The 453128-nt window shown below is 62.2% G+C and carries 430 protein-coding genes, 5 tRNA genes and 18 pseudogenes (1 of these 453 running past the window's edge); 240 read left to right on the top strand and 213 right to left on the bottom strand.

The annotated features are described in order from the left end of the window. Positions 1-21 precede the first annotated feature (21 nt). From AC0NIE_RS13565 to AC0NIE_RS13545, 5 genes are all read left to right on the top strand, one after another. Positions 22-978, top strand: coding sequence for a LysR substrate-binding domain-containing protein (locus AC0NIE_RS13565; RefSeq protein ID WP_473487150.1), 957 nt, complete (start codon positions 22-24; stop codon positions 976-978). Positions 979-1051: 73 nt separating this feature from the next. Next, the gene (xseA, locus tag AC0NIE_RS13560) at positions 1052-2617 is read left to right on the top strand and encodes an exodeoxyribonuclease VII large subunit (protein ID WP_473487151.1); all 1566 of its coding nucleotides are present in this window, start codon (positions 1052-1054) and stop codon (positions 2615-2617) included. 52 nt (positions 2618-2669) lie between these two features. After that, on the top strand, positions 2670-3809 hold the full coding sequence (locus AC0NIE_RS13555; RefSeq protein ID WP_473487152.1) for a DmpA family aminopeptidase: 1140 nt from the start codon (positions 2670-2672) through the stop codon (positions 3807-3809). A gap of 25 nt (positions 3810-3834) precedes the next feature. After that, positions 3835-3990 (top strand): GH-E family nuclease, encoded by a 156-nt coding sequence (locus tag AC0NIE_RS13550; protein ID WP_473487153.1) that lies wholly within the window; start codon positions 3835-3837, stop codon positions 3988-3990. Continuing rightward, positions 3938-4420, top strand: a complete 483-nt coding sequence (locus AC0NIE_RS13545) for an ankyrin repeat domain-containing protein (RefSeq protein ID WP_473487154.1) — start codon at positions 3938-3940, stop codon at positions 4418-4420. Before AC0NIE_RS13550 ends, AC0NIE_RS13545 begins: the two co-directional genes overlap by 53 nt. 78 nt (positions 4421-4498) lie before the next feature. Here AC0NIE_RS13545 and AC0NIE_RS13540 read toward each other — a convergent pair whose 3' ends face one another. The 5 genes from AC0NIE_RS13540 to AC0NIE_RS13520 all read right to left on the bottom strand — a co-directional run bounded on the left by AC0NIE_RS13540 (position 4499) and on the right by AC0NIE_RS13520 (position 9765). Continuing rightward, positions 4499-4753: a hypothetical protein gene (locus AC0NIE_RS13540; protein ID WP_258122049.1), complete on the bottom strand. Its 255-nt coding sequence runs from the start codon at positions 4751-4753 to the stop codon at positions 4499-4501. A gap of 741 nt (positions 4754-5494) precedes the next feature. Beyond that, positions 5495-6250 (bottom strand): ATP-binding cassette domain-containing protein, encoded by a 756-nt coding sequence (locus AC0NIE_RS13535; RefSeq protein WP_473487155.1) that lies wholly within the window; start codon positions 6248-6250, stop codon positions 5495-5497. Further along, the gene (locus AC0NIE_RS13530; protein ID WP_473487156.1) at positions 6243-7295 is read right to left on the bottom strand and encodes an ABC transporter permease subunit; all 1053 of its coding nucleotides are present in this window, start codon (positions 7293-7295) and stop codon (positions 6243-6245) included. The genes AC0NIE_RS13535 and AC0NIE_RS13530 overlap by 8 nt, the downstream gene beginning before the upstream one ends. A gap of 96 nt (positions 7296-7391) precedes the next feature. Next, positions 7392-8372 carry an ABC transporter substrate-binding protein gene (locus AC0NIE_RS13525; protein ID WP_473487157.1) on the bottom strand — a complete coding sequence of 327 codons (981 nt, stop codon included), beginning with the start codon at positions 8370-8372 and terminating at the stop codon, positions 7392-7394. 487 nt (positions 8373-8859) lie between these two features. Then, positions 8860-9765 (bottom strand): sugar-binding transcriptional regulator, encoded by a 906-nt coding sequence (locus AC0NIE_RS13520; RefSeq protein ID WP_473487158.1) that lies wholly within the window; start codon positions 9763-9765, stop codon positions 8860-8862. Positions 9766-10049: 284 nt separating this feature from the next. On the opposite strand from AC0NIE_RS13520, the gene AC0NIE_RS13515 reads away from it, so the two are divergent. The 3 genes from AC0NIE_RS13515 to AC0NIE_RS13505 are packed head-to-tail and all read left to right on the top strand — an operon-like array spanning position 10050 to position 12950. After that, complete coding sequence (locus AC0NIE_RS13515) at positions 10050-10955, top strand: tagatose-bisphosphate aldolase (RefSeq protein ID WP_473487159.1); 906 nt, start codon at positions 10050-10052, stop codon at positions 10953-10955. A 16-nt stretch (positions 10956-10971) separates the two neighbouring features. Beyond that, a complete protein-coding gene (locus AC0NIE_RS13510; protein WP_473487160.1) occupies positions 10972-12447 on the top strand; it encodes an ROK family protein in 1476 nt (491 codons plus the stop codon). Between the two features lie 53 nt (positions 12448-12500). After that, positions 12501-12950, top strand: coding sequence for a hypothetical protein (locus tag AC0NIE_RS13505; RefSeq protein WP_474047044.1), 450 nt, complete (start codon positions 12501-12503; stop codon positions 12948-12950). Between the two features lie 379 nt (positions 12951-13329). Here AC0NIE_RS13505 and AC0NIE_RS13500 read toward each other — a convergent pair. Then, a tRNA-His gene (locus AC0NIE_RS13500) sits at positions 13330-13406 on the bottom strand. A 432-nt stretch (positions 13407-13838) separates the two neighbouring features. Then, complete coding sequence (locus AC0NIE_RS13495) at positions 13839-14288, bottom strand: phasin (protein ID WP_123146709.1); 450 nt, start codon at positions 14286-14288, stop codon at positions 13839-13841. A gap of 251 nt (positions 14289-14539) precedes the next feature. On the opposite strand from AC0NIE_RS13495, the gene AC0NIE_RS13490 reads away from it, so the two are divergent. Beyond that, complete coding sequence (locus tag AC0NIE_RS13490) at positions 14540-18238, top strand: PAS domain S-box protein (protein ID WP_473487163.1); 3699 nt, start codon at positions 14540-14542, stop codon at positions 18236-18238. 278 nt (positions 18239-18516) lie between these two features. On the opposite strand, the gene AC0NIE_RS13485 is transcribed toward AC0NIE_RS13490, so the two are convergent. Then, positions 18517-20511, bottom strand: a complete 1995-nt coding sequence (locus AC0NIE_RS13485) for an acetoacetate--CoA ligase (RefSeq protein WP_473487164.1) — start codon at positions 20509-20511, stop codon at positions 18517-18519. 272 nt (positions 20512-20783) lie between these two features. Here AC0NIE_RS13485 and AC0NIE_RS13480 point away from each other — a divergent pair, with 272 nt between their 5' ends. After that, positions 20784-22634 carry an AsmA family protein gene (locus AC0NIE_RS13480; protein ID WP_473487165.1) on the top strand — a complete coding sequence of 617 codons (1851 nt, stop codon included), beginning with the start codon at positions 20784-20786 and terminating at the stop codon, positions 22632-22634. 48 nt (positions 22635-22682) lie between these two features. Here the strand turns inward: AC0NIE_RS13480 and AC0NIE_RS13475 are convergent, their stop codons facing one another. The 5 genes from AC0NIE_RS13475 to AC0NIE_RS13455 all read right to left on the bottom strand — a co-directional run bounded on the left by AC0NIE_RS13475 (position 22683) and on the right by AC0NIE_RS13455 (position 28099). Then, complete coding sequence (locus AC0NIE_RS13475; RefSeq protein ID WP_473487166.1) at positions 22683-23501, bottom strand: ABC transporter permease; 819 nt, start codon at positions 23499-23501, stop codon at positions 22683-22685. Next, positions 23498-24472: an ABC transporter permease subunit gene (locus tag AC0NIE_RS13470; RefSeq protein ID WP_473487167.1), complete on the bottom strand. Its 975-nt coding sequence runs from the start codon at positions 24470-24472 to the stop codon at positions 23498-23500. Before AC0NIE_RS13470 ends, AC0NIE_RS13475 begins: the two co-directional genes overlap by 4 nt. Before the next feature lie 8 nt (positions 24473-24480). Then, a complete protein-coding gene (locus AC0NIE_RS13465; protein ID WP_473487168.1) occupies positions 24481-25620 on the bottom strand; it encodes an ABC transporter ATP-binding protein in 1140 nt (379 codons plus the stop codon). Positions 25621-25693: 73 nt separating this feature from the next. Further along, positions 25694-26791, bottom strand: coding sequence for a polyamine ABC transporter substrate-binding protein (locus tag AC0NIE_RS13460; RefSeq protein ID WP_258122033.1), 1098 nt, complete (start codon positions 26789-26791; stop codon positions 25694-25696). Between the two features lie 357 nt (positions 26792-27148). After that, positions 27149-28099: a DMT family transporter gene (locus AC0NIE_RS13455; RefSeq protein WP_473487169.1), complete on the bottom strand. Its 951-nt coding sequence runs from the start codon at positions 28097-28099 to the stop codon at positions 27149-27151. Between the two features lie 254 nt (positions 28100-28353). On the opposite strand from AC0NIE_RS13455, the gene AC0NIE_RS13450 reads away from it, so the two are divergent. Continuing rightward, complete coding sequence (locus tag AC0NIE_RS13450) at positions 28354-29145, top strand: class I SAM-dependent methyltransferase (protein ID WP_473487170.1); 792 nt, start codon at positions 28354-28356, stop codon at positions 29143-29145. 41 nt (positions 29146-29186) lie between these two features. On the opposite strand, the gene AC0NIE_RS13445 is transcribed toward AC0NIE_RS13450, so the two are convergent. After that, a complete protein-coding gene (locus tag AC0NIE_RS13445) occupies positions 29187-30638 on the bottom strand; it encodes a helix-turn-helix domain-containing protein (protein WP_473487171.1) in 1452 nt (483 codons plus the stop codon). A gap of 247 nt (positions 30639-30885) precedes the next feature. Between AC0NIE_RS13445 and aceA the strand changes: the two genes are divergently transcribed. From aceA to AC0NIE_RS13425, 4 genes are all read left to right on the top strand, one after another. Further along, complete coding sequence (gene aceA / locus AC0NIE_RS13440) at positions 30886-32175, top strand: isocitrate lyase (RefSeq protein ID WP_473487172.1); 1290 nt, start codon at positions 30886-30888, stop codon at positions 32173-32175. A 55-nt stretch (positions 32176-32230) separates the two neighbouring features. Continuing rightward, entirely contained in the window at positions 32231-32473 is a 243-nt protein-coding gene (locus AC0NIE_RS13435) for an SMc00767 family acetate metabolism repressor (protein ID WP_077379645.1), read from the top strand. 310 nt (positions 32474-32783) lie between these two features. After that, on the top strand, positions 32784-33173 hold the full coding sequence (locus AC0NIE_RS13430) for a response regulator (protein WP_473487200.1): 390 nt from the start codon (positions 32784-32786) through the stop codon (positions 33171-33173). 206 nt (positions 33174-33379) lie between these two features. After that, complete coding sequence (locus AC0NIE_RS13425; protein WP_473487201.1) at positions 33380-33823, top strand: Fur family transcriptional regulator; 444 nt, start codon at positions 33380-33382, stop codon at positions 33821-33823. Positions 33824-33833: 10 nt separating this feature from the next. Here AC0NIE_RS13425 and AC0NIE_RS13420 read toward each other — a convergent pair whose 3' ends face one another. The 5 genes from AC0NIE_RS13420 to AC0NIE_RS13400 form a co-directional block, all read right to left on the bottom strand. Further along, the gene (locus AC0NIE_RS13420; RefSeq protein WP_473487173.1) at positions 33834-34679 is read right to left on the bottom strand and encodes a metal ABC transporter permease; all 846 of its coding nucleotides are present in this window, start codon (positions 34677-34679) and stop codon (positions 33834-33836) included. Beyond that, positions 34676-35533 (bottom strand): iron/manganese ABC transporter permease subunit SitC, encoded by an 858-nt coding sequence (sitC, locus tag AC0NIE_RS13415; RefSeq protein ID WP_258122026.1) that lies wholly within the window; start codon positions 35531-35533, stop codon positions 34676-34678. Before sitC ends, AC0NIE_RS13420 begins: the two co-directional genes overlap by 4 nt. Next, positions 35530-36435: a manganese/iron ABC transporter ATP-binding protein gene (locus AC0NIE_RS13410; protein WP_473487174.1), complete on the bottom strand. Its 906-nt coding sequence runs from the start codon at positions 36433-36435 to the stop codon at positions 35530-35532. Before AC0NIE_RS13410 ends, sitC begins: the two co-directional genes overlap by 4 nt. Further along, entirely contained in the window at positions 36432-37313 is an 882-nt protein-coding gene (locus AC0NIE_RS13405) for a metal ABC transporter substrate-binding protein (RefSeq protein WP_473487202.1), read from the bottom strand. The genes AC0NIE_RS13410 and AC0NIE_RS13405 overlap by 4 nt, the downstream gene beginning before the upstream one ends. Before the next feature lie 300 nt (positions 37314-37613). Then, positions 37614-38330 carry an HAD family hydrolase gene (locus AC0NIE_RS13400; RefSeq protein ID WP_473487175.1) on the bottom strand — a complete coding sequence of 239 codons (717 nt, stop codon included), beginning with the start codon at positions 38328-38330 and terminating at the stop codon, positions 37614-37616. A gap of 149 nt (positions 38331-38479) precedes the next feature. Here AC0NIE_RS13400 and AC0NIE_RS13395 point away from each other — a divergent pair, with 149 nt between their 5' ends. The 4 genes from AC0NIE_RS13395 (at position 38480) to AC0NIE_RS13380 (ending at position 42758) form a co-directional block, all read left to right on the top strand. Then, entirely contained in the window at positions 38480-39916 is a 1437-nt protein-coding gene (locus tag AC0NIE_RS13395; RefSeq protein WP_165848439.1) for a glutamine synthetase family protein, read from the top strand. A gap of 47 nt (positions 39917-39963) precedes the next feature. Further along, positions 39964-40332 (top strand): four helix bundle protein, encoded by a 369-nt coding sequence (locus AC0NIE_RS13390; protein ID WP_473487176.1) that lies wholly within the window; start codon positions 39964-39966, stop codon positions 40330-40332. A gap of 82 nt (positions 40333-40414) precedes the next feature. After that, complete coding sequence (locus AC0NIE_RS13385; protein ID WP_473487177.1) at positions 40415-41701, top strand: NAD(P)/FAD-dependent oxidoreductase; 1287 nt, start codon at positions 40415-40417, stop codon at positions 41699-41701. A gap of 229 nt (positions 41702-41930) precedes the next feature. After that, positions 41931-42758 (top strand): SH3 domain-containing protein, encoded by an 828-nt coding sequence (locus AC0NIE_RS13380; protein ID WP_473487178.1) that lies wholly within the window; start codon positions 41931-41933, stop codon positions 42756-42758. A 237-nt stretch (positions 42759-42995) separates the two neighbouring features. Here AC0NIE_RS13380 and AC0NIE_RS13375 read toward each other — a convergent pair whose 3' ends face one another. Beyond that, positions 42996-43742, bottom strand: a complete 747-nt coding sequence (locus tag AC0NIE_RS13375) for an SDR family oxidoreductase (protein ID WP_473487179.1) — start codon at positions 43740-43742, stop codon at positions 42996-42998. 305 nt (positions 43743-44047) lie between these two features. On the opposite strand from AC0NIE_RS13375, the gene zwf reads away from it, so the two are divergent. The 3 genes from zwf to edd all read left to right on the top strand — a co-directional run bounded on the left by zwf (position 44048) and on the right by edd (position 48134). Further along, positions 44048-45517 (top strand): glucose-6-phosphate dehydrogenase, encoded by a 1470-nt coding sequence (zwf, locus tag AC0NIE_RS13370; RefSeq protein ID WP_473487180.1) that lies wholly within the window; start codon positions 44048-44050, stop codon positions 45515-45517. Further along, positions 45499-46215: a 6-phosphogluconolactonase gene (gene pgl / locus AC0NIE_RS13365; protein ID WP_473487181.1), complete on the top strand. Its 717-nt coding sequence runs from the start codon at positions 45499-45501 to the stop codon at positions 46213-46215. The genes zwf and pgl overlap by 19 nt, the downstream gene beginning before the upstream one ends. A gap of 74 nt (positions 46216-46289) precedes the next feature. Beyond that, positions 46290-48134, top strand: a complete 1845-nt coding sequence (gene edd, locus AC0NIE_RS13360; RefSeq protein ID WP_473487182.1) for a phosphogluconate dehydratase — start codon at positions 46290-46292, stop codon at positions 48132-48134. A 30-nt stretch (positions 48135-48164) separates the two neighbouring features. Here the strand turns inward: edd and AC0NIE_RS13355 are convergent. From AC0NIE_RS13355 to folD, 3 genes and pseudogenes are all read right to left on the bottom strand, one after another. Continuing rightward, positions 48165-49814 (bottom strand): annotated as a pseudogene (locus tag AC0NIE_RS13355) (vWA domain-containing protein). A gap of 119 nt (positions 49815-49933) precedes the next feature. Then, on the bottom strand, positions 49934-50932 hold the full coding sequence (locus AC0NIE_RS13350) for a GlxA family transcriptional regulator (protein ID WP_473487183.1): 999 nt from the start codon (positions 50930-50932) through the stop codon (positions 49934-49936). A 19-nt stretch (positions 50933-50951) separates the two neighbouring features. Then, entirely contained in the window at positions 50952-51851 is a 900-nt protein-coding gene (folD, locus tag AC0NIE_RS13345) for a bifunctional methylenetetrahydrofolate dehydrogenase/methenyltetrahydrofolate cyclohydrolase FolD (protein WP_473487184.1), read from the bottom strand. Between the two features lie 396 nt (positions 51852-52247). On the opposite strand from folD, the gene AC0NIE_RS13340 reads away from it, so the two are divergent. Beyond that, a complete protein-coding gene (locus AC0NIE_RS13340; protein WP_473487185.1) occupies positions 52248-52571 on the top strand; it encodes an IclR family transcriptional regulator domain-containing protein in 324 nt (107 codons plus the stop codon). A 437-nt stretch (positions 52572-53008) separates the two neighbouring features. On the opposite strand, the gene AC0NIE_RS13335 is transcribed toward AC0NIE_RS13340, so the two are convergent. Both AC0NIE_RS13335 and AC0NIE_RS13330 read right to left on the bottom strand, forming a co-directional pair. Further along, complete coding sequence (locus AC0NIE_RS13335; protein WP_473487186.1) at positions 53009-54571, bottom strand: ABC transporter substrate-binding protein; 1563 nt, start codon at positions 54569-54571, stop codon at positions 53009-53011. A gap of 18 nt (positions 54572-54589) precedes the next feature. Further along, positions 54590-56113, bottom strand: coding sequence for a sulfatase family protein (locus tag AC0NIE_RS13330; RefSeq protein ID WP_473487187.1), 1524 nt, complete (start codon positions 56111-56113; stop codon positions 54590-54592). 110 nt (positions 56114-56223) lie between these two features. Here AC0NIE_RS13330 and AC0NIE_RS13325 point away from each other — a divergent pair, with 110 nt between their 5' ends. Continuing rightward, complete coding sequence (locus tag AC0NIE_RS13325) at positions 56224-57117, top strand: LysR substrate-binding domain-containing protein (RefSeq protein WP_473487188.1); 894 nt, start codon at positions 56224-56226, stop codon at positions 57115-57117. Between the two features lie 209 nt (positions 57118-57326). Here the strand turns inward: AC0NIE_RS13325 and AC0NIE_RS13320 are convergent, their stop codons facing one another. The 6 genes from AC0NIE_RS13320 to AC0NIE_RS13295 all read right to left on the bottom strand — a co-directional run bounded on the left by AC0NIE_RS13320 (position 57327) and on the right by AC0NIE_RS13295 (position 63939). Next, positions 57327-58076, bottom strand: a complete 750-nt coding sequence (locus tag AC0NIE_RS13320) for a ribonuclease activity regulator RraA (RefSeq protein ID WP_473487189.1) — start codon at positions 58074-58076, stop codon at positions 57327-57329. A gap of 23 nt (positions 58077-58099) precedes the next feature. Beyond that, positions 58100-59263: a mandelate racemase/muconate lactonizing enzyme family protein gene (locus tag AC0NIE_RS13315; protein WP_473487190.1), complete on the bottom strand. Its 1164-nt coding sequence runs from the start codon at positions 59261-59263 to the stop codon at positions 58100-58102. Between the two features lie 50 nt (positions 59264-59313). After that, on the bottom strand, positions 59314-60411 hold the full coding sequence (locus AC0NIE_RS13310) for an ABC transporter ATP-binding protein (protein ID WP_473487191.1): 1098 nt from the start codon (positions 60409-60411) through the stop codon (positions 59314-59316). 10 nt (positions 60412-60421) lie between these two features. Further along, positions 60422-61312: a carbohydrate ABC transporter permease gene (locus AC0NIE_RS13305; RefSeq protein ID WP_292545381.1), complete on the bottom strand. Its 891-nt coding sequence runs from the start codon at positions 61310-61312 to the stop codon at positions 60422-60424. Continuing rightward, positions 61309-62268 (bottom strand): carbohydrate ABC transporter permease, encoded by a 960-nt coding sequence (locus tag AC0NIE_RS13300; RefSeq protein ID WP_473487192.1) that lies wholly within the window; start codon positions 62266-62268, stop codon positions 61309-61311. The genes AC0NIE_RS13305 and AC0NIE_RS13300 overlap by 4 nt, the downstream gene beginning before the upstream one ends. Positions 62269-62463: 195 nt before the next feature. Further along, positions 62464-63939: an ABC transporter substrate-binding protein gene (locus AC0NIE_RS13295; RefSeq protein WP_473487193.1), complete on the bottom strand. Its 1476-nt coding sequence runs from the start codon at positions 63937-63939 to the stop codon at positions 62464-62466. A 212-nt stretch (positions 63940-64151) separates the two neighbouring features. On the opposite strand from AC0NIE_RS13295, the gene AC0NIE_RS13290 reads away from it, so the two are divergent. From AC0NIE_RS13290 to AC0NIE_RS13275, 4 genes are all read left to right on the top strand, one after another. Next, positions 64152-64859 carry a GntR family transcriptional regulator gene (locus AC0NIE_RS13290; RefSeq protein WP_473487194.1) on the top strand — a complete coding sequence of 236 codons (708 nt, stop codon included), beginning with the start codon at positions 64152-64154 and terminating at the stop codon, positions 64857-64859. A 59-nt stretch (positions 64860-64918) separates the two neighbouring features. Further along, a complete protein-coding gene (locus AC0NIE_RS13285; RefSeq protein WP_473487195.1) occupies positions 64919-66085 on the top strand; it encodes a mandelate racemase/muconate lactonizing enzyme family protein in 1167 nt (388 codons plus the stop codon). 63 nt (positions 66086-66148) lie between these two features. Then, the gene (locus AC0NIE_RS13280) at positions 66149-67510 is read left to right on the top strand and encodes a mandelate racemase/muconate lactonizing enzyme family protein (RefSeq protein ID WP_473489971.1); all 1362 of its coding nucleotides are present in this window, start codon (positions 66149-66151) and stop codon (positions 67508-67510) included. Positions 67511-67527: 17 nt separating this feature from the next. Beyond that, positions 67528-68727, top strand: a complete 1200-nt coding sequence (locus tag AC0NIE_RS13275; protein ID WP_473489972.1) for a mandelate racemase/muconate lactonizing enzyme family protein — start codon at positions 67528-67530, stop codon at positions 68725-68727. Positions 68728-69148: 421 nt separating this feature from the next. On the opposite strand, the gene AC0NIE_RS13270 is transcribed toward AC0NIE_RS13275, so the two are convergent. The 4 genes and pseudogenes from AC0NIE_RS13270 to AC0NIE_RS13255 form a co-directional block, all read right to left on the bottom strand. Continuing rightward, entirely contained in the window at positions 69149-69436 is a 288-nt protein-coding gene (locus tag AC0NIE_RS13270; protein WP_077375425.1) for a hypothetical protein, read from the bottom strand. 674 nt (positions 69437-70110) lie between these two features. Beyond that, positions 70111-73194 (bottom strand): annotated as a pseudogene (locus AC0NIE_RS13265) (efflux RND transporter permease subunit); the annotation flags it as partial. Next, positions 73191-74264, bottom strand: a complete 1074-nt coding sequence (locus tag AC0NIE_RS13260) for an efflux RND transporter periplasmic adaptor subunit (protein WP_473489973.1) — start codon at positions 74262-74264, stop codon at positions 73191-73193. The gene AC0NIE_RS13260 and the pseudogene AC0NIE_RS13265, both read right to left, overlap by 4 nt. Continuing rightward, positions 74264-75796, bottom strand: a complete 1533-nt coding sequence (locus AC0NIE_RS13255) for an efflux transporter outer membrane subunit (protein ID WP_474047024.1) — start codon at positions 75794-75796, stop codon at positions 74264-74266. Before AC0NIE_RS13255 ends, AC0NIE_RS13260 begins: the two co-directional genes overlap by 1 nt. Positions 75797-76136: 340 nt before the next feature. Between AC0NIE_RS13255 and AC0NIE_RS13250 the strand changes: the two genes are divergently transcribed. The 9 genes from AC0NIE_RS13250 to lpxD all read left to right on the top strand — a co-directional run bounded on the left by AC0NIE_RS13250 (position 76137) and on the right by lpxD (position 86308). After that, positions 76137-76892, top strand: a complete 756-nt coding sequence (locus tag AC0NIE_RS13250; protein ID WP_473488596.1) for a response regulator — start codon at positions 76137-76139, stop codon at positions 76890-76892. Beyond that, positions 76889-78292, top strand: coding sequence for a sensor histidine kinase (locus AC0NIE_RS13245; RefSeq protein ID WP_473488595.1), 1404 nt, complete (start codon positions 76889-76891; stop codon positions 78290-78292). The genes AC0NIE_RS13250 and AC0NIE_RS13245 overlap by 4 nt, the downstream gene beginning before the upstream one ends. Before the next feature lie 409 nt (positions 78293-78701). After that, positions 78702-79337 (top strand): antitoxin Xre/MbcA/ParS-like domain-containing protein, encoded by a 636-nt coding sequence (locus tag AC0NIE_RS13240; RefSeq protein ID WP_473488594.1) that lies wholly within the window; start codon positions 78702-78704, stop codon positions 79335-79337. Between the two features lie 397 nt (positions 79338-79734). Next, entirely contained in the window at positions 79735-80694 is a 960-nt protein-coding gene (locus AC0NIE_RS13235) for an aspartyl/asparaginyl beta-hydroxylase domain-containing protein (protein WP_473488593.1), read from the top strand. 424 nt (positions 80695-81118) lie between these two features. Next, entirely contained in the window at positions 81119-81784 is a 666-nt protein-coding gene (locus AC0NIE_RS13230) for a MipA/OmpV family protein (RefSeq protein WP_473488592.1), read from the top strand. 302 nt (positions 81785-82086) lie between these two features. After that, a complete protein-coding gene (locus tag AC0NIE_RS13225; protein ID WP_473488591.1) occupies positions 82087-82575 on the top strand; it encodes a class I SAM-dependent methyltransferase in 489 nt (162 codons plus the stop codon). A gap of 429 nt (positions 82576-83004) precedes the next feature. Next, on the top strand, positions 83005-84177 hold the full coding sequence (locus AC0NIE_RS13220; RefSeq protein ID WP_473488590.1) for a patatin-like phospholipase family protein: 1173 nt from the start codon (positions 83005-83007) through the stop codon (positions 84175-84177). Positions 84178-84335: 158 nt separating this feature from the next. Next, positions 84336-85106, top strand: a complete 771-nt coding sequence (locus AC0NIE_RS13215) for a DUF3313 domain-containing protein (protein WP_165848435.1) — start codon at positions 84336-84338, stop codon at positions 85104-85106. A gap of 176 nt (positions 85107-85282) precedes the next feature. Further along, positions 85283-86308, top strand: a complete 1026-nt coding sequence (gene lpxD / locus AC0NIE_RS13210; RefSeq protein ID WP_473488598.1) for a UDP-3-O-(3-hydroxymyristoyl)glucosamine N-acyltransferase — start codon at positions 85283-85285, stop codon at positions 86306-86308. 263 nt (positions 86309-86571) lie between these two features. Here lpxD and AC0NIE_RS13205 read toward each other — a convergent pair whose 3' ends face one another. The 3 genes from AC0NIE_RS13205 to AC0NIE_RS13195 form a co-directional block, all read right to left on the bottom strand. Beyond that, complete coding sequence (locus tag AC0NIE_RS13205) at positions 86572-87807, bottom strand: class I SAM-dependent methyltransferase (protein ID WP_473488589.1); 1236 nt, start codon at positions 87805-87807, stop codon at positions 86572-86574. Between the two features lie 315 nt (positions 87808-88122). After that, positions 88123-88635, bottom strand: a complete 513-nt coding sequence (locus AC0NIE_RS13200) for an OmpA family protein (RefSeq protein WP_473488588.1) — start codon at positions 88633-88635, stop codon at positions 88123-88125. A 10-nt stretch (positions 88636-88645) separates the two neighbouring features. Next, a complete protein-coding gene (locus tag AC0NIE_RS13195) occupies positions 88646-89305 on the bottom strand; it encodes a L,D-transpeptidase (RefSeq protein WP_473488587.1) in 660 nt (219 codons plus the stop codon). Positions 89306-89580: 275 nt separating this feature from the next. Here AC0NIE_RS13195 and AC0NIE_RS13190 point away from each other — a divergent pair, with 275 nt between their 5' ends. Further along, entirely contained in the window at positions 89581-90639 is a 1059-nt protein-coding gene (locus tag AC0NIE_RS13190; RefSeq protein ID WP_473488586.1) for an aminopeptidase, read from the top strand. Positions 90640-90870: 231 nt separating this feature from the next. Here AC0NIE_RS13190 and AC0NIE_RS13185 read toward each other — a convergent pair whose 3' ends face one another. The 8 genes from AC0NIE_RS13185 to AC0NIE_RS13150 form a co-directional block, all read right to left on the bottom strand. Beyond that, complete coding sequence (locus AC0NIE_RS13185) at positions 90871-91104, bottom strand: hypothetical protein (protein ID WP_292180813.1); 234 nt, start codon at positions 91102-91104, stop codon at positions 90871-90873. A 33-nt stretch (positions 91105-91137) separates the two neighbouring features. Beyond that, a complete protein-coding gene (locus AC0NIE_RS13180) occupies positions 91138-91581 on the bottom strand; it encodes a hypothetical protein (protein ID WP_473488599.1) in 444 nt (147 codons plus the stop codon). 193 nt (positions 91582-91774) lie between these two features. Beyond that, positions 91775-94486 carry a CoA-binding protein gene (locus tag AC0NIE_RS13175; RefSeq protein ID WP_473488585.1) on the bottom strand — a complete coding sequence of 904 codons (2712 nt, stop codon included), beginning with the start codon at positions 94484-94486 and terminating at the stop codon, positions 91775-91777. A gap of 12 nt (positions 94487-94498) precedes the next feature. Next, entirely contained in the window at positions 94499-95782 is a 1284-nt protein-coding gene (locus AC0NIE_RS13170; protein ID WP_123146651.1) for an ATP citrate lyase citrate-binding domain-containing protein, read from the bottom strand. A 193-nt stretch (positions 95783-95975) separates the two neighbouring features. Then, entirely contained in the window at positions 95976-96752 is a 777-nt protein-coding gene (locus AC0NIE_RS13165) for an ABC transporter permease (RefSeq protein WP_095491414.1), read from the bottom strand. Then, entirely contained in the window at positions 96736-97566 is an 831-nt protein-coding gene (locus tag AC0NIE_RS13160) for an ABC transporter ATP-binding protein (RefSeq protein WP_095491415.1), read from the bottom strand. Before AC0NIE_RS13160 ends, AC0NIE_RS13165 begins: the two co-directional genes overlap by 17 nt. 13 nt (positions 97567-97579) lie before the next feature. Next, positions 97580-98581 (bottom strand): ABC transporter substrate-binding protein, encoded by a 1002-nt coding sequence (locus tag AC0NIE_RS13155; protein ID WP_473488584.1) that lies wholly within the window; start codon positions 98579-98581, stop codon positions 97580-97582. A 45-nt stretch (positions 98582-98626) separates the two neighbouring features. After that, positions 98627-99709, bottom strand: coding sequence for a 4-oxalomesaconate tautomerase (locus AC0NIE_RS13150; RefSeq protein WP_473488583.1), 1083 nt, complete (start codon positions 99707-99709; stop codon positions 98627-98629). A gap of 104 nt (positions 99710-99813) precedes the next feature. On the opposite strand from AC0NIE_RS13150, the gene AC0NIE_RS13145 reads away from it, so the two are divergent. Further along, positions 99814-100728 carry a LysR family transcriptional regulator gene (locus AC0NIE_RS13145; protein ID WP_123146648.1) on the top strand — a complete coding sequence of 305 codons (915 nt, stop codon included), beginning with the start codon at positions 99814-99816 and terminating at the stop codon, positions 100726-100728. Between the two features lie 23 nt (positions 100729-100751). On the opposite strand, the pseudogene AC0NIE_RS13140 reads toward AC0NIE_RS13145, so the two are convergent. Continuing rightward, positions 100752-101028: pseudogene (locus AC0NIE_RS13140) on the bottom strand (DUF6492 family protein); the annotation flags it as partial. 194 nt (positions 101029-101222) lie between these two features. Here AC0NIE_RS13140 and proC point away from each other — a divergent pair. Then, on the top strand, positions 101223-102038 hold the full coding sequence (gene proC / locus AC0NIE_RS13135; protein WP_473488582.1) for a pyrroline-5-carboxylate reductase: 816 nt from the start codon (positions 101223-101225) through the stop codon (positions 102036-102038). A 122-nt stretch (positions 102039-102160) separates the two neighbouring features. On the opposite strand, the gene AC0NIE_RS13130 is transcribed toward proC, so the two are convergent. Next, positions 102161-103477 (bottom strand): NAD(P)H-dependent oxidoreductase, encoded by a 1317-nt coding sequence (locus AC0NIE_RS13130; protein ID WP_473488581.1) that lies wholly within the window; start codon positions 103475-103477, stop codon positions 102161-102163. 205 nt (positions 103478-103682) lie between these two features. Here AC0NIE_RS13130 and AC0NIE_RS13125 point away from each other — a divergent pair, with 205 nt between their 5' ends. From AC0NIE_RS13125 to AC0NIE_RS13100, 6 genes are all read left to right on the top strand, one after another. Then, positions 103683-104456, top strand: coding sequence for an SDR family NAD(P)-dependent oxidoreductase (locus AC0NIE_RS13125; protein ID WP_473488580.1), 774 nt, complete (start codon positions 103683-103685; stop codon positions 104454-104456). A gap of 589 nt (positions 104457-105045) precedes the next feature. Then, on the top strand, positions 105046-106293 hold the full coding sequence (locus tag AC0NIE_RS13120) for a pilus assembly protein TadG-related protein (protein ID WP_473488579.1): 1248 nt from the start codon (positions 105046-105048) through the stop codon (positions 106291-106293). 5 nt (positions 106294-106298) lie between these two features. Then, a complete protein-coding gene (locus AC0NIE_RS13115; protein WP_123146642.1) occupies positions 106299-106742 on the top strand; it encodes a TadE/TadG family type IV pilus assembly protein in 444 nt (147 codons plus the stop codon). A 46-nt stretch (positions 106743-106788) separates the two neighbouring features. Further along, positions 106789-107142 carry a TadE/TadG family type IV pilus assembly protein gene (locus AC0NIE_RS13110; protein ID WP_123146641.1) on the top strand — a complete coding sequence of 118 codons (354 nt, stop codon included), beginning with the start codon at positions 106789-106791 and terminating at the stop codon, positions 107140-107142. A 312-nt stretch (positions 107143-107454) separates the two neighbouring features. Further along, positions 107455-108165, top strand: a complete 711-nt coding sequence (locus tag AC0NIE_RS13105) for a hypothetical protein (protein ID WP_474047010.1) — start codon at positions 107455-107457, stop codon at positions 108163-108165. Positions 108166-108261: 96 nt separating this feature from the next. Then, a complete protein-coding gene (locus tag AC0NIE_RS13100) occupies positions 108262-109263 on the top strand; it encodes a YihY/virulence factor BrkB family protein (protein WP_123147415.1) in 1002 nt (333 codons plus the stop codon). Here AC0NIE_RS13100 and AC0NIE_RS13095 read toward each other — a convergent pair. Further along, positions 109220-109504, bottom strand: a complete 285-nt coding sequence (locus AC0NIE_RS13095) for a DUF3606 domain-containing protein (RefSeq protein ID WP_123146639.1) — start codon at positions 109502-109504, stop codon at positions 109220-109222. The two genes, AC0NIE_RS13100 and AC0NIE_RS13095, sit on opposite strands and share 44 nt — an antisense overlap. A gap of 221 nt (positions 109505-109725) precedes the next feature. Between AC0NIE_RS13095 and AC0NIE_RS13090 the strand changes: the two genes are divergently transcribed. Together AC0NIE_RS13090 and AC0NIE_RS13085 are read left to right on the top strand one after the other, a co-directional pair. Continuing rightward, complete coding sequence (locus tag AC0NIE_RS13090) at positions 109726-109989, top strand: hypothetical protein (protein ID WP_029348484.1); 264 nt, start codon at positions 109726-109728, stop codon at positions 109987-109989. 206 nt (positions 109990-110195) lie between these two features. Beyond that, the gene (locus AC0NIE_RS13085) at positions 110196-110396 is read left to right on the top strand and encodes a CsbD family protein (RefSeq protein ID WP_095483513.1); all 201 of its coding nucleotides are present in this window, start codon (positions 110196-110198) and stop codon (positions 110394-110396) included. A gap of 246 nt (positions 110397-110642) precedes the next feature. Here AC0NIE_RS13085 and AC0NIE_RS13080 read toward each other — a convergent pair whose 3' ends face one another. Continuing rightward, positions 110643-110843 (bottom strand): hypothetical protein, encoded by a 201-nt coding sequence (locus AC0NIE_RS13080; RefSeq protein WP_123147414.1) that lies wholly within the window; start codon positions 110841-110843, stop codon positions 110643-110645. 216 nt (positions 110844-111059) lie between these two features. Between AC0NIE_RS13080 and AC0NIE_RS13075 the strand changes: the two genes are divergently transcribed. Further along, a complete protein-coding gene (locus AC0NIE_RS13075; RefSeq protein ID WP_473488578.1) occupies positions 111060-111950 on the top strand; it encodes a transglutaminase family protein in 891 nt (296 codons plus the stop codon). Between the two features lie 46 nt (positions 111951-111996). Next, positions 111997-112327: pseudogene (locus AC0NIE_RS13070) on the top strand (transglutaminase-like domain-containing protein); the annotation flags it as partial. 34 nt (positions 112328-112361) lie between these two features. Here the strand turns inward: AC0NIE_RS13070 and AC0NIE_RS13065 are convergent. Beyond that, entirely contained in the window at positions 112362-113810 is a 1449-nt protein-coding gene (locus AC0NIE_RS13065; protein ID WP_473488577.1) for a CYTH and CHAD domain-containing protein, read from the bottom strand. 126 nt (positions 113811-113936) lie between these two features. On the opposite strand from AC0NIE_RS13065, the gene AC0NIE_RS13060 reads away from it, so the two are divergent. The 3 genes from AC0NIE_RS13060 to AC0NIE_RS13050 all read left to right on the top strand — a co-directional run bounded on the left by AC0NIE_RS13060 (position 113937) and on the right by AC0NIE_RS13050 (position 114896). Beyond that, positions 113937-114188 (top strand): hypothetical protein, encoded by a 252-nt coding sequence (locus tag AC0NIE_RS13060; protein ID WP_473488576.1) that lies wholly within the window; start codon positions 113937-113939, stop codon positions 114186-114188. A gap of 230 nt (positions 114189-114418) precedes the next feature. Further along, positions 114419-114652 (top strand): hypothetical protein, encoded by a 234-nt coding sequence (locus tag AC0NIE_RS13055; RefSeq protein WP_473488575.1) that lies wholly within the window; start codon positions 114419-114421, stop codon positions 114650-114652. Between the two features lie 28 nt (positions 114653-114680). Then, a complete protein-coding gene (locus tag AC0NIE_RS13050) occupies positions 114681-114896 on the top strand; it encodes a hypothetical protein (protein WP_473488574.1) in 216 nt (71 codons plus the stop codon). Between the two features lie 57 nt (positions 114897-114953). Here AC0NIE_RS13050 and AC0NIE_RS13045 read toward each other — a convergent pair whose 3' ends face one another. The 15 genes from AC0NIE_RS13045 to AC0NIE_RS12975 form a co-directional block, all read right to left on the bottom strand. Then, positions 114954-115253, bottom strand: coding sequence for a DUF1236 domain-containing protein (locus tag AC0NIE_RS13045; protein ID WP_473488573.1), 300 nt, complete (start codon positions 115251-115253; stop codon positions 114954-114956). 666 nt (positions 115254-115919) lie between these two features. Continuing rightward, on the bottom strand, positions 115920-116144 hold the full coding sequence (locus tag AC0NIE_RS13040) for a hypothetical protein (protein ID WP_473488572.1): 225 nt from the start codon (positions 116142-116144) through the stop codon (positions 115920-115922). Positions 116145-116151: 7 nt separating this feature from the next. Further along, positions 116152-116397 carry a hypothetical protein gene (locus AC0NIE_RS13035; protein WP_473488571.1) on the bottom strand — a complete coding sequence of 82 codons (246 nt, stop codon included), beginning with the start codon at positions 116395-116397 and terminating at the stop codon, positions 116152-116154. A gap of 79 nt (positions 116398-116476) precedes the next feature. Beyond that, a complete protein-coding gene (locus AC0NIE_RS13030) occupies positions 116477-117178 on the bottom strand; it encodes a Crp/Fnr family transcriptional regulator (protein ID WP_473488570.1) in 702 nt (233 codons plus the stop codon). A gap of 480 nt (positions 117179-117658) precedes the next feature. Continuing rightward, positions 117659-118150, bottom strand: coding sequence for a response regulator transcription factor (locus AC0NIE_RS13025; RefSeq protein ID WP_473488569.1), 492 nt, complete (start codon positions 118148-118150; stop codon positions 117659-117661). 177 nt (positions 118151-118327) lie between these two features. Continuing rightward, the gene (locus AC0NIE_RS13020) at positions 118328-119149 is read right to left on the bottom strand and encodes a trypsin-like serine peptidase (protein WP_473488568.1); all 822 of its coding nucleotides are present in this window, start codon (positions 119147-119149) and stop codon (positions 118328-118330) included. Continuing rightward, the gene (locus AC0NIE_RS13015) at positions 119146-119508 is read right to left on the bottom strand and encodes a hypothetical protein (protein ID WP_473488567.1); all 363 of its coding nucleotides are present in this window, start codon (positions 119506-119508) and stop codon (positions 119146-119148) included. The genes AC0NIE_RS13020 and AC0NIE_RS13015 overlap by 4 nt, the downstream gene beginning before the upstream one ends. 16 nt (positions 119509-119524) lie before the next feature. Then, positions 119525-120211: a hypothetical protein gene (locus AC0NIE_RS13010; RefSeq protein WP_473488566.1), complete on the bottom strand. Its 687-nt coding sequence runs from the start codon at positions 120209-120211 to the stop codon at positions 119525-119527. A 55-nt stretch (positions 120212-120266) separates the two neighbouring features. Further along, positions 120267-121301, bottom strand: coding sequence for a DUF4438 domain-containing protein (locus AC0NIE_RS13005; RefSeq protein ID WP_473488565.1), 1035 nt, complete (start codon positions 121299-121301; stop codon positions 120267-120269). Then, the gene (locus AC0NIE_RS13000; RefSeq protein ID WP_473488564.1) at positions 121298-122137 is read right to left on the bottom strand and encodes a hypothetical protein; all 840 of its coding nucleotides are present in this window, start codon (positions 122135-122137) and stop codon (positions 121298-121300) included. The genes AC0NIE_RS13005 and AC0NIE_RS13000 overlap by 4 nt, the downstream gene beginning before the upstream one ends. 29 nt (positions 122138-122166) lie before the next feature. Beyond that, a complete protein-coding gene (locus AC0NIE_RS12995) occupies positions 122167-123270 on the bottom strand; it encodes a hypothetical protein (protein WP_473488563.1) in 1104 nt (367 codons plus the stop codon). A 39-nt stretch (positions 123271-123309) separates the two neighbouring features. Continuing rightward, on the bottom strand, positions 123310-124008 hold the full coding sequence (locus AC0NIE_RS12990) for a hypothetical protein (protein ID WP_473488562.1): 699 nt from the start codon (positions 124006-124008) through the stop codon (positions 123310-123312). A 24-nt stretch (positions 124009-124032) separates the two neighbouring features. Then, complete coding sequence (locus AC0NIE_RS12985) at positions 124033-125799, bottom strand: hypothetical protein (protein ID WP_473488561.1); 1767 nt, start codon at positions 125797-125799, stop codon at positions 124033-124035. Positions 125800-125810: 11 nt separating this feature from the next. Further along, on the bottom strand, positions 125811-127103 hold the full coding sequence (locus AC0NIE_RS12980; RefSeq protein ID WP_473488560.1) for a hypothetical protein: 1293 nt from the start codon (positions 127101-127103) through the stop codon (positions 125811-125813). Between the two features lie 47 nt (positions 127104-127150). Next, on the bottom strand, positions 127151-128197 hold the full coding sequence (locus AC0NIE_RS12975) for a hypothetical protein (RefSeq protein WP_473488559.1): 1047 nt from the start codon (positions 128195-128197) through the stop codon (positions 127151-127153). Positions 128198-128799: 602 nt separating this feature from the next. On the opposite strand from AC0NIE_RS12975, the gene AC0NIE_RS12970 reads away from it, so the two are divergent. Further along, entirely contained in the window at positions 128800-129705 is a 906-nt protein-coding gene (locus tag AC0NIE_RS12970; RefSeq protein WP_473488558.1) for a LysR family transcriptional regulator, read from the top strand. Here AC0NIE_RS12970 and AC0NIE_RS12965 read toward each other — a convergent pair. The 14 genes from AC0NIE_RS12965 to AC0NIE_RS12900 form a co-directional block, all read right to left on the bottom strand. After that, a complete protein-coding gene (locus tag AC0NIE_RS12965; RefSeq protein WP_474046998.1) occupies positions 129689-130015 on the bottom strand; it encodes a thioredoxin domain-containing protein in 327 nt (108 codons plus the stop codon). The genes AC0NIE_RS12970 and AC0NIE_RS12965 overlap by 17 nt on opposite strands. Next, complete coding sequence (locus tag AC0NIE_RS12960; protein ID WP_473488556.1) at positions 130006-130392, bottom strand: redoxin domain-containing protein; 387 nt, start codon at positions 130390-130392, stop codon at positions 130006-130008. The genes AC0NIE_RS12965 and AC0NIE_RS12960 overlap by 10 nt, the downstream gene beginning before the upstream one ends. A gap of 60 nt (positions 130393-130452) precedes the next feature. Then, positions 130453-130683 (bottom strand): hypothetical protein, encoded by a 231-nt coding sequence (locus AC0NIE_RS12955; RefSeq protein ID WP_473488597.1) that lies wholly within the window; start codon positions 130681-130683, stop codon positions 130453-130455. Positions 130684-130688: 5 nt separating this feature from the next. Beyond that, on the bottom strand, positions 130689-131312 hold the full coding sequence (locus AC0NIE_RS12950) for an FAD-dependent oxidoreductase (protein ID WP_473488555.1): 624 nt from the start codon (positions 131310-131312) through the stop codon (positions 130689-130691). Then, complete coding sequence (locus tag AC0NIE_RS12945) at positions 131225-131782, bottom strand: FAD-dependent oxidoreductase (protein ID WP_473488554.1); 558 nt, start codon at positions 131780-131782, stop codon at positions 131225-131227. Before AC0NIE_RS12945 ends, AC0NIE_RS12950 begins: the two co-directional genes overlap by 88 nt. A gap of 34 nt (positions 131783-131816) precedes the next feature. Next, positions 131817-133211 (bottom strand): NAD(P)/FAD-dependent oxidoreductase, encoded by a 1395-nt coding sequence (locus AC0NIE_RS12940; RefSeq protein WP_473488553.1) that lies wholly within the window; start codon positions 133209-133211, stop codon positions 131817-131819. Positions 133212-133255: 44 nt separating this feature from the next. Continuing rightward, entirely contained in the window at positions 133256-134413 is a 1158-nt protein-coding gene (locus AC0NIE_RS12935) for a patatin-like phospholipase family protein (protein WP_473488552.1), read from the bottom strand. A gap of 26 nt (positions 134414-134439) precedes the next feature. Beyond that, on the bottom strand, positions 134440-135222 hold the full coding sequence (locus AC0NIE_RS12930; protein WP_095491451.1) for a 3-hydroxybutyrate dehydrogenase: 783 nt from the start codon (positions 135220-135222) through the stop codon (positions 134440-134442). Positions 135223-135440: 218 nt separating this feature from the next. Next, entirely contained in the window at positions 135441-135905 is a 465-nt protein-coding gene (locus tag AC0NIE_RS12925; RefSeq protein WP_123146630.1) for a DUF302 domain-containing protein, read from the bottom strand. Positions 135906-136014: 109 nt separating this feature from the next. Continuing rightward, complete coding sequence (locus AC0NIE_RS12920) at positions 136015-137220, bottom strand: MFS transporter (RefSeq protein ID WP_473488551.1); 1206 nt, start codon at positions 137218-137220, stop codon at positions 136015-136017. Positions 137221-137312: 92 nt separating this feature from the next. Beyond that, positions 137313-137813 carry a cupin domain-containing protein gene (locus tag AC0NIE_RS12915; RefSeq protein ID WP_128169139.1) on the bottom strand — a complete coding sequence of 167 codons (501 nt, stop codon included), beginning with the start codon at positions 137811-137813 and terminating at the stop codon, positions 137313-137315. Between the two features lie 193 nt (positions 137814-138006). Further along, entirely contained in the window at positions 138007-138921 is a 915-nt protein-coding gene (locus tag AC0NIE_RS12910; protein WP_128169140.1) for a LysR family transcriptional regulator, read from the bottom strand. 242 nt (positions 138922-139163) lie between these two features. Continuing rightward, positions 139164-139322, bottom strand: coding sequence for a hypothetical protein (locus tag AC0NIE_RS12905; protein ID WP_473488550.1), 159 nt, complete (start codon positions 139320-139322; stop codon positions 139164-139166). Between the two features lie 309 nt (positions 139323-139631). Beyond that, entirely contained in the window at positions 139632-139781 is a 150-nt protein-coding gene (locus AC0NIE_RS12900; protein ID WP_473488549.1) for a hypothetical protein, read from the bottom strand. Positions 139782-140137: 356 nt separating this feature from the next. Here AC0NIE_RS12900 and AC0NIE_RS12895 point away from each other — a divergent pair, with 356 nt between their 5' ends. From AC0NIE_RS12895 to AC0NIE_RS12875, 5 genes are all read left to right on the top strand, one after another. Then, complete coding sequence (locus AC0NIE_RS12895) at positions 140138-140998, top strand: patatin-like phospholipase family protein (RefSeq protein WP_473488548.1); 861 nt, start codon at positions 140138-140140, stop codon at positions 140996-140998. A gap of 233 nt (positions 140999-141231) precedes the next feature. Then, the gene (locus AC0NIE_RS12890) at positions 141232-141501 is read left to right on the top strand and encodes a BufA1 family periplasmic bufferin-type metallophore (RefSeq protein ID WP_473488547.1); all 270 of its coding nucleotides are present in this window, start codon (positions 141232-141234) and stop codon (positions 141499-141501) included. A gap of 44 nt (positions 141502-141545) precedes the next feature. Beyond that, positions 141546-142577 (top strand): MNIO family bufferin maturase, encoded by a 1032-nt coding sequence (gene bufB, locus AC0NIE_RS12885; protein ID WP_473488546.1) that lies wholly within the window; start codon positions 141546-141548, stop codon positions 142575-142577. After that, positions 142564-143349 carry an HvfC/BufC family peptide modification chaperone gene (locus AC0NIE_RS12880; protein WP_473488545.1) on the top strand — a complete coding sequence of 262 codons (786 nt, stop codon included), beginning with the start codon at positions 142564-142566 and terminating at the stop codon, positions 143347-143349. Before bufB ends, AC0NIE_RS12880 begins: the two co-directional genes overlap by 14 nt. A gap of 11 nt (positions 143350-143360) precedes the next feature. After that, on the top strand, positions 143361-143834 hold the full coding sequence (locus tag AC0NIE_RS12875) for a DoxX family protein (RefSeq protein WP_473488544.1): 474 nt from the start codon (positions 143361-143363) through the stop codon (positions 143832-143834). Positions 143835-143945: 111 nt separating this feature from the next. Here the strand turns inward: AC0NIE_RS12875 and AC0NIE_RS12870 are convergent. Further along, a tRNA-Thr gene (locus tag AC0NIE_RS12870) sits at positions 143946-144020 on the bottom strand. 259 nt (positions 144021-144279) lie between these two features. On the opposite strand from AC0NIE_RS12870, the gene AC0NIE_RS12865 reads away from it, so the two are divergent. From AC0NIE_RS12865 to AC0NIE_RS12810, 12 genes are all read left to right on the top strand, one after another. Next, the gene (locus tag AC0NIE_RS12865; protein WP_473488543.1) at positions 144280-144528 is read left to right on the top strand and encodes a hypothetical protein; all 249 of its coding nucleotides are present in this window, start codon (positions 144280-144282) and stop codon (positions 144526-144528) included. A gap of 128 nt (positions 144529-144656) precedes the next feature. Then, positions 144657-145949, top strand: coding sequence for a UDP-N-acetylglucosamine 1-carboxyvinyltransferase (gene murA, locus AC0NIE_RS12860; RefSeq protein ID WP_123146622.1), 1293 nt, complete (start codon positions 144657-144659; stop codon positions 145947-145949). A 331-nt stretch (positions 145950-146280) separates the two neighbouring features. Then, entirely contained in the window at positions 146281-146715 is a 435-nt protein-coding gene (locus AC0NIE_RS12855) for a DUF2948 family protein (RefSeq protein WP_473488542.1), read from the top strand. A gap of 10 nt (positions 146716-146725) precedes the next feature. Beyond that, complete coding sequence (hisD, locus tag AC0NIE_RS12850) at positions 146726-148018, top strand: histidinol dehydrogenase (RefSeq protein WP_123146620.1); 1293 nt, start codon at positions 146726-146728, stop codon at positions 148016-148018. Positions 148019-148024: 6 nt separating this feature from the next. Next, positions 148025-148510: a UPF0262 family protein gene (locus tag AC0NIE_RS12845; RefSeq protein ID WP_123146619.1), complete on the top strand. Its 486-nt coding sequence runs from the start codon at positions 148025-148027 to the stop codon at positions 148508-148510. Positions 148511-148553: 43 nt separating this feature from the next. Next, complete coding sequence (locus AC0NIE_RS12840; protein ID WP_123146618.1) at positions 148554-148961, top strand: arsenate-mycothiol transferase ArsC; 408 nt, start codon at positions 148554-148556, stop codon at positions 148959-148961. 91 nt (positions 148962-149052) lie between these two features. After that, a complete protein-coding gene (infA, locus tag AC0NIE_RS12835; RefSeq protein WP_006200926.1) occupies positions 149053-149271 on the top strand; it encodes a translation initiation factor IF-1 in 219 nt (72 codons plus the stop codon). 27 nt (positions 149272-149298) lie between these two features. Beyond that, complete coding sequence (locus AC0NIE_RS12830) at positions 149299-149925, top strand: Maf-like protein (protein ID WP_123146617.1); 627 nt, start codon at positions 149299-149301, stop codon at positions 149923-149925. A 13-nt stretch (positions 149926-149938) separates the two neighbouring features. Beyond that, positions 149939-150136, top strand: a complete 198-nt coding sequence (gene yacG / locus AC0NIE_RS12825; protein ID WP_095491465.1) for a DNA gyrase inhibitor YacG — start codon at positions 149939-149941, stop codon at positions 150134-150136. Positions 150137-150333: 197 nt separating this feature from the next. After that, positions 150334-150409 (top strand) — tRNA-Phe (locus AC0NIE_RS12820). 212 nt (positions 150410-150621) lie between these two features. Beyond that, entirely contained in the window at positions 150622-151926 is a 1305-nt protein-coding gene (locus AC0NIE_RS12815) for a tyrosine-type recombinase/integrase (RefSeq protein ID WP_473488541.1), read from the top strand. Between the two features lie 230 nt (positions 151927-152156). Next, positions 152157-153512: an IS5 family transposase gene (locus AC0NIE_RS12810; RefSeq protein WP_473642175.1), complete on the top strand. Its 1356-nt coding sequence runs from the start codon at positions 152157-152159 to the stop codon at positions 153510-153512. 72 nt (positions 153513-153584) lie between these two features. On the opposite strand, the gene AC0NIE_RS12805 is transcribed toward AC0NIE_RS12810, so the two are convergent. After that, the gene (locus tag AC0NIE_RS12805; protein ID WP_473489169.1) at positions 153585-153950 is read right to left on the bottom strand and encodes a tape measure protein; all 366 of its coding nucleotides are present in this window, start codon (positions 153948-153950) and stop codon (positions 153585-153587) included. 592 nt (positions 153951-154542) lie between these two features. On the opposite strand from AC0NIE_RS12805, the gene AC0NIE_RS12800 reads away from it, so the two are divergent. From AC0NIE_RS12800 to AC0NIE_RS12780, 5 genes are all read left to right on the top strand, one after another. Continuing rightward, positions 154543-154806: a DUF3892 domain-containing protein gene (locus AC0NIE_RS12800; RefSeq protein ID WP_473489170.1), complete on the top strand. Its 264-nt coding sequence runs from the start codon at positions 154543-154545 to the stop codon at positions 154804-154806. An 84-nt stretch (positions 154807-154890) separates the two neighbouring features. Further along, positions 154891-155196 carry a hypothetical protein gene (locus AC0NIE_RS12795; protein WP_473489171.1) on the top strand — a complete coding sequence of 102 codons (306 nt, stop codon included), beginning with the start codon at positions 154891-154893 and terminating at the stop codon, positions 155194-155196. A gap of 1558 nt (positions 155197-156754) precedes the next feature. Beyond that, on the top strand, positions 156755-157006 hold the full coding sequence (locus AC0NIE_RS12790) for a helix-turn-helix transcriptional regulator (RefSeq protein WP_473489172.1): 252 nt from the start codon (positions 156755-156757) through the stop codon (positions 157004-157006). 65 nt (positions 157007-157071) lie between these two features. Then, positions 157072-157281, top strand: coding sequence for a helix-turn-helix domain-containing protein (locus AC0NIE_RS12785; RefSeq protein WP_473489173.1), 210 nt, complete (start codon positions 157072-157074; stop codon positions 157279-157281). A gap of 12 nt (positions 157282-157293) precedes the next feature. Next, positions 157294-158484, top strand: a complete 1191-nt coding sequence (locus AC0NIE_RS12780) for a tyrosine-type recombinase/integrase (RefSeq protein WP_473489174.1) — start codon at positions 157294-157296, stop codon at positions 158482-158484. A gap of 104 nt (positions 158485-158588) precedes the next feature. Here the strand turns inward: AC0NIE_RS12780 and AC0NIE_RS12775 are convergent. Continuing rightward, positions 158589-158664: transfer RNA gene (locus AC0NIE_RS12775), tRNA-Ile, on the bottom strand. Positions 158665-158896: 232 nt separating this feature from the next. Here AC0NIE_RS12775 and AC0NIE_RS12770 point away from each other — a divergent pair. Next, positions 158897-159607: an SIMPL domain-containing protein gene (locus tag AC0NIE_RS12770; RefSeq protein ID WP_473489175.1), complete on the top strand. Its 711-nt coding sequence runs from the start codon at positions 158897-158899 to the stop codon at positions 159605-159607. A gap of 154 nt (positions 159608-159761) precedes the next feature. On the opposite strand, the gene AC0NIE_RS12765 is transcribed toward AC0NIE_RS12770, so the two are convergent. Continuing rightward, on the bottom strand, positions 159762-160124 hold the full coding sequence (locus tag AC0NIE_RS12765; protein WP_473489176.1) for a hypothetical protein: 363 nt from the start codon (positions 160122-160124) through the stop codon (positions 159762-159764). 294 nt (positions 160125-160418) lie between these two features. Further along, positions 160419-160865 (bottom strand): YcgN family cysteine cluster protein, encoded by a 447-nt coding sequence (locus AC0NIE_RS12760; RefSeq protein WP_095491649.1) that lies wholly within the window; start codon positions 160863-160865, stop codon positions 160419-160421. A gap of 210 nt (positions 160866-161075) precedes the next feature. On the opposite strand from AC0NIE_RS12760, the gene AC0NIE_RS12755 reads away from it, so the two are divergent. Further along, positions 161076-163070 carry an OmpA family protein gene (locus AC0NIE_RS12755; protein ID WP_473489177.1) on the top strand — a complete coding sequence of 665 codons (1995 nt, stop codon included), beginning with the start codon at positions 161076-161078 and terminating at the stop codon, positions 163068-163070. Between the two features lie 369 nt (positions 163071-163439). On the opposite strand, the gene AC0NIE_RS12750 is transcribed toward AC0NIE_RS12755, so the two are convergent. Then, positions 163440-164306 (bottom strand): SDR family oxidoreductase, encoded by an 867-nt coding sequence (locus AC0NIE_RS12750; protein WP_473489178.1) that lies wholly within the window; start codon positions 164304-164306, stop codon positions 163440-163442. A 168-nt stretch (positions 164307-164474) separates the two neighbouring features. Between AC0NIE_RS12750 and AC0NIE_RS12745 the strand changes: the two genes are divergently transcribed. Further along, entirely contained in the window at positions 164475-164741 is a 267-nt protein-coding gene (locus AC0NIE_RS12745) for a type II toxin-antitoxin system VapB family antitoxin (protein ID WP_473489179.1), read from the top strand. After that, positions 164738-165127: a type II toxin-antitoxin system VapC family toxin gene (locus tag AC0NIE_RS12740; RefSeq protein WP_473489180.1), complete on the top strand. Its 390-nt coding sequence runs from the start codon at positions 164738-164740 to the stop codon at positions 165125-165127. The genes AC0NIE_RS12745 and AC0NIE_RS12740 overlap by 4 nt, the downstream gene beginning before the upstream one ends. A 7-nt stretch (positions 165128-165134) precedes the next feature. Here the strand turns inward: AC0NIE_RS12740 and AC0NIE_RS12735 are convergent, their stop codons facing one another. Together AC0NIE_RS12735 and AC0NIE_RS12730 are read right to left on the bottom strand one after the other, a co-directional pair. Then, positions 165135-165785 carry a helix-turn-helix transcriptional regulator gene (locus AC0NIE_RS12735; protein ID WP_473489181.1) on the bottom strand — a complete coding sequence of 217 codons (651 nt, stop codon included), beginning with the start codon at positions 165783-165785 and terminating at the stop codon, positions 165135-165137. An 8-nt stretch (positions 165786-165793) separates the two neighbouring features. After that, a complete protein-coding gene (locus tag AC0NIE_RS12730) occupies positions 165794-166666 on the bottom strand; it encodes a S1C family serine protease (protein WP_473489182.1) in 873 nt (290 codons plus the stop codon). A 272-nt stretch (positions 166667-166938) separates the two neighbouring features. Between AC0NIE_RS12730 and AC0NIE_RS12725 the strand changes: the two genes are divergently transcribed. Then, a complete protein-coding gene (locus AC0NIE_RS12725; protein ID WP_473489183.1) occupies positions 166939-167886 on the top strand; it encodes a S1C family serine protease in 948 nt (315 codons plus the stop codon). A gap of 3 nt (positions 167887-167889) precedes the next feature. Here AC0NIE_RS12725 and AC0NIE_RS12720 read toward each other — a convergent pair whose 3' ends face one another. After that, entirely contained in the window at positions 167890-168705 is an 816-nt protein-coding gene (locus AC0NIE_RS12720; protein ID WP_473489184.1) for an arginase family protein, read from the bottom strand. Positions 168706-168909: 204 nt separating this feature from the next. Beyond that, on the bottom strand, positions 168910-169332 hold the full coding sequence (locus tag AC0NIE_RS12715) for a VOC family protein (RefSeq protein WP_473489185.1): 423 nt from the start codon (positions 169330-169332) through the stop codon (positions 168910-168912). Between the two features lie 67 nt (positions 169333-169399). Here AC0NIE_RS12715 and AC0NIE_RS12710 point away from each other — a divergent pair, with 67 nt between their 5' ends. After that, positions 169400-170017, top strand: a complete 618-nt coding sequence (locus AC0NIE_RS12710) for a TetR/AcrR family transcriptional regulator (protein ID WP_473489186.1) — start codon at positions 169400-169402, stop codon at positions 170015-170017. On the opposite strand, the gene AC0NIE_RS12705 is transcribed toward AC0NIE_RS12710, so the two are convergent. Continuing rightward, entirely contained in the window at positions 169959-170906 is a 948-nt protein-coding gene (locus tag AC0NIE_RS12705; protein WP_473489187.1) for a LysR family transcriptional regulator, read from the bottom strand. The genes AC0NIE_RS12710 and AC0NIE_RS12705 overlap by 59 nt on opposite strands. Positions 170907-171015: 109 nt before the next feature. Here AC0NIE_RS12705 and AC0NIE_RS12700 point away from each other — a divergent pair, with 109 nt between their 5' ends. Beyond that, positions 171016-171651 carry an FMN-dependent NADH-azoreductase gene (locus AC0NIE_RS12700; protein ID WP_473489188.1) on the top strand — a complete coding sequence of 212 codons (636 nt, stop codon included), beginning with the start codon at positions 171016-171018 and terminating at the stop codon, positions 171649-171651. Between the two features lie 148 nt (positions 171652-171799). Here AC0NIE_RS12700 and AC0NIE_RS12695 read toward each other — a convergent pair whose 3' ends face one another. The 5 genes from AC0NIE_RS12695 to AC0NIE_RS12675 form a co-directional block, all read right to left on the bottom strand. Next, positions 171800-172093, bottom strand: coding sequence for an HlyU family transcriptional regulator (locus AC0NIE_RS12695; protein ID WP_095491489.1), 294 nt, complete (start codon positions 172091-172093; stop codon positions 171800-171802). 106 nt (positions 172094-172199) lie between these two features. Beyond that, the gene (locus tag AC0NIE_RS12690; protein ID WP_473489189.1) at positions 172200-172868 is read right to left on the bottom strand and encodes a PadR family transcriptional regulator; all 669 of its coding nucleotides are present in this window, start codon (positions 172866-172868) and stop codon (positions 172200-172202) included. Between the two features lie 135 nt (positions 172869-173003). After that, positions 173004-173384 carry a thiol-disulfide oxidoreductase DCC family protein gene (locus AC0NIE_RS12685; protein WP_473489190.1) on the bottom strand — a complete coding sequence of 127 codons (381 nt, stop codon included), beginning with the start codon at positions 173382-173384 and terminating at the stop codon, positions 173004-173006. 126 nt (positions 173385-173510) lie between these two features. Next, complete coding sequence (locus AC0NIE_RS12680; RefSeq protein ID WP_473489191.1) at positions 173511-174146, bottom strand: sulfotransferase family 2 domain-containing protein; 636 nt, start codon at positions 174144-174146, stop codon at positions 173511-173513. Between the two features lie 96 nt (positions 174147-174242). Next, complete coding sequence (locus AC0NIE_RS12675) at positions 174243-174536, bottom strand: GYD domain-containing protein (RefSeq protein WP_095491492.1); 294 nt, start codon at positions 174534-174536, stop codon at positions 174243-174245. A 380-nt stretch (positions 174537-174916) separates the two neighbouring features. Between AC0NIE_RS12675 and AC0NIE_RS12670 the strand changes: the two genes are divergently transcribed. The 6 genes from AC0NIE_RS12670 to AC0NIE_RS12645 all read left to right on the top strand — a co-directional run bounded on the left by AC0NIE_RS12670 (position 174917) and on the right by AC0NIE_RS12645 (position 178704). Beyond that, complete coding sequence (locus AC0NIE_RS12670; RefSeq protein WP_473489192.1) at positions 174917-175273, top strand: hypothetical protein; 357 nt, start codon at positions 174917-174919, stop codon at positions 175271-175273. Between the two features lie 138 nt (positions 175274-175411). Then, positions 175412-176908, top strand: a complete 1497-nt coding sequence (locus tag AC0NIE_RS12665) for a multicopper oxidase family protein (protein WP_473489193.1) — start codon at positions 175412-175414, stop codon at positions 176906-176908. Between the two features lie 28 nt (positions 176909-176936). Further along, positions 176937-177377 (top strand): DUF411 domain-containing protein, encoded by a 441-nt coding sequence (locus AC0NIE_RS12660; protein WP_473489194.1) that lies wholly within the window; start codon positions 176937-176939, stop codon positions 177375-177377. 9 nt (positions 177378-177386) lie between these two features. Beyond that, a complete protein-coding gene (locus tag AC0NIE_RS12655) occupies positions 177387-177512 on the top strand; it encodes a hypothetical protein (protein WP_473489195.1) in 126 nt (41 codons plus the stop codon). Then, a complete protein-coding gene (locus AC0NIE_RS12650; RefSeq protein ID WP_473489196.1) occupies positions 177509-178015 on the top strand; it encodes a c-type cytochrome in 507 nt (168 codons plus the stop codon). Before AC0NIE_RS12655 ends, AC0NIE_RS12650 begins: the two co-directional genes overlap by 4 nt. Positions 178016-178047: 32 nt before the next feature. After that, positions 178048-178704 (top strand): SCO family protein, encoded by a 657-nt coding sequence (locus tag AC0NIE_RS12645; protein WP_473489197.1) that lies wholly within the window; start codon positions 178048-178050, stop codon positions 178702-178704. 471 nt (positions 178705-179175) lie between these two features. Here the strand turns inward: AC0NIE_RS12645 and rpoD are convergent, their stop codons facing one another. The 3 genes from rpoD to AC0NIE_RS12630 all read right to left on the bottom strand — a co-directional run bounded on the left by rpoD (position 179176) and on the right by AC0NIE_RS12630 (position 184046). Next, positions 179176-181197: an RNA polymerase sigma factor RpoD gene (gene rpoD, locus AC0NIE_RS12640; protein ID WP_029350162.1), complete on the bottom strand. Its 2022-nt coding sequence runs from the start codon at positions 181195-181197 to the stop codon at positions 179176-179178. Between the two features lie 371 nt (positions 181198-181568). Further along, positions 181569-183545, bottom strand: a complete 1977-nt coding sequence (gene dnaG, locus AC0NIE_RS12635) for a DNA primase (RefSeq protein ID WP_473489198.1) — start codon at positions 183543-183545, stop codon at positions 181569-181571. A 135-nt stretch (positions 183546-183680) separates the two neighbouring features. Next, positions 183681-184046: an RcnB family protein gene (locus AC0NIE_RS12630; protein ID WP_473489199.1), complete on the bottom strand. Its 366-nt coding sequence runs from the start codon at positions 184044-184046 to the stop codon at positions 183681-183683. 387 nt (positions 184047-184433) lie between these two features. On the opposite strand from AC0NIE_RS12630, the gene AC0NIE_RS12625 reads away from it, so the two are divergent. The 3 genes from AC0NIE_RS12625 (at position 184434) to AC0NIE_RS12615 (ending at position 187856) form a co-directional block, all read left to right on the top strand. After that, positions 184434-186098: a Na/Pi cotransporter family protein gene (locus AC0NIE_RS12625; RefSeq protein WP_473489200.1), complete on the top strand. Its 1665-nt coding sequence runs from the start codon at positions 184434-184436 to the stop codon at positions 186096-186098. 233 nt (positions 186099-186331) lie between these two features. Beyond that, on the top strand, positions 186332-186541 hold the full coding sequence (locus AC0NIE_RS12620; RefSeq protein WP_095491496.1) for a DUF2061 domain-containing protein: 210 nt from the start codon (positions 186332-186334) through the stop codon (positions 186539-186541). Positions 186542-186674: 133 nt separating this feature from the next. Beyond that, positions 186675-187856 carry an MFS transporter gene (locus tag AC0NIE_RS12615; RefSeq protein WP_473489201.1) on the top strand — a complete coding sequence of 394 codons (1182 nt, stop codon included), beginning with the start codon at positions 186675-186677 and terminating at the stop codon, positions 187854-187856. 10 nt (positions 187857-187866) lie between these two features. Here AC0NIE_RS12615 and AC0NIE_RS12610 read toward each other — a convergent pair. Beyond that, positions 187867-187986, bottom strand: a pseudogene (locus tag AC0NIE_RS12610) (GNAT family N-acetyltransferase); the annotation flags it as partial. Between the two features lie 95 nt (positions 187987-188081). Here AC0NIE_RS12610 and AC0NIE_RS12605 point away from each other — a divergent pair. Beyond that, on the top strand, positions 188082-188591 hold the full coding sequence (locus AC0NIE_RS12605; RefSeq protein ID WP_473489202.1) for a DUF1801 domain-containing protein: 510 nt from the start codon (positions 188082-188084) through the stop codon (positions 188589-188591). A 13-nt stretch (positions 188592-188604) separates the two neighbouring features. Here the strand turns inward: AC0NIE_RS12605 and AC0NIE_RS12600 are convergent, their stop codons facing one another. Beyond that, positions 188605-189495, bottom strand: coding sequence for an arginase family protein (locus AC0NIE_RS12600; RefSeq protein WP_473489203.1), 891 nt, complete (start codon positions 189493-189495; stop codon positions 188605-188607). 173 nt (positions 189496-189668) lie between these two features. Here AC0NIE_RS12600 and AC0NIE_RS12595 point away from each other — a divergent pair, with 173 nt between their 5' ends. Beyond that, complete coding sequence (locus AC0NIE_RS12595) at positions 189669-190124, top strand: DUF1801 domain-containing protein (RefSeq protein ID WP_473489204.1); 456 nt, start codon at positions 189669-189671, stop codon at positions 190122-190124. 81 nt (positions 190125-190205) lie between these two features. Here AC0NIE_RS12595 and AC0NIE_RS12590 read toward each other — a convergent pair whose 3' ends face one another. Beyond that, entirely contained in the window at positions 190206-190655 is a 450-nt protein-coding gene (locus tag AC0NIE_RS12590; protein WP_292163708.1) for a GatB/YqeY domain-containing protein, read from the bottom strand. A 277-nt stretch (positions 190656-190932) separates the two neighbouring features. On the opposite strand from AC0NIE_RS12590, the gene carA reads away from it, so the two are divergent. The 3 genes from carA to AC0NIE_RS12575 all read left to right on the top strand — a co-directional run bounded on the left by carA (position 190933) and on the right by AC0NIE_RS12575 (position 192868). Next, positions 190933-192147 (top strand): glutamine-hydrolyzing carbamoyl-phosphate synthase small subunit, encoded by a 1215-nt coding sequence (gene carA / locus AC0NIE_RS12585; protein WP_473489205.1) that lies wholly within the window; start codon positions 190933-190935, stop codon positions 192145-192147. A gap of 71 nt (positions 192148-192218) precedes the next feature. Then, positions 192219-192470: a type II toxin-antitoxin system RelE family toxin gene (locus tag AC0NIE_RS12580; RefSeq protein ID WP_473489206.1), complete on the top strand. Its 252-nt coding sequence runs from the start codon at positions 192219-192221 to the stop codon at positions 192468-192470. Between the two features lie 14 nt (positions 192471-192484). Continuing rightward, positions 192485-192868 (top strand): helix-turn-helix transcriptional regulator, encoded by a 384-nt coding sequence (locus tag AC0NIE_RS12575; RefSeq protein WP_473489207.1) that lies wholly within the window; start codon positions 192485-192487, stop codon positions 192866-192868. Positions 192869-192880: 12 nt separating this feature from the next. On the opposite strand, the gene AC0NIE_RS12570 is transcribed toward AC0NIE_RS12575, so the two are convergent. From AC0NIE_RS12570 to AC0NIE_RS12555, 4 genes and pseudogenes are all read right to left on the bottom strand, one after another. Continuing rightward, the gene (locus AC0NIE_RS12570) at positions 192881-194131 is read right to left on the bottom strand and encodes a TCR/Tet family MFS transporter (RefSeq protein ID WP_473489208.1); all 1251 of its coding nucleotides are present in this window, start codon (positions 194129-194131) and stop codon (positions 192881-192883) included. Positions 194132-194323: 192 nt separating this feature from the next. Beyond that, positions 194324-195259: a KPN_02809 family neutral zinc metallopeptidase gene (gene ypfJ, locus AC0NIE_RS12565; RefSeq protein WP_473489209.1), complete on the bottom strand. Its 936-nt coding sequence runs from the start codon at positions 195257-195259 to the stop codon at positions 194324-194326. Positions 195260-195459: 200 nt separating this feature from the next. Continuing rightward, the gene (locus AC0NIE_RS12560) at positions 195460-195648 is read right to left on the bottom strand and encodes a hypothetical protein (protein WP_123148374.1); all 189 of its coding nucleotides are present in this window, start codon (positions 195646-195648) and stop codon (positions 195460-195462) included. 96 nt (positions 195649-195744) lie between these two features. After that, positions 195745-195828, bottom strand: a pseudogene (locus AC0NIE_RS12555) (manganese-binding transcriptional regulator MntR); the annotation flags it as partial. A gap of 31 nt (positions 195829-195859) precedes the next feature. Between AC0NIE_RS12555 and AC0NIE_RS12550 the strand changes: the two are divergent. Continuing rightward, positions 195860-196699 (top strand): protein-L-isoaspartate O-methyltransferase family protein, encoded by an 840-nt coding sequence (locus AC0NIE_RS12550; RefSeq protein ID WP_473489210.1) that lies wholly within the window; start codon positions 195860-195862, stop codon positions 196697-196699. A gap of 147 nt (positions 196700-196846) precedes the next feature. Beyond that, positions 196847-197500, top strand: coding sequence for a dihydrofolate reductase family protein (locus AC0NIE_RS12545; protein WP_473489211.1), 654 nt, complete (start codon positions 196847-196849; stop codon positions 197498-197500). A gap of 74 nt (positions 197501-197574) precedes the next feature. Here AC0NIE_RS12545 and AC0NIE_RS12540 read toward each other — a convergent pair whose 3' ends face one another. Beyond that, positions 197575-198444 carry a LysR family transcriptional regulator gene (locus AC0NIE_RS12540; RefSeq protein ID WP_473489212.1) on the bottom strand — a complete coding sequence of 290 codons (870 nt, stop codon included), beginning with the start codon at positions 198442-198444 and terminating at the stop codon, positions 197575-197577. A gap of 96 nt (positions 198445-198540) precedes the next feature. On the opposite strand from AC0NIE_RS12540, the gene AC0NIE_RS12535 reads away from it, so the two are divergent. Next, a complete protein-coding gene (locus tag AC0NIE_RS12535) occupies positions 198541-199140 on the top strand; it encodes a LysE family translocator (RefSeq protein WP_473489213.1) in 600 nt (199 codons plus the stop codon). A gap of 162 nt (positions 199141-199302) precedes the next feature. Here the strand turns inward: AC0NIE_RS12535 and AC0NIE_RS12530 are convergent, their stop codons facing one another. Continuing rightward, positions 199303-200481 (bottom strand): MFS transporter, encoded by a 1179-nt coding sequence (locus AC0NIE_RS12530; protein ID WP_473489214.1) that lies wholly within the window; start codon positions 200479-200481, stop codon positions 199303-199305. 195 nt (positions 200482-200676) lie between these two features. On the opposite strand from AC0NIE_RS12530, the gene AC0NIE_RS12525 reads away from it, so the two are divergent. Beyond that, the gene (locus AC0NIE_RS12525) at positions 200677-201033 is read left to right on the top strand and encodes an ArsR/SmtB family transcription factor (protein ID WP_473489215.1); all 357 of its coding nucleotides are present in this window, start codon (positions 200677-200679) and stop codon (positions 201031-201033) included. A gap of 256 nt (positions 201034-201289) precedes the next feature. Here the strand turns inward: AC0NIE_RS12525 and AC0NIE_RS12520 are convergent. After that, a pseudogene (locus AC0NIE_RS12520) lies at positions 201290-202410 on the bottom strand (IS481 family transposase). 228 nt (positions 202411-202638) lie between these two features. Here AC0NIE_RS12520 and AC0NIE_RS12515 point away from each other — a divergent pair. The 3 genes from AC0NIE_RS12515 to carB all read left to right on the top strand — a co-directional run bounded on the left by AC0NIE_RS12515 (position 202639) and on the right by carB (position 208309). Continuing rightward, positions 202639-203397: a metallophosphoesterase family protein gene (locus AC0NIE_RS12515; RefSeq protein ID WP_473489009.1), complete on the top strand. Its 759-nt coding sequence runs from the start codon at positions 202639-202641 to the stop codon at positions 203395-203397. 340 nt (positions 203398-203737) lie between these two features. Continuing rightward, positions 203738-204595 carry an SH3 domain-containing protein gene (locus AC0NIE_RS12510; RefSeq protein ID WP_473489010.1) on the top strand — a complete coding sequence of 286 codons (858 nt, stop codon included), beginning with the start codon at positions 203738-203740 and terminating at the stop codon, positions 204593-204595. Between the two features lie 216 nt (positions 204596-204811). Beyond that, positions 204812-208309 (top strand): carbamoyl-phosphate synthase large subunit, encoded by a 3498-nt coding sequence (gene carB / locus AC0NIE_RS12505; RefSeq protein ID WP_123148379.1) that lies wholly within the window; start codon positions 204812-204814, stop codon positions 208307-208309. A 131-nt stretch (positions 208310-208440) separates the two neighbouring features. On the opposite strand, the gene AC0NIE_RS12500 is transcribed toward carB, so the two are convergent. Beyond that, complete coding sequence (locus tag AC0NIE_RS12500; RefSeq protein ID WP_123148380.1) at positions 208441-208905, bottom strand: DUF6644 family protein; 465 nt, start codon at positions 208903-208905, stop codon at positions 208441-208443. Then, the gene (locus tag AC0NIE_RS12495) at positions 208906-209295 is read right to left on the bottom strand and encodes a DUF6152 family protein (RefSeq protein ID WP_473489011.1); all 390 of its coding nucleotides are present in this window, start codon (positions 209293-209295) and stop codon (positions 208906-208908) included. Positions 209296-209563: 268 nt separating this feature from the next. On the opposite strand from AC0NIE_RS12495, the gene AC0NIE_RS12490 reads away from it, so the two are divergent. Beyond that, entirely contained in the window at positions 209564-209884 is a 321-nt protein-coding gene (locus tag AC0NIE_RS12490) for a DUF1476 domain-containing protein (protein WP_473489013.1), read from the top strand. A gap of 124 nt (positions 209885-210008) precedes the next feature. Here AC0NIE_RS12490 and AC0NIE_RS12485 read toward each other — a convergent pair whose 3' ends face one another. The 5 genes from AC0NIE_RS12485 to AC0NIE_RS12465 form a co-directional block, all read right to left on the bottom strand. Beyond that, entirely contained in the window at positions 210009-210560 is a 552-nt protein-coding gene (locus tag AC0NIE_RS12485) for a DUF4142 domain-containing protein (protein ID WP_473489014.1), read from the bottom strand. A 145-nt stretch (positions 210561-210705) separates the two neighbouring features. Further along, positions 210706-211449 (bottom strand): DUF899 family protein, encoded by a 744-nt coding sequence (locus AC0NIE_RS12480; protein ID WP_473489015.1) that lies wholly within the window; start codon positions 211447-211449, stop codon positions 210706-210708. Between the two features lie 277 nt (positions 211450-211726). Next, positions 211727-212161, bottom strand: a complete 435-nt coding sequence (locus AC0NIE_RS12475) for a lysozyme inhibitor LprI family protein (RefSeq protein WP_473489016.1) — start codon at positions 212159-212161, stop codon at positions 211727-211729. Between the two features lie 172 nt (positions 212162-212333). Then, positions 212334-212822 (bottom strand): GNAT family N-acetyltransferase, encoded by a 489-nt coding sequence (locus AC0NIE_RS12470; RefSeq protein WP_123148543.1) that lies wholly within the window; start codon positions 212820-212822, stop codon positions 212334-212336. A gap of 4 nt (positions 212823-212826) precedes the next feature. Next, entirely contained in the window at positions 212827-213690 is an 864-nt protein-coding gene (locus tag AC0NIE_RS12465; RefSeq protein WP_123148385.1) for a lytic transglycosylase domain-containing protein, read from the bottom strand. Between the two features lie 180 nt (positions 213691-213870). Between AC0NIE_RS12465 and AC0NIE_RS12460 the strand changes: the two genes are divergently transcribed. Next, the gene (locus AC0NIE_RS12460; RefSeq protein ID WP_473489017.1) at positions 213871-214440 is read left to right on the top strand and encodes a methylated-DNA--[protein]-cysteine S-methyltransferase; all 570 of its coding nucleotides are present in this window, start codon (positions 213871-213873) and stop codon (positions 214438-214440) included. 13 nt (positions 214441-214453) lie between these two features. On the opposite strand, the gene AC0NIE_RS12455 is transcribed toward AC0NIE_RS12460, so the two are convergent. Further along, entirely contained in the window at positions 214454-214780 is a 327-nt protein-coding gene (locus AC0NIE_RS12455; RefSeq protein WP_473489018.1) for a hypothetical protein, read from the bottom strand. A 328-nt stretch (positions 214781-215108) separates the two neighbouring features. On the opposite strand from AC0NIE_RS12455, the gene AC0NIE_RS12450 reads away from it, so the two are divergent. Both AC0NIE_RS12450 and AC0NIE_RS12445 read left to right on the top strand, forming a co-directional pair. Then, a complete protein-coding gene (locus tag AC0NIE_RS12450) occupies positions 215109-215321 on the top strand; it encodes a cold-shock protein (RefSeq protein WP_023678332.1) in 213 nt (70 codons plus the stop codon). Between the two features lie 259 nt (positions 215322-215580). Continuing rightward, positions 215581-215782: pseudogene (locus AC0NIE_RS12445) on the top strand (hypothetical protein). A 233-nt stretch (positions 215783-216015) separates the two neighbouring features. Here the strand turns inward: AC0NIE_RS12445 and AC0NIE_RS12440 are convergent. The 3 genes from AC0NIE_RS12440 to AC0NIE_RS12430 form a co-directional block, all read right to left on the bottom strand. Beyond that, positions 216016-216627 carry a glutathione S-transferase family protein gene (locus AC0NIE_RS12440; protein ID WP_473489019.1) on the bottom strand — a complete coding sequence of 204 codons (612 nt, stop codon included), beginning with the start codon at positions 216625-216627 and terminating at the stop codon, positions 216016-216018. 125 nt (positions 216628-216752) lie between these two features. Continuing rightward, positions 216753-217607 carry an EAL domain-containing protein gene (locus AC0NIE_RS12435; protein ID WP_473489020.1) on the bottom strand — a complete coding sequence of 285 codons (855 nt, stop codon included), beginning with the start codon at positions 217605-217607 and terminating at the stop codon, positions 216753-216755. Continuing rightward, on the bottom strand, positions 217604-218497 hold the full coding sequence (locus AC0NIE_RS12430; protein ID WP_473489021.1) for an EAL domain-containing protein: 894 nt from the start codon (positions 218495-218497) through the stop codon (positions 217604-217606). The genes AC0NIE_RS12435 and AC0NIE_RS12430 overlap by 4 nt, the downstream gene beginning before the upstream one ends. A gap of 206 nt (positions 218498-218703) precedes the next feature. Between AC0NIE_RS12430 and AC0NIE_RS12425 the strand changes: the two genes are divergently transcribed. Continuing rightward, positions 218704-219906, top strand: coding sequence for a pyridoxal phosphate-dependent aminotransferase (locus tag AC0NIE_RS12425; protein ID WP_473489022.1), 1203 nt, complete (start codon positions 218704-218706; stop codon positions 219904-219906). A 69-nt stretch (positions 219907-219975) separates the two neighbouring features. On the opposite strand, the gene AC0NIE_RS12420 is transcribed toward AC0NIE_RS12425, so the two are convergent. Next, positions 219976-221493: a DHA2 family efflux MFS transporter permease subunit gene (locus AC0NIE_RS12420; RefSeq protein ID WP_473489023.1), complete on the bottom strand. Its 1518-nt coding sequence runs from the start codon at positions 221491-221493 to the stop codon at positions 219976-219978. A 55-nt stretch (positions 221494-221548) separates the two neighbouring features. After that, entirely contained in the window at positions 221549-221956 is a 408-nt protein-coding gene (locus AC0NIE_RS12415) for a (R)-mandelonitrile lyase (protein ID WP_473489024.1), read from the bottom strand. Positions 221957-222316: 360 nt separating this feature from the next. Between AC0NIE_RS12415 and AC0NIE_RS12410 the strand changes: the two genes are divergently transcribed. Further along, the gene (locus AC0NIE_RS12410; protein WP_473489025.1) at positions 222317-224368 is read left to right on the top strand and encodes an elongation factor G; all 2052 of its coding nucleotides are present in this window, start codon (positions 222317-222319) and stop codon (positions 224366-224368) included. 965 nt (positions 224369-225333) lie between these two features. Beyond that, positions 225334-225831, top strand: coding sequence for a methyltransferase family protein (locus AC0NIE_RS12405; RefSeq protein ID WP_473489026.1), 498 nt, complete (start codon positions 225334-225336; stop codon positions 225829-225831). A 295-nt stretch (positions 225832-226126) separates the two neighbouring features. Here the strand turns inward: AC0NIE_RS12405 and AC0NIE_RS12400 are convergent, their stop codons facing one another. Together AC0NIE_RS12400 and trxB are read right to left on the bottom strand one after the other, a co-directional pair. Beyond that, positions 226127-227023: a LysR family transcriptional regulator gene (locus AC0NIE_RS12400; protein WP_023799796.1), complete on the bottom strand. Its 897-nt coding sequence runs from the start codon at positions 227021-227023 to the stop codon at positions 226127-226129. 72 nt (positions 227024-227095) lie between these two features. After that, positions 227096-228070 carry a thioredoxin-disulfide reductase gene (gene trxB / locus AC0NIE_RS12395; protein ID WP_123148546.1) on the bottom strand — a complete coding sequence of 325 codons (975 nt, stop codon included), beginning with the start codon at positions 228068-228070 and terminating at the stop codon, positions 227096-227098. 258 nt (positions 228071-228328) lie between these two features. On the opposite strand from trxB, the gene AC0NIE_RS12390 reads away from it, so the two are divergent. Next, positions 228329-228814 (top strand): Lrp/AsnC family transcriptional regulator, encoded by a 486-nt coding sequence (locus AC0NIE_RS12390; RefSeq protein ID WP_095491530.1) that lies wholly within the window; start codon positions 228329-228331, stop codon positions 228812-228814. On the opposite strand, the gene AC0NIE_RS12385 is transcribed toward AC0NIE_RS12390, so the two are convergent. The 4 genes from AC0NIE_RS12385 to AC0NIE_RS12370 all read right to left on the bottom strand — a co-directional run bounded on the left by AC0NIE_RS12385 (position 228811) and on the right by AC0NIE_RS12370 (position 232323). After that, positions 228811-229476, bottom strand: coding sequence for a D-glycero-alpha-D-manno-heptose-1,7-bisphosphate 7-phosphatase (locus tag AC0NIE_RS12385; protein ID WP_473489027.1), 666 nt, complete (start codon positions 229474-229476; stop codon positions 228811-228813). The two genes, AC0NIE_RS12390 and AC0NIE_RS12385, sit on opposite strands and share 4 nt — an antisense overlap. Beyond that, positions 229469-230041: a D-sedoheptulose-7-phosphate isomerase gene (locus AC0NIE_RS12380; RefSeq protein WP_095491532.1), complete on the bottom strand. Its 573-nt coding sequence runs from the start codon at positions 230039-230041 to the stop codon at positions 229469-229471. The genes AC0NIE_RS12385 and AC0NIE_RS12380 overlap by 8 nt, the downstream gene beginning before the upstream one ends. 7 nt (positions 230042-230048) lie before the next feature. Next, on the bottom strand, positions 230049-231539 hold the full coding sequence (rfaE1, locus tag AC0NIE_RS12375; RefSeq protein ID WP_473489028.1) for a D-glycero-beta-D-manno-heptose-7-phosphate kinase: 1491 nt from the start codon (positions 231537-231539) through the stop codon (positions 230049-230051). A gap of 151 nt (positions 231540-231690) precedes the next feature. Beyond that, on the bottom strand, positions 231691-232323 hold the full coding sequence (locus AC0NIE_RS12370; RefSeq protein WP_473489029.1) for a LysE family translocator: 633 nt from the start codon (positions 232321-232323) through the stop codon (positions 231691-231693). A 166-nt stretch (positions 232324-232489) separates the two neighbouring features. Here AC0NIE_RS12370 and rfaD point away from each other — a divergent pair, with 166 nt between their 5' ends. From rfaD to waaC, 3 genes are read left to right on the top strand one after another with little or no spacing between them, the layout of a single operon-like run. Beyond that, positions 232490-233440 (top strand): ADP-glyceromanno-heptose 6-epimerase, encoded by a 951-nt coding sequence (gene rfaD / locus AC0NIE_RS12365; protein ID WP_123148400.1) that lies wholly within the window; start codon positions 232490-232492, stop codon positions 233438-233440. Continuing rightward, positions 233413-234420, top strand: coding sequence for a lipopolysaccharide heptosyltransferase II (waaF, locus tag AC0NIE_RS12360; RefSeq protein ID WP_473489030.1), 1008 nt, complete (start codon positions 233413-233415; stop codon positions 234418-234420). Before rfaD ends, waaF begins: the two co-directional genes overlap by 28 nt. Continuing rightward, a complete protein-coding gene (waaC, locus tag AC0NIE_RS12355) occupies positions 234417-235403 on the top strand; it encodes a lipopolysaccharide heptosyltransferase I (RefSeq protein WP_473489031.1) in 987 nt (328 codons plus the stop codon). The genes waaF and waaC overlap by 4 nt, the downstream gene beginning before the upstream one ends. A 261-nt stretch (positions 235404-235664) precedes the next feature. On the opposite strand, the gene greA is transcribed toward waaC, so the two are convergent. Continuing rightward, positions 235665-236138, bottom strand: coding sequence for a transcription elongation factor GreA (greA, locus tag AC0NIE_RS12350; protein WP_095491538.1), 474 nt, complete (start codon positions 236136-236138; stop codon positions 235665-235667). A 285-nt stretch (positions 236139-236423) separates the two neighbouring features. Continuing rightward, positions 236424-236963, bottom strand: a complete 540-nt coding sequence (locus AC0NIE_RS12345) for a tetratricopeptide repeat protein (RefSeq protein ID WP_473489032.1) — start codon at positions 236961-236963, stop codon at positions 236424-236426. A 196-nt stretch (positions 236964-237159) separates the two neighbouring features. Here AC0NIE_RS12345 and AC0NIE_RS12340 point away from each other — a divergent pair, with 196 nt between their 5' ends. The 7 genes from AC0NIE_RS12340 (at position 237160) to AC0NIE_RS12310 (ending at position 243135) form a co-directional block, all read left to right on the top strand. Beyond that, positions 237160-237585, top strand: a complete 426-nt coding sequence (locus tag AC0NIE_RS12340) for a DUF3775 domain-containing protein (RefSeq protein WP_095491539.1) — start codon at positions 237160-237162, stop codon at positions 237583-237585. Between the two features lie 125 nt (positions 237586-237710). Next, positions 237711-238679 (top strand): extensin-like domain-containing protein, encoded by a 969-nt coding sequence (locus AC0NIE_RS12335; protein ID WP_473489033.1) that lies wholly within the window; start codon positions 237711-237713, stop codon positions 238677-238679. A gap of 201 nt (positions 238680-238880) precedes the next feature. Beyond that, positions 238881-239681 carry an extensin-like domain-containing protein gene (locus AC0NIE_RS12330; protein ID WP_473489034.1) on the top strand — a complete coding sequence of 267 codons (801 nt, stop codon included), beginning with the start codon at positions 238881-238883 and terminating at the stop codon, positions 239679-239681. Between the two features lie 89 nt (positions 239682-239770). Then, on the top strand, positions 239771-240478 hold the full coding sequence (locus AC0NIE_RS12325; RefSeq protein ID WP_473489035.1) for an LssY C-terminal domain-containing protein: 708 nt from the start codon (positions 239771-239773) through the stop codon (positions 240476-240478). 32 nt (positions 240479-240510) lie between these two features. Then, positions 240511-240657, top strand: coding sequence for a hypothetical protein (locus tag AC0NIE_RS12320; RefSeq protein ID WP_473489036.1), 147 nt, complete (start codon positions 240511-240513; stop codon positions 240655-240657). Between the two features lie 101 nt (positions 240658-240758). Next, a complete protein-coding gene (locus tag AC0NIE_RS12315) occupies positions 240759-242069 on the top strand; it encodes a hemolysin family protein (RefSeq protein WP_473489038.1) in 1311 nt (436 codons plus the stop codon). A gap of 376 nt (positions 242070-242445) precedes the next feature. Further along, positions 242446-243135 carry a hypothetical protein gene (locus tag AC0NIE_RS12310; protein WP_473489039.1) on the top strand — a complete coding sequence of 230 codons (690 nt, stop codon included), beginning with the start codon at positions 242446-242448 and terminating at the stop codon, positions 243133-243135. A gap of 7 nt (positions 243136-243142) precedes the next feature. On the opposite strand, the gene otnC is transcribed toward AC0NIE_RS12310, so the two are convergent. Together otnC and AC0NIE_RS12300 are read right to left on the bottom strand one after the other, a co-directional pair. Beyond that, the gene (gene otnC / locus AC0NIE_RS12305) at positions 243143-243808 is read right to left on the bottom strand and encodes a 3-oxo-tetronate 4-phosphate decarboxylase (RefSeq protein WP_123148408.1); all 666 of its coding nucleotides are present in this window, start codon (positions 243806-243808) and stop codon (positions 243143-243145) included. Next, on the bottom strand, positions 243805-244821 hold the full coding sequence (locus tag AC0NIE_RS12300) for a LacI family DNA-binding transcriptional regulator (RefSeq protein ID WP_473489040.1): 1017 nt from the start codon (positions 244819-244821) through the stop codon (positions 243805-243807). The genes otnC and AC0NIE_RS12300 overlap by 4 nt, the downstream gene beginning before the upstream one ends. 214 nt (positions 244822-245035) lie before the next feature. On the opposite strand from AC0NIE_RS12300, the gene AC0NIE_RS12295 reads away from it, so the two are divergent. From AC0NIE_RS12295 to AC0NIE_RS12240, 12 genes are all read left to right on the top strand, one after another. Then, on the top strand, positions 245036-246349 hold the full coding sequence (locus tag AC0NIE_RS12295) for an MFS transporter (RefSeq protein ID WP_473489041.1): 1314 nt from the start codon (positions 245036-245038) through the stop codon (positions 246347-246349). 30 nt (positions 246350-246379) lie between these two features. Beyond that, a complete protein-coding gene (gene ltnD / locus AC0NIE_RS12290; protein ID WP_473489042.1) occupies positions 246380-247324 on the top strand; it encodes an L-threonate dehydrogenase in 945 nt (314 codons plus the stop codon). 19 nt (positions 247325-247343) lie between these two features. Beyond that, positions 247344-248162, top strand: coding sequence for a 2-oxo-tetronate isomerase (gene otnI, locus AC0NIE_RS12285; RefSeq protein WP_473489043.1), 819 nt, complete (start codon positions 247344-247346; stop codon positions 248160-248162). Beyond that, positions 248159-249436: a 3-oxo-tetronate kinase gene (gene otnK, locus AC0NIE_RS12280; protein ID WP_473489044.1), complete on the top strand. Its 1278-nt coding sequence runs from the start codon at positions 248159-248161 to the stop codon at positions 249434-249436. The genes otnI and otnK overlap by 4 nt, the downstream gene beginning before the upstream one ends. A 327-nt stretch (positions 249437-249763) precedes the next feature. Then, positions 249764-250891: an ABC-three component system protein gene (locus AC0NIE_RS12275; protein WP_473489045.1), complete on the top strand. Its 1128-nt coding sequence runs from the start codon at positions 249764-249766 to the stop codon at positions 250889-250891. Then, on the top strand, positions 250879-251382 hold the full coding sequence (locus AC0NIE_RS12270; protein WP_473489046.1) for an ABC-three component system middle component 2: 504 nt from the start codon (positions 250879-250881) through the stop codon (positions 251380-251382). The genes AC0NIE_RS12275 and AC0NIE_RS12270 overlap by 13 nt, the downstream gene beginning before the upstream one ends. Next, complete coding sequence (locus tag AC0NIE_RS12265; protein ID WP_473489047.1) at positions 251379-253250, top strand: hypothetical protein; 1872 nt, start codon at positions 251379-251381, stop codon at positions 253248-253250. The genes AC0NIE_RS12270 and AC0NIE_RS12265 overlap by 4 nt, the downstream gene beginning before the upstream one ends. Positions 253251-253333: 83 nt before the next feature. After that, the gene (locus AC0NIE_RS12260) at positions 253334-253873 is read left to right on the top strand and encodes a hypothetical protein (protein WP_473489048.1); all 540 of its coding nucleotides are present in this window, start codon (positions 253334-253336) and stop codon (positions 253871-253873) included. After that, positions 253870-254265 carry a hypothetical protein gene (locus AC0NIE_RS12255; protein WP_473489049.1) on the top strand — a complete coding sequence of 132 codons (396 nt, stop codon included), beginning with the start codon at positions 253870-253872 and terminating at the stop codon, positions 254263-254265. Before AC0NIE_RS12260 ends, AC0NIE_RS12255 begins: the two co-directional genes overlap by 4 nt. A gap of 63 nt (positions 254266-254328) precedes the next feature. Further along, the gene (locus AC0NIE_RS12250; RefSeq protein ID WP_473489050.1) at positions 254329-255462 is read left to right on the top strand and encodes a DUF6361 family protein; all 1134 of its coding nucleotides are present in this window, start codon (positions 254329-254331) and stop codon (positions 255460-255462) included. A gap of 65 nt (positions 255463-255527) precedes the next feature. Further along, on the top strand, positions 255528-257306 hold the full coding sequence (locus AC0NIE_RS12245; RefSeq protein WP_473489051.1) for a phospholipase D family protein: 1779 nt from the start codon (positions 255528-255530) through the stop codon (positions 257304-257306). Next, positions 257303-260305: a DEAD/DEAH box helicase family protein gene (locus tag AC0NIE_RS12240; protein WP_473489052.1), complete on the top strand. Its 3003-nt coding sequence runs from the start codon at positions 257303-257305 to the stop codon at positions 260303-260305. Before AC0NIE_RS12245 ends, AC0NIE_RS12240 begins: the two co-directional genes overlap by 4 nt. Before the next feature lie 151 nt (positions 260306-260456). Here AC0NIE_RS12240 and AC0NIE_RS12235 read toward each other — a convergent pair whose 3' ends face one another. The 4 genes from AC0NIE_RS12235 to AC0NIE_RS12220 form a co-directional block, all read right to left on the bottom strand. Then, positions 260457-261536: an IS630 family transposase gene (locus AC0NIE_RS12235; RefSeq protein WP_473490046.1), complete on the bottom strand. Its 1080-nt coding sequence runs from the start codon at positions 261534-261536 to the stop codon at positions 260457-260459. Positions 261537-261689: 153 nt separating this feature from the next. After that, the gene (locus tag AC0NIE_RS12230; protein ID WP_473488709.1) at positions 261690-263405 is read right to left on the bottom strand and encodes a UvrD-helicase domain-containing protein; all 1716 of its coding nucleotides are present in this window, start codon (positions 263403-263405) and stop codon (positions 261690-261692) included. Continuing rightward, on the bottom strand, positions 263405-268261 hold the full coding sequence (locus AC0NIE_RS12225; protein ID WP_473488710.1) for a protein NO VEIN domain-containing protein: 4857 nt from the start codon (positions 268259-268261) through the stop codon (positions 263405-263407). The genes AC0NIE_RS12230 and AC0NIE_RS12225 overlap by 1 nt, the downstream gene beginning before the upstream one ends. A 246-nt stretch (positions 268262-268507) precedes the next feature. Next, positions 268508-269104 carry a quinone oxidoreductase family protein gene (locus tag AC0NIE_RS12220; protein WP_473488711.1) on the bottom strand — a complete coding sequence of 199 codons (597 nt, stop codon included), beginning with the start codon at positions 269102-269104 and terminating at the stop codon, positions 268508-268510. A gap of 29 nt (positions 269105-269133) precedes the next feature. On the opposite strand from AC0NIE_RS12220, the pseudogene AC0NIE_RS12215 reads away from it, so the two are divergent. Then, positions 269134-269512: pseudogene (locus AC0NIE_RS12215) on the top strand (nucleotide-binding domain containing protein); the annotation flags it as partial. A gap of 144 nt (positions 269513-269656) precedes the next feature. Here the strand turns inward: AC0NIE_RS12215 and AC0NIE_RS12210 are convergent. Both AC0NIE_RS12210 and AC0NIE_RS12205 read right to left on the bottom strand, forming a co-directional pair. Then, positions 269657-274759 (bottom strand): RecQ family ATP-dependent DNA helicase, encoded by a 5103-nt coding sequence (locus tag AC0NIE_RS12210; protein WP_473488712.1) that lies wholly within the window; start codon positions 274757-274759, stop codon positions 269657-269659. 724 nt (positions 274760-275483) lie between these two features. Next, a complete protein-coding gene (locus AC0NIE_RS12205) occupies positions 275484-277022 on the bottom strand; it encodes a winged helix-turn-helix domain-containing tetratricopeptide repeat protein (protein ID WP_473488713.1) in 1539 nt (512 codons plus the stop codon). Positions 277023-277193: 171 nt separating this feature from the next. Here AC0NIE_RS12205 and AC0NIE_RS12200 point away from each other — a divergent pair, with 171 nt between their 5' ends. Next, complete coding sequence (locus AC0NIE_RS12200) at positions 277194-277631, top strand: hypothetical protein (protein ID WP_473488714.1); 438 nt, start codon at positions 277194-277196, stop codon at positions 277629-277631. A 245-nt stretch (positions 277632-277876) separates the two neighbouring features. Here AC0NIE_RS12200 and AC0NIE_RS12195 read toward each other — a convergent pair whose 3' ends face one another. Next, positions 277877-278857, bottom strand: a complete 981-nt coding sequence (locus AC0NIE_RS12195; protein WP_473488715.1) for a quinone oxidoreductase family protein — start codon at positions 278855-278857, stop codon at positions 277877-277879. Between the two features lie 97 nt (positions 278858-278954). Between AC0NIE_RS12195 and AC0NIE_RS12190 the strand changes: the two genes are divergently transcribed. Beyond that, positions 278955-279377 (top strand): winged helix-turn-helix transcriptional regulator, encoded by a 423-nt coding sequence (locus tag AC0NIE_RS12190; protein ID WP_473488716.1) that lies wholly within the window; start codon positions 278955-278957, stop codon positions 279375-279377. A 63-nt stretch (positions 279378-279440) separates the two neighbouring features. On the opposite strand, the gene AC0NIE_RS12185 is transcribed toward AC0NIE_RS12190, so the two are convergent. Next, positions 279441-280046 carry an NADPH-dependent FMN reductase gene (locus AC0NIE_RS12185; RefSeq protein ID WP_473488717.1) on the bottom strand — a complete coding sequence of 202 codons (606 nt, stop codon included), beginning with the start codon at positions 280044-280046 and terminating at the stop codon, positions 279441-279443. A 92-nt stretch (positions 280047-280138) separates the two neighbouring features. Between AC0NIE_RS12185 and AC0NIE_RS12180 the strand changes: the two genes are divergently transcribed. After that, positions 280139-280507 (top strand): winged helix-turn-helix transcriptional regulator, encoded by a 369-nt coding sequence (locus tag AC0NIE_RS12180; protein ID WP_473488718.1) that lies wholly within the window; start codon positions 280139-280141, stop codon positions 280505-280507. 183 nt (positions 280508-280690) lie between these two features. Here AC0NIE_RS12180 and AC0NIE_RS12175 read toward each other — a convergent pair whose 3' ends face one another. After that, a complete protein-coding gene (locus AC0NIE_RS12175) occupies positions 280691-280858 on the bottom strand; it encodes a hypothetical protein (protein ID WP_473488719.1) in 168 nt (55 codons plus the stop codon). A 156-nt stretch (positions 280859-281014) separates the two neighbouring features. After that, positions 281015-281410 carry an acyl-CoA thioesterase gene (locus AC0NIE_RS12170; RefSeq protein ID WP_123148439.1) on the bottom strand — a complete coding sequence of 132 codons (396 nt, stop codon included), beginning with the start codon at positions 281408-281410 and terminating at the stop codon, positions 281015-281017. A 117-nt stretch (positions 281411-281527) separates the two neighbouring features. Between AC0NIE_RS12170 and AC0NIE_RS12165 the strand changes: the two genes are divergently transcribed. The 4 genes from AC0NIE_RS12165 (at position 281528) to AC0NIE_RS12150 (ending at position 286008) form a co-directional block, all read left to right on the top strand. Then, the gene (locus tag AC0NIE_RS12165) at positions 281528-282100 is read left to right on the top strand and encodes a GNAT family N-acetyltransferase (protein ID WP_473613725.1); all 573 of its coding nucleotides are present in this window, start codon (positions 281528-281530) and stop codon (positions 282098-282100) included. 163 nt (positions 282101-282263) lie between these two features. Further along, entirely contained in the window at positions 282264-283880 is a 1617-nt protein-coding gene (locus tag AC0NIE_RS12160) for a GMC family oxidoreductase (protein WP_473488756.1), read from the top strand. After that, positions 283877-285088 carry a mandelate racemase/muconate lactonizing enzyme family protein gene (locus tag AC0NIE_RS12155; RefSeq protein WP_473488720.1) on the top strand — a complete coding sequence of 404 codons (1212 nt, stop codon included), beginning with the start codon at positions 283877-283879 and terminating at the stop codon, positions 285086-285088. The genes AC0NIE_RS12160 and AC0NIE_RS12155 overlap by 4 nt, the downstream gene beginning before the upstream one ends. Continuing rightward, on the top strand, positions 285085-286008 hold the full coding sequence (locus AC0NIE_RS12150; protein WP_473488721.1) for an NAD(P)-dependent oxidoreductase: 924 nt from the start codon (positions 285085-285087) through the stop codon (positions 286006-286008). Before AC0NIE_RS12155 ends, AC0NIE_RS12150 begins: the two co-directional genes overlap by 4 nt. Before the next feature lie 91 nt (positions 286009-286099). Here AC0NIE_RS12150 and AC0NIE_RS12145 read toward each other — a convergent pair whose 3' ends face one another. Then, positions 286100-287038, bottom strand: a complete 939-nt coding sequence (locus AC0NIE_RS12145; RefSeq protein WP_473488722.1) for a diacylglycerol/lipid kinase family protein — start codon at positions 287036-287038, stop codon at positions 286100-286102. A gap of 950 nt (positions 287039-287988) precedes the next feature. On the opposite strand from AC0NIE_RS12145, the gene AC0NIE_RS12140 reads away from it, so the two are divergent. Then, a complete protein-coding gene (locus AC0NIE_RS12140) occupies positions 287989-288498 on the top strand; it encodes a hypothetical protein (RefSeq protein ID WP_473488723.1) in 510 nt (169 codons plus the stop codon). Here the strand turns inward: AC0NIE_RS12140 and AC0NIE_RS12135 are convergent. Then, positions 288495-289466 carry a hypothetical protein gene (locus tag AC0NIE_RS12135; RefSeq protein WP_473488757.1) on the bottom strand — a complete coding sequence of 324 codons (972 nt, stop codon included), beginning with the start codon at positions 289464-289466 and terminating at the stop codon, positions 288495-288497. The two genes, AC0NIE_RS12140 and AC0NIE_RS12135, sit on opposite strands and share 4 nt — an antisense overlap. 117 nt (positions 289467-289583) lie before the next feature. After that, entirely contained in the window at positions 289584-290636 is a 1053-nt protein-coding gene (locus AC0NIE_RS12130; RefSeq protein ID WP_473488758.1) for a CapA family protein, read from the bottom strand. Positions 290637-290778: 142 nt separating this feature from the next. On the opposite strand from AC0NIE_RS12130, the gene AC0NIE_RS12125 reads away from it, so the two are divergent. From AC0NIE_RS12125 to AC0NIE_RS12095, 7 genes are all read left to right on the top strand, one after another. Then, positions 290779-292029, top strand: coding sequence for a hypothetical protein (locus AC0NIE_RS12125; RefSeq protein ID WP_473488724.1), 1251 nt, complete (start codon positions 290779-290781; stop codon positions 292027-292029). Between the two features lie 112 nt (positions 292030-292141). Further along, a complete protein-coding gene (gene uvrB, locus AC0NIE_RS12120; RefSeq protein WP_473488725.1) occupies positions 292142-295282 on the top strand; it encodes an excinuclease ABC subunit UvrB in 3141 nt (1046 codons plus the stop codon). Between the two features lie 447 nt (positions 295283-295729). Continuing rightward, entirely contained in the window at positions 295730-297259 is a 1530-nt protein-coding gene (locus AC0NIE_RS12115) for an ABC-F family ATP-binding cassette domain-containing protein (protein WP_473488726.1), read from the top strand. 135 nt (positions 297260-297394) lie between these two features. Further along, positions 297395-297784 (top strand): nuclear transport factor 2 family protein, encoded by a 390-nt coding sequence (locus tag AC0NIE_RS12110; RefSeq protein WP_473488727.1) that lies wholly within the window; start codon positions 297395-297397, stop codon positions 297782-297784. 134 nt (positions 297785-297918) lie between these two features. Continuing rightward, positions 297919-298107: a hypothetical protein gene (locus AC0NIE_RS12105; protein ID WP_473488728.1), complete on the top strand. Its 189-nt coding sequence runs from the start codon at positions 297919-297921 to the stop codon at positions 298105-298107. Between the two features lie 128 nt (positions 298108-298235). Further along, entirely contained in the window at positions 298236-298664 is a 429-nt protein-coding gene (locus AC0NIE_RS12100) for a VOC family protein (RefSeq protein ID WP_473488729.1), read from the top strand. Positions 298665-298731: 67 nt separating this feature from the next. Further along, complete coding sequence (locus tag AC0NIE_RS12095; protein WP_473488730.1) at positions 298732-299085, top strand: DUF1428 domain-containing protein; 354 nt, start codon at positions 298732-298734, stop codon at positions 299083-299085. A gap of 7 nt (positions 299086-299092) precedes the next feature. Here AC0NIE_RS12095 and AC0NIE_RS12090 read toward each other — a convergent pair whose 3' ends face one another. The 3 genes from AC0NIE_RS12090 to AC0NIE_RS12080 all read right to left on the bottom strand — a co-directional run bounded on the left by AC0NIE_RS12090 (position 299093) and on the right by AC0NIE_RS12080 (position 301425). Then, positions 299093-300727: a tetratricopeptide repeat-containing sulfotransferase family protein gene (locus AC0NIE_RS12090; RefSeq protein ID WP_473488731.1), complete on the bottom strand. Its 1635-nt coding sequence runs from the start codon at positions 300725-300727 to the stop codon at positions 299093-299095. A 161-nt stretch (positions 300728-300888) separates the two neighbouring features. After that, positions 300889-301152 carry a DUF1488 family protein gene (locus AC0NIE_RS12085; protein ID WP_292180390.1) on the bottom strand — a complete coding sequence of 88 codons (264 nt, stop codon included), beginning with the start codon at positions 301150-301152 and terminating at the stop codon, positions 300889-300891. A 78-nt stretch (positions 301153-301230) separates the two neighbouring features. Further along, positions 301231-301425 carry a hypothetical protein gene (locus tag AC0NIE_RS12080; protein ID WP_473488732.1) on the bottom strand — a complete coding sequence of 65 codons (195 nt, stop codon included), beginning with the start codon at positions 301423-301425 and terminating at the stop codon, positions 301231-301233. Between the two features lie 374 nt (positions 301426-301799). Between AC0NIE_RS12080 and AC0NIE_RS12075 the strand changes: the two genes are divergently transcribed. The 3 genes from AC0NIE_RS12075 to AC0NIE_RS12065 are packed head-to-tail and all read left to right on the top strand — an operon-like array spanning position 301800 to position 302499. After that, entirely contained in the window at positions 301800-302066 is a 267-nt protein-coding gene (locus tag AC0NIE_RS12075; protein WP_292213191.1) for a hypothetical protein, read from the top strand. After that, on the top strand, positions 302063-302311 hold the full coding sequence (locus tag AC0NIE_RS12070; RefSeq protein WP_473488733.1) for a hypothetical protein: 249 nt from the start codon (positions 302063-302065) through the stop codon (positions 302309-302311). The genes AC0NIE_RS12075 and AC0NIE_RS12070 overlap by 4 nt, the downstream gene beginning before the upstream one ends. A 50-nt stretch (positions 302312-302361) precedes the next feature. Continuing rightward, positions 302362-302499 carry a hypothetical protein gene (locus AC0NIE_RS12065; RefSeq protein WP_473488734.1) on the top strand — a complete coding sequence of 46 codons (138 nt, stop codon included), beginning with the start codon at positions 302362-302364 and terminating at the stop codon, positions 302497-302499. A 231-nt stretch (positions 302500-302730) separates the two neighbouring features. Here AC0NIE_RS12065 and AC0NIE_RS12060 read toward each other — a convergent pair whose 3' ends face one another. Continuing rightward, positions 302731-303129: a Kazal-type serine protease inhibitor family protein gene (locus AC0NIE_RS12060; protein WP_473488735.1), complete on the bottom strand. Its 399-nt coding sequence runs from the start codon at positions 303127-303129 to the stop codon at positions 302731-302733. 437 nt (positions 303130-303566) lie between these two features. Between AC0NIE_RS12060 and AC0NIE_RS12055 the strand changes: the two genes are divergently transcribed. From AC0NIE_RS12055 to AC0NIE_RS12045, 3 genes are all read left to right on the top strand, one after another. Beyond that, complete coding sequence (locus AC0NIE_RS12055; protein WP_023799871.1) at positions 303567-303779, top strand: cold-shock protein; 213 nt, start codon at positions 303567-303569, stop codon at positions 303777-303779. 256 nt (positions 303780-304035) lie between these two features. After that, on the top strand, positions 304036-304248 hold the full coding sequence (locus AC0NIE_RS12050) for a cold-shock protein (RefSeq protein ID WP_006202521.1): 213 nt from the start codon (positions 304036-304038) through the stop codon (positions 304246-304248). A gap of 217 nt (positions 304249-304465) precedes the next feature. Further along, the gene (locus AC0NIE_RS12045; protein ID WP_473488759.1) at positions 304466-304882 is read left to right on the top strand and encodes a BA14K family protein; all 417 of its coding nucleotides are present in this window, start codon (positions 304466-304468) and stop codon (positions 304880-304882) included. Positions 304883-304997: 115 nt separating this feature from the next. On the opposite strand, the gene AC0NIE_RS12040 is transcribed toward AC0NIE_RS12045, so the two are convergent. The 3 genes from AC0NIE_RS12040 to AC0NIE_RS12030 form a co-directional block, all read right to left on the bottom strand. After that, on the bottom strand, positions 304998-305639 hold the full coding sequence (locus AC0NIE_RS12040; protein ID WP_473488736.1) for an MBL fold metallo-hydrolase: 642 nt from the start codon (positions 305637-305639) through the stop codon (positions 304998-305000). A gap of 119 nt (positions 305640-305758) precedes the next feature. Continuing rightward, positions 305759-306076 (bottom strand): hypothetical protein, encoded by a 318-nt coding sequence (locus AC0NIE_RS12035; protein WP_095491592.1) that lies wholly within the window; start codon positions 306074-306076, stop codon positions 305759-305761. A gap of 145 nt (positions 306077-306221) precedes the next feature. After that, entirely contained in the window at positions 306222-307115 is an 894-nt protein-coding gene (locus AC0NIE_RS12030) for a branched-chain amino acid aminotransferase (protein WP_029349987.1), read from the bottom strand. A 248-nt stretch (positions 307116-307363) separates the two neighbouring features. Here AC0NIE_RS12030 and AC0NIE_RS12025 point away from each other — a divergent pair, with 248 nt between their 5' ends. From AC0NIE_RS12025 to AC0NIE_RS12010, 4 genes are all read left to right on the top strand, one after another. Beyond that, positions 307364-307897: a MarR family winged helix-turn-helix transcriptional regulator gene (locus AC0NIE_RS12025; RefSeq protein WP_031255243.1), complete on the top strand. Its 534-nt coding sequence runs from the start codon at positions 307364-307366 to the stop codon at positions 307895-307897. Then, positions 307884-308603 (top strand): response regulator, encoded by a 720-nt coding sequence (locus tag AC0NIE_RS12020; protein ID WP_095491594.1) that lies wholly within the window; start codon positions 307884-307886, stop codon positions 308601-308603. The genes AC0NIE_RS12025 and AC0NIE_RS12020 overlap by 14 nt, the downstream gene beginning before the upstream one ends. A gap of 52 nt (positions 308604-308655) precedes the next feature. Next, positions 308656-310068, top strand: a complete 1413-nt coding sequence (locus tag AC0NIE_RS12015; protein ID WP_473488737.1) for an ATP-binding protein — start codon at positions 308656-308658, stop codon at positions 310066-310068. Positions 310069-310289: 221 nt separating this feature from the next. Further along, positions 310290-311375, top strand: a complete 1086-nt coding sequence (locus AC0NIE_RS12010; RefSeq protein ID WP_473488738.1) for a glycosyltransferase family 4 protein — start codon at positions 310290-310292, stop codon at positions 311373-311375. Positions 311376-311562: 187 nt separating this feature from the next. Here AC0NIE_RS12010 and AC0NIE_RS12005 read toward each other — a convergent pair whose 3' ends face one another. The 3 genes from AC0NIE_RS12005 to AC0NIE_RS11995 form a co-directional block, all read right to left on the bottom strand. Then, positions 311563-311922, bottom strand: a complete 360-nt coding sequence (locus AC0NIE_RS12005) for a tRNA-binding protein (protein WP_292180350.1) — start codon at positions 311920-311922, stop codon at positions 311563-311565. 12 nt (positions 311923-311934) lie between these two features. Continuing rightward, complete coding sequence (locus AC0NIE_RS12000) at positions 311935-312435, bottom strand: type III secretion system chaperone family protein (protein WP_006202532.1); 501 nt, start codon at positions 312433-312435, stop codon at positions 311935-311937. A gap of 328 nt (positions 312436-312763) precedes the next feature. Beyond that, a complete protein-coding gene (locus tag AC0NIE_RS11995) occupies positions 312764-313066 on the bottom strand; it encodes an accessory factor UbiK family protein (RefSeq protein ID WP_473488760.1) in 303 nt (100 codons plus the stop codon). A gap of 131 nt (positions 313067-313197) precedes the next feature. Between AC0NIE_RS11995 and lgt the strand changes: the two genes are divergently transcribed. From lgt to AC0NIE_RS11965, 6 genes are all read left to right on the top strand, one after another. After that, the gene (gene lgt, locus AC0NIE_RS11990) at positions 313198-314052 is read left to right on the top strand and encodes a prolipoprotein diacylglyceryl transferase (protein WP_473488739.1); all 855 of its coding nucleotides are present in this window, start codon (positions 313198-313200) and stop codon (positions 314050-314052) included. Next, positions 314049-315137 carry a class I SAM-dependent methyltransferase gene (locus tag AC0NIE_RS11985; RefSeq protein WP_473488740.1) on the top strand — a complete coding sequence of 363 codons (1089 nt, stop codon included), beginning with the start codon at positions 314049-314051 and terminating at the stop codon, positions 315135-315137. Before lgt ends, AC0NIE_RS11985 begins: the two co-directional genes overlap by 4 nt. Positions 315138-315270: 133 nt before the next feature. Continuing rightward, entirely contained in the window at positions 315271-316065 is a 795-nt protein-coding gene (gene pgeF / locus AC0NIE_RS11980; RefSeq protein ID WP_473488741.1) for a peptidoglycan editing factor PgeF, read from the top strand. Continuing rightward, positions 316065-317216 (top strand): M24 family metallopeptidase, encoded by a 1152-nt coding sequence (locus tag AC0NIE_RS11975; RefSeq protein ID WP_473488742.1) that lies wholly within the window; start codon positions 316065-316067, stop codon positions 317214-317216. Before pgeF ends, AC0NIE_RS11975 begins: the two co-directional genes overlap by 1 nt. A 53-nt stretch (positions 317217-317269) precedes the next feature. Then, the gene (locus AC0NIE_RS11970) at positions 317270-317887 is read left to right on the top strand and encodes a hypothetical protein (protein ID WP_473488743.1); all 618 of its coding nucleotides are present in this window, start codon (positions 317270-317272) and stop codon (positions 317885-317887) included. A 167-nt stretch (positions 317888-318054) separates the two neighbouring features. After that, complete coding sequence (locus tag AC0NIE_RS11965; protein ID WP_123148470.1) at positions 318055-318990, top strand: ribose-phosphate pyrophosphokinase; 936 nt, start codon at positions 318055-318057, stop codon at positions 318988-318990. A gap of 106 nt (positions 318991-319096) precedes the next feature. On the opposite strand, the gene AC0NIE_RS11960 is transcribed toward AC0NIE_RS11965, so the two are convergent. Next, complete coding sequence (locus tag AC0NIE_RS11960) at positions 319097-319966, bottom strand: AraC family transcriptional regulator (RefSeq protein WP_473488744.1); 870 nt, start codon at positions 319964-319966, stop codon at positions 319097-319099. Positions 319967-320097: 131 nt separating this feature from the next. Between AC0NIE_RS11960 and AC0NIE_RS11955 the strand changes: the two genes are divergently transcribed. Then, positions 320098-321351 carry an MFS transporter gene (locus AC0NIE_RS11955; RefSeq protein WP_473488745.1) on the top strand — a complete coding sequence of 418 codons (1254 nt, stop codon included), beginning with the start codon at positions 320098-320100 and terminating at the stop codon, positions 321349-321351. Positions 321352-321450: 99 nt separating this feature from the next. Here AC0NIE_RS11955 and AC0NIE_RS11950 read toward each other — a convergent pair whose 3' ends face one another. Further along, on the bottom strand, positions 321451-322050 hold the full coding sequence (locus AC0NIE_RS11950) for a TetR/AcrR family transcriptional regulator (protein ID WP_473488746.1): 600 nt from the start codon (positions 322048-322050) through the stop codon (positions 321451-321453). Between the two features lie 186 nt (positions 322051-322236). Here AC0NIE_RS11950 and AC0NIE_RS11945 point away from each other — a divergent pair, with 186 nt between their 5' ends. Continuing rightward, positions 322237-322725, top strand: a complete 489-nt coding sequence (locus tag AC0NIE_RS11945; RefSeq protein ID WP_473488747.1) for an anthrone oxygenase family protein — start codon at positions 322237-322239, stop codon at positions 322723-322725. A 199-nt stretch (positions 322726-322924) separates the two neighbouring features. On the opposite strand, the gene AC0NIE_RS11940 is transcribed toward AC0NIE_RS11945, so the two are convergent. Further along, on the bottom strand, positions 322925-323602 hold the full coding sequence (locus tag AC0NIE_RS11940) for an ArsR/SmtB family transcription factor (RefSeq protein ID WP_473488748.1): 678 nt from the start codon (positions 323600-323602) through the stop codon (positions 322925-322927). 110 nt (positions 323603-323712) lie between these two features. Here AC0NIE_RS11940 and AC0NIE_RS11935 point away from each other — a divergent pair. After that, positions 323713-324215 (top strand): annotated as a pseudogene (locus AC0NIE_RS11935) (DUF2938 domain-containing protein). A gap of 56 nt (positions 324216-324271) precedes the next feature. Here AC0NIE_RS11935 and AC0NIE_RS11930 read toward each other — a convergent pair. The 5 genes and pseudogenes from AC0NIE_RS11930 to AC0NIE_RS11910 form a co-directional block, all read right to left on the bottom strand. Beyond that, complete coding sequence (locus AC0NIE_RS11930; RefSeq protein WP_473488749.1) at positions 324272-324589, bottom strand: MocE family 2Fe-2S type ferredoxin; 318 nt, start codon at positions 324587-324589, stop codon at positions 324272-324274. Between the two features lie 79 nt (positions 324590-324668). After that, positions 324669-325610: pseudogene (locus AC0NIE_RS11925) on the bottom strand (substrate-binding domain-containing protein). Between the two features lie 77 nt (positions 325611-325687). Next, entirely contained in the window at positions 325688-326695 is a 1008-nt protein-coding gene (locus AC0NIE_RS11920; RefSeq protein ID WP_473488750.1) for a sterol desaturase family protein, read from the bottom strand. Between the two features lie 8 nt (positions 326696-326703). After that, on the bottom strand, positions 326704-327495 hold the full coding sequence (locus tag AC0NIE_RS11915) for a 3-methyl-2-oxobutanoate hydroxymethyltransferase (protein WP_473488751.1): 792 nt from the start codon (positions 327493-327495) through the stop codon (positions 326704-326706). Between the two features lie 74 nt (positions 327496-327569). Further along, a pseudogene (locus AC0NIE_RS11910) lies at positions 327570-328575 on the bottom strand (LacI family DNA-binding transcriptional regulator). Between the two features lie 416 nt (positions 328576-328991). Here AC0NIE_RS11910 and AC0NIE_RS11905 point away from each other — a divergent pair. From AC0NIE_RS11905 to ychF, 4 genes are all read left to right on the top strand, one after another. Continuing rightward, a complete protein-coding gene (locus AC0NIE_RS11905; protein ID WP_473488752.1) occupies positions 328992-329633 on the top strand; it encodes a 50S ribosomal protein L25/general stress protein Ctc in 642 nt (213 codons plus the stop codon). A gap of 23 nt (positions 329634-329656) precedes the next feature. Continuing rightward, positions 329657-330388, top strand: coding sequence for an aminoacyl-tRNA hydrolase (pth, locus tag AC0NIE_RS11900; protein WP_473488753.1), 732 nt, complete (start codon positions 329657-329659; stop codon positions 330386-330388). A gap of 3 nt (positions 330389-330391) precedes the next feature. Beyond that, on the top strand, positions 330392-330955 hold the full coding sequence (locus AC0NIE_RS11895; protein ID WP_258122605.1) for a hypothetical protein: 564 nt from the start codon (positions 330392-330394) through the stop codon (positions 330953-330955). 77 nt (positions 330956-331032) lie between these two features. Continuing rightward, a complete protein-coding gene (gene ychF / locus AC0NIE_RS11890; protein ID WP_473488754.1) occupies positions 331033-332136 on the top strand; it encodes a redox-regulated ATPase YchF in 1104 nt (367 codons plus the stop codon). 146 nt (positions 332137-332282) lie between these two features. Here ychF and AC0NIE_RS11885 read toward each other — a convergent pair whose 3' ends face one another. The 5 genes from AC0NIE_RS11885 to petA form a co-directional block, all read right to left on the bottom strand. Beyond that, entirely contained in the window at positions 332283-333254 is a 972-nt protein-coding gene (locus AC0NIE_RS11885; protein WP_473490043.1) for an IS110 family RNA-guided transposase, read from the bottom strand. A gap of 277 nt (positions 333255-333531) precedes the next feature. Further along, positions 333532-334077, bottom strand: a complete 546-nt coding sequence (locus AC0NIE_RS11880; protein ID WP_095491616.1) for an adenine phosphoribosyltransferase — start codon at positions 334075-334077, stop codon at positions 333532-333534. A gap of 202 nt (positions 334078-334279) precedes the next feature. Then, positions 334280-335152 carry a cytochrome c1 gene (locus AC0NIE_RS11875; protein ID WP_473490012.1) on the bottom strand — a complete coding sequence of 291 codons (873 nt, stop codon included), beginning with the start codon at positions 335150-335152 and terminating at the stop codon, positions 334280-334282. An 89-nt stretch (positions 335153-335241) separates the two neighbouring features. Beyond that, positions 335242-336540 (bottom strand): cytochrome b, encoded by a 1299-nt coding sequence (locus AC0NIE_RS11870; RefSeq protein WP_473490013.1) that lies wholly within the window; start codon positions 336538-336540, stop codon positions 335242-335244. A gap of 17 nt (positions 336541-336557) precedes the next feature. Next, a complete protein-coding gene (gene petA / locus AC0NIE_RS11865) occupies positions 336558-337118 on the bottom strand; it encodes a ubiquinol-cytochrome c reductase iron-sulfur subunit (protein WP_473490014.1) in 561 nt (186 codons plus the stop codon). A 302-nt stretch (positions 337119-337420) separates the two neighbouring features. Between petA and AC0NIE_RS11860 the strand changes: the two genes are divergently transcribed. The 3 genes from AC0NIE_RS11860 to AC0NIE_RS11850 all read left to right on the top strand — a co-directional run bounded on the left by AC0NIE_RS11860 (position 337421) and on the right by AC0NIE_RS11850 (position 339519). Next, complete coding sequence (locus AC0NIE_RS11860) at positions 337421-338008, top strand: cupin domain-containing protein (RefSeq protein WP_474047278.1); 588 nt, start codon at positions 337421-337423, stop codon at positions 338006-338008. Next, positions 337930-338781: an IS110 family transposase gene (locus AC0NIE_RS11855; protein WP_474046909.1), complete on the top strand. Its 852-nt coding sequence runs from the start codon at positions 337930-337932 to the stop codon at positions 338779-338781. The genes AC0NIE_RS11860 and AC0NIE_RS11855 overlap by 79 nt, the downstream gene beginning before the upstream one ends. A 249-nt stretch (positions 338782-339030) precedes the next feature. Continuing rightward, a complete protein-coding gene (locus AC0NIE_RS11850) occupies positions 339031-339519 on the top strand; it encodes a cupin domain-containing protein (RefSeq protein WP_473486777.1) in 489 nt (162 codons plus the stop codon). A 546-nt stretch (positions 339520-340065) separates the two neighbouring features. On the opposite strand, the gene AC0NIE_RS11845 is transcribed toward AC0NIE_RS11850, so the two are convergent. Further along, positions 340066-344649 carry an nSTAND1 domain-containing NTPase gene (locus AC0NIE_RS11845; RefSeq protein WP_473486778.1) on the bottom strand — a complete coding sequence of 1528 codons (4584 nt, stop codon included), beginning with the start codon at positions 344647-344649 and terminating at the stop codon, positions 340066-340068. A 236-nt stretch (positions 344650-344885) separates the two neighbouring features. Beyond that, positions 344886-345056 (bottom strand): annotated as a pseudogene (locus tag AC0NIE_RS11840) (IS5/IS1182 family transposase); the annotation flags it as partial. Between the two features lie 297 nt (positions 345057-345353). On the opposite strand from AC0NIE_RS11840, the gene ccoN reads away from it, so the two are divergent. From ccoN to AC0NIE_RS11790, 10 genes are all read left to right on the top strand, one after another. Then, a complete protein-coding gene (ccoN, locus tag AC0NIE_RS11835; protein WP_473486872.1) occupies positions 345354-346991 on the top strand; it encodes a cytochrome-c oxidase, cbb3-type subunit I in 1638 nt (545 codons plus the stop codon). Between the two features lie 3 nt (positions 346992-346994). Next, positions 346995-347747 (top strand): cytochrome-c oxidase, cbb3-type subunit II, encoded by a 753-nt coding sequence (gene ccoO / locus AC0NIE_RS11830; RefSeq protein WP_473486779.1) that lies wholly within the window; start codon positions 346995-346997, stop codon positions 347745-347747. Positions 347748-347763: 16 nt separating this feature from the next. Further along, positions 347764-347934, top strand: coding sequence for a cbb3-type cytochrome c oxidase subunit 3 (locus tag AC0NIE_RS11825; protein WP_123148490.1), 171 nt, complete (start codon positions 347764-347766; stop codon positions 347932-347934). Beyond that, positions 347925-348806, top strand: coding sequence for a cytochrome-c oxidase, cbb3-type subunit III (gene ccoP, locus AC0NIE_RS11820; protein WP_473486780.1), 882 nt, complete (start codon positions 347925-347927; stop codon positions 348804-348806). The genes AC0NIE_RS11825 and ccoP overlap by 10 nt, the downstream gene beginning before the upstream one ends. Further along, on the top strand, positions 348803-348991 hold the full coding sequence (locus AC0NIE_RS11815; protein ID WP_123148492.1) for a hypothetical protein: 189 nt from the start codon (positions 348803-348805) through the stop codon (positions 348989-348991). The genes ccoP and AC0NIE_RS11815 overlap by 4 nt, the downstream gene beginning before the upstream one ends. Before the next feature lie 11 nt (positions 348992-349002). After that, positions 349003-349821 carry a DUF2189 domain-containing protein gene (locus AC0NIE_RS11810; protein ID WP_473486781.1) on the top strand — a complete coding sequence of 273 codons (819 nt, stop codon included), beginning with the start codon at positions 349003-349005 and terminating at the stop codon, positions 349819-349821. A gap of 4 nt (positions 349822-349825) precedes the next feature. Beyond that, on the top strand, positions 349826-352072 hold the full coding sequence (locus AC0NIE_RS11805) for a heavy metal translocating P-type ATPase (protein WP_473486782.1): 2247 nt from the start codon (positions 349826-349828) through the stop codon (positions 352070-352072). Next, positions 352069-352335, top strand: a complete 267-nt coding sequence (gene ccoS, locus AC0NIE_RS11800; protein ID WP_258117722.1) for a cbb3-type cytochrome oxidase assembly protein CcoS — start codon at positions 352069-352071, stop codon at positions 352333-352335. Before AC0NIE_RS11805 ends, ccoS begins: the two co-directional genes overlap by 4 nt. Positions 352336-352644: 309 nt before the next feature. Next, the gene (locus AC0NIE_RS11795; RefSeq protein WP_473486783.1) at positions 352645-353193 is read left to right on the top strand and encodes a hypothetical protein; all 549 of its coding nucleotides are present in this window, start codon (positions 352645-352647) and stop codon (positions 353191-353193) included. Then, positions 353190-354425, top strand: a complete 1236-nt coding sequence (locus AC0NIE_RS11790; RefSeq protein ID WP_473486784.1) for an HlyD family secretion protein — start codon at positions 353190-353192, stop codon at positions 354423-354425. Before AC0NIE_RS11795 ends, AC0NIE_RS11790 begins: the two co-directional genes overlap by 4 nt. Positions 354426-354573: 148 nt before the next feature. Here AC0NIE_RS11790 and AC0NIE_RS11785 read toward each other — a convergent pair whose 3' ends face one another. The 5 genes from AC0NIE_RS11785 to AC0NIE_RS11765 all read right to left on the bottom strand — a co-directional run bounded on the left by AC0NIE_RS11785 (position 354574) and on the right by AC0NIE_RS11765 (position 358885). Continuing rightward, positions 354574-354912: a hypothetical protein gene (locus tag AC0NIE_RS11785; RefSeq protein WP_473486785.1), complete on the bottom strand. Its 339-nt coding sequence runs from the start codon at positions 354910-354912 to the stop codon at positions 354574-354576. 120 nt (positions 354913-355032) lie between these two features. Further along, positions 355033-355869, bottom strand: coding sequence for a universal stress protein (locus AC0NIE_RS11780; protein ID WP_473486786.1), 837 nt, complete (start codon positions 355867-355869; stop codon positions 355033-355035). A gap of 79 nt (positions 355870-355948) precedes the next feature. Beyond that, a complete protein-coding gene (locus AC0NIE_RS11775; RefSeq protein ID WP_473486787.1) occupies positions 355949-356899 on the bottom strand; it encodes a DUF2950 domain-containing protein in 951 nt (316 codons plus the stop codon). Positions 356900-356947: 48 nt separating this feature from the next. Further along, a complete protein-coding gene (locus tag AC0NIE_RS11770) occupies positions 356948-358348 on the bottom strand; it encodes a DUF3300 domain-containing protein (RefSeq protein ID WP_473486788.1) in 1401 nt (466 codons plus the stop codon). Between the two features lie 30 nt (positions 358349-358378). Beyond that, positions 358379-358885 (bottom strand): hypothetical protein, encoded by a 507-nt coding sequence (locus AC0NIE_RS11765; protein ID WP_473486789.1) that lies wholly within the window; start codon positions 358883-358885, stop codon positions 358379-358381. A 430-nt stretch (positions 358886-359315) separates the two neighbouring features. On the opposite strand from AC0NIE_RS11765, the pseudogene AC0NIE_RS11760 reads away from it, so the two are divergent. From AC0NIE_RS11760 to ydiK, 4 genes and pseudogenes are all read left to right on the top strand, one after another. Beyond that, a pseudogene (locus AC0NIE_RS11760) lies at positions 359316-359724 on the top strand (aspartate-alanine antiporter-like transporter). 64 nt (positions 359725-359788) lie between these two features. Further along, the gene (locus tag AC0NIE_RS11755) at positions 359789-360136 is read left to right on the top strand and encodes a potassium channel family protein (protein WP_473486790.1); all 348 of its coding nucleotides are present in this window, start codon (positions 359789-359791) and stop codon (positions 360134-360136) included. Next, positions 360108-361196: a calcium/proton exchanger gene (gene cax / locus AC0NIE_RS11750; RefSeq protein ID WP_473486791.1), complete on the top strand. Its 1089-nt coding sequence runs from the start codon at positions 360108-360110 to the stop codon at positions 361194-361196. The genes AC0NIE_RS11755 and cax overlap by 29 nt, the downstream gene beginning before the upstream one ends. Positions 361197-361341: 145 nt before the next feature. Continuing rightward, the gene (gene ydiK, locus AC0NIE_RS11745) at positions 361342-362442 is read left to right on the top strand and encodes an AI-2E family transporter YdiK (RefSeq protein WP_473486792.1); all 1101 of its coding nucleotides are present in this window, start codon (positions 361342-361344) and stop codon (positions 362440-362442) included. A 432-nt stretch (positions 362443-362874) separates the two neighbouring features. On the opposite strand, the pseudogene AC0NIE_RS11740 reads toward ydiK, so the two are convergent. Further along, positions 362875-363865 (bottom strand): annotated as a pseudogene (locus tag AC0NIE_RS11740) (IS91 family transposase); the annotation flags it as partial. 229 nt (positions 363866-364094) lie between these two features. On the opposite strand from AC0NIE_RS11740, the pseudogene AC0NIE_RS11735 reads away from it, so the two are divergent. Next, a pseudogene (locus AC0NIE_RS11735) lies at positions 364095-365133 on the top strand (IS110 family RNA-guided transposase). Between the two features lie 393 nt (positions 365134-365526). On the opposite strand, the gene AC0NIE_RS11730 reads toward AC0NIE_RS11735, so the two are convergent. The 8 genes from AC0NIE_RS11730 to AC0NIE_RS11695 form a co-directional block, all read right to left on the bottom strand. Beyond that, the gene (locus tag AC0NIE_RS11730; protein WP_473486793.1) at positions 365527-367161 is read right to left on the bottom strand and encodes an MFS transporter; all 1635 of its coding nucleotides are present in this window, start codon (positions 367159-367161) and stop codon (positions 365527-365529) included. Positions 367162-367205: 44 nt separating this feature from the next. After that, positions 367206-367643 (bottom strand): DoxX family protein, encoded by a 438-nt coding sequence (locus tag AC0NIE_RS11725; protein ID WP_473486794.1) that lies wholly within the window; start codon positions 367641-367643, stop codon positions 367206-367208. A 46-nt stretch (positions 367644-367689) separates the two neighbouring features. Beyond that, a complete protein-coding gene (locus AC0NIE_RS11720) occupies positions 367690-369660 on the bottom strand; it encodes an amidohydrolase (RefSeq protein ID WP_473486795.1) in 1971 nt (656 codons plus the stop codon). Further along, positions 369657-369929 (bottom strand): XapX domain-containing protein, encoded by a 273-nt coding sequence (locus AC0NIE_RS11715; RefSeq protein WP_473486796.1) that lies wholly within the window; start codon positions 369927-369929, stop codon positions 369657-369659. Before AC0NIE_RS11715 ends, AC0NIE_RS11720 begins: the two co-directional genes overlap by 4 nt. Before the next feature lie 64 nt (positions 369930-369993). Beyond that, complete coding sequence (locus tag AC0NIE_RS11710) at positions 369994-370653, bottom strand: hydrolase (RefSeq protein WP_473486797.1); 660 nt, start codon at positions 370651-370653, stop codon at positions 369994-369996. An 86-nt stretch (positions 370654-370739) separates the two neighbouring features. Beyond that, the gene (locus AC0NIE_RS11705; protein WP_473486798.1) at positions 370740-372086 is read right to left on the bottom strand and encodes a tyrosinase family protein; all 1347 of its coding nucleotides are present in this window, start codon (positions 372084-372086) and stop codon (positions 370740-370742) included. A gap of 437 nt (positions 372087-372523) precedes the next feature. Continuing rightward, on the bottom strand, positions 372524-372709 hold the full coding sequence (locus AC0NIE_RS11700) for a hypothetical protein (RefSeq protein ID WP_473486799.1): 186 nt from the start codon (positions 372707-372709) through the stop codon (positions 372524-372526). Further along, complete coding sequence (locus tag AC0NIE_RS11695; RefSeq protein ID WP_473486800.1) at positions 372691-373326, bottom strand: tyrosine-type recombinase/integrase; 636 nt, start codon at positions 373324-373326, stop codon at positions 372691-372693. Before AC0NIE_RS11695 ends, AC0NIE_RS11700 begins: the two co-directional genes overlap by 19 nt. Positions 373327-373660: 334 nt before the next feature. On the opposite strand from AC0NIE_RS11695, the gene AC0NIE_RS11690 reads away from it, so the two are divergent. Continuing rightward, positions 373661-375535 (top strand): adenylate/guanylate cyclase domain-containing protein, encoded by a 1875-nt coding sequence (locus AC0NIE_RS11690; protein ID WP_473486801.1) that lies wholly within the window; start codon positions 373661-373663, stop codon positions 375533-375535. A gap of 326 nt (positions 375536-375861) precedes the next feature. Here AC0NIE_RS11690 and AC0NIE_RS11685 read toward each other — a convergent pair whose 3' ends face one another. After that, positions 375862-377412 carry a CYTH and CHAD domain-containing protein gene (locus tag AC0NIE_RS11685; protein ID WP_473486802.1) on the bottom strand — a complete coding sequence of 517 codons (1551 nt, stop codon included), beginning with the start codon at positions 377410-377412 and terminating at the stop codon, positions 375862-375864. Between the two features lie 395 nt (positions 377413-377807). Between AC0NIE_RS11685 and AC0NIE_RS11680 the strand changes: the two genes are divergently transcribed. After that, positions 377808-379514 (top strand): SulP family inorganic anion transporter, encoded by a 1707-nt coding sequence (locus tag AC0NIE_RS11680; RefSeq protein ID WP_473486803.1) that lies wholly within the window; start codon positions 377808-377810, stop codon positions 379512-379514. A 72-nt stretch (positions 379515-379586) separates the two neighbouring features. Beyond that, positions 379587-380408 (top strand): polyphosphate kinase 2, encoded by an 822-nt coding sequence (gene ppk2 / locus AC0NIE_RS11675; RefSeq protein ID WP_473486804.1) that lies wholly within the window; start codon positions 379587-379589, stop codon positions 380406-380408. Between the two features lie 37 nt (positions 380409-380445). Here ppk2 and AC0NIE_RS11670 read toward each other — a convergent pair whose 3' ends face one another. The 7 genes and pseudogenes from AC0NIE_RS11670 to AC0NIE_RS11640 form a co-directional block, all read right to left on the bottom strand. Beyond that, positions 380446-380922 (bottom strand): histidine kinase, encoded by a 477-nt coding sequence (locus AC0NIE_RS11670; protein WP_473486805.1) that lies wholly within the window; start codon positions 380920-380922, stop codon positions 380446-380448. 280 nt (positions 380923-381202) lie between these two features. Then, on the bottom strand, positions 381203-381727 hold the full coding sequence (locus tag AC0NIE_RS11665; protein ID WP_473486806.1) for a hypothetical protein: 525 nt from the start codon (positions 381725-381727) through the stop codon (positions 381203-381205). 256 nt (positions 381728-381983) lie between these two features. Then, positions 381984-382224, bottom strand: a pseudogene (locus AC0NIE_RS11660) (calcium/proton exchanger); the annotation flags it as partial. A 257-nt stretch (positions 382225-382481) separates the two neighbouring features. Then, positions 382482-382796, bottom strand: a complete 315-nt coding sequence (locus AC0NIE_RS11655) for a DUF6665 family protein (protein ID WP_473486807.1) — start codon at positions 382794-382796, stop codon at positions 382482-382484. 31 nt (positions 382797-382827) lie between these two features. Beyond that, positions 382828-384711 carry an ABC transporter ATP-binding protein gene (locus tag AC0NIE_RS11650; RefSeq protein ID WP_473486873.1) on the bottom strand — a complete coding sequence of 628 codons (1884 nt, stop codon included), beginning with the start codon at positions 384709-384711 and terminating at the stop codon, positions 382828-382830. Between the two features lie 25 nt (positions 384712-384736). Continuing rightward, entirely contained in the window at positions 384737-386611 is a 1875-nt protein-coding gene (locus AC0NIE_RS11645) for an ABC transporter ATP-binding protein (protein WP_473486874.1), read from the bottom strand. Next, the gene (locus AC0NIE_RS11640) at positions 386595-387047 is read right to left on the bottom strand and encodes a hypothetical protein (RefSeq protein ID WP_473486808.1); all 453 of its coding nucleotides are present in this window, start codon (positions 387045-387047) and stop codon (positions 386595-386597) included. Before AC0NIE_RS11640 ends, AC0NIE_RS11645 begins: the two co-directional genes overlap by 17 nt. A gap of 418 nt (positions 387048-387465) precedes the next feature. Between AC0NIE_RS11640 and AC0NIE_RS11635 the strand changes: the two genes are divergently transcribed. Both AC0NIE_RS11635 and soxR read left to right on the top strand, forming a co-directional pair. Then, entirely contained in the window at positions 387466-387924 is a 459-nt protein-coding gene (locus tag AC0NIE_RS11635; protein ID WP_473486809.1) for a tRNA (cytidine(34)-2'-O)-methyltransferase, read from the top strand. A 169-nt stretch (positions 387925-388093) separates the two neighbouring features. Next, positions 388094-388543 carry a redox-sensitive transcriptional activator SoxR gene (soxR, locus tag AC0NIE_RS11630; RefSeq protein WP_473486810.1) on the top strand — a complete coding sequence of 150 codons (450 nt, stop codon included), beginning with the start codon at positions 388094-388096 and terminating at the stop codon, positions 388541-388543. Between the two features lie 162 nt (positions 388544-388705). On the opposite strand, the gene AC0NIE_RS11625 is transcribed toward soxR, so the two are convergent. Next, the gene (locus AC0NIE_RS11625) at positions 388706-388963 is read right to left on the bottom strand and encodes a hypothetical protein (RefSeq protein ID WP_192356034.1); all 258 of its coding nucleotides are present in this window, start codon (positions 388961-388963) and stop codon (positions 388706-388708) included. A gap of 107 nt (positions 388964-389070) precedes the next feature. Here AC0NIE_RS11625 and hemF point away from each other — a divergent pair, with 107 nt between their 5' ends. The 3 genes from hemF to AC0NIE_RS11610 all read left to right on the top strand — a co-directional run bounded on the left by hemF (position 389071) and on the right by AC0NIE_RS11610 (position 390928). Beyond that, the gene (gene hemF / locus AC0NIE_RS11620) at positions 389071-389985 is read left to right on the top strand and encodes an oxygen-dependent coproporphyrinogen oxidase (protein WP_473486811.1); all 915 of its coding nucleotides are present in this window, start codon (positions 389071-389073) and stop codon (positions 389983-389985) included. 246 nt (positions 389986-390231) lie between these two features. Next, complete coding sequence (locus AC0NIE_RS11615; RefSeq protein WP_123149376.1) at positions 390232-390492, top strand: DUF1344 domain-containing protein; 261 nt, start codon at positions 390232-390234, stop codon at positions 390490-390492. 250 nt (positions 390493-390742) lie between these two features. Next, complete coding sequence (locus AC0NIE_RS11610) at positions 390743-390928, top strand: DUF1059 domain-containing protein (RefSeq protein ID WP_473486812.1); 186 nt, start codon at positions 390743-390745, stop codon at positions 390926-390928. Positions 390929-390935: 7 nt separating this feature from the next. On the opposite strand, the gene AC0NIE_RS11605 is transcribed toward AC0NIE_RS11610, so the two are convergent. The 3 genes from AC0NIE_RS11605 to AC0NIE_RS11595 are packed head-to-tail and all read right to left on the bottom strand — an operon-like array spanning position 390936 to position 393509. Then, positions 390936-392192, bottom strand: coding sequence for a CCA tRNA nucleotidyltransferase (locus tag AC0NIE_RS11605; RefSeq protein ID WP_473486813.1), 1257 nt, complete (start codon positions 392190-392192; stop codon positions 390936-390938). 8 nt (positions 392193-392200) lie between these two features. Then, the gene (locus AC0NIE_RS11600; RefSeq protein ID WP_473486814.1) at positions 392201-392833 is read right to left on the bottom strand and encodes a CoA pyrophosphatase; all 633 of its coding nucleotides are present in this window, start codon (positions 392831-392833) and stop codon (positions 392201-392203) included. A gap of 46 nt (positions 392834-392879) precedes the next feature. Continuing rightward, positions 392880-393509, bottom strand: coding sequence for a DUF1285 domain-containing protein (locus AC0NIE_RS11595; protein WP_473486875.1), 630 nt, complete (start codon positions 393507-393509; stop codon positions 392880-392882). 146 nt (positions 393510-393655) lie between these two features. Between AC0NIE_RS11595 and AC0NIE_RS11590 the strand changes: the two genes are divergently transcribed. From AC0NIE_RS11590 to AC0NIE_RS11575, 4 genes are read left to right on the top strand one after another with little or no spacing between them, the layout of a single operon-like run. After that, a complete protein-coding gene (locus AC0NIE_RS11590; protein WP_473486815.1) occupies positions 393656-394660 on the top strand; it encodes an AAA family ATPase in 1005 nt (334 codons plus the stop codon). Then, positions 394660-395574 (top strand): DUF58 domain-containing protein, encoded by a 915-nt coding sequence (locus AC0NIE_RS11585; RefSeq protein WP_473486816.1) that lies wholly within the window; start codon positions 394660-394662, stop codon positions 395572-395574. The genes AC0NIE_RS11590 and AC0NIE_RS11585 overlap by 1 nt, the downstream gene beginning before the upstream one ends. After that, a complete protein-coding gene (locus AC0NIE_RS11580) occupies positions 395571-398396 on the top strand; it encodes a DUF4159 domain-containing protein (protein ID WP_473486817.1) in 2826 nt (941 codons plus the stop codon). Before AC0NIE_RS11585 ends, AC0NIE_RS11580 begins: the two co-directional genes overlap by 4 nt. 3 nt (positions 398397-398399) lie before the next feature. Beyond that, a complete protein-coding gene (locus AC0NIE_RS11575; protein WP_473486818.1) occupies positions 398400-400487 on the top strand; it encodes a hypothetical protein in 2088 nt (695 codons plus the stop codon). 7 nt (positions 400488-400494) lie between these two features. Here AC0NIE_RS11575 and clpS read toward each other — a convergent pair whose 3' ends face one another. From clpS to AC0NIE_RS11555, 4 genes are all read right to left on the bottom strand, one after another. Then, complete coding sequence (gene clpS / locus AC0NIE_RS11570) at positions 400495-400800, bottom strand: ATP-dependent Clp protease adapter ClpS (protein WP_029349886.1); 306 nt, start codon at positions 400798-400800, stop codon at positions 400495-400497. 182 nt (positions 400801-400982) lie between these two features. Continuing rightward, positions 400983-402164, bottom strand: a complete 1182-nt coding sequence (gene choV, locus AC0NIE_RS11565; protein WP_192364587.1) for a choline ABC transporter ATP-binding protein — start codon at positions 402162-402164, stop codon at positions 400983-400985. Next, entirely contained in the window at positions 402161-403015 is an 855-nt protein-coding gene (choW, locus tag AC0NIE_RS11560; protein WP_292554047.1) for a choline ABC transporter permease subunit, read from the bottom strand. Before choW ends, choV begins: the two co-directional genes overlap by 4 nt. Positions 403016-403170: 155 nt before the next feature. Beyond that, a complete protein-coding gene (locus AC0NIE_RS11555; protein WP_473486877.1) occupies positions 403171-404118 on the bottom strand; it encodes a choline ABC transporter substrate-binding protein in 948 nt (315 codons plus the stop codon). 218 nt (positions 404119-404336) lie between these two features. Here AC0NIE_RS11555 and AC0NIE_RS11550 point away from each other — a divergent pair. The 9 genes and pseudogenes from AC0NIE_RS11550 to AC0NIE_RS11510 all read left to right on the top strand — a co-directional run. After that, positions 404337-404624 (top strand): annotated as a pseudogene (locus tag AC0NIE_RS11550) (thymidine kinase); the annotation flags it as partial. Between the two features lie 223 nt (positions 404625-404847). Beyond that, positions 404848-405936, top strand: a complete 1089-nt coding sequence (locus AC0NIE_RS11545) for a hypothetical protein (protein ID WP_473486819.1) — start codon at positions 404848-404850, stop codon at positions 405934-405936. A 35-nt stretch (positions 405937-405971) separates the two neighbouring features. After that, positions 405972-407117 (top strand): hypothetical protein, encoded by a 1146-nt coding sequence (locus AC0NIE_RS11540; RefSeq protein ID WP_473486820.1) that lies wholly within the window; start codon positions 405972-405974, stop codon positions 407115-407117. A 24-nt stretch (positions 407118-407141) separates the two neighbouring features. Then, positions 407142-409052, top strand: a complete 1911-nt coding sequence (locus tag AC0NIE_RS11535) for an AAA family ATPase (RefSeq protein WP_473486821.1) — start codon at positions 407142-407144, stop codon at positions 409050-409052. A gap of 61 nt (positions 409053-409113) precedes the next feature. Beyond that, entirely contained in the window at positions 409114-409524 is a 411-nt protein-coding gene (locus tag AC0NIE_RS11530; protein ID WP_473486822.1) for an endonuclease domain-containing protein, read from the top strand. A gap of 66 nt (positions 409525-409590) precedes the next feature. After that, entirely contained in the window at positions 409591-410889 is a 1299-nt protein-coding gene (locus tag AC0NIE_RS11525; protein ID WP_473486823.1) for a DUF6638 family protein, read from the top strand. A 34-nt stretch (positions 410890-410923) separates the two neighbouring features. Next, positions 410924-412066 carry a DUF2333 family protein gene (locus AC0NIE_RS11520; RefSeq protein WP_473486824.1) on the top strand — a complete coding sequence of 381 codons (1143 nt, stop codon included), beginning with the start codon at positions 410924-410926 and terminating at the stop codon, positions 412064-412066. Between the two features lie 163 nt (positions 412067-412229). After that, a complete protein-coding gene (locus AC0NIE_RS11515; RefSeq protein ID WP_473486825.1) occupies positions 412230-412625 on the top strand; it encodes an ester cyclase in 396 nt (131 codons plus the stop codon). A 316-nt stretch (positions 412626-412941) separates the two neighbouring features. Continuing rightward, positions 412942-414621, top strand: a complete 1680-nt coding sequence (locus AC0NIE_RS11510) for a formate--tetrahydrofolate ligase (protein ID WP_473486826.1) — start codon at positions 412942-412944, stop codon at positions 414619-414621. Between the two features lie 72 nt (positions 414622-414693). On the opposite strand, the gene AC0NIE_RS11505 is transcribed toward AC0NIE_RS11510, so the two are convergent. Then, positions 414694-415341: a cysteine hydrolase family protein gene (locus AC0NIE_RS11505; protein WP_473486827.1), complete on the bottom strand. Its 648-nt coding sequence runs from the start codon at positions 415339-415341 to the stop codon at positions 414694-414696. 130 nt (positions 415342-415471) lie between these two features. On the opposite strand from AC0NIE_RS11505, the gene AC0NIE_RS11500 reads away from it, so the two are divergent. The 3 genes from AC0NIE_RS11500 (at position 415472) to AC0NIE_RS11490 (ending at position 417638) form a co-directional block, all read left to right on the top strand. After that, on the top strand, positions 415472-416461 hold the full coding sequence (locus AC0NIE_RS11500; protein WP_473486878.1) for a helix-turn-helix domain-containing protein: 990 nt from the start codon (positions 415472-415474) through the stop codon (positions 416459-416461). A 185-nt stretch (positions 416462-416646) separates the two neighbouring features. Then, positions 416647-417132, top strand: a complete 486-nt coding sequence (gene parS / locus AC0NIE_RS11495; RefSeq protein ID WP_473486828.1) for a type II RES/Xre toxin-antitoxin system antitoxin — start codon at positions 416647-416649, stop codon at positions 417130-417132. Further along, the gene (locus AC0NIE_RS11490; RefSeq protein WP_473486829.1) at positions 417129-417638 is read left to right on the top strand and encodes an RES family NAD+ phosphorylase; all 510 of its coding nucleotides are present in this window, start codon (positions 417129-417131) and stop codon (positions 417636-417638) included. Before parS ends, AC0NIE_RS11490 begins: the two co-directional genes overlap by 4 nt. Positions 417639-417712: 74 nt before the next feature. Here AC0NIE_RS11490 and AC0NIE_RS11485 read toward each other — a convergent pair whose 3' ends face one another. After that, positions 417713-418270, bottom strand: coding sequence for a sugar O-acetyltransferase (locus AC0NIE_RS11485; protein ID WP_473486830.1), 558 nt, complete (start codon positions 418268-418270; stop codon positions 417713-417715). Positions 418271-418433: 163 nt separating this feature from the next. Between AC0NIE_RS11485 and AC0NIE_RS11480 the strand changes: the two genes are divergently transcribed. From AC0NIE_RS11480 to AC0NIE_RS11460, 5 genes are all read left to right on the top strand, one after another. Further along, positions 418434-418895, top strand: coding sequence for a DUF4126 domain-containing protein (locus tag AC0NIE_RS11480; RefSeq protein WP_473486831.1), 462 nt, complete (start codon positions 418434-418436; stop codon positions 418893-418895). Next, positions 418892-420268, top strand: a complete 1377-nt coding sequence (locus AC0NIE_RS11475; protein WP_473486832.1) for an FAD-containing oxidoreductase — start codon at positions 418892-418894, stop codon at positions 420266-420268. Before AC0NIE_RS11480 ends, AC0NIE_RS11475 begins: the two co-directional genes overlap by 4 nt. A gap of 198 nt (positions 420269-420466) precedes the next feature. Beyond that, positions 420467-421522 (top strand): M14 family metallopeptidase, encoded by a 1056-nt coding sequence (locus tag AC0NIE_RS11470; protein WP_473486833.1) that lies wholly within the window; start codon positions 420467-420469, stop codon positions 421520-421522. A 262-nt stretch (positions 421523-421784) separates the two neighbouring features. Continuing rightward, entirely contained in the window at positions 421785-423974 is a 2190-nt protein-coding gene (locus AC0NIE_RS11465) for an anthranilate synthase (RefSeq protein ID WP_473486834.1), read from the top strand. Between the two features lie 28 nt (positions 423975-424002). Next, positions 424003-424932, top strand: a complete 930-nt coding sequence (locus AC0NIE_RS11460) for a cation diffusion facilitator family transporter (protein ID WP_473486835.1) — start codon at positions 424003-424005, stop codon at positions 424930-424932. 17 nt (positions 424933-424949) lie between these two features. Here the strand turns inward: AC0NIE_RS11460 and AC0NIE_RS11455 are convergent, their stop codons facing one another. Together AC0NIE_RS11455 and AC0NIE_RS11450 are read right to left on the bottom strand one after the other, a co-directional pair. After that, positions 424950-425177, bottom strand: a complete 228-nt coding sequence (locus tag AC0NIE_RS11455) for an antitoxin (protein WP_473486836.1) — start codon at positions 425175-425177, stop codon at positions 424950-424952. After that, the gene (locus tag AC0NIE_RS11450) at positions 425174-426253 is read right to left on the bottom strand and encodes a hypothetical protein (RefSeq protein WP_473486837.1); all 1080 of its coding nucleotides are present in this window, start codon (positions 426251-426253) and stop codon (positions 425174-425176) included. The genes AC0NIE_RS11455 and AC0NIE_RS11450 overlap by 4 nt, the downstream gene beginning before the upstream one ends. A 98-nt stretch (positions 426254-426351) precedes the next feature. On the opposite strand from AC0NIE_RS11450, the gene AC0NIE_RS11445 reads away from it, so the two are divergent. The 8 genes from AC0NIE_RS11445 to AC0NIE_RS11410 all read left to right on the top strand — a co-directional run bounded on the left by AC0NIE_RS11445 (position 426352) and on the right by AC0NIE_RS11410 (position 435160). Then, the gene (locus tag AC0NIE_RS11445; RefSeq protein ID WP_473486879.1) at positions 426352-426786 is read left to right on the top strand and encodes a DsrE family protein; all 435 of its coding nucleotides are present in this window, start codon (positions 426352-426354) and stop codon (positions 426784-426786) included. Between the two features lie 69 nt (positions 426787-426855). Then, positions 426856-427656 (top strand): SDR family NAD(P)-dependent oxidoreductase, encoded by an 801-nt coding sequence (locus AC0NIE_RS11440; protein ID WP_473486838.1) that lies wholly within the window; start codon positions 426856-426858, stop codon positions 427654-427656. 46 nt (positions 427657-427702) lie between these two features. Beyond that, entirely contained in the window at positions 427703-428011 is a 309-nt protein-coding gene (locus AC0NIE_RS11435; RefSeq protein WP_473486839.1) for a putative quinol monooxygenase, read from the top strand. 69 nt (positions 428012-428080) lie between these two features. After that, the gene (locus tag AC0NIE_RS11430; RefSeq protein WP_473486840.1) at positions 428081-429169 is read left to right on the top strand and encodes an AbrB family transcriptional regulator; all 1089 of its coding nucleotides are present in this window, start codon (positions 428081-428083) and stop codon (positions 429167-429169) included. 516 nt (positions 429170-429685) lie between these two features. Continuing rightward, entirely contained in the window at positions 429686-431404 is a 1719-nt protein-coding gene (leuA, locus tag AC0NIE_RS11425) for a 2-isopropylmalate synthase (protein WP_473486880.1), read from the top strand. A gap of 290 nt (positions 431405-431694) precedes the next feature. Continuing rightward, positions 431695-433473: a tetratricopeptide repeat protein gene (locus AC0NIE_RS11420; protein ID WP_473486841.1), complete on the top strand. Its 1779-nt coding sequence runs from the start codon at positions 431695-431697 to the stop codon at positions 433471-433473. A gap of 123 nt (positions 433474-433596) precedes the next feature. Continuing rightward, entirely contained in the window at positions 433597-434400 is an 804-nt protein-coding gene (locus AC0NIE_RS11415; protein WP_473486842.1) for an alpha/beta fold hydrolase, read from the top strand. A gap of 136 nt (positions 434401-434536) precedes the next feature. Continuing rightward, positions 434537-435160 carry a hypothetical protein gene (locus AC0NIE_RS11410; protein WP_123149347.1) on the top strand — a complete coding sequence of 208 codons (624 nt, stop codon included), beginning with the start codon at positions 434537-434539 and terminating at the stop codon, positions 435158-435160. Positions 435161-435372: 212 nt separating this feature from the next. Here AC0NIE_RS11410 and AC0NIE_RS11405 read toward each other — a convergent pair whose 3' ends face one another. After that, positions 435373-436287 carry a metallophosphoesterase family protein gene (locus tag AC0NIE_RS11405; protein WP_123149405.1) on the bottom strand — a complete coding sequence of 305 codons (915 nt, stop codon included), beginning with the start codon at positions 436285-436287 and terminating at the stop codon, positions 435373-435375. Between the two features lie 53 nt (positions 436288-436340). Between AC0NIE_RS11405 and AC0NIE_RS11400 the strand changes: the two genes are divergently transcribed. Beyond that, the gene (locus tag AC0NIE_RS11400; protein WP_473486843.1) at positions 436341-436841 is read left to right on the top strand and encodes an NUDIX domain-containing protein; all 501 of its coding nucleotides are present in this window, start codon (positions 436341-436343) and stop codon (positions 436839-436841) included. A 1-nt stretch (position 436842) separates the two neighbouring features. Here the strand turns inward: AC0NIE_RS11400 and AC0NIE_RS11395 are convergent, their stop codons facing one another. After that, the gene (locus tag AC0NIE_RS11395) at positions 436843-437832 is read right to left on the bottom strand and encodes a glutathione S-transferase family protein (RefSeq protein ID WP_473486844.1); all 990 of its coding nucleotides are present in this window, start codon (positions 437830-437832) and stop codon (positions 436843-436845) included. Positions 437833-438118: 286 nt separating this feature from the next. Here AC0NIE_RS11395 and AC0NIE_RS11390 point away from each other — a divergent pair, with 286 nt between their 5' ends. From AC0NIE_RS11390 to AC0NIE_RS11365, 6 genes are all read left to right on the top strand, one after another. Continuing rightward, the gene (locus AC0NIE_RS11390; RefSeq protein WP_473486845.1) at positions 438119-438655 is read left to right on the top strand and encodes a GNAT family N-acetyltransferase; all 537 of its coding nucleotides are present in this window, start codon (positions 438119-438121) and stop codon (positions 438653-438655) included. Between the two features lie 70 nt (positions 438656-438725). After that, on the top strand, positions 438726-439487 hold the full coding sequence (locus AC0NIE_RS11385) for a 3-hydroxyacyl-CoA dehydrogenase (protein WP_473486846.1): 762 nt from the start codon (positions 438726-438728) through the stop codon (positions 439485-439487). 6 nt (positions 439488-439493) lie between these two features. After that, positions 439494-440666, top strand: coding sequence for a CaiB/BaiF CoA transferase family protein (locus AC0NIE_RS11380; protein ID WP_473486847.1), 1173 nt, complete (start codon positions 439494-439496; stop codon positions 440664-440666). A 38-nt stretch (positions 440667-440704) separates the two neighbouring features. After that, the gene (locus AC0NIE_RS11375) at positions 440705-441484 is read left to right on the top strand and encodes a HugZ family pyridoxamine 5'-phosphate oxidase (protein WP_123149343.1); all 780 of its coding nucleotides are present in this window, start codon (positions 440705-440707) and stop codon (positions 441482-441484) included. Positions 441485-441639: 155 nt separating this feature from the next. Beyond that, a complete protein-coding gene (locus AC0NIE_RS11370) occupies positions 441640-441978 on the top strand; it encodes an ArsR/SmtB family transcription factor (protein ID WP_123149342.1) in 339 nt (112 codons plus the stop codon). Between the two features lie 187 nt (positions 441979-442165). Beyond that, a complete protein-coding gene (locus AC0NIE_RS11365) occupies positions 442166-442969 on the top strand; it encodes a TrmH family RNA methyltransferase (protein WP_473486848.1) in 804 nt (267 codons plus the stop codon). Between the two features lie 29 nt (positions 442970-442998). Here AC0NIE_RS11365 and AC0NIE_RS11360 read toward each other — a convergent pair whose 3' ends face one another. Together AC0NIE_RS11360 and AC0NIE_RS11355 are read right to left on the bottom strand one after the other, a co-directional pair. After that, positions 442999-444162, bottom strand: coding sequence for a coiled-coil domain-containing protein (locus AC0NIE_RS11360; protein WP_473486849.1), 1164 nt, complete (start codon positions 444160-444162; stop codon positions 442999-443001). Positions 444163-444310: 148 nt separating this feature from the next. Then, the gene (locus AC0NIE_RS11355) at positions 444311-444850 is read right to left on the bottom strand and encodes a DUF1134 domain-containing protein (RefSeq protein WP_245319184.1); all 540 of its coding nucleotides are present in this window, start codon (positions 444848-444850) and stop codon (positions 444311-444313) included. A 447-nt stretch (positions 444851-445297) separates the two neighbouring features. Between AC0NIE_RS11355 and chpT the strand changes: the two genes are divergently transcribed. Then, positions 445298-445927 carry a histidine phosphotransferase ChpT gene (gene chpT / locus AC0NIE_RS11350; protein ID WP_473486850.1) on the top strand — a complete coding sequence of 210 codons (630 nt, stop codon included), beginning with the start codon at positions 445298-445300 and terminating at the stop codon, positions 445925-445927. A 247-nt stretch (positions 445928-446174) separates the two neighbouring features. After that, the gene (locus AC0NIE_RS11345; RefSeq protein ID WP_473486851.1) at positions 446175-446543 is read left to right on the top strand and encodes a response regulator; all 369 of its coding nucleotides are present in this window, start codon (positions 446175-446177) and stop codon (positions 446541-446543) included. Positions 446544-446660: 117 nt separating this feature from the next. Here AC0NIE_RS11345 and ctrA read toward each other — a convergent pair whose 3' ends face one another. Then, positions 446661-447356 carry a response regulator transcription factor CtrA gene (ctrA, locus tag AC0NIE_RS11340; RefSeq protein ID WP_123149336.1) on the bottom strand — a complete coding sequence of 232 codons (696 nt, stop codon included), beginning with the start codon at positions 447354-447356 and terminating at the stop codon, positions 446661-446663. Between the two features lie 451 nt (positions 447357-447807). On the opposite strand from ctrA, the gene AC0NIE_RS11335 reads away from it, so the two are divergent. Beyond that, entirely contained in the window at positions 447808-448185 is a 378-nt protein-coding gene (locus tag AC0NIE_RS11335; RefSeq protein ID WP_029349790.1) for a flagellar export protein FliJ, read from the top strand. Between the two features lie 452 nt (positions 448186-448637). Here AC0NIE_RS11335 and sciP read toward each other — a convergent pair whose 3' ends face one another. After that, entirely contained in the window at positions 448638-448913 is a 276-nt protein-coding gene (gene sciP / locus AC0NIE_RS11330; RefSeq protein WP_006203587.1) for a CtrA inhibitor SciP, read from the bottom strand. 273 nt (positions 448914-449186) lie between these two features. Here sciP and mnmA point away from each other — a divergent pair, with 273 nt between their 5' ends. After that, positions 449187-450377 carry a tRNA 2-thiouridine(34) synthase MnmA gene (gene mnmA / locus AC0NIE_RS11325; RefSeq protein ID WP_473486852.1) on the top strand — a complete coding sequence of 397 codons (1191 nt, stop codon included), beginning with the start codon at positions 449187-449189 and terminating at the stop codon, positions 450375-450377. Between the two features lie 48 nt (positions 450378-450425). Here the strand turns inward: mnmA and AC0NIE_RS11320 are convergent, their stop codons facing one another. Beyond that, a complete protein-coding gene (locus tag AC0NIE_RS11320; RefSeq protein ID WP_095491711.1) occupies positions 450426-451391 on the bottom strand; it encodes a Gfo/Idh/MocA family protein in 966 nt (321 codons plus the stop codon). Between the two features lie 343 nt (positions 451392-451734). On the opposite strand from AC0NIE_RS11320, the gene AC0NIE_RS11315 reads away from it, so the two are divergent. Continuing rightward, positions 451735-451811, top strand: a tRNA-Met gene (locus tag AC0NIE_RS11315). Positions 451812-452009: 198 nt separating this feature from the next. On the opposite strand, the gene AC0NIE_RS11310 is transcribed toward AC0NIE_RS11315, so the two are convergent. Beyond that, positions 452010-452282 carry a hypothetical protein gene (locus tag AC0NIE_RS11310; protein WP_473486853.1) on the bottom strand — a complete coding sequence of 91 codons (273 nt, stop codon included), beginning with the start codon at positions 452280-452282 and terminating at the stop codon, positions 452010-452012. A 269-nt stretch (positions 452283-452551) separates the two neighbouring features. After that, positions 452552-453128: the 3' portion of a pentapeptide repeat-containing protein gene (locus AC0NIE_RS11305; RefSeq protein WP_006337614.1), read on the bottom strand. 140 nt of this gene lie beyond the right edge of the window; only the last 577 of its 717 coding nucleotides appear in the window; the start codon falls outside the window, past its right edge — the gene reads right to left on this strand; its stop codon occupies positions 452552-452554.

Here is a 453128-nt window from a genome sequence, read left to right as displayed (position 1 = left end):
CAGCAGTGATGGATGGGAACGATGAAAGCGCCACTCGATCTCGATCAGTTGCAGACCTTCGTCTCAATCGTCGACACCGGCAGCTTCACCCGCGCGGCGGAAGCCGTGCATCGGACCCAGTCGGCGGTGTCCATGCAGATGCGCCGGCTGGAGGAACGGATCGGCAAGCCGCTGTTCGAAAAGGACGGGCGCACCAACAGGCTGACCGAGGAAGGCGACAGGCTGCTCTCCTACGCAAGACGGCTGCTGTTCCTCAATCGGGAAACGCTGGCCGCCTTCGACGACCGGCGGCTCGAAGGCACGATCCGCATCGGCACGCCGGACGACTATGCCGATCGTTTCCTGCCCGAGATCATGGCCCGCTTCGCCCGTTCCAATCCACGTGTCGAGCTGACCGTGATCTGCGAGCCGACGCCGGGCCTGGTCGATCATATCAAGCGCGGCAATCTCGATCTGGCGCTGGTGACGCACAATGACGCACACGGCCAGTCGGAAGTGGTGCGGCGCGAACCGCTGCTGTGGGTCACTTCGGCCAACCACGCCACGCATGAACAGGAAGTTCTGCCGATGGCCTTCGGCCGGCCGAACTGCATCTGGCGGCGGGCTGCGGTCGACGTGCTCGACCGGCAGAACCGCGACTACCGCATCCTGTTCACCAGCTTCTCGGCAACCGTCATCACCGCCGCGGTGCTTTCCGGCCTGGCGATCTCGGTGCTGCCGGAATGCGCGCTGCGGCCCGGCATGCGGGTTCTGGGCGAACCCGACGGGTTCGGCGCGCTGCCCGATTGCCGCATCGGCATAATGCGCGGCCAGACGTCGCGGCCGGAGATCGTCGACGCGCTGGCCCGCCACATTTCGGAAAGCCTCGACAATATTTCCGTGCCGCTCGGCGAAGATACGGGAAGCTTCGACTTCCCGGCATTTGCCTTCTCTAAGACGAAGCGGACCAAGCCGAACCAGATCTCGCCGGGCTGGTGAAAAACCCCCGCAATTGGCCGGCACCGGACACAGCCGTCTTGACGCGGACGGACAACCGCCCCCCAATCGGCCAATGAGCGACGCAGTATCCGAATCACGCACCAACGCCACCGAATACACGGTGAGCGAGATTTCCGGCGCGCTGAAGCGCACAGTCGAGGACGTCTTCGGCAATGTGCGGGTGCGCGGCGAAATATCAGGCTATCGCGGGCCGCATTCCTCCGGCCATGCCTATTTCTGCCTCAAGGACGACCGCGCACGGCTCGACGCCGTGGTCTGGAAGACCGCGATGAGCCGGCTGAAATTCCGCCCCGAAGAAGGCATGGAGGTGATCGCCACCGGCCGGCTCACCACCTATCCCGGAAAGTCCACCTACCAGATCGTCATCGACAATCTGGAGCCGGCCGGCGCCGGGGCGCTGATGGCGCTGCTGGAAGAGCGCAAGCGCCGGCTGCAGGCCGAAGGCCTGTTCGATGCCGGCCGCAAGCGCTTGCTGCCGTTCATGCCGCGCGTCATCGGCGTCGTCACCTCGCCGACAGGCTCCGTCATCCGCGACATCATACACCGGATCAAGGACCGGTTTCCGCTGCACGTGCTTGTCTGGCCGGTACGGGTGCAGGGCGAGACGGCAGGCGCGGAAGTGACCGCCGCCGTCAACGGCTTCAACGCGCTGGCGCAGGATGGCATTATTCCGCACCCCGACCTGTTGATCGTGGCGCGCGGCGGCGGCAGCCTCGAGGACCTTTGGGGGTTCAATGACGAGGCACTGGCCCGCGCCGTCGCCGCCTCACGCATTCCGGTGATCTCCGCTGTCGGCCATGAAACGGACTGGACGCTGATCGACCTGGCGGCGGATGTGCGGGCGCCGACGCCGACGGGTGCCGCCGAAATCGCCGTGCCCGTGCGCGCCGACCTCGAAGTAACACTTGCCAGCCTTGGTGCGCGGCTCAAGACTGCGGCATCGCGCAATTTCGAACGCAAGCGCCAGGCGGTGCGTGCCGCCGCGCGTGCGCTGCCCTCGCCCGACCAGTTGCTGGCGCTGCCGCGCCGGCGTTTCGACGAGGCGACGAGCCGGCTCGGCCGGGCGCTGTCCGTCAGCGTCCAGCGCAAGCGAGCCAGGCTTCAAGCGCAGCGGCTGACGCCGGCCACTCTGTCGCGACGCATGAACGAGGCGCGCACACTGGCCGGCCGTGACCTCGCCCGCGCGCAGGCGGCGTTCTTCGCCATAGTGCGCGAGCGGCGAACGCGGTTTTCGCGCACCGCGGCACGGTTGTCGCCCGCGCCGATCGCAAGGCGGCAGAAATTGCAGGCCGATGCCCTGGCGGCGCTGTCGCGGCGACAGGACCGGGTGATTTCGGTTCGGCTCGAACGCTTGCGCGGAAAACTGACCCAGGCCGACCGGCTGCTGGCGACGCTGTCGCACAAGGCGGTGCTGGCGCGGGGCTTCGCCTTGGTGAAAGACGCCGACGGCGCAGTGATCAAGCAAGCTGCGGAAGTGGTGACGGGCATGGCACTTTCGCTGGAGTTCGCTGACGGAACCGCCGATGCGGTTGCGACCAGCGGTACCGCAAGACCGAAAACAGTTGCAAAGCCGGCCGCCAAAGCCAAGGAGCCCGGCAATCAAGGCTCCCTGTTCTAAGTGCCCATGATTATTTTCAGGCGCCCATAATCCCGATGACTTCTGAATGCCCATGACCGGCAATCCACATCACCGGACGCCTTCCGGCAGGTCGCGTGCAAGAGCCTTCGGCATTAGTTTTGACGGCACGCCCGGACCGTTCAACGCCATCACCGATGTGGCTGGCGTTGCGGTTGGTTATTCGACGCTGATTTCGCGCGATGGTGCGCTGGTGGTCGGCAAGGGACCGGTGCGCACCGGCGTGACCGCTATCCTGCCCAGACCGCGCGACGATCTCGCCACGCCGGTCTTTGCCGGTATCTTCAGCCAGAACGGCAATGGCGAATTGACCGGCTCGCACATCATCGAGGAAACCGGTGCCTTCAATTTGCCGATCACCATCACCAATACGCATTCCTGCGGCGTTTCACGCGACGGAACGCTGCGCTGGATGCAGCGCGTGCTGCCGGCCGCGCTCGACAGCGGCTGGGGTCTGCCGGTGGCGGCGGAAACCTATGACGGCTTCCTGAACGACATCAACGGCCACCATCTCAGGTTCGAACATGTCGCCGCGGCACTCGATGGCGCGACCAGCGGATCGATCGAGGAAGGCAGCGTCGGCGGCGGCACCGGCATGATCGCCTTCGCTTTCAAGGCAGGCTCCGGCACGGCATCGCGCATCGTCGAATGGCACGGCCGGCGCTACACGGTCGGCGCGTTCGTGCAGGCGAATTTCGGCAAGCGGAGCAAGTTCACCATTCGCGGCTTGCGCGCCGGGCCAGATCTCGTGGAACCGGCGATCCGCGAAAGCACGCCGCGCGCCGAAAAGGGCTCAATCATCGGGATCGTCGCCACCGATGCGCCGTTGCTGCCGCATCAGATGAAGCGGCTGGCCCGCCGGGCGCCGCTCGGCGTCGCGATGACCGGCGGCTTCGGCTATCATAGCTCGGGCGATATTTTCCTGGCCTTTTCGACCGCCAACCGCGAGGCGGCGCTGGCGCCGTCAGGCGGCATCGCCAGCGCCGATTTTATCCCGGATACCGACATCGACCCGTTCTTCGACGCCGTGATCGAATGTGTGGAGGAAGCAATCCTCAATGCGCTGGTCGCCAATGACGACATGACCGGGCGCGACGGCAATTTCGTGCCGGCGCTGCCGAAGGCATGGCTCAAGGGCAAATTCGGTGCGAGGCCCAGCGTAGATCTTGGTTGATACTTTCCCCGGGTTCCGGCCCGGAATGGCCCTGAAGCTGCGAAGGATTAACCCAAAAGCAGTTCAACGAATAAACGGCCCTAACAAATATCAATTGGAAGACCCATCGTCCAATCGGAGCCATAAGTATGAGCAACCCAGATGGTCCCGCACCCGTACACAAGGCGGTGATGAGACATAGCTCGCCTGAAGTCATCCAGGCCATCTCAGAGGGGGAGGATGTCGATGTGTTAGATCGCGACGGTCGGACGCCGTTGTTTTACGCGACAAAAGACGGAGACACCGCAATCGTCGCTGCACTGATCGAGCGTGGATCGAACGTGAATGTGCAGGACAAGAATCTGGAAACACCGCTGCACTTTGCCGCTCGTGAATATCGGCTCGAAGCGGCGGAACTTCTAGTCAAGGGCGGCGCAGATGTTTCTGCCCAAGACGTTCATGGAAACACGCCCCTGTGGCGTGCCGTGTTTGAATCACGGGGCCGTGGCGAGTTGATCAAGCTCCTTCTCTCAGCTGGCTCAGATAAAACGCTGAAAAACAAGCATGGCTCTTCGCCGGAAGACCTCGCAAAGACCATTGGAAATTACGATATCAGCGCGTTCCTGGGCTGAAAGCCCGCTAGGCTCACTCAGCAGGCAGGTAATGGCGTATGCTGTGCTTCAAATCGCTGGCGCCAGGAACAGACCGTATCACTCGGCAGGCTTGTCCGAATTCTTTTCGTCCTGGTCGGCCTCAGCCGCCTCTTCCAGCCTCGACGCGATAAGTTCCTGAATGTCGCCGACCTCTTCCTGGATATCCTCCAGCGGTATGCCGGCCTCAGCCGCCTTGGCCGCGCATTCCCTAGCGAGGGTCTCGGCCTGCTCCTCGATCCTGTCCAGCGAGGACTGGCAGTGGACCTTTTCGCCGATCCACTCCTGCAAGAACTCGATCGCGTGTTCGCTCATGCTGCTGTTCCCTGGCGGCTGCGCCGGTTGGTAATCATAAACGCCGGCATCCCCGAAAAGATGCACGCTCCTATTCCAACCGAGTCGCCGTCACCCGGCAAGCCGATCTTGCCCAAGCTCCACAGGGCTGACGGAAATCGAAGGTTCAAGGAGCACATTCTAATTCTTGAGAAGATTCTATTTTCTTGCGCAGACTGGCACCGTTGGCTGGGATCATGTCCCGGATCGCGCCATTGTTTCTACTTGCTTTTTTCCGGTAATCCAGTCAATTTGTATGACAATAGATGTCACATACGTGGCACGTTTGCGGCGCCATTCGCTGCGCGATCCTAGGATACGCTGCCAAAGCCGCCGCTATATAGTGACATCCTCAGGCAATGTCGACTCTGCTCGCCATCCTGCTTCTTTCCGCCGCGCCGAGCGTATCTGGATGGCATTTTGTCATCGTCGGGGGCGAGCATATTTCGCCGGAAATCGGGCGGGCGCATTGAGATGCTGAGCAGCTAGGCGCGGTACCTGTGCCAGCGATCCTGTCGCAGTCGCTTCTCGCCGGAGAAATTGCCGGCTTAGCCGGCTCGCCACCCGGGAAGCTGATCCCCTCGGGGAAATGCGTGTTTCCGCAATCGAAAGGTTCGGCCTAAAGCGCGTCGCGTCTGAAGGGATTTCATGCGACGCGCTTTGAGTTTTGTTTTTATGCATGTCGTTGTCCCAAAACCGCTGCGCACTTTTGGGCGACATGCATTAGCCGCCAACCATGAGCTTGACGACTTCGTCATGATTGGTCTCCGAGATCTTGCGCTCGCCGGCCTGAACGCCGCGGCGCAGCACGACGATGCGGTCGGAAACGGCGAAAATATCCTGCAGATTGTGCGAGATGAAGATTACGCCCCGCCCTTGCGCCTTGAGCTGGTGGATGAGCGAAATGACCTTGCGCTGCTCCGGGACTCCGAGGGCCGCGGTCGGTTCGTCCATGATCAGGATCTGCGCGTCCCAATAGACGGCCCGGCCGATGGCAACGGCCTGCCGTTGACCGCCGGAGAAATTGCTGACCGGGGCGTCGAGCCGGCTGACATGGAAGTCCAGCCGTCCCATGGTCTGCTTGGCGGCGACGGCCATGGCCTTGCGATCGAGCACCGGCAAGAAACCGAAGGCCTTGCGCATGGGTTCACGGCCGAGGAAGATATTGGCGCCGATGGACAAATTGTCGGCGAGCGCGAGATCCTGGTAAATGGTCTCGATGCCTTTTTCGCGCGCCTCCTGCGGCGTCGCGAACGTCACCGGCTGCCCTCTCAGCAGAATTTCACCGCCGGTCGGCTGAAAGACGCCCGATATCGCCTTGATCAGCGTCGTCTTGCCGGCGCCGTTGTCGCCCGCCAGGGCCACCACTTCGCCCGGCCGCACGGCCATGGAGAAATCGTTCAGCGCCTGCACCGCACCGAAATGCTTGGAAAGGCGTCGGACTTCGAGAAGGGGGGTGGTTTGTTCGGAACTATTCATCCTGGCGAGCTCCACTGAACCGGCGCTGCGCCTGGTCGATAAGGACGGAGATAATGATGACGAGGCCGACGGCGATGAACTGCCAGAACGGCTCGACATTGACGAAAACCAGCCCGTATTGAATGACCGCGATCACCAAGGCGCCGGCAACCGTCCCGAAGATGGTGCCGGAACCACCGAACAGGCTGGCGCCGCCGATCACCACCGCTGCGACACTGTCGAGCAGCAAGGGTTCGCCGGCCTGGGCGGCGCCCGCGGTGAAGCGCGCTGCATAGAGCGCGCCCCCGAGGCCCGCGCACATCGCCGAAAGCACGTAGAGGCGCAGGATGTGGCCCCTGATGTCGATGCCGGCGCGACGCGCCGCCTGCACATTGGCGCCGATGGCGTAGTTGTGCTGGCCGAACCGGGTCTGGCTCAGGATGTAGTGCATCACGACGACAAAGACGGCGGCAATGATGACGAGATAAGGCACACCGTAGAACCTGCCGTTGCCAAGCAGCGCGAACCAGGAATTCTGGACCGGTACTGTTGTGCCGCCGGCCAGCAGGAACGCAGCGCCACGCGCCACGCCAAACATGCCAAGCGTGCCGATGAAGGGTGGAATTCTGAGGCGCGAGATCAGCAGGCCATTGATGACGCCAGGCACTCCGGCGACGATCACGGCCGCCAGAATGCCCAACGTCATGGCCAGAGGCACCGGCATGGCGATGCCAGCCATATTCGTGGCGTGGGCCGCAACCACGGCCGCGAGACCCATGATGAAGCCCAGCGAGAGGTCGATGCCTCCCGAAATGATGACGAAGGTCTGCCCGGTCGCCAGCAGCAGCGGCGCCACGGCAAATATTGCAATGGACTGCACGTTGAACGGGTTGAGCACGAAGGTCGCGCCGAAGGAGAGCCTGGACCAGACCTCGAAACAGATGATCAGGCCCGCGAGGAACAGCCAGGCGCGTCCTTCGGCGATGCGTGCGAGCCAACTCCTGGCCGGGTCACCGTGATCCGCCTGAGGAGCGACATGCGTTTCGATTGGTGATGTTGAAGTCATGAATGGTTCCGATCCGCAGAGCGGCCTCCGACAAACAGGGTCAAAGAGACCCGGCGCAGGTCTCCTTCCGGCAGGCCGGAAGGAGACTGGCTGGACTTATTCGGAATAGAGGTACTTCGAGATGTTCGGGTCGGCGATGTTGGCCTTGTCCATGATCGTAAAGCCGGTGCCGACCGCAACCGGGATCGACTGGTCCGTCAGATGGGCATAGGCCGACATGACGCCGAAATAGCCGATTTCCGCGGGATGCTGGGCAATCGCCACGTCGACAAGGCCGGTGTTGATGTTATCGACAATGCTGGTCGGCGCGTCGAACGCCACGACCTTGACGGTGCCGGTCTGCCCGGCCTGCTGGACGCCATTCGCTGCGCCAAGCGCCGAGAACAGATTTGCACCGAACACCCCAACGAGATCGGGATTGCGCGCGAACACAGCCTGCAGCTGCGAGGCGGCCTTGTTGGCGTCGTTGTCATTGAACTGGGTTTCGAGAACGGTGATGCCGGGATGGTTGGCCGCCATCTCCTTCTTGAAGCCCTCTTCACGCTGGTCGGTGGTCGAAATGCCGGGCTTAACATTCGAAACGTAGACCTTGCCCTTGTCGCCTATGGCCTTGGCCAATGCCCGCGCGGCGATCTCGCCGCCCAGAATATTGTCCGAAGCGATATAGGACAGTGGGAAATCCGCCTCGCCGGCGCCGGTCTGGTAGACGCCGCTGCCGATGAAAGTGTCGACGGTGATCACCGGAATGCCGGCATCGTTGGCCTTGCGGAGCGGCTCGACCAATTGAACCTTGTCGGTCGGCGCGATCAGGATGGCGTCCGGCTTCTTGGCGATGACCGCGTCAAGCACGGGGACTTGCGTTACCGGATTGAAATCCGGGGCGCCCTGGAAAACCAGGGTCACGCCAAGGGCATCGGCTGCCGCCTGGGCTCCCTTGCGCATGGTGATATAAAAGCCGTCGGTGGTAAGACCCGGAATGAGCGCAATGGTGAACTTTTTGTCCTGCGCCAACGCCGGCGTGACCAGCGCCGCTGCGCAGATGGCGAGAGCCGCCAGGGCGGCAACAATCTTCTTCATAACATCCTCCTCATGGTGTTGGCAGATTTGCCGTTGCGATCGACATTTGAAATGGCCGTCAATTCGTTCCGGCTATGTGAAGTGCTGGCGGCAAGAACCAGGTTCGCCTGCTTGCTGTTATGGGCAGCTTTCCTCCCGAGCGCCCCCCAGTCGTTAGGTCGGCCAGTCGAAACCGACCAGCTGATGCGCAGTCCCGTTCCTAGCCTCCGCAAGGTGCAGGGAACAGCGCCGCTCGGCGCGCATGCTTGCCTAGCCGCAAGGTTGTAACACTTTGCTGAAAGAAATTGCAACCGGGTATTTCCGAGATCGAAACGCTTTCAAACCGGACACCATCTGTCTGCTCCGCAGAGCCCTCACGCAGACTATTGCCCCAACTCCTTGACGACACAACTGATGACTTCGCGGCGGCGGGCTCACGAGCCGCGTCTGATGTCGATCAGTTTGGGATCGATCAGGTGTGCCGATGTCACACATCGGCGTGCCACCATTATCGGGGCAAGAGAGCCTCGAGGATGGCCTGGGCCGTCTTCGTGTCTGTAACCAGCGCGTTGATAAGCCCGGCGCGGACGGCACCGATGATGGCCATCGCCTTCTCCGGCGAGGCGGCAACGCCGATCGACAGGGGGACGGCTCGAAGCTGGGCCGGCGACATTGCGATCATCCGGCCCTCCCCCTCCCACGGGATGAGCGTGCCTTCGGCGTCGAAGTAATGACGGATAACGTCTCCAGCCGCATGAAACAGGGCCTGTTCGCTCAGCGTGGCCGCACTCGCTTCGGGCGGATTGATGGCATGGGGCAGGCCGACGCCGACGATCGCAACGTCGGTCCGGTCCCAAAGCGCGACGCTGTCGCGGATGGCCGCATCGCCGAGGAAGACCTCACGCAACTCGGAGGACGGCAGATAGGGCGCATGGATGAAATGCGGCGTCCCGCCGAACTCTTCGGCGGCGAGCCGGACAAACTCGTTGATCTGAAAATGCGGCGCCTGCTGCTGCATACCGCCGGTGGCAGCGACGGTAAGAACGCCGGGAATGCGAGGCAGGCCTGCCTGGATAACCTCGCGAATGGCTCGCCCCCAGCCAATGGCGACCACGGAGCCGGCCGTCAGTTCCGCTTGCTTGAGCAAGGCGCCGAGCGGCGCAGCGAGGGCCGTCAGCGCACCGGCCGCCGGCGTTTCGATGACCGCCGCGTCGCGAAGTCCGAGTCCCTCGACCAATTGCGTGGTGATGCCTTCGGGCGTTGCAAGATCGAGAACCTCGATCCGCACGATGCCCTCTGCTCTCGCCCGCTGTAGGAGACGCGATATCGTCGCGGTGGAGACACCAAGCCGCCGCGCGATATCGACCTGCGACATGTCAGCCTCATAGTGCAGTTTGGCGACCGTATGCAGCATCGTCCGCGATGCGGCCGCATCTTGTGCGGGAGGGACAGCCAGCTTGCAATTCCTTTCAGCAATGTGTTACAGACCTCGACCGATGGCAGTTATCGCGCAAATTCGGCTGACTCGCAACGTGGGCTCGTTTCCACGGCAAATTGTGGGCCAGGGCCAAATTTCTCGGTTCGATAGCCCATCAAAGCGGCAAATTCTCCCGCCGACAGGCAGGTAAGAACTAAACCTTTCTTGTTCCACGGATCTGCGCCCTGGTGAATGGGCGCGCCAACATCGGACAGAAGACCATGACAAAGATGACGACCGCAGAGTTGCGCGGGTACCAGCAGATATGCGGCCAAGACGGGGCCATCATGGCCATCGCCTGTGACCAGCGTGGCGGCATGCGAACCTTGCTTGCGGCGGATCCTGCAGAACAGGCCAAGATCACCAACGACATGCTCGGCGACACCAAGTCGGACATCACGCGATACCTCGCGAGCCAGGCGTCCTGCGTGCTGCTCGACCCGCTCTGCGCGGTGCCGCGGGTTGTCGATGAAGGGGTGCTGAACCGCGATACGGCTCTGCTCATCGGCCTCGATGCCTCGGGCTTCGACGTCTCGCCCGCCGGTTACCGCCTGTCGCGCCTCGCTCCCGGCATCGGCGCGCGCCGCGTCCGCGAGCTCGGCGGCACCGGCGGCAAGATCATGGTCTATCTCAGGGCCGACAGGCCTGAGGCGAATGAGCACAATGTCGCCATTCTGCGCCAATGCATGGCCGACTTCGCGCAAGAGGACCTCCTGCTCGTCGTCGAGTTCCTGACCTATCAGCTCGAAGGGGAAAGCCTTGAAGACTATACGGCCAAGATCCCCTGGCTTGTCGAAGAGGGCACCCGGATTTCGCTGGAATGCGGGGCAAAGGTGCTCAAACTTCCTTATCCCGGAACGTCGGAAGCCTGCGCCAGGATCAGCAGCATGGCTGGCGAGGTGCCATGGGCGGTCCTCTCCGCCGGCGTAAACCACGCGACATTCCTGGGCCAGGTCGAGATCGCGATGAGGAACGGCGCGTCAGGCGTCATCGCCGGCCGGTCGTTGTGGAAGGACTGCATCTCGCTTGACCGTGACATTCAGCGGGAAAGGCTTAAGACCATCGCAGTGTCGAGATTGCGCGAGCTTCAGGCGGTGATCGGAAACTACCGGCAGAAAGCCGCTTAGTCCATGACAGGACGTCATGCCTCTTAGTTCGATGGCCATAGGAATCGATATCGGCGGCACCAATCTGCGCGCCGCCCGTATTTCCAGCACGGGCGAAATCCTCGACCGCATTTCCGAGAAAAGCGCGCCGGACCCGGAGCTCGTGCTCTCCCGGATCGCCGAAATGGTGCGCCGGCTCGATTCTCCCGAAGTTGCCGCCATCGGCATCGGCGTCCCCGGACGCGTCGATGCGCGGCTTGGCGCGGTCTTGTCCGGAGGCTATGTCAACCTTGCCTCGATCTCCCTGGCGCAACGACTGGAAAGCCTGGCGGGCAAGCCCGTGGTGATCGACAATGATTGCAACATGGCACTGATCGCGGAAATGGCTCTCGGCGCCGCCAGAGGCCATGAAAGCATCGTCATGTTCACGATCGGGACCGGCATTGGTGGTGCCGTGGTCCAAGACCGGCGGATCGTCCGCGGCAAGGGGACGGCGGGGCAGCTCGGCCATATCACGGTCGACATATCAGGCGAAGCGTGCGTCTGCGGCCGGCGCGGCTGCGTTGAAACCACCAGCTCAGGCACAGCGCTTGGCCGTCACATCGCGCGGGCAGGCCTCGGTCCGGATGTTTCGGTCGATCAGCTTTTTGCCCGGGATGCGGGCGGCGATCCCTTGGCGCGCGGCATACTGGAGGCCTGGGCCGGCCCGCTGCGTGCGGCAATCGATACGACCGTGGCCATGTTCGATCCCGACCTGGTGCTGCTCGGCGGCGGACTTGGCCTAGCGGCCCATCGGGCGCTTGCCAGGGCTCCCGCCCTGGCTCCGTGGTACCAATGCCCGGTGGAAGCGGCGCAACTTGGCGACGATGCCGGCGTCATCGGCGCCGGTCTGCAAGCGCTCGCGACGAAGGCGGCAGTCGCGCCCGTGTCCTTGCCATCTGCCCAGCTTAACCCCGGCCGGCGTGCCGTGCCCAGCCGGCGCGCCGTTCTCGTCAACGGCATCCCCGCCAGCGGCAAAAGCACGGTCTCGCGCGGCATCGCCGAGCGCATGGGTTGGCCATTGCTCGCGCTCGATACGATCAAGAACCCGTTCCTCGAAGTGCTCGGCGGCGGCGATCGCGAATTCAACCGCACGCTCGGCCGCGCCAGTTACCAAGCCATCTGGTCGGTGGTCGGCGACGCTCCGGCGGGCACCATATTTGTCGTCGATGCCTGGTTCGGCTTCCAGCCGCGCCAAGTGCTCGAGGATCACCTGCGCAGGGCCGGCGTCGAGCAGACCGCCGAAATCTGGTGCCATGCTCCCGGCGAGGTCCTTGCCGAGCGCTATCGCGCACGGCTCGACCAGCGTCCCGCCGGCCATCCCGGCGCGGCCTACATCCCCGAACTGATCGAACTGGCCAACCGCGCCGAGCCGCTGCGGCGCGGACCGCTGTTTGACGTCGACACGACCAAACCGATCGCGTTCGATGCCATCACGCAATGGCTGCAGGCGACGATTGCGGCTGACAGATAGGCAGCGCGGCCGCCCAACAATTCAGTGATTTAGCAAATAAAGCGATGGTACCGTTGGCTGGGATCGAACCAGCGACCTCCGGATCCACAATCCGAGAGCATCTGTTGATTTCGTTGGAGTTTTTTTTACGGCATGTTGCATTTGTGTTGCGTTCAGCCGAGCAAGAGCTTTTCCGCAGCCGCCATCTGCTCGCCCGCTTTATGTCTTTCCGCTCGTATCTGAAGGCTATCCAGTGCGTCGATCATCCTCAATGGCGGGCACAACACCTGTTCATTGATGACCATGATGGAACCTTGCTCGTTGATCACGTCGGGCGCTTTGAGCAGATCCGTGAGGAATTCACCCACGTTTCCGAGAGAATCGGGTTAGCAAACGCCGCTTTGCCGCATGGCAAGAAGTCAATTCGAAAGGCCGACTACCGCAACCACTACACGCCCGAGACAAGGAACATGGTGTGGACTATCTACAGGACTGACATAGAGCGATTTGGATACGAGTTTTAGGCAGTGCGCCAGAACTGGACGCGGGTAGGAACACCCAGGCCCGCCGCCAGAGGCCAGCCGGGCACACGTCCTTGCCGGGAATTCGTGAGTTGAAATACATTGCGGCGTCCTCTGGACCGCCAGCCGCTATAAAGATCGTTTCAAAGCCGTCCTGGATTGTTTTCCAAATCTCGGCGGTCTTCGCGCCGGTTTTGATCTCGATCTCCTTCCACATTCAGTTTCCCCTCTCTATCTCGCGCCCATGTCGCGTGGACCTGCCGAGTGTGACAGGGAACCCTTGGAAATCAACGGTAGCGGTTTGCAACATGACGCGACACAAAATGCCTGCAAGCGACAATTGGTCGTTTACACAACGCATTGAGTTTATTGAGGAAATTGATGGTACCGTTGGCTGGGATCGAACCAGCGACCTCCGGATCCACAATCCGGCGCTCTAACCATCTGAGCTACAACGGCACGCTTGCCCGAGCGGGATCGAATGGACCGTTCATTCTCCGGGACCCGCTCTGTCGTTCGGCGATGCGTCCATACGGGCTATCGGAGTTTAATTCAAGGCTTTTGGCCGCGCATGACCCGAAAATCAGAATCGATTTTCGGAAAGGATCATGCGCAAAATCCAAAGCTCTACAGCGTCCTTTGCGCGTCCAAGAGGACGCGCGGCGCTGTAGGCAAAGATCGTCACCTTTCGCCGGGCAAAGAAAAAGGCCGGCGGGAGGAGGTGCCGACCTTTTCCTGTTACGAGCCAGCGGGAGGAGGTGCTGGCTGGTCACCCCGGAGAGCAGAGGGAGGAGGTTCCACCCGCCGGGTATTCGCTTGACCACTATATCTCACATAATCCTCTTCGAAGAAATGCGACCTTTTGTTGCATCTTCGAAATATGCGCAAATATTAGGCGGCCTTAATTTCACTCATCGCCTTCTCGAAGGCGGACTTGATCGGCTTGGAGACGTCCTCGGCCGCCTTGGAGGCGACGGCCTGGAAATCCTTTGCCTGCTCGACGGTCATCTCGACGCGCTTGCGCAGGAATGCGGTCTGCAGCTCGACGACTTCCGACAGCGACTTGGCGCCGATCAGCGCTTCGAAATGCGAAAAGCCGGCTTCGGTATTGGCGCGCAGAGCGGCGATGGTCTTGAGCGACAGGTCGTTGGAAACGGTCTTGGCGGTCTCAAAGGTCGACTCCAGAGCCTTCTGGGTCTCTTCGGCGCCGGTCTTCAGCTTGGTATAGGCCTCTTTCGACTGCTCGACGCCCTTTTCGGCGAAAGCGCGGATCTGGTCGGTGGCCTTGGAAGCGTCGAAGCTCGGGAATTCGACGTTTTCAGCGGTCTTGGTCTTGGACATTTTCCATCCTTTGCAGTGGCAGCGGCTTCGACAGAAAGCCATCTCGTTCATCTATGATGGCAATATAAAGGCAAATTTTGTGCATTGCAATATCTTTGTTGCAGCGCACCATAGAATTTCTCTCCCAGCGTTAACCACGAGGTCAGAGATTCCGGCGGTTGCACGCTATGGCTTGTGGACCTTCGCGCCGTCGGCTTTTATTAACAAAGCGTTAACCGCAAACTGCCGCTGTGTGAGGGCTCCCAAAGCGCATGCCGTCCGAAAACTACTCCTTCCTCGACGTCGCCGTGCTCGACGCGGTCCGCCAGCGCTTTGCCGCCGGCGACGCGATCGCGCTTCTGTCGGCAGACCTCGAACAGGTGATCTGGGCAAACGGACCAGGGGCAGCGGTGTTCGGCTATCCCGACATCGAGGCCATCATCGGCGCCTCGACAGGCTTGCCGCTGATCGCCAGGCGCCAGATCATGGCGACAAGCGGTTTTCCACAGATCGGCCGCGACCGCGCCATCACGCTGCGGCTGGCAACCGGCCTGACCAGCCGCGCGGTTGGCTTTCTGGCCAGCGCGGTGACAATGCCTGACGGCGAGAACGCGATTATGCTGGCGGTGCCGGCGGCGCAGACCGGCTCGCGCAGCGCCGCCGAGATCGCCGCTCGGGCCATCAGCGGCTTTACCGAAGACGGTCATTACATCGCCTTCGTCGATGCCAACGGCAACATCGAGGCCGCTTCCGATGGTTTTTCGGCGCTCGGCATCTTGCCCGAAACGCTGGCAGCGCTTGTGGCCGATGTGGCGCACGAGAGCGACCGCATCGTCAAACGCCTCGTTCCAGGCGGCACCACTTCCTATCCGGCCGGCCTCGCCCGGCTGACGGACGAGCGGCACCTGCTGGTGGTGATCGACGAGGACCGGCTTGACTCCGAAGCAGCCTCTGCTGGCGAGCGCAGCGCGGGGATGGAAAGCGCAACCGGTGCGGCGGCGGCCGTTGCCGCAGTCCGGCCAAAGGCAGAACAGGACAATGCGCCGGCAGCAGCCGCGAAGACGGATGCGGCAGAGACAGTCCCGGCAGCCGGCGAAGACACATCGGTGTCGGCGGAGCATGACGTTCCCGATTCCATCGGGCCCGATTCGACCCGGCCCGATTCGACAGGACCTGATTCAACCGCGCCTGATTCGACCGAGCAGGGTCCGGAAGCGGCCGGCGGAATGCCTCCACAGCATGACCATTGGTATTTCAGCGCCAGCGAGGATGAGGCGCAAAAGCCGGGACCGGATGCGTCCGGACATGTCGAGGCGGATGCTTCGGCGGAAAGTTCCGCACAGGATGCCATCAGGGCCGCCTCCCCGACTGAGCGTGCCATCCCCTCGATCGACCGCGCGGCGCCGCCCCTGCGTTTCGTCTGGCGAACCGACGCCGAAGGCAGGTTCAGTGCGCTGTCGCCGGAATTCGCGGAACTCGTCGGCAAGCCTGCCGCCGATGTGATTGGCCGGCGCTTCAGGGACGTCGCCGCCACCTTCGACCTCGATGCGTCCGGCGAGATCGCCGGCCTGCTCGACCGACGCGACACCTGGTCCGGCCGCTCCGTGCTGTGGCCGGTTGCCGGCACCGATTTCAAGATACCCGTCGACCTGGCGGCGCTGCCTGTCTACGGCCGCAGCCGTGCCTTCGAGGGTTTTCGCGGTTTCGGCGTTGCCCGCACCGGCGATGCAGTGGTCGATCCCGAAGCGATCGGTATGGCGCTTGTCCCCAATGCAGAGGCCACCGCAGCTGTCGAGCCGGAAGTCGCCGCAACGCCTGACGAAACCGACCCGTTCCAGGGCGAGGTGCCGGCGCTGACCATCGTGCCGAAGCCGGAGCGGCGCTTTGCCGACAAGGTGATCCGGTTGGCCGAGCACAGGCAGCCGGCCAACGACAAAGGCCTGTCGACGCTGGAACGCAGTGCATTCCGTGAGATCGGCGAGCGGCTCAAGAAGGACAATCCCCCGACCGAACAGCCCGATGCTGCAATACCGGCTGCGGCGGAACCGACCGAAACCGATGTCGAAGACGAGAACGATGTCGCAAGGCTCGACGGCGAGCAGCCGGAAGCAACCGTGTCCGGCATCTCAGGCTCGCTGCTCGATTACGCCGACCGGGACTATGTCGCCGACAACAGCGACGGTGCGCCGGTTTCGGAGCCGGACAAGGCGGCGCAAGAGGTGGTCGAACCCACCGACACGAGTGGTCGATCGACCGCCGCCGAAGACGACGACAGCATGACGGCTGCCGATTTCCGTGACGCAGAAGACAACGAGGATTGGGCGCGGCCCGATGACGACGAAGCCCGTTCGTCAACCGATGACATCGGCGATGCCGGCGACGTGGAGCCGTCGCCGATCGAACCGCCGCGCCTGCCGGTGCCGCCGCTCAAGCTCGAAGGCTTCGTGCCATCGGCTTTTTCGACCGCAGATGACAACAAGGCTCCGGATATCTCGATCCTCGGCAAGCTGCCGGTGCCGCTGCTCATCCATTCCGGCGACGATCTTCACTATGCGAATGAGGAATTCCTCAGCCTGACCGGCTATGACACGCTCGACGATCTGGAGGATGCCGGTGGCCTCGGCGCGCTGTTTGCCGATCCTTACGACGGCAGCGCCCCCGACGGAACCGATCACGCGTTGCGGTTGAAGACACATGACGGTCAGGAGTTCCCGATCGAGGCCATTCTGCGTTCGGTGCCGTGGCGTGGCGGCAAGGCGCTGATGCTGGTCGTGCGCCGTTCCGGCGACGACGAGGCAGCAGCTATTCCGCATGGCGCCGCCGACGACCATACGCAGCCGGACACTTCCGAACTCAAGGCACGCATCGCCGAGATGCGCACCATCATCGACACCGCGACCGACGGCGTCGTGTTGATCGGCCGAGACGGAACGATCCGCTCGATCAGCCGCCCGGCGGAAGCGCTGTTCGGTTTCGACAGCGACGAGGTGACCGGCAAGCCCTTCGTCTCGCTGTTCGCGATCGAAAGCCAGCGCGCCGCGCGAGACTATCTCGACGGACTGTCCGAGCCCGGCGTGGCGAGCGTGCTCAACGACGGCCGCGAGGTGATCGGACGCGAGGCGCAGGGGCGCTTCATTCCGCTGTTCATGACCATCGGCAGCCTGCCAAACGACAGCGGCTTCTGCGCGGTGGTGCGCGACATCACCCAATGGAAGCGGGCCGAAGAGGACCTGACCCAGGCGCGCGCCGTGGCCGAGCGCGCCTCCTCGCAAAAGACCGACTTCCTCGCCCGTATCAGCCACGAGATCCGCACGCCGCTCAACGCCATCATCGGGTTTTCCGAGTTGATGGTCGACGAGAAATTCGGGCCGGTCGCCAATGACCGCTACCGCGACTATCTGCGCGACATCAACCGGTCGGGCAACCATGTGCTCGACCTGGTCAACGACCTGCTCGACATTTCGAAGATCGAGGCCGGCCAGCAGGAGATGGCCTATGAGGCGGTGTCGCTCAACGACACGCTGGCCGAGACGGTGGCGATGATGCAGCCGCAAGCCAACCGCGAACGTGTCATCATCCGCTCCAGCTTCGCCTCACGGCTGCCGGAAGTGGTGGCCGATCTGCGCAGCGTGCGCCAGATCGCGCTGAACATCCTGTCGAATGCCATCCGCTACACACAGGCCGGCGGCCAGGTGATCGTATCGACAGCCTACGAGATCTCCGGCGACGTCGTGATGCGCGTGCGCGACACCGGCATCGGCATGAGCCAGTCCGAGATCGAGCAGGCGCTCAAGCCGTTCAAGCAGATCAACGCGCTGAAGCGTGGGCGCGGCGACGGCACCGGCCTCGGGCTGCCGCTGACCAAGGCCATGGTCGAGGCGAACCGGGCCCGGTTCACCATCAACTCGACCCCCGGCGAGGGCACCTTGGTCGAAGTCGCTTTCCCGTCGACCCGCGTGCTCGCGGATTAGTTAAAAAAGAAAGGCGTCCAACAGGACGCCTTGAATGATTGGATTGCTGTTACAACGGGGGCTTGAGCGAATTCAGATCCTCTGGGGATTTAGAGGAACGGGATTTCTCCCTCAAGTTACGCACGACTATCGATGCCGGCCCTTAACAAAACCTTACCGGCGCCGCGAAAAATTTACCAATGTGTACCACTCATGAAATCTAGGTAAATTCGAGCGAGATATTTCGTTAACCATGCTCGGCCGGGCCTATCAAGTCGAATGCGCCGCCGGCCTGTTTGCTAGTCGGCCAGTTCCGGCAGGTCGCGGAACAGCTCGAGCGCTTCGGGATTGGCCAGCGCCTCCTTGTTCTTGACAGCGCGGCCATGCACCATGTCGCGCACCGCGAGTTCGGTGATCTTGCCCGATTTGGTGCGTGGAATGTCGGCGACGGCGACGATTTTAGCCGGCACGTGGCGGGGGCTCGCGCCGCTGCGGATTTTCGCGCGGATGCGTTTTTCCAGCTCGGCGTCGAGTTGCACCCCCGCTGCCAGCCGCACGAACAGCACAACCCGCACGTCGTTGTCGAAATCCTGGCCGATGCACAGCGCTTCCAGGATTTCCGGCATCTGCTCGACCTGATTGTAGATCTCCGCCGTGCCGATCCGCACCCCGCCCGGGTTGAGCGTCGCGTCGGAGCGGCCGTGGATGATCAGGCCGCCATGAGCGGTCCATTCGGCGAAGTCGCCGTGACACCAGACATTGTCGAAGCGCTCGAAATATGCTGCGTGGTATTTCTTGCCTTCGGGATCGTTCCAGAAGCCGATCGGCATCGCCGGAAACGCCTTGGTGCAGACGAGTTCACCCTTCTCCTGCCTGAGCGGGTGGCCGTCGTCGTCCCAGACATCGACGGCGAGGCCGAGACCAGGCCCCTGGATCTCTCCGGTCCATACCGGTTCGGTCGGCACGCCGAGCACGAAGCAGGAGACGATGTCAGTGCCGCCGGAGATCGAGGCGAGATGCACGTCCTTCTTGATGCCGTCATAGACGAAGCGGAAGTCCTCGGGCGACAGTGGCGAGCCGGTGGAGGAGATCGTGCGCACGCTGGAAAGATCATGCGTTTTGATCGGTCTGAGGCCGGCCTTGCGCACGGAATCGATGAATTTCGCCGAGGTGCCGAAATAGGTCATCTTCTCGGCGTCGGCAAAATCGAACAGCACGTTGCCGTCGGGATAGAAGGGCGACCCGTCATAAAGTAGAAGGGTTGCACCCGATGCCAGGCCGGACACCAGCCAGTTCCACATCATCCAGCCGCAGGTGGTGAAATAAAAGAAGCGGTCGCCGTCGAGCAGGCCGGCGTGGAACCGTTCTTCCTTGACATGCTGGATCAGCGTTCCGCCGGCCGAATGGACGATGCATTTGGGGATGCCGGTCGTTCCGGAAGAAAACAGGATGTTGAGCGGATGCGCGAACGGCAACCGTTCGAAGGTTACGAGCTTGGCGGCAAAGGATGAGAGCGCCTCGTCCAGCGCAGTCGCCTTCTCGATGGTCGCCGCCACATCGGTCGACGTGCCGAGATAGTCGACGATCAGGATCTTGCCAACGGTGGGAAGCTTTGCGGCAACCGCCGCGATCTTGTCGGCGACCTCGATCGCCTTGCCATTATACCAGTAACCGTCGGGCGCGATGAAAACGACAGGCTCGATCTGACCGAACCGGTCCAGCACGCCCTGTTCGCCGAAATCGGGAGAACAGGACGACCAGACGGCGCCGATCGAGGCTGTCGCCAGCATTGCCGCGACCGTCTCCGGCATGTTGGGCATCATGGCGGCGATGCGGTCGCCCTTTTTCACCCCGAGCGACAGGAAAAGCTGCTGCAGCCGCGAGGTCAGCGCATGCAACTCGTTCCAGGAGAGCCGGCGCTCGACCTTGTCCTCGCCGCGAAAGACGATGGCGTCACCGAGCCCGGTTTTTTTCAACAGGTTCTCGGCGAAGTTAAGCTTGGCGTCGGGAAAGAAGGCGGCGCCGGGCATCTTCTCGCCATCGACAAGCACGCGCTCGCCGCCACTGATCCCCCCACTGGCGCCCCCACTGGCACCCTTGTCGCCCACGATCCCGCAAAAATCCCAGACCAGGCTCCAGAATGCCTCGCGATCGTCGATCGACCAACGATGTAGATCGGCGTAGGCGGAAAAATCCTTGCCGGTTGCGGCCGCGGCGGCCTGCATGAAGGCAGTCATGGGCGCGGCGTCGACCTGGTCCTTCGTCGGTGCCCAGAGCGGTGCGTCGCCGGCCATGATCGTTCCTCCTTGAAGCACATCACGTTTGAAGAGATTCACGCGACGCGCTTTAGACTTTTGTTTTCATGTATGCGTTATCCCAAAACGATTTTGGCGACATGCATTGGCATCGCTTATGCATATCGCTGCGCAGCAGAGCAAGATTTTGTTCGGCCGAGCGACGTGGATGTGCGCAAATGCCATCGCTGGGCCATAAAGACTTGAAATGCGTCAGCCGTGGGTTACACCCGTCGGGCGATTCTTGTCGGAACGGAAGCATACGGGGCGACATGTCATCACCTTTGATCCGGCGCGGAATATGGGCGATCGGCGTTGCCGTGCTCGTCATCGCGCTGGCCGTTGCCGCCCTGCCGCTGGTCGCCTCGACCCGCATCGTGCGCGACCGCATCGCCTGGGAAATGAGTGCATGGAGCGGTTTCAGGGTCAACATCGACGGGGCCCCGCGGATCGAGGTCTGGCCGAATTTCCGGGCCATCCTGTCCGACGTGACGCTTTCGCAATGGACAGAGAGCGACGCGCCGCCTGTGATCGAGGCCGAACGGGTCGAGGTCAATCTCTCCGCCATGGCGGCGTTGCAGGGCGATGTGGTGTTTTCGACGGCGCGGCTGATCCGGCCGACGATCAGGGTTCAACGCGCAGCACATGGATTTTTCCTGCCTGCCCTGCCTTCAGGCGGACGCATCACGCGTTCCATCGACATCGCTCGCGCCGTGGTCAGCGCCAATCCGGCCAAGCCGGACCTGAGCAAGCTGCCGGCTGATCCGTTCGGCACCGTGGAGTTCAGGAACGGCCGCGTGGTGACCTCCGTCGATGGCAAGGACGCTGAGATACTGAGCAGCCTGAGCGGACAGGCGAACTGGGCCGCAATGAACAGCAATGCGACGCTGTCGGCGACCGGGATCTGGCGTGGCGAAAGCGTCGCTGTGGATGCCGCATCGTCGAACCCGCTGGTGCTGTTTGGGGGCGGTGCGGCGCCGATGACGCTTTCCTTCAAGGCGCCCCCTGCCAGTTTTTCCTTCGACGGCGTGGCCAGCATGTCCGAGAACGCCTATTTCGACGGCCAGGCGAAATTTGCCGCACCCTCGCTCAGGCGCGTGCTCGAATGGTCGCGGGCCGGCATCGCGCCGGGCGCGGCAATCGGCTCAGTTTCCGTTTCCAGCAAGGTTACGGCGACCTCCGGCCGCATTAAATTCGAAAACACCGAGATCGCTCTGGACGACAATCCGGGAATGGGTGCGCTGGACTTCTCCTTTGGCGAGGCGCGGCCGGTGATCGCCGGTACGCTCGCCTTCGAGACGCTCGACTTGCGGTCCTTTCTCTCCGCCTTCACACCCCTGGCGCCTACGAGCGGCGTTGGCCCCGGCGAAATCGACATAAGCGTCGCCGACCGGATCGATCTCGATCTCAGACTGTCGGCAGCTCAGGCCACCGCAGGCGCTATCCAGCTTGCCGACGTCGCTGCCGCCGCCCAGGTCAAGAACGGTCTTGCCGTCTTCGATATTTCCGATGCATCGGCCTTTGGCGGCAACATCCAGAGCAGTCTTCGTTTCGACCGCAAGCCGGGAGGCACGCAGGTCGAGATCAGGCTGCTCGCCTCCGACATCGACGGCGGCGCTTTTGGCACCGCAGCCGGAATGACGCGGCTGGTGCCGATCGGCACGGGAACCGTTTCGGTCATCCTCAAGGGGCCGGGCAGAACCTGGGATTCCATTTTCGAAAACGCCGACGGCTCGGTCTCGGCGAAATTCGGCCAGGGCGCGTTGAGCCGGTTCAACCTGCCGGCGTTTCTCAAACACAACGAACAGGGCGGGTTCTTCGCGCTCGACGATATCTCCGACGGAACGCTGCCGATCGACGGGGCCGAACTCAAGGCGAGCATCTCGAACGGTGTAGCGAAGATCGACAAGGCCGAAGCGAATTCGGCGAAGTACAAGATCTGGCTTTCCGGCATCGCCTCCTACGCCGGGCGCGGGCTGGCGCTGTCCGGCGGCATCATTCAGGCGGACCAGCCAGCCACGCAGACAAATAACCAGGGTCCCAACCAGTCCTCGTTCTTCGTCGGCGGAACGTGGAGCACGCCGTTCATTTCGCCGATAAGCCGCGGGGTTTCCGGAAAGTAGGCAGCGAGGCTGCCGCGGTCGTCGTCAGGAGTGCTTCCTGCCGGCTTTTCACCCACGCTGCGCCGCCTGCTCGTCCCGCTGGCGCTGCACCTCGCGACGCTTGTTGGCGAGCGAAGCGATGATGACGCCGACCGCCACGACCGCGATCAGGATGGTGCAGGCGGCGTTGATCTCCGGCGTCACACCGAGACGAACCTGGCTGTAGATCTTCATCGGCAGCGTGGTGGCGCCGGGCCCTGAGGTGAAGCTGGCGATGACCAGATCGTCGAGCGACAATGTGAACGCCAGCATCCAGCCAGACACAATCGCCGGCATGATGACCGGCAGCGTGATCTGGAAGAAGGTCTTCACCGGCGGCGCGCCAAGATCCATCGCGGCCTCTTCCAGCGAGCGGTCGAACGTGATCAAGCGCGACTGCACGACGACGGCGACGAAGCACATGGTCAGGGTGATATGGGCAAGCGTGACGGTGAGAAAGCCGCGGTCGAGACCGACGGCGACGAAGAGTAGCAGCAGCGACAGGCCGGTGATGACTTCCGGCATGACCAGCGGCGCAAACACCATGCCGGAAAACAACGTCCGGCCCTTGAAGCGCGTGTAGCGGGTCAAGGTGAGAGCTGCCAGCGTGCCGAGCACGGTCGCCACGGTGGCCGAGATGACGGCGACGCGGGCCGTTACCCAGGTGGCGTCCATGAGGCCCCGGTTGTGGAACAGCGAGACGTACCATTTGGTCGAGAAGCCGCCCCAGACAGTGACCAGTTTCGACTCGTTGAAGGAGAAGACGACGAGCAGGACGATCGGCAGGTAAAGAAAGGCAAAGCCGAGCACGATCGAAGTGATGTTGAAGCGGCTCCAAGTCGGGTTCATTTGTCCTGCTCCTGGGCGCGGGCCTGGGCCCGCTGGAAGAGCATGATCGGCACGATCAGCAGCAACAGCAGGATGACGGCGACGGCCGACGACACCGGCCAGTCGCGATTGGCGAAGAACTCGTTCCACAGCGTCTTGCCGATCATCAGCGTCTGCGAGCCGCCGAGCAGGTCGGGAATGACGAACTCGCCGACGGCGGGAATAAACACCAGCAGGCAGCCGGCGATGACGCCGGGCAGCGACAGCGGAAAGGTGATCTTCCAAAAGGCGCTGGTCGGCGGGCAACCGAGATCCTTGGCCGCCTCGATCAGCGAATAATCCATTTTCTCGAGGGCGGAATAAAGCGGCAGCACCATGAACGGCAGATAGGAATAGACGATGCCGATGAAGATCGCCGTATAGGTGTTGAGGATGATCAGCGGCTGGCTGATGACGCCGGTGGCGAGCAGGAACTGGTTGAGCAGCCCCTCGGGCTTGAGGATGCCGATCCAGGCGTAGACGCGGATCAGGAACGAGGTCCAGAATGGCAGGATCACCAGCATCAGCAAAGTCGGGCGCAGCATCGCCGGCGCGCGGGCCATGCCATAGGCGATCGGGTAGCCGACAAGCAATGTCAGCACCGTCGAAATGGCGGCGACAACGACGCTCGTCACATAGGCGTTGACGTAGAGCGCGTCCTGCGTCAGCCATGTGTAGTTATCGATGCTGAGCTGTTTGAGCTGAGCAAAAAAACCGGAAAGCCCATCCCCGAAGCCAAGTACCGGCGTGTAGGGCGGTATAGCGATCGCCGTCTGCGACAGCGAAATCTTGAAGACGATGACGAACGGAATGAGGAAGAAGAAGACCAGCCAGAGATAGGGGATGATGATGACAAGGCGGCCAACGAAGGCCTCGCCCAGTCTGGCCAGGGCGGATTTGCCCGCGTCGGCGGCCCGAGAGCTTGTTGCAGCGGTGACAGCGGCATTCGACATGACCGCCTCTATCGTGTCAGCACGACGCCGGCGTCCGGCCTGAACGACACCCAGGCACGGTCGTTCCAGCTCAGCGGATCCTCGGTGATGCGGGCCGCGTTCATCGTGCTGGCCCGCACCACGTGGCCGTCGTCCAGCCTGACGTGATAGACGGTCATGTCGCCGAGATAGGCGATATCGTAGACCTCGCCTTCGATGGCGTTGACAGCGCCCGCCGGTCTCGTCGAGGATATCTTGATCTTCTCCGGCCTGATGGCGAAGGCGACGGCCGCGCCGGTGGCGGCATCGCCGGCATTCTCGGCCCGGATGGTGATGCCGTTGCCCGCATCGATGCTTGCCGCGCCGGCCTCGCCATGCGCAATCTTGCCTTCGAACATGTTGACGTTGCCGACAAAGCCGGCGACGAAACGGGAGCCCGGCGCCTCGTAGACTTCCGCCGGCGTCGCTACCTGCATCACCTCGCCCTTGTCGATGATGGCGATACGGTCGGCCATGGTCATCGCCTCTTCCTGGTCGTGGGTGACGACGACGAAGGTGAGGCCGAGTGACTGCTGCAGGTCCATCAGCTCGAACTGTGTTTCCTCGCGCAGCTTCTTGTCCAGCGCGCCCAGAGGCTCGTCGAGCAGCAGCACCTTCGGCCGCTTGGCGACCGAGCGGGCAAGCGCGACGCGCTGGCGCTGGCCGCCGGACAGTTGGTGCGGCTTGCGCTTGGCGAACTGCTCGAGCTTGACCAGCTTCAGCATCTCTCCAACGCGCGCCGCGATCTCGGGCTTCGGCATGCCGTCCTGCTTGAGGCCGAAAGCGATGTTGTTCTCGACCGTCATATGCGGGAACAACGCGTAGGATTGGAACATCATGTTGACCGGCCGCCGGTATGGTGGGATGCCGCGCAGATCCTGGCCATCAAGCAGGATGCGGCCGGCGGTCGGCTCCTCAAAGCCGGCGAGCATCCGCAAAAGCGTCGATTTTCCACAGCCCGACGCCCCGAGCAGGGCAAAAAACTCGCGCTCGAATATGGTCAGCGACAAATTGTTGACGGCGGTGAAGTCACCGAACTTCTTGGTGACCTTGTCGAACTGGATGTATGGCTTGGCGTTCGGGTCGTTCCACGGCGCGAAATCCCTGCGGATGCTGCCAAGCGATTTCATATCCCACTCCGTCCTGCGTCCTATCCCCAGAAGATTTGACCCCGGCAGCACCTGCGGGGTCGTTGATTGTCGCTTACTGCCCGGTGACGATCTTGGTCCAGGTGCGGGTGACGACGCGCTGGGTCTTGGAATCGTAGGGGGCGATGGTGAACAGCTTCGCCAACGTCGCCTCGTCCGGATAGATCGCCGGATCCTCGAGTATCTCCTTGTTGATGAACTGCTGCGACGCCTTGTTGCCGTTGGCGTAGAAGACGTAGTTGCTCGACTTGGCGATCACCTCCGGCTTCATCATGTAATTCAGGAATTCATGCGCCTCGGCGACATGCGGCGCGTCGGCCGGGATCGCCATCTGGTCAAACCACATTTCGGCACCTTCCTTCGGCACGGAATAGCCGATCTCGACGCCCTGATTTGCCTCCGTCGCACGGTCGCGCGCCTGGAACACGTCGCCCGACCAGCCGACGGCCAGGCAGATGTCGCCATTGGCCAGGGCGTTGATGTATTCCGACGAGTGGAACTTGCGGATGTAAGGCCTGATCTTCAGCATCAGTTCTTCCGCCTTGGCGAAATCGTCCAGCGACGTGGTCTCGGGATCGATACCCAGATATTTGAAGGCGTTCGGGAGGATGTCGCTCGGAGAGTCGAGGACATAGACGCCGCAATCCTTCAGCTTGGCCAGCTTTTCCGGGTTGAAGAACACGTCCCAGCTATCGATCTTGTCGGTGCCGAGCGCTTCCTGCACCTTCTTGATGTTATAGCCGAGGCCGACCGTGCCCCACATGTAGTTGATCGAATATTCGTTGCCGGGATCGTACTTGGCTGTGCGCTCCGAAACGACGTCCCACATGTTGGAAATGTTGGGCAGCTTCGACTTGTCGAGCTTCTGGAACACACCTGCCTGGATCTGGCGTGCGAGGAAATTGGCGGTCGGCACGACGACGTCGTAGCCGCTGCCGCCGGCAAGCAGTTTCGTCTCCAGGAGCTCGTTGGAATCGAAGGTGTCGTAGGTGACCTTGATGCCCGTTTCCTTGGTGAAATCCTCGATAATCGAGCTGTCGATGTAATCCGACCAGTTATAGACATTGACGACGCGGTCCTGGGCATGAGCGCCGAGGGTGAAAAGCGTCAGAAATGCCGAGGTCGCCGAAAGCCAGAATGCTTTGCGGGTCATGCGTGTCTCCTTTGATGAGTGTTCCATCGCCAGCTCGTCGCGGGGCTGCGCGGCTGGCGTTTGCTTCAGATTATTGGGCTTTCCGACAAGCGACAAGCGCGAACCGCCGACACCCTGGTGGTTCGATGTGCGGCGGCCGAGTCCCCCGTTCCCATGTCGTGATCCAGGTGGCATTCCGGCGCCGTCAAAGGCTCTCGCCACGGCGCGGGCAGGGATACGACGATGTTGTCCGGTCTCGGTCGGGCCGGAGGGGAGACTTGGCAAGATGAGCCTGTCTTGTTGTTGCCGTATTTGCAGCCTGCCCGCGCGGCTGCGCCATTGTCAATGGCTCATCTCGCTTTGGCGCGTGCGCTGCAATCAATTAGGCGACGGCATGCCGGTGACACCCGGCCGCACCGGCCGCGCCTGACGCTTGAATTCGAGCCCGATATGGACGAGCAGCGCCGTGACCACCACCGCGCCGCCAAGGATGGTGCGTCCCGACGGCACCTCGGAATGGATGAGCCAGACCCAGATCGGGCCGAGGATCGGCTCGAAAGTGCCGAGCAGTGCTGCGATCGCTGCTGGAACAAGCCGGGCGCCGGTGGCGAAGAAGGCAAGGCCGAGACCCAGATTGACCACGCCGAATGCAAACAGGAAGCCCATGTCGCTGCTGGAAACGCCGAATTGCGACGCCTGCGACGCGGCGAATGCGGCGGCAAGCATCGTGCCGAGGCAGGTCGCCGGCGTCATGCGCACATGGGCAAAGCGTCGCGTGATGACGGTGGCGATCGAAAACATCACAGCGATGAGCAGCGCCAAGCCGTCGCCGATAGGCGACACGGCGCCATCGAGCGACTCCGATACCATGATGGCAACGCCGGCAATGACGGCTGCAATCGCCACCCAGGTCGCCACGGCTACCCGTTCGCGAAACAGCACCCAGGCAAACATCGCCGCCAGGAGCGGCACGCCCGCCTGCATCAAAAGGATATTGGCGACGGTGGTGTAGGCAAGCGCCACGACGAACGAGGTCGATGCGGTGGCGAAGCAGAACGCCACGGCAAGGCCGGGCAGGCCCATGCTGCGGAACAACCTTACCGTGCCGTGCCAGCCGTCGCGCCAGATCATGAAGCAGATGAGGAAGGCGGCGGCCCAGACCGAGCGCCAGAACACCACCGTCCAGCTGTCGCCGGCGTCGATGAAACGGGCGATGGCGCCGCCGAAACTCCACATCAGCGCCGACAGCAATATCAACAGGAAGCCGACACGCTCGTCACGCGGCGAGACGGCAGGGGAAACAACTATCGCTGATGATGAATCGGTCATGAATGCGACTGTCGGCGATTTCGGGGCAGCACGATGCACAGCGGACGACAGAAACGTGCATTAATCGCGTAACGCAAAGACGAAGATCGGGCGTGATCCAGCACCGTGTTCCGTTTGGCGCACTGACTAGCGCACACACGGGGCAAGACGGTCGTGCGGAGCTGGCAGGGATAGTTTACGATGCGAGGCTGGACGGCTACTGCGTGACAAGAGAAGCCCCGTGACCGACGTAAATAACATGTGTAGGGCGACCCATGGATGAGCCATTCTACAAGACGGCGGCGATTGGCTATGACGAGCTGTTCGCCCGCGCAACGAACTCGTTCATTCCATCCTTGCTGAAGGCAGCGCAAATTGCGCCTGCCCATCGGGTGCTCGACGTCGCAACGGGTACAGGAGCAGCAGCGCAAGCTGCAGCGATCGTGGTAGGCCCATCCGGCTCTGTCACTGCCGGCGATATCTCGCCGGCCATGCTCGAATCTGCCAAACGCAATTTGAAGAACCAGCCAATCACCCTCGCAACGTTTGACGCTCACGCGCTCCCTTACGAGGATTGTCGGTTCGATGCGGTGATCTGTCAGCTTGGGCTCATGTTCTTCTCAGACCCGCTTGGAGCGCTTTCGGAGTTTCGTCGGGTTCTGCGCCCCAACGGCTGGACTGCAGTTAGCGTGACGACGACGCCGGAGCGCTCGCTGTTCGCCAGAATAGGCGCGGTAATCGCCCGTTGCGCACCCGAAAAAGCCGAAAAGCTAAATCGCTTCTTCTCCATCCCTGACGCGACATGCTTGCATTCCTTGCTCCACCGCGCCGGGTTTCAAGAGGTCTATGTCCAGCTTGAAACTCGGCCCATCAAATTCTCATCTTTCGACCATTATTTCAGCGGAATCACCAAAGGAGCAACATTGAGCGGTCAGGAGTATGTCCAGCTTCCTCCAGTCATGCAGGTCACAGTGCGCGAGGAAGTCTGGCGCGGGCTGGCTTCGCCGAGCGTTGGAGAGCCGCTGACGATTGAGATGGACGTCCTGATAGGCAGCGGTGGGCGGTAGAACAATGCGCCGAGCGCAATTTGATGGAAACGCTGTGCCCGTCACTGGAAATCGAACGCGCTTAGTCCGGTCACCATCTCGTCAAGGCCGAGCGGGCGCGTCACCGGCGGCTCGGCGCGGGCGAGGCAGCCGATGCGTTCACACAGCCGGCAGGCCGGGCCAATCGGCGTGGCCGGACTGGCGCCCTGTCCGGCTTTTCCGGTCGCGGCGGCTGCCCCCGGCAGTGCCGCGCCGTAGACGATCTCGTCACGAAAGCCGATATCGCAGCCCAACAGAAGGGCGGTACGGCGCGGTCGCTCCGAAAACGAGCCTTGCGGTCCTTCGAGCGTGCGGGCGACGCAGAGGAACTCGGCGCCGTCGGGCATTTCCACCGCCTCTACGAAGATCCGGCCGGGCTGGGTAAAGGCGGCATGCACGGGAAGCTTCGGACAGCCGCCGCCGAAGCGGCTTTGCGGAAAACCCTGGCTGCCCGCCTTGCGGAAGCGGTTGCCGGCATTATCGACCTCGAGCATGAAGAACGGCACGCCCGGCGTGCCCGGCCGCTGCAGCATGGTCAGACGGTTCGCCGCCTGCTCGAAGGAGACGCCGAAGCGCGAGCGCAGCACGTCGATGTCGTAACGCGCGCGTATCGCGGCTGCGTGAAAGGATTGATAGGGCATCATCAGCGCGTGGGCGGCGTAGCGGCCAAGCTCGAAGCGGGCAAGCCGGCGGGCTTCATCCGTGGTCAGCTTCAGCGCCTGGATCTCGCTTGCCACCGCGACCGTCATGCGGATCAGGCAGGCCTCCATCGCCACCTCGCGCAACTGATCGAACGGCGACAGGCGCTCGGACAGAAACAGGCGTTGCGAGTGGCGGTCGTAGCGGCGGCGCCAGTTCGGCATGGTGGCGACCGGCAGCACCTTGACGACGATGGCGAATTCGCGCTTCAGCCAGGCCTTCAACGCACCGAACAGATCGTCGCCGGGATCGAGAACCGACGTGAATGCCTCGGACTCCTCTTCGAGCGCGGCAAAATGGTTCGGCCGGCGCTCGAAAATCTCGTGCACCTCGTCGATCGGCAAGCGGGCGCCGGCGAGTGCCGTCGCTTTGCCCTCACGCGCGAGAAGCTCGTTGAGATCGGAAAGGCGCTCGGCCTGCTCGCGATAGGCGCGAAACAGTTTTATCACCGCGGCGGAAGCGTTGGGCGCCGCCTCTGCAAGCTCGATCAGTTCCTGGTCACCAGGCAATTCGCCGACCAGCAGCGGGTCTGAAAACACTTCCTTCAAGGCAGCGACCGACCCCCGAGCCTCGCCCTGCAATTCATGCGGGTCGACCTTGTAGACGGATGCCAGCTTGAGGATCAGCTGAACCGTCAGCGGCCGCTGGTTGCGCTCGATGAGATTGAGGTAGGACGGCGAGATGCCGAGCCCTTCGGCCATCGCGGTCTGGGTCAGGCCCTTGGCGCTGCGGATGCGGCGGATGCGCGGCCCGGCGAAGATCTTCTGATCGGCCACTCGACTGTCCTTGACAGAAATTTACATGGCTTCCGTGCGGCGGGGCCATATCCGGCTTTTACAATCGTGACGGATTTACAGTGCCTGCCTGTCAAACGCAACACAGGTTTTCTCTTATTTTCCAGCCAATCTTCTGGTTTTCCTCGCCTGTTTCTCACTGAAATGTAAATGCTGTCACACCAAAACGACGCAGAAATCTCCATGAGGCGGCGTTTCCATCCCAGCAGCGATTTATCCGGAGTGACAAATGACCGATTTTTACAACCTCGTCCCCTCGGCACCGGAAGGCCGCTTCGACGGCATCGAGCGGCCCTACTCGCCGGACGACGTGAAGCGGCTGCGCGGTTCGGTCCAGATCCGGCAGAGTCTCGCCGAAATGGGCGCCAACCGGCTCTGGCAGCTCATCCACGAAGAGGACTTCGTCAACGCGCTCGGCGCCATGTCGGGCAATCAGGCGATGCAGCAGGTCCGGGCCGGGCTGAAGGCGATCTACCTGTCTGGATGGCAGGTCGCCGCCGACGCCAACACCGCATCCGCCATGTATCCGGACCAATCGCTTTATCCCGCCAATGCGGCGCCCGAACTGGTCAAGCGCATCAACCGCACCCTGCAGCGCGCCGACCAGATCGAGACCTCCGAAGGCAAGGGACTTTCGGTCGACACCTGGTTCGCGCCTGTTGTCGCCGATGCGGAAGCCGGCTTCGGCGGACCGCTCAATGCCTTCGAGATCATGAAGGCCTTCATCGAGGCGGGTGCCGCCGGCGTCCACTACGAGGACCAGCTGGCGTCGGAGAAGAAATGCGGCCATCTCGGCGGCAAGGTGCTGATCCCGACCGCCGCACACATCCGCAACCTCAACGCCGCGCGACTTGCCGCCGACGTCATGGGCACGCCGACGCTGGTCGTCGCACGCACCGACGCGGAAGCGGCAAAGCTGCTCACCTCCGACATCGACGAGCGCGACCAGCCCTTCGTCGACTATGGCGCCGGCCGCACGGTGGAGGGCTTCTATCCCGTCAGAAACGGCATCGAGCCTTGCATCGCGCGGGCCGTCGCCTACGCGCCCTACGCCGACCTGATCTGGTGCGAAACCTCCAAGCCCGATCTGGCGCAGGCCAAGAAGTTCGCTGAGGGCGTGCACAGGCACCATCCCGGCAAGCTTCTCGCTTACAATTGCTCGCCGTCGTTCAACTGGAAGAAGAACCTCGATGACGCCACGATCGCCAGGTTCCAGAAGGAACTCGGCGCCATGGGCTACAAGTTCCAGTTCATCACGCTGGCCGGTTTTCACCAGCTCAATTTCGGCATGTTCGAACTCGCCCGCGGCTACAAGGCGCGGCAGATGGCGGCTTATTCCGAGTTGCAGGAAGCTGAATTCGCGGCGGAAGCCCACGGCTATACCGCGACCAAGCACCAGCGCGAAGTCGGCACCGGCTATTTCGACGCCGTGTCGATGGCGATCAGCGGTGGCCGGTCTTCGACCACGGCCATGCATGAATCGACCGAGCACGCCCAGTTCAAACCGGCGGCGGAATAGCACAAACGCAACAAAATAGAGGTAACGCCCCGAAGGGGTATAAAGGAGAAGACCAATGGCATCGATAAGCCGCGTCAAGGAACGGGCCGAAGAACAGGCCACCACCATGACCGTCGACCAGCAAGCGACCATCCGCATGCTGGCGAATGACCTGCACAGGCTCAACCAGTCGGTGATGAAGGCGGTCGAGGCCGGTGTGTCGGTGGAGCTCGTGCGCTCGGCACGTCACCATGGCGGCGACGGCAACTGGGGCGATCTGCTTATCCCGGTGATCGTCACCCAGCGGAGCCTCGGCTGACCGAAATCCGACCAAAGCCTGTCGGTGGAATCGGCATCACCTGCGCAGTCTCTGCGCAGGTGATCTGCGTCTGCACGACCAGTTTGCATAGGGCAAGAACAGAACTTGCTTTAAATTTTAACGTTTCTTGCGATATTCTGGATATCCGCCATTTCAGCTTGACACAGGCAGCGATCTCACGGCAATTATTTCTAAAGTTTCAACCCTGCATTGAAACCAGACGAGTGCCCCCACGCTCATGCGCGCCATGAACCGCGATCCCAGAACCGTAAGCCACCTGACTTTGGGGAGCCGGAATGTGGACCGCGAGATGCTCACGGACTTCACCCGCGTGCTCGTCGTCGGGAAGTCGCCGGTCAACAGGGTGGTGGTTTCGAAAATCGTCGAACGATCCGGGCTCAAACCGATCTCGGAATCGCCCGAAACGGCAGCAACGACGCTGCGATCGCTCATTCCCGGAGCTGTCGTCCTCGATGGCGGAGCGGACAACCGGGACTGCGACGCGCTGATGTCCGGTATCGACGCGCTGCGGCGCACCTCGGGCAGGTCGCATCCCTCGGTGATCCTGCTTTCGACCAAGAACGGCACACCGGAGAGCCTCGGCCTGTCGAGCGTCATCGATGCGGTAGTCGTCAAACCAATCACGACCGAACGGCTGCAGCCGGTGATCGACCATTTGATCGGGCTCGGACGCAGCTAGCCGGCGTCCTCTATCCGGCTCACATGCCCTCCCTCGATCCTTGCGATCGGATCTGGATATCTTTATGTTGAGTGGATGACCGCCTGACAGCGAACCCAGTCCGATGTCCTTTTGCAATTGCGACGCATCTGGGGTAGCAGCTTCGAACAAATCCGCAGGCATGTTCCGACTTCGCGACATGGCTGTCGATATTGGCGGATCATGACATGTCCTCAGAACAGACCATCGCCGCGCTTTGCAGGAAACTCGGGCTGCGCATCACCGGTCCGCGCCGCGTCATCATGCGTGTTATATCCGAATCCAGTGACCATCCGGATGTGGTGGAACTCCATCGCCGCGTTGTCGCCATTGAGCCAACGATCGCGCTCGCCACTGTCTATCGCACCGTCAGCCTTCTGCGCGAAAAGGGCATTCTGGAGCGGCACACCTTTGGCGATCGGCGCGCCAGATACGAAACGGTCCCCCGTGAGCATCACGATCATCTCATCAACATCGAGACGGGAGACGTCGTCGAATTCCAGTCGGCGGAGATCGAGCGGCTCCAAGAGGAAATCGCTCGACGGCACGGATTCACGATCATCAGCCACAGATTGGAGATCTACGTGAAGCCAATCCAGAAAACGCGACGCTCTCGTAAATCCGGAGAATGACTGCCCGTTTCTAGCTTTCCTCGGCAATCTCCATTCGGCTCACTTTGAGTGTGGTAACGGCGAAGGCCGCGATGAAGGCGGCGGACAGCATGAGAACGATGGTCGGCGCCGGTGCGCTGTCGATGAAGAAGGACAGATAGACGCCGAGAAACGACGCGGCGACCGCGATCATCACCGACAGGATCAGCATGGCGCTGAACTTCCTTGTCAGCAGGAAAGCGATGGCGCCAGGCGCGATCAGCATGGCGATGGCCATGATGATGCCGACCGCCTTCAGCGCGCCGACGATGGTGAGAGAGATCAGGCAAAGCAGGCCGTAGTGGAGCAGGTTGACCCGAAGGCCAACCGCCCGAGCCTGAGCCGGATCGAAGGCGTGCAGCAGGAAGTCGCGCCACTTGATCCCGATGATGCCGGCCGTGATCGCAGCAATGAGCCCCGTTTCGACGATGTCGCGCAAGCCGATGCCCAGCACGTCACCGAACAATATGTGGTCGAGATGCACGTCGGACTGGATCTTTACGTAGAGCACCAGGCCGAGGCCGAACATGCCGGAGAAGACGATGCCCATTATCGTGTCCTGCTTGATGCGGCTGTTATCCTTGAGGAAGCCGGTGGCGAGAGCGCAGACCATCCCGGCGGCGAAGGCACCGACCGAATAGGGAAATCCGACGATGTAGGCGATGACCACGCCGGGAAAGACGGCGTGGCTGATGGCGTCGCCCATCAGCGACCAGCCCTTGAGAACGAGGAAGCAGGAGAGCAGCGCAGTCGGCACAGCGACCAGAACCGAAACAATCAGGGCATTGACCATGAAGCCGAACTGGAAGGGGGAAAGCAGCGTATCGAGGATGCTCATGGGCTGGCCTCCAAGATCCTCGCCGCGCGGCGGCGGGCTGCCAGCATTCCGTGCTTGGGAGCGAAGAAGAAGGCGGCGAGAAAGATCAGCGTCTGCAGGACGACAATGATGCCGCCGGTGGCGCCGTCGAGGAAATAGCTGGCATAGGCGCCGCTGAAACTCGTGGCCGCGCCGATTACAACCGCGATGACGAGCAGGCGCGGAAAGCGGTCCGTCAGAAGATAGGCGGTCGCGCCGGGAGTCACCACCATGCAGATGACGAGGAAGGCGCCGACGGTCTGAAGCGCGGCGACCGTGGAGGCCGATAGCAGCATGAAGAACATGATCTTGAGCGCGCTCGGGTTGAGGCCGATCGAGCGGGCATGGCTCTCGTCGAAGAAGACCACCATCAGATCCTTCCATTTCACCAGCAGGATGGCGAGCGAGACGAAGCCTATGATGGCGAGTTGAAGCGTGTCTTCCGGGGTGATGGCCAGGATGTTGCCGAGCACGATCGTCTGGATATTCACGGAGGTCGGTGACAGCGACACCATGAACAGGCCGAGGCCGAAGAAAGAGGAGAAGATCAGGCCGATGATGGCGTCTTCCTTCAGCTTGGTGCGCTGGTTGAGGAAGAGCATCGCCGCAGCGGCGAGCCCGCCGGAGAAGAAGGCGCCGATCGAGAAGGGAAGGCCCAGCATATAGGCGCCGGCGACGCCTGGCACGATCGAATGCGAGAGCGCGTCGCCGATCAGCGACCAGCCTTTCAGCATCAGATAGCAGGACAGGAAGGCGCAGACACCCCCGACCAAGGCGGACACCCACATGGCATTGAGCATGTATTCGTAGCCGAACGGCTCGAACAGGATACTCATTCGTCGCGTTCCCGCATCTTTTGCTGCATGGCTCCGTTCTCTCCGTAGAAGACCAGTGGCCGCTCGTCGTCGGTGATGACGGCAAGGCGGCGCCTGTCGTCGTCCTCATGCAGCCCGGCGCCGCCGAGCACGAAATGACGCAAGACGCCGCCGAAAGCCTTTTCCAGGTTCGCCTGCGTGAAGGTCTGTCCTGTAGGCCCGTAGGCAAGGACCGTGTTCCGGAGCAGCACGGCACGATCGCAGAACTCCGGCACGCTACCCAGATTATGCGTCGAGACCAGCATCACTCGGCCTTCGTCCCGGAGCGCGCGCAGCAGTTCGACGATAGCGTCCTCGGTCCTGACGTCGACGCCGGTGAAGGGCTCGTCGAGCAGGATGACGCGCCCATCCTGCGCCAGCGCCCGAGCGAGAAAGACGCGCTTCTTCTGCCCGCCCGAAAGCTCGCCGATCTGGCGCTTGCGGAAATCGCTCATGCCGACACGCGCAAGCGCGGCGGTAACCGCCTCGCGATCAGCAGCCTTCGGAATGCGCATCATGCCCATATGGCCGTAGCGACCCATCATGACGACGTCCTCGACCAGTACTGGAAAGTCCCAGTCGACCTCCTCGGCTTGCGGCACATAGGCGACGACGTTCTTCCTCAGCGCGGCCGCGGCCGGCTGTCCGAGAACAAAAATCTCTCCCTTTGCCAGCCGCACGAAGCCCATGATGGCTTTGAACAGCGTCGACTTGCCCGAGCCGTTGACACCGACAAGTGCCGTGATCGTGCCTGTCGGAATTTCAAAGCTCGCATCCCGCAGCGCCGTCTGGCCGTTGCGGTAGGTGACGGTCGCGCCGCGGACGGCGAGGCCGCCTCCCGCATCCTCGAACGCGGGGGCAAGAGGCGGAACGGCTTCGTTCATTGCGACAGCCCTGCGGCGAGGCCTTTCTGAACCGTATCCGAAGTCACACGCAGCAGATCGATATAGGTTGGCACCGGGCCGTCCGCCTCGCTGAGAGAATCAACGTAGAGCACGCCGCCGTAATGCACCCCCGTCTCGCGCGCGACCTGCCGGGCCGGCTTGTCCGACACGGTGCTTTCGCTGAAGACGGCGACGATCTTGTTTTCCCTGACGGCGTCGATCACCTTGCGAACCTGCTGCGGGGTGCCTTGCTGGTCAGCGTTGATCGGCCACAAATAAAGCTCCTTCAGCTCGAAATCGCGTGCGAGGTAGGAGAAAGCGCCTTCGCTCGATACCAGCCAGCGCCGATCCTTCGGGATCGAGGCAAGCTTATCGCGGATCGGCGCGACGGCCGCCTCTATCTTTGCCTTGTAGGCTTCTGCATTGGCCTTGTAGGTCTCGGCATGCGCCGGATCGTGCTCGACGAAGGCATCGCGGATGTTGTCGACGTAGATCAGCGCGTTTGTCGGGGACATCCAGGCATGCGGGTTCGGTTTCCCAGTATAGGGTCCCTCGGCGATGCTCATCGGTTGGACGCCCTCGGAGATGATAGCGCCTGGCACGTCGCTGAGATTCTGGAAGAATTTTTCGAACCAGAGTTCGAGGTTGAGCCCGTTCCACAGAATGAGCTGTGCGCCCTGCGCCCGCTGAATGTCGCCCGGGGTCGGCGCGTAATTGTGGATCTCCGCTCCCGGCTTGGTGATCGATTCCACGATTGCTGCGTCGCCCGCCACGTTCTTCGCCATGTCGGCGATGACGGTGAAGGTCGTCACGGCCTTGAACTTTTCCTGCGCTTTCGCTGGGCTTGAAGCAACTGCCGCAGCGAACATTGTAGCCATCAACCCGACGACAACCAACCGCCCGTATCTCTCGATCATCAAAATCTCCTGTCGCGATTTGCTCGCATGTCCCGCGGGCGGCCGCCATTATGCGACAGTGACGCTGCGCTTGTCGCATATTCTGCAATTGCGACTGATTTGCAAGTAGAAAACGGTTTTGCATCGTGGATTGTACACGGCCGCGCGATGGAGTTCAGCGACAGCGCGGCCCTTGGCGAAGCGGACAACTAGGATTGCGATGCGCAATGTCCGGCATCGATGCTCTGCGGCGCACGTCCGGTTCGACGCCGGGACAAGCAATCAGCTGGCTTTCCCGATGCTTTCGACCAGCCCGGGCAGTTCCGAGAGATCGGCTATCTGGCGGAAGCGAGGCGCGGTGACCGGCGGCTCGACATGTTCCAGCACCCAGGTCAACTCATGCGGCACGTGGATGCCCCAACTGCCGGCCTCGATGGCCGGCACCACGTCCGACTTGAGCGAATTGCCGACCATCATGCTTTTTTCGGCGCCATCACCGTGGCGGCTGAAGATGCTGCTATAAGTAGCGGGGCTCTTGTCGCTGACGATCTCGACTGCATCGAACAGGTCGCCGAGGCCCGATTGCGCCAGCTTGCGTTCCTGATCGAAAAGGTCGCCCTTGGTGATCAGCACCAGGCGATACGCGCCCGCCAGCTTTTCAACGGTTTCGCGCGCATGGGGCAGCGCCTCGATCGGATGGCCAAGCATCTCGCGGCCCGCCGCAAGAATCTCGGCGATGACCGAGGCCGGCGCGCGGCCCTCGGTAATCTCGATCGCCGTTTCGATCATCGACAGGGTAAACCCCTTGATGCCGAAGCCGTAGACGGCGAGGTTGCGCTTCTCGGCCTCCAGCAATCTTGCCGAGATGTGCTCCTCCTCGGCATGATCGGCGAGCAGCGCGGCAAAGCGCTTTTCGGTCATGCGGAAGAACTGCTCGTTCTGCCAGAGCGTGTCGTCGGCATCGAAGCCGATCGTGGTCAACTCATGATTGTTCGGCATTCGACGTCTTCAACCGAGGTCATTGAACATGCGTCGAACCTAAGCTGCTTGGCGCGGTTTTCAACTGGGCAGGCGAACGCAACCGCGCTCCCCTTCCCTTCCATCGCCGGCCCCGGCTATACTCCCAAATCCGCAACCCAATCTGGTGAATGATGCCGCCTGCAAAAAAGGAAGTCCGCCCGTCGAGCCGCGGAGGACGTATCCGCACGCCTGCCTTCGTGAAAAATCAACGTGGTGTGAAAAACTGGAAGGAAGTCGGCGCCTGGCTGGCGTGGCGCGGCATCGAGGATATCGAATGCATCACACCCGACCAGGCCGGTGTTGCTCGCGGCAAGATGATGCCGTCGAAGAAATTCACCTCCAACACCTCACTGGCGCTGCCTTCGGCGGTGTTCATGACGACGATCTCCGGCGGCTACCCGGAAGACGGCAACGGCTTCCACTATCCGGAGGACGACGGCGACCTCAAGCTGATGCCGGACCTGTCGACGCTGACCGTGGTGCCGTGGGAAGAGGACCCGACGGCGGCGGTCATCTGCGACCTCGTCCACCAGGACGGCCGCTCGGTCGAGTTCACGCCGCGCAACGTGCTGAAGCGTGTGCTTGCCGCTTACGACAAGCGCGGGCTGAAGCCGGTGGTGGCGCCCGAGATCGAGTTCTACCTGGTGCGCAAGAATCCCGATCCGGACTACCCGCTGACGCCGCCGGTCGGGCGTTCGGGACGGGCGATCGGCGGTGGCGCCGGTTATTCGATCGCCGGCGTCAACGAGTTCGACGAACTGATCGACGACATCTACCATTTCTCCGAAAGCCAGGGCCTGGAGATCGATACGCTGATCCACGAGGAAGGCGCCGGCCAGCTCGAGATCAATCTGCGCCATGGCGATCCGATCGAACTCGCCGACCAGGTGTTCATGTTCAAGCGGACCATCCGCGAGGCGGCGCTGAAGCATGAGATCTACGCCACCTTCATGGCCAAGCCGATCCAGGGGCAGCCCGGGTCGGCCATGCATATCCACCAGTCGATCATCGACAAGAAGACCGGCAAGAACGTCTTTTCCGCCGAGGACGGCTCGGAAACCGAAGCCTTCTTCCATTTCCTCGGCGGCATGCAAAAACATGTGCCGAACGCGCTGGTGATGTTTGCGCCCTATGTCAATTCCTATCGCCGGCTGACGCAGTCGGCTTCGGCGCCGGTCAACAACAAATGGGGCTACGACAATCGCACTACCGCCTTCCGCGTTCCACGCTCCGACCCGGCAGCCAGGCGCGTCGAGAACCGCATCCCCTCATCCGACGCCAATCCCTATCTGGCGCTGGCCGCATCGCTTGCCTGCGGGCTCATCGGCATGACCAACAAGATCAAGGCCGAACCGCCGGTTCTCACCACCGCCAACGAGGCAGAGATCGACCTGCCGCGCAGCCTGCTCGAAGCCGTCGACCTGTTCGAAGCCGACGAGGAACTCTGCGCGCTGCTCGGCAAGTCGTTTGCCGCGACCTATGCGGCGATCAAGCGGGCGGAATTCGAGACCTTCATGGAAGTGATCAGCCCGTGGGAGCGGGAGTATCTGTTGTTGAATGTGTAGGAGGGAGTAGGGGAGTAGGGGAGTAGGGGAGTAGGGGAGTAGGGCGAATGGCTGAGAAAACGGGTTCTTACAAGGACTTAATAGTCTGGCAGCAGGCAATGGACCTTGCGGTGGCTGTGTACGGCGCGACGAAATCCTGGCCGAAGGAGGAGCTTTATGGACTGACCAGCCAAGTGCGGCGCGCCGCAAGCTCGGTGCCGGCGAACATAGCGGAAGGCTATGGCAGAGAGGTCAGGGGTTCCTATCAGCAATTCCTCCGTATCGCTCAAGGGTCACTGAAGGAACTGGAAACTCAGCTTCTGATCGCTGAGCGTACCGGCATCACACCGAATGCCACCGCGGCGCCATTGTTGGCGAGCACCGAAAGTGTAGGAAAGCTTCTTCGACTTCTAATCCGCAACCTTTCAGCCGACTAGCATCTCCCCTCCCCTATTCCCCTATTCCCCTATTCCCTTACTCCCCTACTCCCCTACTCCCCTACTCCCCTACTTGAGCATCATGCCCTACCAATCCCCAATCTCCCCCGGCCGTTCCTGGTATGAGGACACGGCCGGGCCGCGGCCCGAATACCCGGCGCTCGACGGCGACCGGACATGCGACATCGTGATCGTCGGCGGCGGCTTTACCGGCCTGTCGGCGGCGGCGCACCTCGCCAAGGCCGGCTGCAATGTCGCGCTGATCGAAGCGCATCGTTTCGGCGACGGCGCATCGGGCCGCAATGGCGGCCAGCTCGGCACCGGCCAGCGCGCCTGGGCCGAGGAACTGGAGGCCGACTACGGCTTTTCCCGTGCCAAGGCGCTGTTCGACCTCGCCGAAGAGGCCAAGGCGCATCTCCTCGAGTTCGCCGCTGCCAACAAGATCGAGATCGACTACATGCCCGGCCAGATGTCGGTGGCGCACAAGCAGCGCTATGTCGAGGATTACAAGGCGCATGCCGAGATCATGGCGAACCGCTTCGGCTATCCGCATATCACCTTCATGGACGCCAAGGAGACGGCGGAGCGGTTGGGCTCGACGCGCTACTTCGGCGGCACCCGCGATACCGGCACCGGGCACATCCATCCGCTGAAACTGGTGATCGGCACGGCAAAGGTGGCGGCGCAGGCTGGCGCGCAGCTGTTCGAGCAGACGCCGGCGACCGGCATCGCGTCCGTTGGCGGCAGGGTCAGGGTTACGACGCCGAAGGGCACGATATCAGCCGAGAAATGTCTGATCGGCGTCAACGCCCATGGCGGCACGCTCGAGCCGATCAGTGCCGCGCATATCATGCCGATCGGCTCCTTCATCGGCGCGACGGTGCCACTGGGGGCTGACACAAACGTGCTGCCGGGCGGTGAGGCGGTCGATGATTCCCGCTTCGTCGTGCGCTACTTCCGCAAATCGACGGATGGGCGGCTGCTGTTCGGCGGGCGCGAGATCTATGCCGTCAACGATCCGAAAGACATCCATGTCCACATCCGCCGGCAGATCGCCGAGCTTTACCCAGCGCTGAAGGACGTCGAGATCACCCATGGCTGGGGCGGCTATGTCGGCATCACGATGCCGAGAAAACCGTTCGTGCGCGAGGTGATGCCCAATGTGATCTCGGTCGGCGGCTATTCCGGCCACGGCGTCATGCTGTCGAACTTTTTCGGCAAGCTCTATGCCGAAACCGTTGCCGGCAACCGCGACCGGCTGAGGCTGATCGAGGACCTGAAAATCCCGGCCTTTCCCGGTGGCCGGCGCTTCCGCGCGCCTCTGCTGTTTCTTGCGCTCAACTGGTATGCATTGAGAGACCGTATCTAACCATAGGTTGCAAAATCCCTTGCAAGTTGCAGAATCTCTCGCAAAGGTACAGAATCCGCCCGGTAAGGGCGCAGTGATGACACAATCGCCGGCAAAGGATGCGCGCTCAGGGCAGTTGAACGGGGATTTTGCGGGCCTGCCCGCGTTGGTTTGGGACCGATGCCGACCAAGTGCCGGTTTTCCCGGCACAGGTCGTAAGAACGTCGGCCCGCAAATGGAGGTTGCAAGAGTGAGTGAGCCCTTGAGTTTCGGCGCGCCGAAACGGCGGCGCTTTGCGATGCAGTTTGGCTACGACATGCAGCCCAGGTTCTGGCGGCAAATCCGGTCGAACCTGCATCTGGTTATCGCCGCGTTTGGCACAGCAGCGCTGCTTGGCGTCGCCGCGGTGGCGCTATGGCTGGCATTGCCGGCCACCGAGAGACAAGTGGTTGCGAGTCCCGAGCAGATCGTTTCAAGCATTCCGGTAAAAACATCAAGGATCGTGCCGGCTGCGGCCTCGAAGGTCGCCGCGGTGCAGCAGGGCACGGGCAAGACCGATGCGGTTTCTCCGGCGATGGCTGCAGCGAAGGCCGAGATAGCGGCGCTGGCGCCCAATGATCCTCGCTGGACAGGATCGGGACCGAAGACCACACCCGGCCAGATGGCAGGCCAGGCTGAAAAAACGGCAGACAAACCGTCCGCCGCGTCGGCACTCGCCGATCCGGCAGCGAAAACCAAAGTGGCAGCATTGCTTGCCAAAGTCGCCGCTCCCAACAAGACGGCGACGGACGGTGCGCAAACCGCCGCCATTCCCTCCCCGAAGCCGGAAGAGCCGGCGGCGACACAGAAGGATGCCACCCAGGCCAAAGTCGAGGCCAAGCAGCCGAGCGCGGCAGATACCGGACGCATCCTCAGGGGCGTCACCATGCGCACCGGTCCGAAGAACAGTGCGCCCGCCATCGTCACCATTCCCGCCAAGACCTCGGTTCAGGTGATGGGCTGCAAGAAATGGTGCCAGATCGTCTACAACGGCAAACGCGGCTGGATCTACAAGAGCTTCGTCAAGACCGGCGCCTAATGCATGTCGCGCAAAAGCATGCCCTCGGGCTTGAAGGTGCTGCAGCGGTTTTGCGACAACGACATGCATAAAAACAAGAACCTAAAACGCGTCGCATGAGTCCATTCAAAGGCGACGCGCTTTAGGGGCCGGTCAGCCCATTCTTTGACGTTGCCCACGGCTCATTTGGCTGACGCAATCAGCCGCCGGGTGCGAAGAGCGATCAAGTCAAACTTGAACCCGACAGCGCCGGACGGCTCAGATGCACCGTCCACCGTCGACTTCCAGCGCCACGCCAGTGATGAAAGCCGCCTCGTCCGAAGCCAGCCAGAGCGCCGCGTTGGCTATGTCGAGCGGCGTCGAAAGCCGGCCAAGCGGGATAGACGCGCGGAATTTCTCACGGATTTCGGGTGTGTCGGCGCCCATGAATTTTTCCAGCATGCCGGTCTCGCCGGCGACCGGACACAGGCAGTTGACGCGGATGTTCTTCGGCGCAAGTTCCACCGCCATGGATTTGGTCGCGGTGATCGCCCAGCCCTTCGACGCATTGTACCAGGTGAGGCCAGGCCGCGGCCTGATGCCGGCGGTCGAGGCCGTGGTCAGGATAACGCCGCCGCCTTGCCTATCCATGACCGGCACGACCGCCAGAGCGGCGTGATAGATCGCCTTCATGTTGACGGCCGTGATCAGATCGAAGGTCGTCTCGTCGACCTCGAGCATATCGCCGTTGCGATGGGTGTAGCCGGCATTGTTGACCATGATATCGATGCGGCCGAAGGCACTCTTTGCGGCATCGACCATCTCGTCGAACTCGGAACGCGTCGAGACGTCCGTCTGGGTCCAGATCGCAGCCCGGCCGATTTCGTTGGCGACGCGTTCGGCGCCCCTGGCGTTGAGGTCGGCGACAACGACCTTGGCGCCCTCTTCGGCAAAGCGCTTGGCGATACCCTCGCCGAAACCTGACGCGGCACCGGTGATAATGGCTACTTTGTTTTCCAGGCGCATGGCTTTCTCACTCATGATTGAAGACGATCGCTCGGGCAGCCGCCGGCAATGGCTGCCGAAAGATCAATATACCCTCGATTTCTCCTTTGGCTTTCGCCTCGATCCCGCTCTATGCTGCAACTGCGAAGGCCTCCCGGAACACGTTGCCGACAAGCCGCCGGGTTGCGCCAGTGTCAAGGGCACACCTCGGGACCAATCGGTAAAACCCGATTGGCCTTGGGGTGTGGCGTCGTGACACTGGAAAATCTAAATCGATTAGATTATATCGACCGCGTCACAGCGACCGGCGTCAAAGCGGACAGACCATGACCAGCCAGATCATTCCCGTCGACCCTTTCGACTTCATCATTTTCGGCGGCACCGGCGATCTTTCGGAACGCAAGCTTTTGCCGTCGCTGTATCACCGCCAGCGCGGCCATCAGTTTTCCGAACCGACGCGCATCATCGGCACCTCGCGCTCGAAGATGACCGACGAGGAATTCCAGGCGTTCGCCAGGCAAGCGATTTCCGACCATGTGAAGCCGGCCGATATCGACGCCACGGAGTTGAAGACGTTTCTTGGCCGGCTTTCCTATGTCTCGGCCGACGCGACGACCGGCGCGGGCTTCGACAAATTGAAGAAGGCGATCGGCGACAGCGAATGCATCCGCGCCTTCTACCTGGCGGTGGCGCCGGCGCTGTTCGGCGAAATCTCGCACAAGCTGAAAGAGAACGGGCTGATCACGCCGAACTCGCGCATCGTGCTGGAGAAGCCGATCGGGCGCGATCTCGCCTCGGCGCGCGAGCTCAACGATCTGGTCGGCGACGATTTCCATGAAAGCCAGATTTTTCGCATAGATCACTATCTCGGCAAGGAGACGGTGCAGAACCTGATGGCGCTGCGCTTTGCCAATGCGCTCTACGAGCCGCTGTGGAATTCCGCGAATGTCGACCATGTGCAGATCACCGTAGCCGAGACCGTCGGTCTCGAAGACCGCGTCACCTACTACGACAAGGCCGGTGCGCTGCGCGACATGGTGCAGAACCACATGCTGCAGCTTCTCTGCCTCGTCGCGATGGAGGCGCCGTCGTCGATGGACGCCGATGCGGTGCGCGACGAAAAACTAAAGGTGTTGCGCGCGCTGAAACGCATTAACGGCAACGAAGCCCCCAAGCACACAGTACGCGGCCAGTACCGTGCCGGGGCCTCGGCCGGCGGGCCAGTGAAAGGTTATGTCGAGGAGCTCGGCAAGAACAGCAACACTGAGACCTTCGTTGCGCTCAAGGCCGAAATCGGCAACTGGCGCTGGGCGGGCGTGCCGTTCTACCTCAGAACGGGCAAACGGCTGGCGACACGCGTTTCGGAGATCGTCATCGAATTCAAGCCGATCCCGCATTCGATCTTCGGCGACAGCGCCGGGCCGATCTCGGCAAACCAGCTGGTCATCAGGCTGCAGCCCGACGAAGGCGTCAAGCAGTTCATCATGATCAAGGATCCGGGGCCCGGCGGCATGCGGCTGCGCCAGATCCCGCTTGACATGAGCTTCGCGCAATCCTTCGACGGCCGCGCGCCCGACGCCTATGAGCGACTGATCATGGACGTCATCCGTGGCAACCAGACGCTGTTCATGCGCCGCGACGAGGTCGAGGCAGCGTGGAAGTGGATCGACCCGATCCAGGACGCATGGGAAAGCGCCAGGCAAGAGGCGCAGGGCTATACGGCCGGCACATGGGGCCCCTCGGCTTCGATTGCGCTGATCGAACGCGACGGGCGGACATGGCACGAGAGCAATTGAACAGCGCCGCGTATAGCTGGCACGCGTTTGCCGAACGCCAGGACCTGGCGGCAGCACTTGCCGGCCACGTCGCAGGCCGCCTGACCAATGCAATCGCTGAGCGCGGCACGGCATTGCTCGCCGTTTCCGGCGGCACGACGCCGGCGAAATTTTTCGCATCGCTTTCGAATATCCCGATCGTCTGGAACAAGGTCACGGTGACGCTGGTCGACGAGCGTTGCGTGCCGGCCTCCTCTCCGCGCTCCAACGCCGGGCTGGTCGCTGCCAATCTTTTGCAGAACGCGGCCGCAGCCGCACGTTTCGTGCCGCTCTATCAGGAGGCAGCAAGCATCGGCGATACGTTGGAGGCCGACAGCAGGATGTTGCGGTCGCTGCCCTGGCCGCTCGATGTGGTCGTGCTTGGCATGGGAGCCGATGGCCATACCGCATCGTTCTTTCCGGATGCCGACAATCTGGAAAAACTGCTCGACCCGTTCTCGGAAAGGGTTGTGCTCCCGGTTCACGCGGCAAGCGCCGGCGAGCCGCGCCTGACGCTGTCGCTGGCGCGGATCGTCAGCGCCGGCTTCGTCGCGCTGCACATCGAGGGCGAGGACAAGCGCAAGGCATTCGAAAGCGCGATGGCATCGCAATCGCGAAAACCCATTCGCGCCGTGCTCGACGCCGCCGAGAGACCCGTAGAGGTTTTCTGGGCACCCTGATTTCAACTTGCCGAGGGGTCCCGGCAGATCGCCGGACGGTGTTTGCGGGACCTCGCCTGAAAGGACCGATCGCCATGACCGCAAGACGCGACATCGAAGCCATCACCGAGCGCATCCGCCAACGCTCCAGACCGGGGCGCGAGGCCTATCTCGGCCGCATCGCCGAGGCCTCGAACCGCACCGCCAACCGGGCCGTGCTTTCCTGCGGCAACCTCGCCCATGGCTTTGCCGTGTGCAGCCCTTCGGAAAAGTTGGCGCTGGGCGGCGACCGGGTGCCGAACCTCGGCATCATCACCTCCTATAACGACATGCTGTCGGCACATCAGCCTTTCGAGACATTTCCGGCGCTGATCAAGGACGCGGCGCGCGAGGCCGGCGGCATTGCCCAGGTCGCCGGCGGCGTGCCGGCAATGTGCGACGGCGTCACGCAAGGCCAGCCCGGCATGGAGCTGTCGCTGTTCTCGCGCGACGTGATCGCCATGGCCGCGGCGATCGGCCTATCGCACAACATGTTCGACGCGGCCGTCTATCTCGGCGTCTGCGATAAGATCGTGCCGGGGCTGGTGATCGCGGCGCTGACCTTCGGCCATCTGCCGGCGGTGTTCATCCCGGCCGGGCCAATGACGACCGGCCTGCCCAACGACGAGAAGGCCAAGGTCCGCCAGCTCTATGCCGAAGGCAAGGCAGGAAGGGCCGAACTGCTCGAGGCCGAGTCCAAATCCTATCACGGGCCGGGAACCTGCACCTTCTACGGCACGGCGAATTCCAACCAGATGCTGATGGAGATCATGGGCCTGCACACTCCGGGCGCCTCCTTCGTCAACCCCGGCACGCCGCTGCGCGACGCGCTTACCAGGGAGGCGACGAAGCGGGCGCTGGCGATCACCGCGCTCGGCAACGCCTACACGCCGGTCGGCCGGATGATCGACGAGCGCTCGTTCGTCAACGGCATCGTCGGCCTGCACGCCACCGGCGGATCGACCAATCACACCATCCATCTGATCGCCATGGCGGCCGCGGCCGGCATCGCCATTAGCTGGCAGGATATTTCGGACCTTTCGGAAGCCGTGCCGTTGCTGGCGCGGGTCTATCCGAACGGCCTTGCCGACGTGAACCATTTCCATGCGGCCGGCGGGCTCGGCTTCCTGATCCGCGAACTGCTCGACGAAGGTATCCTGCACGAGGACGTCCAGACGGTCTGGGGCGAAGGGCTGCGGCCTTATGCAGTCGAGGCCAAGCTGGGCGCCGATGGCGGCGTGTTGCGCGAGGCCTCGCCCCGCGAAAGCGGCGACGAGAAGGTGCTGGCGCCGTTCAAGAAGGCGTTCCAGCCGACCGGCGGGCTAAAAATGCTTTCCGGCAATCTCGGCCACGCCGTCATCAAGACCTCGGCGGTGAAACCGGAGCGGCGCATCATCGAGGCGCCGGCAAAGGTTTTCGACAGCCAGCAAGGGCTCAACGAGGCGTTCAAGGCAGGCACATTGACCGGCGATTTCATCGCCGTCATCCGTTTCCAGGGGCCGAAAGCTAACGGCATGCCGGAGTTGCACAAGCTGACCACCGTGCTCGGCGTGCTGCAGGATCGCGGCCAGCATGTGGCACTGGTCACCGACGGGCGCATGTCGGGCGCCAGCGGCAAAGTGCCGGCGGCGATCCATGTGACGCCGGAGGCGGTCGAGGACGGGCCGATCGCCAGGATCCATGAAGGCGACATCATCAGGCTCGACGCCGACGCCGGAACGCTGGAAGTGCTGGTGCCGGCAGGCGATTTCGCGCTGCGGCGAGCGGCGGACAGCGATCTTGTCGCCAATGAATTCGGCTTCGGCCGCGAGCTTTTCGCGGGCTTCCGGCAAATGGTTGGCCGTGCCGACCACGGCGCCAGCGCATTCGGAAACAACGTGGCGGAATTCGCACTGCAGTGAAAAAGGCGGCTCGTGGCCGCTCCTGCGTCCCTACTGCACCGTTAGTTCGGCTCGCTCGCCGGCCTTGATGGTCACCGTGCTTTCCTTCGAGCTGTTGTCCAACCTCTCCGAGACGACCGCGTAGTCGCCGGCCGGAAGCGCCGCCTGATATTTCTCGTCATAGGCGTAGCCGAGCGATTTGCGGTTGCCGTTGATGTCCTTCTTCGGATCGAAAATCTCGATCTTCGAAGCCCCTGGCGCGGTGATCGCCAGCACGCCGGCATCGATGGCGATCTTCAGATCCTGATGCTCACCCTCCTTGACGCTGAACGGCTGCGCGACGACGGCAAGGTCGACCGTCGCCGTCAGCACATAATCATCGGGCGGCAGATCGAACTTGCTGTCGGGGCCATAGGCATGAGCCACCTCTTGCCTCGTTCCGTCGATCTTCTTTTTTGCCTTGAACACCTTGAAGCCAATGCCCGAGCCGTCGGCCTTGTCGCCGCCGGCAGTGTAGTAGGCGTTGGCAACGACATGGCCGACGCCGACGATGATATCCTTGTCGACGACCTTGCCGGCAGTGAGCGGGATGGTTTCGGTGACCTCGCCCTGCCCGATCCTGACCGTCACTTTCTGGTCGCCGGCCGGCAACACGACCTTGGTGTCGCCATAATAGGTCGCGGGCGTATCGACGCCCGGATAGGCGATCACGACAGCCGCACCATCGGCCACGTCGGCTCCCTCACTTGGCCGCGGATGAATGATGAGCGTGCCGGCATTCAGCGTAAGGAGGGGTTTGTAGACCTGGCCCGCCTCGACCGTTATCTTCTGTTCGGTCCTGGCCTCGCCATAGCGTGCGACAATTATGTAGTCGCCCGGCTCCAGATTGCCTTTGTAGGCCCCGTATTCGGTGCTGACGTAGTCGCCGCGCGTGCCGTCGGACTTTGCCTTGTAGATCTCCCAGGAATTGCCGTCGGTGACGGGATCGCCGCCCTCGGCGAACACCACGGCCGGCATGAAGTTGGACTTTTCCGGCTCGGGAGCCGGCTACGGCGCAGGGGCTGATTCGGGTGCAGGTGCGGCGGCGATGGTTTCGACCAGCGCGTCCCGCAGCGCTTGCTCGTCGGACGCCTGGATGTATCTGCCGCCGGTGTTGTCGGCGAGGCAAGCAACCTGCCTGCCCTCGTCCGCGCTCAGACCGAAGCCGACTACGTCTACGGTGAAGTCGACGCCGGCAGCCTTCAGTTCCTTGCCGAGCGCACACGGATCGCCATTGCAGGTCTCGAGCCCGTCGGTGATCAGGATGACGGTGGCCTTGTCCTCGGTGTATTTCAGCGCCTCGGCCGCTTGGCTTACGGCTGATGTCAGCGGCGTCTTGCCGAGGAATTTCAGGCTGTCGGCGGCAGCGGAAACAGCAGCTGCCGAGCCGGCCTGCGGCGGCACGATGAGCTCGATATCCTCGCAACTGCCCTTCTCGCGATGGCCATAGGCCATGAAGCCGATTTCCCTATCGGCGGGGACCGACTGCAACACCGTTCGCAGCGATTCGCGGGCGATTTCGAGCTTGGGCCTGCCGTCGATCTGCGCCCACATCGAACCGGAAGCATCGAGAATGAGGATGACCTGGTCGGCAGCAAGGCCGAGCGTCGTCATCCACAACAGGAGGATCGCCGCAGCGATGCTCCGTGCAAGTCCCGCCATGAAAATCCCCCCAGTCAGTCTTTGCCAGTCAGGGGGGCGAAGCTATTTGACGCCGCGTCAGGACACAAGCCCGGACGCCGGGCGTGGGAAGGTTGGCCACAACTCTTGAGCCAAACCACTCAGTACGTCGTGCGACGCTCTTCGGAAGGCGGCCGGCCGAACTGCAGCCGATAGCTCTGGGCAAAATAGGAGTGTGAGGTGAAGCCGGTGGCGATCGCCACGTCGAGGATCGGCATGTTGGTCTGGCGCAGCAATTCGCGCGCCCGCTCGAGCCTAAGCCGCATGTAATAGCGGCCGGGCGTCACCGTGAGGTGACGCAGGAACAGCCGCTCGACCTGACGCACCGACAGGCCGGCCGACTTGGCGAGCTGCACCGCCGACAGCGGCTCGTCGAGATGATCGGCCATCAGCTCGACGATGCGGCGCAACTTTTCCGATTTGCCGGTCAGGTCGCGCTCAGGACCGACGCGCTGGCGGTCTCCGGCAGAGCGGATGCGCTCGTGCTGGAACTGGTTGGCGACGCCGTTGGCGAGGCTCGAGCCGAAATCGCCGCGCACGATCTCCAGCATCAGGTCGATCGAGGTGGTGCCGCCGGCGCAGGTGTAGCGCTTGCGGTCGATCTCGAAGACATTGCCGGTGCAGTTGATGTCGGGAAACCGCTCGACGAAGCCGGCGCGGTTTTCCCAGTGGATGGTGCAGCGATAGCCTTCGAGCTGGCCTGCCTCGGCGAGCAGATAGGAGCCGACCGACAGTGCGCCGAGCGCGTTGCCGCGCCTGCCCCAGCTGCGCAGCGCCGCCAGCACCTTGCTCTTGCCGGGAAACTCCGTCGTCAGCCCGACCGAGACGAAAAGGATATCGACCGGCGGCAGATCGGCGACAGCGTAGTCGATCTTGAGCGGCAGGCCGTTGGAGGCCATGACGGCATCGCCGTCGGCCGACACCGTCGTCCAGCCATAGAAGTCGTGGCCGAGCAGCCGGTTCGCCGATCGGAACGTGTCGATTGCGGCGGCCAGCGAGAACATGGAAAACTTGTCGACCAGCAGGAACCCGAACTGCCGGCCGCCTTGAACGGGATCGTTCGTGACCAGCCGCTCTGAGGGAACAGTGAGGTTCGGCAAAGCTTTGGGCTTTCCAGGTTCAGAAAGACGGCCGTTTCAATCCGGCCGCGAGATAGGCGGAAGCTAGCGTGTTGGCCATCAGCATGGCAATGGTCATCGGTCCGACGCCGCCAGGCACCGGCGTAATGGCGCCGGCCGTCTTCGCCGCTTCCGCATAGGCGACGTCACCGACGAGGCGGGTCTTGCCTTCGCCCTTTTCGGGTGCCGCGATGCGGTTGATGCCGACGTCGATGACGGTGGCGCCTGATTTGACCCAGTCACCCCTGACCATTTCGGGTCTGCCGACAGCGGCAACGAGAATGTCGGCGGTGCGCGCCAGTGCAGCCAAGTCCTTCGTGCGGCTATGCGCGATGGTGACGGTGCAGTTGGCGGCAAGCAGAAGATTGGCCATCGGTTTGCCGACAATGTTGGAGCGGCCGACGACCACCGCATTGAGCCCGGAAAGATCCTTGCCGCGCACACGCTCGATCAGCAGCATCGAGCCGGCCGGCGTACAAGGCACGAACGCCGTCTCCAATTCGCCGGTGCCGAGCTTGCCGACATTGATGAAGTGGAAGCCGTCGACATCCTTTTGCGGCGCTATTGCCTGGATGACCTTGCCCGCGTCGACATGGCCAGGCAGCGGAAGCTGCACCAGTATGCCATTGATGGCCGGATCGGCGTTGAGTTCGCCGATTATATCAAGCAGCTCCTGTTCGGAGATCTCGGCCGGCAGCGTGTGCTGGACCGAATGAAAGCCGCATTCCTTGGCGGTGCGGGATTTGGAGGCGACATAAACCTGGCTCGCCGGATCCTCGCCGACGATGACCACGGCAAGACCGGGCTTGTGCGCGCGCTTTTCCATCAGTTCGATCGTCAAGGCCTTGACGCGCTGCACCACGTCTTCGGCGACGCTCTTTCCGTCAATCAACTCGGCCATGAACCACCCTCAACATTGTTCTACTTCGGGCGGCATTTTCACGAAAACCCGACCGGGCAATCCCGTCAAAGCGCCGTCTTATGCCGCTAACTCGAAACCGATGGCTTTTATTCTATTCGGCGCTCAGAAATAGCGCCGCGATCGGCTTTCGGTGAGTTCGCGAACCGCTTCGCGGAATTCGCGCAAGCTGGCTCGGATTTCCTCAATGGAGGCTTGCTGTCCGGCGGCCACCGAAGCCTGATTTGCCTTGTCCGACGAGGCTCGGGATAGACCGGCTGCTGCTGCGGGTAAGGCCCGGCATGGGGCGTCTTGGCCGGTGGATAGGGATAGCCGGGCGGCGGCGGCTGCATCTGCCAGGGATAGCCCATCGGCGGTTGCGGATAGGGGTACGCCAGCGTGGATGATGAGGAGCGCGAGGCCATTCTTTCCGGCCCGTTGAAGCGCTTCACCAAGAAAACTGTGACCGATCCTCGGCTTCTTAGGGGCGGGCTCGAGCAAATCCGCAAGGCGAAGTTTTTCGTCAGTTGCGGCGAGATCAACGACGATCTGATTTCGATCACCGCACCGGTGTTCGTGGCGCCGGGTAAGATAATCGCGGCGCTGAACATCGCTGCCCCGGAAAACCGGTTGCCGGAAGAGCGCATAAGCGAACTGGGCGACATGGTAGCCCGGGCCGCCCATCGTATTTCCGCCGCCCTTGGCTTTCGCTCGCCGGGATGAGGACGAGCGCGAAGCGCTGCGCCAGATCGAAGTTCCTCCTTCGAGCAACCGAACGTGCTCTGCCACTTCGGGCCGCTCGCAGTGCTTGGCGGCGGCAATCTCGAGCATGGCGGCGGAGAGGTCTAGACCCACAACGTCGTATCTAGCCTCAAGGCGCGCCCCGGCTTTGTGCCGCACTCGATGGGGAAGCCGTTCCCTTCTGGCAGCCAGTGTGAACGGCCGCGATTTAACCCGGGAAGATGGTGAAACCGCCATCGACGCGAACGACCTGCCCGTTGATGAAGCGCGCGCGGACCGGCAGCTTTTTGCCGCCGAAGAGCGACAGCGGCCATTCAGCCCAGCGCAGACTTTGTCTCGATCTGCCCCTTAGCGGACTTTCGTGCATGGATTGGCTAGCCGCCCCACGGCGGTCTCCGAGCGACAGGGACTGGCAACACTCAAGCGCTCAGCCAAACGCGCTCGGCCACGCGATGGTCGCAAAGCAGGAAGTTGGGATTGGGCACGAAACCCTTTACTTCCTGGCGCGCCGCATCGATCCAACTGGCGAAGGCCGGGATGATGGTTGGGCAGTCGTCGTGAATCATCTGCTGCAGCTCGAAATAGACCTCGCGGCGCTTTGCCGGATCGGCGATCGAACGCGACTCGGCGAGCTTGCGGTCGAAGCTCTCGTTCTTCCAATGCGTCTCGTTCCACGGCGCGCCCGAAGCATAGACCGACGAGAACATCATGCTTGCCGACGGTCGCCCGGCCCAGAAGGACGCGACCCAGGCCTGCTTCATCCACACCTCGCTCCAGTATCCGTCATCGGGCTCGCGCTTGACGTTGATGGTAATGCCGGCAGCCTTCGCCGATTGCGCGAAAAGTTCAGCCGTGTTGACGGCCTGTTCGAACGCCACCGGGGCGGCGTGCAGCTCAAGCGTGAGATCGCTTTTGCCTGCCTTCTTGAGATGGAAGCGGGCCTTGTCCGGATCGAAGGCACGCTGCGCTATGTTCGGGTTGAAGTTCGGATCGCTGGCGGCGATCGGATGGTCGTTGCCAACGCGTCCGTAACCAGCCATCAGCAGCTTGACCATCTGTTCGCGGTCGATCGCATGCTTCAGCGCCAGAACGACGTCAGGTTTGTTGAATGGCTCCTTGGTGGCGTCCATGGGGAGTGAGAAATGCTGCTTTCCCTCGGTGACCACCAGATAGGAGCGCGGATCCTTCTTCAGCAGTGGAGCGATCTTGTAGTCAACGCCGTTGATGACATGGACCGAGCCGCCCTGCAGCGCCGAGACGCGGGCCGTCAGGTCGTTGATCACGATCGTCTCGACGGTGTCGACATGGCCGCGATCGTTTCTCCAATAGGCCTCGTTGCGCGCAGCAGTCGCCCGAACGCCGGGTTGAAAGACCGTCAGCTTGAACGGGCCGGTGCCGACAGGCTTCGACCAGTCGGTGAAGCCCGAAGGAACAATGGCGAAGTGCAGGTCCGACAGCACATAGTCCATGTCCGGATTGGGCGACTTGAGCACGATCTCGACCTGCGTCGGCGAGGTGGCCCGCACTTCCGAAATGTCGGCGACCAGGCCCTTGGCCTTCGACTTCGTCTTGTCGCCAATATGCAGCCCGAGCGAATATTTGACGTCCTCGGCATCGAACGCCTTGCCGTTGTGGAACTGCACGCCGGGCCTGAGATTGATGATCCAGCGCTTGTGGCCGTCGCTGGCTTCCCAACTCGCCGCCAACTCCGGCGCGGGCCTGCCGTCATCGCTGATCTCGACCAGCGTGTTGTAGACCTGCCGCGAGACGTTGATGGAAAAGGTGCCGATTAACTGCGTTGGGTCGAGCGTGTCGGCGGAACTGCCGCCATTGAGTCCGAGGCGCAGCACTCCGCCCTTGCGTGGCGTTTCGGCGAGGCCCGCCCGAGGAAACGCCGATGCGATCGCCGTCGCGGCCGCGGCCTTGAGGAAAAGGCGACGATCCATGCCGCCCTGGATTAAGGAAGCGATCTTGTCGTGCATTTCATTCCCCTATGGTTGTCAGTAGGCGCCAACGACTTCGGTCGGTATCAGCGGTTGTGGGGGCAGCCCTTGATCGAGGATCGAGTTCAACCTGTGCGCCTGGCTGCTGAACTCGCTCTCGGAAAACAGATTCCAGTGCTCCCAGGGATCCCGGCTGAGGTCGAAGAGCTCGCCCCATGCGGGTTCGTTGGGATAGCGGGTGAACCGCCAGTCTTTGGTAATGACCGACTGGTTGTAGAGGCAAGCGTCCCGGCGGGGATGGTATTCGGCGAACAGGAAATCCCGTATCGCGGTGGCTCGCCCTTCGATCAGCGGCTTGAGGTCGATGCCGTCGGTTGCCGGCGCCGGCAGGCCAAGCAGCGATGCCACCGTTGCAAACAGGTCGATATGGCTGGTGAGGGCACCCAGGCTGGTTCCCGGGCGGATTCCGGGCCCGCACAGCACCAGCGGCACCTGCAGCAATTGTCGGTAGGGCGGCGGTCCCTTGCGCAGCAGGCCATGGTCGCCGAGCAGTTCGCCGTGATCGGAGGTAAACAGCAGATAGGTGTCTTCAAGCACGCCGGTGGCGGCCAACGCCTCCAGCAACCGCCCGACGGCATCGTCGATCATCTGCACCATGCCATGCGTGTGGGCGATCGCAATGGCCAGTGTCTGCGCGGAAATATCGTCGGTGCGCAGCAGGAAACCCTGTTCGCGCGGCTGCTCGCCGCTGGCGATGTACGGATCCTTCTTCGGGTCATCGCTTTCGCCAAGATAAGCCGGCATGCGCTCAAGCTCGCCAGCGCGGATGGTTGGCCTTGGCATTCGCTCGGGCCGGAATAGGTCGCAATAGGGCCTGGGTGGCGCGAAGGGGTGGTGCGGGTCCGGAAAGGAGACGAATAGGCCGAACGGCTCTGGCCGTTTGCTCTGGTGCTTGATGAAGTCGACGGCCCGGTCCGCGATCCAGCTGGTGTAGTGCAACTCCGGCGGTACCGCGCTCTTCCAGACTTCCTTCAGATCCTCCGCCCGGCTTGCGGGGCTGGCTTCGGGCTCATAGAGGTCCACCACTTCGGGATGGTTCCGCCGCAGCCAGGCGGCATAGTGTCCGGCGCGGGTGGATTCGTTGGCTTCGCCCATGACGAGCTCGACGGCGTCGAAGCCGAAATAGGGACCTCGCCAACTTTCGCTGCCGGGCTTGGCCCAATAGGCCAGCGATTCCGGCATCTCACGCTCGGCGGCCGCCAGCAGTGGTTGGAAGTGGAGCTTGCCGATGCCCATGGTGACATATCCAGCTCGCGAGAGCGCCTGCCAGAGATTGGGAAGCCGCTCGTCGAACGCCACCCCGTTGCGCCAAAGTCCGTGATGACGCGGATAGAGGCCCGTCGCCATGGTCGCCCGGCTCGGCGAACAGATCTGGTTCGGGGTGAAGTGCCTGTGGAACGTCGCGCCACGCGCCCCGATCCGGTCGATGTTACTTGTGTGGGCGACGCGATTACCGGTGGCCGAAAGCGCGTCGTAGCGCAGTTGATCGGCACAGATGAAGATGAAGTTGGCTCGCTTCACGACGGCTCCACTCGTTCCTGCCAGGCGCACAGCTAGGGCCCAAAACGCAGCGGAATCAAAGATCAAGATTTTCGTTCGGTATGTGCTAATCCTATACCGGGAGAAGGAAGATGCGCTTTTCGGGACTTAGCGTTCGCCAGTTGGAGGCCTTCGAGGCGACGATGGTGGCCGGCTCGGTGTCGGGTGCAGCGACCGCACTCAGCGTGTCGCAGCCGAGCGTCAGCCGCCTTCTGCAGGAACTGGAGATCGACACCGGCCTCAGCCTGTTCGACCGTTCGCATGGCCGGCTCGTCCCCACCGAGCAGGGTCTGCTGTTCTATGGCGAGGTCAGCAAGACTTTTCACGGCGCGCGCAACCTGATCATGGCGGCGCAGGAAATCCGCGAGCTGAAACGCGGCGTCGTGCGCATCGGAACGCTCGCGGCGATGTCCTTCAAGATCGTGCCGGCGGCGATCCAGCAATTGAGGACGCGTTTTCCCGAAGCCAGGACGACGATAGCGGTGCGCAGCTCGACGGAAATCGTGTCGTCCGTCGCCTCGCGCCTGACCGACGTTGGCGTGGTGGACGCCGGCGTCTCCTTTCTCGACACGACCTGCGTCGCCACCTTCGAACGCAACAGCGTGTGTGTGATGGACGAACGCCATCCGCTTGCCGGTCGCGACCAGGTCCGGCTCGAGGATTTTGCGCGCTATGCTTTCGTTTCCCTGGGCGAGCTCTATTTCCGGCGCAATCGAGACGGCGCGAAGCTGCTCGAAGCAACCGCCGCCAACACCGTCGCCGATATCTTCCAGTCCTTCCTCGCTTGCGCGCTGGTCAGGGGCGGCCAATCCCTTGCTGTCGTCGATCCGTTCACGGCAAGCTTCTATTCCGAGTTCGGGCTCGTGCTGAAGGAAATCGAGCTCGACATTCCGTTTCGCACGTCGATCCTGGTCAATGACCGTTCGGCGACGGGAGCGGCGGCCGGAAAGGTCATCGAAACCATGACCGACCTAATCGGCGGCTAAGTCTTGGTGCCAACGATTTGGAAGATGCACTGAATGGCTGGGTGGAACCACTGCTCAGAGGCGCATTGCTGCTCGGCCGCCTAGGCGTGTTTCGTTTAGCGGCGGCTGTCCTCCTTTACGCCAAGGCAGCGATTCGACTCCCCACTTTTCGCGTAGACGCCGGCGATACCGCCAGAAGGTCTGCTGCCCGCCGCAGGGTAATCCATGCGCTAACTTGGGTTCTTTACGCGGTTTGTTTTGCGCCACTCCTCGTACTCCCCGCGGGCATCGTCATGCAGCGGATAATAGCGTTGCAACGGCGCACCCTCCATGAGCTTCACTCGCGAGAACTCCTCCCAATCGTGATGCTTCTGTGATTCTTCGATCACCTTTGCGGCCATTGCGACGGGAAGCACCACCACCCCGTCGTCGTCGGCGACGATGATGTCGCCGGGGATCACCGTGACACCGCCGCAGGCAATCGGAACGTTGACGGCATTGGGATAGATGCTGGTTTGCACATGATAATTTGGCGTCCAGCCGCGCAGCCATAGGGGCAGATCGAGCTTTTCAACATTGGGCCGGTCGCGCATGCATCCATCGATGACGATGCCGGCGCCGCCCCTGCCTTTGAAATAGGTCGACATCATATCGCCGAAGACGCCCGAACTCATGTCGCCGCGCGCGTCGACCACGACCACATCGCCCTCCTGCGCGTGATAGAGCACGTGCCGGTGCAGTTGCGTCTTCGGATCGGCATATTCTCCCTCGGTGAAGAGGTCCGGCCGCTGCGGCATGAACTGCAGCGTCAGCGCCGGCCCGACGATCGACTTCCCGTGGTTCTGCGCCACCGGTCCGACCATATGCGGATTGCGGAAGCCCATGTGGCCAAGCGTGCCGGCAACCGTCGCGGCGCCGATCTCCCGGAGCGCGTCGATCAGGTCTTTAGGCGGCCGCGTGATGTCGGAAATATGCGTCATTATGGACTCCGGTTGAAAGGGAACTACCAGTTCGTCACAGAACCGTCGCGGCGCTTAAGGTGAGGCGCTTCCCAGAAACGCAAACTCTGCGCCTGGACCGCCTCCTCGTTGACCTCGACGCCGAGCCCCGGCAGATCGCCGACCGGATAGTTGGTCCCGTCGAGCCGTGGTTGCACGGGGAAGAAGTCGGAATTGTCGAAGCCCAGCTTTGTTTCGGGTTCCCTGGTCTCGAGCCACGTGAAGTTGGCTACCGCTGCGGCGAGATGCACGGTCGCGGCCGTGCACACCGGACCAAGGGGATTGTGCGGCATCAGATCCACATAGTGCGCCTCGCTCCAGCCAGCGACTTTCATCGCCTCGGTGAGCCCACCGACATTGCAAACATCGAGCCGGTTGAACTGATGGATACCGCGCTCGATGTAGGGCAGGAACTGCCACTTGCTGGCAAATTCCTCGCCGATGGCAAAGGGGATGTCGGTCATCGTACGCAGGGATTCGTAGGCCTCCGGTGTCTCGTCCCGTATCGGCTCCTCGAGGAAATCAAGCACGCCGCGGCCGAGCTTGTTGCAGAAGCTCGCCGCCTCGGCCACCGACAACCGATGATGATAGTCGATGCCGAGGACAACGTCGTCGCCCAGTGCCTCGCGCGCCTTGTTTAGCATACTCGCGGTAGCGCCGATCGACTCGCGCGGCTCGAAGATGTCCCTGCTGTTTTGCCCGACGGGGAAGAAGCGGATCGCCTGCCACCCCTGTGCGCGTAGTTCGCGGGCTCGTTCGATGGCAACATCGCCTTCGGCCTCGTCCCCGGTCGAGGCGAAGGTGGGAATGCGGTCGCGCTGCTTGCCGCCTAGCAGCTCGTAGACCGGCACCCCCAGCGCTTTGCCCTTGATGTCGTGAAGGGCGATGTCGATGGCGGAAATCGCCGCCTGCAGAACTCGCCCGCCCTCAAAATACTGGCTGCGATAAACCTCCTGCCAGATCCGACCAATCTGCATCGGGTCGCGGCCGATGAGAAACTCGCGATAGTGCTCGACCGCGCCGGCCACGGCCCTCTCGCGACCACTCAAGCCGCTCTCGCCCCAGCCGAAGATGCCCTGGTCGGTCTCGACCTTGACGAGCATCTGGTTGCGCGTTCCTACCCACACTGGATAGGGCTTGATCGCGGTGATCTTAAGCTTCTCAGTCATCCACGCCCACGTTTCAAACGCATCCGCCCTGTCTCAGTTGGCGCCCTGTCTCAGTTGGCCTTGAGGGCCATTTCGGTTTCGCCGTCGAACAGATGCATCCGCTCCTGGTCGAACTCGAGCCAGATCTGTTCATCGGGCGCGACGGCAATGTTCGGCGGCACGCTGACGTTGACGATGGCGCCGGACAGGAACGCCTGCACGAAGGTGACGTCTCCGGTCGGCTCCACCGTGTAGGCCTTGGCCGGAATGGCACCGGGGACCGCGCTGTTGTGCAGCTTGATCGTCGAGTGACGTGCGCCGAGCACGACTTTCCTGGTCGTTGCCCTTGCGACCTTCTGGGCGTTGCGCGGCGAGAGTTCAAAGCTCCAGCCCTCCGCGCCGGTCAACACAGAGTTGCCGTTTGCCGTCGATGCCTGCAGGGGAATAAGGCTCATCGCCGGGCTGCCTATGAAGCTGGCGACGAACATGTTGACGGGATGGGCAAAGACCTGCGCCGGTGAATCATATTGCTGCAGGTAGCCGCCGTTCATCACCGCCATCTTGTCGGCCATGGTCACGGCTTCGAGCTGGTCGTGCGTCACATAGATGATCGTCGCCTTGAGGTCTTGGTGGAAGCGCTTGATCTCCGACCGCATCTGCACGCGCAGTTTGGCGTCGAGGTTAGAGAGCGGCTCGTCCATGAGGAACACGGCGGGGTCGCGGACAAGCGCACGGCCCAGGGCCACCCGCTGCTGCTGCCCGCCCGAAAGTTCGCGCGGCTTGCGCTCGAGCAGGTGCGTCATGTCGAGCACTCGCGCCGCTTCCTTGACCTTCTTGTCGATCTCGTCCCGAGGCAGCTTGCGCATCTGCAGCGGGAACGCCAGATTCTTGTAAACCGACTTCTGCGGATAGAGCGCGTAGTTCTGGAACACCATTGCGATGTCCCGGTCCTTGGGGTCGAGGTCGTTGACCACCCGGTCGCCGATGACGATGTCACCCGATGTAATCGGGATCAGCCCCGCGACGAGATTGAGCGTGGTTGTCTTGCCGCAGCCTGAAGGGCCGACGAGCGCAACGAACTCGCCGTCATTGACCGTCAGCGACACGTGGTTGACAGCTTTGAAGCTGCCATAGGACTTGACGAGATCTTTGAGGACCACGTGGGCCATCGGCAACTCCCTAGTGCTTGACCGCGCCTTCTGTAAGGGCGCGTACGAAGTATCGTTGCAGGACGAGGAACAGCACCACGACGGGCACGCTCATCATGAAGCTGGCCGCCATCAGGCCTGGAAAGTCCGTCGTATTTTCCGAGAAGAAGCGCTGGATGCCGACCGGCAGTGTCAACTGGTCGTTCTTGGTGAGGAAGGTGTAGGCGTAGATGTACTCGTTCCACGCGCCGATGAACGAATAGATCGCGGTGGCGATGATCCCCGGCGCCGAGAGCGGCATCACAATCAAGATGAAGGCCTGGAACCGCGTTGCCCCATCGATGCGCGCCGCCTGCTCGAGCTGCACCGGAATGTTGTCGTAAAAGCCCTTGAGCAACCAGATCGCCAGCGGCAGGCCGAAGGTGAGATAGGTGAGAATCAGCGAGCCATGCGTGTTCATCAACCCGAGCAGGCGCATCAGGATGAACAGCGGCACGAGAAAGATCACCGCCGGGAACATGTTGCGCAGCAGCACGGCAAAGAACAGGAAGTTCCGGCCGGGGAAACTGAAGCGCGAAAACGCGTAGGCCGCAGGGACGGCGACGATCACAGAGAGGATTGTCGTGACGGTCGACACGAAAAGGCTGTTCCAGAAGAAGCGGAGGAAGTCCTGGCCGACGCTGTTCTGGGGATCGAGCAGCTTCTCGTAGCTGGCGAGGGTAGGTTCGTCCGGCCACCATTGCGGCGGGAATTCCATCGCCGCGAACCCGGACTTGATCGAGGTGATCAGCATCCAGATCATCGGCACCGCGGTGTAAAGCAGCATGAACGCGAGGAAGATGCGCCCGGTCCACCGCCATCCGTCGACGCGTATACGGCGACGGCTCAAGGCTCGCGGGGCTGTCTCGGCAGTCGTGCTCATGCGCTCCCCTCTTGCCGCTCGTTACCGCTTAGCGCACGGACGTAGAAGTAGCCGAGCGTCATCAGGGTGAGGAACAGGAGCACCGAATAGGCAGATGCCACGCCCCAGCGCTGCCGGCCGAAGGCGAGCTCATAAATGTGGGTGATCCAGATATGCGATGCGTTGGACGGCCCGCCGCCGGTCATGATCCAGGGAATGATGAAGGAATTGAAGTTGGCCACCGCGAGCAGCAGGATCGTCACCGTCGAGACGTTGCGCAAGTGCGGAAAGGTGACGTGCCAGAAGCGCTGCCAGGCACTGGCGCCGTCGACCTGCGCGGCGCGCAGCAACTGCTCGGGCACGGTCTGCAGTCCGGCCATCATCATGATCATGGCAAACGGAAACTCGCGCCAGATATTGACGACGATCAGGGAAGGCAGCACCGTGCTGACGCTGTCGATGAAATTCGGCGGTCGGTCGGCCAATCCGAGGCCGACCAGCACCGCACCGATGATCCCGAAGTCCGAATGATAGATCCACTTCCAGATATAGGAGGCGGCGACCGCGCTGATGACCCAGGGAATGATCAGGATTGCGCGCAGCACACCGCGGCCGACAAACTCGCGGTGGAGCGCCAGCGCGGTGGCAAACCCCAGGACAAAGGCAATCAAAGTGGAGCCCAGCGTCCAGATCAGAGTGTTCCAGGTGACTCTCCAGAACACCTCGCTGGTGACGATGGTCGCGTAATTGTCGAAGCCGATGAAGGTCTTGTCGCGAAGTTGCAGGCCAGGCGGCGTCTTAAAGAACGACAGCTCGATCGTGTAGTAGATCGGATAGGCGATGACGACGAGCATCACGGCGATCGCAGGGAGCACGTACGCGTAGTCGGCGCGATGCTCCCATATCTGGCGTAGCACGCCGGACCTGCCGGATTGCAATCTTCGGCGAGCCTCGGCCTTGCCGGTCACGATCGTCACTATGGCGCGCCCTTATTTCTTCTGAACGAACCGGCTGCACTATCGGTGCAGCCGGTCAGGCCTGGACTAAAGCGCGTCGCGTTTGATCGGCCTCACGCGACGCGCTTTAGGTTGCTGTTTTATGCATGTCGTTATCGCAAAACCGCTGCACACCCTCGGGTCCAGGCCCGAGGGCATGCTTTTGCGCGACATGCATCAGAGTCCGCCCATCAGGTCTCTTACCTTCTTGGCCGCGTCGTCCGCTGCCTCGTCGACGGTCATCGCTCCGGTCAGGGCATTCTGCAGCATGTCCGGGACGATGATGTTCATGATCTCGGGAGCCTGCGGCAGTGCTGGGAACGGGATGCCGTATGGCAGCATCGAGGTCGTCACATCGAGGAACTTGATGTTGTCCAGACGTTCCTTCATCCATTTGGTCTTGAAGCCGTTAAGGTTGCCCGGATTCGAGCCGGCATAGGCCATCTTCAGCGACCATTCAGGGCTCGTCCACATGCAGATGATAGCCTTTGCGGCCGGCTCGTCGACCTTGCCGCCCTCGACATATTCGGGCTTCAGGATGTGAATGTTCGAGCCGCCGAAAACGACCGCGCGCTTGCCGTCGGGGCCAGTGGGAATCAGGCCGTAGCGCATGTTGTCGATGACGGTCTGCGCCTTATCCTTGTCGGCGCCGGTCGCCTTCTTCTGCAGGTCGAGCATGACGTCGTAGTCGGACGGATGCGAGATCATCATGCCGAGCTGGCCGGCGAGGAACAGGGGCTGGTTATCGGCCTGCTGGTTGGTGAGTGCCGAAACCGGAACCGACTTGTCGCGAACATACATGTCGTACGAGGCTTGCAGCGCGGCCTTGCTCTGCGGGCTATCGAGCTTGACCTCTTCATAGGTCGGGTTCGCGGTGGCCTCGTCGAAGACGCCGCCGCCATAGGCCCACAGCTGCGGCATGAAGCGGTACGGCGTATTGCCGGCATTCTTGCGAGCCACGAGGCCGTAACCGGCAATGCCGAGCTTGTCGTGGATCTGCTTGGAATACTTGACGACGTCGTCCCAGGTTGCCGGAGCCTTGTCCGGATCGAGGCCCGCACGCTTGAAGATGTCGGCGTTCCAGATGAACGCCATCGTCTCGTTGTTGGTTGGAATGCCGTAGGTCACCCCCTCCCAGGTCACGGCCTTCATGGCGCCGGGCCAGAAGTCCTCGGTGGAATACCCGACATCCTCGGGTTTGAGCGGCTCCAGGTAGCCTTTTGAGGCGAACTCGGTACCACCCAGGATTTGCAGGCGGACCGCCATCGGCGCGGCATTGCCCAGGAGCGCCGTGCGGAACTTGTCAAGAAGGTCGTTATAGGTGAGGGCCTGTTCCTCGAGCTGGATGTTCGGATAGGTTTTGCGGAAGGTCTCGAAGAAATCCTTGTAGTACTGGCGCAAAAGGTCGGGGTCGCCCTCGAACACGCCCTGATACCAGAAAGTCAGTCGCCCCTTGTAGTCGAGCGGGGTGACCTTGGCGCAATCGGCCGCCGTGTCAAAATCCTGTGTGCCCGCAATGGAGCGCACATATTCCGGCGACCATTTGCTGAGGTCGACCGGCGCTCCCAGCGCCGATGTGGACATCAGCGATGCCATCAAAGCAGTGGCGACAGTGCCGCGCAGGACCGCACTGCCGAGCGTAATCCTCGTCATAGGTATCCTCCCTGGTTCTCCATGCCGCCGTGCGCCGAGGCAAAGCGGGCCAGCTCGTTCGACCGCGGGACGCCTTTCTGTTCTATGTATCCCTTCGATCATTTTGTACGTTTTCAGATCGTGGATTGCCTGTCAACGCGCTGAATCGTACATTGTTTGTGAAAACCGTGTGTGATATCGGGCAGGATATGTATTGATCAGGGGAGCCGGCCTTGGCCGAAATAGATGATTTTAAAGCCATGCCACCGGTGGAGACTGACCCCATGGCCTCCAGCGAGGGCGCCTCGCTTTATGAACTGATCAGGGAAGACATCATTGAGGGACGGCTCGCCGCCAACGAACGGCTTGTGGTCACCGATCTCGCCCGGCGTCACGGCACCTCGACCAACCCCGTGCGCGAGGCCCTGCAACTCTTGCGCGGGGAGGGTTTTGTCACCTTTCTCCCCAACCGCGGGGCGCGCGTCCGACCCATAGATCAGGATTTTGTCCGGGACATCTATGAAATCGGTGTTTTGATTGAGCCGGCCCTGACGCGATGGTTTGTGAATATGGCGACCGGCGAGGACATCGCCGAACTCGAACGTCTCGAAGGCCTGATTGAAGAGAACAACTTTGCCGACACCTTGAGGCACAGTGAGCTTGATACCGCTTTCCACACCGTGATGTACCAGCGGCACTATAACCGCCATGCCGCCGAACTTTGGTGGAAGCATCGCGAAGTGCTGCGAGCCGTCAGCCGGCGTTTCAATTTCACGCTTGCGCGGCGTGCCGCGATCATTCGCGAGCACCGCGAACTCATCGCGCACGTAAAAGCGGGAGAAGCCGACAAGGCGGCCGAACTCGTTTCCCGCCATGTCGAGGGTTCCGGCCGGCATATTCTCGAACAGATGCGTGCGCGCAACGCCGCTCGGGCCGGATAGGAACGAAGGTCCAGTCTTGAACATCGTTAGCCCTGACGATTTCAGATAAAGGAATTGAGATGAAAATCACGAGCATTCGGCCGTGGCTGATCAAGTCCGATGCTTCCTATTGGGGAGAGTTCCTGTTCGTCGAAGTGACGACCAACGAGGGGGTGAGTGGCTGGGGAGAGATCACCACCACTACAAGGCTCGCCAACCGCGCTCTCTGCACGATCCTGCGGCAGATCGGTGTGGCCGTGACAGGCGAGGATCCAGCGCGTATCGAGCATCTCTGGCACAAGATTTTTCGCAGCTTCACCTACATGGGCAGCCGCGGCGCCGCCGTCGAATGCGTGAGCGCCATCGATATAGCCCTCTGGGACATCCGCGGCAAAGTCCTCGGTAAGCCGATTTACGAGCTGCTGGGCGGACCAGTACGCGATGAAATCGCTCTCTACACCCATCCCAACCAGGCCAAATTTACCAGCAAGGAGGCTGTGGTCCGCGAAATTCTAGACATCGTCGAGTCCGGACATACTGCGCTCAAGTTCGATCCTTACCCCCACCAGGGGCGCAGCGCCGATGGCCAGCCCCGCGAACAGCGAGACGGCTACCTCGATGGCAGCATGACCCGCAGGGACGAGCGCGAAGCCGCCGAACTCACGGCTCTGATCCGCGAAACGGCGGGGCCCGATGTCGACATCCTCATCGATGCGCATGGCCGCTTCGACGTTCCCACCGCCATTCGCCTCTGTCGTAGCCTCGAGGAAGCCGGCCAGATCGACTGGTTTGAGGAGCCCTGCCCGCCCGAGAGCCTCAGCGCCCTCAAGCAGGTGCGTGAAAAGGTCAGTGCCGCCATCTCGTGGGGCGAGCGCGGCCACACGAAGTGGGATTTCGTGCCGGTACTCGAGAACAGGCTCGCTGACTACATCATGCCGGACGTCACCTGGACCGGCGGCATTACCGAACTCAAGAAGATTTCTGCCCTATGCGAAGCCTACTACGTCCCGGTCTCGCCACATGACGCCGCGGGACCGATCAACGTGGTTGCGGGAGCCCAGGTGATGATGACCGTTCCTAACTTCTACAAGCTCGAAACGTCGGAGTGGAACCTGGGCAAATACGATCACCTCATCGACAGACCACTCGACGTCTCGAACGGCAGCCTCAAGCTGACGTCGAAGCCTGGTCTCGGTATTGAGATGGACCGTGACTACCTGCAGGCCCACGAGATTGAGCTGGGCTAGCAACGCTCTATGCCGGCACATCGTGCGGGCGACAAGCCCCGCCGACCAGAACGAGGATAAGTCATGGCAAAGACGGGTGGCGCCGACGAGGCGCTCAATCGGGTGAACGCGAACTCTAAGCCGTCTCAGCTTCGCATCACCGACATGCGGGTAGCCGAAATCGTCGGCGCGCCGTTCACCTCAACGCTGCTCAAGATTTACACCAACCAGGGCATCGTCGGACTTGGCGAGGTGCGCGACGGCGCCAGCGCCACCTACGCGCTGATGCTGAAGAGCCGGCTGCTTGGCGAGAACCCTTGCAACATCGACCGCCTGTTTCGCCGGATCAAACAGTTCGGCGGACACGGCCGGCAAGGCGGCGGCGTCTCGGCGATCGAAATCGCGTTATGGGATCTCGCCGGCAAGGCCTATGGCGTGCCCATCTACCAGATGCTCGGCGGCCGGTATCGGGAGAATGTGCGCCTCTATTGCGATACCGACGCTACCGTGCCGAGCGGCACCGAGACCGGCAAGCGCCTCAAGCAGCGCATGGCGCTCGGCTTCACCTTCCTCAAGATGGATCTGGGGCTGATGCAGATCGCCGATGTCCCCGGTGCGGTCGTGTCTCCTGCCGGCTCACTTGAAGGGTACCGCGTCCAGCCCGGCCGCGGCCCGGTCAAGACTCTTGAAGAGCGACGCGCCCGCAACGCCGCCTACGATTTGCATAACGTCCCCCACCCGTTTACCGGCCTCCACTTTTCCGACAAGGGCCTCGACTTGCTTGAGCAGTACATTGCCGAGGTTCGCGAAATTATCGGCATGGATATTCCGCTCGCCATCGACCACATCGGCCATATCTCGCTGCAGAACGGTATTCGCCTCGCCAGGCGGATTGAAAAATATGTGCCAGCCTGGCTCGAGGATGTGATCCCATGGCAGTACACCGAGCAGTACCGACAACTGCAGGACGCCACCACGGTGCCGATCTGCACCGGCGAGGACATCTACCTCAAGGAGGGCTTCGAACCTCTGCTCAAGAGCGGCGGCCTCTCCGTTATCCACCCAGACCTGCTCACCAGCGGGGGCATCCTCGAGACCAAGAAGATCGGCGACATGGCGCAGGACCACGGCGTCGCTATGGCGATCCATATGGCAGAAAGTCCAATCGCCGCAATGGCCGCGGCACATGTCGCGACAGCGACCGAAAACTTCATGGCGCTCGAATACCATTCTGCCGATGTCGACTGGTGGGACGATATCGTCACCGGCGTTGCCAAGCCGCTCGTGAAGGACGGCTTTATCACCGTTCCGGACAAGCCGGGCCTGGGGATCGACGACGTCATCGACGAGGTGATCTCGCAGCATCTGCAGCCGGGTGTCACCGGAATCTGGCAGCCCACGGATCACTGGGACAACGAGTATTCCTGGGATCGCACCTGGAGCTGAGGCGAAAAGAACCGAACATGAAGATCACCGATCTCCGCTGTGCCGTCATCGGCAAGCACCCCATCGTTCGCGTCGTCACCGACGAGGGCCTCTATGGCCTGGGCGAGGTCGAGTACACCAAGCCCTACCTGAAGCCCTGGGTCCTGCATTTTCGCGAGGCGCTGATCGGCGAGGACCCGACCGACGTCGAGCGGGTGATGCTGAAGATCCGCCAACGCGGCTCTTTCAAGCCCTATGGCGCGGCGGTAAGCGCTATCGAGCATGCGCTGTGGGACATTGCCGGCAAGGCCGCAGGCGTGCCGGCCTACAAACTGTTCGGCGGCAAGGTGCGCGACAAGGTGCGCGTCTACAACGGCTCGATCCGCCAGAAGCGCACGGGCGACCGGCCGGAGGATTACGCCGCTGACGTCAGATGGATGATGGAGCAGCCGCAGAACTTCTTCATGATCAAGCAAGGAATCTCGTTCCACTCCAACATGAAGGACACCATTGAGGGCTTCCATTACGGCGTGACGCAGAAGAAGGCCGGCTATCACGGTGCCATGGATCAAGGCGTGATCAGCGAGCGCGGTTTCAATCACATGCTCGACTGCGTGATCGCGATGAAGGAAGTGCTGGGCGACAAGGTCAGCCTGGCGCTCGACTGCGGCCCCGGCTGGATGCTGCCCGATGCGATCAAGTTTGCTCGCGCGGTCGAGAAGTACAATTTGATGTGGCTCGAGGACATGCTGACCGGCGACTATGTGCCGTGGGTCAATCCGCAGGCCTATCGGGAGCTGACCACCTCCACCTCGACGCCAATCCATACCGGCGAGCAGATCTACCTGCGCCACAATTTCAAGGAGCTGATCGAAACGCAGGCGGTCCGTATCATCGGTCCGGACCCGGCCGATGTCGGCGGCATCGCCGAGCTGAAATGGGTCGCCGAGCACGCCCATATGCACTCGATCCTGATGGCGCCGCACGGCACGGCGAACGGCCTGCTCGGCCTCGGCGCGTTGATCAATGTCTGCGCCTCCTTGCCCGCCAACTACATCGCCTTCGAATACCCGAGCGCCTCCGACCCCTGGTGGGAGGACCTCGTAATCGGCCTGCCGTCGCAGATCGTGAAGGACAGCATGGTGGACCTGCTGGAAGCGCCGGGGCTGGGCCTCGATATCGACGCCGAAGCAGCCAGGAAGTATCTCGGGGAAGGGGATGCGGGCTTCTTTGACTGAACCATCTTCTTGCCCCGCCCTGCACCACGCCGACCGCTTCACGCAAAATTGGCGACTGGAATGAAATGACCGTTTCGGGCCGGAAGCGGAACGTCCGCTTTCGGGATGATGGGCTAGAAAGCCGACCTTTTCATCCAGGGTGGTGCCGATCGCTTTGCGCCAGAAGCTGGCCTCCGTGATTTCATGTCCAAATATCGCGTTTCAGATCGGATACCTTAGGAACGCCGTTGGCGAGGGTAGCAACGGCATCGACAACGATGGACATAGCGAAGTCGACATCGACACAGGGCGGCTTCGGCCGCCCCTGCCCCACGTTTGATGGCAACGGATGACGTTCAGGGCTCTGTAGCACGGCGGCGACGAGCCCGACACGATGTCGCAGGCGAATCCACGCGACGGGCACCAAGGGCCGTCCCCGACTCTATGTTCCCTTCACGATTCTCGGCTTAATTGGTCGGCGGGATTGAGCCGCACTCTCAAGGGCCAAGGCCAGCCGCTTCTCGTCTTCGATGGCGCGATCGACTGCCTCGATTTCCTCTTGGAGCTCCTTTAGCTTGGCTCCGTAGCTGGAGCCGTCGCTGTCCCCGATCTGAAAGCCGCTTGCCCGCATTGCGTCGCGGGTATGGTGCACGTTACGGACTCCTTCGCGTCGAGTCGCGACCAGGATTTCCCTGAACTCTCCAAGACGTTCAACGTGATTGCGAGTCATTGCGTTCTCCTATGTCGTCGTCATCGTTGCTGACGGCGATTCAGCACGGCTAAAACTTACGGCGCAGAAGGTTTAAGCGACTCTAAGAGATACGCTCGACAAAGCATGAATGCGGAAGCTCAAATTTGACCGTCTTGCAATATAGTGGAGCGCGGCAGGAGGAAATTGGCTTGGGACCCGACCGATCACCGACCAGGTAACTAGACTCTTCGGCCGAGCGCGTCTGCTGCTCGGCGCGCTTGCTCATCGGCGCGCTTGCTGGTCCATCCAGCTGCCGATTCTGGATCGAGAGGGTCCGTTTCTGAGCGCCCAGCGATGCTGGTCTCAATGTCCGATAAGGGCGCATTTCTGACATTTAGACAACGTCACCAATGTACTTTGTCTGAATAATAAGAATGGACCTGATGGTCGGCCGGTCCTTCGTGGCAACCGCCGGTCCCGATCCGCGCCATTTCCGAAGAGGCGGACAGCGCGACGGTTCGCCACCTCGGCTGAAGTGCAGCGAGCCATCGGCTTCAATTCCGGCGTGCTGGTTGTCTGGCAGCAGGAGGCAAACGCCCGTCCGCGGGCGTTGCAGCCCAGTTCGATGCCGCGTCTGGTCCACGGCGGCCGGATCCAAGTGGAGGTGCCTCCCAGGGCCGCTCCCCGCAAAGTGGTGCCCCGAACCGCCCCCCATCTTTAGGTGTGGAAGCCGGCGAGGGCTCAGGCTGTCTTATGCCGACAAGCTGCTTGAGAAGCCTGAGAAAGTCATCGACGACGGTGAAGATGACGGGAATGGCGACGAGGCTGAGGACGGTGGAAGTCATCAGGCCACCGATAACAACAATTGCCATCGGTTGACGGAAACTGGAGTCGCCGCCGCTGAGACTGAGCGCTACGGGAAGCATGCCGCATCCCATCGCGATCGTCGTCATGACGATCGGACGAGCACGCTTGTGACAAGCGTCAATGAGGGCGTCGAACCGCGAGAGACCGGCCCGGCGTGAGATGATCGCGTATTCGACCAGCAGGATCGAATTCTTCGTCACCACACCCATCAACATGAGCAGCCCGATCACCACCGGCATGGAAAAGCTCGTGCCGGTCAGCACCAACGGCAGCAGGGCGCCGCCAAGAGACAGCGGAAGCGCCATAAGGATCGTCACCGGCTGGAAGAAATCATGGAAGAGCAGGACCAGCACGGCATAGATGCAGAAAACGCCGATTGCCATGGCGATGGCGAAACTGCCGAAGAGCTCGGAGCTGCGCTCCAATTCCCCCTGTTCGACGAGTTTCACCCCGTCTGGAAGGCGCTGAAGGGCGGGCAGTGCCTGCGCTTCGCGATAGACGTCGCCGAGGATGCGCCCGTTGAGTTCGACCGACAGCGTGACATTTCGCGAGCGGTCGATGCGGCTGATCTCCGACGGGCCGCCGCCGATGCTGATCTCGGCGACCGAGCCGAGATCGACGCTGCCCCTGGCGCCAGCAATGCGAAGATTGGCAATGTCATCAAACGTCGTACGGTTGCTGGGATCAAACCGGACGCGGATAGGAAGCTGGCGCTGCGGCAGGTTGAGCTTTGCTAGCGAGGAGGAATAATCGCCGTTGGTGGCCACGCGAACCGCTTCGGAAATCGCTTCCGCCGTGATGCCGAGAGCGGCCGCGCGGTCGAGGTTCGGGACGATCTGGATTTCAGGGGCCTGCAGGGAGGCACTGGAGGTAACCGCGCCGATCCCCCGCAGCGTGCGAAGTTGCTCTTCGAGCGCGCCGGCTGCCTGGCCGAGCGCATTGGAATCGTCGCTGGCCAGCGTGATTTCCAGTGTCGTGCCGTTGCCGCCCGTACCCACAGCGATCCTGGCGCCAGGAAGAATGGCGAGTGCCTGCCGGATATCATTCTCGATCTCGGTCTGCTTGCGGGTGCGTTCGCCGATCTTCTTCAGGTCGACGACGAGCGAGGCGGCCGCCGTATCGACGGTCGTCGAGGAATCGATCAGGTCACCTGAAGAGGCGCTTCCGACGGAGGAGAACACATGCGTCACGTCCGGCAGTCGGGAAACAATCTCTGCGGCTCGCCGCGTGATCGCGTCCGTCTGCTCAATAGTGCTGCCGGGTTGCAGCGTCAGAGTGACTTGTGTCTGCGCATCGTCCGACGCGGGTAGGAAACCGGAACTGAGGAACGGGATCGTCGAAATCGACAGGCCGAGGAACAGGCAGACGCCAAGGACCGTCAGTTTGCGATGGTGCAGGCAGGTTTTAACAATGGCTAGGTAGGCGCGCATGATCCGGCCGTCCTTTGCCTCGACAGGATGCGCCTTCATCATGTAAGCGGCCATCATCGGCGTCAGCAGGCGCGCGACGACCAGGGAGGCGAGAACCGCCACGGCCGCCGTCACACCGAACTGGCGGAAGACAAGGCCGGGAATACCGCCCATGAAGGCAGTCGGCAGGAAGACGGCAACGAGCGTGAAGGTCGTGGCGATGACGGCAAGGCCGATTTCGTCTGCGGCTTCGAGCGCGGCCTCCTTCGGCGGTTTCCCCATTTGCAGGTGGCGCGCGATGTTCTCGATCTCCACGATCGCATCGTCGATGAGGATGCCGACCACAAGCGAGAGCGCGAGCAGCGTCACCGTGTTGAGGCTGAAATCCGCCATGTATATCACAAGGAAGGTCGGGATGACCGATAGGGGCAGCGCCACCGCCGAAAGGAAGGTTGCCCTCCAGTCGCGCAGGAAGAGCCAGACCACGACGATTGCGAGGATCGCGCCCTCGTAGAGCATGTGCATGGAGCCGTCATAGTTTTCGATAATCGGCCCGATCGTGCTGTACGCCTCGACAATCTCGACATCAGGATTGGCGGCGGCGAAGTTCTGCATGGCCACCTGGATAGCCGTCGCGACGCCCGTATCCGAAAAGCCGTTGGAGCGTTTGACTTGCAATGCGATTACCGGCTTGCCGTCGAGATAGGCGATGGACGACCGGTCGGCGAAGTTGTCCGTAACCGTGCTGATCTCGTCCAGACGCACCAGAGCTCCGCTCGGAAGCGGGATTGCGAGCGCCCTCAACGCCTCGATCGACGAAACCGCGCCAAGCGTGCGGATCACCTGCTTGCTGCCGCCGATTTCGGCCCGGCCGCCCGAAGCGTCCGACTGCACGGATTTGAGCCGCGCGGAAACGGTTGCAGCGCTAAGGCCGAGCGAACTCATCAGCTGGGGATTGAGATCGATATGCACCTCACGATCGATGCCGCCGATGCGGCTGACCTGGCCGACGCCGGGCACGGCAAGCAAGGTCTTCGTCATGTCGTTGTCGACGAACCACGAGAGTTCCGTCTCGTTGAGGCGGATGGAGCGCACGGCGTAGGTAAGGATTGGTGATCCCTGCACCGTCGTTTTCGTCACGCTTGGTGTCTGCATCTGGGCGGGCAGGTCACCGCTCATACTGTCGACGGCATTGCGCACTTCGTTCAGCGCTGCCTCGCCGTCCTTCTCCAGCTGAAATGAGACATTGATGCTGACCGCGCCGTCCGTGATCGTGGTTGTGACGTGCTCTAGGAGGTTCAGGGAGGCGAGCTTGTCCTCGATCTTGCGCGCGACTTCGGTTTCGAGTTGGGCCGGCGCTGCACCTTCGAGCGCGGCGTTGATTTGGACAGTCGGCAGCACCATGTCGGGGAAGTTCTGAACCGCCAAGCGATCGAAGGCGAGCAGGCCGCCGACGGTGAGCAGGATGAACAGCAGGATTGCGGGAACCGGATTGCGGATCGACCAGGCGGAAAAATTCATGGTGCTTCCTCCTCTACCCGGACAGGCGCCTTATCCGAAAGGAAGGCGCCGCCCGTCGTCACCACGTCGGCCCAGGGATCAAGGCCCGAGAGGATTTCCACTTCGCTGGCATTGCGGCGGCCGGTTTCAACACGGACGCGTGACGCACGCATGTCTGCATCCACGGTGAAGACGTAAGCGATGCCGTCACGCACCACGAGCGCCGTCTCGGGCACGGTGAATGCCTTCGTGGTCGCAAGCTCGATCTGGCCGGTGACGTAAAGGCCAATGGGTGGGTGCGCTTCCGCCGGCAGCGCCACGTAGGCGAGCACCCTTCCGGTATCGGTGCTGACCGTCGGCCCGACGAGCCGCACGGTCCCGTTGACGCGCCGCCCCTCCGGACCGACGATCGTGGCGGTCAGGCCTTCCTTGATGTGAGGCAAATAACGTGCAGACACTTCCGCCTGCCACTCGACGCGCTGCTGGCGCACGAGACGGAACAGCTCCGTGCCGGAGGAAACGACAGCGCCGAGTTGGACCGAACGGGCAGTGATCAGCCCGTCGTCCGGGGCCAGAATGGTCGCCTGAGCAAGCTTGATCTTCTGGCTTTCCAACGACGCTTCGGCGGATTCGACACCCGCGATCGCAGTCTGCTCGGCGATCAGGTATTCGGTGATCTTCTCCTCAGAAAGCGCACCGCTTCCCTGCACCTTGCGTGCTCGGCCCGCACTCGTCCTGGCTTTTGCGAGGTCCGCCTTGGCGCTTGCCAGCACAGCCTCTTCCTTGCGCAGTTCCGCGCGCACCGTTTCGTCGGCCAGCCGAACCAGGGGCTGATCCTTTGAGACAACCGACCCGACATCGGCAAGGACATCGGTCACACGCAGGCCGCCGATTTCCGCGGCGATGACGGCCTCGTGCCAGGGCTTCAGCCAGCCGCTGGCGGGTATCGTTTCAGGCCACTGGCGTTCCGCGGGCTTTGCCACTGCGACGGTAAGCGCTGCCGCCTCGTTCTGTTGCGCGAGCGCGGGCTCTGCGGCGAAAACAAGGATCCCGCTCAGGAAAGCGGCGAGGAGAAGAGGTGAAGATCGCATCAGAGCAGGTTTTCTTTCGATTTTTGCGGCAGGTCCTTGGATGAGGAGGCGCTCGCATCCCAGCCGCCGCCGAGCGCCTTGTAGAGGGCGATCCAATAGCGCACGGAGTCACGACGGATTTCGATGAGCGAGACCTCCGCCGACTGCGCCGAACGCCGGGCGTCCTCGCGGTCGAGCAGGCTTGCGCCACCGGCCTTCCAGTTCGAATCCACGGCTTTGAAGTAGGCGCGGTAGTTGCGCGCCGCGACACTGGCGTCGCCGATCTGCCGTCGCGTACTGTCGATCCGCACGAGTGCGCTCTCGACTTCGGCGACCGCGTCCAGCACACCTGATTTGTAGGCGGCCACCGCCACCTTGTATGCGGCTGCCGCGCTGCCCACTGCCGCCCGGCGCGAGCCACCGTCAAAGAGCGGGATCGAGATGGCCGGGCCGAAGGACCAGGGCAGAGAGGTTCCCATCAGCGATGAACTGTCGATCGTGACCGAGCCGCCGAGGCTGAGGCTCGGATAGAGATCGGCTTTTGCCGCGCCGATCTCGGCGAGCGATGCAGCGACCTCGAGCTCAAGGGCGTCGATGTCGGGGCGCTGCCGTAAGGCGTCGGCAGGCACGGCGGATAGCTTGAGGGTCCTCGGCGTGGGTAACCCGTGCTTGCCCATCGCCAGAATATCGCGGACGTGAGGCTCGTCACCGCCGATAAGGCGGACGAGAGATTTGACGAGAACCTCGCACTCGGCACGCTGGGCGGTCCGTGTCGAGGCCGAGGTAGCAGCACTCGCCCGCCCTAGCGCAAGGTCGGCGCTCGACGTAAGGCCGGAGGTTGCGGCCATTTCCATTGCCCGGATCGTCTCGCGCTGCGAGGCGAGTTCGGTGGTATAAACTTGCTCCAGCTGCCGGCAGGCACGGTACTGCATATAGTAGTCCGCCACCTCCGCCGCGAGTGAGACGCGCGCATCGTGCCAATCGGCGGTGCGCTCGTGGACCCGCAGCCGCGCAGCCTCGCTCCTCTGCCGCGTCTTGCCGAACAGATCGATTTCCCAAGAAGCGTCGAGGCTGCCGCTCACCGTCGTAGCGGCAGCAACTTGGTTGGCTTTGTTGCCGCCCGTGCCGGAGCGGGCGAGCGATCCCGAGCCGCCAAGCCCCGGAAAAAGGCTCGCCTGCGTAGATGCCAGCGTGGCGCGCCCCCTCTCGATCTCTGCAGCGGCGGACTCGAGACTGGGGCTTTCCGCCTGCGCAGATGCAATGAGGGCCGTCAGCGATGGATCGGAAAACGTGGACCACCAGGACACGAGATCGCCGGTCCGGCCGCCATGCGGAAAGGTCGCGTGCCAGGCATTCGCGATCTTCAAATCAGGTTCCTGAACGCTGGCGACGGTCGTGCAGCCTGACACGATCAGGCACGCTCCAAGACCGCCCATACCGACAATCCTGCGATAGGCCGCCTTCATCGCGGCCTTCGATTGGCAGGCATTACGGCCCGGCGCGAAACAGCCAGCAAGAAAGGCCATCATGGTGATGGCCACTAGTCGATGCATGTCTACCGCCTTGTTCCGGGGCCGCCACCCAGCGGAAACATCTAGGTCTCCACCGGCAGCACCGCGTATGGCGATCGTTCTTCGCAATCGCTCCTGGGCGGCATTAATCCCGATTTGTCATTGCGGTGGGTTATGTATTGTTAAGAGTTGCTAAGGCGCAGCGGCCTAGCGCCCGCCGGAAGCGCTGGTCCACGCCGCGCGGATGGGATCGCTGCCGCAGACGCGGCGACTGTTGGGCCGGGAGGAGGCCTGCCGGGGACCACAGCAACAAAATTAAACACAATTGTTGCTGACAGCCATGATGAGCAGCGTGTTATTCCGAAGGGGAAAGGGCAACAAAATGGCCAAGCCTATGGAAAACGTCGGATATGATGTCATCACTCCAGCTTCAGCCCGAATTCTCGTCGTCGAGGATGACCGGGATATAGCGACTATGCTGATCGAACTGATGAAAGAGGCGGGCTACGTCGCCGAGACAGTCGGATCGGCCATGGAAATGGACCGCGTTCTCAAAAAGAAAGAGTTCAGCCTTATTGTATTGGACGGAATGCTGCCGGGTGAGGACGGTTTTAGCATTTGCAGAAGGATCAGGGCATCCGATACTACACCCATCCTCATGCTTACCGCGCTGACGAAAGAGGTGGACAGAGTCGTCGGACTGGAACTGGGGGCCGACGACTATGTCACAAAACCGTTTAGTTCAAGGGAACTTTTGGCGAGAATAAAGGCGCTGCTGCGGCGATCGTCGTATTCAAGCCAACTCAAGCAAAGCCAGGACCCGATGACGTTCGCGGGCTGGCGAATAGATCCTGTCACTCGCGAATTGACTGACATTGACGGTGTCCATGTGCCGCTCACGACGGCGGAATTTGATGTGCTGCTTGTGTTCTGCGAGAATCCTCGACAGGTGATGAACCGGCAAGACATACTTGCCCGCACCCACGCTGGCGCTGCCGGACCTGTCGAGCGCAGCATTGATGTGCATGTGAGCCGTATCCGGCAAAAGATAGAGCCGAACTATAAGGAGCCCACTTTCATTAAGACAGTGCGGCTGGGCGGTTACATCTTCACTCCGGAGGTCGCGGTAGCCATATGATCGGTCGGTTCAGACGGGCGCCCATTCGACTCCAGTTCGTCGTGCTCGCTGCGATCCCTATTCCGGCAGTGCTTCTTAGCGTTATCGCGCTCTTGCCGGAGCCGTACATCTTCCAGGCTAAGCAAGTGATTGCGGTCAGAACCACACAGATCGAATTGATCGTAGAGCAACTCAGAAACAGCGCGGACGATGCCGACGCCGAGAAGCTGCTGCGAGCGAGCGCTCCCATCGGTCTGGAGATGAGGATTTTGCCGTGGCGTGATCTTAACGTCGGAAGCAGCCACCAAGGGGATATGCAATTTATCGCCGATGAGCTTCGCGACGTGCTGCCCACTGATTTTGAGGCCGCTGTTCTTCCGCAGGATGCGGAACACAATGCCCTGGCGGTGCGTGTCGACGCCAAGCGTGGCCTCCTGGTACGGTTCTCTGACGCTGATACCTATCCAGCCGTCTTCGGCACGGTTGTCGAACTCATTGCCAAGATCCTGATGTTGATCCTCCCGATGCTTCTGCTGGTGCTTTACATAGGTGGCGTGATCACGTCGCCTCTTGTCCGTTTTGCCGAAGCGGCAAAGAGCTTGCGGCTCGACGGCAGCGAGGAGCAGCTATTCACTGTCGCAGGCGCCAAGGAGCTTCGCACCCTCGCAACGGCGCTCAACGATATGCGGCGTAGAATACGTAAGATGGTTGATGACCGCACGCGGATGCTGACCGCCGTAAGCCACGACCTGAGAACACCACTAACGCGTCTAAGAATGCGCGTGGAGCGATCAAAGGAGACCCCGTCGAAACAATTGATGCTTGACGATATCGCCACATTGACCGCGATGATCGAGGAAAGCCTTCAATATCTGAGCAGCACGGCGCGCGACGAGCCGCTTCGAAAGGTTGATATTGCAGCCCTGATGAAGACAATCGTTGCCGGGTTCTCCGATGTTGGACACACGGTGATTTACGTCGGGCCCGAGAGATTCGGATATTCATGCAAGCAGAAAGGGCTGACGCGGGCAGTCACCAACATCGTGGAAAATGCCGTCAGGTTCGGTAAGATCGTGCACGTCCAATTGTCCAATTTCCCGCCAAGCAAAGTGTCCATTGTTGTGCAGGACGATGGCCCCGGCCTTGCAGAGGGTCTCCACGAGAAGGCTCTTGAGCCTTTTTTCAAGGCAGATCAGGCCCGGTCCTCGACTATCAACAGCGGTTTTGGACTGGGTCTTTCGATCGCAGATGAGATCGCAAAGAGCCATGGTGGCTCGCTGTCGCTCGAGAACATATCCCCGCATGGGTTACGAGCGACGATATCGTTGCCGCCGGCACGGGTTGTTCCGCTCAAAAACAGCAAGACTGACGATATGCAACGACAGGCTTCAACGCGGCAGGCGCTCGCCAAAGGCAGATAGTCGACTATATAGCACGACGCGGGCCGTGACGTTTGGGACCGTCGTTCAACGCCTTGGCGCGGTGAGGGGGAGCGCCTCCTGGGGGCCGCAAGGGCTCATCCTTCCCATGAAGTCGGTGCGACCGCGCCGCATCCTGAAGCAGTTTCCTCATCTCTCTCAAAGAGACGCGGTCCGCGCGCATCATCTGTCTGATGAGTGGGTCTTTGAGGATGTCATCACGCTTTAGATCATCATGGGCCATAAAGGGTCTCCGTCTCTATCGTGTTAGGACGTAGCCGCGGCCGAGACCCTGGCGATGTCAAAAGCGGGACAAAACCAAGGCGGTTGGTGAAGTTTTGTTGCCGGCCACCGTGGCGGCTTTCGCTCCGGTCAGCAGGCCCAGCAGCAACCCAGGTGGCCAGGGCGATCGATGAGGTTGCCTCTTGGTGACGGCGCCGCGCTCGGTCGCTGGGCAAATCTTGCGGAACCGTCAAGCCGCTCCCTTCGCCAGCGAAACTTGCCGCGCGGCTGTCTCGGCCAGACCGGCAGGGGCACAAGGCCGTCTGAGGAAAAGAATGCCGATTTGGCGCGAGCGAACGCGGGGCGAGATTCTGAACCCTATTTGACGCGATCGCGTCTCGCCGATGTTGCCACAATGCGTCTTGAAGACTGGGCAGGCGCAGTTGCCGGGCCAACATACCTCGAAGAAAATCTGCAGATTCCGAGATCGACGTTGCACCGCTGGCAGAAGCGTAACCAGGTCATAGCATTGCGCAAGGGCCTCGGGAGGCACGTGTTCCCGCTGGCCCAGTTCGTTGACGGAAGACCCGTTGCCGGAATACCTGAGGTGTTCGCGCTGGCAAAGCAGCCAAGGCTTGCGTGGTCGTGGCTCGTTCGCCCGTCACCCTATCTCGAGGGCAGTGTTCCCATCAACTTGCTGAGACGAGACCTTGTCGAGGACGTCGTGATAGCTGCCAGGCGTTCGTTCTACCTGAACATTGGTCGAACGCGGGAGTCGAGCTTGGGGGCTCCTGGGCGAACCCTTTTCCAGCAACCCGCTCCCTGAGCGGGAGCCAGTGTTTGCGGCGCTCGGCGAAGCGCGACATGTCAGGCGAAAGTCGTCGGTCGAATCGGCCATGGCAGGCACATCCCCAGCCATCGCGGACCATTTCGCGACAAGGTTTCGCACGGCCTGGTCATTCCAGGCCAGCCGGATGGTGTCCGGCAACCATCATAATGATCAACCCTCAAGAGCCGCGGATGACCGACAGCGAGTGCATGCCGTGGGACGATAACAACTCTTAACAATACAAAATCCAAGGCAATGACAAATCTGGACTAATGCCGCCATCCGGAGCGTGTGAGCGCCTCGGATGAAACCATTCTGAAGTGTCTGACCTGGGTCGGCGCAACGGGACCCATCCATCAACATCGCGGTAACTGGCGCACTCAGGGCAAATCTCATGCTAATTCTTGTCGTCATGGTCACGCTTGTGGCCGCGAGCATCGTGTACGTCTACCGCTTCCGGGGCGAAGCCCGCTACAAAAGCCTGTCTGAGTACCTCCGCAAGGGATGGCCGATCTTTTCGCCGTTGAATTGTGCGTTGTACATGACAACGCTCTCGCGCGGATCAAAGGCCGTGCTCGACCCGGCGGATTTTCCGGAACTCGAACTGCTGCGTCAGAACTGGCAAACCATTCGGAATGAGGGCATGGACCTGCTGCGCGAGAACTACTTCGACGCCAGCAAACGGCCCGGCACCGCAGGAACCTATGACGTCGGCTTCCGGACGTTCTTCAAGTACGGCTGGAGCCGCTTCTACATCAAGTGGTACGGGTATGAGCATCATTCCGCGAGACGCCTTTGCCCCAGCACCGTCAAGATATTGCAGAGCGTTCCGAGCGTGCATGGCGCGATGTTTGCCTATCTACCCAAGGGAGCCCAACTGACCCGGCATGCCGATCCAATTGCCGTGTCACTGCGCTACCACCTCGGTCTCGTCACCCCGAACTCCGACGCCTGCTTCATCAATGTGGATGGCCGCAAGCTGAGTTGGCGCGATGGCGAGGTTATCATGTTCGATGAGACCTACCTGCACTTCGTGCGCAACGATACCGACTGCGATCGCCTCATCCTCATGTGCGACGTGAAACGGCCCCTGAACCCGCTGGGTGCCATATTCAATTTCTTCTACGAAGGCTTAACGCGTGCCACGGTGGTACCCAACACGCCCGAAGACCGTCGTGGCTTGGCCAACAGGGTCTTTGCTGGACTTGCGCCTATCCTGGCAGGCAGCAAGGCACTGAAGTCGACGAACCGTCCATTGTACCTCGTCATCAAGTGGTCGGTGAACACCTTGCTGTTGCTGCTGCTGTTGGGGCTGATTGCGGGCGTCGCGCAGTTGCTCAGCCGACTCGTCTAAAAGCTTAGCTTTGATTCGCTCTTGATATGCACAATTCAAGCGAAAGCCGAGTGCTTGTTGCGCCTCCAGGCCAACCACATCGATCGCGGCGCAACATTTCTTAATATCACAAAATCCAAAGCAACCTCGTAGTCCTAGACAGTGCAGCCGCTGGAGGGCCGATGCGTCGGGCTTCCCCTCGCACGCGTTGAGTATCTTCCACCATCCCCAGGAGCCGGTTCGCATGTCGCTAACGAAGCATTTCTCAACCCGCTCGCGGCATGTCGCCGTCGCTACGAGCCTCTCGGCGATTACTTTTCTCCCGCTCCAGGCAGGCGCGGCCGAGCCCTACGATAACGAATCGGCCGCAGCGACTCCCAAGGCGGCAAACGTCGATGAGAGACGGTTCGGTCGCATACGCCAGAAGCTTTCCGACTGGAATGTCATGGTTGCGGCCGGAGCAATGTATCAGCCGAAATATGAGGGATCGGACGAGTACGAACTCGTCCCGTTTCCGATGGTCTCCGCAACCATTGGCCGCCTCACCATCTCTCCGGGCGGGCTGGATGTCGACGTGTTGGAAGCAAACGGTTTCAAAGTCTCGGTAAAAGGCGGTTTCGAGATGGGCGGAGGGCGCAAGGAAGAGGATTCCAAGCACCTGAAAGGCCTCGGTGACATCGACGCTGGCGCTATGGTCGGAACCAAGGTCTCGTATGAAACGGGGCCGGTGGAACTATATGCTTCCGTCGACAAGACGATTGGCGGCAGCGAAGGCCTGCTCGGTGTGGTGGGCGCAAATGTCTCCCATCATTATAACGCCTTTATTTTCTCCGCCGGCGCGTCTGCGATCTTCGCGGACGAAAACTATATGTATACCTATTTTGGGGTGACGGCCGTCCAATCCGCACGGTCGGGGTTGCGGCAATACGAGGCTGGCGCGGGGCTGAAGCGCTACGATATCGAAGCCTCGGTAACCTACATGGCGACGGAGAACTGGCTTATCCGCGGCCAGGTCGGTGTCGGTTTCCTCGCCGGCGATGCGAAGGACAGCCCGATCGTTCAGAAGGACGTGCAGCCGTCCGGGATGCTCTTCGTCGGTTACAGGTTCTAGGAGTCCAGCAAGGCGCACATTCGCCAACCCTGGCATGAACGTCGGCTAACTGGTGGCAAAACAAGCCATTGGCCAACAGGCAGGGCAATCCCGTCGACGCTTTCCGGCCAGCAACAACTCTTAACATCTCTTCAAAAACCGCAACTGGCGTCTCCAGGTAGGGCTTACGGATAAATGAATGTTCTCTGTCAGTAATGCGGAGCTACGCAATGTCGGACCCGACTACTCTATTCCGCACCTGGATGTCGCATCCTTTTCGGACCGCCTTGCTTGTGCCTTCCGGGCGAGCTCTGGCGGTGGCAATGACTCGCGAAATCAGTTCTTCGCAGTCTCCGGTTGTTGAGCTCGGCCCTGGAACCAGAGTCTTCACCCGGCAGCTCATTCTCCGCGGCGTGCCTCAGGAGCGCATAGCGCTCATAGAAAGCGCCACTTCCTTTGCCCACATGTTACGTCGCCAGTTTCCGGCTGCTGCGTTGCTTGACATCGATGCGACGGAGTTGCGCCGATGTGATCCCTTTAATGGCGAGAAAATAGGCACGGCGATCAGCAGCCTCCCGCTTCTCACCATGCCGGCTTGGCGTGTCTTCGCCATTCTGTACGGCGCTTTCCACATTCTTCGTCCGGAAGGAGCCGTCTATCAATTTACCTATGGCTGGCAGTGCCCGGTACCTGACTCCGTTCTCGACCGGATCGGTCTTGAGGCGACGTTCACTGAATGGGTTTTCGCAAATGCACCACCTGCACAGGTTTACCGGATCGCCAGGCGGCCGGACGCGATCGGAAGAGCCTGATGGACTTCCCCCGTTTGCCGTCTAGCTTCGAGGACGAGGTCGTTCGCACGGATAAGAAGTTGCTGTCCTGGGCAAAATGGTTCGCTAATCCAATTACGATGTTTCCTGTGCACTGCGCATGGGCGTAGCGACCAGTCCGTCGTCCTTGGCGGCCGCGTGTCACCGATTGCATCGTAGTTGCGGAGATGGTCGCCGAGCCCCCCGCTCAGACGGAAGTGGCTGGCACCGCGTCACGGTTACCGGAACGAGCGTAGGACGACGTGCCGGGTTGCGGGGCGCAACAACTCTTAACAATACATAACCCACGGTAATGACAAATCGGGATTAATGCCGCCAGACGCGACTGCAAAGAACGGTCGCCGAGCGCCGTATCGCCGTTGGAGACCTTGATGGTTCCTTCCGGCGATGGCCCGGGACAAGGCGGTAGACATGCATCGACTGGTGGCCATTGTCCTGCTGGCCTTTCTTGCTGGCTGTTTGGCGCCAGACCGCATTGTTTACGGGCCGAAGGCTGCGACGGCAGCCAGCATCCAGGGGTTCAGCGACATTCGTATTTATGCAGATTCGGCCCGGAAACTGCCCGAGGCGCACGCCTGGCTGCCCATCCCGAGACACAAGGAAATCAACTACCTGGTCTTGTCGAGCGGCGGTGGCGCAGGCGCATTCAGCGTCGGGGCGCTCAAGGCTTGGTCGGACAACGGACAGCGGCCGGAATTCGATATGGTCAGCGGCGTCAGCACGGGTGCGCTGATCGCGCCCTATGCCTTCCTCGGCTCGGCCTACGACCAGCCTCTCGTGGATCTCTATACAAGCGGTGTTGCCAAGGAGTTGGTCGATGCAGATTTCCTACCGAGGGGCCTGTTCGGAGCAAGTCTCCTGAAACAGGAGCCGCTTCGGAAAATGGTCGAGCGCTATCTGACGCGCGACATACTGGAAAAAATCGCGGCTGAGCACCGCAAGGGACGACGACTGTTTGTTTTGACCTCGAATCTCGATTCCCAAAGAGCGGTGATCTGGAACATGGGCGCCATCGCCAATAGCGGGCGGCCCGGTGCGCTGAAACTCTTCCAGGACATACTGATCGCGTCGGCAAGTATCCCCGGCGTTTATCCGGCCGTGCTCATCAAGGCCGAAGCTGGAGCGGAGGCGTTTGAAGAAATGCACTCCGACGGCGGGTCGGCGTCCCAAATCCTGACGATCCCAGAGGGGTGGATAGCCAATTCGGACAAGGGCGTGCGGCCTGAAAACCTCAAGTTCAACATGTACATCATCATCAACAATGCGCTCATGCCAGAATTTACCACGACAACGAACAACACGTTTGCTGTCATGGCCAGGGCGAATTCCACCCTCGTCAAGGCACAGACCCGCAGTGCGCTGCTGGCCACCTACATTTACGCCCAAAAGAACGGCATTCGGTTCCGCGTGGCCTCGATCGATAAGCAGCTCCCCTACAGGATGACCGATCCATTCAACACCGACTACATGCGCGCCGTTTACAACCTCGGATACGCAAAAATGGCGAACGGCAGCCTGTGGCACGACAGGCCCGTGTTCACCGACAAGGTTGCTGCCGCTCAGCCAGCGGAACAGAGGCAATAGCCTACCCCACCTGCCTCCTTCCATACACCAAGCCCCAACAGGAGAACGAAGTGCCAAATTCCCGTACAAACCAGGCTGCCGGTCGACCGCAGCATCGATCGATCGGTTTCGCGCTTCTGTCGTCCGTGCTCGTATCGGCAGTTGCCGGATGCACCTCGGTGCCGCTCCAGCCTGCCAATTCGCTGGCCTCCTATGACGGTCTTACCAAGGTCGATGGGCGAATAAGGAAGGCAGAGTACAAGGCCGTCCCCGAGGATCTCAAAGTAAGCAAGACAGTGTACATTGAGCCTACCGTGGTTTCGCCCACCGCTGCGCAATCCACCATAAAGCCTGCCGATCAGGCCTTGGTGGCGACAGTGGTCAGCCGCGCACTCTGCGTTGGCGTCAGCGATCGTTTCGTAGTCACAGGCGACAGAGAAAACGCCGATCTGATCGTTCACGCGACGGTCACCCGGATTGTGCCCACCAACGCCACAGCCGCCGGCCTGTCGACCGCGGCGTCAATCGGAGCCTCGTTCGCGGCCTCATCAGTTCCCGTGCCGAGAATTCCGCTGGGACTGGGCGGGCTTGCCGTCGAGGCCGAGGCGACCACCCGGGACGGGAAACAGGCGGGCGCGATGGTGTGGTCGAAGGGCGCAAATTTCGTGACCACAGGCGCGCGGATGTCGAAGATCGGTGACGCCTACTCTCTGGCGGAGAGTTTCGGAAGTGACTTCTCCAAGATGCTTGTCACGGGCAAAACACCGTTCAAGTTTGGCTTCCCGAAGTTTCCGTCTTATCAGAAGCTGAAATCCGGACTCGGCGGCAAACCCAAATATCAGGCTTGCGAAAGGTTCGGCCGGGCGCCCGGACTGAAGGACTTCGCAGGGTCACAGCTCGGTTTGCCGCCCTCGTGGACCGACAAGCCAGTTCGACCGCAGAGCCAGTAGAATTTGTATCGACCAACCCCATAGCCGGAAATCCGGACAGCGTCGTCCGCATGCGGACCCGCGGTAAGTCGGTCGGCCTGCTCTCCCCTGCCCCCCGACAGGCCGACCGACACACTGATGAATGGCAAATCCAACCGACCCAATCCTCCCATCAACCGAGCCTGACCGTGTCACCGATTTCTCAGCCGAGCGGATTAGCTTTAGCCGAACTCGTGGAAGAGGCCGGAGTGCCACTGCCGGCATCTGCCGATCCAAGCATGCTTCTGCAGAGTGGGGCGAGCCTCGAGATAGCACAGTCATGGCACATCGCCTACATTGATCACGCCCGTTACGCGAACGCCTTGCGCACCACCAAGGCCGGCGCTTGCTTTGTCACAGAGCGCTTCGCCCATATGGTGCCGCCCGGCACCGTTCCCATTACCGTACGGGATCCCCGCCTGGTTTTTGCCAAGGTGCTTGCCCGGCTACACCCCGAGGCGTTGCGAGCCGCACCGCTTTTGGGTAGTACCAATGTCACCGAGGGATGTTTTGTGCATCCATCGGCGCAGATCGGAGCCGGCGTCGTGCTCGATCCTGGCGCTGTTATCGGAGAGCGGGTATTTATCGGAGCCGGCACCACAATCGGTGCCCATGTGGTGCTGGGTCCAGACGTGGTCATCGGCTGGGATTGCTCCATCGGCCCCAGCGTCACCATCGCCCATTCCAACATGGGCGATCGGTCGATCGTTCATGCGGGAGCCCGCATAGGCCAGGATGGTTTTGGCTTTGCGATGAGCGTTTCAGGACTTGTGAAGGTGCCGCAACTCGGCCGCGTCACAATCGGAAACGACGTCGAGATCGGAGCCAACAGCACTGTCGATCGCGGCAGCGGGGGCAATACCGTCATTGGAGACGGGACGAAGATCGATAATCTCGTTCAGATTGCCCACAACGTGCGGATTGGACGCCATTGCGTGATCACTGCTCAGGTCGGGATCGCGGGCTCGACCGTGCTGGAGGACTGCGTTGCGGTGGGCGGCCATAGCGCCATTGCCGGCCATCTGCACATCGGCCGGGGCGCTCAACTAGCCGCGGCCTCGCGGTTCATGAGAGACGTGCCGGCAGGCGAACGCTGGGGCGGAATGCCCGCCAGACCACTGCGAGAATGGTTCCGCGAACAAACAACCCTGAAGAAACTGGCGAAGCATCGCCCTGGGGCCTGACTCTGTAGCCATGCTCGAAGTTAACTTCGCTGTCGGCGAGGTCCGCTTTCAGGCGGTGGCTACGAGATACTGAACGGCCGATATTAGGCGCAAAGCTGTCATTCGTGGCCGACCGCTTTGATCTGCGGACTTGTCGATTGGTTGCACTGGCGCTTCCGTCGGACGAAGATTGACCGGCGGGATGAGTGGGCGTGGCTGTCTGTTGTCATCCGAGTCCTGCAGGGGGAGCCAGCGGACCGGGCCCACTGGTGTGGATAGCGAAACTACGCACTCGTCTGCATCGAGCTCAGTAGGCGTCGCTCTTCTTCGACAATATAATCGCGGATGACTGGGACATCGTCACGGCGAGTCGAGATCAGTATCTGGAAGACAAAATTTGAACCGTTTAGGAAGCCGAGTTCGGCCGACGCCAGATAGAAATCCCACATACGGCAGAAGCGTTCGCCCATCATGGCGACTGCCTCCTCGCGCCTGGCCTCATAACCGAGACGCCAATTGTGGATCGTCCAGTAATAGTGCAGCCGCAAATTTTCGCAGTCGGCGCACCAGATCCCCGTGCGCTCCAACGAGGCAAACACCTCTGACAAAGCCGGCACATACCCACCTGGAAAGATATACTTGCGGATGAACGGCGCCGTCGTACCAGGCGGTGACATGCGTCCGATCGCATGAACCAATGCGAAGCCACCCTCCTTCAACAATCTATTAATGATCGTGAAATAGCTGTCGAAATGAACGACGCCCACGTGCTCCATCATTCCGATCGAGACAACACGGTCAAACTGTCCGCTGACCTCGCGATAGTCGACCTCGCGAAAATCGATCTGGTGAGCGACCCCGGCCTCGATCGCTCGAAGCCGAGACGCCGCCAATTGCTCCGTCGAAACGTTGATCGCCGTGACCTTCACGTCGCAATACTTGGCGAGATAGATGGCGAGAGCGCCCCAGCCTGAGCCGATTTCCATCACATGCATGCCCGGCTCTAGCTTGAGCTTCGCGGCAATGTGGCGATGCTTGTCCATCTGCGCTTGCTGCAGACTGTTGTCCGGTGCCGTGTAATAGGCGCACGAATAGGTCATTGTCTCGTCGAGCCATAGCTCATAAAATTTCGTCGGGATGTCGTAGTGATGCTGAACGTTTTTGGCGGCGAGACCGAGCTTGTTGTTCTGCTGGCGCCGGCGCAACGCACGCCAGACTTTCCGCAACGCCTTCTGAACAGGGTGGGCTGCCAACCCAGTGCGGTTGACGGAAAAAAGTGACAAGAGGTCAAATGCATTGCCACCGTTCTCGATCACCAAGCGGCCATCCATGTAGGCTTCGGCCGCCTTCAGTTCCGGATTGAAGAAGATCTCGCGTTCGACCGCTTTGTCGGTTAGGCGGATCGTCACGTCGGGCCCATCCTGTCCACTGCCGAAGGCTTGCCTGAAGCCGTCCTCGAATATGACAGTCAGGCGCCCGTTTTTTACAAAACGGGAGAGCAGATTTGGCAGCAGACGCATTGTGGCTCGTTTCTCCTCATTTGCCCCGTAAGTATGACTACCCGGTGTCGGTACATCAATACCGACCTGGGGGCGGAGGGGGACCGGACTTCAGAAGTCTCCTCCCAATGCCGAAGTAGCGACTCATCCTGGCAGCCTGCCCCGCGATCAGAAATGTCTGCTTCTGGCGCAATAAGATGTCCAGGGTGGTCGCCGGCAGCGTCTGCTATCCGGCAATCGCAAAGATCGCCTCAAGGGCGGACATCGGGCGCAAAGCAGCCATGCCGCCGTCGCGTGTGAGACGCTGCTTCGGGTCACAAGCAGAACAGCAGCCCCCTACGGCTCGTCCCTCTCATCGCGCAAATTAGCCACAACGCGGCGGTTCTGTGACCTGCAGGCGGTGTCGGGGCAGTCGCGGACGAGCCTGTCCTTGCCGTAGCCCTTGGCCCACATGCGGTTGCGGTCTATGCCGCCGGCGGCGAGGTAGTCCATCACCGCATCGGCGCGCTGCTGCGACAGCGCCGTTTCACTTGCGCCGGGATCGTCGGCGAAACCCTGCAGCTTGAGCAGCCAGCGCGGATGCTTTGCTAACCAGGCGATCTGGGTGTCGAGGGTGGCCTTGGCGACAGAATCGAGCGCGGCCGAACCTTGCGTGAAATAGGTGCGGCGGCCGACATTGAGGATAAAATCCTCCTCGCTGCCCGGCTGCACGTTCTGGAAGCCGGCAACCTCGGTGTTGGTGATGTCGGGCGTGGAAGGGGCCAGCGTGTTGCTGGTCGAGCAGGATGCGGCCAGCACCAGCAGGCCGGCGGCGAGCAGCCGGCGCGTGTTTTCAATCATGCGGTTCATGAGGCGCCAATCATTCGACAGTGGTGGAAGCGGGCGCCTGGTCGGCGATGTGCGGCAGGACCTGCACCGCGGTGCCGATCGGGCAGCGCTGGTAGAGGTCGATGATGTCTTCCGGGAACATGCGGATGCAGCCGCTGGAAGCGTCGGTGCCGATGCTCCATGGCTCCAGCGTGCCATGCAGGCGGTAGCCGGTGTCGGCGCCGTTGCGGTGCAGATAGAGCGCGCGCGGCCCGAGCGGATTGTTGGACGCGCCGCCTGCGACCATGTGCGGTAGGTCCGGCCTGCGCTTACGCATTTCGGGGGGCGGGACCCATTGCGGCCACAGCGCGCGGCGGTCGATCGTCGCGCGGCCGTACCATTTGAAGCCGTCCTTGCCGACGCCGACGCCGTAGCGGATGGCGGTCTTGTTTTCCATGATGATGTAGAGGAAGTGGTGGCGGGTATCGACCACGACGGTGCCGACCGGCTCGCTGCTGAAATACTTGACGATCTGGCGATGCCATCTCTTGTTGATCTTGGCGAAGTTGGTCTTGCGATAGACAAAATTGTTGTCGCTGGCGGTACCGGCGAAAAAGGATTTTGCCGCCGCGGCTTGAGCAATATTGCTGGTTGCACCCACCGCGACCAGCGCCAGGCCGCCCAGCACGACACCCCTGCGTGATAAAACCATCGGCAATATTCCCCCCCATGCCAAAAGCCTGGCGGACCATAGTTGAGAATTACTTCGCCTCAAAGTGGAAAATGCTGCGTTGCTTCAGTCCGCCGTATCCGGACATTCGGCAATTTGGCGGCCAGTGACCGAATTATGACAATCTTGCCGAGGACGAACGTCTAACCTAAACCCCATCCAGGACCTTAACCAAATTGGCGCGACTGTTTGGGACCGGGCGTAGTTGCGACATTTGCCCTATCCGGACGTGTGAGCAATGCCGTGGGCAAACCGTGATGCATGCTTTTTTTCGTTCGGTTGCTGCGATGATTGTGGTGTCCGGCGTGGCAGGTTGCACCAGCATTTCCTACTACGCACAATCCTTGAAGGGTCACGTGGAGATCATGGCGGCGCGCCAGGATGTCGGAGAGCTGATCGACGATCCGTCGACCCCTGGGACATTGCGCGCTCGAATGGCATCGGCGAGCGCCATCCGACAGTTTGCGATAGATGAACTAGCGCTGCCGGACAACAATAGCTACCGCAGCTATGTTGACGTTGGTCCGGACGCGGTGACATGGGCCATCTTCGCCGCGCCGGAATTCTCGCTGACGCCACGAACATGGTGCTTTCCGGTGTTCGGATGCGTTCCGTACCGAGGATACTTCTCCAAAAGGTCTGCGATTGAAACCGCTGTCGAACTTCAGAGACAGGGCCTGGACGTCTATGTGACGGGCATCACTGCATATTCCACGCTCGGCTGGTCAAGTGACCCGCTGCTAAGCACCATGCTCAGCCAAGATGAAGCGGGTCTTGCAGGGCTAGTTTTCCACGAGCTGGCCCACCAACGCGTCTATGTGAAGGACGATTCCGCATTCAACGAGGCATTCGCTGTCGCCGTCGAAACAACCGGCGTGAGAAAATGGCTGCGCGCGGCTGGTGATACCGGCGACTTGCGCCGTTACAAAGCCGACCGAAAGCGCAGGACCGAATTTCTTGCGCTGGTATCGCACACCCGGGACGAGCTAGCGCACGTCTATGACGACTCCAATACCTCGGACCAAAAGCGGGCCGCAAAGACAGCCGCGATCGAACGGCTGCGGATGCGCTACCGAGAGATGCGCGACAGTCGCTGGCGTGGATACCGGGGATACGATGTCTGGTTCGATGCTCCGATTAACAACGCGAAGCTCGCCGCGACTTCCGTTTACGGTGATCAGGTGACGACGTTTCTCCGCTTGTTCGATTTGTGTTCGGGCGACTATCCAAGGTTCTACGCGTTGGTTCGACGGATCGGCGCGTTAGACAAATCTGACCGCGCCGAAGCGCTCAAGGCGGCAGATTCATGCGATTGAGCCGGTCAAATCCGAAGGCCAGAAGCGGCGCATCGGTCGCTGATGTACTCGGCAGCCGGCGCAGGTGATTGAATTGACCATTTGTCGGCCGATTTCCTAGGTATTTTGACGTCGGCGGGGCCGGAAGCCGCATGTCGGCCTACAGAAGCCAAAAGCGGGCTTGCCTGAACTCCCCGCGGGATCCTGGACCACAATGATTGCCGGCGGGCCGTCGCGCCTCAGCGTGCGCCCCTACGAGGCCGAAAACCTCACGCTCACGCCGCGCTGCCGAAAATAAGCCTGCATTAGCTTGCGGCCCGAACGGTTGTTCTGCGCCAGCCTGGTCGGATCGAACACCGCTTGTTCTATCCCCTCTCGCGTCAGCGCTGCTTTGAGCGCCGCGATATGTGCGTCGATGTCGGCATTGTTCGCCTGGAGCGATGCATAGATGCTGTCGGTCGCCTCGGCCACGGTCGGCTCGCTCACGGGGGGTACTCCTTTGGCTATTCGGGCGGCGGCTTAGCACAGATCAGCGGCTTCGCCGATACCGATAAGACGGCTAGATGGGCGGCAACAGTGTTCCTTGGGGGCGGCCCGATGCGCATCGTCGAGATATTCCGTCGCGGCCAGCAGCCCAGATCCCGTGCGCCACCGAGGCACCAGGCCGCATGACGAGATGCCCGTCACATTACCCAAAATGAGCCCGATCCGCCCTGCATTCCGGGATAATGTCGCTTTGCACCAGGCTTTGCCGAACACGGCAAAATCGCCGCGACACAACCGCAGACGGCCTCGAGAACCAAGCCCCATCACATCATCGGCAGCTTTTGGGCCAACCCGATTGCTGCTGTCGTCCCCGCCGGTCACCGCCAGCGCCGCGCTTTCCCCATAGGCTCCACCCAGCACCCCGCGGCTTCCTCCTTGGGAGGTTTTCCAACGCGGGCCGATGTCGATCCAGCCCAACCCTCGTGCCGCGGCCCGCATCGAAAAACCTTCACCAAGCCGGACATCCATTCGGGCGAAGCAAATGACCGCTAAGGGTGTGGGTTCCGGTCATTCTTAAAGTCAAAGCCAAGGCCGGTGTGGGATCAGTTCAGTATTCCGCGGCGGCATCGCGATGGTGCGGACCGCGGGCTGGTGGCGGGCGGGGTCGCCATCAGACCACGAAGCCGCAGGCGGGCGGGGGGGTGCGGGTGTCCATGTTGCGGCCGCGGTTCAGGTGGTCGTCGATCTCGGCGGCCGCGCCGATCATGCGACCGTATAGGAAGACGGTGAAGGCCGCGGTCTCCAGGTCGCGCTCGGTCAGGGTGCCGGACTTGAAGTCCTTCCACAGCAGCGCCAGCAGCAGCGCCGCAATTACCGCGTCAACGTTGACGCAGAAAACGTAAGGCGAGGCCCCCTGATCGTGGAGTGCCTGGACGAGCTCGCGGTAGAAGGCGTGGAAGACGTTGTACTTTCCTTGCCGCGCCATGAATTCCGCGATGAAGCGCTCGCGCGGATCGTGGTTGACGGGCTTGCCTTTGAAGACCGGGTGATGGACGCCGGGGAGCGCGCGGACCTCAGTGCCGAGCTCCTTGGCCTGGGCCTTCTCGCGGCGGTACGTGCGCGCGAACGCCGTCGCCATCGCCTTCAGGTCGAGGCCGTGGGCTGGATCGGAGGGGTCGGTCAGCCCGGCGTCCTTGAATTGCTCGAGCAGGAAGGCCATGCCCTCGAAGCCGTTGCCGCCGTGGCTGTAGCCGGTATGGGTAAGGAAGCCGACCATCGCCTTGTTGATCTGCACGCGCGCGGGCGTCTGTGGCCCGTCCGCCGAGACCGCGCCCTTGGCACCCTGAGCCGAGATCGACCCAGGGCCGTTCGAAATCAGGAGCCCGACGAGCATCTGCAGCGGCAGCGCCTCCTCGGGAGTGGGCTTCTTTCCAGTCATGGCGAGGAAGCAGAGGTCGGCCATCGTCCATTGCCCAAAGCGCTCGTCGCGTGGGATGCCCCATAGCGATCCCGACCGGTGGTGCTCGCCGGGGATTGTCGCGCCGACCATGACGCCATAGAGCCGCAGGTACCAGGGCAGTGTCTCGGCGGTAAGGCGCGAGATGCGCTTGCGCATCAGCGGCCCCCAGGCGATCGTCGTGGCGATGGCCGCGAGAATTGCGTCCCGCGACAACCGGCCGCCGAGGCCCCCAAGGAACTTCAGGAACGCCGACCTGCCGCCGCGGGCCGCGATCGCAGCCAGCATGGCCTCTGGACGCGGGTCGGATGCCTCGGCCTCGGTGGCCAGGAACAGCGCCCGGGTGGCATCGTCACAGACAATCCCGGAGGCGTCGAATTCCTCGTCGCGCCCGTCCCTGAGGCCCGAATGGGCGAAGAGCCCGATGAGTGCCCGGGTGCAGCCGAGCGCCCGCTCCACGCGCTTCGGCCCGACGATGGCGGCGGCGGCTGCCATCACCGCATTCGGAGCATTGCCGGCCTCCCGCGCCGCTTCGGCGGCGACGAGGATCGGGTCGCCGACGAGGTTGACCTCGGCTGCGACCGCGACGTCGAGCATCGCCCGGTCGTTCTCGGTGGCGATCTCGTGCACGAGCGGCAGGGCGAAGGTCGCCTCCAGCGGCTCAAGCGCGAGATCGAGCACTGAATGGCCGTGCACGCTCGTCACCTGGGTTTTCGGGTCCATGACCGACGCGCCGGACTTGTCCTTCATGTTCTGCCGCGCGACCACCGCCCCGACCTGGGCGCCGAGCGCGGCGATCTCGCCGGCGTAGGGCTCGGGCGCGGTGACGACCGGCATGGCGAGTTCGGGCGGCAGCCGCAGGCCCTGGTCGTTGGCGACCCAGGGCTTCAGCGCGAGGTCCCCACGCGGCGCGAAGTCGGGCGCGGCGCCGTTGAGCGCCATCACCGCGGTGAGGGCGGCGGGGATGTCGGCGATGTTGGTGACGACGGCGCCCTTCGCGGACACGACCGGGTTCTCGGGCGTGAAGAGGCCAGGCACACCGAAGGCCCCCATGAACCAGCGCTCCTTCTCCTCGGCGCTGTCGCCCGAGCCGGCCATAGCGCCGGCATGCCCGACGGCACGGGTCAGCTTCGACTTCCAGCGGCCGACGACGCAGGCGACGACGGGCTTCGTCCAGTCGATGCCCTGCTCGTAGTAGCCGCCGGGTTCGGCATAGAGCACCGCCGCCTTGGAACGGTCGTCGTTGCCGAAGGCGTGGGCGAAATCGCGCGCGGCGTAGTGGATGTAGACGTCCTTGCCGGAGGAGACGAGCGTCGTCGTGCCCCAGCCCGCGGTGGCGAGATACTGGGCGATCGTCGTGGTGAAGCCGCCGGAGTTCGAGAAGATCGCGACTGAGCCTTTGAGCAGCGACTCCTCTGGCTTATCGCCGCCGAGCGCGCCGCCGATGCGCACGCGGTTCCACGAATCGGCGACGCCGAGGCAGTTGCCGCCGATGATGTCGATGCCGTTCGCCTGACCCATCGCCCGAATCTCGCGGGCGTCGTGCACGGAGATCTTCTCGGTGATGATAACGATCTTGCGCAAGCCCGGGTTCACCCGCACGAGCTCGGCCACGCCGTCGCGCACGCCCGACGGCGGCAGGTAGACGACGCCGGTATCGAAGGGGTGGCCGGCGTCGAGCCCCTCGCGCACGTTGTTATAGACAGGGATGTCGCCCACGGGCGTCTTCAGCACCTGCCCGCCGCGGCCGGGCGAGGTGCCGAAGACCACGTTGCCGCCGGAGAAGGCGTGGCTGGTCGGCGTGACCGTGCGCGACTCGCCGCCGAGGATGTTGAGTACGCAGACCCGGTCGTCGCGGGTCGCGATATCGGCCAGTGACCGGAGGCCGAGGAAATAGGGAAAGCCTTCGATGCCCTTGTGATACATGTCCGTCCTCCCTCAGGCCGCCGCGGCCTTGAGCCCCAGGGTAGCGGCGATCTCATCGCGGCCGCCGGCGCGCATCCACGTGTCGACGCGCTTGGCGTAGTTCACGACCTCGGAGATCGCGCTGTCGAAGCCGAAGAAGCGGTAGGGCAGGCCGAGCGACTCCAGCGTCTCGGCGAGGTTGCCCATACCGCGCACCAGGTTCGGACCGCCGCGTCCTACGACGACGTAGAGCGGCGTCGGCCCGTGCGCGGCGAAATATTCGCGCAGCGCGTCGCCCATGCCGCGGAAGGTCTCGAGGATGTCGGTGTTGTTCGACTTGCCGCCGATGATGAAGAGCACGTTGGTCTGGGCGAGGAAGTGCCGGTAGCAGATCGAGGCCACCGCCTTCATCTTCTCGTAGGGCGGGTTGCCGCCGAAGTCCGACGAGATGATCGCCGCCTCGCCCAGCACCTCGGTGACGAGGCTGTTGGCGCCGCCGCCGAAGGTCGGGGCAAGGATGGTGCCGCTCTCGTTGATCACGAAGACGTCCGACTGGCCCTGGTGGGTGCGCAGTTGGTTCACCTCCTGCTCGAAGGCAGAGATGTCTGCCGCGAACAGCTGGTCCGGCAGCCCGAGCCGACCTACGCGCGGATCGTCGCGGTCAAAGCCGCACTTGAAGTCGCAGGCCACCGGCGTCAACCGCCCGTCGCGCCCGGGACGCATGCGGATCGGGTTCAACTCCAGCGTCGTCATGCCGTAGTGGTGCATCAGCTCCCAGAGCTTCGGCAGGTGCTGCACCAGCGGCGAGATGATCTCCCGCGGCGCGCCAATGTCCGTCAGCGCGTTCGCCACCACAAAGGCCTTGAGCCCCGTGAGCGCCTCGAAGGGCACAGTGGCGATATCGGATTTATCGAGATCCTCGATTTCCACGCCGCCGCGGTGGGTCAGCGTCATGGTCGGCGCGCGGAAATGCGTGTCGTCGGTGATGGCGAAATAGACCTCGTGCTCGGCGGGAATGCCGGCCTCGAAGGTCACGCCGTTCGCCTTGGCGAAGGCGTTGCCGTGGCGGTGCTCGGCGAAGTAGAGCCGCTCCTTTTCGGCGAGCGCGGTCTTGAGGTCCCGCGCCTTGCCGATTAGTCCCGCCTTGCCCTTCTTGCCGACGCCGCCGCGGAAGACCGGCTTGACGAAGATCAGGCCGTGGCGGGCGATCAGGTCCTGGATCGCGTCTTCGCCAGCGTCGGGCCCGTGCACCTCGGACGCGGGGAAGTCGACGTGGCCGAGCAGCCTCGACCCATAAAGCATGCCGTTGAGTTGCATAGCCGTCCTCCCCAATGACCAGGCGTGGTTCGGTCGTTTGACCTGATGGGCACTCAATTTACGAATTTGCCGAGGTCGATGGAGCGACCAGGTTAGGCACAGACGCTCGCGGCAACAAGCGCCCGGCTAGCCTCAGTCCCGTCGTCACCTTGGTCGCCGGCCAGCATCATTGCCGACCGGCCTTCGGCACCCGTCAGGTGGCCCGGCTCTCGGTCGAATGCGGGCTCCACTTGATCAGACGGGCCTCGGCGATGTCGAGGATGCGGTCGATGATCAGCACGAACATCGCGAGGATCATAATGCCGGCGAAGACGCCGACCGCATCGAAGTTGCCTTCCGCCTGGGCAATCAGATAGCCAAGGCCGGCGGAGGCGCCAAGGTATTCGCCGATAATCGCGCCGACTACCGCGAAGCCGACCGAGGTGCGCAGCGACGATAGGATCCAGCTGGCCGCGGCCGGGAAGTAGACGTGGGTCAGCAGGCTTGAGCGCTTGGCGCCGAGGATCCGCGCGTTCGCCAGCACCACCGGGTTGACTTCCCGCACGCCCTGCATGGCGTTGAAGAAGGTGATGAAGAACACCAGCGTCACCGATAGCGCCACCTTCGACCACAGCCCGAGGCCGAGCCAGAGCACAAAGATAGGAGCGAGCACCACGCGGGGGATGGCGTTCAGCGCCTTTATGAACGGGTCGAGGATGCGATAGGCGCCACGGCTAAGCCCTAGCCAGACGCCGGCCGCCACGCCGAGGGCGGTACCAATCACGTATCCGAGCACCGTCTCGGTGAGCGTGATCGACACGTGCCTGTAGAAGCCTGGGTCGATGATCCAGGCCACGATCTGCTTCATGATGTCGAAGGGGGCAGGGAAGAAGAAGACATCGATCACTCCGGCTTCCACGCCGAGTTGCCACCCGCCGACAATGACGACCAGCAGTCCCAGCTGGATCATACGTTCAGTCATGGCGTTCATAGCTTTTCTCCACTTCGCCGCGCAGGGACGACCAGATATTGCGGTAAAGATCCATGAAGCGCGGATCGAGTTTGATTTCCGAGACGTCGCGCGGCCGGGCGAGATCGACGGGGAAGCTGTCGATCACGTGGCTGCAAGGCCCCGCAGCAAGGACGACCACGCGGTCGCCGAGCGCTATGGCTTCCTCGAGATCGTGCGTGATCATCACCACCGCGCGGCGCTCCTCCTGCCAGAGCGCGAGCAGCTCGTTCTGCATCAGGTGGCGGGTGTGGATGTCGAGCGCCGAGAAGGGCTCGTCCATCAGGATCACCTTCGGGCCGGTAATCAGCGCCTGCGCCATCTGAACACGCTTGCGCTGGCCGCCCGAAAGCTGGTGCGGGTAGCGTTGCTCGAAGCCCTTCAAGCCCACCTTGGCGAGCCATTTCATGGACTGTTCGCGCCTTTCGTTCGCGCCTGTTCCCTTGAACATCGGCCCGAGCTCGACATTTTCGAGCGCCGTCTTCCACGGAAGGAGCGCATCCTGCTGGAAAAGGTAGCCGATGTTGTTCTGGACGCCATGCACCGGCGCTCCGTCGATCGAGACAGTCCCGCTCGCCGGCTTCAGAAGTCCGGCGATGGCGTTGAGAATGGTACTCTTGCCGCACCCTGTCGGACCGACGATGGCCAGAAACTCGCCATCCGCAACAGTCAGGTTGACATTCTGGACGGCGATGAAGGTGCCAAAGGACATGGTGACCGAATCGATCGACACCATCGGCCTTGGTTTGTCCGGGCTCATCATCGTTGTTGCCGACTTCACTACGGCCAGTGCCATGACTTCCTCCTTGTCAGTTGGCGACGTTGCGCGGCGCCTTGCCAACGAAGTCATTCGTGTAGGTCTTGGAAAGGTCGATTTCAGCCGCCGCGACCTTTTCGTTGAAGCTTTTCAGAACCGCGAGTGGGGTTTTGACGTTCTCCTCGCTGATGAGGCCATCCGTCGAGAAGATCGCCTTGGCGTTTTCGACGGCCCTGATGTAGGTCTCGCGGTCGTCGGAGATGAATTCCTTTGGCAGTTTTTCGACGATTTCTTCGGCCGAATGGCTGTCCATCCATTCGAGCGCCTTTACCGTTGCGTTGGTGACCTTCTGGACCGTTTCCGGATTGGCGTCGATGTAGTCCTGGGTGGCGTAGAGAACCGATGTCGGATAGATGCCACCGTAGATTTCCTTGGCACCTTCGTCGCTACGTGCGTCAATCAGGATCTTGCCCACGCCCTTTGCTTCGATGAAAGTGGCCGCCGGGTCGTAGTTGACGAGCAGGTCGACCTTGCCCTGTTCGAGGGCTGCGACAGCAGCAGAGCCGGAGCCGACGCCGATCAGCGACACGTCGTCGGCCGACAGGCCATTCCGCTGCAGATAGTAGCGGACAAAGAAGTCGGACGAGGAACCAGGCGATGTGATGCCGACTTTCGCGCCTTTGATCGTTTCCGGCTTAGACGGGTCGAAGGTGCTATCCTTGCCGCCGGCCAGAACGAGGCCGGAATTGCGGGCGAGCTGGATGAATGCGACGACTGCCTTGTTCTGCGACTGCATCTGGATCGTGTGATCGTAAAAGCCAACGGCGATATCCGTCGAGCCAGCCACGAGCGCCTGAAGTGTCTTCGAGCCGCCCGACGCGAAGTTCTCGACGGTGACCTCCAGACCCTCCTTCTCATAAAGACCGAGGCCGGCTGCCACCGGGAAAGGCAGGTTGTTGAGGTTGTAGGAACCGACGCTGATGCGCACGGATTCCGCCAGGGCGGAGCCTGCAAAGGCAACGGTAGCCGCAAGGGCGAGCATGAGCTTACGCATGATTTTCCTCCAAGTTATGTGGCGCCCTCCCGGCGGCCACGGTCATTATGCCGCGCAGACGAACTGCGTGACAGGTTTTGCGAAAACATGTCCTTCGAATAAGCGGCGGGCAGTGCGCAGGATGCCCGCGACGATCTTGCCGTTCCTGTCCTGAAGCTTGACATCGAGATGGCCGCTCGGATGCTCGATCGACAGGACCACCGGTGGTTTGCGAGTGCCGATCAAGCGGGATGCCACCGTATTTTCGGTGATACAGGCCGTCGCAATCCCAACAGCACCTGTCGTGGCAAGCGAAGGATGGCACTGGTGCGGCATGAAATAGCGCACACTGATGTCGCCATCTGCCCTTGGCCGGGAAATCAGCACCGGCTTCGGTATCACCTGGTTGCTGACATCACCCATACCCATTCGCTCACCGGCGGCGATGCGCAGGCTCTCGAGCCGTTCCAACAGCGCCTTGTTTCCGTTGAGTTCGGCGGCGGTCTCGAATCCGCTGACGCCGAGGGCCTCAGCCTCGAGGAGTATCATTGGCATGGCGCAGTCGATGCAAGTGACGCTGACGCCGTCGATGACCTCGTTCGGTTTGCCTGTGGGAAACAGCTGGCCCGTGCGGGCGCCTGCTGCATCCATGAAGGTAAGCGCAATCGGCGCCGCGCTGCCTGGAACGCCGTCGATCGCCGCGTCGCCGAGATAGGAGACGCTACCGTTGGGCGTCGGGACTTCTGCCTCGATCAGCTTTCCGGTGTTGACGTTGTGAATCCGGATGAGCGTCGAAGGACCCTGCACCGGCACAAGCCCCGCTTCGATGGCGAAGGGGCCAACGGCGGCAAGCATGTTGCCGCAGTTGGGTGAGATGTCGACGATCTGCTGGTCAACGCGCACCTGCGCGAAAAGATAATCGACGTCCGCGCCCTTGATGCTTGCGGGCCCGACGATGGCCACCTTGCTTGTAACCGGATTGCCGCCGCCAATGCCGTCGATCTGCAGCGGATGCCCTGACCCCATGACCGAGAGCAGAATCTGGTCACGAAAGGCCGGATCGGACGGTAGATCGGAGGCGAGGAAGAAGGGGCCCTTGGACGTGCCGCCGCGCATCAGAGCGCACGGAATGCGGATCAGATCATTCATCGTGCGACATCCTCCCTTTCATGCGCTCGGTGGTTCAATCGTCTTGTTTGTTACGCGAATCCGATTAATATGAGAAATGCTAAAATCGGAGATTTTGATGCGTTATGAACATCAACTGTGAAATCCTGGACCTCCGCGCCTTTTTACTCGTCGTGGAGCTTGCGAGCTTCCATCGGGCAGCGGAGTCGCTCAACCTCTCGCAGCCGGCGCTGAGTCGTCGCATACAGAAACTCGAAGGCTCCATCGGCGCCCCCCTCTTGGAGCGGACGACGCGCCATGTGGCGCCCACCGCCGTCGGCGGGGAGCTGGTCCCGCTGGTGCGCCGGATGCTGGAGGAGTTTGACGGTTCGCTCTTCGCCTTCCGCGAGCTGGGGGAGCGGCGAGGCGGTCTTGTCACCATCGCCTGCTTGCCGACGGCGGCTTATTACTTCCTGCCCTCAGTGATCCGGCAGTTCGATGCGCAATACCCCAACATCCGCTTCCGGATTCTCGACCTTCCGGCGACCGACGGGCTTCAGGCGGTCGCGCGCGGGGAGGTCGAATTCGGGGTCAACATCATGGGTTCGTCCGATCCCGACCTGACCTTCGAACGTCTGATCGAGGACCCCTTCGTTCTCGCCGCACGAAAGGAGCATCCGCTGGCATCAAGGGATGTCCTGACCTGGCAGGATCTCGTCCCCTACCATCTCATCACCGTCCATCGGTCGAGCGCGAACCGGATCCTCTTGGATGCCGCGCTGACGAAGTCGAACCTCGCGCTGCGCTGGTCCTATGAAGTGACGCATCTCTCGACGTCACTCGGTCTGGTCGAAGCCGGTCTCGGGATATCGGTCCTGCCGCGCATGGCGACCCCGCAGGGCGACCATCCGTTCCTGGTCACAAGGCCCATCCGCGATCCCGAAATCTCGCGCACGATCGGAGTCGTGCGTCGACGCGGGGCATCGCTCTCGCCGCCCGCCGAGAGGTTCATGCGGATGCTGATTGAAACCTGGGGTGAAGCTTCAACGCCTCTAGAGTGATTGGGTTTTGCCCAAGAACTAGTCGAGCCCATCAGGCGGATGCGGCCGATGGCCACCTGTTCCGGCGCCATGGCGGCGACGAAGCGGTGGAACTCGTCGTCCGACAGCGCTTCGCCCGTCCAGTGGACGCGGCAGAACTCCTCCGAGCCGTGGAAATGGCCGGCGCCGTCGAGCACGTCGTCGACATAGCGGCCGTAGATCATGCATTCGGAGAATTTTGCGAGACGCACCGACGATTTCGACCCAGTTGCGGCCATGGATCTTCTCGATCCGCGCGCACATCGCCGTCACGGTTTCTTCGTGTTCGGCATGTTCGGCCTCAGACAAGTGTCGCTGCGGCCGATCGCGGTTCGTGGTCCGTCCTGATCCTCGGTCCCAACAGGGCTTCCCCGCCACGCCACGAACGTCTATGGGAAGCCATCTTTTTGTTTGAGCATCGGATTTTCCCAAAACCGGTACCCCGCTTTTGGGTTCGATGCTCTGCGGAGGCTCCAATGACGATCAAACTTGTTCTCGCCGGTTGCGGCAATATGGGTTACGCCATGCTCTCGGGCTGGCTGAAATCCGGCAAGCTCCCCCCGGCGGCGGTTTTCGTAGTCGAGCCCAATGCCGATCTGCGCAAGCGCGCCGAAGCGCTGGGCTGCAGTGCTGCGGCGGACGCCGGCGGCATTCCGGCGGATGCCGTTCCGGCCCTCGTCGTCATTGCGGTGAAGCCGCAAGTGATCCGCGACGCGACTGCCGCCTACAAGCGCTTCAATGATGGCCGCACCACCTTCGTCAGCATCGCCGCCGGAACGCCGGTCGCCACTTTCGAGGCCATTCTGGGTGATCGCGCGCCGGTCGTGCGCTGCATGCCCAACACGCCGGCGGCCATCGGCAAGGGCATGATGGTGGTGTTTTCCAACCGGCTGGTCTCCATCGATACGAAGCGTTTCGTTGCCGATCTCCTTTCGGCGAGCGGCGAAGTGACTGATATCGACGACGAGAGCCTGATGGACGCGGTGACGGCGGTGTCCGGGTCTGGCCCCGCCTATATCTTCCATTTCATCGAAGCGCTGACCGTGGCTGCCGAGAAGGCCGGATTGCCGGCCAAAACCGCCAGGCTGCTGGCCATGCAGACGGTCTATGGCGCCGCCTCGCTCGCCGCCGAAAGCGGCGAAGATCCGGGCGTGCTGCGCCAGCAGGTGACCAGCCCCAACGGCACAACCGCCGCCGCACTTGCCGTGCTGATGGGCGAGGACCGGCTGACCCATCTGCTCACCGAAGCGGTGGAAGCAGCGCGGCTGCGGTCGATCGAACTGGGGAAGTAGCTGCTTGAGGCGTTGCAAGCCGGTCGGCGGCGAAGGTCGGACGATCAGTTGCAATAGCAAACGTTCCGTAGCGATCCTTCGCGCCCCCCTCTGTCCCGCCGGCAGCAAATTTCTGCACCGCACTACCCCGCTCCGTACAGCATCTCGTCCTGCAGCCGGCGCAAGGCGAACAGCCTGGTGGTCGGGTCGGGTGCGGCATTGTCTGATGTCAGCAGCTCGCCCTTGCTGACCGGTCTCAGCACCTTGCCGCCTTCGAGCAGGCCGACCGGCACGGCGCGGTTGGCGCGGGCCTCTTCGACAGTCATGGTCCAGGAGCGGTAGCAGGTCTCGCCGATGGCATCGAAAATCTCTCCGGCGGCGAGATCGCGCTTGGCCACGGCGCAGACCTCGGCGACCGGCCTCGGCAGCGGCACCATGTCCGGCTTGCCATAGAGCGCGATACGCGCGGCGGTGAGCGGCACTTCCAGCGAGGTCAGATGATATGGCCGGAAGAAGCTGTAATAGGGCCCGTGGCCGATATGCAGGTCGTCCATGCGCTCGATGATGCGCGGATGGGTCGCCTCAACGACGACGAAGACGCCGGGCGCCACGCCCTTGCCGATGGTGTAGTCGACGACGCCCTTCCTCGACAGGATGCCGCCATCGGCGCGCGGGATGAGCACCTTGGCCAAATCATCGCGATTGGCCTTGGGGCCGTGCATGCCGGCGATGTCGGGCACCAGCCCGGTGGCGTTGGCGATGGCGCACATCTCGACCATGGTCTTCGAGCCGTCGACGAACTCGACCAGCATGCGCGGGTTCATGTTGCGGCGCAGCGCTTCCGCGCGATAATCATCGGGAACGGCGTCATAGTTGAGCGGGTTGTTCTTGCCCTTGCCGGCCGAGACGATGGTGTAGCCGAGCGCAGAGGCGAACTCGATCAGCTCCATGCAGCTCGACGGCTCGTCGCCGGCGCCGACCGAGTAGACGACGCCGAGCCGGTCGGCCTGCTGTTTCAGATAGCAGCCGATGGTGACGTCGGCCTCGACATTCATCATCACCAGATGCTTGCCGTGCTCCATCGCCATCAGGTCGAAATCGGCGGCGACGCCGGGCTTGCCGGTGGCGTCGATGACGACGTCGATGAGCGGATTGGTGACCAGCATCTCGTTCGAGGTGATGGCGATTTTTCCGCTCTCGATCGCCTCGCTGACCTTCGACGGCGTATCGGCCTCCCGTGCCATCGCCTCGTCGCCATAGGCGATGCGGACGGCGTCCCTCGCCGTGTGCGGGCGCCGGGTCGAAACGGCGCAAACCGAAATGCCCGGCATAAGCATGCCTTGCGTCACCAGGTCGGTGCCCATCTCGCCGGAGCCAATGACGCCGATGCGCACCGGGCGGCCTTCCGCGGCGCGCTTGGCGAGATCGCGGGCAAGCCCGGTCAGGGCGACATTGGTCATGCGCAAGTCCACTGCTTCTGATTTGGAGGGGGAATAGCAGGGAAAGGTAACCTTTTGCCAACGAAACCGGCCCTCGTCGGCAATTTCTTGTGACTGGCGTTCATATCGCGAGCGGGTAGTGTATCCGCCCCGATGATGTTCAGGGCTGAGGAGACCGTCCCTGTCGGGCGGCGCGCCTCGCGCAGGGTTTTCAGGGGAGGTTGAGATGACGAACGAGTTCACGCCGAAATTCGATCTGGCTGACAAGGTCGTGCTGGTCACTGGCGCCTCGCGCGGCATCGGACGCGCTTGCGCGCTCGCCTGCGCCGGCTCCGGCGCCGACGTGATCGCCGGCGTGCGCAGTGCTGCCGACGGCGCGGATCTCACCGCCGAGATCGAGCGCATGGGCATGCGCGCGCTGGCGGTACAGATGGACCTCACCGATCTGGCGACGGTGCGAAAAGCTGTCGCCGACGCCCACGCCGCCTTCGGCCGCATCGACGTACTCGTCAACAATGTCGGGCTTGGACCTGAAAACCTGGCGGAGAACGTGACTGAAGCGGATTTCGACCTCACCGTGAACGTCAACCTCAAGGGGACGTTCTTCACCACCCAGGAGGTCGGCCGGCTGATGATCGAGCAGAAATCCGGGCGCATCATCAACATCAGTTCGCAGGCCGGCACGGTGGCGCTGAAGGGCGAAGCGATCTACTGCATGACCAAGGCGGCGATAAACCACCTCACCCGCTGCCTCGCGGCCGAATGGGCGCAGCACAAGATCACCGTCAACAGCGTCGCACCGACCTTCATCTGGACCGACGGAACGCGGCCCTCGCTCGCCGATCCGGAGTTTCATAGGCATGTGCTCGGCCACATCCCGCTCGGCCGCATCGGTGATCCGATCGATGTCGCGGGCACCGTGGTGTTCCTGGCCTCGCCGGCAGCGTCGCTGATCACCGGCGCGAACATACTGGTTGATGGCGGCTGGTCGGTGGCGTGAGGGGCTCTTTGGCTGGTGCTGCAACACCGCCTCGCGAGTGCTGAGGTTTCGTTGAGCGTTCAAGGTTAGTCCAAGAGGTCTTTTATGAGCGAAAAATCTCAATCGAACGGTAAATTCGACGAGCCGCGGAATGAGCCACTCTTCCTGGCTATCTCGAAAACAGACCCCGCCACCCTAGCTGCTTACGACCGAGCGCTTGCGAGTGTGCCGATAGTTATCGAACACATAGAGAGGAATGCAGACGCCCTGTGTTCTGCGAAGCTTCGGTTTCGCGATCCTGACGAGTCCGAACGTCTTGGCGAGGACAGCTTTCTTTTCCTTTTGCGCGTAACCCGAGACAAGCTTCCTGAGAAAGATCGTGGCTCATACGATCGATACGTCGGGGTTTCAGTTTATGAGCCACTGCCGTCCTGACTCAACGCACGCTTAACGAAGATCTTTTTGGGGCCAACGTCCGCGTTCTATCCAGCGCCAACAGAACTTGTGACGCCGCTGCGCGCGCCTGGTTTGGGTTCAGCGTCGGCGGATAGCGAGGAGCGCAGCTAACAAATCGAGTGAAATTCTTAGTCATTCCTTTATGCATCGCTGCTTGAATAGGCAAATGGGATGGGGTGGCGATACCTTCAGGCGTTTTTTCAGCTGTCCGCGACGAATCAGCGAGAGCGGCAACGTTGCTATTATTTTTGCCCTGTCTTTGCCGATTGTTGTCGGCGGGGCGGGGCTCGGTGTCGAGACTTCCTACTGGTATTACAGCAGCCTGAAGCTACAGGCGGTGGCGGATGCGGCAGCCTATGCTGGCGCTTTGGAAAAAGTTTCGGGATCCGACAAGCCAACGATTGTCTCGGCCGCGACGCTGTCAGCGACCACGAACGGCTGGGGACCATCGACAGGCACAATCGAGGTCTTCACGCCTCCATCGTCCGGACCGAATGTCGCAAAAAAGGCGGTCGAGGTCATCGTCCATCAGACGCTCGATCGATTTTTCACATCGATATTCAGTCAAAGCGCGGTCGGCGCACAGGCAAGGGCCGTGGCTCTTATCACGGACGCGTCAAAAGCCTGCGTTCTGGCGCTCAATCCTTCCGCTTCGAGAGCGGCGCTCTTTTCCGGCAGTTCGAACCTCAAGCTGACCGGCTGCTCCGTCATGTCGGATTCAATCGCCGCGGACGCCCTCAAGCTTCAAGGGTCGGCATATCTGGAGGCCGATTGCCTGATATCGGCAGGCGGTGTTTCATTGAGCAACGTTGTAAAAACCGTTTGCGCGAACCCGCTTACCCAGGCGCTGCCCGCTGCGGATCCTTTTGCCGACTTGCCGGCGCCGCCAGCCACGAATCCCTGTCAAAACGACAATCAGTCGACCTTGGAACCTGGAACATACTGCAAGGGGCTCAGCTTGAGCGGCAGTGTAACGCTCTCGCCTGGGGTATATGTCGTTGAGGGGGGCGATTTCAAAGCAAGCGCGAACGCAAATATTTCCGGCGACGGAGTTATCATCTATCTGGCCGGCAGCTCCGGCGTCAGCATGAACGGCACGGCCACCGTCAAGCTTAGCGCACCGACGTCAGGCACCTATTCGGGTGTGCTGTTTTACGGCGACAGAGCAAACCTGGCGGGATCGAACTCGTTTAATGGCACGGCGGATTCGCTTTTGACCGGTGCTCTGTATTTTCCAACGCAGGAGGTTAAATATCTCGGCAATTTCTCGGGCCAAGGTGGTTGCACACAGGTCGTCGCCAGTACGATAGAGTGGTCCGGCGCTACAAGCATCAAGCAGGATTGCACGAGCCTCGGAATGCGAGAGATTCCGGCCGCGCAATCCGTTCAGCTTGTCGAGTAACCGTCATGGAACGGCGGTCAGGTCGGATTTTCCGGAACGATTCGGGTGTTGCTGCGGTGGAGTTTGCCCTGATTGTGCCGATCCTTTGCCTAGTGGTTTTCGGCATCATTGACGGCTGGTCTTTCGTATCAAGCTCGATGTCGATGCGCGCAAGCGTGAAGACGGCGGCAAATCTTGTGATGGAGGGAGCAACCGACGACGCGGCCACCCAAGCCGTCGCCCTTTCGAGTTGGGAAAACCATCCCGAAGGCGCACAGGTTACACTGGGCCGGAAATACATGTGCGGAAGCACCGTGGTCGATGCATCGAGCCTGTGCAACGGGGGGACGAAAGCTCCCTCGGTTTTCGTGGAAATAAAGGCGACGGCGACCTGGTCCCCGCCCTTTATTTTTGGCGCGTTTTCTCTTTCTCGCGAGATCGGCCATCAAGAGGTGATCCGTGTCCGCTAAACGGATCGCGAGAGCGTTCAGCCGTGATGCATCAGGCGGGACTGGGATGGAATTCGCGCTGATCGCACCTTTTCTGATCATGCTTTTGTTCGGTATCTTCGCATTCGGCTGGGCTCTGAATGCCATGTCCAGCGTTCGCTATACGCTGGAAACGTCCTCACGTGCGCTGCAGTTGAAGAACTCGCTGACCGAGGCCGAAATAGAGGCCATAGCCACAGAAAAATTGCTGGGTTTGGGATTGAAAGATGTCGATGTGACGATAGCAATCGACCCTCCCAGCGGCGGCTTCCGCATGGCGCATCTCACGGCCAGATATGCTTTCGTGATCGAGTTCCCGTACTTCGACCAATATCCGATCAATTATGCGACAACTGTCACAGTTCCGTTGGTTGGATCGTGACAGCGTCCAACAGCGCCTTTACGCAACAGGCGGTGGGGCGCCCGATTGATTAACACCGCCGCAGGGTGGATGGCGGCGATCGGTGGCGTGAGCGAACGGGTCGTCGTCGCTACAAAGACACGTTTCTGGACAGGACAGCCATCACCGCGCTAGGCCGGGACCAGGCTCGTCACGCTTGCGCAGTCATGCCGTCAGAGCGCCGGCAAGCGGCCGGGCATCGCGAAGCGGCAACTTGACAACGGCCCAGTCTTTCAAATTGAGTGAAATCACGATCAACAGAGAGTCGGCACAGGACAGATGGGCGAGACAGATATGGCGTGGAGCGAAAGAAAGACCGGCTACGGCGACGGCCACTATTTCAATCAAATGGGCCTTGCCCTGCTGGTGCTCGTCTTTCTCATCGCCTTGCCGCTCGCTTTCTTTCCCGAAGACATACGGAAGTTTTACCTCAGCGAGGGCGGTCCAATTGAAGTCTTCTCGGCGGCCGTCTACCTGATCGTCGTGGCAACGCTTGTCCGGGAAATGTCCTATCGGGACCTGCTCAAGCGGTGGTATCTCGTTGCCATCCTGATCGCGATGTGCCTGCGCGAACTGGACTTCCATGCGCATTTCACCACCCACAACATCACCAAGACCACCCTCTATATCTCGCCTGACGTTCCGCTGTTGGAAAAGCTAATCGGCGCGACGGTCGTGATTGCCCTCGCCGTTGCCTTCTATTTGCTCCTGAAGAACGGCTTCCGTAGCTTTGTGCACGGGCTTCGCTACGGCGAGGCGACTGCCGTTGCCATTGCCGCCGCTATCGGCTGCGCCGTCCTCTCCAAGGTCATCGACGGCGCGCCATCAAATCTCACATTTCTCGGCATCCACCTCACCCGGATCTATACCTCCACAGTGTTCGAAGAAATTCTCGAACTGGGGATTCCGATCTTTCTAGCCATCGCGGCATTCTCGGCCTTTCCAACGCAGCATGATCTCACAAGAAGGGCCTCGGGACAGGTCACGCCAAGATCCGTCACCTAAACGCCGGATTCAAGACAGACCAGGACTTCTCGAACTTATTGCTCTGGTCCGCTGGCGTGTTGCTTCTACTTGCTTGAGAAGCAGGTGAGGCAAAACATGTGGAATCTGGCGAAAGAGGGCTGGGCGCTGCTTGCGGAGAGCATTGTCGGCTTCATCAATGACAATGCCTTGAGCCACGGGGCAGCGATGGCGTTTTATGCCACGACCTCGCTTGCGCCGATCCTGCTCATCGTTGTCGCCATCGCTGGCATGGCCTTCGGAAACGATGCGGCGCAACTGGCGCTTTCGGCCCAGCTGTCGGGGCTGATGGGTCCGCAGAGCGCCGAGCTTTTGCAAGCGACACTCGAGAACGCGTCACACAAAAAGGCGGGAACTCTTGCCAGCATTTTGGGGCTCGTCACGCTGTTCGTTACCGCATCCGGCGTGTTCGGCGAAATGCAGCTTGCGCTGAACGAAATCTGGAAAGTCAAACCTGGTAAGACATCGATTTCCAGCCTTGTGCGGGCCCGCGCCGCAAGCCTTGGGCTCGTCGCGGCGCTTGGCTTCCTGCTGCTGGTGTCGCTGGTCGCGAGCGCCGCAATTTCGGCGCTTGGCGAAATCATCAACGCATATCTGCCCTTCGGCGCCCTTATCCTGAGTGCAATCAACGAGATCGTCTCGTTTGCCCTGATCGCGCTATTGTTCGCGGCAATCTACAAGGTCCTGCCCGACCGCACGCTGCAATGGCGCGACGTTGGCGTCGGCGCCGTGCTGACGGCGTTTCTCTTCACGGTCGGCAAGTCGCTGATCGGCTGGTATATCGGAGCCAGCGCGACCGCATCGTCATACGGCGCAGCCGGCGCACTGCTCGTCGTGCTGCTGTGGGTTTTTTATTCGTCTGAAATCTTTCTGTTGGGCGCCGAATTTACACGAGCCTACTCGGTTCGACACGGCAGCCGATCCGATCTGGAGGCGACCATCAAAGCAAGTGATCGCGAACAGCAGCTGGCGACTGCGGCCAGGATTGAAAGGTCTGAAAGCGAAGTCGTCGGCTGGATTGTTTTCAGCAGTCTCCTCACCGCGTTTCTAAGCCATTTCTGGCATCGACGCCGGCGCTGAGACGTCCGGCGCGGCGCCCCGGGGCGAGCATGGCCTTGGGAACATCCGGCCGAAGCGACGTGCGAAGTTCCTTCGCCGCAGCCACCAGCCTGGCGCGGTTGCTTCCATATCTCTTGATCAACTGATGGACCTGCGCTGGGGTGATGCCGTTTTGCCGGGCAAAATGCCTTACTACATAATCCTCGCTGCCGGAGATCCGATCCCGGTGGCGGGGATAGAGCTTCGCCGCGTCGGCTGTCATGCTTACTCTCCTTTGGTCACGTTTGCTCACGATGTATAATTGGCCAACGCAAAACGGGCGAATTCGTTGCTGCATGCGACACCAAAGCGCTTTTTCGCCGCAGGCCCGAACACATGGCCAAAGCAACCGGACTGGCGCACGCCTTTGGCTAAGTCCATACGTCCGATTTTTCGAGACTCAGCCCTCTGGCACGCGCATGATATGAGCAGGGAGGAAAAGCCATGCGCGAATTGCCAAAGAGCATTGACGCAGACGTTGTAATCGAAATCAGCAGGTTGCTCGACGACCGTGCGAAGTCGGCACCAGTGCCAGTCCACAAGCTTGCCTCGATGATCTCGAATAGTGTCGAGACCGATCTGCCGACGGCTTCCATCGAAGAGTTGATCGTTGAAATGGCCATGACCCGCCAACTTCCGATGCTGTTCGATCTACCGGGGGCGGATGCAGACAACGTCATATCGATCGCCTTGGCGCGCGCCAGCTGATCCGGCTGAGGGACGTTTCTGCCGAGTGTGATTTCAAAGACGCGGATCGTTCCCATCCTGCTCCAATTCGCCCGCTGGCTCCGGCCGGCGGCCTTTTACTGTGTCGCCAATGATAATCGTCATGGGCAATAATCGTCATCGGCGATCCGCTGTCGGGAACATGTGGTGTCCAGTTGCATTTCCTCTGGACAACAAAGGAGGAATTCATGAACTGGGATCAAATCAAGGGAAAATGGATGCAGTTCAAAGGCAAGGCCAAGGAGCAATGGGGTGACCTTACCGACGATGACCTTGATCGCATCGAGGGCAATCGTGACCAACTCGCAGGCCGCATTCAGGAGCGGTATGGGATCGCCAAGGAAGAGGCAGAGCGCCAGATAGATGATTGGTCCAGAAGCCTCACCTGAGCGTTCAGTATCGAGGCTGCGCCGTCGATCGGCGCCTCGACAGTCCTAAAGCGGGATGCGTTCAAATTGAAACTGGGCATCCCGCTCGATCTATTTGTTTCAGCCGCATTTCTGCGACGTCAAGTGATTCCGCTTGGCTGCAAAATCCTCCAAGCCTGCCGCTCCGAAATGAGCGACGGGCGATGTGTAGGCGACGGTGGCGGGTGATCTGCGCCACCCGCCGCTCCAGGATTTTCGGAACGAGAGCTAGCGCGCCGATTGTCGCTTGGCTTGTGCGGCGACGGCCGTGAGGAAAGCCGTTGCGGCAGTATCACACGCCGCTCGGGACGGGCTATAGGCGAAAAGGATCAGCTCGGCAGCGCGTAGCGTAAGGCCGTGCTTTTTAGCGAAAGCAGCTATTTCGTAAGGCTTGTCGTGGTCTATGGCCAGATCGTAGTCTTCGTTCATTTTGCTTCCTCCCGTTTGCGACGTTCCTCGCCTTGGCCCCTCCTTGGGCGCAACGATTAACTTCCGGGGCATTGAGAGAGTCTACCAATTAGAGATTGCAAAAAGGCCTAGCGGGCCTGATGCGGCCGTGGCGAGGCGGAAGCCCCCATTTTGTCTGCTGCGCATCGAAAAAGATTATATGATTGCGCTGATATCGCAGGTGGTCGACGCAAGCCAATGCCGATCTTTTCAGTCAAGCACACGACCGTCTATCGCTACACGCAACCGGTGACGTTCGGCGAGCATCGGCTGATGTTCAGGCCGCGCGATAGTTTCGATCAGCGACTTCTGGATCACGCCCTGTTCGTGGACCCCGAGCCGAAAGAGGTTCGCTGGATCCATGACGTTTTCGGAAACTGCGTTGCGGTAATCGACTTCAAGGCCTCGGGTGACGAACTGCGTTTCGTGACAGATATTCGGCTCGATCACACGCCGCAGCATGCGCCTGATTTCCGCATCGATGAAGCAGCGCTCAGCTATCCCTTTTCCTATGATCCCGATGAGGCGACCGACCTCACCCAAACCATCGAGCGCCATCATCTCGATGACGGCGACGAGATCGGCAAATGGGCACGACAGTTCGTGAGTGCCAAAGGGCACACCGAGACGGGCAAATTGCTGATGACACTTTGCTACGCCATCCACGAGAGCTTTGTGTATTCCCGTCGAACTGAATCAGGGACGCAGCCGCCTCTCATGACGTTGCACTTGCGTCGAGGCACATGCCGGGATTTTGCGCTGTTCATGATGGAAGCGGTTCGTTCGCTCGGTTTTGCCGCCCGTTTCGTGACCGGCTATGTCTATGTGCCGAACCGCGACAGTGCTTCTGTCCTCGGCGGCGGTTCGACGCATGCCTGGTGCCAGGTCTATTTGCCTGGCGCGGGCTGGGTCGAGTTCGACCCCACCAATGGCATTGTCGGCAACCGGGATCTGATCAGGGTGGCTGTGGCCAGGCATCCTGGGCAAGCCATCCCTCTTTCTGGAAGCTACTCCGGCAGCGCGTCGAGCTTTCTCGGCATGACGGTGGAGGTCAAGGTGGCGATGGAAGCCGGCACCAACAAAAATTAGCATCTTCTGATGTTTTCGGTTCGCGGCAATCCGGAGTTTGCTCGCCGGCGTCGGTCGTGATTTTGCACATCTGGCAATCACGCTGCCGTTACATGCACATTCCGGCGCGATATTGCACCGGCTATCTCGGCGACATCGGGATGGCGCCGATGCCGTATCCCATGGATTTCAACGCATAGTTCCAAGCCTATCTCAGCGGCCATTGGTTCACCTTTGATGCACGGCATAACCAGCCTCGCATAGGCAGAATCTTGATGGCGACGGGATGTGATGCGAATGACGTCGCCATCTCGACGAGCTTCGGTCTTTCCCGGCTCACCCGCTTCGAAGTCATCACGGAAGAAATCCAAGCCGAGCCTGCTGGCAAGCGGTGCTAGAGCTTCGTCGGTCCCTATGGTTCTGCATGCTGCCTCAACGCCAGAAGTGCCTCGTGTTGACAAAGGCGTCGTGCGCTTCCGCGGCGTCCTCAAGAAGCTTGGACTTCTCTTCAGCGTTGAAGAGATCCTTCGCACCAGCCACGTCCGAAAGCTCCAGCGCTGCCAGCATATCGGGGGCGGTGGCGATATCGTTGAGGCTTCCGAGATGATCCTGCAGGTCCTTCAGGGCCTTGATGAACCGTCGATGGCGTTTGGCTTCCGTCTTGTTGTTGTAAAGCGGCTCGAAGAACTCCGCCGCATAGCGCAGTTTCTTTGCGGCGATGCGCACTTTATGGCGGCTCTCGTCATCGGCATCGATGAGGTTGTCGCCGTCCTTCGCCACCTTTTTCCGAAATTTATCAAATACCATCGAGGCGAAATCCGTTGACGACTGCACGTGCAACGTTTCGTCCGATTGGGTTCGCCAGCCCTCGATGGAGATCCACTCGGTGGCATCGATCATCAAGGAGCGGGCGCGCGTTGAGGAGAGCGATGCTTCGACCGCCGCATAGGCCTCGTCGCGTGCTTCACGAAGGCAGCTTGAAAGAGCCTCGCTCGAAGCACGGTCGATCATCACGTCGATATTGCGCGCATCGCCAAGTTCCGAGGTAAGCCATTTGAATTCTTCTCGCAGGTGGTCGAAACGGCTGTCATCGAACAAGCACTTGGAGATCGAGAATAGGGAGCGCAACCGTCGCAGCGACACCCGAGCTTGGTGCAGGGCCTCGGCATCGCCGGACCAGCCCAGCGCCGCCTCATTGAGACGAAACTGTCTGAGACAAGCCGCGGCGATGCACGCGAAAGCCGTTGCTGCGCTCATGTCGGACGTGAGCGGGGTCGGAGCCGCTTTCGCAGCACCGGGCGCCGGGCCAAGCAGACGATAGCCCCGTTCCGCTTTGCTCATCACCCCGAGATGCGCCGGCGTGATCAGGTCGACTTTCCGGGCGAGCGCGAACAGCGCTCTCGGTGGGCCCGCCTTCTTTTCCAACTCGATCTCACAGAGCGGCGACTCGCGATCGGCTGCAACGACCTTGCCGATATCCAAAGCGACCTCGACCGTGGCGTCGTCATCAATCACATTCCAGGAATGCCGTTTGACATGAACCTCGAACAAGGGCGCGAGCTTTGAGCCAGCCCCTGCAAGCAGGTCTCGGATCTGCGGATCGTCAAGTATCGGTGCATCGCCGACGACCGGTCGCTCCCATTCCTCGCGTGTGAACGATCCGGCCGCGGCGCCATCGCCGGCTTTGACGGTTTGTATCCGTTCATTTCCCGATTGCCGAATGCGAAGCGACAGGCCGCGCTTGGACAGATCCCATCCGGGGGTGTCGAAATAGATGGATCTCTGCTGAAGAATGGTGGGCGAGGATCCGAACGGATTTTTCTTCAGGAGCGACCCTGCACCCGACCGCGAAAGCTCGAGCTTCAGTTCCGTTTCCTGCATGATGGCCTCGCGCAGGGTCGCTTCACGGTAATCGGAGGGACCCCACCGCATGATGGGTCATAAAACTGTCACAAACAACCGCCCGCCTCGACCAACTGCGGCCGGACCTCAAGCCGGCGAACGACAATGCGCGAGCCGGAACCACACTTCTCAGTCCTCGTTCATCCGATGATGCAGGAGAAGGACACAGAGATGGCTACCAAAGAAAAGAAGGAAAAGAAGGAGGCGAGCCGCGTGGTGCAGGGGCAAGAGCTGGAGGTAGAGCACCCGACTGAAATTACCGACGTCTCGCCGAAACAGGCGCGCGCTTTGTTGCGTAAACATGGTGCCGACTGGACCAAGCTCAAAGACGAAGCCGAAGATTTGAAGGAAGACTGAAACTCTCGGCGCGGCTTCTTCTCTCTGTCTCTCCGCCCCATTGCGGAGCGGCACTGCCCGGCCTGGCTGGTTAACGCCCTTCTGGCGAAGGGCTGCTTTCGCCCGTATGAGACAGCCGGCCAGCCGGAACGCGCCGGCGAGGCTTCCATGTAGCGTGAAGTTTAGTTTCAGCTCATAAAGGCGCTCTGCTAGACTTGGCAGTGGGGAGCCAAAGAAGGAGCGTTGTCGCAATGGATGCAGCCGAATTGCAGGCGATCAGCGATACTATGATGCGGATCGTGACGCCGGATATGACGCCGAAACAACTGCTGAAGGCGGCAAGGAAAGAGCACCCGCACGCGTCAAAGAAGGACATCGCCCGAGCCGCGTTCTTTTCGATTATCGCCAACGCCGACCAGGACCATGGAAAGGTCAAAAACTTACAGGCATTCGCCATAGCCGAGCGTGTAGACGACGGCCCTTGATCGGGAGCATGGCGCTTGCGTCCAACCAATGCCGATAGCAATCCGCGACCAACAGATTGAGGTTTGCCGCGACATGATCGCCTGGGAAGCGTCACACGATTGGGGCGATGCCGTTCAACTCGCGCGTTTCTCTGTCGATATCATTGAGGAATACAAGAGCCTGATCGCCACGCTGTATGATCTGCTTGGGGTCGAGCGTGAGGCCGGAAAGCCCCATCACAGAAGAAATCCAAGCCGCGCTTGAGAAGGCGCCAGCCCGCCGCACCTCTCGGCATGACGGGCTTCAGCGTGAGGGGTCACGTCAGTCGTAGACCTTCACAATCTTGCGGGTACCTGGATCGACCAGGACGGTTCGGCCTTCAACGACCACGTAGCGGTACTGAACGTCCGGCACCTCGTAAAGCTCGACTGTTTCGGGCAAAGCTGTGCCGATGTTGAGCTCCACGCCGGGAAGGCTGAGTGATGCCACCGGTTTCTTTTTCACGTATTCGCGGATCACAATGTCCTGCTCGGGTTGAATAATGACGTCCTGAGCGGCGGCGGCGCTGACACCAACGAGCAGAAGGATGCCTGCCGCAGCCGATGTAAGTTGCTTTCCCATATTAGCCTCCGAGCAACCTTCAGCTGCGGTGCTTGATTGCTGCCGCCACGGGTTGCTTACTACCTGAACGGTGCGGAGCAATTCTTGGTTCCATTGATTGGTGGGGTCGGTTTGTTTTGTTGATCGGTATCGGGCTGCCCTGCATCATGGCCGCCGCCTACCACTATGCTTGGGACAAACAAGTTTCGCAAAAAGTGACGGGCAGGCTGCAGAGCGCGAACTGGTGCTGGGGTCAATCCTAAGCGAGATCCTGCTACAATCCCGTATGGCCGCTCGAATAGTGGTTATCCTGGCGCTTCTTGCCGCCTTCGCCTACGGTTTCGCAAAACTCGTGGAACGTTATGGCGACGCTAGCGACAAGCCCTCTCCGTGTGAAAAATGGCCCCACCCTGATTGTCCGGTTCCAAACGCGCCTCCTCAGGAAGAAACCAAGCCGTGAGCGGGCGCGTTCGCGGGCGGCCTCATGCCATGCGCCCGCAGCCGCCCCACCGGTTGCGTCAGGTTAAACGAATGCGGGATTACTAAGCCTCTAATTTCGCTGATCGGGAATGGCAGGATTGAACTTGCGGCCCATCGTCCCGAACGATGTGCGCTACCAGCCTAGTTCCGCCGTGAGAGACCGAGGCGACTGCGCGAACCGTAACGCCACACTGCTGCTACAGGCGTCTAGGGGGCCGCATCGAAATCGATCGCAAATCCCGCGTCGATGGCGCTTCGCGCAATGAGATCGCCAATTTGCCAATCCGTGAGTTCGCAAAGTGGAAACATCTTCCTCACGGCGCTGGTCACTTCGAATATCGAAACGCTCGGCTTGTCGACATTATCGATGAGGTAGCGGACAATCGCTTGCCGAACATCCAATGAATTTGGCTTCTGCATCGGCGCGGACATTTCCGGCCTACGAATGGAGCCGTGGTTCTAGGCCGTCGGCTGTTTTGGCGTCGAAGGTGACGGGCACGCCGTGAACCACGCATGCTGCCGCCAGCATCTCCTCCAACTCGTGGTTAGTGGCCTTGCAAGCCGGCATGAGTGTTCGAATGGCGCGGATCGCCTGTGCGATCGAGAGATACCGAGCCTTGCCTCTGGAAAGGACATAGGCCTCCGCCGCCCCTTCAACCGTGACTGTGTGAAAAGTGTTGCTCATCAACAGTTCCTCCCTGCCAACCAATACGACTTTCGTCTAACATGCGGCGGCCTTCAAGCTTATGTCTGATATCGGACAATTAGGCGGAGGCTGGGCCGAAGTGACGTTGCTCCTCGTCGCCGTAGGCACCATGTGTGAGCTTTATCATTCCGGCACGGTCGACGATTGTGATCTCGCCGCGCCTGGCGTGAACCAGCCCCCGATATTCAAGCATTTGGAGGGCGATGGTGACCCCGGGGCGCCGAGCGCCGAGCATGGTCGCCAGAAATTCATGCGTCAGGTAGATCTTACTTCCTTCGGTCCGGTCGTGGACCATCAGCAACCAGCGGGCCAGCCGTTCCTCGATTTTGGAATGGCCGTTGACCAGTGCCGTCCGGGAGGACTGGACAAGGAAGGCGTGGGCATAGCGAAGCAGTGACGCGCGAAGGGACTGGCTCTCTGCAATCACAGGACGAAGATTTTCAACCGGCAGGCACCAGCCATTGCCTGCGACTTGGATATAGGTCTCATTGGGAGAGCTGTCTTGGCCGAGAATGACGGCAACGCCTGTCATCCCATCATAGCCAACGATCCCGACTTCACTTTGCCGCCCTCCAGTCATGGTGGCGACCACCGAAGCGATACCCTCCTCTGGAAAATACACATGCTCGATCGGCTGATACGGGAGTTCCAGTTGGGCTTTGAGGTTCAGTTGGACACGATGCATTGACGGCCGCAACAGCGCGAAATCCCCCGGGGAGAGGGCTTTCAATACATGATTGCGAGGAAGGGACTGGGGCACTGCTCTCTCCCGGACGGGCAAGAGCACGTACCCTCTCACTGTCGGCTGCATCCGAAGCACTGGCGGCCGATATCGAAGCATAGGCTTCAAACGCGCGATTGGCAAAATCTTCGCCACCCGGTGGCCGAACTTAAACAGAGACACGGCCCCGACAGCAGTCGATCCGGCCCCCTTTGCGCATCCCTGCGCGCTCGCTTCTTCAGCGGCAGAAACCTAGCCGACATACTGAGCCGGATTTGTGCCACAACCGGGGCGCGCAACCCTCGGCAGCTGGGCACAGCGCGGCATCGAAGCCCTTCTAGAAAGCCGGGAAATCTGGTGCTGCGAGAGAGGATTGAACTCTGATCGAATTCAATGATTTCAATGGCTTCTGCACTATTTTGTAACATTGTGACGAGCATCGCCATGGACCAAAATCTAGCGTCCGTCAGTGGAAAACCCCAGCCCGCCAATCACGAATTGGACTATGTCGTTGAAGCCCTAAAGGCCATGGTCTTGGCGATAATCGGGCCGACCAGCTAGGACGCAAGAAGCAATTGCCGAACGCCGCCCGATATTCAGTTTTGCGAAAATCCGCCTTATGTGCTCGCGCACGGTGTAGCCGCTGATGCCGAGTTGTCTGGCTATCTCCTTGTCCAACTTGCCGTCCGAGATCAAGAAGGCAATCTGGAGTTCGCGTCGCGTCAAGATCTCAGCTGGCGAACCCGGCAGGCCGGAGGAAGCGGCGGGCCCACCGTCCGCATCGTAGATCAGATAGCGCGTCCCGGCACACATCATGTGGCCTACAGGCACGCGGAAATGCGCATTAGCACGCGCGCCGCCGCGCCCGTCATTGTCCAAATCGCGGATTGCGATCAATGGATGGCCGTTGACGCTGAAGCTGGACCTGTTTCTCGCCTCATTAGACCGAGACGAAGGATTTTCGTCAGCGATATCGGCGAGTTTCCGCAAGTTCTCGGCACGCATGGACATGGCCGAACGCCTTGGTTGGCAAGAAAATCACTACAATGCACCCCCGCGGTGCCCCAACAAAATCATCGCACCGCCGAGACCCCCGGCGCGACCACTATTTAATGCTGCACTGATGCCCTAACGATGAACTATACCACCTTCCCGAATATTAGCACTCCAAAAATCAAATCGAGCTCGTCACTTTCCCAGCCCGAAACTGGCATGGATCGAGCGCAGAAGGTCCGGTATGATCCTGACGCCACGGTTGAACAATCCGGCGGGCGCAAGCGGCACACCAGGTCGGCAACCCCAGGCGCCTCCCGAATGGGGTCGCGGGCCGGCCGTGTGAACCGCGATGACGAAGGGCGCGCCGCCCAGCTGGCGATGAATCCAGACAGGCGCGCCGCTATGGCCCGGGCAGGTGTCGACGCTGTAGAAGAGTTGCCGTTCGGTGACCCGATCGAGGCGCTCGGAATGTTCCCATTGTGTGCCCTCCGGCTTGTCGGCCGGATAACCGGAAATGTGGAGCAAGCGTGAGGCGCGAAGCCTTTCAATATCCTGGCGGGAGGGCGACCACAGCCGGAAGAAGCCCGGCGACGGCGAAAACGGCCGCTCCAACTCAATCAGCCCGACATCGTGCAACGCTGACGGGCGGCGGCGGTAGGGCGGGTTGACGCGCCATTGCTTGGCCCATTGCCAGCCGAAGGGCCTGGCGTCGCGGGACGCGCGCCCCGGCGTGACACGGATGCGCACCGCAAGATTGGGCAGACCGAGGCGCTGCCGGATGGGACTGGTAATGCAATGCGCGGCGGTGAGCAGGCGCGTTGGCGAAATCAGGAAGGCAGTGCAGCCTGTCAGCCTGCCGTCGCCGAAATCACGTTCGATGTGGCAGACGGCGCTGTGCGGGAAGCGGTTTGTATGCGCAACCCTGGCGCGGCCGTCGGTCGGCCCGACCACCGCATAGTCCGCCTCGTCGGCCAGACGGTCGAGCGCGAAAGGGAGCTCACCGAATAGTGTCATTTTTCTGGCCCTGGTTCGACCTCAGGGGGATCGATTCCCGAGGGCTTGTCCTTCTCGAACTCGGCCGCACTGGCTTGGCCTTCATCGGTTGGGTCAGCAGGCGCTTCCCAAGCTTCATCAAGGCCGAGCATGTCGCGCAGGCGCTCCATCAGCCGAAACGCTTCCTCGCCGCGTCCGCCAAGATAGGCTGTCGCCCGGTGCATGAACTCCTCGTCAGAGCGAAACGGTGCCTCTGCCTCGGCCGCCGGTGCCGCAGCGGCGCGCGGTGCCGGCGGGCGAAGGGCCCTGACCTCCTCCAGGACGATTGCGTCGAGATTGGCCCATACGGACCTTGAACGAGATGCGATCTGCCCGTGCATCGGGACCTCCCTTGGTTCAGCGGATCAGGCCAGTTTCATCGAATGTGGTGCTGTTGGGGTCGTAGAGCAGCGGCCGCTCCCGGTCCTGCAGCCAGCCCTCATAGTTTCTCGCCCGCCGCGGATGCATGCCTTGGCGGGTCAGGCGTGCGGCCTGGACCAGAACCTGACCCGGCGGCAAGTTGCGAATCGCGGCGTTGACCTTGGGATCGGCGCGGCTCGGCTGCCGGTAATGCTCGATGATCCGCTGCGCGATCGAGCTGTTGGCCTTGGTCATGCCGATGCTCAGCGGGCGGTTTCGGTCGATTCCGGCGCGGGTGATGCGGTAGACCTGTGGCCCGGTCGCCAGGAAGGGCCGCAGCAGCGAATCGACGGGGTCACCGCGGCCTACGGCAGCCCGCGCCGCGTCGATGGCAGCCAGCGAGACCGGCCGCGTCCAGCCGCGCCAGCCGGGCAGTTGCCGTCCAGCCGCCCTGGCTGATGTCTGGCGGCGTGCCGGCCGGGCCCGCCGCACCGCTGCCTCGTCGAAAGATGCACCGCCGCTGCAGCCCCCACAGCCGCAGCTGGGGAAATGCCGGCGCCTGACTTCGACGGCGCGGAACGGCTGCCGCTGCCGGCAGCGCGCACAGCCGCAAGGCCTGGGATGACCGACCGCCTGGGTGGCCTCCTCGACCAGCGCATCGAGTTGTTCGTCAAGATAGGACATGCCGGCTCCCTTCCCTGTGCTTCTTCCTATGCTTCTTCGCCTGTTCCGGGCGCGGTCAGCCAAAGCCGGTTTCAGCCCTGGCGCTCGATGCCATCGCCCGTTCGCGCAGCCGCGCCACCGTCCGTTCCCTCTGCTGGACTGTCGGCAGCGGAAACGACGGCCGCGCCGGCTGCAGCGGGCGGATGTCGAGATAGCGGGCGATATTGGCGTCCGGCGACACTTCGAGTTGCAGCCGCGAGGCCGGCGCCGAAAGCAGCGAAACGACGCCCGGACCATGGCCGGCGACGGTGCTGTCGCTGTGGACAATGACCCCCACCGACACATGCCCCTCCAGCCGCGACCGGCCGTAGCGGTTGTCAGCGTCCATGATGCCGACAATGTCGCCGAAACGCAGCGAGCCGAGCTTGTAGCGCCGCACCATGCCCGGATCCGACATCTGGATGTCGTAATCGCCGCGAAGCACATTGTTGCGGCCAAGGCCTGAGCCCATGACACGGGCCGGAATACGGTGCGTCACCTTGACGTGGATGCGGCCGTTGCGCTCAACCGGCCGCCAGCGCGCCAGGAGGCGCGGCGAGCAGTTCCAAATTGCCACGTCGGGATAGTCGGTCAGGCGCAGGCCAAGCCCGTAGGCCCAGACTTGGACGCGGTCGCCGATCGCCATCTGCCGCATTGCCGGAACAGGAAAATCGATCAGCACCGTGTCGACGCCGCCATGCTTGCCGGTCACCACGCCACGTGCCCCGGCGGCGCGACCGGTGGTTACGATGGCATGGTTGCCGACACAAGAATAGCTCTGCAGCGCCTGATTGGCGGCGTCCGGGCTACCGCCGGCGGCGCGCGCCTCGTTGCGTATCGACACCGCCGGCTCGACATGGTCTCCGGCGAGGCCAACGCAAGGGTCACCGACGCGGTGGTTAAGCACGATGCCACCGGTGCCCGGCAGCGAGCGCGGCCTGCCATCATATCCGATGCGCCAGGGTGTTCCCCTCTCGGTCGGTGAGGCGACCTGGCCGGCGACGCTGATCATCACCAGGTCGCGCGCATTGGTGCGCAGGCCGTGCGTTGGATTGAGGCGGGGCGGGCTCACGCTGCGGCCTCCGCTGCCGCCAGCTCATGCCAAAGCGCGCAGGCATTACGCCACGGATCATCACGCGTCTCGTCGTCTTGGCCGGCCGGGTCTTCCAGCGCCCAGTCGGTTTCGGTCCAGCCGTCGGGCAGCGCCAGTATGACCGGCGCCACGATCTGCACGATTGCGGCGCTGCGGCCACTGGCGGCAAGCGGAGCCAGCGCCGGCCAGAATGCCGGGCTGGACCAGCCTGGAAAGGCGCCGGGGTGGTGCTTTGCGGGAAATTCCAGCCTCTCGAGATAGTCGCAGAGCGGCGGCCTGCCACTGCCCGCCGTGCCGGCCATGGTCAGTATGTAGGCGCTGTCCGGTTGCAGGGCTGCCGAGAGCGCAATCACGTCGCGGGCGCACTCATCTAGCGGAGCAGCGGTGCCGAGCTGGTCGCCGAGCCTGGATTCGAGTGCCGCGCAGCAGCCTTCGAAGCGCGGCAACAGCGCCGTTTCCTCGCGTTCGGGCAGCGCGCTTTCATATTGCGCGTCGCCGATCCAATGCACCCGCGACGACAGCCGGCCGTTCTGCCAAGCACGCCGCCATGGTTCGAGCTCCAGCGCCAGCTCATTGAGGCAGGCATCTCTCGTTTCCGGACTGAGCCAGGAGCCGCCCATCTGGTCTGGCCGGTGGCGATAATATTCGTCATTATCGAGCAAGGTGTAGAAGCCGCGCGGCAGCCACACCCGCGCGGACTGGGAAAGCACCACGGTTATCAGCAACCCCATCGGCGACAGCGCCAGCGGCGCGTCGATGACGATGTTCGGCGGCTTGGGCGTGAAGCGCCCGGGAAGAGAAAGATGGTGGTCCATCGCTGACACTCTTCATCCCGGCGAACGGTTCAGGCTGCGATGCGTGAGGCGGTGTTTCGGTTGAGTCCATACGACCAATGCACCCGGTCGCCATCGAGACCCGGGAAACGCCGCCCTTCGCGCGTCAAGCGGTAAGCTGCCAGCCAGGCATCGGCCTGGGAGCCCATCTTCTTGGCGTCGGCATCGAATTCGGCTGGCGTGATCGTCGTGCGGAAATCGTTCTCGGCGATATACTGCAGGACCCGGCGTCCCGCGTCCGCCATCTTGGCGCGCTGCGACATTTCGGCGGCGCCGCCGAGGTGCCGGTTAGCGACGGCCTCGATAACGTCCCATTTGGTATTGGCGTCGAAGGACTTTTTGATGTCTGGCGCGTCGAACAGTTCGAAGATCTGCTGCACATACTGTCCGGTTTCCCGGGTCAGGGCCAAGATGTTGCCGTAGCTCGAGCGGTCGAGATGGTAGCGTAGGTCGGTGCCGACGCGCTGCACCGTGGCTAGCGCGGCGAACGGTCGATCGTCGATCGAGGCCGAGCCGCGAATGACCTGGCCGATGGTCAAGTCCTGGAAATACTGCGACATCGCGTTCATGAAGGCGACCAGCATGAAGTGGAAGCTGCGGTTGACGATGGCTCCTGCCGGCACGGGGGCGCGGCCGTAGTTGAAAACGCGGCGATAAGCGATCAGCCGGTCGCGGCGCTTGTAGCGGATCGGCCGCCACTTCTCGAGGATGTAGAGCCCGCGCGCGCCGGGGCCGCGCTGAATGCGGATCTGGCCGTTCTGGAACAGCCGCCGCAGCACATCAACCACCTGGAACAGCTTCATGCGGTCCATCTGATAGATGTAATAGAGTTCGGCCGACGCCTGCAGCTGCGGCGGGATGATCGATTCGTCGAAGTCGTTGCGCAGCAACGGCATCTGTAGCGAATCGAACGGCTTGATAGGCCCGTCACCGAAACCGACCAGATCGGCGAAGCTGGTAGTCGTGGTGCTCGACGAGCGTGCGAGCAAATCGCCGTAGCGATCCTCGAATTCGCTCTCGAAAGCGGCGCGGTCGGCGGGCGACAATCCGGACAGCTCGTCCCTGAAGAAGCGCTGGAACAGCCGCTGGATGACCTGGTTGGATTCACTAGCCATAATCAGACCTCATCTTGCTCGAATTGGCGGCTCATGCGCTCAGGCTGTTGGGGTTGGCGGTGGTTGGGCGCTTGACGGTGTGGACGAGGCAACTTGGCTGTCGTTGATCGCTTTGAGGACAGCCGGTGCCAGCTCGAAGAAGCGCGCCAGCTCGCCGTCCGTGACGACAGCCGGGAGGCCTGACGGCACAGGATCGACAGCACGCACCTGATCGATGAAATCCTGGCGCCGGACTTCCAGCGGCTTGCGACTGTTGAACTTCACAATGTCTTGCAGAGAGTTGAATTTCGCCAGATTGAGCCATTGCCCCGCACTGGTGCGGCCAACGATGTCACCGCTAGTGTCGACCGCGGCAGCGTAGAGGGCAGTGACATTGTCCTTGTCGCGTAGGCCGAGCGACTGCACGGTCCCGTGCAGCTCGTTGAGGGCATCGCCGATCGCGGTCAGCTTTTTGTCGAGCATATCGGCGCTCGGCTGATTGACTAGACCGGCCGCCACGGCTTCGACCCCCATGGCCAGCCGGTCGAAGCCCGGCTTTCCCGGCCCGTCGTCATGAAGGCGGTCGATCGCGTCGGCGACCTTGCCGACAGCCGCCTGGTTTCCCATGCTGCCGGTGTCGACCACGTCTGTCAGCCGGTCGATCGATTGCGGCGTTTCGGCTGCCGCCTCGAAGCGTGCCTTTATCCCGGCATGGAATTTGTTGACTGGATCATAAGGGAAAGCGATTTTCGCAGCCATTGTTCTGCTCCTTTCCGACCGGGCTCAGGCCGACCAATAATCGGGACGGTTCTGTCCCATACTCGCCATCGAGCTTGCGATCGGTGATGGCATCTGGACCGGGTTCGGCAGGCTGGCACTGGAACCCAGCGAGTTGTGGAGGACTGAGCGGATCATCCAGCGGATTAGTGATCGGTTGTCTTGGAAGCTGAAGACATCCAGATCGCATTGCGGCGTCAGGGAACGCACGAGGCGCTCGGTCTGGTCTTCCGCCTGGTAGGCGATGCGCAGCTCGCGGACCATGAGCACTTTCAGATCTGCGTGCCAGGCCCCTGGATTCAGGCCGCCAAACGGCCTGAGCAAGTCATAGGCGAGTTCGTGGAGCTTGTCCTTCAGCTTAGGGCTGAAATCGCACGAAAGCACGGGAACTCCCTTGGCCGGGTAGATCAGATTCAGCACCGCGTCGATGGCAAGGCCGACGGCCGTGGCCCGCCTTTCCTGGTCGCCGCGACCGTCCGGATCGGTGCCAACTGCATAGAGATCGATCGCCCTATCCACCAGGAACAGTATGTAGTCCAGCAGGACCTGACACTTGACATTGTCGTCGTCGCAGCCGCAGCCGGCGAAGCAGTCGACCTGCTCTAATAGCACGCCGCGCGCGATAGTCAGGTTCATCAGCCGGACGGCGCCCGTGTCAGGGCCGCCTGCGCCATAGAGGCCGTAGACGATGATCGGCGGTCGCGCGACATAAAGCAGCCGCGAGCTGCCTCGCGAGACGAAGGCATCGACAAACAGCTGCAGGCTCGACACGAACGTCACTAGCGGCGGCGATTCCGGCGACCTCAAGGTGATCGGCAAATGGATCGGAACCTCTGAGCTCTGCCCGAACTGGATCAGGCGCTGGAAGCGGTGAACTAATAATGCGGACGCGGTGGATAGTTCACGCAGCCCTTCGACGCTCGCCCCGGTCGAGAGGTCGACCAAGTCGTCCATCGCCTGCGACAGCGCGCTTTCCTCCAGCAGGGCGCGCAGATCCGCCTGGCCGCCGGCCTCCAACTGCTGCACGAGGTTACGGTAGGATTCGATTCCGCGCGGCCAGTCCTCCTGGCCGAGAGAGGTTTCGACCGAGCCGGTCAAGGTGCGCAGCGCCATGATGACGGCGTTGCGGCGCGCCTGCAGCTCGCCAGCCGCCGAGCGCACGATCGAGGTGCTGCGCGTGATGCCGTTCGAAGCCAAGCCTTCACCGATGGCGACGAGAATGAGGGCAGCCAGGACATCGCAGCTCTGAGCAAAGCGTCGGAAAAGGATGGCGCTGCCGTCGGTCAACGTGTCGACATAGCGCGCAAGCCGCGAATATTCGCCGAGCTGACGGCGCGCCGACATGGCACGGTCGTGATTGACCGAATCAAGGGCGAGCCGGGCGGCGGCCAGCCCGTCATTGGCGATCTGCCTGATGGCGCGGCCCCAGCCGATCATCTCGACGCGGATATCCTTCAGTGGCGAAGAGGTCGAAAGCGTCTGCAGGTCGCGCTCGAGGTCGTCCTGCGCCTGCGCCAGCTCGACCGAGGACGGGCCGGTGTTCTGGGCCACGGGCACATAGTCGGGCACGCTCGAATAGGGCAGGCCGGCGCGCTCGCGACGGTCCCGGTCCGCCTCCTCCGGGTAGAAGTTCAACAGGGCATTGGCGATCTGGTTGGGATCGCGGGGATCGCTCACGCGCAGCGTCTTGCGCAGCAGATTGTCCACAGCGACAGTAGCCGGAGAGCGGAATTTCGAGACCGAGTTGGCGGCGGTTGGGATTGCGTCGACCATGATTCAGTTCCTCATGCAACGAGTGCGGCTGGGGACGGTTGCGCAGTAGGCCGTCGGTTTGCCTGACGCTGGGCCAGGTTTCTAAAGACGAGCGCGGCAATGGCGTCCGGCTCTGCGCCGGCCTCCAGCGCGAAACGGCTGGCCGACACGAGAAAGCGGGGCGGCAGGTCGGGCATCCGTCCCGCCGCAATCAGGATTGCGCCTTGGCGGATGCGCGCTTCGTCGGCCCGGGTGAAGGGGATGGCGTCGGCCAGCGCATGCTGGCCTAGGCCGCGTCGCGGCTGGTAGGCGATCTCGTCGACCACGGCCGGTATGACGCGAGGGACCGATGCGAGTAGGACCGGCGGCAGCCTGTGGCCGCGGGCCGGATTGTAGAGACCCCGCCAGACGCGTTCGGCACGTCTCGCCTCGTCGGCAAAACCCATTCGGCGCAGCATCTGCGTCAAAATGAGAACACGTATCCAACCCGTCGGATGCGCACCGCCGGGACGGTAGGTCAGCGCGCGGGCGCCCGGATGAGCGAGAAACTCCATCATGCCCCATACTGACGCCGTTCCGCCAAGGAGAAGCGCCGCGAGGTCGGCAAAGATCTCCTTGTGCCAGCGGCGCAGGATCGTCACCACCATGGGATCGAACCGCATGCTGGCGAGCCGGTTGGCGACCGCTTGCGCGTTCTCCTGCCAGAGGCCCATATCCGCCTGCAGGTTGTGAGCAACTTCATGAAGGAAGACCGACTGCCAGGGATTGTCGCGATCCCACGGCACCCGGATCACCGGGAACGGATTGCTGTCGCCGAGCAGGCGGGCAAGTGCCACGCCGCGGCGCTGCGTGGCTGGAGAATAGCCATGTTCCAAATAGGTCAGCGGTTTCAGTAGGGGGCCGCCGAACACATCAGGCAGGGCCTGGCGGACGACTGCATAGCAATCGAGCGCGATCTCGTCATGCGCGGCGAGCGCCGGCGCGAATGCCGATCCGCGCTGCGACATCACTTCGAAGAACATGCCGAAAGTCCGGCGCAGCCGGTCGACACTATGGTCGAGCATCGCCATCTGGGTAAGGGCATGTTGCGCCGTCGCCGGCGGCCAGCCGCGCTCGATCTCGACGATCCGCCTGTTGATGGCGTTGCCGATGGCGGCCAGCCGTTTGTTGGCGGCGTGGAAGTGGGCCCTCGACGGCGCATAGGGCAGGTCTTCGGGACGAAGGCCGATGCGCCGGGGCGTCAAACGGTTCAGGCGCTGGGCGCGGGCCTTCAGGGCCCGCAGCTTGGTATCCAGGAATCGCCTGGTCGAAGAACCCGTGCGCATCGCCGCGATCCTTCTTCTTGCAACGACTGTTCTTGCAACAACGGCTGTTAGTTGGGCCGGATGGTGATGCTGACCGGACCACGGATCACAATACGTCGTCTGTGCCCTTGGCCATATCCACCTGGACCGCCCGGCCAACCGCCCAAGGCTCGGCCAGCGCCTAAGGCACGCCCGGCAACACGCGCCAGGTTGCGTGCGGGGGCCATGCCGGCGCGAACAGCCGCCGCAGTGCGGCGCACGATCTGGCGCCCTCTCTGTAAGGGCAGAGTGAGTTGCCGGCGAAGGCCATGTCCACGGGCCGCGACACGACGCGCGGTGCGCGCCAGCACCAGCGGCCGGACGGAGGCCGGTGTGCGGCGGGTGACGGCGGTGCGGCGAACGCTGTTGGCTATGCGAGGGAGCGCGCGGATCGCGGTCGGCCCGCCACGGTTCACAAGCTGGGTGGCGGCGCGCCGCACGGTGCGAACCGCCTGAACGCGCGCGGCTGCCGGCATACGCGCGGCTGCCGGGCCAAGCACCCGTCTCGTGGCAAGTCCTGCGACCAGGGGAATGGCGGCGCGGTTGCGGACCGCGAGCTCCGCGAAAGCGTCGAGCGCCTCGTCTTCGGAAGCCTCGTCCGCCATCAACTGGCCAACGACATTGGCGACACCGCCGATAGCGGTGCCGACACCGGGAATGAGACTGGCGACGGGCGCGACTGCGCGTGCGATGCGACCGATGGTGGGAGCGGCACGCCGGACGGTGCGAACGACGCCGCGAATGCCGCGGGCAATGCGGCGGAAGAATTCGTCGCTGTCCTCTGCCGCAAGCGCATAGCTCATGGCCTGGTCCCAAGCGTCGTCGTCAGATTCATCGCCTTCGTCGAAGCTGTCGCCTTCGTCGAACTCGTCGCCAGCATCGAATTCATCGCCGGCGTCCATCTCGTCGAAGCCCGAGGCCTCGAATTCGTCGCCTTCGTCGAACTCGTCGCCTTCGTCGGCGGCTTCGAAGCCATCGCCTTCGTCCATTTCGTCGAATTCGTCATAGCTGTCGGCGGGGCCTTCCGCTTCATCAAAGGCAAGGTCGTCGAACATCGATTCGTCATACCCGTCCATCTCGAGATCTCCTCTTGAGCGATCGGCCCTCAGGGGAAAAAGGACCAAAGCGATAAACGCCAATAAGGATATTCGTCTTCGTGATGATGGCTCACAAGTCGGCAGAAGCAGGTAGCTTAAAGCTGGTCGCCAATCTCAACGACTGTTCAAACAAGAAAACTTCTGATTTATGATATGGATATATTCAGTTTTAATTGATTTGTGCGGATACACTTTAGATTTTCTAACGGACAACTCGTTAACAACGGGGCAATGTAGGGACCGTTTCTGGATTTGTGTATCCCTTGTCCGATCAATCAGCTTTCCAGAAAAGCTGGCTTACAGATAGCAAGTGGCGGAGCCATGTCGGTGCCGATGTAACTTTCTCCCAGCTAATCCAAAGGGAGAGGATTGAACTCTAATTCGTGTCAATGAAATCAATAGCTTGCAATGAACTTTGTAACATTGTGACAAACATCTAAATGATCTCAATCAGTAAGTCGAAATCGGCCAACATCTGAGGAAACGTGCTCCTGCCTTTGCCTCGGCCCCTTGTTGCGTTAGCATAGGCGCAAATTAGCTATTGCTGACGAATCGGATTTCGCTGAGGGGGGCGAAGGTTCATGGAAATGCAGCAGGTCCGCTATTTTCTGGCCCTGTCCAGCACGTTGAACTTCACCAGGGCGGCGGAAGAGTGCAACGTTACGCAACCGGCATTGACGCGCGCCATCAAGACACTTGAGGACGAGCTGGGTGGAGAGCTCCTTCGGCGCGAGCGCCAGCATTCTCACCTGACCGAACTGGGCCGGCGCATGCTGCCTTTGCTGCAGCAATGTTATGATGCCGCCACGTCCGCCAAATCACTCGCCAAAGCAGTGCAAAGCAGCGACGTGGCACCGCTTAATGTCACCATTTCCAACAGCGTGAACATAGCGCTGCTGGTTTCGCCGTTTACGGAGCTTTTTCGGGCTTATCCCGGTGTGCATCTCAAGATCAGTCGCGGTTCGCCGACCGCTGTCGTCGATGCGCTCAAGAATGGTGACGTCGAGCTGGCGGTGGCCGGCCCGCTGGGGGCGGCTTGGGATCGGCTCGACACTTGGCCGCTCTTCCAGGAGGAGATCGAGCTGGTGGTGAATTCCGATCATCCGCTCGCCCGTCGCAACGAATCCGACGTTGCGCTCGATCAGCTTGCCGGAGAACCGGTGCTCAGCCGGATCGATTGGGAAACAAGCGAGGAGCTGTCGCGTCGCCTCGCTGCGAAAGGGTTCACGGCTCAGGCCGCCCATGAGGTCGAGACTGACCACGACCTACTGGCGCTGCTGGAGGCCAACGCCGGTGTGGGCTTCGTCTCCACGACAGCGCCACGCTCGTCGAGTGTCCGCAGACTCAAGCTGCGGGATGTCGACATTTCGCGCGAGGTCGCCGTTTACGCGGTCGCTGGCCGGCATCGTTCGCCGGTCGCCACGACGCTGCTCAACCTGTTGCGATCGACCGACTGGTCGCCATTTGGCGTTAGCGAGCCCGCCTGAGCGCCATAATCAGGTCGTCGATGTCCATTCGCCGGCGGCAGTCCGGATCGACGAAGCGCTCTGTAATCCGCCCGTCCGTGCCCACGATGAAAGTCGCCGGGATCGGCAGGAACCAGCTGCTGTTGCCCTGATAGCTAGGGAGATCATAACCAACTCCCATCAACCGTTCCATTTCAGCCCCGACCCAGATAGCGAGGTTGAGTGAGAGCGCATAGCCATTGTCCATGTCGGTCAGGAATGGAAACTGGGCACCTACCGTAGTCTTCATCGCCTTCGCAAATTTGCGTCGTTCGGGCATGATCACCGCCACTTGGCCACCCAGTGCGGCAATCTCCTCCTGGACTCTACGATCCCGATCGCATTCAAGCGGCAATAAGGGCACCAGTGACCCCGCTGGAAGATTATTACTGCCGGCCCCTGCTTCAGTAGGTCCGCCAATCCGATCAGTTTGCCGCTGTCGTCAGGCAGGAGGAAGGCTGGCATGAGATCGCCAGGCGCCGGCGCCATCGCCCCTGCCCCCTGCTCCTGCAAGCGTGACACCAGGCGATCGACCGCATCGGCAAAATCGCCGTTGAGGCGGCGAACAGCCCTTGCGACCACCTCCAGCCGCTCATTCAACGGCGCATCGAGTTCGACGGCAGCCTGCACGGACTGTTCAAGTGTCATTGTCTGGTCGTCGGCGGCCATTTCTGCGTGCATCGAGCACAAGCGAGGTTCATATTCTGTTCGCTGCCTCCGCTCAATTCGTTACATCATGTTCCTGACATCCGAGGCGAAAGTAGGGAAGCCGTAGACCATGTCCGATAGCTGCGATGCCGTGATGCCGTGTTTCATGGCAAGCGCGAAAAGATGGATCAACTCTTCGCCGGCATGGCCCACCATGTGGGCGCCGACGATCCTGTCCGCGGTCTCCTCGACAATGACCTTCGACCACGCGACGGTCTCGGCATAGGTCCTCGCGGATAGCCAGCCCTGCATGTCGTTCACATGGACCCTGACGCCAACGCCTTGCTCTTCGCTTTGGCCTCGGTCAGCCCGACGCTGGCCAGGGCGGGGACCGTGTAGAGACACGCCGGTATCTGGCTATAGTCCGGCCGGTGTCTCGGCCCATCGACGATGTTTCGGCCGACGATGCCGCCCTCATAGGTCGCTACTGGCGAAAGCTGCGGAGAATTCCACACCGCATCGCCGCAGACGTAGACGTCAGGATTGGAACGCGAGCGCAGATGATCATCGATCTCGATGCGGCCTTCGCGATGCGCGATGACGCCGGCGCCGAGATCGAGCCCCTCGACGTTGGCGACACGTCCGGCGCAATTCACAACCCTGTCCGCATCCACGGCGCACTCGACGCCATCCGCCACAAAGGTGACGCGCAACCGCCCGTCGACCTTATCGATCCTCTTGACCCAGGCCAGTGTGCGGATACGAATGCCTATGCCTTCGCTCGCGCCACGGATCCGGGCAACCGCATCGGCGTCGAAACCTCCGAGCAGATGCGGCAGTGCTTCGAGGATCGTCACGTCGACGCCGGCGCGCGCATAAACGTGGCCCAGTTCGAAGGCAATGACGCCGCCGCCGACGAACACCACCGCGCGGGGCAGCACCGGTCGTTCAGGACATCGTCCGAAATGGTCAGGTGCTCGGCGCCTGGAATTGGCAGTGAACGCGGCTTCGAACCGGTTGCGATGACGATGTTCCTGGCTTCAAGCTCGCGACCGGCGACGCTGATGGTATTGCTGCCGATGAACGCGGCCTCGCCGACGATGACATCGACGCCGCGCTCGGCCATCAGTCCGGACAGGCGGGAGGGAATGTCCCTGATCATATCCTTTTCACGGTCGATCAGGGCTCGCCAGTCGAGCCTCGGCGTATCGACCGTGATCCCGTGCCGATTGGCCTGTTCGATCTCATGGAGCGCGTGGGCCGCCGCGACGAGGACCTTCTTCGGCGTGCAGCCACGATTGGGGCAAGTGCCGCCGAGGTCGCGTGCCTCTATCATGGCCACCGACAGGCCGGCGGCGCGCGTAGCCACCGTAACACCCATCCCCGCATTGCCCCCGCCGAGGATCACCACATCATATTTTTCCACTGTCCTGCCCTCCGGGGATTCAATGTAGTTTGACTCGGGGTTTGGTGCGGCGCGCCAGGATCCCGGCGATCGTGTCCAGCGCGGTCTTCAAGGTCCCGTGCACAGTCTTGCGATGCAGCTTGTAGAGCGAGCGATACATCAGCCGGGCGAGCAGACCTTCAATCCTAAGTCCGCCAATCAGGTTGCCGAACGAGCCGTAGTCGGCAAGCGAAACAAGGGATCCGTAGTCGCGGTAACGGAATGTCGGTGCGGCCCGTCCCTCTAGACGCGCGGCGACCACCTTGACCAGGTGATCAGCCTGCTGATGGGCTGTCTGGGCGCGCGGCGGCAAGGGATTGTCCTCGCCGGGCAAGACACAGCTCGCGCAGTCGCCGATCGCAAACACGTTCTCGTCCCCTCTGGCTTGCAATGTCGCATTCACGAGCAGGCGGTTGATGTGATCAGTCTCGAGGCCATCGAGTTTTTTCAGGAAATCCGGCGCCTTGATCCCGGCGGACCAGACGACGAGTTCGGCCGGCACAAACAGCTTCTCGCCAAGCCTGGCGCCGTCCTCCGTCACTTCGGTGACCTTGGTCCCACACCGTATCTGGACGCCCAAATCGACAAGCAAGCGTGCTGAAGCGCGTGCCAGGTGCTCAGGCAAAGCCGGCAGGATGCGCGGCCCCGCCTCGACGATGGTGATGCGGATCAGTCTTTCGAAATCGATGTTGTCGAGGTTGTGCGACGCAATTTCCCGCATCGACTTGTGCAACTCCGCGGCCAGCTCCACGCCGGTGGCCCCCGCCCCAACGATGACGCAATGGAGCTGGCCTGGCGACAGCTGCTCGTATTGCGCATTGGCGCGCAGGCAGGCGTCTATCATGCGGTTGTTGAACCGGGCGGCCTGATCGGCCGAATCGAGCGCGATTGCGTGACGGGCCGCCCCTGGCGTGCCGAAATCGTTGCTGACGCTGCCGACGGCCAGCACCAGCGTGTCGTAGCCCAGCACACGTGGCGGAATGATCTGCCTGCCATCGTCATCGAAGCTTGGCGCGACAAAGACCTGGCGCCTGGTGCGGTCGATGCCGACGACCTCGCCGATACGGTATCGATAGTGGTGGCGACTGGCATGGGCGATGTATTCCACCGCATCGTTGGATGCGCTCAGTGCGCCTGAGGCGACCTCGTGCAGAAGCGGTTTCCAGACATGGGTGCGATTGCGGTCGACGAGCGTGACGGAAAGCCGACGCTTGCCGAACTTGCGGCCGAGGCGGGTCGCCAGTTCCAGTCCACCCGCACCGCCACCAACGATGACCACGCGATGCAGCGAGCTATCCGCATGGGATGGTGTCTCCGGTATCGTGCGGAACAGCGCGGCGTTGTTGGCGAGCACGGCTTCCGGAACCAGTCGTATTCCCGGAGTGATGATCTGCATTGGTATTCTCCGTCACTTTCCTCGGTCTCGCCGCGCTTGAAAAATCACTCTTGCGATTCGTGGATGACGATGCCTTGCAGCATGTCGACGTCGCATTCCCACGGCCTCTCCGAGAGCACGCGCTCGCCATGGTCGTATCCTGCCTGCCAGCGCGTGCGGATGCCTGCCCGGGTGAAGTCGATGTCCTTGGTGTGGTCCTCGCCATCGAGGCGCGGTGAAAGCAGCCGAACCAGGTGCATGACCGAAGGGCAGCCGTAGGACGCGAGTTCCTTGAACATCGGATCCTCGCGCCGCTCCTCGGGGACCAGCTTTCCGATTTCGCGAACGACGTGCCGAAGACGATGCAGTTGCTCCTGCCGGGCCACGTGGCTCCGGCCTCGGCTGGCGTATTGAAGGTCCTTTTGCCGCCCCATCACCTGCCAGATCGATTTCGGCTCGGTGGCGCGGGGCTGCCACATGTTGACGGCAAAGATCAGCGCATCGCGCCGCGGCCGGGCATCGAGCACGACTTCAATGGGCGTGTTGGAATAGATGCCGCCGTCCCAATAGGGCTCGCCGTCGATGCAAACCGCCGGAAACGCCGGGGGCAAGGCGCCCGATGCCATGATGTGCGCCGGCGACAGCGTCATCTCGCGGCTGTCGAAATATTTGAGTTCGCTGGTGTTGACGTTCACCGCGCCGACCGTCAGCCGCGTGTGGCGCCGATTGAGATAATCGAAGTCGATCAGGTTGCTCAGAGTCCTTTTGAGCGGATCGGTGGTGTAATAGGATGCATTCTCCACACCAACTTCGCGATTCACCCCGAACATGGCGCTTGGGTTCGGTTCGAAGAACCCCGGTATGCCGCGCATTACCGTGCCCATGTTGGCAAAGATGTTGCTTGGAACCATCATCCGGAAAAACTCATCGAACGGGCTGCTTCGGCTGACGCCGTCCCAGAACTCGCGCAGCCTCGGCAGGCGGTCTTGAGGCTCGTTTCCGGCAATCAATGCCGCGTTGATGGCGCCGATCGAGGTGCCGATGACCCAATCCGGTTCAATCCCGCCTTCAACGAGCGCCTGATAGACGCCGGCCTGATAGGCTCCGAGGGCGCCACCGCCCTGGAGGACCAACACGGTCTGGCGCTGGATGGAACCATCGGCCACACGGCCGGCCTCCGGCGCAGGTTCCGACGTCGAAGGATTTTGCGTGATCTTGTTCATTGTCTTTTCGCTCCTCGTTGCCGCATTCAATGGGCGGTCCAGCCGCCCTCGATCGGCATGATCGCACCGGTGATCGAGGCGGCGTCATCCGAAGCCAGGAACAGGCAGAGCGCCGCAACCTGGGAAACGGTCACGAACTGCTTGGTCGGCTGGGCCGCCAGAAGCACGTCCTTGATGACCTGCTGCTCGGTGATGCCGCGGGCCTTGGCTGTGTCCGGTATCTGCTTCTCGACCAGCGGGGTGAGGACGTATCCGGGGCAAACCGCATTGACGGTGATGCCCTGCTCGGCGACTTCCAGCGCGACCGTTTTGGTCAAGCCGGCGACCCCATGCTTGGCGGCGACATAGGCTGACTTGAATGGCGAGGCGACAAGGGCGTGAGCGGACGCAACGTTGATGATGCGGCCCCATTTGCGCTCCTTCATCGCCTGCAGGGCGCGCCGGATCGTGTAGAACGACGACATCAGATCGATCGCCACGACCGCCTCCCATTTCTCGATCGGAAAGTCGTCGATCGGCGCGACATGCTGAATGCCGGCATTGTTGACGAGGATGTCGACGGCGCCGAACTCGGCGATTGCCTTGTCCATCATCGCGGTGATCGCCCCGCCCTTGCTCATGTCAGCATTGTCGTAGCGAACGGTGACCCTATGGTCGGCAGCAATCCTGGCGCGTAATTTCTCGATCTCTTTGGCATCGCCGAAACCGTTGAGCACAATATTGCAGCCCTTGGCCGCAAAGGCCTCGGCGATGCCTTGGCCGATGCCGCTCGTCGACCCTGTGATGAGTGCTGTCTTTCCTCTGAGCATCGTTGTTTCCTTCGGTTGGAGCTGCGACCGGAAGTGCCGGCAAACGGCTGCGAGCAACGGGCTTCCGCGCCCAGTCTTGAGTTCTGGAGCAAGTATGGCGAACCGCTCGAAGCAGCGGAAATGCCGTTGAGACATGGATTCGATAGCCGACGGTCAGATCATCAGCTCGGCGCCGGCCTCGCATGCCCGGGCGGCGGCTCTCTGGCACATGTCCACCCTCAGTTCTTTCTGATCGTCGAGGTCACGGACTGAATGACCTCGGTCGCCATCTTGAACTGCGGCGCGCGGTCGGTAATTCCATGCCGCTTGGCGATCCAGTCGAAATCGCTGTAGGCGGCATAAACTGAACCATCTGCGGCCTGGTAGACCAGCACGCGCACCGGCCAGTCGAGACCGGCTTGCGGATTGGACGTGATGAAGGTCGTGCCGAGCGCCGGATTGCCAAACATCACCAGCCGCGACGGCCTGACATCATTGCCGGCGTTCTGGCCAAGGCTTGCCTGGTCGATGACGCCAAAAAACTTGATGCCCTTCTTGAGGACGTCCTTTTTGATGCGGGCAACTGTCTCCGCGATGGAATAGTCGCTCTTTACCGTGACGACGCCATCCGAAGCGGCAGCCGGGACGACGATCGCCATCAGCATGGCGGCGCAGCCAATCAAGGTTTTCAGGTAGGTGGTCATGTCAGTCTCCTTTGGTTTTGTGGGTTGCATGGATTTTGGCTATTGCATTGATATCCTTATTCATTCCCGCCTTAGATAAGTCGCCTTGCAGTCGACGAATTCCCGATCGTCAGGCGGTCGGCGACTTCAACGACCGCGCGACCGCGATCGCGCCGGCGAGGACCGCGGCGAGCACGGCCACGCATGCGGTCCAGCCGATCCGGTCATAGATTTGTCCAATGACAAAGCTGCCGGCGAGCCCGCCTGCATAGTAGGAAGCAAGGTAGATGCCGCTTGCAGCGGCGCGGTCGCGCGAGGCGGTCCGGCTGACGTGTCCTGTCGCTATTGCCTGCGCCAGGAAGGTGCCAATGGCGACCAGCGCCATCCCGCCAAGAACAATGGGAAGGCGGCTCGTGAGCAGCAGAAGCAAGCCCAGGATCGCCAGCGCAAGCGTCGCATCAATGCCGATCCTTGGGCCGAGGCCCGCAGCGACCCGCCCGGCGAGCGGCGTGGTCAGCATGGAAGGCAGGAAGACGAAATACACCAGTCCCAACGCCATCGGCGACAGCGATAGCGGGGCGGCGACGAGCTGGAAGTTGACATAGGTGAAAGTGCCTATGAAGACGAAGAGGATCAGGAAGCCGATCGCGAAACAGGCGCGCAGCTCGGCGTTCTTCAGCGGGCTCTTCCAGGCCGCGCGGGCAGGCTCGCCTATCGCGTCGGCGCGCATCATTGCCGATGTCTTCTGCAGCGTGAACCAGACAAGTGCCGCGCCAATCAGATTGAGGGCGGCGAACGTCAGGAAATTGGTGGAGATGCCAAACGTATCGGCGACGGCGGCCGACATGAGCCGTCCGAAGAAGTTACTGGCAACATTGCCGGTTACATAGGCCGCAAGCGCACCTGTCGTCTGCCGCGCGGAAAAATGCTCGGCCAGGTAGGCCATCGTCAGCGTGAACGCGGTCGACATGCACAAGCCCTGGACGACACGCAACAGGGCAAAGACGACGATGCTGTCTGTTTGTGACAGCAGCGTAGTCGGTATCGCCAGCACCGCAAGGCTGATCCAGATGCCGTTGCGGCGATCGAGGTTCCTGCCAAAAAGCGCCACCCCAATGCCGGCCACAGCCATGCCGAAAGTGCTGGCATTCACAGCAAAGCCCATCGTGGCGCGGCTGACACCGAACTTTACCACCAGCGAAGGCAGGATTGCCTGGGTGGCGAAGAGATCGACAAGTGTCAGGAAGGCGATCACAGCGATGATGCCGAAGCGCCAGCTGTCCGCGGCAACCATGCGGAGCCGCGTCGAGGAAGTCTGTTCCGTCGTTGTCACCATAACGAGGCTCCTTGGCGACACGTCCCCAGGTGACTGCCTGAGGACGCGCTTTCAGTTGCTGATGCTGGGAAACGGTCACCGCAACGCGTGGCTCACATCGTGTGATCTTCGCGCATTTCCGGCGGCAGGATGTCGGCCGAATAGAGCACCGCCGGGACCTTGCCGTTGTTCTTCCACCAATGAGCGAGCTGGCCGAATTCGACGCTCACGTCGCCAGCCGAATGCTCGATCCCCACCTTGCAGGTGCTGCTATATTCGGTGATCGAACCCTCGACGACGAGGATGTTGGCCGGACGAACGGTGTGCTCATGCCATGGCACGACACCCCCCGGCTGCACGACGAGCTTGCGCAGGCGCAGCATGTTACCTTTCCAGGCCTCGCCCTTCGGGCTCAGATCGATGGCCGAAAGGACATCATCGGTAACGCCAACCGGCTTGCTGGGATGCTCCTGGATGTCAACGGTCGCGGCCTGGCCGGCTGGGCAGTCTCCTGCAAAAGCCGGTGCGACGGAAAACGCCGCGGTTGCGGAAAGAAGGCCGAGCGCTAGCGCCACGTTGAGTGGCGCGCTGAATGCGATTGCTTTGGAAGCCATATCTTGTTTCTCCTTTGTCGGTGCCCAAACGCGGGAGGCGGGGCATGAGGAGGAGAGTGACGAGATCCGCAAAGAAAGAGAAATGCTGCCTGGCTCTCAATTCGATACCTGAAAACTATAGTAATCCATTCGTGCCGACACATAGGAGGCGCGGGAAAGCATGCCGCGAGAATGGAAACTCTTCGACTATGCTTTAGGCCGCTGTCTTGTGGGGTGCCAAAGGTATGGCACTTTCCGGCCAGCCATGCGCCTTCACACTGTTTATGAAGGCCAATGCCGCGGGCGAGAACCGACGTCCCGCCACAACGACGAGGGACACCTCCCGCCAGACTTCGGGGTCGATGACGGGCCGGACCTGCAAGCCCGGGATCACCGCGCTGAACTCAGGGATGAAGCAGATTCCGAGCCCTCCGGAAACCAGGTTCTGGATCCAGTCCTCGCGCTCGCTAGCGTAGGAGATCCTAAGCTTCACCCCCCGATCGTTGCACAGGCCGGCAAGATGATCGCGATACTCGCAGTTGAGACGCCTGAGATAGTTTTCACCGTCGAGTTCGGAAATGGAAACATTGTCGTTGCGGGCCAATCTATGGCCGTTGGGAAATGCCAGGACGAAGCGCTCGCGATAAAGCGGCGTCACGTCGAAGCGTTCCGGAAAACTGTCGCTCGATGCCATGATGGCGACGTCGATCTCGCCTGATTCGAGCAGTTGGGAAAGCGATGCCGGCACGCCCTCTACCAGTTGGAGCTGGATCCCCCGCTGACGTCTGTTGAAGTCGGCCAGCAGCCCGGTGAACCGGCGCGGGCCGATGGTGCACATGACACCAACCTTGAGGTTCGCATTTTCCAGACAGAGAAACCTTGATGCCTCTTGCCGAACGCCGGTCAGTTCGTCGAGGATCTGCTGGAAACGGGGTCGCAGCAGAGCACCTAGATCCGTGAGATGGGTGAGGTTTCGCTCGCGGCGAAAAAGCAAGCCGCCGACCTCTTCCTCAAGCTGCTGGATGGCGCGCGACAGCGCCGGTTGAGTGACATTGCATTTTTCGCCAGCGCGCGTGAAATTCCGTGTCTCGCAGACAGCAAGAAAATAGCGGATGTGATGAATGTCCATGCCGATTGTCCCCGAACTGCATACGGTTCATATGCTGGCTTCGGAGCCTGCCGCAAAGCGTCCGGTCGTGCCAATGCACTGCCGCTATAAAGTCGATAACGGCCCGTCATGATGCCTTCTGAGGTCAAGGTGCGGATCGCTTCGCTACGGCTAAAGCGTCGCTCAGGCTGACCTAAAAACAATGATGGCGAGCATTTGCTCGCCATCATGCTCTTATTGCAGCGAAATAGGTCAAGCGGCGATTAGCTGTTGCCGCCAAGCTGATGGACCTTGACGCAAAACTCGGCATACGGCTTGCTCATCGCCGCGTCGTTGCATTCCTTCTTCATCGCGTTCCGCTTGTCCTTCGACATCGCATTCCAGGCTGCTTTGAACTCTCTGTCCGACTTCATCGTCTTCATGCCCGCATCGCGTAAAACGGCTGCATGTTGGATGGTTCGTCGAGCGCCCCGGCAAACGCGACGCTGCCGAGAATGGAAAGGGCAAAGGCGCTGAGGCAGATAGCTTTGATATTCATGGCATGATCCTTCTCTGAGGTTGGGCGATCGTCCCATCGACGGCCGCGGTAATGATCGACAGCAATCGAAAAACCTGCGGTTCCTGCTTGCCGAGACGAAACGTTGCTGCAATCGACCGCCTACCCGCCAATGCCATCTGCGTATGGAGTTTATGCCGCTTCTGCATCCCAGGGATGCTTGGCGGCACAACCGCTAATTGGCGCCGCCGAACGCCAGGATGTTGGCGCAGAATGCGGCATGGGGCTTGCTCATTGCCGGGGCGTTGTAGGCCTTGGTCATCGTGACTCGATTGTGCTTTGGCATGGCGGACCAAGCCCTTCTTGAACCGGTCATCGGTTTCATCGTCTTCACCCCGCTTCCGTATAGAAGGTGGGCAACGCCGCCAGGTCGCTGAAGGGGTCTGCAGAAGCCACCCCGGCAAGAAGACCGATGGCAATCGCCGCCAGCCAGATAGTTCGAATTCTCATGACGCACTCTCTATACGCTGGAAGTTGTTCAAGCCGCCGTCGGGGCGCCGGTGTCAGATCGGACAAGATCGCGTTGTCTTGCCTGCTTGGACGAACCTTGCTGCGCGGAATTGTAGCCAATGCAATCTGCCTATGGAGTTCATGCTACCTTGGCATTTCGCCCTGAGGGGATGATGCGGCAGTCTCTCCATATGACGCCCTGGCCGGCGTTTTTGGGATGGAGACCAAAAGATGCATGTCCAGACCGGAACTGAAAACAACAACGCCGTCATTGCCGGCGCAAGACCTGCGGTGGACGACGGGCAACTCATCGACATTGTCCTGACAAGCGACGCACACGGTGCATTTGTCTGGGGCGTGCTCGACCGCCTGTTGGATGAGCACGGCCTTTGCTTCGGCAACATCACTGCGTCCGGTTTCGGTGCGATGGAGGCGGCGGTTCTGGCCTATGGCCTGGCTCTGGGCGATCGGCGTGGCGCACGGACGGCGCTTACCAACTTCTGGCGACGCGTCAGTCACGCATCGATGTTCGCAGCCGATACAGCCAGTCCGCTGAGATCGATTCTGGAACAGTCAATCGACATTGCGGAGATTCGTAAGAATAGCTGCCCGGTGAAACTCAGCATCCTGGCTTCAAATGCCCGCACCGATGCTGTGAAGACCTTCACCAGCGATCAATTGTCGATCGACGCGATCGTGGCGGCGGCCACAATCCCATTCCTCTTCCCGGCCGTGGAGATCGACGGCGACACCTATTGGGGCGACGGCGACCTTTCGGGTTTACCACCGGTCCAGCCGCCTGAAGGCGGTCATCGGCTGATCATCGCCAGCAAGCCCTCCACGTCCATGACGCCGTGCGGGGCTTGTCGCCTCGCCGCCGGTCATGGTGCAATGAAGCCCACACAGATTCACACCATCTTCGACGGTCGGCACCGGGCTGGCGCAGCGCTATTCTTGAGACCCTGGACCGACTGGGGTGAGTTGACCGACATGCGTGACAGAGGGCGGGAAAGAGCCGATGATTGGCTTCTGGGCGATCACCTCTTTGTGGGCGAACGCTCTGCCGTCGATAACAAAAACCGATACGTCTAGGCGCCTCCCTCCCGCCTAGCCGCGCCTGCTTCGCCCTCTTCACGAATGCAGGCGCCAAGCCCTCCGGTTCCCCGCCGGAGGGCTTTTTTGCTTGAGGCCCCCTTCAACATAGTGACCGCGTATCAAATCCATGCCGAGACAGCATTTCAGCTCGGCCGTCTGATCAGGGACACTGCTTGCAGACAGGCCGCAGGGTCAGTCTTTCCCTCGAAACGCAACCAGGAGACACGACTGTGATCAACGCCAAAACCCTCATTGGATCGGCCCTCGCGGCTGCCACTTCGCTAGCCGCCACGGCCGCCTACAGCGGCCCCGCCGCCCAGCCCGACTTCGCCTTCGAGAAATGCTACGGCGTCGTCAAGGCCGGCCAGAACGACTGCCAGACCACAACGCATTCCTGTGCCGGCACCGCGACCGCCGACAACCAGCCGGATTCCTGGCTTTACCTGCCTGCCGGCAGTTGCGCCAAGATCACCGACGGCAGCGACAAGCCGAAAGCCTGAGCGATCCAGACTTCGAGCCAACCCCTTTGGAAGGGAGCAGACCGATGTGCCGTGCGTTTCAACCCCTCGCGATCCCCGCAACCGCGGGCATCGGTCTTCGCTCTCCCCACATCAGCGAGATGCTGACCCGCAGGCCCTCCGCTGGCTGGCTCGAAGTGCATGCCGAGAACTATATGGGAGACGGCGCCGGCGTAGAGGCGCTGGAGAGGCTGCGCCAGATCTATCCGCTGTCGGTGCATGGCGTTGGGCTGTCACTGGGCAGCGCACAGGGATTGGACCGCGATCATCTGGAGCGGCTGCGCAAAGTCTGCGAGCGCTTCCAGCCAGATCTCGTCTCGGAGCATCTCGCCTGGAGCGTAGCCGACGGGGCTTATCTCAACGACCTGCTGCCGCTGCGCTATGACGAGGGGGCATTGGCGGTGGTGGCACGCAACGTCGAGACCGTCCAGGACGCGTTAAAGCGACAGGTGCTCATCGAGAACTTATCCGCCTATCTAGCTTTTGCAGATTCCTCGATGAACGAGGCAGAGTTCCTGGCCGAACTCGTGACACGGACCGGCTGCGGCCTGCTCCTGGATGTGAATAATGTGCAGGTTTCGGCGCACAACCTGCAATATGATGCAAAAGCCTTCATCGACGCGCTGCCGGCCGATTCCATCGGCGAGATCCACCTTGCCGGCCATGCGACCAATCAGGTCGGAGCCGACACCGTGCTTATCGACGATCATGGCTCACGCGTGCCGCCGGTCGTCTGGACGCTCTACCATCATGCCATAGACCGGCTCGGACCGCGCCCGACGCTTATCGAATGGGATACCGATGTCCCGGTTCTCGATGTGCTGCTGGGCGAAGCCATGTGGGCCGACATGCTCTCCGCTTCGATCATGTTTAACCGCAAGCAGGCCGCGAGACAAACTACGACAGCCAAGCCCCGGCCGATATCCAACCTCCTCCCCTTCGAAAGTGACATGAGGAGCGGCATGCCCGTGCTTGCGGCATTTGCTGCCGCCAAGGCTGGACCGGCCATGCCTGCGGCGATGCCGCCAATAGAGAGGGGATACCATGCTGCCGCTTGAACACCTGCAGACCACCATGGCGCGCTCGGTGCTCGCCATGGAGCCAATGGTCACCGCGAAAATGCTAACCGCCGGCAAGGCCGATCCATTGGCCCGCCTGCGTATCTACCAGAACAACACGCGCAGTTCGCTTACCGCAGTGCTGATGGCGGTCTTTCCCGTCACGGTTCGCTTGGTCGACGAGCGCTTCTTTCGTTTCGTGGCGAGCGAGTTCATTCGACGCCATCCGCCGGTGGAGTCCCGGCTGGCGCGCTATGGCGCCGGCTTCCCACGCTTCCTGAAAACCATCGACACGCTTTCCGATATGCCGGTCGTGGCTGAAACGGCGCGGCTCGAATGGGCCATTGCCGAAGCACTCGACGCGGCTTCGCATCCACCCCGCCCCCTCTCGGAATATGACGGCACCGATCTGGGGCCTTCGCCCGATGTCGTGCTGCAGCCATCCCTGCGGCTGATCGTTTCGCACTGGTCGATCCTGTCCGTATGGACAGCCCATCAGCAGGAGACGGCGGTCGACCAGCACAGCGCCTGGGAAAGGCGTCCCGAACGCATGGCGTTGTGGCGGGCCGGTGAGAGTGTCCGCCTGGTTCTCCTTGATCGAGCGAATTTCGCGTTTAGGCATTCCCTGAAGCACGGCCTCGGCCTGGAACACGCCACAACCCGCGCCCTCGCTCTCGATCCGGCGTTCGATCTCGTGTCCGCGCTCGTGCGTCTGTTCGGCGACGGGCTCGTCACTGATGTCCGGATCCCGACGCATCCCCTTGCAAACTGATGGAGACAGTCATGACTGCGATACCAGAATATTCTTCGTTCACCCCGGCTGGCCTTGTCGGCTTCTACAGGCGTATTGTCAAACTACCCGAACGCATTCCGCTTTCACTGGTTCAGCTCGCTTCCCGAATCGCAGTCGCACATGTGTTCTGGCAGTCCGCTCAGACGAAGCTCGCATCCTGGCCGGTAACGCTGCAGCTGTTCGCCAACGAATACAATCTGCCGTTCGTTGATCCATCGATCGCGGCGCCCCTGGCGACGACCGCCGAGATCACTGGCTCGGTGCTGCTCTTTCTCGGGCTGTTCTCGCGCCTCGGCGCGCTCATGCTGCTAGGCGTCGTTTCGGTGATCCAGATCTTCGTTTTCCCCGAGAATTGGGCCGAACACCTGCTGTGGGCGTCATTGCTTCTTCTCGTATTGACACGCGGCGCCGGTGTGATCTCGGTCGATCGTTTGGCTGATTGGGCTTTTGGACGAAGAGCCTGAAATCGACGTCGGGGCACGGGCACCCGGTCTACGCCTTCCGCGCGCAATGGCAGCTCCGTCGCTGCAGGCTGGTTCGTCGCAGAACACTTCAGCGATTTCAATGGGATCGGCTGGTGCTGCGAGAGAGGATTGAACTCTCGACCTCTCCCTTACCAAGGGAGTGCTCTACCACTGAGCTACCGCAGCCGCTGATGGCGGGGCTTCTGCCATATCGAACCGGCAAGCGCAAGGCCAAGCGCAAGCCATCTGTGAAAGCCCGCTCCGACGGGTTTTGCCGACATGGCGGCGCCACAATGTTGGCTATCCCTGAACAGCGGGCTGGCGCAGCTGCCGAAAATCGGAATCGGTTTTCGGAAAGCACGATGCGGAGATTCAAAAGTGTTAGAGCGTACTTTGTGCGTCCAAGCGGACGCACGTCGCCCTAATCGTCAGCCGGGACGGAACCATGAACGACAAGACAACTCCACTGGACAAGGGCGGTCCACCTGACAAGGGCGGTTCCTCGAAAAAGGACAGCCCATCGAAAAAGGCCGACCGCAAGAGCCGGCTTGCTGAGCAATTGCGCGCCAATCTGCAGAAGCGCAAGGCGCAGTCGCGCTCGCGGCGCACCGGTGACGCCGACAAGCGGCGCACCGGCGACGCTGACAAGCGGCCGGACGGGCTCGGCGCTTTAGGGGAAACGCAAAAGGATTGACCTATATCAACAGGCTGGCCACGGGGCGGGAATCCTGTTTCTTGAACCAAGCCGGCCAATGGTCTAGACCGGCCACAACAGACTCAACCGATTGAAAACCGGCCTTTCGGCCGAGGGGACGCTCTTCCATGGATCGCATCAGAATTGTCGGCGGCAACAAGCTTGCCGGAAGCATTCCGATCTCCGGCGCGAAAAACGCCGCGCTGCCGCTGATGATCGCCTCGCTTTTGACAGACGACACGCTGACCCTGGAAAACGTGCCGCACCTGGCCGATGTCGAGCAGCTGATCCGCATCCTCGGCAACCATGGCGTCGACTATTCGGTCAACGGCCGCCGCGAAAAGCAGCAGGAGGGCTATTCGCGCACCATCACTTTCTCCGCCCGCAACATCGTCGACACCACGGCACCCTACGAGCTGGTGTCGAAGATGCGCGCCTCGTTCTGGGTGATCGGCCCGCTGCTCGCCCGCATGGGCGAGGCCAAGGTTTCGCTGCCCGGCGGCTGCGCCATCGGCACGCGCCCGGTCGACCTTTTCCTGGAAGGCCTTCAGGTGCTGGGCGCCGATATCGACGTCGACACCGGCTATGTCATCGCCAAGACCAGGAACGGCCGTCTTGTCGGCAACCGCTACGTCTTCCCGAAAGTATCGGTCGGCGCCACCCATGTGCTAATGATGGCGGCTTCGCTGGCCAAGGGCGAAACGGTGCTCGAAAACGCCGCCCGCGAGCCCGAGATCGTCAACCTCGCCGAATGCCTCAACGCCATGGGCGCCAGGATTTCCGGCGCCGGCACCGCGACCATCACCATCGACGGCGTCGAAGCGCTGTCGGGCGCGCGCGTCCGGGTGATACCCGACCGCATCGAGACCGGCACCTATGCGATGGCCGTCGCCATGACCGGCGGCGATGTCGTGCTCGAAGGTGCGCGGGCGGACCTGTTGCAGACCGCGCTCGACGTGATTTCCCAGACCGGCGCCGAGATCACGCAGACCAATTCCGGCATCCGTGTCAGGCGCAATGGCGCCGGCATTGCGCCGGTCGACGTGACGACAGCGCCGTTCCCGGCGTTCCCGACCGACCTGCAGGCGCAGTTCATGGGCCTGATGACGATGGCCAACGGCAAGTCGCGCATCACCGAGACGATCTTCGAAAACCGCTTCATGCACGTCCAGGAACTTGCCCGGCTCGGCGCCCACATAACGCTGTCCGGCCAGACGGCGATCGTCGACGGCGTGCCGAAGCTGAAGGGCGCGCCGGTCATGGCGACCGATCTTCGCGCTTCGGTGTCGCTGGTCATCGCCGGCCTGGCGGCCGAAGGCGAGACCACGGTCAACCGGGTCTATCATCTCGACCGCGGTTTTGAACGGCTGGAAGAAAAGCTGTCCGGCTGCGGCGCGGTGATCGAACGGATTTCGGGTTAGGGGAATCGGCAGAACCCAGGGCCTCAGACCAATTATCGATCTCAGCGCCGCCCCTCATCTGCCTGCCGGCATCTTCTCCCCGTATAGTGACGGGGAGAAGGCGCTGGCCGCGACCTTGGCTCCCTTTCTGCAACGCTGGAGAGTGGCGAAATCCTGTGCCAAGGCGTTCCTTTTCCCCGTCACTTTACGGGGCGAAGTGCCCGGCAGGGCGATGAGGGGCAGCGCACACCTGGCGCGATTGCCCTGGTCGGAATCCGTGGCGCGGTTGCACGGATCGCCAAGACCGCCTAACAGAAAGTCGATTGTAAACCTTCGCAGGTGCGAAATCCGCATGAACCTTCTCAAGCTTGTCGCGCTCGACGATCAGGATCTGAGCATCGTCTCGGCCCATGTCCAGGACGCCGTGCTGAAGGTCGGCGATCTCGAATACATGCCGGCGGTCAAGCGCTTCGTGATGACGATGAACCGCTTCGTCTGGGAGGCGAAACCGGGCCTGTTCCGCCAGCACAATGAGCGGCGGCAAAGCGTGCTGCATTTCGACCGGGTGCTGGGCGCCAAGACCAGCGGCATTGCCCGCGACACGCCGGATGAGGTGCTGTCGCTGCTGGCGATCAGCTTCCTCGCGCTCGACAAGCCGGCCGGCATTGTCGAGCTGATCTTTTCAGGCGGCGGCGCGATCATGCTCGATGTCGAGTGCATCGAGGCACGGCTCGCTGACATTGGCGGCGCATGGGAAGCGACGTCACGCCCCTTCCACAGAGCCTGAGCAGCACAAGATGGCCATCACCCTTCGTCTGTCCGATGCCGATTTCGAGCAGCGTTTTGCCGCGTTCCTTTTGACCAAGCGCGAAGTCTCGGCGGACGTCGACGCCGTGGTGCGCGCGATCATCGCGCGGGTGCGCGCCGAGGGCGACGCGGCGCTCATCGAGTATACGCAGAAATTCGAAAAGGCCGATCTGAAAGACCTCGGCATAGCCGTGTCGCAAGACGACATCGCCAAGGCCTACGATGCGGCCGACCCGCAGACGATCGAGGCGCTTAAATTCGCCCGTGATCGGATCCGCTCCCACCACGAGCGGCAGCGGCCAAAGGACGACCGCTATACGGACGCAATCGGCGTCGAGCTCGGCTCGCGCTGGACGGCGATCGAGGCGGTCGGGCTCTATGTGCCGGGCGGCACGGCGAGCTATCCAAGCTCGGTGCTGATGAGTGCCGTACCGGCCAAGGTCGCCGGCGTCGAGCGCATCGTCATGGCGGTGCCGGCGCCCGGCGGCATCATCAATCCGCTGGTGCTGGTGGCGGCGGATCTGACCGGCATATCCGAAATCTACCGTGTCGGCGGCGCGCAGGCGATCGCGGCGCTGGCCTATGGCACCGAGACGATAAAGCCGGTCGCCAAGATCGTCGGCCCCGGCAATGCCTATGTCGCCGCGGCCAAGCGCCAGGTGTTCGGCACGGTCGGCATCGACATGATCGCCGGGCCTTCGGAAGTGCTTATCGTTGCCGACGGCAGCAACGATCCGGACTGGATCGCAGCCGACCTGCTTGCCCAGGCCGAGCATGACGTGTCGGCGCAGTCGATCCTGATCACCGACGATCCCGCCTTCGGCGCGGCGGTCGAACAGGCGGTCGAACGCCAGTTGAAAAACCTGTCGCGCGCCGAGACGGCGGCGGCGAGCTGGCGCGATTTCGGCGCCGTCATCCTTGTTCCGCGAATCGAGGCAGCACCGCCGCTGGTCGACCGCATCGCGGCCGAACATGTCGAGCTTGCCATCGACGAGCCAGAAGCCTTCCTGGCGCGGATGCGCAATGCCGGTGCCGTCTTTCTCGGCCGCCACACGCCGGAAGCCATCGGCGACTATGTCGGCGGCTCCAACCATGTGCTGCCGACGGCGCGCTCGGCGCGCTTCTCGTCCGGGCTTTCGGTGCTCGATTTCGTCAAGCGCACCTCAATCCTGAAGCTCGGGCCGGAGCAATTGCGGGCGCTGGCGCCGGCGGCCATCGCGCTGGCCAAGGCGGAAGGCCTCGACGCGCATGGACGCTCCGTCGCCATACGGCTGAATATGTAGACTGACATGGCGGACTACGATCGAACCCCTGCCAGGCTGATCGATGTCGAACTCGACGAATCGATCGGCCGTTCGACGCCCGATGTCGAGCATGAGCGGGCGGTGGCGATCTTCGACCTGATCGAGGAAAACAGCTTCCAGCCGGTCAATGACGACGGCGCCGGACCCTACCGGCTAAAACTGTCGCTGGCCGAATCCCGCCTGGTCTTCGCGGTGACGCGTGAGGACGGCGCTGCGGTGGTCACCCATATCCTGTCGCTGACGCCGCTCAGGCGCATCGTCAAGGACTACTACATGATCTGCGAAAGCTACTACGACGCCATCCGCACCTCGACTCCCAGCCAGATCGAGGCGATCGATATGGGCCGGCGCGGGCTGCACAATGAAGGCTCGCAGACGTTGATGGACCGGTTGGCCGGCAAGATCGATATCGATTTCGATACGGCGCGCCGGCTGTTCACGCTGGTCTGCGTGCTGCACTGGCGAGGCTGAGCTGCCAGCCCCTCTGCCCCGCTCGATCCTGTTTTTCTGCGGCATGAACGCGGTGCGCTCGCCGATGGCCGAACTGCTGGCGCGCCAGGTGCTTCCGGCGACAACTTTCGTGGCGTCGGCCGGGGTGCGCGGCGGCGAACGCGACCCGTTCGTCGACGCCGTGCTGGCCGAGGACCGGCTTTCGCTGGGCGAACGGCACCCAAGGACACTGGACGATCTCGAGGACGACTATTTCGACCTGATCGTCACGCTATCGCCGGAAGCCCATCACACCGCGCTCGAGCTTACCCGCTCGCTTGCCGTCGACGTCGAATATTGGCCGATGCCGGACCCGACAGACGTCGGCGGCACGCGCGAGCAGATCATGGCCGCCTATCGCGAGGTGCGCGAACGGCTGAAGGCGCGGATCGGCCGCCGTTTTGTGGCGCCGGAAGGCAAAAAACCGCGCTGATTAAGCATGTTCACAAGCGCACGATTATCATATAGGTTCCGCGCAAATTCCGGCCGGCGCGCTGGGAATCCCATCCAAGCAAAGGTATCGAATGCCGAAGGAAGAAGTCCTCGAGTTTCCGGGTGTCGTCACGGAATTGTTGCCCAACGCGATGTTCAGGGTGAAGCTCGAAAACGAACACGAAATCATCGCCCACACGGCCGGCCGCATGCGCAAGAACCGCATCCGCGTGCTGACCGGCGACAAGGTCCTGGTCGAGATGACACCTTACGACCTGACCAAGGGCCGCATCACCTACCGTTTCAAGTAAGATCGTCAGAGTTCGGTCGGGATCGCGATGAGCATTTTGCAGAAGCTCGTGCTTGCCTCGGGTTCGCCGCGCCGGATCGAACTGTTGCAGCAGGCCGGCATCGAGCCGGACCGCGTGCTGCCGGCCGGTGTCGACGAGACGCCGCTGCGCGCCGAGCATCCGCGCTCGCTGGCCAAGCGCCTTTCGAAGGAAAAGGCCGAGAAGGCGCTGGCCTCGCTGCAGGCGGAAGACGACTATGTGCCGAGCTTCGTGCTGGCCGCCGACACGGTGGTCGCCGTCGGCCGGCGCGTCCTGCCCAAGGCCGAAACGTTCGACGACGTCGCCAATTGCCTCGGCCTGCTGTCAGGTCGTTCGCACCGGGTTTATTCCGGCATCTGCCTGATCACGCCGGGCGGCAAGCTGCGCCAGCGGCTGATCGAGACCAGGGTGCGTTTCAAGCGGCTGCCGCGCGCCGAGATCGACGCCTATGTCGCCTCGGGAGAATGGCGCGGCAAGGCCGGCGGCTATGCCGTCCAGGGCCTGGCCGGCGCTTTTGTCGTCAAGCTTGTCGGCTCCTACACCAATGTCGTCGGCCTGCCGCTCTATGAGACGGTGGCGCTGCTGACCGGCGAGGGTTTCAAGGTGCATGCCAAATGGCAGTCAGCTCGGCCATGAGTTCGGGGCGGCTATGAGCTCGGACGACAAGGTCACGCCGCTGCGCCCCAAGCGGCCCTGCCCCGAGTGCGGCAAGCCGTCGGCACGTGAGACCTACCCGTTCTGCTCCGTGCGCTGCAAGGACATCGACCTCAACCGCTGGCTCAAGGGCGCCTATGTCATTCCGGCCCGCGACGACGAGGACGAAACGGACAACGATCCTCCCAAATGAGGCTGTTCAGAGCAGCCTGCGGGCCTCGACCGCGTCCCGTGAATCCGCCCGTCGAGCAACTGCTGGTTTCCCGCTTGAAATCAGCGCTTAAGCGCTGGACAGGCCGGATTCCCGTGCTATAACCCACCCGCTTTCAAGGGGCGCCTGCGGCGCTTTCAAGAAATCCGGCGTGCAGAACTGCCCGCGTGCCGGAACAGGCCCAGATAGCTCAGTTGGTAGAGCAGCGGACTGAAAATCCGCGTGTCGGTGGTTCGAATCCGCCTCTGGGCACCATCCCCTCTTCTCCCGACAGTCTCTTTCGCCGAAGCATTTACGCTTTCGTATCTGCAACTATCTGAGATGCTTGGCGATTTTGGCGCGCAAGGCGCGGTTGGTCGGGTTTTGTGGAATTTCGGCGTAGTTGGTCCAACGAGGCGGAGGGCTGGTATTTTCGCTGGTATTGGAGATCCTGATGGTATCGATGCAGCCAAATGGAGGTCCCGAAAATGGCCCTTTCCGACGTGAAATGCCGAAATGCCCGACCCGCTTCCAAGCTCGTGAAATTGACTGACGGGGGCGGGCTCCAGCTTTGGGTGCAGCCTACTGGATCTCGCCTATGGCGCCTCGCCTACCGTTTTGGCGGCAAGCAGAAGCTTCTGGCGTTGGGCAGCTATCCCCTCATCTCCCTCGCTGAGGCACGCGAAGCGCGCGATACCGCCAAACGTCTCCTCCTACGTGGCATCGACCCCGCACAAGAGCGTAAGTTGCAAAAGGCTTCGGCAGAGGACACCTTTCGCTTAATCGCGGATGACTATGTCGACAAGCTGAAGAAGGAGGGACGTGCCGACCGGACCATCACCAAAGTCAAATGGTTGCTCGACTTTGCCCATCCAGCGTTTGGGGACAAAAGCGTTCGGGAGATTGATCCGGCTACAATTCTTGCCGCTCTCCGCAGCGTGGAGGTTCGCGGTCGATACGAGTCGGCCAGGCGACTGCGCTCCACCATCGGCAGCGTGTTTCGATATGCAATCGCAACCGCACGCGCCGATGCAGATCCGACAATCGCCCTAAGGGGGGCACTTGTCGGTCCGACGGTCACGCCGCGTGCCGCGGTTACCGATCCCAGGGCCTTAGGAGGCTTGCTGAGGGCGATCAATGCATTTGACGGACAGCCTACAACCCGAGCCGCCCTGAAGCTGATGGCCCTGCTGTTTCCCCGCCCCGGCGAGCTGCGCGCGGCCCGATGGGACGAGTTCGATTTCGAAAGCTCGGTGTGGAGCATCCCTGAAGGGCGCATGAAGATGAGACGGCCGCACCGCGTACCTCTTTCCAGGCAGGCCGTCGGGGTCCTAACCTCACTTAGAGAAATCTCTGGTGGTGAAGCGCTGTTGTTTCCTAGTGTTCGATCGGGCTCGCGTCCGATTTCCGACAACACGCTTAACGCTGCCCTTCGCCGTATGGGGTACGGCAAGGAAGAAGCTACCGCACACGGTTTTCGAGCAACGGCATCAACTCTGCTAAACGAATGCGGAAAATGGCATCCCGACGCCATAGAGCGGCAGCTGGCCCATATTGAGAACAACGACGTTCGTCGCGCCTACGCCCGGGCAGAGCACTGGGAAGAGCGCGTCAAGATGATGCAATGGTGGGCCGATTATCTGGACGAGCTCGAGAGCAAAAACCAGCGCGTGATCCCAATCGGGGGACGCGGCGAATCCGCCATCCACACACCATCGCGAGAATTCACTTTGAACCCAACATCCACGGTTCACCAAGCGCCGAGGTCTCCCAGCTCCCAAAAATCATGCTGATGTCGGAAAACGCCGGAACTGAGGACTAAGTGGTAGGCCCGGAGGGTTAGCGGGTGGTTCACCAGTCGTCCGTGAAGAACGCGGAACGCTTTGATTTAATTTAAGATTTTCGCCTGAATTTGGGTTTCGTTTTGCCGGAAATCGTGGCTTTGGGCGGCGATTTCCGGCAAAATGTTTGCATCTGCGTTGCGTGATTCGATGGCGTTTCGACCGGAGAGGGGAAGCAAGCGATGCGGCCGAAGGAACGGCGAGACAGTGGCCAGGCGGACCTGTTGCGGTCCCGGCTCGACCAGATCCTGAACATGGAACATGCACTGGTGAAGCTGGCGACGGCGATCGACTGGCGCTGCCTGGAAGAGAAGCTCGGCGAGGTCTACGACGATGGCCCCGGCCGGCCGCCGCTGCCGACGCGGCTGATGGCGGGGCTGGCGATCCTGAAGTCGATGCACAACCTGTCCGATGAAGGGCTGTGCGAGCGCTGGCTGGAAAACCCCTATTATCAGCTGTTCTGCGGCGAGGAGTTCTTCCAGCACCGCCTGGTCTTCGACCGCACCTCGCTGACGCGCTGGCGCCTGCGCATGGGCGAGGAGCGGCTGACGGCGCTGCTGCAGGAGAGCCTGGCGGCGGCGACCCGGCTGGGGGCGGCCAAGCCGGCCGACTTCCGCGCGGTGATCGTCGACACCACCGTGCAGGAGAAGGCGATCACCTTTCCGACCGACGCCAAGCTGATGCATCGCGCCCGCGAGCGGCTGGTCAAGCTGGCCGGGAAGCACGGCATCCGCCTGCGCCAGTCCTATGCGCGGGTCGGCAAGATCGCGCTGATCAAGCATCAGCGTTATGCCCACGCCAAGCAGTTCAGGCGGGCCAACCGGCAGCTCAAGCGGCTGCGCACCATGCTGGGCGCGGTGATCCGCGACATCACCCGCAAGATCGCCGGGCGGCCGGAGCTGATGGCGCCCTTCGGTCTGCCGCTGTCGCTGGCCCGCCGCGTCAGGGACCAGCGCCAGCGTGAACGCGGCAGGAAGGTCTACTCCCTGCACGCTCCCGAGGTCGAATGCATCGGCAAGGGCAAGGCCCACAAGCCCTATGAATTCGGCGTCAAGGTCTCGGTCGCCACGCCGCTCTATCGCAGCCGCGGCGGCCAGTTCGTCGCCCATATCAAGGCGATGCCCGGCAATCCCTATGACGGCCACACGCTGGCCACCGTCATCCCCGCGATCGAGACCTCGATCGGAGCCAACCTCACCAAGATCGTCGCCGATGCCGGCTACCGCGGCCACAACGCCCCGAAGGACAAGACGTTCAAGGTCCATGTCGCCGGCTACAAGCGCGGCCTCACCAAGGCCGTCAAACGGGCGCTGCGACGCCGGGCCGCCGTCGAACCCGTCATCGGCCATCTCAAGAACGACCACCGCATGGGGCGCAACTTCCTGGCCTTCTCCGAAGGCGACGCCAACAACGCCGTGCTCGCCGCCGTCGGCTACAACTTCAGCCTCCTGCTCAACTGGCTGAGGCTTTTGTGTGCCTTCTTCCTGACGCTGCTCGCAGCCACCGCAAAGCCGCCACTGCGGCCCCGATCAGCCTGAACTCCGCCCCTCAGTTGGGACAAAGCGCTCCAACGCAGATCACTTTCAAGGTTGACGCGAAAATCGCTTTCTTCACGGACGACTCACCAAGCCCATGCCGCTCGATAGCGCCTGGCTAGCCGCCTGCTCGCTCGCTTCGGCGCCACCAGCCTTGAATGCCTTGTTGACGACCTCGGTTGCGGTAGCAACCTCTTGCTCGTTCTTGGCAACGCTGGCCGTGGCTCGCAGAAGCATGGCGGATAGGTCGACCGTCTGCGTAAGACCAGAGCGCGTGTCTGTTGCGATCTGATTTAGCTGGTCGAGCGATCTTGTTGAACGCCCGCTAACCAAAGCGGAGGCGGCAATCTTGCCAGCCGTCGTCCACGCGTCGGCATAGTCCTTGATCTTGTCGACGGCAAAGTCGCCGGCAACCTGCCGCGCGCGTCTTGAGGCTGTCAAGTCCGGCTACCGAACAGCCGCCAAGTTCAGCCCATCGCTGAGCTTCTTGTTTGTCTCCTTGAACTGCTTTTGGATGTCCGTAAGCTGCTTTTGGCCGTGGAATTGGCTTTTGTAAGCGCGCGTTCGAACTTGGCCGTGGAAGCTTTCAGGCTAACTATTAGCCGCTCTAAGTCAGTCGCCATATGCGGCCCCGAAGGCATGCGGTGACGTTCCGGCCCGGCGGCAGGTTGGGTAGTCATCAGATGTTTTCCTCAAGAAAAAAAAAGGGATGCGATAAGTCAGACTTACTGATTTATCGGTCAGAGACCATTATTTAAAACAAGACGTTACTGGCCGTTTACTGAAAGACAGAGTTTGCATAGAAAAGAGGCAGACGGCATGTGATTCGCCGTCTGCCTCTGTCTGTTGCGTACTCGCGGTCGTGTGGTGCCGAGTGGACGAACAAAGACCGCGAGTCCGCTCCTTGGCAGGTCGGTAGCTAGCGTCCTGAGGCTTACTTGGCAAGCCGCAGGAGCTACGAAATGGTCAGACATCCTCTCAAGCGCTACCATTCTCAATTGCTCCGCAACACGCTCGAAAGGAGCAATTCCAAATGACAGACGTGCAGGTTACTTGTATCAACAAAGTTCCACGTGAGGACAAACACGAGGGTATTACGCACCTCGGCAACTCCACCGGCAAATGGACCAGATCTCAGGTAATCCAGTGGATCGAGGATGGCACCAACACATTCTACACGATGGTTGGTGGCAAACGCGCTAACGTCGGTGTGGTCAATGGACCGAATGGCAAATACGTCCGCACTCATGCTGACGGGACGTACAACGATAACTTGTTGGCGCTCACTGAGTGTTAGTAAGGAAATAGTCAAAGTACGCGCTGCCGGACTGCTTGGGCCGGCAGCGCAACTAATCATTTTTGCGCAGATCGGATACGACTGATGCCGTCATTTATTGCCTCATATGACCTCAAAGAGACCAAACCCGCTCCCCATGGCGAATTCATCAATCAGGCGATCAACCGCGGTTGGAAGATCGAAATATGGGGAGGCAGGACCAAAAAGTGGTACCGCCTGCCCAATACAACACTTATCGGTGACTTCTTAACAATCCAGGCCGCCCAAGAGGCATTTGATGCAGCAAGAGTAGCCGCTAGCCAAAAGCTAAAAATACCTGTTGTCGTCGAGAAGCACATTGTCGCCGAGTATTCTTCGGCGAAATTCACCTCCAACGAAAATCACGGTTAGCCGGTGGAGGTCTCTTGACCTTAAATCTCCACGGTACGCAGTGGCAGCTACTCGTCGGCCACTAGTCCCGCCTGGAGAAGGCGCCGAAACCCAACGGTAAGCGGGTTGCTTTGCCCGCGGATGCGATGCAGGGCTGCCAACTGATGTCGGCAGCCCTATCCGTCTTCGGCGACCCGCCCTTGGGCTTCCATCGCGCTTGACATCGGATGTCACGCAGCCTCATCGCCGCCTCGGCAACGCGGGTACTGGCAGCTAGAGCGTGAGATTGCGCGCGGGAGAGGCTGGCCGAAGTGGCGTCGCCGTACGCCCCCCCACAGAACCAGGCTGGTCTCGATCAGCCCCGCCTGAGACTGGTTTGTCGTCGTGCCCGCCGAAGATGTAGTCGCAGTGGCGCGCTGTTTCATAGCTCGCACGATTTCCACGGCTCGCGCCGTGAGCGGCACACGATGTTCGATGCCGCCCTTCATCCGTTCGGCAGGAACAACCCACAGCGCAGCATTCGAATCGATCTCTGCGAATGTGGCTCGCCGAGCCTCTCCGGAAGGCGCCACGGTAAGGATAATAAGCTCCACTGCCCTGGCCGCTACGCCCATCGACTCACGAAGCTTCGACATCAACGTTGTCGCATCATAGGTATGCGAGCGCAGCATGACGGCCGCGTTGGAGTTTCTTCCGCGCGGGCATCACCTTGTCTAGAAGACCCAGCCAGCGCGCCGGGTTGCCGGCCGTACGCCAGTCGTGGGCGCCTAAATTGAGAAAAAGGCGGAGAGGCGGGCACTCCTTCCGCTGTCGATGGAAGGATTGAAATCTTCAACAACCCCTCCCTTCGGCAGTCGACCTTGACTATATGGGCTCCACTCCGCTCTTCACGACCGTGCTCTCGCCGAGGAGCTTGGTGAGGCATGCTCAACCGATCCGGTTTATGATATCTCTTGTTCACGCGCACGGCGGAACAAAATGCTCCAAGACGGTCCATGTACAGGGTATTTATCTAAGCATTGCAGCAGTTTCACCGACAATGTGCCGATCAGGCTAGCCAGCGATTTGACAGGCCCTGGATATACGCCGCTCACGGCAGCCCACGCTCAAATCCTATCTCGAGCCGCTCGACCCCGGTAGGGTTGGTTGCACTCGTAGTTGGGTGCAGTCTCTGGGTATTGGCTCAATAGCTGCCATCCGCCAATTTCTTGCGCCGTAGACAGCACGTCCGCCTTGTATCACCATGGCCTCGTGGTCGATTATTTCGGCGGCGATATGCCGATTCATGCTTACGGCATCGGAGCCTTCCGATTCTGGCCCAAACGCGACGACAGTAGTGGCTCGCTCACCGCCAGCCCCCCAAAGCCGTCCGCCTGTCCCACTTCTCGCTTTCTGCCGTGATCACACCTTGACACATTGCTGCCAGTTTATGCCGAACGAACGAGTCAGGCCGCTTCCGCTTACCGAGGCTCTTCTTATTTTAGCCCAACACGATCTCCTCGCTACGAATTGGCAACTAGGATGTGGCTTTGCGCTTCGATACCAACACGCCTGGATTACCAGGACCGAGGCAGCGTCCATGAAGAGTGACGCAATCTCGTATGCCCCACGAGGACTGTCTCGTGAGGAAGCGGCTCGTTACATCGGTGTCGGATCGACGCTTTTTGACGAGATGGTCGCCGATGGGCGGATGCCCCAGCCCAAGCGCATCAACAGCCGCGCTGTCTGGGATCGTGTAGCCCTGGATATTGCTTTCACCTCGTTGCCGGACAAAAATAGCGGCCTTCAAGAGCTGTTGGAACGAAGCAAACGGGACGTAGAAAAAAGATAGCAATTACGCTTGTTGCGTATACGCTGCAGACGTAGTACGATGATAGCCCGTGCGGAAGGCATGACGTGAACGAGAATGAGAAACTTGCGCAAGACGTGAAAGCATGGCGGGCCAAGGAAGGGTTCACTGCCGCAGCCGCGGCAAAGGTGCTGGGAATACCGAAGCGCACCTTTGAAGGCATAGAGCAAGGAAGAGGCTTTCCTTACCCGGTGCTCCTGCGCGTTGCCATCGAACGCGAAACCCGTTCGCTAGGGGCAAATCTGAAAGGGTCCTGAAAGGAGCATTTGATGGCTCGCCCATTTAAGGACGCCAGTTACCCTGGGGTATCTTCGCGCTTCAAGAACGGCAAGCTAATCTATCGCTACCGCGCAAAGGGCATGCCTGAAATCCGGCTCCCCGGTAAGCCCGGAGATCCCGAGTTCGAGGTGGCTTACGAGAAAGCCACGCAGGGCCAACACAAGAAGGCAGCCATCATTGATTTGCCCGGTCGGGCACTACCAAAGACTTTTGGCCATGCCGCGCGTCGGCTTGAAACGACAATGGAGTGGCTAGATTTTGATGAAGCGACGCAGCGGAAGAATGCGCGACTGATCGAGCGTTTTCTCAATCTACGGATTGATCCCAACTACCCACTCACCTGGGGCGATACTCCTGTCGAACATCTCGATGCGGATCGGCTTCGCGCCATAATTGAAGGCATCTTCAGAACGAACCGTACGGTCGCCAAACACATGCTGGTGGCCATCAAGAAGCTTGTATGGGTCGCGACCGACATCGAAAAATGGATAAAACCGCACGACGATCCCTCGTTGTCCATCCGCGTGCGAGTGCCGAAATCGACCAGGAACCCGGCCTGGCCGATCGCGATGCGCGAAAGGTTCGAGGAGCGACACCCCATCGGCACAGCCGCACGAACCTGCTATGCACTCGGCTTCTGGCTTGGAAATCGCCGCGGCGATATCGCTGCTCTTGCGTGGGATGATCTTTTAACCGAAGAGATCGAACTGTTCGATGGCTCACTGGTGCTAGTCGAGGCCTTTCATTTCCGACAGAAGAAGAACCGCAACCGCCATGGCGGGCGCGAGATGTTCATTCCAGTCGTAGACAAGCTAGCAGCGGCCTTGGAGCCGCTTGATCGCTCGCAAGGCGGCTCCGTCTTAAAAAACGCGTATAGCAGGTCATTTTCGGAAAAGAGCCTGACGGGCATGATGCAGCACTGGACGCGGCAGGCGGGAATTCCTAGCGGCTACACGCTCCATGGTCTGCGCCGCACCTTCGGCACTTACCTCGCTGAATGCAACATCCAAGCGCGGGCCATCATGGAGGCTATGGGCCATTCCTCCATGGCGGTAACGGATGACTACGTGCGCGAGGCTAACAAGAAGCGGATCGCGGTTGATATTGCTCGTGCCATCAACGAGCGCGAGGCCAAACGCGACGCCATGAAGCGGCGGGCAAACCTCCGCATCGTCAGATGATCAAATCGAGTCGGAACAAACCGGGACCGCGGTCTCTTTGGGCCCATAATGGGCCCAAAACGTTTTGGGCCGTGGGCAGTTTTTGTCAATAAAATCAATGATTATGGTGGGCCCGGAGGGACTCGAACCCCCAACCAAGCGGTTATGAGCCGCCGGCTCTAACCATTGAGCTACAGGCCCCACACGCGGCTGGATTAATGTTTTTCCCCGAATCGCACAAGGCTTTCCGAACTGGCTGGCCGAGATCGTCCAAATCAGCCCATATTCAGACATTAGAGCGATGTGCGTCCACTTAGACGCGCGAAGCTCTAACGCTTTGAATCTACGCATCGTGCTTCCCGAAATCGATTCCGATTCTTGGGCCGATGCGGTAGTCGACAGCGCCACTGGATCGCAGACCGAGGAGATTTTTATGACCAGACATCTTTTGCCCTTGGCGCTCGCCGCCGCAATCGCGTTCCCGACGATGGCCGGCGCGACCGATTCGCCGCCCCCGCCCCGTATCGTCGTCACCGGCGAAGGCGAAGCGACCGCGGCCCCCGATCTGGCGCTGCTGACGCTCAGCGTCATGCGCGAGGCCAAGACCGCGCGTGCCGCGCTCGATGCCAACAACGACGCCATGGCCTCCGTGATCGCCGCTATGAAGTCGGCTGGCATCAAGGAGCGCGACCTGCAGACAGCCGGCATCCAGATCAGCCCGCGCTACAACTACACCAACAAGCCGGACGGCAGCCAGGAAGCCGAACTCATCGCCTACCAGGTGACCAACACGCTTTCGGTGCGCATCCGCGACATCGACAAAACCGGCGAGATTCTCGACAAGGCGGTATCGCTCGGCGTCAACCAGGGCGGCGGCATCTCGTTTTCCAACGAGGATCCGGCTGCAACTCTCACCGAAGCCCGCAAGAAGGCAGTCGCCGACGCCATGGCCAAGGCAAAGACGCTGGCTGAAGCCGCCGACGTCAGCATCGGGCGGGTGCTGGAAATCACCGACCAGAATGTCGCGCCGCCGCCGATACCGATGAACGCCAAGGCCTTCGACGCGGCCCGCGAATCGGTCCCGCTGCAGGCCGGCGAGAATTCCTACACGGTGCAGGTCACTGTCACTTTCGAGTTGAAGTGACCGCCGCCTGCGGTTCAGCCTTTGCTGCATCAAAAAAACCCCGGAGGACTGGTCCTCCGGGGTTTTTTCCGAACCACACCCTTCCTCCCGGAAAGGCTCTACTACTCCAGGCCGCTGCCGGTCGGCAACGTGCCGTTTGCCGGCAGATGAATGATTACCGGTAGATGACCGGGCAGCCGCGCTCGTTGGCGAACACGATCATCACGCGGTCGCCGTACTGGCGGCCCGCGACTTTCACCGTCCGGCGGCTGACGTCGACAATACGGGCGCGGCGCAGACCCAAGCGCTCTGCCTTATTGAGGGCACGGTATGGCGAGCAGGACCGGCGCCAGTCGCGTTCGCGGCGGCGTTCGCGGTAGAAATCATCGTCGTCGCCCGTATAGACGCCGACGCGCGGATCGTCGTTATTGCCGAAGCCGAGATAGATGCTGTCTGCCTGGGCAGTGGCGGGGATAGCGGCAAGCGTGCCGAGGCCGATAAGCGCCGAAAGGGCCGCCGTCTTGATCGTGTTGAACATTGTCTTCTCTCCTTGTTCAGGGCATCCGCCTGTCTTGATCAAACTGGTGTGTCTTGATCGAACCGATGTGTCTTGGTCGAACCGATGGGGAGGAGAATGCGCCTGCGTATCTGAACTTTTTACGAACCAGCCGTTCATATTGGGTTCATGTGGCAACAAGAGGTAATTTCGCAGTTTTCTCCGCTTTCCGGTTCTGAACAACTTTCCGGTTCTGAACAACTGGCCGGTTCTGAACAATCTGGATAGAAAACGCCCTGTCGCGCAGCCGGTTCCGGGTCCTGGCTCAAGGCTCCCCTAAGGCTCGTCGTCCAGCATGTGCTCGAAATAGTCGTCCGGCTCGGCAAGATCGGTCTCGCTGGCGCTGACCCGGCCGCGCATCGAGATGCCGGCCTCATGCACCGTCTCGGCACTCCCCGACACCAGCCTGTGCCACCAGTAGAGATCGTGGCCCTCGGCGACCAGTCGATAGGCGCAGGTCTTGGGCAGCCAGCTGATGGTGCGCACATTCTGCGGCGTCAGCCCGACGCAGTCCGGAACGCGCGCCAGCCGGTTGGCATAGTCCGAACAGCGGCACGTTTCGGCGTCGAACAGCCGGCAGCCGACGCTCGTCCAGTAGATCTCGCCGGTGTCTTCGTCCTCGAGTTTCGACAGGCAGCATTTGCCGCAGCCGTCGCAAAGCGATTCCCACTCGGCCGGGGTCATCGCTTCGAGCGTCTTGGTTTTCCAGAACGGCGTTTCCATTGACGGCATGTGGCCCCCGCCGGCGTCAAGGTCAAGCACCGCGGCGACGCAAACCCCGCCGGCACCATAGGCCGGCACCATAGGAATGACACGAAGTCGCCTTCAAAACGCCGGCCAATCGCCCTTCGTGGCCGTTAATGCCTGCTAACCGGAACCAATCCGGTTGATGAACAGTTTGGGCCGGGATGGGACGCCAAAGGAGGATTTCTAATGAAACGCCAACCACGGATTCTGGCAGGCACGGCACTTGGCCTGTTGATGGCGTCCGCGCCGTTGGGCGCATTCCCGCTGCAGGGCGGCGCCGCGTTCGGCCCACTGCAGCGTACCGCAACGCCCTTGATCCTGGCGCAATCGAATTGCCCCGAAGGCGAGTCGGCGGAAGGCTGCGCAGAGCAGGCAGAACCTGGGCAGAAGCCCCGCAAGAAGCGCGAGCGGCAGACTGAATCGGCTCCTGCGGAACAGGCCGCGCCTTCCGGCGACGAGCAGCAGGGCAATCAACGAAGGAAGAAGCGCGAGCAGCAACAGCAGACAGAATCAGCCCCTGCCGAGCAGGCGGCCCCGGCCGAAGAGCAAAAACCGCGCAGAAAGAAGCGCGACCAACAGCAGATCGAAGCAGCCCCTGCCGAACAGGCCGCCCCGGCTGAAGAGCAAAAACCGCGCAGGAAGAAGCGCGACCAGCAACAGCAGATCGAAACGGCACCTTCCGAAGAGCCTGCCGGACAGGCGGCGCAAGGCGAGAAGGCCGCACCTGCAAATGACAACGAGCAGGTCAAGCCGCGCAAGAAGCGGAACCAGGATCAGCAGATCGAGGCTGCGCCAGCCGAACAGCCAGCCAGGAAGGAAACGCCCGCCGGCGAGCAGGGCGAGCCGCTTCCGACCGACCAGCAAGCGGCTCCGGCTGAGGGCGAAAAGCCCCGGGAGCAGGCTAAGGAACGTCGCAAGAAGCCTATCGGCGAACAGCCGGTGACGGAAGAGCAGCCCACAACCAGCGAACAGCCCGCCGAGGACCAACAGGCCGCGCCCGCCGAAGGGGAAGGTCCGGCCCAGGGCGAGGCTCCCGTGTTCGACAGCCAGAAGGATGCCAGGCGCAAGCGCAAGGGCGGCAGGGACAACGCGCAAGAGACGGTCGGCCAGGACGCGGGTGGTCAGCCCACCCAGCAGAACGGCGAGCAGGCGGAGGCCCCGAAGCCGGCTCCGGTCGACCAGGGACCGCCGCCCACCGACGACAGGACGGCCCAGCAGGCGATCAAGCTTGAGAGGATGGTTCCGGTGACGGAGGAAAAGGGCAAACGCGTCGAGCGTGTGCCCGACGTCGAGGACATTCGCCGCCGTCCCCGTCCGCAAGGGGTCGACGTCGTCAGGGAACTCGGCGACCGCGTTATCCTCCAGTTCAACAACCAGACGATCGTGGAAAGCGACGATACCCCGCGCATGCGCCGTGGCGCGAGGAACGTCTACTATGAGGAGCTGTCGGGCGATCGCACCCGGGAAATCGTCGAGCGTGACAACGGAATCCAGATCGTCACCATCCGCAACCGCTACGGCGACGTCATCCAGCGTTCACGCATCGCGCCCGACGGACGCGAATATGTGCTGAGCTATGTCGACGAGCGGTATTATGAGGACTATGGCGACTGGCGTGATCCGGGTGACGACCTGCCGCCGATTCGGATCGACATTTCGCGCGAGGAGTACATTTTGGATTCCGAAGAGGTCGAGGATCCGGACGACTACTATACCTTCCTCGAACAGCCGCCGGTGGAAAGGGTTCAGCGCCTTTACTCGATCGACGAGGTCAAGCGCTCTGCCCGCGTCCGCGACATCGCCCGCCGCATCGACCTCGACACGCTGAACTTCGAATTCGGTTCAGCCTCGATCCCCGACACCGAGGTGCAGAAACTGGAAGGCGTCGCCAGCGCCATGGAGAAGCTGCTGGAGAAGAACCCGGCGGAAACCTTCCTGATCGAAGGCCATACCGATGCCGTCGGTAGGCCGGAGGCGAACCTCGCTCTGTCCGACCGTCGCGCGGAGGCGGTCGCCGAAGCCCTGACCAATGCCTTCAGCATCCCGCCGGAGAACCTGACGACACAGGGCTATGGCGAGGAGTATCTCAAGGTCGACACGTCGGAGCCTGAGCGCGAGAACCGTCGCGTCGCCATCCGCCGCATCACCTCGCTGGTGGCGCCGGTCGCCAGTGCGAATTAGGCCATGGTCCCGAACCGAAGGTCAGCGACGCAAGGCGGAAACCGGTTTTCGTAAAGACCATGGCCAGCTTAAAAGCAACGATTCCAGAAATCTGAACTGGTTTCTGGAATCTATACGGGAAGACGTAGCCCACCCCGGTTTCACCGGGATGGGCAATTTCCGGCAATGAGCCGAGGTTGAAGGAGAATGTAAGTCGCGATTTAACCAGGCATTGAATCGCGAGGTCGTCCACCCCAGATTCTGGCTAGGGCTTCCCTGCCCTGTCCCGACTCCAGCGGGACACATGAGCCCCGCCGGTACCCCTCGCCGGCGGGGTTTTTGTTTCCGGCTTCGGTGTTGAACTGAAGCCCGAACGGCGTCCGGTGCCCGTCAGTAGATACTTTTGATGTTGGTTTCCGAATTCGCAAACACCTCGTCGGGAACGAAGAAGTCACCGGCGAGCGGACCTGTCGCATCAGGCGCATAGATCGAAAAATCGCTGACGCCCTCGGCGCGCAGCACCTCCTCGTCGATGTAGAAATTGCCGGTCGCTTCGCGCGACGGCCTGAGCAGGATCGCATGCGCGGCATCGGCCATGATATCGGGCGAACGGCTCATCGCCGCCACTGTCGCCCCACCCAGAAGATTGCGCACCGCTGCCGTATCGATTGTCGAGATCGGCCACAGCGAATTGACGGCGATGCCGTCCCTGGCGAACTCCGCGCTCATGCCCAGCGTGCACATCGACATGCCGAATTTGGCCATCGTATAGGCGACATGGTTCTTGAACCATTTGGCCTTCATGTCGAGCGGCGGCGCCAGATTCAAGATGTGAGGATTGTCAGCCAACTTCAGGTGCGGAATGCACATTTTGGAAACCAGGAACGTGCCGCGGGTGTTGATCTGGTGCATCAGATCGTAGCGCTTCATATCGGTTTCCAGCGTGCCGGTGAGTTGGATGGCGCTGGCATTGTTGATGCAGATGTCGATGCCGCCGAATTTTTCGACGGTCCTGGCGACCGCCTCGGCCACCTGCCCCTCCTCGCGTATGTCGCACAACATCGGCAACGCCTTGCCGCCGGCCTGCTCGATCTCTTGCGCCGCAGTGTAGATCGTGCCCGGCAGCTTTGGATGCGGCTCGGCGGTCTTGGCCGCGATCGTCACATTGGCGCCGTCGCGCGCGGCGCGCAGCGCGATCGCCAGCCCGATGCCGCGCGACCCGCCGGAGATGAACAGCGTCTTTCCCTTGAGCGACATGTCTTGCGCCTCCCTTGCAAATCTGTTGGTCGCGATCCTTGCCCGCGCCGTCGCAGGATACAAGAGCGGGGAGCATCGAGAGATGGTGACGCTGCGGAGGCGCCACGAAAGCCATGGACTCAACGGAGGAGTAATATATATATTCTGTAAAAAGAGGTTGAATATAGAATGGCCCTGTCGATCAAGAACACGGAAGTCGAGCAATTGGCGCGGGAACTTGCCCGCCGCCGTCGCGTGTCGGTGACGGAAGCGATCCGTCAAAGCCTCGAGCGCGAGGTTGCGCGCGAGCGGCTTGTGCCGCGCGATGAGGCCGACGACCTTTTTCAGCGCCTGATGGCGATCGCCGAAAGAGCCGCGCAGGTACCGAAACGCCAAGATGCGATGACCGACGACGAAATCCTCGGCTACGACGAACTCGGAATCCCGACGCGATGATCATCGACTCCTCTGTCCTTGTCGCTATTTTGCGTACGGAACCAGGCTATGATCGTTTCGTGCTGGCGATTGCTCAGGCTGAGAGACGGCTGCTCGCGGCACCGACCCTGCTTGAGACGACGATGGTGCTAGTCGGCCGCTGGCAGGACGAGATCGTCGACCGCTTCGAAGCCTTTTTGCGCACCGCTTCGATCGAGACGATTCCTTTTACGGCCGACCACGCCGCTGTGGCCCGTCAGGCCTTCCTGCGCTATGGCAAGGGCCGACATCCGGCCGCTCTCAACTTCGGCGACTGCATCTCCTATGCCACGGCCCGTCTCGAAGCCATGCCACTGCTGTTCAAGGGCGACGATTTCCGGCTGACGGATATCGAACCGGCTGTGTAGTCCACCGTCAGACCAGCACCAGGCCTTGCCGCATGGCGATGGCGATCGCATCGGTGCGGTTGGCCGCACCTAGCTTGATCAGGATCGCCGCGACGTGGAACTTCGCCGTATGCACGGAAATGTTCAAGCGCCGCGCGATCACCTTGTTGGGCGCGCCCTCGGCCAAAAGCGCCAGCACTTCGCTCTCGCGCGGCGACAGCGCCGGCCGGCCGGCCCTGTCGTCGACCGGCTCCTCGTCGGAGAGATCGTCGTCATGGAAAGCGAAATCGTCATGCCGATCGGACAAGGGGCGGCCCTCGCCCGAGATCCGGTAGCCAGCCGCCGCCAGCCGCGCGGCGGCAGCGATCAGCAGATCGTCAGCTGCCGCCGGTAACACGGCAAACACGGTGTCGGCCGGCCGCTGCCGGCTCACTCGTTGGGACAAGAGCACCTGTGGTATCGCTGGATCAGTCACCCGGCCTTCCAGCCCCCTGCCTTCCAGGCTATTGTCATCGATGATCGCGACATCCGCTCTGTCGCCGCTATCGCTGCTGCCAGCCACAATCGGCAGCAGATCGTCAGTCGCGGCAAGGGCCGTGGACAGGTGTTCGGCACGCACGGCGTCATCGAGCGCGATCAGTACCGTCAGTCGCCGCCTCGTGATCCCGTGACTTGCCATCGATCTTCTCAGTTCAGCGGCTTTTCGCCGATGGTCAGCACGACATCGCGCTGCTCGCCGCCGCGTATCACGCCGAGCGTCACCGACGCGCCGGCGCTGTCCGGCCCGAGCCTGCGGATCAGCTCGCGCGGACCATGCGCGGCTTCGCCGTTCCACGACACGATGATGTCGCCAAGATGCAGGCCGGCCGCTTTCGCCGGGCCATTATCGTCGAGGCTCATCACCATCGCGCCATGCGTGTCGCCATTGCGGATCGGGTGCAGGCCGGCGCCGAGATAGCCGCGCGCGACATGGCCCTTCTCTCGTAGCGTCGTTACCGCCCGCTCGATAGTCTCGTAAGGCATGACCAGCGCCCGCCGGCGCGGGCCGAACAGCAGCATGCCGATCAGTGCGCCCTTGGCGTCGAGCACAGGGCCGCCCTCGAAACGGCCGCCGGCATTGACGGCCAGATTGATGCGCCGGTCGATCGTGCCGCCGCGCATCGAGCGCCAGGCCGGACCGACCTCACCGACCGTGCCGAATACGACGAGTCCCGCACCGTCGCCATTGCCGACGGCGATGGCCAGATTGCCCGGCCGCACCGTGCCTGCCTTGGCCAGCGGCGGCACGTCCGGCGCGCCGGTCGGCTTCAGAAGGGCCGTCCCAGTGGATGGATCGCGGCCGACCAGCTCAGCCTTCACCTTGTCGCCCGAAGAAAGCGTCAGCTCAATCTCCTCGCCGGCCTCCACCGCCTCCTCGGCAGCGACAAAATAGCCGTCGCGCCAGTGGAAGGCGGTCGCGGTGCGATGCTGATGCGTGGCGAAGCTCGCCGTCGCCGGCGCCGCTGCGGCCGCGATATCGGCGATGGCGTCGGAAAATGCTCTCAGATTGAAGTCGCTCATCTTGGGTCTCCTGGGTTTTTATCGCATCGGCCCGAAAGTCGGAAATCGATTTCCGGAGAGCACGATGCGAGAACTCAAAGTCTTAGAGCGCACTTGAGCGTCCAATGGACGGCCATCGCTCTAACCCAGATATCGCTCGGCAGCGCGTTGGCGGGTACTCGCCTGACGGCTAGTTGGGCGTTGGACTGGCCATCTGGTCAGGTCGCGGCCGATCCGGCCGCTCCGCACATATAGGCATCCTTTTTCTTGCTCTAAAGACACGGAGCCCTGCCATGTCCCTCCCCGCCCAGCAATTGCAGTTCGACGATGCGCTGCTCGATGATTATTCGGCAACGGTCGCTGATGCCGTGGACCGCATCGGTCCCGCCGTCTGCCGCATTGAGCGCATCGGTGGCGCCGGCGGCCAAGGCTCAGGCTTCGTCATCACGCCGGACGGGCTGGTCGTCACCAATTTCCACGTCGTCGGCGATGCCCGCAGCGTCCGCGTCACCATGCCGGACGGCGTCTCCAGAGAAGGCCGTGTTCTCGGCCGCGACCCCGACACCGACATCGCGCTGGTGCGTGCCGACGGCAGCTTTGCCGATATCGCTCCGCTCGGCGATTCCAAGCGCCTGCGGCGCGGCCAGATCGCCATTGCCATCGGCAACCCGCTCGGCTTCGAATGGACCGTCACATCAGGTGTCGTCTCGGCGCTCGGCCGCTCGATGCGTGCCTCCACCGGCCGGCTGATCGACGATGTCATCCAGACCGACGCAGCGCTCAACCCCGGCAATTCCGGCGGACCGCTGGTGTCGTCGGCGGCCGAGGTCATCGGCGTCAACACCGCTATGATCCACGGCGCGCAAGGCATCGCCTTCGCGGTTGCCTCCAACACCGCCAATTTCGTCATTTCGGAGATCATCCGCTTCGGCCGCGTCCGCCGCGCCTTCATCGGCGTCTCGGCCGACACGGCAAGCCTGCCGCGCCGCGCCGCCCTTCTGTCGCAGGTGTCGAGCAGCACGGCGGTGCGCCTGCGCAGCGTCGAGGCGAACAGCCCGGCGGCCAAGGCCGGCCTCAGAGAAGGCGACATCATCGCCGCCATCGACGGACGCCCGGTCACCGGCGTCGACGATCTGGTGCGCCTGCTCGACGCCGAGCGCATCGGCCGCGAGACGCTGTGCACGGTGGTGCGCCGCTCCGGCATTACTCAGGTCACGGTGATGCCGGTGGCGCGGACCTGACAACTATCGCGGCGCACAGATCTGGCCAAGCAGCGAAACCATCAGCACTGCCAACTCGCCGGTCGGATCGAGGTCCGGATCGAAAATGGTCATGTCCATTCCGGTACAGCGCGAATCCGCCACCAGCGCCGCGAGGATGGCGATGAGATCGTCGGGATCAATGCCGGGACTGCCTGGTGAATCGACCGCCGGCATCACCGTCTGATCGAGCGCATCGACATCGAAATGCACCCAATAGGGCGAGCCGGTTCGCGCCAGCGTGTTCCAGGTCTTTTCCAGAACCTTTGCCGCGCCAAGCTCTCGCACGGCAAAGACATCGATCAGCGTCATCGCAGTCGAATTGATGTCCGGCCAGGCAAAGTCGGGGTCGCGGTTCTCGCGTTCGCCGATCTGAATCACCTGTTCGTCCGCAACAAGGGGGCTTGCGATATCGGGCCAATCGGTCAGCAACGGCTCGCCACGTCCGGTGGCGAGCGCAAGGTCCATGCCGGCGGCCGAGCCGAGCGAAGCGTTGATGTCGTAATTGCCCGGATGGCGGAAATCGCTGTGGCCGTCGACATGGACCAGCGCCAGCGGACCAGATCGCCGTGCAGCAGCCAGTGCGCCAAGCAGGACCGCGCAGTCGCCGCCGACGACCAGCGGGAATTCGCCTCGTCCCAGCGCGCCGGCAACAACTTCTGCAAGTTCGAGATTGAAGCTGCGTATCGCGTTGCCGTTGCGCAGCCGGGTGCCAGGCTGCGGCTCCGTGCTATAGGCGGGCCGATCAAGGTCAACCACTTTGAGGGGCGAAAGCGTCTCGATCAAGCCGGCTTCGGTCAATGCCTGCGGCGCACGCCACGTCCCCGGTGTATGACCTGGCCTCAGTGGGCGGAGGCCAAGGTTTGAGGGTGCGCGGACAAGGCAGATTTCACGCATGGAATGGGCCCAGGCTGATGAGCCTCAGCATAGACCGCAAAGACGTGACCGGCCACGCGGCCGAAGGCTTCATATCACATCTACAGACAGTTCCTGCCAGCCTCTCGCTCAGCCCGCCGCGCCTTCGGCATACTGCTCCAGAAACTCGGCGCTGGGCGGGATCGGCTTGATCACATCGATCAGCACGCCATTGGGATCACTGGTGATGAAATGGCGCTGGCCAAAGGGTTCGTCGCGCAGCGTTCGCAGGATCGGCAGGCCGGCGGCGGTGATCCGCTCGTAGACGGCATCCGGGTTCTTGACCTCGAAATTGATCAGCAGGCCGGAGGTACGGCCGCGCCCTTCTTCAGGGATCGTCTCATGATCGCCATGGACGATGCCGAGATTGACACGGCGATCCGCGACTGAGCGCAGATGCACGTACCAGTCGCTTTCGAACAATGGGTGGAAACCGAAATGCGCGACATAGAAGGCTGCTGTGCCGGCAACGTCGCCTGTCATCAGCACTGGATAATAGCTCGTCGTCCTCATCTTTCCTTCTCCTATCGAATAACATACAGTCTGCATGTAGATTTACATTAACATACAGGCTGCATGTATGCAACAGGAATCCACGCGCCGCTCCAACCGCGATCGCACCGAAGCGACGCGCGCCGACCTGATCGCCGCGGCACGAAAACTGTTCACCGAAAAGTCCTATGCGGAGACCGGCACGCCCGAGATCGTGGCTGCGGCCGGCGTCACGCGTGGCGCGCTCTATCACCATTTTGCCGACAAGCAGGCGCTGTTTGCCGCCGTGGTCGAGCAGGAGGCGGCGGCGGTGGCTGAAGAGATCGAACGCGCCTCGCCTCCCTCGCTGTTTGCCCGCGACGCGCTGATCGCCGGTTCGGATGCCTACCTCGCGGCCATGCGCGCGCCCGGCCGCACCCGACTGCTGCTGCTCGACGGGCCGGCCGTGCTCGGTCGCGCCGCCATGGACGAGATCGACAACCGCTATGGCAACCGCTCGCTGCGCGAGGGCCTCGTCGCGGCGATGCGCTCGCAGGCCATGATGAGATTGCCGGTGGAAGCGCTGACCGCGCTGCTCGCCGCCGCCTTCGACCGTGCTGCTCTTGCCGTCGAGGCCGGCGCTTCAGCCGAGGACTATCGCGCCGTTCTCATGGCGCTGATTGATGGGCTGTCTCCTCAGGCACCTGGTTCGGCTCGAACTCGTTGAAACAGCCAAGCTGGCGCTTGAACTGATCAATCAGCCAAGCCGCAGCCGGCTTCGGGCTGCGGTCGGCGCGGTGCATGGCATAAAGTGGCGAGCGGACTTCACGATACGGCTCCAGATCGAGTTCCACCAGCCGGCCGTTGGCCAGATCGTCAGCAATCAACCATCGCGGCAGTCCGCCCCAGCCCAACCCTTCGCGCATCAGCGCATGCTTGGTTCGCATATCCGTAAGCCGCCAAGTGCGGTAGGCAAAGACGCCGTAATCGCGCCCTTTGGTGCGCTCGGACTGGTCGCTGACGACAAGTTGGATGTGTTCGCGCACCTCCTCGAGCGGCACCGGCTTGGGAAGCAGCGCCAGCGGATGGCTTGGCGCGGCCGCCGGCACCATCGACATGAAGCCAATGCGCACAAGATGCGCGTCGACCTCGCCCAGCAGGCCGCCAATACCGAGATCGGCCTGTCCATTGACGACATGATCGGGGATCAGGCCGAGCGTGCCGATATGCAGGCGCAGCATCACGGTTGGAAATTGCGCCTCGAACGCCTTCAACACGCGCACCAGCACGGTGGAAGGCAGCGCCACATCGACCGACAGCGCGACTTCAGCCTCAAGCCCTTGCCGATGGCCATCGACGCGCGAGCGAATGCGCTGCAGCACGCCGACCATTCGCCGCGCATCTTCCAGCGTCGCCCGTCCGACATCGGTCAGCTGCGGCTCGCGCGTCCCCTCGCGCTCGAACAGTTTCAGCCCAAGCTGTGCCTCGAGATTGGCGATAGCGTAGCTGATGACCGACTGCGCTCGGTTGAGCTTGCGGCCGGCGGCCGAGAAGCTGCCGGTGTCGGCGACGGTGACAAGGATATGGAGCTGATCGAGCGTCGGGTTTGGCTGCATCGTTATATCCAATGTTTAGATGGAACATACATAAAATATACCGGTTTTTCAAATGGGTCAGCGAGTCCATATAGGTCGGGACAATTCATTCCAACCTTGGAGACCCGCCGTGTCCATCCTTCTCGTCACATCCAGCCCGCGCGGCAATGCCTCGCACTCGACCCGTATCGCCACCGACCTCGCCGAGAAGCTGCTTGCCGCCGATCCTTCGGCCAAGCTTGTCGTACGCGATCTCGTCGCAAACCCGCTACCGCACATCGATGCTGATTATTCGACCGGCATCTATACGCCCGCTGAGGCCCGCACCCAGCGCCAGGCCGAAGTCGTCGGCGTTTCCGACGCCGTACTCGATGAACTGTTTGCGGCCGACACCATCATCCTCGCTACCGGCTTCATCAATTTCGGCATCTCGTCGACGCTGAAATCCTGGGTCGATCACGTCGCCCGCTCCGGCAAGACTTTCGCTTATGGCGAGAATGGCCCGAAGGGCCTCGTCACCGGCAAGAAGGTCTACATCGTCCTTGCCTCGGGCGGCATCTATTCGGAAGGCGCTGCCGTGCAGATGGATCACGCCATCCCTTACCTGCGCAGCGTGCTTGGCTTCATCGGCATGACCGACGTCGACGTCATCCGCATCGAAGGTGTCGGCATGGGCCCCGAGGCCGTCACGGCCGCTCTGGCCAAGGCATCGGCCAAGGTGGATGCGGTGGTGGCCTCGACCGGGGCAGTTGCCGCTGCCGCGTAGCGCGAACAACAGGTAATCAGAACCAAAAAAGGCAGGCGCCGGGTGCCTGCCTTTTTTGCACTTGCCGCCTGATGCCCGACGAGGCGTCGGCGGTTCCTACAGCTTTCTGACGTCGCTCCGCTGTCGCGCGACATCGCCATTCGCCAAGCTAACCGAAGATCTTCTCGCCCTGCTCGTCGACCAGTTGGATACCCTTCTTGATCGAGATGTCGACAGCGTCGTCGAGCCCGGCAAAACGATCGGCGCGGATGAATTTGTGTTCCTTCACCACGCCGTCGATTTCCTTCGAAACCACGCCGCAGGTCTGGTATTGGCCTTCTGCCTTGTAGGGCGTGGCGCTGATCAAAAATCCCTTGTGCTCGATCTGCTTTGCCGGTGCAGCACTCTTTGGTTCGCCCGCGTCACCGCCGCCACCACCGAAAAGACGTTTCAGAAAAGACATGGGAGCGCCCTCCAACGGCAATCATCCTGCATCACATAGCGTGGTGCAGGATGATTTCACTAGCGGTCCTTAGGCAAACGGGCAAGGGCCGCATCCGGCCCGGAAGTCAGTCGCGCGACAGCGCTTCGAGGGCTTCGGCCGCCCCTTTCAATATCGCAATCGCCTCGGCCTGCTTTTCCGCGGGCGCGTCGACGATATTGCCGAGGGCTGCGCGCAGCCGGTGGCGCACGGCGCGGAATTCGTCGCGCTTTTCCGAACCGCCGCGGCCGCGCCGTCCGCCGTCTTCGCCGTCGTCGTTCCAGCCGAACCACTCGCGCGCCTTCGCCATCTTGCGGCCGAAACGCTCGAGATGGTCGAGCACGTGGTCGACTATCTCGCGATTATCGTTGAGATGCGCCTGCCCTGCCTCGGTAATCGAAAACACCTTCTTGTTGCCTTCCGCCGATGAGACGGCATAGCCGGCCTCTTCCAGGAAGGTCAGCGTCGGATAGACCACGCCTGGGCTCGGGCTGTAGACGCCGCTGGTACGTTCCTCCAGCGCCTTGATGATGTCATAGCCGTGGCGCGGCGCCTCGGCCAGCAGCGACAGCGTGATCAGCTTGAGATCGCCGTCGGCCAGCATACGCCCGGCGCGGAACATGTCGCCCGGCCCGCCGCGCCCGCCGCCCCTCATGCCGTGGCCGAATGGGCCGAAGCCGCCGCCACGACCGCCGAACCTGCCGGCCATATGCATGAAAACGCGCTCGGCATGCTCGCCGAGATGATGTCCGTGCATTGTCTGCTCCTTGAGTTATGTCTTACGATATATCTCAATTATGCGGATGAGGCCGTTGAGTCAAGATATATCTTACGATGTATCTGAGAACGGTGCCACCAGATTGATTTCGTCACCGAGCTTGGCTAATACCGGTTACCAGCGGCCCTTGCGCCGGTTCCAGGCATAGAGAAGATCGGCGAAGCGATCATAGGCATAGCGCGTCAACGGCAGCGCGGCGGGGTTGCCGAACAGCGTTGCAAGCCAGCCCTCGCCCGGCGTTCTCAGCCAGACGGCAATTGCGACATCGGCGCCAACCAGCAGCTTGCCGTCCGCCTCGGTTGCGTGCAGCCGGCGGCGGATGTCCTCCAGCGACACGCCGTATCCGGCCAGTGCCGCCGGCTCGGCATTGATGTCGCGAAACGTGATCCGCCCGGCCTTGATCGCCTCGACCAGCCGCCGCTTTTGCCGGCTGATCCCGGCATCGCAAACCGGACAACAGGTGTTGTACCAGACGGTCAGTTGAGGCTTGGGCATGTGTTTCGAGACGCGAGCTGAACGGCTGCGCTGACTATCCGGGAAATCCCTTCGGCCCGCAATATTTCGGACCAGACTGGCCGCGCCGCGGCATCGTGCCGATGAATTGCGGATGTCTCGAAAAAATCAAAATTCGTAGCCGAAGCGCTCGAAATCCCTGGAATAGAGCCGTCGCACGATGCTTTTCGCCTCGCCATCGTAGACGGCGCGATAGTCGTAGGGTGCATTGACGTTTGCCCGTGGAAGCTTCACTTCGCCCGGCAGGTCGAGCCGTTCGACCAGGGCATTGAATTGCTCGGCCAGTGTTTCAAACCGCAAAACCTCGTCGATGATAAGGTTTCCTTGCCTGTCCGAAATCCAGCTCGTCTGGTCCACCTGCACAAAACGGTTCTTGCGTTCGAGATAGCGCAGGAAAGTCTTGAAATCCAGAACCCTGGCTCTGTTCCGGCGCCGGCCGGAGAGATAGTCGCGGCGGAAATAGTAGGTCGAGACAGCAAGTTCGAAAGGGTTGCGCACGACAGCGAACTTGTACGCGCTGTCATAAATCTCGGCCGGCAGCTTGTGCTTCACCCAGCTTGCTTTGTCATGCTGCCTGAGGAACGCATTTTGGGGCGTCTCGCGCACGGGAAGGTGTGACAGCAGGCGACGCCATTGCGTTCGCTGCGGTTTCGGGCTCCACGGCTCCAGCGCACGGGTGACCGAGGTCCCAGCCGTCTTCGGGATATGGATGAAAATGAAGTTCTTTTCGAGCGAGAGCAGCATTCCTCCTCATGATCAGCGGATCGGGCGCCGTCAAGCGGCGCCTGACCGTCGATATCCGGGCTCGGCAGCTTGCGCGGATCTGTAGCCGCGCAAGCCTCAGCCGAGCGAGGCGATGATCTCGCGATACGCCAATTCCGGGAAAGCCTTGAGCGTCCGCGTCCTCACGTTACCGCCTGACGCCAGCATCAGCGAGAAACGAGCGAGCACCGCATCGTCAGGCGCTTCGACGATCGCCACCATATCGCATTCGCCCATGGTGAGATAAAACGCCTTGAACGAGCCGCCCATGTCTCCCAGCAGTTTCTTGGCGGCATCGAGCCGCTTCGGCGACTCGCGCACATTTTTGGCGCCCTGCTCCGTCCAGTTGATCAGCACGATATAGTTTGTCATGCACACCTCCCTCCGGAGCCTCGGAGCACGGCGTCACCGCCGGGGCGGGCATCCGGGTTTGTCGCCCGAAAAATGCATCCGACACGAGATTATCCTCCCACAGCAGGTGTGCTGCAACAACAACCGCACCGTCTGGCGAGACAATTCCTGGCACGAACGAAAAAGGACGCCGCACAGGCTGTGTTAAAAATGATGAGGACCTGCAAAGGCGCTGGCCTTCGCTCGATTTCTTGACGCGTGAACAAGCACGATAAAGTCTGAATCGGGTGGAATGTCGCCTTCCTGCCCCCGAACGGAAGGACTAGGGAGCAATTCGCGAGGTCGAGTTGCGACAAACCTGTAACTGGACATGGCGCAGAAACAGACTAGCATGCCGCGTCATGCGCAGACTTGCCCGCATCTTCGCAATTGTGCTGCTCGTAGTGTTCGCAGCAGGCACGGTTGCGCATGCAACTAACGCAACGAGCATGGCACTGGCGATGTCTTCCGCCGCGATGGCTGACGGAGACATGGGGGCTGACGGAGACATGGGCGATTGTAATGCCTGCCCTCCCGACGACAGCGGCAAGCCTCAGCTATGCAGTGCGGCCTGCCTTGTGCCTTTCGCAGCAATTCCTGCGCGGATCAGTCTCGTGCTTTCCTTTGTGGCAGCCGAAATTGCGACTTCACCGCTGGTGGAATTGGTCGGCCACACCGACCCACCCGATCCCTCTCCTCCCCGAACCATCATCCTGTAGCTGACGCCGGCAGGGCTTGCCCGTTGCCGGTGCAACGACCATGGGCGCGTCGTACCGCCCGTGATCGCAGTTTCGCATGAGGTGTCTTTTCCGCGCCGCCATGTGCGCGAACGACCGACTTTTCAGGATGGTTGAACCATGTCCAGATTTCCCATGCCGGCGCAGACGCGTCGAGCCTTTCTTGCATCGGCAGCCGCGAGTACGGCGGGTGCGGTGCTTCCCGTGTTGTGGCGGTCGCCCGTCCATGCCGCGGCTCCGCACGAGGTGCAATTGCGGGCGGCGCCGGGTCGTACGCGGCTTATGCCCGAACCATCCGGCGAGATTGCCGCCTGGTGCTACGGCGGGACTGTTCCCGGTCCCGAGATACGGGTCCGGCAGGGCGAGCGGCTGCGGGTCGTGGTCGAGAACGGCCTCGCCGAGGAAACGACCGTGCACTGGCATGGCGTGCGCGTGCCGCACGCCATGGACGGCGTCCCGCACCTCACCCAGAAGCCGATCGAAGCGGGAGAGCGCTTCGTCTACGAATTCGATGCGGTCGACGCCGGCACCTTCTGGTATCACCCGCACCAGCGGAGTTTCGAGCAGGTCGAGCGCGGGCTTTACGGACCGCTGATTATCGAGGAACGCGAACCGGCGCACGTCGACCGCGACGTGACCTGGGTGCTCGACGACTGGCGATTGACCAAATCGGGCGCAATCAGCGAGGATTTCGGCAACCGGCACGACATCCACCACAACGGCCGCGTCGGCAACACGGTTACCATCAACGGTCGCGTGCCGGATACCTTCGCCGTCAGGGCGGGTGAGCGCATCCGCCTGCGGTTGATCAACGCCGCCAATGCGCGCATCTTCAGCCCCGACTTCACGGATCTTCAGCCCATCGTCATCGCGCTCGACGGCCAGCCGGTCGCGCCATACCCGCCGGATGGCGGGCTGGTGGTGCTTGGCCCGGCCATGCGCGCCGACCTGATCCTCGACATGACGGGCAAGCCCGGTAGACGGGTTTCGATCTTCGACCGGTTCTACGAAGGGCTGGAATACAAGCTCGTCGATGTCGCTTATTCCGACACTCCGCTCCGCGAGCGCGCGCCCGACTGGCCGCTGGCCTTGCCGGCCAACCCGCTACTGGAGCCGGACCTGGAAACCGCGTCCCGCAACGAGGTCGTTTTCACCGGCGGCATGATGGGCCAGATGGTGGCCCAGGACATGGGTGAAATCATGGGCCCGGGTGCGCCGGGCGACATGACGCGCGACATGAATTCGATGATGGGCGGAGGGATGATGCAGACGATGAATTCCAGCACTGCTTGGTTCATCAATGGCATCGCCGCCGACCAGGCTCGCCACGACATGAAACCGGCGCTGACGCTTGCGCGGAACAAGAGCCATGTCATCGCCATGACCAATGCGACAGCCTGGCATCATCCGATCCATCTCCACGGCCATTCGTTCCGGGTGATTTCCCGCAATGGTCAGCCCACCCGTCATCGCGAATGGCAGGACACGGTGCTGGTTTCGCCCCGCGAAAAGGTCGAGATCGCCTTCGTCGCCGACAACCCCGGTGACTGGATGTTCCACTGCCACATTCTTGAACACCAGGCTGGTGGCATGATGGCGGTCTTCCGCGTCGCCTAATCTTCCGAAAAACCGAAAGGAGAAAAACATGTCCAATATTCTGAAAGCTCTCGCCTTTGCGTCCTTGCTCTCCAGTGCCGCTCCGGCGCTTGCCGGCGAAAAGGACGTCACGCTTTACAAGAACCCGCAATGCGGCTGCTGCGAAGGCTATGCCGATTATCTCAGGGAGAACGGCTTCGCGGTCACCGTCAAGCCGACGCACGACCTTTCTGCCATGAGCTGGGAAGCGGGCATTCCGGCGGAAGCCGAGGGCTGCCATCTTTCCTTCATCGACGGCTATGTGGTGAGCGGCCATGTGCCGGTCGGCACGGTCAACAAGCTCTTGACCGAGCGGCCCGACATCAAGGGCGTGACGCTGCCTGGCATGCCAATGGGCTCCCCCGGCATGAGCGGCACGAAAGAGGGCCCGTTCGAGATTCTCGAAATCCAGAAGTCTGGTGGGACCGGCGGCGTCTACGCCAAGGAATAGGAGGCTGCGATGATGGAAGGCACGAGCGGAATGATGATGTGGGTCATGAGCTTCGCGTGGCTGCTCGCCGTGGTTGTGCTCGTCCTTGGGGCGGCAGCACTGGTCAAGTACCTGTTCTTCGGCGGCAGCAAATGAAAAGAACGCCGGTCCTCTTCTCGATGCTCGGGGTGGCTGCGGCAGTCCTTGGATTTTCCTGGCCCTGGCTCTTGGACCGGATGGCCGGCGGCGCCTCGGCTGCCACTGTCGCGCTCGGAAAGACGATCTATGCCGAGCGTTGCGCCACCTGTCATGGCGCCAACCTCGAAGGACAACGCGACTGGAAAAGCCCGCTGCCTTCGGGACGCATGCCGGCTCCGCCGCACGATGCCTCCGGCCACTCCTGGCATCATCCGGACGGCGTGCTCTTCCGTGTCACCAAGGAAGGACCGGCCGCGGTCGTCGGCGGCGGCTACCAGAGCGACATGCCGGCATTTGCGGGTGTGTTGGCCGACGAGGAAATCCGGGCCGTGCTCACCTTCATCAAGAGCACCTGGCCCGAACGGGAACGGCAATATCAGGCGGAGATGAGCCGCCGGGAGCAGGCGCGGTCCGACCTCGCCCCGCCAAATCCCTCCTCAACTGGAAAGCATGGGTTATGAAAGCAAGAATCCTGATCGCAACGCTTTCTCTGTTGCTGGCCGCCGCGCCGCCCGCGCGAGCGCATCATCCGGGCGCCGATCTCGACAAGATGATGGGCAGTGAGGAGAAGTTCTTTCAGATCATCGACGAACCGGCCGCGCCGCCGTTCGAACTGGCCGACGCGGACGGAAAGGCCGTCCGCCTTTCTGATTTCTCGGACAAGATCGTGGTGCTCTACTTCATCTTCGCGAGTTGCACCGATCTGTGTCCAATCCATTCCGAGGTGATCGCGGACGTTCAGCGCAAGGTCAACGCTACGCTGATAAAAGACAGGGTGCAGTTCCTGGCAGTGACAACCGACCCGGTAAGGGACACGTCCGAAGTCCTCGAGGCCTATGGTCCAGCGCATGGATTGGACGCGGGCAACTGGATGTTTTTGACGACACGGCCGGGCCAACCGGACGATACGACCCGGAAACTGTCAGAGGCTTACAATGTACGCTTCGAGCCGCTGGAAGACGGCCAGCAGATGCATGGGGCCGTCACCCACGTCATCGATCGCGGCGGACGCTTCGCTGCCAAGTTCCACGGCCTCAGGTTCGACCCGCTGAATATGGTTCTTTATATCAACGGCCTCACCAACAACGTCCGGAAACCGGCAAAACCCGAGCCCGGCTGGTGGGACAGGCTCAAGGTAATGTTCCGATGAACATTGACGCCACTTTCAGCGATGCCGCGGTTCACGACATATCCATGAGGAAGCGCTGCAACGCATGAATGATTGCTGGGTGGCCGATTCGAATCTGAGGCGAAAGCGACAATGCGCCGCCGAGCTTCCGGAACCACAAAGCGAATGATGCCAGGCGGCCGGTTCCTCATCAGAAGCCTCAGGGGAATCAGAACCGAAATGGCCCTCTCGGTCCCTATGCATGTCGCGCAAAAGTGCGCAGCGGTTTTGCGATAACGACATGCATAAAAACAAAAGCTTAAAGCGCGTAGCATGAATCCGTTCGAACGCGACGCGCTTTAGCCTACGACATCATCCGCAGCATCAATCTCAGATCAGCCCAATCCGCATAGGGCTGCATCCTCGAAATGACCCCGCCAATCAGCGGGATCGTTTCGATTCTCACACTGCCTGCGCAGCGCCCTTCAGAGATTGCCTATCCGTTACCCGGCATCAGCTGTCGAGGAAGCTCCGCAGCTTGCGCGAGCGGCTCGGGTGCTTGAGCTTGCGCAGCGCCTTGGCTTCGATCTGGCGGATGCGCTCGCGGGTGACCGAGAACTGCTGGCCGACCTCCTCCAGCGTGTGGTCGGTGTTCATGCCGATGCCGAAGCGCATTCTGAGCACGCGCTCTTCACGCGGGGTAAGCGAAGCAAGCACCCGCGTCGTCGTCTCGCGCAGATTGGCCTGGATCGCCGCGTCGATCGGCAGAATCGCCATCTTGTCCTCGATGAAATCGCCGAGATGCGAATCCTCCTCGTCGCCGACCGGCGTTTCGAGCGAAATCGGCTCTTTGGCGATCTTCAGCACCTTGCGCACTTTTTCCAGCGGCATGGCGAGCTTTTCCGCCAGTTCCTCCGGCGTCGGCTCGCGTCCGATCTCGTGCAGCATCTGGCGCGAGGTGCGCACGATCTTGTTGATCGTCTCGATCATGTGCACCGGAATGCGGATGGTGCGCGCCTGGTCGGCGATCGAGCGGGTGATCGCTTGCCGGATCCACCACGTCGCATAGGTCGAGAACTTATAGCCGCGGCGGTATTCGAATTTGTCGACCGCCTTCATCAGGCCGATATTGCCTTCCTGGATCAGATCGAGGAACTGCAGGCCGCGATTGGTGTACTTCTTGGCGATGGAAATGACTAGGCGCAGATTGGCCTCCACCATTTCCTTCTTGGCGATCGCGGCTTCGCGCTCGCCCTTCTGCACCTGGTTGACGATCTTGCGGAATTCCAGGATCGAGATCGCCGTTTCGGTGGCGAGGTTCTGGATCTCGGCGCGCAGGTCGCGGATCGCGTCCTTCTCGTTCTTGGTGAATTCCTTCCAGCCGCGCGACGTCAGATTGCCGATCGAGCGCGTCCAGTTGGGATCGAGTTCCGAGCCCTGATACTCCTTCAGGAATTCCTCGCGGCGCACGCCATAGCTTTCGGCCAGCCGCAACAGCTTGCCTTCGTTCTGCACAAGGCGCTTGTTGATGTCGTAGAGCTGCTCGACCAATGCCTCGATGCGCGCCGTGTTCAAGGACAGCGACTTCACCGCCTTGATCAGCTGATCCTTCAGCTCCTTCAGCCGGCGGTCCTGGCTGGGCGACAGCGTGCCGGCGGCAGCCAGCCGGTTCTCGACCTGCTGGTCCTGCAGCTTGCGCAACTTCTTGTAGGTGTCGGCGATGACGTCGAGCGTCTCCATCACCTGCGGGCGCAGCTCCGCTTCCATCGCCGCCAGCGACAGGCTGGCTTCGTCCTCGTCTTCCTCGTCGTCATCAGTCAGACCGCGCGTGTCGCCGCCGACATTGGTGATGTCGTCCTCGTCCTCGCGCGAACGGCGCGGCTTGTCCTCGGTCTTGGCTTCCTCGATCCGCTCGACCACCGGCGCCTGCTTGGCCTCCGGTCCGGCATAGGTCGCTTCGAGGTCGATGATCTCGCGCAAGAGGATCTTCGATTCGTTGAGCTCGTCACGCCAGATGATGATGGCCTGGAAGGTCAGCGGGCTTTCGCACAGGCCCGCGATCATCGTCTCGCGGCCAGCCTCGATGCGCTTGGCAATCGCGATTTCGCCCTCGCGCGACAGAAGCTCGACCGAGCCCATTTCGCGCAGATACATGCGAACCGGATCGTCGGTGCGATCGGTCGGCTCTTTCTTGGTGGTCGTCGCGGCAACGGCGGTACCGGTCTGCTCGGCCAGTTCGTTGGCGTCTTCCTCGGCGTCGGCAGCCGCGTCGGCGGCTTCGGGCTCCTCGCCCTGCTCGTCGTCCTCGACCACGTTGATGCCCATGTCGGAGAGCATGGCCATCGTGTCCTCGATCTGCTCGGAGGTCACTTCCTCCGAGGGCAGCACCGAATTCAGTTCGTCCATGGTGACATAGCCGCGCTTCTTGGCGGCTTTGATCATCTTCTTGACAGCATCGTCGGAAAGGTCGAGCAGAGGGCCATCGGTGGCGCCTTCACGTTCGGTCTCGACCTCTTCCTTTTCTTTTGTCGCCATTCTTTATTTTCTCCAAGCGGCCAAGTATCAAGCCGCGTAAGCTGCCGTACCGGTTAAATCAGATGCGCTCGCTCTAGAACGCGCTTCCCCGGGCCAGTAACTGCATCTCTCGTTAAGTCCAGATTAACCCTGGTATCTGTGGCAGGCTGACTGCCTGTCCAGTGACCGGTACCTCACATCGCTGCATTTCCCGTCGACGCCGGCACGGGTTAACGTTTCGAATCGTCCTGATTCCGTCATTCTGCCCGAAGGTCAAGCGCCTCTCGCATGATTCGCATGAAAAAAGCGAATCAATTACCCGACTTAAAGCGCCGCGGCTGATTCGACGCGCAAGCACGGTTCTGCACTTTCACTCTTTCGTAAGCTTCGACCTACACCCGCCCGGCCCTGCCCGAAGACACGCCGAACCCTTCGATCAGCGCTTCCGTTGCCTGCACATCACGAAATTGCGCCTGGATCTCGACGAGATGCCGGTAGTTTTCGTCCGTGGGATCGCTGGCGAGCGCCGCTTCCGCCTGTTTCAGCTCCTTATGTAAGGTGCGCGCGCTGCGCTGCAAGTGGAGCGCCTGGCTGAAGGCGTCGCGGGCATCGTCAAGTCCGGCTGTTTCGAGCGCCGGCCATTGCCGCGCCCGTTTGATCAGCGCCACCACGCGCGCCCAGATCTCGCCGCAGCCCGCCCGTTCGATGGTCGCGATCACCGCGTTGCGGTCGTTGGCCATGTCATGCGCCATCGCATCGAGAATGGCCGCATGCAATCGCTTCAGATCGGTGTTGGCGAGGTCGAGGAACTCGACATGTGCGAAATTCTCGTCGATCAGCGCCGGATGATTGACAAGGGCTGCGATGATCGTCGCCTCGCGCACCGACATCCCCTCGCCGCCGCGCTTGACTAGCGCCGAGCGGCCAAGGCTTTCGGTAATCGCGGTGCGTCCACCGGCATTGCCGCCGCGTGCGAACTGTCCGCCAGGAGCTGAGCCCTTGCCCTGAAAGCGCCCGCCGGGCCGGCCATCTTGACGCCCCCCTGGATAGCCTTGGCGCGCGCCACGCTGGGTGCCGAAAAAGCTTAGCACCCGCTCGCGCATTTCCTGTTGGTAGTGATAGCGCAAGCTCTCGTCGCGGATGCGGCTGGTCAGTTCGCGCAGCGTCTTTTCCAGTTCCGCCCGCCGTTCCGGCGTGTCGAAGATGCCGCCGGCCGTTTCGCGCACCCACAAAAGGTCGGCGAGCGGCCGCGCCTCGGAAAGCACGGCGCGAAACGCGTCCGGCCCATCGGCCTTGACCAGATCGTCGGGGTCCTTGCCTTCGGGCAGAAGCGCAAAGCGCACCGAGCGGCCTGCCTGGACCGCCGGCAGCGCCATGTCGGCGGCGCGCCACGCCGCCTTCAGTCCGGCCTGGTCGCCATCGAAGCACAGCACCGGCTCGCCGGCCATCCGCCACAGGAGTTCGAGCTGATTTTCCGTCAGCGCGGTGCCGAGCGGCGCCACCACATTCTCGAAACCGGCCTGCGCCAGCGCGATCACGTCCATATAGCCCTCGACGGCGATGACCGTGCCGCCCTTGGCCAGCGCCCCCTTTGCCAGCGCTTGGCGCGCCCGGGCGAAATTATAGAGCACGTTGCCCTTGTGGAAGAGCTCGGTGTCGGGCGAATTCATGTATTTGGCGAGCGCATCGGCTGCCAGCGCCCGCCCGCCAAAGGCGATTATCTTGCCTCTGGAGTCCGGGATCGGGAACATGATGCGGTCGCGGAACCAATCGTAGGAAACCGGAACGTCGTCGCCATGGCGCACCAGCCCGCATGCCTCGATATCGGCCTTGGGAACGCCCTTGGCGGCAAGATGCTCCTTCAGCGCATTGCGGCTGTCGGGCGCATAGCCGAGCCGGAACGACTGCTGCGTCGCCGGCGTCAGCCCGCGGTCGCGCAGATAGGCGCGGGCTTTTGCGCCTTCCGGCCCTTGCAGCCGCTCCTGGAAGAAGGCGGTCGCCATTTCCATGATTTCGGTCAGGCTGGCGCGTTCCTTTTCGCGCCGTTCCTCCTGGGCATCGCGCACCGGCATCGGCACGCCGGCCATGTCGGCGATCTTCTCGACTGCTTCGGGAAAGCTCATCCCGTCGAGTTCGGTGAGGAATTTGAAGTGGTCGCCCGAAACCGAGCAGCCGAAGCAATGGTAGCGGCCCTTCTTGTCCTCGCAATGGAAGGACGGGCTCTTCTCGCCATGGAAGGGACAGCACGCCCAATAATCGCCGCGCGGCGCGTTGGTCTTCTTCCTGTCCCACGCCACGCGCTGGCCGATCACCGATGAAATCGGCACGCGGTCGCGTATCTCGTCGAGGAAGGCAGGTGGAAAGCGCATCGGGAACGGCTCGTTTGTCCTCCATATAATCACGCCGGCGAAACCCGACGACTCCTAATGCGGACCATACCCGGTTTTCACAGGGCAAAAGAAGGCGGCCGTTGCGGGCCGCCTTCTTTCCTATTCCGGCGACGGTCAGTGCGCGGCGATCGCGCCGAAGATGATGCCGGAGACGACGCTGACCAAGAGATAGTCGTTGCCGACGCGGATCCATTCCTGGCCACGGCCCGGACGACGCAGGCCATAGTGGCGATAGTCGCGGATCGGCTGGTGACGCTTCCAGCTCGAATATTTCTGGCCGTTGCGCCAATGGTTCCCCTTCACGATGACTTTCTTCTTCACCACGACGCGCTTCTTCACGTGCCTGTCCGGCTTCTTCCAGTCGACCTGGCTGTGGGTCGACTGCGGCGCGTTCGGTACGTTCAGCGGCGCGGCCTGGCCCTGCAGCGACGTGGCAGCCAGCATCGAGACGGCGACTGCGGAAAGAATGATGCGTTTCATCACGGGTACTCCTTGGTTGTCGATACCCAAGCAATAGGGCCCGAAGAATGAACCGAAACTGAACATGAGAATTACGTTTTTGTAATGATTTCATATATTTATAATAACTAATTCAACACTCCACTCAAACCGGATCTGAAGGTGTCGCCTGCACTGACTGCGCGGTCATCCGGAAGCCGGCCGGCAATGCAACCATTTTGCGATCCATCCATTTCCGACACGCCCTGTCGCGCACCAACAGCCGGCCGAATTGGGCAAAATTTATTATCCGGCTAAAATTAATCGGAGTAGCATCGATCTTTGTAATGCCCTTGATTCGCTCCCTCTTTTGCTCCTTTGCCGTCACGGTGACCGTATCGCTGGCGCCTGTCAGGCTGCGAGCCTGATATGAGCGGTTCAGTCGTTTTGCTGCATCTTGCCGGCGCGGTGGCGCTGATGCTGTTTGCCACCCGGTTGGTGAAGACCGGCGTCGAGCGCGCCTACGGCGATGTGCTGCGCCACAAGCTGCGCGCCACCATGCGCAATCCTTTCATGGCGGTTCTGGCCGGCTGCGGCCTGGCGATCGCGCTGCAAAGTTCCACCGCCGTTACCTTGCTGGTCGGCTCCTTCGCCGGCGCCGGCATTGTCAGCGGCATATCGGGCCAGCTTGCCGTGCGCGGCGCCGAGATCGGCTCGGCGCTGGTGGTCAAGCTGCTCACCTTCGACCTGTCGCTGCTGGTGCCGATCTGTCTTGTCGCCGGCACTGTCATGTTCATGGCCACCGAGCGGCGCGATTGGCGCCAGTTCGGCCGTATCCTGGTCGGCATCGGCCTGCTGGTATTGTCGCTGGAGATGATCGGCCAGGCATCGGAGCCGCTGCGCCAGAGCACGCTGATGCCGGTCATCGTCGATTACTTTTCCAGCGACCCGGTCACCGCCTATCTCCTGGCGGCGCTGGTCACCTGGCTGTTTCATTCCTCGATCGCCGCGGTGCTGCTGATGGTGACGCTGGCCGGTCGCGGCTTCATCCCGCCCGAACTTGGCATCGTGCTGGTGCTCGGCGTCAATCTGGGCTCGTCGATCATCGCACCGCTGCTCACCCGCAACGCAGACCCGGGTGTGCGTGTCGTACCGATCGGCAATCTCCTGATGCGCGGCATGGGCTCTCTGGCCATGCTGATCCTGTTTATGTGGTTGAAGCCGCCGGTCGCCTTTATCGGCGCCACCGTGCCCGACCAGATCGTCAACGCGCATGTTCTGTTCAACATCCTGATCCTGGTTGCCGGCCTGCCACTGGCCGGCCTCGTCTACCGCGTTTCGGAAAAGATCGTGGCGCTCGGCACCAAACCGGCGCCGGCCGATGCGCTCGACGTCGTCGAGCTTTCCGCGCTCAACGACAGCGCCCTGGACGTGCCGAGCCAGGCGCTGGCCAACGCCACCCGCGAGGTGGTGCGGGTCTGCGAGACGGTCGAGATCATGCTGAAGCGCATCATCGAGCTCTATGAGAGCGCCGACGCCGACAAGATCAAGGCGCTGGCCGCGCTCGACGACCGCGTCGACAAGAAACATGCGTCGATAAAGCTCTACCTGGCCAAGGTGACCAGGAACCCGCTGAGCGAGGACGAGGCGCTGCGCTGCCAGGAGTTGATCGGCGCCTGCGTCAAGCTCGAACAGGTCGGCGACATCATCGTGCGCAACATGCTGGTGCATGTCAGAAAGAAGCTCGAGCGCGGGCTGGAGTTCACGCCCGAGGGCTGGCGCGAGCTTAGCGCCTTCCACGCCTCGGTGCTCGCCAACGCACGGCTTGCCTTCAACGTGCTGGTCTCGCGCGATCCGGAGACCGCCCGCCAGCTGGTGCTCGAAAAGGATCGGCTGCGCGACCGCGAGAAGGAGACCAGCGCCAGCCATTTCGTGCGGCTGCGCGACGGCACCGCCAAGAGCGTCGAGACCAGTTCCATCCATCTCGACACCATCCGCGACCTGAAGCAGATCAACTCACTGCTCGCCTCGATGGCCTATCCCGTGCTCGAGGAACGCGGCCTGCTCACCGGTTCGCGGCTGAAGGCGGGATAGACTGGGCCTGCAGGCGGAAGCCAATTGCCCGACCATCAGCGCGGCAATTGCTTCGAGCCAGCCGCGAAAATTAGCCTTTGCTCAACCTCCCGTCTGTCGGCTAGAGCATTTTGCAGCCAGACGCCTTCATTTGGCGTCCGACAGAATGCCTCAACAAAGACGTGGGGCGCGGTTTTGGCTCCACCAAACGCAAAGCGCTCTAAGGATCGGTCAATCCGCCGGGAGAAAAGTAAATGGATACCCACTCGCGCAGTTTCGCCAAGGCGCTTTCCTGGCGCGTCACCGGCACCATCGACACGATGATCATTTCGCTCGTCGTGACAGGCAGCATCAAGCTCGCTGCGGCCATCGGCCTGACCGAAGTCATCACCAAGTCGCTGCTCTATTATTTTCACGAGCGGGCGTGGCTGAAAATTCCCTATGGGAGGAAGACGACCATCTAGCGCTTGCCGGATGCGGCCGGAGCCTGCCTGAACCGATCAAGAAAACCTAAAGCGGCGTCGACAATTTCTGGATTGCCCGCGGCTCTCGTTCGTGATTTGAGGCCATCTCATTCAAGGATCGCCTCCCAGCGCCATGCTTCCCCTTATCGCCCTGTTCATCGCTGCGTTCGCATTCGGCACCACCGAATTCGTCATCGCCGGCGTGCTGCCGCAAGTTGCCGATGGCCTCGGCGTCTCCATCCCAACTGCCGGCTACCTCGTCTCCGGCTACGCCGGTGGGATCGCGATCGGCGGACCGCTGTTGACGCTCGCCACCAAGACGATTTCCCGCAAGGCCTTGCTGGTTGGCCTTGCCGCAGCCTTCACCATCGGCCAGGCCGCCTGCGCCCTTGCACCCGACTTCGCCTCCATGTTGCTGCTGCGGATTGCGGTGGCCGTGGCGCACGGCGCCTATTTCGGCGTCGCGATGGTGGTCGCGGTCGGCCTGGTCCGCCACGACCAGCGTGGAATGGCCGTGGCGCTCATCCTGTCGGGCCTCACGGTCTCCAATGTCATCGGCGTGCCGGCCGGCACGGCGATCGGCAACATATGGGGTTGGCGCGCGACGTTCTGGGTGATGTGCGCGCTTGGAGTGGCGTCCATCGCTGCCATGACCGTGCTGCTGCCGCGCAAGACGGGATCGTCGCGCCAGTCCGTCAGTTTCGGCAGCGAGGTTCGCGTGCTCGCACGCCAGCAGGTCTGGACGTCGCTGATCCTCATGCTGATGCTGATGATCGGCCAGTTCGGCCTCTTCACCTACATCACACCGACGCTGCTTGAAATCACCGGCCTCGACAAGAGCCTCGTGCCCTGGGTGCTCCTGCTCAACGGTGTCGGCGCGACGATCGGCGTCTTCCTTGGCGGGCGGCTCGCCGACTGGAAACTGATGCCGTCGCTCATCACCATGCTTTTCATGCAGGCGGTGACACTTGCCGTCATTTACGCCGTCAGCCCGTACCCGGTGCCGATGGTCGTAGCGATCACTATCTGGGGCGGTCTCAGCTTTGCCATCGGCACGCCGATCCAGACCCGGATCCTGACCTGGACGGCGGATGCCTCCAACCTCGCCTCATCGCTCATCCCGGCCGGCTTCAATGTCGGCATCGCGCTGGCCGCCTCGCTCGGCGCTGCCATGCTCAATGCCGGTTATGGCTATCGCAGCCTGCCGGTGGTTGGCGCCATTGCCATGCTGGTCGCCGTGGCGGTCGCGCTTGCCTCGCATGTCTGGGAGTGGCGCCGCAACACGACGCCACCGCTACCGGCTGCAGCCGAGTAGACAGCAGACTCTACAAATCGATCCGGCGTAGGCTTTCGGCGCCGCCATAGGCAGCATCCTCGAAGAAACGCCCGACGAGCCGTCCGCCATTGGCCAGCACCACCTTCTGCGGGGCGAGATTTACGGGTCTGGGCGGAGATCAACAGGATTCGGAAGTTGATCTTCAGGGACGGCTTTCTAAAATCAGATATCATCGACTACACACTACCACTTGGAGTGAACCCAATGGCCGGCAACACGTCCGAGAAATCGGCGAAGGCCGTCGCCGAGCGGGCCGCTACGAAGGCGACCAAACCGCGCAAGGCGACGCCGAAGCCGCAGTCCGGCAAGGCCGCGAAGCCGACCCTCCTTGCAGGCGGCAACCCCCAGATCGCGAAGGCCGAAGGCGACGCTCCCGTGCAGGCCTACATCGCGGCCATGCCGGGCTGGAAAAGCGACATCGGGCGCCGTCTCGACGCGATCATCGAGGGCACCGTGCCGGGCGTGCACAAGGCAGTCAAATGGAACTCGCCGTTTTACGGCATCGAAGGCCAGGGCTGGTTCCTGTCGCTCCACGTCTTCACCCGCTACGTCAAAGTGACCTTCTTCCGAGGCACGTCGCTGCGTCCTCTTCCTCTCGGCGAGTCCAAGCACAAGGAAGTGCGCTATCTCGATATTTATGAGGACCAGCTCGACGAAGCTCAGTTCGCCGCTTGGGTGAAGCAAGCCAGCCAATTGCCAGGCGAACGACTGTGAGATGCATCGCGAATTAGCCAAGGGCGTCCGCAAGAACCTCATTCAAGCGTGCAAACGCGGTGGGCTCGTCTGGCGCATGGGCCGGATTAACTTCTGTGACGGTCAGGCCGCGCCATTGCTGCAGGGCGGTCAACTGCTTTAGCACGAAGGCGGCTTGCTCCAGTTTGAGACCGTCGCAACGGCGCACATTCTCAGCAATCGGGAAATCGATAAAGGAGAGCACATCGACATCGAAGTGAATAAGCACGCAGTCAAAGCGCGCCGCCCATTCGGCCGCGCGCGCCGCCGCCGCCTCGATATCACTCAAAGCCTCCTCACGCGATATAACCTTGACCGCATTATCTCTGATGGCGGCGGCTTCGGGCGGAGTGATATTCTCGACGCCGAAATAGAGGAGCTGCTGAGGCACGAGCATCGGACGGGTTGGGCCGAGCCCGGCGAGCGAAGGCTCGCGTCCCGGGATGTCGAGCAGATGAGCGACACCAGTCCAGTCCAAGGCGCCGTCGCTCGTGTCAGGTGTGTTGAGATCGGCGTCAAAGTCTATGTAGACGAGTCCGATCCGCGCGCCGGCCGCGTTCGCTCCAGCGACCGTTCCCAGCTCCACAGTACAATCGCCGCCTAAGACAAGCACGTCTTCCTGCGCTGCAATCGCCGTCGCCACGTGGCTTGCGACCAAGTCACAGGCCCCGCGCACGGCCTCCAGGTTCATGGCCTGCGGCCGCGAGGGATCCGGCCGCCACCGGAACGATGCAACATCGCCATGGTCCCTGACGGCTCTGCCTCGGCTCGCGAGCGCTTCTGCGAGCCCATGTCGCCGAAACGCCGCGGGGGCTCGTTCCTGCCCCGGCGAATAGGCGCCGGCGCTGGTGGCGGCGCCGATAATGTTCAACAGACGCGCCGCCAAAATCGAAGCTCCATTTTCGTATGATCCTCGTTGCAAAACGGGTCTGGAGGGAGGAAGGTTCCTCCTCGACGTCGAGAGTTTGTCGCCCGCGCCGGAAGGGCAAACGGCTTGCCGCATTGATGCCGTCGTGAGACGCCGGACGCCGAACGTTCTCAAAGCCACTGGGACCAATCATGACCAAAGCGACAACAGCCATGAAGAAGAGCGGCTCGATGGAAGGAGCAGGAGGAGACACTCCCTCTCAGTTGATAGATGCGAGAATCAACGAGCTGAGCGATTGGCGGGGCGAGATGCTCGCTCGGGTCAGAACCCTCATCAAGCAGGCCGATCCCGAAGTGGTCGAGGAGTGGAAGTGGAGAGGGGTTCCGGTGTGGGAGCACGCCGGAATAATCTGCACCGGTGAGACGTACAAGAATGTCGTCAAGATGACCTTCGCCAAGGGCGCCTCGCTGGAGGATCCTTCAGGCCTCTTCAACTCCAGCCTCGAAGGCAACACCAGGCGCGCTATCGATATCCATGAGGGCGACAAGATCGATGAAGAGGCGTTGAAGGCGCTCATTCGCGGCGCCGTGGCACTGAACATGTCGGGGCGAGCTACCGCCCGCTCTCAGAAACCAAAGGGCGCTTGAGGATCATCAACAACCGGCCAGCGCTGCTCCTTGCGGCCGCCTCCTTCACGGCCTTGAGCATCGCTGCAGCCGGGAAAATCCCTACTGCAGCAGTCCCTTGACGATGCCGCTCGCCTTGGAGAAATCCATCTGGCCCGCGTATTTCTCCTTGAGTGCAGCCATCACCTTGCCCATGTCCTTGACGCCGCTGGCACCGGTCTCGGCGATGGCGGCGCGGATCGCCGTTTCGGTTTCTGCCTGACCCAGTTGCGTCGGCAGGAAATCGCGGATGATGGCCATCTCGTCGCGCTCCTGCGCGGCAAGCTCCGGCCGCTTGCCGTCGTCGAAAGCCTTGGCCGACTCCTCGCGCTGCTTTACCATCTTGGCCAGGATCTGCAGGATCTCGTCATCGCTGGCCGGTTCTTTGCCGGCGCCGCGATTGGCGATGTCGCGATCGTGAATGGCCGCCTGGATCAGCCGCAATGTCGGCAGCCGGCGCTTGTCCTGCGCCTTCATCGCGCTCTTCAGGGATTCGGCGATTTTGCCGCGCATGATGCTTTCTCCTTCGAATGCGACGAACAATAGCCGTGCCGAAACCCCAAGGCAATTCGACGCCGCCCGGCAAACTGCTGATATTGTTCGACGAAATAAATCGCGCCTGCGGGCGTAGCGTCATTGACCGCTCTGGCGCCTTCCCCTATGTACTGGGCCTTGCATGAACTGAATTTTTGTTGCGCGCGCTGGCTGCGAAATCGCCGCTGCGCGCGGTTTGCTGCGCACAATGGTTCGCCGGACCGATTGAAGGGCGCAGCCTTTTAGGAGTGCCGCCATGGCAACGATGACCGCCGCGTCGACCCCCCCTTGGGCCACCGAGAAGCCGACCGCCTTGCTGGTGCTGGCCGACGGCACCGTCATCGAGGGCCGCGGCCTTGGCGCCACCGGCTCCGCCGTCGCCGAGGTTTGCTTCAACACCGCGCTGACAGGCTATCAGGAAATCCTCACCGACCCGTCCTACGCCGGCCAGATCGTCACCTTCACCTTTCCGCATATCGGCAATATCGGCACCAATGACGAGGACATCGAGGATCTCAATCCGGTTGCCCGCGCCGGCGCCGTCGGCGCCGTGTTCAAGGCCGATGTCACCAACCCGTCCAGCTATCGCGCCGCAGCTGGTCTCGACCAATGGCTGAAGAAACGCGGCATCGTCGCGCTTTCGGGCATCGACACCCGTGCGCTGACCGCGCTGATCCGTGAAAAGGGCATGCCCAACGCCGTCATCGCGCATGCGCCCGACCGCATGTTCGACATCGATGATCTGAAGCGCCGCGCCGCCGCCTGGTCCGGCTTGATCGGGCTTGACCTGGCCAAGGACGTCACTTCCGGCCAGTCCTCGGTCTGGCGCGAGACGCCCTGGGTCTGGGACGAGGGCTTTGGCGAACAGATCGATCCGTCCATGCACGTCGTCGCCATCGACTACGGCGTCAAGCGCAACATATTGCGCCTGCTTGCCGGTCTCGGCGCCAAGGTCACCGTAGTGCCGGCCAACACCGGCGCCGAGGAGATCCTCGCCATGCGGCCCGACGGCATCTTTCTTTCCAACGGTCCCGGCGACCCGGAAGCCACCGGCGACTATGCCGTTCCGGTCATCCAGGACCTGCTGAAGACCGACATTCCGGTCTTCGGCATCTGCCTCGGCCATCAGATGCTGGCGCTGGCGCTGGGCGGCAAGACCGCCAAAATGCATCAGGGCCATCACGGCGCCAACCATCCGGTCAAGGATCACACCACCGGCAAGGTCGAGATCGTCTCGATGAACCACGGCTTTGCCGTCGATGCCGACTCGTTGCCCACGGGCGTCGAAGAAACCCATGTCTCGCTGTTCGACGGCTCGAACTGCGGCATCACGCTGACAGGAAGGCCGGTGTTCTCGGTCCAGCATCATCCCGAAGCCTCGCCCGGCCCGCAGGATTCGCACTATCTGTTCCGCCGCTTCGTCAACCTCATCCGCGAAAAGCGCGGCGAGCCGGTGCTGGCAGAGCGCTGACTATCTGTACGCGAGAAGCCTTGGCAATAATATCGCTTAACTTTCCGCGATAAATCTGCGATATCATCACCGTGAAGACGATCATCCTCTCGGTGTCGGCGGCTCGCGATCTCGACAACCTGCCGGCCGATGTCCGCGAGCAGATCGCCGAAGGCCTGATCTCCTATGCCGTCAGCGGGCGGGGAGATATCAAGCGCCTTGCTGGCAGGGACGGCTACAGACTGCGGATCGGTCGCTACCGCGTCATATTCGATGAAGACCGCACGACGATCCTCGCGATCTATATCGGCAAACGCAAAACGACAACCTACCGTCGGTCATAGCAGGACAGGACACCATGAACGCCCCGCAAATCATAAAGACGCCAACCGGAGAAGAGCTGGTCGTTATCCCAAAGGCGGACTACGAGGCTCTGTTGCATGCGGCCGAAGAGGCTCTTGAAGACGCTGCGGATGTGGCGATTTACGACGAGCGAAAGGCTAGTCTCAAAACGGAAAAACCCCTGCCTGCGGATGTGACCATGGAAATTCTGCGGGGCTCCAGCCGGCTCAAGGCGCTGCGCAACTGGCGGCGCCTGACGCAGGCCGAATTGGCGACCACGGTCGGTGTCAGCCAGGGTTTTCTGTCGGATCTTGAATCCAATCGCCGTAAGCCATCGGCGCAGACCAGCGCGATGCTGGCGAAGGCACTGGATATTCCGGGCGAATGGATTGAATCCTAGTGAGCATGGCCCTTAGGCCACCGTCGCCGTCGTGACGTCTTTCACCGCGACTGGCCTTTCGACCCTGAGCACGAATGCGATCAGCGACAGAGTGAGAAAGATACCGCCGAGCACGAAGGGCGCGCCGCCGAACGCCACCGGCGCGCTTGGCCCGGTGAACCAGGCGAAGATTCCCGTATAAAGCAACGGCGTGATGATGCTGGTGATCGAAAACACGCTCGTCATCGCACCCTGCAATTCGCCTTGCGCGGAGGGCGGCACCTTGGCCGCCGCCAGGCTCCGCAGCGGCGGGTCGGCCAGCGCCTCGAGGCAGGTCGCCACGATCACCGCATAGATCATCCAGCCCTTCCATGCCGCGGCATAGCCGAAGGCGGCGAGCGCGGTAAAAGCAAGGCCGATGGCAGCGGTCCGCCATTCGCCGAGCCGTGGAATGACGCGCGGCAGGACAAAACCCATCACCAGTGCGCCGCCGAGGCCGAAGACGCCGAGCGAGAAGCCGATCTGCTGTTCGCTCCAGCCGTAGCGATAGCTGCCGACGAACGACCACACGGCAGGGTACATCATGTGGCCGAGCGTCATCAGGAAGAACACCAGCCCGATCCAGCCGATGCCATGATAGTTGCGCATCTGCTTCAGGGCGCCGAGAGGATTGGCGCGGCGCCACTCGAATCGCCGACGGTGGTGCTGCTCCAGGGTTTCCGGCAGGAAGAACCAGCCAACGATGAAGTTGATGAGAGCAAGCACCGCCGCGCCCCAGAACGGCACCCGCGGCCCGAACTCGCCAAGCAACCCGCCCAGCACCGGGCCGATGATGAAACCGACACCGAAGGCGATGCCAAGCAGGCCGAAATTCTTCGCCCTGTTCTCGTCGGTGCTGACATCAGCGATGAAGGCGGAGGCAGTCGAATAGCTGGCGCCGCTGATGCCGGCCAGCACCCGGCCGATGAACAGGACCGAATACGACCAGGCCACCGCGCAGATCAGATTGTCGATGGCGAAGGTCAGCACCGAGGCCAGCAGGATCGGGCGCCGGCCAAAGCGGTCGCTGAGATTGCCGACCAGCGGCGCGAACAGGAACTGCATGGCCGCGTAGACGAAGAACAGCCAGCCGCCTTCGATTGCCGCTTCGCTGACGCCGACGCCAGTCAGCTCCTGCAGATAGGCCGGCAGCACCGGCATGATGATGCCGATGCCGGTGATGTCGAGCAGCAGCGTGGTGAAAACAAGCGCAAGACCCCGCCTGGCGGTTTTGGCTTCGATCATGACGGTATCGACTCCCGGAGCCGCCTCGGAGCGAAGGCGAAAGGGCTCGTTATAGGCGAGTCAGCCGCTCAGAACAATAAGGGAACACGCCAGGAATTTTTATCCTGACATCAACTGTCGACATGAATGCGGCCACAACCCTGCATAACCGCCGGCGCTTCAACGGTCATTCGACAGGAAGGTCCGAGCACCTCAGATCGGAGTTTTGAACGTGTCGCAGTCCGAAAGCTTGCCGCTCCTGTAGCCGCGCGCCAGCCAGGTCTGCCGCTGCTGCGAGGTGCCATGATTGAAGCTTTCCGGCACGACATAGCCCTGCATCTTCTTCTGCATCGTGTCGTCGCCGATCTGCTGGGCGGCGTTCAGCGCCTCGTCCATGTCGCCCTGCTCCAGGATTCCCTTCTGCCCGGTGAAATGCGCCCAGACGCCGGCGAAGCAATCGGCCTGAAGCTCGACCTGCACCGACATGTGGTTGGCCTCGGCCTCGCCCATTTGCTGCCGCATCTGATTGAACTTGGGCAGGATACCGGTGATGTTCTGCACATGGTGACCGACCTCATGCGCGATCACATAGGCCTGGGCGAAATCGCCCGAGGCGCCGAATTGCTCGTCGAGTTGCTGGAAGAAAGTGGTGTCGAGATAGACCTTGCGGTCGCCGGGGCAGTAAAACGGGCCGGCCGCGGAAGAGGCGAAGCCGCAAGCCGAACGGATTTGCCCGCTGAACAGAACCAGTTTGGGGTCTTCGTAGGTGAGGCCCTCGGCCTTGAAAAGGCCGGTCCAGGTCTCCTCGGTCTCGGCCAGCACCGTCGAGACGAACTGCTTCATCTCGTCGGAGGCGGGCGCGCCGGTGCCACCGCCCTGTTCTCCGCTGTTGTCGGTGATCTGATCGCCGCCCGGCAGCAAGCCGCCACCGCCGCCGGCCAGGATCTGCAGAGGGTCGATGCCAATGGCCTTCAGCCCGAAATAGAGGATCACGAGAATGATGATGGTCGACAGCGACATCCCACCGCCGGAGCGGCCGCCGACCGGGATGCGGAACCGACCGGGGCCGCCGCCCGGCAGGTTGAACCCGCCGCCCTGGCCGCGTCGGTCCTCGACATTGTCACTTTGACGACGACCCTTCCAGAGCATGGCAACTCTCCGCGACGCGCGTATCGGTAACCTGCCGATCTCATGGCCCGATCCGACCCAACAAACAATTATCTCAATGGTTGCGCCAAGTCACAGTATTTTTCGCATGAAGGGCCGCCGGCTCTGGGGTGGATCGATGCACGACACCCGCGGCTGAGAAGCCTGCCGGCGCCTTTTTTGGTCCGTACTTGGCGTTACGCTCAGATCTTCTGCTTGGTACCCGCGCTCTTGCCGTCCGAGCTCTTCGAGCGCTCCTCGAAGCGGGCCTCACCCTTCTTGAGCGGGCGTCCAGTATCCGCTTCGGTCTTGCGTTCGTCCTTCGCCGCAGCCTGCTTCAATCCCTTGGCCGCTTGCTTGCCCTTCGCTGTCGGTGCCTGTTCAACGCCCATGGTATCCTCCTCGGTCTCGCTCCAATCGCGTGGCACGATCTCAAACGCAGCGGCAACGCGGCGGTTCCGGCAGGACTGTCGGCAATGGCGGTAGACTTAGCGTGTCGCCATCATTGCGTTGCGAAACGCTTCTAGCGTCTCGGCGCCGACATGGTGCTCGATGCCCTCGGCATCGACGCGACAAATCGGCAGTCTGCGCTATCTTGATGCCATGACCGATCTCGCCGATGTGCGCCGCTTTTATGCGCGACTGATGGCTGCCAATGCAGGTTGGGCCGATCCACGTCTCGAAGCAGCTTTCGCCGCGGTGTCGCGCGAAGCCTTTCTCGGGCCTGGGCCGTGGACGGTCGTCGCCGGCAACGGCAAGGTTGAAACGCCGAGTGCCGATCCTGTTCACGTCTATCAGAACGTGCTGGTGTCGCTCGACGCCGACAAGGGCATCAACAATGGCGAGCCGTTCCTGCACGCCATGTGGATCGGCAAAGTGGCGCCAAAACCCGGCGAGACGGTTACCCATGTCGGCGCCGGCACCGGCTACTACACAGCTCTGCTGGCACAGCTGGTTTCGCCGGGCGAAGTCGCCGCCTTCGAACTGGAATCCAGTCTCGCCGACCGCGCGAGAAAGAATCTCGAAGCCTATGGCAATGTGACCGTCATCCATGGCGATGCGGTCATCGGCAGCCTGCCACCGTCCGACATCATCTATGTCAATGCCGGCGTCGCAGCACCCCCGGCCGAGTGGCTGAAGGCGCTGAAGCCGGGCGCCCGCATGGTCTTTCCGTGGCGCCCGGCCGAGCGCGTTGGCCTTGCGGTGATGGTGACCCGCACCCAACAGGGTTTTGCCTGCGACCCGTTCATGCGGTCATGGTTCATCCCTTGCATCGGTGCCTCGGCAGCAACACCCGCAACGAAATTCCCCAATCGCGACAAGGCGGCACGCAGCCGCTCGATCTGGCTGACGGCCGACAAGGCACCGGACCGCACCGCCATTGCCGTCATCGGCGACGTCTGGTTCTCGTCGCAAGATGTTGGCGGCAGGCGGTCGCAATGACGTCGCCGAGGCGAGGCATCCGATGCTTGCCCGTCGCCGGCTGGAGCGCTGGAAGTTTTTTCCGGCCCTGTCGGACAGACGTCCGCTCGCACGTCCTTTGGCCGAAATCCGGCACCGACGGCACGGATAATGAAAAGGGAGAATCCAATGAGGAAGATCATCACTGCGACATTCGTCAGCCTCGACGGCGTCATGCAGGCGCCTGGCGGGCCGGAAGAAGACCCGGTCGGCGGCTTCGAATTCGGTGGCTGGACGTTCCATTACTGGGACGACGTCGGGGGCGCCTTTATCGGTGAGATCTTCGCAAAACCCTTCGCGCTGCTCCTCGGCCGCAAGACCTACGACATCTTCGCCGCGCATTGGCCGTACCAGAAGAGCGGTCCGATCGCCGACAGCTTCAACGCCGCCACCAAATATGTGGCCACCCACCGGCCCGATAGGCTGTCGTGGCAAAACAGCCAGTCGCTGGGCGACGACGTCGTGGCCGCACTGCGCCAGCTCAAGCAGGAGGACGGCCCCGACCTGCTCGTCCAGGGTTCGAGCGAGCTGATCCAGACCTTGCTCGCCAACGACCTTATCGATGAGATCAGCCTGCTGACCTTCCCGCTGGTGCTGGGCAAGGGCAAGCGGCTGTTTGGCAGCGGCGCAATCCCGGCGGCTTTCAAGCTGAACCGCTCACAGGCATCGACCACCGGCGTCATTATGGCGACCTACCAACGCGCCGGTGAGATCAAGACTGGATCCTTCGCCCAGGAACAGCCGTCCGAAGCCGAGATCGAGAGACGCCGAACCTGGAAATAGACGACCGCACAAGCGCGCACCGCGTTAACAACAGGGATGGCCGAGCACCGGCTGTCCCCTTGCTATTTTGCCGATCACGCCGCCTGTTGCCGCCGGGCCAGTCCGTCGCGGATACACGCGGCAAATTCCCGCGCCGCCGGCCCGACCCCATGCTTCGGCAGATGCAAATTGATCGAGAAATTTGGCAAGGCCGGCAGCTCCGGATCGGCGGACAGAATATCAAGATCGCTGGGCACCGTGGAGGCCAGCCAGGTCGTGACGGCCAGATCCGAACGCACAGTCGCCGTCGTCGCGTCGAGGTTGCCGTTCTCGAACACGGTCCGCCATTCCAGCCCGTGCTCGTTGAGCGCCGCCAGCACCGCAGGGCGGAAGGCACAGGTGTCGGCCACCGTCGAAACCGGCAAGGGCCGCTTGCGGCGGGCTATGCCGCCTTTGGCGCCGACCCAGACCAGCCGGTCGATGGCGAGACATTCGCCGGCGGACGGACCGACCGGTTCCTCGATTACGGCAAGGTCTATCGTGCCAGCTGCCAATGCCGCCGCAAGCTCCGGCGACGAGGCGCAGACCAGCGAAATCTCGACCTGCGGAAAGGTCTCAGCATAGGTCTTCAGCACCGGCGCAAGCATGGTGCCAACCAGATCATACGGCACGCCGAGCCGCACCTCACCCGCGACCGCGCTGATCGCCATCTCGGCCCAGATCTCGTCATTCAGGGAGAGCAGGCGCTTGCCCTTACCGAACAGTCGCTCCCCGGAACGGGTCAGTCTCAGGCCGCGCCGGTCGCGCTCGAAGAGGCTGCAGCCGAGAACCTCCTCCAGCCGCTTGATCTGCTGGCTGACGGCGCCCTGCGTCAGGTGCAGCGCGTTCGCCGCCGCCGTCATGCTGGCCGTGTCGGCGACGGTGACGAAGGTCCGGATCAGGGCCGTGTCGAGATTGCGGATCATAGTTGCATTATATTCTCTAATGCCAACCATGACAAACATTGCATTTACTGATGCACGCTCATGCTTAGCATGCTGGTTCCCAACAGAGGAAACAGCATGCTTGAGGCCATCCTTCCGCTCGTCCTGTTTGCGCTGGTCTCGACCTCCACGCCCGGCATGGCCACGACCTTGTCGACAGCGTCCGGGGCACAGTTCGGCTTTCGCCGCTCGGTTCCGCTGATGGCCGGCAGTGCGGCCGGCCTAGCCACGGTGGCTGCGGCAGGTGCGGCCGGGCTCGCCGGCCTGTTGGCAGCCGCTCCGTCCCTGCAGCTGGCGATGAAGATAGCCGGATCACTCTATCTGATCTGGCTCGCATGGAAGATCGGCCGCAGCGGTCCACCCAATCTGGACGTGTCCATGTCCAAGCCGAACAGCTTTTTCGGTGGCGCGGGCCTGCAATGGATGAACCCCAAGGGTTGGGCCATGGGTCTGGGAGCGGCGGCATCCTTTACCGCCCTCGCCAACGGACCGCTGCAGCTCGCCTTTCTGCTCGGCACGGTCTTCGGCCTGGCAGCCGCGCTGTCACTGTCGGCGTGGTGCGTGGCGGGCACGCTGCTCGCGCGGTTGCTCAGAACCGAGCGGCAGTGGCGCGTGCTCAACGCCGTGCTTGGGCTGCTGCTGGCCGCCTCGATCATTCCGATGTGGCAGCCAGCATAGATGCTGATGTTCAGGCGGCGTAGCCCAGCAGCGTTTCGAAGACATGGTCGACAAGGAGCAGGCGGCAAGCCTGCGCGCGGCGCTGGATGACATCGCCGCGCTGGATTTTGGTATACCGCCGGCAGCGCCCCTGAGGTCTCGGACGGCCGGCGGTAGCCACACTTACTCCGCCGGCATGGCAATCGCCCGCGCCGCCCGGTGGCTGGCCAGCATGACGCCAAGACCCAGGATCGGGAACACTGCTGCGACCAGGCCGAGATCGGCTGGCGCGCCATAGCGCAGCACCGCGCCACCGACGACGGCGCCCAGCGCCACGCCGAGATAGAGCGCCGACCCGTTGAGCGACAGCACGATGGGCGCGGCGTCGGGCGCCAGCCTGATGATGCGGCTGGCCTGCGCCGGAGGGAAGGCCCAGCCGACGATGCCCCACGGCACCATCATGGCCATCAGCGCCGGCCCGGCGATGCTGTGCGGCAGGAAGGCCGGGATGACCGAAAGCATGACCAGCATGACCGCACTCAGCGCCAGCGACCAGCTGACGGTGCGCGTCGCGCCGAAGCGATCGGCAGCCTGCCCGCCGGCGATGTTGCCGATAACGGCGCCGACGCCGAAGGCAAGCAGCATGCCGGGCAGCGCGATCGGGCTCAAGCCGCCGCCTTCGATGGCTAGCGGCGCGACAAAGGCAAAGACCGTGAAGGCGCCGGTGAGCGCCAGCAGCGTGGTCAGCAGGATCGATGGCACGCCGGGGCGAAGGATTGCGGCCAGCCGCTGCCTGAGCGGCAGCTTGGTGCCGACAATGCCGCGCGGCAGCCGGTACCACAGGATTGCGCCGGCCAGTGCGCCGAGCCCGGCGATGGCAAAGAACGTGCCGCGCCAGCCGGCAACGGTCGCGACAAGCGCGCCGAGCGGTGCGCCGACCGCCACCGCCACCGTAGTGCCGCCGACAACGACGGCAATGGCGCGGGCGCGGTGATGATCATCGACAAGCGCCACGGCCGTCCCCTGCGCCGTCGCCGCAAACAGGCCGGACGACAGCGCCATGACGATGCGCGCGATCAGCAGCAATTCGAAAGAGGAACTCAGCGCCGCCGCCAGATTGCCCAGCACGAAAAACACCAGTGTCCATAAGATGACGCGCCGCCGGTCCCATTCGCCGGTCAGCGTCGCCAGGATCGGCGTGCCGAGCGCATAGGCGAGCGCAAAGGCGGTGATCAGCGCGCCGGCGAGTGGAACGGAGATGGCGGCATCGGCCGCGATGTCGGGCAACAGGCTTGAAATGACGAAACCTTCGGTCGCGATCGTGAAAGACCCGAGCGCAAGCCAGATGAGGCGCTTGTCCATAGCGGCAAATCCTTAGTTCAAAAGTTATTGAACAATTGTACATAATGGGGCATGGTGTCAATGAAGCCACCCGAGAATAGCGGAACTCTCCTGACAGCTCTATGTCAGGACAAGGTGGCAGGAGGTAGAAACTGCGTGCATCCGCCAAGGAGGAGATGCGTTGAAATCGGTCCTGATTGCGCTTAGTTCTCCGGCATGACACTGCCCCACCCCGCCGCCGACCAAATCAGCCTGTCGAACGTTCTTGCCGTGCTCGGCGATCCCACCCGGCTGGCCATTGTGCGCTATCTCGCCAGCAAGGAAGGCGTGCCGCTGAATTGCAGCCAGTTCCTCGATCTCGGTTCGAAGACCAACCTCAGCTACCATCTGGCCAAATTGCGCGAGGCCGGTGTCACCCGCACCGAGGTGGTCGGCACCAGCCGGCTGATCACGCTGCGCCGCGACGATCTCGATGCCCGCTTTCCGGGGCTGCTCGATAGCGTCATTGCCGCTGCCGTCGATGACCCAGCTCTGCCCGCGGTAGGCGCCTCCGAGATCGAAGTCCGCGCCTGAAGCCGTAACTCGCCCCTGTAACAGGCAGGGCAACCGCGTTTGGATTCTTGCGAAGGTGGCCCCCCACCCTAACCCTCCCCACAAGGGGGAGGGAACGCCGCGCGGCGGACACGCCAACGTCACCGCTGAATGCCACGCCAGCAGAAGACACACACACGACTATCAGCGCCAACGGAAGTCTCCCTCCCCCTTGTGGGTGTTTGGACTGGGGACATCGCGAACAGGTGTGCGAGGACATCGCGAACAGTTTGCCATCCTATCGAGCCAGGGCATTGAGGTCGATGGTTTCTATTTTCTGGTGTCTGAACCAGGCGTCGAAGACGCCGTCGGCAGCGGTTGGGCGGAAGGCGACGGATTTGCCGGCGAAGGCCCTGCACAGGCGCATGGTGTGGCCGAGGATGGAGACGAAGCCATGCTGCTGAACGCGGCGGACGAGATCGTCCTTGGCATAGTCGAACGGCTCGACGATTTCGCGATACTGGCGCTGCGAGACGCGGTAGCGGTCGAGCGGCACGGCGCCGCCAAGCGCGTCGTGCGGACGCACGGTGTTGTAGACGTGACGCCAGCGATCGAAGGCGTCCTGGGCCTTGGGGAGATCGGCAAAGGGCGGTCCCTGCAGCGCTTCGGCTTTGAGCGAGCGATGGAAGCGCTCGTCCTTGCCGAGCGTCTGCGGGTGGCAGGCCTGGAGTGGCTGACGGCGACGCCAGCCTCGATCAGCCAGACGGTGAGCAGCGTGAAGTTGTTGCGGCCGCCGTCGCCCCAGGGCGGGCCGTTGTCGGTGGCGATACGCCACGGCAGGCCGTAGCGGCGGAAGGCGGCGATCAGCCGGGCCTTCACGGTTGCGGTGGTCTGATCGGCGCAGGCCGACAGCGCGATCGAGAAGCGCGAATGGTCGTCGAGCACAGTGAGCGGATGCAGCCGACCGCCATGCAAGGCGACGTGGCCCTTGAAATCCATCTGCCACAGATCGTTGGGAGCTTCGTGCTCGAAGCGGATGAAGGGCTGCGCCCCGCCGCCCAGCGCGATGCCGTTGCGGCGCAGGATGCCGGTCACCGTCGAGGCCGCGGGCGTGCCGATGCCATCGCGGGCGATGACGCGCGCGATCTTGCGTCCACCCCAAGCCGGATGCGCTGCGCGCACCGAAAGCGCAGCCGTTTCCACCTCCGGCGCGCACTGCGCCGGGCTCGATCGCGGCCGCCGCGACTGCTCGGCCAGTCCTGCCTCGCCCTCGCTCCGGTAGCGCGAAAGCAGCTTGTGGCCGCACGTCCGTCCGATGCCGAAGCGCCGACACAACGCGCTCACATTCGACCCCTCCGCCGAGGTCAGCCTCACGAACTCCAACTTCTGCTTCATCGCGCTTCTGTCCTTGAACGGCATCCCGAACCCCCTCGCGCACAATGCGCAAAACTGTTCGCGATGTCCTCGCACACCTGTTCGCGATCTCCCCAGTCCAAACAGTGGGGAGGGGTTAGGGGTGGGGTACATCGTAGAGCGAAAGCCTCGGCTTTCCAGCTGCGGTAGCCCTGGTGTAACAGGGGAGAGGAACCAAAGTCTGCCAGGCCCGCCCTTCCCGACCAGTCATTCGTCGACCCTACGGAGCTTCCCATGCGCATTGCCGTCCTCGCCGATATTCACGGCAACATCGTCGCCCTGGACGCCGTGCTCGACGATCTCAGCCAGCGCGGCAGTGCTGACCTCATCGTCAATCTCGGCGATTGCGTCTCCGGCCCGCTCTGGCCGCGCGAAACCATGGAGCGGCTTGAAGCGCTCGCCTTGCCGACGGTGCGCGGCAATCACGACCGCCGCGTCGCCCGCGACGCCGCCGATGAAGCCATGTGGCCGTCCGACCGCTACGCGCAGGAGCGGCTGACATCGGCGCAGCGCGAGGCGCTGTTCGCCTTGCCTCTCACGCTGGAGATCGCGCCTGACGTGACCGCCTTCCATGCCCGGCCCGACCACGACGAAAAATATCTGACCGATACGATAGAAGATGGCCGGCTGGTGCGAGCACCACTGGCCGCCATCAAGCGACGGCTGGCCGCGCTCGATCCGGCTTGCCGCATCGTGCTGTGCGGTCACAGTCACCGCAGCGAGCTGATCCGAATCCCAGGCGGCCCGGTCGTCTTCAATCCGGGCAGCATCGGCTGTCCCGCTTATGGCGATTCGACACCGCCGGCGCATGTCTCCGAGCAAGGCTCCCCACATGCGCGCTACGGCATCGTCGACCTGGGTGAGCCGGGCCGCCCCGACCGTTTCGAGGCCATTGCCGTCGACTATGATCACGAGGCGGCGGCGCGGCAAGCCGAACAGGCGGGGCGGCCGGAATGGGCCCACGCGCTGCGCACCGGATTTATGCCAGGCTGAGCGAGGTACGAGCTCATGTCCGGCTGAACGCGGAAACGCGTTCATGTCCGGCTGAACGCGGAAACGCGTTCATGCCGCACGCTGAGCTTGCTCATGCCGCACACTGAACACGTTGACGTCGCAGCCGCATTTTCGGGCTTACATAGCGCCACGTCGTCGCTTATAAAATCGACTTGGCCAGCGGTGGCGTTTCGTACCTGGCCGCGCCTTCGGTAATGAATCTATCGCCACGGCCAACATAATGAGGCGCACAGTTACGCTCCGAACGACACTGTACGCGCTCACTGCCCCTCTCCTGCTAACGGCGCTGCTGCCGGCCAGGGCCGAGGAGGCGCCCGTCGTGTCCATCGTGACCGACCTCGCTCCAGGCGATCTCCTGAACGTCCGCGCCACGGCGTCGGCGATAGGCAAGATCAAGGCTCGGCTGCCGAATGGTACGAGCGTGAACAATCTCGGCTGCAACGACGTCAATGGCCACCGCTGGTGCAAGGTTGCAGAAATCGACAACCCGCAACTGACCGGATGGGCTCCTGCGCGCTACCTGAACCCTGAGAATCCGGTGGCCGTTTCGGATGCGGATACTGATCCGACCGGCGAAGGCACCGCCTCTGCAGCCGAGGCCGCGAACCCGGCAACCGCAGACCAGCCGCTGCCCGACCTGACAGCGCGCCTGGGCGCTACCGATCCCGAAACCACAATGACAGCCGCTGAGGCAATCGGCAGGGCCGCCATCGAGGACGCTTACCGCCTGGCGCTCGCTACCAGCGGAAATCCTTCGATCGAGGAGATGCAGACGGCCGCGGCGGCGAAAGCGAGCCAAAATCGCGCCGCCAATGCAGCGGCTCCGGCCAACGCACAAACCGTTGCGCGGCTGCAGCCGCCGGGGCGGCCCGCGCCGGCGCTGGGTGCCCGCAACGAGATTCCTTGCGCGCGCTATGTCGGCCAGCCGATGACCAGCTGCAAGGCGGGCGTTGTCCACACCGGCGACAAGGCCGAGGTGACCGTGACCTGGCCCGATGGCGGCACGCGCGTCATCAGCTTCCAGGCCGGTCGGCCCGCCGGTTCGAATGCATCAGGCGAATTCCGCTACACCCGCGAGGGCAGCCTGAACCTGATCCGTGTCGGTGTTTCCGAACGCTTCGAGATTACCGACGACCTGGCGCTGGGGGATGAGTGGCTAAGGGGAATAAGGCAGTAGGGCAGTAGGGCAATATGTTTAAAAGGCGCTCGAACCACTGCCCTACTGCCCTACTGCCCTACTGCCCTACTGCCCTACTCGCATTTTAGGGGGTTACATCAGGCAAAACTCTTCCCTATAAGGCCCTCCTAGCCTGATACCAGAATCGCGAGCACAACCGGCCGGGTCTTCCCGTCCGGTTTTTCGTGCAAGCCGCCTGCCGAACGGACCCTCGATATGCCAAGACGCACCGACATCAAGTCGATTCTGATCATCGGGGCCGGCCCCATCGTCATCGGTCAGGCCTGCGAGTTCGACTATTCCGGCACCCAGGCCTGCAAGGCGCTCAAGCAAGAGGGTTTTCGCGTCATCCTGGTCAATTCCAACCCGGCCACCATCATGACCGACCCGGAATTGGCCGACGCCACCTATATCGAGCCGATCACGCCCGAAGTGGTGGCCAAGATCATCGCCAAGGAGCGGCCGGACGCGCTGCTGCCGACCATGGGCGGCCAGACCGCGCTCAACACCGCACTGTCGCTGCGCCGCATGGGCGTTCTCGAGCGCTACAATGTCGAGATGATCGGCGCCGACGCCACGGCAATAGACAAGGCCGAGGACCGCGCTTTGTTTCGCGAGGCGATGAAGAAGATCGGCCTGGAAACGCCGAAGTCGATGCTGGCCAACGCCACCGACGTCAAGAACGCCGACCGCAAGACGCACGAGGCCGAACGCGCCGCGCTGAAGGCCGAGAAGCCCGAAAACCTCGACGCCGCGCTCGACGCGCTCGAAACGCGCTGGAACCTCGGCGAGGGCGACCGCAAGCAGCGCTACATCAGCCACGGCATGGCGATCGCCGCACAGGCGCTCGACCATGTCGGCCTTCCCGCCATCATCCGCCCGTCCTTCACCATGGGCGGCACCGGCGGCGGCATCGCCTACAACCGCGCCGAATTCTACGAGATCGTCCAGTCCGGCCTCGACGCCTCGCCGACCACCGAAGTGCTGATCGAGGAAAGCGTGCTCGGCTGGAAGGAGTACGAGATGGAGGTCGTCCGCGACAAGGCCGACAACTGCATCATCATCTGCTCGATCGAGAACATCGACCCGATGGGCGTGCACACCGGCGATTCGATCACCGTCGCCCCTGCCCTGACCTTGACCGACAAAGAATATCAGATGATGCGCAACGCCTCGATCGCGGTGCTGCGCGAGATCGGCGTCGAGACCGGCGGTTCCAACGTTCAGTTCGCCGTCAACCCGGCCGACGGCCGCCTGGTGGTGATCGAGATGAACCCGCGCGTCTCCCGCTCGTCGGCACTGGCATCCAAGGCGACCGGCTTTCCGATCGCCAAGATCGCGGCCAAGCTCGCCGTCGGCTACACGCTGGACGAGCTGGAGAACGATATCACCGGCGGCGCCACGCCCGCCTCGTTCGAGCCGTCGATCGATTACGTCGTCACAAAAATCCCGCGCTTTGCCTTCGAGAAATTCCCCGGCGCCGAGCCGGTGCTGACCACGGCGATGAAGTCGGTCGGCGAGGTCATGGCCATCGGCCGCACTTTTCAGGAATCGCTGCAGAAGGCGCTGCGTGGGCTTGAAACCGGCCTGACCGGTCTGGACGAGATCGAGATCCCCGGCATCGCGCACGGCGCAGCCAGCCACGCCGACGACCGCAACGCCATCCGCGCCGCGCTGGGCACGCCGACGCCCGACCGGCTGCGCATGGTGGCGCAGGCCATCCGCATGGGCACCTCGCTCGAAGACGTCCACGCCATGTGCAAGATCGACCCGTGGTTCCTCGAGCAGATCGCCGGCATCCTGGCCATGGAAGACCGCATCCGCGAGCACGGCATTCCCGAGGACGCCGCCAATCTGCGCATGCTGAAGGCGATGGGTTTCTCCGATGCCCGCCTCGCGTCGCTGGTCCGGAAAGACGTCGAAGATGTACAAAGGATACGCGAAAAGCTCGACGTTCATCCGGTTTACAAGCGCATCGACACCTGTGCCGCCGAGTTCGCCTCGCCCACCGCCTACATGTATTCGACCTATGAGACGCCTTTCGCCGGCGCGCTCGCCAACGAGGCGCAGGTCTCGTCGCGCAAGAAGGTTGTCATCCTCGGCGGCGGCCCGAACCGCATCGGCCAGGGCATCGAGTTCGACTATTGCTGCTGCCACGCGGCCTTCGCGCTGCGCGATGCCGGGTTCGAGGCGATCATGGTCAACTGCAATCCGGAGACCGTCTCGACTGACTACGACACGTCGGACCGGCTCTATTTCGAGCCGCTGACGCCGGAGGACGTGCTGGAGATCCTGCGCGCCGAACAGGCGTCGGGCGAGTTGGTCGGCGTCATCGTCCAGTTCGGCGGCCAGACGCCGCTGAAGCTGGCGGATGCGCTGGAGAAGGCCGGCATCCCGATCCTCGGCACTTCGCCCGACATGATCGATCTCGCCGAAGACCGCGACCGTTTCCAGAAGCTGCTGCACAAGCTCGGCCTCAGCCAGCCAAAGAACGGCATCGCCTATTCGGTCGAGCAGGCCCGCCTCGTCGCCGGCGAGCTCGGCTTCCCGCTGGTGGTGCGCCCGTCCTATGTGCTCGGCGGCCGCGCCATGCAGATCATCCACGACGAAAGCATGCTGCAGACCTACCTGCTCGACACCGTGCCCGGCCTGGTGCCGGAGGACATCAAGCAGAAATACCCCAACGACAAAACAGGCCAGATCAACACGCTCCTGGGCAAGAACCCGCTGCTGTTCGACACTTATCTCTCGGGCGCCATCGAGGTCGATGTCGACTGCCTGTGCGACGGCAAGTCGACCTTCGTCTCCGGCATCCTGGAACATATCGAGGAGGCCGGCATCCATTCGGGCGACAGTGCCTGCTCGCTGCCGGTGCACGCCCTGCCTTCCGACCTCGTCGACGAGTTGGAGCGCCAGACGGCGGCGCTCGCCCGCGCGCTCAATGTCGGCGGGCTGATGAACGTGCAATATGCGATCAAGGACGGCACCGTCTATGTGCTGGAGGTCAATCCGCGGGCGTCGCGCACCGTGCCCTTCGTCGCCAAGACCATCGGCCGTCCCATTGCGAAAATTGCCGCCCGCATCATGGCCGGCGAGACCCTCGAAGACGCCTTCGCCCACTATGGCGCCATGCCCGACCCCAGAAATCCCGGCCACATCGCGGTCAAGGAAGCAGTGTTCCCCTTCGCCCGCTTCCCCGGCGTCGACATATTGCTCGGCCCGGAAATGCGCTCGACCGGCGAGGTCATGGGCCTCGACCGCGACTTCGCGCTGGCCTTCGCCAAGAGCCAGTTAGGGGCCGGCGTCGACCTGCCGCGCTCCGGCACGCTGTTCGTCTCGGTGCGCGACGACGACAAGAAGGGCATCTTGCCGGCGGTCAAGCGCCTTGCCGGCCAGGGTTTTAAGGTAATGGCCACCTCAGGCACCGCGCGCTTCCTCGCCGAGAACGGCGTCGTCGCCGAGAAAATAAACAAGGTGCTGGAAGGCCGCCCGCACATCGAGGACGCCATCCGCAACCGCCAGGTGCAGATCGTCTTCAACACCACGGACGGCCAGAAGGCGGTGTCGGACTCAAAGTCGCTGCGCCGCGCCACGCTGATGCAGAAAGTGCCGTATTACACGACGCTGTCGGGTGCGGCTGCGGTGGCTGAGGCTATTGCGGCGCTGAGGGCGGGGAGCCTGGAGGTTAGGCCGCTGCAGGAGTATTTTGCCTGAGGCGACTAGCCAATCTCCCTCCTTGTGGCGGAGATGGCCGGCAGGCCAGAGGGGGGTGCTGTCCCGCCAACGCTGCGATTTCTACAGCACCCTGATCCGTCCAGGGCAATCGAACCGAGCCGACGCTCACCTCAGTTGAGAAACCCAATAAATCGTCCGGCGAACAGCACCGACGTCCACAGAGCCATCGACAGCACCGCCAGGATTGTGACGGTCCCGCCGGCCGGCTCGTCACCGCCTTTTGCGCGGCGCATGAAGACGAAGAAGTTGGCGCCGGCGAGAAGGATAAGTGTCATCTTGGTGAGGAAAATCGGCATCGCCGCGTACTCGCTCGCCCTGACTGAAAAGAGCAGCGAGCCCGTGACAAGCGCGCCGGCGAACGCGGCAAATGCAGTGCGGCGCAGCAGCGCAATGAACTCCGCGTAGGGCAGCGAACGGAAGGCGCCGAGGATCCTGAGGTCCATCAGCCAGACGCTGGTCAGCAGCGCGCCGATCGACATGATGTGCAGCGCGTTGACTATGGGATAGGCGACGAAGGAGGCCTTCAGTGCCCGCACCAAGGCGAGTTGCTCGATGCCGGCGAGGAGCTCGTCCATTCAGGCCGGCGGCACGCGGTCGGGATAAACATCATAAGTCTTGCCATTGACGATGATGCGAGATGCTTTCATCCACTTCTCGGTCTCGTCGCGCGAGCGGTGGCCGATCGCGGTCACCTCGTCGCCGACTTTGGCGACCTCCTCGGTGAAGCCGGCGGCGATCGTCCGGGACGGCGGCGCCAAATCCACCCGCCAGACCTCGCCCTCTGCGTCGACATCCAGCGTGGCGTGCGGATTGCCGATATAGATGGCCGTGATCTTGCCCCGGAGTTCGAAAAAACCTTCCTCGGTCCACGACCAGCCGTGATGGGCATAGGCTGCGGTGGCGGCGGCAAGCATCACTGCTGCTGTCAGCGCGACGCTCCGAATCCCGTTGAAAGGTGACTGCATCGCTCGTCTCCTCGGCTCATGCCGTCAGTATTCGAGAGTAGGTCACCGCGCGGCAACGTCAAATCACATCGGTGCGAAGGCCTTCCGCGACGGCCGCCATGTGCCGTTCGTCCAGGCGCTGCCCGATCAATCACCGGCCCGATCAATCACTGGAATGAACGGTCCGGTCTTGCTTATGACATCTATGCGCGCCATGTTCGGGCCCCACCCGCCGCTCTTCTTCTCCATCGGATGAAGGTCGGAGACTCACACCTGAACGAGGCACACCATGAGCAGTATGAGAGACCGTCAGGAAGGCTTCGAAAAGAAGTTTGCGATGGACGAGGACACGAAGTTCAGGGCCATGGCGCGCCGTAACAAGCTGCTCGGCCTATGGGCCGCCGAAAAACTCGGAAAAACCGGTGCGGACGCCGACGCTTATGCGAAAGAGGTGGTGCGCGCGGACTTCGAAGAGGCCGGGGACGACGATGTGTTGCGCAAGATACGCGCCGATTTCGACGCGGCGGGCGTCGCCCAGTCGGATCTTCAGATTCGCGGCGTCATGGACGACCTGCTGGCGACGGCGGTCGAGCAGATCAAAAACACCTGAGAGCGCCAGCGTAAAGCGCGTCGCGACGCGCTTTAAGTTCTTGTTTTTTGTCGCCCAAAACCGCTGCGCACCCTCGGGTCAGGCCCAGGGTCAGGCCCGAGGGCATGCTTTTGGGTGACATGCATTAGCTGTGGGCGGCCACCAGATCCTTTAGGCGCTCTTCGTGCATCCGCAGCGTTGGTAGTGTCTTCTTGGCGAATTCCTTCAGCGCCGGGTCTTCGCCCGACTGCGCATAGGTGGAAAACAGCGCCAACGCCTGCTTGTGCGCCTGCGTCTGCAGGACGATGTATTTCGCCTGGAAGGCATCGCCGTCGAGCTCCTTGAGCTCGTCCAGCATCGCCTGATCCTTCGACAACAAAGCGGGGCCGCTCGCTGTCACCGAGGCCGTGGTCTCGCTCTGCTCGAGAGCTGCCTTGAAATCCTCACCAGCCTTGGTGTGATCCCTAATCATCAGCGAGGCGAAATCCTTCACATCGGCGGCGACGTTCTTTTGTTCGGCCAGCTTGCTGCTTTCAATCTCGAACCGGTTGGCGCTGGGGACCGTTTTGGTGAAGGTCTCGGTCTCGATCTTGGTTTGGCCGACAGCAGGTATATCGGCCGGCGTGGCGGATTGGGCGAAGCCCGCCGGCGCGCCGGCCAGCAAAGCGACCATGGCTAGCGTGAGATGCGTTTTCACAGGAAATCTCCGGGTTTGTGATCCTCGGAGAGTTCAACGCGACACAAGCAGCGAAGTTGCGCGACGGGGACAGGAATGAGGTGTCGGCGACCCTGCCAACACCCCCCGCTCGGCGCCGATACGCCGGAAATATGCTTGGCAAAGCTCAGTGGCAGCAGGCGCCGGCATATTGCAGCTGTTCGTTCCATTCCGGCCGGCCCTCCGGCGTGAAATCCATCAGGTTCCACAGGATCTCGCAGGTGCCGACGGCGCGCGGGTCCTGGCCGGGTTCGGACGGCGCGAAGCCAAGCTCCGAACTCCAGAAATGCCGGATGCCATCGGCGTCGCGATGGAACACCGACAGCATCGGAAGTTGCGCGCCGTCGTCGGCCTCGGCGTGGTAGTCGCGCTTGAAGCTGTTGCCGGCCGAGGAGACCAGCCGCATATTCGTCCAGCCGCGATCGCGGCCAAGCGTGATCAGGTTTTCGAGCGCGGTCTTGCCCACCACCGCGAAATTGAAGCCGGCGGCCTCAAGATGGCCAATGGCGCCGTCGAACTGGTCGAGCAGCGCCGTGCAGGACGGGCATGGCTGGTCCGGTCGTGCGAGCTTCGCCGTGCCGCCGCTTGTCGCCACGTCGCGCGTCTCCTGGGGATGGCGCGGAAACATCATAGAGTAGACGATCAGCGTGTCCTTGCCGGGCGAAAACAGTTCCGACAGATTTATGCGGGCCGGCTTGCCGTCGGCGTTAAGTCCGTCGAACACATAATCCTGTGGCACCAGCCCACCCGGCGGCAGTGCGCGGCGGGCGACGGCCACATCCTCCATGGCGCGGCGCAGCTCGATCTCCTTCTGCAAGAGGGTTTCGCGGGCGGCACGATATTCAGCGGATTCATTGGGAAAGGTGATCATCGTCATCTCCATCAGCCGTGCTTGTGGCGGCGCGCCCCGTACGGCAACGCGCCTTTGCCTCTCAAGGACGCATCGCGAAGGAGGGTTCCGACATTTTTGCGCACACAGGCGGCAGAAGACCCCTCACCCAGCCTCCGCTTCGCTCGGCTGACCTCTTCCTCCAAGGGAGAGGAGACTATCAACGCCGGCGCCAACCTCTTCTCCCCGCCGGGGAGGAAGGTGGCCGCGAAGCGGCCGGATGAGGGGGACCTCGCATTGGGATAGCGGGACAACGAAGCTACTGCGCCGCCGGCACCGGGCAGCTCGTGTCGCCCTCCTGGCAGTTGAGATAGCCCTGAAAATCCTTCAGCCTGATGTTGGTGAGGCTCTCCTTGCAGTCGGCGATAACCATCGGATACATGCTGCCTGCCATATCGGTCGGGCCGCCCTGGAAAGCGCATTCGGAATCGCGGAAGGCGACCCAGGCGCGCTGCGCACCGACCAGCAGCTTCTTCGTCGCAGCATCGTCCTTCAGCCGGCCCTCGATCTGCCTGTAGACGTGGTTGAGCTTCTTGTCGGCTTCGGTGAATGACTTGCCGGCGCATTCGTTCATAGTCGCCTGGTCCTGCGCGTTGGCGCAATCGTCGGCGTGCGCAACGCCCGCAAGAAGCGGAATGGCGAGGATCACCAGACCTGTTTTGGCCATACCCGTTTTGGAAAGCAAAAGCCGCATCGTGTTTCTCCGGTTTCGGTCGAGACCCCGCCCGCGGCACGAAAGCCGCAGGATCGCAGATTAACGCCCGAGCGGTTGCCGGCAAGATGCAGCCTGCCGCCTTGGTGGACACTTCCTTTCCACACTTTGCCCCTCGGCCGCTCGCTCGCTGATCGGCTTCGCCGACCGCCCCTCACCCCGCCCAATCGACTTCGAACATCCCCAGCCGCTCGTAGAGCCTGACGGCGGCGGCGTTCTCCACCGTGCTGGTTTTGAGATCGACATGCTCAGCGCCCCGTGCGCGAAAGGCGGCGAAGACGTGCCACATCAGCGCTTCGGCGATGCCTCGGCCGCGCGCCTCGGGGTGGACGGCAAGGTCTTTGACGAACGCCCTCGTCCAGCACAGTGCCGCGCCCGCCAGCCGACCCTTGCTGTCGATAACCAGGAAACACAAGGCAGCGTCGAATTCCGCGTCGCTTGAAATGCGCGGCCACCATTCCTCGAACGGCCCATCGGCGCCATCGTCGAAGACGGTGGTCAGCAGCGCATGCAAAGCGAGCGCGTCGGCGGCCTCGAAGCCGCGCATGACAAAACCTTCCGGCCAGCGCGGCGGAGCAAGCGTGTCGTCGAGGATCTTGCGCAGCCTTATGTCGTTCGGTGCCGGCGGGCGCGGCTCAGGCATCTGTTCAGGCATCCGGCTGCAGGCGACGCCGACCGCGGTCGCGGCCAAGGCCGGTTTCTCCCAGCATGCCCTTGCGCTTGGCGTCGTAATAATAGCCGCTCTGGTAGAGCCGGTCGGCGCGCTTGGCGTTGCCGCCGGCCACCAGCCAGGCGCCGCGCAGATATTTCACCGCATATTTCAGATTGGTCTCGGCGTCGAACAACCCGCTCGCCGGCCCGTCATAGCCCATGCCGCGCGCCGTCGCATGCTTGATCTGCATCAGCCCCCAATGGCCGCGATTGTAGGCCTTGGGATTGAAGGTGCTCTCGCGCCTGACGACACGGCGCACCAGATCGACCGGAACCTCATAGAGGATGGCATATTTCTCGATCAGCCGCTCGATCTCGCCGCGCGGGCCCGCCGAATACTCCTTGGCAGGGCTGGTCGAAAGCAGGGCGGACGGATCCTCAGGCACGACATAGGCGGCCTGCTGAACGCCGGGCATTGTCTTGCCTGTCTCGCCGGTGATCGGCATGGCGACAGCGGCCGTCGCATAGACAGGTGGTGCGCCGGCTGACGCGGCATCGGCCGTCATGGCTGCAGGTGCAGTCGCGTCCAGCGGAGTCGGGCCGGCAAAGGCGGCCGGCTGGGCAGGCATCGCGGTGGGGTCGACAGCCAGCGCCGCCATCTGGACAGGCGCGATGCCGGACGATTCCGGCAGCACCGAAACCGTGTCGGGCAGCGCTAGCGTAAAGCCGGCATCAGCGCCTGCGGCGGTGGTTTCAGTCAGAGAAGGCACGGCCTTCGTCTGCGAGGTCGAAGTGCAGCCGCTGAGACCGGCCGCAGCGAGCATCACGCCGATCGCGGGAAAGATGATTTTTGCTGGCAAGCCGCGCTCGGGTCCGGTTCGTCTGTTAAGAAAGTCCTTACACCAGCGCCTTTGCCCCGGCAATCCGCCGCCAGTCGGGACCTCGAATGGTTTTCGGGTGGCAACACCAGCCTGAAAATGCGATATCTCGTTCTCGATATGTACTGGATTGCCATCCGTTTCTGCGGAAAGGAGCACATCATGGAAGGCACCTCTCAAGCCGTCGCCGGCCACACGGTCTTCGAAACCGTGATCGGCTTCATGGGCATCGCCTGGAGCGAGGCCGGATTGACCCGGCTCTGCCTGCCCCAGCGCAACCGCGACGCGGTGGAACGCCAGCTTTTGCGTCATGCCGGCAGTGCCGCTTCGAGCGCCCAACCGCAATGGATTAGCGAGCTGATTCTGTCGATAAAGGCCTATGCAGCCGGCGAGGACGTCGATTTCTCCGGTGTGCCGGTCGATCTCACCGGCGTCGACGATTTCCGCCTCGCCATCTACGACGCGGCGCGAAAGCTCGCTTTCGGCGAGACCACCACCTATGGCGAACTGGCCAAGCGCGCCGGGCATGCAGGGCTCGCGCGTGAGACGGGCGCCGCACTCGGCGCCAACCCGGTGCCGCTGGTCATCCCTTGCCACCGCATTCTTGCCGCCGGCGGCAAGATCGGCGGTTTTTCTGCGCCCGGCGGCTCGACCACCAAGGAAAAAATGCTGGCGATGGAAGGCGTGCGCGTCGGTCCGCCGCCGCCTGCACAGGTCTCGTTTGGATTCTGAGGCCCCGACGTAGCTAGTTCGGAAAGATGCGCCAGCGGAAATGCCGGTCAGTTTCCACCCGCTTGCATTTGTAGACGATGCAGGACTTCGTGTCGGCGCTAGGCACAGAAGCCCGTGCCCTGACCTCGCCCATGTTGCAGAAACGCTGGCTCCGCACATAGCGGTCGTAGAGCGGCAGCCCCGGCACGCGCGTCGACTGGTAACGCAGGATGACCGCGCCTTCCCGAGCGATCGTCGCCCGCACCGTACCGCAACTCATGCGGCTCGGGTCGTAGCGCGAGATCGCCTGCGCCTCGGCGGCCACCAGCGTCAGGCAGGCGGCAAGCAGAACAGTTTTCATGGTCCTCTCCCCAAACAGGACCGGGCGCTCGAAGGCGGCGCGATTTTCCCCGCAACGCGCGATAAGCGGTGCAACCCTCCGCAACGCGCGACGTTGCAAGGCTTTCAGGCGATTGGGGCGGCCATTGGGCAGCGCCGCATCAGCACCTTTTTTCGTGCAGTCTTGTTTTTTGCGGAGAAGCAGACTATATGAGGTCCATTGATATTTCGGCCGATCGATCCGGGCCTCGCGATATTCGCGTTTGCTGACGTCTATCCCCAAAATCTCGATACAAACCGGCTGGACTTAGGTTCGGTCAAGCTAAAGCAAACGTATAAGGACTATCGAAATGGCAACAGGTACGGTCAAGTGGTTTAATTCCACCAAGGGTTTCGGCTTCATCCAGCCTGACAGCGGCGGCGCGGACGTTTTCGTCCACATCTCAGCAGTCGAGCGCGCTGGGCTGTCGACCCTGGTCGAAGGCCAGAAGATCAACTTCGAGATCGAGCAGGACCGCCGCACTGGCAAGTCGTCCGCTGGGTCTCTGAGCAAGGCAGCCTGATTTTGCGAATGGCGCGCGCCGGGCGACAGCTCGGGGCGCGCGGCAAGTCACGGATGTACTGACGGTCGCGCGAGAAGCGCACCGGAGCGGAAAGACACCGACAAGCCGAAGCAGCAGATTGCTGTGGGCCCGGACCAAACGCTCCCGATCAGGCTACCAAGCATGGGAAGGCGGGATTATGTCCCGCCTTTTTGCTGTCCGGATTCCGGATGAAACAGCCACCTTGGCCTTATTGTTCCAGTCATGGTATTTTTAGCCTATGAGCAAGCTCGAACAGATCGAAAAATCCGTTGCCGAACTGAGCCCTGAGGAGCTGAAGGCGTTTTGCCGCCTGGTTCGAGGCGCTGCAAGCGGACATATGGGATCGGCAGATCGAAACCGACGCCAAGGCCGGCAGGCTGGATAAACTTGCCGAGCAGGCCTTGGCTGACCATCGCGCCGGCCAGACCCGCCCCTTCTGAATCACACGGCTACGCCTCATCACCCAATCCGAAATACGCGCCACGGCCGAAGGCCGCAAGCCCGACCGGGCGTCGCGCCGGCTACAGAGCCGCGCGTCCTTTTGGACGCGCAAAGGACGCGTAGCACTTTGATCTTGCGCACAATCCTTACCGAAAATTATTTCCGATTTTCGGGGTGCGCTAGCGCCCCGTCCGGAGCGAGCCGCGAAGCGGCGACGAGCGTGAGGACAGAACTAAGGCAGCCATTCCATCGGCACGTGCCCCGGATCGACCTCGACCCGTTTCAGCCAGGCCGCCACCGCCGGATAGGCATCGAGCTGAAAACCGCCCATCTCGGCCGTATGCGTATAGGCATAGAGCGCGATATCGGCGACGCTCAATGCCTCACCGGCAAAGAACGCACTGCCCGCCAGGTGCTTGTTCATCACGCCGAGCGCCTTGTTGCCGCGCTCCAGCGTCACCGCCAGCCGTTCCGGCGTCGCATCCTTGGCCCGTTCGGGAAAGGTCAGCAGCGCCTTGCGCACCGCGATATAGGGTTCGTGGCTGTACTGCTCGAAGAACAGCCATTGATAGGCCAGCGCCCGCTCGTATCTGTCGGCCGGCAGGAACCGCGTGCCTTCGGCGAGATAAAGCAGGATGGCGTTGGATTCGGCAAGCCGCCGGCCGTCGTCAAGTTCGAGCAGCGGCACCATGGCGTTCGGGTTCTTGGCGACATAGTCCGGCTTGCGCGTGTCGCCGGTATGCGAACTCACCTCGACATTGGTGAAGGCCATGCCCAGCTTGCCCATCAACAGCCGCGGCTTGTAGCAATTGCCGCTGTCGATCATTCCGTAGAGTATGGTCATTGGCGCTCCGCTCGCTCGTGCAACGACAGCCCTTGGGGCCTGAGTCCGGTCTCAAGGCTCTATCCCGGCGGCAACGGCTTCATCCAGTGATTTGTTTTGGCGCAACCATCAGCGCCGCTGATGGATTACCCAAACAACGGCACGACGTTGTTGTCCCTGCCAAGCAGCCTGTCGATCGATAGCGGTTCCTCGTCGAACAGCGTGCCGGCCAGCGCCGGCCGGGCAAGGTAAAAACCCTGAAAAAGATCGACGCCGCCGTCCAGCGCGACGCGCAGATGCGTGGATTGCTCGATGCCTTCGACCAGCACCTTGGTGCCGCGGTCGTGCAGTGCAGAGACCAGCGGCCGGAAAAACCGCTCGGCGGCGGCATGGCGGCAGAATTCCGCGAACCAGGTGCCGTCGATCTTGACGATGTCGGGCTGGACAAGCGCGACCCGTTCTTCCGTCGAATGCCCGGTGCCGAAATCGTCGATGGCGATGCGGATGCCGTCACGCCGCATCTCGCGCGCCAGGCTGACGAGCACCTTGTCGTCGGCCGCCTGTTCGGTGATTTCGCAGACCAGCATGCCGGGATACAGATCGAACTCGGCGAGATGCCTGGTCATCAGCCTGATCTCAGCCAGCGCTCGCCCGGGGTCATCGTTGATCAGCGGATTGTAGTTGAAGAACAGGTCGAGCCCATCGACGCCGATGTTGCGGAAGTTCCGGAGATGCAGCACCCGGCACATCGTCTCGACGAACAGGCGATCCGCCACGGGGACGCCCTCGAAAAATGCGCGCGGCGCGACCGACCTGCCGGCGCGGTGCGGCTCGATCAGGCCCTCGACCGCGACGGCCTTCAAAAACCTGCCGCGCGGGGCAAAAATCGGCTGATAGGCGCTTCTCAACCGGAACGCGCCATAGACGCCGTATTCGATACCGACCTCATCGGTAAAGATTGCTTCGCCGACATTGCGCCGCCTGTCCGGCCGCCCGGTCATGGCACCGCCTTGCGCCCGAAAGCCCGTTTCGGCCGCGGCGAAGGCGAGACAGTCGCAGGCGCCTCGCCGGCATCTGGCACTGTCACCGGCATCTGCCTGTCCTTGCCCAAGGCGTGAAAGCTGGTCGGTGCAAGCTCGGGGCGCGCCAGTGCGAATCCCTGCACCATCGAGGCTCCCGATTTCTCGGCCAGTTCAAGCTGCCAGCCCTCCTCTATGCCCTCGAACACGGTGCGGATGCCTTGCTGTTCGAAACTTGCCACCATGGCGGTCAGCAGTGCGAAACCGGCGCCGGACTCCATCAGCTGCATGACCCAGCGGGCATCGAATTTGACGATGTCCGGCCGGAGCTCCTTGATGCGGTTGATGTCGGACTCGTCGGCGCCGTAGTCGTCGACGGCTATGCGAAACCCGTTGGCCCTGAGTGCCTCGACGAAATTGTAGAGCGTTTCCTGCGACGCTGATTTTTGCTCGGTCACCTCGCAGACGACGCGGTTCGCATCGATCTCAGCCTCATGCAGCACCAGCCGCATGTCGCGCAGCGCCTTGTCGGCGATGCTGCGGTCGGTGAACACCGACGGATCGAAGTTGATGAAGATGGATGCCTCTTGCGGCAGGCAAGCGCCGGCGTTCAAAAGATGCAGCGTCCTTGTCAGCGCCTCGATATGCAGGCGGTCGACCGTCGGACAGGTGTTGAAAAAGCTCACCGGCGACTGCGGCTCGCCGTCGCGGAACGGCCGGATCAGCCCCTCGAATCCGGTGACGGACAATTTGCCGTTGCTGAAGGCGAAGATCGGCTGGAAAGCGCTCTGCAGCGTATAGATGCCCCAGACACCGCTGGCGGTGCCGTCGTCATGACGGACGATATGGGCATGCTCGATGCTGCGCGACACGGTTCCTCGCTCTGCGAGACTGGCGGAATGGGTCGTGGATCCAGCCACTCGGGGTTTTACCGCCTGTAGGTGAATTTATTGTTGCCGGATTTGCCGGGGTTCGAGATCTGGCTCATCCGACAATGCTTGCGCTTGGCGGAATGATGCGACATGAGAAGCGCCGCGGTCGGACGGACCGCCTAAGCCTACAAGGAGACAACGCCGTCATGGCCTTTCTTGCCGACGCCCTTTCCCGCGTAAAGCCTTCCGCGACCATCGCAGTGACGCAGAAAGCGCGCGAGCTGAAAAACGCCGGCCGTGACGTGATCGGGCTGGGTGCCGGCGAACCGGACTTCGACACGCCGGACAACATCAAGAACGCTGCGATCGAGGCTATCCGCCGCGGCGAAACGAAATATCCTCCGGTTTCCGGCATCGTGCCGCTGCGCGAGGCGATCGCCAAAAAATTCAAGCGGGAGAACAATCTCGACTACCGGCCGGAGCAGACCATCGTCGGCACCGGCGGCAAGCAGATCCTGTTCAATGCCTTTATGGCGACGCTGAATCCCGGCGACGAGGTCATCATTCCGAGGCCGTACTGGGTCAGCTATCCCGAGATGGTGGCGATCTGCGGCGGCACCCCGGCATTTGCCGACACCTCCATCGACAACGGCTTCAAGCTGACGGCGGCGGCGTTGGAAAAGGCGATCACGTCGCGCACCAAATGGCTGTTGATGAACTCACCGTCGAACCCGTCGGGCGCCGCCTACACCGAGGCTGAATTGCGCGCGCTGGCCGACGTGCTGCTCGAACATCCCCATGTCTGGGTGCTGACCGACGACATGTACGAGCACCTGATCTACGGCGATTTCGTCTTCAGGACCATCGCCGAGGTCGAGCCGAAGCTTTATGAGCGCACGCTGACGATGAACGGCGTGTCGAAGGCCTATGCCATGACCGGCTGGCGCATCGGCTATGCGGCCGGGCCCGTGGCGCTGATCAAGGCGATGGATATGATCCAGGGCCAGCAGACCTCCGGCGCCTGTACCATTGCCCAGTGGGCATCGGTGGAGGCGCTGAACGGTCCGCAGGATTTCATTGCAAAAAACAAGGCGATCTTCCAGGCTCGGCGCGATCTCGTCGTGTCGATGCTCAATCAGGCGCGCGGCATCACATGCCCGTCGCCGGAAGGTGCCTTCTATGTCTATCCGTCCTGCGCCCAGTTGATCGGCAAGAAGACCAAAGCCGGCAAGGTGATCGACAACGACGAAGCCTTCTGCTCGGAGCTGCTCGAGGCCGAAGGCGTGGCGGTCGTGTTCGGCTCGGCCTTCGGCCTCGGCCCGAACTTCCGCATCTCCTACGCCACATCGGAGGCGTTGCTCGAAGAGGCCTGCACGCGCATCCAGCGCTTCACCGCCTCGCTGACCTGATCAGCCGTATCGTTCCCGAATACCAAAACCCGGCCGCGAGCCGGGTTTTGGTGGCGATAGGCACCAGCCTCATCCCTGCTGATTGGTTTCGCGTGCCGAACGTGCCTCGGCCGGCGCCAGAACGGCGACCAGAAGCCCGGCCGTGACAAACGAAACGATGGCCGCCGTCAGCATCGCCGCATGGAAACCGCCGGCATAGGCGGCTGCGAACAGATCGCGCAGGCCGTCCTTGCCCATCGCCGCATCGGCTGCGAAATCGTACCTTGAAACGGCGGCGCGGGCCACCGCTCCGGCATTGGCGACACCGGCATTTTCAAGATGCGCCGTCAGCAGGGCTGTTGCCCGCATGCTCATCAAGGCGCCGAGCAGGGCGATGCCGATAGCGGTGCCGCCCTGGCGGGTTGCGTTGATCACCGCCGACACCATGCCCGAACGCTCGCGCGGCGCAAACGACATCGCGGCAGCGCTGCCGGTCGGGATGGACAGCGCATTGCCGAGGCCGCCGACGGCAAACAGCAGGCCGATCGTCACATAGGGTGTCGAGGGTCCAGCCCAGCACATGCCCAGCATGGAAAGACCGCTCGCAAGATAGCCAGATGTCATCAGCGCCGAGTGTCCGTAGCGCTGACTAAGCCTGCCGATCGCCGGCGACACGACCATTTGGACAAGGAACAGCGGCGCCATGCGCAGGCCGGTCTGTGTCGGCGACCAGCCCTGTGCCTGCTGCAGGAACATCGAATAGAGGAAGACGCCGGTGTAGGAGGTGAGGCCGAGCGCGAACGAGGCGACATTGGCGACGGCAAAGCGAATGTCGCGGAACAGGCCAAGCGGCAGCATCGGCCGCGGCGTGCGTGCCTCGAAGACAAGGAATGCCACTAGGCCAGCGAAGCCGACGACAAGGGCGATAACAGCCTCTCGATCGCCCCAACCTTTTTCGCCTGCCGAGATCAGGCCGAAGGTCAAGGCGCCCAGCCACAGAATGCTAAGCGCCAGGCCGACAAGGTCGAGATGGGCATGCTCGGGGTGTGAAGTCTCTACGATCGAAGCCGCACCGAGCACGATCGTGGCCAGGCCGAGCGGCAGGTTGATCAGGAAAATGCTCTGCCATCCGGCGGTTTCGACCAGGATGCCGCCGAGGACCGGGCCGGCGAGCAGCGAGACAGCTGCGAACGACGCCCAGCCTCCGATAACGCCGGCACGCTCGCGACCGTCGGGAAACGCCTGCGTCAGAATCGACAGCGCACCCGGAATGATCAGCGATCCGGCTATCCCTTGCACCACCCGGCCCACCAGCAGCACCGGCAGGTTGGGCGCGATTGCACATATGGCGGAACCGGCCACGAAAATGCCGATCCCTGCCAGCCAGGAGCGCTTGCGCCCGTAGCGGTCAGCGATCAGGCCTGCCGACAGCATGAAGGCCGACAGGCAAAGCGTGTAGGCGTCGATCACCCATTGCAGCCCTGCGAAATCGATGCCGAGCGCAAGCTGGATCGTCGGCAGGGCGACGTTGACGATGCTGATGTCGAGCAGTGCGACGAATGTGCCGAGATAGACGGCGGCAACAAGAGGCAAGCGACGCTTCGACATGTCGACTCCAAACCTGAGTATGGAAAATCCTCTAATGATCGGACGCCACGCGCTTTTAGGTCCGATCAACGCCGCCATACTGCTCGTCTGTCACCGTCTCCAGCCAGTCGGCATGGACGCCGTCGAGCGCCTCCTGCATGGCGATATGCGCCATCGCCGATTTCGGGCCGGCGCCATGCCAGTGCTTTTCATCAGGCGCGAACGAAATGACGTCGCCGGCCCTGATCGCCTGTACCGGCTCGCCCCAGCTTTGCGCGAGGCCGGCGCCTGATATGACATAGAGCGTCTGGCCCAGCGGATGCGTATGCCAATGGGTACGCGCGCCGGGCTCGAAACTGACGATGATGGCGCGCAGGCGCGCTGGCGCTTCCTTCTCGATGATCGGCGTCTGCCACACACGTCCGGTGAAGTACTTTTCCGGCGCAATGACGGTCGGCACGATGCCGCAGGCAATGATTTTCATCGTCGCGAGTCCTCAAGCTGATGGCGGATCGGTCGGCGACGGCCGTTCCTTTTTGTCGCAAGAAGCAGGCACTTTCGTCCGATAACCATCATGGCGCAACCGCTTTTGCGGCTGTTCGGCGACGGGCTCTGTCGCGGGATTTGAAAGGAGGCTAGGCTCGCATCCAACGGCTTCGCCGATCACGGCTCAACATCCGCGACATCAGGCGATCCTCAAATCCCCGATTCTCAAATCACTTGCCCTCCCGGCTAACCCGTGGGACGATGCCTTTGGGTAGGTGGCAAACTGAAAAAAGCCCCGCCCGCGACGGTCGACAGGCCGGCCGCCGCTCCCAGGGAAACGCCTGAGTGGAGGTCAGTCATGGGAACTCGCGCCGGAGGACGACGCACGGGACCGAAATGCATTGCCATAGTCGGTCCCTTTGCAAGCGGTAAGACGACACTTCTCGAAGCCATATTGGCCCGCACGGGCGCCATTCCCCGCCAGAATCCCGTTTCCTCGGGAAATACCGTTTCCGATCATTCGCCCGAGGCACGCGCCCACGCCATGAGCGTCGAGGCGACCTTTGCGACCACCGAATTCATGGACGAGCAACTCACCTTCGTCGATTGTCCCGGTTCCATCGAATTCTCTTTCGAGGCAGAGCCGGTGCTTGCCGCCTGCGACATCGCCGTGGTCGTCGCTGAAGCCGACGCGAAGAAGATCCCTGCCCTGCAGCTGATCATGCGCAAGCTCGACGATCTCGGCGTGCCGCGCATCATGTTCCTCAACAAGGTCGATAAGGCGATATCAGGCGTGCGCGACACGCTGAAGATGCTGCAGCCGGCAAGCTCGGCGCCGTTGCTGCTTCGCCAGATTCCGCTGCGCAAGAACGGTGTCGTCATCGGCTCGATCGATCTCGCTCTGGAGCGCGCCTACATCTATCGCGAATATGCCGAAAGCGAGGCCGCCCAGATTCCCAGCGACGACAAGGCGCGCGAGCTGGAGGCGCGCTTTTCCATGCTGGAGACACTTGCCGACCATGACGACCAGTTGATGGAGCAGCTCCTCGAAGAGATCGAGCCGCCGAAGGACGCGATCTTCGACGACCTCGCCGCCGACCTGCGTGACGGCGCGGTGACGCCGGTGCTGATCGGCACCGCCGAGAAGGGCAATGGTGTGCTGCGGCTTCTAAAGACGATCCGCCACGACGCGCCTGATGTTGAAGCAACGCGCAAGCGCCTCGGTGCACCTGACGGCAATACGACCGTAGTCCAGGTGATGAAGACCATCCATACTGCGCATGGCGGCAAGCTGTCGGTCTCGCGCATCCTGTCCGGCCAGCTTGCCGACGCCTCCGAGCTGTTCCTTTCGAATGGCGCCACGGCAAAGGTCTCCGGCATCTACAGGATGCTCGGCAAGGACCAGACCAAGCTCACCTCGGCCAAGGTCGGCGACACGGTCGCGCTCGGCAAGCTGGACGACGTCACGACCGGTCAGACGCTGAGCTCGGCCAAGGGCGGCATCAAGCCGCTGGTGACGCTGGCGCCGCCGCAACCGGTCTTCGCCTTCGCGCTGCGGCCGAAGGAACGCAAGGACGAGGTGAAGATGTCCGCGGCCATCCAGCGCCTTGCCGAAGAAGATCCCTCGCTCAGCCTGCGCCACAATCAGGATTCGGCCGAAACCGTGCTGTCGGGCCATGGCGAGATGCATCTGCGCGTCGTGCGCGAGCGGCTGGAAGGCAAGAACCAGATCCCGGTCGAAGGTCATCCGCCGGCGGTGCCTTATCGCGAGACGATCCGCAAAACCGCGCAGCAGCGTGGCCGCCACAAGAAGCAGTCGGGCGGCCATGGCCAGTTCGGCGACGTGGTCATCGAGATCAAGCCGCTGCCGCGCGGCTCCGGCTTCCAGTTCACCGACACCATCACCGGCGGCGCCGTGCCGAAAACCTATATCCAGTCGGTCGAGACCGGCGTGCGCGATTATCTGAAATCCGGCCCGCTCGGCTTTCCGGTGGTCGATGTCGCGGTCAACCTGTCCGACGGCTCCTATCATGCCGTCGATTCGTCGGACATGGCCTTCCAGATGGCGGCGAAGCTGGCGATGAAGGAAGGCATGGCCGCCTGCTCGCCAGTGCTGCTCGAACCTATCATGAAGGTCGAGATCGTCACGCCGTCCGACGCCACGTCGAGGATCATCGCCCTGATCCCGCAGCGGCGCGGCCAGATCCTCGGCTACGATGCGCGGCCCGGCTGGCCGGGATGGGATGTCGTCGAGGCGACCATGCCGCAGGCCGAAATCGGCGACCTGATCATCGAGTTGCGTTCGGCCACCGCGGGCGTGGCCAGCTATCGTGCCACCTTCGACCATATGGCCGAACTCACCGGTCGCCTGGCCGATGAGGCGTTGAACGCCAATGGCAAGGCCGCCTGATACTGGATTTTGACGCCAGTATCGCAGGCTGCAGAACACAGGGGAACGGCGTCCGGAGTGATCCGGACGCCGTTTCCTTGCGGACCGTCTTCGTGGGAGGCGAAAACGGCAGGTCCGCCGCACATGCCGCCAGCCGCCTGACGGCCTCAGCGGAAGAATGGTTCGGACGCGGTAGCCGCCTGAGCCCGGATCGTCCGAGTGATGCCCCCATCTCCCGCACGAACCACACCGCGTCCTATGATCTGCTTAGTCGATGATAGGCGCCTAGGATATGTTACCTGAGGTTACATGTCACTGTTACGTGACAATTTCGGTCGGCTTTCCCTGGGCGCCAGCAGGTTTCAGGCAACAAAAAAGCCGGATCAATGAAGATCCGGCTGAGTTTGATTGGAAGTGCCTGTTAAGGCTAACCTCCAGAGGGGAACACTCGAGGGCGCTAATGGGAGGAGAACGCGCCCAGGAGATGATCTATATATGTGCTCATCATGCCCAAGAAACAAGCATCTATTTTGCAACACACGCATGCAAAATGACACAGGCTGTGGTCTAACCCATTCCTTGGCCCCGTAGGACCAGCAGAATCGTCGAAATGCGGTGCACAGCCAGGCAAAAACCATCGCGAAATAGCGAATCAGAGCCAATTCTCGGCCCGGAATGCAGAAACAACGAATGACGTCGAATCAGGCAGCACGCGTTTATTTTTGCAGCAGCCGCGCATCGGCCCGAAAATTGGCATCGATGTTCGGAAAGCACGGTGCGCAGATCCAAAGTGCTAAAGCGTATTTGTGCGTCCAAGCGGGCGCACGCCGCTCTAATGCATGTCGCCCAAAAGCATGCCCTCGGGCCCGACCCGAGGGTGCGCAGCGGTTTTGGGACAACGACGTGCATAAAAACAAGAACTGAAAGCGCGTCGCATGAATCCCTTTGAATCCTTCAGACGCGACGCGCTTTAGAAGGAAGCCTCAATGAGGACACATCAGGCGATCGTCGGCAGCGCGCTATTCTTCATCGCAGCGCCCGGCGTGGTCGCGGGATTGCTGCCCTGGCTGTTGACCGATCGCTATCGTCTGCCATGGTCGACCCGGCCCGGCTTGGTCCCCGTCGGCTGGGTCCTGATTGTCGTCGCAGCGGCCTTGCTGCTTCATGCTTTCGCCCGTTTTTCCCTCGAAGGCCGGGGCACGCCCGCCCCGGTCGCGCCAACCGAGCGACTGGTTGTCGGCGGCATCTACCGCCATGTCCGCAACCCGATGTATGTGGCGGTGCTGGCGATCATCCTTGGCCAGGCGCTGCTGTTTTCGAGCTGGGCTCTCGTCGCCTATGCCGCTATCGCCGCCATCGCCATGGTCTCCTTCGTGAAGTTCTACGAGGAACCGACGCTTGCTCGCCGCTATGGCGCCGACTACGAGGCCTACCGCCGCGCCGTCCCCGGCTGGCTGCCCCGCCTGACGCCATGGCGCGGGTGAGCCGGAAAGCGGAGATGGCGCCGTTTCAGGCTGTGTTGAGATTCAGGTCAGGCCGAGTCGAGAATGGTGGGTTCCGAGAAACGGAACGGAGCGGACATCGGGTCCGTAAGTACCGGAAGCGCAGGAACCCGCCATTCGCAGGCCGGCATCAAACACCTAATGCGTGTCGCCCAAAAGCTTGCCCTCGGGCTTGACCCAGGGCTTGACCCGAGGGGCGCAGCGGTTTTGGGATAACGACATGCATAATGACAAGAACCTAAGCGCGTCGCATGTATCCGTTCAAACGCGACGCGCTTTAGAACGACCAGCTGCGCGCCTTGGCGATGATAAAATCGCGGAAGACGTGCAGTTTCGCCTGGTTCTTCATCGCATCGGGATAAGCGAAATAGGTGTCGAAGGACGGCACTTCGGTCTCCGGCAGCAACTGCACCAGCCCTGAGTCCTTGCTGACCACATAGTCGGGCAGCATGGCGATGCCGGCACCACCCTGAACCGCGCGCTTGATCGACAATATGTCGTTGATCTGCAGCGTCGGCACCCTCTGCCCGCCTTCGAAATCGCCGACCGTTTCCAGCCAGTTCAATTCCGACAAATGCGCCGGCACCGGCACGCCGAAGGTGACGATGCGATGGCTCTTCAACTCGGCGATCGACGCCGGCTTGCCATACTTGTTGACGTAAGAAGGGGCGGCGTAGAGATGGAAATGCACGGTGAACAGGCGGCGCTGGATGAGATCGGGCTGCTGCGGCTGGCGCAGCCGGATCGCGCAATCCGCTCGGCGCATGGTGAGGTCGAGTTCCTCGTTCGCCAGGATCAACTGCAGGCTGATCTCAGGATAGAGCTCGATGAATTCCTGCACGCGCTCGGTCAGCCAGCCGGCACCGAGCCCTACCGTGGTCGTCACCCTGAGCACGCCGGAGGGCCGGTCCTTGGCCTCGGTCAGCCGCGATTTGATCGTCTCCAGCTTCATCAGCACGTCATGCGCCGTGCGGAACAGCATCTCACCCTGCTCGGTCAACACCAGGCCGCGGGCATGGCGATTGAACAGCGGCACGCCGACGTCATGTTCGAGCGCGCTGACCTGCCGCGAGATCGCCGATTGCGACAGATGCAGTGTCTCGGCGGCATGGGTGAACGACCCAGCTTCCGCCGCAGCGTGAAACACGCGTAGCTTGTCCCAGTCCAACGCCATGATGCCCCCGTTCTGTTTTCTGGCGTCTGAATGAAAAATCAGGCTTTTGCGCGGCTTTTCTCGGCCGCTTCCTTACTCCGCCGCTTCGCGGTGAACTTCGATCCCGGCGAGGTACTTTTCCGCCTCGAGCGCGGCCATGCAGCCGAGCCCCGCCGCCGTCACCGCCTGGCGGTAGATGTCGTCGGTCACGTCGCCGGCGGCGAACACGCCCGGCACGTCGGTGCAGGTCGAATCCGGCGCCGTCCACAGATAGCCGTTCGGCTTCTGCTTCAGCTTGCCGGCGAACAGCTCGACTGCCGGCGCATGGCCGATCGCCACGAACACGCCGTCGACCGTCAGATGCATCTCCTGGCCGGTCACCACATTGCGCAGCTTCAGCCCTTCCACCGACGGCGGCAGCGGCGTCTTGCCGGACTGGCCGGTGATCTCGTCGACGACGGTGTCCCAGATGACGCGGATATTGTCCTTCTTGAACAGCCGCTCGCTAAGGATGCGCTCGGCGCGGAAGTCGCTGCGCCGGTGGATGACCGTCACGCTCTTTGCCAGGTTGGAAAGGTAGAGCGCCTCCTCCACCGCCGAATTGCCGCCGCCGATCACCGCGACATCCTTGCCGCGATAGAAGAAGCCGTCGCAGGTGGCGCAGGCCGATACGCCGAAGCCCATGAAGGTCTGTTCGCTCGGGATGCCCAGCCATTTCGCCTGCGCACCGGTGGCGATGATCAGCGCGTCGGCGGTATAGGTGGTGCCGGAATCGCCCTTGGCACGGAACGGCCGCACATTGAGGTCGACTTCGGTGATGATGTCATTGATGACGTCGGTGCCGACATGCTCGGCCTGCTTCAACATTTGTTCCATCAGCCACGGACCCTGGATCGGATCGGCGAAGCCCGGATAGTTTTCGACGTCGGTGGTGATCACCAGCTGGCCGCCCTGCTGCAGCCCGGCGACCAGCATCGGCTTCAGCATGGCGCGGGCGGCGTAGATTGCCGCCGTATAGCCGGCGGGGCCGGAACCGATGATGAGAACGGGTGCGTGCTTGGTGATCATGGACGGGCTTTCACAAAACCGGACGCGAATGAAGCGTCCGGCACAGGGTTCGATATCGGCCCTAATCTAGGTGTTGCAGGCGACGCCAGCAAGACGACCTGGCCTTCGTCCCCGGAAAGCTTGCCCGCAAACAGACGATCCATGAACATCTTGCGCGGCGACTGTCCGAAAATCAGCGACTGAAGGGATGGAATGGACACCAAAGTCGTTTAATTACAAAATTACGAAAGATTCTTGCGTGAAGCGCCGAAGGTATCCATGCCGCTCAAAGCCGATCTCGATGCCATCGACTGGAAAATCCTGCGCGAGCTGCAGCAAGACGGGCGCATGACCAATGTCGAGCTGTCCGGCCGCGTCGGCATTTCGGCGCCGCCATGCCTGCGTCGCGTCAGGCGGTTGGAAGAGACCGGCATCATCCGCGGCTATCGCGCCTTGCTCAATGCGCCGGCGCTCGGCCTGGATGTCGTCGCCTTCTGCCTTATCGGCCTGCATCACCAGGCCGACGCGGAGCTGAAAACCTTCGCCGAACGCACCCGCGGTTGGCCGATCGTTCGCGACGCCTGGATGGTGTCGGGCGAATCCGACTTTTTGCTGCATTGCGTGGCGAGCGACCTCGGCGCCTTCCAGACCTTCGTCATCGAGGAACTGGCATCGGCGCCGAATGTCGACACGGTGCGGACGGCACTGACCATCCGTCGCGTCAAGGACGAGGGCCTGGTGGCTTTCAGCGAAGTGAGAATCTAATCCCGGCCGAATTCGGCGATGGCGTCGCAGAGTTTGCTGTGATCGTTACCGGTCGTCAGTTTGCGCGTCGTGAACATGCCATCGCTAGAAGTCCGATTGGATCTGCCGTGCACCAACCAGCCCTCCCATAGCCCGGCTCGCCGTCCGGCCTCCATGTCATCGGCCTTGTCGCCGACGATGATTGACCGGCTGATATCCACGCCCAGCAGATCGCGGGCGCGCAGAAGCATGCCCGGATTGGGCTTGCGCATCGGATGATCGCCTACTGCCAGTTCACCCGTCCCGCTCGAATGGTAGGCGCAGGCGAGCACCAGATCGATCCGGCAATTCTGTGCTTCGAGAAGTGTCAGCAGCCGAGCATTGACTGCGGCGAACTCCGGCCAGCCGAAATAGCCGCGGGCTATACCTGATTGGTTGGAGACCACGATCGCAGGAAGGCCTACGATGTTGGCCGTTCGGATCACCGGCAGCATCGCCGGCCGCAGCACGATGTCAGCCGGATCGCTGGGATAACCGCTATCGACATTCATGGTGCCGTCCCGGTCGAGAAACAGCGCCGGCGTGCCAGCTGCAAAAACCGAGGTACCAATCCGCTCGACCCACAGGCCCGGCTCTTCGAGCGGGTACGGCTGCGAGGTCCTGACAGCGTCCCTATCAGCCATCACAGAGGCGCGCTTCGACCATTTCGCACAGATGATGATAGAGGCACAGATGCCCCTGCTGGATGATCGGCGTCGAGGTCGAGGGCACGTTGAGCAGGATGTCGGAGAGCGGCTTGAGCTTGCCGCCGGTGTCGCCGGTCAGGCTGATCACCGTCATGTCCATCGTGCGCGCCTGCTCGGCAGCGGCAAGGATGCTGGCCGAGTTGCCGCTGGTCGAGATGGCGAGCAGCACGGCACCAGCAGAGCCATGCGCCTCGACCTGGCGTGAAAACACCGTGTCGAAGCCGTAATCATTGCCCCACGCGGTCAGCACCGCCGCATTGGCCGGCAGCGCGATGACGTTGTAGGCCTTGCGCTCCTTCAGGAAGCGGCCGACCAGTTCACCGGCGATATGGATGGCATCGCTGGCCGAGCCGCCATTGCCGCAGATCAGCAGCGCCTTGCCGTGCGAAAGCGCGGCGACGACGGCGGTAACCGCCCGCTCCATCTCGCCGGTGAGGTCGCGCTCGACCATCGCGGTGATCGCGGCCGCCGAGCGGACCAGGTATTCGTTCAGTTCGGACATGAAACCCTCAGTTTGTACTGCCGGCGCGCAACTTGCCGATGGTGCCGGTGGTGCTCTTGCCGGCGACGAGATCGACCAGCACGACGCGGCCGCCCGCCTTTTGCACGATTTCGGCGCCGACCACCTGATCGATCGTGTAGTCGGCGCCCTTGACCAGTATGTCGGGCTTGAGCGCCTCGATCAGCGCGAGCGGCGTGTCCTCCTCGAAGACGACGACGGCATCGACCGAGGCAAGCGCCGCCAGCACGCAGGCCCGGTCATGCTCGTCGTTGACCGGGCGCCCTGGCCCTTTCAGCCGGCGCACCGAGGCATCGCTGTTGAGGCCGAGAACCAGCCGGTCGCATTGGCTGCGCGCCGCATGCAAAAGGCTGACATGGCCGGCGTGAAGGATATCGAAGCAGCCATTGGTGAAACCGACGCTCAGGCCTTCGTCCTTCCACGTCGCCACCAGCCGTGCAGCGGCAGCGGCATCGAGAATTGCATCCTTGTGGGCAATCGGTCCATGCGAGCGAAACAGCGCCCCGGTAAGCTCTTCGACCGTCAGCCGCGCGGTACCGCGCTTTCCCACCACCACCCCGCCCGCCGCGTTGGCGATGGCGGCGGCCATGATGCGGTCGGCGCCCGCGGCAAGAGCTAACGCAAACGTCGCAATGACAGTGTCGCCGGCGCCGGAAACGTCGAACACTTCCCGCGCCTGCGTGGCAATGTGGCGGGCATCGTCCGCGCCGACGACGCTCATGCCCTTTTCGCTGCGCGTCGCGACCACGAAATCGAAGCCGTGTGCCGAGATCAGCTCACGCGCCGCGGCCACGATCTCGTCATCGGCAAACACCACGCGTCCAACCGCCTCGCCAAGTTCCTTGCGATTGGGCGTGATCGCCGTCGCCCCGGCATAGCAAGCATAGTCGCGACCCTTGGGATCGACCAGAACCGGCCTTCCCGCCTCGCGGCAGATCGAGATCAGCTCGCCGGCGATGCCGTCGAGCAATATGCCCTTGCCGTAGTCGGACAGGATAACGATGTCGGCTTGCGCGAGCGCGGCGCGGAAATGCCGGACCAGCGTTGCCCGCTCAGCGTCGCCCAGCGGCTTGATTTCCTCTTCGTCGAAGCGCAGCACCTGCTGGTTGAGCGCACTGAACCGGCTTTTCGACGACGTCATGCGGTTCGCATCCTGCGCGAGGCCGCCAGTGTCGACACCAAACTCGGCGAGCATGCGCATGAGATTGTCGCCGGCCTGATCGGCGCCGATCACCGAGACCGGTATCGCGGCAGCGCCGAGCGAGACGATGTTGGCGACGACATTGCCGGCGCCGCCCATCGCCGACGTTTCGCCACGCCCGCGCAGCACCGGAATGGGCGCTTCCGGCGAAATCCGCTCGATGACGCCGTTGACGAAACGGTCGCGGATGAAGTCGCCGACCACCAGCACCGTGACGTTGCCGAACCGCGAGATGGCGCGGTGAAGGGGTTCGGGAGAAGGCAGGTATTGCTCGCTCATGTCATCCGCGACGTGCAATGAGAGCCGGTCCCGATGCTGTGAAAACGCTGGACTGGCAGGGCTGATCGTTCATGGCGAAGCCGATATACCGCAATTCGGCTCAGCGCAACGGCAGGCACCGAACGGCCCACAGCCATCGCCGGTTGGCGGATCAGCTTTTCTGCAAAGCCACATGGACGCCCAATCCGACGAGCACCGCACCGCCCGCACGCCGCATGAGGCGCTGTGCGTGGCTCGAACGCCGTAGCCTGGTGATCAGCGCACCCGCCAGCACCACGCACATGACATCCGCCGAGGAGAACATCAGATTGACGATCGTCCCGAGGACGAGGAATTGGAGCCAGACGGGAAACGTCGCCGACGCGTCGATGAATTGCGGCAGGAACGCCATGAAGAAGATTGCAGTCTTGGGATTGAGCACCTCGACGGTGATACTCTCGAAAAAGGCGCGGCTGGCGGATTTCGGCTCAATGCCTGAGATAACAGTATCGTCTTGCGCCCTGGCGCGGAACAGCGACACACCCAGCCAGATCAGATAGAGCGCGCCAGCCAGCTTGACTGCGATGTAGAGCGTCGGTACGGCGTGGAAAAGCATGGACAACCCGGCAGCGGCGGCGACGACGTGCACATAGCCGCCAAGATGGATCCCCAACGCCGCCGTCAGGCCGGACCAGCGGCCGCGCGCCATGGTTTGCGCAGCAGCGTAAAGCATCGCCGGACCGGGAATGTAGGCGAAGATCGCCGTGGTGGCGAAGAAGGCGATAAGCAGTTCGGTCGACGGCATTATCCTTGCTCCTGTCGCGCTTCGCCGGTGGATCGCCGACTGAAGCGAAAGCTTTGCGGCGGCACTGTGACGCTCACCCAGCCGCCGGATTGCGACCTGCTTTATCGACAGCCCCGCCAGCCTCCCCTATAAGGGCCGGAATCGGCACAAGATACCAGAGGCTTTCATGATCATCGTCACGGGCGGCGCCGGCATGATCGGCTCCAACATCGTCGCCGCCCTTAACGCCGAAGGGATCAGCGACATCCTCGTCGTCGACGACCTGACCGACGGCCACAAGATCGCCAATCTCGCCGACCTGCAGATCGCCGATTACCTCGACAAGGACGATTTCCTGCCGCGGATGGAGGCCGGAGACCTCGGCCGCATCGAGGCCGTCTTCCACCAGGGCGCCTGCTCGACCACCACCGAATGGAACGGCAAGTTCATGATGGAGGTGAACTACGCTTATTCGAAGCGGCTGCTGCATGCCTGCCTGGCGCTGCGGGTGCCTTTCCTCTATGCCTCCTCAGCCTCGGTCTATGGCGGCGGAGCCGAGTTTCGCGAGGAGCCGGAATGCGAACGCCCGCTCAATGTCTATGCCTATTCAAAGAAGCTGTTCGACGACTACGTCCGCCGCACCGTCTTCGATACCGACCATTCGCCGGTGGCGGGCCTGCGCTATTTCAACGTCTATGGGCCACGCGAGGCGCACAAGGGCACCATGGCCTCGGTCGCCTTCCACCTGTTCAACCAAGTCGAGCAAGGCCAGAACCCGAAACTGTTCGGCGCCTATGACGGTTTTGGACCTGGCGAGCAGAGCCGCGATTTCATCCATGTCGGCGACGTTGCCGACGTCAACCTGTGGTTGTGGAAACGGGGCTCAAGCGGCATCTTCAACTGCGGCACCGGCCGTGCCCAGCCGTTCCGCGCCATTGCCGAAACGGTGATCGGCACGCTGGGCAAAGGCGAGATCGAGTTCATCGACTTCCCAGACCACCTCAAGGGCAGCTACCAGAGTTTTACGCAAGCTGATATGTCCCGGTTGCGCGCCGCCGGTTACAATGGTCAGTTCCGCACAGTGGAAACCGGCGTCAGAGACTATGTCGAATGGCTGAAAGCCCAGCGATCCTCGTAATCGGCCCACGCTGGGTGGGCGACATGGTGATGGCGCAGTGCCTGTTCTCGGCGCTGAGAGAGCTTCACCCGAACGCCGCGATCGACGTGCTGGCCCCGGCATGGGCGGCGCCACTGGTCAAGCGCATGCCCGAAATACGCCAGCAGATCGATCTGCCGCTGAAATCCGGCGCGCTGGAATTCCGCATCCGCAGGCGCTTCGGCCGACGGCTGCGCGGCCACTACGACATCGCCTATGTCATGCCTGGAAGCTGGAAGTCGGCGCTTGTCCCGTTCTTTGCCCGCATTCCGCGCCGCGTCGGCCATCTCAAGGAGATGCGCTACGGGCTGCTGACCGATATCGTCCCCTTGCCCGACAATGTGAAACGGCGCACGGCGCAGGCCTATTTCGGCCTCGCGCAAGGCGGCACGTTCCGTGCTCCCAAGCTCGCTGTCGACACGAAAAACCAGGCGGCATTGCTGGGTCGCTTCGGGCTGGAGGCGGAAAAATTCGTCGCGCTGATGCCCGGCGCCGAATTCGGCCCGGCCAAGCGCTGGCCGAGCGAACGCTATGCCAGCCTTGCCCTCGACATGATGGCGAAAGGTTTTGAGGTCGCGCTGTTCGGATCGAAGAACGACGCCGACGTTACGGCGGAAATCGCCACGCTTGCCCCAGGCGTTGTCGACCTCGCCGGCCAGACGCGGCTGGAGGACGCCATCGACCTGATCGCCGCGGCCAGGCTTGCGGTGTCGAACGATAGTGGGCTGATGCATGTCGCCGCCGCGGTCGGCACGCCGATCGTAGCCGTCTACGGCTCAACCTCGCCGCAGAATACGCCGCCACTCACCGAGCAGCGCGAACTGGTCTGGCTCGGCCTGTCCTGTTCGCCCTGCCACCGGAAGATCTGTCCGCTCGGCCATCTCAACTGCCTGAACACGCTTGAGGTGGCACAGGTCGCGGCAGCAGCGGAACGGCTGCTGGAACTGCCGGCCGCCGCATGAAGGTGCTCATCGTCAAGACATCCTCGATGGGTGACGTAATCCACACCTTTCCGGCCGTCGAGGATGCGCGCCGCAACCAGCCGGATGTGTCGTTCGACTGGTGTGTGGAAGAGGCTTTTGCCGGCATCGTGGCGCTGCATCCGGCGATCGCAACCATTCACACCGTGGCGATCCGGCGCTGGCGCACAAGCCCGCTCGGCCGCAGCACATGGCGCGAGGCGGCGCCACTGCGCAGCGCCTTGCGAGATTGCCGCTACGATCTCGTCATCGACGCGCAAGGATTGCTGAAGTCGGCCCTGGTGGCAAAACTGGCTGCGGCGCCGATCGCCGGCTTCGACCGGTCGAGCGCCCGCGAGCCTTCGGCGACTTTGTTCTACGACCGGCGCTATGCTGTGCCGCGCGATCTGCACGCCATCGAACGCACCAGGCGGCTGTTCGGGCTGGCGCTCGGTTATGAAACGGATTTTTCCGGGCTCGAGTCCGGCATCGTGCCGCCGGCCGGCGGTTCGACCTTTGTCGGCGAAAAAACCGCCTTCCTGCTGCACGGCACCAGCCGCGAGGACAAGAAATGGCCGGTCAGCGACTGGATCGAAACTGCCCGGCTTCTCGTGGAAAGAGGAATGACGCCGGTCACCACCTGGTCTAACGACAGTGAAAAGGCGGTTGCCGAGGCGATCGCCGAGGCCGTCCCGCAAACCGTGCTGGTGCCGAAATCACTGCTTTCTGAGATCGCCGCGATCATCGGCCGGTCGGCGCTGGTCATCGGCGCCGACACCGGCCTCACCCACCTCGCCAGCGCCTTCGGCCTGCCGACGGTCGCCGTGTTTCTGGCGACAGAACCCGGCCTGACCGGCCCGCGCGGACCGTTCTCGTCAACGCTGCTGGCCGCGCCCGGCGGCCGCGTTACGCCTGAGGAGGTGTTGGCTGAGGCAGAGAAGTTGCTGGAGCGCCACGTGCATGATCTGGCAGCCGGAAGGCGTTGATTTATTGAATCAATCCAAATGGAAAGGCCGGCGCCGCCCCTCATCCGCCTGCCGGCACCTTCTCCCCGTATAGTGACGGGGAGAAGGGGGCTGGACGCGAACTCGGCGCCTATCTGCAACGCTGACAATTGGCGAAACCGTCGGTGACGGCGTCCTTCTCCCCGTCACTATACGGGGAGAAGTGCCCGGCAGGGCGATGAGGGGCAGCGCAATCGTCGGGTTAAAACAGCGCGATTCAGGAACAATCCTGCCCGCTTTACCCTAAATGAACTGCACCTGGACGATCTCATAGCCCCGTGCACCGCCTGGCGCGTTGACCTCGATCGCATCGCCGACTTCCTTGCCGATCAGCGCCCGCGCGATCGGCGAGGAGATCGAGATGCGGCCGGACTTCACGTCCGCTTCCTGGTCGCCGACGATCTGGTAGGTCTTCTTCTCTTCCGTGTCCTCGTCGACCAGCACCACGGTCGCGCCGAACTTGACCTTTTCGCCGCTGAGCTTGGTGATGTCGATCACTTCGGCCCGGGCGATGAAGTCCTCAAGCTCGTTGACGCGGCCCTCATTGAGGCTGTGCGCCTCTTTCGCCGCGTGGTACTCGGCATTTTCGGAAAGATCGCCATGCGAGCGCGCTTCGGAGATCGCTTCGATGATGCGCGGCCGCTCTTCCTGCTGGCGCCAGCGCAGTTCTTCCTTCAATGACGCGAACCCCTCGCCTGTCATCGGGACCTTGTTCATGACGCCTGACCTTTCCTGCCGCCGCCCCCGCATTCCGGGAGCGACCTTGTCGATGGGTACAAAAAGAAAACGGTCCGGCAGCCTCGGGCTAACGGAACCGTGTCACCGCAATTTCCCCCAATATAGCAATCTTCGTGGGTTTTTCACGCCAAAAAATCAGTTTTGAAAAATTCACGCGCCATTTGTAGAAATGCCGTAACGGCCGCGCGGCAGGCAGGGCGAGCGGCAAACAAAAAACCGGCTGCGATTGCTCACAGCCGGTGTGAGGAGTGTTTGGGCTTCAAATCAGCTCTTCGTGAAACGGTCTATCTGCTCAGACAGCATGCCGTATTCACGAGATCCCTTGCCGGTGCGCTTCTCGATCTCGCGGAGCTGTTCCTGGGCACCGTCGAGATCGCCGATCTGCAGATGCGCCTCGCCGAGATATTCACGTACCAGCGTGTAATCAGGATCGATGCGCAGCGCTTCCTCGTAATAGCCGAGGCCGACGGTGACACGTCCGGAATGGCGATGCGAGTAGCCGAGATAGTTGAGGATGCGAGGGTCTTTCTTGTCCGCAGCCAGGCTGAGTACGACGATCGCCTCGTCATAACGTCCGGCCATCGCCAGCGCGCGGCCGGCTTCATAGATGTTGTCGTCGTCCAGCATGCCTTGCTTGGGTGCCACGCATTTCTTCAGCTTCTTGTCCCAGACCATGCCTTTCTTGCACTGTGTCGTCTGGCTGCCATCGCCACCGCCTCCACCTTCACCGGCCGAAAACACTGGAACAGCAAACAGCGGCAGGGCGGCAACCGCCAGAACCTGGATCAGCAATCGTCTGCGCATCGAACCCTCCTTGAAGCATGACAATGCAAGATAAACGCCGGGCAAAAGCCATTTCATCCCGGAAAAAAGTCATGGCCACTGAAAGCTTTTTTAACGATCCGCGCCAGCGGAAAATAGAAGCGCCGAACATGACGTGACGAGCGCTGCAAATTCGCTATCATCCAGCAAACGGCAACGGAGTATGCGGAGACGGCCAGTGCAGCGGCGCCTTGAAAAGGAATGGGAGCTTTCGATCGGTCCCGACACGGTGCGCCTATTCATCCTCAAGGCGAAGGCGTTGAGCGCTGCCGTCAACGAAGACTATGCCGATGGCGCCGAGCACGAGGTAGAACTCGATGGCGAGGCGCATGACAACCATCATCATGACGGTCTCGTCGAGGAAAGTTCCGAAGACCTCACCGAAGAAGAACTGCGCGAACTGATCAACGACCTCAATGTCGACGAGGCGGCCGAACTCGTCGCCCTCGCCTGGGTCGGACGCGGTGACTATGACGCCTCGGAATGGGCGGACGCGCTGACGGCCGCGCGCGAGCGCGCCAACAAGCGCACGGCGAAATATCTGCTCGGCATGCCGCTCTTGGCCGACTGGCTGGAGGAAGGGCTGGAAGCGATCGGTGCGTAACGCGGCGGTTACCGTTCGTGATCGGCCAAAACCCTCGTTCAGGCAACTTCCGCATTCGCCCGCCGTTTACGGCAAATGGCGGCGCTGACCTCTCTCTTATTCATCAGATGGCCGGATTTATCAGATTGGCCGGATTGACCAGATTGGCCGGATTGACCAAATTGGCGCTGCCCTTGGCGGCGGCGATGCTGTCGGCAGGAGCGGCCCTGGCCCAAGCTCCGGAATTGCCTGATACCGTGCCCGTCCCGGAGCTCAATCGCTCGCAATCAGCGCAAGGAGCCGCACCTGCCGACGTGCCGATCCCCGAGCCGCGCCCTGCGGATGCGCCAGAGGCTGATCAACCCGCCACCGACAAAATGGACCAGCAGAAGTCGGACCAGCATCAGGAAGCCCGGCCGGAGCCGCCGGCAATCGCTCCAACGCCGAGCGAAAAGCCCGCCGAGGCGGAACCGCCGGCCACCGCCCCGAAACCACCGGAGAAGCCGGCGCAAGCGCAGCAGAAAGAGATCCCTCCCGACCCGCGCTCGACCTTTGTCCCGCAGGAAAAAATGCCGGACGAGGAACTTGCCTGCCGCAGGCGGCTGAAGTCGATGGGCGTCGACTTCGAGGAACGCAAAGCCGAGCACGATGCGGCGGTCGGCTGCTCTATCCCCTATCCGATCGCGCTGAAGACGCTGGGCAAGTCATTGGATATCAACCCCGAAGCCGAGCTGAACTGCCAGATGGCCGAGGCCGCCGCGCGCTTCGCTGCGAATATCATCCAGCCGGCGGCCAAGGCCGAGCTCGGCGCCAATCTCAAGTCGGTCGGCCAGGCATCCGCCTTCGTCTGCCGACGACGCAATGGCGGAGGGAAATTGTCGGAGCACGCCTTCGGCAACGCGCTTGACATCGCCAGCTTCACGCTTTCGGACGGCAGGAGGATCGACATCGGCCCGGCGCCGCCGGAAAAGGAGGCGAAATTCCTGAACGCAGTACGCAAGGCAGCCTGCGGACCGTTCAAGACCGTGCTCGGCCCGGGCAGCGATGCGGATCATTCACTGCATCTCCATCTCGATCTCGCACCGCGCCGCAACGGCGGCACCTTCTGCCAGTGATATGGTCCCAGACCGCCGCGCGCCGCAATTTGGCCGCAGCCGTAAACGCGGCCGCTGATTTTTCCTTTACTCTTGGCGGTTAATCTCCGTCTCGTCTGATCATGATCCCGAAAAGCCGGATCCGGTTTTCGGAGAAAGATCATGATCAAACGATGAGACAGAGCCTGATCGGGATCAGGCTTGGGGACAGGGATCTTGTCGATGGCCGGGATAATTCGCGCCGCGTTCGTCGCCGTGCGGCAAACCAGACGCGCGCGCATGATTGCCGGCGGCCTTGCCATCACAGCGATCTCGGCCTGCACCACCGGCAGCGTGCTTTCGCTTGAACCGGCCGTCGATGTCGGCAGCCAGACATCGGCCGTTCCGAACTACGCGGGGATGCAGCGCCTCGTCCCGTCCAACCCATACATGACCGCCGCCTATCCGCGCATGGACGAGCCGATGGCGCCGACCGAACAGATGCCGGCCAGCGAGGTCGACTGCCGCAACGAACTGAAACGCCTGGGCGTCGTCTACACCGATCTTGCGCCGATCCGCGAAGGCCAGTGCGGCATCGACTATCCGGTCAAGATCTCGGCCATCGGCAGCGTCGGAATGAAGCCTGCCGCGACGCTGACCTGCGACATGGCCGCCACCTTCGCCGGCTGGACCAGGAATGAACTGGTCCCCTCCGCCCGCTGGCGTTATTTCTCCGGCGTCAAGACCATTCGCCAGGGATCGAGCTATTCCTGCCGCAGGATCGCCGGCGAAGGCGTGCTGTCGGAGCACGGCAAGGGCAACGCGCTGGACGTCATGAGCATCGAGCTCGGCAATGGCAAAGATATCGACGTGCGCAAGCCCGGCCTGTTCGCCTTCCGCACGCGCGGCTTCCTCAACACTGTGCGTGCTGACGGCTGCCAGTATTTCACCACTGTGCTCGGCCCCGGCTACAATTACGACCACCGCAACCACTTCCATTTCGACATCAAGAACCGCAGGAACGGCTACCGCGCCTGCCGCTGAACCCGAGCGCATGCCCACTGCCCAAGGTCTGCGCCGCCGCGTAGAATGACGCCATATAAGGTGATGCCGTATCGCCTGGGTGGTATCTCGTGAGCCGACGAAGCCTTCGACGACGCGCAACGATCTGGCTGGTGGCGTTCTGTGCCGGCTATCTCGTGCTCGCCTATTTCGCCGCGCCGGAATTCTGGACCCTGAGGGACCGCAATTTCCGTACGCAGCGCTTCGCGATGCTGACGCACACGCCGCAGGGTATTGCGGGCGACCCGATCAATGTCGGCCTCGTCGGCACCAAAAAAGAGCTGGTCCACGCCTTCGCCGTCGCCGGGTGGGACACGGCCGACGCCCTCACGCTGAAGACCGCCATTGAGATCGGCGAAAGCGTGCTGTTCGATCGGCCCTATCCCGACGCGCCGGTCAGCCGGTTGTTATTCGAAGGCCGTGCACAGGATCTGGCCTTCGAGAAGCCGGTCGGCGACAGTGCCGACCGGCGTCATCACGTCCGCTTTTGGCAGACCGAGGCGACCGGAGACGATGGCCGGCCGCTCTGGCTGGGGTCGGCAAGCTTCGATCGCGGCGTTGGCCTCAGCCACGACACCGGCGCGATCACTCACCATATCGCTCCCGACATCGACGCCGAGCGCGATTTCCTGATCCGCGACCTGTCTGCCGCAGGCATGCTGATCTCGACCGACGAAATCGCAGGCATCGGCGCGACAAAGACCGGGCGCAATGGCGGTGGCGACCACTATTTCACCGACGGCAAGGCGGTAGTGGGCGTGCTGCTGCAGTTGCCGTAGGCGCAAGACGAAACGGTTCTATCTCCAGATGCTTGAACGTCTGCGACACCTGGTCGAAACAGAGCAGCGAACTCGAGACGGTCCTGTCGGAGTGTCTCGTCGAAGACATCGTCGTGCACGCCATCTGGCCGGTGACGCGCAGCCTGACGCCAAAGGTCGGCGTCGCGTCGACGCCTTGATCATCATTTTTCGTCGCCGCCATGGGATGCTGCATGAAACCGGCATGAAAAATGATGGCGATCTATTTTCGAAGACCGCGCCGCAATGCTATTGACCCCGCATGCTCTATGCTGAAATCGCCATCGTGGCCGCCCTCATCTGCGTGAACGGCCTTCTGGCAATGTCCGAACTTGCCATCGTCTCGTCACGGCCGGCCCGCCTCAGGGCGATGATCGACCGCGATGTCAAGGGCGCCGGCCGCGCCTTGGCGCTCGGCTCCAATCCCGGCAAATTCCTGTCGTCGGTGCAGATCGGCATCACTCTGGTCGGTGTTTTATCCGGCGCCTTTTCCGGCGCCACGCTCGGCGAGCGGCTGTCCGTGTTCCTGGCATCGGCCGGCGTCCGCGAAAGCCTTGCCGACCCGATCGGCGTCGGCATCGTCGTCGCCCTCATCACCTACTTCTCACTCGTCATCGGCGAACTGGTGCCCAAGCAGATCGCGCTGCGCGATCCCGAACGCGTCGCCGCCAAGGTTGCTCCGGCGATGATCATCCTCGCCACCGTCTCGGCGCCGCTGGTCTTCCTGCTCGACATTTCCGGCCGCGCTATGCTGTGGCTGCTCGGCCAACGCGGTGAAAGCGAGGAGAAGGTCACCGACGAGGAGATCAAGATGCTGGTCGCCGAGGCCGAGCATCACGGCACCATCGAATCCGACGAGCGGCGCATGATCGCCGGCGTCATGCGGCTCGGCGACCGCGCCGTCCGCGCGGTGATGACGCCGCGCACCGAGGTCGACTGGATCAACCTGGAGTCCGACGACACGGCGATCCGCAAACTCCTGATGGAGACCCAGCATTCGCGCCTGCCAGCCGGCGATGGCAGTGTCGACGCCATGATCGGCGTCGTCCAGACCCGCGACGTGCTGGCCGCGATGCTTGGCGGTCGCGCACTCGACCCGCGCCGGCACGTGCGCACCGCTCCCATTGTCCATGACCAGGCCGACGCGCTGGATGTCCTTTCGACACTCAAGGAGTCCAACGTGCCGATGGCGCTGGTCCATGACGAATACGGCCATTTCGAAGGCATCGTCACCCCTGCGGACATATTGGAAGCCATCACCGGCGTCTTCCGGGCGGACCTCGACGCCGGTGATGAGGAAAACGCCGTCAAGCGCGAGGACGGCTCATGGCTGCTCGCCGGCTACATGCAGGCCGACGAGATGGCGGACGTTCTCGGCATCGACCTGCCCGAGAACCGCGACTACGAGACCGTCGCCGGTTACGTGCTGTCGCACATGCACCATCTGCCGACGACCGGCGAATGCGTGGATGCGCAGGGCTGGCGCTTCGAGGTCGTCGACCTCGACGGCCGCCGCATCGACAAGCTCATCGCTACCCGCCTGCCCGGCGGTCACCGCGAAATCGTGCGGTGACAAGCGTGTCGAGGTGAAGAGGCACCACGGAACGGTCCGTTTCGCCTCGATCGAGCGCTGATCTCAACTGAAAGAGCCTGCATCTGGACGTTGCGCGGGCTCTTGGACAACAAGCAGTTCAAGCGGCTTCTGGAGGAGCCGAGAGGGCACTTATGCCCTTCGTGACGGCGGTCGGCGCCATCGTTGGCAACGCGTCACCCCAACGGGAATACCACCTCGACCTCGTAGAAAACGATGAGCCCGGCCAACGCCAATAGGAGAGCAAGCAAGCCTGCGCCGAGTAATGACTCGAACTTGTTTCCGTCGCTGCGCATTGGAACGCCAATGGTTGACAAGTTGCTAATCTTTATGTGACACTTTTGTGACAATTGCAAGGGTGGAAAAGGAAGCCCCGCTTCTGTTCAGCGAATGGAGACCGATACTCGCCCTAGTTACAGTATTATCTCTACTGATTCTTTGTGCAAGTTTCGCACAAGATTTAAGCTTGTACGCTGGACAGGAGCCGGACCTTTCGAGAAAAATATGGCTCCTTGATGTCGATGTGGAACGGAGCGCGTTCACTTGGGTCTCCGTGCTGGTGCTTTTTTTCTGTAGCCGTCTTCTATTTCAGTGCGGAGACGATGCGGCGGGCCGTAGCAGTCGGTTCACCTGGCATTGGTACTTCTTAGGCTTCCTGTTCCTGCTTCTTTCTTTCGATGAATTCACGGGCCTTCATGAGAAGCTATCCGCTGCGTTGGCTGCGAGGTCAACCAATACGGGCCTGCTGTATTTTGCATGGGCAGCGCCGGCAGGCATTCTTAGCTTAGTGGGGCTAGCTGCATTTGTTCCATTCATCCGCTCTTTCCCGACATCGCTCGCCGTGCTGTTGGCGGTTTCGGCGGCGCTGTTTCTTGGCGGAGCGGTCGGGTTTGAAATGGTCGGCGGCAGCGTTGCAGAGGCGGAAGGTATGGAATCCTTGCGCTATCGCATTCTGGCGAACATCGAAGAAGGTCTCGAACTTGCCGGGACATTGACCTTTATCTACGCACTACTCTCATACCGTGAGATAACGTCACGCACGCGCTGAGGCTATGCTAATGGTGGTGCTCGTCTTGCTCCGGCAAGGATATCCCGAAAACCCGCACCAAATCGGCGACCTGTTCCGGCGACAGGTAGCGGGGGTTGAGGCCGCGTAAAAGCAGATAGAGCCTTGCGGTTTCTTCCAGCTCCTCGGTAGCGAATACTGCGGCCTCGAGCGTTTCGCCCGCGACGACGGGACCGTGATTTGCCAGCAGCACTGAGGAGTAGCGTCCGGCAAGGCCCTTGATCGCAGCGACAACCGCCGGGTCGCCTGGCCGATGGTAGGACACCAGCGCGGTTTGTCCGGCGCGCATCAGATAGTAGGGCGTCATCGGCGGCAGCACCGCCTTAGGATCGATTTCCGGCAGCATGGAAAGGGCAACTGCGTGGGTCGAGTGCAGGTGCACGATGGCGCGCGCCTCTGCCCTCGTCTGATAGAGCGCAGTATGCAACGGAATTTCCTTGGTCGGCGCATCGCCAGAGGTCAGCCGGCCTTGCGCATCAAGGCGTGAAATTCGGCCAGGATCCAGGAATCCCAGCGAGGCATTGGTGGGTGTGACCAGCCAGCCGCCATCATCGAGCCGCAGGCTGATATTGCCTGATGATCCCGGCGTCAGCCCGCGCTCGAACAACGAACGTCCGAAGCGGCAGATATCGTCCCTCAGCTTGGTTTCAGTCACGTCGTCGCTCCTTCAATCAGCTCGAACCCGATATCGACCACTGCGGATGGTCCGTCGGAGCAGACGAGCCGTGCTCCGATCTCACCGACGGTCACGCGCGGCGTCAGGATGGTCGAAAGTGGCTGCGGCGCACTCCTGGCTACATCGAGACCGTTGTAGCCGAAGATCGCCAGCCGGTCCGGTATGGTGATGCCGTGGGCGAGACAGTGGAAATAGCCGCCGATCGCCATGTCGTCGTTGGAGAAATAAACCGCATCCAGATCGGGACAACGCTCCAGCAATCGAGCCAGCCCGTCGCGCCCGGCTTCGATCGAGGATGCGGCAGGAATGATTTCTTCTCCGATGACGCTGAGCCCGGCTTCGCCCAGGGCCGCGCGAAATGCTACGAAGCGCTTGGCTGCGCGAAGGTCCAGGCTGAGGTCGTGGCCAACGTAACCGATGCAGCGATAGCCACGCGATATCAAATGCCGAGCGCTCACCCGGCCCGCCTTGCGGTTGGAAAAGCCCACGACGATGTCGATGCCCTCGCCATCGGTATCGAGCAATTCGGCCACTCTGATGCGGGCGTTCCGCAGCATGGCGCCGGTGCGCTCGGTATGCTCGAGCCCCGCTACCATCATCCCGGCTGGACGCCAGCTGAGGAGTGACTCGATGACGCTCTCCTCTCGCTCCGGATCGTAGTCTGTCACTGCGACGACAGGTTGGAAGCCGGCTCCGACCAGTACTGTATTGGCGCCGCGCAGCACATCCGGAAAGACGATATTGCTTAGCGAAGGAATGACAACACCGACGAGCTTGGACCCCATGGAGGCCAGGGTTCCCGCGATCCGATTTGGCACATAACCGAGGCTCCGCGCGGCAGTGAGTACACTCTCGCGTGTCTTGGTTGAGAAGGAACCATGCCCGCGCAACACGCGCGAAGCAGTGCTTTCGCCGACGCCCGCCGCGCGCGCAACGTCGGTGAGGGTTATCATCGCGCCGGTTTGCGTACCGTCTTCTGCTTCGCTCTGCATTCCAGTTTCTCGGCTCGATGCGTCGGTACGACGCTAGTTTCTGACGCTTCTTTTGTCACATTCAGGCGCCGCACTCAACAAACTTTGGCAGCGCTGCCACTTTTCGTTTGGCAGCGCTGCCATTCTCGTATATCGGATTATGCAAGCGCTGCCAAAATCCAGCCAGAGGCGCGTGAGGCCTGAGGGACCACCCCTTACACTTGGGAGGAAACAGATGACGATACAGACCTCGACGCTTCCGGCGGAGGCCGGAGCAGAAGACGACATCAAAAGGAAGGCCTACGGCAAGGTCTTCTGGCGCATCGTGCCGTTTCTGATGTTGTGCTATGTCGTTGCGTACCTCGATCGGGTCAATGTCGGCTTTGCCAAGCTGCAGATGTCGACCGACCTTGCCTTCAGTGAAACCGTCTACGGCCTTGGCGCCGGCATCTTCTTCATCGGCTATTTCCTGTTTGAGATCCCGAGCAACGTCATCCTGCACAAAGTAGGGGCACGTGTCTGGATCGCCCGCATAATGATCACCTGGGGCCTGATTTCGGCCGGTTTCATGTTCACTGCATCTGCCCCGATGTTCTACCTGCTGCGCTTCCTGCTCGGTGTCGCCGAGGCTGGTTTCTACCCCGGCATCATCCTCTTCCTCACCTATTGGTATCCCTCGCACCGGCGCGCCAAGATCATCGCGATATTCATGTCCGCGATCCCCATCTCCGGGATTTTCGGCAATCCGCTTTCCGGCTGGATCATGGATTCGTTCCATGGCAGCAACGGCCTTGCCGGCTGGCAGTGGATGTTCCTGATCGAAGCGGTTCCCGCAATCCTGCTTGGCATCGCAGTCTTTTTCTTCCTTGACAACGGCATCCGTCACGCCAAGTGGCTGAGTGAAGCGGAGAAGCAGGCAATCGAGCGAGAGATCGCCCAAGAAGAGCGCGGCAAGGAACGCTCACACTCCGTCGCCGGCATTTTCCGCGATCCCCGGATCTGGCTGATGTGTCTCATCTATTTCTGCTTCGTGATGGGCCAGTACGGATTGACGTTCTGGATGCCCACGCTGGTCAAGGCGACGGGGGTCGCCGGCAACCTCAATATCGGACTGATCAGCGCAATCCCGTTTATCTGCGCTGTGATCGCCATGAACTTTTTTGGCCGCAGCGCCGACAGATATCGCGAGCGCCGCTGGCACCTGGTGGTTCCCGCTCTCTTTGGAGCCATCGGCTTCGTGATCGCAGCCACCTCGCCCGATCCCACCATCGCAATTGCCTTTCTGTCGCTGGCCGCAGCAGGTGCGATCACTTGTGCGCCGCTGTTCTGGTCACTGCCCACAGCGTTCCTCGGCGGAACTGGTGCTGCGGCTGGTATTGCGCTCATCAATTCGGTCGGAAATCTTGCCGGCTTCGTCAGCCCCTATCTCGTTGGCTACCTCAAGGATCTGACCGGCACGACCCAGGTCGGCATGTACGCCCTGGCCGCAATCCTGGTGGTCGGCGCGATCCTGGTGCTGACAGTCCCGCCCAAACTGGTCAACCGCTAGCCGAACCGCCTCATGCAAGGAGTTTCCATTATGACCATGAACGACGAGCAGAAGGATATCCCAGCTGCAGCCACACTGCGGGTCGCGGTTATCGGCCTCGGTTCGATGGGGTTCGGGATGGCGACGTCGCTTCGCCGCGCCGGGTTCGAGGTGACCGGCTTCGACGTCAACGACCAGATGGTGGCGCGCTTTGTCGCCAACGGCGGGCGGGGGGCACAAACCCCCGCCGAGGCCGCCCAAGCCGCGGACGTCGTGGTTTGCGTCGTCGTCAATGCGGCGCAGACCGAAGCGATCCTCTTTGGCGCCGATGGAGTGGCCGAAACCCTGCCAGGCGGCGCGGTGTTCGTCTCCTCAGCCACCATGGATCCTGACGTTGCACGCAATCTGGCCGCCCGGCTGGAAACCACCGGACGGCTCTATCTTGACGCCCCGATCAGTGGTGGGTCGGTCCGCGCGGCGGAAGGTGCCCTCACCGTGCTGGCCTCCGGCAGCGCTGCCGCCTTTGCCAAGGCGCGGCCCGCACTCGACGCAATGGCAGCCAAGCTTTATGAGCTTGGAGATGAACCGGGCGTCGGCGCGGCATTCAAGATGATAAACCAGTTGCTCGCCGGTGTGCATATCGCGGCAGCGAGCGAAGCCGTCGCCTTTGCCGCTCGGCAAGGGCTCGATATTCGCAAGGTCTATGAGGTCATCACCGCCTCGGCCGGCAATTCATGGATGTTCGAGAACCGCGTTCCGCACGTGCTCGACGGCGACTATGCCCCTCGCAGCGCCGTCGACATTTTTGTCAAGGATCTCGGTATCGTCCAGGACATGGCGCGCAGCGCCAAGTTCCCCGTGCCGGTGGCTGCCGCAGCGCTGCAGATGTTCCTGATGACCTCGGCGGCCGGTATGGGGCGCGATGACGATGCCTCGGTCGCCCGCCTCTACGCAAGGATCACGGGCACCGACTTGCCCGGCGAACCGCAAACCTGACCAGGACCGGACCCAGCCAATGCCCCGCTTCGCCGCCAATCTCACCATGATGTTCAACGAATGGCCGTTTCTCGACCGGTTCGCTGCCGCCGCCGATGCCGGCTTCGAAGCGGTCGAGTTCCTTTTCCCTTACGAGCATAGACCCGATGCGATCGCCGAACGCCTCGCAAAGAACAGTCTATGCCAGGTCCTGTTCAACCTGCCGCCCGGTAACTGGGCTGGCGGCGAGCGTGGACTGGCCTCCCTGCCGGGACGGTTCGACGAGCTCCGGGTCGGCGTTGAAGCAGCGCTCTCTTACGAAGAGGCGACCGGCGTCAAGCGCCTCCATCTCATGTCGGGGATTGCCTCTCGCGACGACAAGGAAGCTGTCGATGCCTACCGGAAGGCCATCGTCTGGACGGCCGGAAAACTCGCCGATCGAGGCATCGATCTCCTGATCGAGCCGATCAACAGCCGTGACATGCCGGGTTACTTCCTCAACGACTTCGGCTTCGCAGAAGCTCTTGTCGGCGATCTGGCGCTACCCAATCTCAAGTTGCAATTCGACGTCTACCATCGCCAGATCATGCATGGTGACGTCACCATGGCGCTTCGGCGGATGATGCCGCTCATTGGTCACATCCAGATCGCCAGCGTGCCTTCGCGGCATGAACCGGCGACCGGAGAACTCAATGATCACTTCATTTTCGACGAGTTGGACCGGCTAGGATATGCCGGCTTTGTCGGCTGCGAATACCGGCCGAGCAGCAAAACGCTCGACGGGCTCAGCTGGCTCGCTCGCTATACCGGCGAGCGCCAGCGACCAATTTCCGGTGCCAAGCGTGGAGTTCTACCATGACGCTCTCGCTCGGCTGCATCGCGGACGACTACACCGGTGCCTCGGACCTGGCGAACACGCTGGCCAAAGAGGGTCTGCGTACGATCCAGACCATCGGAATTCCCACGGACGACCTGGCTTTGCCCGAAGTCGATGCGATCGTCGTTTCGCTGAAGATCCGGTCGATCGCCGCATCTGAGGCGGTCGAACGTGCCCGTGCCTCTGATCGCTGGCTGCGCGAGCGCGGCGCCGATCATGTCATGTACAAGATCTGTTCCACCTTCGATTCGACCGACAAGGGCAATATCGGCCCGGTGCTCGATTCCTTGCGCGCCGGTGTCGGTGAAACAACGGTGCTGGTGACGCCGGCCTTTCCGCAGACCGGTCGCACCGTTTATCAGGGCAATTTGTTCGTCGGTGCGGCGCCGCTCAACGAAAGCCCCCTTAAGGATCATCCGCTCAACCCCATGCACGATGCCAACCTGGTCCGCGTTCTGGCTCGGCAGAGTGCTGCAGCGGTTGGACTCGTCGATCTCGCAATTGTTGCGCGCGGCGCCGAGGCGATCGTCGAGCGGCTGGCACGGCTGGCCTCCGATGGGGACGGAGCGGCCATCACCGATGCCGTGTTCGAGAGCGACCTCGAAGCAATTGGCGCGGCGGCGCTTCGCCAGCGATTGTCGATCGGAGCCTCCGGTTTGGGATTAGGTCTTGCCCGCGGCCTGATCGCAGCGGGCACCGTACGTCGCCACGAGAGGACCGCTGTTTACGGCAAGCCGGTCGCAGGACCAGCAGCTATTCTTGCCGGAAGCTGCTCACAGGCGACCTTGAAACAGATCGCCAAAGCCGAGCAGACAATGCCCGTCCTGCGGCTCGATCCGGAAAAGCTTATGAACGGGCGGGAGGAGGCCCAGCTTGCCCTCGATTGGGCGGCCGAGCGGATGGCCCGGACTCCCGTCATCATCGCCAGCAGCTCGAATCCGGATGATGTATCAAGGCTGCAAACCCGCTACGGACGCGACGCGGTCGGCCAGGTCATTGAACGCTCCCTCGCGGCGATTGCCGAAGGCCTGGTGGAACGGGGCGTGCGCCGGCTGATCGTCGCGGGCGGAGAGACATCCGGCGCGGTGGTCGACCGGCTTGCAATTCCCGCATTTGGACTCGGGCAGGAAATCGTTGCGGGCGTGCCCGTCTTGCACAGTATCGGAAGTCGCCACGGCGACATGGTGTTGGCTCTTAAATCTGGAAATTTCGGCGGCGAAAGCTTCTTCGCGGACGCTTTGGCCATTATGGCGTAAGCGCCGTGGCGGCTCTGGGCCGATAGCGGCCGGACCGCTTTCGTTTTGCGGCAAGCGATAGAGGACGTTCAACACGCAAGGCGCAATGTCTTGGCTGGACCCGTTGGCGACGAACAGACTTAGACCTAATAGGTCCGCGTGCGCTGCCCTGCAGCCGTTCCAGGCGCGTCAATTCGGGATTATCACCTTCGGAGTCGAGGTTGGCCCGATAATCCCGCAGCAAGGATTGAATATGCCGTGGGTTTTACTGCTCTTTGAGTTCGCAGGTTATTGACAATATTTTTGGTGCGAGCTCTGTATGCTGCGATGGCGGGCGATTCAGGAATCTTGACACCGGATCACGATACCCTCGCGCTCTCGCTGGGTGGCGCGATAACTGGTTTCGCGGAGGTCGCGCCGCGGCCTCCAAACTCAACGATGCTTTCTCCAACCCAGCTGCAACACGGGCCGCCGATCGAACCCCTCGCCCGGATCGTCACCTACGATCCGGCGCAATGGGAGACGTTCATCGACGAGTGGGTTTCCTCTCTCACTACCAAATATCACAAGGTTCTGCGCTACACCGGTGCAAGCGACCGCGGCATCGATGTCGCCGGTTTCGAAGACAAGAATTATCTGCTCGGCGCCTGGGACAACTACCAGTGCAAGCACTATCGCGACGCAATCGCCCCGGGCACGGCTTGGCCGGAAATCGGCAAGATGCTCTGGTTCTCGTTTCAGGGCGAATTTGCACCGCCGCGCGCATACTACTTCGTGGCGCCGCGGGGGACGGGAACGACCCTCACACGATACCTGACGAATGTGCCCGCGCTGAAGTCGGCGTTGATCGAGGCCTGGCCAAAATCCGTCGCCGGTAAAATCACCAAGACCCAGCCCGTGAAGCTGGAAGGCAAGTTCGCCGAGTATGTCGATGCCTTCGACTTTGCCATCTTCCAGCCGATATCGCCGCGCGAGATCATCGAGCAACATCGCGCCACGCCTTATTTCGTGGGCCGTTTCGGCGGCGGCCTGCCTCCTCGGCCGCTGGTTGGCACCCCCCCGACCGATCTGGCGGATCACGAGAGCGTCTATGTCGGCCGGCTGCTCGAGGCTTACGCCGATCACACGAAAGCGGCTGTCCCGGGCCTAGGCGCCTTGAAGGCGTGGAAGCCTCTGGAGGATCATTTCAAAAGGCAGCGAGAATGCTTTTATCACGCGGAATCCTTGCGCGTTTTTGTACGCGACAAAGTGGAACCCGGCACGTTCGAGGGGTTGCAGAACGAAATCTATCATGGTGTAGCGGACACCTGCGAAAGCGAGCATGCTGACGGGTTCGAGCGCGTCAAGGCGGTGACACACGCGGCGCAGAACGTCTCGCTCGACGCCCACCCGTTGGCCGCGAGCGCACTGGTAAAGGACAAGCGCGGCATCTGCCATCAGCTTGCCAATGACGATCGCCTCAAATGGACGAAATAGAGCGCGACCAGTTTTCGCTAACGTTTAACGGACCTCTTGAAGCGGGCGTCCGCGCCGTCGCAGTTCTCGGTGCCGCATTTCCCCGTGCGTACGATATCCAGCGCCTGACGGCCTTCGACTACCTCCTCGTCCGGACGCACCAGCTGGGCGGACCGGACGACCTCCATCCCGCGACCCCGATCCGGACTCCGGCGACCGATGTGCGCCGGCGGGTCGTGCAGGATGCGCTGCATCTCATGATGACGCGCGATCTCGTTATCCGCGCCGTCGACGAACACGGCCTCTCCTATTGTGCTGGCGAAGCTGCGGCGATGTTTCTTGACTCTCTGCAAACGCCCTACGTGACCGCCCTGAAGGGCCGGGCCGACTGGCTTGTCTACCATCTCGGCGACTACACCGATGCCGCCCTGGACGGGTTGATGCGCAAGTTCTTCGACACTTGGGTCGTGGAATTTCAGACCGTCGAACGAAGTCTCGGAGCGGGCGCATGACCAAAGGTCTGCGCCTCCGACATCTCAGCTTTCACGGACCGATGCGCAAGTGCGCGACAATCGCGTTCGGACCGGGCCTGAACGTGGTGTTCGGTGCCTCGAACACCGGAAAATCCTTCATTGCCGATGCCATTGACTTCATGCTCGGCGGCAAGGGGCCTTTGCGCGACATTCCCGAGCGCGTCGGCTACGATCGAGTCCTTCTCGCCATGGAGACGCTGGACGGGCACCAATTTACACTCACCAGAAGCGCCGATGGCGGTGCGTTCCGCCTTTTCGAAGGGCTTTATTCCGACACGTTACCTGAGGGCGACGGCACGATGCTTGCTGACATCCACAGCGACCGAAACGACGAAAACCTTTCTGCCTATCTGCTAGCCAAGCTTGACCTTGCTCACAAACGGGTTCGCAGAAATAAGCGAGGCGATACGAACAGCCTCAGTTTTCGCAATCTTGCCCGCCTAGCCATCATTAACGAGGAAGAAATCATCCAGCAGCGATCGCCGCTGTCCGATGGCAACTACACGGCCGATACAACGAACACCTCGGTCTTCAAGCTCTTGCTCACAGGCGTTGACGACTCCAAGCTCGCGATCACGCAGCCTCGCACCCCTGAAGAGCAGAGCCGCAACGCCCAGCTCGATCTGCTGGACCAGCTAATAGAAAGTCATCGCCGCCAGGTCAAAGAACTGGCGGGTCCGCCGGATGAACTGGAAGCCCAGCGCGAGCGGCTTGGCGAATCCATGCGCTCGCAAGGCGAGCTTCTCGCCGTCTCCGAATCCGAGTTCAAGGATGCCGCCGCGCGACGAAGGAATATCGCGCGCCGGGTCGAGGAAGGAAGGGACCGCCTGACCGAGATTACCGCCCTCCTGGACCGCTTCACGCTGCTCGACGCTCACTACCGTTCCGATACGGAGCGGCTGCGGGGGATAGAGGAAGCGGGCAGTCTATTTGCGGCACTCGGCACAGGCGTCTGCCCTTTCTGCGGTTCGGCCCCGGAACAACATCGCAAAGCTGAATGCGATTTTGACGTCGAGAAGGCGGTCGCCGCTGCTCAATCAGAAATACGCAAGATTGAACTGCGCCAAAGCGAGCTCGCCCAAACCATCGCGACATTGCGAAAGGAGGCCGTGAGTTTTGAGCGCCGTCTTCCGCTTTTGGAAGAACAGCTGGCGTCAGTTTCCGGCGAGATGGACCGTGTGGTCGCTCCCAACCTTCGTCAACTTAGAACCGCCTATAGGCAGTTGGCGGATAGGGATGGTGAAGTTCGGGAAGCTCTTGCCATCTATCGCAGCTTATCCGACCTGGAGCAGCGCAAAGCCGCACTGGAGCGAGAAGACCCTTCGGGCGATAGTGGCAATAGCCTTGCTGATGTCGATCTCCCCAGTACGACCGCAGACAAGTTTGCCGGCGTTGTGCTCTCCACCCTGAAGGACTGGCATTTTCCGGAGATCGACCGCGTTCACTTCGAAGCCAAGACCCGCGATCTGGTCATCAACGGGAAGAGCCGGACATCATTCGGCAAAGGGCTGCGCGCCATCACGCAGGCAGCGTTCACGGTGAGTCTTCTGCAATATTGCCGGCAATTCGACACTCCGCATCCCGGCTTCGTCGTCCTCGACTCCCCGCTCCTTTCCTACCGCGAGCCGGAGGGAGAAGGTGACGACCTCAGCGGCACGGATCTGAATTCACATTTTTACGGATACCTCGCGACGCTCCAGGACGACAGGCAGGTATTGGTCGTCGAAAATACCGACCCTCCCCCCGATATCCAATCCTCAGAGCAGGCGGTGAAATTTACCAAGATCGAAGGCATTGGTCGGTACGGTTACTTCCCCATGGATTCCGAACCTTCAGCAAAAATCTAAAGCAGATTCTGCCGCCCCTGCGTTGTCTGCCAGAGGGCGAATCGACTAGTATTTGGCGAATAATCGAGGGAGGGGATTTGGACGTGAATACATCGGTCCGGCTGACGCCGGAGGAGGAAACCCAGCTCGCCGAAATTCTCGGCCCTGCGCCGCTTGCTGACGTTCTGGCCGATCTCGGCAAAGCCGCTATGCGCGAATACGTCGACATGCTGCTCGGGCAAAGCAGCCTGAGGAGCCCGGACGCGCGAGAGCAACGCCTTCTGCTCTATATTCTCGAAGCGAAGGCAGGCGCGATTCCCGACGAAGCGACCGTTGCGCGCCTATTCAATCTCACCGGAACAGGCGCGCGGTCCCTTATTCGATCGGTGCTGTCTCGCTACCGTCTAAGGCTCGCGGCAGCGGTTCGCCAAGCGGCGACCGAGGTCCTGCAGAGTTGCGAGGCTGAGGCTAATGGCTATCGCCGGGTCTCGATCGGCAACTCTGCAATCGTCGAATATCTCAATGACCTGCTCGCCGAACTGAACGGCGAACTCAAGCGCGTCGCTCCGGAGGCCCGTACCGGCACCTTCTACCGAGTGCCGGAAGATAGCTATGTCGCGCTCGCAGGCCTGCTCAATCCATGATCGACGATCTTCCCAATGTCATCTCGACGGCCAGCCTGCTGCTCGCCGTGGTCACGGCGCTGATGGGTTTCTGGTATTCCGATGTGGTGAGCGCGATCGATGAAACCGAGCCAAAACTGCCGTTCGAAAAGAAGACGCTAGGGAAGAAGATCGCGCCGATTTTCTGGAGCAAGGCCCTCCCGCTCGCCCTCGGCTCGGTCCTAATCGCCGCGATCTTTCTGTGCCGTGCCGTCGGCATTGTTCTGGAAGCCGTGAACGCGCTAGGCACCGAGGCCACCTATAACGACATGAAGGCAGCTTTTGTCGCTACTGAAGCGCTGATGCTGTTGCTGGCGATCGTGACGGCGACGCTCGCCTGCAAGCTCGGCGTCAAGCGCTGGCGGCTGCGCTAGGCAGTGCCAAGTTTCGGGATAACCTATCTCTCGAAGGAAATGCTCCGCGACGCGCGCCGCTTCATGAACGCCGACCAGACCGGCGTGCGCGACGAAATCGGTTTTCTGATCGTCCACCAGCGTTATGCCGACCGATTTTTTCCAGGCACATCAGTCCTGCACACCAGGCTCCGCTACATCCTGTTCGTGCCGTGGCTCTATGCTGACGTGCGCGCTATGCGCCTGCGAGGACAACGGCCTGCCGACCTGATCGCGAGAGGCGAGCATCGACTGACCGAGCGCCTGCTTGGTGAATCCGGGGTCATCGGCGGGAGGGTCTGGCCGACTCCGATCGATCAGCCACCGGCCTACGTTTACTGGACCGCGCTTCAGCAATGGGGATTACTGCGCGAACGCGGGATTTCAGGAAGCTGGTCGCGAGCGCAGGTCGAACGGGTCCTTGCCACCACGATTTCGACGACCTTGCGCGATGATGAGGAACAGCCCTTCGAACACTCCACCTGGCCCTTCACCTGTCCCGAACCATCGGAAGACTGGGCCAAGGCCGACAAGCTCTCATTCAAGCTCGACAAGGCCGAGCGTAAATATCTTGCCGGGCAGCTCCGCAACATCAAATCGAGTGCCAATCAAGAGGAGGCTTCGCTGCTCGCTATGCTGGTCGGCCAGCAGCTCGGCGACGCCGACCATGCCTGGAGCCCCGAGATTCTCGCACTTGCGAAACATGAGCGTCCGGCCTTAGTGCGTGCTGGCCAAGCGGCCGCCCTCGCAGCCATCGGAAGAGCGGTTTACGCGGCTCAAGTCGAATGGCTGAAAGCCGAGCTGGATAAGCGGCGCTGTTCGGATTGCCAGCGTAAGGCCCTGCCAAAGGTTCTCAAAGCATGGGGCAGGCGCGCCGGAGCGCTCGATTGGGATGCGTTCGAAGCCGACATGGGAATTCTGCCAGCACGCGTGGCGGATGCGCTTTCGCAAACGCTTCACTGGATCCGGGGCGGCAGGACAGATCCGATGGAGATCGAGGCGGCTTATCGGCGCGCCGAAGAATCCCGGAAACGCCGCCGGGCGCGACTGTCGCGAACCCGGGATGGCGCAGATCGACGATTCGAATGGAATGAAGAGGAACACGGGGCGGCAACACCGCTTCATTATCGTTGGCAAAATGTGAAACGGCTGCTCGCAGACCTCGAAGGGGTGAAATAGCGATGGCAGGCGAATTCGTTGGCCAGCTCTATCTCGACCAGCTTCGGCCCGATCGCGGCTGGTCGGTGCGCGTCGCGCTGTTCACCGCCTATTCCGCTGATCCATTCGCGATCGGCGCGACGCTCCTCGCGATGACGGGGCGCAATAGTGATGCCGGTAGCGGCAATGCCGCCGAGTTCGCCGAAGCCATCGAACGAATGCGCGACAAGCTGAGGATCATTGTCCAGCGCGGCCGGCTCCACCGGCGCTCCGACCTGCCAAGGGTAACCGGGGTGCTCGATCAATTCATTGTCGAGCAGGACTACGATGAGGACTGGCAAAGCTGGCATCCCAAGCTCGCGCTGGTCGGGTATGAGGGCCCGGCCAAAGAGCGCAGCTGGCGCTTCTGGATCGGCAGTCGCAACCTCACGCCCAGCCGCGATCTCGACCTCGGCTTGCTGATCGAAGGCGCGGCGCGGCGCAAGAAGGGCGGACGGCCTATCCCCGAACTTGGCGGGATTGCAGAACAACTTGCGCGCTTAGTCGGCCTCGACGCCTTCCCGCCAAAGGCTTTGGCGGACGACCTCGCATCGATCATCTGGCGCGCACCGGACGATGTTCGCATCGATGCGCTGCAATTGCGCGCGGACGGAGATCCCGCGGCAAGTCCCCTGCCTGCGGAAAGCTTCGACAGGATCGTCGCCGTCAGCCCGTTCCTTTGCCCCAAGTTCGTCAAAGAGATGGCGCAATGGGGCGACGATGGCACCGAGCGCATTCTGCTGACTACCGTGCCTGCGGTCCGGGGGTTGCCTAGGAAGGCAAAGGAACTGCTGAAACCGATGCGTCTGCTGGCGCTGGCACCGCCAGAACCGGAGCCCGACGATCCGGTGACGGAAACCGGCACTGGTAGGCCCGTGGCGTCCTCAAAGGCTCCGGATCCAGGTGAAGATGCAGAAGCCGAGTCCCCGCCCATCAGTCTTCACGCCAAGCTGTTTGCCTTCCGCACCAAGGGTGCGGTCAAGGTGGTGATGGGCAGCGCCAACGCCACCGATCGCGCTTGGGGAGGCCGCAATGCGGAGGCAACCGTCAGTTTTAGCGCCGGCCCATCGATCGTCTCTGGCATCGACGCCATGCTTGGCTCTGCCATGCCGATACCGACCGAAATACTCGCCGAGCCCGAGATATCGAACGCGAATGACCCCGGCGAGCTTCTCGATAGCGTCCGCCGAGCGCTGGTAGCGCGTTGGCCACTGTCGATTGACCGGAGAGGCGAGCGATTTGCCCTCAAAGCTGACTTTCCGCCGAAGCTGGGCAATCGCGGCATCCGCCTTGAAACGGCGCTGATAACCGGGACTCTTATCGCATGGCCCAAATCTGCCCTAACGCTTAATCTGGGCGATATACCGCTCGCGTGGCAGACGGATCTTATCCAGCTTCGCCTCAGTCTTGGTGACGACAGCTGTGGCTGGATGCAGAGCGTGCCGATCTCTCCGCCGATCGAGCCTGGCCGTGACCGGGCGGCAATTGCTCGTTTTCTGGGCATAAGATCATTTTACGCATGGATGCGCGGTCTGCTCGACGGCGATATCGGTGCGGCTGAGGGCGCCCCCTGGGAGCGGCACGAGCGGGCTAATGATGGCCGCGATCGCGACGAGGTACGGCTAGATGATCTAACGCTTGAGGACATCCTAACCGCTTGGGCTCGCGACAAGGCGGCCTTTCAACGCGCCGATGCACGGTTCGAAACTTTTATCACGGCAATCCTCGTGCATGACGAGACGCTGACCGCCGACGACCGACGCGCGCTGACGGCTCTGCAGTCGATCTGGGCCGCCGCCCGGCTCACCTTGATGTCGCCCGCATGACGACGACGCCCCGCAAATTTCAGACCGCAACGGTCAAGGCGGCAATCGCCAATCTGAAGGGTAAGGGCCGTCGCCGCTTTCTGGTCGCCGACGAAGTCGGGCTTGGCAAGACTTTGGTCGCGCGCGAGGTGGTTCGCCAGCTGTCTGCCGATGGCGAGAAGCCCTTCACTGTCTATTACATCACCAGCAATACCAAGGTGTCGGACCAGAATGCCAAACGGCTGCTGGATTTCCTCGGCAAACAGGCGAATGCCGCGGTTTCAAAGGTCGATCGGCTCAGCCTCATTCCCCTTGAAGGCAACAAACGGCCGGGGGTTCGCCTATATCCACTGGCACCGCTCACGTCCTTTCCGTCGCTCACCGCTCGCCCCCAAACCGGCAAGGCTGGCGAGCGCGCCTTCATCACCTGCCTACTCGAGCGCTGTTATCCCGGGCTGGAATCAGAGCTGCCGGCTGGCTTTATGCAGCAGCGCGCAGTGTCGAGTTGGGCCGGCGCTCTTAAAATCGCGGGCGGCTGGGTCGACGATCTCCCAGCAAAATTCATCACCGAATATCGCAGCGCGCTGGTTCGCGAGTTCGGACATAATGCCCGCAAGAAGATTGCCAGTGCGACGAGCCACGACAAGCCACTGCGCGTGCTCGCGCGCCTGCGCCGTCCGCTTGCGGAAGCATGCCTGCTCGCAACACCGCCAGACATCATAATATTCGATGAGTTTCAGCGCTACCGCGACTTATTGAAGCCAACCGAGGAGGACCGGCTTGTGCACGCCCTGCTCGACGGGAAGGCGGGTCATGGCCCAGCGATGATGCTGCTCTCGGCTACACCTTATCGCCTCTACAGTGAGAATTGGGAAGGTACACACGCTCAGCCGCACGAGGAACTGTTCGACATTATCGAGTTCTTGGGTGGCAAGAACGCGCGCAACCAAGCAGTGGTCCTATTCGAGCGGTTTGGTGCAATCCTGCGCCGTATCGGTCGCACAGTGGGCGACGCGCCGGACAAAACCCTGGTCGACCATGCCAAGGCGGTTCGGGCTGAGATCCAGGCGCTGTTGCGACCGCTTATGGCGCGAACGGAGCGGCATGATCCGGCCGACCTCAACTGGGAAGGCACCCATCTCCCTGATCACAGCCTCCATGCCAAGGACCTGCAGGTGTTCCGCCATTTTGCAGAAGGGGTAGCGGATAAGCTGAAAACCGCAGCATTGCCCTATTGGCTTTCGGTTCCGCTGCCGGCGCAGTCGCTGGGCGTAAGGTACAAAATCTCGAACGGCGTTGAGTTTAAGCCAAACCGCTCAGTCCCCGCGCTCACCGCAGCCCGCCAGCCACGCGGAAAGGGAGATGGCTGGGGCAGCGCCAAATTGCGCGCTTTGTTGGATGTCTCGTCGATCGAGCAACTCGCCCTTCCCTGGGTCTCACCATCCTTGAGCTGGTGGCCGCTCGCCGGTGGCTGGAGCGAGGCGTCCTCACCAAAGCTCCTTCTGTTCAGTCGCTTTCGAGCAACCCCGCAAAGTGTGGCCGGGCTGACCAGCCTCGAGGTCGAGCGGCGTTACGCGTCGGCGGCAGGCATGTCCTATAATCAGTCATGGGCGCGGCGAAAGCTTCAGGCGAAAGCCGGCCAAGGGGCGACCCTCGCATTATTCCATCCGTCGGCGTTCCTGATCCGGGAAACCGATCCGCTAAAGGGTCGGTTTGCAACGCCTGCTTTGGCAAGGCTGACCATCAAGCAGCAGCTGAAGAAGACGCTGCGGGACATCGGGATTTCTGTCCGCACCAGTCCAAAGTCCGATGCCAAGCGCCGGCTTCCGGGATGGCATGTGCTCGCGGCCGTTGAGAAGGTGAGCGGCGATTTCGACGATGGCCAGGCCAACTGGGATTTTATGGCCAATGAAGATGGCGTGCTTGCGGATCTGCTGGCGCAGCGCGCCGGCGTATCTGCCTTGGAATGGATCAGCCCTCGCGAGCTTCAAGACCTGGCCGATATGGCGCTTGGTGGCCCAGCCATCGCCACGGGTCGCGCCTGGCTGCGGCATTATGACAAGGCCCTCGAGGTCGATGGCCACTGGTCGCTGATCAGCTTTTGCTGGCAGCGACTGCGCCACTATCTCGACAATCCTGTTTTCTGGGGACGTCTCGGAGACGACAAGCCAACGCGCATATTGCAGAACGCGATCATCGATGGTGGGTTTGAAAGTCTGCTCGACGAACATTTCTGGCTCGCCAGGGCTCGCGTTGCGCCTGCCGAGCTGGTCGATGATCTCTATGATGCGCTGGCCGCGGCTTCAGGCTGGTTCACGTTCAAGGATCTACCCGCCGGCCCCGGCGGTATTCGTGTCCGGTGCCATGCGGCCGTGCCGTTTGGCGGAACGGACGCCAGTGAAGATCCGCTGGTGAGCGACGAGCGTACGAAGCCCGTTCGTTCTCAGGAACTGCGCCGGGCGTTTAACGCCCCCTTCTGGCCTCATGTCCTCGCAACTACGTCGGTCGGCCAAGAGGGGCTCGACTTCCACAGTTGGTGCGACCGCATCGCGCATTGGGACTTGCCTTCCAATCCTGTCGATCTTGAACAACGAGAGGGACGCATCTCACGGTTCGGAGGACTGGTGGTGCGGCGGCCCCTGGGAAATTGGGTCGGTCCCGATGCCTTGCTTGAGACGACCAGACTTGGCGGATCGCCCTGGTGTCATTTGGAAGTGCTGGCGGAAAAGCGGCATGCCGATGCCTCCGGGCTCAGTCCCTGGTGGCTGCTCAAAGGAGCGACGATCAAACGCTATGTGTTCAGCCTGCCGCAAAGCCGCGACGTCGCCCGCTTCCGCCGGCTGCGACGTCAGCGGCTGCTTTACCGGCTGGCGCTGGGTCAGCCAAACCAAGAGGATCTTGTCGATCTGCTGATGAGCGGGGGCGAGGATCGCGCGGCGGCTCTCACTGCCCTGACGCTCGACCTTGCGGCCTACCGAAACGTTGAGTGCGCAACGGCGATAGCCGATGCCGCAATTTGATGAGCGCGCGTCCGCTCGGTCATACGGGTCGTGTACCCATCAGCGATCCACTTCCAACGATTGGGTCCCGCTGTCTCCTTGCGCGTGGCGTTCCCGCCTTAGGCTTTATGGCCACGTGAGGCGGGTGTCCGCTTTCGGCGTTCCCGATCACCTAGTGTTGTGACTCTAACACTCGACGCCCTCGTGCGACCTTTTCAAGGATGTCAGCAGCCTTGGCGGTCCAGATGAAGGGTTTGGGGTCGGCATTGTGATGCTCCAGGTAGGCCTCGATCGCGATCGTCAGATCGGTCACGCTGCGAAAGACGCCGCGGCGGATGGCGTCGTCGGTGATGAGCCCGAAGAAGCGCTCGACCTGGTTCAGCCAGGAGGCAGAGGTCGGGGTGAAGTGGAGGCGGAAGCGCTTATGCCGGGCAAGCCAGGCTTTGACCTTGGGATGCTTGTGGGTGGCGTAGTTGTCGACCACCAAATCCAGGGCGAAGTGCTTGGGCGTGTTGCGATCGATCGTACGCAGGAAGCGCAGGAACTCCTGGTGGCGGTGTCGCGGCATGCATTCGCCGATGACCTTGCCGGTGGCCACGTTGAGGGCGGCAAACAGTGTCGTGGTGCCGTTGCGCTTGTAGTCATGGGTCATCGTGCCGGCCCGCCCCTTCTTGATGGGCAGCCCCGGCTGCGTGCGGTCGAGCGCCTGGATTTGGCTCTTCTCGTCGACGCAAAGCACCAGGGCTTTGTCCGGCGGGTTGAGATAAAGGCCGACGACGTCCTGGACCTTCTCGACGAACGCCTTGTCATTGGACAGCTTGAATTTTTTGATCAGATGCGGCTTCAGCCCGTGCGCTGCCCAGATGCGCTGCACGCTCGACGGGCTGAGCCCAACCACCTTGGCGAGCTTGCGCACCGACCAATGGGTGCCCGCCGGCGGCTTCTGATGCAGCGTCATATCCACCACACGCTTGATCACCTCGGCCGAAAGCGGCGGCTTGCGGCTCGGCCGGCTGGCATCCCGCTTCAGCCCCTCAATGCCGCACGCAACGTAACGATCACGCCAGCGATAGGCGGTTCGCTTGGTTTTGCCGGTCGCCCGTACAATCGCGGTGACGCCGTCGCCGCCCGCCCACAACAGCACGATCCGCGCCCGCCAAACCCATTTCTGTGGCGAGTTGCGGTCCGCCACCCAACCTTCCAGCGTCGCCCGATCCTCAGGAGACAACCGGATGCCCGATTCAGTTGACATGCCCTCTGACTCGCACATCAGAGAGCTAAAGGGAATCCTTTCGTCAGAGACGGAACACTAGTCTAGGCGACATGAACGTACGACGGCTTTCAGGAACGACAGATAGCCAGCAATACGTCCAGAAAGGTGCGCAAACTGCTGGGCATCGCTAACTCATTCTGTTGTGCTCGATACCCTCTCAATCGCTTCTTGTGATCCGCACAGATACAGCAATGACTTGGCCCGCGACATGCCTACGTAGAGAGTCTCACGATCCCGTTCCGGGCTGCAGCTGTCAAACGCACAAAGAATGATGGCATCGCGTTCAAGCCCCTTGAAACGAGCAACCGTGTCAACAGTGATTGAATTAATACAGTAATCTTCTATTCGACCAAACTTAGTAGGTTTGGGGATTGGAGATCGAGATAATATGCTCTCAAACTTCTCTCTTTCTCTGGCATCACATATAAGGATAGCGATATCATGCGGAGCGATCTTTTCTTCGACGATAAGCTTGGTAGCTAACGCGACGACTGATTGGGCTTGGCTCTTGATCCCGCTAGCGTGGATCGCTCCCACAGATATCCCGTCAATATCCGGCGGCATGACTGGCATCCCGCGATAGTGACGATAGGCCGCCTGATGGATCGCCTCAGTGTTCCTGCAGTTCCGGTCGAGAACCATTGGCTCGCCGCTCACAGGAATCTCAGCCGACCTGCGGTAAATATCCTGGTTCTCATCTAGAAAGACGTAGAGTATCCCTTGGTCAAGGCTGGTCAGGAGCATTTCAATCGGCATCCAGAACTCGTCGCCGAAGTCCTGACCTTCGTCCACAACAATCGCGTGGTACGCGGGCCCCAAGGCGTCGATAGCGTTAGCGAGAGCCAACGGCATCAGATGATTAAACTCGTCGGCACGAGGATGATCACGCTTGGCCTCAGCTAGGAACTCACGACCAAGATCGGTTTTGGCCCGGGCAATCCACTTGTGGCAGACTTGATGAAAGGTCGCGATATCCAGGCCCGATACGCCCCTGCATTGCTCCCGCAGGTGATCAGCAAGCCCGCGGTTGTAACAGACTAAGAGGGTTCTCATGCCCTCGTTAGCCAAGCGCATCGCCTTTTCTCTGGCGATCAGGGTCTTGCCGGTGCCGGCTCCGCCGGCGATCATCACGCGCCTCTGCCTTTGCAGTACGTCCAGGACGGCCGCTTGTGTCTGCGTCAGCCGAATGCGTTGCTCCTCCTCGCCCTTGATCCGTGCCGACAGCAGTGGCCGAGTGGTTGCAGTGCGGGCGAATATCGAGATGACCCTCTCAACGCCGCGTGTTCCGATCTCATCGAGGGCGCCCTCCGTAGAGCCCCGCCAATAGCCGAATGCCTCCTGGACCCAAGTAGCCAGTCGCGCCAAGTCGTCCTCATCACCGATGATCGCCGCAGGTGCGTCCGGTCCCCGCAACCGTCCGCCGTCACCGATGTCCGGGAAGAACGCGGCATGGCCGATATTGAAGCGCCGTACCCGCAGTCGCTGCCAGCCGGGATGCTCCTTCAGCTTTTCCAGGATGCCAAACTTGCCTCGCCTGGCCTGTTCGAACGGGTTCTTGATTTCATGCTTGTTGCCGTGCCGATCAGTCGAGGTCCAGTTCTGATTGGGATAGTCGAGCGATATCCGACCTCCCTTCACTTCGATCGCCAGAAGACCGAGACGAGGGTGGGCTATCAATATGTCCGTCTCGCCGTCTCTTGCGCCGCCGCCACCTGGCTTTGATATCCATGCCACGGAATGCATGACGACAAACTCGGAGGGGAGTTGGCCATCAAGCGCTCTCAGAAGCCTCAGCTCCGCGTCTGATTTCGAATGCGCAAGTCCTGGCGTGGGAATGCAATTTGCCACTATTCGACAATTCTCAAATCTGAACTGAAAGGAACGTACTTGACGCCTTGGAAGCCGAAATTGACCCTGACGTAAGTGGCAATCCCCCTCTGCTCCACATCGACTATGGTGCCTGTTCCCCACACATCGTGGAGCACTTTGGCCCCTTCCCGGACGTTGAGCTTAGTCGAGCTGGCTACCTCTTCGGAAGCGCTGCGCCAGTTGTGATCGAACCAATATTCCTCGACCTTCTGAAAGGGATTGGCAATCGCGCTGACCTTCTGCCGATCAGGGTCCCGCGCCTGCTCGACGACGTATATCCAATATTCCTCCCGGTATTGTTGCGCCATACCGTACTGGATGTGGGAGAGCTTGACGCCCCGTTCCGACCATTCGGCTTCAAGCCCTTTCACCTCGATGAGCCTCCGCCTACCGTCCGGGCCGGTTGAGACAATGTCGTATCCGGGATTCCCATGTGGTTGTTCCTGTGCGTTCCAGCCGCGAACCTCCTCGTGCCGCAACGCTGCCCTTATCGCAGCAACGTCAATCAGGTTCGAGAGATCAGGTTCCGTCGCGTCGCGGCCCACATCGCTCTTTTCCCTATCTCCAGCCCTCGCGACGTAAGCGAGCATCCGGGAGGTTCGCGTCTTGCGTACCTCGCTCGTGTGGCTCCGGTTCGTTGCTCCTGCTCCCTCTCGTGCGCGACCATCGCTATCGGCATCGTCAATGTTCCGCCGATTGCCATGTTTTTCGTCCGATCCTCCGAAGTCTCCCGTGCCGGCCTTCGAATTGTATTCGCCGGCGGCACCCCCGGAGGTCTGCGACGGCTCTTCCCCACTCCGCCTGGGAGGAACATGCGTGCTTGCATTCCCATTGGTCGTTTTTACGGGCTGCTGTCCGGTATCGAGCTCAGCCGGACCAACCTCGGTTTCATTCTGGTCCTCATCGGCTTTGTCCGTTTCGCCTTCCCCCTCCAACTTCTCGCCACCTTCTCCCTCAAGACCGTGGGTGGCGATATCGGCAGACATGCCGGCTTCATTTGCCTCAACGTCGCCGATGTCGCCCAGTTCCTCGCCGAGGAGTATGTCACCAACCTCCTCTGGCGGCCGATAGCCGGAACTGCGCAGCGCTCCCTCAGCTTCCTCGCGATCTTCGCAGCTCATGATCAGAGAAGCGGTCATGACGAGTGCCTTCATGTCTCCTAGCGGATCGTGGCGCTCGATCTCGGAAAAGATCGTCCTGAAGGCGGCCGCCCAAGCGTTCGTTCGCATCGAGGAGCCTTCGACATGCAGCACGCTTGTATCTAGTTCAAAGAATGCCGGAGCGCTGCTGATGGGCGAATGCACGGGCGGGTCGAACTCGTCGACCTCCACTTGCACCTCGAGCGAGTCGGTCAACTGAACTTCTGCCCGCGAGAGAATGTTGCGCAGGGCTTTGCGGGAACCCGGATTGGGTGCCAGCCAGAGAAGCAAATCGGCACGTTCGCGAAGACTTCCTGTGGCCTCCTCTGCCGGCTTTCGGTCGGGTTGTGAGGCGAGTCGCAGCCGCGCTATTTCCGAAATTGGCCGCACGCCTAGTCGTCGAAAGAGCCGTGCCGCAGCGCTGCGAGCCGCATCAGGCTGCCGAATAAGGCGCTCGTCGAGCGCGGAGCCGAATGGAGCCGCAAGCTGTTCGGCGTCGATCCACACGGCATCGTCGGGCCAGATAGCGTCACCGGCTATGTTGATCATAGACTGCTCACTGCCGAGTTCTTCGATCGCCTGATCGATTTCAGGGTCGCCTCTCTCAAGCGCCTCACACAGGAACCCGAGGCAGTGCGTGTGAATACGAGAGTCCGATTCAGTGATGTCGGACTTCGCGGCGATCTCCCGCATCAGCACTGCGTAGTTCACCGACCTCGGCTCGTCCCGGACACCGAGCCGTCGATAGAGTGCTTCCAACTGGCGCATTCGAGGAGTCGCGCGCCACCAGTATCCGCCGATTGGAGGCGGCATCCAGAAGACCTGGTCAGCCGTGAGGAACCGCTGGGAAGCTCCATCGTAGATGAAAGCGGAACCGCGAAGCTCGTCGATTGCTGCTGCGTCGTCATCTCCCTCCACCCGCTCATTCAGCATGGAATAAGTGAGTTCGGAAGGCGCCGTATTCGTTTGCATGCACTGCTGTAGGTGAGCGAGAATGACTTCCGTCTCGGGCTCTTCGGGAACTTTGAGGAAATCGAGAATTGCGTTCACCGCCATTGAGCTTTGACGGAGCGGCGTTAGATCGATAACCGGCACCTGCGATGCGAAGCCGGGTGCGCGTGCCGCCCTGTAGACTTCGCCAGGGCGGTAGAGCTTGTCCTGATCCCGCTCGCCGTCAACGACGGCCGGCAGGAATTCGATGTTACGAAGCTCCTCCAACGCTTCTTGGTCTTCCTCAGTGAATCGCGACCAATGCTCGATCATATGGCGGATGATCGGCGTTGCGACCTTCGCCACCTCATCGGGGTCGCCTCCATCGGCAATCTCCTCGATCCTGGCGACGATATGGTGTGCCGCCACAGTGGTTGGCATCCCAAGCCTGCTCTCCAGGATGTCCCGGAACTTTGAGAGCAAAGGCGCGGAAGGCATCCAGTCCTCATCAACCCACCGGCTGCCGTCCTCTCCGAGCAATGCCTCCAAGGACGCGGACCAGAAATAGCACTCGTCGGGACGCACAAACTCGCAAGCACGAGTTCTAACGAACGAGCGTTCCGCCAGCAGTTCGAGGCTGTCCTCATTCTCCAGCTCGTTCTTATGCTGGATGATCTGGGTGATGAGAGACTGGTACTGTTCTCGCGTCGGCTCGCGCTCCAGTATGTCCTCAAGGTGCTCGTTGATGTACTCATGGAAGCTCAGTACGCGCACGTCCAGCACGCGTTCGGCAAACTCATGCATTTCGGCAGGGAATAGGGAGACATCGATAAGCTCGAAATAGCCTGTGGGGTCCTTGAAGCCGCCAGGAAGCTGGCCACGGGCCGGAGATACGAAGCTATGCGGCGTGCGCAGAAAGGGGACTTGCGCTAGTATCTTGCCGGCATTCGTGGTCCCCGGGTAGATCGGGAAGCTCACCATAAGTTTGTAGAGGCCGCGGACGCCGTCCGACGCTGTTTCGATAGTCTGTTCGGCCGCGTGGCTGTCGCCCACGGATTTCGCAAGGTCCCGTGCAAAGTCGTCAAGCGTATATTCATCGATGAGCGAGGCGAGCTCAGGGTGGGAGAGCACCTCCGCGTGGACGATGGGGCAGTCGCCTATGTATAGACGGACCCGCGCCGGACCGACCCCCACTGGAACCCGCCAGACTTCGGCGGGGCTAACGGCATCTCCATCGATATCGATCAGGAAGGTCGCATCTTTGAGTTTTTTGATCTCTCCGTCGAAACCCGGGCGACCGCGCGCAAGGCCGATTAACCGGCTGACAGCTGCCCAGAGGTTTCGGATGTGTTGGTTGTTATCAGAAATGCCACCCCCTTTAAGCACCTGTAGCCTGGATAAGACAGTGGACAGGCGGAGTTCGCCTACACCGACCGCGGAAAGGGCCGTCCACGATGGGCGGAGCGATTGATCGAGCAGTTCGATGCCAATGCTGGTGATCGCATCCTGCTCACCGCGCGACATCTGGTCCGGCGCCAAATAGACTCCGACCGGTGCATGCCAGTTCTTCGCGGCAGTCCACACAGAATCGGAGGCTTTCGCGGCAGCGCTGAACCGTTTCCAGAACTCAGCGAACGCACCGTTTTCTCGTTGGTGGAAGATCTCCAAACCGAGCTGCCACAATCGGAAATGCCCGAGTCTGTCCCTGAGAAACGCAAAGTGCTCGCCGACAATAGCAGCAGCGGTTGCGATCAGAGCTTCGTTCCAGAAACGTTCGTGACCTTCCCCCTTGAGCACGATTTCCTGCCGGCTCGCGTGTGGGAAAAAGTCCGCGTTGACGTGTAGCGGCATTCCCGTTCGGTGCTGGGTGGGAAGATAAGCGTAGAGGCACCCATCAATCGATCCCCCGTCAGCCGCGATGGCGATACTGGCGGTTTTGGATCGATCGAGCTTCGCGAGCATCTCATATTTTTCCAGGAGGCCGCGCGCGGTGATGATGTCATCGGCTTGGCGCGACAGAACCAGCCACCGCTCGGTCTTACCGTCCGGCCCGAATGTCAGCGCGATGCCATTGGCGGTTCGTTCTATGTCGACCGTCATCTGAACTTTCCCGTCCCGCCGTACTTCCACGCGCTCCAAATGGCGCAAGAAAAGCAGACTCGATCGCAAAATCGCCGAGACTTCGCCGACAACTCGCGCCGCTACATCAGGCGGCGTTAGTGAGGCGTTGAGTGCGTTTCGGATATCAGACGGCTCGGATGCCCATGGCAGTTCAAACTGCGTCCCACCCTTAGTCGCCAGTCGCTCCTGCCGAGCCTCCCCGGTGCGTGGATTCAGACGCAATTCTGTTCCAACAGAACGAACAATTGGCGTGTCGGTAATTTGGTAGACCGCAACGAACCCGATCCCAAAGCGCCCGATATTTTCCGGTGAGTAAAGTTTGCTCCTGCTGCCCATTCTCGCAATTGCGTGGAAGTTGCATGGGCGATGGATGCCCCGTGGGTCGCCTGTGGTTTCCCAGGGGCACCGCTTTTGAGTAAGTCCACAGGAAGAGAAGCTTGCATCGTTGACGACCACGAGGGCATCAGTCCTCACGTCGAACGAGAGGGTTCGCGCTCCTGCGTCGTCAGCGTTCTGGATGAGTTCCAGGGCCATGATGCCGTAGCCCTGAAGGCCCTTGAGCGCCTGCTCGATATTGCCACAGAGATCGGCCTCATAGCTAAGGCTGATCGGCGTGGGATCGGTCTGCGCGGAAATGTCGTTCATGATAGTAGGTCCCCTTCTCTTAGTATAAGTCATACTGAGGCAGGCCACCACAGTCTCTTTCAGAGGGGCACGTGCGTTAGATCGCGCTCGCATGTCTGCTAGGCGGGAAGTTGCCTGCGGAGTGACACAACGATTTCCGCTATTGGAGGACAACAAGAGCCAGCCGGATGACCGACATTCAGGCGCAAAGCGGACGGGTTCCAGGATTGGCCTGTGCGCAGTTAATCGACTACACCACTCAAGGTATCAGCACGACCTTGCCGGTCGAGCGGCGCTCCTCCAGCGAGCGGTGCGCTTCGTTGCCTGGTCGAGCGGAGAGCGGCCGCCTTGCGTCCCGGCAAGCTGGACGCTGGCGGCCAGGTGGAAAAGCTCCGACAGGCTGGCCCTGAGGCCATCGGCAGAGAGCAGCGGAAGCAGGGCAAAACCTCGCACGGACTGGTTTCGGGTGATCATCGCTTCCAGTTCCGCAGCGCCGATCGCGTATCTGCCCAGCGCCGCAAAAACCAGGTCTCCGCCAGGCGCGAGTGCCTGCAGCGACGCCGCCGTCATCGAGCCGCCGACAATGTCGTAGACGACATCGACGCCGGCGCCGCCCGCCGCTTCTCGTACACGCATGGGCCAATCCGACGTGCTGTAGTCGACCGCGGCATCGGCTCCAAGCGACAGGGCAAGATCGAGCTTGGCCCTGCTGCCGGCGACCGCGATCACGGTGCTGGCGCCCTGGCGTTTGGCGAGTTGGACCAGCAAGGAGCCGACACCGCCCGCGGCTGCAGTGACCAGCACCGATTTGCCGGCTGGCGGGCTTTGCCGCAGCAGATGAAAAGCCGTCAGTCCCTGCACCATCAAGGCCGCCGCGTCTCGAACGAGAGCGCGTCGATTGGGCGGCCGAGCGGATGGCCCGAACTCCCGTCATCATCGCCAGCAGCTCGAATCCGGATGATGGATCAAGGCTGCAAACCCGCTACGGACGCGACGCGGTCGGCCAGGTCATTCAACGCTCCCTCGCGGCGATTGCCGAAGGCCTGGTGGAACGGGGCGTGCGCCGGCTGATCGTCGCGGGCGGAGAGATATCCGGCGCGGTGGTCCGACCGGCTTGCCATTCCCGCATTTAGGCTCGGGCAGGAAATCGTTGCGGGCGTGCCCGTCTTGCACAGTATCGGAAGTCGCCACGGCGACATGGTGTTGGCTCTCAAATCCGGAAATTTCGGCGGCGAAAGCTTCTTCGCGGACGCTTTGGCCATCATGGCGTAAGCGCCGTGGCGGCTCTTCACGGGAGCGGACTGGCCACTTCAAGCCCATGACCCGAAGCCGTTATCCGCCACACATGTGTCCGTCCTAAGATCGGTGCAGGTCTGCCGGCACCGTTCGGGTCAAGATACGACCGCGGGCAAACCGTCAGCCGAATACAAGCTCCGGCAGGACTGCTTCCCAGACATCTCGGTGAAGGTGCACCCGGAACTCTTCCAGATTATCGGACTTGCGCCAGCGCACGAAGGCGCCGACCTCGCCGCGCAGGAAGCTGAGGCCTTCGGGAGGCGACCAGCTTCTGGCCATGCGTCCGAGGGCCTGTCCTTGTTTGTCCTGTATCATCCAGAGCGAGCCATCGCGCACGATCTGAATCGGATCTCCTACTTTCGCCGCCGAGATGGCGGCGAGGGAGGGATCGCCCGGCCTGAGACGCCCGGCCCATGACAGGTCCACGGTCTTAAGGTTCGGCACCTGGTACAGCGCGGTCGGAAGAGCGACGCCGTCGGCGACAGCCGGCGCGGCTCGGCGCAGCACATGCTCTTTGTCCTGCTGGACGAACGGATGCTGACCTTGAGCAATGATCGCGAGGCTGCGTCGCGCCCGGGTCATGGCGACATAAAACAGGCGGCGCGGCGCATCAGGGTCCTCGCCTTGGGAAGGCTTGTCCCAACCGCCATTCAGGATGACGACATCCTCGAATTCCAGGCCTTTCGATCGATGCGCCGTCAGCAGCAGCAGCGCGCGCTGATCGCTGCGGGCATCATTGGCCCACTCAGCGAACCACTCGACAAGGTCCGGCACGGGCATGGTCTTGTTCGCAAGCTCCTTTGCAAGCGCCGCGATGCCTTCGGCGATCAGATCCGTCCAGCGGTTGGACGGTATCGCGTTCAGCATATCCACCAGATCACGGACGGCCAGCAGACGCGTATTATCGCGGCGCAGTGTGTCGATGAACTGCTGCATCTCGCGCAGGCGCCAGATGCTGGGCAGGCTCTCGTTTGCCATCTCCACTGGGATGCCAAGCGTCTCGGCATAGGCCCGCACCGAAGCCAGCCGCCGCCAGTCGCGCGCGATGATCGCGGCGCGCGACCAACTCCACTCCGGATCAAGGCGCGAAAGCCGGACGAGTTCATCCATCGCGGCCATGGCCTGCGCCACGTCACCGGCCCGGCAGTCCAGCACATGCACTCGCCCTTGCACAACCGGATCGAGCGCCGCCATGTCTCCGCCGGGCGGCGCTACGCTGCGCTTGCGATCTATGGCAATGTCGTGTCCCGCTTTCATGCGGTCAGCGGCGGGCGCAATGACTGCGTTGGCCGCCGCAATGATATGTCCGGTCGAACGGTAATTCTCGACCAGGAATTGCGGTCGTGCACGATAGTCGGCCTCGAACTGCCGGATGAAGCGGATGGACGCACCGGCGAAGGCGTAGATGTTCTGATCGTCATCGCCCACCGCAAAAAGGCTGAGCCGAAGCTCCGGATCGTCCAGGGAGCGGCCCGCAACGGCGGAGATCAGCGCGTATTCCTCAGGGCCGATGTCCTGATACTCGTCCACCAGAATCCAGCGATAACCCTGGATCAGGGCGTCGCGTCGTGCCTCCGCCTCGGGCTTGCTGAGCCCTTCGCCGTTCAACTGGCGCACGGCCTCCATGACGATCCCGTCGAAGTCGTGCGTCGTCTCGTTCGCACTTCCGGCAAAGCTCGCCCCCACCAGCCGCATGGCGAGGGCGTGGCATGTGGATATGGTCACCGCATTCGCGTCATCGCCGATCAGGTGGCGGAGCCGGATGCGTATCTCGGCGGCGGCATGACGGTTGTAAGTCAGCACGAGGATGCCGCGCGGATCCTCGCGACGGACCCGGATGAGATAGGCGATGCGGTGCACCAGAACGCGCGTCTTACCCGAACCCGGTCCTGCCAGGACCAGGACGCTGGTCTGTTCGCGATCGTCGGCGACGATCTCTTGCTGAAATGGGTTCTTCAGTGCCTCAACGATCGCTTTCCAGGAGGTGCCGGTGGTTTGACGCCGGATCTCGCCGCCTTTGCCGGGCATCCAGCGGCGCAGGAAGGCGTCGCGCTCGAGCACGAAGTAGTCCTCGGACAGCCGCAGCGCCTGATCCATCGCGGCAAGGCCCTTTTCGGCATAGGCCGCCATCACATGGGTCTGGATCGTCTGCTCGGCGTAGTGTTCCTCGATGGGTACAAAATCCTTCGCGGTGAACTGGCCGCCCGAAGGGTTCAGATGGACCGTCATTGCCGGCCGAAAGATCGTCAGCCCCTTGCCTAGCGTCACCACCTCCTGCTCGTGCAGCCACAGAAGTGCGCGGTCCATCAGCTTGGTTATGTCCTGAATGCCGCCGCTACGCAGCAGGGCGTCTCCGGTCAGGGTGGCGAGCAGATCGCCCATCGTAGTTTCGACCTGGATGTCCTTGCCGCGGCTGCCATTCGGCAGCTTGCCCAAAAGATGCCCCAGCAACAGTTCGGCGCCCTGCTGCCGCAGGCTTGCCGTCTGTTCCAGTGCCTGCCAGGTCCGTTGCAACGTCACCATCAATGTGTTGCGCGAAGCCTTGCGCAGCCGCAGATTGCCCTTGCCACCATCCTGATCGCGCCCGTCACGGCCCATGCTGCGCAGCAGCTTTTCCACGATGTCTGGTCGCACTGCGCTGTGCCCCTGATTGCGGAGCGCCTGAGAGGTTTCGGCCAGATGCAGGGGAGTGCCTCCGGCACCTTCGGCATCGGGGGCGGCCTCGCGCATCAGGGTGATCAGCGCGGTTTCAAGCCGTGCGGCCTGCGCCAGCCGCTGCTGCGAATGCCCCTCGACGGCGACATGGACAAAGACTGTGACCGTCACGTCATTGCGGGCGACCCCGAGCGCCTCGAGATCGGCCATTGCCTTGATCAGCATACCGCCTGTCAATCCGCTGACCCCGGCCAGCTCATCGGTGGAAATGCCATGATCGGGAGGCGCGTTCATCAGGTGGCGGGTAATGTCCAGAAGCTGCCTGCGACGGGTGCCGGTGATCGCGCCCTTGGCCAGGATCGCCTCGACTTCTTCCAGGTTGCGGATTCTAAGGGATGAGGGAAAGACCTGAACTCGGTTTTCGTCGCGGCTCAGGAGCGTGGCCTCTTCCAGCCAGGACACCGCGGTTTTCACCCTCGTGTCGTCGGTGGCGCTGTCGCGCTCGAACTCCTGATCGCGTTCGGCTCGCACAACTTCGCCCGGGGTGGCGACCACGGTGCCGGTCTTCTTCGTCCGGTCGTCCAGCCGCCGCAGGGCCTTGAGGATGGCACCGATTTCGTGCCGAGCCAGGCGCGAGCGCGCCGAAAGCGAGAACTGGCGCTCGACATCCTCGACGGCGAACAGCAGGACGCAATTGGCATGCGCGCGATCGCGGCCCGCTCGGCCGGCTTCCTGCAGGTAATTCTCCAATGACCCGGGAATATCGCCATGCACCACCAGCCGGATATCGGGCTTGTCGATCCCCATGCCGAAAGCGTTGGTCGCGGCGATAATGCGCAGTTCGCCGATGCGGAAGCGTTCCTGAATGTCGCGCTTTTCCTCGGGCGTCAGACCGGCGTGGAACCGTTCCGCCAACAGACCCTTCTGTTTGAGGAAATCGGCGACGCGTTGCGTCTCGCTGCGGGTGGCACAGTAGACCACCGCACCCGAAGCGCCGTCCTGTGGCAGCTTGGCCTCGATCACGTCGAGGATATCGGCCAGCTTGGTGCCGGGCTGCGTCGGCCGGACCTCGAAGCTGAGATTGGTGCGCACCGCGCCGCCGTCCAGCAGCATCAGTTCGCGCTCTAAACGTGATTGGAAATGGTCGCGGATGTCGCGCACCACTTCGGGCTTGGCGGTGGCGGTCAGACAAAGCACCGGGGCAGCAGCTTCATGCCCTACGGATTCCTTGATGAAGCGGCTGATATAGCGGTAGTCGGGCCGAAAATCGTGGCCCCATTTCGACACGCAATGCGCCTCGTCCAGCACCCAGAGTCCGATTTCACGCTGTGCCAGAACCGAGCGGACCGAGTTGCTGCGCAATTGCTCGGGCGAGATCAGCAGCATTGCCGCCTCGCCCATACGCACACGGTCCAGCGCATCCTGCCGCTCGGGCATCGACAGCATTCCGTTGACGGTTACGGCCGAGGAAATGCCCGCCCGCGCCATGCCCTGCACCTGATCGGCCATCAGCGCGACCAGCGGAGAGATCACTACTGTCAGCGCCCCAGTCTTGTCGAATTTCGACAGGGCGGGGATCTGGTAGCAGACCGATTTGCCGGTGCCGGTCGGCAGAATCCCGAGGACGCTCGCCCCGCGCATCGCCTCATCGACGATTCGCTCCTGCAGCGGGCGGCCCATATCGTCCACCGGCTGCGCGCGGAAGGCATTGAACCCGAACCAGCGCGACAGCGCGCGGACCGGGTCGTTTTTGTCGCTGCACCAGGCGCAATCCGGGCTATCGCAATTGGTATCGCGCAGGTGCCGCACGATCAGTGCAGCCTCGCGGAATTGCGCCCGCACCCAGGGCGGCATGACGGAATCCCCGCCCGCGACCAGGATCCAGGACAAAGCATAGGCCATGGGCCATCCGAGCTGCGGGTTCGAAAGGCGGCTCAGTGTCTGCTCGACCCGCCTCTCGCAGGCACGCCCCGCCAGCAGCCGGGAAATCGCTTCTCTCGCCGCAAGAGAACCCGGCGCAGGAGCTCCCCTAACCTCCTGGAACACTGCGTCGAACCCACCTGGGTTTTCCATTCTCGTCGAAAGGAAATGAAAGGCTGTTACGGCATCGGGCTGGTCGGCATTCTGCTGCGTCAAAGCCGCCAGTTGATTGCGCAGCACCTGAAACACCAGTCGCGCATCCATTTCCGGATCGTTGACATGGCCCGCTTGCAGGCGCCCGTCATGGTAATGCTTGACCAGGTAGTGGTAGGGATTGCGCGGAAATGCGAGCGGATTTAGCCATAGGGTGTCGATCGGCGATCGAAAAATATTCGCGAGTCCAGGCCGCAATGCGACCAGATGAGGCAAGTCATGTCGAATGATGTTGTGGCCGAGCAGATGCTCGGCCGCGGCTGACTCTGCTTCCAGACGGTCAAGGGCCGCATCGAGATCGCGTTTCTTTGCGAGGATTGAGGGACGAGCGTCATCACGCACCGCCGCAAAAGCGAAGATGGTAGCGGTTGCAGGATCCACTTCCAGATCGACCGAAACGCAACGCTGCAAAAAGGGTTGGAAAGGCTCAGTCATATTGCAACGCTGTACTCACGGGATGAAACGGTTAGCGATCATGGTCGCGCTCGACGAAAGGTCAACGTTCAACTTGAGCCACAAAAACGTTGCCCGACAGCCACCTATCCAGCTCAGTTCAATAACGCGACCCGTAACTGCGCAGGTTATCGACTAATCCTGATTGTGCTTCACAGGGGGTAATGTGCGCAGCGGCAACCATCCGAGAAGCAATATCTACCAAATGCCGCAATCTGGGGGCTATAGCACACGGTGCTTTGATGCCTAGAGGTGCCGCGAAGGTTGAGGAGGCTGAAGGTTTCGATTTGAAATTGCTCGCTGCGACTGATGAGAAAGTCGCGCCAACTCGCTGCCCGAGGATCCAGTGCCAGCCCAAGCGCGCCATAGTTCCGACAATGGCAGCTTTTGGGCAACGACGGCAGAGCGACTACTGACCGAGTTGAGGCACATTGCCGCCGGCAGCCTTGGGGCCGTGAGCGGACTGGCAGCTCCGAGGTTCGGATCGGCGGAAGCGGACAACGGGTCGGCGAGAGGTCGTCATCGGCTGATCCTGAGCGACGGTCCAGGGATAGGCGCGCCCATGCCGGGCGATGCGAAGGTAGACACGTCTTCGATTTTGAGGAACGCACCGCCGAGAATATGCCTGAGAGAGGAGGCTGGGAGGGGACCGGCGGCTTGTGACAGCGCAGCACCTGACGCGCGGTTCGGTCCGCGCCAGCTGGCCTCATTCGGGAAGCCCTGCCGTTCGCAAGGCCGCTGCCAGCGCGTCCATCAAGTACGGCCGAAACAGGTTAGTTCGCACGTAGCCGCCGACCGAGAAATTCGGCGCCACCTCGATCAGTCGTCGTGCCGCAGAGTGCGCTTCTTCGACATTGCCAAGGCCGACGTGGCTGGCCGCCAGATAGGCGTACGGGATGCTGAAGCCCGGATTGGCCCGAACCGCCAGAGCGGCGTATCTGGCCGCGTCGGCGAAGGTGCCGGCAAAGAGGTGAGTCAGGGCGAGGGCGCAGTAGGGATGGTAGCTCAGCGGATCGTCGATCGGGCTCAGCCGCAGCGCCTTGTGCGCATGTTCCACCGCCCGCTGGTGTCGCTCGCTGTGGGCACTGACCAAAGCGCTGAAGCCAAAGGCCAAGGCCGAATTGTGGTTCAATGCGAGGGCCCGGTCGAGCACCTCGAGGGCGGCGTCGTACTCCCGGGTGAGGTTGGCGCGGACGAACGCGCCGATGCTCATCGCCTGCGGGTCGTCGCTGTTGATGCCTAACGCAATGTCGGCGTGGTTGAGTGCGGCCGTCTTGTCTGCGGGATCCAACCCGTTGCGGAGATAGCGCTGCTCGTAACACCATGCGGCATAGCCATGCGCAGCGACATAGTCCGGCTGAAGCTCGATCGAGCGCGCCAGCAGTTGCAGGGCCTTGTCCGTCTCGACGGGCGTGTTCGCATGCGCGTGCGGCAGGGCCCGAAGGTAGAGATCGTACGCATCCAGACTTTCGGGCCGCTTGCGGCGCGCGCGCTCGATCTCCGCACGGCGGACACTCGGTTCGATCGAGCCCACGATCTGCTCGGTCAACCGATCCTGGAGATCGAACACGTCCTTTGCCGCGCCCTCGAACCTGTCGGCCCAGACATGAGTGGCCGATGCGCCGTCGACAAGCTGGGCATTGATCCTCAGTCTCCCCCCGGACTGCCGCAAGCTGCCCTGCAGCAGGTAGCGAACGCGGAGTTCGGCGGCGATGGTGCGCGCATCGGTTTCCCTGCCCCTGAAGCCGAAGGAGGAATTGCGTGCGATGACGAACAGGCCCGGGATCTTCGAGAGGTTGGTAATGATGTCCTCGACCAGGCCATCGGCGAAGTAGTCATGGGGCTCGTCGCCGCTCATGGTGGCGAACGGCAGCACTGCGATCGAAGGGCCGCCGAGCGCACTCTCGTCGCCACGCTCCAGCGACAGGCGGTAGCCCCGCCGCGAGACGGTGGCCAGGACCGCATGCCGTTCGTCGCCGAGCGCTCGCCGGATCTCGTGGATGCATTGAACGAGACTGTCGTCGGTAACGGCGGCGCCTCCCCAGACGGCTTCAAGCAGCTCGGCCTTGCTGACCAGCCTGTTCGCGTTCTGGACGAGGTGGCGAAGGACCGCAAAGGCCTGCGGCCTGAGGGCGATTGCGTCGCCGTTGCCAAGACGGAGCGTCTCGCCTTCAAGGTCGACGACAACCTTGTCGTTGAGGACAAGGGTGGCAGTTGCTGGCGAACTGACCATGACGATCCTCACGTGTGACGGATCCCGTCGCCGAGCATACACCAGGTCTTCGCCGACGGCTCTCCATTCTTTCAGGGCTCTGGCCGGCGCAATTTCGGCAAACCATCGGAACTCGCTCGTTACTCGGACGAGGCGTGGTGCGATGGTCGCAACGAAGCACGACCGCGCAGGAAGGGAAAAACGATGTCTGCCACCGATCTTGTCCGGTCGCTCCGCGATCGCTGCGTGACGCTCCTGGTAGCCGCCATTTGCGGTTCGGTGCTCCCCGGCTCGACCGCGGCGGGTGAGCAGACACACCAGCTTCGTGGACTGTTCTGTAACACGGAGGGGCAGCTCGACGAGGCGCTCAGCCATATGAGCCGGAACGTTGCGCCGGGCGCGGCCGCCGAACTGACCAACGACGAGGAAATCGTCTGCACCTACGTGGATCTGCTGCACTACATCGTCGAACGACCGCGGATCATCGGGGAAATCCCGGCCGAGTTTTCCCTGGTCAAATACGAGGGTGAACTCGTCGGCGTGATCGTAGGAAGTCGCGTCCGTCCGGTATCGCCGCCAGCTCGTGTCTTCTTCATCCTCCGCGACCGCCTTCCGGACGCCGTGACCGAGCAGCGCGTCTGAGCACCTGTGTCAGGCATCAGCCGGATTTGAAACGGATCGCGAAGGAGCCTTGCGATTTGCCGCTGCATGACGCCCTAGCGCACGGTCGACAGGTAGCGGCCCGGGCGGCGCAATCCATGACCTCCTGCATGATCCCGGCAACGTCTGCTTTGAGGATGTTGCGAAGTCGATCTCTATGGCCGACATGAGGCGCAAAGCGGACGGGTTCCACGATTGGCCTGTGCGCAGTTAATCGACCACACCACTCAAGGTATCAGCACGACCTTGCCGGTCGACCGGCGCTCCTCCAGCGAGCGGTGCGCTTCGTTGGCCTGGTCGAGCGGGTAGCGGCCGCCTTGTGTCACGGCAAGCTGGCCGCCGGCGGCCAGTTGGAAAAGCTCCGACAGGCTGGCCCTGAGGCCGTCGGCGGAGAGCAGCGGAAGCAGGGCAAAACCTCGCAGGGACTGGTTCCGGGTGATCATCGCTTCCAGTTCCGCAGCGCCGATCGCGTATCTGCCCAGCGCCGCAAAGACCAGCTCGCCGCCGGGCGCGAGAACCTCCAGCGATGCCGCCGTCATCGCGCCGCCGACAATGTCGTAGATGATATCGACGCCGGCGCCGCCAGCCGCCTCCCGCACACGCATGGGCCAATCCGACGTGCTGTAGTCGACCGCGGCATCGGCGCCAAGCGAGAGGGCAAGATCGAGCTTGGCCCTGCTGCCGGCGACCGCGATCACGTTGCTGGCGCCTTGGCGTTTGGCGAGCTGGACCAGCAACGAGCCGACACCGCCCGCGGCTGCAGTGACCAGCACAGACTTGCCGGCGGGCGGGCTTTGCCGCAGCAGATGAAAAGCCGTCAGCCCCTGCACCATCAAGCCCGTCGCGTCTTCGAATGAGAGTGTATCCGGCAGAGGAACGGCCAGCTTTGCGTCGATCGTCACATACTCGGCACATCCGCCGAAGGGACGCTTCGAAGCGAACAGCGGCGCCGCGACGCGTGTCCCGGCCAGCGAAGCGTCCACGCCTTGGCCAAGCGCCTCCACTGTGCCGGCAGCCTCGACGCCGAGAACCATCGGTAATTGCGGCGTCACCGCGTAGCGGTCCCCGCGCATCAGCACTTCGAAAAAATTCACGCCGGCCGCATGAACGCGGATCAGCACCTCGCCTGCTTGCGGCAGCGGCTTCGGCATCTCGACAACATCCAGGACGTCGGGACCGCCGAAACGGTTCAGTTGAATGGCTCTCATGGCACGCACCCATCGCTATGGCATCGGCTGCTGTTTGCCACTATCTGCCTGATCGCGACTACACACTCATTTGTCCCCTGCTGACTAGGAGGTGACCATGGCCAAGCCGACCAAAAGGGGGCCGACCAAGAGGCTGCCAACCAAAAGACTGCCCATGCTGCCGGCGGAACGCGCGCTGAAGGTGATTTCGGGCCGATGGAAGGCCGTCATTCTCTATCATCTCTTCGACAGGCCCCGGCGGCTGTCGGTGCTGAAGACGCTGGTGCCTGATATCACGCAGAAAGTGCTGATCCAGCAGCTTCGCGAAATGGAAGAACACGGCCTTATCAGACGCGAGATCTTTGCCGAGATTCCCTCGCGCGTCGAATATTCGGCGACGCGCCTTGGCCTCAGCCTCGAGCCTATCCTTTTGGCGCTCTGTGAGTGGGGCCAGCACCATGCGGATGAGCTGAACGAAATGGACCGCGTTACCGATTGCATCATCAAGCCTCGGCAGGCGCGCCAGCCAGCCATCGCCTGAATAAAAAAGGGGCGACGCAAGCGCCGCCCCGGAATCCTTGGGAGGATTGTTCCGGTCTGCGGTTCAGGCCGCCTTGACTTCCTCGGCCACCACGTCGGCCTGACGCGCCGCCTTCAGCACTTTGGCCCACCATGCAACGTCGTTGACCAGTGCAGTCGCCGTCTGGTTCAGGTGCTCGAGCTCCTCGAGCTTCTTTTCACCTTGCCGGACGGCAAGGAAATCGCCCCAGGCAATATGGACTGCCGACTTGACCGGCGCCATCTGCAGCTCGACGGCATGCAATCTGAGCTGCTCGACGGCACGCGCGCCACCGACGCTGCCATAGCCGACGAAACCGGCCGGCTTCTTGTTCCATTCATTGGCGGCGTAGTCGATCGCGTTCTTCAACACGGCCGTCGGGCCATGGTTGTATTCGGCGGCAGTGAAGATGAAGCCGTCGAACTCGGCGACCTTCTTCTGCCAGCGCTTTGCCACCTCATTCTGCGACGGCGCCCAGGCGGACGATGCGACCTCATCGAAGAACGGCAGCGGGAAGTCGCGCAGATCGACCACTTCCACGTCGATATCGGCATGCGATTTGGCGATCTTGGCGATCCACTGGGTCGGAACGTCGGCAAATCGTGCGGCGCGGGTCGAACCGACGACAATGGCGATTTTGGGTTTGGACATAGAGGGGCTCTCCTTTAGGCAAATTTCTGGTATCGTTTAGATACCTGAGCTATATGAGTGACTACGCTCACGAGGCGCAAGGAGGCACCTTTTTGTTACCAAGGCACCCGCACCGCACCGAGGACTGCCGCGCCATCTCGGAAATCCTGCAGCGCGTCGGCGACAAATGGACCGTACTCGTCGTCGGCAAGCTCGGTGACGGGCCGCTGCGCTTCAACGAATTGCGCAGTGCCGTCGGCGGCATCTCGCAGAAGATGCTGACCACCACATTGCGCGGGCTCGAGCGCGACGGCTTCGTCACCCGCACCGTGTTCCCGACCATTCCGCCGCGCGTCGACTATGAACTGACCGACCTTGGTTACGAGCTTCTTGTGCCGGTCGGCGCGCTCGGCGACTGGGCGCGCAAGAACACCGAGCGGGTCAAGGCCGCGCGGGCGAGGTTCGATGGGATTCATGCCTGAAACTCTTGCGCTGCAAGGGTTTGCGCACGGCGCGTAGCGTAGACGAATTCTACGGCTGCATCTGCATTCCGGCCCACAGACGGCTTTCGGGCCGATTCGATTCGGGGCTGATTGACCACCCTGCCGTCGGTGGCGCAGGCCGCGCCCTTCGCCGCAATTGCTCACGGTCATCGCGCCGGTTTCTTACGTCGTCGCAACGCAGATTTCGCACCCCGTCACTTGCCGCTTGAGGGTGTGGTTTTCGGCGGCGCAACTGGCTTCGGCCTCGTCTCGTTTGACCTCGGTTTTGGCGGTCCCGGCCATCAGGCAAAACAAGGCGGCAAGCGCGCCTGCCAATGCGCCGTTCAGCAATCGTTGACGCATTGTTTTTCCCATGTCCTGCCGGACATGGTCACGAAAATGTGCGAAGGCGAATATGAAAAGCGTCATAGCATCGCTGTTCACGTCTCATTGCGAGAGGCTGGCAGCGCGTTGCCGTTCGACTTTAAGCTGACTGCATCCAGCCGGTCAGCTTTCCGCCGGAACGGCCTTCGGCTTGCCTTCGCTGTCCAGCGCCACCATGACGAAGTCGGCGTGGGTGACCTTTTCCATCAGGTCGGAGAGGTAGCGCTGTGCCCATGCCTCGACCTTGAGCGTCATCGAGGTGCGGCCGACGCGCTCGACATGCGTATAGATGCACAGCGTGTCGCCGATCTTCATCGCCTTGGCGAACGACATTTCCTTCACCGCCGCCGTCACCACGCGGCCCTTGGCGCGCTCGGCGGCGCGGATGCCACAGGCAAGGTCCATCTGTGCCATCACCCAGCCGCCAAAAATGTCGCCCGCTGCATTGGCGTCCGAAGGCATGGCCAGCGTCCTGAGCGTCAGATCGCCAATCGGCCGGCCGTCCGCGTAATGCACCATGCGCCAAATCCCCTCGATATCGATCTTCTCCCGATCCCGTATCGGGATGGCACCGATGCGTCAACGCGCACAGCCAGGTGCTAAACTGCGCACGGTGAGTTGAGAAAGGCAGCTGACATGAAACTTACCTCTCGCCCTCTGACGCCAGATCTATGGGCCGCGCTCGAGGACCTGTTCAGGGAGAGCGCCGTCTGCAGTCGCTGTTGGTGTATGTACGGGCGGATCGGCAGTTCTTATCGAAAGCGACCAGGCGAGGAAAACAAGGCTGCGTTCCGGCAAGCCGTCGAGCATGGTCCGCCTCCAGGCGTACTTGCTTTCGACGGCGGTACTGCTGTCGGCTGGTGCCAGGTGACGCCCCGAAATGCCGTGCCCTGGCTCGATCGGCTGTGGCAGTTGAAGCGAGTGGATGACGCGCCGGTCTGGTCCTTGTCCTGCCTCTACGTGCGAAAAAAATACCGCCGGCAAGGCATCACATCTCACCTGATCGCAGCGGCGCTGGAAGCTGCAAGGCGCGCAAACGCCCCCGCGCTTGAAGCCTATCCTTTTGATGCCGACGTTTCGCCGAGCGCTTCCGGCAGTGGATACGCCTCCATCTTCGCTCGCGCCGGGTTCAGGGTCGTCGCTCGCAGGGTGCCAGCCCGCCCGATCATGCGTTATGATTTCAAGCAAAATTCTGATGATGGCGTATGATGCTTGGACCGCTTGCCCACGAGGCAAGGGCCGCTTCGGGCAGGACACCGAATGCAAACGAAGTGCCGGTCGCTTTTTTCACAGGCGATGCCGCAAGCTCCGCGGATCGCGGCGGCTTGCGGCGTCTAGGTTGAGCGAGAATTCGGAGCCGACCGCAGCCACCATGCAGACCTATGATTTTATCATCGTCGGCTCCGGCTCGGCCGGTTCGGTTCTGGCCGAAAGACTGTCGGCTTCCGGCCGCTTCTCGGTGTTGGTGATCGAAGCCGGCGGCACCGACCGGCGTTTCTACGTGCAGATGCCGCTCGGCTACGGCAAGACCTTCTTCGACCCGGCGGTCAACTGGAACTACAAGACCGAGCCGGACCCGGGGCTCGCCGGCAATGTCGACCACTGGCCGCGCGGCAAGCTGCTCGGCGGCTCGAGTTCGATCAACGCCATGGTCTGGATCCGCGGCGCGCGCGAGGATTTCGACGCTTGGGCAGCGGCCGGCAACCCCGGCTGGGGCTTCGATGACCTGCTGCCCGTCTTCAAGGCGCTCGAGGACAATCAGGCCGGCGCCGACCAGTGGCGCGGCGTTGGCGGCCCGTTGCATATCACCGACTGCTCGACCTCAGTCCATCCGCTCACCAAGCGCTATCTGGCGGCCGCCAACCAGGCCGGCCTGCGGTTCAATCCGGATTTCAACGGCGCCTCCCAGGAAGGCGCCGGCATCTATCAGATCACCACCAAAAACGGCCGCCGCATGTCGGCTGCCCGCGCCTTCCTGCGGCCGGCGATGAAGCGAAACAATGTCCGCGTCGAGATCAATGCGCTGGCGACCAGGATCCTGTTCGAGGGCAAGCGCGCCGTTGGCATCGAGTACCTGCAGAACGGTGAAACGAAAACTGTCCGCGCCGGCCGCGAGGTCATCCTGTCCGGCGGCTCGGTCAATTCGCCCCAGTTGCTGCAGCTTTCCGGGGTCGGCCCGTCCGCCCTGCTCGGCGCTCTCGGCATTCCCGTCGTCCACGCCAACGAGAATGTCGGCGCGAATCTGCAGGACCATGTCGGCATCAACTACACGTATCGGGGCAGGCTGCCGACGCTCAACCAGATCCTGCGCCCGTGGTGGGGCAAGCTCATGGTCGGCATGCAATACGTGCTGATGCGCTCCGGCCCGCTGTCGCTGTCGATGAACAATGCCGGCGGCTTCTTCCGCACCGACCCGGCTCTTTCACGGCCCAACATGCAGCTTTATTTCCAGGCGTTCTCGACCGTCATCCCGAAGAGCGGCGAACGCCCGATCCTGACCCCAGATCCGTGGCCGGGCTTTTCCATCGGCCTGTCCAACTGCCGTCCATCGAGCCGTGGCGGGATCATGATCCGCTCCGCCAATCCGCGCGATTATCCGAAGATCGTCGCCAATGCCTTTTCGACCGAGGCTGATATCGCCGAAATGCTGGCGGCGGTGAAGTTCATCCGGAAGATCGCCGCCATGCCGGCGATGGCCGAGATCATCGAGGAAGAGGTTTTGCCGGGCCCGTCAATCACCTCGGACGCGGATCTCATTCAGGATTTCAGGAAACGTTCGGGCACCGTCTACCACCCGGTCTCGACATGCCGCATGGGACCGGACGCTGCGCGCGCCGTTGTCGACCCGCGCCTGACAGTTCACGGCCTCGCCGGCTTGCGCGTCATCGACGCCTCGATCTTTCCCGATAACATCGCCGGCAACACCAACGCCGCCTCGATCATGACCGGATGGAAGGGCGCCGAACTGGTTCTGGAGGATCAAAAATGAAAATCACCGAGGTGAAGACCTGGGTTGTCGGCAATCCGCCGCCCGGCATCGGCGGCAAGTATTTCATCTTCGTCAAGCTCACCACCGACGGCGGCGTGGTCGGTTATGGCGAGGCCTACAACGCCACCTTCTCGGCTCATGTCACCGCGAAAATGGTCGAGGACATGGCCGAACGCTATCTCGTCGGCCGCGATCCGCACGACATCGAGAACTTCTTCCGCCGCGCCTATTCGTCCGGCTTCACCCAGCGCCCGGACGTTTCCGGCATGGGCTGTTTCTCGGCGCTCGAAATGGCATGTTGGGACATTATCGGCAAGGAGGCCGGCAAGCCGGTCTACAAGCTGCTCGGCGGCCAGGTGCACGAAACGCTGCGTTCCTATACCTACCTCTATCCGCACACCGGCAGCGTCCACTCGGAGGATGCGCGCGGCAAGAACGTCTACAACGATCCCGATCTGGCGGCCGAATGCGCGCTCGAATATGTCGAGCAGGGTTTTAATGCCGTCAAGCTCGATCCGGCCGGCCCCTACACCGCCTTTGACGGTCACCAGCCGCGTCTCGTCGACATCGATCTCTCCGCCCGCATGGTCAAGGCGATCCGCGAGGCGGTCGGCACAAGGGCTGACATCCTGTTCGGCACGCACGGCCAGTTCACTGCGTCGGGCGCGCTGCGCATGGCCCGCGCCATCGAGCCTTACGACCCGCTGTGGTTCGAGGAACCGGTGCCGCCCGACATGCCGGAAGTAATGGCACAGGTGGCGCGCGGCACGTCCATCCCGATCGCCACCGGCGAACGGCTGACGACCAAGTTCGAATTCGCCCGCGTCATCGAGAATCGCGCGGCAACCATTTTGCAGCCGGACCTCGGTCGCTCCGGCGGCATTCTCGAAACCAAGAAGATCTCCGCCATGGCCGAGGCCTATCACATCCAGGTCGCACCGCACTGCTATTGCGGGCCGATCGTCGGTGCGGCCAACATCCAGCTAGCCGTGACCTTGCCCAACTTCCTCATCCTGGAATCGCTGAAGCAGTGGGACGGTTTTCACGAAAAGCTGCTGAAGAAGAAGATCGAATGGCAGGACGGCAACGTCATTCCGTCGAAGGAGCCCGGCCTCGGCGTCGAGCTCGACGAGGCGGTCTGCGAGGCGCATCCCTGGACCGGCAAGGACCTGCATCTGCAGATGATGCAGACGCCGTTGATGCCGTGAGCGCGCGCAAGCGTTACGCCTTCATCGGCCTTGGCCATCTCGGCGCTCACCTCGCCGCCAGCCTGATCCGCAATGGTTTCACCATCACCGTCTTCGACCGCGATCCCGCGGCTGTCGAGCGCCTGTTGACGCTCGGCGCGATCGCCGCAAGGAGCCCAGCCGAGGCAGCCGCCCTGGCCGGCAACGCCATCACATGCCTGCCGTCGCCTGATGTCAGCGAGGCGGTGCTGGCCGGTCCCGGCGGATTGCTCGAAGGCCTGCCCAAGGGCGGAAGCTGGATCGAGATGTCGACCAATGGCCAAGACGAGATTGTGCGCCTTGCATTCCTGGCTTCGGCAAGCGGCGTCGAGACGCTCGAATGTCCAGTTACTGGCGGCGTGCATCTGGCGGCGGTCGGCAAGATCACCGCACTGGTCGGCGGCGATCGGGCACTCTATAAGCGTCACCGTCCGGCCATCGACGCGATGTGCGCAAGGTCTTTCCTGATGGGGCCGATCGGTTCGGCGGCGGTGATCAAGGTCATCACCAACATGCTGGCCTTCATCCATCTCGTCGCCGCCGGCGAAGCGCTCATGCTGGCCAGGAAGGGCGGGCTGGATCTTGCCCAGTCCTACCACGCCATATCAGCCTCGTCCGGCAACAGCTTCGTCCACGAGACCGAGAGTCAGCTGGTGCTGAACGGCTCCTACGATATCGGTTTCACCATGGACCTCGCATTGAAGGACCTGGGCTTCGCACTGGACATGGCCGAGAAATTCGGCGTGCCGCTCGAGCTTGCCTCGCGCGTCAACGCCATATTCGAACAAGGCAAGAACACCTATGGCGGCAGCGCCTGGTCGACCATGATCGTCAAGCTTCTGGAAGATGCGGTCGGGACCGACCTTCGTGCGCCTGGTTTCCCCGCCAAAGTCGACGTCTGACATCAGGTAATTGTCACGCGATTTCAGTACATTGACTGGATCGCCGAAATCACGCCCGTAACGACCTGAATCAGTCTCTCAGCGCGTTGATTCAATACCTCAGCGTAAGCGCGCCCGGCAGGATCTCGAAGGTCGCCGGTATGCGCCCCGGCGATTCACCGTCTACGTCGACCAGCGCGCCGTTCTTCTGGACATCGCCCAACGGTTCGACAACCACTTTCTTGCCGCGCAAAATGGTGATCGCCGGATGGTTGCGATGCCGCCCGCCATAGAGCAGACGGATATCCCAGATCAGTTTCAACTTGCCCGCCGCCCGCAGGATGACGATGTCAAACTGCCCGTCGTCCAGTTCGGCATCCGGCGCGATCATCATGCCGCCGCCGAAGAACTTTCCGTTGGCCACCGCCACCAGCGCCACGCGCGCCTCGACCGGGACGCCGTCGTCGACGGTGATCACAACGTCCTGGAACCGGTAGCGCATGAATTCCCACACGGTGCGCCAGTAGAACAGCGCCTTGGCCGACACCTTGCCCTTGCGCTTGTCGGCGTTGACCGCCCGGTCGGTAGCGCCCGAAAGACCGAGGCTGGCAATGTTGATGAAATGACGGCTGGCCAGCGCGCCATGGTCATCAACATAGGAGATGCGGCCCGCATCGACCCTGCGAGCCTTGGCCTCGGCGATGCGCTTCAGCGTCAAGTCGACCTCGTCCGAAAGACCGAGCCCGCGGGCGAAATCGATGCCGGCGCCGCAAGGCAGCAGGCCGAGCTCGGCCGTCCGGCCGCTTTCTGCAAACGCCTGCAGCAGCCCGTCGGCCACTTCGCTCGCGGTGCCGTCGCCGCCCGCCGCGATCACCAGGTCGAAGCCGCTGGCGGCAAGGACGAGCGCCAGCCGTTCGGCATCGCCGGTCGCCTGCGTTTCGCGCAGCTCGAAATCGCCGAAATATTTCCTGAGCGAAGCACTGACCTCCGGCCAATGCCGTTTGAGCCGGCCGCCACCGGCAATCGGATTGAGAACCACCCCGACCTTCAAGAACGCCCTCCCCAAAGGACGGCAACGAAACTGCTGTCCTAAAATCCTTTGCCGGCATTGAAGCCCGCGCCGCTCTGTGGGGCAAGGGCCGAATGTTCGATCTTGCTGCTCGCCGCAGATGAGGGCGTGATCCGCCCCTGCATCTCGTCGAAAAAAAAACGCTCGGCCGCCGAGTTCAGTCCCCGATAATCCCGCTATCCACAGGCTCGTGGCTGTTTCGCCAAACGCTTATCCCCCGTATGTTAAACCCATCTCAGGCGGCTACCGATCGCCAAGTCGAAAGGCAAAGCGAAACGGCGGATTTCCTGAGGCCCGTACGGCCCCGAACGAAAGCAGGCTTGCCTGATTTGAGGAGGGATGCCGAGACCTACGGGGCCGCGGAAAGCGTGCGAACGCCTACGGCGGACCGATGCTGCCATGAAGGACGGCAAAAACCTTCGATGGCGCGCTGGACGAAGCTCGCAAGGGTGGAACTGGCGAGGTCCCGAACGGACGCTGCCCTCGGGCGGTGACTGGCAGGACCGTCAACATCAAGGCCGGCATGGCGCGACGTCTTTACGGAAGTTGCTGCCGCGACCGTGTCCTGATCTGACAGGGAGGCGCCGGGAGAAATCCCGGCGCCGACTGTCGTTTGGGCTTCTCTCGCGATTTGACCGCCAGGCTCACGCGCATCGGATCGACTACGATCGCCCCGGACGGAAACTTCCTGACGTTGATTCAGAAGCTTTGCAGCAGACGTCAAGTCGAACACATCTACGATTGGTGAGACCTTTCGGCCACAGTCAGCAATGGTGAAAGGTTCCGTGGCGTACCCGTCACGCTCATTCCATAATCGCGGCCAAATCCCGCCTTGTTCCACGGTGATTGACGATGCCTGAGCGTCGCGCATCCTGTTCGGTCACGCGAAGAACCTCGGCGGTATTTTTCAAGCAACTCGAAGGGACAAGACCGTGATCAAGACCGCCCTTGTCGCCATGACCATCGTCGGCTGCGACTGCGATGCCAGGCTTTGCGAATATATTGGCGAGACGCCGGCCAAGTGGTCGACCATCGCCGATTGCGAAGCGGCCATGAAAAGCCAGACGTTGCACGCGCGCAATTTCAACTACCCGCTGATCTCGGGCATATGTCGCACGACGCAAACGCCGTCATCGCAGCTTGCCGCGACGGCCTCAATGCCCGCGTTGACGACGGCAGCGCAGACAGGCACCGACCCGCTCCCCTCGGAATTGAGCCGTCGGCCCAACGTTGCTGTCGGATCGCAGGCAACGGCGACGGAAACAGAAGCTGCCACACCGGTTGCCTATGACTCTGTGGTCGATAGCGGACGCCCGGTGCTGTATCGCACAAAGAACGGCTACGGCGTCGTCAAGACAGACCTTGGCCGCGCCGCATCCGCGACCATCGGCATGGCCAAGCGGTCGGCGAATTGGCTGGCGGCCAAGATGCCCGGCGGCTAACCCGCTGCCTCGTCCTTTGCACCGATCTTGCGCACCAGCGCAGCCGTCGCCAGCATCGCGCCGATGTCTGATATCATCGGCGCGACATGCTTGGCGTAGTCGAGCGGCACCGAGATATCAGGCAGCTCGAAAAAATCCTTCGTCTGCGGCAACAGTAGAAAACCATCGCTACCATTGAGCGCAACCCGCGCTGGATCATCGGGCCATGTCTCGCTGAGCCATGTGAGTGCCTGCGCCAGCCGGCCGCTCACCAGCGGCTGCGCCGCCTCGACATTGTCGGTGCGGAAGTCGTAGGCGGCATCGAGCTCGGGCACGCCGCATGACAATTCTTGCATCCTGCTGGCGAACATGCCGCGGAAGAACCCGACGGCCATGTCAGTCCGGCGGGCGGCCACCAATATGCCGGGGAACGGCACGATCGTCTCGAAGGCAACGACGATCCCCTTGAATGCTATCGTGCCGCTCTTGCCCGTGCCTTGCCGGAGATCCGCTTCGTAAAGCTCGAACGGAAATCCCTCGTAGCGGCCGGATACGATGTCGTCGAAGCGCTTGGTGTTGAAAGTGCCGATCGTCTCGCGCGGCAGCCGGTCGAACGAATTCGGCGTCACATCATGCTGGTAGCGCATGTCCTCGATGAAACCGAAGATGATCGGCAGCAGCGTCTTGCGGAACGATTGCTGCAACGTGCTCGTCGGCTTGATCGCCTGGAAATAGAGCAGGATCGCCGCCACGAACCCGACGACATAAAGGAACACATGCGGCGTCGAGAACCATCGCTCGTATGGGTCGGCGATCATGTTGAAAAGCCAGGCGACGAGTGCCACGAACAACAGCACCAGGCCGATGAACAGCGGCACCCGCCAGCGGACTCGCCGGTAGGCCGAAGCCCTTTCGGCCTCATAGGCCGCGAGATTGCTCTTGATGCCGGCGATGTCGGTTTCATCAGGCATGAAATCCGCTGCTTCCATCGCCATCCCACCGTCGAAAGACCGAACACCCTCGGACAATAGCCGATTTTGCGGAAAGTCGCGCGACTACAGCGTTGGGAAAGGTGGTGAGCCCACACGATTTATCCGAGCCACCAGTCAACTGTGGCCATCAATTCCCTTACCAAAAACCGCAACGAAACGGTTCGTAACGTTTTGCCTTAATGCGCCCTCCAGCGCCTCAATGGGAACCAGCCGCTCATGGTCGCCGGCGCGCAGCCGCATGAAGGCATGCAGCCGGTAGGCGGCAATGGCGCCACGCGTGTCGGCATCAGCGCTGACATCGGCGGTCAGGATGCCGCCGATGCGGCCGGGCCATGGCTGTCGCGCCAAGGCGGTGCCAAGAAAATCGCCGAGCCCATAGGCGACGAGCGCCTTGCCGATCCGCTCCACCGGCTGCACGACATGGGCATGATGGCCAGCGATCAGCCCGACGCCTTGCGCGGCCAAATGCCGTGCCAGCGCCCGCGTTGCGGCCTGTGGAAAATGCCGGAATTCCCAATCCCAGTGTGGCACGGCACAGGTGAGGTCGACGGCGGCACCGCGCGGCCATCGTGCCGGGTCGCCTTGCATCGACACACGGCCCGCGAACGCAGCCGCGCCGGCATTGCGCCACAGCGTGAAAGCGGCAAAGCCTATTGTCAGCGGCCCGACCGCAAGGCGCTCGACCGGATCGCCGGCGGCGGTACCGACGCTGCGGATGCCGAGACGGTTCAGCGCCGCCACGGTCTCGTCGAAACCCTCGACGCCTTGGTCGAGCACATGGTTGTTGGCGAGCGATAGCACCAGTTTCTCGCGCGAGATGCCTACGGCCGCCAGCGCCTCGGCAAGAAACCGCTCGGTCATGGCATGACGGGTGCCAAGCTTCGTGCCTATCGCCACGCTCGGTCGCTCCACCACCGGGCTTTCGCAATTGCCGACCACCAGATCGGCGGAGCCGAGCAACGTGGCGATCGCCGGGTCGCATTGCGGCGCATTGCGATTGGCCACCGCCGAGATATCGCCGACGAAGGCGAGCCGCACCGTCCGCCCCGGCGGCGGCTCGATCATCGTTCCTGCCGCCGGTGCAAAACCACGGGCGTCGCCGCCAAGCGTCGGCTTCAGGAACCGCGGCAGCCAAGACAATTTGTAGGAAAGCGGATAGTTCGACACGCGCAGCCTGTACCGGAATGAACGGCCACGGTAGACGATGCGCCCGATATAGCGAAGCGCCTCTGTTCGGAATCGTGCGGACAAGGCGCGGCACGCGAATTGCGTGTATGCTTGCCGCCGAACAGCATACCGGAGGACCAAGATGACGCGATTTTCGAGCCTGCTGGCATCCGCCCTTATTCTGCTGCTGCCGGTTGCTTCTGCCGGTGCCGCAGCCCCCGAACCGGCCGCCCTGTTCGAGGCAAAAACCGTAGCCGACCGCGACAGCACGCTTACCGCGTTGGAAGCCGCTGCGCCCAGTGATCCCGCGTCGGCCTACGCCGCCGGCGCCGGCCAATTCTTCACCGCGCTGGAGATCCTGGCCGGCGGCCTGCACCGCCACGGTTTCGAAAGCCCGCAATCATTCATACTGCCGCTGATGCGGCTGCCGGTCCCGGACAATCCCAATCCCGAGCCGCTGACCTACGACGACTTCCGCGCCATCCTGGTCGCCTTCCGCGATCGGCTGGAAAAGTCCGCCGCCACGCTTGGATCCGTGCCTGCCGATGCCGACATCGGCATGGAGGTCGACCTCACACGTCTCGGCATCGACCTCAACGAGGATGGCCAGATCGCGCCGGACGAAAGCGCCGCCGCGATCATGGCGTCCCTGTCACGCGGCGGTGCGCCAGACGCAGCCGCACCCGCCCTCACCTTCCGCTTCGACCGCGCCGATGGCTACTGGCTGCAGGGCTATGCCGAATTCCTGATGGCGCAGGCCGATTTCTGGCTCGCGCATGATTTCAGGAACGCCTTCGACGGTTCGTTCCACATGCTGTTCCCGCGCGCCAAACTGCCTCTGCAGGACACGCTCGTTCCGCTGGACGGCGGCATGAGCGGCGGCATGTTGTCGTCCGAATGGCGCATCGCCGATTTCATCTCGCTGGTCCATCTGGTCAACTGGCCGGTGGTCGAACCGGAGCGGCGGCAGGCGGCGCGCCGCCATCTCATGGAAATGATCCGCCTGTCCCGCGAAGACTGGAAGGCGATCCGCGCCGAGACCGACAACGACCGCGAATGGCTGCCTGGCCCGCAACAGAAAGGCGCCAGCCCGCTCACCGGCCTGGAAGTCGGCGAGGAGCAGGTCCAGGCCTGGCACGCCGCGCTTGATATGGCCGAGGACCTGCTCGAAGGCCGCATCTTGCTGCCGCATTTCCGCTTCGCCGACAAAGGCATCAATATGAAGCGCTTCTTCGACGAACCAAAGCCCTTCGACCTGGTGCTGTCGATCACCGGCCCGGCCATCGCGCCCTATCTCGAGAGCGGAAAAATCCTCACCGGCGAAGAGTTCGACCAGATCCAGCGCCAGTTCGGCGGCGCCGGGTTTTTGACGTTTGCGCTGTGGTTCAACTGAGGGCGCGTTTCGGCATCGCTCCTGACACCCTTGTGTCAGGAGCTTGGTTTCCTCTTGCGCCCCTAGTCACTCCGCTCTTTCCATTTTGGCCGATACCTCCCATATTCGGGGCATGGCCAAACTTTCTGATAAAAAAACGCCGCCGCCGGCGCGTGATGATCGCGCTTCGCCGCCCAAGCGGCGCAGCCCGTTGACTGATTTCCTTGATGCGTCGGAGCCGCTGCACAAGGGCGGTTTTGCCGAGACGCCGCAGACCGAGTTTTCAGGCGCGCCGCTGACCGGCTCGATCGCCGATTGGGCCGAGCAGATCGAGCAGGAGGCCGAGCGGCAAATCTCCCCCCTCGAGGGGGAGATGTCGCCGAAGGCGACAGAGGGGGTCGCCGGAGCTAGCGCGGGACGCAAGGGCACGCCGAGCGCTGCCGCACCGACCCCACCCGGCGGCTCCGCCGCCACCCTCCCCTCAAGGGGGAGGGAAGGCGCCAAGCAAAAGAAGATTCCCGAACGCTCCTCCTCCCCCGGCCGCACGGCGCGGGGCACCTCGATGGGCGGCGCGGCTTCGGCCAGGGAGCGCACCGCGGCCGGTCTCAACCCGGTTGCCGGCCTCGATGTTTCGTTGGAGGAAGCCGAGACCATGGCCTCCGGCGGCGTCACCGCCACCGTTGCGGCGCTGTCGGCGCTGATCGAATCCGGCAACCCGCTGCACAAGGACGGCGTGCTGTGGACGCCGCACCGGCCGGCCCGGCCGGAAAAGTCCGAAGGCGGCATCGCCATTACGATGGTGTCGGATTTCGAGCCGGCCGGCGACCAGCCGACGGCGATCAAGGATCTGGTGGAAGGCGTCAACGACTACGACCGCACCCAGGTGCTGCTCGGCGTCACCGGTTCAGGAAAAACCTTCACCATGGCCAAGGTGATCGAGGAGACACAGCGCCCTGCCTTGATCCTGGCGCCGAACAAAACGCTGGCCGCGCAGCTTTATTCCGAGTTCAAGAAATTCTTCCCGGAAAACGCCGTCGAGTATTTCGTCTCCTATTACGACTACTACCAGCCGGAAGCCTATGTGCCCCGGACCGATACGTTCATCGAGAAGGAATCGTCGATCAACGAGCAGATCGACCGCATGCGCCATTCGGCGACGCGCTCGCTGCTGGAGCGCGACGACGTCATCATCGTCGCCTCGGTATCCTGCATCTACGGTATCGGCTCAGTCGAGACCTACACGGCGATGACCTTCCAGATGCAGATCGGTGACCGGCTCGACCAGCGCGCGCTGCTCGCCGATCTCGTCGCGCAGCAATACAAGCGGCAGGATATCAATTTCGTGCGCGGCTCGTTTCGCGTGCGCGGCGACACGATCGAGATTTTCCCGGCCCACTTGGAAGACCGCGCCTGGCGCATCTCGCTGTTCGGCGACGAGATCGAGGCGATCACCGAGTTCGACCCGCTGACCGGCCAGAAGACCGGCGAGCTGAAGAGCGTTAAGATCTACGCCAATTCGCACTATGTGACGCCGCGCCCGACGTTGAACCAGGCCATCAAGTCGATCAAGGAAGAGCTCAAGCACCGGCTGGTCGAACTCGAACGGGCCGGACGCCTGCTCGAGGCGCAGCGGCTGGAGCAGCGCACCCGCTTCGATCTCGAGATGCTTGAGGCGACCGGCTCCTGCGCCGGCATCGAGAACTATTCGCGCTATCTCACCGGCCGCCAGCCGGGCGATCCGCCGCCGACCTTGTTCGAGTACATCCCCGACAACGCGCTGGTCTTCATCGACGAAAGCCATGTCACCGTGCCGCAGATCGGCGGCATGTATCGCGGCGACTTTCGCCGCAAGGCGACGCTGGCCGAGTACGGCTTCCGTCTGCCGTCCTGCATGGACAACCGGCCGTTGCGCTTCGAGGAATGGGACGCGATGCGCCCGCTCTCCGTCGCGGTTTCGGCGACGCCCGGCGCCTGGGAGATGGAGCAGTCCGGCGGCGTCTTTGCCGAGCAGGTCATCCGCCCGACCGGCCTGATCGATCCGCCGGTCGAGGTGCGCCCGGCCAAGACCCAAGTCGACGATGTCGTCGGCGAAATCCGCGAAACCACCAAGGCCGGCTACCGTACGCTGGTCACCGTGCTGACCAAGCGCATGGCCGAGGACCTGACCGAATATTTGCACGAGCAGGGCATTCGCGTCCGCTACATGCACTCCGACATCGACACGCTGGAGCGCATCGAGATCTTGCGCGACCTGCGCCTCGGCGCCTTCGACGTGCTGGTCGGCATCAACCTTTTGCGCGAAGGTCTCGACATTCCCGAATGCGGCTTCGTTGCCATTCTCGATGCCGACAAGGAGGGCTTCCTGCGCTCCGAAACTTCGCTGATCCAGACCATCGGCCGCGCCGCGCGAAATGTCGACGGCAAGGTCATCCTCTATGCCGACCAGGTCACCGGCTCGATGGAGCGGGCGATGGCCGAGACCAACCGCCGTCGCGAAAAGCAGATGGAGTGGAACGCGGCCAACGGCATCACGCCGGAATCGGTCAAGTCGCGCATCTCCGACATCCTGGACTCGGTCTACGAGAAGGATCATGTCCGCGCCGACATCTCGCAGTTCACCGACAGCGCCGGCGCCATGATGGGCAACAATCTGAAAGCCCATCTCGACGCGATGGACAAGCAGATGCGCGACGCCGCCGCCAATCTCGACTTCGAGAAGGCGGCCCGCATCCGCGACGAGATCAAGCGGCTGCGCGAGATGGAGCTGTCCATCTCCGACGATCCGCTGGCCAAATATGCCGATATGGAAAGCCCGGTTTCGGGCCGCGAGAAGGGCAAGCACAACAAGGGCCGCGCCATCCACCGCACGGTCGACGATGACGGCAAGGGTCTCTTCCGCAAGCCCGCGCTCGACGAGATGGGCGCCGACGGCGCCGTGCCGGTCAAGAAGCCGCTATTCGCCAAGCCTTCACTCGATGCGATGGGTCCGGGCTCCGACATGCCGACGCCCGCCGGTGCGGTATCCCGCTCGCTGTTCAAGAAACAGTCGGCCGAGGAGGCGCACGGCTCCGATTTCGGCATCCCCGGCGACTCGACCAAGCCGCTGTTCAAGAAGAACTCGCTCGACGAGATGACCGTGCGCCGGACCGAAAAGCCTGTTGACGGCGACAAGCCGGTCAAGCGCGAGCGTACCGGCATCGGTTCCTACGAAGATCCAGCCGATGCCCGCCGTGAAAAGCGCCGGCCGGGTAAGACGGGCAGGCCGGGACGGTAGGGCAGGCAATTGCTTCAAATTTGCGCTGCTCACCACGTTCCAGCGTTGATAATTGGCGAAGCCGAAGCGACATCCGATCTCCCCCGCAAGGGGGGAGATCGGCAGCTTCGCCGACAGTGCCTGCTCCGGAGATCGGCGCTACCGCTTGTCTGAAGCCCTATTGGCGGTGCCACTTGCCATCGGCCCTGCCCTTGGTGTAGCCAGTTTCCATAACTCAACGTCTTGAAAGGAGGGGCTGCGTGACTTTCGACCACCACCGTCAGCGCGGCCCTGTCCCTGCCCTGCGAGCCTGCTTGCAGGGCTGACCAGAGACGGTCCGGGTTCTCCCGCTTCGATTTTCTTGGTCTGCCCTTCGTGGTGCCGCAACGCCGAGCCTGATGGCCAGCCTGCGCACCGTCAAAGTGCATCGAACCGGAACCTCCCTCCGGCCAGACCAGAGAAACCCACATGGCCCTGATCAGCCTCAAGTCCCTCGGCGTCACCATGAGTGCGCCGCTCTTCTCCAACCTTGATCTCACCATCGGCACCGGCGACCGCCTCGGTATCGTTGCCGCGAACGGCCGCGGCAAGTCCACTTTGCTGAAGTGCCTGACCGGCGAAATGGAGCCGACATCAGGCGACATCACCCGCACGCGCGGCCTGCGCGTCGGCTATGTCGAGCAAGCCGTTCCCGCAGCACTGGCCGAGCGCAGCTTTCAGCAGGTGGTGGTGGACGCTTTGCCGGCCGAGCAGGCCGAAAGCGAGCAATGGCGCGTCGATGTGGTTCTTGACTCGCTTGACGTGCCGCAGCCGATGCGCGAGCGGCCGCTGCGGGCCTTGAGCGGCGGCTGGCAAAGGCTGGCGCTGATCGCCCGCGTCTGGGTCACTGATCCGGACGTCCTGCTTCTCGACGAGCCGACCAACCATCTCGACCTCGCCAAGATCAGCCAGCTCGAGACCTGGCTGAACGCGCTACCGCGCGAGGTGCCGGTGGTGATCGCCAGCCACGACCGGGCCTTCCTCGACGCAACGACCAACCGGACGCTGTTCCTGCGCCCGGAACAATCGCCGGTGTTCTCGCTGCCCTATTCCAGGACACGCGATGTGTTGAGCGAAGTCGACGCCTCGACCGAGCGCAAATTCCAGCGTGACATGAAGGTGGCGCAGCAATTGCGCCGGCAGGCGGCCAAGCTCAACAACATCGGCATCAACTCGGGCAGTGACCTGCTGACGGTCAAGACCAAGCAGCTCAACCAGCGCGCCCAGCGCCTCGAGGAGGTCGCAGCGCCGGCGCACCGCGACAGATCGGCGGGCGCGATAAAGCTTGCCAATCGCGGCACCCATGCCAAGGTGCTGATCACGCTCGACGACGTGGCGGTCGAGACGCCTGACGCAACGCTGCTGTTCAAAACCGGCAAGCGCCACATCTGCCAAGGCGACCGCATCGTGCTGCTTGGCCGCAACGGCGTCGGCAAGTCACGGCTCATCAGCCTGATCAGAAATGCCGTCGTCGAGCCAGAGACGGCAACGCAAGGCGTGAAGGTGACGCCGTCGACGGTGCTCGGCTACAGCGATCAGGCGCTGTCGGGCATCAGCGGCGAAGACACGCCGCTGGCGATGCTCTCGCGCAGATTCGATGTTGGCGAGCAGCGTGCCCGTTCGCTGCTGGCGGGCGCGGGCATCAGCATCGACATGCAGGAGCGCAGGATCGGCGTGCTGTCGGGCGGACAGAAGGCGCGGCTGATGATGCTGGCGCTGAGGCTTGCCAATCCCAATTTCTACCTGCTCGACGAGCCGACCAACCATCTCGACATCGACGGCCAGGAGGCGCTGGAAACGGAACTGCTCGCCCATCAGGCAAGCTGCGTGCTCGCCTCGCACGACCGCTCCTTTATCCGCGCGATCGGCAACCGCTTCTGGCTGATCGAGAAGCCGCGGCTGACCGAGGTCGACAGTCCGGAGGATTTCTTCCGCTCGGTGGCCGAGGGGACTGGCTGAGGAAAACAATGCATCTGCCGGGCCGACATTTTGAAGTACTGTCGTCCCGGACGCCGTGTTGACCACGGAAGAAAGCTTTTCCATCGACCTAAAAAGGCGCATCCTGCCGCGGTAGAGCTTAGGGAGGGATAGGATATGCGTGCGGTAGACCTGGTTAACAACTTCTACCAAGCCTATGCAGACCGCGACATCGAGGGCGCACTGGCGCATTGCGCCGATGATGTCGTGTTTCGTTGGATCGCCGATCCGCGGCAGTCGCGTCGCGCCGGCAGCGCTCGCGGCAAGCAGGAATTCCTTGCGCGCCTGGCGGACCTGAATGAGGACTTCGAATACCGGCGCGTCATCCCGGTCGAGATCATCGATGGCGGCGACAAGGTTGCCGCCCAGGTCGAGTACCACATGACACGTCGCACGACCGGCGACGAGTTCGTGATGCCCGTCGCCGATTTCTGGACAATACGCGACGGCCTGGCCGTCGAGGTGGTGGAATATTACGACACTGCGCTAGCCGCGGCGGTCAGCTGAACCACATCCGCCTTTGCACGGGCCGGTACTGATCTGACGACAAGAAATTTCAGCGGTCTGTCGGATCATGGCCGCACGCTACGTCCTTGGGACGCCGACACGATGATGCCGGCTTCAACCAGGGAGAGTGCATCATGTCCATTCTGTCATCCAGAGGCCGCATCGCGACCCGTTACTCGGCGACCCGCGCCCGTTACCGCAGCCAGCGCGCGCTGCTTTCACTGCCGATCGAATTGCGCAAAGACATCGGCTGGCCCGAAATCCTCGACGCGCAAAACGAACGTCGCCTTGCCATGGCAACCTCATTGACCAAGGTAATATGAAGCCTTTGGCCCGTGGCCTGAGCATTTGATCTTGGCGTTCGAAAAAAATTCGGCGGCCATGTAGGATTGCCGCCGCCTCGTTCGTCCTTTGGTTGGCAAGGCCAGCCAAACGCAAAGAGGAGCAAGACATGAACGATCAGCCCCAAACCAAGCCCGCAGCGAAAGTCCTTGGCGGCTTGACGCCCTATCTTCAGTTGGATGGCGCCTTCAAAGCCGCCGAATTCTACAAAAAGGCCTTCGGCGCCGAGCAGGTCTTCTTCTACCCGCCGGACGAGCAGGGGCGGACGATGCACATCCATCTCCACATCAACGGTTCGACCTTGATGATCTCCGACTTCTATCCCGAGCACGGAATGGCCGCGGTGAAGCCGCAGGGCTTCACCATGCAGCTCCATCTCGGCAGCGATGACATCGACGCCTGGTGGAAGCGCGCCGTCGACGCCGGCTGCAAGGTCGGCACGCCGCTACAGGTAATGTTCTGGGGCGACCGCTGGGGTCAGCTGACTGATCCCTTCGGCGTGGAGTGGGCGATGAACGCGCCGGTGAAGGCAGCGTAGCGCCTTCTTTCCTTCTCCCCTTGTTGTGGGAGGAGGAAAAACCCTACCCAACCCAAGGAGAACCACAATGTCCTATGTCGATGGTTTCGTACTTGCCGTGCCCAAGGCAAATCTCGATGCCTACAAGAAGCTGGCAGAAACAGCCGGCGCCGTCTGGAAGGAGCATGGTGCGCTCGCCTTTGTCGAATGCATAGGCGACGATGTGCCCTATGGCGAGGTCACCTCGTTCCCGCGCGCCGTGCAGGCCAAGGAAGACGAGGTCGTCGTCTTCTCATGGGCCGTCTATGAATCGCGGCAGAGCCGCGATGCGGTGATGGCCAAGGTGATGGCCGACCCACGCATGAAATCCGACTGGTCGGCGATGCCGTTCGACGGCAAGCGCATGATCTTCGGCGGCTTTCAGCCCTTCATTGAGCTGTAGGCCCGCATTACGCTAGCCGGTCGAGCAGCGGCTTGAGCCGGTCGCCATAGCGTTTCCACAGATCGACCGACCCCTGGTACATCGGCTGGCGCACCTGCGCCGCCGACGCCGTTCGCACCGGCCGGTCGGTCTCGTGGAACGACAGCACCGCATCGTCCCATGGCAGGCCGAGATGGGCGATCAGCGCCCGCGTCTGTCCTTCCTGGTCGGCGACGAAGTCCTCGTAGCGCACATCATGCACGACATCAGGCAAAACGGTGCGCCAATGCGCCATGATATCGGTGTAGAGATTGTGGAAATCGGCGAGCTCGCCGAGGTCGTAGCCGTAGCGGTGGCTGTCGCCGCGGAAATGCACCTTGTAGATCGACAGGCAGGTCGCCGCCGCGTCGCGCGCGCAATGGATGATCTTGGCCTTGGGCAGCATCAGATGGATGAAGCCGATCAGCAGGAAGTTGCCGGGCATCTTGTCGGTGACATGCCGGAAACCCGGATAGCGGGCGTGCAGCAGGTCTAGATAGACCTGGCCTGCCTCGGCATAGGCCTTGTCGGGCAGGTCGGCAATCCCGCTGGGGAACCCGCCCTTCATACCAGGCGGAAACTGCTTGCCGACCGCCGTCTTCAATATGCCGAGCTCGCCCGCGCCATAGACTTGGCGGTGGCTGGCGATGATCTGCTCGACAAGCGTGGTGCCGGAGCGCGGCATGCCGACGACGAAGATCGGCGTGTCGTCGGCAATCCCGCTCGGTCTGTGCCTATCGAAGAAGGCCTTGTCGAACACCGCCTTCATCGTTTCGAATTCGGCACGTGTCCTGGCCGCATCATAGTCGATGCCCGTGCGGCGGATCGCATTGCCTTCGGCGAAATAGTCGAAGGCACGGCCATAATCCTTCAGATCGTCATTGGCCTTGCCGAGGCCGAACGAAAGCTGCATGCGCGCCAGGCTGCCTTCCGGCGCCTTCGCGTGCTGCGCCTCCATCCCGGCAAGCTCGGCGTCGCGCTCCTGCTGGCGCTTGACCTGAGTGAGCATCAGCCAGGCCCTGGCCATGCCGGGATCGACCGCCAGCGCCTGCCGGAAATGCTCCGCCGCCTCTCCGAGGTTACCCTTCTCCATCAGCCCGACGCCCAGGCCATGCAGCAGGTCGGCGTCCTTCGGCCGAATTGCCAATGCTTCGCGGAAGACGGCAAGCGCCTGGTCGAGCCGCCCTGCCTCCTGCAGCGTTTCGGCAAGCCCGATGCGAGCGCGGACATGGAACGGGTTGCGACCGATGGTGCCGCGATAAATCTCCTCGGCGCCCTCGAACTGGCCGAGTTGCTTCAGCGAGGAGCCGAGATTGTCGCGCGCCGCGAGTTGGTCCGGTCGGATTGCCACCGCGCCACGGAAGAAATCGACGGCTGCACTGACACGGCCGAGGTCGCGCATCACCGTGCCGAGGTTGTTGAGGAAATCCGGATTCTTGGGCTGCAGGCGCACCGACTGTTCGAGGAGATCAAGTCCTTCGGCGCTGCGCCCGGTCTGGTGCAGCAGCAAACCGAGGAAATGTGCTGCCGCCGCATGATTGGCCTTTTGCGCCAGCACCTGCCGGTAGAGCATCTCGGCTTCCTGCCGGCGCCCCGCCTGGTGCAATTGCAGCGCCTGCTGCACGCGCTGGTCGAGCCCCAGCGGCGGCTGTCCGCCTGAGCCGAAACTGGCGCCCGAGCCTGCCGGTCTTCTCTGATCTCTGTTGATGGGAAACCTGCCGTGTTTTGTCCGCCTGCCGCGATCTAGGCCATCGGCGCGGCAGGTTCAAGGGTTCGCAGGCCAGTTTACCGGAAATCGGCCTGGGTCAATACATACATGTTCTTGCGGCCGTGCGAATAGGCTTCGCGCGCAACATCCTGGATCGACGAACGCTCCGCATCGAAGGCGCTGAGATACTCGGCTTCCGCCCCGCCCGTGGCCGTTGCCGCAGAAAGCGCTGCAATCTCCACAAAGAAGGGCACTTCGAACATGCCGTCATGGCCGACGAAGCGAATGCGCCTGGCGGCAGCGTCGTAGGAGCGGCTGCGGTTGGGAAAATTGAGCGTCATGATCGAGTTCCTCAGCGCATGACCCCGAACCGGAGGTTCGGAAAGGATCATCCGCAGTAGGGCACTGCAAGCCGGCTGTCAGATCAGGCGGTTGGTCTCCGCAACCTGTCTGGCCCGCCGCAGCGTGCCGTCGGTGTCGGCGATCCTTCGCCTTGCTGCCTCGTCACTTCGTATCGTCAGCCGCGCCGACATGACTTTTGTAGGCCCGGCGGCCTGCTTGATAATCGGCTCGATTGTTACGGTCGAACTATCAGGTGTTTTCACGGAAACCATGGTTTTTCCTTTCAGATGTAAATAAAAATCGATGCCGGGATGAATTTTTCCGGCACAATCTCAAACAATTCTTGTGAAGTGTCCGGATCGTATCACCATTTTACAAATAGCCCTAGAAAAGTAATTTCGCGACAAGGTCGGCGACAGGCGGGAATCTTCTTGAATAAACCGCAATTTCGGATTAATGAATAGAGATCGTTTTTTGGGCCAAGCTTGGCATCCGCGGCGTCAGAGGTTCTCGACCCGCCAAACTCATTCCAGATCGCCGATACCCAAATTGCCGATACGGGACACACGACACTTAAGTCCCGGTGCCGCGAAGCGGGCACCACCTTATCGGATCCAAGCCGGGAACGAGACTTCGAGGCACGAGAATGTCTGGCCGAACTACCCATTCCATCGCGCATTTCGAGGCACCCTTCATGCTCGGCGGCCTGGAAGGAAAATTGCCGGCCGGCGACTACGACATCGACCACGATGAGGAGCTTATCGATGGCATGTCGTGGCTTGCCTGGCGCCGTGTCGCCACCTTCATCCATCTGCCGGCAAGGACGGTGAAAAGCCAGACCAGCCAATTGGTTGCCATCGACTTCGCCGAACTCGAAACCGCGCTGAGGCGCGACCAGGAGAATGCCGCATGATCCGCTTCCAGCAGAACGCACGCCCGCGCACCGACACGCCCGCACATCTTTTCGCGATCGGCCAGACCGTTCGCATGAAGAGCCGCACCGGCCTTGTCCAGAAGACCGCTGAGCTGTTCCAGATCAAGAGCAAGCTGCCGGTCAAGGACGGCTCGCCGCAATACCGCATCCGCAGCGACGAGGAGACCCATGAGCGGGTCACCACGGAAGACAATCTCGAAGTGGCCGACAATCCAAACAGCTAGCCGCCCATCAACCGTCGCCACGATGTTCACCAATCACGAGGGACCAGGAAATGGCCAAGGGTCAACTGCGCAGCAACCGCGAGACACGCAAGCCCAAGAAGGACAAGACGGCGGCAAAACCGGCCTCGCCCTTCGACTCGGCTGTCAAGCAGGCGGAGGCCGGTTTGAAACCGAAGTCCAAGGGCTAGCGGCGGACGGATGAGCAGCCCTGCATTCATCCAGCCACCGCGCGGATCGGATCAAAGATCACATAATTTCGAAGCCATAGGGTCAGGATTGGCTAGGGCCGAGTTCATCGCCTATTGCCGCAAGGCGAGGCTGCCGGCGTAGAGGCAAGAGCCGCCAGTTGCCCTCGCGCGGCTACGCCCAGTTGATGGATGAGCCCCTCCCCGCCCGGAGACGGGGAGGAAACCAGCCTCTCAGCAGGGACCGTCGTCGACGATGCGATAGTCGGCGGCGCGAGCCTCGCAGGCGTTGGGGAAGGTGCGCAACTCGCCGCCGCGGCGGGCGCAGACCGGGCGGTATTCGCGCGTGCAGAATGTCTGCTCTCCATCACCGCCACCGTCGCGGCACTGGCCGCCGCTGATGATGCGATATCCGGCCCGCTCGGCAAGGCAGGCATTGGCGAAGGTCTGGCGGTCGCCACCGCGCCGGGCGCAGACCGGATCATACTGCTTGGTGCAGAATTGCGGCCCGGGCCTTGGCGGGCGGTACCGCGGTCCTTCCTCCACCACAACCGCGGTACAGGCTGCAAGAACTGCCGACAGCAATAGGATGGCAAAACCCTGCCGCGAGAAGATTGCCGCAAGAAATTTCATGATCATACCTCCCGGGCCCCGCTCCGGTGCAAGATGCGCTCCACTCCAGGCCGATCCTCGCCATTCCGCTGCCAAATGCAACCCCTGTTTGCAAGCTGCCCCGCCTGCTGGACCATGCGTGGCCAGGCTCTGGCTGATGACCGGGCGAGCACCCCAGTCTATCGAGGCTATGCGCCCATCGGTCGGCCCGCGGACGCTACCTTGCAACGATCACCTTTCCGTGCGATAAATTTCGTGTTCGGGCATTTGCGACCCGGAGAGCGGAACGTTTTGGACGACCTTTCCCCGATACTGTGAATCTCTGACGGCCCCGTTTTTCGGCGGGGGGTTTTGACCATGCGCCAATGCATGACTGCCGAAGCAACCACCGGGACTTGCCCACGGCGTCAGGCGGCGGGCAAACCACAAAGACTGACACGGGTGAAGGAGTTTCCCCAATGGCCCAGACCGGCACCGTTAAATTCTTCAACGCTACCAAAGGCTTCGGCTTCATCACGCCAGATGACGGCGCCAAGGACGTGTTCGTCCACATCTCCGCGATCGAGGCTTCGGGCCTGCGCACGCTCGTCGATGGCCAGAAGGTCACCTTCGACGTCGAGCCCGACCGCATGGGCAAGGGGCCGAAGGCGGTCAATCTGCGCGCGGACTGAATCGTCGGCGCGCGCACGTCCGCGCGGACGTGCCAGGAGTGTGCCCGAGGCCCCACCAAAGGCCTTGAACCGGCTTTCAGCGCCGGACCCGAGTTTTCGAAGGCGCGGCGGTTTTTGTCGCGCCTTTTTCGTGGCGTGGCGGCAAGCCAGGGCTCGCAAAACTTTCTCTTGCCGATGACGCTAAAATAAACGACAAATTTCCACTCGGGCATTTGCCGGCCCGAGACTGGACTTGATGGGATCAAAGGAGCTTCCCATGCCGCAGACCGGCACCGTCAAATTCTTCAATCATGCCAAAGGCTTCGGCTTCATCACGCCGGATGATGGCGCGAAGGATGTCTTCGTCCATATTTCGGCCGTGCAGGCGTCGGGTCTTCCCGGTCTTGAGGATGGGCAGAAGGTAACATTCGACACGGAGCCGGACAAGCGCGGCAAGGGTCCGAAAGCCGTCAACCTGTCGATCGGCTGAGCCGAGCTCGAGACAGCGTCGGACGGTCCCGTGGCGCAGGTCCGCTCCTTGTTGAGCGTACGATATTTGTGCCTTGCGCCATGCCCGATCGATGAATATCGGCTGGCCCCAGCCCGTCAATTTCGTTCAGCCCCCGTTCAGTCACGGTCACCTATTAGCTTCGGTAAAGCCGGACCGCATCCCCGAGATTAACCGGGCCGGCATGAAGGAGACCGACATGAATCGAATTTTCAAGACCGCCGTCCTGTCCGCCGCGATTGCTGCGACCACGCTCGCGACCTTGCCAGCGGCCAGCGCTGGTGACTGGCGCCACCGGCACCATCATCGTGGCAATGGCGATGCGATCGCGGCAGGCGTCCTTGGCCTCGCGGCCGGCGCCCTGATCGTTGGTGCGCTCAACAACCCGCAGCCCAGCTATTACGACCCCGGCTACGACGATTATGGTCGTTATCCACGCTCCGCCCCGGTGCGCCGCTACTACGCGGAACCGCGGGTCGTCTACAATGACGGCTACGCAGAGCCATGGACCCGTGGCTGGTATGAATATTGTTCGGATCGCTATCGCTCTTTCAACGCCCGCACCGGCACGTTCATCGGCTATGACGGCGAACAGCATTTCTGCACCGCGAACTGAGGCTTCCTGCCCCCAAACAAAGCGCTGTCCGCAAGGCCAGCGCGTTTTTGTTGTCAGCATGCATAAGGGAAGAGATTGAAGCGCGTCGCATGAGGCACCCCACACGCGACGCGCTTTAAATCAGGAATGGATTGCTCCGGCGCTCCTCGCCGAAGCGGCCGCCGGGACCATGGCCGCAGATGAAGCCGATGTCGTCGCCGAGCGGCAAGAGCTTGTCCTTGATCGAGGCGATCAGCGCGGCGTGGTCGCCGCCCGGCAGGTCGGTGCGCCCGACCGAGCCGCGGAACAACACGTCGCCGACATGTGCGAACCTCGCAGCACGATTGTAGTAGACGACATGGCCGGGCGCGTGGCCGGGGCAATGAAGGACCTCGAACGCGTGCTGGCCGAACGAGACGGTATCGCCTTCGCTGAGAAAGCGGTCGGGCACGCAGTTGCGCACCGGATCGGCGATGCCGTAGTGTCTCGCCTGGTTCTCGAGTTTGGCAAGCAACGGACGATCGGCCTCATGCGGGCCGATGATCTCGATGCCGAGCGCCTCCTTCAGCTCCATGGCGCCGCCGGCGTGGTCGATATGACCATGCGTGATCCAGATTGCACCGGCGTTGATCGCATTGTCCTTGAGCACTGCCAGCACCTTGTCGATGTCGCCGCCCGGATCGACGACAACGCCTTGTCTGTCGTCCATGTCGAAGAGGATGGTGCAGTTTTGCTGGAACGCCGTGACCGGCACGATACCGGCATTGAGCTGACCCATGATCGTCCTTTCGCTGTGTCGGCCCTGATGTAGAGACACATGTAAACGGCGTCCACCGCTGCCACGCACAAAAATGGGCGGCCGAAGCCGCCCATGCGAAAAGCCCGAAACCGCCAGGCTTACTTCTTCATCGCATTCATGACCGCGCCGATGATGGCCGTCAGAATGGCGCCACCACCGGCACCGCCGACGATGTTCTGCACATTCAGCGCGCTGCCCAATCCGCTCGTTGCCGCTGCGGCTGCAGCCGGATCGATCGTACCACCGCCGAGCAGGCTGCCGAGGATGGCCGCACCGCCGACGCCGCCAAGCGCGCCGCCCAGGATTTTGGTAAGCTGCCCCATTGCCGCTGTCTTGAGCGCCGCGCCCACCGCCTGGCCACCGATGATACCCGTAATCACCTGAACAATGATCGGAAGAAGCGTGTTCATGTCCATATTACCAGTCCCTCCATAGCTGCCAGCCTCCCGGGCCGACAGCATCATGAGACGCCGAATTGGACGAAAGTCAAATGCAGAACTGCTTAAATAAAAGGGGCGGCTCGAAAACCGCCCCTACTTATTAAAAAAGCTGTGACTTTCGTTATTCTGCGGCGATCGCATGCTTGGGTTGAACGGCTGCAGAATAGTCGTTCATCAGAGTCTTGGCGATTTCACCCACCTCGAATCGGTATGGACCGATCTCTGAAACGGGCGTCACCTCGGCCGCCGTTCCGGTGAGGAAGCACTGCTGGAAGCCTTCGAGCTCTTCCGGCATGATGGTGCGCTCGATCACCTCGAAGCCGCGATCCTTGGCAAGGCCGATCACCGTACGGCGGGTGATCCCGTCGAGGAAGCAATCGGGGGTGGGTGTGTGGATCTTGCCATCCTTGACGAAGAAGATATTGGCGCCGGTCGCTTCCGCAACCTGGCCGCGCCAGTCGAGCATCATGGCGTCGGCATAGCCTTTGGCTTCGGCGGCATGCTTGGACATGGTGCAGATCATGTAGAGGCCGGCAGCCTTCGATTTCGACGGCGCGGTGCGCGGATCGGGGCGGCGCCATTCGGCCAGATCGAGACGGATGCCCTTCAGCTTCTGTGCCGGATCGAAATAGCTCGGCCACTGCCAGATGGCGATGGCGCAGTTGATCCTGCTGTTTTGCGCCGAAACCCCCATTTGTTCGCTGCCGCGCCAGGCGATCGGCCGGACATAGGCATCCTGGAAACCCTGCTTTTTCAACAGCGTGCGGCAGGCGTCGTCGATCTCGGCAACCGAATAGGGAATCTTGAAGCCGAGGAGGCGTGCCGATTCGTGCAGGCGCTCGCTGTGGTCGGTCAGCTTGAAAATCTCGCCGCCATAGGCGCGCTCGCCCTCGAACACCGCGCTGGCGTAGTGCAGGCCATGGGTCAGCACGTGGATCTTGGCGTCGGCCCATTTGACGAACTCGCCGTTCATCCAGATAAAGCCGTCCATTTGGTCAAAGGGAACGGATGCCATGGTAACCTCCCGCGGGCGGCCGCCCGCACATTATTGTGTCGTTGCGTGTTTCATGTCAGCCGCACCGGGCGGCCGGTATCTCGAAGCGTAGGCGGATATATAAGGTCTGGCAAACACAGGAAGTTCCGGAAAAACGGCTTTCCCTTGCCTTTTCGTTCGCAATCCGCCGAAAAGCTTGTCAAAAATTACCATTGCCGGGAAATTACGTCAATAGTACTGACATAATTTCCCTTTCGCACGGAGAAAAGATGACGGATCGCAGCCACCCAGCCGGAAAACCGATCAGGACGGCGATCACCGACGAGGACGGCATCGACTTTGCCATCATCGAATTGTTCTTCTTCGCCTATCGCGATTTTACCTCCGATCCGGACCAGATCCTGTCCGACTACGGCTTCGGCCGCGCCCATCACCGGGTTCTGCATTTCGTCAATCGCAGGCCGGGCCTGACGGTCGCCGAACTCCTCGACGTGCTGAAGATCACCAAGCAGAGCCTGGCGCGCGTGCTCAAGCAACTGATCGACACCGACCACATCGTCCAGTTGCAGGGTCCGCGCGACCGCCGCCAGCGCGAGCTCTATCCGACAGCCAAGGGCCGCGCCCTGGCACTGGCGCTGGCACGGCCACAGTCACGCCGCATCCATGCTGCATTGGAAGATTCCGGAGCCACCGAACGCGCCTTGATCGAGCGCTTCCTGGAAGCGATGGTCAATCCGGAACTAAGGGCGCAGATCGACATTGTGCCCGCAAAAACGTCAGGGAAAAGCCATGGAGACCATTGAAAGGGTTGATCGACCGGCAGCACCGGACGACGACGCGCCGCATCTGCTGGTGATTGATGACGATACCCGTATCCGCAATCTTCTCAAACAATATCTGACCGAAAACGGCTTTCGCGTCACCGTTGCCGGAAATTCCGGCGAAGCGCGGCGCAAGCTCGCCGGCCTCGATTTCGACCTGCTCGTGCTCGATATCATGATGCCGGGCGAAACCGGCGTCGATCTCGCCAAGGCGCTGCGGGCAAGCAAGAACGTGCCGATCCTGATGCTTACCGCGCTCTCCGAGACCGACAGCCGGATCACCGGGCTCGAGGCCGGCGCCGACGACTATTTGCCGAAGCCTTTCGATCCCCGCGAATTGATCCTGCGCATCAACAACATCCTGCGCCGCGGCGGTCCGGCAACGACGCCCAAGGTCGAGCAACTGGTCTTCGGCCCCTACACGTTCCAGATCGCCAGGCGGGAGCTCAAGCGCGGCGGCGAGGCTCTGAAGCTGACCGACCGCGAGCAGGAGATCCTGGCGATCTTCGCGGCGCGGGCCGGCGAAACGATACCGCGCCATGAGCTTGTCGGCGACGAGTCCGAAGTCGGCGAACGCACCATCGACGTCCAGATCAACAGGCTGCGCCGCAAGATCGAGCGCGATCCGTCCAATCCGGTCTGGCTGCAGACCGTGCGCGGTATTGGGTATCGGCTCAGCGTGGAATAGACTGCCGCCCGCAGCCCCTTGTTGACTGGCTGCAGATGAGCAAAAAGGGCGTATGGCAACCACGCAACTGGAACGGCCGGGAGATCGCGGCTTGAGCGCTCGCGCCACGCGGGCGCTCAAGGCGGTGCCGCTTGCCTGGAAACGGTTCTGGCGCCTCGTTTCGCTTTACATGCCGAAGCGGCTCTATGCCCGCTCGCTGATCATCGTCATCGCACCGATGATCCTGCTGCAATCGGTCCTCGCCTTTGTTTTCATGGAACGCCACTGGCAGACCGTGACGCAGCGCCTGTCGCAGGCCACGGTCCGTGACATTGCCGCCATCGTCGACCTGGTCGAAACCTATCCGAACGACGCCGACTACGCCAACATCATCCGCATCGCACAGGACCGCATGCAGCTGAAGATCGACTTGCTTCCGCCCGATCCGCTGCCGGCGCCCGGTCCAAAGCCGTTCTTCTCGATCCTCGACGAGATTCTCTCGTCCGAGATCACCCATCAGATCAACCGTCCGTTCTGGATCGATACGGTCGGCAATTCCAATATCATCGAGGTCCGCGTGCAGCTCGAAGGCAAGGTGCTGCGCGCCTTCGTGCGCCGCAGTCAGGCCTATGCCTCGAACACGCATATTTTCCTGATCTGGATGGTCGGCACCTCGCTGGTGCTGCTGATGATCGCCATCCCGTTCCTGCGCAACCAGATCCGGCCGATCCTGACGTTGGCCGAGGCCGCCGAAAGTTTTGGCAAGGGCCGGCCGATGCCGCTCGATTTTCGTCCGCGCGGCGCCGAGGAGGTTCGCCGCGCCGGCTTTGCTTTCATCCAGATGCGCGAACGCATCGAACGCCAGCTCGAACAGCGCACCGCCATGCTGAGCGGCGTCAGTCACGATTTGAGGACCATTCTCACCCGCTTCAAGCTGCAGCTTGCGCTGACCGGGACCAAGGCCGACACCGAGGCGCTTGGTCAGGACATCGATGACATGCAGTCCATGCTGGAAGGCTATCTCGCCTTTGCCCGCGGCGAGGCGACGGAAGACGCCGGCCGTTTCAATCTTCAAGCCTATTTCGACAAGCTCGGCGAGGAGGCCACGCTGCGCAAGCGCAAACTGTCGACCGCGCTCGCCGGTGATCCAAATGTGCATGTGCGGCCCCACGCTTTTGCCCGGCTGTTATCCAATGTCGTCGGCAACGCCTTCCGTTATGCCAAGACGGTTGAGATCAACGCCAACCACGGCCGCGGCTCGCTGCTCGTCACCATCGACGACGACGGTCCGGGCATTCCACCCGAAAAGCGCGAGGAGGTGTTCAAGCCTTTCGTGCGGCTTGACGAGGCCCGCAACCTCGACGCCAGCGGCACTGGCCTTGGCCTTGCCATCGCACGCGACATCGCCCGCAGCCATGGCGGCGACATCATGCTCGACAAGAGCCCGCTCGGCGGCTTGCGCGCAGTCATCAAGGTTCCCGCCTGATTAGAGCGACGTGCGTCCAATTGGACGCACAAAGTACGCTCTACACTATCGGATTCGATTTTCGGGCCGATGCGCATGGTTGTAGACGGCCATCGGCTATGCCTTCATCGGCCCGTCATGAAACCATGCTGAAGAGCGCGCATGAAGCGCGTGATCCTGATTGATTCGGCCTTGCGGCCCCGCATCAAGGAAACCGACGACCTTTCAAGCAAAGGGCTGCTATGCGCATCCTGATGGTCACCGACGCTTGGCGCCCGCAAGTCAACGGCGTCGTCCACACGCTGGAACGGCTTTCGGAAACCCTGAAATCCCTCGGCGTCGAGACGGACTTCCTGACCCCGAACATCTTTCGCACCTTGCCCATGCCGACCTATCCGGACATCCGGCTGGCGCTGACGACGCCAGGCCACATCGCGCGCCTGATCGAAGCGCGCAATGCCGATCATATCCATATCGTCACCGAAGGTCCGCTCGGCATCATGGCGCGGCGCTATTGCCGCAGAACAGGCCGGCCGTTCACGACAAGCTACCACACGCGTTTTCCGGAATATCTGAGCGCGCGGCTGCCGATACCGGAAGCCTGGGCCTATCGCTGGCTTCGCGATTTCCACAATTCCGGACAGGGCACTCTGGTCGCCACCCAGTCGCTGGCGGACGATTTGTCGGCGCGCGGCTTCACCAAGCTGAGACCATGGACGCGCGGCGTCGACACCGACCATTTCCGGCCGGACAAGAAGAAGGATCTGGGACTCCAGCGACCGATCTTCCTCTGTGCCGGCCGCGTCGCGATCGAAAAGAACCTGGCCGCCTTCCTCGATCTGGATTTGCCCGGCAGCAAGGTGATCGTCGGCGAGGGGCCGGAGTTGGCCAGGCTCAAGGCCAGATACCCCGATGCCCATTTCCTTGGCCACCGCCCGAACGACGAACTGGCCGAAATCTACGCCTCGGCCGATGTCTTCGTCTTCCCCAGCCGCACCGACACGTTCGGCAATGTCATCATCGAGGCGCTAGCCAGCGGCACGCCGGTCGCAGCCTATCCGGTGACGGGACCAATCGACATTGTCGGCGACGGCGTCGGCGGAGCTGTGTCGAACGATTTGCGTGAGGCCGCGCTCGCCGCGCTCCACGTCGATCGCGCCGAGGCGCGCCAACGGGCGATGCGCTATAGCTGGAAAGCCTGCGCGGAGATGTTCCTGGAAACGGTTGGAGAGGCGCTGGGCACCCAGCGAAAACTGACACCAACTTTCGTCATCCACGGGCGAAGCGGCGGCGAAACCGACGCGCAGACCCGAGGATCCATTCCGTGACCTGCGAGCGGCCCTTCGGTGAAGAACCTGTTGGGTTGAGGCGGCGGCGAGCCGCACTTGCTCCACAGGAGCGGCCAAGGAAAGAACAACGCGATTCTGGACCGTCCTATTCTTCGACCACTGCTACGGCATGGATCCTCGGGTCTGCGCGTCCGCTTCGCTCCCGCTCCGCCCGTGGATGACGAAGCTAGAACAACCTGCCGCCGTCAGGCACCCTGCGTTCGATTGCGCCGAGGACGACAGCACCCTCCTCGTCGGGAAAGCCAAGCGTCAGCACTTCCGACATGAAGGGTCCGATCTGCCGCGGCGGAAAATTGACCACCGCGAACACCTGCCGGCCGATCAGCGTTTCCGGCGCATAATATTTGGTGATCTGCGCCGATGATTTCTTCACCCCGATGTCAGGGCCGAAATCGATCTTCAGCTTGATCGACGGCTTGCGCGCCTCGGGAAACGGTTCGGCCTCGACGATGGTGCCGGCGCGGATATCGACACGGTCGAAATCGGCGAAGCTGATCTCGGGCTTGCGCTGGCTGCTCGAACTCATTGAGGACCTGGCTCAGGCGTTTCCGTAGGTCTCGAACAGGACGCCGGCCAGCGCATCCTTGGCCGAGGTTCCCGACCAGACAACGAACTGGAACGCCTGGAAATAGCATTCGCAGGCTTCCAGCGCCGACGACAACAGCACCTCGACCTGCTGGCTCGACGGCTCGACCCCGCCGGCGAGCAGCAGCGACTGGCGGAACATGATCGCGCCTTCCTGTTCCCAGAGGTCGAAATGGCCGAACAGCATCTGCTCGTTGATCAGCGAAAGCAGCCGCATCACTTCGAGCGCGCGCGCCTCCGGCACCTTGATGTCGAAAGCGCAGGCCAGATGCAGCGCCTCGAAATCCTCCATCCAGGAAAATGAGACGTGGTAGTCGGTCCAGCTTCCGGCAACCGAAATCGAAATCTCGTCGTCGCCGGCCCGTTCGAAGGACCAGTCGTTGTTGTGCGCCACCTGCTCGATAACATCCACCGGATGGATTTCGCGCGAGAATTCGAGTTCGAGAAGTTCCATGGAATGCTTCCTGTCGTTCTGGGAGCGGAGCGCCACCACACGCTCCGCGGGAGAGGCACACACAACGAACAATCTTGTCTAGAACTCGGACGGCCGGGACTTCGTCAACGCAAAGACCCCAGACCGGACCCCACCGCCCGGCGCATGACCCTGCTCCGAATCATGCAACAAATTCAGTCTATTGATCGGGAGTCGCGTGACCAGCCCAATTTTTCGCACTGCGTCATTCGCATGTGGAAAGCCGCTGTCACAAAGATTCACGCAATGCCGGTAAGCGATTCACGACAAAGCGCTTTTTGCGATTGTGCTTTGTGGAAAAGTTTAACGATTATTTTTTTGATCTGGGCTTTGTCGCAGCCGCAGGTGCGGTCTGCCCTGTCAATTCGGCGAGCTTCGCCTCGAGCGCTTCGAGGCGCGTCGCGAGACGGGTATTTTCTTCCCTGGCTTTTACCGCCATATCGCGGGCAGCTTCGAATTCTTCGCGCTGCACCAGGTCCATCGAGTTGAGAACTCGCTCGGCCTGCCCCTTGAAGGCGGTTTCCACTTCGCGGCGCACGCCTTGCGCGGCACCCGCAGCGTCGGTCATCAGCTTGGCGAATTCATCGAGAATGCGATTCGGTCCGGTCGACATGGCAAATCCTCGCTTGCTCGATTTGACGTAGTGGCGCGCGACGCGGAATGCAAGCATCCACGTCGCCTTGACCCCGTCAAAACCCTGCCGCATGGTCCGCGCCCGAACGTGATCGCAACCAGGAGATCCTGTTGAGCGAATATCTTATGCTGCCGCTGGCCGCCCTGCCCTTCCCCAACATCGACCCGGTCATCGTCCAGATCGGACCGCTGGCGGTGCACTGGTATGGCGTCGGCTACATCGTCGGCATTCTCTTTGCCTGGTGGTATGCCAAGCGGCTCGTCACCAATGCGAGGCTCTGGCCCGACGGCACCGTGCCAATGAAGCCCGAGGACCTCGACGACTTCATCGTCTGGGCGGCCATCGGTGTGGTGCTTGGCGGGCGCACCGGCTACGTGCTGTTCTACGACCTGCCGCGCTACATCGCCCATCCGCTCGATATCGTTGCCGTCTGGCAGGGCGGCATGTCGTTCCATGGCGGGATGCTGGGCGTCATTCTCGCCATGACGCTGTTTTCCTGGTCGCGCGGCATCCGCACATGGTCGCTGTTCGATGTGGTGGCGGCTGGCGTGCCGGTCGGCCTTGGCCTTGTCCGCATGGCGAATTTCATCAACTCCGAACTCTGGGGCCGGCCGACCGACGTACCATGGGCGGTCGAATTCCCCAATGGCGGGCCATTTGCGCGCCATCCGAGCCAGATCTACGAGGCGCTGCTCGAAGGCCTGGTGCTGTTCCTGGTCCTGCGCTTCCTCACCCATTCCAGGCTCAAGCTGAAGACGCCGCGCTTCGTCGGCGGCGCCTTCATCGCCGGCTACGGTCTCTCGCGCATCTTCGTCGAATTCTTCCGCGAGCCCGACCAGCAGCTCGGCTATCTCCTCGGCACCGGCTGGCTGACCATGGGCATGGTGCTGTCGCTGCCGATGCTGCTGGCCGGCATCTGGGCGATGGCGACGGCAAAGCCGGTAACACAGCCACAGCCGGTATGACCCGACTAAAAACCCGCATCGTCAAGCTGATCGCTGCGGCGGGGCCGATCCCCGTCAACCAATACATGGCGCTTTGCCTGTTCGACCCGCAGGACGGCTACTATACGACGCGCGAGCCGTTCGGGGCTGCCGGCGACTTCGTCACCGCGCCGGAGATCAGCCAGATGTTCGGCGAGCTGATCGCTGTCTGGCTCTATGAAGCCTGGCTAGTGACCGGCCGGCCGATGCCGGTCACCATCGCCGAGATCGGCCCCGGCCGCGGCACGCTGATGAAGGACATGCTGCGCACGCTTTCGCGGCTCGATCCGGCGCTGACCGCCGGCGCATCGTTCGCCATGATCGAGACCAGCCCAAGACTGGCAGATGTCCAAAGGCAAACACTTGCCGCCACGCCGGCCACGATCGGCTGGCACGAAAGCATCGATACGCTGCCGCAGACCCCGCTTTTCATCGTCGGCAACGAATTGTTCGACGCAGTGCCGATCCGCCAGTTCGTCCGCGCCGGAACAGGCTGGCGCGAACGGATGATCGGCCTCGATAGCGCCGACGAATTGCACTTCTTCGCCGGCGCCAGCTCGGTCGATCCAACGCTGTTGCCGAACGATGCCGAAAACGCCCCACAGGGCGCGATCGTCGAGGTCGCGCCGGCCCGAGCCGCGCTGATGGCGAGCATCGCCGAGCGATTGGCCGGGCTCGGTGGCGCCGGCCTGTTCCTCGACTATGGCTACCTCCAGCCAGGGATCGGCGACACGTTGCAGGCCTTGCGCAAGCACGATCACGAAGATGTGCTGGCCAATCCGGGCGAAGCCGATCTCACCGCCCATGTCGATTTCGCCGCCCTTGCCGCAATTGTGCGGGCACACGGCCTCGATGCCCATCTCTCCACGCAAGGCGAATTCCTGGTGGAAATGGGCCTTCTCGAACGCGCCGGCCAGCTCGGCGCCAACGCCAATGAGGCGGCTCGCGAAAAGATTGCAGGCGAGGTCGAACGCCTCGCCGGCCCGCAAGCCATGGGCGACCTGTTCAAGGTGCTTGCCGTCCTGCCTGCCGGCATCGCCGTTCCGCCCTTTGCAACGGCGGATTGACTTTTCACTGCCGCCTCTCCCACTCTCCCTATTTCCGACTGTCGCCGATCTATGGAGTGTAGCTCATCTGTGGACTGTCGCGATCTTTGGACTGTCGCTTGACGAAATCGCCCACACGGACAACAACGCCGCCATGCTGAATCAGACCAAGCCGGATCCCGTTCGGTCGCCCTTGCTGGAAAAGGCGCGGGCGCAAGGCATTCGCCACGGCTATTTCACCCGCATCGGCGGCGTCTCCAGCGGCATCTATCGGGGCCTCAACATCGGCACCGGCTCAAGCGACGACCAGACGCAAGTAGCCGAGAACCGCCGCCGCGTCGCCGACTGGATGGGCGTGCCATCAAGCCATCTCTTGACCGCCCACCAAATCCATTCGCCCGACGTCGTCATCGCCAGGGAGCCCTTTTCCGGCGAGCGGCCGAAGGCCGACGCTGTCGTCACTGACCGGCCGGGCATCGCCGTCGGCGCCTCGACCGCCGATTGCGGACCGGTGCTGTTCGCCGATGCCGAAGCACGTATCATCGGCGCAACCCATGCCGGCTGGAAGGGCGCTTTGTCAGGCGTGCTGGAAAACACCATTGCGGCTATGGAAGGCCTCGGCGCCCGGCGCGAGCGCATCGTTGCGGTTCTTGGTCCTTCCATCGGCCCAGAAAAATACGAGGTAGGACCGGAATTCGTCGCCCGCTTCATCGAGGCCGACGCCGACAATATCCGCTATTTCGCGCCTTCCGCGAAACCAGGGCACGCGATGTTCGACCTCAACCTCTATACGGTCGATCGGCTTACCCGGACCGGCGTGGTCGCCGACGGGCTCGGCCGCTGCACCTATGCCGAGGAGGATCTGTTCTATTCCTACCGGCGCAGCACGCATCGCAAGGAGCCGGATTACGGGCGGCAGATTTCGGCAATCGTTTTGGAGACAGAATAATGGCGCTGCATTTCGAACGGTCGGAATTTGACGCGCGGCGCGATCGGCTGATGATCGAGATCGCCGAGAAGAAACTCGATGCCGTCCTGCTGTTTGCTCAGGAGAGCATGTACTGGCTGACCGGCTACGATACTTTCGGCTTCTGCTTCTTCCAGTGCCTGGTGGTGAAGGCAGACGGTTCGATGATCCTGCTCACGCGCTCGGCCGATCTGCGCCAGGCGCGCCACACCTCGATCATCGACAACATCGTGCTGTGGACCGATCGCGACGGTGCCAATCCGGCGATCGACCTGCGCAATTTGCTCAACGATCTCGACCTGCTCGGCGCCCGCATCGGCGTCGAATACGACACCCACGGCTTGACCGCCTACAATGGCCGGCGCCTGGACGAGCAATTGCAGACCTTTGGCCAGATCGCCGACGCTTCCGGCATCGTCAACCGGCTGCGCCTGTTCAAGAGCCCGGCCGAAGTCGCCAAGGTGGAAAAGGCCGCAAATCTCGCCGACGACGCGCTGGACGCGGCCCTGCCGCTGATCAAGCAGGGTGGCGACGAAGCCTTGATCCTTGCCGCCATGCAGGGCGCGATCTTTGCCGGCGGCGGCGATTATCCGGCCAACGAGTTCATCATCGGCTCTGGCGTGGACGCGCTGCTTTGCCGTTACAAGGCCGGCCGTCGCAAGCTGGGCAAGAACGACCAGCTGACGCTCGAATGGGCCGGCGTCTTCCACCACTACCATGCGGCGATGATGCGCACGGTGCTGACCGGCAAAGTGTCGAAGCGTCACCAGGAACTGTTCGATGCTGCGCGCGCCGCACTTCTGGCGGTCGAAAAGGCGATGACGCCCGGAAATACCTTCGGCGATGTGTTTGACGCGCATGCCCGCACGCTCGAGGCGCACAACTTGACCAAACACCGGCTCAACGCCTGCGGCTATTCGCTCGGCGCCCGCTTCACCCCATCATGGATGGACATGCCGATGTTCTATCAGGGCAATCCGGAACCCATTGCGCCAAACATGACGCTGTTCGCCCACATGATCATCATGGACTCCGAAACCGAGACGGCAATGACGCTCGGCCGCACCTATCTGACGACTGAATCGCAGCCGAAACCGCTGTCCCGCCATGATCTCGACTTGATTGTGCAATGAATCCATAATGGTACGGATGCAAAGGGCGTTCATCGCCAGGGAGTTTTGAGGGAATGAGGCGATCGCACGTGACGACCGTGTCATTGCTCGCGGCGCTGGCGCTGGCCGCCTGCACCAACGCGAAGGACGTTCTCGAACCCTCGGCCATCGCCCCGCAGTCGCCAACGGCCGGAACCGGCACGGCTGCAACGCCCACCACACCTGCAACGACCGCGCAGTCTTCCGCAGCAACAGAGCCTCCCGCCCCTGCGCAGCCTGCAACCACGACCGCGCCGCCCGCAAAGAGCGCCGCCGTCATCGCACGAACCCGACTGCAGGTAGCGCCGATCGTCGGCGCCTCGGTGGAAGCCGCGACACCGCTGACCGCGGCGCTTCAAACGCGAGCCAAGCAGCGCGGCATCACCTTGGCAGGCAGCGCCGGCCAGACCCCGACGCATGTGCTGAAAGGCTATTTCTCAACGATGTCGGAAGGCAAGGATACCACCGTTATCTATGTCTGGGACGTCTATGACCCGGCAGGCAACCGGCTGCATCGCATCAACGGTCAGCAGAAGGCGCCCTCGGTCAATGATGGCGAAGGCTGGGCTGCTGTCGCGCCGGAGACCATGCAGGCGATCGCCGATCAGACGATCGACCAGTTCGCCACATGGCTTGGCGGCCAAGCGGGCTGACCGGCGGGCCGACATGTTGCCGGCTTCCCTCGCCGTCGACGTTTATTGAGATTAGCCGGCGGATTCCCGATCACGACGCTTGCAATACCGGCACGGGCCGCTAAAAGCCCCGACTAAGGGGCTCAAGAGAGTCTGCCAGAGTCTCCATCCTTCACCAGGAACGGTGCATGAAGCTTTTCGCGGGCAATTCCAACAGGGTGCTGGCCGAAGCGGTCGCCCGCTATCTCAACATCCCGCTGGGCAAAGCCAGCGTCAGGCGCTTCGCCGATCAGGAAATCTTCGTCGAGATCCAGGAGAATGTGCGCGGCGAGGATGTCTTCGTCCTGCAGTCCACCTCGTTCCCGACCAACGATCACCTGATGGAACTGCTCATCATGATCGATGCCTTCATGCGCTCGTCGGCCAAGCGCATCACCGCGGTCATTCCCTATTTCGGCTATGCCAGGCAGGACCGCCGCGCCTCGGGCCGCACGCCGATCTCGGCCAAGCTGGTCGCCAACATGATCACGCGCGCGGGCGTCGATCGTGTCTTGACGCTGGATCTCCATGCCGGCCAGATCCAGGGCTTTTTCGACATCCCGACCGACAATCTCTTCTCGGTGCCGGTCATGGCCCGCGACGTGAAGGCGAAATACAAGAAGCTTGCCAATGTCATGGTCGTGTCGCCGGATGTCGGGGGCGTGGTCCGCGCCCGCGCGCTCGCCAAGCGCATCGATGCCCAGCTTGCCATCGTCGACAAGCGTCGCGAGCGCCCCGGTGAATCGGAAGTCATGAACGTCATCGGCGACGTGCGCGGCAAGGATTGCCTGCTGATCGACGACATCATCGATTCGGGCGGTACCTTGTGCAATGCGGCCGATGCACTGCTTGCCGCCGGCGCCACCAGCGTCACCGCCTACACCACCCATGGCGTTTTGTCGGGCGGCGCCATCGCCCGCATCGGCGCCTCGAAACTGCAGGAACTGGTCATCACTGATTCCATCCAGCCGACCCAGGCGGTGCTCGACGCCAGCAACATCCGCGTCATCTCCATCGCCGACCTGATGGGTGAGGCGATCTCGCGCACCGCGACCGAAGAATCGGTGTCGAGCCTGTTCGACTGAAATCTGCCAGCCTACAGCGCCGCGCGTCCAGCGGACGCGCAAAGGACGCTGTAGCACTTTGATTTTGCGCACGATCCTTTCCGAACCGAAGGTTCGGGGTCATGCGCTATCCGTTCGTCGACACCCTGATGTTGTCCCTTGACCCGCGCATATAGCCGCGCGGCGACGCTCCCAGCATGCGCTTGAACATGGTGATAAAGGCCGGCACGCTGTCATAGCCGAGGTCGAGCGCCACCCTTGTGATCGGCTCGCCGTCGGCCAGCCTCGGCAAGGCCGCGAACAGACAGGCCTGCTGGCGCCATGTCGACAGCGACAATCCGGTCTGGCGATGAAAGGCACGGGTGAAGGAACGGCGGCTCATGCCGACGATATCGGCCCATTCGTCGATTGTCGCGTGCGGCGAGGGTGCTGCGACGAAGCGCCGGCAGAGTGCCGCAAGCCTTGGATCTGAAGGAAAAGGCAGGCCGAGCGGCCGTTCCGGCAGGTTCGGGATTTCATGCAGCAGGAGGCTCATGATCAGCCCGCCGCGCCCCTCCAACTCGGCGCCCTGCGGCAGCTTTTCCGATTCCACGATCAGGCTGTGCATCAGATCTGTAATGCCGACGACGCGCAGTCCATGCGGCAGCCCCGCAATGGCGTCCGGCATCACATAGACCGAGCGCATGCTGACGTCGCCAAGCATCTCGACGGAATGCTCGGTGCCGGCAGGAATCCACATGGCATGATCGGGAGGCACCATCCAGCGCCCATGCCGCGTCGTAACCAGCACGACGCCGACAAGCGCATGCAGCAATTGACTGCGACTGTGACGGTGCTGCGGCACAAGGTAGCCGTCGGGATATTCGGTCGGCAGGGCCACCGCCGGCCCGACGGCCTGCTCCAGCCACTGCCAGCGGCGCTGATGCAACTGCCCGAGATCGGTGAACTGGCCGAGATCGGTGTCGCCCGCTTTGAAGATTTCGTTGCCATGCGGCATTGGGTATTGGCCCACTCGCGAAACTATTGGACCAAACCACGAAAGAAGTCGCCCGGCAAGTGACTTATAAGGCAGCGGGGCCATAAGGGCCGCCTGCGGGAGCGTCCGCCAAAAAGACCATGGAGCCTGCCTTGACCGATACGACAGCTACCACCGCCACGCCGGCGACGGCCAGCCACACTTCGGCGCAAGCGACGGCCTTCACCGTCATCCTTGCGGTGAGCTTCTGCCATTGTGTCAACGACGTCATGCAGTCGCTGCTGTCGGCCATCTATCCGCTGCTGAAGGGCAATTACGGTCTCGATTTCTGGCAGATCGGTCTATTGACCTTCACCTTCCAGGTGACGGCGTCATTGCTGCAGCCGCTGATTGGCATGGTCACCGACAAGCGGCCGATGCCCTATTCGCTGCCCTATGGCATGGCGTCCTCGCTGATCGGCCTGATCGTGCTGGCCTATGCCGGACACTATTGGCTGCTGCTGATCGGCGCGTCGCTGATTGGCATCGGCTCGGCGATCTTCCACCCGGAATCCTCCCGCATCGCCCGCTTCGCTTCGGGCGGCAGGTTCGGCCTGGCGCAATCGCTGTTCCAGGTCGGCGGCAATCTCGGCCAGGCCATCGGGCCGCTGCTGGCCGCCTTCATCGTCGTGCCCTTCGGCCAGACCAGCATAGCCTGGTTTGCCGCCGGCTCGCTGATCGGCATCCTCGTACTGTGGCGGGTCGGCGGCTGGTACAGCCGCCTGCGCGCCTCGCTCGCCAACCGCAAGGCGGCCGGCTTCGTCTCGCCCTTCCCGCGCCGCAAGGTGATGGGCGCGCTGGCGGTGCTGACCTTGCTGGTGCTGACCAAGAACGCCTACATGGCCAGCCTCGCCAGCTACTACACCTTCTACGCCATCGATAAATTCGGCGTTTCGGTGCAGATGTCGCAAGTCATGCTGTTCCTGTTCCTGGGCGCCTCGGCGCTGGGCATCCTACTCGGCGGCCCGTTCGGCGACCGCTACGGACACAAGGCGATGATCTGGTTCTCTATCGTCGGCGTGCTGCCCTTTACGCTGGCCCTGCCCTACGCCAATTTCGAATGGACGATGATCCTGACCGTGCTGATCGGCCTGATCCTGTCCTCGGCCTTCTCGAACATCGTCGTCTTCGCCCAGGAGCTGGTGCCCGGCCGGGTTGGCATGATCGCCGGCATCTTCTTCGGCTTCGCCTTCGGCATGGGCGGCATCGCCGCCGCCGTGCTCGGCGTCGTCGCCGACATGAAAGGCATCGACTTCGTCTTTCAGATCTGTTCCTACCTGCCGTTGCTCGGGCTGCTGACGGTTTTCCTTCCCAACATGAGGCAAGCCAGGAAGATCGATGAAGAGACCACGATCGGTGAAGCTTGAGTTGGATTTCGGCCTTAAGCTACGCTGTCATTGCTCTCAGGAGCAGCCGTCTTCCTGCTCACCCTACGCGTGAGTATGGTCACAGGTCGATTTTTGTCGTCACGTGCCACAAAGCTTTCTAAACGCACTGATCGCAGCGACGACTCTGGAATGGACGTCCTTGTCTGAAGGAACCGGCAGAGTGTGAATGACCCGCCGGATCTGCAGATCACCGATCAGCAGGTTCAAGAACCAATCGGCCGCAATGCGCGCAGAGGGCGCGGCCAGCGCACCGCTCTCCAAGCCGCGCTGGATCAATTTCTCGATCAGCGGAAATACCGAATCGCGGCCGCCTGCGGCAATCGTCGCACCCAATTCGCCACTTTCGTCAGAAGCAGCCGCGCGGTTCAGGGAAATTGCCCGCTCACCAAGCAGCATCGATAGCAGGATCGGAGCAACATCTTCAAGGGTTACCAGAGGATCGACGTCGTTCCTGATTGCCGCATCCAGTGCCGCCTTCGTCGCCCTTGCATTGTTTTCGACCATCGTCTTGAACAGGCCCTTCTTGTCGCCATACCAGCGATAGAGGGTTTCATTTGACGCCTTTGCCTCTTTGGCTATGCCAAGCATGGAAGTCCCGCCGTAGCCTCTCTCCTTGAGAAGCTTGTAGGCTGCCCTCTCGATATGTGCTCGACGCGCAGCCTTGGTGTCCTCGCGCATTCCAATCTCCGAACTGCCCATCTTCGAAACTGCCAAGCTCCGAAACTGCCAAATCTTCGAAACTGCCAATCCTCGAAACTGCCAATCCTCGAAACTGCCAATCTTCGAAACTGCTTGACCAAAACCGTACACTTTTGTACGTATATGTGAAAGCGTACACAATGATACGGTTCTATGGAAGCAGTGATGCCTGGCATAGTGGTAGGACTGTCGGTCACATCGATCGTTTTTTCCGGGGCGATTTTCGGATTTTTCTACGCCTGGGTCTGCTCCACAATGTGGGGCCTCGACCAGACCGATCCCCGAGTGGCGATCGAGGCTATGCAGGCGATGAATGCATCGGTTCGCAACGCCGTATTCTTTCCGGCATTCTTTCTGACGCCGGTCGTTCTGGGGCTCACGGCTGCCGCGATGCTTTTCAATGGCCGCAAGTCGCCTGCGTTCTGGTTCGCTGCCGCGGCGCTCGTCTATCTGACATCGGGCCTTTTCCTCACATTGACGGTGAACGTGCCGATGAACGAGGCGTTGGCCGCAATTCCCGTTCCCAAGGATATCGAGACTGCGCGAGAGATCTGGCAGGACTATTCACAACAGTGGCAGTTCTGGAACCAGGCGCGAACCATCGCTTCAGGAATCGCTTTGGCTCTTGCCGGCTTCGGTCTGGTGAGATTGTGACCGGGAGAGCGCCCAGCAGAGCAAGGTGGCCAGCCGACATCAGGCAAGGCCGCGGTGAATGACATTGGCATGCCCTTGCCAGCAGGCGCCAACGCGCTTCCGGCGTGTGCCGTCCAGCCTGCCGCGGGCATTGCCCTGTGGCGGTTCCAGTTTCCATTCATATTCGGGCTTGGGCCGGCGACGCCGACTTTGGCTTCTGTCAGCCGCTTTCGTAGTTCATACCGTCGACATCAAGGTCTGAGATCAGCCATTCGGGAAAACCGCCTTCGAACCGGCGTGAGGCCCGGCCTCGCGACCTCAGGATTGCCAGCGCGTCGGCAGAAAGGACGCACTGGACACCACGGCAATAGGCGACGATGACCTTCTCTCGTGGAAGCTCCGCAAGTCGATCCTCCAACTCAGCCACGGGAATGTTGATCGCACCCGGCAAATGCCCGGCTGCGTATTCCTCCTGCGGCCGAACGTCGAGCAGCACGACTTCGTCGTCCCGCATGCGGCGCACGAGTTCCTCGCGCGAGATGTTCTCCAGCCTGTCCGGCCGGCTCATAGTGTCGTTGATGAGCTCACGGATTTGCTCGCGCCTATGGTTCGCAAGGCTTCGCAAGGCCGCCAGCACGTCTTCGATCGGCCCATCTGCCAAACGATAGAGCACGCGTTTCCCGTCTCGCCGGGTCTGCACCAAGCCGGCCCGTTTGAGGTGTTGAAGATGCTGCGAGGTGTTGGCCAACGCGATCCCGGAAAGCTGCGTCAGCTGCTCTACCGCGACTTCGCCGTCGGCAATGTGGCGGAGGAGAACCAGCCGGTGTGCATGTCCCAGCGTTCGGGCGAGATCGGCTATTTCGTCAAAGATCGGATGATGGACGTCTGCGTTTTTCATACCGCATGGCTATCATCAATCAAACGATCAATCAATACATTGAATGAGAGGTTTTAATTGGTTAGTGTCTGACTCCGTGACAGGAGCATGGACAAGGGAGGAGCATAGAAATGGATGAGCAGGTTGAGTTCGTTGTCCGCGCAGCCGCGATCGGAGCAGGAGCGACGGCGGTGATGGATCTTTGGGGGTTGTTTCTGAAGCTTGCGTTCGCAATTCCATCGGTTGATTATGCCTGGGTCGGCCGCTGGATTGGGCACTTTCCGCGAGGACGTTTCGCGCATGCGAATATCGCGCAGGCGCCCCGAATTCGTGGCGAAACGCCTATCGGTTGGGTTGCGCATTACGCGATCGGCATCGTCTTTGCTGCATTGCTGATGGGAGTATGGGGCCTCGACTGGGCACGACAGCCGACATTGCTTCCTGCCTTCTTGTCGGCATGGCCACTATTGTCGCCCCATTCTTCATAATGCAGCCAGCTTTTGGAGCCGGAATTGCAGCCTCGAAAACGCCCAACCCGCACACTGCGCGTCTGCGCGGCCTCATGACTCATCTGTCCTTCGGCGTCGGGCTGTATGTCGCTGCGTTGCTTTCGGCACGCCTGTTTCCGGTCTGACACTGATCGATTGCGGTCGGCTTTCGACCCAGTCTCCTGCCCAGCCATACTTCCTGTTACTGGCTGATCGCAACCAGGACGGAGCCCGCTTCCACCTTGGCCGGATAGGTCCTGAGATTCACACAGGGCGGCAGCCGCATTGCCGCGCCGGTGCGATAGTCGAAGGCGCCGGCGTGCTTGGGGCATTCGACCTGGTAGTCCATGACAAGCCCATCGGCGAGATGGACGGCCTCGTGCGTGCACAGGCCATCGGTGCAGAAGACCTCGTCATCGGGCGAGCGGAAGACGGCGTAGGTCTTGCCGCCATGGTCGAAGCGGCGGGCACCTTCCTGTTCGATGTCGTCGAGGCTGCAGGCCGTAATCCAGCTGGACATTTGCTTTCCTTCGATAATGAACTGCGCAGGGAACCGTCCAGGACGGCCCGTGCAGCCGTCCTGGAGGGCTTGCTTCGGCCTAGTTCTTGTTGAGGTAGTCGGCCATGTTGGCCGGCGTGACCAGTTCGAACGGGACGTAGACGACGCGATCGACTTTCTCACCCTTGGCAAGGGCGAGTGCGGCGTCGACGCCGCCGCCGCCTTGCGCCTTGGCGTTCTGAAATACCGTCACAGAGAGGTCGCCCGCCTTCATCGACTGCAGGCCATCCTGGGTGGCATCGATGACGCCGACGACGACGTTCTTCATGTCCACCCCGTTTGCCTTGAGGGCCAGGATCACGCCGATGGCGGATTCGTCGTTTTGTTGGCGATGACCGCGTCCGGCACCTGTCCGGCCGTCAGCCAGTTGGTCATCAGGTTCTGCGCATTGTCGCGCGACCACTCGGACGATTGCTTGTCGATGATCTTGATGAAATTGCACATATCGGTGCCGAAGATCTGCTCGACATCCTTCGTCCGCTGCAACGCTGCCTGATGAACCAGGCTGCCCATGACGATGTAGGCTCCGGCGCCGGCCGACTTGCCGTTCGCACGCAGCAGCTTGCACACCTCGAACGCCTCCAATGTGCCGGATTCAACCTCGTTGGAACCGACATAGACCTGCTTGTCGGGAAGATTGGCCATGTCGGTGGGCTCGAGATTGACGAAGACGAGCGGAATACCAGCGCCCGCTCCTCGTCGCTGATGGTCTTGGAAGCGTTGGTGTCGACCAGCGTGACGACGATAGCGTCGACGCCGTTGGCGATGAAGTTCTTCACCTGGTCGAGCTGCTTGGCGACATCGTTCTGCGCATCCTCGACCTGGATGCCGACGCCCTTTTCTTGGCTCGGTCCTGCATTCCGTGCATCAGCAGCGTCTGGAAATTGTTGTCGAAATTGACGATGCTGACGCCGATCGTTTCTGCCATCGCAGCGGTCGACATCATTGTCGCCAACGCTGCCGAACACAGAAGTTTCTTCATGAATTTCCTCCCTCTGGACGTGGAGTGCCGGCTCACTCCTTTTTGGAATACCGGCCCTTTCGGGATGGCTGACAGCGCTATTTGGCCGCGGCGTTGGCGCGCGCCTTCTTCTTCTCGTAACGGGCCTGCATGCGGGCCTCGCCCTCCTTGCTGCCGTCGTGGAAAGTGCCGAACCACCTGTCGAACGGGATGAGGCCGTCGCCGTAGTTCACCTCGAAATATTTGTGATGGAGGTAGTGGATGTAGGCGTGGCTATCGACGGCTTTGTCCTCGCCGAGTTCGACCTTGTCGAAGCCGACATGGCCGGGGATGGCGCCGAAGCCGGCGAAGTGAAGTTGATAGAGCGCCAGGATCGGGTTGGACGGGATGATGAGATGCCACAGCGCAACCCCGAGATAGCCGAACTGCTCGACCGGATGCATCGACAGCGACGACCATGGCGAGGGGTTCACCGAATTGTGGTGGACCGAATGCACCCATCTGTAGAGCGGCCCCCAATGGATGGCCCTGTGCAGCAGGAAGAAATGGGTCTCGTGGATGATCGGCGCCGCCAGCGCCAGGCAGAACAGGTAGACGGGGTGCTCGGCAAAGGTGAGCCACGGCACGTAGCCGTTGGCATAGGCATGGAGGATGGCGACCTCGATCGCCGTCCAGATCGGCAGCCCGGTGCCGAAGGTGCGCAGCATGTTGTCGATATTCTGGCTGCCGAAGAAAAAGGCCTTGCTCTTCTGCTCGGACGGCCATTTGCCATTGTATTTGAACCTGTTGCCCTGGGCCCGCAGGATGTAGAGCCTGAGCTCGAAGACGCCGAAGAACAATAGAAGGGCTGCGCAGTTGACGATGACGAGCCTGACGATCCAGCCCCAGGAGAGCGTCTTCATCGCCTCGACATCGGGCAGCACGAAGTGCCACCAGGCCACCGCCGAAAGGGCGAACAGCAGATTGTAGGGCAGGAAGTAGTGCGGCAGCCACTTAAGCAGCGCGAGCGGCCGTGGCGGAAAGACGAAGAGCGGCGCGGTGCCGGCCGGTTCGTCGGGGATCCAGTCGCCGCGCTTGTTGCGCTTGCCGTGTTTCAGGTCGTCCATATCGTTTCTCACAAGGCTTGGGAGAGGGTCAGGAAGCGGTCGAAGACGGCATCGTCCATGTCGACCTGATGCCTGGCTTCGGGATAGCGGCCCTCAGCCACCTCGCGGCCGAAAGTGCGGAAGGCGGCGATGCGCTTTTCCTGCAGCTCGGCCTCCAGCGTGACGAAGTCGGCGTAGCGCTTGGAATGGCGGGGGTAGTGGCCGGTGTGGGTGCCCAGCACGTCGCTGGAAAACAGATACTGCGTGTCGCAAGCCGAGCCACAGCCCATGCCCATTGTGATCAGCGGCGTCGAGCGGGTGATGTGCTCGGCTAACCGCACCGGCACGACCTCGACCTCGATGCAGGCAGCGCCCGCATTCTCCAAATCCTTGGTTGCGCGTAGGACCTTGAGGGCCTCCTCGGCTGTCCTGCCCACAGCGCGAAAATTCGTCCAGGTGGCGCGGTTCGGCACCAGGCCGACATGGCCGGTGACGGGAATGCCTTCCGCCGCCATCACTTCGATGAAGCGCGGCGAATGCGAGCAATAGATCGCGTCAGCGCCGCGCTTCATCATGGCGAAGCCGAGCCGCACCGCTTCGTCGGGTGAGGCCACCGCGCCATGCGGCATGCCGACCGACAGGAACGCGTGAGGTGCGGCGGCGCGAATGGCTTCGAGATTGTGGTCGGGCTCGCAGGACAGGATGGTGATGTCGCAGGCAACCGCCGCTGCCGCTTCGGCCGGCGTATCGACATGCAGTTGCAGCCATTTGCGGCTGCCCTTGGCGCTCTGCAGATCGTAGGCCGTCAGCCGTCTGGTCACCTGTCATCCTCCCGTTTGCTGAGGGGATAACATCGCGGCCGTCGTAAGGCCGCTTATTCCTTGATCAAATCAGATCAAACGTTCTCGGCGGTGAAAGTGACGAAGCGGATCGGCGGATTGTCGACCGGCAGATCGTGCAGGTTGAGCGTGGCCAGCACCAGATCCATGGCGCGCCTTGCCTGCGCCTCCGGCGCCTGGTCGAGCACGACATCCATCGTGCCCTGGCGAAGGGCAGAGGCGCTGCGCTCGGTGAGTTCATGGCCGACGAAGAACACCTCGCGGCCACGCGGATGGCGTCTTAGCACGTCGTTCAGCGCGGCGTTGGCGCCGCCGGCATTATAAAGCCCGGCAAGGTCCGGCCAGCATGTCAGTGCCTCGACCAGTTGCCCGGCGTTTCGGTCGCCCTCGTCATGGCCGAACAGGGCCGCGACCGGTTCGAAATCGCCGCCGGGCTCCATCACATAGTCGAAGAAGCCGCGCACGCGGTCGCGGTGCACGCGGTAGATCTGGCTATGGCAGATTGCCACCACCTTGCCCGGCCGCCTTTGCATGCGCGACATCAGCAGGCCGGCCATGCGCCCAGCCGCGTAATTGTCGATGCCGACATAGGCGCCGCTGGTGCCGGAAATCTGCGTGACGATCTGCACCGTCGGGATCTTCTCCGCCTCCAGCTGGCGCAGCGCCGCGCCAACCAGCGGATGGTCGGGGACCGCGAGGATAAGGCCGGCGCGGCGCATGTCGGGATCGAGTATCCGCTGCGCGATGGCCGCGGGATCTGCCTCATCGAGAAATGTCCGGTGTACGGCGATCGTCCGATCCAACGTGGCGGCGATGCGCTCGAAGGCGCGGGACAGGCGGGCAAAGAAGGTGGCATCCGGGCGGACCAGGATAACCTCGATCCTGATCACTCCCCGATGGGCTTCCGGCAGGCGGCGCGGATAGTCGAGCGAGCGCGCGGCGGCGACGACCTTCTCGACGGTTGCGGGCCTGACACCGCCCCTGCCGTTCAGAACGCGCTCGACCGTCGCCGTTGCCGACCCCGGCGCGACGGGCTATCTCAAGGAAAGTGGGCTTCGGAATCTTGGTTCTCCGCTGTCACGATTCCGAAGCCTGGCCAGCCGCATCCGCTTTTCCAAGATAGATCATCTTCCGACTCCCCCAAAAGACCCCATCCCGGCGATGTTCGCAATCGAATGCAGCGGGCTGTCCGGCAGTCGGTTGCTTCAGGGCTTTCGGAGTGACAATGTTGGCTTCTGGGCTCAAGCCTGACATTCATTGCAATGCCCGCCTTGGCTTGCACCCCGCCCCACCTTCCGCTATAGAGCCGCCACCCGCGTAGACACCCTTGGAGGCAACGCGGCGGAAGGCTGTCCGGCCTGCGTGATCCCAAAAAAGATTTTGGACCAGATCATGTAAGGCCATGACGGCTTTCGACGTTTACGGCCCAGGCATCTCGCCGGCCGCGAACGCTCCAGAACAACGTGAAAGGAAATGCCATGAGCGATACTTACGAGCTCAAGGCCGAAGCGCGCGAACAGGTCGGTAAGGGGTCCGCCCGTGCAGTTCGCCGCAACGGTAAAGTGCCTGCAGTAATCTACGGTGACAAGCAGCCTCCCCTGGCGATTGCGCTGACCTACAAGGACATCTACTACAAGATCCATGGCGGCGGGTTCCTGACCACGATCGCCACGATCGATGTCGACGGCAAGAAGATCCAGGTCCTGCCCAAGGACTTCCAGCTCGACCCGGTCAAGGATTTCCCTGTCCATGTCGACTTCCTGCGCATCGGCAAGGACACCGAAGTCAATGTCGACGTGCCGGTCCACTTCATCAATGAGGACAAGTCGCCCGGCATCAAGCGCGGCGGCGTGCTCAACATCGTGCGTCACGAAGTCGAGTTCCACTGCCCGGCCAATGCGATCCCGGAATTCATCACCGTCGATCTCACCGGCACCGATATCGGCGATTCGATCCACATCTCGGCGGTCAAGCTGCCGGCCGGCGTCAAGCCGGTGATCTCCGACCGCGACTTCACCGTCGCAACCATCGCCGGCTCCGCGGCGATGAAGCCGGAGGCGGAGGAAGAGGCGGTCGAAACGGCTGAGCCCGAAGCGGCTCCTGCCGCCGAAGAGAAGTAATCCGTTTCCGCCCGGAGGTGACGATGCTGCTGTTTGCAGGCCTCGGCAATCCGGGCGCGAAATACGCCAACAACCGGCACAATGTCGGCTTCATGGCGGCGGACGCAATCGCCCGCCGCCATTCCTTTTCGCCCTGGTCGAAAAAGTTTCAGGGCCTGATCGCCGAAGGCACGCTTGCCGGCGAAAAGGTCATCCTGATCAAGCCGCAGACCTTCATGAACAATTCCGGCCAGTCGATCGGCGAAGCGCTGCGCTTCTATAAGCTCACCCCCTCGGCGCTCACCGTCTTCTATGACGAGATCGACCTCGCCGACGGTAAGGTCCGCGTCAAGACCGGCGGCGGCGCCGGCGGTCACAACGGCATCCGCTCGATCGACGGCCATGTCGGCAACGCCTACCGCCGCGTGCGGATCGGGGTCGGCCACCCCGGCGTCAAGGAATTCGTCCAGCATCATGTGCTTGGCGATTTCGCCAAGGCCGATCGCGAATGGCTGGAGCCGCTGCTCGAAGCCATCGGTGATCATGCCGACTTGATCGTGAGGGGTGATGAGCCCGGCTTCATGAACAAGGTCAGTGTTGCCGTCCAGCGAAAAACCGGTGCTGCGCCCGAGCCGGAAAAGCCCGCGCAAAAACAACAGGGTGCAAAACAGCAGAGCCATGTCCGTCAGGCGCGACCGCAGCAGCCGATGGTCAAGCTGCCGGAAACCGGTCCGATGGCCGCTATGCTGAAAAAGCTGTTCGGCGGCAAGGATTAGGCCATGGACATGGACGACGTTCAGGAATTGGTCCGACGCGTCAGGCAGAAATATGTCGATCAGTTCGTCTCAGCTGTCGGCGAACTTGCTGCCAACAGCCAAGGATCGCATACGACCGAGGTCAAGTTCTCGAACGTCGATTCCTTCTATCGAAATTTCATCGCAGTCGACTTCGTTGCTAACGACGGACAGCCCAATCCGCAATTCATCAATAGCGATACCTATCTGAAATTCTCTCCGGATATTCGCGCCGAGATCGGCGGAATGGACGCCTTAATATCGCCGTTCAAGTGGGACGAGGTCCATTTCAAGTTCGACACAAAGGACCTTGACGACGATCTCTTCGACGAATGGTTTCGCACCTGGTTCGATATCGATGGCGAGCGCGAGACGATGGAGATCGTCGGAAACATCATTCACAGCACGCAATTGCTCGATGGGCAGTTGACGGTTGATTTCGGAACCGCCGACGTCGACGCGTTCTGGCATCTCCTACAGATATTGAGCAGGTCCGGCGTTCGCTCGCTGGCCATAGGCACCGACGACATTGCGCAACCCCTGAACTGAATTGCGCCTTGACGATCGTCGGCGCTTTCGCCCATAGCCCTCATCAAATTTCGATTTCCCGATAGGACCGGATAAAAATGGGTTTCAAATGCGGCATCGTTGGCTTGCCCAACGTCGGCAAGTCGACGCTTTTCAACGCGCTGACCAGGACGGCGGCGGCGCAGGCCGCCAACTATCCGTTCTGCACCATCGAACCGAACACCGGCGAAGTGGCGGTGCCCGACCCGCGCCTGCAAAAGATCGCGGCGATCGGCAAGTCGAAGGAGATCATTCCGACCCGCATCTCGTTCGTCGACATCGCCGGCCTGGTGCGCGGCGCCTCGAAGGGCGAAGGTCTGGGCAACCAGTTCCTGGCCAATATCCGCGAGGTCGACGCCATCGTCCATGTGCTGCGTTGCTTCGAGGATGACGACATCACCCATGTCGAGGGCCGCATCGATCCTGTCGCCGACGCCGAGACCGTCGAGACCGAGCTGATGCTCGCCGACCTCGACAGCCTCGAGCGCCGCATCGTGCAGTTCCGCAAGCGCGCTTCCGGCAAGGACAAGGAGGCGCTGACCGTGCTTCCGATGATGGAAGCAGCTCTTGAACTCCTGCAGGCCGGCAAGCCCGCCCGCATCCTGCTCAACGGCATAGCGCCTGAGGATCTGCGTATCCTGCAGGGGCTGAACCTGCTGACGTCGCACCCGGTGCTCTATGTCTGCAATGTCGCCGAGGCCGACGCCGCGACCGGCAACGCGCACACCAAAGCGGTCGAGCAGATGGCTGCCGCGCAGGGCGCCCGCACCGTGGTGATTTCGGCGGCGATCGAAGCCGAGGTCGCGCAGCTCAGCGACGAAGAGGAAATGGAATTCCTGGCGACGCTGGGCCTCGAGGAACCCGGCCTGAACAAGGTGATCCGCGCCGGCTACGAGCTGCTGCAGCTCATCACCTATTTCACCGTCGGGCCGAAGGAGACGCGCGCCTGGACCGTGCACAAGGGCGCCAAGGCGCCGCAGGCGGCAGGCATCATCCACACCGATTTCGAGCGCGGCTTCATCCGCGCCCAGACCATCGCCTACAACGACTTCGTCACGCTGGGCGGCGAAGTGGCGGCCAAGGAAGCCGGCAAGGCGCGCGACGAAGGCAAGGAGTATGTCGTCCAGGACGGCGACATCATGCTGTTCAAGTTCAACACCTGAGCTGACCGACGGCGCCTTCTTCTCCTTCTTCTCCTCCTTCTCCTCCTTCTCCCCTTCGTGGGAGAAGGTGGCCGAGCCCACGGGTCTTGCCTCCGGCAGGCCCGAGGACAGGCTCCGCTCGGTCGGATGAGCATCTGTGTTTGTTGTCAAGGGGCGATTGGGCTCCAGAAGCGGTCTTGGGCGATGAGTGCGTTGGCCATGACGACGAGCTTTCGCATGACGGCGACGAGGATGACCTTTGCGGCCTTTCCGGCGTTGCGCAGGCGTGCGGCGAAGGCGGCAAGGTCCTTGTTGTAGCGGCTTGCCGACAGCGCCGCCATGTAGAGGACGTTTCTGACAGCCTTGCGTCCGCCTTTGATTGCACGGCGGCCCTGACGCGGCCCGCTGTCGTGGGCGACGGGGGCGAGGCCGGTCAGCATGGCCGCCTGTTTGGCGTTGAGCGTGCCCATCTCGGCGAGACCGACCAGCAGCGCGGTGGCCGTGATCGGGCCAATGCCCGGGATCGACACCAAGATGGCGTGGCGGCGGGCAAGGGCGGGGTCGGCCGAGATCAGGCGAGCGGTTTCGGTTTCGAGACGGACGAGGTGGCGTTCGATCATCCGCAGTCTGCGCTTGAGTTCGGCGCGCAGAAAGGGGCTTTGGAGTGTCGCCAAGCGGTTGATGAGCGCGGTGCGTTCGGCACTGGCGGCACCGCGCACGCCGACGATTTCCTGCAATGCTTCCATCGCAAGCGAAGCCGGTACCGTCTCGGCCGGTTCGAGTGCGACCCCCATCAAGGCCAGCAGCCTGGCGTCGATCCTATCGGTCTTGGCGAGCTGGCCGCAGGCTTCGGCAAAGAGCCGAGCGCGCAGCGGGTTGACGACGGCCACGGCCAATCCCGCCTCGTGCAGCGAGCGTTGCGCCGCCCGATGGTATTTGGACGTCGCCTCCAGGACCACCCGCCTCACCGCAAGCTCGCCGAGCAGGCGCTTCAGCCGCCGCAGTCCGCCACTGTCATTGGCGACGCGGAAGCTCTTGCCGGCCGGATGGACGTAGACATCCAGCCACTCTTTACACACGTCGATGCCGGCATAGACTGGCGGCGTCGCATTCGGTTCGGACAATACCTTGCCTTGCATGCGGGACTTGCTCCCCATCATCTGTTCAGGACCAATGTGAGAACGAATGGACCTTGCTCATCCGCGGCTCACACCAAGGGGCGTACGGTCCCATCCGTCCACTCCCCGGCGGACGGCCATCCGTCGGGGAGTACAGCTATCTTGCACAAATAGCCGCAATCCGAACATGCAAGGAGTGTTCCAGCCTGGCACTGCGGCACTCCGTGCAACACCCCTCTTCCGTCTCGGCGCTGCGCGCCGATCCACCTTCTCCCACAAGGGGAGAAGGAAGAGCTGCTCAATGCCCTTCAAACCCGATCAGCGTCCTGACCGGCACGCCGAGTGCTTCGAGCTTGTCGCGGCCGCCGAGGTCCGGCAGGTCGATGACGAAGCAGGCGGCGAGAATGTCGGCGCCGATCTGGCGCAACAGCTGGACCGCCGCCGCCGCCGTGCCGCCGGTGGCGATCAGGTCGTCGACCAGGATCACCTTTTCACCCGGAGATACGCCATCCCTGTGCATCTCCATCTCGTCCAGCCCGTATTCGAGGCTGTAGGCGACGCGCACCGTCTCGTAAGGCAGCTTGCCCTTCTTGCGGATCGGCACGAAGCCGGCCGAGAGCTGATGGGCGACGGCGCCGCCAAGGATGAAGCCGCGCGCCTCGATGCCGGCGATCTTGTCGACTTTCTGGCCGGCATAGGGATGCACCAGCTCGTCGATGGCGCGGCGGAAGGCGCGCGCATTGCTTAGCAGCGTGGTGATGTCGCGAAACAGGATGCCCGGCTTGGGATAATCCGGAATGGTGCGGATCGCGGCAAGCAGCGTGTCTTCGAGCGAAGGTTTCATGGGCGGCTCTCCGGGCATTCGTCCGATTCGACTTGAAGACGTGAAAAGGAACGCCGGCCGATCGTAACCCGGCGCGGCCGGCGACGGCTACCGCGATGTGGCGCCTGGAAGAAAATTGTCCGGCAAAAGACTGAGCCGGCCGCCTTCGGAATACAAAAAGGGCGCCTTTCGACGCCCTTTCGATCTCGTGGCTTTGCGTAGCTCAGTGCGCCACGCCGGCCCACACCTTGCGCTTGGTCAGATAGACCAGCGCGCCGAACAGCAACAGGAAGACCAGCACGCGAAAGCCGGTTTTCTTGCGGGCTTCAAGATGCGGCTCGGCTGCCCACATCAGGAAGGCCGACACGTCGCGGGAATACTGGTCGACCGTCTGCGGCGAGCCGTCATCATAGGTCACCTGGTCGTCGGAGAGCGGGTTGGGCATCTTCAGCGACACGCCGGCTATGAAGTACGGATTGTAGTGCGTGCCTTCCGGTATCTCCATGCCCGCCGGCGGCTGCTCGTCATAGCCGGTCAGCAGCGAGTGGATATAGTCGGGACCGCCCTGGGCGTATTGCGTGAAGATGTCGAAGACGAAGCGCGGAAAGCCGCGCTCGACGCCGCGCGCCTTGGCCAGCAGCGACATGTCGGGCGGGGCAGCCCCGCCATTGGCGGCCGCTGCTGCCTGATCGTTGGGGAACGGCGCCGGGAAATGGTCGGACGGTATGCCGGGACGATCGAACATGTCGCCGGCATCGTTGGGACCGTCATTGATCGTGTACTCGGCGGCCAGTGCCTTGACCTGCGCTTCCGAATAGCCAAGGTCTTCCAGTGTGCGGAACGCCACCAATTTCATCGAATGGCAGGCCGCGCAGACTTCCTTGTAGACCTTCAGCCCGCGCTGCAGCTGCGCCTTGTCGTAGGTGCCGAACGGCCCGGCGAAGCTCCAGTCCATCTCCTTCGGCTCGTGTATCGGGAAATGCGTCGGCGCGGCTTCGTTGTGCGCCTCCTCCTGGGCGACGACCCCGGTGGTCGCGGCCCCAGTGCCTGCCAACACAAGGCCGAGCAGCGCCAGCGAGGTGAGAATCGTCTTCATGCCAAATCCCCTTGAGATTCTCTGCCGCGCTGTCGTCGTCTCGAGCATGATCTTTTCCGAAAACCGGTCTCCACTTTTCGGGATCATGCTCAGCCCTTGGTTTCCGCTGCGGCTGTCGCGCGAGCCGGATGCCCGCCACCCTTGTTCTTCTCGAGCACCGCCTCGGTGATCGAATTCGGCAACCGCCGCGGGGTCTCGATCAGGCCAAGCACGGGCAGCGCGACCAGGAAGAAGGCGAAGTAGAACAATGTCGCCATCTGCGCCATGAAGACATAGCTGCCTTCGGCCGGCTGCGAACCCAGCCAGCCAAGCAGGACAGCATCGATCACGAACAGCCAGAAGAACAGCTTGTACCAAGGCCGGTAGACCGCCGAGCGCACCTTCGAGGTGTCGAGCCACGGCACCAGAAACAGCATGGCGATGGAGCCGAACATCGCGAGCACGCCACCGAGCTTGGAGTTGATCGGCCCGATATTGAAGGTGATGGCACGCAGGATCGCGTAGAACGGCAGGAAGTACCATTCCGGCACGATATGGGCAGGCGTCTTCAGCGGGTCGGCGACTGTATAGTTGTCCGGGTGGCCGAGAAAGTTCGGCAGGTAGAAGACGAAATAGGCGAAGATGAACAGGAAAACGAGCATCCCGAACGCGTCCTTGATGGTCGCGTAAGGGGTGAAGGCGACGGTGTCGGTCTTCGACTTGACCTCGATGCCGGTCGGGTTTGACTGGCCGACCACATGCAGCGCCCATATATGCAGGACGACGACGCCGGCGATCATGAACGGCAGAAGATAGTGCAATGAAAAGAAGCGGTTAAGCGTCGGGTTGTCGACAGCGAAGCCGCCGAGCAGAAGCTGCTGGATCCATTCGCCGACCAGCGGAATGGCGCTGAAGAAGCCGGTGATGACGGTCGCGCCCCAGAACGACATCTGCCCCCAGGGCAGCACATAGCCCATGAAACCTGTCGCCATCATCAGGAGGTAGATGATGCAGCCGAGGATCCACAGAAGCTCGCGCGGCGCCTTGTAGGAACCGTAGTAGAGGCCGCGGAAGATGTGGATGTAGACGGCGACGAAGAAGAACGACGCGCCGTTCGAATGCAGGTAGCGCAACAGCCAGCCCGAATTCACGTCGCGCATGATCTTCTCGACCGAATCGAAGGCGAGAGTGCTGTCCGCCGCATAGTGCATGGCCAGCACGATGCCGGTCAGAATCTGCGCCGCCAGCATGGTCGCCAGGATGCCGCCGAAGGTCCACGCATAATTGAGGTTGCGCGGCACCGGATAGGCGACGAAGCTGTCATAGACCAGCCGCGGCAGCGGCATGCGGGCGTCGAACCAGCGTCCGATACCGGTCTTGGGCGTATAGGTCGAGTGTCCCTCGCTCATCGAAATATCCCTTAGCCTCAGCCGATACGGATCTTGGTGTCGGAAATGAACTGGAACACCGGCACCGACATGTTCTCCGGCGCCGGCCCGCCGCGGACGCGGCCGGCGGTGTCGTATACCGAACCGTGGCACGGGCAGAACCAGCCGCCGAACTCGCCTTCCTGGCCGAGCGGTATGCAGCCGAGATGGGTGCAGACCTGGACCATCACCATCCAGGCCTCCTTGCCCGGCATGGTGCGGTTGGCGTCCGTCGCCGGCGCATCGGCCGGCAAATTGGCATTGCGGGCGAGCGGATCCTTGAGCTGGGCCAGATTGACCGCCTCGCCATCCTTCATCTCTTGTTCGGTGCGGTTGCGCACCACCACCGGCTTGCCGCGCCATTTCACGACAAGCGACATTCCCGGCGTCAGCGAGGAGACGTCGACCTCGACCGAGGCCAGCGCCAGCGTCGAGGCATCCGGGCGCATCTGGTCGATGAACGGCCAGGCGACGGCACCCGCGCCGACCACCGCGGCCATGCCCGTGGCGACATAGAGAAAATCACGACGGTTGGGATCCTGGATGTCGGTTGCGCTCACGGGTGCCTGATCCTTTCGCCTCTTCCGTGCCGGTGGCCGAGGCTTGTTCCCCGCTCTTTCACGCCAACCCGACAGCGCATGGCGAACAGGCTAGCGAATTCCTCCGGCAATTGGCCTTCGGTTTATGCGTGAAGCCCGTTTTTGTCCAGACGGGTGAAGGCACAAGGGCAGATTGTCGCGGGGACGCAATTCGGCGTCGGGCGGCATGGCGGCGAAGAGGGCGAAACCACAGGAAAACAATGGCAAAACCGGCGCCGGTGTTTGCCTCGACAGGAGACCCAGCCTCGGTCTATCCTCCGCTCATGGCGCATGTCATCGACCGCGACAAATGGGCCAGGACGCCCGACCGCTGCCCCGACCATTGGCAGGGCGAACTGCAGTGCGGCGCGTACGGCTCCAAAAGCTGCCTGATCTTCAACTATCTGCCGGAGATCGGCGGCGGCCCGCGGCTGCACATGCATCCCTATTGCGAGATTTTCATCATCCGCACTGGCACCGGCCTGTTCACCGTCGGCGACCAGCAGATCGAGGCGTCGGCCGGCCAGATCCTGATCGTGCCGCCGAACATGCCGCACAAATTCACCAATCTCGGCCCAGGTCCGCTGGAGACCACCGACATCCACGAAAACGGCAGCTTCATCACCGAATGGCTGGAGTGGGCCCCGAACCGAAAGTCCGCGTCAGCGAAAAGTGGAAACCGGTTTTCGGAAAAGATCATGGTCAAACTAGTGGATGCTATGGGGCGAGCGGCGAGGGTGTGGCATCCTTCGGCGCTGTCAAAACCAAAACCACCATCAGAAGGAGGCGCCCCATGTCGCAATCTTTTGACACGAGCCGGTCCCTTACCGCTCTCGAACAGGATAACACGATCGTCGCCGTCATCGAATTGAGCAAGGCGAAATGGCTGATTGCCTCGCTTGTTCCGGGTTTCAAGCGCCAACCCCTCAAGAAGATCGATGCCGACGCACCATCACTGTTGAAGTTGCTGCAGCGCTGGCGCGACGAAGCCGGCCGGACCGGGCGCCAGATCAAGCGAATCGCCGTCGCCTATGAGGCGGCCGGCGACGGCTTCTGGCTGGCGCGCTGGCTGCGAGCGCGCGGTATCGAGGCTTACGCCATCCACCCCGCTAGCGTTGCGGTGTCGCGCGAGCACCGGCGCGCCAAGACCGATCGTCTCGACACCGAGCTTCTGATGCGCGCCTTTCTCGGCTGGCTGCGCGGCGAGAAGCGCCATTGCAGTATGGCGCCGATCCCGACGCTCGAGGAGGAGGACGCGCGGCGGCCGAACCGCGAGCGGGAGACCCTGGTCGGCGACAAGACGCGGATTATCAACCACATCAAGGCGATCCTCGCCCGCTTCGGCATCCGCAGCTTCCGGCTGAGCCTGCGCCAGGCGGCGGACAGGCTCGAGACCATCCGCACGGCGGAGGGGACGCCGCTGCCGGACAACACCCGCGCCGAGCTCTACCGCTTCCTTGAGCGGCTCAGCCTGGTGCGCTGCGCGATGGGCCCCCGGCCCATCCTTGACCGTCACTGCGCGCGGCGGCCAATTCGAAGCCAAGGTCGGGACGAGGAGATGGTCACCAACTGGCCGAACAAGGAGATGAGGAAACGAAGCAAGATCAAGCTTGACAATCATCGCCCCATACAGGTGAAAATCTGACGCTTGGTACCCGAGGTTAGACAACCGCTTTGGGTGGGAGATCGCCATTCGGCGGGGATCGGCCGAACGGCTTAGGAGCGCCATATCCTGACCTACACAGCGGGAACAGGTAAGGTCGCCTCACGCCCCGATTCCCGACGGTGGGGGTTGGCTGTGGCGACCACCGATTAGTTGATTTGACAATTGGTCGGGTCGGGCTCTGGGATGATTTGTTCGTGCGCACCACGCACATGCTAAAAGGAGGAAGCGATGAAATCTATGAATCGCAAATCCACACTTGCCTTCGGTATTACAGTTGCAGCAGTTTTGACCGTATGTGGAGGTTCGGCATTCGCGGACGATATGGATGTGACCCTGCTTACGCCTGACAAGCTGGTATGGAAGGATAATCCGGGCCTGCCGAAAGGGGCTCAAACCGCCATCTTGGTGGGCGATCCGGCGAAAGCTGGCGACGTGGTCGTCCTGCGCGCCAAGTTTCCGGCCAACTATCAGGTTCCGCCCCATACTCACCCGTATGCCGAGACCATTACTGTGATCAGCGGTAGCGTCGGCTTTGGTGTTGGGGAAAAGGTCGAAAAGAATGGTGACTTGCTCAAACCGGGCACCTTCTACGCGCAACCAGCAAATCACGCGCATTACGTCTGGACAGCAGGGGAAGAGGGTATCATCGAAGTTCATTTTGTCGGTCCGGGAGGGATCAGCTACATCAACCCGGCTGACGATCCGCGCAAGAAGTGAAATGCGGCTCAGCCGGCTACTTTGCACCTCGCACACCCTTGTTGCCCGGAATAGAAGCGCGAGCTTTACCTGGCGCGGATAAATGCAAACCGCATCAACGGAAGCGGAGCGCTCGGCAGCTCAGGCTCCCTCTCTCCTTCTGCCAAAAATCGTGGCCCATTGGCGATATTAAGAAAGCTGGTCCCGGAGACGTTGGAATTTGCCACTGGGGCATGACCGCCTCGGGTCATTCCGAACGGGAAGGTCGCTCCAAGAGCGGTCTTTCGATGCTCTGCCGCTGTGATTTCGGCTGTCGTGATTGGGTCATTCCTTCCGGTTTGAGAACGGGAAGGTTGCGCCCATCTCGGCCATTGCGCCGGCCCCTCCCATATTCCAAAAGCGGACATCGCTAGTGTCGACATCACGGCCAAGGTTGCGCCACTGCAGTCGGCTGCGAACGGCTCAGCATTGACCGCTATGAGATCCAATACGCGCCTTTGAGACAACGGCGATGGGCTACGGCGTGGCCGTCGAGGTAACGTTACCAGCCATGGGCGTTGGACGACTTCAGCTTGGACAAGCGCTAACGTCGCCTTCTACGGGAAGGAAGAAGCGACGCCGTTCGCACGCGGTCAGCTCGCGTGGAACAGTTTGCTTCGCGAAATCGATGAGATCCTGGGGTGTCGGAAAAACGCGAATGACTCGAGGATCTTGCTTATAGGACACGATCACGATCCTCGTTCCATCCGAATTAAAGGCCGCGCGCGTCAGTGCTGGTCGCTTGTTCTCCTCGTCCGGACTGACAAGTACTGCCATCTGGCGCCCCGATTGAGTTGCCCAAAGACGGACCGTGCGATCCTGGAATGAAGCCGTCACGACATAAAGGCCATTGCCACTGAATTGCGCACTATTCACTCCGCCACTGTGTCCCCTTAGAACTGTTCTTTCCGTTCCTTCCGGGACGCCCCATGTTCGTACGGTGCCGTCGCGTGAGGCAGTCAGCACGGACCGGCCGTCCTGGCTGAAGGACACTGTTGTCAGCTCGTTGCTGTGCCCTTTCAGGATCGCGACGGTGCGTCCGTCTTTGACCGACCAGATCCGCGCCGTGTGGTCGAGCGAAGCCGTGGCAACCAGTTGACCATCCGGACTGAATGCCGCGCCGGTTATTGAGCGCTCGTGCCCGACCAGTTTCTTCAGTTCGGTCCCGTCGGGTTTCACCAGGTGTCCCGCGCTGCCGGTCGCAGCGAAGATGAGATCGCCATCCCGGTTGAAAACAACCTGCGGTAACGTCTCGCTTGAAGGGATGGTGGCGACTTTGGCGCCGCTCGCCGCGTCCCACACCAGGGCGGTACCGCGACCCGAACCCGCCGCCAGAAGGCTTCCCGCCGGGCTGAACTGAATATGACGCAGTCCAATGGGCGATTTGATGGTCGCGAGCTGACGTTTACTCGCAACATCCCAGACCAGAACTCGGCCCGCGCGAGATACGGTTGCGACCCGAGTTCCGTCCGGGCTGAACGTCGCACTGTGGACGACCTCGCCTGTGTCGAACTTGGCAATCTCGCGTTCGGTCGTGGCATCCCAAAGGTGTACTTTGGCGTCCCCGCCTCCAGTCAGAAGATGCACGCTATCGGGACTGAAGACCGCAAAGGTCGGCGGATATTCATGCAGCAGGTCCGTCGTCAGAATCCCGTTGACGTCCCATAGGCGAGCGGTGCCATCGTGTGAAGCCGTGAGAAGAGTGTTGCTGTCGACCGGACTGAACTCCACGTGTTCGATCAAGGCATCATGGCCGACAATGGTTGTGAACAGCGACGCTCGACCGACATCCCAGATGCGTATCGGACCGTCGATGGATGCGGTCACCAGGAGGCGATCGTCGAAGCTGAACGCGCTGTTCATTTCGTTGTCAGGGTTATAACCGATGTCAGCCAGTTTCAAGTTCGGGGTCTCCTGGCCAAGCACGTCAAGCAAGGTTCCCGACTTGCCGTCCCAAATCCGTGCGCTGCCATCGAGCGAGACCGTTGCGATCTGGCGGCCACCGTGACTGAAGATGACACCCTGCAGTTGGGTGTCGCTCTTGTGGCCGGCCAGTCTGGCGATCTCAGTCCCGTTCCCAACGTCCCAAAGGGCGGGCAAACTACTGAATGAAATTGTGCCCAACGAGCCTACCAACAGCCGGCTTCCGTCGGGGCTGAATGTCAGCATGGATGCCCAAGTGCCAACATACCATTCATGGATCAGAGTGCCATCCGTGGCATTCCAGACGAAGACCTTCCGCGCTTGTGAAGTCGCAAAACTGCGACCATCCGGATTAAAGTCGGCCAATGCATCTCCAATGTCTGATGCACCTCCGGTGCTGCCTACGCTGAGGAGTTTCGTTCCCGTCCGGGCGTCCCAGAGTGACGCCTGAACGTTTAATCCCTCTGTCAGCACCCGCTCTCCGTTGGGATCGAACGCGGCCGTGGGATAGGCGCCGGAAGGCTCGAGCACAGCACGTTGCTCACCGGACGCAGCATCCCAGATGCGCGCGGTGCCGTCCCTTGCGGCCGTAATGACCCGGCCTCCGTCCGGACTGAATCCGGCTCTCTCCACGGGTCCCCGATGGCCCTTCAAGACTGCAATCTCGGTACCTTTCGAGACGTCCCAAATGCGTGCCGTCTTGTCGTGGGACGCAGTGACAATGCGATCGCCCGTCCGATTGAAGACGGCCTGCGCCACTTCGGCGTCGTGTTTGAACACCATCGTCTGGCGGTGTGCCAGCAGAGCGTTGAAAAGTGCGGCCTCCGCTTCAAAGAGATGTGGTCGCGCAGGTTTCGTTCCGCTCTTCGGCAACGCCTCCAGCGCCAACAGGATTGCGGTCTCCGTATCGCCGCTCGCTGCGGTTTGCTTTGAGAGAAGCGAGAGCGAAAGAGACTGGTTGCGGAGCGCCTGATCTCGTGCTGCGAGGGCCTCCTTTTCGGCCGACCTGGCCAACTCCGCGTGCCGCGTCGCTTCCTGTTGTCCTTTAAACCCGAAGAACGCGCCCGCGCCAGCTATGAGAGCCAATACGGTTGCCACGATCGCAGCATAGCGCGTGCGTCGCGCGAGCCGGCCCGCTGCCGTGGCTGCGAGAGTACGGCGTTCGGCCTCGCGCTCCAGACGTTCAGCCTCGCGCTCCAGACGTTCAGCCTCTCGCTCGAGGCGTTCGCGCTTTGCTGCTTCAGCGGCCTCAATCAGTGCCCGCTCCGCTTGCCGGTCCTTCTCCTCCCGCTCGTTCTGGGCACGCGAAGAGGCTTCGATGTATTCGATGACCTGATCGTCGACTTCTTCCCGTCTCGACTGCAGCAGTTCCTCGCCTTCGGCCAGACGCTTGCCGGATGGCAGGAGGAGTTCCTGGTTCCTGTTATCCGAGTGCCAGCGTTGGGCATCGGCCATGAGCCGAGCCCGCGCCTCGAGGAATCTCCTGTTTGCATTAACAATGTTGCCAGCGCGCGGCCACCGGCTCAACAAGGCTTCGTGGGCCACGCGGACGAAGACGTGGCCTGCGGCATCCTCGTCGCTGACGAGCAGGCGAGCGGCGACCAGTGCTTCAACGAGAGCCAATCGTTGAGGTGTGCCCGTGACTTCGGCGCGCAAGGCCGGACGTGCCGCAACGGCTTCATCACCCGGGCGCACCGTGGTAAGGGCACGCAACACGACTGGCAGCTCCTCCTGGATGTCGGGCGGGAGCGCGTCAACGACTTCGTCGGCGCGGCGCGCGATCGCCCCTTCGAAACCGCCAAGTGCCTGATACGCAGCAAAGGTCAAAATGCGCTGCTCCCGCCCCGCCTCGTAGAGAGCGTCGAGCACAAATTCGAGAAGCGGCAAGGATCTGGGATCAGCAGATGCCGCACCCCGCAGCACATCGTCGAGCCGCCCGCGATCAGGACTTTCCTCGAAGCGGAGCCCGGCGGCGCGGGCCGGCTCGCGGATGATCTGGGCGATCTCAGGGCCGGACGGCGGCAAGAGCTCGTAGCTGCCAAGCCCATCTTTCAGCCCCGAGAAACCGGGGACTTCGCCGCAACGGTGAAAGAAATCCGATCGGATCGTCGCAGTCACCCAAGCCAGTCCACTGCCGGCGAGTGCCGCGAGGAGCCGCACCAGCGCTTCGCGCGATGCCGGCTTCTCCTCGGTCGTGAACAACTCCTCCATCTGATCGACGGCAACGATCAGTCGCAGTTGGGTGGGGACCGAAGCTGCGGCGGCCGCCGCTTTGGCGTGGGCCAGGCGCATGAGCGCCAGAGCTCGATCAGGTGAGTTCCAACAGAGTTGAGCCAGCGCTGCCGGTTCGCAACCCAGCTCAGGGAGGGCGCCTTCGCGAAGCAGCCCTGCAGCCAGTGACGTGACCGGATCAGGACCCTCCGACGGGCGGACCAGACAGCGGCGCCAAAAATTGATGCCAGCCACTGCGCCAGGCCGAGTGATGGAAGGCAGTAGCCCTGCTCGCAGGAGAGAGGACTTGCCCGAGCCGCTCATACCATAGATGAGCAGGAATGCCTTGCCATTGGCAGCTTGCTGCCTCAGGCGTTCCATGCACTCGGCAATCGCGCGGGCTCGTCCGAAGAAGAGGTCAGCGTTTTCGAACTCGAAGGGGTTGAGACCTCGAAAGGGCGACGTGACCTGCTCCTCCGAGGCGAGCGGCACGCGGTAAGCGTGTACAGGCCGAGCGATGTTCTTCACCCTGTGCTCGCCAAGATCGATGAATTCGAGGGCGAGCCGATCGCGGGCCTGTGCGTAGACCGCTTCCGAAATGCATATTCCACCGGGGTGTGACAGCGCCTCCAGGCGGGCGGCGACGTTCACACCGTCGCCCATGAGATTGTCGCCCTCTACGACGACATCGCCGAGATTTATGCCGATGCGAAAGCGCAGCCGGCTCGCCTCGGAAAGCTCGGCATTTTGTTTGTCGACCTCGAATTGGATTTCGGTCGCGCACCGAACCGCTTCGACAGGGCTCGCGAACTCGGCGATGACGCTGTCCCCAGCGCTCCCGAATATCCGCCCCTCATGTTTCTCGATCAGCCGGTCGATGGTCTGGCGATGCGCCCGCAGCGTCGCAAGCGTCCCTTCCTCGTCTCTGCCTGTCAGACGGCTATAGCCAACTGCGTCGGCAGCGAGGATGGTAGCCATTCTGCGATGAACGCGATCCAAGCCGGAACCCTCCCGCGATCTCGCAACATCCTAGTGGAAATGGTGCCTTTTGGGGAGGGGCGCCGACCTAACCGCAAGGGGTCCGCTTCCGCCGTGCAACCAGACATCCCGCCTGTGTGGCGGCAATGACTGCGTTGGGTGAACTTATTCCGTAGCGCGAGCGCCTTTCTTCTTCCAAGCATGGCGTCGACCTGCTCCATCCGCTTGCCGACTTAGGCCACGGTGAAGTTCTTGTCGCGGTTGTTCACCGCTTTGAACTTGCTGCCGTCGATCGCTACAATGGCACGCGTGAAGAGCTTCAACCGGCGGCACAGTTCGATGAACTGCCCGCACACCGCTCTGATCGCGGCTCCGTTGTCACGCCGGAAGTTAGCGATCGTCTCAAAGATGACTTTCCCAATCGTAGCCCAAAACGACAAAGCGCGAGCAAGACCCGAAGACGTGAAACGCGGTGGCAAGGCAAAAGAAGACAAATTTCTGTTGCACGCTGAACGATGAGCACACATCAAGTTCCCCGCGGCCACAAGCGAAAGATTTGGCAAGAAGCGCTAAAGGCATTTCCATCTTCGTTGAACGGCTGTACCTTAGCCGATGCCGTAGGGCCGTACTCATGAAACTGCTCCCCATCTTACGCAGTTTTGGTCCGTGATGGTCCTGTGCGTGAAGGCAGAGGAGCGGACATGATCCGGCAGCTTACGTCCTCAGAACGCCAGCGCGGCGCAGCTATCGCGCTCGCCGTGGTGATCACTGGAGCGGCGATGGCAGCCCTGGGACGTTCGGACACGCTTGGTGTCCAGGGCGTTATCGTAATGCTGTTCGCAGGCGGATTGCTCTACGGAGTGCTGTCCTCGTTCTACGAGCCGGAGCCGACGGAGGACCGGGAGGCGTCGTATTACGATGATCCGATCAAAGTCGGCATTGTGCTTTCGATGGCCTGGGCTGTATTCGGCATGTTCATGGGCGTTTGGGTGGCCGCACAGTTCGCGTGGCCCGACCTTGCCTTCGATGCGGCGTGGTCCAGCTTCGGGCGGCTGAGGCCTGCGCACACCTCCGGCGTCATCTTCGGGTTCGGCGGAAATGCCTTAATCGCGACCTCGTTCCACGTCGTCCAGCGCACGTCTCGTGCACGGCTTGCTGGACAGATCAGCCCGTGGTTCGTGCTTCTCGGCTTCAATCTGTTCTGCGTTCTGGCCATTTCCGGCTATCTGCTAGGCGTCACCCAGTCGAAGGAATACGCGGAAGCCGAGTGGTATGCCGACTTGTGGCTGGTGATCGTGTGGGTGACCTACTTCATCCTCTACATCGCTACGATCGCGCGACGGAAGGAGCCGCACATCTACGTCGCCAACTGGTACTTCATGGCGTTCATCCTGGTCGTCGCGATCCTCCACATCGTGAACAACCTCGCCGTTCCCGTCTCATGGGGGCACGCCAAGAGCTACACGATCTGGCCGGGCGTCCAGGATGCGATGGTCCAGTGGTGGTATGGCCACAACGCGGTCGCCTTCTTCCTGACTGCGGGCTTCCTCGGCATGCTCTACTACTACCTGCCCGTCAGGGCGCAGCGACCGATCTTCTCCTATCGCCTGTCGATCCTGAGCTTCTGGGGCATCACCTTCTTCTACATGTGGGCGGGTTCGCACCACCTGCACTACACCGCGCTTCCGCACTGGGTGCAGACGCTCGGCATGACGTTCTCGGTGATGCTGCTCGTGCCGTCCTGGGCTTCAGCAGGCAACGCGCTTCTGACCCTCAATGGTGCATGGCACAAAGTGCGCGACGACGCTACGCTGCGCTTCATGATGGCCGCCGTGGTATTCTATGGCCTTTCGACCTTCGAGGGCTCGTTCCTCGCCATCCGGCCGGTGAACTCGCTGTCTCACTATACCGACTGGACCGTCGGGCACGTTCACGCAGGCGCCCTTGGCTGGGTCGCGCTGATCACCTTCGGCTCGCTTTATACGCTCGTGCCCAGCCTCTGGAAGCGCGAGCGCATGTACTCGGCGACCCTCGTCGAGGTGCACTTCTGGCTGGCGATTGCCGGAACGCTGATTTACGCCTTCGCGATGTGGAATTCAGGCATCATCCAGGGGCTGATGTGGCGGACCTACACGGAAGACGGCGCGCTCGCCTATTCCTTCGTCGACTCGCTGGTGGCGATGTACCCCTATTACATCGCCCGCGCCTTCGGTGGGCTGCTCTTCCTGCTGGGCGCGGTAGTGGGCTGCTATAATATGTGGATGACGGTCCAATCCGCGCCGCTCGCTGCGCCGCGCGAAGCAGACGTGCCCGTAGTCCCGGCGACCATTCCGGGGGAATGACGGATGCCTGAACTCTTCCACCGCAAGCTCGAGCGTTCTGCCATCTGGTTCGTTATCGCAATCATCGCGGCGGCGAGTGTCGGCGGCATCGTCGAGATCGCGCCCCTGTTCACCATCGATGAGACGGTGGAACAAGCTCCGGACATGCGGATGTACACCCCGCTGGAGCTCGCCGGGCGCAACATCTATATCCGCGAGGGCTGCTACGCCTGCCATAGCCAGATGATCCGGACACTCCGGGACGAGGTGGAGCGCTATGGGCCCTACTCGCTCGCCGTAGAGTCCCGGTATGACCGCCCGATGCTCTGGGGGTCCAAGCGGACGGGACCGGATCTCGCCCGTGTCGGCGGCAAGTATTCCGACTTTTGGCACGTCGCGCACCTGACGAACCCTCGTGACGTGGTCCCGGAGTCGAACATGCCCGCCTACCGCTGGTTGGCCCGTACGTCTCTGAAGATTGAAGACCTGCCCTTGCACCTGGCGGCGCAGCGGGCGCTCGGCGTACCCTACACGGGCGAGATGCTGGAGAACGCGGCGCGCGACGCCTATGGCCAGGCGACTCCGGACACGGACTTCGCCGCAGGCGTCACTGAGCGTTACGGCGAGGAGACCCAGGTAAGCGCGTTCGACGGAGTGACGACCGACGTCACCGAGATGGACGCACTGGTGGCCTATCTCCAGGTCCTGGGGCGACTGACGGCAGCAGCGTACGGGAATACCGCGGCCCCTGAAGAAGAGCCGGACCCGGAAGGCTAATGGCGGAGGCTATCGGATGGACCTGGATTATAACGCCGTTGTCGCATTCTCGAAGAGTTGGGGCCTTTTTTACCTGATCGCGTTCGCACTCGGCGTGCTCGTCTATACCTTCTGGCCTTCGAACAGGAAGCGTTTCGACAGGGCCAAGCACAGCATCCTCGACGAGGACGACAAGCCATGGAAGTGAATGAACGGGACCCCGTCACCGGCCGCGCGACCACCGGTCACGAGTGGAACGGCATCAAGGAGTTGGATACCCCGGTCCCGCGCGGCGTGCTCATGTTCCTGATCGTAACCCACGTCTGGGCGATCGCCTGGTGGTTTCTCGTTCCATCCTGGCCGCTGGGAACGACCTATACGAGGGGCCTTCTCGGAATTGACCAAAGACAGACGGTCGAGGCGCGCCTCGTCGAGGCGCGGCGCGATCGGGTGAACTGGATGAATCGCATCGAGACGGAAGGCTACGATGTGATCCTCGCCGACGAGGCGCTGATGCAAACGGTTCGCAGCACCGGACGGCAGCTGTTCGGCGACAACTGCGCGGCATGCCACGGCAGGGACGGCAAAGGCGGAGCGAACTATCCCGACCTTACGGACGACGATTGGCTGTGGGGCGGCGGCCCCGAACTCATCGAGCAGACGATGCGCGTGGGCATCAACACCCGGCACCCGGAAAGCCGCATCGGACAGATGCCGGCTTTCGGGCGCGATGAGATGCTCGACAGCGAACAGGTCCGGACCGTGGCCGCCTACGTCTATTCGCTGACGCACCCCGACTACTCTACCCATGAAAACATCAAGCAGATAGAAGCAGGGCGGGAGGTATTCGTCACGACCTGCGCGACCTGCCACGAGGAGAATGCCAAGGGGAACCGGGATGTCGGCGCTCCAAATCTCACGGACTCGCACTGGATTTATGGTGAAGATCTGGACACGATCATCGCGTCCGTGCACGGCGGACGGCAGGGTCACATGCCGACTTGGGACGAGAGGCTGACGACGGCCGAGATCAAGACGCTCGCGCTCTATGTCCACGATCTTGGAACGCAGCAGCCATGACCACAAAGATATCCCACAGCAAAGCATGGATAGCCTGGGTGCTGGTTCCAGCCGGGTTGCTGATTTTTGCCGGGGCGAACGCGCACCTTGTCTATGTGGCGGTTCAGTCGCAACCGGACTGCGTGGAGCACTTGAAGGCCGGGGGCGAAGGCGAAGGCTACCGCGCGGCGAAGTCAGCGTGCTGAGGAGGAGTGAGATGAGCGAGACCGACAAGTCGTATTGGCTGCTCAGCGAGACCTCGGGCATTGGCGAAACGCGCGACCGGCGCCTCGACCGGGGACTGCCGCTTTTCGAGGGACTCCGCTGGCTCTCTGCGGGCTGGCGGGATTTCTGGATCCGGCCCGCGTCGAGCCTGGCCTATGGGATTGTCGTCTTTCTCCTGTCCCTCGCCTTCGTTTGGACGCTTGTCGGATTCGGTCGTGACTACATTCTGTTTCCGGCGCTTGCCGGGTTCATGATCGTGGCCCCCTTTTTGGCGCTAGGCCTGTATGAAAAGAGCCGGGCGATAGAGGAAGGACGCGCCATCGGCCTCGCCTCGATGCTCCTGGTGCGCCCCACCGGCGGCGCACAGGTCTTCTTCACGGGCCTACTACTGTGTTTGCTCCTGCTTCTGTGGACGCGTGCGGCGGTGCTCCTCTGGGCGCTCTTCTTCGGCGTGACGCCCTTTCCCGGATTCGACCGCGTAGTCGGAGTGCTCTTCGGCACCGCATATGGGTGGGCGATGATTGCGATCGGGACGGCGATAGGAGGCCTCTTCGCGGCCTTCGCTTTCGCCATCAGCGTCTTTGCAGTGCCGATGCTGCTCGACCGGCGCGTGGACGCGCTGACGGCTATGGCTATCAGCGCGAAACTGGTGTGGAACAACCTTCCGCCGATGCTGGCCTGGGGCGCCTTGGTGCTCCTGCTCTTCGCAGTCTGCGTGGTCACAGGGCTTATCGGGATGATCGTCATCTTTCCTCTGCTGGGGCACGCCACCTGGCATGCGTACAGGGCGGTCGCACGTCCAGAGGGGTGAGACCATGAGTTGTTGCGCGCCGGGAGCCGAAGCCGCATTGCTGCTGGCGCCAGGGCGGGAGATTGCCGAGCGCGAAATCGTGCTCGCCAGCCGCGACATGGGGGATGGCGCTTTCCAGACCCAGTTTTCGGTACCGCAAGCGCATTGCGCTGCCTGCATAGCTGCGATCGAAGGCGCGCTGCTAAGTCTCGACGGAATCATCGCGGCACGAGTGAATCTCACGTCCCGACGCGTCGCCGTGAAGTGGAGGAATGAAGGTCGTGTCCCTCCGATGTTCGACGCCCTGAAGGCTGTCGGATACGATGCCTGCCTCGCGGAGACGGAAGACGGCGCATGCGATGCCGAGTTGTCGCGGCTGCTGCGGGCCACAGCCGTGGCGGGATTCGCCGCCATGAACATCATGTTGCTGTCGGTGTCCGTCTGGTCTGGCGCAGATCAGGGAACTCGAAATGCATTTCACTTGATCTCGGCGCTGCTGGCCGTCCCCACCGTCGCCTATTCCGGGCGGATATTCTTCGTTTCGGCGTGGAATTTGGCGATGAAGCGCACCGCCAGCATGGACTTTCCCATCTCAGTCGGAATCCTGCTGGCTCTGGGCTTGAGCCTCTACGACACGTCTGTCGGAGGACCTCACGCCTATTTCGATGCGGTAACGTCGTTGATCTTCTTTCTGCTTGTCGGGCGCACGCTTGACCATGCGATGAGGCGGAAGGCGCGGAACGCCGTCATCGGTCTTGCCCGCTTGATGCCGAGGGGGGCGGCGGTGGTCGGGGCGGACGGAAGCCGCGAGTTCCGCGACCTGACAGAAATCGAGCCGGGCGACATGATATTGGTAGCCCCCGGAGAACGCATTCCGGTGGACGGGACGGTTGTCATGGGCGCGGGCAGCCTCGACGTTTCGGTGGTGAGCGGTGAGTCCAAGCCCGAACGCGCGCAGCCGGGCAGCGCCGTTCTTTCGGGAGCGCTAAGTCTTGATGGCGCGCTCACTGTCCGTGCCGAGCGGCGTGCACGGGATTCCTTCCTCGCCGACGTGGTCAGGCTGATGGAGGCGGCTGAGCACGGCCGCGCCCGCTATCGCCGCATCGCCGACCGCGCGGCCGCGCTCTATTCCCCTGTCATCCATCTGCTGGCGCTTGCGACTTGCGCCGCCTGGATACTGCTTACAGGCGACTGGCATCGATCGGTTACGATTGCGATTTCCGTCCTCATCATCACCTGCCCGTGCGCGCTCGGCCTTGCCGTGCCGATGGTCCAGGTCGTGGCGGCGCGCCGGCTGTTCGATCTCGGCGTCACCCTCAAGGATGGCAGCGCGCTAGAGCGCCTTGCCGAGACCGACACCGTGGTCTTCGACAAGACGGGCACGCTCACGACGGGCGCCGCCCGCGTCGAACGGCACACGGTAGCTCCGCAAGATGTTGTGGCCGCCGCAGCACTCGCCTCCTTTTCCAGGCACCCGGTGGGGCGCGCGGTGGCCGCGATGACAGTCGCAAGAGTGGCTATCGAAGGGTTCCGCGAAGTTGCCGGGTACGGGATCGAAGGGCGCGTTGGCGAAGCGTTTTACAGGCTAGGAAGGAAGGATTGGGTCTCCGCAAGCGTGGCCAACGTCCCGAGTGAGGCCTCCACATGGCTTTCGAAAGACGGAAAGCTTGCGGGTTCATTTGCGATTGCCGACGAAATCCGTCCTGGCGCGACGCGTGCCATCCGAAAGCTAGCTGACCTCGGGTTGGCGACAGAGGTGCTGTCCGGCGATCGAGTGGAGGAGGCTTGCAGGGTGGCGGCTGCGTTGGGAATCCCGGAAATCCGCCACGGTGCGCTTCCCGAGGACAAGGTCGAGCGTCTGGAGGAGCTGGCGCGGTCCGGCCGCCGCATCCTTATGGTTGGAGACGGGCTGAACGATGCCCCCGCGCTCGCCACCGCGCATGTCTCAATGGCGCCCTCGTCGGCGGCAGACATCGGGCGGAATGCTGCCGACCTTGTCTTCCTGGGCACGAGCCTGGAGGCCGTACCACATGCCATAAGAGTCGCCCGGAACGCATCCCGGCTGGTGCGGCAGAACCTCGCCCTTGCCATCGCCTACAACGTTCTGGTCGTGCCCCTCGCTGTGATGGGCCATGTTACGCCCCTTATGGCCGCTGTCGCCATGTCGACGTCATCGATTCTCGTGGTCGGCAACGCATTGCGCCTTCCGGGCGAGCCTCCGCCCGCAGGATCTCCGGCTCTTCGCAGGCTCGACTTGGCGGAGGCGGCATGAACTATCTTGTCTGGCTTGTTCCAATTGCCTTGGGCATGGGCGTCGCGGGTCTCGCGGCGTTCCTGTGGTCGATGCGCAGCGGCCAATATGAAGATCTCGACGGAGCCGCCGAAAGGGTGCTGCTTTCAGACGCCGCGGACGTTCCCCTTCGTCAGTATGGGTGGAAAAGCGAGGCGGCCGCTCATGAGGCTCGCCCCAAGGGCGGGAAGGCGCCGACCGCCGACGGCGTTTTCTCAAGGAGCAGAACGGACGGAAGGGTTTGACAATGTCTCAAGCTGGTGACAGGCCGTACGACTGGGTGGCGGCGTTGGCTTTCTACTCGGGAGCCGCCGTGCTTGTCCCAAGCCTCGCCGCCTTGGTCGTTAGCCTTTTGGCGGTCGCCTTGGCATTGCTATAGCAACGAGATGGCTGTCCTGCGTAGGGCGGCGGCTCCGCGACTGCTGGCCTCTTCAACTGCTGGCCTCTTCAGTTGCATTCGGATGCGGACGGAGTATCCTTAAGTTTGGGCGCTGGATGTTGCTGCGCCTAGTGCTCGGGCGTCCTCGCACGAGCGAAATTGGGGAGTGGCAGGCATGTCCGAGGCAATGCATCCGGCGGCGCCTCATTATCTTCCGCCCTTCATAACGGCCCCTGGCGAGACCGATGTGTTGCTCACAGGGACTGTCATCTTCCTTGTATTGGCCGTTATGGGGATCGGAAGTTTGTACTTCTGGCTCCACTCCTTGCCGGAGCGCATGTCCCACGGCGCCAGCCAGCATCAGTTCCAGTTCGTGGCGGTGCTGTCGCTGCTTGCGCTGTTCACCCACATTCACGCGTTCTGGATTGCCGCACTGTTTCTGGCGCTGATTCCTGTGCCCGACTTCTGGACCCCCCTGGCCAGCATGGCCGACTCGCTCGCCAGAATGGCGACGGGGCGGTCTCGTTCTCCGGCTGCCGCAGCGCCATCGGAGCAAGCGCCCGAGGTGGTTTATCCATTGCCCGTTAGAGTCGAGATCGCACGTCCGCCGGAGCCGAAGGAGACAGCCAGAAACGGTCCTTTTGACGAAGCTGCCAAGGCGCACGCGCCGGCCCCATCCGAACATCAGCGTCAGGGCGTGTCGACGGGAGGACCTGAGCGATGATCGAAGTTATGCTTTGTTCGGTGCTGACCATCCTGCCCGACTTTCTCGTCCGGCGGTTTGTACAGGGAAAGAGGATCGGCCAAGAGATCACGCTCTATTCGATATGGTATGAGCTGCGATACGGAATAACGGCGTGCATAGGCCTGACCATAGTCCTGCTGACGCTCATTCTTTACTATCATCCGTCGACGTCCAGCGCGGTTTCGTTCTTTCGCACCATCCCCATTCTCCCCGAAGGCTCCGGCCGCGTGGAGGAGGTCTATGTGGGACTGAGGGACAAGGTCGAGGCTGGCCAGCGCATCTTCAGGCTTGACAGCTCGGAGCAGGAAGCGGCGCTCGAGACCGCGCGACGGCGCATATCGGAGATAGACGCGGCGCTCGAATTGGCAAAAACCGAGCTGGTAGGGGCCGACGCCCGCATTCAGGAAGCGCAAAGCTCGTACAAACAGGCCTTGGACGAACTCGAAACCAAGACCGAACTTCAACGGCGAAACGCCAGCACGGTCGCGCAGCGCGAGATCGAAAAGCTCGCCAACATCGTGGAAGGGCGGCAGGCCGCCATTTCCGCGGTCATGGCGAGCAAGCAGTCCGTCGAATCGCAGATTTCGTCCGTGCTGCCGGCGCAGAAGAAAAGCGCCGAGGCGGCGCTTGCCCAGGCCCAGGTCGAACTGGACAAGACCGTCGTCTACGCCGGGGTCGCCGGCACTTTGGAGCAATTCACCCTGCGCAAGGGAGACATCGTAAATCCCTTTATGCGGCCCGCCGGCGTTCTCATACCGGCGGAAGCCGGAAGGAAGGCGCTTATAGGGGGCTTCAGCCAGCTCGAAGCCCAGGTCATGAAGGTCGGCATGGTTGCCGAAGCGACTTGTATTTCGATGCCTCTGACGATCATTCCGATGGTGGTCACCGAGGTTCAGGATCTCATCGCGACCGGTCAGGTTCGGGCGTCGGATCAGTTGATCGACGCCCAACAGGTGGTCCGGCCCGGAACGATCACCGTCTTTCTGGAGCCGCTGTTCGCGGGAGGGTTCGATGGCGTGCCTCCAGGCAGCAGTTGCATCGCCAACGCCTACACCAACAATCACGACCGACTTGCCGAGGAAGATTTGGGCACAGCGCACTGGCTGTTCCTGCACGTCATAGATACGGTCGGGCTGGTGCATGCGATCATATTGAGATTCCAGGCGCTCCTTCTTCCGGTGCAAACACTCGTCTTTTCGGGCGGGCATTGAGGAACCGACGCGCCGTCGAACATGCGGCCAAAGGAAATACCGTCAATGTGCACCAAAGTGCGATCTTAAGCTCGCTATGGCCGTTCGTGCTTAAATGGAACGGGATTTGAACCGACATAACGCGGAGCAACAACGACGTCTCAAGGGATCAATGCGGCAAGTCATACGCTTGGCCCGCCGACCTTAGTTGCTCAAGTGTTTTTCCGGCGCAACTTCCCGACCAATCTCCGCCAACTGGCTCGGCCTTGCCTCGCATGGTGATTGTGCCGGCCTGATTGTCGGGGGTTATATAAACGGCAACCCCGTCTGGACCAATTTTGGACAAGTAGTAAGCACGAACGATGCCGCTTAATTCACAACGCACTAAGAAAGGAAAGTCATCGAACGATCCTTCTTGGGCATGTGCTTCAGGGCTATACATGCAGGCAAGCGACGATTGCGCAATGACAGCAAAAACTGTTCCTGTAAATAGCCAACGAGCCTTCATGCGAATATCCTTCCTAGGCCAAATATACACCATTGCCAAATATACACCATTGATTGCCGTTCCTTGACCACCCGGTTCCGAATAAGCTCGATGGCGCTTCGCCACACGTCACCGACACGATCAATGCGAAAGCATTATCGGCAGCCGGACGTCCGACAGGATGCCTTTCGTAGCCCCACCGAGCACGAAATCCCTCAGCCTGGTGTGACCGAACGCTCCCATGATCATCAGGTCGGCGCCGATTTCGATCGCTCGCTCCTGAAGCGACATCTCGACCGGGCAATCCTCGGATACGAATGGCATGGCCTCGGCTGACAGCCCGCGTAGGTTCAGCCCTTGAGCCAAGCGTTGGGCGGCGTCCGTCCCCTGCAGGGACTTCTCGCCCGTCACGGTGAGCACCGTAATCTTGGAAGCGCGGCGCAACACCTGATGTGCATCCGCCACGGCGCGAGCCGCAACACGGCTGCCGTCCCAGGCAATAGCAACGCTGTGCAGCTTCGTGACAGGCTCGACCTCTGGCAGAAGGATCGTCGGCCTTCCCGACCCGAAGATAATGGCCTGCGCGGTCGTCCCGCTCGTGGGGTTGTTCGCCTCCCAGGCGCAGAGAACGAGATCATAGTAACGCGCTTGAATTGCAGCGGTGTCATTCAGCAAGGGAGCGTTCGACGCGACCGCGTCTGTGGTTGAGTCCACGCCTGCCCGTTTCGCTTCCAGCACAACCTTTGCTAGAAACGCTTCGCCGCGATCCCCGCACAGCGCTTCGGCCTCCCGCGTCATTTTGGGGACGTCGACCAGCCTCCGCGACAGCGCATTCGAGATGTTTCGGATCTCTACGTTGATGGCCAACGCATGCAGTTGCGCGCCGAGGGCCGCCGCCATCGCGACCGCCCTGGGCACTACCATTTCAGGGTTGGGTTCGGGATAGGTGATAACAGGAAGCAGGGCTATCGTTTTCACTAGGGGTCTTCCTCTGAATGCAGGGTACGCGACAGCCATCTAGTCCCAAAGCACTCATCCGTGATGTGCATGGGTCCGCTCACTCGCCCGGATCGTTGACCACGGCCCAACTGTCGTCGGGATCGAACGCCGTGATCTTTTCGGCGAGCGCCGCCGTATCGGGTCCCAGGTCCTTTTCGTAGACTGTGCCGTACTGGTTTACGACGAAGGTCATGATGCCTGTGCGGTCGTATTCGGCAGGCATCGCGATCAGCCCAAAGCCGGCGATCATGTTGCCGTTGATGACGTAGTCGTACTGGCCGCCGGCGACGTTCGCGCCTTGGCCGTTCAATATGCGGTAGCGGTATCCGAAATAGCCGTCCTCGGCGGCCGTCGCCAACTCGGCCTGGCTGATCAGCGAACCGAACGGGCTTTCCGGCACGCCGTCGCCGGGTTCCCAGTAGAGCCCGTCATATGTCCCGGGCGTACTGATCAGCTTCTGAGCATATTCGCCGACGCCATCCTCGTCCCAGTCGGTTTCCTTGTAATCCTCCTGGGCGTCGACATAGGCTCGCAGGTTGGCGACGGTGGTCAGCTCGTTCTCGCCGATCCTGCGGTTGATGACTTCTTCCAGCCCGGCGATGGTATCGAACGCCCATTTGCCCTCTGTCTGCACGACAGGGAATGGAAACGGCCATACCTGGTTACCAAGAAGAAGCGAGCGGCGGTCGGATGCCAGTTCCTTGACGGCGATGCCCTTCGCCGCCTCTTCGCGGATTTCCGGAAAGCTCGCCTCCACTTCCTTCGACTTCAGCACTTCGCTGGGCGACAGTCCGAGAAGCGAGGCGACGGCCTCCTTGTCATCTTCCTCCAGCGCTTTGCGGAACGCCCCGACGAGTTCGTCGACTGTTGCGAACGGCGTGGGCGTCTCGCCGATGAAGGCGTCGAAATCCTGCGTGGTGCTGGTCTGTGCTTCCTGGGCGCCGCCGGCCGAAAGTGCGGGAACGCCGAGCGAAAGTGCGAGAGTTGCGGTAATGAGGTATCGGATCATGATCATGTTCCTGAAATAAACCGGATGTCGCACACGATACGGCAGTTGCTACCGGCGTCTCCCCCCGCCTCCGCCTCGCCCGCCTCCGCCCCGATGCATCTGGCGTCCGCCCCCGCCCCGGCTCATCTGGCGCTGGCCGCCACCCCGGCTATAGGCGCCGCGATTCGAATGGTTGGTCGCAACCCTGCCGGGCCGCGGATTTCCCATCGCCGAAGGCTTGCGCGGACGATTGTCGGCGCGCGCAGCCGGCTTTTTCCTGGAGGACTTTTTCTGAGCGACTTTCTTCGCCGCAGGTTTGTTGGCCGCCGGTTTCGCCTTCCTGTGCTGGTCCGAGACGCGTTTTGCATCGGGCAGCTTCGTCCCCGACTTCGGCAGCTTGGCCTGCGGCCGGTCCTTCAAACCTTCGGCGACGTTTTTGCGGACATCCTTGCCCTTGAGGTCATGCGCCCGCGCCTGCTTGCCCCTGCCCGACTCCCGGCGGTCCTTGGCCTTGCTGGCAATGTTGTTGAAGTCCTTGCTCTTCAGGTTCTGCTTGAGCTTGTCGCGGTCGATGTTCGCGTTCTTGAGATTGATCTTGTCGCGGTCGATATTCTTGAGGTCGAGGTCCTTCAGTCTGTCGATGTCGATATTGTCGATGTCGATATTGTCAAAATCGACATCGATGTTGTCGCCGATATCTACGTCGAGATCCACGTCGCCGCCCCAGGTTCCCCAGTCGTCCCAGTCGACCACTGCGGCCCACATCGCACCGGTAGCAAGCGCGGCCCAGTAGGGCGCTGTCGGATAGTAATAGGAGGGGTACGGGTCGTAGACGATCGGGTCGCCTGCTATGACGTAGTCGGGCTCGTACAGCATTTCGGGGGGATAGGTCGGGATATAGACGGTCTGCGGATCGGCAGACCTGATCACGACATTATCGCCTTCGCTGACAACCTGCACCTGCTCCGTCGTCTTCAAGTAGTCCTTGGCGACCGCCTCGTCGCGTAACTGCTGGATGGCGACAAGCAGGTCCTTCTGCTGGTTGGCGGCCGCGGCCCCCAACTGCTCGGTCCACTCGAGATCGTCGTTCATCATCTTCACGATCTCGGGATAATTGAGCAGCGAGATCACGCTGCCATCCCATTTGTCGCTCGGCTCGAGGTCGGGAGACTTCGCCTTTTCGTCGAGAAAGCGGGCCGCCTGCACGATCTGCAACGGATAGAGCGACGCCGCGATGGTGAGCGCGACGAGATCGTCAGGATAAAGCGCGATCGGCGCGGTCAGGACCTTCAGTTCGTCGAGCGTGAGAGGAGCAGGCTCCTCGGTGGCGGCGGCCGGTTCGCTGTCGACCGCCGGTCGGGGAGTGGGCGTGGGCGTTTGTGCGTAGACTGGCGCACCCACCGCCGGCAAAAGCATCAGGAGGGCCGCAAGACCAACTGAAACGAGACCGAACCTGGACCAATGGGTCATCTGGCTGCTCCTGCAGTGACTATCGCCAAGTTATTTCTTTTGCACCGCGTTGAAAGTGTCGACATAGCTCCGCCCAACCGCGCGGACGGCGCGGCCTATATCGTCACAGCCATCGTCCTGGAGATTGGCGAAGGAGACACGCACGCTCCAGTTGGGAGCATCGAAACCCCCGCCGTTGAGCAGCACGATCGAGTGGTCCTCCGCCAGGCGATAGACCAGGTCCAGTGGATGAACGTTCTTCTTCAGCCACGTAACCATTTCCTCGCCTTGGTATTTGCGCAGCCAGAACTCGAAATCGAGGGTTCCGCAGTACGCCGCAGAATTCGCGTTGGGCTGAACATCCAGAGGCGGTCCTTGCGCGTCCGATCTGCATCGGTCGGGCATTCCGGCCGCGCCACCGCTGTCGGAGCCTTCGTGAATATGGCTTGCACTGGAAACCGTTTGCGCGGCATCGATATGGTTTAACCGGTCACACGGGGTGAGCCGTCGCTTCAAGCTCGGAACAGAGCCAAACTCACTGGAAAATTGATGCGCCACAGGAACACCCCTTCAATGGCCCTCAACTCTCTATTGTCAAACTACTTTCTCGCGCAGTTTTTAGACACACCATAATTAAAATAAGCTTTGAATTATCGTCCCTCCGCGCTCGCTCACGTCTGTTGTTAAAATGTAACCATAGTAGTAGTCTACGTCAAAAAAAATCGAGACTTCAATAACATAGCGATGCAGTTGTTCCATGATAACACCTTGAAATAAGGCACGCAAGGGTGTATTGTACGACTTCAAATTAACTGAAATTACAATCAGCGGTTTCATTAGGATAATTATCATACAATTTACCTTAGCGGCGGAAGCAATCGGAGAACTTCTGGCCGCGTCTTCTAGTATTGAACCTGCAACAGGAGGGTATCATGGTTGAATGGGTTCGTGAGCACAGCTTCGCAGCTGTCCTGAAATCGCGACCTTCATGTCTCTAGCCATTTGCTATTATTTCTGCCCCTTTATGGATGAAGATCTCGGCTTAGGAGCGGTGACAGCGACCCCCATTGCAGCCGTCATCGTTGGGCAGCTTGGGATCACGATTTCTCCGTCGCTGAAGGCGCTGCTGGCAGGACTGGTTGTCGGGCATCTGCGTATGCGCTTCCCTCTCTTTGGTGGGGCCGGGACTGTACCTCGGGCACTACCTGCTCCGTATGAACCCCATACTGCTCCTCGGGGGACTGGCTGGGGCGCAGACCATGACCGCCGGCATGGCGGCGGTGCAGGACCGCTCGGGTAGTCCGGTTGCCGTCCTTGGCTATACGCCGGCGGTTCCGATCGGCCACATCCTGCTCACAACCTGGGGGACCGTGATCGTGGGCGTGATGGCGAACTGAAATCCGACCTGAGAAAGGGACTTCGGTGGCAGTAGGATTACCCGGCAAGCCCCGATCGCGGCAGTTGAGACGCAGCTTCTTTTATGCGCTCGTGCAGCAGCTTCGCGTGGTCTGGCCGATCTTCTCCGGCATCCTTCTCGCCATGGCGGGATGCGGGCTGATCATCGGGCGTATTGAAAATTGGCGCGTCGACGAAGCTCTGTACTTCACCTTCGTGACGGGTCTTACGATCGGCTACGGCGATTTCTCGCCGCAGCACCTTCTGACGCGGTTACTGTCGATAGCAATCGGTTTTGCCGGCATAGTGATGACAGGCCTCGTTGCGGCGGTCGCCGTGGAGGCGCTGAGGGCGGCTGACCGCAATCTCCTGAACGAGGCTGGAAATGGGCCCCTTGATCAAAGAGATCCGTAGCAACGTCGTTCTCTGGCTTTTGGCGTTTGTTCCGGTGGTATTCGTCGTCCGGCAATTGGAGCCGGAAGCGCACACGCTGCTCTTTGTACTCTCTGTGCTGGCGATTGTGCCGCTGGCCACTCTGCTGAGTGCGGCTACCGAGTCGGTCGCGTCCAAGACGGGCGATACGGTCGGCGGGCTGCTGAATGCCACGTTGGGAAACCTGACGGAACTGGTCATTGCGCTGGCTGCGCTGCAAGCCGGCCAGTACACGTTGGTGAAGGCTTCTATCGCCGGAGCAATCGTCGTCAATACTCTGTTCATGTTGGGCGCCTCGTTCCTGCTAGGCGGTATCAAGTATCATGTGCAGGAGTACAACAGGGTCAGCGCCAGGCTGCAAACCAGCCTGCTGTTCCTCGCTACGATCGCGATGGTGACCCCGTCCATGGTGGCGCAAGTCGATTCTGTTGTCACGTCCGCGTTCACGCAGAAGCTGAGCGTTGGATTGTCGGTGCTGCTCATCGGCGCCTACGCGATGGGCCTGGTCTTCTCGCTGAAGACCCATAGAGAACTTTTCAGCGGCACGGCCCATGCGGAAGACGGCGAAGCGTGGCCGATGGGCCTGGCTCTCGGAACGTTGGCAGGGGTGACAGTGCTTGTTGCGCTGGTAAGCGAAGTGTTCGTCGAGTCGGTGCAGGAGGCTGCGGTCGCGTTCGGCATGACGCCGGCCTTCGTGGGGTTCATCGTCGTTGCTTTGGTGGGCGGTTCCGCCGAGATGGCGGCGGCGTTTGCCGGCGCACGGAGGAATCGGCTGGACCTGAGCGTGGGCATTGCGCTTGGGGCCGCGTCACAAATCGCGCTGTTCGTCGCCCCGATGATGGTGCTCCTCAGCTATGTCATTGGCCCTGCTCCGATGGACCTTCTGTTCTGGCCGGGCGCGGTCGTCATGGTGCTTATTGCCACGATAACGGCGTTCCTGATGACCAATGGCGGACGTTCCGCATGGTTCGTCGGAGTGCTGCTGCTGATGGTCTATCTGATCTTCGCCATGACGATCTACCTTCTACCGCCGCAAATCTAGGCAGGTAGGCGGGCCGTGGTTCCGTCAGGGCGAATACCAGAGGTGAACACCAAGGATGGGCTGACCGCAGGTTTGGGCGCGCCAGGAGCGGACTTGGAGAACATGACGTGAGAAAGATAGGCGAGCGGCGTTGGGAGGGCAGATAATGGATTCGGACGGTTCGCGTCCCCTCGTCCATCCTCGTCAGGATCTCACCCGCGTGACGCTGGCGGTGCTGTTCATCGGCAGTCTTCTCATCGCCAGCGTCTGGGTGATGCAGCCGTTTCTGCCGGCGATCGTATGGGCCACGACGTTGGTGCTTGCCACCTGGCCGCTCATGCTCTGGTTGCAGCGCCATACCGGCAACCGCCGCGGCCTTGCCGTCCTGATCATGACGCTGACCTTGCTGCTGCTTGTGATCGTGCCCTTCTGGCTGGCGCTCAGCACGGTCATCGCGAACATCGACAAGCTTGGCGACCTGGTCCGGACTATCCTGTCGATGCGACTGCCACCGCCACCCAGCTGGCTGGAGGGAGTGCCCCTGGTTGGAGCACGCGCTGCCGAAGCATGGCAGAAACTGAACTCGGCGGGCGTTCAGGAACTGGTCCAAAGACTGACCCCTTATGCCGGAACGCTGACCTACTGGTTCGCGTCAGCCACCGGAAGTTTGGGTGGCATGTTCATACATTTCCTGCTGACGACCGCGATTGCCGCGATCATGTATTCGGGCGGTGAACGGGCCGCCGCCACCGCAATTCTCTTCGGTCGCCGGCTGGGCGGCGTTCGTGGAGAGACCGCGGTAAAGCTGGCCGGCCAGGCGATCCGAAGTGTGGCCTTAGGCGTAGTGGTTACCGCCGTTGCGCAAAGCGCTGTAGCGGGTATCGGGCTGGCCGTAGCCGGCGTGCCCTATGCCGCCGTGCTCATGGCATTGATCTTCATTTTGTGTCTGATCCAGCTCGGTCCGGTCCTGGTAATGGCTCCGGCAGTGATCTGGATGTATTATTCGGGCGACACGCTTTGGGCGACGGTGTTGCTGGCCTTTACCATCGTCGCCGCGACAATGGATCAATTTATTCGCCCTGTTCTCATCCGCAGAGGCGCCGACTTGCCTATGCTGCTTATCCTGGCCGGGGTCATCGGCGGCCTGGTAGCGTTTGGCATACTGGGCATTTTCATCGGCCCGACGGTTCTGGCGGTCGCCTACACGCTGCTCAATGCGTGGATGGCGGATGGCGACGACAGAGAACCTCCCGGGGAAACGCCATAAAGCCGGCTACGCGTGCTAGGAAATATCCTACCCAAATGGCTGTGTAGTCGCATGAAGCAGTCGCTAGCGATTCCGCCTCGAAAAGTCTGGAACGGTGAAGGTTTTTCGATGCGGGCCGCGGCGTGACGGTGGCGGCTGGGCCTGTGTCGGCCCGCGTTGAAAAACCTCCCAAGGAGGAGGCCGCGGGGGCTGGGTGGAGCCTATGGGGAAAGCGTGCGGCTGCGGTTGGTCAAGGTGGCTATTGGTGGGAGCGTCAGCTGCAAAAGGATTGCCCGAAAGGCTTGCGATGACACGATCGGGATTGGGTGGCAGGTCTTCGGTAGGCTCGCATCGGCGATTTTGCAGTGTGCTGCGTTGCCTGACGCAAACCGGCGCCACCCCGGAACGCATCGCAGATCCGGGCCGGCCTTGGCTGATGTGACATGCATTTCGTCATGCGGCGTCCTTTCGGGGTGGCGCGCGGGATTTGGGTTGCTGGCCACGGTGGAATATCTCGACGATGCGCATCGGGCCGCCGCAGTCCGGGCATGGCTCCCTCAGGGTGAGCGGGGTGATCTCGGCGCTTGGCGCTTCATCCTGCAATGGGGCTTCCGCCCCGAGCAGTTTCCTGATCTTCGCGACGTTGGCCTTGCGGCCTGCTCCGGCCAGCAGGCCGTAATGGCGGATGCGGTGGAATCCGTCGGGAAGCACGTGGATCAGGAAGCGGCGGATGAACTCGTCGGTGGCCAGCCGCATGACCTTCTGACGGTCACGGTTCTTGATCCGGTAATCCTTCCAGCGGAAGGTGACAGTCTCGGCATCGGCGCTGATCAGGCGGCTGTTCGAGATCGCCACGCGATGGGTGTAACGGCTGAGATAGGCCAGCACAGCCTCGGGACCGCCGAACGGGGGCTTGGCGTAGACGACCCATTCGGATTTGCGTAGCGGCGCGAGCCAGGCGGCGAAGGTGTCGGCCTGTGCAAGCCCGGCCAGATCACCGAAGAAGGCCAGATCGCCTGATCGATGCAGCGCCATCGGACCTTCCAGAAAGAGACGTCGGAACAGCCGGGACAGGACCCGCACGGACAGAAAGAACCCGGGGCGGCAGCCGATCCACCGCGTGCCATCCGGCGACAGTCCACCCCCGGGCACGATGATGTGGACATGAGGGTGATGCGTCAGCGCCGATCCCCATGTGTGCAGCACGCTGGTCATGCCGATCCGTGCGCCGAGGCGCTTGGGATCGGCCGCGATCGTGGTCAGCGTCTCGGCCGATGCCCGAAACAGCAGGTCATAGACAGCCTTCTTGTTCCAGTAGGCGATCTGCGCGATTCGGCAGGCAGGGTGAAAGCCACCTGGAAAACTCCACGGGCAGCAGATCTTCGGCACGGGCGGCCATCCAATCCCGCGCCGCAGGTCCCTGGCACTCACATGAGGAGTTTGAGGTCAAGAGAGCATTGAGGTGACATTCCCCTTCCTGTTTAACTGGATCCATGGTCTGAGCCCGATAAGGATACCACCTCGTTTCCAAGGGGGATCGTCCTTATGATGAACCGGTCGCCGACGTTGATCGGGCTGTCTCAAAGCAGATGAGGTGGATGGCTCCCGCTCCCGGCATCTGAGTGCCACAGTGGGTTTGCTGTCAGGCAACCCGAGCAAAGGAGCCATCCGCCATGAATGTTGCCACCGTGGGCCTTGATCTGGCCAAGCGCATTTTTCAGGTTCATGCCGTCGACGCGTCTAGGGGCGTTGTCGTGCGCAAGGCCCTGCGGCGTTCGCAGGTCCTGCCGTTCTTCGCCAAGCTACCGCGCTGCCTGATCGGGATCGAGGCCTGCGGGACGTCACATCACTGGGCTCGAGAACTGACGGAGCTCGGCCATGAGGTCCGTTTGATGCCGCCGAGCTACGTGAAGCCTTATGTGAAGCGCGGCAAGAATGATGCGGTGGACGCGCAAGCGATCTGCGAAGCGGTGACACGCCCGACCATGCGCTTCGTGGCGATGAAGTCGGCCGAGCAACAGACGGCCCTGTCGCTTCACCGCACACGCAATCTTCTGGTCAAGCAGCGCACGCAACTCGTGAACATGATCCGCGGCTTGTTGGCTGAGTTCGGCATCGACATTCCCCAAGGTTTGGAGCGGGCGCTCAGGCTGGCGCGCCAGATCGCTGCGAAGGAAGCGACGCCGGAAGTGCCGGCAATGGCAACGCAGGTTCTCGGTCTCCTGTGCGGGCAGGTGCTCGACACCCATGTTCGTCTCCAGGCAATCGACCGTTCGATCAGTGCTCTCCAACGAACCGACGATGTCGCACGACGCTTGTCGACGATCCCCGGTATCGGTCCAGTAGGGGCTACAGCATTGGCCGCATCCGTTGCCGATCCGGGGCAGTTCCGCTCGGGTCGAGAGTTCGCCGCCTGGCTCGGGCTGACACCTTCCCAGAACTCGAGCGGCGGCAAGGATCGGCTCGGCCGCATCACCAAGATGGGCGACCGGTATCTGAGAAAGCTCCTGGTGGTCGGCGCGACATCGTTGATCCGTCGGGCGAGATACAAACCGGAGAACAGCGGATCCTCGGCTTGTCGCGTTGCTCGCCAGGAAACCCGTGCGCTTGGCGAGTGTGGCCGTGGCGAACAAGATGGCCCGTGTGGTCTGGGCGATCATGCTACGCGGCGAGACCTATCAAGCTCGCCATGCCGCGAACCTTGCGGCGTAAGGTTGCGAAGAAGACGATATTTTAAGGACAGAGAACAGTTCGAGCCGATCGATCGGCTCCATGAGGTTGTGAGAGCGACGCGACGTGATGGCGAGACCGGTCAGGCCGGGAACAGGGACAACCCGTCGAATGTCCGAGGCATCATAGCCTGATAAGCAGATTGGGACCCAGTTCGCCGACCCCATCAGGGCCAGCAGTCTCGAATGGCTGCATCAACAGGCCGGACAGAAGACTGCACCCGACCAACGCGCCATAATGTCGAATTGCCCCTTGCATCGCGGGAGCCATCCACAGAGGACATTCAATTCCAGGACCGACTCCGACATTTGCAGTTGCCGGTTGTTCAGTGCCGCAACGGAGCTTATCGGATCACGGACGCTGCCATCGTCGTTGTTAGCGAGTTACATCCGTTGTCTGCAGAGCAAGATGGTGGCTGACGACCGGCGGGAGTGATCCTTTGTGAAATTTCATGGCCTCGCGCTGCACGTCGGCATCGGCCTTTGAGACCCGCTTGTGCTGGCGAAGATGTTCGGCCCAGGACTCGACCATGAACCACTCGAGGATCCGTTCGGGGTCGGCCGCGTCTTCGGTCACGCCCCAGGAGAAGGCGCCGTCGCGCCGACGTTCTTCCGCCAGCCGTCCAAGCAGGCCGAGGAATTCCCGCTGGTCCTTCTTCTCGATGCGATACTCGATCAAGATCAGCACCGGTCCTCGGTCATGCGCGACCGGTTCGGCGGTCAGCGGTTCCGGCCAGTGGTTCGAGGCGACCAAGTCTTCTTCGCCTGCGGGCAGCTTGATGCGGTGTAAGGCGACGGCGACCAGGGCGAGGCCGACCCCAGCTGCGATGAGGGTCGCCGAAATATCGACCTCCTGCGCGACAAGTCCCCAGACTAGGCTGCCGCCGGTCATGGCGCCATTGAATACGGTAAGATAGACAGCGAGCCCGCGCCCCCGGACCCAGTTGGGCAAGATCGCCTGCGCCACGCCGTTCAGCGTTGTCAACGCGACGATCCAGGCCACGCCGAACAGCAGCAAGGCCAGGACCGCCGCCCATTGCGGAGGCGCGAAGGCTAGCGCGGCCATGACGATAGCGGCGGTGACCGATGCACCAAGCATCAACGCGTCGGAGTCGAAACGTTGCCTGACCCGCGGCAGAACGACCGCGCCGACAATGGCGCCGGCGCCGACGGCGCCAAGCAGGATGCCGTAGAAGCTTGCATCGCCGCCCAAAAGGTTTCTGGCGACCAGCGGCAGCAGCGCCCAGACAGCACTGGCAAAGGCGAAGAACAGCAATGCGCGGAACAGTACGACATGCAAAGAGCGGCTGGCGCGGGCGTAGCGCAGGCCAGCCCGGAAAGCTCCAAAGAAATGTTCTGACAGGGCATCGTCGGCATCGGCGGGCCGGCGCCACCACACAAGCGCAGCGATGACGAACAGACAGCTCAGCACATTGACGCCATAGGCAAGTGCTGCACCAAACGCGGCAAGCAGCAGGCCGCCGGCCGCGGGGCCGATAGAGCGCGCGATATTGATGCCGAGCGAGTTCAGCGCCACGGCACTTTTGAGTTCCGGCCTTGGCACCAGTTCGGGAACGATTGACTGCCAAGTCGGTCCCATCAGTGCCGCACCTATGCCACCAATGAAGGTGAGCCCAATCAGCGAACTCACCGTCAGCAGGCCAAACTGCGACATCATCATTAGCGCCGCGCTCACCAGGGCCAGCAGCAGCTGAATGGCAAGGAGGAATTTTCTGCGATCGAGGATGTCCGACATCACCCCGGCTGGGATGGCGAGCATGAAGATCGGCAACGTGCCTGCCGCCTGCACCATCGCAACCGCCGCGGGCGAATCCGACAGGTCGGTGACGAGCCACGAACTGGTGACATCGCGCATGAAGCTGCCAGTATTGCCGAGCACGGTTGCCGCCCACAGCACGGCAAAGACGGGCTGGCGCAACGGTGCGAAAGCGCCGGAGGAGACAGAGGGATTGGGCCGCGCGGGTGCCGGTTCTTCTGTTTGGTTGCTCAACTTACGCGAGCCTCACAGATCCGTCGATCAAGCGCCCATGGCCCTCATTCATCTTTGTTGAGGTCGTGCCAGGCCACGAGCAGGAAGCCGCCCACGAGGCCGAGATGCTCGAAAAAGGCATTTGCGGCCATGAAGCGTTCCTGGCCGACAGGCAGTTTCCAGAAGCGAAGGGCGATGAACGTAGCCATCAGCGTGAACGCCGCCAAACCCAATGCACCGATCCAACGGTAGAAGCCTGTGAGGATCATGGCCGCCGCGCCGATTTCGAACAAGATGACCGCGATCGCGAACAAGGCTGCGGGTTCGAGGCCAAAATGCTGCATCTCGGCAATGGCGCCCGAAAAGTCCGTTGCCTTGTTGAACCCGCCTTGCAGATAGGCGGCGCACAAGCCAAGGAGTGCAATCCAGTACAGGGCGGACGAGCCAAATACAGGCCGGAACACCGCGGCAAGTCTAGTTTCCAGGTCTTTGAGAAAATCCATCTTTGTCTTGTCCCCACTTCGTAGATCCGGGCCATTCAAAGCCGGCTCAAACAGCCCAGCAGGCACAGCCCAGCGCACCCCAAAACGACTTCAAGTCTGAAGCGGGCGCGTTCGACCCCCACGCCGCGGCGTGGGCGTGACCGTGCACGTTGCACGACCGTGCACAGCCGCAGGCCGTGGCGGCGAGGGCGTATTTCTGCATGCCGCCGGCATCGGCCCGCTTCTGATAGCCGCCGTAGCTCCTGACCGGCGACCAGTCGGGCATCGGCGCCGGTAAGGGCGGAGCGAGGTCCTTGAAGTCGCCGTCTGCGTAGACAGGCGTGCCGCCGAGCAGGGTCAGCACCGAGGTGATGTCCTGAATTGCGTCTTCCGGCACGGAGAAATAGTCGTCGGAAAGGACCGCCAGGTCGGCGAGTTGCCCTGCCTTGATCTGCCCTTTCTTGTCCAGTTCGGTTGAGAACCAGGTGTTGGCTTGCGCCCAGAGACGAAGCGCCTCCTCGCGATCGAGGCGGTTCGCGCTCGGATAGAGCGACAGGCCGCCCAACGTCTTGCCCGTCACGAGCCAGGACAGCGAGACCCAGGGATTGTAGGAAGCCACCCGCGTGGCGTCGGTGCCGGCTCCCACAGGGACGCCCGCCGCGAGCATCCGGCGGATGGGCGGCGTGTGCTCCGCGGCCTTATTGCCGTAACGCTCGACGAAATACTCACCTTGGAAGGCCATGCGATGCTGCACGGCGATTCCGCCGCCAAGTGCCGCGATACGGTCGATGTTGCGATCCGAAATCGTCTCGCAGTGATCAAACAACCAATGCAGGCCCTCGAAAGGAACGTCTTTGTTCACCTTCTCGAACACATTGAGCGCTCGGGAAATTGTCTCGTCGTAGGTGGCATGCAGCCGCCACGGCCAGCGGTTTTCGGCCAGGAGCCTGACGACCGGCGCGAGATCGCTCTCCATGTTCGCAGGCATGTCCGGCCGCTCGACGCGGAAATCCTCGAAATCGGCCGCGCTGTAGACCAACATCTCGCCGGCGCCATTGTGGCGGTAGGTGTCATCGCCTTGTCCCGGCTTGACCTGCCCAGACCAGCTTTGGAAATCGGCGAGCTCTTCCTTCGGCTTCTGCGTGAAGAGATTGTAGGCGATCCGGATGGTCAACAGGCCTTCGCCATGCAGTTCCTCAACGATCTTGTAATCGTCTGGATAGTTCTGGAAACCGCCGCCGGCATCGATCACACTCGTCACGCCAAGACGGTTGACCTCGCGCATGAAATGGCGCGTCGAGTTCTTCTGGTATTCCGGTGGCTGCTTCGGGCCCTTGGCCAGCGTGCCGTAGAGGATCGCGGCGTTGGGCTGCGCCAAGAGTAGGCCGGTCGGATTGCCGTTGGCGTCACGCACGATTTCGCCCCCTGGCGGGTTCGGCGTCTCCTTGGTGTACCCCACGACCCGCAATGCAGCGGCATTGAGCAAGGCGCGATCATAGAGGTGCAAGATGAAGACGGGCGTATCGGGAGCGACAGTATTCAGTTCGTCGATCGTCGGCAGCCGCTTCTCGACGAACTGATGCTCGGTGAAGCCGCCGACAACACGCACCCATTGCGGCGGGGGCGTGCGATGAACCTGCTCCTTGAGCATGCGCATGGCGTCTGCCAGTGAGGGCACGCCGTCCCAGCGCAATTCCATGTTGTAGTTCAGCCCGCCGCGAATGATGTGCATGTGGCTGTCGATCAGGCCGGGGATCGCACGACGTCCGCCAAGGTCGATCACCTGTGCATCCGGACGGACAAGCGCTCGCATGTCCTGCTCGGTTCCTACCCCTACGAACTTGCCGTCCGCGATCGCCACGGCGTCGGGGTTTGGATTGGCGCTATCGAGCGTCGAAAAGCGGCCGTTGACCAGGATGAGATCTGCTTTCATCGAAGACTCCGTCTGAGCGGATGAACGACGGGCGGCTCCGCCAATCAAGGCTGAGGCACCGAGCGCTGCGGCTCCGGCATTGAGGGTTCGGCGGGTCAGGCTCATGACAGCGTGTCCGCCTGGTGTACCGACGATGAGGGCCGCGAGGGCAACTCGCCGAGCACATGGGGCGCGCACTCGGAGGAAAGCCAGGATGTCGTCACGGGATCGCCGGAAAGCAGCCTCTTGGCGATCGGCACCACCTGCTCGCCGATCAGGATGCCGAGGAGCCCGACCAGGGCCACGATCGGTGGCGCGGGAGATCGGACGTTGAGGAGCGCGTAGATCACACCGACCAGAATGCCGGCGGAAAGCAAAATCAAATAGAGCTTCATGTCATTCACCCCTCGCTTGCTTGAGGCGGCATCCGGCAGGATACCGAACGGGTATTTGGTTCGCTTAGCCCGCCTCGCTGGCGTGCTCGCCAAGCATGGACTTGGCGTAGATGATGCCGAGTCCGTAAGCGCCGCCGAATTGCTTTGCGATGCCCGTGGTGAGTTCGTAGGTTTCGCCTCGGGCCCAATCGCGTTGCAGTTCCAGCAGATACTGGAGCGAGGTCATCGGCCGGGCGCCCGCCTGGACCATGCGGTCCATCGCGCGGTTGTGCGCCTCAGCAGAAACGTCGCCGCAGGCGTCGGAAATCACATACACCTCGAAGCCCTGTTCGAGCGCAGACAGCGTGGGTCCGACGATACATACTGAGGTCCACAGGCCGGCGATGACTAAACGCCCTTTGCCGATCTCATTGACGCGTTTGATGACGGCGGCGTCCTCCCAGGTATTCATCGAGGTACGGTCGAGCATTGCCTGACCTTTGAATGCATCCACGATCTCGCCGAACATTGGCCCGGAGAAACTCTTCTCCGCGACGGTGGTGAGAATAGTTGAGACGCCGAAGCCGGCGGCCCCATGAGCGACCAGGGCCGCGTTGTTTCTGAGCGTAACGGCATCGATCGAATGCGTCGCGAATGCCATCTGGGACTGGAAGTCGATCAGGATCAGAGTGTGGTCGTTGGGTGAGATCAGGCCTTTGCCTGGGGTCGGGGTGGCTTTCGGCATGGGTCAGTGCTCCTCCCTAAAGGATTTTTCCGGGCTGCTTAGGAACGCAGAGGCAGCGATGGCAGCCCACCGCCGCGACCAGCGGCTTAGATGATGCTGTCAGCCAGGGTTGCTTTGGCGAGCGGCACCGGCTCAAGCGGGATATTCCGTCCCTTGAGCGGCACACCCACGATTACGACTTCCACATCGCCCGCGCCGCTGAACTTCTGGCGCACTTCCTCGGACAACGCCAGTTGCATGATGACGTTGCGATCGAGCCCGCGCACGCCGCCTCGCTGCACGGGAAGTATAGTGAACGTGCCCCCGTAGGAGGCATTTTTGGGATCTTTCCGTGAGCGCAGGAAGACACGACAGCACAGTGGATGGATCACCACATTCGATCGCTCGAACCGCAATACCCGCGGTATGCGCGTGGCGCTCTTGAAGCTGCCTTCCACCGCCAATGTGACTCCGGTTCCGTCTTTCAACACGGGATCGGGCAGCTTGCGCGGCTGGATTGCATATTCGTCGAAGACATAGCCAAGCTTTCGTGTATCAAGCAGATCCTTTACCGCGATCGTCTCCAGATGACCCTTCTCGTTGACGATCTGGTAGCTACGCGTTCTCCAAGCTTCCTCGCTCGGATCTCCCGCTGCGCCCCGCGTGGACCGCCATAACTCCCACATACGATCCACGTTGCCGTGATGTGCACTGAACAGCGGCTCGAAACCGGCAGTGGCAAACATGCCCATGTTGCCGCCCACCCAGTTGTGCACATTGTTGTGGAAACTCTGCTCTAGGTTGCCTTCGATCATGTCGCCACTGGCGTTGTCGTAAGGGTACCCCCCGAACGCGTAAAACGACTCCAGCGAGAGGGCGCCTTCGACATCTAGAAAGTCGTCGGGCAACTCGTCGTCGGGGCTCATTTCCCGCGTCGTATCGAAGAGTGGATTGTCGTTGCCCCAATACGCGGCTGGAATGCGGCGGTGGCGCGTAGCGTCCCAGTATGGAAGCGCGAACTGCGGCTCCTTCAGCGCATCGCGCATCACGCGCTCGAGCGACCACAGGAACACGCGATGCCAGGTAAGGAAGTCCCATCCCCAATGCACCTGCAGGTCAGGGCTTACCGACGAGCAGAACAGCGCGTGCTGCACGGACAAGGCATCCCAACCAGTGGGGTCAAGCGGACTACGCACACTTCGCTTGCGTAGCATGCCCACCCCGTCCCTCAACAGTTGGACGTAAGGATCGTTGGCGGCCAACCCGCCGATGCTTCGACGCACCGGAATACCTTGGGGCGCTGTCGCGGCCGACGTCCATTGGGTCGCTCCGAGCGAGCCGAGCGCAATGCCGGACACTGCAGCGGCGGCGCCTGCGAGCAAGCGGCGACGCCCAACGTCGCTCAGAGATGTTTCGGCAAGTGCAGCTGCTGGACTCTTGTCATCAGGTGCCATGTCACTTCTCCGTCGTCTTCTAGCAGCTGGCAAGCGTCCACACTTGCGACCACCACCGAAGGGATCGGCTTACGCTGCGGCACAATACTCTTTATAAGGGCCGGCCGCATAGACGAGGCCGCCGCCTTCCGCCGAGTGCTCGAGTGCCTTAATCAGCGCGAGAAAGCTACGTTAGACGGAGACGGGAGCGGGAGGTAATTTACGTCGATGCACGTGTAGATCCCGGAGATCGACGGCCTGGCCGCACATCGGACGGGCATAGAAGCACATGGGACAGGCATAGAAATGGTCGATCTCGCTCACAGGTTCCTCGCCGTGCCGGCGCCCTGTGATCCGGGGTCCGAGATCTGACAGTTTCGTCGGAAGCGAAAGAAGAAGCCCCTGTGAAAAGGCGATTATATTATTTGACAGACCTTGATACGATCGGGCAGCTAGCGCTAATCGCGATCCTTCTTGTCTCTTTTGGCCTGCTCTTCTCGGGCGGTGGCATGGCGCTTCCCGTCGATGGCCAACGTCCTATAGAAGGACTTGTCCTTCTTGGCCTGCCCTCGCTGGGTGAGGGCGTGGGTTTGGTGCCTATGCCCGAACGTCGCCTTGAACCACGTTATGATGTTGTCCAGCATTGGAACCCTCTATCGGCCAGGATACTAGCGACTGTTGATCGCCATGGCGAGAAGGTAGCGCGGAACGTTGCCCGACGAATGGCCTGGAAACCGGGTGCGGCGGCTTGTTGGAGTCGTCGCGCGCGGTCGCTGTCGATGTCGCCGATCTTGAGATTGCAGACCTCTGACGCCCTCAGCCCGGCTCCATAAGAGATGCTGAGTGCCGCGCGATACTTCAGGCCCGGCCCCGGGGCCGCCATCAGCAGGTTGGAAACCTCCTCGATTCTCAAGACCACGGGCAACTTCTGCGGCTGGCGGCGAAACTGCATATGCCGCTTCAGGTCCTCGCGGCCGCAGGTGATGCCGATAAAGAACCGCAGCGCCACGATGCGGGCGTTGAAGGTGGGCGGGGTAATCCCCGCATTGGCCATGTGCAACTGGTAGGCGCGCAGGTCATCCGGCGTCGCCGTGTCCGGAGATCGCTTTAGAAACCTGGCGAAATCCTTGATGGCTCGGATATGAGCCTGCTGGGATTTGTCGCCCATCCCGCGGATGCGCATGTCTTCGATCGTCCGCTCGCGCAGCGGGGTGGTCCTCTCCTCTGTCATGGGAACCTTCTGTCTGATGATTGAGAACACCCCAATCGTCAGCCAGGACCGCAAACCCACAAATGCACGGCGTTCAGATCATTGCTGCACCCTCACCACGGGCGCCATTGCCGCGCGAGCGGCTTGGTCCAAGGGTCAATTCTTCCGGTCTGCGAACAGGAAGGACGCGCCATTTCTTGACATTCCCGGCGCTTTCCGAAGCTGACCTTCGCGCAAGGGCTCGAGCCGACCCGCTCCAGTCGTTCGAACTCGAGCGCCCAACGGCGCAAGTCGACCAAAACGTGCAATCCACGGGCCTCTAAATCGCGTTAGCCAATAATTGCGAAGGCTAGTAGAAATGGGCCCTGGAGGTACCAGCACAGCCATGGGCGAGGAGTATGTTGAGCGTCGGCTGGCAGCCATACTGGCTGCCGACGTCGTTGGCTACAGCCGGCTGATGGAGGCAAATGAAGAGCGCACTTTGGAAGCGCTCCGCCAGCATCGCCGTGAGTTCTTCGATCCTACCGTCGCCAAGCACGGTGGGCGCATCTTCAAGGTGATGGGCGACGGCTTTCTGGTCGAGTTCGGCAGCGTCCTCAACGCAGCGCGCTGTGCTGTTGAAATCCAGCGCGGCATGCTCGAGCGCAATGCCGGCGTCCCCGAGGACCGGCACATCAAATTCCGCATCGGCATCCATCTGGACGACATTATCGTCGACGGCGAGGACTTTTATGGCGATGGCGTCAACTTGGCGGCACGGCTCGAAGGTCTTGCCCGCCCGGGCGGGATTGCCTGCTCGGCGGTGGTGCGCAACCAGGTCGGCCACAAGCTCGAATTGGAATTCGTCGACCAGGGTCAGAAGACCGTCAAGAACATCGTCCAGCCCGTGCATGTCTATTTTGTCAATCTTGCGAGCCCACCTGCGGATGGCGCCCCCCGGGCCGCGACGGACAGTCAGTCACGGATGCGCTCCGACAAGCCGTCGGTGGCGATCCTCCCCTTTACCAACATGAGCAACGACCCTGAGCAGGAATTCTTCAGCGACGGCATCACTGAGGACATCATCACCGACCTCTCGAAGGTTTCGGGCCTGTTCGTGCTCGGCCGCAACACGGTATTCACCTACAAGGGCAAGGCCGTCGACCTGGAAGGCATCGCCAAGCAACTGGGCGTTGCGTATCTGGTCGAGGGTAGCGTCCGCAAGGCCGGAAACCGTGTCAGGATCAACGCCCAGTTGATCGACGGCTCGACCGGCGGCCACCTGTGGGCGGACCGCTTCGACCGCGACCTCTCTGACATCTTCGCTGTTCAGGACGAGATCACCCACGCCATCGTCGAGCAACTCAAGGTCAAGCTTCTGCCGCAGGAGAAGAAAACAATCGAGCAGTCGCCGACCGACAGCGTCGAGGCCTACACTCATTATCTGAGAGGCCGCCAAATCTTTCACTCAGGGACAAGATCGTCGCTGACGCTTGCGCGACGAATGTTCGCAAGAGCTGTCGAATTGGACCCGCGCTATGCCCGTGCTTATGCCGGCATCGCCGAGTGCGATTCGCGTCTCTATTCCAAGCACGGCGTCAGGATGCCCGTCGATGAAATCCTGGCGACCATTGACAACGCCCTGGCAATAGACCCGAATCTAGCTGAGGCTCATGCCGCGCGCGGCTATGCCCTGATGGTAGCCGACCGCCGCGCCGAGGCGCCCTCCGCTTTCCAGCGGGCGCTTGCCCTCGACCCCAATTGCCATGAAGCGCATTATCATTATGCGGACTTCTGTGTGACCGCAGGTGACTTCCAGAGGGCTGCGGAGCACTACATTCGCGCTCTGGAATTAAAGCCCGACGACTATCTTTCCCCGTGTCTCCTCTTGAATATCCTGCGATCGCTCGGGCGCACTCAGGAAATGGAAACTTATGCGCGCCTCGGCTTTAAGCGAGCCAAAGAGGCTCTCAACCTGCATCCGGAAGAATCCAAGGCTGCACAGATGGCCGCAGCTGCGCTCGTGACATTGGGTGAAGGCGACCACGCGAAAGAATGGCTCGCGCGAGCGCTAGCGATCGATCCCGACGACAGTGGTGCTCGCTACAACGCTGCTTGTGTCTATTCGTTGCTGGGGGAGCCCGACCGAGCGATCGACCTTCTGGAGACGTACTTGCAGCAGGTGGGGCCTGACCTAAGGCTGCGGTTCAAGAACGATTCCGATCTTGACCCTATCCGTAGCCATCCCCGCTATCAGAAGCTGCTTGCACTGGCGGGATAGCGAAAGGTGAACTGAAATGCCTCCTTATTGCCGCTTCTCGCTCCGTCTTCCCGAGAAGGCGAACGACGACCTTCCACGGCTTTCATGACCTTCTGCCAGGAAAATGGAAAGGCGAGGTTCACGATTTCGCGTCGAGCAATGACGCGATCGCGCCTCATTGCCGCCGTTGCCTGATCTCTTCCGAGAACGTGCCTATCTTAGGCTAGTGCCCGTTATGCCGGGCGGTCAGAGGTACGGTTCGGCATCAAGCTGCGATTGCTGCTCATTGTGGCCTTGCCGGTGTTCGGAAAGTTACCACATAGCAGCATGAGGCAACAAACCAGCCCTCACTTCCAGAAGGCGCGGGTCTCTTCGAGGTTTCGCCACAAGGCCTTTGCGCCGACCCAGCCAAATTCGGCGCGCGCCTGGCTCGCCCCGATCACCCATCCGACGGCACGCTGCGTGTCCGGACCACCAGCGCCGGGCGCTTCCGCTCCCGACAGCATGGTTCTGACGGTCGCCGCATCGTTCAGATCGCCGAAGACCGTCTGAAGTTTCTTCAAGCGTTTCAGGAATGGATCGACACGCTTGGCCGGGTACAAGGGAGAGAAGAACTCGACCGCATAGCGCAATTTTTTGAGCTCCTTCCGCAACTCGTGGCGCTGCTCCACTGTCAGTGTCTCAAGTCCGCGTGCACGCTTGCCAACCTTCTTCCAGCGCTTGCCGAGCGCCTGGCTGGCCAACTCCGCGACCGGCGCCGCCAGCCGTCCGGTCTGGTCGAAATCCTGCGGAACGAGCCAGCCTCGGGTCTCCACGAACCGCGCCAGATCGATCAGGAACGCCTGTACGCGCCCGGCGGCGAGAAGTTTGCGAAGGGGCTCGCGCAGCTCCGCCGCTTGCTGTGAGAGCGCATGCGAAAGGGCGGAGAGTCCGGCTTCATCCGGATGAGCCACTGCCTCTCGCTGCACGATATCGTTCGCCACCACGTCGAGATCCCTGAGACGCCCGACCTCCTGGCCAAGCCAGCGGGCCTCGTCATTGAGACGTGCCGTTTCCGGACTCCTGACCACGGCGGCGAAGACGGAATACACGCTGCGCAAGCGGCGCAAACCAATCCGCAACTGATGCGGTCCCTCGGGGTCATCCAGTTGCCGAACCACCGTGATATTCGTGGCGATCTGGTCGAGGCATTCGCGCAGCATGTCGCGCGCCGCCTGCTCGGCGATCTGAGCCGGATCGAGCGCGACGTTCACCGCGTTTCGGGGTGCAAGCGGCAGATCGATCCGTCCCTCTTCGGCGAGCAGATAGCCGCGCGCCGCCTTGGAAAGCCGGGAGAACCTCAAGCCCCCATCGGGAAACAGCGCGTGCGCGATGTCGAACAATCCGCCGGGGCTGCCCTCGATGAGTTCGATCTCCACTTCATGCAACTTGGCCGAACGCTCGCCGGCGCGGATTTCGCCGACGTCGATTGCCAACTCCGCGCGTGTGCCGTCGTCAAGCGAAAGTTCGCTGGCGGAGCGCCTGATCACGGTCTCGCAGACCGGCTGAAGCGGCGCGCCACTCACGCGATGGACGACCTCCTCTCGGACTGCTGCGTCCGGAATCGCTTCGAGGCACAGCCGCCCACCCGGAGCCGGGTTCTCCACCTCGCCAACCTGCGAGAGGCCGCCATGCAGCTCGGCCCTGGTCTTGACAGTCTGTATCCATCGCCGCCCGTCGCGCCGGAGCCTAAACGCGATCCCCGCCTTCTTCAGCGCGTGTTCGGGAGTGTCCAAATAGATGCTTCTGAGCGTTCTCGTTTTTGGGCTGCCGCTGGCCAGCTTCAGCGCCTTCGCGCGCCGCCAAAGCTCGCTCGACGTCAGTTCGTCGAGGAGAAATTTCAACTCAATTTCGCGCATGTGACAGATTTGCGACAGCTTTGTTACAGCGCTAACGCATCCGGCACGCACCCGCTAGCGACGGCAGGGTGTAACACGGGAAGCTGTCGCGTGCTGCAGTTGTGGGGCCCATCTTGTATGGCGCGCCGGAGAGGATGAAACTGAGCACTGGAGCGTCTTTTCTTCTCCGATTCCTTCAGCCAAAGAGGCTGAACGCTTGTCGAAGAGCCGTCCACTGCATCATGAGCGGACCTCTACGGACGATCTCGCTCAACTGACATGGAAAATGAAATTGACAGCGAATAGGGCCAGCTTTTGCGCGGCATAAGGTGTATTCTGTCAAGATGCCGATTTACCATATCACACCATGGAAACCGGCACTGAAAATGCCTGAAGATATGAAAGGTTGCTGATACATGCCGGCTAGTAAGGACGCCACTCGGCGGGCCTTGCGCTTCCCGGTGCTCGCTAGCCTTTCAGGCTATCAGCCGGGCTGGATCCGAAGCGATGTCTCCGCCGGGCTCGCCGTTGCCGCAGTTGGGCTTCCCAGTGCCATCGCCTATCCGGCGATAGCGGGGCTGCCGCCTGAGACCGGCATTTACGCCAGCATAGCGCCGCTGATCGCCTACGCGTTCTTTGGCCCCTCGCGTCAGCTCATAGTCGGTCCGGACGCGGCAACGATGACGGTGCTTGGGGCGGCTTTGGTCGCCGTTACAGCGAGCATACCAGCCGGACTTGCAGTGGACCGCACTGCGGTCGCTGCAATCCTCGCGCTTGGCGTGGGTTTGTTTTGCTTGGCGGCGTGGGTGCTTCGGCTCGGCGTTCTTGCGACCTTCCTGTCGCGTCCCATCCTGACGGGATTCTTCATCGGCGTCTCGTTTTCGATCCTGGTTGGGCAGATCGATCGCTTTACCGGGGTGGACATTGAGGCGGAAGGTCTGCTCAGACCGGTCCTCGAACTTCTGCGCAAGGCCGGATCGATACATTGGCCGTCTCTCGTGCTTGCCTTGGGGATGTTCGGTTTGTTGCAGATCGTGCGGATCATTCGCTTTCCGGTTCCCGGGCCAGTGCTGGTTGTGGTGCTCTCCGTGGTGCTTTCGGCGGTCTTAGACCTTGAAGGACGCGGCATCGCTGTGGTCGGCGATATCCCTACGGGTCTGCCCTCGCTGACGTTGCCACGGATCGCTGACCTTCCGTTCGAAACGTTGGCCCTGGGCGCTGCGGCGATCTTCCTCGTGAGCTACGGCGCGGGCGTTATTACGGCCCGCAGCTTTGGGGCAAAGGGCGGCTACCCGGTCGATCCGAACCGCGAACTCATCGGATTTGGTGCTGCGAATATAGCCGCTGGCCTTTTCGGCGCCTTCCCGGTTACAGCTTCCGACTCGCGCACGGCAGTCAACCTGACCGTTGGCGGGCGCTCGCAAGTGACAAGTATTGTGGCCGCCGCGACGTTGATCGCGACACTGCTGTTTCTTGGGCCGGCCCTCAGGATTATCCCGATCCCCGCGCTCGGTGCCATTCTAGCGGCAACCGCCATCAACCTGATCGACCTCGCCGCCCTTCGGCAGATTTGGCGCGTCAGCCGCATTGAGTTCGTCTTCGCGATCATTGCGATGTGGGGACCGATCAGCCTAGGCGTCCTCAACGGCGTTGTCATCGCGATCGGCGCGACGCTGGTCTATGTTTTGCGCAAGCTGATGTTTCCCCGCGACGCTATGCTCGGCCGTGTTCCAGGCCATGACGGTTTCTACAAACTGCATCGAACGCCCGAGGCCCGTCAGGTACCCGGCCTCGCCGTATGCCTCATTCAAGGCAGCCTGCTGTTCTTCAACACCGACTACGTCGCATCGCGGCTGCGGTCCCTTGCCGAGGAATTGCCGGCCGACACACGCTGGCTGCTGATTGATGCAAGTGCAATTTCCCAGATCGACAGCTCGGCAGCGGCAATGCTGGAGGAGCTATGTGACGAATTGCGCAATCGCGGGATCAGGCTTGGCGTAGCGGAGCTTCACGCCGAAGCGCGCGATATCCTTGTTCGCGCCGGCGTGATCGAGCGCATTGGCTCCGACATGGTCTTCGACATTCTTGAGGACGCGTATCATGCGTTCGAGGCCCAGGCATGACAGATCGAGGCGGACCGTGTCCTGCTCTCACTTAACTGTCATATTAATCGTTGTGCGCAAAGGGAGGAAAACATGGGTAAGAAGGACAAGGCGGCCACGATTTCCGAACCGATCGAGGGGAAATCGGGAGGAAAAAAATATGCGAAAGAACTCGCCCGGTTGCAGGTCGAGCTTTCCCACCTTCAGGCCTGGGTAAAGAAGTCTGGTGCCCGCATCTTGATCATTTTCGAGGGCCGTGACGCCGCCGGGAAAGGCGGCGTGATCAAGCGCATCACCGAGCGCGTCAGCCCACGAGTGTTCCGCGTCGTCGCCCTGCCGGCTCCGACCGATCGGGAGAAGACCCAGATCTACATTCAGCGTTACGTCCAGCACCTGCCCGCCGGAGGCGAGATCGTGATATTCGACCGCTCCTGGTACAACCGTCCTGGCGTTGAACGCGTCATGGGCTTCTGTAGCGAGAAGCAGGTGCGGCGCTTTCTCGAACAGGCGCCAGGTTTTGAAGCCACCCTTGTCGAAAGCGGCATAACGTTGCTCAAATACTTCCTCGATGTGAGTGAGGAAGAACAGGAGCGGCGTTTCCGACAGCGGGCCGACGACCCCGTTCGACAGTGGAAACTGAGCCCGATGGATGTCGAATCGTACAACCGCTGGTGGGATTACACCCGCGCTTACGACGAGATGATCCGTGCAACAGACACAAGGCATGCGCCCTGGTGGATTGTGCCGTCAAACGACAAGAAGCGCGCGCGCATCAACTGCATTTCGCACATTCTGAGCTCCATCCCCTATGAGCGCGTCGAGTTCGAAAAACCTAACTTCAGCAAACGCCAGAAGCGGCCCGACAACTTCGTGGACGATGCAACTCCGCGCAACGTGGTGCCGGACGTGCTTTGACCCAGCTATACACGCAGTTCAGAACCATTACCGGTTCCTATTTGCTTTCGGGCTCCCAATTTAAGAAGAAGCCGACGTCGCCAGGGATTCCGCCGGGGAAGTTAATAATCATGGCCTTGAGTTTGTAACCTTGCGGCTTCGCATTCTTAACATAACGTTCGTACAACTGCTTGGCCTTACCCTGTAGCGTTTCAGTCCATTGCGGATCAGCACTGTTGATAGCCCGGCCGCTGTCGGTGCAAAGGTCCGACGGAAAGCTGTATACTAGTGCTTCGTACTTGCCATTCTTGACGGCATTCATCACGAGGCGGCGAACCATTGCAAGTTCATCATCACTCACTTGGTCCTTTAGGAAGCTGTTTGTGAACTTCGTGAGTTCCTCATTCTTCCGCGCTCGCAGCTTTTCTTCCTTGTCTGCCTCCTCCATTTGCTCTTGCAGGAGGGCCATACGAAGCTGATCCGCACTCGGCGGCGGCGTATGTATGTCTAAAGCCGTGTCTTTGATGTTGGCCATTTCTTGATCCTCCCAAAACAGTTTGAGTATTCGACACCGAAGATGAACGGCGTTTTGCCAGCGTCGATCTCGTTCGATGGCCTCAGTTCATGCCCACCCAACCGCAAGACGTAAATCAGCAGGGTAGTCGACTGAGGCAGGCTGCCAGCCGCACGTTGAAGGGATCGGCCGCCGCGGCAAGAAGTCTTGTCTTCGCAGTCCAGCTACCATTCCATGATGCCATGTGGGCACATCAAGGTCAAATTCGCGATAGGCGTAGAATGTGTCGCGACAGGCCGCGCTAGTAGCAATTACCGGAATCGGCTTCCCGGGGCGAGCATGGGCGATAGGACCTGTTTGAGTGATACCCATTGCCATAATACCGGTCGCCATAATACCGGTTGCGGTAATACCGGTCGCGGTAATACGGTTCGCCATAATAGGATCCGCCATAATAGGATCCGCCATAATAAGGTCTGCCATAATAAGGTCTGCCGTAATAGGGTCCGCCGTAATACGGATCGCCGTAGAAGCCGCTTCGGTAATACCCGCCGTAGTAGCCGTTGTTGTTGGCGATCATGCTGCCGAGCAGCGCTCCAGCGACAAATGCGCCGGCGGGGAACCAAAAGTCGTTGTGCCTATGGTATCCCGGACGATAGTGGCGGTAGCCGCGATAACCCCTGTACCAGCCATCTCGAATTTGGATGACATCGGACCGCGCGCTTTGTGCCCTGGGCACGAAGATCGGTGCGGCATCAACTGGAACAGTGCTCGTAAGTGCAAAAGTGGCGACCAGGGAGGTCGCTATGCCTGACAGGAACCTCATGATCGCGTCCTCGCTGGTGGCAATGTTTGCCGTATGCGAAACGTCGTCATTAACTGGAAGAAACGTCGTCGATCCAAATTTTGTTCCCGAGACCGGCAAATTGTCTCAAGCCGCTCCGAACCTTTGACGGTCAGACAGGCCGCCGTCCCCAGAGCTACGGGCGCCGGCAACATCGATTCGCCTGCGTCCGGATGGGGATCCCCGCCGCCGAAAACTCCCGATGCGTTTTAAGCGAGAATACCAGACCCAGTGAGTAGATGATCAGTTCGGTGGGGTTGCCCAGCGTCGCATTGAGAAGGCCGCCCACCCGTATCGCCCGTCTTGGTCGCCACCGACTCGGTGGCGTAGCTCAGCAGCGCGGCCAGCGGCACGATCGCCAGCACGGAAAGCACAAAAAGCAGCGTGTGTGCTTCGGGCTCGAGTGCTTGGGCGACGAACACCGCAGGCACAAAGGCCAACAACCAGAGAACGGGATTGTCACGGATTTCTTTGAGCAAGGGGGGCCATGGATACGATCAGCGAAATACTGCTTGTCTTAGAACGAGCGCTGGCTGGTCCATGGCTTCAACCCCGCTAGCAGGCTTCCGAGCCATCAGTGCTGGTTGCCAAAAATGTCAGCTATCAGGCAGCGAAATGGGCTGATGAAGGGCGGCTTCGGGTCAACTTATTCCGTAGCGCGAGCGAATCTGGACGACTGGAACGGGTCGAAATCGGTATTTCGTCTTCGGTACCATCAGATTTTCAACACTATTGTCTATTTCGCACCGAGCCTGGCCAGCACGGCCTTGGGGATGTTGTATTCCCGGATCACCGCGTCGTGCTTGCGCAAGCCGCACAATTCGCGCTGGATGAAATAGCCGTGGACGGCCTCCGCAGCGTCCTTGAGCAGCCGGGCACGTTGTTCGCCCTCATCGCCATGTTCACGCAACCGCGCCAGCGTTTCATCCACGCGCCGGCCGGCGCGGCCGAGCGCCGCCGCCTTTTCGCCGAGGATTTCATGGCCGAGCAGGTCGAGCGCGCTCTCCCGCGCTCCCGACCGTCCGAAATTCGATGGCATTCGCACCGACATGATCCACTCCGGTTTTTGCTGAAATCTGGCCCTACTCCGCCGGCCGCGTCTCCTCCAGCACGCTCTCCTCGTTGTATAGGAAGCCGCCGGACTGCCGCTTCCACAGCCGCGCATAGAGCCCGTCGAGCGCCACCAGTTCGTCATGCGTGCCTTGTTCGACGATGCGGCCGCCGTCGAGCACCACCAGGCGATCGAGTGCCGCGATGGTCGACAGCCGGTGCGCGATGGCGATGACCGTCTTGTTCTCCATCAGCCTCGCCAGATTTTCCTGGATGGCCGCCTCGATGTCGGAATCGAGCGCCGACGTCGCCTCGTCGAGTATCAGGATCGGCGCGTCCTTGAGGAAGACGCGGGCGATCGCCACGCGCTGGCGCTGGCCGCCAGACAATTTCACGCCGCGCTCGCCGACAAAGGCCTCGTAGCCCCGGCGATCACGATTGTCGCGCAAGTCGAGGATGAAGTCGTGCGCCTCGGCCTTCTTCGCGGCCGCGACCACCTCGGCGTCGGTCGCGTCCGGCATGCCGAGCTTGATGTTGTCGCGAAGCGAGCGGTGGAAAAGCGCAGTATCCTGGCTGACGACGCCGATATTGGCGCGCAGCGAATCCTGCGTCACCTTTGAAACATCCTGGCCGTCGATGGTGATCTTGCCGGCCTCGAGGTCGTAGAGGCGCAGGATCAGATTGGCCAGCGTCGTTTTGCCGGCGCCCGACGGCCCGACCAGCCCGACCTTCTCGCCCGGCCGCACGACAAGGTCGATTCCATTGAGCACGCCGAACCCCTTGCCGTAGTGGAACTCGACCTGTTTCACGTCGATGCGGCCGCCGGCGACGACAAGCTCCCTGGCGTCAGGTGCGTCGGTCAGGCCGAGCGGCTGCGAGATCAGCGCCTTGGAGTTCTCCAGCACGCCGAGATTCCGCAGGATGCCGTTGAGCTGCATCATCAGCCGGCCGAGCAGCATGTTGAGCCGCAGCACCAGCGACAGCGTGAAGGCGACGGCGCCGACGGTGATCGAGCCTTCGAGCCAGAGATAGACGGCAAAACAGGCGATCGCGGTGATCATGATCCCCGACAGCGTCGTCAGCGCCATGCGCACGCCGGTCAGCCTGCGGGTGAACGGGCGCAGCGCTTCGAGATAGATATCGAAGCCGCTCCTGATGTAGCGATCGTCGCCGTCGGCGGAGAACAACTTCAGCGTCTGCACGTTCGAATAGGAATCGACGATGCGGCCGGTGATCATCGAACCGGCCTCGGCGGTTTCCTCGGCATGCTTGCGTATCGCCGGCAGATAGCGGTTGGCCAGCCAGCCGAAGGCGGTGATCCAGATCACCACCAGCACCGCCAGCCGCAAATCGAGGCCGGCGACCAGCACCAGCGTCGTCACCGTATAGACGACCATGAACCAGACGACCGCGATGAAGCTTTCCATCAAATCGCCGGTCGCCTGCCCCGCCTGCCAGACCTTGGTCGCGATGCGGCCGGCGAAATCGTTCTGGAAGAAGGCGTAGGACTGGCGCGAGACATGACGGTGCGCCTGCCAGCGCACCAGATTGTAGAAGCCGGGGGTGATGGTCTGCTCGTCGACCAGCGCCGCCAGGCCGACGACGATGGTGCGGACGACCAGCACCACGGCGGCCATGAAGACAAGTTCGGGACCGGCGGCAGTCCACAGCGCATCCCAGCTGCGCTCGCCGGGGAGCTGGTCGAGAATGTCGACCAGCCTCCCGACGAAGTAGAACAGTCCAGCCTCGACCAGCGGCGCAATACCGCCGATGACCAGCATGGCGAAGAAGGCGACCTTCGCCTGGCCGACATAGTGCCAGAGGAAACCCCTGACGCTGACCGGTGGCCGAAGCCCCGCGGGCTCCCTGAACGGATAGACCCAGTTCTCGAACCAGCGATAGACGGCAATCATCATTCGGCGGCCATCATTCTGCTGCCCATCATTCTGCTGCTTGACCCCTAGCGATGGCATCGTTGGCGGCAGCACCGTCGTCGAGCAGGAAGCCGCCCGATTGGCGCTGCCAAAGCTGCGCATAGAGCCCGCCGCCGGCGACGAGTTGCTCATGCGAACCTTCCTCGATGATGCGGCCCTTGTCCATGACAACGAGCCGGTCCATCGCCGCGATGGTCGAGAGCCGGTGCGCGATGGCGATGACGGTCTTGCCTTGCATGAGCTGGTAGAGGTTCTCCTGGATGGCGGCCTCGGCCTCGGAATCAAGCGCAGACGTCGCTTCGTCGAGAATGAGGATCGGCGCGTCCTTCAGCATAACGCGGGCAATGGCAATGCGTTGCCGCTGGCCACCGGACAATTTGACGCCGCGATCGCCTACATGCGCATCGAAACCCGTGCGGCCACTGGCGTCCGAAAGCCTTGATATGAAATCAAGTGCCTCGGCGCGGCGTGCTGCCTCGACCAGCATCTCGTTGCTGGCGTCCGGCCGGCCATAAAGGATGTTCTCGCGCACCGAACGATGCAGCAGCGAGGTGTCCTGCGTGACCATGGCGATCTGGGCGCGCAGTGAATCCTGCGTCACCGCCGCGATTTCCTGGCCATCGATCAGGATCTTGCCGTTTTCAAGGTCGTAGAAGCGCAAGAGAAGGTTGACCAGCGTCGACTTGCCGGCCCCCGAGCGGCCGACGATGCCGACCTTTTCGCCCGGCTTCACCGTCAGCGACAGGCTCTCGATCACACCCTTCTGCTTGCCGTAGTGGAAGCGGATGTCCTCGAAACGGATCTCGCCCTTGGTCACGGCAATGTCCTTGGCGCCAGGCCTGTCTTCGACGACACGCGGCAGCGAGATCGAGCTGATGCCGTCCTGCACCGTGCCGATATTCTCGAACAGGGTGGACATCTCCCACATGATCCATTGCGACATGCCCCACAGCCGAAGAACGAGGCCGATGACCAGGGCGACGGCGCCGATCGTCACCGCCTGGCCGAGCCACAGCCACAGCGAGATCGCGGTCACCGAGAACAACAGCAGCGAATTCAGCATGTAGAGCAGGCCGTAGAGCTGCGTCACCAGCCGCATCGACCGGTAGACCGTATCGAGAAAGCCGGCCATCCCTTCCCGGGCGAAGGACGCCTCGCGGCGCGCATGCGAGAACAGCTTGACCGTCTGGATGTTGGAGTAGCTGTCGACGACGCGGCCGGTCATGGTCGAGCGCGCGTTGGCCTGCTCCTCGCCGACCTTGCCCAATCGCGGGATGAAATTGCGCAAGAGCAAGACATAGCCGGCAAGCCAGACGGCAAGCGGTGCCGCCAGCCGCCAGTCGGCCGAGCCGACGATGAACAGCATGCCGAGGAAATAGACCACGACATAATTGAGCACGTCGATGAGCTTGATGACGCACTCACGCACGGCGAGCGCGGTCTGCATCAGCTTGGTCGCGATGCGCCCGGCGAACTCGTCCTGATAGAAGCTCATCGACTGCTTGAGCAGGTAGCGATGCACCTGCCAGCGGATACGCATCGGATAATTGCCCATCAGCGTCTGCTGGCTGAGGAGCAAACGAAACCAGACCGTCGCCGGCAGCGCGAACACCACGATGAAAGCCATGCCGGCGAGCTTCCAGCCCTCGGTCTGCAGGAATGTCTCGCGGTTCTGCGCCGACAGCCAGTCGACGATCCGGCCCATGAAGCCGAACATCCACACCTCGGCAAGGGCGATAGCCGTCACCAGCATCGCATCGATCGCGATGTAGGGCCAGGCACCGCGCGTATAGTGCACGCAGAAGGCGATCAGCGTCTTCGGCGGCTCGACCGGCTCCTCGGCAGGGAACGGATCGAGCCTTGTTTCAAACCAGCGGAACATTGTCTTGGTACTCATGTGCTTGTTTTCGCTCACGCGGCGCGGAGCGCGTGGCATCTTTGGAGCGCGTAGCGTCAAAGACCGGCGTGCCGGAATCACCCGGGCCGCCGGTCCTGCTTCGCGCAATATAGGTTGTCGCGGGCTTTTCGCCGACAGGCTCGTTTGACGATCCTGACAGCGCTGTGTCGACGACCCGGAGTGTCGCGACGGTCTCTGCGCCAGGCCGGATCAGCCTGATGATCCGGCGCACCAGCGACGGCCGGCTGCGGTCGGGAACCGCGCGCGAGAAATCGACGTCCGGCAGCATGCCGCGATGCGGGCGCCGGCGGGTCTCGGCGTGAGCCGCAGACGAATAGGTTTCGCCGATCAAAAGCGCCCAGGTCGCCATTCTGCGCTCGTGCAGGTTTCTTGAGCCGGGAATCTTGCAGGGATCGAACATCGGTCCGTCCTCCATGTGAAAATACGGAAAAAAGTCAGGCCTGTTCGCGCGCGAATGGCCGGCGAAAGGCGGGGATTGAACAGCGGCGTGTTCAGGTGGGGCGTTCAGCCCCTTCGACAGCTTGAAAAACATCGCAGGATTCCTTCGAAGGCCGAAAAAAGGGTTTCGGCTAAGAATCGGTGCGATCGAAGTCTAAAAAGTCAGGAGAATCGTCGTACCGAAACCGCCGGCAGGCTGGTAAGCCCACAAGAGGGGCGCTGGATGTGCATGATCATCATGAATTACCCCTCCATCGGTTCGGGTTGACAATGCCCGGCGTATAGCCGACTTCGCAGAAAATGACCACCCGCCAGTCCAGCAATTTCCAAAACCGCGAACCTGCTGTGGCCGATCTGCCACTTATTAGCAGGATGCGGAAATGAACAACCGTCTCCGCATCGCGCTCTACCAGCCGGATATCGCCGGCAACACCGGGACAATCCTGCGCTTCGCGGCTTGCCTCGGTCTCGTCGTCGACATCATCGAACCGGCCGGCTTCCCGCTCTCCGACCGTGCGCTGAAACGGGCCGGCATGGATTATCTCGAAATGGCGGCGCTGACCCGGCATGTCGACTGGCACGCCTTCGAGAACTGGCGCAGAGCCGAAGCGCGGCGGCTGGTGCTGCTGTCGACCAGGGCTGCGACCGCCTATACGGATTTCGTCTTCGCCGACGCCGACATTCTTTTGTTCGGCCGTGAATCCGCAGGCGTGCCGGATCCTGTCCACGACGCGGCGGATGCGCGACTGATCATCCCGATGCAGCCGGGCACGCGCAGCATCAACGTCGCGCTTTCCGTCGCCATGGTGGCCGGCGAGGCGATCCGGCAGCTCGGATAGCATTCGCAGACCGTCAGTGGGCGCAGCGAACACGGCCGCTTTCTGGCCGACGACCGCACCCTCTCTTGTCATTCTCACCCAGGCGCACATCGCCTTCTCCTGCGGTTTGCATGTCAAGGGTTTCTTCGTTACAAGCTCAACTTAACTTGAGGTCAAGCGGAAAATTCGAATGGCGGTGACGGAACTGACGGTCGGCCAGGTGGCCACGCGGAGCGGGGTGGCGGTATCGGCGCTGCATTTCTACGAGGCGCGCGGACTGATCCGCAGCCACCGCACATCAGGCAATCAGCGACGCTACGGCCGCGACGTGCTGCGACGTGTGGCGATCATCAGGATCGCGCAAGAGGTCGGCATCTCGCTGGCCGAGATAGGTGCCGCACTGGAATCGCTGCCTGACGGCCGCACGCCGACGCGCGAGGACTGGAACCTGCTTTCAACGGCCTGGCGCGACCAGCTCGATCGCAAGATTGCCCAGCTGAAGAAGCTGCGCGACGGGCTGACCGACTGCATCGGCTGCGGCTGCATGTCGATCGACAAATGCCCGCTGCGGAACAAGGGCGACCGGCTGGCGAAGGAAGGGACTGGGGCTAGAAGACTAGTGGTCCCTTCATCCCGCTGACGCCAGCGCTGCCCCTCAATTCTGCGGCGTGGCTGATTGGCGAAACCATTGACGACGGTGTCCTTTCTCCCCGTCACTATACGGGGAGAAATGTCCGGCAGGACAATGAGGGGCAGCGCCGGCCTTGGCAATTCGCCTGGGGAAGGTACGTCCCGCCAGGTTCTAATCCGCAGCCGGCAGCCGCCTGATGGTGAATTCGATGACGTCGCCCGGCCGCTCGAACCAGCTTTCGATTTCGGTCCAGTAGGCCTGCTTGGGAAAGCGTTCGAACCACTCCTTCGCCTTGAGCCGCGCATCGGAACGCGGCAGGACGAAGGTCTCGCGCAGGAACCCGTCGCGCGGCATGCGCGCGCGCTCGGCGCGCGAACGGTCGAGCCTCTTCTTCAGGCCATCCAGCGGCGGTCTTGCCGGGGTGCGCACGAAAGAACTCCATTCACACTTGACCCTTGCACCTAAGAGATTAGGGATCGCGGCCGGAAAAGACGAGTCATTTGTCGGGGCACGCGCCCCACAACCGGAGACAGCATTTGCAACGACCCGAAATAGCGGCGGGGCTGCCGGCCGACATCGAACAGAAGAAGAGGAAGGCGCGGCTGTGGTTCGAGACGTTGCGCGAGCGCATCTGCGCCGCCTTCGAGCAGATCGAGCAGGACCTGCAGGGGCCGCAGGCTTCATGGTCGCCCGGCCGCTTCGAAAAGACGCCGTGGGAGCGCGACGCCGGCAAGGGCGGCGGCGGCACCATGTCGATGATGCGTGGCCGCGTCTTCGAGAAGGTCGGCGTCCACACCTCCACCGTCTATGGCGAGTTCTCGCCGGAATTCAGGAAGCAGATGCCGGGCGCCGAGGAAGACCCGCGCTTCTGGGCGAGCGGCATTTCGCTGATTGCTCATCCGTGGAACCCCAACGTGCCGGCCGTGCACATGAACACGCGCATGGTCGTCACCTCGCGCCAGTGGTTCGGCGGCGGCGCCGACCTGACGCCGGTGCTCGATCGTCGCCGCACCCAGGATGACCCGGACACGATTGCCTTCCACCGGGCCATGCGATTCGCCTGCGAGAAGAACGCCGGCGTCGCCGACCACGCGAAATTCAAGGCCTGGTGCGATGAGTATTTCTATCTGCCGCACCGCGACGAACCGCGCGGCACCGGCGGCATCTTCTTCGATTGGCTGCATTCGGGTGAGGACAAAGGCGGCTGGAACGCCGATTTCAACTTCGTCCAGGATGTCGGGCGATCTTTTCTCGTCGTCTACGGACATCTCGTGCGGGCCAATTTCAACGACAACTGGACCGACGGCGACCGTGAAGAACAGCTCATTCGCCGCGGCCGCTATGTCGAATTCAACTTGCTTCACGATCGCGGCACCATCTTCGGACTGAAGACCGGCGGCAACGTCGCCTCGATCCTGTCCAGCCTGCCGCCGGAAGTGAAATGGCCGTAAAATCTCGGTGAGTCGGACGTGAGCCGCAATGAGGTCCAAATCGTTTGATTTTGGCGGCGAATGTGGCGCGCAGAATATCTTTTTCGTCTAATATCCACTTGAAAAAACAGGGCTATTTTTCGTTCCGGGCCGGGAAACGCCGGCGGTTCATCCTCCCTAGAACCGCGACCCGACGCGACCGGACGGCCCATGATTGAGTGGGGCACCTTCCCAAAATGGTGCCCTCATTTTCCAGGAGAGCATGCCATGCGCAAGCTTATTATGTCGGTTGCGGCTGCCGCCGTTCTTGCCTCTGGTGGCGCTGCCTTCGCAGCGGTCAAGCACACCACGGGCACGGTCAAGACCTATGATGGAACGGCCATGAGCCTTGTTCTGGATAACGGATCTACCTTTACGCTGCCCAAGGCCTTCAAGAATCCTGGCCTGAAGGCCGGCGAAAAGGTCCGCGTTTCCTGGGACATGAGCGGCAAGCACAAAATTGCCGAGGCAGTCAGGATCATGAAGTGATCGCCTGCCCGCTGGAGCAAGACGAGGTCTTGCCTCCGGGGTAGTGTTAAGAGGGCGGAGCAGCGATGCTCCGCCTTTTCGGTCTTTGCGGCAACCAAAACCATTCGACCGTGTTATGCTTGCTCGGCCAGCGCATGACCCGAATACCGACACCCGGTTTCAGACAGGGATCATGCGTCCATCAAAGGTGCTGGAGCTTCCGCGTTCAAGCAAATGGGCGGCGCTCCGGGGAGGAAAAGGGAGAAATCCGATGAAAGAATTCCACTGCGGCTCGCTCGTTCCGGGTTGTGACTGGCATACGCGCGCCGAAGAGGAAGCCGAAGTCATGCGTCGTGCGGTCGAGCACATGCGCGAGACGCATGGCGAGACGATCATCCGCGAGACGATGATCGAAGCCATCCGTTCGCGCATCGAAAAACCCCGCGACGCGGCCTGACTTTTGCCTAACTTTCGAATGCTTCTGCGGCGCGCTTGAGGAGCGCGCCGCGATCCAGCGCAAAGCCGGACTCGATCCAGTCGTTTTCGAGGTTCTTCAAGGTTGCGCCGAGTTTCGGTCCGGGCGACGCGCCAAGCGTCGTCAGATCGGCGCCCTTGAGCGGAAAAACGGGCTTTTTCCACTTTCCGGTGAAGGCCAGCAGGCGCGAGAAGCCGCCGGCTTCGAGCAGCGCGTCATTGTCCTCGACGGCGCGGGCTCGAGCGGAAGCGAGCGACAGCCGCAAGCGATCGACAAGGCCCTGATGATCGCCACGATAGAGCCGTTTTGCGAGTTCGGCTTCGGTCGTCTTCGGCTCGACAGGCGCTGTCAGCGCCCACTGCCTCAGACGGCCGGTATCGCTGACCGAGAATCTCAGCCGCTCAGCGAGCATCTTCAGCCGCGCGGCGTCCGGCGGCACGATCGCTTCCAGCCTGAGCAGCGGGTCCGGCGTCCAGCCTAGATCCTTCTCGGCCCTGGTCAGCGCATGGATCGCATCGATGCCCCATTTCTCGCTCTCCGGCAGAACGCTGGTGAGCACGCTGGCCTGGCGCATCCACAGCAAAGCGCGCGATGGATCGGGGGCCGACAGCAGCTTCTTCAGCTCGGACCAGACGCGCTCGACCGAGAGTTGGCCGAGCCCCTCCTTGAGCCGGGCGCAGGCCTTCAGCCCTTCGGCATCCGGCCGGCCGTCGCCATACCAGGCGAAGAAGCGGAAAAAGCGCAGGATGCGCAGATAATCCTCGCGGATGCGCGCCTCCGGATCGCCGATGAAGCGCAGCCGGCGCGCCTCGAGGTCGGCGACGCCGCCGACCAGGTCGACGATCGTGCCGTCGGCCTCGGCATAGAGCGCGTTGATGGTGAAATCGCGCCGTTCCGCGTCGGCCTTCCAATCTCGTCCGAACGACACCTTGGCCCGCCGTCCGTCGGTCTCGATGTCGGCACGCAGCGTGGTCACCTCGAACGGCTTCCCGCCGGCGACAATCGTGATGGTGCCGTGCTCGATGCCGGTCGGCACGGCCCTGAAGCCCGCCGCCTCGGCGCGGCGGATGGTTTCATCAGGCACGGTCGTGGTGGCGATATCGACGTCGGCGACCGGCTGGCCGATGAGCGCATTGCGCACCGCGCCGCCGGCGACACGCGCCTCCTCGCCGCCATCCGCCAGCGCCGCCAGCAGGCGCTGCAGGTGCCGTTCGCCGAGCCAGTCGGCTTTGCCCGCGAGCGACATCCGGCCGCTCACGTATAGAGCCTTTCATAGAGCGTGCGGATGATGCCGGCGGTGACGCCCCAGATCCGCTGGCCGCCATAGGGCATCTCGTAGAAGACCCATTCGAGGTCGTTCCACATCCGGCTGTCGCGGCCGTGGTTGGCCGGATCCATCAGGAAGCGCAGCGGCACTTCGAAGACGGCGTCGACCTCCTCGGAATTCAGCGTCAGTGAAAAACCCGGCCGCACTATTGCCAGCACCGGTGCGATCCGGTAGCCGCTGCCGGAGACATAATCGGGCATGCGGCCGATGATCTCGATGCGGTCCCGGCCGAGACCGATCTCCTCGAATGTCTCGCGCAAGGCCGCCGCCTCCGGGCTCGCATCGCTCGGGTCGATCGTGCCGCCGGGAAAGGCCACCTGCCCCGAATGGTTGCGGAGCTTTTCCGCCCGCTTGGTCAGCAGAACCGTGGCGTCGCGTCCGTGATCGACCACCGGGATCAGCACCGCGGCATCGCGCAGCGCCTTTGCGAGCTTCAAACGCGGATGGCCGGGGTTGAAGCGATGGTCGCCATAATCGTCGGCGGCATGCGCCAGCGGCTGTGCCGCGACGCGAGCGCGAAAATCCGCGGCGGAAAACGGCGCCGGCGTCACTTGGTCCATAGCGTCACCCGGTCCATCATGCCCCGGTCCATTTGGCGCTGCCCTCTCATGCGCTCAGCCGCTGCAGTTTTTCGGCCGGCATTATCGGATAAACCGCGCCCTTCGAGCGGACGGCAAACATCCTTCGACCGCCGACCTCGATCTCCTCGCCATGCTCGACCAGTTCATACATCACCGGCCGCGCCACCAGCGCCTCCAGCCGTCCGCGCACCAGCACATAGGGTTTCAGGCCGCCGGTCGCGTCCTCGTCGACGAAGCGCAGCGGATGCTCCGGCCCGGCCTCGACCACATCTCCGACATTGGTGCGAAAGGTGACGACTTGGCCATCGCCGGTGCCGCAAACATCCATCTCGACGGCGATGAAAGGCGCATCGACGACGCGGATGCCGACCCTTTCCACCGGCGTCACCAGATAGGTCTTGCCGTCTTCGTCCTTGCGCAGCACGGAGGAAAACAGCTGCACCAGCGGCATGCGGCCGATCGGCGTGCCCTGGTAGAACCAGGTGCCGTCCTGTCTGATCTCCATGTCGAGATCGCCGCAAAAGGCCGGATTCCAGCGCTCCACTGGTGCCGGCCCCTTGCCCGCGCGGGCGGCACGCGAGATCAGCGCCTCAAGTCCGCGCGCCTCGGTCACGGTCGTCAAACTTTCATCACGATCGTCGGCGCGTTCTGTCATGGTCACGAAATAGTCACTGTTGTTCCGCTTGTCAGCATAAGTCAGTGATTTAAGTTCAAAGACAGGCGCCACGCGAGGCCGAATCGCGGCACTCTGTGGCGTCTTAGGTGCAAGCCGGTATTTCCAACGAGAAGGATCGATGCTGCATGAGCGTGATGATCAAGGAAAGCCCGATCAGCGAAAAGGACATGATCGCCCAGGCCGAGACGGCGCTGGCCGACATTTCCAGGGTTCGCGAGGGCGTCGGCCGCGTCATCTTCGGCCAGGAAAGCGTCGTCGAACGCACGTTGGTGGCGCTGTTGGCCGGCGGTCATGCGCTGCTGGTCGGCGTGCCCGGCCTCGCCAAGACCAAGCTGGTCGAAACGCTGGGCATCGTGCTCGGCCTCGATTCCCGCCGCATCCAGTTCACGCCCGACCTGATGCCGTCCGATATTCTCGGCTCCGAGGTGATGGAGCAGGACGAATTCGGCAAGCGCTCGTTCCGCTTCATCTCCGGGCCGATCTTCGCGCAGCTGCTGATGGCCGACGAGATCAACCGCGCCTCGCCGCGCACCCAGTCGGCGCTGCTGCAGTCGATGCAGGAGTACCACGTCACCATCGCCGGTGTCCGCCACGACCTGCCGGCGCCCTTCCACGTGCTGGCGACGCAGAACCCGCTGGAGCAGGAGGGCACCTATCCGCTGCCCGAGGCGCAGCTCGACCGTTTCCTGATGCAGGTCGACATCCTCTATCCGGAACTCGAGGCGGAGCGCCGCATCCTTCTGGAGACCACCGGTATCGAGGACGCCAAGGCGCAGAACGTGCTGCAGCCGGCGCGGCTCAAGGAGATCCAGACCCTCATTCGCCGCATGCCGGTGCCGGAAAGCGTCGTCGAGGCGATCCTCCAGCTGGTGCGCTCGGCGCGCCCCGGCCAGGGCAATGCCGAGACTGACAAGCACGTCGCCTGGGGCCCGGGCCCGCGCGCCAGCCAGTCGCTGACACTGTGCGCCCGCGCCCGCGCCCTCTACGACGGACGGCTGGCGCCGTCGATCGACGATATCAGAGCGCTGGCCGAGCCGGTGCTGCAGCACCGCATGGCGCTGACCTTTGCCGCCCGTGCCGAGGGCACGACCGTGCGCGACGTGGTGGCGAAACTGGCAAAAGGCATCTGATGGCGCGTATAGGCGAGGCCCAGGCACCGGCGGCGACGCGTGACGCGCTCGCCCGCGGCCGATTGCGGGCGTCGCTGGTGCCGGACCTGCTGGTCGAGGCGCGCCGCATCGTCAACACGGTGATCGCCGGCTGGCACGGCCGCCGCAAGCGCGGCATTGGCGAGAATTTCTGGCAGTTCCGGCCCTATGTCGAGGGCGACTCCTCGCGTATCGACTGGCGCCGCTCGGCCCGCGACGACCACATCTACGTGCGCGACCGCGAATGGGAGGCTGCCCATACGGTGTGGCTGTGGGCCGACCCCTCGCCTTCCATGCTCTACAAATCCACCGGCGCCACCGTCTCGAAGGAATCCCGCGCGCTGGTGCTGGCGCTGGCCATGGCCGAGCTTCTGTCGCGCAGCGGCGAGCGCATCGCCTGGCCCGGGCTGACCGATCCGTTCACCGCCCGCAACGGCGCCGAGCGCATCGCGGCGCAACTCACCCATGCCGGCGAATTGCCGGTGAAGCCCGACCTATCCGCTATTCGCCGCTTCTGCGACATCGTCATCGTCAGCGACTTCCTCGATCCGGTCGAGGACACCATCGCCTGGCTCGACGTGCTCGCCCGCCACGGCGTGCGTGCCCATCTGATCGAGGTCGCCGACCCGGCCGAGGAGAGATTCCCCTATGCCGGCCGCACCGAGTTCACCGATCCCGAGACCGGCGACAAGCTGACTGCCGGCCGTGCCGAAACGCTGGGCGATGAATACCGACTGCTTTACATCGCCCGGCGTCAGGAACTGACCGACTGGTGCAAGCGGCTCGGCTGGAGCTTCACCGTCAACCACACCGACCGCCTTGCCTCCGATGCGCTGGTGCGTGTCCACATGGCGATGACCGTCGATGGCAGCTCAGCCGGGAGGATCAGCGCGTGAGCTGGCTGCCGCTATCCTTCGGGGCACCGATGGTGCTGTGGGGCCTTCTGGCGCTGCCGGTGATCTGGTGGCTGTTGCGGTTCACCCCGCCCAAGCCGCAGACCGAGATCTTCCCGCCGCTGAAGATCCTGGCCCGCGTGCTGAAGCGCGAGGAGACGCCGCAACAGAGCCCGTGGTGGCTGACGCTGCTCAGGCTGCTGATGGCGGCCCTCATCGTTGCGGCGCTTGCCGAACCTGTCTTCAACCCGCGTGAAAGACTGCCGGCCGAGGGCGCCGCTCTTGCGCTGGTCATCGACAATGACTGGGCAAGTGCCGCCGACTGGGGCCAGCGCGTCGCCACTGCCGAACGGCTGATCACCGATGCCAGCTCCAACGACGTGCCCGTCATCATCGCTTTCACCGCCGAGAAGCCGAATGCCGAGATCGGTCCCTTCGACGCCGCCACCGCGCTCGACCGGCTGCGCGCGGCAAAGCCGCGGCCGATCCCGACCGACCGCCCTGCCGTCTACGCTCGCGTCGCGGCAACCCTGGAGACCTTGCCGGGCGCCAGCGTTGCCGTGCTCGCCGACGGTCTGGCGGCGGAAGGCGACGAGGCCGCCTTCAACACGCTTTTATCGAAAAACGCCGCCCGTGTCGTCTGGGCCGCCTCCGACCGGCCTGGCCTGATCGGCCTGACCGGCGCCGACAACCTGGTCGACGGCTTCGAGCTGACCGCCATCCGCGCGCCGGGCGATCCGGCGCCGGCTCAGGTGACCGCCGGCGCCTTCGACGACAAGGGCCGCCGTATCGCCGACGCCACGCTGACCTTCTCACCGGGCGAATCCACCGCCACCGGCACCATGGCGGTGCCGTTCGAACTGCGCAACGACTTCGCCTCGATCGCGCTCGACGGCCAGCGGCAGGCCGGCGCCGTCCGCGTGCTCGACGAGAATTCCAAGCGCCGCCGCGTCGGGCTGCTGTCGCAGGCCGAGGCCGACCAGGCGCAGCCGCTTTTGTCGCCGCTGTACTATATCCGCCGCGCGCTGCAGCCCTTCGCCGATCTGACTGAGCCGTCGAGCGCCGACCTTGCCGATGCCATCCCGCAGCTCCTCGACCAGAAGCCGGCAATGATCGTCATGGCCGATGTCGGCACCATTCCGCAGCAGGTGCGGCAAAGGCTGGTCGACTGGGTCGACAATGGCGGCACGCTGGTGCGGTTCGCCGGCTCGCGGCTGGTCGCCGCCGGCAATGACGACGACCTGCTGCCGGTCAGGCTGCGCACCGGCGAGCGCTCGCTCGGCGGCGCGCTGTCGTGGACGACGCCGCAGCCGGTCACCGATTTCACGAAGACCGGTCCCTTCGCCGACCTCGCTCCGCCCGCCGAGGTCACCGTCACCAGGCAGGTGCTGGCCGAGCCGACGCCCGATATCGTCGAGCGCACCTGGGCCACGCTTGCCGACGGCACGCCGCTGGTGACCGGGATGAAGAAGGGCAAGGGCACGCTCGTCCTGTTCCATGTCACGCCGGAGGCGACCTGGTCGAACCTGCCGATCTCCGGCAGCTTCGTCGAGATGCTGCGGCGCATCGTGCAATTGTCGCGCAACCAGGGCGCGGCGGTCGCCAATGCCGAAGCCGCAGCCGCCTCGCTGGCGCCCTACCGCATGATATCAGCCGACGGCACGCTTGTGCCGCCGACCCCGGATGCACGGCCGCTGGTGCCGGGTGCCGGCCCGCTGCCGGTGACGTTCGACAACCCGCCCGGCCTGTACGGCTCCGAAACCGGCGTCCTCGCCCACAATCTGCTCAATGCCGAAAGCAGCTTCGCACCGCTGGTCCGTCCTCAGATCACCGTGCCGGTCACCACCATCCAGTACGCCTTCGACGAATCGCACAATTTGAAGGGCCCGCTGGTTGCGGCAGCTCTCTTGCTGATGGTGCTCGACACGCTGGCCGTGTTCTGGATGGGCGGCCTGTTCTCGCGCCGGCCACGCCGCGCCGGCACGGCTGCTGCGACCACCGCCGCCCTGCTGATTGCGCTCGGCGCCCTGGTCGGCCACACCGACATCGCCCGCGCCGACGATGCCAAACCTGGCGACGAACGGGCGATCGAGGACATTTCGAAGACCCGGATCGCCTATGTGCAGACCGGCGAACGGAGTGTCGATTCGATCAGCCAAGCCGGGCTGGAGGGCCTGACCCGCTTCTTGATCGAGAAGACCGCGCTCGAGCCGGGGGCGCCAGCCAGCGTCGATATCTCGAAGGACCAGCTTGCCTTCTATCCGCTGATCTACTGGCCGATCGATCCTGCCGCGCCGATGCCGAGCCAGGCCGCGATCGCCCGCGTCGACGCCTATATGCAGCAGGGCGGCACGGTGCTGTTCGACACGCGCGACCAGTTCGCCACCGGCATCGGCGCGGATTCGGCCAGCCCGGCGACGGAGCGGCTGCGCGACATCCTCGGCAACCTCAACGTGCCGGCGCTGGAGCCGGTGCCGTCGGACCATGTGCTGACCAAATCCTTCTACATCCTGCCTGAGTTTCCCGGACGCTTCGCCGGCGGACCGCTCTGGGTCGCGGCGTCGCTCGAAGCCAGCAACACCGAGAACCGCCCGGTACGCACCGGCGACGGCGTCTCGCCGATCATGATCACCGCCAATGATTTCGCCGGCGCCTGGGCGGTCGACGAGAATGGCGACCCGCTTTTGCCGACCGTGCCGTCGGACCCGATGCAGCGCATTTATGCGCTGCGCGCCGGCGTCAACATCATGATGTACATGCTGACCGGCAACTACAAATCCGATCAGGTGCATGTGCCGGTGCTGCTCGAACGGCTGGGGCAGTAAGCCATGAACTTGTCGCTCGCCTTCGAACCGCTGGTCTCGTGGCCGCTGCTTGGCCTGGTGCTGGCGCCGCTGTTGCTGCTGGCATTGGTCGGTCTGTGGTTTCGCCAGCGCGGCGCGATCTTCCGATTTGCCGCCCTGCTGGCGCTGGCTGCGGCCCTGCTCAACCCGGTGTTGCTCGACGAAGAGCGCGAGGCGCTGAAAAGCGTCGTCGCCGTTGTCGTCGACCGCAGCCAGAGCCAGGACATTGGCGAGCGCACCAAGCAGACCGACGAGGCGCTGGCCGGGGTTCAGCAGCGCCTCGGCCGCTTCAAGCAGTTCGACGTCCGCGTCGTCGAGGCCGGCAAGTCGGAAGCCGCCGAGGAGCGCACCGAGACGCGGCTTTTCGGCGCGCTTGAAAGCGCTTTCCGCGACGTGCCGCCTTCGCGCATCGGCGGCGCCATCATGATCACCGATGGCGAGGTGCATGACGCCCCCGGCGGCACGCCCGACTTCAACGCCCCGCTGCACGCGCTGATCACCGGCAACGACCAGGAAAAGGATCGCCGCATCCGCTTCGAGAATGCGCCGCGCTTCGGTTTGGTCGGCAAGCCGCTCGAAATGACCTATCGCGTCATCGGCACCAACAACGAGGCCGGCTCGATCGATGTGCGCGTCTCGGTCAATGGCGAGCAGGTTTCGGTCGAGCGCGCCACCATCGGCCAGGCTATGCCGCTGCAAGTGACCATTCCCGGCGCCGGCCGCAACATCGTCGAACTCGCCATCGACCCCGAGCCCGACGAACTCACCGACACCAACAACCGCGCCATCGCGCTGATCGACGGCATCCGCGAGAATTTGCGCGTGCTGCTTGTTTCCGGTGAGCCGCATGCCGGTGAGCGCACCTGGCGCAACCTTCTGAAATCCGACGCCTCGGTCGATCTGGTCCACTTCACCATTCTGCGGCCGCCGGAAAAGCAGGACGGCACGCCGATCAACGAACTGTCGCTGATCGCCTTCCCGACGCGCGAGCTGTTCGTCGAGAAGATCAAGGATTTCGACCTGATCATCTTCGACCGCTATCAGCATCGCGACGTGCTGCCGATCCTCTACTACGACTACATCGCCGAATATGTCGAAAAGGGCGGCGCGCTGCTGATCGCGGCAGGGCCCGAATATGCCGGCGAAAGCTCTATCGCCCGCACGCCTTTGATCTCGGCGCTGCCGGCGATGCCGACCGGCGAAGTCGTCGACAAGGCCTTCTATCCGCGCCTCACCGAGCTCGGCCAGCGCCATCCGGTGACGCGCGGGCTCGACGGCTCCGCCACCGAGCCGCCGCACTGGAGCCGCTGGTTCCGCACCATCGGCGTCGAGAACCCTGAGGGCGAGGCGGTGATGAAGGGGGCGGACAACCGACCGCTGCTCCTGCTCGACCGCAAAGGCGAAGGCCGCGTCGGCATGTTCTTGTCCGACCAGGGCTGGTTGTGGGCGCGCGGCTTCGAGGGTGGCGGCCCGCATGTCCAGCTCTATCGCCGCATCGCCCACTGGCTGATGAAGGAGCCCGAACTCGAGGAGGAGCGGCTGACCGCCGACGGCCGCGGCATGATGCTGGAAATCCGCCGCCAGACGATGAGCGACGATCCCGGCCCGGCGCAGATCATCACCCCGTCCGGCAAGGCGATGACCGTCAAGCTAGAGAGAGCCGAACCCGGCGTCTTCCTGGGCAGCATCGAAACCAGCGAGATCGGCCTCTACCAGGTCGGCAATGGCGACCTGAAGGCGCTTGCCCATGTCGGCCCGGTCAATGCGCCGGAATTCACCGACGTCGTCTCCACCGAGAACCGGCTGAAAGCGCCGGTCGAGGCCACCGGCGGCAGCGTGCGCCGGCTGGCGCAATCATCGACCCTTGGCAATCTCACCGGCGGCGTGACGCTGCCCTCGGTCGTCCCGGTTCGCTCCTCGGGCGCGGCGGCCGGCAACGACTGGATCGGCCTGCGCACCACCGACGACAGCGTGCTGAAGGCCGTCTCGCGCGTGCCGCTGTTCGGCGGGTTCCTCGGCCTCGGCCTGCTACTTCTGGCATTGGGCTCGATGTGGTACCGCGAGGGGCGGTAGCGCTGCCCTACTCCTCCGGTTCCGTCGTGAACATCAGCGGGTAGCCCTTGGCCTTGCCGGCATCAGTCGCCCGTGTCGCCTTGGTCTCGGCGACGTCCCTGGTGAAGACGGCGACGACGCAGACGCCGCGCTGGTGCGCGGTGATCATCACCCGCCGCGCCTGGTCTTCGCTCAGCTTGAATTCGCCCTTGAGCACCGTCACCACGAACTCGCGCGGCGTGAAATCGTCATTGAGGAGGATGACCTTGTAGAGCTTCGGCCGTTCGATCTGCGGCTTCGTTTTGGTGCGGGGTTTGGTGACGATCTCAGGCATCGGAACCGGCAATTGTGCGCAAGAATTTCGCGTTTATTCTGGCATAGCCAAAAGCGATCGTCCATTTTTGGACCGCCCGCAAACCGCCTTCCCGGCGGGCGCGGCCGTTCACAAGTCCGTGCCTATGTGGGACCGCCGCCAAGCCGCGCAGAAACGATACGGGCCGTTTCGTTTAGAAAAAACTACCGCCGCAACACCGCACTCAGCACATCCCTGACGCCGATGGCGCCGACGAAGCGCGACTGGTCGTCGAACAGCGCCACCGGTGCGGTCTGCGAGCGGTGCATGGCCAGCATCACCGTCTTCAGCGAGGTGCCGGGATTGGCCCAGAATACCTGCGTCGTCTCCTCCGGCTGCGCCTCGACATCGGCGCACGACACCCAGAACGCCGGCTTGCCGTCGCGCTCGGCCGCCGCCACCAGCCCGTGCTCGTCGATCTTGAAACGCGTCGTCTTGCGGCGGTCGAGCCACACCCAGCCGTCCTCGCCGTGGTCGAGGTCGCGGCGGTCGCGCATCACGTTCCAGGCAGTCAGCACCGAGAGCGGATTCACATTGGCGATGAAGTCGCGGACATAGTCGTTGGCGGGGCGCAGCACGATGTCTTCCGGCGCGCCGGTTTGCACGATGCGCCCGCCTTCCATGATGGTGATGTGGCTGCCGATCTTCAGCGCCTCCTCGAGGTCGTGGCTGACGAAGATGATGGTCTTCTTCAGTTCGGCCTGAAGCTGCAGCAATTCGTCCTGCAGCTTGGTCCGGATCAGCGGGTCGAGCGCCGAGAACGGCTCATCCATCAGCAGGATCGGCGCTTCGGTGGCAAACGCACGCGCCAGCCCGACGCGCTGCTGCATGCCGCCGGAAAGCTCGTGGGCGTATTTCGACGCCCACTGGTCGAGGCCGACGAGCTTCAACTGGCGCTCGACGCGCGCCTTGCGCTCGGCTTCGGGCACGCCGGAAAGCTCTAGGCCGAAGCCGACATTTTCCGCGACGGTGCGCCAGGGCAGAAGGCCGAACTGCTGGAACACCATGGCGACCCGCGTCTGTCGGATGTGGCGCAGCGTGGCGGCGTCGCAGGCCGCGACATCGATCATGCGGTCGCCGTCCTTGACCATGACGTTGCCGCGCGCCGGCACGTTGAGCAGGTTGACGGCGCGGAGCAGCGTCGATTTGCCGGAGCCGGAGAGGCCCATCAGGACGGAAATCTCGCCCTCGTTGACGGTCAAATTGGCGCCGGCGCAGCCGAGCACGGCGCCGGTCTTCTCCAGGATTTCCTGACGCGTCGCGCCCCTGTCTACGAGCGCCAGCGCTTCCTTGCGCGCCGCGCCGAAGACGATGTCGACATTCTTGAAATCGACCGCGGCGCTCATTTGGCGGCTCCCGTGCCGATGCGGCTGATGCGGTCGAGGATGATGGCGAGCACGACGATGGCGAGGCCGGCTTCGAGCCCGAGCGGGATGTTGACCGAGTTCAGCGCGCGCACCACCGGCTTGCCGAGGCCGTTGGCGCCGATGAGCGCAGCGATCACGACCATGGAGAGGCAAAGCATGATGCACTGCGTCAGTCCCGCCATGATGGTCGGCAGCGCCGCCGGCAGCTCTACCTTCCACAGGAGCTGGCGTTTTGTCGCGCCGAAGGCTTCGCCGGCCTCGATCATCGGTTTCGGCACCGAGGTGATGCCGAGATGCGTCAGGCGGATCGGCGCGGGGGCGGCGAAGATGACGGTGACGATGAGGCCGGGAGCGATGCCGAGGCCGAAGAGAATGAGCACCGGGATCAGGTAGACAAAGGTCGGCATAGTCTGCATCAGGTCGAGGATTGGCTGGAGATAGCGGTAGCCACGCTCGTTATGCGCCGCCCAGATGCCGATCGGCACGCCGATGGCCATGGAGGCCGCAGCAGCGCCCACGACCAACACCAGCGTCTCGACGGTTTCCTGCCACAGATCCTGGTTGACGATGAACAGGAGGCCGAGCGCGACGGCAAGCGCCAGCTTCCAAGATTTCTGCAGGTACCAGGCGAGCCCGGCTATGGCGGCAACCAGGAGAACCGGCGGGACGAGCAGCAAAAGATCGACCAGCCCGTCGAGAATGACGGTAAGCCCGTCGGCGATACTGTCGAAAAACCACTCGAAATTGGTGGTCAGGAAGTCGAAGAAGGTCTTGCCCCACCGCCCGATCGGGATCTTGAAGCTCGAAATCAGTTGCGAAACCGGATCCATGGCAAATGTCCCCTCATTTCTTCTTCACCCTCCCCCTTGCGGGGAGGCGCGGCACGCGCCGCGGTGGGGTGGTGCAGAACGGAGCATAACCGTGACCACCCCGCTCCGCTGCGCTGCGCGGTTCGACCCCCCGCCAGCGGGAGGGTGTAAGTCTGCTACGAACCCAGCGCGGTTTTCACGGCGGCCGCGGCGTCGCCGCCGTCGAACGTCGTCACACCGGCGAGCCATGGCGTCATCGCGTCCGGATTGGCCTTGAGCCATTCGGTAGCCGCGGCCCTCGGGTCGGCGCCGTCATTGAGGATCGCACCCATGATCTCGTTTTCCATCTTGAGCGAGAACACCATGTTCTTGAGCAACGCGCCGACGTTCGGGCATTCAGTGGTGTAGCCGGCCCGGACATTGGTGGCGACGGTCGCGCCGCCGAAATTCGGGCCGAACACCTCGTCGCCGCCCGACAGATAGGCCATCTTGATGTTGGCGTTCATCGGATGCGGCTCCCAGCCGAGGAAGACCACGTCTTCGCCCGATGCGGCCGCCTTCTGCACCGCCGACAGCATGCCGGCCTCCGAGCTTTCGACGAGCTCGAAATCCTTCAGGCCGAACTTGTCGGCGGCGATCATGTCGAGGATCAGGCGGTTGCCGTCATTGCCGGCTTCGATGCCGTAAATCTTGTTGTCGAGCTTGTCCTTGAACTTGGCGATATCAGCGAAATCCTTGAGACCGGCGTCATAGGTGTGCTGCGGCACGGCGAGCGTATACTTTGCGCCTTCGAGGTTGGTCACGATCGTCTCGACCGACTTGTCTTCGAGATAGGGCTTTATGTCGGCTTCCATGGTCGGCATCCAATTGCCGAGGAAGACGTCGACGTCCTTGTTCTTCAGCGAGGTGTAGGTGACCGGAACTGACAGCACCTGCACGTCGGGTTCGTAGCCGAGCGCTTCGAGGATGACGCTGGCGGTAGCGGTGGTGGCGGTGATGTCGGTCCAGCCGACATCGGCAAAACGCACCGGCTTGCAGCTTTCCGGCTCGGCGGCGAATGCGCCGCCCGCGGAAAGAAATGCCGCCAGACCGAAGCCGGCGGCGAATAGTTTCATACGCGACATCATGTATTCTCCCATTGTGATCTATCGGCGAAGCGAAGTTGCGGTTTTGTCTCCGCCTTGTTTCGTCAGCCAAACACCATTCTGGTGCGGTTTCAAGCGATAAGACAATCGCGACCAACGGCGCGGGCTGGCCGATCAGCGACACGTTCGCCGCTTTTCTGGTGGAATGTGAGGACGCCCCCTCCCCGCGCCGGGACAACTCGGCTTAAAAGGGCGGCATGGCCAAGCTGTACTTCCACTACGCGACAATGAATGCCGGCAAGACGACGATGCTGCTGCAGGCCTCGTACAATTACCGCGAGCGCGGCATGACGACGATGCTGTTCGTCGCCGGCCACTACCGCATGGGCGATACCGGGCTGATCTCGTCGCGCATCGGCCTGGAGACGGAGGCTGAGATGTTCCGCGACGGCGACGACCTGTTCGCCCGGGTCGCCGAGCATCACGACCACACGACCGTGCATTGCGTCTTCGTCGACGAGGGGGGAAAGAACCGGCAAGAAGAACCGCGATCGGGGAGCTATTCGTTGCTTTGTGACGGCAGTTATGCTAGTAGTTTGGCCATGGTGCTGATTGCGCCGACGACCCGCCGCCGAGGCGGTTTTTTTGTGTCGGGTTTCGGCGCTATCCTTCGCAAACTCCTAATCTTCCGCCTTCCCTTCCCCCCATGCCACACATATATTCGCGGCGGTTCGCGACACGAAACAGATGCCGAAGCGGGAGGACCCTATGGCGACATTGCAGAATTTCGATGCCGAAATTGCCAAGACCAAGCAGGTCGTGCAGGACATGCGCACGAAAATCGAGCAGTCCGGCACGGTGCTCGACACGCTCGCCAAAACCGACAAGAAGATCGGCGACGCCAATTTCGACCTCGAGAACGCCCGCATCGAGGATGTGCTGAAGCAGCAGAAGGTGATGGAAGGCAACATCGCCGACCTGATCATCGGGCTGGAGGACGCCACCAACGTCTTCGGCGCCGAATTCGAGAGCATGAAGAACTACACCGGCTGGGAAAGCCTCGTCGGCATATTTTCCGACCAGAGCAAGCAACGCATGCGCACCGACCGCGTCCGCAACATGTCGCTGGCCGGCAATCTGCAGGAGCTTCTGGCGAAATCCGACACCATCGTCGGCATCCTCAAGGCGCAGAAGCAGATCCTCGACCAGCGTTACAAGACCTCCGAGGCCAGCCTGTCGCAGGTGATCGAGCGCCGCAAGGCGACCATGTCCAATCTGGAGACCGTGCAGAAGCGCATCGAGGAGCTCAATCCGATGCTGCTCGACATCGAGAACAAGATCGCCGCCTCGATCAGCCAGAAGGAGCGCACCGAGCTCGAAGGCGACCGTTCGAAACTGGCCACGGAGTACAACGAGAAGCAGGCCAAGGAGCAGGAGCTGCTGGCCGAAAGCCAGACGCTGGAGCGCTACACCTCGATGTTCCAGACCTTCGTCGATTCGCTCAACAACCAGATCGCGGCGCAGTCGACGCTGATCAACAAGCTGACCATCGATACCGAGCAGCGCATCGTCCTTTACAAGGCGCTGGAAGACTCGCTGAAGACCGCCGCCCAGCAGGACGTTGCCCACAAGATCAACACGCTGGGCAGCCAGGTCGACAACACCGCCGAGGAGACCATGGCCGGCATCGGCGCGGCCTCGCAGAAGCACATCGGCGATCTCCTCGAAATGCACGAGAAGAACATGGTGGCGACCGCCGACATCCAGCGCCGCAAGAAGCTGGCCGATGATGCCTTTGCCCGCCGCTTCGACGACGTGCTGAAGAAGCACAATGCGGCAAACTACGTGCAGTCATAATTGCTGCACCCGCATCGCTACCAAGGGCTGGCTGCATGACCCCCGAAAATGAAGCGGCAGCGCGGTATTTCTCGGCGATCACCGCGGCGCTCAGCGGCCTCGAAGTATTCATGCGCGACGATCGCTCGCCGCTCTACCGGCACGGCATCGTCGCCAAGATCGTCGCCGAATACATCGCGCGGCTCGACAACTCGTTTTCCTGCTGGCGCAACCGGCTGGGCTTCGTGGAGACGTTCCGCATTTCGCGCGCCGAAAGCGGCTTTCCGGTCTTCCAGAACGTGCTCGAACTGGAAAACGATCGCCGCCAGGCCGATACGCGTCTCGCCAACCTACCGCTGGCCGACGAGTTGCGCGAGGAAATGGCCGACTTCATCCTGCGCCACAAGGAATTCCCCGAGGCGCTGCAGAAGTCGATGGCCGAGCGGCTCTATCTGGAGGGCGTCAGGAGCGAGACGACCTTCGGGCCGTTCACCTTGGCGCAGACGGCAAAAGTCTCGGTCAATCCGAAGACCGGACGGCCTTACTACCTCGTCCATTGGGCCGCCTTCGACGGCAGCGCCAACCTGCCGCTGGTCTATATGGTGACGGTTGAGGATTCCTCCGAAGAGATGATCGGGCAGCTTGTCGACCGAAATGGCAAGCTCAACGACAAGGTCGACATTCCGCTTCCCGTTGACGGGCTGCTCAATCCCGAGCTTGCTCACCGCTTCGACGACTTCACCGAGAAGAATTCCGCCTACAGCCTGTCGCCGGCGACGATCGCGGTCAACCTCGACAAGGACTTCGAGCCGCTCCACCCCAAGCAGTTGCGTCGCGTCGTGCTCGGCCCGTTCTACTCGGCAGGGATCACCGACAACAATTCGACGGTGACCGACATTCTGGCCAAGGTGCGCAAGCCGGAAAACGCCTGGCTGCTGACCTGGACCATCCAGGAGGTCTATTCCAAGGCCGAAAAGCCCGGTCGCAAGGGTCTCTTCTCAAGCGAGAAGACGACACAGGAATTCTTCATCGACACCGACGATCTGGAGGCCGCGCGCCAAGGCGTATCGAGTTACGAGAAGCACGCGCTGATCCCGCATGAGGCCTACCAGGCGCTCTACGCCGCCGGCGAGGCGCAGAAGATCTTTTCCGGCTACAAGGTCCACATCCTGTCCAAAGGACAGGTCATCAGTGACGTCTGACCGTCAAACCGCGGAGCATCCTTCATGGACACCGGCCTGACCACGATTTCGGAAGCGGCAATCGAAAAGCACCGCGCCACAGCGCAGAGCTTCATCACCCGCATCGTCGTGCTGGAGGACCCGTCGCGCGAATCCGGGACCGCACTGGCCGGCACCAACCGCCGCTTCGTCTCGACCGTCTCGGTCGGCTCGGTCAGGCGCACGCGCGAGGTCGAGCTTTCCAAGACCGTCGCCGCCGTCCATCCCGACGACCAGTTGCTGAGCATTGCACAGCACATGCTGCTGTTTCGCACCCGGCGCGGGCTGGCGATCGCGCTGGCGATCGCTGATGTCTTCGCCGAAGGCTCAGATCTCGAGAGCCTGAAGGCGAAAAACGCCCGCGCCCCGCTCGAAGGCGACGAGGCCGCCACCTTCAAGAAGCTGCTGTCGGCTTCGGCCTATATTTCGGCCTTCAGCCTCGCCTCCTATTTGTTCCAGCTGATCGACAGCGACGGCGAGGCGCCGAACGATACGCCCGAGCCGGACTTCTTGTTCGACACGCCGCAGGACGCGGTGAAGTCAATTGTTGCCGGCCTCGACAGGGCGATATCAGGGGCGAAGGACGACGCCGACCTGATGACCCGCGCGCGTGCCTTCGCCCGCGTCGCCATCGACGGGCTTTTGGCGCGAAAGGGCCGCTTCGACGGCATCGGCCCGTTCGAGAACGCGCATATCCGCATCGACGTCGACGACTTCACCCTCGACGGTTTCGACGTCGCACCGGGCAAACGGTCGAAGCCGCTGGTAATGACCTTCAAGAAGCCGGAAGAGGTCGTCGGCAATCACATCGCCAAGTATCAGTCGGTGAAGCTCGCCAAGATGCTGATGGCCTACGACTTCGAGCGCGAGCTGAACCCGTTCGTCGAGCTCGGCGGCTTCCTGTTCACCTTCATCGGCGACGGCGCGCCCGGTACCGGCAAGACGACGCTGATCCAGATGATCGCCGGTCTCGTCAACGGTTACTGCCAGGTCGCCGGCTATCCCTTCGCCTACGAGAATTTCGGCGTCGACCAGATCTCCTCCTATCAGGGCAAGTCGGGCCAGAACTGCCGCCAGTTCATCAACAATGTGCTGAACCCGCGCGTCATCGGCTTCGGCACCATCGACGACATCGACCAGGTGGCGGCACGCCGCTCGGACGATCGCGCCTCGGCCGGCCAGCAGGAAATCACCGGCGTCCTGATGGATGCGTTCGGGGGCGCCGGCACCGTGGTGCGCGGCAACTGCGCCTTCGGCATGTTCTCCAACTATCCCGAGAATGTCGACGATGCGCTGCGCCAGCGCGCTGGCGCCCGCTGGCTGGTCGATGGGCCACAAACGCGCGACGACTACATCGACATCTTCGTTCTGCTCGCGGGGAAAAACCACAAGATCCCGCTCGGCGACCACAAGCTCTACGCCGCCCAGGAAATCCAGCGCGCAGTGATGGAAGCCTACGAAGAGCATGAGAAGCCCAGGGAGGACGGGCTGATGAAGGTCTATGAGCGCTACATGAAGGAGAACGGCGCACCGAAGTCGATGGCCGATATCGGCACCTATTTGCACATGATCAAGGAGGCCGAGCCGCGCTTCACCGGCCGCGCAATCAAGAACGTCACCGACGCAATCAAGATGCGCGCCATGGACATCGAGCTGCCGGACGAGTGGTTCGAGAAGCCGGAAGTCTTCATGCACAAGAGCTACGACGACAAGAAAGCGATGATCGAGGAACTGCGCGGCCCGTTCTCGATGGACATGGTCATGCAGGAGGTCAACCGCTACGCCGACTCGGAGTTCCGCTATTCCGACAAGTCCGACGACGCGGCGGTGACCAAGATGATCCGCGACACCCGCCTGCGCGACCGCGCGGTGCGCGAGATCGAGGAGCTGAAGAAGAAGGGCCTGTGGAATGCTTGAGGTTCTTCCTTCTCCCCGTTCACGGGGAGAAGGGCCCGAAGGGCGGATGAGGGGCAGCGCAATGCGTGGTGGAAACGAACCGAAAGTGGCGAGAGCCCGGCAACTGCGGAAAGTCGAAAACGACGCCGAAGACAAACTTTGGAGCGAACTGCGCGGACGACGGTTGAACGGGTACAAATTTGTTCGCCAATTGCCGATCGGTCCATATTTCGCAGACTTTGCCTGCCGAGAGGCCAATCTGGTCGTGGAGGTCGACGGGAGCCAGCATGCAGATCGTTCCCAGGATCGATACAGGGATGAAACGATGAATCGGAATGGCTGGTCGGTTCTGAGAGTATGGCACGCCGACGTCTTGGCAAGCCGCAAGACCGTATTGGATACAATTGTGACGATCCTGGACGGTCGACTGGATGAGAAGATGATAGCTGTCGACGCAAAATTTCTGCATTCGGCTATCTCGGAGAAAAGATGATGAGCGCTTGCACCGCCCCTCATCCGCCCTTCGGGCACCTCTCCCCATGAACGGGGAGAAGGAATAATGGCCAGGAAATCCGATCTGCTGCGCGAGAACGAGCTGATCTATGGCCGGCTGCTGACCATCGACGAGCCGCATCTCATCCAGCGCTACAACAAGGCATTGGTCGCCTTCGGCCTGAAGCCAACGAAGCTGAAGAGCTTCGAGATCGACCGCACCGGCTTCTCGCCGCAGGTGGCCGAGGAATGCGGCGACTACAACTATCTCGATCCCAACGAGATCAACCGCCGTTTCATCATCCTGACGCCGTCGCAGATCGATCTGCCGGTGGTGCACACCGCCTTTTCCAACACCTCGCAACTGATGTTCGAGTTCATATCGAAGAACCAGCGCGCCATCGACGCGCTGACCATCAAGGATGTCATCTATGGCGAGATCGAGGATTCGGTCCCCAAGGTCGACGACATCGAGGATCTGCTGTCGATCAACCAGGTCGAGTTCAAGGTGTTGTCGGCGGAGGACGTGGTGGGCAAGGCCGCCGAACTCGGCAAGCTCGTCGACCAGTTGAAGCAGGAGCCGGACGCTTGGCGCGACAGCGGCATGCTCACCCGCATGGTGGAGCTGGCCAAGATCTGCGGCGACATCCGTGAGAACGCGCTGGTGCCGGATCAGGTGATCTTTCGCCACAGCGCCTATTGGACCAGCCATTTCGGCGGGCTCTATGTGTTCATCGACCCTGATATGACGACGGTGATCAGCGACCCGGCAGCACCCGGCTTCCGCCGCTCGCGGCCGTGGCAGGTGAGCTACCTCTCGATCAATGATGCCGACAGGGTGTTCAAGTTCCTCGCCGCGACCGGCCGCATCGAACTGCCGCGGGCCTCATGGATCGAAACATCAGGCTATCTCGAACATCGCGCCGAGATGGTGGTGCGCGCGCTGATCCGCGACGCCGAGCCCGACCGCAACCTGACCGACGTCGACAAGGTCTGGCTGCAGACCTGGATCCACGGCCATGCCGACCTGATCACCAGAGACGGCAATTTTCCCTTTCTCAACGCCGCCAAGCGCGAGATCGCTCACCTCGGCTATCTCAAAATCGAGGACGTGTTCCCGCAGCAACGTTTCCTGGCGATCCGGGCCAAGCCCGGCCATCCCGACGCCTGGCTGACCAACCAGCTGATCTCGGATTTCGTGCCGCAGGACTTCGTCTCGCGCTACGTCTTCAACAAACCGGGTTTCTACGGGGATTATGACGGCTTCAGCGACGCCTGGCGATCGCATGTTGTGGACGTTCTGAAAACCACATATCTGAAAGACAAGGTGGCGTTTCGCACACGCCTCTACGGCCTTACCGATTGAATGACCGGCTGACTGACGAGGGGGTGACATCGCCATGCTTGATCCGATCGTGAATTTCTTCACACGGATTTTCCAGTGGATCGGCCGCGGCATCGGCTTGGCCGTCGGCATGGTCCTGTGGCCGTTCATGTGGGCTGGGCGCTGGTACACGCAGCGCGGCTGGATCCTCAAGGCGGTGCTCGGCCTCGCTCTGCTCATGCTGATCGGCCTCTACGGCTACTTCATCTGGAACACGCAGGTCTGGAGCAATTTCAATCCCGCCTATGCGGAAGCATATAATTTCAGGCAGCCGGCCGGAACCGCCCCGCCGCAGCCCGCTCCTTCTGCCACCGGGGAGACCGCTGGCGTCGAGGGAGAGGTCAAGACCTGCACCAACTCGGCCATAGTCCAGGTCGCGGCCGATCTCATCGATTTCAACGTCAACGAGAACGCCTGGATCTCGTCGATGATACTCTACAAGCTCGGGTTCTTCGGCATGGACTGGGACCGCACGCCGTTTCTCGACAACAAGGCCTCGTTCCAGCGCGGGGTCAATCAGGCCATCCGGCGCACCGCGGTCGAGCTTGTCGACACGCTAGGCCGCGTCCGCGGCACCAGCCAGATCGACCAGAACCTGCAGGATGCGCGCGGCGCGATCACCTTCGACGAGGAAACCTGGTATTTCGGCCTCAGGCCCTTTGGTCCGAAAACCCCGACGCCGAGTTTCTATCGCACGGCGGCGAGCAGCCTTCGCGCCTTCAACGACCGGCTGATGAAATGCGAGGTTGTCTTCAACGCGCGCGCCGACAATCTGATGCAGTTCGTCGACCGGATCGCGAGTGACATAGGCTCGACGTCGGACATGATCCGCGACCGTTCGCAGAACTTCAACAGCGGCTGGTTCGACACGCGCGCTGACGACCGCTTCTGGTTCGCCTACGGCCAGCTCTACGGCTATTACGGCATCCTGACGGCGGCGCATCACGACTTCCAGCAGATCCTCGACAATCGCGGCCTCACGCCACTGTGGAACAGCGTGGAGGGCCAGCTCAAGGCAGCGCTCGCCATTCGGCCTTTCATAATCTCGAACGGCCGCGAGGATGGCTGGATCATGCCCACCCACCTCACCACGATGGGATTCTATGTGCTTAGGGTGCGATCGAACCTCGTCGAGATCAGGTCCGTTCTAGATCGGTGAAGCAAGCGAATAGTGAAAGAGACGTCTTGGCTTGAAATCACCGCTGTCCCTGGTCGAGATCAGCAACGTGTCGAGGCAATAGTTCGGCCGCATATCGCGGACAGCGGAACCTGACTGCTTCGTCGTCGTTCAACCGCTGGGCGGCAGCCAGCGAGGACACGCGATGGATATCCGCGAAATTGCTCGAAATTTCTATGCCACGATCGATGCGCAAGACTGGGATAAACTGGCCAGTCTGGTCTCTCCGGATCTCGCCGTTCATCTCGCCACCGCCAACCCGATCGGCTTCGACGACTGGCGCAAATCGCTGACCGAGTTCTTTGTCGGATTCCCGGACGGACATCACGTCATCGACGACCATGTCAGCGATGCCGACAAGGTGGTCACGCGCGGCCGCTTTCAGGGCACGCACACCGGCATCTTCCATGGCGTCGAACCGAGCGGAAATTGCGTCTCGGTTGGTGTAATTAACATTGATCGCGTCGAGAACGGCATCGTGGTCGAACATTTCGGCCAGCTTGACGGCTTGGGGCTGATGCACCAGATCGGCGCATTCTAGCGCGACCGCTCGAAGCGCCGACCGGTGCTCGAACCCTGTCGCATTCCGTGCATTCCGCGGCTGTTTTGAGACGGCAGGACGGCGCGTGCTCTGGCTTCTATACGGCGCGACAACCGGGCGCCAAGACCCGGGACAGGTCGACCGGGAAACAGAGACGTCTTTCTTTATAGGAAACATAGTTGCATGCAAGTTGACGCCACGGCAGCGACAGGGTTAGAACGTCCCCTCGCCTGCAGTGCCAGGCAGTTTCGAACAGGCTTGCGACCACGCTGATCAAACCCGTCCCCTCCACCGTCCAATCCAGAGGAAAGCCGCCATGGCCGAAGTGAAATCCGACATCGAGATCGCGCGCGCCGCCGACAAGAAGCAGATCCAGGAGATCGGCCAGAAGATCGGCATTCCGAGCGAGCATCTTTTGCCTTACGGCCACGACAAGGCGAAGATCTCGGCAGAGTTCATCAAGTCGGTGAAGGCAAACAGAGACGGCAAGCTGATCCTCGTCACCGCCATCAACCCGACGCCGGCCGGCGAAGGCAAGACGACGACGACGGTGGGCCTCGGCGACGGTCTCAACCGCATCGGCAAAAAGGCGATCGTCTGCATCCGCGAGGCCTCGCTCGGCCCCAATTTCGGCATCAAGGGCGGTGCTGCCGGCGGCGGCTATGCGCAGGTCGTGCCGATGGAGGACATGAACCTCCACTTCACCGGCGATTTCCATGCCATCACCACCGCGCATAATCTGCTTTCGGCGCTCATCGACAACCACATCTACTGGGGCAACGACCTCGGCATCGACATCCGCCGCGTCGTCTGGCGCCGCGTCATGGACATGAACGACCGGGCACTGCGCGAGATCATCTGCTCGCTCGGCGGCGTCGCCAATGGCTTCCCTCGCCAAGGGGGCTTCGACATCACCGTCGCCTCGGAAGTCATGGCGATCCTGTGCCTCGCCACCGACCTGAAGGACCTGGAAAAGCGCCTCGGCGACATCATCGTCGCCTATCGCCGCGACAAGTCGGCCGTCTACGCCCGCGACCTCAAGGCCGACGGCGCCATGGCCGTGCTGCTCAAGGACGCCATGCAGCCCAACCTCGTGCAGACGCTGGAGAACAACCCGGCCTTCGTCCATGGCGGCCCCTTCGCCAACATCGCGCATGGCTGCAACTCGGTCGTCGCCACCACGACGGCGCTGAAGCTCGCCGATTATGTCGTCACCGAAGCCGGTTTTGGCGCCGATCTCGGTGCCGAAAAATTTTTCGACATCAAGTGCCGCAAGGCCGGGCTGAAGCCGGCGGCAGCCGTCATCGTCGCTACCGTGCGCGCCATGAAGATGAATGGCGGCGTCAAGAAGGAAGATCTCGGCAAGGAGAACGTCGAGGCGGTCAAGAAGGGCTGCGCCAATCTCGGCCGTCACGTCGAGAATATCAGGCAGTTCGGCGTGCCGGCGGTGGTCGCCATCAACCATTTCTATTCCGACACCGACGCTGAAATCCAGGCAATGAAGGACTACGTCGCCTCGATGGGCGAAGAGGCGATCCTGTGCAAGCACTGGGCCAAGGGATCGGCCGGCATCGAGGAGCTCGCCGGGAGGGTGGTGGCGCTTGCCGAATCCGGCGCATCGCAGTTTGCCCCGCTCTATCCCGACGCCATGCCGCTGTTCGAGAAGATCAACACCATCGTCCAGCGCATCTATCGCGGTTCCGAAGCGATCGCCGACAAGTCGGTGCGCGACCAGCTCCACGCCTGGGAGCACGCCGGCTACGGCAACCTGCCGGTCTGCATGGCCAAGACGCAATATTCCTTCTCGACCGACCCGAACCTGCGCGGCGCGCCGACCGGCCACACCGTGCCGGTGCGCGAGGTCAGGCTGTCTGCCGGCGCCGGCTTCATCGTCGTCATCTGCGGCGAGGTCATGACCATGCCCGGCCTGCCCAAGGCGCCGTCCTCGGAAAAGATCTTCCTGAACGAGATGGGCCAGATCGAAGGCCTGTTCTGAGATTTTGAAGGCCGGAACGATAGGGCGCCGCATCGCTGCGGCGCCCTCTTTTGCTTCTGCGCGACAAACTTCCTATGCCGCGTTCCGCGCCAGCGCGCGCTGGTTGGAGGCGTGGATCGTGTCGCGTTCGGGCAGCGTGCCGGTCTTCAGGCAGTCGATCCATTCAGCAGTCTTGAGAACAGCAGCAAAGCGCGACTGCAGGATGACAGTCACCACCCGGTGAATGTCCTCCGCCGAAGCATAGCCGGCGCTGTTGGCATAGGGCACCGACCCGGTGGCGTCGGACAGGAACTCCACCGCAAAGCCCATATGGACGGCGTGAATGACGGTCGACAAATCGCAGTTATGCGTCATGTAGCCGACGACGGTGATCGTATCGATGGCGTTGGCGCGTAACCAGTCCTCGAGGTCCGTGCCGGTGAAGGCGCTCGGCAAGGTCTTTTCGACGTAATGATCGCGGCTTCGCCTTGATATCTCAGGATGCAATTCGGCGCCGTGGCTGCCTTTGGCGAAAATCGGCGAGGTTTCGGGCGCCAGCTGCTTGATGACCACGACCTTGACGCCTGCCGCGGCGGCCGCGTCCATCGCTCGTGCTGCGTTGACGACGCTGTCGCGAAACGGCGGATACTGGATAGCAAGGTTGCCGCCATCATAGTCGTTCTGGATGTCGACGACGATGAGGGCGCGGCGTGGCGCCTTGCCTTGGACTGGTTCAGACATCAAATTTTCCTTTCCCGTTTGGCTTTGATTGGTCGAGGATAGGCCTGCTGCCGACTTGCAAAAAGTGTCCCAATTGACATTATTCGAAAGAATTGGGACAATCCGGATCTAATCCTTGTTGGTGCTCATCATGGCCGATCCGATCGTTGCCGCCATCGCCTTCGATGGCATCAGTCCGTTCCACCTTTCCGTGCCGTGCCTTGTATTCGCAGAGGATCGCGCCGCACTCGGCCTGCCGCGCTTCGACTTCCGCATCTGTGCAATCGAAAGCGGGCCTATCCATACCGAAGCAGGGTTGACCGTGACTGCGCCGCATGGGCTTGGCAGCCTCGATGGCGCGGACATCGTCATCGTCCCAAGCTGGCGGGATCTCGAGGATCCGCCACCGGCGTTTCTGGTAGAGGCGCTGCTGCGAGCGCACCGGAACGGCGCATTGATTGTCGGACTGTGCCTCGGCACCTTCGCTGTTGCGGCGACCGGACTGCTTTCGGGGCGGCGAGCCGCGACGCACTGGGCCTATACCGAGCAGCTGCAATCGCTTTATCCCGACATGATCGTCGACCCGGACGTGCTTTACATCGACAATGGTGATGTCATGACATCTGCCGGCGTCGCCGCCGGGCTTGACTGCTGTCTCCACATCGTACGAGCCCGCTACGGCGCCGAGGCAGCACTCCGCCTTGCCCGGCAGATCGTCCTTTCTCCCCATCGGCAAGGCGGGCAGGCACAGTTCATCGAACGTCCCATCGCCAAGACCGGCAATGCGGACCGCTTCACACAAGCCCTCGATACGGTGCGCAAGACGCTGGGCGAGACGCACAGCCTGGACAGCGCCGCCGCCGCCGCCGGCCTCACCCGCCGGACGTTCACGCGCCGCTTTCAAAAATCGATCGGCACCAGCTTCGGCGACTGGCTGATCGATCAGCGCGTCGCGCTGGCACAGCGGCTGCTGGAAGCGACGGAAAAGTCGATGGACACGATTGCCTTCGAGGCCGGGTTCGGCAGCGCCACATCGCTGCGCCAGCACTTCGCGGCGCGGCTCAGAACGTCACCGGTGCAGTACCGGCGCGAATTCTCGAAGAACGCTCAGGAGGAGCGCGTGGCGCAGGCGCCGAGGTGAGATTTTCGACTGGCGCCGGCTTCGTCGTCATCATCCGCGACGAGGTAATGACCCATCCTGCCGAAGCAGCATTCGCCTCCCTGTCATTGCCCGGCGCTGAGCTACGCCCTCGATCCTGCCCGTCCTTGAAAGAGCTTGCGTCATCTGTCATATATTAAAGCGACAGATGACGTTAGGAGCAGGCCATGGCGATGGCACTGGAAAAGGCTGCACCAGCAGCAAAAAACAATGAACTGCAGAAGGTGGCCAGGTTGCTCGGCGGCACTCGCATTCTATCACGGCACCTCAGGAGCGCATTGGATGCCCATGAGCTGCTTATGCACGGCCTGCCGGGTTCGGCGCTGGACCATCTCCTTGGGCAGCTCGTGGTCATCCAGAAGACTGATTCGCTTGAGAAGGCTGTCGGCATGAGCTTGCGCACCTACCAGCGTCGGAAAGATGCTCCTTCCAAGCCTCTCAGCCAGGACCAGAGCGGACGAACCTGGAAATTCGCGGAGATCCTGTCGAAAGCGACCGACGTGTTCGGTTCGCAGGCGGAAGCGGAGCAATGGCTGGAGCGCCCGGCGATCGGGCTCGACCAGCGTCGTCCCATCGATCTTCTGGCAACCCCGGCGGGTGTTGAGCTTGTGGAAGACTACCTCGAGCGACTTGAATATGGCGTTTATGCATGACGCCCCTGCCGGCCGCACTTGGCGGCTCCGACCTCGTTGGCTGGCGTCTCGATCAGGCTGCGTTTGCGCCTACATGGGACAGTGGCGAGGGCGCATACAGGGTCGGCGGACGATGGAACAGCAGGGGCGTGCGCGCAGTGTACTGCTCAATCGATCCGTCGACTGCGATTCTCGAAGTTGCAGTCCACAAGGGCTTCAGGGCGCTCGACACAATCGCGCATGTGATGACGGCGGCGACAATCAGCGATGTCACGGATGTGCATATCGTCGACCCTGCCGCAGTTCCGAACCCTAACTGGCTGCGTCCGGGCATCCCGAGCTCTGGGCAACAGGCATTCGGGGACGATCTTCTCAAACGACATCGGTTCGTGGTGATTCCGAGCGCGGTGTCCCAGAATAGCTGGAATCTGATCTTCGACGCGAGCGTCGCGAAGGGCGCCTATGCCGTGAAGACCCAGGAGGCCTTTGCGCTCGATACGCGGTTGCATCCACCTCCTGCCAAATGATCGCGCTTATCTCACCAATACCGTTCATGCTCATCGGGCCGCCGCTTCGCTGATCCAACTTGGGCAACGGATGCTCAGCCGCGCCTGACCGGCCGCGCCGGGTTGCCGACGACCGTGGTGTTTGCCGCGACGTCGCGCGTCACCACAGCACCCGCTCCGACAATGGCGCCGTCGCCGACGCTGACGCCGCCGAGGATGATGGCACTGCCGCCGATCCAGGCATTGTCACCGATCTCGACCGGCTTCGCGATCTCCAGCCCTGCCTGACGACCCGCCGCCTCCTTGTGATGCTCGGCGCAATAGATCTGCACATTGGGGCCGAGCAGCGTTCCCTTGCCGATGCGGACTGGTGCCGTATCGAGGATGGTGCAGCCGGCATTGAGAAACACACCGTCGCCGAGAACAATGTTGAAGCCATAGGCGCAGTGGAACGGCGCCTCGATCCGGGCGCCCTCGCCCACTGTGCCAAGCAGCGACTTCAAGGCCGGTCCGACGTCGCCACGTTGCCGGGGCGGCAAGGAATTGTGTTCGAACACCGCGTCGCGAGCGACGATGCGCAGCGCCTCCAGCTCTGCGTCGAGGCAAGCGTACCACTCGCCCGCGGCCATTTTTACGCGCTCGCTTCTGTTCAAGGCGATGCCCTCCTGTCTTACCCTGCTGTTTCAACGTGGTGTCAAAGCACAGTCCATAAAAATCGGGTAATGCCAGACATCGCAGGCCTCTGGTCAAATGCCGATCCTATGCTAGCCTACCCCGGCTGGGCTATCCCAGGCCGTGTGATCGAGGGGATCAATCATGCTGTACATCCTTGCACTTCTGATCGGCGTCGTTGCCGGCCTTCGCGCCATGACCGCGCCTGCCGCCGTCGCCTGGGGCGCTTATCTCGGCTGGCTGCCGGTCGCCGGAACCTGGGCTGGTTTCATGGGCCACTGGATCACCGTCGGCATCTTCACCATCCTGGCCATCGCCGAGCTGGTCACCGATCAGTTGCCGTCGACGCCGAGCCGCAAGGTCCCGCAGCAGTTCGGCGCACGCATCGTCGTGGGCGCCTTCACCGGTGCCGTGATCGGCGCGACCGGCGGCGCCACCATCGGCGGCCTGATCGCCGGCGCCATCGGGGCGGTGATCGGCACGCTGGGCGGCGCCGAGCTGCGCAAGCGCCTGGCCATCACCTTCGGCAAGGACCTGCCAGCCGCCCTTATCGAGGACGCCGTGGCAATCATCGGCGGCCTGCTGATCGTGGCAGCCGTGGCATGACGGCAAAGTCATTCGACACCATCATCATCGGCGCCGGACAGGCCGGCCCGCCGCTCGCCGGCCGGCTGACGGCGGCCGGCATGAGCGTGGCGCTGATCGAGCGAAAACTGGTCGGCGGCACCTGCGTCAACACCGGCTGCATGCCGACCAAGGCCATGGTGGCCAGCGCCTATGCCGCGCATCTGGCCCGCCGCGCCGCCGACTACGGCGTGACACTCTCCGGTCCGGTCGGCGTCGACTACAAGGCGATCAAGGCGCGTAAGGACAAGGTGTCTAACGACGCCCGCGGCAATCTCGAAAGCTGGATTGCCGGTATGGACAAATGCACGCTTTATCGCGGCCATGCGCGCTTCGAATCCGCCAACACCGTGCGCGTCGGCGATGATCTTCTGACCGCCGAAAAAATATTCCTCAACACCGGCGGCCGTGCCTCGGTGCCCGACCTGCCAGGCGTCAACGACATTTCGTACCTGACCAACTCGTCGATGATGGACCTCGACGTGCTGCCGCGCCATCTCATCGTCGTCGGCGGCAGCTACATCTCGCTCGAATTCGCGCAGATGTTCCGCCGCTTCGGCTCAGAGGTCACGGTGATCGAAAAAAGCCCGCGGCTGATCGCCCGCGAGGACGAGGATGTCTCGGCCGCCATCCTGTCCATCCTCGAAAACGAAGACATTACGGTCCATCTCGGCACCGATGACATCAGCTTTGCCAGGCAGGGCAATGAGATTGCCGTGACCTTCACCGCCGGCAAGGCGCCGGCGGTCGGCTCGCATGTATTGCTGGCGCTGGGCCGGACGCCCAACACCGACGATCTCAACCTCGATAAGGCCGGCGTCCAAGTCGACAAACGCGGCTTCATTGTCGTCGACGGCCAGTTGTGCACCAGCGTGCCCGGCATCTGGGCGATGGGTGACTGCAATGGCAAGGGTGCCTTCACCCACACCTCATACAATGACTACGAGATCGTTGCCGCCAATCTGCTCGACAATGATCCGCGCAAGGTCAGCGACCGTATCGAGGCCTATGCGCTCTATATCGATCCGCCGCTCGGCCGCTGCGGCATGACCGAGACGGCGGTGAGAAAATCCGGTCGTCGCGCGCTGGTCGGCCAGCGGCCGATGACCCGCGTCGGCCGCGCCATCGAGAAAGGCGAGACGCAAGGCTTTATGAAGATCCTGGTCGACGCCGACACCAAGGAAATCCTCGGCTGTTCGGTGCTCGGCCCCGGTGGCGACGAGGCGATACACTGCGTGCTCGATCTGATGTATGCCAAGGAGCCGGTCAGCACACTCGCGCGGGCAACCCATATTCACCCCAACGTCTCGGAACTTCTGCCCACCATCGCCCAGGAGTTGAAGCCGCTGGCATAGGCTAGACCGCAAGCGGCAAGCGCATAACGGCGCGGCTTTGGCGCCGCTGGCTGTCGCCGTGGCGGTGATGTCGCAGATGCTGGAATCGCCAGCTGCTGATGACCGCCGAATAGTTGCGCCCATAGCGCAGCAGGCTGGACCAATCGACAGCGTATCGGCGAAAGGGCATGTGTTCGGCCTCTTTCCTGGAGGCGTATCATGCAGAAATCGATCGAGCGCATTGCCGGCGACAGCGAAGGCGTTTCCTACGAATTCCCAGTGCTCCGCTTTGACGGCAGCGACAAGGCCGCACCTTCGGCTTATCTGCAGGCGGCACTTCATGCCGGCGAACTGCCGGGGGTCGTCGCCATCGACGCGCTGATGCCGATGCTCGAAAAGGCCGAAGCGGAAGGCCGCATCAAGGGCGATATCACCGTCGTACCCCAAGCCAATCCGATCGGCCGCGCCCAGTATCATTTCGGCGAGCATCAGGGCCGTTTTCACCTGGGCACCCGCACCAACTTCAACCGCGGCTTTCCGCTGCTGGCCGCGCCGGACCCGACGCTCTTGCCGGACACCGCGCTTGGCACTGCCGACCAGCGGCTGAAGACGCGGCTGCTGCAGCTGTCGATCGGCCACGACATCGTGCTCGACCTGCACTGCGACGACGAGGGCCTCGCCTACCTCTATGTCCATGCCAGCCTATGGCCTGAAATGGCGGATTGTGCGGCGGCCATGGGCGTCGATGCGGTGATCCTGTGGGGTGAGGACACCGACGGCACCTTCGAAGGCGCCTCGATCACACCGTATCTGAACGTCCCTGCCGATGTGGCCCGGTTCGACCGGCGCGTCGCCACCACGGTCGAGTATCGCGGCATCCTCGATGTCGACGGCGCTCTGGCCGGCTCCGATGCCGAGGGGCTCTATCGGCTGCTGGTGGGGCGCGGCGTGGTCCTGGACCAGGCCTTGTCCACGCCCGGCAGCTTCACCGGTATCGTTGCACCGCTCGAAAACATCGACATGATGCCGGCGCCTCGGGCGGGCGCGGTCCTCTACGACGTGAAGCCCGGCGACCGGGTGGCAAAAGGCGCACTGCTCGCCACCATCGTTCATGCGCCGGGTGAAGCCGACGGCCGCACGCAGGTGTTCGCGCCGCAGGCGGGCATCATCCTGACACGGCGTTCCCGGCGCATCATCCGTGCCGGCGAAGATCTGCTGAAGCTGGTCGGCGACAGGAAGAGCGCCGATGCACGATCGGGAACGCTGGAGGATTGAGGGGCTCATGCCCTTCTCCATGCCCTCCATTGAATCCAGTTGCGCGGCCGTTCAATCGCCGCTATTGGAATCGCCATGAACATGCGCTCGATCAAGACCGTTTGGTGGTGGGCTCGCTGACAGCGGCCTGTTCGAACGCGTGCGCGTGAAAATAGAAGGTGGCCGCAACGGAATGTCCGGGCGGCCATTTGTTTTTTCAAGCCATGCCCCGGGTCCGTTGCCCCAAGACGCTGAAATAGCCAAGACGCTGATGGAGACGGCAATGACGACGAAAATTCTGGAGAACGGGGCGGAGCGCTTCGTCACGGCGGGTGGCGTGACGATTACCCGCGAGCGTCATGATCGGCCTTATGAAGGCGCGATCGACGCCTATATCGACGGGCTGAATTCACGCCGTGGCGCCGTGTTTTCCTCGAATTACGAATATCCCGGCCGCTATACGCGTTGGGACACCGCCATGATCGACCCGCCGGTGGTGATCTCGGCGCGTGGCCGCGCAGTGCACATCGAGGCGCTGAACAGCCGCGGCGAGGTGCTTCTGCCGGTCATCGGCAAGGCGCTTGGCGGGCTTGACGACGTGACGATCGCCGAGACGTCGAAGAGACTGATCCGCCTCGATGTGGCCAAGCCCGGCCGTGTCTTCACCGAGGAAGAACGCAGCCGCGTTCCCTCCGTCTTCACGGTGCTGCGCGCCATCACCGCTCTGTTCAAGACAGAGGAAGACGCCAATCTTGGCCTCTACGGCGCCTTCGGCTACGATCTCGCCTTCCAGTTCGATCCGGTCGACTACAAGCTGGAGCGCCAGCAAAGCCAGCGCGACCTCGTGCTGTTCCTGCCCGACGAGATCCTGGTCGTCGACCACTATTCGACCAAGGCCTGGACCGACCGCTACGATTATTCCGGCGACGGGTTTTCGACGGAGGGATTGCCGCGCGACGAAATCGTCGAGCCGTTCAAGACCGCCGACCGCATCCCGCCGCGCGGCGACCATGCGCCCGGCGAATATGCCAATCTGGTGCGCAAGGCGATGGAGAGTTTCAAGCGCGGCGATCTGTTCGAGGTTGTGCCCGGCCAGATGTTCTACGAGCGCTGCGAGACACCGCCCTCTGACATCTCCCGCAAGCTGAAGAGCATCAACCCCTCGCCCTATTCCTTCTTCATCAATCTCGGCGAGGGCGAATACCTGATCGGCGCCTCGCCCGAAATGTTCGTGCGCGTCAATGGCCGCCGTGTCGAGACCTGCCCGATCTCCGGCACGATCAAGCGCGGCGACGACGCCATTTCCGACTCGGAGCAGATCCTGAAGCTGCTCAATTCGAAGAAGGACGAATCCGAGCTGACCATGTGCTCGGACGTCGACCGCAACGACAAGTCGAGGGTCTGCGACCCAGGCTCGGTGCGCGTCATCGGCCGCCGCCAGATCGAGATGTATTCGCGGCTGATCCACACCGTCGACCATATCGAGGGACGGCTGCGCGAAGGCATGGACGCCTTCGACGCGTTCCTGTCGCATGCCTGGGCGGTCACCGTCACCGGCGCACCGAAATTATGGGCCATGCGCTTCATCGAGCAGAACGAGAAGAGCCCGCGCGCCTGGTATGGCGGGGCGATCGGCATGGTCAATTTCAACGGTGACATGAACACCGGCATGACCCTTCGCACCATCCGCATCAAGGACGGCATCGCCGAGGTGCGCGCCGGCGCCACGCTGCTCTTCGACAGCATTCCCGAGGAAGAAGAAGCCGAAACCGAACTGAAGGCATCCGCCATGATCTCCGCCATCCGCGACGCCAAATCAGGCAATGCCGCCGACACCGAACGCGCCACCGCGCGCGTCGGCGACGGCGTCAACATCCTGCTGGTCGACCACGAGGACTCCTTCGTCCACACGCTGGCCAATTATTTCCGCCAGACCGGCGCCAATGTCTCGACCGTGCGCACGCCTGTGCCGGACGAGGTCTTCGACCGGCTGAAACCCAATCTGGTCGTGCTGTCGCCCGGTCCCGGCACGCCGAAGGACTTCGACTGTGCCGCCACCATCAAGCGAGCCCGCGCGCGCGACCTGCCGATCTTCGGCGTCTGCCTCGGCCTGCAGGCGCTGGCCGAGGCCTATGGCGGAGAGCTGCGGCAGCTGCACGTGCCGATGCATGGCAAACCGTCGCGTATCCGCGTGTCGAAGCCGGGCATCATCTTTTCCGGCCTGCCCAAGGAGGTGACGGTCGGCCGCTATCACTCGATCTTCGCCGATCCGGTCCGCCTGCCCGACGGCTTCGTTGTCACAGCCGAGACGGAAGAAGGCGTCATCATGGCCTTCGAGCACAGCAAGGAGCCGATCGCTGCGGTGCAGTTCCACCCGGAATCGATCATGACGCTCGGCCACAATGCCGGCATGCGCATCATCGAGAACATCGTTGCGCATCTGCCGCGCAAGGCCAAGGAAAAGGCGGCTTAGCTCCGGTTTCGGCGGCCGGAAGCAATCAATGACCGCTATCGATTCGAAAAACGCCGCCAAGCGCAAGGTCGCCAGCCTCGCGTTCTGGTCGATCATCGTCGCTTTCGTCGTGCTCGGCCTGAAGCTGGCGGCCTGGTACATCACCGGTTCCGTGGCGCTGTATTCGGACGCGCTGGAATCGATCGTCAACGTCATTGCCTCTGCCGCCGCCTATTGGGCGATCCAGGTCAGCTACAAGCCGGCCGACCAGGATCATCCGTTCGGCCACCACAAGGCCGAGTATTTCTCGGCTGTTTTGGAAGGCGTGCTGATCGTGCTGGCAGCCCTTCTGATCCTCAACGAAGTGTGGTGGTACTGGCGGCATCCCGTCCCGCTCGAACAGCCCTGGACCGGCCTTGCCATCAACGGCGTCGCGACGGTGATCAACGCCTTCTGGGCCTTGACGCTGATCCGTGCCGGCCGTACCGAGAAGTCGCCGGCACTGGTCGCAGACGGCAGGCACATCATGACCGACGTGGCGACCTCCGTCGGCGTGTTCGTTGGTCTGGTCGGCGCGGTGCTCACCGGCTGGCAAGTCCTCGATCCCGCTCTCGCCGTCATCGTCGCGCTGAACATCCTGTGGCAGGGCTGGCACGTGATCGGCTCGTCGATGAACGGACTGATGGACCGCGCCGTCGATACACACGAGCACATACACATCCGCGACATCATCTCGGCCAATTGCAAGGGCGCAATGGAGGTCCACGATCTCAAGACGCGGATTGCCGGCCGCGCCACCTTCATCGAGTTCCACCTGGTCGTCGACGCCGACATGTCGGTGGGCGCCAGCCACGTCATCTGCGACCGCATCGAAGATGCGCTGAAGGCCGAAAACCCCTCGGTGCGCGTCACCATCCATGTCGAGCCCGACGACGAGGCAAAACTGCCCAAGGGCACGACGGCAGTGCCGTTCGCGTGAAGCGGCGATCATCAGATCTATGTCGGCCGTTCTAAAGCTGCCTCGACAAAGTCGTCGTCAAGCGGCCCGGTCACCTGGTCGAGCCAGGCCCAATCCTGCGCGAGCGGCTCTAGGATGACCGCCCGGCCTTGACGGTGGATCGAAACCTCCTCGGTTTCGAAACGAAATTCCTTGGGCAGACGCACCGCCTGCGAGCGGCCTGACCAGAACACCTTTGCCTTGTCCTTTCTGACCCAAAGTGTCAAGGCGCGCAGGCAGCCTGCGGCATCGGCTCCAGCCGGTAGACCTTGTCGTCGGATGCGGTCTCGCCTCCGGCCGCCTTCGAGCACAGGTCAACGATCGGCAGGCTGCTGTTGGGGTTGGCCAGCATCATCGTGCCGTTGGCGCCGCGCCGCAGATAAATCTCCCTGGCCACGATATCGCAGGAAAAGTCGCTTGTCTTTCCGCCCGCCACACAGCGCCACTGGTCCGCTTCGCCTTCACAACTGTAGCTCTGCGTGACCTTGGCCGCCTTGTGGCGCGTGGTGACGGAAACAGCTATGTCGGCACCACTCGGCCAGGTTGTGGGATCGCCGTCCTTGGCGAAGGCGGCCAGTTCGATCGGGCCCCGGAAAACCCGGATGGTGTGGGTAAGCTGATCGGGATGCGAGCCGAGATGCGCGGCATCGTAGTCGCGCCCGTAGCAGAACGGCTGGTCCGGTTTCAGCCGCTCACGCAGCGGGGCTCCCAACGCCGGATCGACCGGATCGATGCGTGCGAATTCGGCCTTGCAGGTCTGCGCCGGCATGCGGTCGAGCCGAAAGCCGTCATCTTCCGTGCCGAGTGCCTGCTTGGTAAACTCCTTTTCGCCCAGCTCATCCTCGGCGCCGGCATCGAGATAAAGGTTGCGATGCACGCCGGAGACGATCAGCCGGCCTTTTTCATCGACGTTCAGTAAGGCCATGGTGCGGTCGCATTCCATGCCGCAATGGATCTCGCCCGATTGCGAGTCATCCTTGCCGCACCAACCGCCGACCCATTCGGGCTTTTTGGCGCTGCGCACCGTCGTCGCCATGAAGCCGTTGTAGCCGGACGGAGCGCTGCTCGGCTCCTCGTTCGGGTGGCTGACCGGATCGCTGCCATAGTAGAAGAAAATCCGTCCCACCTTCTGGTTCGGATGTACCTTGAGATGCGCGGCATCATAGACACGCCCGAAACAGGCATCCTTGCCGTCCCGGCTGAGTTCGGTGAGCTTAGGCGTATCGTCGGCAAGGGCCGTGCCGGCAACAGCGGCAAGCAAGGCGCCACCAAGTCCGGCGCCCACAATGGTCCTCGATGTCATGTGCCCCTCCTCGCCCGACAGGACGTGACTTCAATTTATGCTAGGATCGAGGCCGAAGCCACGCAATTTGCGAGGACTGCATACTGGAGAACGACATGATGCGACGCCGCGATATTTTCCGTGTGGGCTTTGCCGGGGCCGCTGGCCTCTTCGGGCTGCGCCAGGTGAAGGCGGCGGCCGTGGAAGAAAGGCAGAAGGTCGCCTATCACCTCAGTGACCTCGACAAGGTCGGCTTCGTTTTGGGCAATATCAAGAACCATTATGAGGGCACCGGCGGCAAGGTCGACATCGTGCTGGTCGTGCATGGACCGGCCCTCGCCGCCTTCAAGTCGAAGAGCGCGTCAGCTGCCATTTCCAGCCGTTTTTCCGGCCTGGTCCGCGACGGGCTGACCCCGCATGCTTGCGCCAACACCATGCACGGCATGGATGTTGCGCTCACCGATCTCCTCGATGGCTTCCATGCCGCCGAGACCGGCGGCGTCGTCAAGCTCGCCGAATTGCAGCGCCAGGGCTACGCCTATTTGCGGCCCTGAACCTCTACTGACTTGAACATGAGGGCGGCGAGGCCCTACGAAGAGTGGGAGAGTCCCGGAGGAATAGACGTGCCAGCCACCACAACCGCCCTTCTCACCCCCACTTTGGTCATCCCCGACCTCGCCGGCAAGGCGGTGCTGATCACCGGCGCTTCGACCGGCATAGGGGCGGCACTTGCACTGGCCTACGCCGCGCAAAAATGCCGCGTCGCGCTGCATTACAACTCAAGTCGGGCAGCTGCCGAAAACCTGGCCGGGACCATCCGCAACGGCGGCGGCGAGGTATTCCTGATCCAGGGCGATTTCTCGATCCCCGCCGATGTCGAGCGCGTCGTCGAAGACAGCGCGCAACATTTCGGCCGGCTCGACGGTCTCGTCAACAATGCCGGCGGCATGCTTGGGCGCGTGCCCTATGCCGAACTGACCGAGGCGCATTACGACGCGGTGATGGACCTCAACGCCCGCTCCGTGCTGACCGCATCGCGCAAGGCGATGCCATGGCTGAAGCGCCAGGGCGGCTTCATCGTCAACACCTCGTCGATTGCGGCGCGCAATGGCGCCGGCGGCGGCGCCGGCCTTTATGGCTCGGCCAAGGCCTTCGTCTCCAATGTGACCCGCGGCATGGCCAAGGAACTGATCGGCTTCAACATCCGCGTCAACGCGGTGGCGCCGGGCACCATCGCGACGCCTTTCCATGAGCGCTATTCGACCGAGGAGCATATGAAGGCCATGGTTGCCACCATTCCGCAGGGCCGCGCCGGCACGCCCGAGGATTGCGTCGGTGCCTATCTGTTCCTCTCGTCCGCTCTGTTGAGTGGTTACATCACCGGTCAGGTGATCGAGGTGAATGGTGGCCAGTTGATGCCGTGAGCGGCGACCTGCATACTTGTCGCGGAAGCCAACGGAGAAACCGGCAATGTATGGTCTGATCGGCAAGATGCGGGCGACGCGCGGCCAGCGCGACGCAATGATGGATGTCCTGCTGGCCAGCACCGGCGCCATGCCGGGCTGCCTGAGCTACATCATCGCCACTGATCCGGCCGATGCCGACGCGATCTGGGTGACCGAGGTGTGGACCGACCAGGCAAGCCACAAGGCTTCGCTGCAATTGCCGGAAGTCCAGGCGGCGATTGCCAAGGCGCGGCCGATCATCGCCGGCTTCGAATTCCAGGTGGAGACCCAGCCGGTAGGCGGCTTCGGCCTGCCCGCCATCAAAACCGACTGACGCCTGAGCGGACGCATTTTTCGCCGCCGCGGGGTTCGCATCTCCCCTCTTCGGGTCTAAGACCGAAAAATGGATTCCCTGCCAGACCAGCCGACCGTCGAACGCATGGCGCGGATACCCAAAGCCTGGCAGTGGCTGGCCCTCCTGATCTTCTCGATCCTGTTTGCCGGCGCGCTGGAATTCGCCGCCTTGCCGGCGGCGCTGCTGATCGGGCCGATGCTGGCGGCGATCCTGGCCGGCGCCAACGGCGCCACGGTGCGCGTGCCGCGCCCTTTGTTCGGCGCCGCCCAGGCGATCGTCGGCTGCCTTGTCGCGGCTTCGATCTCTGCGGACATCTTTCCGGTCTTCTACAGGGAATGGCCGCTGTTCCTCGGCACCGTGGTGGCGACCGTTGCTGCGTCAAGCCTGCTCGGCTGGCTGATCAGCCGCTGGCGTATCCTGCCCGGCACCACCGCAGTCTGGGGCTCATCGCCGGGCGCGGCCACCGCCATGGTGTTGATGGCAGGCGCATTCGGCGCCGACCAGCGCCTCGTTGCCTTCATGCAATATCTGCGCGTCATCTTCGTCTCGATGACTGCCGCGCTTGTCGCAAAGATGTGGGTCGACACATCAGGAATCGAGGTCCCGGCCGTCATCTGGTTTCCGCCGATCGATCCAACAGCCTTTGCCGCGACACTTGGCGTGGCGCTCGTCGGCAGCCTCATCGGAAAGCTGCTCAGGCTGCCGTCGCCCTTCTTCCTCGGCACCTTCGTGTTCGGCACTGCGGTGCATCTCGGACTAGGCGTGCCGATGCAGTTGCCGCCCTGGCTGCTTGCCCTCGGCTATACGATGATCGGCTGGACGATCGGCCTGAATTTCACCAGGGCAATTCTGCGGCACGCGACGCGGGCGCTGCCGCAGATCGTCGGTTCGATCATCATCCTCATCGCCTTCTGCGGCGGTCTCGGCTTCATGATCAGCCATGTGCTCGGCATCGATCCGCTGACCGCCTATCTGGCGACCAGCCCCGGCGGCATGGATAGCGTCGCCATCATCGCCGCCGCCGCACAGCACGTCGACATCTCCTTCGTCATGGCGTTGCAATCGGCACGCTTCCTCGTCGTGCTGCTGATCGGGCCAAGCGTGGCGCGGCTGGTGGCGCGAAGTCTGAGGGAATAGAGGGTAATCTGCGGCTGCAGAAAGACCTGCGGCGCTGTCACCTAATTGGATCAGGCGCCACGCAATCTGCTCGCGGCCGCTGAAGGACCAGCCCAGTCGCTCAGGAATGCGTCGGGCAGTATAAGAAACGCCAGTCGTTCGGCCCCACAGTCGTTCGGCCCCACTTGCCTCTCTTTGGCTGCTCCTGTATGAAAACCGCCATGATCAACCGCGCCACCTCCGTCGCTTCCCGTCAGACCGGCTTTGCTGGCGAGACCGTGCGCGCGCTTGCTTCCGCTCTGCTGCTTCTCGGCCTTATCGGCGATCGCCGGGTTCGCTGAAGGAGCGCCCGGCGGTCGAACCGCCGCTCACGCGCATGCTCCTTGGCCAGTCTCAAAATTGGCAAGTCACATCAAGCGGATGAACATCTGGTAAAGGCGCCGCTCGGCACCAAATCCGCCTGAAGGCGGATCCCGCGAGCCGCCGGGAGAGACGACAATGAACGCACGAGAAGAGATCCGCGCAGACAGCGGGGAGATGGGCAAGGATGCTCGGGGCATGCCGGAGGCAGCCCGAGGCATGCCGGAGGCAGCCCGGAAATATCAACCTTACCCGACGGTCGGTCTCACCGACCGCATTTGGCCTTCGAAGGTCATCGACAAGGCGCCGATCTGGTGCTCGGTCGACCTGCGCGACGGCAACCAGGCGCTGATCGACCCGATGGGCCACGAGCGCAAGGCGCGCATGTTCGCCCTGCTCCTCGACATGGGCTTCAAGGAGATCGAGATCGGCTTCCCGTCTGCCTCGCAGACCGATTTCGATTTCGCCCGCTGGTGCATCGAAGAAGGCAATGTCTCAGCCGATGTCTCGCTGCAGGTGCTGGTGCAGTGCCGGCCGGAACTGATCACCCGCACCTTCGAGGCGCTGCAGGGCGCCACCAACCCGATCGTGCATTTCTATAATTCGACCAGCGAATTGCAGCGCCGCGTCGTCTTCGAGAAGGACGTTGCCGGCATCAGGCGGATCGCCACCGATGCTGCCAAGATGATCACCGACATGGCGGCGAAGGCCGGCGGCGGTTATCGTTTCGAATATTCGCCGGAGAGCTTTACCGGCACCGAGCTCGAAGTGGCGCTGGAAATCTGCAACGCCGTCACCGAAATCGTGAAGCCGACGGCGGATAACAAGCTGATCATCAACCTGCCGTCCACGGTCGAGATGTCGACACCCAACATCTATGCCGATCGCATCGAATGGATGTGCCGCAACCTCGACAACCGCGAGAACCTGCTCATTTCGCTGCATCCGCACAACGACCGCGGCACCGGCGTCGCCACCACCGAGCTCGGCCTGATGGCGGGCGCGGACCGCGTCGAAGGCACGCTGTTCGGCAATGGCGAGCGCACCGGCAATGTCGACATCGTCACGCTGGCGCTCAACATGTACACGCAAGGCGTCGATCCCGAGCTCGACTGCTCCGACATAAACCGGATGAAGGACGTCTACGAATATTCGAACCAGTTGAAGATTCCCGAACGCCATCCCTATGTCGGCGAGCTCGTCTACACCGCCTTTTCCGGCTCGCACCAGGACGCCATCAACAAGGGCATGAAGGCGTTGCGCAAGGCCAACACGCCGTACTGGGAAGTGCCCTATCTGCCGATCGACCCGGCCGATGTCGGACGCAACTACGAGGCGATCATCCGCATCAACTCGCAGTCCGGCAAGGGCGGCATCGCCTATGTGCTGCACGCGGACTACGGCCTCAACCTGCCGCGCAACCTGCAGATCGAGTTCAGTCAAGCGATCCAGGCGATCACCGACGCCGAAGGCAAGGAGGTGCCGGCCAAGCGCATCTACGAGCGCTTTCTCGAAACCTATGTCGATCAGCCCGGCGCGCGGCTGAAGTTCCTCGACCACCACACCTATCCGGACCTCGAGACCAAGGGCCGGCGTGCGGTGGAGGCGGTCATCCTGGACAGGGGCAAGGAGGTGACGATTTCGGGCTCGGGAACCGGCCCGATCGACGGCTTCGTCGACGCGCTGTCGCGCCATGTCGGCGTGCCGATGTCGGTGCTCGACTATTCGGAGCACTCCATGCAGCGCGGCTCGAATGCCTCGGCCATCTCCTATGTCGAGATGGAGCATCCCGGCGGCAAGCTGTTCGGCGCCGGCATCAACACCAACATCGTGGCCGCTTCCCTGGAAGCCGTCGTTTCCGCCGCCAACCGCATCGTCGACCGAAAGGTCGACTAGAGCAATTCCAGGAAAAGTGCGTAGCGGTTTTCCGTCCGGAATTGCGCAAAAACAAATACTTAGAGCGGTTCGGCGGTCCATCAAAAAGCTGAACCGCTCTAGACAAGCTGTCGAAAGCTAACAGCGCTGGAGCAAGATGAACCCACTTCTTGCTCTGGTCTTTCGCGCCGTTAACCACCAGAAAATTATCCGGTGGGGTACGCGATCGCATAATGGCTGCATGCTTGTATGGCAGGGCAGGCCCTATATGATTGCGTCTTAACCTGTGCCGACTTCGAAAGGATCGACACTTGCAGCATGCCACGCCTGCCGCCCCCGCAGTGCGCGAGACGTTGGAGCGATTGCTAGCCAGCGAAACGTTCGGGAGATCCGAACGAGCGCGTAAGCTGCTTCGCTACCTGGTCGAACGCGAGCAGGCAGGCGAAGCCGACAAGCTCAAGGGCTTTTCCATCGCGATGGATGTTTTCGGCAAGGACGGCGATTTCGATCCGTCGACCGACGCCGTGGTGCGGGTGCAGGCGGGCAGGCTGCGCGAACTTCTGCAGCATTACTTCGCCAATGAGGGTGTTGCCGAGCCGATCCGCATCGCCATTCCGCGTGGCGGCTATGTTCCATCCTACGAACTCAACGCGATCCGCCTGCCGGCCGAGCCGAAGCCGGAGGAACACACCGAGGCGGCTGCCACCTTGTCGGGATCGCTCGAGGAACCCGGCATGGCCGCAGGTCCCGCATCGTTGATGTCCCCTGTCGTTCGCGAGCCGGCACCGTCGCTGCTGCGCCATCTCCAGTTCTTCTGGCTGGCGATCGCTCTGGTCATCGCCATGCTGGGCGTGCTGATCCTTCGTCAGGGAAGCGGCGCATTGCTGGCGGGAAGCGAAACCGCGTCGACGATCGAAAATGCGGTGGCAACCGGCAGCATTGCGCCATGGGCTCCGATTGAAAGCCTTCCGCTCGTCTACATTGCGGTGAAAACCAACAGCGCCGAGGCTGCCCGCGTCGCGGCATCGCTGCGCGCCGGCCTCAGCGGCTTCGATACGGTCACCTTCATCGGTCGGGACGCCGACGGCCCGCCCGATCCGGTCACCGATGCGATCAGCTTCGTATTCGATGTCTTGCCGGGACCAACGGCAGGCGATGTCACTCTGGAGCTTCAAAGCGTGGCGACCGGACGGGTCCTGCTATCACGCAACTTGACTGCCGCCGACAGCACACCCTCCGCCGTCGAGGACAGTGTCGCCGGCATTTTGAGTTCGGCCGTTCCCGCCTCTGGCACGATCTACAACTATATCGAACAGAGCGGTCTTCAGACCGGCCTGACGGAATGTCTGCTGCTCGACGACAAGTACTATCTCGACCAGGGCGCGAAAACCCATGAGGATGCCTATCGCTGTCTCGAAAAACTGATCAATCGGAATGCGAAATCGTCGCTCGTCTATTCGGAGCTGGCGACCCTGCATCTCGAGGCGGCCACAGATCACTACGCCTATCCAGCCGGCGCAACGCTCGAACAGGCGATGTCGCTTGCCCGTCGCGCCGTGCAGATGGGGCCGACCAGCCCCTATGCGCACCGTGCCTATGGCTATCTCAATTCCCGCCTCGGCAATTCGGAGGAATCGATCCGCTGGATGCACAAGGCCTACGAACTCAACCCTTACGACCTCAGCATGGCGGCAGCTTATGCCTATGGGCTGATTTTCGCCGGCAGGTACAGGGAGGGAACACCGATCCTTGCTCACGCCGCCGAAACCTCCAGCGCGCATCCGCCCTGGTGGGACTACGGGCTTTTCGTCGGGCAGTTCATGGCGGGCGATATGAATAAGGCCGCGCTTGCCAGCGATGCGCTGCAAGCGACGCCGACGAAATCGCACTATCTGGCTGCGCGGCTGATCGGCGCGAAGGCAACCGGCCGCAATCAACTGGCGCATGAACTCGTGGACGAGATGACTGTCAAATTCCCGAAATTCGCTGCCGATCCGCGCGCGACCTTTGTCGAGCGGAGATACCCCGCCGATCTAACCGATCGGCTGGTCGAAGCGTTGCGTGCCGCCGGGCTCGGCAATGCCAGCTAGATTTCTGAATTAGCATGGCTGATCGCGAAAATTTTACTGGCCATCGGCTTGGACAAGGCGCAATCCAGCCACAATCTGGAATTTCGCATCCTGTTTGATTTTGCAATAAAACCATAAAATTGCATGATTTCATCCCTTTACGCTGCCGAACGGGGCGCCGGTCCGAAGACGGTTGTGTTCCTGCATGGCTTCGGCGGTTGCCACGACGACTGGCACGAGGTGATTTCGACACTGGCACTTGGTTCACGGACGCTGGCCTATGATCTTCCGGGCCATGGGCTATCCCTCGATTTTCCGGGTGACGGTCCGGCCAAGGCGGCCGCCCGGGCCGTTCTTGCAGACCTCGCCGCACGCAGAATTAGGAGGGTGCATCTCGTCGGCCACTCGATGGGCGGAGCGGCGGCAGTGCTGATGGCATTGGCCGAGCCCGAAAGGATAGCGTCGCTGACGCTTCTGGCGCCGGGCGGATTTGGGACTGAGATCAACGGCCAGCTGTTGCGCCGATACGCCGCCGCTGCCGGCAAGAGCGAACTTCGCGCCTGCCTCGCCGCCATGTCCGGACCGCAAAGCCTGCCCTCGGAGCGCATCGTGGATGTGCTTGGCGAAATGCGTGCGCGTCCCGGCCAGTTGCAGAAACTTGTCGAGATCGCGGGCGCCATGACTAGGGACGATCGGCAGGGCGTCATCCCGCGCGAACGGCTCGAAACGCTTGATATGCCGGTGATGGTGGTTTGGGGGACAGATGACGCGGTGCTGCCCTTCACACAGGCCGATGGACTACCGGCGCATTTCCACCTGCACCACGTGTTGGAGGCCGGCCATATGCTGGTCGAGGAAGCGCCCGGCCTGATCGCCGAGATCGTCCGCCGCAACATGAAACGCCGCGCCAGGCCGCTTCGTCCAAACTCCGCCTCCGAGGCGAACTGATCAGTCCCTGTCAAAGCGCGGCTTCGGGCCGGATTTGGTCCGGCAAGCCGTCTATCGATCTCGCAAGTGCATTTTGCTGCATTTTGCCGACGGCTGTGTTAATTCGGTGTTAACCAAACCCGCGAGGCAAACGCCGATGAAGGATGCAGGCGAGAACATCACCCAGATCGATCAGTCGCGAAAACTGTCCGACGCCATTCGCGATGTGAAAAACGCCTTCGCCGACCGCGACGACGTCGTGATCGACATGCGCGAGGCGCATCGCATGCGGCTGGAATTGCTTGCCGCCGAACTCGCGCCCATCTTCGCCGACGTGCCCGCCGACATGGACAATTTCGACTTCGCCGTCTCGTCCGGACTGCAGCCGCGCCTCTGGATCGACGCCGTCAGCCATGTCGCCATGGGACGCGACCGCCGCACCTATCGCTTCCTCAGGGATACGCGCATCGGCCGGGTGGTGCTCGCCGAATCAACCGAGATGAAACCGGTTGCCGATCAGGTGATGCGCTACGTCGCGGAGCGCGTCGTCGAACGCCAGAGAATGATGGAAGGCGGGGTCGAGCAGGCTGTCGCCGGCCTGAAGCGTGCCTTGGTCCCGGAAGCCGAGCCGCCACTGCGATCCGTCCCGCGCGGCAAGCGTTGGTCGGCGTTTCTCTCCGGTCTCGGCCTGATCGCCGCAGGCGCCCTGGTCGGGCTGGCTGTATCGATCGTGTTGTTCTGGGACCGCCTTGTTGCGATGGGACTGAGCTTTGGACCATGATCCTGAACCGAAGGTCCGCGTAGCAAAAAGTGGAAACCGGTTTTCGGAAAAGATCATGGTCAAACAAAAAGATAGAGCTCCATCCCAATTCTATCGGATGGAACAGGCTCTAATGCATGTCGCGCAAAAGTGCGCAGCGGTTTTGCGATAACGACATGTATAAAACAACAACCTGAAGCGCGTCGCGCGAGGCCGATCGAACACGACGCGCTTCAGGCCATAGCGTCCGCGCCAAGCTCCAGAATCTCCAGATCGGAAGGCGGGATGGCCGGCCCGGTCAGGCCACGTCGCGTCAGCCTGATCCGCCAATTGTCTTTTTCGCCATCGATCTCCAACAGATTATATTGCGCCGCCGGCCGCCTGCCGCCTGGCGCCTGCCCTGCGGCGGCGACACCGACCACTGGAATTTTGGCGCCGCGCCCGTTGATGGAGAACAGCGTCGGCTCGTGAGAATGGCCGTGCAGCACAAGCTCGGCCCCGTGCCGCTGAACGACCTTGTGGAAGCGGGCAATGCCGAACAGCCGCTTGGGCTGCGAAACGGCGCCGCGCACTGGCGGATGGTGGATCATGATCACCCGGAACAGTCCGCGCTTGGCCGTAGCATCGAGCACTTCGCGCAGCCTTTCCGCCTGGTCTTCCAAAAAGAAGCCGTTGGCCATGAACGGAGCCGTGGCCCGCGCCGTCGTCACACCGATCAGCGCGACGTTGCCACGCACGCGCAGATACGGAAAGGCGTCGCGGTCGATCGGCGTATTGACGCCGTCGCCGGTCATCCATGCCGTCCACGACCGGCAGGCCTTGTCGAAGGCGCCAGGCACATAGGCGTCGTGGTTTCCTGGAACGACCGACACATCATCGGGAGAACCCAGCGTCTCCAGCCAGTGCTTGCCCATCTCGATCTCGCCATCGAGCGCCAGATTGACCAGATCGCCGGTGACAGCAAGGTGATCCGGTGCGCTCGCCTTGATATCGGCGACGATCGTGTCGATGACGGCATCGCGCATGTGACGGCGGCGGTTGCGCTGCCAGTTGACGTAACCGACCACGCGCTTGGAGGCGAGATCGCGATAGGTTACACCGGGAAGCGGCCCCAGATGGATATCGGAAATATGCGCGAGCCTGAACATCCTCTCTTCATAAGCGACGCGCGCGCTGCTTTCCACCCACGGTTTCGTGGGTGATGACGCGGCCCGATCCGGAGCAAGCTTTCCGCCAGGCCGGCTGGCCAGGTCTCAGGGCAAGGCTGTTTCATCTGTATTTCGTGCTGCGGCGGCCAATGACGCTCGGGGTGCGCGGCTTGATCCACGACCGCACGTCCAATTCCGTCTTCCTCATTCGCCACACCTATGTACCGGGCTGGCAGCTTCCCGGCGGTGGCGTCGAGCTGGGCGAGACAATGATCGAGGCGCTGGCGCGCGAGCTCTGCGAGGAGGGCAATATTGCATTGACCGCGCCGCCGTTGCTGAAATCGATGCATTTCAACCGTCGGACCAGCCGCCGCGACCATGTCGGCCTCTATTTGGTCGAGCAGTTCAATCAGACGGCGCCGAAGCTGCCGGACCGAGAGATCGCCGCAGCCGGTTTCTTTCCGCTCGACCGCCTGCCGGACGGAACGACGCCGGCCACGTTGCGGCGAATCGCCGAGATTTTTGGCGGCGCGACGGCGTCGCCCTACTGGTAGGTCACGCTGCCTTCCTGAACCGCGCCCGATCATGCGGCGCGGCGTAGTCCAGTTCCGGTCCGACCGGCACGATGTGCGTCGGGTTGATCGTTTCATGGCTGCCGTAATAGTGCGCCTTGATGTGGTGCAGGCTCACCGTGCCAGCGACGCCCGGGACCTGATAGAGGTCGCGCAGATAGTTCGACAGGTTCGGATAGTCGGCGATGCGGCGGAGGTTGCACTTGAAATGGCCGACATAGACCGGATCGAAGCGAACCAGCGTGGTGAACAGCCGCCAATCGGCTTCGGTGATGCGGTCACCGACGAGATAACGCTGGCGAGACAGGCGATCCTCGAGTTGATCGAGCGCCGAGAACAGTTCGCCAAACGCCTTTTCATAGGCCGCTTGCGTCGTGGCGAAGCCGGCGCGATAGACGCCGTTGTTGACTGAGGGATAGACCAGCGCATTGACTGCGTCGATTTCGCGGCGCAGTGCCTGCGGATAGAAATCGAGGCTGGCGTCGCCCCATTTGTCAAAGGCTGAATTGAGCATCCGGATGATCTCGGAGGACTCATTGGAGACGATTGTTTGTTCTCGCCTGTCCCACAGAACCGGCACCGTCACGCGGCCGGAATAGGCGGGATCGGCCTTGGTGTAGATCTGATGCAGGAAATCGAGGCCGTAGAGCGTGTCACCGGTGGCGCCGTCCTCGGCCAGGAATGTCCAGCCGTTGGCGCCCATGAAATGATGGACGACCGAGACCGAAATCACGTCCTCCAGTTTCTTCAGTGCTCGAAAGATCAGCGTCCGGTGCGCCCAGGGACAGGCAAGCGAGACATAGAGATGGTAGCGGCCCGGCTCGGCCTTGAAGCCGCGCTTGCGGCCTTCGGCCGGCGTACCGTCAACGGTGATCCAGTCGTGCCAGTGCGACTGCGCCCGCACGAACTCGCCGTCGCTGCCCTTGGTGTCGTACCCGCGGTCCTGCCATTTGCCGTCGACAAGCAATCCCATGCGATGTCCTTTCGTCTTCATGGGGATGTAGGCACATACCGACGATGCGGAAATCGCCAGGCGTTGAACAGTTCGTCAATCACCAGGGCAGCAAACGAAGGGCGCCAGGCGAAACGGCCGATTGCAGTGGCTGAAGATTGATGCTAGCGGAAAATCCGCATGTTCGACTTTGCCTTGATCCGGTTCGACCGACGACGAAAGGGCGCCCGCGCTTGATGAAGCGCTGACCGGCGAACGCTGCCGTTTGCAGCAAACCTTTCCCCGTCTCTACCGGAACGCAAAGACCATGAGCCTTGCCGACGTGAAATACCTGCCGGAAAATCCGGCGCATGACCCCGAAATCGAAGCCATCAACGACGAAGCCTTCGGGCCGGGCCGTTTTGTGCTGGGCGCCTACAGGATCCGCGAGGGCGGCCCGCATGAACGCGCTTTGTCCTTCGTGGCCGTCGATGACGACATCGTTGTTGCCTCGGTGCGCATGACGCGCATCGCGGCCGGCGCCGGCCGTGCGCTTATGCTCGGACCGCTTGCCGTGCGGCCGGCCTTCAAGAATCTCGGCATCGGCCGCCGGCTGGTGACGATCGCACTGGAAGCCGCCGCCAAGGCCGGCATGCCGGCCGTGATGCTCGTCGGCGACGAGCCCTATTACGGCCCGCTCGGCTTCAAGAGAATTCCGCGTGGGCAAATCTCCATGCCGCGCCCGGTCGATCTCGACCGGCTTTTGTCGCATGAGATCGTGCCGGGCGCGATGGCACGGCTGGTGGGCGAGGTTTGCCACGCCGATCAGGCAAGAATTGCCGCGCACGTCGCCGCGATGGCGTGACCATCCGGATGCTGTTGCGCCGTCCTGTTGGGCTTCGTAGCATGTGCCCGGCAGGATGGAGGACGCCGGCATGAACCCGAACGGCCAGATTGCGATCGTCACCGGCGGCGGCTCCGGCCTCGGCGAAGCGACGGCGCGTGCACTGGCCGCGAAGGGCGCCGGCGTTGCCATCCTCGACCTCGGCATCGAGCATGCGGCGAAGATTGCGGCCGATATCGGCGGCATCGCCATCCAATGCGACGTAAGCAGCGCCGACGGCGGTGCTGCTTGCGTGGCGGAAGTGGCAAAAAAGCTCGGCGAACCTCGTATCCTGGTGAATTGCGCCGGCATCGCCATCGGTATGAAGACGATCGGCAAGGACGGTCCGCACCCGCTCGACCAATACCGCAAAGTGATCGAGGTCAATCTGATTGGCACCTTCAACATGATCCGCCTCGTCGCCGACCGGGCCGCGAAGCTTGAGCCGCTGGAGGGCGGCGAGCGCGGGATCATCGTCAACACGGCATCGGTCGCCGCCTATGACGGTCAAATCGGCCAAGCCGCCTATTCAGCCTCCAAGGGCGGCGTCGTCGGCATGACGCTGCCGGTTGCGCGCGACCTTGCCCGGTCGGGCATTCGCGTCTGCACCATCGCGCCCGGCATCTTCAAGACGCCGATGATATCAGGCATGCCGCAAGAGGTGCAGGATTCGCTGGGCGCCGCGGTGCCCTTCCCGTCCCGTCTCGGCGAGCCTTCCGAATATGCCGCCCTTGTGCTGCACATCGTCGAAAACCAGATGCTCAACGGCGAGACCATCCGCCTTGACGGCGCCATCCGCATGGCGCCGAAGTAGCCGATCATGAGTGCCGAAGTCTCGCCGCAGGCGAAGACCGGCCCGCTCGCCGGTCTGACGGTGATCGAGATGGCCGGGATTGGACCGGTGCCGCTGGCCGGCCTGATGCTGTCAGAGATGGGAGCCGAGGTGCTGCGCATCGAGCGGATTGGGTCGACCCAGCCGTTCCTGTCGCTACCGGATGAATACGACATCGACCGTCACGGCCGCTCCATCCTGCGGATTGACCTAAGGCGCTGGGAAGGCGCCGAACTGGTGCTGCGCCTTGCCGAAAAGGCCGACATTCTGGTCGAAGGGTTTCGTCCCGATGTCATGGAGCGGTTTGGTCTCGGGCCGGATGCGGCATTGGCGCGCAACCCGGCGCTGATCTACGGCCGCATGACGGGATTCGGCCAGGACGGACCGCTATCGGGTCGTGCCGGCCACGACATCACCTACCTCGCCTATTCGGGTGTGCTGCACGCCATCGGCCAGGAAGGAAGCCGGCCAGTCCCACCGCTCAACCTCGTCGCCGACTATGGCGGCGGCGCCGTGATGCTGGTTGCCGGCGCACTGGCCGCCCTGTTTGAGCGTTCGCGCTCCGGCAGGGGCCAGGTGATCGATGCCGCGATGATCGAGGGCGCTTCGATGCTGGCGACACCTGTGCACGCCTTGATGGCGGCGGGCCTGTGGAGTGACACGCGCGCCGCGAACCTGCTCGATTCCGGCGCGCCCTTCTATGACACCTATGAGACGGCGGACGCACGCCACGTCGCCGTCGGCTGCCTTGAACCCCGGTTCTTCGCTGAATTCGCAAGACTGCTGCCGCTCGACGAGCGTTTTGTGCGCGGCCAATACGACAGGAATTTGTGGCCGCAGATGCGCGCTGCCATTGTCGATCGGGTCGGGCAGAAGACACGGGGCGACTGGGACCGTCTCTTTGCTGCGACCGATGCTTGCGTTGCACCGGTTCTGTCGTTGCGGGAAGCCAGGGATCATCCGCACAATCGCGCTCGCAACGCCTTTGTGACGTCGGGTGCGCTTGAGCGCCCCGCCCCGGCGCCGCGCTTTTCGCGCTCCCGGCCGACGCTTGCCGCCATGCCGGCCGATCACCATTGTCAGGCGGCGACCGTGCTGGCACGCTTCGGCCTTTCGGAAAGCGAAACTGAGGCCCTTGTCAAATCCGGTGTGATAGGTTGATAACCGGAGAATAAAAATCAGCTTAAGACGGGTGGATTTTGGCCGACCGAAAAAAGGACGTGATCCGCGAGACCGACGCCGAAGCGATCAGGCTGGCGAAGACGCTGATCCGCAGCGCCCGTTTCGGCGCGCTGGCGGTGATCGAGCCTGGGACCGGTTCGCCGCTGGCCAGCAGGGTTGGTGTCGCCACCGATATCGACGGCGCGCCGCTGATCCTTGTATCGATGCTGTCCGCCCATACCGGCGCGATCCTTGCCGACCCGCGCTGTTCGCTGCTTGTCGGCGAGCCCGGCAGGGGCGACCCGCTGGCGCACCCGCGGTTGACGCTCGTCTGTCGGGCAGCACGGCTTGAGCGCGGGTCCGGCGAGCATGCCCGCGCCGAACGGCGCTATCTCAACCGCAACCCCAAAGCGAAGCTCTATGCCGGACTTGGCGACTTCTCGATCTTCCGCCTCGAGCCGGAGCGGGCCAGTCTCAACGGCGGCTTCGGCAAGGCCTACTTGCTCGAGCGCACCGATCTGGTCACGACCGCTCCGATCGTCGAAGACCTTGCCGCTGGTGAACAATCCGCCCTCGACCATATGAATGCCGACCATAGCGACGCAATTGCCGTCTACGCGCGCCATTTCGCCAAGGCCGCAGGCGACGGCTGGGTCATCACCGGCTTCGACGCCGACGGCATGGACCTGGCATTGGGCGACGATGTCTGCCGGGTCTTCTTCCCCGAGCCACTGAGGGCGGCGCGTGAGCTCAGGCATGTTCTGGTCGACATGGCAAAGACCGGCCGAGTTGCAGACGAAACACAGTCCGACAGTTAATCGTGTCGGGTCGAAAGCAAGTCTTGAGGTTTGAGTGAAATGTACTACCCTTTCTCGGTAGCGTTGAATCGCCAGCGCACATTCGCGAGTGAGTCTATGGAATCAGACGCTATTGCCCCCATAGCGCCGGATGAGCAGGAAGGTGTGGGGGATCGATGGTCTCGAAAAAGCTAATCGCCAATGCCGAATCAGCGGCTGCGTTTCTGACGCTGATGGGCAACGAGAAACGACTGTTGATCATGAACTATTTGGCCGACGGTGAAATGTCGGTCGGTGCTATCGCCGAGAAGGTTCTGCTCAGCCAATCCGCCCTGTCCCAGCATCTGGCCAAACTGCGGGCGCTCGATCTCGTCGAGACCCGGCGCGACCGGCAGATGATCTACTATTCCTGCAAATCCGATGCCGTGCGCGAACTTCTCAACACGCTGGACGGGATTTTCGGCGAAGGTGAGTTGTCGCAGATGGCGTACCGCCTGCGTCGCTCCGGGACTTGACCGGGCCAATGCATGTCGCCCAAAAGCCTGCTCTTGAGCTTGACCCGAGGGTGCGAAGCGGTTTTGGCTGACGGTTCTTAGAGCGACTTGCGTCCACTTGGACGCAGGAAGTACTTTGGATCCACGCATCGAGCTGTCCGAAAACCCACTGCGATTTTCGGGGCGATGCGTGTCCGCCGAGGCAAGCATGCGCCCCATTCGTATCGAAGACCCGCAAGACCCGCGCGTCGCCGCCTATCTCGACATCCGCGAGCGCGATCTTGCCGGCCGGCAGGGCCGCTTCGTCGCCGAAGGCAAGGTGGTGCTCGAAATGCTGCTCGCGGCCAAACGCTTTTCGGCCGAATCGGTGCTGGTACTCGAAAACCGGCTGGCAGGCCTCGACGGAACCCTGCGCAAGGCACCCGCGGACCTTCCGGTCTACGTCGCGGCCAGCGAGGTGATGGACAGGATTGCCGGCTTTCACATGCATCGCGGCATATTGGCGATCGGCCGCAAGGGCGCGGCGCAGCCTGCAGAGGCCTTGCTTGACACCTTGCCCGCCCGCGCGTTGATCGTCGTGCTGGTCGGCATCGCTAACCATGACAATATGGGCTCGATCTTTCGCAACGCCGCCGCTTTCGGCGCCGATGCGGTGTTTCTGGACGCGACCTGTTGCGATCCGCTGTACCGCAAGGCGATCCGCGTCTCGGTCGGCGCCGCGCTGAAAGTTCCCTTCGCCTCCTTCACTGAGACCGTCAGCTTCACCGCGGCGCTCGACCGGCTGGGCTTCGGCCAGTTCGCTTTGTCGCCACGCGGCCAAACCGGCATCCGCGATGCGAAAGGGACTGAACGGCTGGCGCTCTATCTCGGCACCGAAGGGGAAGGCCTGCCCGAAAGTCTGCTCGCCCGCCTGCGGACGGTGCGGATCGATATGGCAGAAGGCTTCGACAGCCTGAATGTCGCCGCCGCGTCAGCCATCGCCTTACATCATTTTTCGGCAAGCAGGACCTGAGCCGCAGAAGACAGCATCACTGCCTGGGCTCAATGCGCCGATTCGGCCTTCTGGAGCGCCCGCACGCGATCGGCAAGGCTGCGTTCGCCGCTTCCCGGTGGGTTGGGTGCCGCAAGAGCCTTTGCGATCGGCGACTCCGGCCCGTCGAGCTTCGCCGTCAGGGCGACGACTTGCGCCGCCAGGTCGCTCATCTGCTCACGCAATGCAGCGCTGGCGCGGCGCGCATCGTCGCCGCCTTCGGATTTGGATGCCCCGAAGGCGGCAAGATCCGTTTTCAGTTTCTTGTTCTCGCGGGCCAGTTCCGTCAGCCTCGCCTCCAACCGCTCGCGGTCGTTGTCGAGCTTGGCGATGGCTTTTTGGGTGTCGTCCTTGACGGCCGCATCGGCCTGACTGCCTTGCACTCCGACGAAACGCACCGCGGAGGCGTTTTCCACGCGTTCGCTTTTCGACTTTTCGCGAAGCCGCGCGATTTCCTTGTCGCGGCGGTCAAGCTTGTCCTCGCGATCGGCAAGCGTGGCGAGCAGGCGCTCGACCTTCTTGTCCAGTTCGCCGGTCCTTTTCTTCTCGGCCTTCAACGCGTCTCGTGCGGCCTTGCTCTCGGCCGCGATCTCCTGTTGGCGCCTGTCCGCCTCCTTGCGCTGGCCACGCAGCACCGAAATGTCGTCGGCCAGCTTTTGCAGTTCGGACTCGCGCGCCACAAGTTCGATCTGACGGCTGCTCGAAGAAAAGCTGGCGTCGTCATACATGTGCTCCAGTTTTTTCAGCTCGAGCACACGCTTTTCCAGGGCATGCTCGGTTTGAGCAAGTCGATCTGACAAAAGCTGCAACTGGTCTTCGCGCTGCCGAAGGTCTTCGCCCTTGGCCTCGAGTTCGGAAACGGCCTGTTTCTTGTCCTTCCGCTCGAGCGCCAGCTCCTTCAGTGCCTCGCGGCCGCGGCTGATCACGACAAGCTGTTCGGCCGATTTCTCACGCAGCGACTTGACGCTCATCTCGAGCCGGCGCGTCGACATGGCGAACTCGGCGCGGATGCGATCCTTCTCCGCCTGGATCTCGGCCAGCGTCAGCGGCATCGAGCCCTCGACGCGTTTGCGCGTCAGCATCACGGCCCGCCGCCAGATGGCCGGGGCAATCATCAGCGCCACAAAGCCGGCGCAGAGAAAGCCGAGGACAAAGAACAGGACCGACTGAACCAAGGTGACTATCCGTTATGGACGGCAAACAACCGTAAGCGACTGTGCCACGTTCGCATGACGGAATTCCAGCGCTGCGGCAAGGGTCTGCCGCAGCAATGTTCAGATCGTCGACCTTGGAGCCAGTCGAGACGGCGAGGCAACCGCTTGCTCAGAATGGATTCCAGGTGGCGCGCTGGGTAAGCTTCAGATAACCGAGATTGACGCCAAGCCGGGCGCCGACGCCGGTGCGGATCGGCACCAGCAGCACATTGTTGTTCTTCATCACGTTGAAGCCGACGCCAGCCACGAGATAGGCCGAGCCGGCAACGCCGCCGAAACGATTGTAGAGGCTGTTCACGTCGTCGAGATTATAGACCAGCATCATCACCCGCGAGCCCTCGCCGCCAAAATCCCAGCCGAGCGACGGGCCCTGCCAGAACACTTTGTGATCGCCGGCGTTCTTGGTGTAGAGCGTGCCTTCGCCATAGGTCAGGCCACCGATCAGCGCGCCCGAGCCCTCCTCGCCAAGCAAATAGCCATTGGGCAGGCCGTAGGAGGCGAAAATCTTCTCGACGACGGTGGCGAGCCCGCCCGACGTCGCGCCGAAGAATTTATGACCGGAATCGACGATCTCCTGAGCGGTGTATTCCTGGGCCCGCGAAGGCGAGGTCGAAAAGACGATGACAAGGCCCATGAGAGCGATCGCCATTGAGAGGACACGGAAGAAACTCCGGTCAGAGATGACACGGAAAATCCGGTCAGAGGTGACACGGAAAAAACTCCGGTCGTAGTATCGGGAAAACATGCTTCCAATCTCCGTCAGGGAGCACTTTCGCCGACGCCTCACATCCGTGCGGCTCTTTGGCGGCCGCTAAGGATGACTGTTATGGGCAAACTATGCCGTAATCCTTTTTCAACCATTAAGCTTTCACATGAAGATGGCGGTTAGAAGGCTGGTTTCGAGCTGGTTTCGCGTCGCCCCGCAGTATCCGCACCCTGCGTGAACACACCATTTTCGATAACGACAATTCCGGATTTGTTGCTGCACGCTCAGGCGCTGTGTATTCAAGGCCTTGGAGAGAGCGTGATTCGTGTTGGCAGGCGTGATCATTTATCGCGCGGCCATTCCAGTGAAATTTTGCAGGGACTTTCGCCGATGGCCGAGCTTTTCACCCTTTCCGCACCCGATCTCGCAGCGCTTTTGTGCAGCCGGGTCTGCCACGACATCATTTCGCCGGTCGGCGCCATAAACAACGGGCTTGAGCTGCTCGACGAAGGCGGCGCCGACGAAGATGCCATGAAATTGATTCGGCAGAGCGCCAGAAACGCTTCGGCCCGCCTGCAATTCGCCCGCATCGCCTTCGGCGCAGCCGGTTCTGCCGGCATGATGATCGACACCGGGGACGCCGAGGCCGTTGCGATCGCCTTTTTGAGGAACGAGAAGCCGGAACTGGTCTGGAACGGAACCCGTGCGCTGCTGCCCAAGAACAAGGTAAAGCTGCTGCTCAATCTCATTCTCGTCGCCAACGCCGCCATTCCGCGTGGCGGTAAGCTTACGGTTACGCTTGAAAACCTCGACACAGAACCCCGCTTTGCGCTCGCCGCGAGCGGTCCGATGCTGCGCGTGCCGCCCAAATTCCTGGAGCTCCATTCCGGCAACAGGCCTGAAGAACCGATCGACGCGCATTCGGTGCAGCCCTACTACACGTTGCTTCTGGCGCGCGAGGCGAACATGACGATATCGATCCACGCAACCGCAGAAGAAATCGTACTATCGGCTGCTTGAAGTTACTAAGAAATGATTGAAAAGAACAGATAAGAGGTTTTAGACAATATTTACTACCCCCTCACGGTCGAATGAAGCGAGCCTTCCAGGCTAGTTCGGCCGAAGCATCGGTCAAGAAGTTTCCGTAAAAGCTGTTCTTGCAAAAATTTTACCTATCGGCTTTTCAGCTTCTTTACCGGATTGATCCTACCGTGCCTTTCAGTACCGCGACGCTGCCGGATTGCCGCATGGCAAAGAGGGACCGGAAATGAAACGCTGCATGTTCATCGACGATTCGAGCGTCATCAGGAAGGTCGCAAAGCGCATCCTGGGTGGTTCCGACATGCTGGTCATCGAAGCTGCCAGCGGGTTTGACGCGGTCGAGATGTGCACTGCCGACATGCCGGATATCATCGTCGTCGACGGCGCCTTGCCGGACATGCAGGCGGAGGACGTCATCCGCCGCATACGCGCCATGGAAAGTCCGATACAGCCCCAGATCCTGATTTCGCTGGTTGAGGTCGACGTCGCTTCGATCATGCGGGCAAAGCGCGCCGGCGCTCAAGGCTATCTGCTGAAGCCGTTCAATCGGCCGCAACTTCTCGAATGCTTCCGCACCTTGAGAATTGCAGCCTGATTCGCCGATCCCTGGCGCATCGCCCCCGGAAATTGGCGCTCCATGTCTGCGATACAAACGCAAAGTCCGGCCGAAGCCGGATTTTGTCGGAAAATCGATCGGATCGGCGTCGTCAGCTCAGGCGCTGACGCGGATATCTTCCGGCTCGCGCAGCACATAGCCGCGACCCCAAACCGTCTCGATGTAATTCTGGCCGCCGGAAGCGTGGTCGAGCTTCTTGCGCAGCTTGCAGATGAAGACGTCGATAATCTTCAGTTCCGGTTCGTCCATGCCGCCGTAAAGGTGGTTGAGGAACATTTCCTTGGTGAGCGTAGTGCCCTTGCGCAGCGAGAGCAGCTCCAGCATCTGGTATTCCTTGCCGGTCAGATGCACGCGCTGGCCACCGACCTCAACGGTCTTGGCATCGAGATTGACCACCAGGTCGCCGGTGGTGATGACCGACTGGGCATGGCCCTTGGAGCGCCGCACGATAGCGTGGATGCGGGCGACCAGTTCGTCCTTGTGGAACGGCTTGGTCATATAGTCGTCTGCGCCGAAGCCGAGGCCGCGTACCTTGTCCTCGATGCCGGCCATGCCGGAGAGGATAAGGATCGGCGTCTTCACTTTGGAAAGGCGAAGTGTTCTCAAGACCTCGTATCCCGACATGTCGGGGAGATTGAGGTCGAGAAGGATGATATCGTAGTCGTAGAGCTTGCCTAGATCGACACCTTCTTCGCCAAGATCGGTCGTATAGACGTTGAAACTTTCCGATTTCAGCATCAGCTCGATGCTTTGTGCGGTTGCACTGTCATCTTCTATCAGCAGAACACGCATTTCATTCCCCTTTTCTGCTGCCGGACCATTTCACGACCCGTCCAGGACCGGAGCAGTGATTGCCTGAGCAGAGGCTGCCATCGAATGGTTAACAAAACCTAATTCCGTGCCGCTGACGGTATCAGATTTTTTAACCCCTTTCTACACCTTGTTGAATCTAATAGTGAATCACAGAACCAAACCGCTAATGCAAAACATTAATAAGCCAGACTAAGTGACTCTTTGGACTCGCTGGCCGTGCTTCCGCATCGAGAGCCGGAATTTTTACCCGGCCTTAAGTCCTGAGCCCTATGATTAACAATGCCCGTAAACGAATGGTTACCGCCGGCAAAAAACTTTAGGAATTTGTTTCCCATAGTTCCTGTAAAGTCGGTGGAAACGGGTGAAGCCTGCGGTTTGCCAGGTGGATTGGACGATATGTGCAGGTGTGCGTTTCCAGGAGTACCGAATCATGAAGTCACGTGAAAACCTCGTTCGGCTGAAGCAGTTCCAGGTGAATGAGAAGCGGCGGCAATTGCTGCAACTCGACATGATGATCGCTGAATTCGAGCGCATGGCTGTCGAACTGGAGCTCCAGATCACTGCCGAAGAAAAGAAAGCCGGCATCACCGACATCAACCATTTTGCCTATCCGACCTTCGCCAAGGCAGCGCGCCTGCGCCGCGACAATCTCAGAAACTCGCAAAGCGACCTCGCCCAGCAGCGAAGCGTTGCCGAATCACTGCTCGGCGAAGCCGAAGCGGAGCTTTCCAAAGCGGAAATGCTCGAATCGCGCGACACCAAGATCCGCGACGCCGAGACCGGCGGCCGCAGCGCCATGATCGGCTGAAAACAAGGCTTTAAGCCGGTCAACACCCAGCGATCAGGGCGTTGCTCATCTGGAACGTCGCCGCTCATTGGTCGAGCAGCTGCCAGTTTCAGGCCTGCGCTACCAAATCCCCTTCATGTTCCGCGACGCCCGCATCCGGGCATCCCTGATGTCGGGCGCAGGCGGTTACGGCCAGGACCTTATCTGATTGAGCAGCCCACCGGTTCTGGCCGAGTTCGGCGCGTCGAGCGGATGTCAGTCGGGCCCGACCGCGCCGGCTTGTGGAACGTGGCACGGTCGACGCGAAAAAGCTTGTCGTCCCTGTGGCAAAGACCCGCTCGAAGAAGCAGGCGCCGCTCATGCCTTTCTCGGCCGATCGGCAGGTGGTGCTGACCGTCTGAAGCAGAGAGAACCGTTGCGGCAAAGCAAAAAGGGCGCGGATTGTCGCGCCTTTTGACTTCCTTGAACCAGCCTTAATGCCGATATTGCTGGATGCGCGTCGTGCGCAGGCCGGCAAGGCCATACTCGTCGATCGACGCCTGCCAGGACAGGAATTCCTCGGTGGTCAGCTTGTAGCGCTGGCATGCCTCTTCGAGGCTCAAAAGCCCACCCCGTACAGCCGCCACCACTTCCGCCTTGCGCCGGATAACCCAGCGACGTGTGTTCGTCGGCGGCAGATCGGCAATCGTAAGGGGGCTGCCGTCAGGCCCGATAACATATTTGACGCGTGGTCTAACAAGATCGGTCATCGTACTCTCTACTAAAAACTCAAAGACCCAATCCCCACCACATTACCGCCACAGCTTTAAAAATTGCCTAAGCGAACCCTAATAGCTAGGTAAGGATCATGAACGCCGCGTTAGTCTTTTCGTCGGCATTTGAGATATCTGCCCGCGAGCGCCGAATCCGTTCAAAAAAATCGGCCGGATCGCGAAGCTGGCGCGCCCGGAAAGCTTGACCTATATTCCGGCCATTGGCATTCAAGCGCCCTCATCCAGGGCGCCGTGCAGAACGAAAGAACCATGAACAGCCTCGACCTTCCCGGACGTCCCGAAAACACCCGCGTCGTTGTCGCCATGTCGGGCGGCGTCGACTCGTCGGTCGTTGCCGGTCTTTTGAAGCGCGAAGGCTATGATGTCGTCGGCGTCACGCTGCAGCTCTACGACCATGGCGCGGCAACGCACCGGGCCGGCTCATGCTGCGCCGGCCAGGACATCGACGATGCCCGCCGCGTCTCCGAGACGCTCGGCATTCCGCACTATGTGCTCAATTACGAGGAGCGCTTCCGCAAGGCGGTGATCGACCCCTTCGCCGAGAGCTATGTGGCCGGCGAAACGCCGATCCCTTGCGTTTCCTGCAACCAGACGGTGAAATTCGCCGACCTTCTGGCGACCGCCAAGGAGCTCGGCGCCGACGCGCTGGCCACCGGCCATTACATCCGCTCCGGCGCCAACGGCGCCCATCGCGCACTGTACCGGCCGGTCGACGCGGAGCGCGACCAGAGCTATTTCCTGTTCGCCACCACGCAGGCGCAGATCGATTATCTGCGCTTTCCGCTTGGCGGCCTGTCGAAGCCGCAGGTTCGCGCCATCGCCGAGGAAATGGGGCTGACGGTCGCTGCCAAGCAGGACAGCCAGGACATCTGCTTCGTGCCACAGGGCAAATATTCCGACATCATCGCCAAGCTGAAGCCGACTGCTGCCAATCCGGGCGACATCGTCCATATCGACGGCCGCGTACTCGGCCGCCATGAAGGCATTTTGCGCTACACGATCGGTCAGCGCCGCGGCATCGGCGTCGCCTCGGGCGAGCCGCTCTACGTCGTCCATCTCGACGCCGATCGAGCCCGCGTCGTCGTTGGCCCGCGCGAGGCGCTGGAGACGCACAAGATCTATTTGCGCGACATGAACTGGCTGGGCGACGCTGCGCTGTCCGACATCCCGGCGGCCGGGCTGGAGCTTTTCGCGAAGGTCCGCTCGACACGCCCGCCGCGCCCGGCCGTGCTGCATCACAACGCCGGCATCACTTCGGTGGAACTGGTCGACGGCGAGTCCGGCATCGCGCCCGGCCAGGCCTGCGTGCTCTATTCCGACGACGGCAACCAGGCCCGCGTGTTCGGCGGCGGCTTTATCGAGCGTTCCGAGCGTGGCGCCGAGGCCGAGGCGATGCTGACGCGGCTGGCAGCCCGCCCGGCGCAGATTCCCGCGGAATGATCCCGATCCTATCGGGATGATCAGGCTCTAACACAGCGGCACTTTCTCTCAGGAAGACGATCCAGTGTGGGTAACCGTGCCAGCGGTCAGGATACGCAGCACCCTGATGGCTTCCTCGCCACTGGTGCGCGGTTCTGCCCGCGTCTCGATGCACTGGATGAAATGCTCGAGCTCTCGCGTCAGCGGCATGCCCTCGCCCACCGCCACATAGGACGGCTCGTTGGTGGTGAAGGCCCATTGGCCGCTGTCTTGCCAAACCGCGTGGCGGTAGACGGCGAGCTTGCGCTCCCACGGCTCGACATCGTCGAACACCGCCATCGCCTTGGTGCCGACCACGGTCAGCCGCCGCTCGCGGTAAGGGTTGAGCCGCGACGCGAAGAGATGGCTGCGCAGACCGTTGGGAAAGCGCATGTGCAGATGCGCGAAATCGCTAAGATTGTCGAGGAGCGCTGCCCCCTCGCCACGCACCTCGATCGGTTCCGTGCCGGTGATGGCGAGGATCATCGACAGATCGTGCGGCGCAAGGTCCCACAGCGCATCGTTCTCGGTGTGGAACTTGCCGAGCCCGAGCCGGTGCGAATGGATATAGCGGACCTCGCCGAGCTCGCCATTGTCGATCAGCGCTTTCAACGTCTCGAAGGCTGGATGAAAGCGCAGTACATGGCCGACCATGAAGACACGGCCATTGTCGGCCGCCGCCTTCACCGAGCGCTCGGCATCCGCCACCGTCAGCGCGATCGGCTTCTCCACCAGCACGTCCTTGCCGCCCTGGACGGCGCGCACCGCCATGTCGGCATGGAACTGCGGCGGCAGCGCCATGACGATGGCATCGACGTCGCTGCGGACAAAGAGCGCCTCCGGCTCGATCGCCAGGCAATCCTGCTCACTGGCGAAGCCTTCGGCGCGGGCAGGGTTGACGTCCGAGACCGCGTGCAGCGCGCCGAGCGCCTTGAGGGTGCGGATGTGGTTGCTGCCCCAGTATCCGCAACCGAGGACTGCAATGCGCGGTTTCATCAATCCCAACTCTAGAATTTCGTGGCCGAGACATAGCGGCGCGCCCCGCCGAACTCAACCCCGGCATTTCTGTGCCCAATTATCTGCCCGGCAAAGCTTTCCGGCCAAGAGCGATGTGCGTCCGCTTGGACGCATAGGCACGCGTCTCAAGACCGCGAAGCTTCGCATCGTTCCGGACGATCGATTCCGATTTTCGGAAAGCACGATCCGATGGAATGTGCCGGCATGCCGGCTGCATCGATGCTTGACAGGCTTGGCGTCCCAACCTTATATCCGCCCGACCTTGGCGAACGCTTCGACATGCCTTCTGATTTAAGGCGGATTTCGGACCTTTCGCCGCCCTGGCGGGGTAGCTCAGTTGGTTAGAGCACGGGAATCATAATCCTGGGGTCGGGGGTTCAAGTCCCTCTCCCGCTACCATTTAACCAATAAGATACGTAGGCAAACCGCTACCATCAGCCACACCGCACGTACGGAACGCGATTTGGCGTACCGAATATCTCAAACAATATCTCGTCGGCTGTGAAGAACGTCGATTTCGCTGACGGCAGTTGCGATCAGGGCCGGAAAGACGGGGCTGGCAAATAGGCGTCCGCCGGTTGGATCGTCCAGAGGTGATTAGGCTGTTCGTGGCTGGATCGGCGGCGCTGCGGGGGTGGCGAACAGCGCCAGGAGGAAGGCACACAAAAGCCTCAGCCAGTTGAGCAGGAGGCTGAAGTTGTAGCCGACGGCGGCAAGCACAGCGTTGTTGGCATCGCCCTCGGAGAAGGCCAGGAAGTTGCGGCCCATACGGTGGTCGTTCTTGAGATGGCCGATGACGGGTTCGACGGCGGCCCGGCGTCGCAGCGCCCGTTTGACGACCTTGGTGAGGCCGTCAACATCAGAGGTCACGGACAGTGTGCCGCGATGTGCCTGATCTGCGAAGCAATGTAGAGTCCCAGCCCGAGACCTTGAGGGCTAGATCGGGGCCTCCCTCGCTAGAACGGCTGGAACAGGCGCTGCATTGTCTCGTGCGGAATGGGCTCTCCGGCATCAGACACGGATATCCGGAGTTCGCCGTCTCGGGTGGTGGCTTCGACCTTAATGGGCATGCCCGCGGCACAAAGTTACAGGTTCGAATCCTGTCGGGTGCAGCATTGCCGCAGTTCGCTTGCCGACAACTATTCCTGCTGGAATTGACAGGGCCAATCTTCAGGCCTCGTCAAGCCAGAAGGCAACTCGGTCCGGGCGTCTCCGCAAGCCATGTTGAGCTGCCACTGGGACAGACCCGCCGAATTGGAAAGGTCGACGCCCTCGATACGGGTCAGAAAGAAAAAGGCGCGGTCAAAGTCTATCGGCGCGGTGAACGTCGCTCCTCGGAAGTCCGCCCGTGCGAGATTGGCAAACGAGAAGCGGCTGCCGCTGATATCGGCGTCATGGAACTGCGCACGCCCCAATTCTGCCTTTGTGAAATCAACATTGGTCAGATTGGCGTCCTGGAAATTCGAGCGCTGCATTTCCGCGCTCGCAAACACAGCGCCCTGCGCGTCCATACGGCTGAAGTCGGTCCTGTAGGCCTCGATTCTGTCGAACCGGGCGCCTTTGGCGGTCGAGTCGGCCAGGGAAGCACGCACAAGCGTTGCCTTCTCAAGATTTGCCGCAAGGAGATTGCTGTTCCTGAGGTCGGTCGAAGTGAAATCAACACCGAACAGGTTCGCCCCGCTCAGGTCCTGTCCTTCTAGGATGAGAAGCTTCTTG

The sequence above is a fragment of the Mesorhizobium sp. WSM4842 genome (assembly GCF_055901575.1).
The sequence above is the reverse complement of the archived record's forward strand: the minus strand, read 5'-3'. Positions and strand labels throughout refer to the sequence as shown.

What these genes read in the sequence shown, in the direction of transcription:
- AC0NIE_RS13565 (WP_473487150.1), top strand. Translation starts at nt 22, where the DNA reads ATGAAAGCGCCACTCGATCTCGATCAGTTGCAGACCTTCGTCTCAATC.
- xseA (WP_473487151.1), top strand. Translation starts at nt 1,052, where the DNA reads ATGAGCGACGCAGTATCCGAATCACGCACCAACGCCACCGAATACACG.
- AC0NIE_RS13555 (WP_473487152.1), top strand. Translation starts at nt 2,670, where the DNA reads ATGACCGGCAATCCACATCACCGGACGCCTTCCGGCAGGTCGCGTGCA.
- AC0NIE_RS13550 (WP_473487153.1), top strand. Translation starts at nt 3,835, where the DNA reads ATGGCCCTGAAGCTGCGAAGGATTAACCCAAAAGCAGTTCAACGAATA.
- AC0NIE_RS13545 (WP_473487154.1), top strand. Translation starts at nt 3,938, where the DNA reads ATGAGCAACCCAGATGGTCCCGCACCCGTACACAAGGCGGTGATGAGA.
- AC0NIE_RS13540 (WP_258122049.1), bottom strand. Translation starts at nt 4,753, where the DNA reads ATGAGCGAACACGCGATCGAGTTCTTGCAGGAGTGGATCGGCGAAAAG.
- AC0NIE_RS13535 (WP_473487155.1), bottom strand. Translation starts at nt 6,250, where the DNA reads ATGAATAGTTCCGAACAAACCACCCCCCTTCTCGAAGTCCGACGCCTT.
- AC0NIE_RS13530 (WP_473487156.1), bottom strand. Translation starts at nt 7,295, where the DNA reads ATGACTTCAACATCACCAATCGAAACGCATGTCGCTCCTCAGGCGGAT.
- AC0NIE_RS13525 (WP_473487157.1), bottom strand. Translation starts at nt 8,372, where the DNA reads ATGAAGAAGATTGTTGCCGCCCTGGCGGCTCTCGCCATCTGCGCAGCG.
- AC0NIE_RS13520 (WP_473487158.1), bottom strand. Translation starts at nt 9,765, where the DNA reads ATGCTGCATACGGTCGCCAAACTGCACTATGAGGCTGACATGTCGCAG.
- AC0NIE_RS13515 (WP_473487159.1), top strand. Translation starts at nt 10,050, where the DNA reads ATGACAAAGATGACGACCGCAGAGTTGCGCGGGTACCAGCAGATATGC.
- AC0NIE_RS13510 (WP_473487160.1), top strand. Translation starts at nt 10,972, where the DNA reads ATGCCTCTTAGTTCGATGGCCATAGGAATCGATATCGGCGGCACCAAT.
- AC0NIE_RS13495 (WP_123146709.1), bottom strand. Translation starts at nt 14,288, where the DNA reads ATGTCCAAGACCAAGACCGCTGAAAACGTCGAATTCCCGAGCTTCGAC.
- AC0NIE_RS13490 (WP_473487163.1), top strand. Translation starts at nt 14,540, where the DNA reads ATGCCGTCCGAAAACTACTCCTTCCTCGACGTCGCCGTGCTCGACGCG.
- AC0NIE_RS13485 (WP_473487164.1), bottom strand. Translation starts at nt 20,511, where the DNA reads ATGGCCGGCGACGCACCGCTCTGGGCACCGACGAAGGACCAGGTCGAC.
- AC0NIE_RS13480 (WP_473487165.1), top strand. Translation starts at nt 20,784, where the DNA reads ATGTCATCACCTTTGATCCGGCGCGGAATATGGGCGATCGGCGTTGCC.
- AC0NIE_RS13475 (WP_473487166.1), bottom strand. Translation starts at nt 23,501, where the DNA reads ATGAACCCGACTTGGAGCCGCTTCAACATCACTTCGATCGTGCTCGGC.
- AC0NIE_RS13470 (WP_473487167.1), bottom strand. Translation starts at nt 24,472, where the DNA reads ATGTCGAATGCCGCTGTCACCGCTGCAACAAGCTCTCGGGCCGCCGAC.
- AC0NIE_RS13465 (WP_473487168.1), bottom strand. Translation starts at nt 25,620, where the DNA reads ATGAAATCGCTTGGCAGCATCCGCAGGGATTTCGCGCCGTGGAACGAC.
- AC0NIE_RS13460 (WP_258122033.1), bottom strand. Translation starts at nt 26,791, where the DNA reads ATGACCCGCAAAGCATTCTGGCTTTCGGCGACCTCGGCATTTCTGACG.
- AC0NIE_RS13455 (WP_473487169.1), bottom strand. Translation starts at nt 28,099, where the DNA reads ATGACCGATTCATCATCAGCGATAGTTGTTTCCCCTGCCGTCTCGCCG.
- AC0NIE_RS13450 (WP_473487170.1), top strand. Translation starts at nt 28,354, where the DNA reads ATGGATGAGCCATTCTACAAGACGGCGGCGATTGGCTATGACGAGCTG.
- aceA (WP_473487172.1), top strand. Translation starts at nt 30,886, where the DNA reads ATGACCGATTTTTACAACCTCGTCCCCTCGGCACCGGAAGGCCGCTTC.
- AC0NIE_RS13435 (WP_077379645.1), top strand. Translation starts at nt 32,231, where the DNA reads ATGGCATCGATAAGCCGCGTCAAGGAACGGGCCGAAGAACAGGCCACC.
- AC0NIE_RS13430 (WP_473487200.1), top strand. Translation starts at nt 32,784, where the DNA reads ATGCTCACGGACTTCACCCGCGTGCTCGTCGTCGGGAAGTCGCCGGTC.
- AC0NIE_RS13425 (WP_473487201.1), top strand. Translation starts at nt 33,380, where the DNA reads ATGTCCTCAGAACAGACCATCGCCGCGCTTTGCAGGAAACTCGGGCTG.
- AC0NIE_RS13420 (WP_473487173.1), bottom strand. Translation starts at nt 34,679, where the DNA reads ATGAGCATCCTCGATACGCTGCTTTCCCCCTTCCAGTTCGGCTTCATG.
- sitC (WP_258122026.1), bottom strand. Translation starts at nt 35,533, where the DNA reads ATGAGTATCCTGTTCGAGCCGTTCGGCTACGAATACATGCTCAATGCC.
- AC0NIE_RS13410 (WP_473487174.1), bottom strand. Translation starts at nt 36,435, where the DNA reads ATGAACGAAGCCGTTCCGCCTCTTGCCCCCGCGTTCGAGGATGCGGGA.
- AC0NIE_RS13405 (WP_473487202.1), bottom strand. Translation starts at nt 37,313, where the DNA reads ATGGCTACAATGTTCGCTGCGGCAGTTGCTTCAAGCCCAGCGAAAGCG.
- AC0NIE_RS13400 (WP_473487175.1), bottom strand. Translation starts at nt 38,330, where the DNA reads ATGCCGAACAATCATGAGTTGACCACGATCGGCTTCGATGCCGACGAC.
- AC0NIE_RS13395 (WP_165848439.1), top strand. Translation starts at nt 38,480, where the DNA reads ATGATGCCGCCTGCAAAAAAGGAAGTCCGCCCGTCGAGCCGCGGAGGA.
- AC0NIE_RS13390 (WP_473487176.1), top strand. Translation starts at nt 39,964, where the DNA reads ATGGCTGAGAAAACGGGTTCTTACAAGGACTTAATAGTCTGGCAGCAG.
- AC0NIE_RS13385 (WP_473487177.1), top strand. Translation starts at nt 40,415, where the DNA reads ATGCCCTACCAATCCCCAATCTCCCCCGGCCGTTCCTGGTATGAGGAC.
- AC0NIE_RS13375 (WP_473487179.1), bottom strand. Translation starts at nt 43,742, where the DNA reads ATGCGCCTGGAAAACAAAGTAGCCATTATCACCGGTGCCGCGTCAGGT.
- zwf (WP_473487180.1), top strand. Translation starts at nt 44,048, where the DNA reads ATGACCAGCCAGATCATTCCCGTCGACCCTTTCGACTTCATCATTTTC.
- pgl (WP_473487181.1), top strand. Translation starts at nt 45,499, where the DNA reads ATGGCACGAGAGCAATTGAACAGCGCCGCGTATAGCTGGCACGCGTTT.
- edd (WP_473487182.1), top strand. Translation starts at nt 46,290, where the DNA reads ATGACCGCAAGACGCGACATCGAAGCCATCACCGAGCGCATCCGCCAA.
- folD (WP_473487184.1), bottom strand. Translation starts at nt 51,851, where the DNA reads ATGGCCGAGTTGATTGACGGAAAGAGCGTCGCCGAAGACGTGGTGCAG.
- AC0NIE_RS13335 (WP_473487186.1), bottom strand. Translation starts at nt 54,571, where the DNA reads ATGCACGACAAGATCGCTTCCTTAATCCAGGGCGGCATGGATCGTCGC.
- AC0NIE_RS13325 (WP_473487188.1), top strand. Translation starts at nt 56,224, where the DNA reads ATGCGCTTTTCGGGACTTAGCGTTCGCCAGTTGGAGGCCTTCGAGGCG.
- AC0NIE_RS13320 (WP_473487189.1), bottom strand. Translation starts at nt 58,076, where the DNA reads ATGACGCATATTTCCGACATCACGCGGCCGCCTAAAGACCTGATCGAC.
- AC0NIE_RS13315 (WP_473487190.1), bottom strand. Translation starts at nt 59,263, where the DNA reads ATGACTGAGAAGCTTAAGATCACCGCGATCAAGCCCTATCCAGTGTGG.
- AC0NIE_RS13310 (WP_473487191.1), bottom strand. Translation starts at nt 60,411, where the DNA reads ATGGCCCACGTGGTCCTCAAAGATCTCGTCAAGTCCTATGGCAGCTTC.
- AC0NIE_RS13305 (WP_292545381.1), bottom strand. Translation starts at nt 61,312, where the DNA reads ATGAGCACGACTGCCGAGACAGCCCCGCGAGCCTTGAGCCGTCGCCGT.
- AC0NIE_RS13295 (WP_473487193.1), bottom strand. Translation starts at nt 63,939, where the DNA reads ATGACGAGGATTACGCTCGGCAGTGCGGTCCTGCGCGGCACTGTCGCC.
- AC0NIE_RS13285 (WP_473487195.1), top strand. Translation starts at nt 64,919, where the DNA reads ATGAAAATCACGAGCATTCGGCCGTGGCTGATCAAGTCCGATGCTTCC.
- AC0NIE_RS13280 (WP_473489971.1), top strand. Translation starts at nt 66,149, where the DNA reads ATGGCAAAGACGGGTGGCGCCGACGAGGCGCTCAATCGGGTGAACGCG.
- AC0NIE_RS13275 (WP_473489972.1), top strand. Translation starts at nt 67,528, where the DNA reads ATGAAGATCACCGATCTCCGCTGTGCCGTCATCGGCAAGCACCCCATC.
- AC0NIE_RS13270 (WP_077375425.1), bottom strand. Translation starts at nt 69,436, where the DNA reads ATGACTCGCAATCACGTTGAACGTCTTGGAGAGTTCAGGGAAATCCTG.
- AC0NIE_RS13260 (WP_473489973.1), bottom strand. Translation starts at nt 74,264, where the DNA reads ATGCGATCTTCACCTCTTCTCCTCGCCGCTTTCCTGAGCGGGATCCTT.
- AC0NIE_RS13255 (WP_474047024.1), bottom strand. Translation starts at nt 75,796, where the DNA reads ATGCATCGACTAGTGGCCATCACCATGATGGCCTTTCTTGCTGGCTGT.
- AC0NIE_RS13250 (WP_473488596.1), top strand. Translation starts at nt 76,137, where the DNA reads ATGGCCAAGCCTATGGAAAACGTCGGATATGATGTCATCACTCCAGCT.
- AC0NIE_RS13245 (WP_473488595.1), top strand. Translation starts at nt 76,889, where the DNA reads ATGATCGGTCGGTTCAGACGGGCGCCCATTCGACTCCAGTTCGTCGTG.
- AC0NIE_RS13240 (WP_473488594.1), top strand. Translation starts at nt 78,702, where the DNA reads ATGAGGTTGCCTCTTGGTGACGGCGCCGCGCTCGGTCGCTGGGCAAAT.
- AC0NIE_RS13235 (WP_473488593.1), top strand. Translation starts at nt 79,735, where the DNA reads ATGCTAATTCTTGTCGTCATGGTCACGCTTGTGGCCGCGAGCATCGTG.
- AC0NIE_RS13230 (WP_473488592.1), top strand. Translation starts at nt 81,119, where the DNA reads ATGGTTGCGGCCGGAGCAATGTATCAGCCGAAATATGAGGGATCGGAC.
- AC0NIE_RS13225 (WP_473488591.1), top strand. Translation starts at nt 82,087, where the DNA reads ATGACTCGCGAAATCAGTTCTTCGCAGTCTCCGGTTGTTGAGCTCGGC.
- AC0NIE_RS13220 (WP_473488590.1), top strand. Translation starts at nt 83,005, where the DNA reads ATGCATCGACTGGTGGCCATTGTCCTGCTGGCCTTTCTTGCTGGCTGT.
- AC0NIE_RS13205 (WP_473488589.1), bottom strand. Translation starts at nt 87,807, where the DNA reads ATGCGTCTGCTGCCAAATCTGCTCTCCCGTTTTGTAAAAAACGGGCGC.
- AC0NIE_RS13200 (WP_473488588.1), bottom strand. Translation starts at nt 88,635, where the DNA reads ATGAACCGCATGATTGAAAACACGCGCCGGCTGCTCGCCGCCGGCCTG.
- AC0NIE_RS13195 (WP_473488587.1), bottom strand. Translation starts at nt 89,305, where the DNA reads ATGGTTTTATCACGCAGGGGTGTCGTGCTGGGCGGCCTGGCGCTGGTC.
- AC0NIE_RS13190 (WP_473488586.1), top strand. Translation starts at nt 89,581, where the DNA reads ATGCATGCTTTTTTTCGTTCGGTTGCTGCGATGATTGTGGTGTCCGGC.
- AC0NIE_RS13175 (WP_473488585.1), bottom strand. Translation starts at nt 94,486, where the DNA reads ATGTATCACAAGGGCATCGAAGGCTTTCCCTATTTCCTCGGCCTCCGG.
- AC0NIE_RS13170 (WP_123146651.1), bottom strand. Translation starts at nt 95,782, where the DNA reads ATGCAACTCAACGGCATGCTTTATGGGTCGAGGCTGCTCGGCCACGTC.
- AC0NIE_RS13165 (WP_095491414.1), bottom strand. Translation starts at nt 96,752, where the DNA reads ATGAACGCCATGACTGAACGTATGATCCAGCTGGGACTGCTGGTCGTC.
- AC0NIE_RS13160 (WP_095491415.1), bottom strand. Translation starts at nt 97,566, where the DNA reads ATGGCACTGGCCGTAGTGAAGTCGGCAACAACGATGATGAGCCCGGAC.
- AC0NIE_RS13155 (WP_473488584.1), bottom strand. Translation starts at nt 98,581, where the DNA reads ATGCGTAAGCTCATGCTCGCCCTTGCGGCTACCGTTGCCTTTGCAGGC.
- AC0NIE_RS13150 (WP_473488583.1), bottom strand. Translation starts at nt 99,709, where the DNA reads ATGAATGATCTGATCCGCATTCCGTGCGCTCTGATGCGCGGCGGCACG.
- AC0NIE_RS13145 (WP_123146648.1), top strand. Translation starts at nt 99,814, where the DNA reads ATGAACATCAACTGTGAAATCCTGGACCTCCGCGCCTTTTTACTCGTC.
- proC (WP_473488582.1), top strand. Translation starts at nt 101,223, where the DNA reads ATGACGATCAAACTTGTTCTCGCCGGTTGCGGCAATATGGGTTACGCC.
- AC0NIE_RS13130 (WP_473488581.1), bottom strand. Translation starts at nt 103,477, where the DNA reads ATGACCAATGTCGCCCTGACCGGGCTTGCCCGCGATCTCGCCAAGCGC.
- AC0NIE_RS13125 (WP_473488580.1), top strand. Translation starts at nt 103,683, where the DNA reads ATGACGAACGAGTTCACGCCGAAATTCGATCTGGCTGACAAGGTCGTG.
- AC0NIE_RS13115 (WP_123146642.1), top strand. Translation starts at nt 106,299, where the DNA reads ATGGAACGGCGGTCAGGTCGGATTTTCCGGAACGATTCGGGTGTTGCT.
- AC0NIE_RS13110 (WP_123146641.1), top strand. Translation starts at nt 106,789, where the DNA reads ATGGAATTCGCGCTGATCGCACCTTTTCTGATCATGCTTTTGTTCGGT.
- AC0NIE_RS13105 (WP_474047010.1), top strand. Translation starts at nt 107,455, where the DNA reads ATGGCGTGGAGCGAAAGAAAGACCGGCTACGGCGACGGCCACTATTTC.
- AC0NIE_RS13100 (WP_123147415.1), top strand. Translation starts at nt 108,262, where the DNA reads ATGTGGAATCTGGCGAAAGAGGGCTGGGCGCTGCTTGCGGAGAGCATT.
- AC0NIE_RS13095 (WP_123146639.1), bottom strand. Translation starts at nt 109,504, where the DNA reads ATGACAGCCGACGCGGCGAAGCTCTATCCCCGCCACCGGGATCGGATC.
- AC0NIE_RS13090 (WP_029348484.1), top strand. Translation starts at nt 109,726, where the DNA reads ATGCGCGAATTGCCAAAGAGCATTGACGCAGACGTTGTAATCGAAATC.
- AC0NIE_RS13085 (WP_095483513.1), top strand. Translation starts at nt 110,196, where the DNA reads ATGAACTGGGATCAAATCAAGGGAAAATGGATGCAGTTCAAAGGCAAG.
- AC0NIE_RS13080 (WP_123147414.1), bottom strand. Translation starts at nt 110,843, where the DNA reads ATGAACGAAGACTACGATCTGGCCATAGACCACGACAAGCCTTACGAA.
- AC0NIE_RS13075 (WP_473488578.1), top strand. Translation starts at nt 111,060, where the DNA reads ATGCCGATCTTTTCAGTCAAGCACACGACCGTCTATCGCTACACGCAA.
- AC0NIE_RS13065 (WP_473488577.1), bottom strand. Translation starts at nt 113,810, where the DNA reads ATGCAGGAAACGGAACTGAAGCTCGAGCTTTCGCGGTCGGGTGCAGGG.
- AC0NIE_RS13060 (WP_473488576.1), top strand. Translation starts at nt 113,937, where the DNA reads ATGCGCGAGCCGGAACCACACTTCTCAGTCCTCGTTCATCCGATGATG.
- AC0NIE_RS13055 (WP_473488575.1), top strand. Translation starts at nt 114,419, where the DNA reads ATGGATGCAGCCGAATTGCAGGCGATCAGCGATACTATGATGCGGATC.
- AC0NIE_RS13050 (WP_473488574.1), top strand. Translation starts at nt 114,681, where the DNA reads ATGCCGATAGCAATCCGCGACCAACAGATTGAGGTTTGCCGCGACATG.
- AC0NIE_RS13045 (WP_473488573.1), bottom strand. Translation starts at nt 115,253, where the DNA reads ATGGGAAAGCAACTTACATCGGCTGCGGCAGGCATCCTTCTGCTCGTT.
- AC0NIE_RS13040 (WP_473488572.1), bottom strand. Translation starts at nt 116,144, where the DNA reads ATGTCCGCGCCGATGCAGAAGCCAAATTCATTGGATGTTCGGCAAGCG.
- AC0NIE_RS13035 (WP_473488571.1), bottom strand. Translation starts at nt 116,397, where the DNA reads ATGAGCAACACTTTTCACACAGTCACGGTTGAAGGGGCGGCGGAGGCC.
- AC0NIE_RS13025 (WP_473488569.1), bottom strand. Translation starts at nt 118,150, where the DNA reads ATGTCCATGCGTGCCGAGAACTTGCGGAAACTCGCCGATATCGCTGAC.
- AC0NIE_RS13020 (WP_473488568.1), bottom strand. Translation starts at nt 119,149, where the DNA reads ATGACACTATTCGGTGAGCTCCCTTTCGCGCTCGACCGTCTGGCCGAC.
- AC0NIE_RS13015 (WP_473488567.1), bottom strand. Translation starts at nt 119,508, where the DNA reads ATGCACGGGCAGATCGCATCTCGTTCAAGGTCCGTATGGGCCAATCTC.
- AC0NIE_RS13010 (WP_473488566.1), bottom strand. Translation starts at nt 120,211, where the DNA reads ATGTCCTATCTTGACGAACAACTCGATGCGCTGGTCGAGGAGGCCACC.
- AC0NIE_RS13000 (WP_473488564.1), bottom strand. Translation starts at nt 122,137, where the DNA reads ATGGACCACCATCTTTCTCTTCCCGGGCGCTTCACGCCCAAGCCGCCG.
- AC0NIE_RS12995 (WP_473488563.1), bottom strand. Translation starts at nt 123,270, where the DNA reads ATGGCTAGTGAATCCAACCAGGTCATCCAGCGGCTGTTCCAGCGCTTC.
- AC0NIE_RS12990 (WP_473488562.1), bottom strand. Translation starts at nt 124,008, where the DNA reads ATGGCTGCGAAAATCGCTTTCCCTTATGATCCAGTCAACAAATTCCAT.
- AC0NIE_RS12985 (WP_473488561.1), bottom strand. Translation starts at nt 125,799, where the DNA reads ATGGTCGACGCAATCCCAACCGCCGCCAACTCGGTCTCGAAATTCCGC.
- AC0NIE_RS12980 (WP_473488560.1), bottom strand. Translation starts at nt 127,103, where the DNA reads ATGCGCACGGGTTCTTCGACCAGGCGATTCCTGGATACCAAGCTGCGG.
- AC0NIE_RS12975 (WP_473488559.1), bottom strand. Translation starts at nt 128,197, where the DNA reads ATGGACGGGTATGACGAATCGATGTTCGACGACCTTGCCTTTGATGAA.
- AC0NIE_RS12970 (WP_473488558.1), top strand. Translation starts at nt 128,800, where the DNA reads ATGGAAATGCAGCAGGTCCGCTATTTTCTGGCCCTGTCCAGCACGTTG.
- AC0NIE_RS12960 (WP_473488556.1), bottom strand. Translation starts at nt 130,392, where the DNA reads ATGGCCGCCGACGACCAGACAATGACACTTGAACAGTCCGTGCAGGCT.
- AC0NIE_RS12955 (WP_473488597.1), bottom strand. Translation starts at nt 130,683, where the DNA reads ATGCAGGGCTGGCTATCCGCGAGGACCTATGCCGAGACCGTCGCGTGG.
- AC0NIE_RS12940 (WP_473488553.1), bottom strand. Translation starts at nt 133,211, where the DNA reads ATGCAGATCATCACTCCGGGAATACGACTGGTTCCGGAAGCCGTGCTC.
- AC0NIE_RS12935 (WP_473488552.1), bottom strand. Translation starts at nt 134,413, where the DNA reads ATGAACAAGATCACGCAAAATCCTTCGACGTCGGAACCTGCGCCGGAG.
- AC0NIE_RS12930 (WP_095491451.1), bottom strand. Translation starts at nt 135,222, where the DNA reads ATGCTCAGAGGAAAGACAGCACTCATCACAGGGTCGACGAGCGGCATC.
- AC0NIE_RS12925 (WP_123146630.1), bottom strand. Translation starts at nt 135,905, where the DNA reads ATGACCACCTACCTGAAAACCTTGATTGGCTGCGCCGCCATGCTGATG.
- AC0NIE_RS12920 (WP_473488551.1), bottom strand. Translation starts at nt 137,220, where the DNA reads ATGGTGACAACGACGGAACAGACTTCCTCGACGCGGCTCCGCATGGTT.
- AC0NIE_RS12915 (WP_128169139.1), bottom strand. Translation starts at nt 137,813, where the DNA reads ATGGCTTCCAAAGCAATCGCATTCAGCGCGCCACTCAACGTGGCGCTA.
- AC0NIE_RS12910 (WP_128169140.1), bottom strand. Translation starts at nt 138,921, where the DNA reads ATGGACATTCATCACATCCGCTATTTTCTTGCTGTCTGCGAGACACGG.
- AC0NIE_RS12905 (WP_473488550.1), bottom strand. Translation starts at nt 139,322, where the DNA reads ATGAAGACGATGAAGTCGGACAGAGAGTTCAAAGCAGCCTGGAATGCG.
- AC0NIE_RS12900 (WP_473488549.1), bottom strand. Translation starts at nt 139,781, where the DNA reads ATGAAACCGATGACCGGTTCAAGAAGGGCTTGGTCCGCCATGCCAAAG.
- AC0NIE_RS12895 (WP_473488548.1), top strand. Translation starts at nt 140,138, where the DNA reads ATGCATGTCCAGACCGGAACTGAAAACAACAACGCCGTCATTGCCGGC.
- bufB (WP_473488546.1), top strand. Translation starts at nt 141,546, where the DNA reads ATGTGCCGTGCGTTTCAACCCCTCGCGATCCCCGCAACCGCGGGCATC.
- AC0NIE_RS12880 (WP_473488545.1), top strand. Translation starts at nt 142,564, where the DNA reads ATGCTGCCGCTTGAACACCTGCAGACCACCATGGCGCGCTCGGTGCTC.
- AC0NIE_RS12875 (WP_473488544.1), top strand. Translation starts at nt 143,361, where the DNA reads ATGACTGCGATACCAGAATATTCTTCGTTCACCCCGGCTGGCCTTGTC.
- AC0NIE_RS12865 (WP_473488543.1), top strand. Translation starts at nt 144,280, where the DNA reads ATGAACGACAAGACAACTCCACTGGACAAGGGCGGTCCACCTGACAAG.
- murA (WP_123146622.1), top strand. Translation starts at nt 144,657, where the DNA reads ATGGATCGCATCAGAATTGTCGGCGGCAACAAGCTTGCCGGAAGCATT.
- AC0NIE_RS12855 (WP_473488542.1), top strand. Translation starts at nt 146,281, where the DNA reads ATGAACCTTCTCAAGCTTGTCGCGCTCGACGATCAGGATCTGAGCATC.
- hisD (WP_123146620.1), top strand. Translation starts at nt 146,726, where the DNA reads ATGGCCATCACCCTTCGTCTGTCCGATGCCGATTTCGAGCAGCGTTTT.
- AC0NIE_RS12845 (WP_123146619.1), top strand. Translation starts at nt 148,025, where the DNA reads ATGGCGGACTACGATCGAACCCCTGCCAGGCTGATCGATGTCGAACTC.
- AC0NIE_RS12840 (WP_123146618.1), top strand. Translation starts at nt 148,554, where the DNA reads ATGAACGCGGTGCGCTCGCCGATGGCCGAACTGCTGGCGCGCCAGGTG.
- infA (WP_006200926.1), top strand. Translation starts at nt 149,053, where the DNA reads ATGCCGAAGGAAGAAGTCCTCGAGTTTCCGGGTGTCGTCACGGAATTG.
- AC0NIE_RS12830 (WP_123146617.1), top strand. Translation starts at nt 149,299, where the DNA reads ATGAGCATTTTGCAGAAGCTCGTGCTTGCCTCGGGTTCGCCGCGCCGG.
- yacG (WP_095491465.1), top strand. Translation starts at nt 149,939, where the DNA reads ATGAGCTCGGACGACAAGGTCACGCCGCTGCGCCCCAAGCGGCCCTGC.
- AC0NIE_RS12815 (WP_473488541.1), top strand. Translation starts at nt 150,622, where the DNA reads ATGGCCCTTTCCGACGTGAAATGCCGAAATGCCCGACCCGCTTCCAAG.
- AC0NIE_RS12810 (WP_473642175.1), top strand. Translation starts at nt 152,157, where the DNA reads ATGCGGCCGAAGGAACGGCGAGACAGTGGCCAGGCGGACCTGTTGCGG.
- AC0NIE_RS12800 (WP_473489170.1), top strand. Translation starts at nt 154,543, where the DNA reads ATGACAGACGTGCAGGTTACTTGTATCAACAAAGTTCCACGTGAGGAC.
- AC0NIE_RS12795 (WP_473489171.1), top strand. Translation starts at nt 154,891, where the DNA reads ATGCCGTCATTTATTGCCTCATATGACCTCAAAGAGACCAAACCCGCT.
- AC0NIE_RS12790 (WP_473489172.1), top strand. Translation starts at nt 156,755, where the DNA reads ATGAAGAGTGACGCAATCTCGTATGCCCCACGAGGACTGTCTCGTGAG.
- AC0NIE_RS12780 (WP_473489174.1), top strand. Translation starts at nt 157,294, where the DNA reads ATGGCTCGCCCATTTAAGGACGCCAGTTACCCTGGGGTATCTTCGCGC.
- AC0NIE_RS12770 (WP_473489175.1), top strand. Translation starts at nt 158,897, where the DNA reads ATGACCAGACATCTTTTGCCCTTGGCGCTCGCCGCCGCAATCGCGTTC.
- AC0NIE_RS12765 (WP_473489176.1), bottom strand. Translation starts at nt 160,124, where the DNA reads ATGTTCAACACGATCAAGACGGCGGCCCTTTCGGCGCTTATCGGCCTC.
- AC0NIE_RS12760 (WP_095491649.1), bottom strand. Translation starts at nt 160,865, where the DNA reads ATGGAAACGCCGTTCTGGAAAACCAAGACGCTCGAAGCGATGACCCCG.
- AC0NIE_RS12755 (WP_473489177.1), top strand. Translation starts at nt 161,076, where the DNA reads ATGAAACGCCAACCACGGATTCTGGCAGGCACGGCACTTGGCCTGTTG.
- AC0NIE_RS12750 (WP_473489178.1), bottom strand. Translation starts at nt 164,306, where the DNA reads ATGTCGCTCAAGGGAAAGACGCTGTTCATCTCCGGCGGGTCGCGCGGC.
- AC0NIE_RS12745 (WP_473489179.1), top strand. Translation starts at nt 164,475, where the DNA reads ATGGCCCTGTCGATCAAGAACACGGAAGTCGAGCAATTGGCGCGGGAA.
- AC0NIE_RS12740 (WP_473489180.1), top strand. Translation starts at nt 164,738, where the DNA reads ATGATCATCGACTCCTCTGTCCTTGTCGCTATTTTGCGTACGGAACCA.
- AC0NIE_RS12735 (WP_473489181.1), bottom strand. Translation starts at nt 165,785, where the DNA reads ATGGCAAGTCACGGGATCACGAGGCGGCGACTGACGGTACTGATCGCG.
- AC0NIE_RS12730 (WP_473489182.1), bottom strand. Translation starts at nt 166,666, where the DNA reads ATGAGCGACTTCAATCTGAGAGCATTTTCCGACGCCATCGCCGATATC.
- AC0NIE_RS12725 (WP_473489183.1), top strand. Translation starts at nt 166,939, where the DNA reads ATGTCCCTCCCCGCCCAGCAATTGCAGTTCGACGATGCGCTGCTCGAT.
- AC0NIE_RS12715 (WP_473489185.1), bottom strand. Translation starts at nt 169,332, where the DNA reads ATGAGGACGACGAGCTATTATCCAGTGCTGATGACAGGCGACGTTGCC.
- AC0NIE_RS12710 (WP_473489186.1), top strand. Translation starts at nt 169,400, where the DNA reads ATGCAACAGGAATCCACGCGCCGCTCCAACCGCGATCGCACCGAAGCG.
- AC0NIE_RS12705 (WP_473489187.1), bottom strand. Translation starts at nt 170,906, where the DNA reads ATGCAGCCAAACCCGACGCTCGATCAGCTCCATATCCTTGTCACCGTC.
- AC0NIE_RS12695 (WP_095491489.1), bottom strand. Translation starts at nt 172,093, where the DNA reads ATGTCTTTTCTGAAACGTCTTTTCGGTGGTGGCGGCGGTGACGCGGGC.
- AC0NIE_RS12690 (WP_473489189.1), bottom strand. Translation starts at nt 172,868, where the DNA reads ATGCACGGACATCATCTCGGCGAGCATGCCGAGCGCGTTTTCATGCAT.
- AC0NIE_RS12685 (WP_473489190.1), bottom strand. Translation starts at nt 173,384, where the DNA reads ATGCCCAAGCCTCAACTGACCGTCTGGTACAACACCTGTTGTCCGGTT.
- AC0NIE_RS12680 (WP_473489191.1), bottom strand. Translation starts at nt 174,146, where the DNA reads ATGCTGCTCTCGCTCGAAAAGAACTTCATTTTCATCCATATCCCGAAG.
- AC0NIE_RS12675 (WP_095491492.1), bottom strand. Translation starts at nt 174,536, where the DNA reads ATGACAAACTATATCGTGCTGATCAACTGGACGGAGCAGGGCGCCAAA.
- AC0NIE_RS12670 (WP_473489192.1), top strand. Translation starts at nt 174,917, where the DNA reads ATGCGCAGACTTGCCCGCATCTTCGCAATTGTGCTGCTCGTAGTGTTC.
- AC0NIE_RS12665 (WP_473489193.1), top strand. Translation starts at nt 175,412, where the DNA reads ATGTCCAGATTTCCCATGCCGGCGCAGACGCGTCGAGCCTTTCTTGCA.
- AC0NIE_RS12660 (WP_473489194.1), top strand. Translation starts at nt 176,937, where the DNA reads ATGTCCAATATTCTGAAAGCTCTCGCCTTTGCGTCCTTGCTCTCCAGT.
- AC0NIE_RS12655 (WP_473489195.1), top strand. Translation starts at nt 177,387, where the DNA reads ATGATGGAAGGCACGAGCGGAATGATGATGTGGGTCATGAGCTTCGCG.
- AC0NIE_RS12650 (WP_473489196.1), top strand. Translation starts at nt 177,509, where the DNA reads ATGAAAAGAACGCCGGTCCTCTTCTCGATGCTCGGGGTGGCTGCGGCA.
- rpoD (WP_029350162.1), bottom strand. Translation starts at nt 181,197, where the DNA reads ATGGCGACAAAAGAAAAGGAAGAGGTCGAGACCGAACGTGAAGGCGCC.
- dnaG (WP_473489198.1), bottom strand. Translation starts at nt 183,545, where the DNA reads ATGCGCTTTCCACCTGCCTTCCTCGACGAGATACGCGACCGCGTGCCG.
- AC0NIE_RS12630 (WP_473489199.1), bottom strand. Translation starts at nt 184,046, where the DNA reads ATGAAACGCATCATTCTTTCCGCAGTCGCCGTCTCGATGCTGGCTGCC.
- AC0NIE_RS12625 (WP_473489200.1), top strand. Translation starts at nt 184,434, where the DNA reads ATGAGCGGTTCAGTCGTTTTGCTGCATCTTGCCGGCGCGGTGGCGCTG.
- AC0NIE_RS12620 (WP_095491496.1), top strand. Translation starts at nt 186,332, where the DNA reads ATGGATACCCACTCGCGCAGTTTCGCCAAGGCGCTTTCCTGGCGCGTC.
- AC0NIE_RS12615 (WP_473489201.1), top strand. Translation starts at nt 186,675, where the DNA reads ATGCTTCCCCTTATCGCCCTGTTCATCGCTGCGTTCGCATTCGGCACC.
- AC0NIE_RS12605 (WP_473489202.1), top strand. Translation starts at nt 188,082, where the DNA reads ATGGCCGGCAACACGTCCGAGAAATCGGCGAAGGCCGTCGCCGAGCGG.
- AC0NIE_RS12595 (WP_473489204.1), top strand. Translation starts at nt 189,669, where the DNA reads ATGACCAAAGCGACAACAGCCATGAAGAAGAGCGGCTCGATGGAAGGA.
- AC0NIE_RS12590 (WP_292163708.1), bottom strand. Translation starts at nt 190,655, where the DNA reads ATGCGCGGCAAAATCGCCGAATCCCTGAAGAGCGCGATGAAGGCGCAG.
- carA (WP_473489205.1), top strand. Translation starts at nt 190,933, where the DNA reads ATGGCAACGATGACCGCCGCGTCGACCCCCCCTTGGGCCACCGAGAAG.
- AC0NIE_RS12575 (WP_473489207.1), top strand. Translation starts at nt 192,485, where the DNA reads ATGAACGCCCCGCAAATCATAAAGACGCCAACCGGAGAAGAGCTGGTC.
- AC0NIE_RS12570 (WP_473489208.1), bottom strand. Translation starts at nt 194,131, where the DNA reads ATGATCGAAGCCAAAACCGCCAGGCGGGGTCTTGCGCTTGTTTTCACC.
- ypfJ (WP_473489209.1), bottom strand. Translation starts at nt 195,259, where the DNA reads ATGCTCTGGAAGGGTCGTCGTCAAAGTGACAATGTCGAGGACCGACGC.
- AC0NIE_RS12560 (WP_123148374.1), bottom strand. Translation starts at nt 195,648, where the DNA reads ATGGGCGTTGAACAGGCACCGACAGCGAAGGGCAAGCAAGCGGCCAAG.
- AC0NIE_RS12550 (WP_473489210.1), top strand. Translation starts at nt 195,860, where the DNA reads ATGACCGATCTCGCCGATGTGCGCCGCTTTTATGCGCGACTGATGGCT.
- AC0NIE_RS12545 (WP_473489211.1), top strand. Translation starts at nt 196,847, where the DNA reads ATGAGGAAGATCATCACTGCGACATTCGTCAGCCTCGACGGCGTCATG.
- AC0NIE_RS12540 (WP_473489212.1), bottom strand. Translation starts at nt 198,444, where the DNA reads ATGATCCGCAATCTCGACACGGCCCTGATCCGGACCTTCGTCACCGTC.
- AC0NIE_RS12535 (WP_473489213.1), top strand. Translation starts at nt 198,541, where the DNA reads ATGCTTGAGGCCATCCTTCCGCTCGTCCTGTTTGCGCTGGTCTCGACC.
- AC0NIE_RS12530 (WP_473489214.1), bottom strand. Translation starts at nt 200,481, where the DNA reads ATGGACAAGCGCCTCATCTGGCTTGCGCTCGGGTCTTTCACGATCGCG.
- AC0NIE_RS12525 (WP_473489215.1), top strand. Translation starts at nt 200,677, where the DNA reads ATGACACTGCCCCACCCCGCCGCCGACCAAATCAGCCTGTCGAACGTT.
- AC0NIE_RS12515 (WP_473489009.1), top strand. Translation starts at nt 202,639, where the DNA reads ATGCGCATTGCCGTCCTCGCCGATATTCACGGCAACATCGTCGCCCTG.
- carB (WP_123148379.1), top strand. Translation starts at nt 204,812, where the DNA reads ATGCCAAGACGCACCGACATCAAGTCGATTCTGATCATCGGGGCCGGC.
- AC0NIE_RS12500 (WP_123148380.1), bottom strand. Translation starts at nt 208,905, where the DNA reads ATGGACGAGCTCCTCGCCGGCATCGAGCAACTCGCCTTGGTGCGGGCA.
- AC0NIE_RS12495 (WP_473489011.1), bottom strand. Translation starts at nt 209,295, where the DNA reads ATGCAGTCACCTTTCAACGGGATTCGGAGCGTCGCGCTGACAGCAGCA.
- AC0NIE_RS12490 (WP_473489013.1), top strand. Translation starts at nt 209,564, where the DNA reads ATGAGCAGTATGAGAGACCGTCAGGAAGGCTTCGAAAAGAAGTTTGCG.
- AC0NIE_RS12480 (WP_473489015.1), bottom strand. Translation starts at nt 211,449, where the DNA reads ATGATCACCTTTCCCAATGAATCCGCTGAATATCGTGCCGCCCGCGAA.
- AC0NIE_RS12475 (WP_473489016.1), bottom strand. Translation starts at nt 212,161, where the DNA reads ATGCGGCTTTTGCTTTCCAAAACGGGTATGGCCAAAACAGGTCTGGTG.
- AC0NIE_RS12470 (WP_123148543.1), bottom strand. Translation starts at nt 212,822, where the DNA reads ATGCCTGAGCCGCGCCCGCCGGCACCGAACGACATAAGGCTGCGCAAG.
- AC0NIE_RS12460 (WP_473489017.1), top strand. Translation starts at nt 213,871, where the DNA reads ATGGAAGGCACCTCTCAAGCCGTCGCCGGCCACACGGTCTTCGAAACC.
- AC0NIE_RS12455 (WP_473489018.1), bottom strand. Translation starts at nt 214,780, where the DNA reads ATGAAAACTGTTCTGCTTGCCGCCTGCCTGACGCTGGTGGCCGCCGAG.
- AC0NIE_RS12450 (WP_023678332.1), top strand. Translation starts at nt 215,109, where the DNA reads ATGGCAACAGGTACGGTCAAGTGGTTTAATTCCACCAAGGGTTTCGGC.
- AC0NIE_RS12440 (WP_473489019.1), bottom strand. Translation starts at nt 216,627, where the DNA reads ATGACCATACTCTACGGAATGATCGACAGCGGCAATTGCTACAAGCCG.
- AC0NIE_RS12435 (WP_473489020.1), bottom strand. Translation starts at nt 217,607, where the DNA reads ATGACCGGGCGGCCGGACAGGCGGCGCAATGTCGGCGAAGCAATCTTT.
- AC0NIE_RS12425 (WP_473489022.1), top strand. Translation starts at nt 218,704, where the DNA reads ATGGCCTTTCTTGCCGACGCCCTTTCCCGCGTAAAGCCTTCCGCGACC.
- AC0NIE_RS12420 (WP_473489023.1), bottom strand. Translation starts at nt 221,493, where the DNA reads ATGTCGAAGCGTCGCTTGCCTCTTGTTGCCGCCGTCTATCTCGGCACA.
- AC0NIE_RS12415 (WP_473489024.1), bottom strand. Translation starts at nt 221,956, where the DNA reads ATGAAAATCATTGCCTGCGGCATCGTGCCGACCGTCATTGCGCCGGAA.
- AC0NIE_RS12410 (WP_473489025.1), top strand. Translation starts at nt 222,317, where the DNA reads ATGGGAACTCGCGCCGGAGGACGACGCACGGGACCGAAATGCATTGCC.
- AC0NIE_RS12405 (WP_473489026.1), top strand. Translation starts at nt 225,334, where the DNA reads ATGAGGACACATCAGGCGATCGTCGGCAGCGCGCTATTCTTCATCGCA.
- AC0NIE_RS12400 (WP_023799796.1), bottom strand. Translation starts at nt 227,023, where the DNA reads ATGGCGTTGGACTGGGACAAGCTACGCGTGTTTCACGCTGCGGCGGAA.
- trxB (WP_123148546.1), bottom strand. Translation starts at nt 228,070, where the DNA reads ATGATCACCAAGCACGCACCCGTTCTCATCATCGGTTCCGGCCCCGCC.
- AC0NIE_RS12390 (WP_095491530.1), top strand. Translation starts at nt 228,329, where the DNA reads ATGCCGCTCAAAGCCGATCTCGATGCCATCGACTGGAAAATCCTGCGC.
- AC0NIE_RS12385 (WP_473489027.1), bottom strand. Translation starts at nt 229,476, where the DNA reads ATGGCTGATAGGGACGCTGTCAGGACCTCGCAGCCGTACCCGCTCGAA.
- AC0NIE_RS12380 (WP_095491532.1), bottom strand. Translation starts at nt 230,041, where the DNA reads ATGTCCGAACTGAACGAATACCTGGTCCGCTCGGCGGCCGCGATCACC.
- rfaE1 (WP_473489028.1), bottom strand. Translation starts at nt 231,539, where the DNA reads ATGAGCGAGCAATACCTGCCTTCTCCCGAACCCCTTCACCGCGCCATC.
- AC0NIE_RS12370 (WP_473489029.1), bottom strand. Translation starts at nt 232,323, where the DNA reads ATGCCGTCGACCGAACTGCTTATCGCCTTCTTCGCCACCACGGCGATC.
- rfaD (WP_123148400.1), top strand. Translation starts at nt 232,490, where the DNA reads ATGATCATCGTCACGGGCGGCGCCGGCATGATCGGCTCCAACATCGTC.
- waaF (WP_473489030.1), top strand. Translation starts at nt 233,413, where the DNA reads ATGGCTGAAAGCCCAGCGATCCTCGTAATCGGCCCACGCTGGGTGGGC.
- waaC (WP_473489031.1), top strand. Translation starts at nt 234,417, where the DNA reads ATGAAGGTGCTCATCGTCAAGACATCCTCGATGGGTGACGTAATCCAC.
- greA (WP_095491538.1), bottom strand. Translation starts at nt 236,138, where the DNA reads ATGAACAAGGTCCCGATGACAGGCGAGGGGTTCGCGTCATTGAAGGAA.
- AC0NIE_RS12345 (WP_473489032.1), bottom strand. Translation starts at nt 236,963, where the DNA reads ATGCGCAGACGATTGCTGATCCAGGTTCTGGCGGTTGCCGCCCTGCCG.
- AC0NIE_RS12330 (WP_473489034.1), top strand. Translation starts at nt 238,881, where the DNA reads ATGGCCGGGATAATTCGCGCCGCGTTCGTCGCCGTGCGGCAAACCAGA.
- AC0NIE_RS12315 (WP_473489038.1), top strand. Translation starts at nt 240,759, where the DNA reads ATGCTCTATGCTGAAATCGCCATCGTGGCCGCCCTCATCTGCGTGAAC.
- AC0NIE_RS12300 (WP_473489040.1), bottom strand. Translation starts at nt 244,821, where the DNA reads ATGCAGAGCGAAGCAGAAGACGGTACGCAAACCGGCGCGATGATAACC.
- AC0NIE_RS12295 (WP_473489041.1), top strand. Translation starts at nt 245,036, where the DNA reads ATGACGATACAGACCTCGACGCTTCCGGCGGAGGCCGGAGCAGAAGAC.
- ltnD (WP_473489042.1), top strand. Translation starts at nt 246,380, where the DNA reads ATGACCATGAACGACGAGCAGAAGGATATCCCAGCTGCAGCCACACTG.
- otnI (WP_473489043.1), top strand. Translation starts at nt 247,344, where the DNA reads ATGCCCCGCTTCGCCGCCAATCTCACCATGATGTTCAACGAATGGCCG.
- otnK (WP_473489044.1), top strand. Translation starts at nt 248,159, where the DNA reads ATGACGCTCTCGCTCGGCTGCATCGCGGACGACTACACCGGTGCCTCG.
- AC0NIE_RS12270 (WP_473489046.1), top strand. Translation starts at nt 250,879, where the DNA reads ATGGACGAAATAGAGCGCGACCAGTTTTCGCTAACGTTTAACGGACCT.
- AC0NIE_RS12265 (WP_473489047.1), top strand. Translation starts at nt 251,379, where the DNA reads ATGACCAAAGGTCTGCGCCTCCGACATCTCAGCTTTCACGGACCGATG.
- AC0NIE_RS12255 (WP_473489049.1), top strand. Translation starts at nt 253,870, where the DNA reads ATGATCGACGATCTTCCCAATGTCATCTCGACGGCCAGCCTGCTGCTC.
- AC0NIE_RS12250 (WP_473489050.1), top strand. Translation starts at nt 254,329, where the DNA reads ATGAACGCCGACCAGACCGGCGTGCGCGACGAAATCGGTTTTCTGATC.
- AC0NIE_RS12240 (WP_473489052.1), top strand. Translation starts at nt 257,303, where the DNA reads ATGACGACGACGCCCCGCAAATTTCAGACCGCAACGGTCAAGGCGGCA.
- AC0NIE_RS12235 (WP_473490046.1), bottom strand. Translation starts at nt 261,536, where the DNA reads ATGTCAACTGAATCGGGCATCCGGTTGTCTCCTGAGGATCGGGCGACG.
- AC0NIE_RS12225 (WP_473488710.1), bottom strand. Translation starts at nt 268,261, where the DNA reads ATGAACGACATTTCCGCGCAGACCGATCCCACGCCGATCAGCCTTAGC.
- AC0NIE_RS12220 (WP_473488711.1), bottom strand. Translation starts at nt 269,104, where the DNA reads ATGGTGCAGGGACTGACGGCTTTTCATCTGCTGCGGCAAAGCCCGCCA.
- AC0NIE_RS12210 (WP_473488712.1), bottom strand. Translation starts at nt 274,759, where the DNA reads ATGACTGAGCCTTTCCAACCCTTTTTGCAGCGTTGCGTTTCGGTCGAT.
- AC0NIE_RS12200 (WP_473488714.1), top strand. Translation starts at nt 277,194, where the DNA reads ATGTCTGCCACCGATCTTGTCCGGTCGCTCCGCGATCGCTGCGTGACG.
- AC0NIE_RS12195 (WP_473488715.1), bottom strand. Translation starts at nt 278,857, where the DNA reads ATGAGAGCCATTCAACTGAACCGTTTCGGCGGTCCCGACGTCCTGGAT.
- AC0NIE_RS12190 (WP_473488716.1), top strand. Translation starts at nt 278,955, where the DNA reads ATGGCCAAGCCGACCAAAAGGGGGCCGACCAAGAGGCTGCCAACCAAA.
- AC0NIE_RS12185 (WP_473488717.1), bottom strand. Translation starts at nt 280,046, where the DNA reads ATGTCCAAACCCAAAATCGCCATTGTCGTCGGTTCGACCCGCGCCGCA.
- AC0NIE_RS12170 (WP_123148439.1), bottom strand. Translation starts at nt 281,410, where the DNA reads ATGGTGCATTACGCGGACGGCCGGCCGATTGGCGATCTGACGCTCAGG.
- AC0NIE_RS12165 (WP_473613725.1), top strand. Translation starts at nt 281,528, where the DNA reads ATGAAACTTACCTCTCGCCCTCTGACGCCAGATCTATGGGCCGCGCTC.
- AC0NIE_RS12160 (WP_473488756.1), top strand. Translation starts at nt 282,264, where the DNA reads ATGCAGACCTATGATTTTATCATCGTCGGCTCCGGCTCGGCCGGTTCG.
- AC0NIE_RS12155 (WP_473488720.1), top strand. Translation starts at nt 283,877, where the DNA reads ATGAAAATCACCGAGGTGAAGACCTGGGTTGTCGGCAATCCGCCGCCC.
- AC0NIE_RS12135 (WP_473488757.1), bottom strand. Translation starts at nt 289,466, where the DNA reads ATGGAAGCAGCGGATTTCATGCCTGATGAAACCGACATCGCCGGCATC.
- AC0NIE_RS12125 (WP_473488724.1), top strand. Translation starts at nt 290,779, where the DNA reads ATGACGCGATTTTCGAGCCTGCTGGCATCCGCCCTTATTCTGCTGCTG.
- uvrB (WP_473488725.1), top strand. Translation starts at nt 292,142, where the DNA reads ATGGCCAAACTTTCTGATAAAAAAACGCCGCCGCCGGCGCGTGATGAT.
- AC0NIE_RS12115 (WP_473488726.1), top strand. Translation starts at nt 295,730, where the DNA reads ATGGCCCTGATCAGCCTCAAGTCCCTCGGCGTCACCATGAGTGCGCCG.
- AC0NIE_RS12110 (WP_473488727.1), top strand. Translation starts at nt 297,395, where the DNA reads ATGCGTGCGGTAGACCTGGTTAACAACTTCTACCAAGCCTATGCAGAC.
- AC0NIE_RS12105 (WP_473488728.1), top strand. Translation starts at nt 297,919, where the DNA reads ATGTCCATTCTGTCATCCAGAGGCCGCATCGCGACCCGTTACTCGGCG.
- AC0NIE_RS12100 (WP_473488729.1), top strand. Translation starts at nt 298,236, where the DNA reads ATGAACGATCAGCCCCAAACCAAGCCCGCAGCGAAAGTCCTTGGCGGC.
- AC0NIE_RS12095 (WP_473488730.1), top strand. Translation starts at nt 298,732, where the DNA reads ATGTCCTATGTCGATGGTTTCGTACTTGCCGTGCCCAAGGCAAATCTC.
- AC0NIE_RS12085 (WP_292180390.1), bottom strand. Translation starts at nt 301,152, where the DNA reads ATGACGCTCAATTTTCCCAACCGCAGCCGCTCCTACGACGCTGCCGCC.
- AC0NIE_RS12080 (WP_473488732.1), bottom strand. Translation starts at nt 301,425, where the DNA reads ATGGTTTCCGTGAAAACACCTGATAGTTCGACCGTAACAATCGAGCCG.
- AC0NIE_RS12075 (WP_292213191.1), top strand. Translation starts at nt 301,800, where the DNA reads ATGTCTGGCCGAACTACCCATTCCATCGCGCATTTCGAGGCACCCTTC.
- AC0NIE_RS12070 (WP_473488733.1), top strand. Translation starts at nt 302,063, where the DNA reads ATGATCCGCTTCCAGCAGAACGCACGCCCGCGCACCGACACGCCCGCA.
- AC0NIE_RS12065 (WP_473488734.1), top strand. Translation starts at nt 302,362, where the DNA reads ATGGCCAAGGGTCAACTGCGCAGCAACCGCGAGACACGCAAGCCCAAG.
- AC0NIE_RS12060 (WP_473488735.1), bottom strand. Translation starts at nt 303,129, where the DNA reads ATGAAATTTCTTGCGGCAATCTTCTCGCGGCAGGGTTTTGCCATCCTA.
- AC0NIE_RS12055 (WP_023799871.1), top strand. Translation starts at nt 303,567, where the DNA reads ATGGCCCAGACCGGCACCGTTAAATTCTTCAACGCTACCAAAGGCTTC.
- AC0NIE_RS12050 (WP_006202521.1), top strand. Translation starts at nt 304,036, where the DNA reads ATGCCGCAGACCGGCACCGTCAAATTCTTCAATCATGCCAAAGGCTTC.
- AC0NIE_RS12045 (WP_473488759.1), top strand. Translation starts at nt 304,466, where the DNA reads ATGAATCGAATTTTCAAGACCGCCGTCCTGTCCGCCGCGATTGCTGCG.
- AC0NIE_RS12040 (WP_473488736.1), bottom strand. Translation starts at nt 305,639, where the DNA reads ATGGGTCAGCTCAATGCCGGTATCGTGCCGGTCACGGCGTTCCAGCAA.
- AC0NIE_RS12035 (WP_095491592.1), bottom strand. Translation starts at nt 306,076, where the DNA reads ATGGACATGAACACGCTTCTTCCGATCATTGTTCAGGTGATTACGGGT.
- AC0NIE_RS12030 (WP_029349987.1), bottom strand. Translation starts at nt 307,115, where the DNA reads ATGGCATCCGTTCCCTTTGACCAAATGGACGGCTTTATCTGGATGAAC.
- AC0NIE_RS12025 (WP_031255243.1), top strand. Translation starts at nt 307,364, where the DNA reads ATGACGGATCGCAGCCACCCAGCCGGAAAACCGATCAGGACGGCGATC.
- AC0NIE_RS12020 (WP_095491594.1), top strand. Translation starts at nt 307,884, where the DNA reads ATGGAGACCATTGAAAGGGTTGATCGACCGGCAGCACCGGACGACGAC.
- AC0NIE_RS12015 (WP_473488737.1), top strand. Translation starts at nt 308,656, where the DNA reads ATGGCAACCACGCAACTGGAACGGCCGGGAGATCGCGGCTTGAGCGCT.
- AC0NIE_RS12010 (WP_473488738.1), top strand. Translation starts at nt 310,290, where the DNA reads ATGCGCATCCTGATGGTCACCGACGCTTGGCGCCCGCAAGTCAACGGC.
- AC0NIE_RS12005 (WP_292180350.1), bottom strand. Translation starts at nt 311,922, where the DNA reads ATGAGTTCGAGCAGCCAGCGCAAGCCCGAGATCAGCTTCGCCGATTTC.
- AC0NIE_RS12000 (WP_006202532.1), bottom strand. Translation starts at nt 312,435, where the DNA reads ATGGAACTTCTCGAACTCGAATTCTCGCGCGAAATCCATCCGGTGGAT.
- AC0NIE_RS11995 (WP_473488760.1), bottom strand. Translation starts at nt 313,066, where the DNA reads ATGTCGACCGGACCGAATCGCATTCTCGATGAATTCGCCAAGCTGATG.
- AC0NIE_RS11985 (WP_473488740.1), top strand. Translation starts at nt 314,049, where the DNA reads ATGACCCGACTAAAAACCCGCATCGTCAAGCTGATCGCTGCGGCGGGG.
- pgeF (WP_473488741.1), top strand. Translation starts at nt 315,271, where the DNA reads ATGCTGAATCAGACCAAGCCGGATCCCGTTCGGTCGCCCTTGCTGGAA.
- AC0NIE_RS11975 (WP_473488742.1), top strand. Translation starts at nt 316,065, where the DNA reads ATGGCGCTGCATTTCGAACGGTCGGAATTTGACGCGCGGCGCGATCGG.
- AC0NIE_RS11970 (WP_473488743.1), top strand. Translation starts at nt 317,270, where the DNA reads ATGAGGCGATCGCACGTGACGACCGTGTCATTGCTCGCGGCGCTGGCG.
- AC0NIE_RS11965 (WP_123148470.1), top strand. Translation starts at nt 318,055, where the DNA reads ATGAAGCTTTTCGCGGGCAATTCCAACAGGGTGCTGGCCGAAGCGGTC.
- AC0NIE_RS11960 (WP_473488744.1), bottom strand. Translation starts at nt 319,966, where the DNA reads ATGCCGCATGGCAACGAAATCTTCAAAGCGGGCGACACCGATCTCGGC.
- AC0NIE_RS11950 (WP_473488746.1), bottom strand. Translation starts at nt 322,050, where the DNA reads ATGCGCGAGGACACCAAGGCTGCGCGTCGAGCACATATCGAGAGGGCA.
- AC0NIE_RS11945 (WP_473488747.1), top strand. Translation starts at nt 322,237, where the DNA reads ATGCCTGGCATAGTGGTAGGACTGTCGGTCACATCGATCGTTTTTTCC.
- AC0NIE_RS11940 (WP_473488748.1), bottom strand. Translation starts at nt 323,602, where the DNA reads ATGAAAAACGCAGACGTCCATCATCCGATCTTTGACGAAATAGCCGAT.
- AC0NIE_RS11930 (WP_473488749.1), bottom strand. Translation starts at nt 324,589, where the DNA reads ATGTCCAGCTGGATTACGGCCTGCAGCCTCGACGACATCGAACAGGAA.
- AC0NIE_RS11920 (WP_473488750.1), bottom strand. Translation starts at nt 326,695, where the DNA reads ATGGACGACCTGAAACACGGCAAGCGCAACAAGCGCGGCGACTGGATC.
- AC0NIE_RS11905 (WP_473488752.1), top strand. Translation starts at nt 328,992, where the DNA reads ATGAGCGATACTTACGAGCTCAAGGCCGAAGCGCGCGAACAGGTCGGT.
- pth (WP_473488753.1), top strand. Translation starts at nt 329,657, where the DNA reads ATGCTGCTGTTTGCAGGCCTCGGCAATCCGGGCGCGAAATACGCCAAC.
- AC0NIE_RS11895 (WP_258122605.1), top strand. Translation starts at nt 330,392, where the DNA reads ATGGACATGGACGACGTTCAGGAATTGGTCCGACGCGTCAGGCAGAAA.
- ychF (WP_473488754.1), top strand. Translation starts at nt 331,033, where the DNA reads ATGGGTTTCAAATGCGGCATCGTTGGCTTGCCCAACGTCGGCAAGTCG.
- AC0NIE_RS11885 (WP_473490043.1), bottom strand. Translation starts at nt 333,254, where the DNA reads ATGCAAGGCAAGGTATTGTCCGAACCGAATGCGACGCCGCCAGTCTAT.
- AC0NIE_RS11880 (WP_095491616.1), bottom strand. Translation starts at nt 334,077, where the DNA reads ATGAAACCTTCGCTCGAAGACACGCTGCTTGCCGCGATCCGCACCATT.
- AC0NIE_RS11875 (WP_473490012.1), bottom strand. Translation starts at nt 335,152, where the DNA reads ATGAAGACGATTCTCACCTCGCTGGCGCTGCTCGGCCTTGTGTTGGCA.
- AC0NIE_RS11870 (WP_473490013.1), bottom strand. Translation starts at nt 336,540, where the DNA reads ATGAGCGAGGGACACTCGACCTATACGCCCAAGACCGGTATCGGACGC.
- AC0NIE_RS11860 (WP_474047278.1), top strand. Translation starts at nt 337,421, where the DNA reads ATGGCGCATGTCATCGACCGCGACAAATGGGCCAGGACGCCCGACCGC.
- AC0NIE_RS11855 (WP_474046909.1), top strand. Translation starts at nt 337,930, where the DNA reads ATGTCGCAATCTTTTGACACGAGCCGGTCCCTTACCGCTCTCGAACAG.
- AC0NIE_RS11850 (WP_473486777.1), top strand. Translation starts at nt 339,031, where the DNA reads ATGAAATCTATGAATCGCAAATCCACACTTGCCTTCGGTATTACAGTT.
- AC0NIE_RS11845 (WP_473486778.1), bottom strand. Translation starts at nt 344,649, where the DNA reads ATGGCTACCATCCTCGCTGCCGACGCAGTTGGCTATAGCCGTCTGACA.
- ccoO (WP_473486779.1), top strand. Translation starts at nt 346,995, where the DNA reads ATGCCTGAACTCTTCCACCGCAAGCTCGAGCGTTCTGCCATCTGGTTC.
- AC0NIE_RS11825 (WP_123148490.1), top strand. Translation starts at nt 347,764, where the DNA reads ATGGACCTGGATTATAACGCCGTTGTCGCATTCTCGAAGAGTTGGGGC.
- ccoP (WP_473486780.1), top strand. Translation starts at nt 347,925, where the DNA reads ATGGAAGTGAATGAACGGGACCCCGTCACCGGCCGCGCGACCACCGGT.
- AC0NIE_RS11815 (WP_123148492.1), top strand. Translation starts at nt 348,803, where the DNA reads ATGACCACAAAGATATCCCACAGCAAAGCATGGATAGCCTGGGTGCTG.
- AC0NIE_RS11810 (WP_473486781.1), top strand. Translation starts at nt 349,003, where the DNA reads ATGAGCGAGACCGACAAGTCGTATTGGCTGCTCAGCGAGACCTCGGGC.
- AC0NIE_RS11805 (WP_473486782.1), top strand. Translation starts at nt 349,826, where the DNA reads ATGAGTTGTTGCGCGCCGGGAGCCGAAGCCGCATTGCTGCTGGCGCCA.
- ccoS (WP_258117722.1), top strand. Translation starts at nt 352,069, where the DNA reads ATGAACTATCTTGTCTGGCTTGTTCCAATTGCCTTGGGCATGGGCGTC.
- AC0NIE_RS11795 (WP_473486783.1), top strand. Translation starts at nt 352,645, where the DNA reads ATGTCCGAGGCAATGCATCCGGCGGCGCCTCATTATCTTCCGCCCTTC.
- AC0NIE_RS11790 (WP_473486784.1), top strand. Translation starts at nt 353,190, where the DNA reads ATGATCGAAGTTATGCTTTGTTCGGTGCTGACCATCCTGCCCGACTTT.
- AC0NIE_RS11785 (WP_473486785.1), bottom strand. Translation starts at nt 354,912, where the DNA reads ATGAAGGCTCGTTGGCTATTTACAGGAACAGTTTTTGCTGTCATTGCG.
- AC0NIE_RS11775 (WP_473486787.1), bottom strand. Translation starts at nt 356,899, where the DNA reads ATGATCCGATACCTCATTACCGCAACTCTCGCACTTTCGCTCGGCGTT.
- AC0NIE_RS11770 (WP_473486788.1), bottom strand. Translation starts at nt 358,348, where the DNA reads ATGACCCATTGGTCCAGGTTCGGTCTCGTTTCAGTTGGTCTTGCGGCC.
- cax (WP_473486791.1), top strand. Translation starts at nt 360,108, where the DNA reads ATGGGCCCCTTGATCAAAGAGATCCGTAGCAACGTCGTTCTCTGGCTT.
- ydiK (WP_473486792.1), top strand. Translation starts at nt 361,342, where the DNA reads ATGGATTCGGACGGTTCGCGTCCCCTCGTCCATCCTCGTCAGGATCTC.
- AC0NIE_RS11725 (WP_473486794.1), bottom strand. Translation starts at nt 367,643, where the DNA reads ATGGATTTTCTCAAAGACCTGGAAACTAGACTTGCCGCGGTGTTCCGG.
- AC0NIE_RS11720 (WP_473486795.1), bottom strand. Translation starts at nt 369,660, where the DNA reads ATGAGCCTGACCCGCCGAACCCTCAATGCCGGAGCCGCAGCGCTCGGT.
- AC0NIE_RS11715 (WP_473486796.1), bottom strand. Translation starts at nt 369,929, where the DNA reads ATGAAGCTCTATTTGATTTTGCTTTCCGCCGGCATTCTGGTCGGTGTG.
- AC0NIE_RS11710 (WP_473486797.1), bottom strand. Translation starts at nt 370,653, where the DNA reads ATGCCGAAAGCCACCCCGACCCCAGGCAAAGGCCTGATCTCACCCAAC.
- AC0NIE_RS11705 (WP_473486798.1), bottom strand. Translation starts at nt 372,086, where the DNA reads ATGGCACCTGATGACAAGAGTCCAGCAGCTGCACTTGCCGAAACATCT.
- AC0NIE_RS11700 (WP_473486799.1), bottom strand. Translation starts at nt 372,709, where the DNA reads ATGCTGGACAACATCATAACGTGGTTCAAGGCGACGTTCGGGCATAGG.
- AC0NIE_RS11690 (WP_473486801.1), top strand. Translation starts at nt 373,661, where the DNA reads ATGGGCGAGGAGTATGTTGAGCGTCGGCTGGCAGCCATACTGGCTGCC.
- AC0NIE_RS11685 (WP_473486802.1), bottom strand. Translation starts at nt 377,412, where the DNA reads ATGCGCGAAATTGAGTTGAAATTTCTCCTCGACGAACTGACGTCGAGC.
- AC0NIE_RS11680 (WP_473486803.1), top strand. Translation starts at nt 377,808, where the DNA reads ATGCCGGCTAGTAAGGACGCCACTCGGCGGGCCTTGCGCTTCCCGGTG.
- ppk2 (WP_473486804.1), top strand. Translation starts at nt 379,587, where the DNA reads ATGGGTAAGAAGGACAAGGCGGCCACGATTTCCGAACCGATCGAGGGG.
- AC0NIE_RS11670 (WP_473486805.1), bottom strand. Translation starts at nt 380,922, where the DNA reads ATGGCCAACATCAAAGACACGGCTTTAGACATACATACGCCGCCGCCG.
- AC0NIE_RS11665 (WP_473486806.1), bottom strand. Translation starts at nt 381,727, where the DNA reads ATGAGGTTCCTGTCAGGCATAGCGACCTCCCTGGTCGCCACTTTTGCA.
- AC0NIE_RS11655 (WP_473486807.1), bottom strand. Translation starts at nt 382,796, where the DNA reads ATGTCGGTGCGAATGCCATCGAATTTCGGACGGTCGGGAGCGCGGGAG.
- AC0NIE_RS11650 (WP_473486873.1), bottom strand. Translation starts at nt 384,711, where the DNA reads ATGATGATTGCCGTCTATCGCTGGTTCGAGAACTGGGTCTATCCGTTC.
- AC0NIE_RS11645 (WP_473486874.1), bottom strand. Translation starts at nt 386,611, where the DNA reads ATGTTCCGCTGGTTTGAAACAAGGCTCGATCCGTTCCCTGCCGAGGAG.
- AC0NIE_RS11640 (WP_473486808.1), bottom strand. Translation starts at nt 387,047, where the DNA reads ATGTTCGATCCCTGCAAGATTCCCGGCTCAAGAAACCTGCACGAGCGC.
- AC0NIE_RS11635 (WP_473486809.1), top strand. Translation starts at nt 387,466, where the DNA reads ATGAACAACCGTCTCCGCATCGCGCTCTACCAGCCGGATATCGCCGGC.
- soxR (WP_473486810.1), top strand. Translation starts at nt 388,094, where the DNA reads ATGGCGGTGACGGAACTGACGGTCGGCCAGGTGGCCACGCGGAGCGGG.
- AC0NIE_RS11615 (WP_123149376.1), top strand. Translation starts at nt 390,232, where the DNA reads ATGCGCAAGCTTATTATGTCGGTTGCGGCTGCCGCCGTTCTTGCCTCT.
- AC0NIE_RS11610 (WP_473486812.1), top strand. Translation starts at nt 390,743, where the DNA reads ATGAAAGAATTCCACTGCGGCTCGCTCGTTCCGGGTTGTGACTGGCAT.
- AC0NIE_RS11605 (WP_473486813.1), bottom strand. Translation starts at nt 392,192, where the DNA reads ATGTCGCTCGCGGGCAAAGCCGACTGGCTCGGCGAACGGCACCTGCAG.
- AC0NIE_RS11600 (WP_473486814.1), bottom strand. Translation starts at nt 392,833, where the DNA reads ATGGACCAAGTGACGCCGGCGCCGTTTTCCGCCGCGGATTTTCGCGCT.
- AC0NIE_RS11595 (WP_473486875.1), bottom strand. Translation starts at nt 393,509, where the DNA reads ATGACAGAACGCGCCGACGATCGTGATGAAAGTTTGACGACCGTGACC.
- AC0NIE_RS11590 (WP_473486815.1), top strand. Translation starts at nt 393,656, where the DNA reads ATGAGCGTGATGATCAAGGAAAGCCCGATCAGCGAAAAGGACATGATC.
- AC0NIE_RS11585 (WP_473486816.1), top strand. Translation starts at nt 394,660, where the DNA reads ATGGCGCGTATAGGCGAGGCCCAGGCACCGGCGGCGACGCGTGACGCG.
- AC0NIE_RS11575 (WP_473486818.1), top strand. Translation starts at nt 398,400, where the DNA reads ATGAACTTGTCGCTCGCCTTCGAACCGCTGGTCTCGTGGCCGCTGCTT.
- clpS (WP_029349886.1), bottom strand. Translation starts at nt 400,800, where the DNA reads ATGCCTGAGATCGTCACCAAACCCCGCACCAAAACGAAGCCGCAGATC.
- choV (WP_192364587.1), bottom strand. Translation starts at nt 402,164, where the DNA reads ATGAGCGCCGCGGTCGATTTCAAGAATGTCGACATCGTCTTCGGCGCG.
- choW (WP_292554047.1), bottom strand. Translation starts at nt 403,015, where the DNA reads ATGGATCCGGTTTCGCAACTGATTTCGAGCTTCAAGATCCCGATCGGG.
- AC0NIE_RS11555 (WP_473486877.1), bottom strand. Translation starts at nt 404,118, where the DNA reads ATGTCGCGTATGAAACTATTCGCCGCCGGCTTCGGTCTGGCGGCATTT.
- AC0NIE_RS11545 (WP_473486819.1), top strand. Translation starts at nt 404,848, where the DNA reads ATGGCGACATTGCAGAATTTCGATGCCGAAATTGCCAAGACCAAGCAG.
- AC0NIE_RS11540 (WP_473486820.1), top strand. Translation starts at nt 405,972, where the DNA reads ATGACCCCCGAAAATGAAGCGGCAGCGCGGTATTTCTCGGCGATCACC.
- AC0NIE_RS11535 (WP_473486821.1), top strand. Translation starts at nt 407,142, where the DNA reads ATGGACACCGGCCTGACCACGATTTCGGAAGCGGCAATCGAAAAGCAC.
- AC0NIE_RS11530 (WP_473486822.1), top strand. Translation starts at nt 409,114, where the DNA reads ATGCGTGGTGGAAACGAACCGAAAGTGGCGAGAGCCCGGCAACTGCGG.
- AC0NIE_RS11525 (WP_473486823.1), top strand. Translation starts at nt 409,591, where the DNA reads ATGGCCAGGAAATCCGATCTGCTGCGCGAGAACGAGCTGATCTATGGC.
- AC0NIE_RS11520 (WP_473486824.1), top strand. Translation starts at nt 410,924, where the DNA reads ATGCTTGATCCGATCGTGAATTTCTTCACACGGATTTTCCAGTGGATC.
- AC0NIE_RS11515 (WP_473486825.1), top strand. Translation starts at nt 412,230, where the DNA reads ATGGATATCCGCGAAATTGCTCGAAATTTCTATGCCACGATCGATGCG.
- AC0NIE_RS11510 (WP_473486826.1), top strand. Translation starts at nt 412,942, where the DNA reads ATGGCCGAAGTGAAATCCGACATCGAGATCGCGCGCGCCGCCGACAAG.
- AC0NIE_RS11505 (WP_473486827.1), bottom strand. Translation starts at nt 415,341, where the DNA reads ATGTCTGAACCAGTCCAAGGCAAGGCGCCACGCCGCGCCCTCATCGTC.
- AC0NIE_RS11500 (WP_473486878.1), top strand. Translation starts at nt 415,472, where the DNA reads ATGGCCGATCCGATCGTTGCCGCCATCGCCTTCGATGGCATCAGTCCG.
- parS (WP_473486828.1), top strand. Translation starts at nt 416,647, where the DNA reads ATGGCGATGGCACTGGAAAAGGCTGCACCAGCAGCAAAAAACAATGAA.
- AC0NIE_RS11490 (WP_473486829.1), top strand. Translation starts at nt 417,129, where the DNA reads ATGACGCCCCTGCCGGCCGCACTTGGCGGCTCCGACCTCGTTGGCTGG.
- AC0NIE_RS11480 (WP_473486831.1), top strand. Translation starts at nt 418,434, where the DNA reads ATGCTGTACATCCTTGCACTTCTGATCGGCGTCGTTGCCGGCCTTCGC.
- AC0NIE_RS11475 (WP_473486832.1), top strand. Translation starts at nt 418,892, where the DNA reads ATGACGGCAAAGTCATTCGACACCATCATCATCGGCGCCGGACAGGCC.
- AC0NIE_RS11470 (WP_473486833.1), top strand. Translation starts at nt 420,467, where the DNA reads ATGCAGAAATCGATCGAGCGCATTGCCGGCGACAGCGAAGGCGTTTCC.
- AC0NIE_RS11465 (WP_473486834.1), top strand. Translation starts at nt 421,785, where the DNA reads ATGACGACGAAAATTCTGGAGAACGGGGCGGAGCGCTTCGTCACGGCG.
- AC0NIE_RS11460 (WP_473486835.1), top strand. Translation starts at nt 424,003, where the DNA reads ATGACCGCTATCGATTCGAAAAACGCCGCCAAGCGCAAGGTCGCCAGC.
- AC0NIE_RS11450 (WP_473486837.1), bottom strand. Translation starts at nt 426,253, where the DNA reads ATGACATCGAGGACCATTGTGGGCGCCGGACTTGGTGGCGCCTTGCTT.
- AC0NIE_RS11445 (WP_473486879.1), top strand. Translation starts at nt 426,352, where the DNA reads ATGCGACGCCGCGATATTTTCCGTGTGGGCTTTGCCGGGGCCGCTGGC.
- AC0NIE_RS11435 (WP_473486839.1), top strand. Translation starts at nt 427,703, where the DNA reads ATGTATGGTCTGATCGGCAAGATGCGGGCGACGCGCGGCCAGCGCGAC.
- AC0NIE_RS11430 (WP_473486840.1), top strand. Translation starts at nt 428,081, where the DNA reads ATGGATTCCCTGCCAGACCAGCCGACCGTCGAACGCATGGCGCGGATA.
- leuA (WP_473486880.1), top strand. Translation starts at nt 429,686, where the DNA reads ATGGGCAAGGATGCTCGGGGCATGCCGGAGGCAGCCCGAGGCATGCCG.
- AC0NIE_RS11415 (WP_473486842.1), top strand. Translation starts at nt 433,597, where the DNA reads ATGATTTCATCCCTTTACGCTGCCGAACGGGGCGCCGGTCCGAAGACG.
- AC0NIE_RS11410 (WP_123149347.1), top strand. Translation starts at nt 434,537, where the DNA reads ATGAAGGATGCAGGCGAGAACATCACCCAGATCGATCAGTCGCGAAAA.
- AC0NIE_RS11405 (WP_123149405.1), bottom strand. Translation starts at nt 436,287, where the DNA reads ATGTTCAGGCTCGCGCATATTTCCGATATCCATCTGGGGCCGCTTCCC.
- AC0NIE_RS11400 (WP_473486843.1), top strand. Translation starts at nt 436,341, where the DNA reads ATGACGCGGCCCGATCCGGAGCAAGCTTTCCGCCAGGCCGGCTGGCCA.
- AC0NIE_RS11395 (WP_473486844.1), bottom strand. Translation starts at nt 437,832, where the DNA reads ATGGGATTGCTTGTCGACGGCAAATGGCAGGACCGCGGGTACGACACC.
- AC0NIE_RS11390 (WP_473486845.1), top strand. Translation starts at nt 438,119, where the DNA reads ATGAGCCTTGCCGACGTGAAATACCTGCCGGAAAATCCGGCGCATGAC.
- AC0NIE_RS11385 (WP_473486846.1), top strand. Translation starts at nt 438,726, where the DNA reads ATGAACCCGAACGGCCAGATTGCGATCGTCACCGGCGGCGGCTCCGGC.
- AC0NIE_RS11380 (WP_473486847.1), top strand. Translation starts at nt 439,494, where the DNA reads ATGAGTGCCGAAGTCTCGCCGCAGGCGAAGACCGGCCCGCTCGCCGGT.
- AC0NIE_RS11370 (WP_123149342.1), top strand. Translation starts at nt 441,640, where the DNA reads ATGGTCTCGAAAAAGCTAATCGCCAATGCCGAATCAGCGGCTGCGTTT.
- AC0NIE_RS11365 (WP_473486848.1), top strand. Translation starts at nt 442,166, where the DNA reads ATGCGCCCCATTCGTATCGAAGACCCGCAAGACCCGCGCGTCGCCGCC.
- AC0NIE_RS11355 (WP_245319184.1), bottom strand. Translation starts at nt 444,850, where the DNA reads ATGGCGATCGCTCTCATGGGCCTTGTCATCGTCTTTTCGACCTCGCCT.
- chpT (WP_473486850.1), top strand. Translation starts at nt 445,298, where the DNA reads ATGGCCGAGCTTTTCACCCTTTCCGCACCCGATCTCGCAGCGCTTTTG.
- AC0NIE_RS11345 (WP_473486851.1), top strand. Translation starts at nt 446,175, where the DNA reads ATGAAACGCTGCATGTTCATCGACGATTCGAGCGTCATCAGGAAGGTC.
- ctrA (WP_123149336.1), bottom strand. Translation starts at nt 447,356, where the DNA reads ATGCGTGTTCTGCTGATAGAAGATGACAGTGCAACCGCACAAAGCATC.
- AC0NIE_RS11335 (WP_029349790.1), top strand. Translation starts at nt 447,808, where the DNA reads ATGAAGTCACGTGAAAACCTCGTTCGGCTGAAGCAGTTCCAGGTGAAT.
- sciP (WP_006203587.1), bottom strand. Translation starts at nt 448,913, where the DNA reads ATGACCGATCTTGTTAGACCACGCGTCAAATATGTTATCGGGCCTGAC.
- mnmA (WP_473486852.1), top strand. Translation starts at nt 449,187, where the DNA reads ATGAACAGCCTCGACCTTCCCGGACGTCCCGAAAACACCCGCGTCGTT.
- AC0NIE_RS11320 (WP_095491711.1), bottom strand. Translation starts at nt 451,391, where the DNA reads ATGAAACCGCGCATTGCAGTCCTCGGTTGCGGATACTGGGGCAGCAAC.